The organism is Pectobacterium peruviense (assembly GCF_003312355.2).
Classification (GTDB): domain Bacteria; phylum Pseudomonadota; class Gammaproteobacteria; order Enterobacterales; family Enterobacteriaceae; genus Pectobacterium; species Pectobacterium peruviense.
In genome coordinates this window covers 2,824,246-3,285,618 of sequence record NZ_CP161826.1, presented here as the reverse complement: position 1 = coordinate 3,285,618, position 461,373 = coordinate 2,824,246, and the positions used below count along the sequence as shown (strand labels likewise).

Below are 461,373 nucleotides of genomic sequence, written 5' to 3'. Positions count from 1 at the left end.
CTGGCGCAGTCAGGTAGAAATACCAGCGGTGCTGGAAGCATCTCGCGTCAGTACGCTGTATTCGCCCGTTGCCGCACAGCTGAAACAGCTACAGGTGAAGGATGGACAGCGGGTTGAGGCGGGCGATGTCCTGTTGACGTTGACATCCGGCGATCTCGATTTCCGGCTGGCGATTATTCGTCAGCGTATCGGCATCCTGCAATTACAAATGCGCCGTCAGGCGGCGAATCGTGACACCGTGGGCGATTCGCTGATTCTGGAACAGGAGCTGGCGGCGGCGCTGGCACAATATCGTGGCCTGAAAGCACAGCAGGAACGGTTGCAAATCCGTGCACCGCAGTCTGGCGTGGTGAGGGACATTGCTGTCGATTTAACGCCGGGACGGTGGCTGGATGCCGATCTGCCGCTGTTGCGCGTTGTGAGCAGCGACGGTGGTCGCCTGCGTGGCTATCTGCGTGAAGACAAACTTAATCGCATTACTGCTGGGATGTCCGGCCAATTTATTGCTGATGATCCGGCGCGTGCCGCGGTACCTGTGATATTGAAAGACATTGATCCGACAGGCATTGCCTTCATTGAGCATAACATACTGGCTTCCGAGCACGGCGGGCCGATAGCGGTAAGGCGGGATGAGCAGAAACGGCTGCGCCCGGTTCAGGGTTGGTATGGTGTAAACCTTGATGTCGCTACCGATTTGACGTTGCCATTACAGCCACTGCGTGGCCTTGTTGTGATGAATGGAGAAGCGGAATCGCTGTTCACCGGGATGTGGCGTCAGGTTGCGGCTTTAGGTGTGAGAGAAAGCGGGTTCTAGGCCAAATAGCCTAAGCGTATTGTCATCGCTATATGGCGGATAGTATTCCGCCACCATCACGGTATTCTTCTTGAAAAGCATTCCATGAGATGTTGATTTTTTAAATCTCTATCGGAATTCATTAAATAGTCATCACGATAATTCCATATTTTCTTTTTCTTATTAACTTCTTTTTATTGTGGTTTTTATTTCTTTTTTTACATATTCATGAAATGAAATTTGAGTTTTTACATAAATAATCAAGCCAATAAATCGATGATAAATATCGCCGATATGACTTAACGATTGTTTTTTTACCGCCGTTTTTAGCTGAGAGGGGAAACCCTGTCGTGGTTACCAATGGGATGGCATAAGGAAAATTCATATGAAAAGTGGTCTGAAAACGTATTTATGTATGGCAGCAACGGGGCTTTCTCTGTTTTCCGTTTCTCAAGTGGCTCAGGCAACGTGTTCCGACGAAGCTTACACGGGGTCTATTTGTTATACAGCAGCAAATTATTGCCCGAATAATTATGCTGAAGCGCAGGGACAGCTCTTACCTATTAATATTTATCAGGCATTATACAGTCTTGTGGGGACCACGTTTGGAGGGGACGGACGTACAACGTTCGGCATCCCAGACTTACGTGGCAGAAGCCCGATTGGGTTAGGCCAGGGGCCTGGGCTGGCGAATGTTGTCGCTGGAGAGACACGTGGGGTGGAAACCAACACGCTGACCGTTGCTCAAATGCCAATTCACAGTCATTTAGCTACGTTCACACCCACAGCAGGGACTTCGGGGAAAGTTGTCATTAACGCGACAACGGATAAGGGCACATCAGCCACACCCACCTCGGCGGCTAACCAGTTAGCGATGTCTGATAAGCCCGCCGCACTTATTTATGCGGCACCAGGGGCAACGAGTACACAGGTTCCGCTGGCGGGTGTCAGCGGAGGCGGATCGAGTGGCGGTGGTACGGTCACTGTAGGTAGTAACGGCAGTTCACTGCCTGTTACTAATATTCCGCCTCAATCGGCGTTAAGAGCCTGTATCGTGTTAAATGGAATTTATCCACCTCGCCCATAATGGCTGTATTGTAAAAGTGAAGTAAAAATAACCCCGTCGAAAGACGGGGTTATCGCAGAATAATCAGAACACAAATAACATATTAATGAGGTAGAGCTTCTTTTGGATGCAGCCCTAAGTTACCCGGAGACGGTTCGCCTTTCACTTCGCCGAGATACAGACCGATCTGAGCGCGGAATGATTCTACCGCAGCACGATCGCTCATGAAGTCGGCAAAGGCTTGCGGGCTGGTGTTCTTATATTCCCAGATAGGCTTATAGCCAGCTGGTGGCGCGACGTCAGTACGAACTGACCACATATACCAGACATTGCTCTGCGTCTCTTTATCCAGCAACCAGCTCAGATAGAGCTTGGCGCTTTCTGGGTGCTGAGCCTGTTTGAAAATAGCCGCACGCTGTGCCCAAGAGACAAACGGATCGTTTTTAGGCAGAATAAAACGGGAGTTGGCGTTTTGGTCGGGAGCGAGCGCGCCGTCTGTAGAGAATGTCGCCGCTGATTTGCCGCTTTCAACATCGTCTGCGGGAGCCTGTGTGCCGCGTACATAAACCGGATTCTGTTCTTTGAATTTAGCGACATATTCCCAGCCGTATCTATCAACAACCTGTTTAAACCAGAACAGTACCGCGTCGTCATCATTCGGGTAGGTTAAGACAATGCTGCCTTTCAGATCGGGACGCAGATAATCATTGGCTTCTGTCGGCCAGGCGTTTTCGGCAATCAGCTTGGTATTGACCACGTTGCTGAACGCATCGACAAACACGCCAGTCCAGGCGCCGTCTTTGTCTTTAAACGCAGGGTACACTTTATCCCAGCCGATCGGTTTGTAATTCAGTAACACGCCATCTTTCTTCCAGCGCGGGTAATCTTGCAGGGTTTGTAGCTGTACCACATCCGGCACCAGCGTCTTGGTCGTCAGTTGGTTATCAATACGTGCATCGTGGAATTTACTGTAATCCACAATGACGTTGAGTTTCATGCCCGGAAAGCGTTTTTCAAACGCCTGTTTGATGCCATCCTGCTGACCCGGTGTGTCACCACCGGCATAGACGGTCACAATACCGCCTTCTCGAAGCGCGTTCTGATAAAGCTCATTGATCGGACGCTTATCGGCCTCTACTGCCGCATAGCTGGTCGCTGCTGTCGCCATCAGCGCCGTAAATGCGACCACCTGTTTTATTTTAAACATCGATTCCTCCTGAATGAGTGCCGATATCTACCGACGCATATTTATCCCTTAATATTGTTGGTTGGATAAGAATGCGTTGGCGATATTATTAGAATGATTATCAAATTATTTCATTTGTTTGATATTCATTATCCTGCTGAGTTAACAGTGAAATGACCTGTTGTCAGAGGGTTTTTGTATGTTATCTGGTTGTGAAAAATGTGAAACAGGAAAAAATTGAGATTTTAATTCAAAAAAAATGAATTAAATTTGAGTGTGAAAAAAAGCAAAATGAGGAAGGCGTTGTGACGATATGTAGGCCGCATGGCGACCTAAAATTGGATTGATTCAAACTGTGGGAATATTACTGTCAAATGGATCCATCAGCAGAAATGTGCACTCGGCTCGCTGGTGGCTATTTATCATGGGAACCAGACGCTGGAAGTGTTCAGTCTGGCAGTGAATGTCCAGTGCCGCTCTATCTGGCCAGGTTTCGATAAAGGTGAAATGCCCCGGATCTTTCTGATTGATAAAAAGCGCGTAGGAGATGCACAGCGGTTCCTGTCGCGTTTTCTCTACTAATTCACGGTACAGCGGCATGACGATCTCAATGCTCTCAGTGATGCGCGGTGCGATAAATGCACCGCTATTGGTGAGATAAATGAAGATGGTTTTTTTTGCAAAATATGAAATGTAATTACAGTTTATATGATGTTGTCTGTTCCATAAGATGTCAATTCGTGGCCTGAGTGATAGCTATGCAGTGTTCCTATGCATGTATTGACATCACTCAGTTAAATTAACGATGTATCTCTATTTATGCTGATGATACACATCAGGCCTGATCCAGCTATTGCCATGCTTGCCGAACCATTTGCAGCAAAAAAACGCGCCGAACGCTGTGTCTCATCAATAAATGAATGAAATCGTATTGTCTGAGAGAACCCCCCGATCGGTGGGTGATACTCAGAAATATTACTAATCCTAAAGCCAGCAGGGGCTTCTACAATCATCACGTTATAGTCTCCATGAGTTGTATAACCAGTCTTTATAAACGGTGTGATTCTCCCGCCAAGATTGACAGTCGGAGCACCGGCGGTTGCCGTTACTGTTATTTGGTAACTATCAGATGTTCGAGTTGCGGCCCGACCTCCATAGCCGACCGCGCATTCACGGATGGGAGAAAACGAACTTTGACGCAAAGCTGGAAATGTTAAATTTTTGACAACATTAAATACAATATCGTCACCTTGCTTTTTGAAATGAATATTGTCATGACGCCAATATGCCGGATCTATTTTTGCGAATACATGATACAAATCGATTAGTGAACAATCGTTATCTACTGCAAGATCTCGCATCGCTGAAATGTAAGGCTTCAATTGTGAATACGGCCGCCCAGCCATCGGAGGGGGGCTCATCAGTACAATTACTGCGTCACTAATATCACTGCGCATTCGTTCAATAAAAGAGGCGATGTTAGTCTTAAAATCAGCAACTGGGACACTACTGCTGATATCATTAGCACCAATGATGTAGTAAACAATGTTAGGTGAGTACGCTCCGACTAGTGAATCATACTCACTCAAAACCTGAGCGCTAGTATATCCACCCTTAGCTGTTATTTTTGCCCATGTTCGGTTTGCGTGAGTCACGCCGTAGACTGTGATGCTACCGCCTGGAGTTGCCGTCAACGCATTCCTAACATTCTGTAATTTGATCTCTGATGGGTTCGAACCGCCAGTTATCAACATGTACTCACATGACTGATAGTGCCCGTCATTTGATGTGTTGTCATACGTAATGCCGTTAACGTCAAATTTCACAGCACTAGCTGCCGGGGATTTTGCGATGATCAACGCAGTGCTGCCGGAATATGTATTAAAAACAGACAACGATTGGTTAGATGAAAATGTCCAACTCAACGCCATGGAGTTTATTGCAATGTTTTTTAAATTGGTATTATCAACAGCAACTAACAGAGCGTCTGAAATCCATTTCAAATCAAAAATGCTCGTAAATGCAGGAGTCGCAGTAAATAGAGCATCACGTAATAAATGCGACCATGAGCTAATGCCGAATGGTTGAGCTGTCGCATAACCAGCTCCGTTCACACCCCATCCAGATTGATAGCCAAAGCCATTAAATCCTAACGAATCCCCGGTTATTACTACACTATGAGCAAACGACAGAGAATTTGCTGATTCTGCGATTTTTGATATATCACTATTGATAACAGTAAAACCGGGCTGAAGTTGATTGAGTTCATACTGAATAGTATCGAGCTCATACTGAACTGTTTTTCCTGTCAATGTCGTAACTAACGATGCCCCCATGCCTATACCGCTTGAACCGAGATCAGAACGCAAACTCGCATCACCAACATCAACCCAAATCCCGTCAGGATTATCACCAGACCAAATCCCACCATCGTCTGCTGGAGAAGCCCCAGCAATAACATGCGGAGAATCAAGGTTTCCGCGATAGCGATACCAGGAGCCGTCGAAGCTCACAATCTGGGTCGGCAGTGAAACCTCAAGCCCTACGGTCCATACACCCAATTGCATCCAGCCTAAATTATCGAACGCCGTACCAAATTTCTCATACAACCAGCGGGTTCTGTTTGTCAGGTCTTTTAGCGGTTTATTCGCTGCACCATCTGGGCCACCGCCGACAGGGTCGTTACGCTCTATTTGATAAACGCCGTCAGCCCATTGCGGCGATTCGGGTAAATTAGCCATTTGTTTTCTCTCCTGGTGCAGCAATTAATAAGCGAAATTGTGTTCGCCGTTAAAATCGATTTCGTCGTTATACGTGATGGTGCGCCAGTCATTAATCATTGAGATGCGCCCGAACATGCCCAGTTCTCGTGACGGAGTCTTTTGCAGATCGGGCAGTATTAATGACGTGGTTTCTAATCCGACGAGGTTATTGCCTGTATTGATCAGTTCTAACATTCCGACAGGATCGATATTGAGGCGGTAGAGTTCGACCAGCGTTTTCCCGCTGTTCTCTGCTAGATTGATGCTTTCATAGCGCAACCCGAACTCGCCTGGTGTAGACGTCAGTACGGGAACAGCCTGATGGCTGGCATAGTCATAGCTGGCGTTAACGGGTTGCTCTGCGGGCGTTGTCAGGAAATCAATTGCGCCCCAGTCTGCATCGACGGTGTAATCAATTCCCTCGGTCAGACCGTCCAATACAACCGAGCGAACGTTCTGAAAATCCAGACAGATACGGTTTCCTGCCACGATGCCCTGCGGTAATACCTCACTGTTCCAGTTCTGGCGATATTTGTACTGTTCGCCGTACAGCAGAATAGCCAGGTTATCGGCGGACACGTCATGCCACGTTGCTGTGATGCCGCCATTTCGTGCAGTGATATGACGCTGGGATTGCAACAGGCTTCCGCCGCGTGAAACTTTTCCGACCTGCTGCTCATAGGTCAGCGCCACATTCAATGATGAGACGTCACCAATCCAGCGCCAGTTAACGCGGCGGTCAGCGTCGCGTTTAGAGAGATAAACTTTGCCCTGGCCATAGAAATAGTTTTCCTGATTCATACGCTACCCTCTGGCTCTGGCTCTGGCTCTGGCTCTGGTGTCGGTTCGGGGACATAAACGCCGACGGGCAATGTCGCCTGATAGCGATACAGCGATTCTGTGCCGTCGCGTGTACTGAACAGCGTCAGAATGTGCGTAGCGGCGTCAATATCTTTATCATCGGACTGATATGGCACAGACACTGTGCTATCAGCTGTTGTCAGCGTCCAAACCACCTCGTTCGTCGCCATGTTCGTCAACGTAATGACATATTGCACGCCCGGTTCTGGCCCAATGCTTCCTTCCGTACAGTCAATCAGCCTATCGGCTTGCAGTAAGCGATCACGATGTGCATACGTTAATGAGTAGGTTTCGGCCGTGGCGACAACAACGGGATATGGCGCATCGTTGATGCGAATATTTCCGGGCAGATACGGGCGATTCTGACGATGATTCATCGGGCGAGACCAAATCGGTGCCAATGCTGCATCGAGCATTTCAGCACTGGTGCGCGTCAGCAGCCGGACATCAACGGTTTCACCCGTAATGTATTCGACGTTGTCAGACTCAATCGCATTTCTGTATAGACGAACGCGTGTACCAGCAGCGTGAACAGCGGGAAGCGTATCGCCACAGGCGCGGCCAATGGTCAGTAACTCATTTGCCACGTCCACGGCATCAACACGCATAATCTCATTCCCGACGATCACCCCATCACCGACTGTCGGCACTCTCGACATCGATACATGCATCGTTTTCGTCTGGCGAGACATCCCTGTTAACAGCGTGCCGGATGGCGTCCAGTCGCCGAGACCACGATCAGCAAACTCAGCACCAGCAGCGCGAGTCTGCAACTGATAGTTCACAGACATAGCGGTCGGTGCAGTGGCCATCACGCCAACATAACCCCCTTCAGGTTTCAGATAGTCCAGTTCTGCCGCGCTCATCGTCCCGGCCAGTATCATGTACGGGATTTCTATTAACTGGATATCGCTGACAGCGTGCAAAGAAGCATCAGGCGGCGTCCATTCGCTGCCTTGCTGGCCATTGCTGTATGACGTCGCGGGCAGGCCAAAAACGTCTTGCACCGTAGTAACAGTTAATGCACCGTTTTCGCCCTCTGTGATTTTGCTGACGCGCATCACCATATTGATGATATCGCGATCGGGCAAAGAAATGCGGAACACGCTGGCAGGGGCCAAATCACCGCCACGACGGTCAAACTGGTTGACTAGGCGCGTTAACCCAGCGGCCCCCATTTCTAAATTACGCTGGGCGACGCGAGCGGCCAGCTCCTGGGTCGGAATAGCTTTGTACTCGGTTGAACTCGAAATCAAGCCGACTGACTGAATAGAGCCGAGGTTCTGCGCCCTGACAGTGCCATCGGTATTCGTCACTGGGTCACGGAATGTCACAACAATTTCATTCGGAGCCGAGTCAGTGCTCACACTGTCATCGTCCTGAACCGCAATAATGCCGTTGTCATACGTGAACAGCGGTAAATCAGCGGGGTTATAGTCATCACGGATCAGCTTCAGAGTCATTTTCCCTGTTGCTAAATCGCCGTATTGTGCCGCGCCGATGTGGTCGAGGATCTGTTGCACGAACGTATCCAGTGAGTCCTGGCGGTTGTATCGAAAGCACAGGCCAAAATTTTCGGCGTAGAGCTGGTCGGCAGCAACCTTGTAGCTGTCCAGGTCGAAATCGTCATCGAGCGATAGTCCACGTCCCCAGTCACGGTTCATCCCGCACTCAATAAGGATGTGTGCGGGATTCATCGCATGAATGGTGCGTAGGTTTTCAGATATCGACTCGATAGCTTCAGCCCGAATTTCATCGCGAGTCGGTTCGCCTGGTGGGGGCGGAACAGGCAGGCCCAGTTCATCCAGAACAACGGGTGGCCAGTTATCGTTCAACAGGTAATTGGTATTGAGCTGGGCATCATCATTACGTAGAACAATCCGCGCTTTCTCTGGATACCAGACAACGCCCTTGTCCCACCCTTTATCGATGCGGCGAACGCGGTACTTCCACGGCTTAGGGCTGGCGCTGTAACAGCTCACCAGTCCGCTAAACAGCGTCGTCACTAATCCGCGAAAACCGGGGACAAGTCCGGTCAGTAAGCGTCGTAATGCCGGGGTCGGCTCTTGTGTCGGCTCACCCATCATCACTTCCATCGTGCCCTGAATGCCGCCTTCACCGCCCGTATCGTCACCGCCAAACAGGCTAGCTTTATCGATATAAAGAGAAGTGTTGCCGTTGATTTGGCCGGGTGTCCCAGCAAAAACGTTTTTATCGTCTGCGGTGATAGCCACGATTTCATTGACCGGGCCACGTCCCAGCCCCGCCTGGACATCCCAAGAGTAGCGATAGCCAACCGTGACTTTTTTAGACCCTTTACCGCCGCCGCCCATCTACTGAGCCTCACGCTGTTGAGTACGCGCTTCAGCCAAACGAACGATATTCAGTGCGATAGCATCACCCGTGGCCAGCAACGCATCAGAATCAATCCCGCCGTTAGCCAGGAACGCTTTCAGGTCGAGCTGATAGCGATTGAAAAACATCCGTAGCCCGCCTGCGCAGCCACCGCCCGCACGTACATGCTCCATCGTAATCAACATAGTGAACCCCTTATTTCTTAATCGCGTCATAGCGATAGTTGCCATAGGCGAGAACAAACCAATCCTCAGTCCAGCAGTCGCCAAAAAATACGCACTGAGCTGTCCCTTCATTTGGCTGCGGCATCTCCCAGTCTTCCGCAGTGGCGGCATCTGGCGTTTTATTTTTAGGTTTTGGTGTTAATGCCTGGTTCAACAGATATGAAGCAACCAGGATCGCGACATACTTAGCTATCGCTAGCCACATAGCTTTATCTCCTAGAACAGTTTGATGATGGTGAATGGCGACTTGCCAGGCATATGCGGTTGGCCACCATAGTTCAGATGGTTTGCGAACTTCTCAGCGCACTGACTGATAGTCCGGTTGCAGCCCGGAAATAGAGTAATTGCCAGTCCTTCCGATAGCCCCGACGTGCCGCCAATAACGCCAAGCTGATTGCCGTTCTGCACTTTCAGGCCGCGACGTTCAGTAATACCGTCCGTTTCCCACTCAATATAACCGCCAGTAAACCAACCATTTTCTAGTTCTGCGGGTAGCGACGTGACTGTGATTTCTGCACCATCTAAGCTGTCAATGACAAAACCAGACACGCCGAAACTAGCGGGGTCAACGTTACAGTTGTGGTCATACAACGCATATGGGCAAGCGCGGCCATACGTCAAACGCAGTCCAACGCGGGTAAATGTTGATGCCAGACTTGCAGTAACCAGCCGTGTCCGGTCGATTGCCTCGCGTTTAGCTTCTTTAATCGTGCCTATCCACACCGTTTTGAATTCAGTGCTAGTGTCATCAACATGCACGCGATAGATACGTATGCGAACGGGCCGGGATGGTGATACCCCGCGAAACAGCCTCGCGACGGGGTTATCAGATGGCACAATCACGTCGAGATTATCCCCGCTACCAACGATCAGACCGCTGTCGCTGATTGCCTGTGCTTTCCACTGCACCGTATCCAGATGAATGTCTTTGTCCGCATTCGTGTAGCGATAGAACAGCACATCGCCCCGGACGAACTCATAGAGCGTTACCGGACGGCCATCCGCCGTTGAGTGTTCAAACTGATTCCAGCTCATCCCGGATCCCTCTGAATGTTGTACTCACGCTAGCCACCCCGTCGCCATCCGTCGTGTGTTGCCACTCGACTGAATCTGACTCTTGGCGGCATAACGTAATAAAAGAAAGCGATTCGATATCGTCCAGTGCCAGGCTGAGCGCGGAGCCATCCAGTAACAGGCGCTCGACCGCGCCAGATAACACGCTTGCGGCAGTGATGCGACGATAAAAGCAGGTGCCGTCTGTACGCCGGATACGCAGGTCACGACGTCCGGGCACAATGCCGAAATCCGCAAACCCGGCGTTCTCGACGTCGATCACATTGCCGTTCATACCACTGACGGGATAAAAATCGTGGTTGGGGCTGGACACCCAAATGGCACGCTGACGACCGCGCAGAAAATAGAACAGACGACGTAACGCAGACTGTTCATCACGGCCAAAAGGCATCCAGGTATGAGCCTGCATTACGAACGAACGTCGCGCGGTGTCTGTCCGGGCAACTAGCCCAGAGCCGTTATCTAACTCCAGCAACAGGCGCAGGTATTGGCCTGTGACCGATTCGCTCCAGTTTGAATCCGGTTCCAGAACAGGATGCTGGCGATAGACGGGTAATGCGGCAACGTCATCGCTGAAGGCGTTGTGCTCATCAACGCGAAAACGGATCTGCGCGGCAGACAGTGACGTGTTATAGCGCGTGAAATCCGGCGGGTCGGTCAATACCGCGTGACGAACAGGGTATAACGTCGCTCCGGCAGGCCAGCGTTCAGCCAGCGGCGCGGACAGATTCAGGCCGTCTGATGTGACGTTTTCAATATCAATTAATGATGACCGGGCATTCATGGCCAGCCCGTCTTTTAGTAACAGTTTTCCGCCTGCTGAAAAGTCCCGGCCGACCGTATCTAACGTAATGATATTGCCACCGGCGGCAATATCTGCCGGCAACACATAAACGTCCGAGAATACGGGCATAGCCCAGCGTGCCGCGCCCGCGTGGAACACGGCGTTTTCCAGCCGCTGGCGGTCATTGTCTGCTAGCAAGATGCTGAACTCGAACGTACGGCGCGGAGATAACCGACGCGCAATACGCTGTTCTGCCCCTGTGGGTGACTGGAGAACATCGGTTTTCCACTCCAGGGTTTCAGTTACGCCGCCCGTCCAGTTTGGCTCTACCAGCCATGTGATTATGTTCATCACTATTCCACCCCCAGGATCTGTTTCAGCGTGGGGGCATTAGCACGGACAAACGTCAGCATTTCGCGTTTACCTGCTAACGTTTTCACACCTGAGCTAAACAACTCTCCGCTATCCAATACCAGCGTCTGTTGCAGCGTTGGGGGAGCGGAATCTGTTACGCGGCTCTGGCGTTCGGCGGGTTCAGGAATAGAGGCTGGCACATTGAATGCGGGGGCAGGGATACCTGCCAGGCCCCCCGTCGCATGACGAACGCGTGGTGCCCAGTCTTCTAGTGCGGCAATACCGTGCTGGTTAAACGCATGTAGGAACGGCAGAGCGCCTGGCTGCTGAACCACCGCAGCTCGCGTGACGAATTCATAATCGGACAACATTGTGGGGATCGAGTCGCTTGTCGTCGTACCAGGCCCGCGAATGTGCCCGCCTTCTGCCGCAAACAAGCTGGCAAACATACCGCCCGCACCACCGCCCGCACCACCGCCACTACCCATCAGGGACGATGTGGCCATCATCGCTAGTTGCTGCGCTGCAATCTGCGCCATGCTGTTGATAATCGACAGAGCCAGATTACCGACTGCGTCGCCGAGCGACATCGTGCCTTTAGCCAGCCCCATGATCGAGCTTTGCAGCCCGGACTGGAGACCGTCTTTAAACGCAACCGTCAGCTCGTTGCCGCTTTCCTTCAGCTTACCCAGCTCGCCTTCCAGCGTGCTGATTAACCCGCGAATGTTCTCGCCCGCTTCGCCTGGCTGCGTCGCCAGTTCGCGCATTTTCGGCAGGTACTCTTCAATCTTCGCGCCGACCTGCGTGTGCAGTTCAATCAGACGCTGGCGACCGTCAAGTTCGGTCAACAATCCGCCCTGGACTTGTGCTTGAATGCTGGTTTCCTGCTGACTACGCCACGCCAGCAGGTCTTCCATTTCCTTTTTCAGTGCATCCGTGCGGATTTTCGCTTCCTGCATCGGCAGCAGCTTATCTAGCCAGTTCACACCCTCTGTGTTACCGCTGGCCGTAAACTCGTCGCGCAGCTGCTGGTACTGATTGCGAACCTCTAGCAAGGATGCACCGGCGCTGTCACCCGATGCCCTCATGTAATCGATTTGTAGTTGTAGGTTTTTGTCACCGAATTCACGAGCATTCAGCGCAGCGTTTGCAGCTTCAGCAAGCTTGCGTTGCTCATCGGTCAGATTGCGAGTAGCGATTTCTTGTGCGCGAGTCGCTGCCGTTCCCTGCGTTTGCTTTGCAGCTTGTTGAACTAGTGAATCAACAAAACGCTGGTTTTCTGCGGCACTGCGTTTAGTTTCAGACGCGGCGGCACGCGCGGCTTTAATCTGCGCATCTTGCGCGTCGGCTTGCCTCGCTAACTGGCGGGCCTGTTCTTGCATTGCCGCTGTTGCATCGGACAACGAGCCGTTCCGAATTTCCGCCTCAACCTTTTCCAGTTGCGTCAATGCGCCTTTCTGCTCAATCGTTTGGCGTAATGTGTCGTTGTATTGTTGTGCTTTCTTGTTTGACGTATCGAGTGCAGCAACATCAACGTCCCACTGGCCACCAGAGAAGTTCTGCCCATCAGTTGACGTTACACCACGGCTGCGCAACGTATCGCTGCCACCTTGCGTCTTCCACAGCGCCTCATAGCGCTTGCGCGTTTCTTCAATCGCGTCGGCTTCTTTATCAAGCTCAGTCCGATTATTTGCCCATGTTTTTTCCAGCTCACGGGATGCAGCCAGAGATTTTCGTTCTGTTTCTTGACGATCAGACTCTGCTTTGGCAACAGCATTTGCTGCGGCTTCTTTTTTTTCTAACGCTGCCAGCTCTTCTCTGTCTGCTTTTACCTGCTGTTGATAAACGCTTCCACGCAATGCGATATCAACATCGCTTCCCGCCTGAGATAAACGCTGTCTTAATTCAATGATGCGATTGGCACGAGACTCACTTTCTGAATCCAGTCCAAATGTATCTGACGCTGCGCCCTTAGCTGCTGCGATAGCTTCACTCATCGCACCTTTAATATTTTTCCAGCCGCGAGCAACCCAATTCAATTCCTTTTCGAGTTCGGACAGACGTGTTGTTGCAGCCTTTTTGTATGCCTCAGACGCAACATCAATTGCTTCCTCGGTTTTACCTTGCTCTTCTAAGGAACGAATACGTTGATATGTTGCAGTGTCCAGAAAATGATATTTGTCGTTGCTGTTAGCTGCCCAGTCGCTGACGCTGTCGGACATTTTCACAAACTCACTGACAACCTGATCAGCAGATTGTCCGGTAAGCTGAGCCATCGCTGACGCGGCCTGAGACACGCTGTTTATGGTGTCAGCGGTGAACTTGCCGCTGCTGACTAACCCCGTGAGAATGTCGCGAACTTGCGAGTATTTGCGATTGAGTGCGCCGCCACTCTGCGCCATCTGTTCAAGCTGACCCGCCGTTACACCTGCGTAGTTTCCTGTTTGAGCAATGGCGCGGTTAAACGCGTCCTGGTCATTCATCACGCTGATAACAGCGATGCCCACAGCAGCGATAGCGGCGACCATACCGCCCATCGCTAAACGGGCTGGGGTAATCAGACTGGTGAGTGCCCGGAACGTGTTACCGATGCCGCCGAACGAATCTTTAATCTGCCCACCTTGCTGAATGGCCACCATCCAAATCGGCATTCCCGACGCGAGTGATGTGACAACGTCGGTAATTTGCATGGGCAAAAAACGCATTGCTTGTGCGTACTGGCCAGCGCTGAGACCGCCGCGATTCATCGCTGCTGACGTGTCAGTCAGTCGCTGAATAAATGGGGCGGCTTCAGTCGTCACACCGAGCTGCGCCGCTTTGTACTCCAGCAGCTCAGCCGTGGTCATGTTCATCGTGTCGGCTTGTTCGCGCAGACGTGCGATAAACGCTTCTTTGGCGGCTCTGGCCTGGGATTCAACCTGTGCAGCTTCCCGTGCAGCTTGCGCTGACTCGCGGGCAGCCTGTGCCTCTTTGCGTCCCGCTTCGCTCGCCGCATACGCATTTTTTTCGACCTGATCGCGCATCGCGTTCAGCCGTGCGGTGTACTCATCGAGATCGTCACCGCCGATTAACCCTGAACCACTGAATTCACTGAGCTTGCGCTCCATTTCATCCAAACGTTCATACGCACCAACAACGGGATCAATACGCCCCAACAGCCCGGACAGTGCGGTCTGTTGTGCCGCTAAATCAGTATTAACGTCGCTGGTTGCGTCTTTGAGCGCTTCAGATGCGGTGTATGCCTGGGAAACGGCATTCTGATAATTTGTTGTATTGGATGAGGTTTGTTGAGTTGTCGCACCGACGCGTGCGATTTCAGTAGCCAGCGCAGATTGCGTCTGCCCATGTTGTTTAGCCGCAGAAGCGGCAGCGTCCTGCGCCGCTACCATCGCAGTCCATTGAGCGTTCCCGCTGCTGGCCGCTGCACTGGCCTGATTGATATCACCAGTCAGTTCCCCAACAGCGCTGCGGGCTTCGTTGAGGTCGGCAGTGATACGTAACGCTAAATTCAAATCATTGCCTGCGGCCATTGGTACACCTATACGACTTATTTTGTGAGTGTGTTAATCCGGCTTTTAGCCGAATCTCCGCCAGCGAATCCGGCGTTAACGTCGAGGATCAGGTTAGCGCTGTCCTGGCCTTGCAGACGCAGCGCTTCCTTGTAATAGAGCGTTAACTGGCGGTGGGTGTAATTCGGGAGTCTCTCGGCGTTATGTCCGGCTCTGACGAGTGTTGCGAAGACGCTGCCGAATCCGACGGTCTGTTGTTTTTGACGTCCAGCACTGTCAGCCGACGGACGGCAGCGGTCATAAAAAAACGTTTGTTAACCGTCCACCACCAGTCCATCAATGTCTGGCCTTCCGATGCGTTTAACGTTGCTGCCCATTCGGTAGGTTTATTAACTGAACGGGCGATCAGTACAGGAATGATGTCTGCATGACGTGCCAGCAACGTTTCGACATCATCGAACGCCAGCGCACGATCTTTCATAACGTCAGCCAGCGCCAAGACCAGTTTTGCGATGGGCTCATGCAGTGTCAGAGAATCCACCAGGCTGTATTCCCGAACCGTCAGTGACTCACCCGCAATGTTGATCTCACGAGATGAAATCAACGTTTCCAGCTCGTTGGTCGTGTTGTTCTGTTCGCTCATTTATGCCGACTCCGCAACGTTGATGATGCGACCAAAACGGCCCAGCAATGGATCGTTAGGGCGGGCTGTATCAAACAGAACTCCGGCAGTGGTCTCTAACGCCGCCAGCGAGGTGTCATTGTTGATTAATGCCAGGGCAGAAACTGGATCGAACGCCAGCGTGTACAGCTCGACAATAACCGCCGCGCCACCTTCAGCTAAGTTGATGCCCTCATAGCGCAACGCGAGGTTTTCGGGCTGAACGCTAAACAGCGTGGTATTGATGCCACCTTCATACTTGTAATTCACTGACACCGCGCCAGCCTGTGCCGTCAGAAACTCGATAGCGCCGTACATCGGATCCACTTCATAGTCAGTACCGGCAACCAGCGTCCCGATCACAACATCACTGACGTTCTGCTGCGCCAGCGTCAGACGATCACCGACAGCGATATTGCTACCGAGCGCCTCCCCCGTCACCGTGCCTGCCGGAATCACCGCGTGTTCGCCATACAGCACTTGCGACAGATTCTGCGGGCTGTATTCATGCCATGTTGACGTGACCGTGCCGTCCTTACTGGTTGGGAAGCGGCGAACCGTGGCTCGCTGGCCGCTGTATGACTCGCGGTGTGTCAGGTTCTCCACTGTCAGTGCCAGCGATAACGCAGAGACATCACCGACCCAGCGCCACGTTTTGGGTTTGCCGTTGGCGTCACGTTTAGCCAGATAGACTCGCCCTTGGCCATAAAAATACGTTTCAGGCTGTGCCATGATCGTCATTCTCCTGCTGCTTTACGTTTTTAACTGCCGGCGCGGATTGGGCGGCGGGCGCGGAAATTAATTCGTGTTCACGGAGCCAGTCCGCGTCGCGGTCACTGACTTCAATGGTTTCACCTGCTGCAACACGCTTACCGTTATGCGTGTGTGGAGCCGTGAGCATTACCTTTGGCATCGCATACCTCCAATAACTCGTTTGGTTTGAAAGGTGTCCATCCACACTAGCGTCCCGGCGTCATAATCCAGCACGTCGCCGCGCAGCCACTGAACGGGTGTGGTATGCAATTTCGACGGCAGAAAACCGATGAGCTGATCGCGCACCTGGCCGATGAGAGGATGGGATTCATGCGCCAGCGCCAGCGCTGCATCACTGCTGTAGTTACGCACGGCAATCGCCACGCCGAATACCATCGACGCGACCTGTGCACGCCCCGTGCCAGGCTCCCCCTGTTCCGGCCCCATCAGCACATACGCCGATGGCGTTGCAAACCCGTTCAGGTCGGTGATTTTGCTGTACTCCACCACCGTTCCGATTGTCGTAAACGGCTGCGGGTCGAGCGCCTGTAGACGGGCTACAATGAGGGAGATATCAAACGGGGCGCTGCTCATTTGCCGTAATCCCTCAGTGAATCCATGCTGAACGTGCGACCGGGGCCAGTGACCTGCGGTGAACCGCCTGCCGGCTTTTGTGTATCGCCGAGGCCGAGACTGAATTTGCCGTCAGCAGCTTCACGTAAAAACCGCAGCGCATCGCGGTAATCACGCACAATCGGGTCGTTGCGCTCATCAGAAATGCGGTGGGCGTGCAATTTGTAACGGGCAATGGAACGTGCCCAGGACGTCAAAATCGGGAGCACGTTAGCTAATGGCAGCGAGTAACCACGTTGTTGCAAATATCCGTCGATCAGGGTTTGGGTTTCTTCAACCACATCACCGATGCGTTTCGTCGCCATCAGCGCGACATCAACCTGCTCGGCTGGCCACTGGCTGGTTTCCTCGCCGCGCAATACCGCATCGAGAATGTCCGGGTGGGCGATAGGCTTGCCGACCTGCTGCGCAACCTGTGACAACTCCACCGCGCCCGGACGCTCGGCGAGTTGTGCGAGTGAGATATACCAGTTCGTGGCCATCGGATTACGCCGCCACGGCGTTCTGGAAGAAGTAGCCGACGTCAGGGGCCACGATCAGTTCTTTGACCGATTCACCGACGCGAACGCGCTGACCACCGCGCATCCCCATATCCTGATCGGGAATAGAGCCGGAAATACGGTTGCCGAACTGTGCCGTCACGCCAAATGTGACTCCCGCCTGGGTATTGGCCAGTTTGTTGCGGTAAATGAACGCGGCATGATTCGCCCAGGTGCGCTGTAGTTGGGGTTTCTGACCTGGCCGCGCGATATTGACGAACGCTGAACCAACCAGAATTTCTTCCAACTCCAGTAGATCGCGCAGGAATTGCAACGGAACCATCCCATCATCGCCCGCTGAGCCGTTATAGGCTTTTACAATGGATGGGTTCATACGCAGCGCCGTAGCAGTTGCACGCCCAAAAATGGCAACATTAGGCCGCATGATCATCTTGTCCAGCGCGGTCACAATCGACTTAATCGGTTTACTGTCAGCTTTATCCCATTGCGCTGCTGCGGCGACGTTCTCTTTGTTGCCTGCTGAGTAGGTATTCGCCGAGAAAACCGTCCGGGCGGTACGCACTTCACGATCCAGTTCAATCAGGTCGGAAACCTGCTCTGTCGCACGCCCCAACGGATCATAGTTTTCCGGCGCGTTATCAATATCTGACTGCGGCACGGGGGCATCCAGTGCATAGTCACTGGTTGATGCCGTTTTCTCATCAGCGCTGAACTCAACCTGGTTCGGTTGAGAGGTGCGGCCAACGTTGGTATTCGGTAACGTGAATCCGTCGGTGAGGTCATATTCCCACCATTTGAATTCAGATTTTCCGACCGGCACTCGCGGCAGAATGCTGTCGGCAATCAGCGATGCGTTGCGGTATGCAATCGCAATCGCGGTCAGGTGCGGGTCAATAGGAAATGGCGCGGCCATGTGAGTTCTCCAGATAATCAATCAGTGCCGGAGCCTATCCCGGCGGCGAGGCGCGGTATTCAGTTACTCGGATGTACCGAGTTGCAGCACACCGTGTTTTTCAGAACCTGAATAGGCAATCAGACCGTTATATTCTGGTGATACCGTCCCACCATCGGCCTCAAACGCAGGGATGCAGCCATGCGTTATCGTGTAGGAGGGCTGACCCTCCGTTTCCGCAAATTCGGCCAGAGATTTGATTTGCGAGGCCGTCAATACCAATTTGTTCATGTTGTCGCCCTGTTATGAGTGCGTGTTGACTGCCAACTGCCTACGACAGTTGCCCTGGTGCAATCCAGACCGAGCCGACGTCATCTTCTGCGCCGTCGTATTCGGCATAGCCGATCACAAACGTCCCGGCAGTCGCGGGGATAGCCCGACCTTCCGCATCGGACGTCAACGGCTGGTCAGCGATAACGTCGGCACCATAGGTGACAGGAGCCAGGCCACTGCGGATCACATCCACCGTGTCACCGATGACGCCATCAACAGCGGTACTCACACCGATAATCAGTGCGGTTCCACCCGTAGCCTGAGTGACCGCCCCTTCAACATCGCCCCGCACAATCAAGCGGCGACGGGTAACGGCACTCTCGGCTTTGTGCCCGGTAATCAGTCCTGGGATATTCATTTATTTCCCCTGATTCTTGACGTGATTGACTGCGTCGGTGGTAGACACCGAACGCCCCAGCTTCAACTGCTCGGCCTGATAGGTACGCGCCTGATCAGCAACGGCGCTCACATCAGCGAAATCCAGCGGCTCGCTGCCTGTGCCGAGTGACTTTTCGGAGAAGTCCATCACATTGGGTTTTTCTTCCAGCAGCTTGCGCAGCAGCACTTCCGGTTTTTCGCTGACAGACGCGGAGCCATCGGCGAACGAAATCGGCTCATTGCCCAGGCTGAACAGCACCTCAACCAGCGAGTTTTTCTGGCGCGGCAGGATTTTTCCGGCAGTCACCAGGCTGTCGGCAAATGACGTGATATCGTCACGGCGCTGCTTTTTTCCCGCCTCTGCGTTCGCTTTCTCTTGCGCCGCAATTTTCGCTTCACGCGCCTGTAGATCGGCTTCACGCTTCGCCAGCTCGTCAGCTGGGGTTGTGGTGGTCGCTGTGCTCGGATTCTTTTCTTTAAGCGCCAGGGCGGCTTCACGTTTGGCCAGGTCTTCTTCTCGTTTGGCCAACGCTTGTTCTTTTTCATCCACGGGGTGCTCCTCGGCATACGCCAGTTGGGGAATAACAGAGTTGTTCGCCTTCGTGGCCATCTCTTCTAACGATTTGATGCGCCACTGCGGCAGGATTTGGTCAGCACGCTCGCTGCCTTCTTTTTCGACGAGATAGTCACGGACGCCACGCAGCAGATCGGCCAGCAACTCCGTTTCAAACGGCAGCGCAAACTCCAGCGGTGCGTTATCGCCGCTGGCTTCTGAGAACTGCACATCAGGTAGGCCTTTTATTGCCGGCGGAACCGCGCCGAGAAAACCGACATGGCGGGCATAGTAATGACCGGGTTTTGGATTGTTGGGCGTGTCAGGCAGGTAAATAGACAGTGAGCGTTTCTTGTAGCTGCCCGCATTGAACGCTTCGGCGAACGCCGGATTAACCTGTTTTGGTTCGGCATAGACCAGCCCGTCACGCACTTCTAAACGTTTAGCCCAGCCATAGGCAGGAGCCGTCAGGCTCGGATGACCGATCACAAATGGCGCTTCAGATAACGCAGGGTCATAACTGCTAGCGAGATCGATGCAGTTATCGAGCGTGAACGTTACCGTCCGCCCATCGACTGCGGTATGAGTCCCTGGTGCGAAAACAGCAAGTGTTGCAGTAGAAGTTTGCGTGGTCATTGTTATCGTCCGTTTTGTATTACGGGACGATGATGACGCAGTGCGCGGGCGGGGTAATCTGCCCTCGTTCAGATAATTTCTGGGCGGGATGGTTCGCGATGCGGCAGAGACAGGGCGGGAGACTGTCAGGAACGTTATTAAAAACTATTATAATACGTTCGCAATAGGCAACTGCGGCCATTGAACGACAAACCGCGCTCAATGGCACACCGTGCGTTTTATCCGCCTTTTTTACGTTGCAGGGACGAGCGGGCTATTTCCAGTAAACGCTCGGTATCCGTGGCTGATACACCTAGCCAGGGGCGAGCGGGGATCGTGATGCTGTAGTTCGGCAACGTGTGCCACTGGCTGAAGTTCGACTTTTTCTTGCTGACGAACTGATTGCCGACCTCTGTTTTCCCGTCGCGGTTGCGTTTGGTTCGGTAATACGCCTGCTGGCTGCGTGCAGCAATCTGTATCGTGCCACCGAATTGATGAATCGCCCCATAAACCCGGTCAGTTCCGAATAACAGCTCGTTGGCGTTAACCTGCCAGCGCAGCGTATTACGCAGATAACCGTCGCGGGTCAGGATTTTGTCAGTGTTCTTGCGCTTACGCTTCTGATAGCGGGAAGAGAGCGACTGCCAGGCCGTGCCATCTGGGGCTTTTTGTTCCGTAAATCGCTGCTGATGCAACTCCAGCAGCCGTTCTCCCATACCCTGCAACATTGTCTGTGGAAATTTTAACGTGTCATCAATCGCGAGCAGCACCTGCAACGCATCACGATAGTCCAAAGCCAGAGTTGCGCCAGCCATCTTCAATTCTCCCGCCGATACAACAGCACGCCGCTGCGCAGAGACTGCAACAGGGTTTCATCTGCTGCAACATTGCCAGCCCAGCCATCCGTCCCGGTTTCAAACACAACAGACGACACAGACGCATCGGGCAACGCAACGCGGGCCAGATAGCGACGGTGGACGACGGATTGCTGCTGCTCAGGAGAGAACACCACCTGCGCCCAAATTTCATCCGGGGACTGAATACCCTGTGCCAGTAGTAGGAGCTTGTCAGATTCGGCTATCTGGCCGTTACCGTTCGGCGCGGCGAACATGTCAGCCCCGATAGCGAGGCGCTGGCCCGTTGCGTCGGTGAAGACAGCAGGCTGTGTCAGTGATGCCTGGAACGCGGACAGAAACGCATTGATAGCGTTATCGCTGTCAGATTGCTGCGTGGCGGGCTGCGGCGGCGGGAGCGCTGGGGAACCCGTGGACGGTGTAGAGAGACTGTCTGGCGATATGTCAGCTGTCAGCGGATCATCACCACGCGGCGGCGGCACTTGGCTAAACTCGCGGGTGCGTCCAGGCGTGTGTTCAAATCCCGGATCGATGCCCAGCGGCACAAACACGGTACGTGGCCCGCCCGGACTGCGCTGACCAATAACCCGCTCGACAAAAGTGATCTGCGGCGCGGTATCCGGGCCTGCTTTCCCCATCCGTTTAATGTCGTCTTCTGTGCGGGCAATCACGCTGCACTGACAGCCCCAGGCATTGATCGGGAAGTGGTAAATCCACCACGGATCATCCCAGCGCAGCACCATGCCATTCCACGCCAGATGCTCTGTGCGCGGCTCGTCAACCACGTCGCTGTGAACATACTCCCAGTACGGGTGCGTTTCACGCATCGCCATTAGCTGCTGATAGCGGCCAGCCATATACGACGCGCGTAGGTTGGTTTCATAGATGACGCGAGAGCGCCATTCAAAGCCGCCGTTATAACTCCAGCCGTAACGCTGGACTATGGCCGCAAACTCTTTGCGGAACTGCTCCAGCGTGCCGCCAGTGATAGCCTTTTCTACCGCTGTGCGCAAATCAGCAACCAGATCGTCACGATTAGCCCCGGCGACCATAAATTCATTATCGTGTTCCGCACCGTAGACGTCCGTCCAGGCATCGGTTTTCGTATTGAGCTTTCGCTCTAAGAAACCGATCTGCTCACGGAACGGGAGCGAACCATAGCTGACGTTACTGGCCATTCATTGCCTCCAGCAGATCATTACGGCCCGCTAACGCGGCAGCTTTCATCGCCAGCGCGAGGGTTTCGGCGTAGTCGTCGATGTTCATTTCGGGCAACAGGTCAGTGAGTCCGTCACGCAGCTGCTCCAGCGAATCGGCGTTATCGACGAGTTCACGTATCTGCGCGATCCACCGGTCTGTGACGGGCTGAAGCTCGGCGTTTAATCGGCTGGCCATCCGGGCTGGGGCATCGGGTTCATGTTGATGTTCAGCAAAGCTGGTTGGAGGCGTACCTGCCACCTCTACGGGTTTTGGCTCCCATTCCCCACCATAAGTGTCTTTGACATTGCCCAGCGTCGGTCGGAACCCTGTTGATTCCACAATGTTGCGGTCACGCTCTGAACGTGATTTGAGGTCTTCCGGCTCTTCAAAAATACGTGATACTTGCGGCGCCGCTGCGCCAGGGAAATTCAACTCAGTCAACCAGCGGCCAGGGCCGCGATTCCACGACTCGCAAATCAGGTCGGCATCCGATTTGGCTATCGAATTCAAAATATCAGATTGCAGCGACTCATCGCCGCCGATCCCTTTTGACGCACCGCCCGAACTGGATATCTGGCCGACAACGACACGACGAATGGCCTCATTCATGGCGTTATACAGCGACTGATAATCTGCGGCACCGGAACGGCCTGCGGCTAACAGTTCGATGGCCATCCCATCGGGCATAATCACGCCCGTATCAGTGGCCAGTGCGCGAGTCAGTGCCAGCAGGTCACGTTTTTGCTCCGGTGTCGCCCCTGCGGGATATTTTCCGGCAACCGTCGGCATCCCGAATTTATCCAGGAACGTCAGCCAGAACTTAACGCCGTTACGCTTGAAGAAGACAGGCCAGTAGAGCCAGTGGGCTAGCCCCAGTCCATAGGGTTCATCATCGTGATCGGCACCGATGGAATAATGCCAAAAATATGGCGCTGGGCATTCAATCCCTTCAGCCATATTGCGCGGGATCAGCAATCGCAGATCCCCTTTTGGCGTATAGCGAAATCGCCTGCGGTCGCGAACTTTTACGTCCTCTATCCACAGCAAATTATCTCTGACGCCGTAGATCAATTCGGCAACGGCATAACCATAAAATACGCCGTAGTGCATCATGCGCGTGATGCGGTCAAACCCCAGCTCAGTAATTTGCTGGCGCATTGCGTCCGCTGCGGCGATATCAATCGGGTTTTCTCCGCCCGCATCGACCTGAATTTCGCGAGACAACAACGCGTCCTGGCGTTGCGTGAGTGCCGATTTCACTTCATCGTCTGCCAGCACCTCACGATAAATCTGTAGATCCTGCGCCCCGCGATGGCGCAGAACGCTGTCATCCGATTGTGCCAATGCCCCCAACCATGGGCGAGTAATATCGTTGCCGTCACCCGTGCTGGCGATTTCCTGCCCCAGTGTTGGGCGTTTGGTTTTCCCTGTCAGACGTTGCCACAGACTCATACATATCCTCCAAAATCATTCGTGCCGCGCACCGTGCCAAACCCCGTATCCGTAATTTCACCGTCCGATGATGAGGCACCATAGCCATTTAAATGCTGGTAGACACTGCGCTGGCCCGCAGACTGAAAGGCAATTTCAGCAGCCAGATTTAGAACGGCATAATTCCCCAGGCAACCCGCAATCGCTGAGTCACCGTGCCGAACCAGTTCTGCATCCTTCAGGTCTTTACGTTCCAGAGCCGCAACCATCGGCACACCATCGATGGTTTCTACCGTACGCAGGTCTTGCGCAATGTTCTCATCACGCGGTAGGTCAATCATGTTGTCTTCAAACAGCCCGGTAAACTTAGGCATCCAGATGCCATACCATTTTCGGTTCAGCGTGATTTCGGCGATGCGCGGGCGACCGTAGCGGTCAGCGGTGTACTCGGCCAGCACCATGCCGGGGCCTGTCGCATCGATAGCCCCGCCCGACTGGCGGGGCAGGTTGTCAATGAACCAGAACAAGATTTGCTGTTGCAGACCGGATGGTACGTTGTGCAGTTCGATGGCGAACGGGACAACGCGCCGTAACGTTTGGGTAATTTCAAATGGCCAGATCACAGAAAAGTGGCGATGGCGGGCAAAGTCCATCCCGAACGTATGGCGTAAATCAGGATCGAGGCAATCCTCCATCACGGGTCGCAGATAATGTTCAATCCACTCAATACCCCAAGACTCGCGTTCTGACTCACTCAAATTGATAAAGTCATCATCCAGCGCCAGACGAACAATCGGACGCTCCTGTGGCATGGCGCGTTCAATCCACACGCCGGGGATACACACCCCATTACCGTCACGCGGAATGGCGTCCAGTTCTTCACGCATTGCCGATTTACGCGGCCCGTATGCATTACGGATACGGCTGTACCAGGTCTTTTTACCGTCAACGGTACAGGGTTCGCCACTCATCGCACACACGCGCTCATAGAGACCATTAGCCACAGCATCATCAAACGTCACGGTAAAAATGGCCGCATCATCACCATATCGTCCAGATTCGATATCCAGACAAAACTGATTAAACGGGTTGTTTTTACCGTTGTGCGAGCTGATCACAACAATACGGCCACCCCAGATCAACAACGCCGTCGCGGCATCGAGTACGCCCTGAACATCAGCATGGAACGCCGCCTCATCAATAACGACCACCCCCTGAAGTCCACGAATGTTCGCGGGGCGAGATGAGAGTGCAGTAACCTGAAAGCCACTGGCGAATCGCACACGATAGGCGGTGATTTGTCGGGTATTTCCCTGGGCATCCTGATCGTCGAAAAGAAATTCCTCAATGCTGGAAACATCCTGAGATTGTTGCTGGGCGATAACGCGGGCGAACTTACCAACATAGCCAATGAACTCCAGCCCTTTCTCCTTGGTGTCACCGATATAAAAGACGTTATTCCCCCCCGCAACCTTCTGCGCCCCGGCAATCAATGTTGAGTTCAACCCCCAGGCAAACGTAATGCCCGTGCGTCGCCCTTTAGGAATGGCCAGAATGGACTTATTGAATTTCAGGCACTCGATTTGATGCGCCATCAGCACACCATCAACAAATGGATTAAACGCAAACGGGATATCACGGGCGCGGGCGGGTAGTTCGTCCCATTCGACGGTACGTATCGTTGATGTTAATGGCTTCATTACTTGATCCCGAGCACACGTTCGCGCCAGAACTGCACCTGATCTTCACTCAGTCCCTGCGCACTGGCCACTTTGTCGAGGTTCTCTTTCTGTTCTTGCAGCAGACGCTCACGCGCTGTGCGTTCGATGTCCTTGCGCTCGTCGATAGAGGCTTTACGTGCCTGAAGGACATCTTTAGCGGCACGAGCAAGATGGCGCACGGTATCAATATCGGGAGTTTCTTCTGCCTGCGCCTCAAATGCGGCATGCGTTGTTAACGTGGTGACGGCCTGCACCATCAGCGCACCGGCTTTCTCGTCGGGGTTTTCACCGAGTTCACTCACCAGCAGTCTTGCCATCTGGTCTTGTTCACGCATGCGGGACACGACCTGCTCAAAGGACTGCTTATAGCGGCCTAATGCGCTGCGAGACGGCGTCTCGTCGGCGTTGGGGAAACGCTGGCGAATGTCAGCGATCAGCTCATCGAGCGTCAGCGCATCTTCTCGCAGTCGGCGTTCGATGTGTGACCGGACATCATTTGGCAACTTATGAATAGTGGATTTACGGCCCATCTCATCCCCCCGCAGCAGGACGTTTGACACCGGGGATCATCGCACGGCCAGCCGCTGCATCTGCACCGCGTTCGGTTAATCTGGCAACCAGCACGGTTTCGATATCGTCAACAGTGACCAGCCCCTGTTCCTCTAGCCAACGCAGTTCAGACTTGACCTGGTCCCGGCTGGGCGCATGGCCATAACGGGTTAACGCCGAATAGATCACCGAGCTGTTGCTGCTGTAGCTGGGCATTTCAGACAAAAAACGCAGAATGACCAGCCGCTGATCTTCGCGTAAAAAATTGGAAAAACTGTTGTTCACCACGCCCTCTCTTATTTGTTCTGCAGTAGATAGTCGTTGATCGTCTCTGTACGGCGAGAAATCGCGGTAACCTGCGTCATAAGCCCGTTTAGCCCCGCTTCGGTGCGGCTCAGGTTGCTAATCAGTTCCGTAACCTGTGCTTGCGTTGGCACCTGTTTCACCTGCGCTTCCAGCGTCGTGATGCGGGTGCGCAGCTCCAGCAACTCCTGTTGACTGGCAGATTGACGACCGATCAGCCAGGTATAAATCCCCACAACGGCCATCACAATCCACTGCAAAAACTGCCAGTTGAAACTCAGTTCATTTATTCCCACAGTCGCCTCCCTGGGCGCATTTGATAACGTCAATCAGTCGGCCAGCACAGAGGCCGTACTGGTCATAAAGCTGTTTTTGCGCAATGGCCATATCGTCCATGCTGTTACTGACTGCTGCCACCGGACGCTCGCACGGCACTGCCAGACTCGCGGGTAATACCGGTTGTGGCTGCGGTTGCGGCGCGTTCGCGTGCGGCGGCGAGTTGCTGCATGACGTCAGCGTCAAACATGCACATAACACGGCTGTTAGCTGTCTTTTTGAGAGCTGCACGGATGGCCTCTGTTGATTGTTCGTCCGCAGCCTGGCGGGCGTTGATTTGTTGTGCCAGTTGCTGACTGGCGAGATTAGCGTTAGCTGTGAGTTCGCGAGTACCCGCGATGAAATCGTTTAGGGCGCCAGCGGCCTGCTGGGTTTCAGCGCTGGATTGCGTCAGTTGGGTATCTGCGACACCTTGCTTATAGCCTGCGCTGTGGATCATAAACACAGTCACGGTAATCAACCCCGCCCACACCAGATACCGGGCAAAAACCTTGATGGCTTCAGTCATCGCACACCCCCGCCCCCCAGCCTGCATTGGCATAGAGCGGTTGCCAGCGGTGAATAATGCGGTCGGGATAGCCGCGATTCTCGCGGAAGTTGGCTGGCGTGCGTCCTGCGTTAACGGACTCGACCTGACCCCAATAGCGTGAGCTATCCAGACCGCGTTGCTCGGCCAGCTTGCGATCACGCTGTACCCAGCCCAGACCGCCGTTGTAAGCCGACAGAGTAAAAGCCATCCGATCACAGTCACTGGCCGTTACCGGGATGCGCTGCCAGTTCCAGTGGTTGTACTGCACCAGTGCACGTATGGCCCATGATGGGTTATAGGGCTGATTAGCTCCCAGCTCGGCAGGATAAATCCCGGCAATCCACTGCGACGTCGCGGGCATAAACTGCGCCAGCCCAACAGCACCAACGGGAGAGCGGGCGTTAGTTTTCCACGTCGATTCCTGATGGATTTGCGCGGCGAACGTCGCCACTGGGGCATTGATGCCCCAGATCGCACGGGCATTACGCGTTAATTCGCTCTGGTAACGGCGGGCATCGGTCGGGATATCAGCCAAAACAAGGGCGGGATTACACGCACTGAGTAGCAGCGACAAGAGGATTAGCGCACGCATCGTCACAGCCCCAGCGTCACGCCCAGTACCACAGCCAGCACAATCAGCGCTCGTCGCAGCAGAACGGCGGCAAACACATGCTCATACCCCGTCGCAATCGGGTATTCCGGTTCATTACGGCCACCGACACCAGGCACGGGTTTACCCTGTGTCTTTTTCCAGTCATCAATCAGGTAACTGCCGGGGCTGGCATAGGGGAACAAGGCGCGGTCGAGGTGGTAGCCGAGCACCACAGCAACCGAGACCAGCGACAATTTATAGACGGTGACGCTGAGTTGGGCGGGCGAAACCAGCGCAATAACGATAAGCAACAGGACGGAGAGGAGGATCCAGCTACGCAACCGATGTGGAAAAACTTTATGAATAAGTGACATGGTGATTCCCTGGTGTTGAAAGAAATAACAACGAGCAGGGACATTGTGGGCGGCGAGGTGGCTTTTGTAATTTGCCCTCGGACAGATTATTTACCCCGCCTCAGCGATCAATATGGCGAGGCATTTTTATCACATCACAGAGGACATTATGAACAAGCAAGATATTGAGAATGATATTCAGGCAACAGGTAAAACAGCACCACGAATTACCCCACAGCATATTGAGAGTGTAATCGCGAGTGAGGTCTATTTCACTGCTGCCGATGGCGTTCGCGGAGCCACACCACCCGGATTGCGCACCGCTGTTCCGCGCGAATCTCACAAACTGCTGACAATTTGCGTACTGGAACTAGCGAACGGCTTTACCGTCACGGGAGAAAGCGCCTGCGCCAGTCCTGAAAACTTTAACGAGGAAATTGGCCGTAAAGTCGCACGCCAAAATGCCATCAACAAAATCTGGCCGCTGGAAGGTTATCTGCTGAAAGAACGGTTAGCTTCTAACGTTTAGATATTTACTGTAATCACAACATCATAAAACAAAGCCAGCTTACCGCTGGCTTTGTCATTATTTAGTCACCGCAGTAACCCCAGAGGTGCACTCTTTCTGGCTTCGCATCTGCTGTAACTGCGCCAGGCGAGTATTCGCACTTTCTAATGCGCTGTTCTTCTCCATCGTATTTCCGATACCAAAATCTCCTAGGAACGACAGAACAGAACGGCCATCAAATTGGCTTTCTTTCTCTACATGATTGAGATAGCCATGAACCTTAGCTTCCTCTAACTCAATTTCACGACACGTCATCGTGTCTTTCTCGTATTGAGTGATCTCACCCTGACGGCCATAATTTTTAGTAGAGCAGCCCACAAGAACGGTTAAAGAGGCTGCAAAAATCCAGAGGTAACGCATATCACTACTCCTTGCTGTGTGTAAAAATTAAAAACTCTGTTTATATTTTAATCACTTGATTTCAGGGAGGATGAACCGTACTACATCATTAATTTTCGTATCGGTAACACATGTTGCAGAAACGCCAACCAATGCTCCATGCTGATTTTGTAGTTTTAATGTAAATGGTGTCCATTCATATGTAATTTCATCCCCATACTTCACACCATTAATGTCATCAATTTGAACGTTATCAGGATTAGCAGATTGCATACGCAGCATCATCTTGCAAACATCTATAGCGTTCGGTTTTGTATCTTGCTTCGGTTTTGATAATGAAAAAATAAATAGAACAACAAAAAAAACCACAATGAAAATCGACGTTACACCTAAGCAACCCTTTACGTTACCCAGATCTTTTTTTCGCTTGATACCGCAATTGGGGCAAACAATAGCCTTATCTGAAATCTCTTTACCGCATTCAGAACAAGGAACCAAAGCCATTATAGACACCTCAGTAAAACCAATTTACGCAATGTGAACCATGAAAATCAGTTCCAAATAGGAACAAATCAGCCCGTTTTTTTAACTCGTTCAAGCTCAGCAGACAATTCTTGAAGTTTCTTTTCCATGTCTATCATGCGCTGTTTTTCCTCAGCGCCTCGCAGCAAGTCCCTTCGTACATCTGGGTCTAGCTGATTTAAAAGCTCAAGCAAAGTTAAATCACTTCTACTGAAAGTAGGTTCTTGATTATCTACCGAGCCTCTCAGCATTGAACCAGATCCTGTCAATAACCAATCTAGCGATATTCCCTTTTGCTTACTGATATCTACGCATTTTGCGTATGGAACTTTGTTCCTTGATTTCCAACTGCTAAGTGTCTGAGGACTTACGCCAATTTGGAGACATAAGGCGTTATCGCTGGGGGCGCTGTAGATTTCTTTCAATCTAGATATAACAACCTCGGACTCACTCATACTCATTTTGTTGATCAATTCCTTGATATACGCAATTTGCGTAGGTACAATTAAACACATTGAGTACACAATAACCCAACGGGAACACTATGAACAAACGAAAGATTCAAGCCCGTCTGATTGAGCGTGACAGCAATTTTCGTCAGTTCGCGCTGTGTGGCGGCTATGAACCCCGCACAGTCACACAAGCGGTGGCGCGGTGGGCGGGGAAAACGAATCTCCCTCGCGGACGGCTGACCTACAAAATTCTACGCGATCTATCCGTGGCCATTGGTGCAGAGGTTATCCCTGGCATTCTGAATGAAGTGGAGTAAAGCGATGAAACCCAACCAACTAACACCCGGCATGCGCGTATTACTGAAACCAGTAAATGGTCGTGGTCAATCCGAACCCGCGACTGTTGTACGCCATGTTCCCGCAATCCCTGCTCGTCCGGCATACACCACAATCCGCTGTGATGGTTACGCAAAGTTCGGCCTGCCTGCTGATGTGGGTTGTATTCATTTGCTGGATGCTGATATCGCATGGCGAGTACAGCCTATGGAGCAAACGCTATGAATAAACCCCAAACCTCCAGCTCTGGCGCACGCATTCTGCGCGTTCTCAAAGCCCTGCGCGGCCACACGCTGAATGGCGTCTCAAACAGCGATCTGGCTAAGGCACTGGATGAGTCCCCAGCCAACATTAACCGTGCGCTGAACACCCTGATTGAAGAGGGGATGGCCATCAAACTGGAGAACGGTCGCTTTGCATTGGGCATGCAGATTCTGCAAATCGCCGTTGCACACAGTAACGAAATGAGCCGCGCACAAGAGCGCATCAATGAAATCAACCAGCGCGTTCTGGCTGGCGGTCGCTAACAACGAGGAAAGATAACGATGGCACGTACTACATCCCCAACAACAAACTTAATGCCTGATGCCAACCTGAATCCTGAAATCGCTGGCGCACAGCAACTGATTGCGAGTGTACAAGACCAATTCAGTGATGAACGTGACCTGCTGAACCAGCTATTAGGGCAGGCGCAGATGGCTGAAGCGTTCGCCAAATTGTCCAAGACTGTCTTGACTTCAAAAATGGCTTTTGTGAAAGAAAACAAGCTATACCAATCCCTTAAAGGAAAGAGAAGCCAAGACGGTCTTGAGTTTTCAGGAACGTGGTCTGAATTCTGCAATTTACTAGGGTACACACCTGAACACGCCAATGAGTCAATAAACAACCTGCAATCATTCGGCGAAGAGGCCCTTGATTCCATGTCCCGTATGGGCATCGGCTACCGTGAACTGCGCCAGTTCCGCCGCCTGCCGGAAGACCAGAAAAGCGCACTGATTGAAGCCGCCAAAGACGGCGACAAAACGGTGTTGCTGGAGCTGGCAGAGGAAATGATCGCCAAACACACCAAAGAAAAAGAAGACCTGAGAATCGATCTGGATATCAGCCGCCAGACCGTCGCAGAGAAGAAAGATGAAATCGACAACCTCAAGAACGAGCGCGACGACTTCCGCACTCGTCTGACACGTCGTGCAGCGACAGAGACACCGGATACCGAGGGCGTTTCAATAGAGACCGAGGTGGCGGGGTTTAAAAACGGCGTAATTGCCGCGCTGGTTGAACTGAAAAGCGGCTTTAACGCACTGGCCGATCACACCGAACGCACGGGCATTTTTCACATTGGCCTGATGGCGGGAATTATCGATGACCTCCAGTTGCAGTTGAATGCGTTACGCAACCAGTTCGATTTACCGGAACACCGCGATGACGCTCCTGATTGGGTGAAAGAGTCACAGGAGAACAACCATGAGTAATACACCGGTAATGGACAGCCCAGACGTGCTACGCCACGCGCTGCACCACCATGTTCCTGATATGCGCAACGGCTTCACCATTCAGACTCGTCACGGTGATATCTACGTGACTGCCGATGACGCCGCGCCGTTTGCTGATGCAATGGAGTACTTGTTGATGCGTAAAACCCGACAGATTCAATACGAGCCTGATATGCAGGCTCGCGTAGAACAGTTATTACGAGAGGCTACCCGTTCAGATGGTAAATGCCTGCTTAGTCGCGAGGAGGCGTTTCAAATGCTCCAAACGACTTCAGCATCCCGTACAGCATCTTCCGAGCTTCAAGCAAGCGAGCTGACTCACCAACATGCTTGTTTTGCTCAGCGCGATTGTAATCGTCATAGGCCTGTTTCCACTGAGGTTCAAGACGACGTAACACCTCGGGATGTTCATGAGCCATCACTTTTAGCAGATCAAGCATTGCAAGAAAAACACCCGTCGACCAGTCGTCTACGTGTTCACTCTTTTTGCTTAATTGTTCCTTTAGATACTTATTGTCTTTCATTGGTTCCACACCTGCATTCAGAGGAAGAGAAATCAAAATATCATAAAAAACAGGGGCAATAACCATGACCGTTAATAACCTGAACAGTAATAACAACGGGATATTGCCCGCTGAATTGGGTGAAAAACTGGCTAATGCTGACGAGTGCTTGCAGGCACAGAGGGAACGAATCCGCGCTCGACGCCAGCGTCTTCACTCAGCCCGCATGTTCGCGGATAAAACGCCACAGCCGATACGCAAGCAAATCAACGCGGCATTGCGTCAGTTAATTCACCGCCTGCGGAAATGGTGGCAACAATGAGCGGCGCACTGACAGAACGACTGGTTGCAATAGCACAGGCCGCACGCAACGCAGCACACGGCGGACGTGGCGCTATCTACAACACGGCCTGCGCTGAGCTGGGGCTGTCTCGCGCAACGCTGTTACGCAAGCTGAAAGAGGTTTCTATGCCTGCTACCCGTAAACGTCGAAATGATGCCGGAAAAAGCGCACTGACTCGCGATGACGCGCTAATGATTTCCGCGCTGCTGACGGAGTCCACGCGTAAGAACGGCAAGCGGCTGTATTCAGTTGCTGACGCTGTCGCAGAGCTGCGGGCAAACAACATGATTACGGCTGAATTTGCAGATACGGCGACAGGTGAAGTTCGTCCGCTGGCAGAAAGCACCATCATTCGTGCGATGCGCGGTTACGGCGTGCATCCCGATCAGCTGATGGCACCGGAACCCAGCACCAGACTCGCCAGCCTACACCCGAACCATTGCTGGCTGATTGATGCGTCAATTTGCACACTCTATTACCTGCAAAACGGCAAAAAAACGACCGGATTACAGGTAATGAGCAATGACCAGTTCTATAAAAACAAGCCGAAAAATCTGGCACGTATCGCGAATGACCGCGTGTGGAGCTATGAGATTACCGATCACACCAGCGGCTGGATTTACGTTGAGTACGTGCTGGGCGCTGAATCTGGTGAAAACCTCTGCTCGGTACTGATTAACGCGATGCAAGAGCGCGGTGGCGCTGACGTGCTTCACGGTGTGCCGAAAATCCTGTTCATGGATCCCGGCTCTGCAAACACCGCAGCGATGACGCGCAATCTGTGCAAATCGCTGGGCATTGAAATGATTGCTCACAAAGCCGGAAACGCCCGCGCCACGGGGCAAGTCGAGAAAGCGCGGGACACTATCGAACGCAAATTCGAGCCGGGATTGAAGTTCGTTGAAGTAAACAGCCTGGATGAGCTGAACGCGATGGCGAAGAAGTGGCGCAGCCATTTCAACGCGACAGCAATACACAGCCGCCACGGGCAAACCCGTAACAACATCTGGCTGCACGTGACGGCTGAACAACTGATTAAAGCACCGTCTGTAGCTATTTGTCGCGAACTGGCCATCGCTGCGCCGGAACGTCGCAAGGTTCAAGCGACGCTCGAAATCTCGTTTCAGGGTCGCCAGTACGATGTATCGAGTGTGCCAGGCGTCATGGTCGGCGAGTTCGTCATGGTTACACGTAATCCGTGGCGTACCGACGCAGCACAGATCGTGCTGACGGGCGAAGATGGCCATGAAGTCTTTCACCTGGTCGAAGAAGTACCAGAGAACGAATTTGGCTTCTCAACCAATGCCGCGATTATCGGCGAAAGCTACAAGAAACCCGCTGATACCGTTACCCAGCACGTTAACCAGCAGATTGAACAACTGGTAACGGGAACGGACTCCGCAGAGGCCGCAGCCGCATCGCGCAAAGCTAACGCGGTTCCGTTTGGTGGGCGGTTCGATCCCTACCGCAGCATTGATGACACGACATTGCCGTCATATCTGCCGAAACGTGGCACGGCGTCAGAGGTTCGCGGCCCGCGTATCGAACAGCGTCCGCTGACTCATGTTGAGGCCGCGAAGCAGCTGCGTGAGCGACTGACGGCAAACGGGCACAGTTGGACGGCGCAGCATTACCAGCAGTTAGCCGCGCAATACCCTGATGGCGTTCCGGCTGATGAAATTGAAAACGTTGTCGAGTTGCTGATTGCGACACCTGCCGCCGCTAACGTCGTTGGCATTCGTTAATAAGGGGGGGACATGCTGCAACTGAAAACCATTATGGCCAACCACGGGATCAATCAGGGCGCTCTGGCGACCGCCGCAGGCATATCACAGCCTGCAATCGCGCAACTGGTGAATCACGGTATCTGGCCAAAGCGTAACGCCGAGGGTATCCGGCAGAGTATTTCCCGCATGTTGTCACATCGCGGTATCGATCCAAACGGGGCGTTTGAAGAAGTCCCGGCAGCAAGCATCACCACCGGGACAGACGTCCCACTGCAACAGGCAAATGATGAGGAGACAGAAAATATGCTACTGAAAAAACAGGTACTACGTCCAGCTACAAAAAAAGCGTTCAGCATGTTCCGCGACCCGTTCGCTGATGACGCGATGCAAAGCGCAGAAGACGTTTTCACCACGCCGGATATCCGTTACGTGCGTGAAGCGCTCTATCAGACCGCCCGCCACGGCGGTTTTATGTCCGTCATCGGCGAGTCTGGTGCGGGTAAATCGACACTGCGCCGCGACCTGATTGAACGCATTAACAGAGAAAACGCCCCGATCATCGTCATCGAACCGTATGTGCTGGCAATGGAAGACAACGACGTCAAAGGCAAGACGCTGAAAGCGGCAGCGATTGCCGAGGCGATTATCAGCACTATCGCGCCGTTAGAGGGCATCAAGCGCAGTCAAGACGCCCGTTTTCGTCAGTTACACCGCGTATTGAAGGACAGTTGCGCAGCGGGTTACAGCCACGTTCTGGTGATTGAGGAAGCCCACAGTCTGCCGATCCCCACGCTGAAGCATCTGAAGCGGTTCTTTGAGCTGGAAAGCGGGTTTAAAAAGCTGCTGTCAATCGTCCTGATCGGCCAACCAGAACTGGCGGTGAAGTTGTCAGAACGCAACATGGAAGTCCGCGAAGTCGTCCAGCGCTGTGAAGTCGTCGAGCTGCTGCCGCTGGATAATTCCCTGGCCGATTTCCTGCAATTCAAGTTTGGTCGCGCAGGCAAAAAGCTGGCTGAAATTGTTGATGACAGCGCGATTGACGCTATCCGGGCACGACTGAGCAATACCGTTAACAACCGCAAGAGCATCGTTAGTCTGCTGTACCCGCTGGCCGTCAGCAACCTGATGATTGCCGCGATGAATCTGGCCGCTGAAATTGGCGTGCCTGTCGTCAATGCTGATGTGGTTAAGGGGGTTTAGATGAAATCGATACCGAACATTAAGCAGCAGTTGGCAGACGTGCAACTGGCGATGGCGGCATTGAAAGCAATGAATGCGACAGTTCAGAGCGTCATGATGTGCGGTAGTAAGCCCGTTATCCGTATTGCAAGAAATGGTCACTGCGCAAAAATGCTGGAAAACGGCAAGGCTATTTATACCGAATTTGGCGTTAACCACACAGGCCGCTTTCGCCAGGGCATGTTTGAACAACATGGTTGCCGCATTATCTGGTCTGAATCTCTCCATTAATGAGGAAATAACAATGACTGAAATTAATAAAAACGACTATATGACTGACCGTAAAGGTCGTCTGGTGCCAATTAATCAGGTGTCTGATTACGATCAGGAAATGGATGCATTTGTGAATGATGCTATCCGTGACGCAAAGTTGAAAAACGACGAATTGCGCGAATTCAAAAAAAAGTCGTTCGATAATTGCTATGCCTGGCTGGATTTGGTTGCCGAAAAATACGGGCGCACTCGCGGGGGCGTTAAGGGGAATGTAACGTTTTCGTCGTTTGACGGCAGTAAGCAAATCAGTATCAAGGTGCAGGATTCGTTGACGTTCGGCCCTGAGTTGCAGATCGCAAAGCAACTGATCGACGAATGCGTCAAGGAGTGGTCAAAGGGAGCCGATGAAAAGCTGCGGGCGATAATCGACGATGCATTCCAGGTAGATAAAGAAGGAAACCTGAGCACCTCACGCATTTTGTCTCTGCGAACAGTAAAAATTGAGGATGATCGATGGAAAAAAGCCATGGAGGCAATTTCAGAGTCATTAATGGTGAAGGTATCCAAGACGTACATTAATTTTCGTGAAAAAGACGAGTCGGGGAAATTAATAAATATCTCATTAGATATCGCCGCCATTTAATTATTAAAAAATGAAATTGATTTTATTTCGGCGTCAACGCCGGGGAATTCTGCACCCGTAATTCAGTAAAACACTATTTTGGAGAATGATTATGGCCCATTTACCACCTGTAAAACGCCTGGAGAAAACGGCGCAATTTATCCGCCTGGCTACCCGTCAGATTCAGGAAAACACCCCTGAATTGGCACTGCGCACCCTGAGCAACGCAGCGAACGAGATCAACATCCTGCGTAAAGACCCTAAATCGGAGGAACTGCCATCATGAAAATGCGTTATGTGAACCGTTCTTCTTTATATAAGGAGGCTCTCAAGAAATGGGGGCCTGAAGCACAGATGGTGAAACTGACGGAAGAGACTGGCGAACTGGTTGTCGAAGCTGCCCGCTGTATTAATGGTGTCGGTAATGAAGTCGCGCTGGCAAGTAAAATGGCAGACGTCGAAATCATGATCGAACAGTTTCGTTTAAATGGCATGGCGACTCTGATTGATTATCAGAAAGAACAGAAATTGCAGCGTCTGGTGCAGAGATTAGGGGTGGAATATTCACCAGAAAAAGCACAATCGCAGGCTGAAGCACTAGCTTATACACGCGGGTATCAAGATCGTTGTGACGAATTAGCTAAGGCTGTGGGAGGGAGAGGTAATGAATAAATACCGCTGCACCAAATGCGACAAAATGCTCCCTGTGGATAAATCATCAATTAAAGCTGGGGATAAGGTCAATATTCTCATTGAACGAGTAAAACAGTCCCAACGTAGCACCAATATTAGATACAGCACTAAAAAAGTCACCGTAATAGAAGTAAATAATGACCTCGTTAAAATACAGTTTGGCGACGGTGTTAAAGAACTGTCATTGGATGATGTATCGCCTGCTGATGCCCCAAATACGCTGACTTATGCATTTATTGGTGTGTGTGAGTGCGGAGGTGACGCATGATTATCGGCTTTGTATTACTTGTTTCAGCTTGTGGTTTTGATGCTTGCGAAGCAATGCCTGTCTCGGATGATCTTTATCTGACAGAAGAGTCATGCATTCTGGTATTGGATGCTATCCATGAACGTCGCCCAGCCGCCGTTCTGATGTGCGGAGCGGTGTGGCGGGAGGATGGCGATGAACAGAAACCAGCTAATTAAACTGATACACGTTGCAAAGCGTGACCGCAAACTGGATGACGATACATACCGTCAGTTTCTGGTCAACTATACGGGCGTCAACAGCACGCGGGATATGACAGAACGGCAACTGCAACAGGTACTGGATGCAATGAAACAACTGGGTTTCAAAGTCAAAAGTACAAAGCCTCATAAAATCACGGCTACTGACGCACAGTCTAAGAAAATACGTGCGTTATGGCTGGAAATGGCTGATGCAGGCTACGTTCGTGACAGTTCTGAACGTGCTATCAACGCCTATGTACATCGCATCACCGGCGTCGGGCGGTTGGAATGGCTCAGTACAGACCAGGCTAGCCGTGTTATCGAATCACTAAAGAAATGGCAGGCCCGCGAACGCAAGGCCCAGTCTGTCCAGTGAGGGGTAAATCATGATCACACCGATGGAAGAGAAGCGTCATAAGCTGCTGTCTGAACTAGCCGATCACGTTGCAGAGACAGCAACAGATTACGGCTGCTCTGCCGAACACGCTGAACAACTGGGGCTGGCTGTGGCTAATTTTTTGGCTGAACATTTCGGCGGGCAAAATTTCACGTTCCCACGTGACTATGTCTATAAGCTGGCCGTGCGTGATCTACATATTTACGACGAGCACAAAGGCAATAACTGGGCCGAGCTAAGTTCAAAATATGGTATCACTGAACGTGGTCTGAGAAAGCTGATCCATCGTGTTCATCGACGCCTGATGAAAAGCCGACAGCCGAATCTGGATTTGTTTGACAGCGAAGAGTAAAATTAAGGGCAGAAGAGTTAAATTTTCTGCCCTTGTTTCTTTTACAGTATGTGAAAGGTAATTACAGTAATCTATCCCGATAAATCCCCAGTGGTTCCACTAAATCCCATTTATCTCAGATTCTCTTAGTTGTTTATCTCACTTCTAATCATCTCAGGTTTAATAAAATCCTGTGCGATGACTTGAAGCATAAAACGGGTCTCCCTATATGTTCATCCTGCTAAGTAAATAGTTCCGGCTAGCCGCGCTGCTGTTTTTCGCTCTGTTCTGCGCCGTTTCCCTGCCGATAGGCTAGCGATACCATCAACGACTGCACCAGACACAGCGTGGCAGACTGTGAACGGAACGCATCAACCTGCGCTTCCTTCACCACAAAACAAACGTCGCTGAGCGTTGCCAGCGGACTGATTTGGCTGTCGGTAATCACAATTTGTCGCGCACCAGCTTTAGCCGCCATCTCGCTGACCATCACGGTTTCCTGTGAATAGGGTGAGAAGCTGATGGAGACCACCACATCGCGCGAGTTAACGCGGCTGAGTTGTTCGCGAAACATGCCACCCAGACCGTTGACCAGAATCGCACTGCTTTCCAGGTGGCTGAGCGCATAGGTGAGGTAGGTCGCGACGCTGAACGAGCGCCGTAGCCCCACGATATAAATTGTGTCCGCCTGCGCCAGCAGATCGACCGCTTTTTGCAGATCCTCTTGCGGGGTGCGTGCTGCCAGCTGTTGCATCGCCTGCGCGTTTGAGCGCGCAAACTCATGCAGAATATCCAACGGCGTTTCTGGCACTGCGTCAGCTTCCATCGCTCGAAACAGCCGTGCACGGTCGGTATAGCTTGCCGTCTCCTCCACCAGATTCATACGGAATAGCTGTTTCATTTCATTGAAGCCGCTGAAATCAAAGGCGTTGGCGAAGCGGATCAACGTTGAGGGAGGAACATCCGCGCGTTCGGCAATCACCGCAACGGTATCGAACGCGATGCTGTTGGTATTATCCAACACATAGTGCGCGACCTGCTGTAACCGCTTGCTGAGCGAATCATAACGCTCACGAATCTGTTCCTGTAACTCTCTCAGGCTGGTTGCCATGGGCATATCGGGTCATCTCCCAAAGACGTGTAAGACTCACATATCACAATTCTGCCCACTTCCGTCGTGCCTGTGATGATTGGCGCTTGAAACGGAACAGAAAATTCATTTCTGGATACGGCTGTTTTATCTGTACGACATTTCTGGCGACAAACCTTTTATCGATAAGGCTATTTTCAGAGGCTGCTCGCCTGTCTTTGTGGACAGCTGGCTTCAAGTTTACATAAAAATTCGCAGCGGATCACAATAATCAACATTTATTTTATTTTTCCATTAAATGGAATATTCATTTCATATACTGTAATCCGATGTCAGCCGTTTGTCTCCTCAAAACCCACAAAGGTGTAAACATGGAAACCGTATCTAACTTCATTCAGGGGGCGATTGCCTCCAGCAACAGCCAGCGCTACGCGGCGGTGTATAACCCGGCGACGGGCGAGCAGATTCGCCAGGTTGTGATGTCTGATAAGGCGGAAGTTGAGCAGGCCATTGCCAGCGCGGCGGCGGCATTCCCTGTGTGGTCGAAGCACTCTCCGCTACGCCGTGCGCGCGTCCTGTTTCGCTTCAAGGCACTGTTGGAAGAACGAATGGATACGCTAGCTCGGCTGATTTCACAGGAACATGGCAAGGTCTATTCCGATGCCGTGGGGGAAGTGACGCGCGGGCTGGAAGTCGTTGAGTTTGCCTGCGGTATTCCGCACCTACAAAAAGGTGAGCACTCGGCGAATGTTGGCACTGGCGTGGATAGTCATTCGCTCATGCAGCCACTCGGTGTGTGCGCCGGGATTACGCCGTTTAACTTCCCGGCGATGGTGCCCATGTGGATGTTCCCGATTGCACTGGCGACGGGTAATACCTTTGTGCTTAAGCCGTCGGAAAAAGATCCGTCACTCTCGCTGTTGTTGGCGCAGTTGCTGAAAGAAGCCGGTCTGCCAGATGGCGTGTTTAACGTGGTCCAGGGCGACAAAGAAGCGGTTGATGTGCTGTTGACCGACCCACGCGTGCAGGCGGTGAGTTTTGTGGGATCGACGCCAGTGGCGGAATACATTTACCAGACTGCATCGGCGCACGGCAAACGCTGTCAGGCGCTGGGTGGGGCGAAAAATCACTGCATCCTGATGCCGGATGCTGACATGGACATGGCTACCAGCGCGATTATGGGCGCGGCATTTGGTGCGGCGGGCGAACGCTGCATGGCGCTGTCGGTAGTGGTCGCGGTAGGTGATGACACAGCAGAAGCACTGCACCAACGTCTGAGTGCGCAGATAAAAGCGATGCGCGTTGGGCCGGGTCTGGTCGACGGGCAGGAAAATGAAATGGGGCCGGTAATCAGCGCGCCGCATCGGGCGAAAATTGCCGACTATATTCAAAGTGGCGTCGATCAGGGCGCAACGCTGCGCATTGATGGCCGCACGCTGTCTGTCCAAGGGCATCCGCAAGGCTACTTTATCGGGCCAACGCTGTTTGATAACGTCACGCCGGAGATGAAAATCTATCAGGAAGAAATTTTTGGCCCAGTGCTGTCCGTGGTGCGCGTGCCGGATTACCAGGCGGCGGTGACGCTGATTAACAATCATGAATACGGCAACGGCACGGCTATTTTTACCCGCGATGGCGAAACGGCGCGCCAGTTCTGTGAAGAAGTGCAAGCTGGCATGGTTGGCGTAAACGTACCGATTCCAGTGCCGATGGCGTTCCACAGCTTTGGCGGCTGGAAGCGCTCCATTTTTGGGCCACTCAACGTCCACGGCAACGACGGCGTGCGCTTCTACACCCGCATGAAAACCGTCACCAGCCGCTGGCCTGCCAGCGTCCGTCTGGAACACCACACCAGCAGCTTCATCATGCCCACGCTGGAGTGAGGCGCGTAAGTGTTTTGTGCTGCGTTTGTAACGATAACAAGTGCTGAAAATGTGCTGTATCAATAATGTGTAGTTTTAGGGGGAACACGGGGATGAGGTTCCCGCAGGGACGCCTCGCCCCGTGGTATACCCGTGTATCTCGATATTGCAACAGGGATCAGTCGTTTTAATCCTCCCTTACGTGAAGGAGTAGATCAATGGATACGTGTCGCATCACCATGGCGCAGGCGCTGGTCAGGTTTCTCAACCAGCAATACATCAGCGTAGACGGTGAAGAATCTCCTTTTGTGCAGGGTGTCATGACCATTTTTGGTCACGGTAATGTGCTGGGCATCGGCCAGGCGCTGGAGCAGGAGGCAAACCGTCTCACCGTGCATCAGGGGTGCAACGAGCAGGGAATGGCGCACATCGCCGTCGGGTTTGCTAAACAGCACAAGCGGCGGAAAATCTATGCGGTGACCTCATCGGTGGGGCCGGGAGCGGCGAATATGGTGACCGCAGCGGCGACCGCCACCGCTAACCGTATTCCGGTGCTGCTGTTGCCCGGCGATCTCTTCGCTTGCCGCCAGCCTGATCCGGTATTACAGCAGGTCGAGCAATATCACGATCTGTCGATTAGCACCAATGACTGCTTCAAACCGGTTTCCCGCTATTGGGATCGTATTAATCGCCCTGAACAACTGATGAGCGCGCTGATTAACGCCATGCGTGTCCTGACCGATCCGGCAGACACCGGTGCGGTAACGCTGTGCTTACCGCAGGATGTACAGGCGGAAGTCTGGGATTATCCGGCATCGTTTTTTCGCAAGCGCGTCCATCACCTCGAACGTCGTCCGCCGGATGCTGCGCGGCTGGATGAAGCCGTGGCGTTGATTGCGAGAAAACGTCGTCCAATGCTGATTTGCGGCGGCGGTGTCCGTTATTCCGGCGCACATGATGCGCTGGCACAGTTTGCCGAGCAGTTTGCGATTCCCTTTGGCGAAACGCAGGCGGGCAAGGGCGCACTTGTTTCATCGCACCCGCTGAACTGTGGCGGCATTGGCGTCACGGGCGGGCTGGCGGCGAATCGGCTGGCGCAAGAGGCGGATCTGATTATCGGGGTTGGAACGCGTTTAACCGACTTTACCACGGGTTCCAAATCACTGTTTCAGAACCCAGATGTCGAATTTTTGCTGCTCAACGTTGCCGAGTTTGATGCACTAAAACTGGATGCGCTGCCCTTGATCGCTGATGCCCGTGTCGGGCTGGAAGCGTTGAGTGAACGATTGGCAACGGTGTCGTATCGTAGCGGTTGGCAGCAGGCTGTCGAACTGGCTCGTGCGGAATGGGAGCGCGAACTAGAGCGGCTGTTTACCGTGCAGGATAAGGGTGAACTGGTGCCAGAAGTGGTAGATGGTCTGGAAGACAAGTTGGACGAATACCGTCAGACGTTGAATACCCATCTGACGCAAACGCGCGTACTGGGCATACTGAATGATGAACTGGAGGATAACGCGATTGTGGTTGGTGCGGCTGGCTCGTTGCCGGGCGATCTACAGCGTGTGTGGCAGGTGAAAACGCCGGACAGCTATCATCTGGAGTATGGCTACTCCTGCATGGGATACGAGATTGCGGCGGCTATTGGTGCTCGCCTTGCGGCACCACAGCAGCCAGTCTACGCGATGGTCGGTGATGGCTCCTATTTGATGCTTCACACCGAACTACAAACGGCGGTACAGGAGGGCATCAAAATCACCGTGTTGTTGTTCGACAACGCAGGTTTTGGCTGTATCAACAACCTGCAAATGAGTCAAGGAATGGGCAGCTTCTGTACGGAAAATCGCTACCGCGATGCGGAATCGGGGCAACTGCGTGGTGCGCTTATTCCAGTGGATTTCGCCAAGAACGCCGAAAGCTACGGCTGCAAAGCGTGGCGGGTGCATGATGAGGCATCGCTCAAACTGGCGCTGGCGGAATCACGTCAGCATGCAGGCCCGGTACTGCTCGATATCAAGGTGCTGCCGAAGACCATGACGCACGGCTATGAATCCTGGTGGCGCACGGGCACGGCACAGGTCGCCGACAACCCAGAGATTGAGTCTGCTGCCAGTAGCGTGAAAGCTGCGCTTTCCCGCGCACGGCAATATTAGGTGAATTTCCCTGCGTCACTGTCTCTTAGTCACATTTTTATGAAGACTAAGAGACGGTTTCGTGCGCGATAGTGCCGTCATTTTCATGCTACCCCGTAGCACGCGCCCGACAAGGGACGGCTTGTATCTTTCTCATGTAGTGATTAGCTATCACTACATGGAACAGAGTGAGCTTCCAAGGGGCGCCAAGGCTATAACCTTGCGATTGAGTTTAAGCCCTCTGTTTCACCTTTCACGCCAACATTAACATTGAACGGTTACCCAGAGCACTGACTCTGAATGTACAAGCGGAACGGGCGTGATGGCTTCAGTGAAAGGGGGGACATTATGTATTACGTCGGCATTGATATCAGTAAACGTTTTATCGATGTGTGCTTATTGGTTGATGGCATTAAAGGTAAACGGAAGACGAAAGTGTTACCCAATGGCCCCAACTCAGCACAGGCTTTGGCTCAATGGTTAACCCTGCAAAAATGTGAACCGAGCCAAGCTCATATCATCATGGAAGCGACGGGCATTTATCACGAACACCTCGCTTATGGCCTTCATCTGGCTAACATTCTTGTGTCAGTGGCAAATCCCCATCGAGTGCGTGAATTTGCCAAAGGAATGGGGATATTGACGAAAACGGATAAAGTGGATGCCTATGTTCTGGCGTGCTATGGCTACCTGAAACAACCAGAAAATTGGGTTCCGCCTTCGCAAGAAATAAGAAAACTCAGGGCATTATTGCAGCACAGGGATAGCGTGCTTGATGATAAACAACGCGTAGAAAATCGGCTGAGCACGTTGAAATCCACAGTGGCCCCGGAAGAAGTCCTGACCTCGCTGGAGTCGATTGAACGAAATTTAAAGGATGAGCTGGCAAGGATTGAACGCCTGATAGCGGAGCATATAGATAAGCATCCCAGGCTAAAAAACGACCTGAAACTTCTGCAATCGATTGATGGAGTTGGAGAGCAAATCGGGTGGAATATGTTAGCCATCATCCGGGGTAATCACTTCAGGAGTGCGGAACAGGTGGCGGCGTATCTGGGGGTTATCCCTGTAGAGAGACGTTCAGGCACCTCGGTGTGTGGCAGAGCCAGATTGTCTAAAATAGGGCCGCCGGGCATCCGGGCAAAGCTGTATATGGGAGCCATAGCGGCTATCAGTTGGAACAGTCATGTGAGAGCGCTCTATGAAAGATTGCGGCTAAAAGGAAAAGCGAAGATGGTGGCGATAGGGGCGGCGATGAGGAAACTGGTGCATCTGTGTTATGGCGTGCTGCATACGCAGCAGCCCTATGACAAAAATTATGGGATGACGACTCATAAAAATGCTTGACCGGCAACACGGTTACTCAGTTGCCGCTGCCCCTTGACCCCAGGCTTTTGGGCGGAAATCATGCCGCTAACGCGGTGCCTTCGTCGGTATCTGGCTTAACGGACCGCTTGCGACACGTTCCCGACGTGGCGCAAGCTTTCGCCGCGTCCTGCGGCTCATCCTACGCCCGCTATCTCCTCAGCATAATTTTTACGCCGGATAAGGGCAAAATCCTTGGTGACTCCCTGTAGTTGCATCTCCGATATGTTGGAATGCAATGGGAGGGAATAATTTGAAATATCTATTTCATTTTCAAACCACGGTTTCATTTTCCCTCCTGCTGTACGCCAGCACCTGACCGATCCGCTGATAGTCATGTATATCCCCATAAACGTTCTCACCCGATGTGTGATTGTGGTTGCAGAAAACAGCGAAGATGTCATGAAAATGTTAACTGGCGCGCAAAAACATAATTTTCAATTTATACAAAACTGAAATAAATGTTTTATTTTAGCTGTCGGGATTTGCGGTAAAAAGTGAGTGATGGGGATGGAGAGAAGAGACTAGCCGTTAGCCCGTCACTTTATCAGTCTGGCGTTAAATACCACTCAGGTAGCAAGGGAGCATCTATGTTTAACATCGCTTTATTGGGCGCGGGTCGTATCGGTCAGGTCCACGCAGTGAACATCGCGGCACACAAAGAAACCAACCTGTACGCGGTGGTCGATCCCAACCCCGCAAATGCCACGGTGCTGGCAGAACGTTACCATACCAAAGTGCAAACTGTTGACGAGGTCATGAACGACCCAGCCGTGCACGCCGTCCTGATTGCCTCCGCGACTGACACGCACGCCGACCTGATTGAGCTGGCCGCTAAGCATGGCAAAGCCATTTTCTGTGAAAAACCGGTACATCTGGATATTGCCCGCGTTCGCGACTGCCTGACCGTCGTCAAACAGCAGAACGTGCCATTATTTGTTGGCTTCAATCGCCGCTACGACCCGCAATTCCGCCGCGTCAAAACGCTGGCTGGCGAAGGCAATATTGGCAAACCAGAATCTCTCCTGATTATCTCCCGCGATCCTTCCCCGCCGCCTGCCGAGTATGTCCGCGTTTCCGGCGGTATGTTCCGCGATATGACGATCCATGATTTCGATATGGCGCGCTTCATTATGGGCGAAGAGCCGGTGTCGGTCTTTGCACAAGGCAGCAATCTGGTCGATCCGGCGATTGGTGAGGCGGGCGACATTGATACCGCATTTATCGTGCTGAAATTTGCTTCTGGCGCGATGGCGACCATCGTCAACAGCCGCCGTTCGGGCTACGGCTACGATCAGCGCCTTGAGTTACACGGCGCGAAAGGCGTGCTCACCGCAGGCAACATCCGTGAAAACGTAGTCGAGCAGTGGACGGATGACGGTTGTCTGTCCGCGAAACCTGAATATTTCTTCCTGCAACGCTATCACGCGGCCTACGCGGCAGAGTGGCAGCACTTTGTCGATGTGCTGAATGGTCGTACGCAGCCTGAGTGCTCCGGGCTGGACGGTGAACGCGCGTTGAATCTGGCGGATAAAGCGTTTGAATCACTGGCTCAGGGCAAGGAGGTCGCCGTGTAACCGCATCGGCACAGCGCGTTTTACCTGCTTTCAACCCTACACCTATACCCATAACAGAAGCAGAGAAAAGACATATGAAAAAGATCATTAGCGTTACCGCAATCGCCATCGCACTGGGTCTGTCTGGTCTTGCTCAGGCCCAAAATGAACAAATCGTTTTCAGTACGCCGAATCTCGCTATGCCGTTTGAAGTTCACATGCAGCGCACTGCTGTCAAAGCCGCCAAAGAACTGGGCGTGAATTTGCAGGTTCTGGATGGGCAGGGTAGCTCGCCGAAGCAGGCCGCCGATTTGGAGAATGCCATCACGCGTGGTGCGCAGGGCTTCGTGGTGTCACCAAATGACGTTAATGCGGTTTCCAGCGCCGTGACCGAAATTCAGGATGCCAAGCTGCCGGTGGTGACGCTGGATCGTTCGGTGAAAACGGAAAAAGCGGTGCCGCATTTTGGTGCCAACAACTACAAAGGCGGCCAGGCTATCGCCGACTATGTCAAAACCAAGTTCCCGGATGGGGCAGAGATCATTTTGCTGACTGGTCAACCGGGTTCTTCTTCTAACATCGAAAGGACGCAGGGGATTCGCGACAGCCTGAAAGCGGGTGGCAGCAAATACCACATTGTGGCTGACCAGACGGGAAACTGGATGCGTTCTGAAGGGATGCGCATTGTGGAAAGTGTTTTTCCTTCACTGCCGAAACGTCCGCAGGTGATCCTCTCCGCGAATGACGACATGGCACTGGGCGCGATTGAAGCGTTACAGGGGCAAGGTCTGAAACCCGGCGAGGTACTGGTGACGGGATTTGATGCCGTACCGGAAGCGCTGGCTCGCGTACGTGACGGCTGGCTGGCGGTGACCGCCGATCAGCGTCCTGGCTATGCCGTGACCACTGCGTTAACACAGTTAACCAATAACATCCGCAGTAAAGCGCCTATCACCGGGGCAGACTACCAACCGACCATGATTACCAAAGATAACCTGAACGATGCCGAGCGCATTGGTGAAGCGGGTAAATAAATCGTTTCCCACGCCATTGTTAAATCATATACCCCAAATAATTCGAGTTGCAGGAAGGCGGCAAGAGAGGGAATCCCGATGAGCTTACTCAGGTAAGTGATTCGGGTGAGTGAACGAAGCCAACGCACATGCAGCTTGAAGTATTACGGGTATAAAAGGTATTCAGCAGGCCGCATCCGTGCGGCCTTGCGGGAGGAAGGTACGCATGACGGAACCCCTACTGAACATCACCAATCTGGCAAAGAGTTTCTCTGGCGTTTGGGCGCTGAGCAATGCGCAACTGACCGTACAGCCGGGAGAAATTCACGCGCTATTGGGAGAGAACGGCGCGGGTAAATCGACGCTGTTAAAAGCGCTGGCAGGGGCGCAGCCGCAGACCAGTGGCGATATCTGGTTTGGCGGCCAGCAGCTGTTACCGCTCGAATCACCGGTTGAACGCCAAAAGCGGGGAATTATCACCATTTATCAGGAATTTAATCTGCTGCCGAATATGAGCGTGGCGGAAAACATGTTCCTAGGGCGTGAACCGCAGCGCAGTGGATTATTTGTCGACGCGCTGGCGGTCAATCGTGAGGCGAAAGCGGTACTGGATTACCTGAAATTGAATATTGCGCCGACGACGCAGGTGGCGCGTTTGAGTGTAGCGCAGCAGCAAATGGTGGAGATCGCCAGAGCGCTGACGCTGAACGCCAAACTGATTGTGATGGATGAGCCATCGGCGGCGCTGAGCGATAGCGAAGTCGACAGCCTGCACCGCGTGGGACGTGAGCTAAAAGGTCGCGGTGTGAGCGTGGTGTATGTGACGCATCGGCTGCATGAAGTTTTCCAACTATGCGACCGCTTTACCGTGTTTCAGGATGGCCGCTACACCGGTTCTGGGGATGTTGCCAGCACCAACGTGCAGGAAATTATTCGCCTGATGGTGGGGCGTGACGTGGTGTTTAACCGTCGCCCGCCTTCCGAGACGCATCATCAGGATAAGCCGGTACGTCTGGCGGTGAAGGGCTTAAGCCGGGAAAAACCGCCGTTGGATGCGCACGGCATTGCGCTAAAAGATATCAGCTTTCAGGTGCATGAGGGCGAGGTGCTCGGCATTGCTGGGCTGGTCGGTGCAGGGCGCACGGAAATCGCACGCTGCCTGTTTGGTGCCGATGGGTTCTCTACCGGTGAGTTTGTGCTGGATGACGCGCCTTATCATCCGTCCACGCCGCTGCATGCGCTGTCGCAGGGTATTGCTCTGGTGCCGGAAGACCGCAAGAAAGAGGGCGCGGTACTGGGGTTATCGATCAGGGAAAATATCTCGCTCTCCAATCTCTCGTCGCTCATGCGCTGGCGCTGGTTTGTGAACCCCCGTAAAGAAGACGATCTGATTGACGCCTACCGTCAGGCGCTGCACATCAAGATGGTGAATAGCGATCAAGAGGTGCGCAAGCTGTCGGGTGGTAACCAGCAAAAGGTGATTCTTGCCCGCTGTATGGCGCTGAACCCCAAGGTATTGATCGTGGATGAGCCCACGCGCGGCATTGATGTCGGCACCAAGTCCGAAGTCCATCAGGTGCTGTTCGATATGGCGAAACGGGGCGTCGCCGTGATTGTTATTTCCTCCGACCTGCCGGAAATCATGGCGATTTCCGACCGCATTATCACGCTCAGTGAAGGGCGGATCAGCGGGGAAATTCATGGCGATGACGCCACAGAAGAAAAACTGATGACGATGATGGCCATTTGCCACGACGCATTACACGCAGCATAACGGAGGTGACGCATGTCCCAGCAGCCGCTTTCTAAGACCATTACGCCGTCCAATACGCGCGGACGTTTTGACCCGATTGCTTTTTTTGAACGCTTTGGCGTGTTTATTTTCATGATTTTGCTGCTGATTTTCTTTCAGTCGCAGAACGGCAACTTTCTGTCCGAACGCAACATCACCAACATCCTTACCGAAGTGTCCATCTACGGCATCATGGCCGTAGGGATGACGTTCGTCATTTTGACTGCCGGGATCGACCTGTCCGTTGGCTCAATTCTGGCGGTATGTGCGATCACTGCCGCCTCAGTGATTAAAGGCGACAACTTCACCACCGTCGATCCCGATGCCTGGTACGGCTTGAGCTGGCTGGTCGCGTTGGGCGTCTGTCTGGCAATGGGCACTTTCATTGGTTTCCTGCATGGTTTAGGGGTGACCAAACTGCGTCTGCCACCGTTCATCGTCACGCTGGGCGGGATGACCATCTGGCGCGGATTAACGCTGGTGATGAACGACGGTGCGCCGATTGCGGGCTTTGATCCCGGCTATCGCTGGTGGGGACGGGGAGAGATCCTCGGTATTTCGGTGCCGATCTGGATCTTCGCGCTGGTCGCCTTGCTGGGCTATCTGGCGCTGCATAAAACTCGCTGGGGACGCTTCGTCTACGCCATCGGCGGCAACACCGAAGCGGCGCGACTGGCTGGTGTGAATGTGCAGCGTGTACTGGTCAGCGTCTACGTCGTGATTGGCTGCCTGGCCGGACTGGCGGGCTTTATTCTCAGCGCTCGTCTCGGCAGCGCAGAAGCCGTCGCGGGGATCACCTTCGAACTGCGCGTCATCGCCTCGGTGGTGATTGGCGGCACCTCGCTGATGGGCGGCTATGGCCGGATCAGCGGCACGATTATTGGCTCGATCATCATGGGTATTCTGATTAACGGATTGGTGTTGATGAACGTATCGGCCTACTACCAGCAGATTATCACCGGGTTGATTATCGTGCTGGCCGTGGCGTTCGACACCTATGCCAAGAGCCGTCGCGGCGCTATCTAATCCGCGCCTGTACCGAATCTTTTTTGCACCGAGGTGGATATGAAGGATGTACGCATTGGGTTAATCGGCACTGGCTATATCGGGCGTGCGCATGCCATCGCCTACGCGCAGGCACCGACGGTCTTCCCGCTGAAAGGGAATCTGGTGAAAGCCATGCTGGCGGAAGTGTCGCCGGAACTAGCGGCTAAACGGGCGCAGGAGTTCGGTTTTCAGCGCTCAACCGCGGACTGGCGTGAACTGGTGGCCGATCCCGACATTGATGTGGTGGATATCTGTGCGCCGAACTTTCTGCATAAGACGATGGCGATGGCGGCCATCCAGCACGGTAAGCATGTTTACTCGGAAAAACCGCTGGCGCTGAACGCGCGTGATGCCAGAGAAATGGTTGATGCTGCGCAGCGGGCGGGCGTGAAAACGCTGGTGGGCTTCAACTACATGAAGAACCCGACCTCACAGCTGGCCAAAGAAATTATCGCCAACGGCGAAATTGGCGAGGTGGTGCATTTTTACGGTACGCACAATGAGGATTATCTGGCCGATCCGAACAAACCCGCAGACTGGCACTGCTTTAAAGAAACGGCAGGGCTGGGGGCATTAGGAGATCTGGCGGCGCACATCGTCAACATGGCGCAGTATCTGGTTGGTGATATCGCCAGCGTCTGTGGCGATCTGCAAACGGTAATTGCGCAGCGTCCGACGGCATCGGGCAGCAGCGAGTGGGTACAGGTGGAGAACGAAGATCAGGCACATGCCATGGTGCGGTTTGCCAGCGGCGCACGCGGCGTGATTGAAACCTCGCGTATCGCCTGCGGCCGAAAAATGGGTCTGACCTACGTGGTGACCGGCACCAAAGGCACGCTGAGTTTCACGCAGGAACGCATGGCGGAGCTGAAGCTGTATCGGCATGACGAGCCGGAAAATCGGCAGGGATTTAAAACGCTGCTGACCGGGCCACAACACCCTGATTACGCGGCCTTCTGTGCCAGCGCCGGACACGGTATTGGATTTAACGATCAGAAAACAGTGGAAGTGCGCGATCTGATCGACGGTATTGCGGCTGACGTCCCCCTATGGCCGGATTTCGAAGAGGGCTGGAAAGTATCGCGAGTTCTGGATGCGATAGTGCAGTCACACGAAACGGCGCGCTGGGTGAACGTGGACGAGGTGGGCTAATTAAGGCTTTTTTTACGCGACTTTTTTACAGGGCTTGCTGCTATGAGTAAGGAAAAGACGTTTGATGTGATTTGCATGGGGCGCGTTGCTGTCGATCTGTACGGGCAGCAAATCGGCGCGCGCCTGGAAGATATGGGCAGTTTTTCCAAGTATCTGGGCGGGTCGTCCGGCAACGTGGCTTACGGTACGGCGCGACAGGGGTTACGTTCTTCCATGCTAGCGCGGGTGGGCGACGAGCATATGGGGCGTTTCCTACGTGAAGAGCTGAATCAGGTCGGCTGTGACACCAGCCATTTGATTACCGATAAGGAACGCCTGACGGCGCTGGTGCTGTTGGGAATCAAAGATCGCGATACCTTTCCGCTGATTTTCTACCGCGACAACTGCGCTGATATGGCGATTTCGTCGGAGGATTTCACCGAAGATTACATCGCATCGTCCCGCTGTCTGGCGATTACCGGCACGCATCTCTCTCATCCCAACACGCGTGCCGCGGTGCTAACAGCGCTGCAATATGCGCGGCGCAACGGAGTGAAGACGGCGCTGGATATTGACTACCGTCCGGTGCTATGGGGGCTGACGTCGCTGGGCGATGGCGAAACCCGTTTTGTTGAGGCGCAGGCGGTTACGGCACAGTTGCAGCAGGTGCTGTCGCTGTTCGACGTGATTGTCGGCACCGAAGAGGAATTCCACATAGCTGGCGGCAGCACGGATACCTTGCAGGCGCTGCGCACGGTACGGCAGCACACGCAGGCGGAGCTGGTGTGCAAACGTGGAGCGCTGGGCTGTTCGGTGTTTAGTGATGCCATTCCCGACCATCTGGATAAAGGCATTACGATCAAAGGCGTGCGCGTGGATGTTCTCAACGTGCTGGGCGCGGGCGATGCGTTTATGTCCGGCCTGCTACGCGGCTATCTCAACGGTGAAGGTTGGGAGAAAGCCTGTGCTTACGCCAATGCCTGTGGTGCGCTGGTGGTATCACGCCACGGCTGCGCGCCAGCAATGCCAAGCAAGATCGAACTGGATAACTATTTAGCCCGTGCGGCGAGCGTTCCGCGTCCCGATCTGGATGAAGAGCTTAACCATCTACATCGCGTTACGACACGCCGTAAACAGTGGAATGAACTGTGCGTGATTGCGTTCGATCACCGCAGCCAACTGGAAGACATGGCGCTGAACTGCGGCACGGAAATCAGTCGTATTCCGGCGCTGAAGAAGCTGATTTTGCGTGCCAGCTATGATGCGGCGCAGCAGGCGGGGCTGGAGGGCAAAGCGGGTCTGCTGTGTGACGGCACGTTCGGTCAGGATGCGCTGAATGATATCACCGGAAAAGGCTGGTGGATTGGTCGACCGATTGAGCTACCGGGGTCGCGTCCGTTAATCATGGAGCGGGGCAACATCGGCTCACAGCTGGTGAGCTGGCCGCTGGAGCACGTGGTGAAATGTTTGGTGTTCTTCCACCCGGAAGATGCCCACGCGCTGCGGCGCGAGCAGGAAATGAAGGTGATGGAGGTCTATCAGGCCTGCCGTCAATCCGGCCATGAACTGCTGCTCGAAGTTATTCTTCCCGCAGGGATGGCGCACAGCGATGCGCTTTATCTACGCGCCATTCAGCGCTTCTATAACCTCGGCGTGCGGCCAGACTGGTGGAAACTGCCACCGCTGTCCGCCGAAGGCTGGGAGCAACTCACGCCTCTGTTGGCGCAGCGCGATCCTTACTGTCGCGGCGTGGTCATCCTTGGGCTGGATGCGCCGCTGGAAACATTGCAACAAGGCTTTAGCGCCGCCGTCAATTTCCCGATCGTGAAAGGGTTTGCCGTCGGGCGCACCCTGTTTGCCCAGCCTGCGCAAAAGTGGCTGCGCAATGAGATCGATGACGCCGAATTGATTGAGCAAGTTAAACATAACTACCTGCAACTGATCGCCGTCTGGCGTCAGCGCGGTTAACCCGTTTCTATGTGATCGAATAAAGGGAAAATAACATGACTGTTCAACTTGGTATAAATCCACTCACCTGGACAAATGACGATCTGCCTTCTCTGGGGGCGGACACGCCGCTGGAAACCTGTTTGACTGAAGGGCGGCAGGCGGGCTTCGCCGGTTTTGAATTAGGTAACAAGTTCCCACGTCAGGCCAGCGTGCTGGGGCCAATCCTGCAAGCGCACGACTTGCGCTTAGTTTCTGGATGGTACTCCGGTGAACTGCTAACCCGCTCAGTAGAAGAAGAAATCGAAGCGGTGCAGGGGCATCTGGCGCTGTTACGCGATCTCGGTGCGACGGTGCTGGTGTTTGCAGAAGTGACGGGCGCGATTCACGGCGATCAGCAGAAACCGGTTCATCTGCGTCCGCGTTTCCCTGAAGAACGCTGGCCGGAATATGGCAAAAAGCTGACCGAATTTGCGCGCTACACGCAAAGTCAGGGCGTGCAGATTGCTTATCACCACCATATGGGTACGGTAATTGAAAGTGCGCAGGACGTGGATAATTTGATGGAACACACCGGGCCGGAAGTCGGGCTGCTGCTGGATACCGGTCACCTGACGTTCGCGGGGGCCGATCCGGTGGCGGTGGCGAAACGCTGGATTAACCGTATTAATCACGTTCACTGCAAAGATATCCGCCCAGACGTGCTGAAAGACGTGAAAAACCGCAAAACCAGCTTTCTGGACGCAGTGTTGAGCGGCGTCTTTACCGTGCCGGGCGATGGCTGCATTGATTATCCAGCGGTGTTCAGCATCCTGAAAGCCAATAGCTACAGCGGATGGTTAGTTGTTGAAGCGGAACAGGATCCGGCCGTCGCACATCCGCTAACCTATGCAACGCTGGGCTACAATAACTTGCAACGTTTCGCTCAGCAGGCGGAATTGATCTGATTTGTGGTGGTATAGGAGGTAACAAGATGTCCCGACTCTTATCTCGTCATCGTGCGCCTGATGAACACGGACGTACGCAACACATCACGCCGGAAACGGCGGGCTGGCGATATGTGGGGTTCGATATGTACCAACTGGCACCGGAGCAGGTGCTATCGCTACCCGCCAGCGATAACGAACGCTGTCTGGTACTGGTCAGCGGTAAAGCTACCGTTGTCACGCCGAGTGAGCATTTCGAGCAGATTGGCGACCGAATGAGCCCGTTTGAGCGTAGAAAGCCCTATGCGGTTTATGTCACTGCTGGCGAAACGATTACGGTGATGGCACACACCGCGCTGGAGCTGGCAGTGTGCGCTGCACCGGGGTTCGGCACACATCCGACCCGGCTGATCGCGCCGCAGGATATTGACGCCGAGCAGCGTGGTGTCGGCAATAACCAGCGCTACGTGCATAACATTTTGCCGGAGGATAAAGCGGCGGATAGCCTGTTGGTGGTCGAAGTGTACACCGACGAGGGCTGTACCAGCTCCTATCCTAGCCACAAGCATGACGTCGATAATCCGCCGCAGGAAACCTATCTGGAAGAAACCTACTACCATCGGTTGAATCCAGAGCGGGGGTTCTGCCTGCAACGTGTCTATACCGATGACCGTTCATTAGATGAATGCATGGCGGTATACGATAGAGATGTGGTGCAGGTACCGCGCGGCTACCATCCGGTCGCCACGATTGCGGGTTATGACAGCTATTATCTGAATGTGATGGCTGGCCCCACGCGCCAGTGGCGTTTCACCTGGGAAGCAGATCACCAGTGGATTAACAGCCCCGAATACGCGGATAAACACAGGCAGGGCAACGCGTAGTTATGCTGCCTTGGTAACAAACAAGAGCAGGGAGCGTTGTGGTGTGCTCCCTGTTTTTTCTTGTGTTTAAATCATGTGATTTTTTAAATTATGTCGCTGCTGTTCCCGCCATTGCAACGCGCCTTCTTTCAAATAGCCAATGTGGCTGGCCATGAGTTCGGCTTCCTGTTCACTGTGCGTGACTAAAAGCGCGGTTTGTCCGGCGTCGCGCAGAATGTCGCGGACTTCCTGACCGAGTCGTTTGCGGCTGTCGGGATCGAGGCTGGATAGTGGTTCGTCGAGCAGTAGCACGGCAGGTTGGGGCGCTAATGCGCGTGCCAGCGCGATACGCTGCTGTTGTCCGCCGGACATCTCATGTGGATAGCGCAGCCCCAACGCGGCGAGATCGACCAGTTCAAGCATGGCGCGAACGCGCGATTGCTGAAGATCTTTCGGCTGTTTTCGCAGGCCAAAGGCAATGTTCTGTGCGGCGGTCAGATGGGGAAACAGCGCGTAGTCCTGAAACACCATCCCAACATTGCGCTGTTCCGGTGGTAGATGCACGTCTGGACCTGCCACGCAGCGCCCGCCGACGTGAATGGTTCCCTGAGTCACGTGCTCGAAACCGGCAATGGCGCGCAACGCTGTGGTTTTGCCGCATCCGGATGCACCTAGCAAACAGGCCAACTCACCCGCGACTACCTGCATGGAGAAACCGTTCAGCACATGATGGAAATTATGCTTGTGCCCGTAGGCGACGTGGACATTATTCAGAACGAGTGTAGCCTCAGACACCTTGACTCTTCCTCATGATTTTCATTCTTTCTCAACCGATGTTTTTAACTGGCTGCGTGCCAGCAGCACAACGGGGAGCGTGCCAGCTATCACAATCAGCAGTGCGGCAATTGCGCCTTCTTCATAGGTGCCTCTGGCCGCTTCGGCATAGAGGACGGTCGCCAGCGTCTCGAAATTGACGGGGCGCAGCAGCAGTGTCGCAGGAAGTTCCTTCATCGCGTCGGCAAACACCAGCAGCGCGCTGGTCACCAGTGCTGGGCGCAGCAGGGGAAGATGCACGCGGAAAAACGTCACCAACTCGCTTTCACCCAGCAGACGCGACGCCTGTTCCATCACGGGCGGAATGCGTGTCAGCCCGGCATCAAGCGCGCCTATCCCAATCGCCATAAAGCGAATAGCGCAGCAGACCACCAGCAGGATACCGGCGGAAAGCAGCGGTAATCCTTTATAACCGATTAGGTCGGCGAGGAAATTATCCGTCGCCATACCGGGCGTCAGCAAGCCGATCGCCAATACGGTACCGGGAACGGCATAGCCCAGTGAGGCGATTCTCAATAGGGTACGGCGTCGCTCTGGCGTTCGGTCAGTGATGGCAGAATGGCGGGCATACCACGCAATAATCAGGCTAACGACGGTAACGACCAGCGTGACACCAACGGCCAGCAGCAGCGAGTTCTGTAACGACTGTATCAGGCCCGCGGAGATCGTCACGCTATCGCCCAGTCGTTTTGCGCTTTCCCATGCGAGAAAGAGGGCTGGGGCGATAAAGCCAAGCAGAATCGGTAACGTGGCTGCGCAGGTCGCCAGCCCAGCACGGACGCCTTTCAATGGTGTCGGTATGATGCCGCGCATTTGTCGGCTGGTGCCGTAGCGCTGGTTTTTCCGACCATAATATTCCAGCGTCAGCAGCAGGATGACCACCGTTAGCATGGTGCAAGCGATCTGTGCCGCAGCGGGTAAATCCGAACGGGTGACCCAAGTCGTGTAGACCGTCACGGTCAGCGTATTCACCCCAAGGAATTCGGACGCGCCGATATCATTCAGCGTTTCCAGCAACGCCAGACTAGTGCCGACGGCCAGCGCAGGACGTGCCATCGGCAGGGCAACGTGCAGAAAGGTGCCCGTCGCGCTCAACCCCAGCGTGCGTGCGGCTTCCAGCAGGTGTGCGGGTTGGCTGATAAACATGGCGCGCATGGTCAGGTAAACGTACGGATAGAGCACCAACCCGAGCAGTAGAATCGCGCCCGTCATGGAGCGCAGGTCCGGCAGGCGGAATTGGCGTGGGCTGTCATAACCAAGAATACTGCGGATCGCTTCCTGAATCGGGCCGATAGGGTGCAGTAGATCGAGCCAGGCAAACGCGACAATATAAGTTGGCATCGCTAGTGGTAGCAGCAGCGCCCAGCTAACGAACTGCCTGCCGGGGAAATCAAATGCGGTCACCAGCCAGGCGCAGCCCGCGCCAATCACCATCACTAATGCGCCGACGCCGACCAGCAGAATCAGCGTGTTTAGCGCAGCATCGGGCAGCACGTAGCGCGTCAGGTGATCCCAATGGCCAACGCCCGCCCCCGCCGCTAGCCAAAGCAGAGAAACCAGCGGAGCCAGTACGCCAAGCGCAATGACGACGGCGGCGATGCGAAGCGGAGAAAAAAAGAGGCGCGGCCGCCCGAAGGCGCCGCGCAGGGTTGACGAGCCGGTCTTATTGATCGAATCCAACTTTATCTACCAACTGACTAGCTTGTTTACGGAATTTAACGATGTCAGTCAGCGGAATGCTATCTACATTCACTTCACCAATCGCGCTGCCGATGGTGGAATCCAGCGTGACGCCTTTGCGTACTGGGTATTCATAGTTCGCCTGCGCGTAGAGCTGCTGAGCTGGTGCGGAAACCAGATATTCCATCAGCTTCACGGCCTGATCTTTATGCGGCGCATGGCGTGCAACGGCTGCGCCAGTGATATTGACGTGCGTGCCGCCGTTTTCAAAGGTAGGCTGAACCACTTTGATGGCATCGCCCCATTTACGGGCATCGGTTCCTTCTTTGGCATTCTTCATGTGGCCGACATAATAAGAATTCGCCAGACCCACATCACAGATACCGCCGAGGATATCGCGTGCGACATCGCGGTCACCGCCAGTGGCTTTACGTGCCAGATTCTCTTTCACACCGCGCAGCCAGGTTTCGGTTTTAGCTTCGCCATGGTGTGCGATCATTGCTGCTACCAGCGCGGTATTGTAAGGGTGCTGACCCGCACGGATACATACTTTGCCTTTCCATTTCGGGTCGGCCAGATTTTCGTAAGTAATGCCGGTCAGCGGCAGTGATTTTTCCGCATAAAGTACGCGGGAACGCATCGACAGGCCAAACCACTGGTTGTCTTTATCGCGCAGCGCGGCAGGGATGACGTCGGTTAGCGTGCTGGACTGAATCGGCTGCGTGACACCCGCTTCTACCAGATCGATCAGGTTGCCAGCATCAACGGTCATCAGCAGGTCCGCCGGTGAGTTTTGGCCTTCCGCTTTCACGCGTTCCAGCATGCCGTCTTTGATGAACACGGTGTTTACTTTGACAGACGTCTCTTTGGTGAAGGCATCAAGCAGCGGCTGAATTAGCCCTGGCTCGCGCGTGGTGTAGAGGGTCAGGGAATCTTCTGCGGCGACAGCTGGCAATGCATAGGCCACCATCAGCGATGAGGCCAGCGTGAGCAGGCGCGCTTTTTTGCGCAGAACAGACAGCGTTTTTGACATGTTATTATCTTCTCCAGAGTAAATGTGATGCATAGATTAATAAAATAAGGAGATATTTTCGGCAGGCGATTAAAACAATATATGATAATCACTCTTGTTTGCAATCTCATTAACGCGGTTTATTCACTATCGTGATGAGGGTCAACCTACGCGTGCATCAGGAGAAATCAGCGTTTTACTTGTGGGCATATTGATAAAAACAGTGATGATTTGCTGTCTTGAGTAAAGCGATGACTACGGCGTCTGACTTGCGGCCAGCCTGCTGATATGAATAGTCAGCCAGGTGAGTTCGTCTTTCGGTAAGGCCATTTGGTATTTTTCCTGAACGTAATCTCGGATGGCCCAGGAAATAGCCATCGCCTCAGGATAGTGTTTCAGTAGCTCCTGATAGAAATCGTCCGTGTGTCCGGGCGCGATTTTGCGCGCAATCACTCGCTCGGAGAAATAGCGAAGATGGGTGATAAAACGGAGATAATCGACGGTGTTGACATCAATATTCTTGTTTAATTTATAGCGGACAATGTCTGCCAGACGATTCACCAGCTGAACCTGCTGATGCGCATCGGCAATTTCGGCGCTGCCAGCGGCATTAATCAAGTGAAACGCAATGTTGACGGCTTCATCATCAGGCAGCGTGACGTTAAAGCGCGCCGACACGCAATCTTTTGCCTGTATCCCGATGGCGTACTCTTTTTGGTAATAGCGTTTCACTTCCCAACTGAGCTTATTGATGAAGTGGTTGCCCGTTTTACTGCGTTCAACCGCAAAATAGAGATGTTCCGCCAGCGTAAAGAACAGCACCGAATTCAGTTTTTCGGCGTACTGACTTTGCGCCAGCGTGACGATCTCCTGCGTAACGTCAAAAAAAGCCGCAGGAATGGTGTCGGTCAAAGAAAGAAAATGCCGCGATTTCAGATTTTCCAGCGGAATGAAAACCTGCTCAACGTGCGTCACATCAATCAAAGAACCGGGTCTGGCACCAAATCCGATGCCTTTACCCAACAGAATCATCTCCTGCTGTTCATGATCGACTAACAGCATGCTGTTGTTTAAGGCTTTCTTCACTTTAATCACGCTGATTCCCTCATCACGATAACGTTTGATCACGACCACTTCCTGCGGTGACACCTCGCCTGCGGCTAAGTCTGTCCGTCAGGTGAGATCGCTGCCGTTGGTGGCGATGACTTTTTGATACCAGTAGAACGAATCCTTTCTCAGACGCGCCAGCGAACCGTTGCCTTCGTCATCCTGATCGACGTAGATGAAGCCATAGCGCTTGGACATCTGTGAGGTGCCAGCGCTGATGATGTCAATCGCTCCCCAACTGGTGAACCCCATCAACTCAACGCCTTCGCCAATCGCTTCACGCATTTGCTCGAAATGTGAGCGGAAATAGTCAACGCGATAAGGATCGTGGATTTTGCCGTTCTCGACAATGTCTTTCGCGCCCAGACCATTCTCGACAATAAACAGTGGTTTCTGGTAGCGATCGTAAAGTTCCAGCAGGGAGATTTTCAGTCCGATGGGGTCGATCTGCCACCCCCAATCTGAGGCGGGAAGGTACGGGTTTTTCACCCCCAGAACGGTATTTCCCGGTATTCTCTCGGCGTCTGGCTGTGTGGATTCGGTAAGCGACATGTAGTAGCTAAACGACACAAAATCCACGGTGTGCTGCTTGAGAATCGCCAGATCGTCGGGCTGCATGGTGATGTGTATACCGCGCCGTTCAAGATCGCGTTTGATAAGCGGTGGGTATTCGCCGAACACCTGCACATCGGCATAGAAATAATTTTCGAGATTCTTCTTCAGCGCCGCTTCGACATCCTGTGGTCGGCAGGAATGCGGATAGGTTGTTAGCTTGGTCAGCATGCAACCCACCTGACTGCCGGGGATTTTTTCATGGCAGTCGCGGGTGACGAGGGCAGAGGCGACAAACTGGTGATGCAGCCCCTGATAAATATCTTGTTGAGCCTGACCCGGTGCGCTTTTCTCTTCACGGATACCCGCCGTGGTAAACGGGTGACGATGGATACTGTCGATCTCGTTAAAGGTTAGCCAATAGCGGACGAGATGCTTATAACGATCGAAGCAGACATTGCTGAAACGCACAAAGGCATCCAACACATTACGGTGCACCCAGCCGTTGTATTTCTCACTCAGCGCTAATGGCATTTCATAATGTGAAAGTGTCACCAGCGGCTCGATGCCACGCTTACGCATCTCACTGAACAGATCGTCGTAAAACTGCAAACCGGCCTCATTCGGTGTGCTGTCTTCTCCGGTAGGGAAAATACGCGACCAGGCGATGGAGACGCGTAGCACCTTGAAGCCCATTTCAGCAAACAGTGCCAGATCGCCTTGGTAGCGGTGGTAAAAATCGATGCCGCGCCGTTTGGGATAAAACGCGTCATTTTTTCCATTGAACGCATCGGCGATGTTTTCATCCGTCAGCGCCATGTGAGCATGGTAATTCTTCAGATCGAGATTCGGCTTCCAGGTGATGGCGTCCGCGACTGACGGCCCTTTGCCGTCCTCATTCCAGGCGCCTTCGGCCTGATTTGCGGCAATTGCGCCGCCCCATAAAAAGTGTTCCGGGAATGTGATGTTTTTATCCATTACACAGACTCCTTTAAGGTCATGATGATGGTGTGGGGATCGATGATGGCGTCAGTGGCTTCCGGTATCACACGAAAGCGCTCGCTGTTGGTGATGACCATCATGACAACGGGATCGTAACCCGCAGCGATGAGGCTATCGAGGTCAAATTCAACGAGGATATCGCCAGTGTTAACCTGCTGTCCCGCAGCGACTTTCGGCTGAAAGCCCTTACCATTGAGTTTTATGGTATCGATGCCAATATGGAAAATCAGTTCGGCGCCACTGTCGGTGAGCATGCTGACGGCGTGACCGGTTTCAAACACGTTTTCAATGGTGCCGCTTGCCGGAGCGTAGAGCACGCCTTTCTCTGGGATGATAGCGATGCCGTCACCCATAATACGTTTGGAGAAGATTTCGTCATTCACGCTTTCCAGCGGAATCACTTTTCCTTCAATCGGGCTGGCGAACTGGCACTCGGTAACCGCGTGATGGCTTTCTCCTTCCTCTACTGCGGCAGCGGGTTTTTCCTCTCGCCAGAGGAACAGCGCGGAGAGAAAAGCAATGACAAAAGAGAGCGCGGCACCGGCGATGGCATAGACGATGTTCCAGCTATTTTCCGGCGAGACGAACATGGAGATGCTTGCCAGACCGGGGCCAACCAGCGCAAAGGCTTCAACTGCCATCCACCCGATAAACGCGCCGCCGACCAGACTACCTGCCAGTACGCTGTAGAGCGCTTTTTTATTCAGCAATGTAATCCCGTACAGCGCGGGTTCGGTGATGCCAAATAGGGCGGAAATACCGGCTGAAAGCGCCGTCGATTTTAGCGTTTTGTCTTTGCTCTTAAGCGCAATCGCCATACAGGCACCGGATTCGGCAATATTGTGTGCGAGCGACGCGGGAAGATAGAGCATTTCCTTACCAAACTGGCTCATGGATGAAACGGCATAAGGCAACATCGGTTTATGCATCCCCGACGCCACCATGAAGGGCAATGCGGCGGCGAGCAGCGCTGTCGCCACAAAACCGAGCTTGCTGTATAGCCAGAGGATCACGCTAGCCAAGCCTGCACCGAGTTCATAGCCGAGCGGCCCCAGAACCAACAGCGTGACGGGAACGGTCACCAACAGCGAGAGCATCGGCGATAGGAAAATACGCAGGGCGCTAGGGGAGTAGCGATTGAAGATTTTTTCGGTTTGCGCGTAAAAAAGCACGCACAGAATTGCCGGAAAAACCTGTGATGCGTAAGCGACGTTCTTCAGGTCGAGAGAGAGAAATTCTGCGCCTTCCGCCAGCTGTTTAGACATGGCGGGCAGCACCATGACGGAGACGGCGGAAACGGCGACCAGCACATTCACTTTCAGCTTCATCGCGGTGGTAATGCCCACCAGAATCGGTAGGAAATAGAGCGGGGCGGAACCGATGTTATCCAGCACTTTATACGTTGAACTGTCTTTGGTGAGCCAGCCGAGTAAGTCCATCAGCAATAACAGCGATTTGAGCACGCCGCCACCGGCAATCGCAGGCACCAGCGGCTGAAAAACGCTGATGATAAAATCGATAACCAAAGCCGTACGGCTGGTTTTTGCTGGTGTAGTGCGAGCGGTTTCCTTACGGCCAGCAGCGAGATGCTGCACCGCCTCGTACACCTGCATGACTTCGCTACCGATAATCACCTGACACTGCACGTTGACGCGAACACCCAGCACGCTGGGCACTTTTTCCAGCTCGCGCTGGTTCACCCGGCTGTTGTCGTAAAGGCTCAACCGAAGTCGTGTAGAGCAATGTTCAATGTGTTCAATGTTGTCAATTCCACCGACTAATGTGACGATTTTTTCAGCGGTGGTGGCATAGGCTGTCGCGTTATTATCTGCTGCTGTGTGGCTCATACGACGATTTCCCTGATCCAGAAATGAAAAAAGACCTGAAGCTTTTCCCATGGTGTTGAGTGGGAGAGCTTCAGGTCTTGCCTAGAAAACTAGTTACACGCCTGTGCTGCTGTTGTAAGTCCTCGCATGCGGGAAAGTCAAACAGATCGTGCAGCCTTGATGGGTAAGTGTGATGGCAATAGCAGAATGAAAGGTTTAGCCTGACGGGGACGATGAATCTCAGGCATGTTGCATAAAATATGGTGCTTCTTAACCGATTATAGAAAACAGAACGAGGTAAACTCACAGAGTGCAAATCGGTGGGTGAGAGACGAAAGGTGCGTATGATTTCTGTAACACGGGGAGGCTATCGTAGATATACTCAGTTTGCGCCGATAGCGGTTTTAAATACGTCACGAATTATATTAATTGATTGTTTTTATTTAAAAATATGCACCGTTAGGATTTATTGTTATGACTGATAATTTGCTTTCTCACCTTTCGGACGCATTACGTTCAGAGGCTTCCTTCGAGGGGCTCGTTCGCCAGTTATTGGTTATGTTGGAACTGGTCACCGACCTGGAGTCGACTTACCTGACGCAAGTAGATACCGAAGCCGGATTTCAAAGTATCCTGTTTGCTCACAACACCAAAACACTCAATATCCCTGAAGGTGTGTCGGTTCCGTGGCATGACACGCTGTGCAAACGTGCGCTTGACGAAGGACAGAGCTATACGCCTAATGTGGCCGAATGCTGGAGTGATTCGCAGGCGGCGAAGGAGCTGGGTATTATGACCTACGCTAGCACGCCAGTGCGCATGGATGATGGACAATTATACGGCACTCTCTGTGCAGCAAGTTCCGACCATAAGCCGCTGACAACCAAGGGTGAGCAGATCCTCAGTTTATTCGCGCAACTGATAGCTCAACAGGTGCAAAAAGAGTGGCTGGTGCAGCAATTGACGGCCGCAAATGCTGCGTTACATGAGTATTCTTACACCGATTCACTGACTGGGTTGCTTAATCGCCGAGGCGTATTTTACTCGCTGGAAGCGCTGTTTTCTCAGGCCGAGAATGACAATCAGCAGGTGCTGATTGTGTTCATTGACCTCGATGGTTTTAAAAAGATTAACGACCAGTTTGGCCACGAAGCGGGTGATATCTTCTTACAAGAGGTTGCTCAACGTTTGTTAATGTGGGGGAATCCGGGGGATGTCGTCGGGCGTCTTGGTGGCGATGAATTTGTTTTTGCCCGGATGGTAAACGTCGTGCCGGGAGAAAACTATCGCGTGGTTTCTTCCTTCAGTGACAGCATTACGCCGGTGTTGCAGGGGAATTACCCTCTCGGTTCTGTCAGTATCGAATACTTAGGCGCAAGCATGGGGATCGTTATGGCAGATCCTTCCGTTGATGAGCCTGACGGCGTAATCCGTCGAGCCGATGCCGCAATGTACGCCAATAAAGTCGCGCGGAAAAAAGATCAAACCAGCGCTTTTGACGTCATCGCAGCACAGTCATAAATGTCTATGCAGAGGTAGTCATCTGTTCATCAGGCATCTTTGGTTGCATCCAGAGTGAGCTTACCATCTTCTAAGTGAAGCTTGGTGGGGGAAAGGAGCTCAAATAGGCGGTTGAACGGATCGTCGTCTTTGCCTGATTCCCCAGTCATAAAGTTGAAGTCCATTTCTATCAGGTACTTCAGACGTGGTACATAGCCTTCCGGTGCCTGTGCTTGTTCGATTAATGGCAGGCTTTCATGATGAGATAACACCATTTTGAAAAATTCGGTTTGTTTAAACTCACCGCGATTCCACTCCAGCTTACTTTGGGCTATTGCCATCGTGCGCCAGACTTCTTCTTGATCGTAAGCTTCGCTCCAGGCTGCTCTTCGCTCATTCACGGTAAAAGTTCCGCTGTCGTCATAGGTAATCAGTGCCAATTGTTCACGAGACAGGCCCTTAAAGGGGTTGCTTCCTTGACGGTTATTATACGCCGTAGCTTGTTTCGCTCTGGCTAATCGCTCAGGGTCATCGCTATCAGGTATTTCTGCATCGTGCGCTTTTTTGTTATTGGCGTAATTCTCGCCGAGGATCTCATTATTCGCGCTTTTGGCTTTGGCTGCCAATGTACTACGGTCACTAGTGGCATCTCTGGCTTCGGCTCTGACGGCTGCATCGCTAAGCTGTTTTGCCAGTGTGGTGATGCCGTTATATTTTTTATTTGAATAACCATCAGACCCTGTAGATGCTTGCTGTGTGCCTTCGGATACGTTTTCCTGCTTTTTTATCAAACGACTGTCATTAGTGGACTGCGTATCTGCCACCGTACTTTTTGCAAGGCCATTGAAGTTAATCATTCATTCTTCTCACTCGTTGTGATGAAGGGATAAGTAACGACTAATGCAGCTTATCCCTATTCATAAAAAACGTCTGAGCGTTGCTCAGCTATTTTTTAGTACGGGTGTTATCTCATGGTGATTTCTACGTCTGAGTCGTGAGTATTAACGTTGGCATAAGTCACCCTCAGATCGCAGCGTGCACCGTTGCCAGGTGTGGTGCTCTTAGTCCATTGGGGGATTTTATTTCCCAACACATACTTCACAGTATATGTCATATCAAACTGGCAAACCTTGGTTCCAACCTTGTAGCGAACGTGCATCGAACCAACGTCACTGATTGGATTGGAGATCGTATATTGATTTGAATCCCCAGATTTGACGAATTCGCTTGGTGTAGGTGAAGCATTCGCCTGTGAGAAAACTTCTGCTGTTGTCGTTGGCGAAAAAACAGCATCTGGAGCACTGGATGCACTAAGGTTCTTAAAGGTCACATTGAATTTCGGGCCCGCATTAGCAGCCGCTGATGCAAAAAGGGCGGTCATAAACAGTGAAGACAACAGAATATTGCTTGATTTCATTTGAAAAAACTCCATGTATTTTCATCTGCGACTACAGTCTTTTTATTCTTTCTCTCTTACTACGTGGAATACGACGCTGTGTGCTGTAGCCATAAACGCAGGCAGACCACGCGATTTCATAACAAATCGGCATTATATAAAAAATGTTTAAGTATTTATGGTTATTTTAATAACGCCTTATAGGGTTTTAAAGTCTATTTTCTTTCCATTCTTAATTTTTCAATGCTAATTGTTAAGTTAATTTATAATTAGCGTAGTAATTATTAATCTAAATGCCGCTATTCGTCGGGATGGGATAATTGTGTTATACGAATCGCTATAGACAGGTTTCTCTTACTGAATTAGGTAATCAGCTAATGCTAACGTGACTGCACTTTTCAGGTTAGTGAGCGACACAGACAAAAAGAGTCGTCATATTGATGGTTGCGGTCGATAAGCCTACACTGCGGCGTGAATGACTGTGTTGAGTAATTGGAGAGTAGGGGGCAGGGGGCGCTTGTTCAGTCAAAAGACATCCAGCGCCTGTTTTTAATAAATAGGCATGGCTGTACTAACGATATATCTTAAATTATTCGAGTTGCGTGAAAGTCTGCGTATATACAGCCTGAATAATTATCGTGCTATGCCGCTTTACCAGCCGCAGACGTTAGTGTCTTCATCCGCATCGTAACCACGCACGATATTAACCAATTCTTTCACTGCGTCAGCGGAAACGGTTTTATCTTTCAACGCTGAAATTTCAGAGAAATCTTTGTCAACAGCTACGCCATTATTATTATTGGTTACCGTCAGTAAAAAACCTTTGTTATTGTCGCCAGTTAAAGACAGATTGTTGACTAATTCTTCAACCGCACTAGCAGCGAAATCGGGTACATAAAAAGCCATCGGTTTAAGATAAACCTTCTCTGCTTTTTCATTATTATCGCGGTTCAACAGTGTTAATGAGTATCCTTTATTTTCAGTTGTCATTCTTTTTACCTCAACCTTCTATCAGAATTTTTGGATCGACATAAAAATCTACGTTGAATAACGTATCATCAGATAACGCTTCAATTCTGTGCCACTTTTCTGGAGGGAATACGCCAAATTGTCCGGCTTCAATGGTCAGCGTTTCGACTGGCTCAGAACTCGTTTCATCGGTATAACCATAATAACGAATTGTCCCTTGCATCACGCACAAACGCGGGTAAACACCTTGCCGTGTTCCGGCATCTAAATGGCGCTGCCAGATAGACGCGGGTGCAGTCTCCTTTGTCCAAAACGGTGTTGTACGGGTATGAATATAATTCGCTGGTATGACAATTCGTTCCATGTTTAAACCTCATCTTTTACCCAACCGCATTATGGATCGGGAAGTGAAAAACCATATGATGCATATCATATACCTCTTTCTGTGCTTGTGAATTATTTTTTGCTAGTTAAATTCTTACAATACCAAGCCACTCGTAAAAAGGTTGTATTGCCGATACTCAATTAGGGTTATTGTTAAGTGGAAATCAAAAGAGTAAAAATGAAAAAATATAACGCTAATCTCTTATGAGGTATGAACTCAAATGAAAAAGAATGTAAAACTCAGTTCATTTTATTACGGTTTTCCGGTTTTTCTTGTTACGACAACGGATAATAGCAGCGGGAATATCAATATTTCCTCTGTATCATCGTCAATTTCTCTCGGTGATAAAATCATTATCGGCGTCACCAAAGGAAGTAAGACCTGTAGTAATTTATTATCCGGTTCTGATGTGGTTATTAATATTCCTGATTACAAACTTTGGGAGAAGGTTGAAGAACTGGGTAAATTGACCGGAAGCGATACGCTATCTGAAGGTCAGATAAAATGGGGCGTTCAGATATGCCACGATAAATTCTCCAAAGTTGGTCTTCATTCTGAAGCCTCGACTGATATTACACCGCCTCGGGTGATTGAATGCCCTATCCAGGTAGAATGTAAGACTGTCAGCACCACAGACAAAGGTCGTTTTATTCTTGTCGAATTGGATATTGTTAATGTCTGGGTGGACAGTGAGCTATTAGGATCAAATGATGTCATTGACTCGTCAAAATGGAAGCCTCTGATATACAACTTCCGCGAATACGACACGACGGGTGACGCACTAGGATTTAATTTTAAATACGGTCATTAATCGCATAAAGCGAAGGTTGTCGCTGTATTAGCGAGTGGCAACTTTCGCTCTAGGATCTCCCGTTCTGCTGGTGTCTGAAAGTCATTAACACTGACTGCCGATGAGCAGTCGATGAAAATGCGACATAATATGCACCTATGCTATTGAGGCATGGGCTTTCCTGCATAGGTAAGTTGTGGGTATAATTTCACTGCCTTTCTTATCTTTCTCTTTTCCCCCTTCTTTAGTGTTTTTTTACTCTGCTTTATTCAGAGGAGAATCGTATGGTTCATATTCAGCAACGTATCGTGCTGACTGGCGGTCCCGGTTCAGGAAAAAGCACGCTTATCGACGCTCTTACTCAACGTGGGTACACATGCTCAACAGAGGCCGGTAGAGCCATTATTCAAGATCAGATTGCTATTGGTGGAAATGCGCTGCCGTGGGGAGATCGTGCGGCATTTGCAGAAATGATGCTGTGCTGGGAAATGCGCTCGTACCATCACCTTGACGACGGTAATACACCGTGTTTTTTCGATCGCGGAATTCCTGATATCGCGGGCTATCTGAGCCTCTGTAAATTAGCTGTTCCAATGCATCTGGAGGAGGCAATACGAAAATTTCGCTATTCTGACCATGTATTTATTGCTCCTCCATGGCGAGATATTTATGCGCAAGACACGGAGAGAAAACAATCTTTCGAGGAAGCCGAATTAACCTATCGGGTTATGCTCGATACATATCAAAAATACGGCTACCAGCTATGGGAGCTTCCCCGTGTTCCTGTCGATGAGCGCGCTAATTTTATCCTATCAAAGATTTAGCGTACGAGTTCATATAGCAAAAATCCCGCTTAAGGAAACGTAAGCGGGATTTCTACATTTGAGCCATCTGACTGGGGTAATTACAGTGCCAGCATCACAGATAAAGGCCAAAATTCCTTCTTCAAGTCGTCAACTGATGAAACCTCGTTGCCTGAACGCCGTCTTTTTTTCGATGCTGAATTCTCATCGCATCTTCTTATTCCCTTACAAACAAATCACCGACTCAGAATGTCTAAATGAGACAAACGTCATGCAATACTCATGCTCCGATTGGCCGGGAGCAAACGTCATCCCGGTATACGCGATAAGCTGGTCACTGAAATGTTTCCCATAACAATTTCATCAGTAGAGTGCACGCCAGTAGCAGGAAAAGCCGGCGTATCCACTGGTTTCCTCCCTTAAGTGCGATCTGCACTCCAATAAAAGAGCCACTGATTGCGGCGATCCCCAGGGGAATAGCCAGTTCATAATGGATGAGACCGTTGGGAATGAGGAAAAATAACGTGGCGAAATTCGTGCCAAAATTGACGACTTTTGCGCAGGCCGTTGCGCGCAAAAAATCAAAATGAAAGAAGCGGATAAACAGGAACAGGAGAAAACTTCCTGTTCCCGGACCAATAAACCCGTCATAAAAGCCGATAGCAAACCCCAGAAAAATCCCTTTTAGAAGGTCAGCACGCGTTGGTGACTGACTGTCGTCATTATTCCCGAACTGTGGTTTGAACCAGGTGTAAGCTACCATTGCCGCGAGTACGATAATAACCACTGGGCGCATCCATGCTGACGGCATAAAGTCCAGTAGTCTGATCCCTGAGTAAGCACCAATCACTGCACTTACAGCAGTGGGCAGGATCAGTTTCCACGGCAATCGCAACCGTGTCATAAACTGCCTGACAGACATCAGGTGTCCCATAACAGAGGAGAGCTTGTCGATGCCCATGATTTGGGCCGGGGTGAAATGCGGGAGGGTAGTATAGAAGGTTGGGATAGTGATCAACCCGCCACCGCCTACTGCGGCGTTAATTATCCCTGCGATAAACGCTACCGGGAGCAGTATGTAAAGCTCGTCGCTCATTTAGGTTCCTTTCTTAACTGCACATCGGACTCTATGGTCAGATTTATTTCCGATAAATCATGAGGATGTGACCTATGGGATCGGGAAATAGGGGAGCATCCGCGTTAAATTTACTGGTGGCCGATAGGATAGGATTGTGTTGAATTGCCGTCCAATATATAAATAAGCATCAATTTATATCTCTGGAAATATAAGTGGAATTTCGTCATCTCCGGTATTTTCTGGCAGTCGCTGAAGAGCTGCACTTCACTCGGGCAGCCGAAAAACTCAATATTGGCCAACCTCCGCTGTCGCAGCAGATCCAGTCACTTGAACGCGAACTGGGTGTAACGCTTTTCAACCGGACGAGACGCAGCGTAGCCCTGACTGAAGCAGGTGAACACCTCGTCATTCAGGCGAAGGAAATATTACGGATGAGTGGCGACCTGCGGGCTGAATTGCGCGATATTGAACAGGGAAAAACGGGGGAGTTGCGGATAGGTTTTACCACTACCGGTTTATTTGTGGATGAACTCAGCCTTCCCCTTAAAACCTACAGGCGCAGTTATCCTGACGTCAGGGTCTCACTCAGTGAGATGTACTCCCGCCAGCAGTTTGATGCGCTCCTTCATCAGGAGATTGACATCGGCTATGTGCGCCTTACCCCCGAGACTCGTCAGGATGGACTGGACATTCGTATCCTCAGACGCGACCGGCTTTGTGTTGTCCTGCCGGACGATCACCCTAAAGCTACGGCCGATTCTCTGACCCTCTCTGATATGCGTAATGAGCCCTTTATCTTTTACCCTGAACAATCAGGAGCGGCGGTCCCTGAACGGGTCAGACGACTTTGCCTGCGGGCCGGATTCACTCCTGTTGTTGTCCAGGAGGCCGCAGAGGTACTGACGCATATTGGACTTGTCGCCGCAGGTGTAGGCATTTCTGTGCTCCTGAGACCCGTTGACAGGCTCAGACCTGGAGGTGTGGTGTTCATTCCTTTGGCCGATGATGATGCTGAATTGTGTATGGCCCTGGTGACCCGGAGTGAAGAAAGGAATATGCGAATTCTTAACTACATCAATCTGGCGGTTTCAACTTCATCACCACATGGAGTCGGTTTAACGTGAAGGTACAGGCCGTGTGAATCGAGTCGTTTATGGGGCTAAGTTGCGGATTTTCGAGTCGTTAAGAGACATTTGGGGGTCACTCCGTCATCGAACCAGCCTGACCCCAAATCTGACCACCTCATTCTCCTGATGCGGAGTGAAAACGGAATGTAGGCAGGGAACGCTTTGCACATGAATTTATTAAACAAAGTGCTGAAAAGCAAAAATCCCGCTTAAGTTGCCTTAAGCGGGATTTTCTAAATTGGCTCCTCTGACTGGACTCGAACCAGTGACATACGGATTAACAGTCCGCCGTTCTACCGACTGAACTACAGAGGAATCGTGTGAACGGGGCGCATAATAACGGCGTGTGCCGCGCATGTCAAAGGCGTAAACCACAAAATCGCACTGTTCGGTGAGAGAATGTTCAATCTGCCGATATTTTTGTCAAATACCGGCGTTTTATCGTGTCCTGCTGCCGCTAAAGTGTATTCACCGATGTTTTCTGTTTATCAGAAAAAGCATATAACGGCCCTTTTCCTGACAGGGTAAAGAGGGATATCGCCGTAAAAGAAAGGGCAATACCGCCTAAGATCAGATAAGTGCCATGGAAACCGATGCTGTCATACATATTGCCAGCAAAGATAGACATGAAAATGATCGATACCTGTTTAAAGAAGCAGAAGCACACTAAATAAATCGTCGCGGAGAAGCGGACTTCAAAAACGGTGGTAATGTATTTGAAGCAGCCGACAATCAGGAAAGGAACTTCGAACATGTGTAGCGTCTTCAGCACAATGACTTCCAGCACAGAGTCGGCAAAAGCAGAGCCAATAATCCGCACGGACATAATTGTACCGGCAATGAGCAGGGCATTTTTACCACCGATACGGTTCACAATAAGCGGCGCAAAAAACATGATGGTGGCATTAAGCAATTCACCCAGTGTTGTAACGTAGCCAAATACTCTGGTGCCTTCTTGCCGGGTCTCGAAGAATGAGGTGAAGAAGTTGGCAAACTGCTGATCGAATACATCATAGGTGCAGGAAACGCCAACAACATAGAGGGTCAGGAACCAGATTTTACGTTCTTTTAGCAGTTCGGCCGCCATTTTCAGGTTGAACGGTTTCTGGTTGGAGCCTACCTGATCGGCAACGATAGCGCTGGATGAGATTTCTGGTTTTGCCAGCAGCAACAGGATGGCGAGGATGACGGCACAGCCGGAGCCAAGCCAGAAAACAAACTGGTTATTGATGGTAAACATGATGCCGACAATAGAGGCGCAGAGCGCCCAACCGAGGCAGCCGAACAGACGTGCACGGCCAAATTCAAACTGACTGCGACGGCTGACTTTTTCGATATAGGCTTCAATGGCTGGTGCGCCGCCGTTGTTGATAAACCCTAGATAAATCCCGCCGACGATAGAACCTAAAACGATGTTGTATTTTAACAATGGGCCAAAAACATAGATAAAGAACGGAGCAAAAAACACGAGCATTATGGTGATAATCCATAGCAGGTGTTTTCTCAGACCTAATTTATCGGACAGCAAGCCAAATATAGGTTGGAATAGTAAGGCGAAAAAAGAAATACAGGCGAAAATGATGCCTGTGTCGCTTTTACTTATTTGATTAATATCATGAAGCCAAATAGGGAAGAAGGGAAAGTAAGCCCCCATGATGAAGAAATAGAAAAAGAAGAATAGACCGAATATCCAGAAATTTTTATTATGTAGGTAGTACATGTTGTCTTCTCCGATATGCATAATATCCGCAACATTTATTTTGATGGCGGATATATACTTGCTGGATACAACTGAGATTGAAAACCGCGGTACACCCGCGCTCTTTCGTTGTTTTTTAATACTGTTTTTTCATATCAATAGGGTTAGTGGTGTTGAATAGTGACGCGATAGTGATAATGCGTTGCCGTGAGTAAATCATCACAATGAACGCTGGGGCTCCAGGAGTCATCACCACCAATTCCCATATGGAAGCCATCCAGATTGAGCCAAACGCCTTTTTCCTTTTCTAATAAATGATAGTGGGTACATGTCATCAACTGTGTTAGCCCGTAGCGGCTTAGCCCGAAGTGGAAATTTCCGGTGATAGTCCATTTACCATATGTCAGTGAACGCGTGTTGCAGCGCAGCCCGTTCTCCGATGGGAAAATGTAGGGCGTGTGAAGGTCATCCAACGGCAGATTCCAATGCCCATGCTGTGCCGCGAGCTGTCGGTCGGGATAATTTTCGTGTGGTCCAAGTCCGATCCAACTGACCTGAGGCTCGACGTCAGCTAATTGGCAGCTCAAGCCGACTCTGGCCAGTGACGGAAGTACCGTACTGACATCAACGTCGACATCGACGGTCATCACGCCACCGGTATCAATCTGCCAGCGTTTTTTACTCCGTAACAGAACCTGCCCCGCATGGCGGAATACATGCTCGGTGACAATGTGCACGGCATCGGTGAGTTGGTCAGCCTGAATCGCGACACACTGCGTCTGCAATTGATAAAGCCCTGCCGATTTCCAGCGTTCGGCCCAGGCGCGTGGGTCGATGCGGTCAACCTCACTGATACCGATGTCGTTATCCAGTGGAGCCCGAACGAATTGATCCTGCAAGGGAGTCAACAGTGCTGGAGTACCAGTTGTCCACCACTGCTCTAGCCAACCGCTCTGGCGGTTAAATCGCCAATGTTGTTCGCCCTGAACAACGTCAAAATAGGTATCTGATGTTTGCAGGACTGGTGGTTTTTTCTGCCCAGAGCATGATGCCTCGGGCATATGAAGCGGTGTAGGGAGTTGCCACTGATCCCAGGCACTGCGGTGGTTTGCTTCCGACCAGGCGGTTTCTCTGGGTTGCACGACTTCAACATTGAGCCAAAGCTCCCCTGTGCGATCGGTTGTGGGAAGTGACTCCAGCAGCGTCAGTGTTTGAGTAGCTTGCGGGGCGAGCCTCAGCGGCAGCGAACCTTCTGCTAGGATCTTATCGTCTAGTGTAATGTGCCAATTCAACTGCTCGTTGTCCGTATGACGGAACAGGTATTCACTGGTAACGCGTAATTCACAGGGGGATTCAGCCTGCCAGACGAATTGAATATGTTGCTGTGCGCGTTGCGCTTCATACAGGCTGGGATGTGGAGTGCGATCGGGGAAAAGTAGGCCGTCTAGACAGAACTGGCGATCGTTCGGCATGTCGCCAAAATCTCCGCCGTACGCCCAGTAGGCATTGCCTTGTTCATCATGGTGGATCAGTGCCTGATCGACCCAATCCCAGATGAATCCACCCTGTAACCGAGGATATTGCCGGAATGCTTTCCAGTAGCGGGCGAATCCCCCCAAACTGTTGCCCATCGCGTGCGAGTACTCACAGAGGATGAGTGGCCGATGTTCGCCCGGCATGCTGATCCATTTTGTGATCGACCATTTGGGTACGCTGGGGAAGGGCTGATCTTCATCAACACGGGCGTACATTGGGCACACAATGTCGGTCGCACGACTATTCGCACCGCCACCTTCGTAATGCACGGGGCGGGTGGGATCGTGGCGTTTGATCCACTGGTAAAGCGCATCATGGTTTGCGCCGTAACCGGATTCGTTCCCCAATGACCAGATAATGATGCAAGGGTGATTTCGATCGCGCTGCACCATCCTTGATACGCGCTCGCTGTAGGCTGGCAGACACATGGGATCGTCTGACAGACGATTCATCGGCTGCATACCGTGCGTCTCAATGTTCGCTTCATCCACCACATACAGGCCATAGCGATCGCACAGCCGATACCACAGCGGATGGTTGGGGTAATGGGAGCAGCGCACCGCGTTAAAATTATGCTGCTTCATCAGCATAATATCGCGCCGCATCGTATCTTCATCCATCACCTGACCGTTCTGCGGGTGATGTTCATGGCGGTTAACGCCGCGGATTAGCAGCGGTTTACCATTCAGCAGCAGCAAGCCGTTGCTAATTTCAACTTTTCTGAAGCCGACATCATAGGCTTCCGCTTCGAGCAGCTCGCCTTCTGCCGTTTCCAGTGCGATGACGGCGCGATACAGATGCGGTAGCTCGGCGCTCCACAGATCGGGTTGTGGTACGTCAAGACGGAGGGCGGCCTTGTCGTGGTAGGCACCACGCTCATCCACAATGTCGCCACCGAACGCCTGTCGTGTCTCGCCAATGAGGTTATTACCGCGCCAGAGCTGTGCATGTATGCGATGGTTTTTGGCTTCAGACTCGGAGAGTGTTGCCTTTACCTGAACATCCAGTGTGCCATGGCGGAAATCGGCGCTTAGCGGCGTAGTGAGTTGAACATCGCTAAGATGAACCGTCGGTTTATGTAGAAGTGTGACGTCGCGGAAGATACCGCTCATACGCCACATATCCTGATCTTCCAGATAACTTCCGTCAGACCAGCGTAACACCATCACCGCCAGCCGGTTCTCTCCTGCTGTCAGATAGCGACCAATATCAAACTCCGCCGGTAGACGACTATCCTGCGAATAGCCGACCCAGTGGCCGTTGCACCAGAGGTAAAACGCGGAATTGACGCCATCAAAAATAATCCGTGTTTGTCCGCTGCTGAGCCAGTCATGATTGACTTTAAAAGTGAGCGAGTAACAACCGGTGGGATTATCTTCTGGAACATAGGGTGGGTTAACGGGGATCGGGTATTTTACGTTGGTGTAAATCGGTGTGTCATAGCCCTGTAACTGCCAATTGGAAGGAACCGGAATGGCAGTAGAATCAGGTAAATTTTGCTGTAGCCAGCTTTCCGGTACGGCTTCGGGGCGAGTGAAATAACTAAACATCCACTCGCCATTCAAGCGGCGAAGACGCTGAGACGGCTCATCTTGATGCGCGGCAGCCACGCTTCGCCAACTGTTGAATGGAGGATGAGCAGGGAGCCTTTGATAGTTGGTACAAGCTGGATTTTCCCAATCACGTCGAGCAAGAATTTCTCGCAGCGTGGCGTGATGCCGTGTTGGATTCGGTAGAACGGTATCGCTCATGATGGCTTTACTCCTGAACGTCTTGAACCTGTCATTGTGGTTGGATGATTTAAATTGTTATCCGCTCACAATTTATGTTTTCCATAACATATCGACTTGCCAAAGTGAGTAAAGAGGAATGTGGCAATAAAGTGGAAGCGATCACAAAGATCGTTTGCAAAACAAATGAGATAACATCGAATTTGGAAAGCGGTGCGCAATAAATCAACAGGGATGAAATGGTAACTTGTTGTTTATAAGATAATTTTGTTATGGTTTAGCCGCTGTGGTGATAACGGTGTTGTTGTGTAACGGGTTACAAACGCTGGAGCTGGCGTGTAATGTCCAACAGGTTTTTGGTGAGTTCTTGCAGAGAGGCATGGGTTGATGAATGGATGGCGGTGCTATGGCGTACGATCAGTTCGGTGGGTAACAGCAGTGATGTGCTCTGTGTAGGATCGCGCAGCGTAGCGAGCAAACGGGTGACGCCTTCTTTACCTAATAGCCTGAAATCCTGGCGAATGGTCGTCAGTGGCGGGGTGTAATAAGCGCTGTCCTGAGTATCGTCAAACCCGATCACCGACATCTGTTCCGGCACACGCAGGCCATATTCGTGCAGCGCGCGTAGAACGCCAAGCGCCATTTGATCGTTCGCGACAACAATGGCGGACACACGCAGGGATTGTCCCAGCAGAGCCAGTGTTTGGTGATAACCAGAAGCGGCGCTCCAGTCACCGTGCAATACGGAAGCGGGGGATAATTGCTGTTTTTCCAGCTCGGATATCCAGCCTTCATAACGTAGGCGTGCGGAAATCGAGGTCATTGGCCCAGTCAACAGAGCGATATGTTGATGCCTCAATTCCACCAGATGCGCGATAGCCAACCGCGCACCGTGGTCAGGATCGAACATGACATTGAGTATGTCGGTATGGGGATCGGCATCCATAAACAGCACGGGCGTATCAGCACAAGTTTGGCTAATGTGGGCGACTTCATCCGTTGATAGCGGAACATTCACGATGACGCCACTAACTCGCTGAGAAAGCAGGTCGTTAACGGCGTTATTGCAGGTGTTGACATCCGAACTGCTCAGCATGGACATCACGATGTTGATCCCCAACTGGTTGGCGGTGCTCTTAATCGCAGCGGCAATTTGTGAAGGGGCGTGCAGTGAAAGATCGGTGGTTACCAGCCCCAGCGTGGTGATGGTTTTCCCTGCTAGCTGCTGCGCGACGCGGTTAGGTGTGTAATTCAGCGCCGCCATCGCCTGTTCCACTTTACTGCGAGTACGAGATGAAACGTGAGGTGCTTGATTCAGCACTCGAGAAACCGTCTGATAGGAAACCCCTGCGTACTCGGCGACATCGTTTAATGTGATGGGTTTCTGTTTCATAGCGGCTATTCCGTGCGTGAAAGGCCATTATCATAGCAAATCGCGTGGGGAATCCGTAACAGGTGTGTGTATTCTGGCGTAATTGAGGCTGGTTAACATGAAAGTGTGCCAGAGCTGGCTTGTCAAAAGTAACACTGGGAGCAAATGCTCCCAGTGCGTGATGGATAGGTATCCGATATTTACTGTTCGGAGAGGACAAACATACCGTAAGGGTGAATTTGCAGATAGTAACTGTCGCCCGGATTCGGCTGAAGCTGAGTGGCATTAACCTGCAACAGCATCGATTGGCCGTGCCAGTCCACCTGCACTTCATACTGCGGCCCCATATAGGCGACCTGCGTGATGGTGCAGCGCTGGCTTTCGTCACCCTGATGGCTGAGTGTTATGGCCTCAGGGCGAATACCGACGGTCGATTCACTTAATCCTGCAGCAAACCCCTGCGGACGCGGAATGAGGTAGCCATAGATATTTACGCTGTCTGCCGTGAAGGTAGCAGGGAAGATATTGGCGTCCCCCATAAAGCTGGCCATGAAGCGTGAAGCGGGCTGGCGATAGAGTTCCTTCGGTGCGCCCAATTGCATGATTTTGCCTTTGTTCATCACCAGAACCATGTCGGACACCGCAAAGGCTTCGCTCTGATCGTGCGTGACGTACAGCGAGGTGATGTTGAACTGCTGCTGAAGCTCACGGATTTTCTCACGCATACTGCGGCGCAGGTTGGCGTCAAGGTTACTCAGTGGTTCATCGAACAGCAGTACTTTAGGTTTGAGGATCAGCGCACGCGCCAGAGCGACACGCTGTTGCTGCCCACCGGAAATTTGGTCGACATAGCGATCTTCAAACCCTTCCAGATCGACCAGCGCCAGCGCTTCTTTCACGCGTTGATTGATTTCTGCCTTTGGGCGACCGAGCATTTTCAGCCCATAGCCGATGTTTTCGCCCAGCGACATATGCGGGAAGAGGGCGTAAGACTGGAACACCATACAGATATCACGCTGTTGAATCGAGCGCTCGGTGACGTCTTCGCCGTCGATGAAAATTTGGCCTTCTGTCGGTTTTTCCAATCCGGCAACCGCTCGGAGTACCGTGGTTTTACCGCAGCCTGATGGCCCTAGCAGCGTGACCATTTTTCCCTGTGGGATAGCCAGATTCAAATCATCAATGACGGTGTTGTTGCCGAAACGTTTAGTGATGTGCTTCAGTTCGACAAAGCTTTTTTCAGTATTCAAGGTAATCACTCCGCTTAGGCATTATTCTTGGCTTTCGTGCGGGAAACCCGCGCTTCACCGACCAGATAATCGAACAGGAAAATAATGGCCAGCATGACCACAATCAGGATGGAACCGTAGGCAATCGCCATACCGTATTCACCGTCTTCCACGCGGTTAAGAATGTAAGACGTGGCGACGCGAGTATCCGGTGTAACCAGAAAGATAATGGCGCTGACGGTGGTAATTGCACGTACGAAGCTGTAAATCAGTGCGGACAGAATGGCCGGACGTAGCAGCGGTAGCAGAATATAAAACACCGTGCGCATCGAACCCGCCCTCAGGCTGAGTGACGCTTCGTCCAGTGATTTATCCAACTGCCCCAGCCCAGCGATACCGGCGCGAATACCAACCGGCACGTTACGCATGACCATCGACATGATGACGATCACCGCGGTTCCCGTTAAATAAACCGGCGCGCTGTTAAAGGCCAGGATGTAAGACACACCGGCAACGGTGCCCGGCACCGCAAAGCACAGCATGGTGGTGAACTCGATAGCCTTCTTGCCGTAGAACTGCTGGCGCACCACGATGTAGGCGATAAGCAGCCCGAACAGTGCCGTAATCGGTGCGGCGATACCCGCGAACAGTAGTGTATCCAGCAGGGAAGGCCAGGCGCCGTCGCTAAAGCCTTGCCCGAACAGCTTGCTGAAGTTTGCCAGCGTCAGGGTGTAGTCCACGCCCCAGTTAACGGTAAAGCTGCCGTAGAAAATGCTGCCGTATAGCAGAACGTTAAAGGCAATCCATACATAAAGCAGGATGCTGACGATCCATACCAGAGAAACGGGCAGCGGTTGCACATCACCCCGAGAGGATTTGCCGGAAATCGTGACGTAGGAGCGTTTACCGATCCACAGATATTGCACGCAGAATACGGCCAGTGAGAACAGCAGCAGGACAACGCCGAGCGTACTGGCTGACTGGTAATCCAACTGTGCACCCGTGATATAGAAGTAAATCTGGGTAGCGAGTACGTCGAAGTTACCGCCTAGCACTAGCGGGTTACTGAAATCGGCCAGCGACTGGACGATCACGATCAGGAACGAGTTAGCCAGCGCCGGTTTCAGCAGGGGCAGGAAAACCCGCTGGAAGGTTTGATAGCGGTTGGCACGCAGCGTGTAAGACGCTTCTTCCAGTGACGGATGAATTGTCTTCATCGCGCCTTCGAGAATCATAAACGACATCGGCGTGAAGGCGAGCACCTGCGCCAGCCAGATGCCAGTAAAGCCATACAGCCAGTTGGTGTTCGTCAGACCAAACCAAGTCACCATCAGCTCGGTGATATAACCGGAGCGGCCCATCATCAGCGTCACGCCTAACCCGACGACAAACGGTGGCGTAACGATAGGCAGGATGGAGAAAATGCGGCCGATAATTGCGGAACGTCGTGCAATACGCGAGGTATAAATCGCTAGCACCATACCGAAGAAGGTGCAGCCGATACCGACGGCAACCGACAGCAGGAATGAATTCCAGATCACCCGTAAAATGTGGGCCTGACTTAGAATCTGCATAAACGACAGCGGCGCGAATTCACCACTGTCGTTGGTGAACATCGGAATGAAGATGGCGATGCTGGGGTAAAGAATAAACACGCTAATCAGCGCGATGATGCTGATGAGCGAGCCGATGACGAAGCGATCGCCACCTAGCCAGTCAAGCCGCGAGAGCGCCAGCGTAATAATTGCACTCAGCGCAACAAACAGCCCAAGGGTACCATAGCCCATGCCACGGCCTTCAATGGTCGCACTGATGACCACGAAGAGGGCACAGAACAACGCATAAGCCGCATCAAAACGGTGGCGACCGCGCTGTTCCCGGCTGGGCGTAAGCAGTGGACGCGCCAGTAATCCTAACGGGAGCAGAAACCAAAGCAGGCTGATATTCAGGTTCGACCAGCTGTAGGCCGCCAGCAGTTCATCGCGTGAGGCATCGAGCAGGCCATAATCCAGGCTCCACGCTGGCAGCAGCAAAAATGTCGCTGCAATCAGCGCCAGCCACAGGAAAATGGGATCCCGTTTAGGCGTCGGTGAGAGAGTTAGTGTGTGTGACATGATGGTTCCCTGGTGCGTGCAAGTTTTATCGAATTGTTTTATGAGATTGAATCGTCACAGGTATTGGTTGGTTAATAATATTGAGTAATGGTTAATCAGCGATGCTGGGAGCACTGCGCTAAGCGAAACGCGCGTATCGCAGTGCTCCCGTTCTTTTTGCAATCAATCAAGGGCAATCAATCGAGATTATTGGCCCATTTTGACTTCGTTAACCCACTTGGAAATCAGCTCTTTACGCACGTCTGCCGCGCCGTATTTATCCATGTCGTAGTTGATCAGTTTCAGATCCTGCAACTTCAGCGACAGCGGGGACGCTTCAGCAGTGGTGTTAGTCAGAATCTGGTAGGACTGCCCTTTCTTCCAGGAGAGTTCTTGTGCTTCTTTTGACAGCGCCCAGTCAACGAACAGCTTGGCGTTATCCATATTGCGCGCGCCTTTCAGGATGCTGACGCCGCCAATCTCATAACCAGTGCCTTCACACGGGGAGATCAATGCCAGCGGTGCGCCTTTCTCTTTTTCCAGCGAGTAGTCGTGCAGGAAGCCAATGCCGATAGCGGTTTCGCCACGCGCGGCGTTACGTGCGGGGGCAATACCGGATTTGGTGTATTGCGATACGTTGGTGTTCAATTTCTTCAGATAATCAAAGGCCTGATCCTGACCCCAAAGCTGGGAGAAGGTCGCCAGTGCGGTATAGGCTGTACCGGAACTCTGTGGGTCAGCAATCTGAATTTCGCCTTTGTAGATAGGGTTGGTCAGATCTTTCCAGCACTGTGGCACCGGCAGATTTTTCTCTTTCAGGCGATCGGTGTTAACACCGAAGCCGAGAATGCCGACGTAAACCGCAGACGAGTAGTTGCCTTTACGTTTAGCGGGATCGCGGAACTGCGGCATGATCTGATCAAGGTTTTTAGACTGATAGGGTTCCAGCAGATCCATTTCGCCCGCTTGAGACTGCGGATCCAGCGTGCCGCCGTACCAGACGTCAGCCTGTGGGTTCTTCTTCTCAGCATCGACTTTCGCCAGCGTGCTGCCGGAACCGTTGCGGATAAAGGAGGTTTTAACATTGTGTTTTTCACCGAAGGCCTTGGCTTCCTCCTCGCAGAAGGCGTTGGTGGCGCTACAGTAAATGACCAAGCGACCTTCAGCCCGAGCGGTAGTAGTGGTAACGGCAGCAACGGTCAGTCCAGCGGCGATGAGGGTCGTTAAGGTAGTCAGTTTCATGATGTTTTCCTTTGTATATCCCCGTCATACTTCAAGTTGCATGTGCGTTGGCAATACTCAGCTCATCTCTGAGCCTCGCCCTCACGGGCCACCGCAAGCGGCGTTCAAATCGGCTAGCCGATTTGTCCTCGCTCACCCCAGTCACTTACTGGAGTAAGTTCCTGGGGATTCGCTGTGTCGCCGCCTTCCTGAAACTCGAATTATTTAGGGTATAGTTATCGATTGTTATTGCTATTTTGATGTCATCAAACGTTCCCGGCGGCTGACACCAGCCATCAGCAACGGCATCAATAACAGTCCGATGCAGGCTGAGGCCAACGCCAGCAGAGTAAAAAATCCCGACCATCCGTAGTGTTGCAGCACCTGTGCTAGCGGCCAGCCCGCCAGCGCCGCTCCCAGATAGGCAAACAACGCCAGAAAACCTGTCACCGTGCCTGCGGCATCCTTATGGCTGTATTCCGTCGCAGCCAGACCGATCAACATCTGTGGTCCAAAAACAAAAAAACCGATACTGAAGAAACAGGCTGCGAGCAGCGAGTAGTGGTGAATCGGTGCCAGCCACAGCGCGGTCATGGTTAAAAATAGTCCGAGTGCAAACAGCAAAATCATCGGTGCGCGTTGACCACGGAACAGCAGATCTGAACCCCAACCGGCAAACAGCGCTCCCAGCAATCCACCCAGTTCAAACAGCGACAGCGTGGCATTCGCGCTGAGCAGGTTGAAACCGTGGCTCTCCGACAGCCAGATGTTTCCCCAGTCATTCAGTGCGATGCGAATCAGGTACACCAGAATGTAGGAAAACCCGAGCAGCCAAATGGTACGGTTACGCAAAATCGCATCGCGCAGAATCTGACGCATCGGCATCGGCGGACTCTGCTGCTCCTGACGAAGCTCCAGCGCGTCGCGTCGCCACTGACCGACGCTTGGCAACCCTTGCTGCTGCGGTTTGTCGCACAACTGCCAACACAGCCATAGCCCGATCACAATCCCGATAATGCCCGGTACCAGCAGCGCCGCTTGCCAGCCCCATTCGGAAGCCAGATAGCCTGCGAGTAAGGGAACCGCCGCGCCGCCGATGTTGATCGATGTATTCCAGCATCCCCACCAGAGGCCGCGCTCATTGCGCGAATACCAACTGCTCAGCAGTCTGGCGCAAGGAGGCCAACCCCAGCCCTGAAAGAAACCGTTTAGCGCCCAGACAATCAGCAAACCAGTGAGCGACTGGCAGTACATGAACAGAATGTTCAGCACGCCAGTAATCATTAGCCCGACACCCATAAACCAGCGCACCTGAGTGCGATCGCACACGATGCCGGAGATAAATTTGGACGCGCCATAACAGAGATAAAACAACGTCCCCAGCAGACCGATATCGCCTTTGCTTAACCCTAATTCCAACTGCATCACCGGCATGACGAAGTTGATGCTTTTACGCGTCAGGTAAAACGTGGCGTACCCGATGACCATGGAAATCAACAACCGCGGTCGCCAGTAGCGATAGCGCTGACTGATTTGTGTTGGTGAAAGCTGTCCCTTGGGAAACATGGGTGCCTGCATGGGGTTCTCCGTCGCGTTGAGAGAAGAGTAGGGGATGCGAATTAAAAAGGATGAGACAAGGTTTTAGATGGCTAGGAATAATTCCTAGTTAGTCGTCTTTTTGTTTAAATTTTGTGGGCAGGTTAACAATTATGTGTGTGCCACGCGGCGCAGCGGGTTCACCGCTGATGGCGGCTTTCACCAACCAATTTCCACCCAGCGCCTGCACGCGTTCTTCAATACCCCGTAGTCCGAAGCCGCCGCCTGTCGAATGTGTACTGCCTTTTTGTGCGATGCCCACGCCGTTATCAATGACGTCGAGCGTAATCAGGTCATCCTGCTGGCTGAGACGGACGGTAATCTGCGTGGCGCTGGCGTGTTTGTTGATGTTGTTGAGCAGTTCTTGCACCAGCCGATAAAGCGTGAAAATTACCACGTCATCATGAGGGGGCGTTGGGAGCTGATAATCCAACTGAAACTGGATGCCGCGAGCCGCAAAGGCGAACTCATCCGCTAGATGATGCAGCGCTTTATCCAGTACCATTTCATCCAACACCGGCGGGCGCAGTTGGCGCAACAGCTGGCGTGTGGTGTGGTGGATTCGTCGCGACAGCTCGCTGATTTGTCCGGCTGCATGTTGCGCCGCATCGGCAGGCGCACTGTGTTTCACCAGCATGGCCTGAATTTGAATCGCAGTGATGTTTTGGCCGATATCATCGTGTAGCTCGCGCGCGATATCTTTGCGCACGGCCTCTTCGGTATGGATGATGCGTTCCATCAGCCGCCGCCGGGTTTTTAGCTCCTGTTCCAACTGCTGACGATAGCGCTGGAGCCGCTGTGCCAGCTGTTGCTGACGGCTGATGGCAATCCCCAACCCAATGCCGAGCAGCGCCTGCGTAGAGAGAAACAGCTCCAGCTCGCGCAGGTCATCAAACGCTCCGCTCACTTGGCGCGTGACGGCAATCATCAGGCTGCCGAGTACCGCGGACAGTACGCCGCCTTGCCAGCCGAATTTATACGCCATCACCACATTGGGCAGAAAAACGAAGATCAGCAGCAGGCGTTCCATCTCGGGTGTGAACGCCATTTGCAGGCAAACGCCGATAGAAAAAAACAGCGAGCACCAAATCAGCAGTGAAGTACGCAGTGGTGGATCGGGGATCTCCTGTGCCAGCAAGGTCTGCAAATGCTGCTGCTTGATGTATTCGTACAGCAGATAGATGAACGGAATCAGCAGTACGCCGCCGGTAAACGTGGCAAGCAGTGTTTGTGTCAACTGCGAATGTAACCAGGGGCCGATAACGATACCGTGAAGAAGGGTGTTAAGCGTCAACGCCGCTAGTAACAGCAGCAGTCGTTGCCAATAAAGTGTATAGCGATGCCAGATTTTATGCGTGATGACCGCGGGAATCAGGCTCAGAAAAGGGGAAAGCAGCAATAGCGAACGCGTCATCAACTGCTCGCTGATAAGCCAACTCTGGATAGCGATTTCCGAAAGTAGCAAGGTCGGCCAGTATTTGCGCGGCAGCAAAATCATCAACGCCAGCCGCAGCCCTTGCGGTAACAGCAGCGTCGCCTGCTGGCCGTTATTGCTCAGATAGAAACTGATGGTCCATAGCGCCAGCCAAATCAGGCTGTAGAAAAAGGCCAGAAACAGCGTCATACCGATGACGTGCAGGCGGCGCATGGTTTATTTCCCGGCCAGCAACTGGTGTTGCAGCGCAAAGTGCACCAGTTCTACCGTGGATTCACACTGTAATTTACTGAGAATATTGGCGCGGTGAACATGAACCGTCTTATGGCTGAGCTCAAGTTGTTCAGCGATGCTTTTGACGCTAATCCCGTTGACCAGCAGGCTGAATATTTCCCGCTCGCGTGGAGTCAGCGTCAGTAACTCCTTCGGTGGCTGCTGCTGATGACGAATGGCGTGCAGCGCGTCGGCGCAGAGGTAAAGGCCGCCGCTGCTGACCACGCGAACCGCCTGGACTAGCTCTTCCGGGCCGCAGCGCTTCGTTAGGTAGCCGCCCGCGCCTGCATCCAACGCACTTTGTACAAATGCAGTGGTGTCATAGATGCTCAGAATAATGGCGCGAAAATTGGGGCGCTGTTGACGTAGGCGGGTTAATAACGACAGGCCGCTTTCATCCGGCATAGCGATATCAATCACGGCAACGTCAATCGGCTGTTTGAGCAAATGCGGCCACGCTTGCGCCGCCGAGGCATATTGTCCCACTACCTGAATGTCATTCTCTAATGTCAGAAGCTGTGCAAAGCCAGACCGTACAACGATGTGATCGTCAACCAAAGCCACATTAATCATGGTTTCGCCGTGTGAATCCAAAGTCATCAAAGTGTCATAATGCGGGGGAATGCAGAGGCGAGCAATAGTAGATAATTAAAATGGAATCGGCTTAACAAATTTACCTCACTTATTGATCGAATGATGAAAGGCATATTGATAGAACGCGGAGTTATTTGACTCATTTTATCGAGAGACATACTGTTTTTCTCTTTAAATCCGTGTAGTTAGAAATCGATGTATTTAAGGTGTCAGGTGAAACAGAATGATGAATAAATGGCGTATAACGCTGGTGGCGGGAATGGTCACAGCAGCAATGGCGTTGACCGCATGCGATAACGAAGGTAACTCTGCCAATCATATTAAAGTCGGTGTGATTAACGGCGCTGAGCAGGATGTCGCTGACGTCGCGAAGAAAGTAGCAAAAGAGAAATATAATCTGGATGTCGAGCTGGTCGGGTTTAGCGGTTCGCTATTGCCGAACGAGGCAACGGATAAAAGCGATCTGGATGCGAACGTATTTCAACATCGTCCTTTCCTGGAACAGCAAAATCGCGAACACGGTTATAAACTCGTGGCGGTAGGGAACACCTTCGTTTTCCCGATGGCAGGCTATTCTAAGAAGATCAAAAACATCAACGATCTGAAAGACGGCGATACCATCGCGATTCCTTTCGATCCTACTAATCTGGGGCGAGCGCTGTTATTACTGGAGAAAACCGGATTAATTACCCTGAAGCCGGACACGGGTTTATTGCCGACGGTACTGGATATCACGACCAATCCACACAACCTGCGTATTATGGAAGTGGAAGGTGCACAGTTGCCACGTTTGTTAGACGATCCGCAAGTGACGGTGGCGATCATCAGTACGACATATATTCAGCAAACGGGCTTAACACCAACCAAAGACGGTATTTTCATTGAAGGTAAAGAATCACCGTATGTGAATATCATTGTGACCCGTGAGGATAATAAAGAGGCGGAGAACGTGAAGAAATTCATTAAATCCTATCAGTCTGATGAAGTTGAGCAGGCTGCTGACCGTATTTTTAACGGTGGTGCAGTGAAAGGCTGGTAATATACATTTTGGTGCTGCCATTTTACTAAAAGATGGCAGCGCATTAATTAATAGTTGAATTATTCGCAAGGTTGTTTTTTTATTAAACTCAATTAATAAGCTTAATGAAATCCCTTATATACACTCTTTAATTGTCGGCGATGTGTTATTTATTATCGATTAAATAATGCATCGGAAGACACTACTATTCACTAATTGTAAAGAGGGATATTTATGGCTTATCCAACAACAAACCTTACTGGGATTATCGGTTTTGCAAAAGCAGCGAATGTTACCGGAGGGTCGGGCGGTAAAGTTGTTACGGTAAATTCTCTGGCCGATTTTAAGTCTGCCGTGAGCGGTTCCACAAAAACCATCGTGGTGCTTGGAGCATCACTAAAAGCATCAGCCTTGACCAAGGTCGTATTTGGCAGCAATAAAACCATTGTCGGTTCTTTCGGCGGGGCTAATGTACTGACTAATATTCACCTACGCGCTGAGAGCAATTCAGCTAACGTTATTTTCCAGAATCTGGTTTTTAAACATGATGTCTCTATCAAGGACAATGACGATATCCAGCTGTATCTGAACTACGGTAAGGGATATTGGGTGGACCACTGTTCATGGCCGGGGCATACGTGGAGTGATAGCGACGGCAGTCTCGATAAACTGATTTATATCGGTGAGAAAGCGGATTACGTCACGATCAGTAACTGCTTATTCTCAAACCATAAATATGGCTGTATTTTCGGCCATCCGGCAGATGATAATAATAGTGCATACAATGGCTACCCACGTTTGACCATCTGCCACAACTATTACGAAAATATTCAGGTTCGTGCGCCAGGCCTGATGCGTTATGGTTATTTCCACGTATTCAACAACTACGTCAATAAATTCAATCTGGCCTTTACGGTTGCGCAGAATGCCAATGTGCTTTCTGAACGCAACGTATTTGGCACCGGAGCTGAAAAGAAAGGCATGGTTGATGATAAAGGCAATGGTTCAACCTTTACGGATAATGGTAGTTCACCGGCAGCGGTGGCGAGCAAATCACCGGCGGCTAAATGGACGGCATCATCTAACTATTCATACAGTTTGATGACAACCGCGGCGGCTAAATCCTGGGTTGTTTCTAATTCTGGGGCGCAAAGCAGTGCGCTGAAATTTCCGTCATAATTATTAACCGTTTTTATTACGATCTTGTCTGCTTAATATTTTATTAGGGATTGAAACTCATTAAATATTGAGTATGTCGCAATATGCCACTCGGCGAACATGTTAATGTCGAGTGGCATATTTATTTAAATTATTTAATATAAAAGCTAAGGCTAATTAAGCGGCGATATTATTTTTCTGGTTGTGGGTGAAATACCACTCAACCGTTTTCTTGATTAACTCTTCCGTGGCATCGACATAGTGCTGTGGTGACGTTCTGACTTCCTGTTCCAGAATCAGTGGAAGCTCGGTGCAACCTAAAATGATTTTCTCGACGCCAGCCTGCAATAGGCGATCTTTTACCGGCGACAGCATGCTATAGGCTCCAGCAATATCACCGGATTTATAGGCATAGATACTTTCCATTACCTGGTGTTGGTCAGCATCATCCGGCGTGTAGCACTCAATATTATCGTTTGTCAGGTTGTCCTGATAAATTCTCGCTTTCACTGTCGCTGTCGTTGCTAATAAGCCGACTCGTGTGGTATTGGCATTCCTAATTGCCTGACAGGTCACATCAATAATGCTGATCATCTCCGCGCGGCACTGTTGTTTTAGTTCATTGAACCAATAATGTGCGGTATTACACGGAATAATGATGCACTCAGCGCCTGCATTTTCGAGAATTTTCATATATTGCAGCATTTTACCCAGCGGTGAAGCGCTGTGCTGAAGAATGCACTGTGTTCTGTCTGGGATATCAGGAATAGAAACCGCAATCATTGGAATGTGGTCTTGATCCCGATACGCTGGCGTGTTTTTGATCAATTTTTGCATCGCATCGACGGTGGCGCCCGGCCCCATACCACCTAGAATTCCCACGAGACTGTTCATGCTGTTAACCCTGTAGCATTATGAAATTAAAAGGATAATCGCATACTGCTGGGCAATGTGAATTGCTAAATTCCCATCTGCTATGTATGATTTGCATAACTATTGGCATCTCTATGCTTTTACTGGGTTTAACGGTGCGCGGTGGGAAGTATCTTTGTTGACGATGTAAAACACGGGTATAGGAAAAAACATGGCGCTGAGCGTGTTGAGTGAGGGGTGATGCTAAACAATATCGAAACCAAGTGGCTCTATGACTTTATCATGTTGGAAGAGCACCGGAGCTTTACGCTGGCTGCCGAGAAGCGGAATATCTCTCAATCCTCATTTAGCCGGCGCATTCAGGCGCTGGAAGCGGCGGTCGGGTTTGATATTTTCGACCGTAGCGCGCTGCCGCTGCAATTAACCGAACAGGGTCGCGTGTTCCACGCCTATATCCGCAATACGCTGGACGACTTGGAGTATCAGCTCAATAAGCTGCACGGTGGGGATAATTACAAGAATAAGATCACCATTGCGGCAGCGCATTCGCTGTCGGTATTTATCATGCCGGAGTTGTTAAAAGACGTGCCGGACCCGCAGGAAAAAATCTTCTATGTCGAATCGATCGATGTGGATGAAGCGGTGCTGAATCTTAAAGAAGGGCGTAGCGACTTCATTTTCTCGTTTTACAATGAAGATCTGATGGGCGAGCCCTTTATGCACGAGAAGATACTGGAATCTCGGCTTTATCCGGTTTGCGCGTGCGACAGTGCAGGAAAGCCGCTGTTTGATGTGAGCGCCTCATCTGTGCCGTTGCTCAACTATACCGAGACGAGCTATATGGGGCGTCAGGTCAGCCGTTACTTATCCAGCGTCGACAGCGATAAGTTCACCGTCAATTTTGTTTCTTCCATGAGTGACTTGCTCAAACGTATGACCAAGAAAGGGTATGGCATTGCCTGGCTGCCGGACTATTCGATTCAGGAAGAGCTGAAAAATAAAGAGCTGGCGATCCTGAGCATGGAAAATGCCGTGATCCGCATGGGTGTGTATCTGTATCGCCTTGATGCGCGACTGAATGTGGCTTCCGAGAAATTCTGGCGCTATATGAAAGGGCTGTCATCGACGTCCGGACTATAAACGTCGCGATAATATCATTGTACGACGAGAGATAAAAAAATAGCGACCCGAAGGCCGCTATGATGAAACACTCATTCAGCATTAGCTATTTTGCGTGGCCTGCTGAGGTTCCTTATAGGCGACGACCTCATCGGTAACCTCTTCCTCATCATCGTGGATGTCTTTTTCCAGACTGGCCACAACGGCGGTAGAGATACTGTTACCAATGACGTTAGTTGCAGTACGACCCATATCCAGGAACTGGTCAATACCGATGATCAGCAGAATACCGGCTTCCGGCAGGCTAAACATTGGCAGCGTTGCGGCAACCACGACGATAGAGGCACGTGCTACGCCCGCCATCCCTTTACTCGTGATCATCAGCGTCAGCAGGATCAGGATTTGCTGGGTGAGGCTTAGGTCGATGTTGTAAGCCTGTGCGATAAACAGAATCGCAAAGGATTGGTACATCATGGAACCATCAAGGTTGAACGAGTAACCCAGTGGCAGCACAAAACTGGTGACTTTTTTCGGTACGCCGAATTTGGTCAGTGCTTCCATGGTTTTCGGGTAAGCGGACTCGCTACTCGCGGTAGCAAAGGCCAGCATGGTCGGTTCACGAATCAGTTTCGCCAGCGTCATGATGGCTTTGCCCAGGAACAGGTAGCCAACCAGGAACAGAACGCCCCACAGCACGGCCAAGCCGAGATAGAACTCACCGATCAGTTTACCGAAGTCGTAAAGCAGTCCCAGGCCTTGTGTGGTAATCGCGGAAGCGATTGCGGCAAACACAGCAATAGGTGCCAGCGCCATCACGTAGTCGGTCACGCGGAACATCACTTTGGTCAGTTCTTCGATCATGGAAATGATCGTGGTCGCGTGTTTGTTTTTGCCTTTTACATAGGCAAGTGCGGAGCCGAAGAACAGAGAGAAAACCAGAATTTGCAGGATTTCATTGTTCGCCATCGCTTCTACGATGCTTTTCGGGAAGATATGGCTGATGAAACTCTTAAGCGTAAACCCGTCTGTATTCAGGCCAGTCGCAACCTGCTGTACCGGGATTTCGAGATTCATGCCTGAACCAGGTTGGAACAGGTTCGCGAAGAGCATACCGATAAGCAGAGAAATAAATGATGCGCTGACAAACCAGATCATGGCTTTCATACCGATACGGCCAACGGCAGAGGAGTTTCCTCCCATGCTTGCCAGGCCAGAAACCAGCGTAGCGAAGACCAGTGGTGCGATGATCATTTTAATCAAGCGCAGGAAAATATCGGTAACCATGTTGAAATAAGATGCAACTTCTTTTGCTCGACTGCCATCAAGATACTGATGGCAGGCCCATCCGATTAATATCCCCAAGACGATAGCCAAGACTATCTGTACAAGTAACTTCTGCCTTTGCATATAAACCTCATGTTGATGAATTGATTCAGACAACACAATATTATTGCCGCGTGATGGTTGGTGCTTTCCCTGAATACACCAAGCCCTCACCCGAACCTGTTATTGGGGTGTTGTGTCTGCCCGCCGATATTACAACGATTCTTGCTTTTTACATTTTTTTTCTACGGATTGTTATGTAATTGTGATCTTTGTCATGCGAAAAATGCATGTCCGCACCGCTTGTAATGATAAATGGGGATGTGGTGCGCAGATCGCGTAAAGCGTGAGTTATTTATTAATTCATTATTAAACAATATCTTAGTTTGTTTTTTTTGCGGTAAAGGCAGATGAGCTAAAGTGTTGAAGTAGTGTTGCTAATGATATGTGGCTATACATCAATAAAACAGATGGTGAATTACTTAAAGATTAAGTAAAAATAAAAGAACAATTAACGAAAACTTTATATACATGCCATTCTATGAAGAAAATAATTTTTTAATTATTTAAATCGTGACTTTGTTTTTTGTTTCCTGGGTTTTATTTTTTTGCTGTTGATGTGGAGCTTAATTATTGTTCTATGTGTTTCTGTTTGTAACTACCTGGGCGTTTAAGGTGTTTAAAATGGTGTTTTTTATTTTTTAAACATATGTTACTGATGATTTGAGACCTCGCTGTTGGTTATTTCACCGAAAGAGATCAATGCTCACTTTATTGTGGCATGCTTTTTCCAGGTGTTTTTTCATCCTATCTGCTGCACTTTCGATCTCTCCCCGTTGCAGGCAATCAAGAATGACCAGATGTTCGGCAATCTGTTCCAACCTCTTGGGGTTGAAGACGGGACTGCCTTGCCGATATTCCACCAGGCGCCGTAATTGATTGATTCGCTGTAGACTATGGTGGGCGAAGCGGTTGCCGCTACAGGCGAGCAGCGTTTCATGAAAGTGCGTATTGGCATCGAACATTTCATGGGGCGTGAGCGTCAGATAACCGCCATTAAGAATATCTTCCTGCTGCTTACGGCAGGCGTGAAGCGTGTGCGGATCGATATGGAACTGCGGGGATAGCAGGCTGACTGGCTCAACCAGCAGGCGAAAGGTGAAACTTTCCTCATAGGCCGCGACGGAATCGATAATCGGCGTGGTTCGCCAGCCTTGACCAGTACGAAACTCTAGCCAACCTTCCTGTTGAATACGCGTCAGAACGTTACGCAGCACGGGGCGGGATACTTGACACTCTCGCATGAGATCCACTTCTGAAAATTGCTCGGGTAACCGCCGTGTGAGGCGCATATCGACAATCTTCTGGTAGAGCGGATCTTCGCTGCTGGCGGCTAATTCGGCGACTAATTGACCCAGTTCATGAGCATGGCGGTCGAGGTAAAACCCTCGGTTGCGATGGTAATGCAGCATACCTCTTGCTGTCAGATATAGTAGCGCAGCCTTGACCGGTGTGCGTGATGCGTTCAGCTCCTGCGCCAGCGATGATTCGATCAGGTGAGCGCCGAGTGGCAGTTGCTCACGGCGAATATAGGCGACAATCTGCCTGACAATCCTTGTCTGTAGTGGAGTTAAAGCCATCGCTATCCTGCTATGTCGTTTAGGGTGTTACGGAGATATCGCTGTGCTCTTGCCTGCAAGGATCGCCTGCTAGCTGAATGTGCTCCGGCTAGACCGGAGCAATCCTGACTCACTGGTGATAGAACGGAAACGCGCCGAAGACAATACCACCGACCAGCAGCGACAGACTGACAAAAATCGCCCATTTGATCGCAAAGCGTTGGTGATCGCCGATGTCCACTTTTGCCAGACTGACCAACAGATAGAGCGACGGCACCAGCGGGCTGAGCAGGTGGAACGGCTGGCCGACTATCGAGGCACGGGCGATCTCTTCTGGCGTAATACCGTAGTTGATCGCTGTCTGGGCGATAACCGGTAAGATTCCGAAATAGAACGCATCGTTGGACATCAAAAAAGTAAAGGGCAGGCTAATGAGCGCCGTGAATACGGCAAGGTACGGCCCGAAACTCTCTGGTATCACCTGTAAGAGACTCTTCGCCATCGCATCGACCATTCCCGTTCCGGATAAAATTCCGGTGAAAATCCCAGCGGCGAAAATAAGTGATGTCACCGCCAGCACGTTAGCCGCGTGTGAACCGATTCGCGCTTTTTGTTCTTCCAGTTTCGGGTAGTTGAGCATGACGGCGATGGCGAAGCCGGCCATAAATAGCACCTGAATGGGTAGAAGGCCGATCACCAGAAACACCAGAAGCAGGGTGGTAAGAATAAAGTTGGGCCAGAACATTTTAGGGCGGCGATTAGCGTCGCTTTCTTCGTCACTGCCGTTGCCCAGATTGATCGAAACATTCTGGAAGTTGCTGACATCAATGATCCCCAAGCGTTTACGCTCCTGAAGACCCAGAAAAACGGCGACGCCGACCAGCGTCAGGCTGGCTAAAATAATCGCGGGCAGCATGGGAAGGAATACGTCCAGCGCATCCACGCGCAATGCGGCGGCGGCGCGCGCCGTGGGTCCTCCCCATGGTGAAAGGTTCATTACCCCGCTGGCAATGTTAACCAGACACGTTAACCCCAGCACGTTCATGCCCAGCCGTTGATAAAGCGGTAGAAAGGCAGCAATTGCTATCATGTAGGTGGTGGTACTGTCACCATCCAGCGCGACCATCAGCGTTAATACGGCGGTGCCAACCAAAACTTTTAGCGGATCGCCTTTGACCAAACGGAGAATGAAGCGCACCAGCGGATCGAACAGCCCTGCATCGATCATTATGCCGAAGTAGAGAATAGAAAATGTCAGCATAACGCCAGTGGGTGCCAGTGTTTTGATGCCGTCCAGCATCATCGCGCCCAGTCCCTGATAGAAACCCGCGGCTAGCGCAAACAGCGTAGGGACAAGAATCAGCGCGATAAGCGCAGACATTCGCTTGGTCATGATCAGGTACATAAAGCAGATGACCATAGAGAAACCGAGAATAGTGAGCACAATATGTCTCCTGTTTTTATTATTTCCCAAATAATTTACTGCCTTTCTCTGCGGCAAATTGAAGGCGCTAAAAGCCATGCAGTTTTTATAACCACATATCGAAAGGTATAAGGTCTGGCTATTTCCCAACGTCAGAGACGTTTAGGATAATACGAATGAAGATAGGAGATTAACTTCCAGGGTCGATACGCATAATCAATGACAAATAATGAGGGAGCAATAAGGTAACGGTAATCGGTAACATAAACGACCTCGATTCGAGCAATAATAATATTCCTTTTATCCCTGTCAGTTGCCATTTAATCGATTGTTTGGTAATGACTTTACGCGTAATGCGGATGATTTTAACATCACGGCTAACAGGGGCTCTTTTTGTTAAAAACAAATTAAAGCATTGTAAAATGAAACGCAAATTGCGCTAAATTGGAATAAAAAACAATTGAACGACAGGAAGGTCGGTGATAGCCAACATAATTTTAAAAGATAAACAGAGATGTGAAAATTTAATTTCTGCGTAGAAAACTATTAGCGATTAACGGAAATTCATCCGTTTTCATTAATAAATATTTACAAGATGAGATAGGAGAATAAAGACATTATCGGTGAGGAGACTTAAACGCTGTCTAAACCGGCGCTTATTTTCTGAATCACTCGAACGTTCTAAACCCAATAATTACCTAGTCGCCACGTAAAAATTCGCGACGGCTTAGGTAAGGGAGATTAGCTGACGTTTTCTGCGGTGGTACGCAGGCGATCTTTCAACTGGCTGTATTCCTGCTGAACGTAATTCTCCGCTGCCTGTTGATCGTCAATGGCTTCCAGCTTTACGGCGCAGTGTTTGTATTCCGGCGTTTTGGATACTGGATCGAGATGATCCAACGTCAGCTCATTGCAGGCACCGATCCACCACTGGTAAGTCATATAGACGGCACCTTTATTGATGCGCTCGCTGACGGCAACGCGAGAAATAACCTTGCCGCGCCGCGATGAGATCCAAACCAGTTGCTGATCGTCTATGCCTAAACGTTCAGCGTCATACGGGCTAACCTGTACGTAGCCGGGTTCATCCGCCAGCGTTTGCAAAGCGGTGCAGTTACCCGTCATGGAACGGCAGGAGTAATGGCCGACTTCGCGCACGGTGCACAATACCAGCGGGTAATCTTCATCCACCAGCTCCATCGGTGGCCGCCATTCGGCAGTTAGCAGTAGACCTTTCCCACTAGGGCGATCGAAGTGGTTGCCTGCATATAGCCACGGGGTGCCGGGGCTGTCTTCCGTCGGACATGGCCACGGCACATAGCCTAATCCGGCCATTTTTTCGTAGGTCGCGCCGTAATACAGCGGGCAGAGTTGCCGCAGTTCGTCCCAGATTTCCTGCGTATTGTTGTAGTGCATCGGGTAACCGAGAGCCGTCGCCATCAGGCTGATGATTTCCCAGTCGGGTTTGACATCGCCCTGCGGTTCTACGGCTTTATAAAAACGTTGGAATCCTCGGTCAGCAGCGGTATAGACCCCTTCGTGCTCGCCCCAGGATGTTGCCGGTAAAATGACATCGGCAATCGCGGCAGTTTTGGTCATGAAGATGTCTTGTACGATCAGTAACTCCAGCTCGTTGAACGCATCGCGCAGCATCGACAGATCTGGCTCGGTTTGCAGTGGATCTTCGCCCATTACGTAATTGGCTCTGATTTTCCCTTCTTTTATTTTATGTGGAAGGTCGGTCAGCGAGTAGCCAATTTTGTCAGACAGCTCAGGCACGCCCCAGGCATCGGCAAATTTCGTCAGCGTCGCCTTATCCGTGACGTTTTGATAACCGGGGAACATATTGGGCAGCGCGCCCATATCGCAGGCACCCTGTACATTGTTTTGCCCACGCACCGGCCCGACGCCAACGTTCGGACGCCCCAAATTCCCCGTTAGCAGTGCTAAACCGGACAATCCTTTGACCACATCAACGCCTTGACCCCACTGCGTCACGCCCATTCCCCATAGAATGGTGGCGGACGGTGCGGCGGCATATATCCGCATCGCGTCTCGAATCAATTTTGGTGATAAACCGGTAATGTCGGCGACATACTCGGGCGTGTATTTTGCGACGGTCTGACTGAATTCCTCAAAGCCTTCGGTATGGCGGGCGACATAAGCTTTATCGTAGCGACCTTCGTTAATCAGCACGTTAGCAAACGCGTTGACCAGCGCCATGTTGGAGCCGTTTTTCAACGGTAGCCACAGATCGGCGATACGTGCGGTTTCAATATGGCGTGGATCGCACACGATGATTTTTGCCCCGCGTGCTTTGGCCTTCAGGATCCGGCGTGCCACGATAGGATGAGAGTCCGCGGCGTTATAGCCAAAAATCAGGATGCAGTCGGTCTTTTCGATTTCACAGATGGAATTACTCATTGCGCCGTTGCCCAGCGTGACTTGTAATCCGGCAACCGAAGGGCCGTGGCAGAGTCGGGCGCAGCAGTCGACGTTATTATTGCCGGTTACCGCTCGGGCAAATTTCTGCATCACGTAGTTGGTTTCATTGCCGGGGCCGCGAGACGATCCCGTATGCATAATCGACTCGGCACCGTACTTCTCTTTGATGGCTTTCAGTCGAGAGCTGGCGAAACCGATGGCTTCATCCCAGGAGACTGCTTCAAAGGGCGCCCCTTTTTGACGGCGGATCAGCGGTTGTTTCAATCGAGGCGTGAGAATCTTGGTGTCGTTGAGAAAATCCCAGCCGTAGTAGCCTTTCAGGCACAGTTCACCTTCGTTGGTGACGCCATTTGCCCCTTCCGCACCAACCACTTTGCCGTTCTCTACCAGCAGGTTAATTTTGCAGCCTGACCCGCAATACGGGCAGACGGTAAGCACTTTCTGCATGATTTTTCTCCAAAGCCGAGTTTGGGATCGTAAGAACTGCATTCTTGTAGCGGCGTATTGATGCAGTTGTTTAACCTTCGATAATCGCCGATAAAGAAAATTAATTTACTGATCGTGGTCATGCTCAGCGCGTGACAAATTGTCCTAACGCCTTGAGCGTTACGACCTTTTTCCATAGGACATTTGTCTGGAAAATAACGTGATAGCGTATTCATCCTCTTTATCCGTTAATGCCTATACTGTTTTTGACGATACTAACTCTATGTGCCACCGACTAGGCTGATGTATTCATGCCTGCCGGCTGTTTAAAACAACGGAAACTGGCCTCTCAAGGAAGATAACGCATTCTGTTCGTTAATTTTTTTGAGCTCGACTTCCCATCTAATGGGTAATGAATCAGGGAATTCCAGAACGTCTGTCAGATCGCGCGGGATAAAGGGCGTGATGCGACGGACGGCACCGTCATGAGCAAAAAAGTAAATACTTTTCCGACAGCGCGTGCGGGCGGGAAATATTTGTTAACGTCGCGGAGTGCATTATGGAATTTCTAAGAAATGTCAGCATAAAAATAATGGTGCTGCTCATAGTGGCTTCCCTGCTAGTGGCGTGGGGAGTAGCATCAGGATTCAGTCTTTACTCACTTTATCAGGTCACCAATTTGCTTGATAAAAGTGAGACTCAGCGAAAAACGTATTCCCATCTGGTCTATGGAACCGATCAATATTTTCGGGCCGTCACTCGCATGGAAAGAACGATGGACTATTTGCAGCGTAACGAGCCTGAAAACGCCAGAAAGACGTTGGAAATGGCACAGGTTGCGCTAAAAAACACCAAGGATTCGCTAGAGAAATTCCAGGCCGCGGAGCACATTGGCGTTGAGTCAGCGGCGGTGGATGCGGTAAGCAAAACATGGACTACCCTGATTGCTACTGCGATCGATCCGATGAATGCGGCGCTACAACGTAATGATTACGAAGGATTTCGACAGATATTCCGTTCTGTTTACCCACCTATTAGTTTGACGTTTGGCGAAGACATCAAACGCTATTCGGACAATATTACCGCCTCCTCGTTGATTCCAAGCGTGAATGAACACAATAACCAAAATCGTAATTCGTTGATTGCTGTGATGGTTATTGGCCTCATTGTGCTGATTTTCACGGAATACTATCTAAGGAACTATCTGGTTATCCCGATTTCAGTGCTTAAATCCCATCTGGCACAGCTAACGGCAGGCCGCTTAGGCTGTGAGCTGGCGGAGTTTGACAAAAACTGTGCGGGGAGGTTGATTCCCGATATCAAGCGGTTGCAGAAAAGCTTGCGTGATACGGTAACCGTCATCCGGCAGAGCACATCAGAAATCAACAACGGGACGTCCAGCATTAAGGATGGCAACGATAATCTCTCTAGCCGCACGGAACAGCAGGCGGCGGCATTGCAAGAAACCGCCGCCAGTATGGAAGAGATTAGCGCCACGGTGCGGCAGACTACCGATCACGTGCATCAGGTACGCCAACTGGCGAAAGATGCTGCTGAGATGGCGCAAAAAGGCGGAAATATCAGTACCAACGTGATGGCGACAATGGATGGCATCAGTGCCAGTTCGCGGCAGATTTCCGATATCACCTCGGTGATTAACAGCATTGCGTTCCAGACCAATATTCTGGCGCTGAATGCGGCTGTTGAGGCCGCGCGTGCGGGGGAACAAGGACGAGGATTTGCCGTGGTGGCTGGTGAGGTTCGTACGTTGGCGCAACGTAGTGCACAGGCGGCGAAAGAGATCGAGGCGCTGATTGCAGAATCCGTTTCACGGGTTGAAACCGGTGCAGGGCAGGTAAAGCAATCCGGCGAGGCGATGACGGCAATTATCGCGTCCATCGCGCATGTGAACGATCTGATTGGTGAAATTGCGGCAGCAACGGATGAACAAACGCGCGGTATTACGCAAATTAGCCAGGCGGTGCACGAAATGGATAGCGTCACACAGCAGAACGCGACATTGGTGATGCAATCGGCAGAAGCCGCCGCTCGTCTGGATGAGCAAACCAGTGAACTGTCTGCCGTAGTGGACGTATTCAATCTGGATTCGGATAGCGATTTGCAAACCGCGTTCTCTCGTCCGGCTCTCGCTGCTCCTGTTCATCGCGCTGTCGGGCGGAGCACTACACCGCTGTTGTCAGCACATGGCCGTCACGGCGATGGATGGGAAAAGTTCTGATCCGTAGTGGGTTGAACGCGTGACATAAGTTGAACGCACACAGAGGTTGGGTATGAGATAACCAACGAGGCTGATAGCAAACAGGGCGGAAAGGAGTCTGCCAGTTTCCTTGGTATCTGGTGAGAGAGTGAAAGTTATTGGGCTGTCGGCCAAAAATAGTGGCGAAAAGCGTTAACAGAAACCTGCCTAATGCCTTGGATTACAGAGGAAAAATGGCATTTTATTCTGTAAATCTGACTGTGGTAGTGTAAAGAAATGCCATTTTAAGACGGTAGTCTCTGGAGATAGAGCCATTTATTTTAAATTTAGGCATGATTATTGCTTTGTTTTGAAGGTGGTATTTTGCCGTTTTTGCGATCAAAAACCGTATTTTCCCAAGGGTATAGGAAGGTGATGGGATTTTTTGACGTTAAATAAATGATTGAAACTATTTGTTACATACTAAAGTCATTCTTGCTTATCTTTTCGTGACGTAAATCAAGACAGATGACGACTTCAAAGTGATAATAAGAATAAATATCATTTGTGCTTCACCACACGCTTATGTCTATCTGGCAAAAAACGCTTCTGTTGTTGTGTTGGTTGTTGAGCTGTTCAGTGGCAGTTGCCGCGACCGATTACGCCACATTCATTCAAGATATCGAAACCAGGCTGGATAAAACGGCTCAGCTCTATGAGCAGCAAAAGCCGGATGACGCCCGCACTGAAGTTCAGATGGCCTATTTTGAGGTATTTGAAAACCTCGAAGGCCCTATCCGCATCAATATCTCCGCGCAAAAAAGCTATCAGCTAGAAGCGACCTTTGGTGAAATTCGCCGCATGATTGGCGAAGGAAAACCGCAGGCTGACGTGCAGGCAAAAATCTCATGGCTGAAGGGTGAACTGGATGCTGTTTTGCCCGTGCTGTCGGAAGGGCACAAGCTGGTTGCGCAGGAGCAGCACGGTGCCTACGACAATGCTGAGATCGCGCCGTACTGGCAACAGAGTTTTAAAATCATCGATGACCAGCTCGCGCTGGCCGTGACGGAATATCAGGCCGGCGATTACAAAAAGGCCAGCCAGAGCGTGCAGCAGGCGCACTATCAGGGGTTTAAAAACTCCGAGATGGAAATGTCTGTCCGGCAGAATCGCTCGGCGCAGCAGGCTGCTTCCATTAATCAACAATTCTCTGCATTGATTACGTTAGCCAGCCAACCCGAGCAACTGACAGACGTTGCCTATCGGGTCACCACGCTGTTGCAAGATATCGAGGATGTCTTACCGGGGTTGCCGACAACGCGCGATAGCCAGCAGGCAACGGCGACACCTGCCGCGAATGCCGATACTGATGCCGTGCCGGATGCGAACTGGGCGAAAGTCTCCGAGGATATCAATCAGGCCATTGCCGCCGCTATCGCACAATATCGCGAGGGTCAGATTAAACCCGCCATCATGGCGGTGCAGGACACCTACTTTGATCTGTTTGAAGCGACGGGCATGGAGAACAAAGTCGGTTCTCGTGATGCGGCGTTCAAATCGACGCTGGAAGGGTATTTCACCCGTCTGGTGAGCATGATGAATGCCAAACAGCCTGTGGAGCAGTTGCAAGGACAGGCCGACGCGTTGCAGCAGGAACTGGCGAAGGCGGTCGCCATGCTAGGCGACGGCGGTGAAACGCACTGGAGCCTGTTGATATACAGCCTGATGATTATTGTGCGTGAAGGGCTGGAGGCCTTGCTGATTGTGGCGGCGATCGTGGCCTATCTGGTGAAAAACAATCAGCAGGACAAGCTGTCGCTGATTCGCCAGTCGGTTTACGTCGCATTGCTGTGTAGCGTGATTACCGCGGTCATTTTCCAACTTGTGTTCACCAATTCGGGTGCCAGCCGTGAGTTGCTGGAAGGCATTACGATGCTGATCGCCGTGGTGATGCTGTTCTTCATGAGCTACTGGCTGTTGTCCAAAGTGGAAGCGCGGCACTGGAAGGCTTATCTGGAAGGCAAACTGTCCCATTCGCTGAGCAGCGGTTCCATGATCGGTCTGTGGCTAACCAGTTTTCTGGCCGTGTACCGCGAAGGTGCGGAGACGGTGTTGTTCTACTACGCGCTGGTGGGTGATGCCAACAATATGGCGGGGCACCTCTCCATTCTGGCTGGGTTTGCCATCGGCTGTGTGATCTTACTGATCGCTTACTTTGTGATGCGCTACACCATCGTCAAATTACCGCTTAAGCCGTTCTTCATGTTTACCGGCTGCTTTATGTACCTGATGGCGTTTGTGTTCGCAGGTAAAGGCGTACTGGAACTGATCGAAGGCAAACTGTTTGAACCGACGTTGTTGACTAGCGTGCCGGAAATCAGCTGGCTGGGTATTTATCCTTATGTGGAAACGCTGATCCCACAAGTTGTGCTGGTTGCCGCAGCGTTACTCGCCCTGTGGGTGATGCGGCGCAGAGCGTCAGCCGTCTGATAAAGAATGAATTCGACATTAATTTAATACTGAAAGCAATAAGAGCAGAAAATAACCATAACAACCCCAATCGCCTGGCGACACAAGTGTGAGGGGAGACGACTGAGATGAGGATGGGTTTGATGAATATGCAAAAAAGTCTGATTGCGGGTGCCGTTATTGCCGGTATTTTCACCGCGCCGGCTGCGCTGGCGTTTAAAGAATATCCAGCAGGTGAGCCTGTTTCCCTGAACGAAATGGAAATTGCGGCCGTTTATCTGCAACCTATCGACATGGAACCGCGTGGGATGGGGCTGCCTGCTGCTAAAGCGGACATCCATTTGGAAGCGGATATTCATGCTGCTGAAGGCAACAAGAACGGTTTCGGTGCCGGTGAGTGGATGCCGTTCCTGACGATTGCTTACACCCTGACCAACACGGATACCGGTGCGAAGCAGGAAGGAACCTTTATGCCGATGGTTGCCAGCGATGGCCCACACTACGGCGCGAACATCAAAATGATGGGCGTGGGCAACTATAAAGTGACTTACCACATCGATCCGCCGTCAAAAGCCGGTATGCACCGTCACACCGATGGTGAAACGGGCGTAGGCCGCTGGTGGAAACCGTTTGATGTCAGCTTTGACTTCAAATACGTCGGCATAGAATAAGGTCTTCTGTCCGCGATGCACTGTCGCGGTCATGTTCACGTCTCTGCGGGTACATTATTGCTGCCCGCAGAGGCGGTGATTTTCTGGTTAGTGTACTGATGCCGTCAGACAGCATGCTTAACCAACGCACCTGCAACTTGAACGCGGTTTGCAGCGGCGAGGCCCATGTGTGGGCCGAGTAACAAAGCCAACACACCTGCAACTTGAAAGGTGACGGGTATATATGAGTTATTTCTTTATCACGACACTCCAATCCTTCCTGCCGATTGCACTCTTGCTGGGGCTGAACTGGAGTCATCGTTCTACACCGACGATCGGGCCGCTGGCCTGGGTCACGCTACTGGCGCTGTGTGCCGGTACATTTATTGGTGTTCACTTTCCTAACGGGCAAGCGTTTCTGCTTGGGTTTACGGCACTTCAAGCGCTTGCTTTGATCCTGTTTCTTGCCTGTCAGTGCTTTTCCCATCCGCGTCTCGGCTATGTGTGGCAGGCGCTGTTAGTGGCCGGTGCTGCGGTGCATTGGGGCAACGATCCCAATCTGACCGCGTTGACGACCACGCATGTCGTGAATACCGATCTGCTGTTGAATTTCAGTGCCGTGATAGTGGCATTTGGCTGGCTAGTGTTTTGTGCCGCGCTGTGCGGCATGATTGTGCGCCGCATTCGTTTACTGCGTTGGCCTCTGCTGGCTTTGCTGGTTGTGCTTCTGCTGTTGCCCATAAGCGGCAATCTGCTGCTGTTATTGATGAAACTCCAGGCGCTAGGGTTAACCAAACCGCGCCTGAGCTATGTGGCGCACGTCACCAATAGCGCCTATTTATTGAATTACCTCAGTGCGTTGGTTATGGCGGTTTTAGCCGCCAGTTTGGTCTGGCCGCTGTTGCATGCGCGCCGTGAGATGCAGGCTGCGCATGAGGCGATTGAAAAACGCAAAGCGACAGCCGGCTATCGTAATGTGCGCCGTACGTTGCTGGCGACGGTCGCGGCGCTGCTGGTTGTCGTCTTCGCTCAGCTCTATTGGGACAAGGTGGCGTCACAACCGCCTCGTTTGTCGGAAGCCCAACCAGTGACGCTGGCGGCCGATGGCAAAGTGCATATTCCGATTGAGCAGGTACGCGATGGCAAACTGCATCGCTTCGTCTGGATTGCCGATGATGGCAAGGCCGTGCGCTTTTTCATCATTAACCGCTATCCCGACCGTCTGCGTCTGGGCGTGGTGTTTGATGCCTGTCTGTTGTGTGGTGATCAGGGCTACGTGATGGAGGGCAATCAGGTGATTTGTGTCGCTTGCGGCGTGCATATTTTCATTCCTTCTATAGGGAAAGCGGGCGGCTGCAATCCGGTGCCGATTGAAGGATGGAGCAACGACGATAATGAACTGGTGATTGGACGAGCTTCGCTGGCGGCGGGCACTAACTACTTCTCGACGGTGGTATCGATGGACGTGATCGATCCGGTTGATGGTTCCAAACTGACCAACGTGAACGCAGAGCATAAATATCGCTACGGCGGTAAAACCTACTTCTTCTCGTCGGAAGCGAACTATAACCGCTTCCGCGAAAGCCCTGCGAAATTTGCCACGGCCAAAGCGGCGGCTGGCGAACCGGCGGAGGAGGAATAATCATGCTGTGGCGACTGTTACGCCAGTCCTGGCGCAGAAATATTCGACGCAAATCGCTGGCGGTGTTGACCGTATTTTTGGCGGCAGGGCTGATCTCCGCGCTGCTGGCAGTGTCCATCGATATCGGTGACAAGATGGCGCGTGAGCTGAAGTCCTACGGCGCGAATATTTTGATTGAACCCGCGGGTCAGGCGGCGCTGCCCACTCTGTTCGGCGAGCGCAGTAATCCGCTGGAAGGGCAGGATTTTCTTGATGAAGCCGAGCTGCCGAACATCAAAGATATCTTCTGGCGCAATAATATTGTTGGTTTCGCGCCGCTGCTAAGCGGTGATGTTGAGATCAATGGTCAGCCCGTTGCCGTATTGGGTACGTTCTTTTCTCAGCCTGTCGCCGTACCGGATGAAGAAGACTATCGCACAGGGCAAATGACCGTTAGCCCTTACTGGCAGGTGGCAGGGCAGTGGCCGCAGGAACCGGTGACGACGGAAAATGTGGCGCATGCGTTGGTGGGAAAACAGCTGGCGACGCAAACGGGCTGGAAAGTGGGGGATAAGCTCGCGCTGCACGGCTCGAAAGGGGACGCAACGGTAGAAATTAGCGGCATTCTGAGCAGCGGCGGCGATGAAGAAAGTCGACTGGTGATGCCGCTGGCAACGGTGCAATCGCTGCTAGGACTGGCGGGTAAAATTCAGGCCATTCGCGTGTCGGCGCTCACCGTGCCGGAAAATGAACTGTCGCGGCGGGCGCGTGAAAATCTGGAAGCGCTAAATGCCGAAGAATATGACCTCTGGTACTGCACCGCGTATGTGTCTTCGATTGCGCACCAGTTGGAAGAAGCGATTTCCGGTTCGGTCGTGCGCCCGATTTGGCAGGTGGCTGCGTCGGAAGGCGTGGTGATCGACAAGATTCAACTGCTATTGGCGGTGGTGACTTTTGCGGCGCTGGTGGCTTCTGCGATGGGGATTGCCTCTCTGATGACCAGCACCATCATGGAACGCGCCAAAGAAATCGGGCTGATGAAAGCGCTGGGTGCGCGCCAGTGGCAAATCATGTTGCTATTTTATCTGGAGGCGGCATTGAGCGGATTGGCGGGCGGCATCGCAGGTTGTGTTGCAGGCTGGGGGCTGGCGAAAGCGATTGGCCTGATGTTGTTTGGCGTACCGTTGAGTTTCGCGTGGATCGTTATTCCGTGCGTGCTGATGATCTCGATGTTGATCGCCATTATCGGAACGTGGTTCCCTGCGCGGAAAATTGCCAAACTGTATCCGGTAGAGGTGCTGTATGGGCGCTAATAGCTGGATGAACAGTATGTTCTGGCGTTTGGTTTTTCGCGCGCTGCGGTTGCGTATGCAGCGCGTCAGCGTGGTGTTCGCCGCACTGACGGTAGGGGCGGCGATTGTGACAGCGATGTCCGCCGTCTATTTTGATATCAATGCCAAGATGAGTCAGGAACTGCGTACCTTTGGCGCGAATTTCTACATTGGCCCAGCGCGTGGCAACACGATCCCACAAAGCACATTTCAGCCGATTATCGACAACGCACCGGCTGGGTTAATCAATGCATCTAGTCCTTATCTGTACGGCATGGCGCGTACGGAGCTGGAGAAAGTGGTGCTGATGGGCGTGTGGTTCGAATCGCTACGCCAACTGGCACCGTACTGGCAGGTCACAGGCAACTGGATTGGCGTCAGCTTCGACGATCGTAATGCCATGATCGGGGTAAAACTAGCGGAGCGGTTGAACGTCAAAGTCGGCGACAGTATTACGCTGGTGGACGACGGCGAGAAGCAGCGCTTGCAGATTAAAGGCATTGTGGAATCCGGCGATGCGACGGACAACATGCTGATCGTAAATTTGGATCTGGCGCAAAAGTGGCTGGATAAAGAAGGCGCGATCAGCAATGCGCTGCTCAGCGTTAGCAACGATCTGGGGCAGGTCGATCGTTTCGCTGCCCAACTCCAGCAGCAGTATCCACAGTTGGAGATCCGCCCGATTCTGAAAGTGTCGGCGTCGGAAGGTCAGGTGCTGAATAAAATCAAAGGGCTGATGGGACTGGTATCGGCAGTGATCCTCGTTTTGTCTTCACTGTGTGTGAACACCACGCTGATGGCGATTGTTGGCGAACGCGCGCGCGAGTTTGCGCTACAGAAAGCGCTGGGCGCGAGTGGACGAGACATCATCCGGCAGATGTTGGCTGAAACCGGCATTATCGCGTTGGCTGCCGTGGTGTGCGGTTCGCTGCTGGGTTATCTGCTGGCACAGGTGCTGGGGATGGCTGTATTCAACGCGACTATTTCGCTGCGTTTGCCGGTGTTCCCGCTCACGCTGGGGCTGTCTCTGCTGGTAGCGGCGGTTGCTGCCGTAGTTCCTACCCGGCGGGCGATTTATGTCGAACCGGCCAAAGTTTTGAAAGGAGAGTAGTGCGATGTCTGTAGAGGTAAACGCGCAGGAAAAGGCGCAGGCAACGGAGGCGGTGATTGAAACTCGCCAGCTCTATAAACGCTTTGGTCAGGTTACTGCGCTGGAAGATATCAATATTCGCATCGCACGCGGCGAGTTTGTTGCCATCATGGGCGCGTCCGGTTCCGGCAAAACTACGCTAATGAACATTCTCACCTGTCTGGATACGGTAAGCGAAGGGCAGGTGTTGTTGGACGGTGTCGATGCCGCTGCGCTGGATGAGGAAGGGCGACGTCAGTTTCGTGCCGATAAAATTGGGCTGGTATTCCAGCAGTTTCACCTGATTCCGTTTTTAACCGCGCTGGAAAACGTGATGCTGGCGCAGCATTACCACAGCGTGGTGGATGAAGCGGCGGCACAGCGCGTACTTGAGCAGGTTGGGCTGGCGCATCGTATGGATCACTTACCGAGCCAGCTTTCTGGCGGTGAACAGCAGCGCGTCTGTATCGCTCGCGCATTGGTCAATGAGCCTCCGGTGATTTTCGCCGATGAACCGACGGGAAATCTGGATGAAGAGAACGAACAGCGAGTGTTGGGGCTGCTGAAAGATCTGCATCGACAGGGGCGTACCATTGTCATGGTGACGCACAATCCTGAGCTGGGGCGGTTTGCTGACCGCATTATCCGTTTGCAACACGGTAAGTATTTTGGTGAAGAGGTCAATCATCATGAAATGGCGTAACGGTATTACCGCGCTTTGCCTGCTAGGCGTAGTCGCACTGAGCGGCTGTAAGGAAGAGCAGGTTAGCGTCGGAGCACAAGCGCCTGCGCTGGCAGCCTACGATCTGGCGGGGCAGCAGGTGGATCTGTCGCGCTGGCAGGGGAAAAGCGTGTACCTGAATTTCTGGTCTTCTGGCTGTGGCGGCTGCATGGTTGAAATGGGCGCGCTGGAGAAGTTGAGCAAGGAGTATGGCGATAAAGTGGTCGTGGTGGCGGTTAACACCGATCCGGATGGCGTAGATATCACCTCAATGTTGGCGCATCACAGCGTGACGTATCCGGTGGTACGCGATCAGTTGGGGATTACCAAAGAGCGCTATCAGGTCAGCGGTACGCCGACCTCATTTATCATTGATACCAACGGCAAGGTGACCGATCAGCATCAGGGCGTAAGGGACGAAGCGCAACTGACTGAACTGTTTCAGAAGCTGGCAAGCCGGACATAACGACCGGCTTGTTCCACATATTATCTTTCTCACATCTTTCGCGGTGTACGCTATTCTGCCCGTGAAACCGACACCTGCACTTCCACCACTACAGGTTCCGGTTTCACCCGCATAGCGTAGATCACGCCGCCAATCAGGCAGGCGATGCCGCAAAGCGTCAACAGCGGCGGCCAGGATTGCCGAATCATAAAGGCATAGGCCAGCCCCGCCAGCGTTTCAAACACAATCAATGGCCCTACCAACACTGTCGGCAGGCGCTGGCTCGCCTCGTTCCAAAATAGCGTGCCGATCCATGAACAAAACAGACCAATCGCAATCATCAGCGGGATGAAAACCTCAGGTCGTGGGCCGAACGGTTGCGTAAACGCCTCATCCGTCAGCGCCAGATGACCGCACACCAGAATATAACCCACCAGTGCCAGCGGTAGCGTGACCAGACCTTGTGCGGTGGTCCAGGTAAGCGGCGTATTGCTTTTGTGGTCGCGCAGCCAGCGTGCATTGCGCAGCGGATACCAGGTCCAGCAAATGACCGCACAAAACGCCATTGCAATGCCGCTGGCGTAGCGCCATACATCGAATGTAGCCGTATTTCCCTTCAGCTCGGCAATATTGACACAGACCAGTCCGGCGGCAATCAGCAACAGCGAAGGGAGAAGCCGACGCCACGCCACGCGGCCGTCATGCTTGCTGTACAGCACATTGGCGGTGACGGAAATCACGACGGGCAACGTGCCGATAATCATCGTTGATATCGGCGCGCCGGTGCGTTGAATCGCGCTGGCGAGCAGAAAGTAGTACAGCAGATTGCCGATAACGGTGAGCTTCGTGGCTTCCAGCCAGTCGCTGCGGGTAAGCTTGCGCAGGCGGCGACGATCGAGCCAGGCCAGCGGCAGGGCAATCAACCCAAAAGCCAGATAGCGTCCAGTGGACTGCAATGCGGCAGAATAGTCTGGTACGAGCAGCGGCCCAACGAAAATCAATCCCCACATCAGCCCAGCGGCAAGCGCAAATAAAACACCCATCAGCATGATAAACCTGTTTGTTCACAATATTTCATCGCGCCAGTCTAGGAAGAGTCGGCGACGAATTATTGTAGGATATTGCTGTTTGTCATCGGGGCGCTGAAAGTATTCACGCTAACAAGGCTAGCGCAGAACCGGATAAACCTGTTTTTGATAGCGAATGGGCGTGACGCCATAGCGCTGAGCAAAGGTGCGAGTCAGGTGCGCCTGATCGGTTAACCCAACGGCGACTGCAACATGGGCGGCCGCCATACCTCGTGTCAGCATCTGCTTGGCCTCATACAGCCGAATCGCCATCAGCATCTGGTGCGGCGTCACGTGAAACTGGGCTTTGAACTGGCGTAGAAAATGGTACGGACTGAGGGAAACCAGTGCCGCCAGCTCTTTTAAGGTAATGGTGTGGGCGAAATTCTCCCGCAGATAAGCTTTCACCACATCAAAGCGATGGAACGGTTCAATAACCTGACGTTGTGCAATGTGCGCGTGGGGCCGGAAAAGCGCAATCAGCGACAGCAGCAGGCTTTCACTCGCTAATGGGTCGGTCGTCTGCCACAGCGCAGCCAGCGTCATAGCTAACTGACGTGCGGTAGCGGGATCGTGGCGCACGACGTCGGTAAACCACCAGCCTTTCTCGCCGGAGACGCTCTCCAGCACATCAGGTGGAATGTAGATCATGCGATAGCGCCAGCCGTCTTCCGTGGCGGATTCCCCGGTGTGCAGTTCATCGGGGTTCATCAAGACTAATGAATCGACAGGCGCAATATGTTTGGCACCACGGTAGCGGAATCGCTCTGCGCCGTCGTCAATGGTACCGATGCCAAACGCCTCATGCGTGTGTGGCTCAAAGGCATAGCGGCAGATATGCGCGTGATAAAGCTCTATGCCGGGCAGCGTCGGCAAGTGCCGAAACTGGGCATAGTCTCTTTCATCGGTAAAGTGTTCCGGTACGCCCTGCATGCTGCCACCTTGTCTTTGATTCTGACCGTCATCATAGCAGCGATAGCACTTCAGCTTGAAGTCGTGCGTCCTATTTAGCCTGAGCAGAAACACTGGAAAAAGGGAATAAAAGCACCGAGATAAATAGATCAGAAAAGCATAAATCATAGCGAAATGGTTGATTGGCGCTGCGTGAGACATAAAACTGCTTTTATCTAACATTTTGATTTTACTATTTATGTCTATTCCTTGTTAGGTCATCTATCGCGGCAGACATACCGTTAGTATAAAAAAATATAATCAACTCCATTTGCTTATTTGTTCTGCCTCTCATTACTTGGATCAATGTTGCTATCTGTAATAAAGAACAAGGGAGTGAAAGGTGAACTTTCAGCAACTGAAGATTATTCGTGAATCAGCACGGTGCAACTATAACCTGACCGAGGTAGCGAATACGCTGTTTACCTCTCAATCCGGCGTGAGTCGCCATATCCGCGAACTGGAAGAAGAACTGGGGATTGAAATTTTTATCCGTCGCGGTAAGCGCCTGTTAGGGATGACCGAGCCGGGAAAAGAGCTGCTGGTGGTGGCAGAGCGTATTCTGAATGACGCCAGCAACATTCGTCGGTTGGCGAATGTCTTCACCAATAACGACACCGGGCAACTGGTGATCGCGACCACGCATACGCAGGCGCGTTACAGCCTGCCGCCAGTGATTAAAGCCTTCCGATCGCTGTACCCACAGGTGCGTTTGGTGCTGAATCAGGGCACGCCGGATGAAATCGTGGCGATGCTTCATTCTGGCGAAGCCGATATCGGTATTGCCAGTGAGCAATTGATTAACGATCCCTCGTTGGCAGCATTCTCCTATTATCGCTGGCACCATTCGGTCATTGTGCCAGAGCACCATCCGCTGACGCAGGAGCCAGTTATTACGCTGGAAATGCTCAATGCGGAACCACTGATTACCTATCGTCAGGGGATTACGGGGCGTTCGCGCTTGGATCGGGCGTTTCAGGCGGTGGGCATGTCGCCGGATATTACGCTCAGCGCGCAGGATTCGGATGTGATTAAGACTTATGTTGAGCTGGGGCTTGGCGTTGGGATTGTCGCCGATATGTCATACGACCCCGTGCGTGATAAAGGTCTGGTACGGCTGAATGCCGAGCATCTGTTTGAAGCTAACACGGTCTGGCTGGGGCTCAAAAAGGGACAATTACAGCGTAATTATGCCTGGAAATTTATTCAGCTGTGCAATACCGAGCTGTCGCTGGATGACATTAAGGACAAGGTATTCTCTGATAACGACGAAGCGGTGATTGATTACCAAATCTGAGTGATTGCACACTTTCCTAACCTGATGCCCAGCCAGCGTTTTTTCTGACTGGGCAGACGTTTTCCTTTCTACTTCGCTGCCATTTCTTGTTCCTCAACGTCCGCCATTTTTTGTACTCGATTCAGCATAAATATGATTTATCGTGCCGATAATCTGCTTGATCTGATCGTGGTGGAATAGTAGCATTCCTGTCATAACAATAGCTTATGTATTTATTTTTGTTAAGCGATACAAATAGTTGTGCATTTTTATTGAATAATTATGTTAACGACTTTTGTGTCACAGTAGAAAAATAACGCTAGCAACCAATCAGATATTCTTACTAGTCACTCACCTCCACGTTGATTTTTTCGGTTCGTATTGCGCCGGAGTCGCGCTAGCGCCATGTCAGTAATGGCGGGGAGTTTAAAACGGAAAATGACGATGAAAACACAAAAAATCAGCCTAGCCTGGCAAATCCTTATTGCGTTAGTTCTTGGTATTGCTCTCGGTGCCGTACTGCATGAACAGCAGGAAAGCCGTCAGTGGCTCATCAGCAATATTCTTAGCCCAGCGGGTGATATCTTTATCCGCCTGATTAAAATGATTGTTGTCCCCATTGTTATCGCCACGCTGGTTGTTGGGATTGCGGGTGTAGGGGATGCCAAAAAGCTTGGGCGTATCGGCTTCAAAACTATCCTCTATTTTGAAATCATCACGACGGTGGCGATTATCCTTGGCATCACGCTAGCCAATGTCTTCAAGCCGGGGCTTGGCATCGATATGTCGACGCTGACGGCTGTTGATATCTCTCAATATCAAAAGACTACCGAGCAGGTGCAGAGCGGCTCGCATAGTTTGGTGGGGACGGTGCTGTCGCTGATTCCGCCGAATATCTTCGCGGCGATGGCACACGGTGAAATGCTGCCGATCATTTTCTTCTCGGTGCTGTTTGGTCTGGGGCTATCTTCGTTGCCTAAAGAACATCGTGATCCGCTGCTGAGCGTCTTTCGCGGCGTATCGGAAACGATGTTCAAAGTGACGCACATGATCATGCGCTACGCGCCGGTTGGGGTATTTGCGCTGATTTCCGTCACGGTTGCCAACTTTGGTTTTGCTTCGCTGTGGCCGTTGGCTAAGCTGGTGATGCTGGTTTACGCGGCAATCTTCTTCTTTGCGCTGGTGGTGCTCGGTGCGGTCGCACGGCTGTGTAAACTGCGAATCACGATGCTGATCCGAATTCTGAAAGATGAGTTGATTCTGGCGTACTCCACAGCCAGTTCAGAAACCGTGCTGCCGCGCATCATTGAAAAAATGGAAGCCTATGGCGCACCGAAGTCGATTACCAGCTTCGTGGTGCCGACCGGTTACTCCTTTAACCTTGACGGCTCTACGCTGTACCAAAGCATTGCCGCGATCTTCATCGCGCAACTGTACGGAATCGAATTGTCGATTGGGCAGGAAATCGTGCTGGTGTTGACGCTGATGCTGACCTCCAAAGGCATTGCCGGCGTACCGGGTGTGTCGTTTGTCGTACTGCTAGCTACGCTGGGCAGCGTCGGTATTCCGCTGGAAGGTCTGGCGTTTATTGCGGGCGTTGACCGCATCCTCGACATGGCGCGTACCGCGCTGAACGTGGTGGGAAATGCGCTGGCGGTGCTGGTGATTGCCAAGTGGGAACACCAGTTCGATGAGAAGAAAGCGCGAGCCTACGAGTGTGAAATCAAAGGCATCACTACCCAGCCCGCCGAGCAGGGGTAATACCGTCACATTCCAAATTGCATGTACAACGGGCGCATCGAATAATCGATGCGCCCGTTTCTATTGAGTACCAACGTAATAGTAGAATACTGAGAAAACTATTCTATGTACTATATTAAGTAGTTAGCTGTTGAATAATAGGAAATTGATTTCTGAATGCGTGAGGGATTATGGGGAATGGAAATAATATTTACCGGTGGTTTGCTGGTCAAACTATTGAAGGAGCAAAGGGGATCAAGAGCAAACCCCAGTCTTACTTTAGGGATGATCCTATTTATCTTCCCCCCAAAAAAAGTGAATGGACTGCTCTGGTTGAACAATGTAAGCCGGAGGTAAATCCAATAGCAAATGGTGTATTTATTTGGACTGAAATCAAGGGCGCCGGACATGTTTTTGTTTCAGTTCATGAGAATAATGATGCTCATGTGTATACCTATGGTCGATTTGGCCGGCGATGGTTCGGGGCTCTTTTAGGCGATGGAATTCTTAATTTTTTGAAATATGAAGATGCGAGAATGTATTACAGGAATGAATTATATAAAATGGAAGCTAAGGTATTTCGCATTGATGACGCAGATCTATTTATCACGAGAAAATACTTTGAACGGTTGTGGGAAAATGGCGCTCCTTCCATCCAAACTCCAGACATGCGTGATGCGACTCAAAGACGTGGGAAAACTGTTGATCAGTATGATGTGACAGGTAAAAACTGTACCACTCACACCATGGATGGAATTAAGTTTGCTGGATCGAGCGTGTTCAGTGCAGGGTACAACACAAACTCTCAAATGCGCGTTGATCTGGAAGAGAGTTTCGCCGTACCTGTATCTTTGCAGCGATATTTAATGGGGAAAAGTGCCGGAGCATCAATGCAGGTTGCAGACGTGACTGGCGAGTTCAAAAAGCAATACCCCAACATAGATAACTTTATGCCAACAGAAGAGACGCTAAGGTCAAGGGGAGAGTCAGCTGTTACGGAAGTGGCTTCAGCTTTAGGATATGGCTCATCTTATTCTGGTGGCTCAGTGGGCGGTTTATTAGGTGGTTTTAGCGATGTTAACAAATAAAAGAAAAACTATCGTTAGATGGTCAGGGATTCTGTTCGTCTCATGTTGCTATTTTATCGTACTTCATTTTGCCAAAAGATCGTTTTTTAGTTTCCTTGAGAAGGAATCAAGGCGAGTTTCAGATGCTATGACGATGAGTGAATACAGTAATGCGATCAATATAGTGCAAGCTAAGGCTGGTGTAATCGATGAGGTTGGTTTTTTTGGCTTTTTCATCTGCATCTTGTTAATTATTTTTATCTTCAAAAAAATAAGGTGATTTACATGAGGGAGAATAGGGGAATGTACTTTTTGAGATGGGGAAGTATTCTATTTATACTGTTTTGCTACTTGGTATGGTTGTTTATATCATTACAGCCTATGTCTGTTTTTATGGAGAATGAAACCCTACAGCTTTCTAATTCTGTTTCAGCAGAGCGGTATTCATCCTCTCTCCGCCAGATCAAGGATGCAACAGAGAATGCTTTTAATGGATATGTGTATGGTTTTTTAGTCTGTGTGCCAGTGGTATTGCTCCTTTTCAAAAAGGTTCGTTAGTTTGCCCTTAGCGGGATGACATGCCATGGCTGATGGTTTTTTCCCAACAATGCCTGATTGCTTCATTATTGGGAAAAAAGCGTTATCTGCCGTCATGCCGCGTGGCTGTTGATCGTGTTCTCTTCCAGCGTTTGCGTACGCCATAGCGCCTGTTGAATTCGTTCCGCATCTGTTGCGAACGGCAGACGAGCAGCAATTTTAGGGGCGATTTTCACGTTCTGCGCGATGCTTTCAACCAGCAATGGACGTTCGTTCAGACCAAGGGCGCTTAGCGTGATTGGGCTACCGTAGCGGCGCAACTGGGCGAACAGTTCTTCGCGGTCAGCGTCGTTATCGTGCTCCAGAAAAGCCTGTGCAGCCAGACCAAAACCCACTTTCTCTCCGTGCAGCCAGTCATGCAGTTCCGGCAGGCGAGTCATGCTGTTGTGGATAGCATGCGCGACGCCGATGCGTGGCACCTCATCTTTCATGCTATTCGCCACGCCAGCCAGTGCAATAACGGCATCGATCACACGGCGCAGGGCAGGGGTGACCAACCCTTGTTCATTATCCGCGATGGCCTGCTCGCCGTACGTATTAAACGTTTCTACGGCCAGCTTTGCCGCCTGCGCTTTGAGCGCTAACGCCAGTCCAGCATCGCCGTGGCGCAAATACGGTTGAAATTCGTACCACTTTGCCAGTGCATCCACGATACCGGCTTTGAGGTAACGTGAAGGGCTGTGGGCGATGATTTCACTGTCTACCAGTACCCACACTGGTAAACGCGTCAGTGGAAAGGGGCCGTTGTGCGCACCGCTATCGCTGTAAATCACGCTGATCGGTGACCAGGCGGCGCAGGTTGCGGCAATGGTGGGGACAGCGATGACGGGGATCTGCCCCAGAATATCGCCGACAGCCTTGGCAACATCGAGCACACGGCCGCCGCCAATGCCTAAAATCAGTTCCGCGCTGAATGTGCGCGCCTGTGCAGTTAGCGTCTCGATCGCGGGTTTGGTGCAATCGCCCGGCAAGAATTCGACCTGATAGCGTAAGCCGTGTTCATTGAGGCTGCGTTCGACGGCATCCGCCGTCGTTTTCCATGCCTGCGGGCTGGTAATAATCAGTATTGTGCTGGCGTAAGGCGCCGCGTATTCGCCGACAGAACGAATGACGCCATCACGATTCAGATAGGTTTGTGGCGCTTGTATTGCAATCATGTTCGCGATCTCTCATCTCTGTGGGAAAAGACCAACCAGTTGTAACAGTGATATCGAACGCCGCAAAAGAACAATTCTGGTTATGAATGGGTAGATTTCGCATAACCAGAATGACGTTTAGCGCTGCATTCCCCAGCGTTTCACCGTGAGCTTTTCGATGGTAGAAAACACCAGTCCTTCAACCAGCAGCCCGATGATGATGACGGAAGCCAGCCCGGCAAAAACACGGTCGGTGTAAAGCTCGTTACGGTTCTGGAAGATGTACCAACCCAAACCACCATTGCCGCTGGATGCTCCGAACACCAGCTCAGCGGCGATCAGGGTGCGCCAGGCAAATGCCCAGCCGATCTTCAGGCCGGAGATAATCGATGGCAGCGCCGCAGGGATCAGGATCGCACTAATGTAGCGAAAGCCGGTCAGGCCGTAGTTGCGACCCGCCATACGCAGCGTTTCCGAAACGCCGAGAAAACCGGAATAGGTGTTCAGCGCCATTGGCCACATCACGGAGTGGACGAGCACGAATACCAGACTCTTTTCTCCCAGTCCAAACCACAGCAGCGCTAACGGCAGTAACGCAATCGCGGGCAGTGGGTTGAACATGGAGGTCAAGGTGCCTAAGAGATCGCGCCCGAAACGGGTGGACACCGCCAACGCGCTGAGTGCCAGCGCGAGCAGGCTGCCGATGATATAGCCTTTCAGCAATGTGCCGAGAGAAACCACCATCTTATGCGGCAGTTCACCGCTGGCGACATCGTCGCGAAAGGCCTGAAACGTTTGCAGGAAGCTGGGCAGCATCAGGTCGTTATTTTGCCAACGTGCGCCTATTTCCCACAGCAATAGCAGCCCAGCCAGCAGCACCAGCTTGCGAATCCAGGCCTGATTCCACAGACGGGTCGCCAGCGGCAGAGGTTGGGCGAGGGTAAAATCTTTCAGCGGTGCCAGTTCACGCTGATACTCGGGCCGCACGGGGGGCTGGATGCTCATAAGTTTTACCTTGCGTGGATGTGATGGGTGACGGCGCGTCGACATCGGTTGGAAAAAGAAGATGGTGAATGCGCTGCGCCGTGCCCTGAAAATCTTCGCTGCCCTGATCGTTTAGCGCGAACTGATGGCAGTTGATTTCCGCCCGCACGCGACCCGGATGCGGTGAGAGCAGCAAAACTCGACTGCCGACGATCAGCGCTTCCTCAATCGAGTGGGTGACAAACAGCAGCGTGAAGCGCACCTCTTCCCACAGCGCCAGCAATTCTTCCTGCATTTTGCGGCGGGTCAGCGCATCCAGTGCGGCGAACGGCTCATCCATAAGCAGCACTTTTGGCTGCATGGTCAGCGCCCGCGCGATGGCGACACGTTGTTTCATCCCGCCGGATAAGGTATGCGGATAGGCATCGGCAAACTTCGCTAGACCGACCTTATCGAGAAAATAACGGGCACGCTCTTCTGCTTCGGCTCGCGTTGCCTGACGGCTGGCAACCAGCGGAAACAGCGTATTTTCCAGCACGGTTTTCCACGGCGGTAGCTGGTCAAATTCCTGAAAGACCATAATGCGATCTGGGCCTGGTCGTGTGACGCGCTGCCCGTCCAGGCGGATTTCACCGTCTACCGGAGACAAAAAGCCGCCGATAGATTTGAGCAAGCTGGATTTGCCGCAGCCGGAAGGCCCTAATAGCACGAATCGTTCGGCGGGAAAGACGTCAAAACTTACGTCATGGGTGGCGCGTACCAGACTGCGCCGCGTGCGATATTCCAGCCCGACGCCGTCCACCTGCAATAGTGGCTGGCCGACAGCGTCGTGAGGGTGGTGTGTCATGCTTGTTCTCCTACGTGGCGACAACGATAATCGTCGAATGAGCCTGACTCTGGCCGTTTAGCTACCCGGCTGGTCGTGGATTTCAGCAAAGAAATAGTCCTTCCAAGAGGCGGCTTTGTTTTTCAACACGCCAAGCTGTTGCAGCTTTTCGGCATAAACGTAGGTGCGCTCTGGGGTGATAGTGAAATCGATCTCAGGATCGGCAACGATGCGTTTCACCAGTTCAGGATCCAGCTTCGATTTCTCTACCCGAATATAGGTTTCGGCGGCGGCGGCTTTATCCGCCTTGATGATCTGTGAGGCTTCTTTCAGGGCTTCATAGAAGGCGCGGTAGGTTTTCGGGTTTTCGTCATGGAATTTCTGTGTGGTGTACAGCACGTTGAACGTCGCCTGACCGCCGAGTACGTCATAAGAGCTCAGAATTTTGTGCACATTGGCATGCTCCAGCGCCTGATATTGGAAAGGTGGGCTGGAGAAATGAGCATTGATTTCGGAACCACCTGCGATAAGTGCCGCGCTGGCATCGGGATGCGGCAGGCTGACGGAAATCTTGTCGAAGCGTTTGAAATCTTGTGCGCCGTAGAGTTTCGCCGTTTCGATTTGCAACGTGCGTGACTGGAATCCGACGCTTGCGGCAGGTACTGCGATACGATCTTTATCGCTCAGGTCGCGGATAGATTTCACCGCCGGGTTATTGCTGAGTAAATAGTTGGGCATGGAACCGAGCGAGGCAATAGCTTTCACATTCTGGCGACCCTGCGTGCGATCCCATACTGTCAGCATTGGTGGAACACCTGCGGAGGCCACATCCAGTGCGCCGGAAAGCAACGCTTCGTTAATCGCCGTCGCGCCAGAAAGCGTGCGCCAGTCTACCTTGATATCCAGCCCTTGCTGCTTACCGTGCTTTTCTATCAGGCTCTGGTCTCGCACCACATCCAGAATCAGATAACCAATGCCAAACTGCTGTGCAATGCTGATGGTACCTTCCGCATTCGCACCAAATGCCGTTAACGTCAGGCCAATCATGGCGGCAAGGCGTGTGAAACTCGTCGATTTTTTCGCGGGTAGTGAGTGATTCATTATTGTTATCTCTCATGGTTAAGCAGTAATAAAAAAGGGTATGAAATAAATAATAAAAACGGCAGGTTAATATTTAAATAAATAACGTGCTGTAAATAATGTACTAAGGAAAACATCCTATTTTCTTGGGGCGTTGCTGATAAAGTGTTTTTTGGAATAAGTTAGAATAAATGTAATTTATATCGGTGATGCATAAGATAAAACAAGTAAATAACCGCCTTAGCTAAATATTCGCTATAGATAGTCTTATTTGTCAGTTATGGATAAAAATCTGCGCGTTATAGTGGCGATAATATTCATTGTTATTGTGGTATGCCGAGAAAAATATGCCTGTTTTTACTCATCATCATTTACGCGATTATTTACGTGACCGACTGACAGAAAATGACGTGGACGCATCAATTGCAGAAATTGTGGCGGATAACCTCGTCGAATCCAGCCTGAAAGGGCATGACTCGCACGGCGTGAGTATGCTGCCGCGCTATATCGACGCGATTCGAGAAGGTGGGTTATCGCCTCATGCACAGGCAGAAAAAACGCTGGATTTCGGCCCGTTAGTTTCGTTTGACGGTCAGCAGGGATTTGGGCAAGTCGTGGCAAAGCAGGCGCTGACAGAAGGGATTGAACGTGCGCAAACGCATGGCCTAGCGGTGGTTAGCCTGGCAAATGCTCACCATCTTGGGCGCATCGGTGCATGGGCGGAACAGGTCGCAGAGGTTGGGCTGGTGTCGCTGCACTTTGCCAACGTGTATACCAAACCGGTAGTGCTGCCGTGGCAGGGCCAACAGGCACGTTTCGGGACGAACCCGTTCTGTGCCGGTATTCCGGTTGAACACGACGATCCGGTTATTCTGGATTTTGCTACCAGCGTAATTGCCGGTAATAAAGCCCGTATCGCGTGGAATGAAGGCAAATCGGTTGCTCCCGGTTGCATCGTTGATAACGAAGGTAACCCGACGGTGGATCCGCGTTGGTTGATGGAACACCCTTTGGGGGCACTGCTACCGTTCGGCGAACATAAAGGTTCGGGGCTGTCGCTGGTTTGTTCTCTGCTTGGCGCAGCGCTGACCGGCGGGAAAACCGAACGTACGGCGAAAGGTGAGGGTAAGCAGATTATTAACAGCATGCTGTCGATTTTAATCGATCCGCAAAAATTAGGCGGCGCGGCAACCTATCAACAGGAAATCCCAGCCTTATTAGAGTGGGTACGCCAATCCCGAGATGATAACGAATTATTACTGCCGGGCGATAAAGAAAAACAAACCTATCTCCAGCGGTTAGATAACGGGATTTTTGTCGATGATGTGAGTTGGGGACAACTATCTTATTTAAATAACAGAGTGGCCTGATGAATTAATTTATTAACTTATTTAAATTTTTACTTATTTAACCCTATAGGGAAAAACAATGAAAAATATATTGAATGCGGTCGGTGTCAGTGGCTTGTTATTAATGACCACATCCGTACTGGCGGCAGAAAGCAATGCTCCTGAAAAGCATCCTGATGAAGTTCGTGTGGCCTACAGCGGCGGTTCACAGGTATTAGTCTTAGCCAAAGCCGATGGTTCGCTACAAAAAGCATTGGGCGCGCCAGTAAAGTGGGTGCAGTTTGCTTCTGGTGCTGATGCGCTGAATTATTTCGCCAGTAATGCGATAGATATCGCCAACTTTGGTTCCAGCCCGGCGACAGCCGGTATTGTCAGAAAGCTACCTGTGGAAATCGTTGGCGTCTCTGGCGTGATCGCTACGTATGAACGCCTAATTGCCAAATCTGGCATCACTACGCTGAAAGATATCGAAGGTAAACGCGTCGCTTATCCGCCAAATTCCACGGCGCAGTACGCGTTGGAAGCGGCAATCGCGGTGAATAAACTCGATCGCAGCAAGATTACCCTTATTCCGCTACGTCCGGCTGAGATGGTAGCCGCATGGAAGCGTGGCGATATTGATGCAGGCTACGTCTGGGCACCGTTCGCGCAGGAGTTGGAGGCTTCCGCCGGACATGCGATTTTTGCGACCAAAGATCTGCAAAAAGATGGCTATCTGATTTACAACAACTACGTGGTCAGAAAGGCCTTTGCCCAGCAGTATCCAGAAACGGTGGCACGCTTCCTGCGGGTGCACCAACTGAAAGTGGATGAGTTCCGTCAGGATCCGGAAAAAGCGGCAGCGATTGTGGCAAAAGAAGTCGGTGCGCCAGTCACGACAGCAACCAATACGCTGTCAGGGCTGGAATACCCGACGCTGGAGCAGCAGGCGACGGCACAATGGCTGGGTGATGGTAACAACACAGATCGGAGCGGCATCGGTCAGGCGGTCGCGAAAACGGCGCATTTTCTGGAGAGTATCGGCGAAGTTCGCCAGCGTGATATTCCTGCGTCGTTCGCCGACTCCATTAATTCCTCTTATTTGAAGCAGGCTGCAAAAGGGAATTAACGGGTCGTGAAAAGAACGTCTTATGTGTTATTGAGCATCACGTCTGTGGCGGTGGTGCTCGCGTTGTGGCAGTTGGCGGGGGCGAAGCAGTGGGTAGATCCGCTGCTGCTACCGCCGCTGTCGGATATCATTCTGACCGCCGGGGAGCTCGCGCAGGACGGCTACCGGCAGGTATCGCTATGTGAACATATTGCCGTCAGTGTCGCTCGGGCGCTGAGCGCTTTCAGCATCGCCATTATTCTTGGCGTCCCGCTTGGCCTGTTGATGGGGCTATCGCCTCCGACTGCTGCCGTTTTTAATCCTTTCGTTCAGTTTCTCCGGCCGCTGCCTAAAATTGCACTTATTCCTCTGGCGGTGGTCTGGCTGGGAATCGGTGAGGCATCTAAATTCTTTCTGATCTTCATCGCTACCTTTCTCAGCGTCGTGGTCGGTGCCTGTGCTGCCGTTGAGCGTGTGGAACGTTCCCGTATCCGCGTTGCACAAACGCTCGGTGCCAGTCGCCGACAGATCTTTTTCCACGTCGTTTTGCCCGATACGCTGCCGGAGTTGTTCACCACGGTGCGGCTGGCTATCGGTATCGGCTGGACGTCCTTGATTGCGGCGGAAATGGTCGCCGCTACGTCAGGCATTGGCTGGATGGTGATGAATGCCAGCGCCTATCTGCGTACCGATATCGTTATGTTGGGCATCTTATTACTAGGCGGCATTGGCTATGCGCTCGATTTGCTGTTGGTCGGTGCGCAGCGTGTCTTCGTGCCGTGGGCGGGGAAATCATCATGACAGAACATGCTCAGCCTGTTGCGCCGCACATTGTTGTGGAACGCGTAAGCCTCACGTTTCCGTCACAAAGCGGCCCGCTAACGGTACTGGATGACGTATCTCTCCAGATCGCCAAAGGTGAATTCGTGGTGCTGCTTGGCCCTTCCGGCTGCGGCAAGTCAACCATTCTCAACATGATCGCCGGTTTTGAAGCCGCCGATAAAGGGCGCGTGCTGTGCGGCGATGAACCTGTTCGTCGTCCGGGACCCTCGCGCGGCATGGTATTTCAGCAGGCCAATTTATTTCCCTGGCTCACGGTGCTGGAAAACGTGACGTTTGGCCCACGGATGCAGGGCGCGAATAAAGCCCAACTTCAGCGTGAAGCAGAAAACTATTTGGCACTGGTCGGGCTGGAAGGATTCCAACAGCACTATCCCTGGCAGCTCTCTGGCGGAATGAAACAGCGGGTGGCGCTGGCGCGTGCCTGGCTGCCGAATCCCGAGGTGCTGCTGATGGATGAGCCGTTTGGTGCGCTGGATGCTCAAACCCGTTTGATGATGCAGGAACTGCTGCTTTCTGCCTGGCAGAAAACGGGCACCACGCTGTTATTTGTCACGCATGACGTGGATGAAGCGCTGTTCTTAGCCGACCGGGTATTGGTGATGTCTGCGCGTCCCGGTCGTATTGCGGAGGCGATCTCGCTGCCGTTTGGCCGCGAAAGAGACATTGAAACTCTGGCTCAGCATCCTGACTACGCCGCATTGAAGCAGCGTATTTTACATCGCGTTCGTGAAGAAGCGCGTCGTCACCTCAATCTGTAATCCGAATTTCAGGAGAATATTATGCATCTTGCCCGATTCCCCCGTTTATCACTGGGTCATTTTCCTACGCCGCTGGAAGTGTTGCCGAACCTGTCTGCTTATCTGGGTGGACCGACGATTTATATCAAACGCGACGATGCCACAGGGCTGGCGACCGGCGGGAATAAAACCCGCAAGCTGGAGTTCCTGTTAGCCGATGCGCAGCAGCAGGGCGCGGACGTCATCATCACGCAAGGGGCGACACAGTCTAACCATGTGCGGCAAACCATTGCGGCTGCAGCAAAGCTGGGGCTGAAAACCAAAGTGCTGCTGGAAAAGCGCGTGGAAGATTATGGTGAAGATTATCAGCGCTCCGGTAACGTGCTGCTGGATAACCTGCTGGGCGGTGACATTATCGACCACCTTCCTGCGGGTACAGATATGCAGCAGGCGATGGAAACACTGTCGGAATCGCTGCGTAAAGAAGGGTTTAAGCCTTATGTCATCCCCGGCGGCGGTTCCAGTCCGGTAGGCGCGTTGGGCTATGTCGCCTGTGCGGAAGAACTGTTGTTCCAGTCTAGTCAGCAGCGCTTGCGCATCGATCATATTGTTCATGCGACGGGCAGCACGGGTACGCAAGCGGGATTGGTTACCGGACTGGCGGCAACACATAGCCAGATTCCGCTGTTAGGCATCAGTGTCAGAGCGCCCAAAGCAAAGCAGGAGGAGAATGTTTACGCGTTAGCGCAGCGCACCTGGCAACTGCTGGGCATTCCGGGCGAACTGTCGCGCAGCACTGTGCAGGTAAACAGTGACTACGTTGGCAAAGGTTATGGTATTCCCACTGAAGGAACGCTGGAAGCACTCAGACTGTTGGCGCAGTTGGAAGGGATTTTGCTCGATCCGGTCTATTCAGGAAAAGGGATGGCGGGACTGATCGATCTGATCCGTCAGGGACATTTTCGCGCCGATGAAAACATCGTCTTTATTCATACTGGTGGTTCAGCGGGGCTGTTTGGCTACCGTCAACTGTTCGAACAAACGGCAGCACAATGAGCATACCGCTGATTGGCGTGCTGGGTGGCATGGGGCCGCTGGCAACGGTCGATCTGTTGCATAAAATCATTGAGGAAACGCCTGCAAACCGCGATCAGGAGCACGTGCCGGTGATTGTCTGGAATGTACCGCAGATTCCCGACCGCCAGCAGGCGCTGGCAGGAACCGGTGAATCACCGTTACCGACGCTATTGCATGCTGTCCAGCAGCTTAATCGCTTATCGGTCAGTCATATTGTGGTGCCGTGTAATACAGCACACCACTGGTTTGACGCGTTGGCTGAGGCAAGTCATGCGCCGCTGGTGCATATGGCCGATGCCACGCTGCATGTCATCACACAACCTGCGAAGACAAAGAAAGTGCCACAAAAAATCGGTCTGATCGCGACCCACGGGACGCTAAATGCCGGATGGTATCAGCAGCGTTTTGCCACGCAGCTAGATGCTGAAACCGTGGTGCCGGACGAGCAGGAAATGACGACACTCTTCGTGCCAGGGTGCTATGCGGTAAAGCGTGGCGAACTCCAGCACGGTGGGCGTTTGTTAGAACAGCTTGCGGCACAGTTGGTGGAACGCGGGGCAGAGCGTCTGGTGCTGGCCTGCACGGAGGTTCCTCCTGCGCTGGAGGCGGTGGCGTCACGCTGGAGAGATATCAGCATCGATCCAACGCGAGCATTGGCACAGGCCTGTGTTCGCATCTGGCAACAGAGATAAAAAAACGCATAGTGCGTTTTTGAGAGTGCTGACAAAGGTCACCAAGCGGTAGTAACGGATAGATCGTAAAGACGCTGCAAGTACTTCCCTGTAAGCTCGAACCGCGCCATCCCTGGCGCGGACGTATTCCGTTACTCCCGTTTTCATTCAGTAAATAGGTTTTTCAACGCCACTTGCAATGGCTTGTGAGGGGGCGTGCCATAAAAAAGCCGCCCATTGCTGGACGGCTTTTAGGTACAAAGAACCGAATTACAGGAAGCCGTACATCGCGGCGAACACCCAACCAAAGACGCAGGATGTGCTCACGCCGATCAAGCCAGGAAAAATGAAGCTGTGGTTGATAACGAAACGGCCGATTTTGGTGGTGCCGGAGCGGTCGAACTGGATAGCAGCCAGATCGCTTGGGTAGGTCGGCAGAATGTAGTAACCATAGCAGGCTGGTGCAGATGCCACGATATACGCGGGATCCACGCCGATGGCTAGCGCAACAGGGACAATCGCCGCCAGCGCTGCCGCTTGCGAGTTAACGAACTTGGACACGATCAGCAAGATAATGGCGTAAGCCCAAGGATAGACTTTCACCAACGACCCGAGCGTGGCTTTGATCTCTTCCAGATGCGCACCGAACATGGTTTCCGCCATCCAGGCGATACCGTATACCGCGACGATGGCAATCATCCCCGAACGGAACACTTCGTTTTTCGATATCGATGACGGATTGGTTTTGGTTGCGATAATGATGATAGCGCCGGAGAGCAGCATAAACATCTGAATCACCAGCACCATCGACAGCGGCTTGCCAGCGAACACTGGGCGCAATTCTTCAACAGCACCCAGAACGGCTACCGCAGCGATGGTTGCCAAAAAGATCCACATGGCGACCCAGTTGCTGCGCGGCAATTTTCTGTCCAGCAGCGTGGCGGTATCGCCATACACATACTGCTTGTTTTCTGGATCGGCGATGAATTTCTGGAAATCTTCATCCTTGTCCAGATCCTTACCGCGGAACCAACTGAAAATCCCTATCGCCAGAATACCCAGCAGGGTAGAAGGGATGGTAATAGACAGCAGGTCGAGGAATCCCAGATGTTTACCCTGGAAGGTGAAATTAGCCAGCATGGCAACCAGCGAGACAACCGCAACGGATACCGGGCTGGCAATAATCCCCATCTGTGCGCCGATTGAACTGGCAGCCATCGGCCTTTCAGGACGAATATTATTCTTGATGGCGACATCATAAATAATCGGCAGAATGGTATACACCACGTGGCCCGTACCACACAGGATAGTCAGAATACAGGTGACAAATGGCGCGATAATCGAAACGTATTTTGGGTTACGTCTCAGCATACGCTCCGCGAGTTGTAGCATGACATCCAGCCCGCCTGATGCCTGAAGTGTTGCCGATGCGGCTACCACGGCAATGATAACCAGCATGACGTCAACGGGCGGTTTACCCGGTTGCAGTTTAAAGATAAAGACCAGAATAACGAGTCCGACCCCGCCTAATAAACCCAGCGCGATCCCGCCTTTTCTTGCCCCATAAAAAAGGCAGATAAGGACAATGACTAATTGAATGATGAAATCCATAGTAGCCCCATTGAATTGCTCAATATACTCGTCATACTTCAAGTTGCATGTACGTTGGGCCGCGTTCACTCACCCGAATCACTTACTTGAGTAAGCTCATCGGGATTCTTTCTCTTGCCGCCTTCCTGAAACTTGAATTATTTAGAGTAGTTAATGAACTGATTAGTTAGAATTAAAATAAGTTGGTTTTTACTGCGGGTACTATATGGACGGGTTGTTATTTGTTTTCTTGATCTAAATCTATTAATTTTTACCTTTGTCCTATTTCATGAAAATAAAAGATCTCGCTCGCAATAATCATATCTTTCTGGTTTCTTTAGTTTTTTAAGTGTAATTTTAATTTATTAATGATTTCGGTGAGCGTTAGTTGGCGCGGTTGTTAATGATTGGTGGGGTGTTTTTAATAGTGATTAAATCCATGTTTTTATTTTGTTGTGGTTTGTGTGGTTTTATTTTTTATTTTCGTTAACGATCACCACAAAAAATCATACCTTAATGCCAATCCCTCTACCTCTAATGGAGTATTTATTCATATTTCGTTGTTTTTAAATGATTAGTTTAAAAATGATAAAATGAATCCCTTTTTGGTAATGAAGTCAACGCCAGACCATAGCTGGATAGTCGAAAAATAAAAATAGTGGCTACGTCACTGCTATTTACCTCAAGAATATAGCTAACGTGTTTTCTGCGATGTTTGCATTAGATGCGAAGGGAAACGTTCTTTATAGTGTGATTAGTTATTAATATAAAATTTCTATAAGTTTTATAGAATATCTGGATGCAAACTATTTTCATTTCAAAGAAGAATGTGGCCGAATATTAGCACGTCAGCGACCCTGTCTTCTTTCAATCTGCACCCTTTATGCCGCTAGATATGCACGAAATAGGTCGCTAACTGACGCAGTGTCTGTTCATCTAGCGTGCCTGCGTAGTAACGCAGTTGTAGCCAGGCCGTCAGCCAAGTATAACGTGCCTCGGTCAGGTCGCGTCGTGCGCCGTAAAGCTGCTGTTCGGCATTCAGCACGTCAAGATTCACTCGTTCCCCACCCTGAACGCTCTTCTGGGTCGCAGTGACCAGCGCTAGCGCAGATTTTTCCGCCAGTTCATAGGCGCGGATTTTCGCCTGACTGCTGGTGACCAAATTAAACTGGCGACGCAATTCCGTCTGAATGGTTGCCGTTTGCTCATCTTTTTCCCGCGCGGTTTGCTGATAGCGCTCCTTCGCCTGACGCGTCGCCGCAGAAACGCCGCCGCCCGCAAAAATGGGTACGCTGACGCGGATGCCAATCGATCGCGTATCGTATTTCTGGTTGTAGCTGTTTTCGGTATCTGACTGCGTGTTGCGGGTGCTGGCGACCAGCGTGACCTGTGGCAGGTGACCCGCCCGGTTACGCTCAATGCCGTATTTCGCCACGGCCAGCGATTGGTTCAGCGCCAGTAGCTGAGCGTTGTGACGTAACGCCAGTGATTGCCAGTGCTGATAGCCCGCAGGTTGAAGTGGCAGCGGTGAGAAGCGCGGGGTTAACGCCGCAAGCTGTTCGACGCCAACCGGCATTCCCAGCAGCGTTTCCAGTTCACGCAGGCTGATATCCAGATTGTCCTGCGCTTCGATGAGCTGCGCCTCCGTCAGATTGACCCGCGCCTCGGTTTCCAACATATCGGTGCGGGTGCCTTCCCCTTGCTGGAAGAGACGTTGATTCAACTGATACTGCTCGCGATAAGCACGTTGTTGTGCCTGAACCAGCGTAATCTGCTCACGGCTAAACAGCACGTTGGTGTAGGCCTGAAATAGACGTACCAGTAACTGTTGGCTGGCATCGCGCAGCTGTTCGTCTGCCAGCACCGCGCTGGCTTCACCCTGTTGATAGCGCGACCATGCCGCGTAGTCGATCAGCGGTTGTTGCAGGTAAAAGCTGGAAGCGCGGCTGGTGTAATCCCGCTCCGATTGTTGGCCGCCAGTGGTGACCGTAGAATCATTGCGAGACTGGTTGTAGTCATAGGTGACTTTCGGCAGCAGTCCGGCGCGCCCGATGTTTTTCTCTTCGCTGTCGGCGTTACGGGCATGCACGGCAGCCTGGAAAGCGGGATCGTGCGTCAGCGCATGCTGCCAGGCCTCCATTAACCCCAGCGCCTGACTCGGTGCGCTGTAGATCAGCGCGAGGAAGAAAGAAGCGGCATAAACGGGTACGGTATAGCAGGAGCGGATCGCCGCGCGGTAAATAGATGAAAGGCGCAGCATGGTTATTCCTCGGTCAGCGCCAGATGCAGGCGATCGGAAAGTGGTTTGAACAGGTAGTTGAGCAGGGAACGCTCGCCGGTACGAATAAAGGCTTCCACCGGCATACCGGGGCGAACATCTAGTCCTGCAAGTTGCTGCTTACCGTGTTCATCGACGTGAATACGCAAGGCGTAATACGGTTTTCCTGTCTGTTGCTCGACTAACTGGTCGGCACCGATGAGTGCGACAACGCCGGAAATACGCGGTGTGGTGCTTTGATTGAAAGCAGAAAACAGCAGCTCAACTGGCAACCCGTTATTGACTCTGTCCACCAGCTCGATAGGCAACTGTGCGTCAATTAATAACGGTTGCCCATCGGGAACGATCTCCATCAGCATCTGCCCGCTATTCACCACGCCGCCTTCGGTGTGCAGCGCCAGCCCGACTACCGTGCCGCTGGCGGGTGCGCGAATGTGTGTGTGCTGAAGCTCATACTCCGCGGTTTTCAGCCGCTGGGTGAGATCCTGAATCGAACGCTGGGTATCGGCGAGCTGGGCGCGCACGTCTTTTTGATATTCGTTCTGACTTTGCTGGATCCTTTGTTCCAACTCGACGACCTGCTGCTGGAGTTGCACCTGATTATTGCGTTCCTGCGCAATCGCGCCTGCCAACTGAGCGGCCTGTCGCTCGACGTCCAGCAGGCGATTACGGGCGATATAGCCTTCTTGTGCTAATGGACGTAGTCCGCGTAGCTGTTCATTGACAATCTGGAACTGCGTTTGACTGCTGGCAAGCAACGCCTGTGAACCCTGCGACTGGGCTTTTGCCCCGATTATTGCAGCCTGCATGGCAGCGCGTTCCTGTTGCAGTGCCGCGCGACGACTGATGAAAAGCTGCTGCTGGGCGATCTGGATCTGTTGTGTGACGGTGCTGTATTGCTCTGTAGCGGCAGGGAAGTGGATCGTGTTCAGATCGTCGCGTTCTGCCAACAGGCGCGCTTCGCCTGCGTGTGCTTCCTGCAACTGCGTGGCCAAATTATCGCGCTGTGCCTGAGCGGGAGTTTGATCCAGCGTGGCAAGAATTTGCCCGGCTTGCACACGATCGCCATCCCGCACGGTAAGCGAGGCGATGCGTCCGCTACTAACGGGCTGTACCGCTTTGCGGTTATCTGCGACGACGATCCGGCCGGACACCGCGACGCCTTTATCCAACGGTGCCATGCTTGCCCAAAGTAGCAGGCCACCAAAACCAACCAGAACCAGCCAGAGTCCGTGCTTTAAATAGCGTCCAGCATCGGTATGTAACGGCATCGCTGCGACGTTATCCTCCACCGGATGCAGGGGGACTGTCGGCTGTGATGTGACTTCGCGTAACGCGGACATGGTTATCCTCTTCTTTCCATAATGCTTTCCTGACGACAGGCGTTGGTGACCAATGCGCTAAGCTTCATTTATCTGGTGCGGCATGGCGAGGCGTCGGCGCGCTGTACACCATGCTGAGACCCGTTGAGCTGGGTTCCTTTGGACTAAAGGCATTCGCGGCGTCTGCTGTTTTAACCGGTGCGGGTTTGGCGCTGACGGGTTTAGTCATCGGTTTGGTCATAGACGCATTGGCGGGCTTGGCACGCTGTAGTTCTTTCAGCACCTGCTCTGTGGCACCGAAATACTGGATCTGCCCAGCGCGCAGGACTAACAGCTTATTGGCGCAGGACAGTAGGGCGGGTTTATGCGTGATCAGTACCTGCGTGCTTTTGGCCTCCTGCTGCGCGGCAATCGCGGCTAATAAGGCTTTCTCGCCGTCGTCATCCAGACTGGCATTGGGTTCATCCATCACGATCAGGCGTGGCTGGTTGTAAATAGTTCTGGCAAGGGCGACGCGCTGTTTCTGTCCGCCGGACAGCCCAGCACCACCTTCACCCAAAAGTGTATCGTAGCCCTGCGGCAGCCGTAGAATCATCTCGTGAACGCCTGCCGTGATGGCGGCGGCGACGATCTTATCGGGATCCGGCTGAGTGAAGCGTGCGATGTTTTCGGCAATCGTTCCGCTGAAAAGCTGCACATCTTGCGGCAGATAGCCGACAAAACGGCCTACGTCACCTTTGTCCCATTGATGCATGTCGGCACCGTCCAGCCTGACTTTACCGCCGAGTGCAGGCATGGCGGCAACCAGCAGGCGGGCGAGGGTGGATTTCCCTGAACCAGATGGGCCTAAAACGCCGAGTACATCGCCGGGAGCCAGTTCAAATGTGATATTGGCAAGGATGGGAGTGCGAGTGTTGGGCGCGTTGGCGCTGAGCTGTTCCACCTGAAGCTTACCCACTGGTGCTGGCAGTGCCATGCCAGCAGGTCGCGCGGGGTGGTTATCGAGCAAGATATTGACACGCTGCCAGGCGAGACGCGCCTGCATCCACTGTTTCCAGACGCCAATGATCTGATCGATCGGGCTGAGCACGCGACCTACCAGAATGGAACCGGCAATCATCATACCGGGTGTGATATCACCGTTGACGGCCAGCAGTGCGCCCAAACCTAGCATTAGCGACTGAAGCGCCAGCCGGGTGCTCTTCGTCAGCGAGGTAATGTTGGCGCTCTTTTCGCTGGCAACATTCTGATAATAGAGAAACGCTTTATGCTGTGTCAGCCAGCGTTCGCGCATGGCAGGTAGCATTCCCATCGCTTCTATAGCGTCGGCGTTGCGCAGGTTGGCATTGGCTTGATGCGTCGCCTGAACGGTGTTCTGTGCAGCTAATGCTAGCGGTTCGCGCGTCAGTTTTTGGTTCAGCCAGGCGAGTACAATCAGCACGATAGCCCCCGCCAGCGCCATGACGCCCAGCCAGGGATGCAGTAAGAAGATCACTAAGAGATAAACGGGAAACCACGGCGCATCAAAGAAGGCGAACAGCGCGTTCCCAGTGGCGAACTGACGCAGGGCAGTAAGATCATTTAAGGCTTGTCCGGCACCTGCCGTTCCGTTCTTGAGGTTGCTTTCAAATGCCGCATTGTAGACACGCTGATTCAAACGCATATCCATCTGCGTACCGAGGCGGATTACCACGGCGCTGCGTATCCATTCTAATAATCCCATCAATAAAAACAGCACTAGCATAATGATCGTCAGCATCGCCAGCGTCATAGTGCTGCTGGACGGCAGTACGCGGTCATAGACCTGAAGCATATAAATGGCTGGAGCCAGCATCAGCAGGTTGATGACGGCGCTGAACAGGCCAATTCCCCAGAACCCCTGACGGTAGGCGGCCAGCGCGTCAATAATCTCCCTGCCTGATGAGGCCGGACGGGGTGCGGGCATGGGATGTTCCTTCTTCAATAAAATCGCCATCGTTCTCACTGTGGGGTGCCCACAACGTGGAAGAGGGGGAAGTGGTTAGCCGTACCGCTATTGACGCGGCTTCCCAACGGTTATTACACTCAATAGACCGCCGCGGTGCCGTACCCCTCATACTTCAAGCTGCTTCCCTGCAACGTGAATTATCTGGGGTATATACTCTCTCCGTACCGCGACGGTGTTCACTCAAACGGCTAAAAGCGTCATCTTTTAGCCGTTTTCTTATGCCGCTAGCAGATCGGCCGTTTCGGCGACGCCAACAACGTCAACCACGGTATCGGCAGAGAGTGCCGCATCGGAGGTCGTTGTCGCGAAGCTCAGGCTATCCAGGCTCGCATTAATGTCGATACCGGCATTCGTCAGTGCATCCAGCAGTGGCTGAACCTGACCACTCATCAGGCCATAAATCACGTCGTGAACCACGCCGCGATCGCTAACGGTCAGGTTGGCCACATCGGTGGAGAGATCCAGCCCGCTGAAGGTGACTTCCGGTTCGGCAAGAGAATACGTGGTGCCTGCGGTGGTGCCGCCTTGCAGAACATTACCGAATGACAGGCTGTCCAGGTCGCCGTACAGCGTATGAGCAGGAGGGGAGAAGAGGCTATAGGTCAGATCGCCGCCCGCAATGAGCGCGGAGAAATCGTTCTGCGTACTCGTGATCGCATATTGAGTACCGTCTATAAAGGTATCGCCGCCGTAAAAGCCCCCAGTGTTATTGCCACCGACTTGTGTATTACCCGCGGTATGGTTAACGTCACCAAACGCTGCCGACCATTCAGTCAGGTAGCTGGCAATGCTGTAATTGGCATAGTAGGCATCGTAGGTAATTGCAAAACTCATAATAGATTCCTCATTAACTAACGATCGACAGGCACGGTCATCCGTGTCTGTGGTGAAAGAGGATGAGCCATCCCATCCCCTTTGTTTTCCTGTTTCCCGTGTAGGGAAACAGAGAAATCAGAATCGGTATTCCACGCCAGCCTGTACCGTTCTTCCTCGGCTCGGCGTGTAACCCAGTGATTCGCCATAGCTCACGATGTAAGTACGGTTAGCGATATTCTCGACGGAACCGCGCAGCGTCAGGCTGTCGGTCAGACGATAGCTGGCGTACAGATCGTAAACTTCATATTTAGGCCAGTCGGCTAAGTAGGCAGAATTGCTCGGTGCGGCGGTATCCTGATAGCCAGGAGCAAAACGCATGGTGACGCCCATATCCAGCTTGCGATCGAAGACGCGCGTCCCCAGCGTGACGGAACCCCGGTCACCGGGTAGATAGGCGGCGTTGCTGAATAACAGCGTTTTCTGGCAAGAGGAATCGCTGGCGGTGGTATCGACCGGCGTGGAGTAATAGTTGCCTCTGGAGCCGCCAACGGTTGTCACGCCGCCCATCCAGGCCACTGGCGCACAGAAATCGTTATTGCCGATCATGTGGGTGTAGGTGGCATCGACATATAAAAAGCCCGCGTCGTAATTCAGCTGGTATTCCATGCCACGGAAACGGCTTTTCGCCAGATTGTTCTGGAACACGGAATTGCTGAGGGAATAGCCGTTATAGCCCGGTTTATTGCGCGCGCCGTTCAGGCTGATGTAGTTGTTTATCCGCGTGTCGAAGTAGGACACCTTGGTGACCAGTCGGTCGCCATCCATAAACAATTCGGGTTTCTGAATATTGAACCCGACTTCCCAGGCGCGTGAGCGCTCCGGCTTGAGGTTGGGATTCGGATACAGGTAATAGTTGCCCGCGCTATAGGTGCCGTTAGCGAAGGTTTCACTGACGGAAGGTGGCCGCCAGGACAGACCGTAGCTGGTGAACAGCTGTAGCCATTCAATGCCAGGGCGGACGCCAGCAAACAGCGTGGGGGAAAGTTTGCCGTGCTCGTCATCGACATTCCAATCCTGCGTAGTGGTCACGAACGGCGGGCAGAGCGCGATCGATCGTGCCGTGCAGGGATTCGTGATGGTATAGGGGATTTCCCGATAGCTGATGCTGGTGGTGCCGCGTAACCGATAGCGATCGTAACGCAGGCCACCTTGCAGTGTTACCCACTCGTCGTACGCATAATTCAGATTCGCGAATAGGCTGGCCATCGCGCGGTTCCCCTCCGGGGTCGCGTTACTGGCCGTGCTATTGGTGCTGTCCGTGGTGATCTTGTCGTAATAGAAGTCCAATCCGTAATCGGCTTTCAGATCGTGCGCGCCCTGCTGCCATAGCGTCGAGGTATTCTGTGCCTGCGCCCCGTAGGTACGTAACCGCGTGCTCTCGTGATAGGCGCTGGTATTGGAAAGGGCGTAATTATCGGTGTCGTTATTGGTATCGGCGTAATAAATTTTGGCTTTAAAGTCGAGCCAGCGCTGGTTGTCCGGCTTCAGGCTGTAATCCAGTGCCGTACTGCGCGCCATAATTTCGCTGTGCCCGCTGGCTTTCCAACCCAGTTCAGTATTGGAGAGATTGGACAACGTCCCAGCGTTTTCAGAAGAGGTTTGCGTTTGCATATAGCTGAGCTGGACGCGCTGATTGGCAGGCAGATTCCAGCCGACTTTCGCCAGCCGTGAGCGCATGGTGTAGGCTGCGCTGGTCACCTTCTGATGCTTTAAATTATTCGCCCACGTTTCGTAATTGCTTGAATTTCCGGGAATACGAATACTCCCGAGGTTGCCGTCATTACCCGGCCAGTAGTCGCCCAAATGGCGTTCGCTGGCACCGACCAGAATATCGCCGCTTTCGTTACCCAACGCGAGAATGCCGCTACCAATAAAATGTGTTCCGTTATCGCCCGTGCTGGCGTGCAGTTTTCCGCCCAGTTCTTTACCCGGAGCCAGAAAATCGTGTGCGCTGGCAGTATTAAACGTGGCGACGCCGCCCAGCGTGCCCGCGCTGCCCATCACGTTTGTTGCACCTTTCTCAATGGTCGCGCCGGAGAGCAGCTCCGAGTCGATATACATCTGTCCGTTACGCTGGCCGTAACCCGTTTTTTGGAAATTCTGCCGCACGCCGTCGATATTCATATTCACGCGACCGAAATCCTGTATCCCGCGAATGTTCACCGACAGCGCAGGATCTTGCTGGCTGACACTGGAGTAAACGCCAGCGGACTGTTCCAGCATATCGGCGGCGTGGCGGGCAGGGCGGTTATCCATCTGCTCGCGTGAAATGACGCTAATCGCACGCGGCTGCTCGTAGATCCAGTCGCCCGGATTGGCGACGGTAAAGGCGCGAACGGTCATCACATCGTCTATTTTTGCCGTATCGACGTTAGCTGAACGAGGGCGCAGGGTAATAACACCGTTGTTGCCAATCTGAAAATCGACAGGATTGGTACCGAGCAACTGGCGTAGCCCTTGCTCGGGGGGGAAACGCCCTTGAAGCCCGGAGGCCTGCATGTTTTCCAGTTTTACGTCAGCAAAAAAGACCTGTAACCCTGCTTGTTCGGCGAAGCGCAGCAGTGCGCTACTCAACGGCTGCGCGCTGATGGAAAAAGCGACGCTTTGACGAGCGGTTTCCTGAACGTTGGCGGACTGTGTCTCTGCTTGCGCATAGTGGAACAAACCCGGCAGCGAAAGCGCGATGCTGACGGCAAGAGAAAGTGGATTAATTTGTAACAAACGGCTGTCTTGCTGTTGTGTTTTTTTAAACATTTTTCGCCTGGTCTGTCATCCGTTAAATCATCAATAAACATTAATAAACAAAGGGATAATTAACCCTATTTTTCTTAATGAAAATGATAATAAAAATCATTACCTAAATATGAAGACGGCTGAGATGACAGAACCCGTAAAAAAATATTTAAATTTTTTTCTCTACTGAGTTGCGGCTTTGTGAACGTAAAGGGAGTTTTCGCGTGATTACCACTCCCGAACGGCATGGCAGGAGTGGGGAATACCGGTAGGAGAAGGGATCAGTACAGAATCGTGACGCCGGGGAGTGAAACCGTTTTGGCACCCAGTTCGGTGGTCATGGTTTGCAACGCGCTATCCAGCTCGTTCAGCGAAAACATTCCGCTAACCTGACGCTGGCGCAGCGCTGAGCTGGAGATGATGATGGTGCCGGATCGATACTGATTGATACGGGCGATCACGATAGCCAGTGGCTGTTGATCGAATATCAGTAGACCGCGCCGCCAGTCGCCGCGTTCGCGACTATTCCAACCGGGGAGGCGAGTCATCCCTTGTTCGGTATAGCGTGCCGCCTGTTGTTCATCAAGCCGCAGCGCTTGGCCGTTTGCCGTTACCTGAACGCTGTGTTCTATCACGCCGACGGTCGTTGTCTGTGATGAATTTTGCACCATAAACTGCGTGCCCAACGCCTGTGTGGTGCCGGACGCGGCATCAACAAGAAAAGGGCGTTTTTCCTGTGCATTCGTCGGTGCGACAGTGAACCATGCCGAACCTTGCAGCAGCGTAACTCGCCGTTCTTGTGGCGTGTAGGCGAGAGCAATGGCGCTGCCTGCGTCCATGTCGACCTCACTGCCGTCCGGTAGCGTGACGTGTTTGACCTGATGATCTGCACGATAATCGGAGCGCAACATCATGATGCCGTCGGATATCCATGCCGTGCCGAAACTGAAACCCAGTAGCAATAGGGCCGCGATTTTCCACTGCGTCGCGCGATTGACGCGTCTGACAGGCACTATTGCTAACGGCTGTGGTTGCAGGCCCTGACTTTGTAGAGCTTGTTTTTGCTCGGCGCTGAGCGACCCGAGTCCATGCCAGAGCATCCCAGCCTGTTCCACTGCATGGCGATGGCGAGGATCCTGTGCCAGCCAGCGCTGGAATGTCAGTTCCTGTTCATCGTCCAGCGGCGCTTCGGCCAAACGTATGGCCCATCGTGCTGCCTGCTGATGGATTTCAGGGGGATAATCGTTCATGTTGTAGGCCTGGAGTATGTAGGGTCTCTAAATAAGTAGACGTCTGACGGCAATAAACCCGTAAATAATTTGTGATTATTTCATGCTGGGCGATTTTCTTCACGAGGCGCGGATCGTCATCATGGCGTGCAGGGCCATGGCAAGATGCTTCTCAACGGTGCTGAGGGAAATAGTCAACTGTTGAGCAATTTGCGCCTGCGTCATGTGTTCAAACCGGTGCAGATGAAATATCTGCTGCGTACGTTCAGGCAATGTCGCCAGTACGTTTGCCAGACGCTCCAGCTCTTGTTGGGCGATCGCCGCTTGATCGAGCTGAGGAGCGATATCCGGCAGATAGTCTAGCGTCGCATCCACGTCGTCAACCGACGTCGCCATCTGCCAGCGTTGCTGGTGGCGGATATGGTCGAGCAGCAGATTATTTGCTGTCTTATAGAGATACGCTTTCTTATCGTCTACATCATCCTGCTGTTCCAGCCGTTGCGCCAACCGTAAAAAACTCTCTTGCACCAGGTCTGCCGCTGCCTGAGGGTCGCGCAGTTTATGATTGAGATAGCGTTCTAACCGCTCGGCATAGTGGTTGAACAGCATTCTGAGTTCAGACTCTGACATGCCAACGTCCCGTCAGGTGACCTTCCTGCCGCCTTGCGGCAAATTTAGGGTATAAATATGATGTAATTGATAATTATTATCACATATGACGAACGGGAAAGCAGAGTTAAATCTTCTTCAGATTGGCGGATTTTTGCCGTCGACTACACTTATCTTTGTTGACGCATTATTTGATTGAGAGGAATGACGATGACGACGAAGGACGATCCCAAAGAGGTGACGGTCAGCGAAGGGCTGGCAAAGGTGCATGAAGCATCAGAGCAACTGACAAAAGAAGAGATCGACGCGCTGGCGGAGGAAGCCAGACAGGCCGCGACGGAGACGAAGAAAACGTCGGGTAATACGCCCTGAACTGAGGCTGCTTGTGGCAGAACTCATTGACTGTCAAACATAAAGTGGCAGGTTTTTTGCACAGACATTTTGCAGATAGTGATGAAAAACACGATCGTTTTCTCTCTGTAAGGAAAATGTATGCATGACAAATTACTGATAGAAGGCAAGCTGGTCGCGGGAAAAGGCGAGGCATTGCCGGTATTCAACCCCGCAACAGGAGAGCAAATTGCCGCGATTGCGCAGGCTGATTTGCACCAGGTTGATGCAGCCGTTCTGGCTGCGGAGTCCGCTTTTGCACATTGGGGACAAACCACGCCGAAAACACGCGCGACGCTGCTATTAAAAATTGCCGATGCCATCGAGGAAAACGCCGAGGCGTTCGCCGAGCTGGAATCACTGAACTGCGGTAAGCCTTACCATGCGGCGCTGAATGATGAAGTGCCTGCGGTGGCGGATGTCTTTCGCTTTTTTGCCGGGGCGGCGCGCTGCCTGAGTGGTTCGGCGGCGGGAGAATATCTGGAAGGGCACACCTCCATGATTCGGCGCGATCCGGTTGGCGTGGTGGCGTCCATCGCGCCGTGGAATTATCCGCTGATGATGGCGTCGTGGAAGTTGGCACCTGCGTTGGCAGCAGGAAACTGCGTGGTGCTGAAACCGGCGGAGCAAACCCCGTTAACGACATTCTATTTGGCGCACCTGCTGGCGGAGATACTCCCCGCTGGCGTGGTCAATATCGTGTTCGGGCGCGGTGCAGACATTGGTGATGCGCTGACAGGACATGAGAAAGTGAATATGGTGTCGCTGACCGGTTCTATTGCGACTGGTGCGCATATCCTTGCGCATACCGCCGCGAGCGTAAAACGGACGCATATGGAGCTGGGCGGCAAAGCGCCAGTGATTGTGTTCGACGATGTTGATATCGATCAGGTGGTTGATGGGATTCGCAGCTTCGGTTTCTACAACGCGGGGCAAGATTGTACCGCTGCCTGTCGGCTGTATGTGCAGCGTGCCGTCTACGATGAAGTCGTGGAGGCATTAGGAAAAGCGGTGGCGACGCTGAAAATTGGCGATCCGCGAGATGAAACGACCGAGCTGGGGCCGCTGATTACCGAACCGCAGCTTAAACGAGTAATTGGTTTTGTCGAACGCGCCAAAGCGCTGCCGCATATCACGGTGGTGACCGGTGGTGAGCGGGTAAAAGGGCAGGGATTCTACTTCCAGCCTACGGTGCTGGCGGGGGCGAAACAGGACGATGAAATCGTCCAGAAAGAGGTGTTCGGCCCGGTAATATCCATCACGCCATTCGACGATGAAGCACAGGTGATTGGCTGGGCGAATGCCTCGAATTACGGGCTGGCGTCGTCGGTTTGGACGCGCGATATCGGGCGAGCACACCGCTTGGCCGCGTGCCTTCAATATGGCTGTACCTGGGTGAATACCCACTTCATGTTAGTCAGCGAAATGCCACACGGCGGACAGAAGCTGTCCGGCTACGGCAAGGATATGTCGATGTACGGACTAGAGGATTACACCATCGTGCGTCATATCATGATCCGGCACTGAGGTTATTCACTCTGCCGCAGGAATCCTGTTTGTCCTGAAAGATAAGTCGAGTAATGAGATAGCGCGTTTGTCCAACCTTGGCGCGCCCCAAAAGAGGGCGCGCTGAGCAAAAGCAGGGCAGCGCAAGATACGGTAATTCCCTTCATACTAACATTCACTCTGTCATTCGGTTATTAATTTCAAATATCCGCATTTAGTTCAAATCATCTGCTGGAATTTTGCTTTAGATCGCGTTTTTGTATTTTATTTTGATTTGGGGCAGGCGACTGGCGTGTTATGTGCATTAATTAAATTGGCATCGCGTGATGTCCGTTTTCAAGGAGCGCATTTTGTCCAGATCAAACGCCCACCTTAACCCGCTAGAGTGTACTCAGCAGGCACTGCATTGGATTCATAGTGACACGCTATCCCACGATGACATGGCGGCACTGAATCGAGAAGTTTTGAGTTGTTTTCGTGAATACGTCAACCCGGGTTTTCTGGAGTACAGAAAATCTGTCACTACCGGCGGCGATTACGGCGCAGTCGAATGGCGCGCCAGCGGCCCGAATACGCTGATTGATACCCAAGGGAATGAATATCTGGACTGTCTGGGCGGTTACGGCATTTTTAACGTAGGGCATCGTAACCCTAACGTCATTGCCGCCGTTGAGAGCCAGCTTGCCAAACAACCGTTGCATAGTCAGGAACTGCTTGACCCTTTACGGGGGCTGTTGGCAAAAACGCTGGCGGCACTGACGCCGGGTAATTTGAAATACAGCTTCTTTAGCAATAGTGGAACGGAATCGGTTGAAGCTGCCCTGAAGTTGGCGAAGGCTTACCAATCACCGCGCGGTAAATACACCTTTATCGCCGCGACAGGGGCGTTTCATGGGAAATCGCTAGGCGCGCTTTCCGCCACCGCCAAACCCGCGTTTCGTCGTCCGTTTATGCCGCTGTTACCCGGCTTCCATCATGTTGCTTTTGGCGATATCAGCGCCATGCGCAAGCAGGTTCAGCAATGCCAGAAGACCGGCGATGACGTTGCTGCCATCATCCTTGAACCCATTCAGGGGGAAGGCGGCGTGATTGTGCCACCGGAAAATTACTTGCCTGCTGTCAGAGCATTATGCGATGAGGTTGGAGCATTGCTGATTCTGGATGAGGTACAAACTGGCATGGGGCGTACGGGCAAGATGTTCGCCTGTGAACATTATGGCGTGCAGCCCGACATTCTGTGTCTGGCGAAGGCGTTGGGCGGCGGTGTGATGCCGATTGGCGCAACGGTGGCGACGGAAGCCGTATTCTCCGTGCTGTTTGAAAACCCGTTCCTGCACACCACGACGTTCGGCGGCAACCCGCTGGCCTGTGCGGCGGCGCTGGCGACCGTCAATGAACTGCTGACGAAAAATCTGCCAGAACAGGCGGCAATCCAAGGGGCGTTTTTGTTACAGGGCTTACAGCAACTGGCAGCCGAGTATCCTCAACTGATTATCGAAGTACGAGGAATGGGGCTGTTGCAGGCTATCGAGTTCAGGAAAAACGAGATCGGGTATGCTTTCGCGAAAGAGCTGTTTCAGCGTAATGTTCTGGTCGCGGGTACTCTGAACAATGCCAAATCGGTCAGGATTGAGCCACCGCTTACCATCACGCGCGAGCAATGTGCCCGAGTATTGACGGAAGCGAAGGACGTGCTAAAAAAGCTTAATGGCACGATGCCTGACGAAAATAAAATGAAGGAATATGCAGTAGAGTGAAAAACGAGACGGAAACACGCAGCACCCGATTAGCTTCAGTTCGAAAGCCAGTCAGCTCCCACTGACTGGCTTTTTTCTTATGTTGATGGGCATTACGTCCTCAGCCTTCATGTTTAAAATCTAATTAATTCCGCAGCGTTACGCTATATATAGAGTCTCACAACGTCATGATATGGGCGCTATTGTGACTCGGTTTTAACTATTAGCTTTCTAATTTATAAATTCGATTTAATGAACAAAGATCGGGCTTTTTTTCTGATAGAAAAAAACGATCGAATAAAGGGAATTGAACGGTTTAATGATCGTTATTTCCGATCGATCTTCGATTTATGATAGTGTAAAGTTATAGACTGTAGAGGCGCTCATCTCAACATGATGTTTATAAACGTGCTGACATCAATTAAACGAATGCTTGCCCACGTTGAGTGAGTGGGTAGTCAACGTTTAGCTTTTTCTTAATCATGACTCAATTTTAGTGATGCATGTAAATAATGTAACGTATGAAACGACGGAAAAGGAGTTTTGAATTACTTTATCAAGTAAATAATTTCAGTAAGTAAGTGTCGTTAACATCCAGGCAATGTGAAACATGAAAGTTATATATGGCTAAATGAATTTCTTATGCCAGTATTCTGCTACGTGCATCAGAAAGTAAGAAGTTTAGAGGGGTCAGGGAGCCTGTTGCAATAGCGATTCGCTTTACCGTTTGTCGTATTTTATTTAGATAAGATAAATAGTGGCTAATATGTCTATCAATCGCAATTGGGTAAATATTGTAAGAATATAAGATTCTGGTGCTAACATGGATTTTTTTAAAAATATAAAAATTGGGAAAAGGCTTTCTCTTGGATTTGGTTTGTTAATCATCCTGACACTGGTTTTGTCATCCGTTGGCTATTATTTCATGAAGAATATTGGTGCCGAAGTTGATGAGATCACTGAAGATAGAATGATGAAGGTCGATATGTTGCGCGATATTCAGGATATACTGAATACTAATGTTCGGACGCTGCGCGACATTATCCTCCTTCCTGCCGATAGAAACCAGGAAAAACAGGCTCTCAGGGCTGTCATAGTAAAAACGACTAACTCGGCAAGTGAAATATATAAAAACCTCGATGCGAGCATTTCCTCGCCAAAAGCGCGGGAGCTGTTTAATCAACTTGTCGATATAAGAAAACAGTATAGCCTGAGTATTAATAAAGCGATTGACTATGCGATGGAAGAGCAAGATGCGTTGGCTACCGAATTGGTATTTGGCGATATAGCGAATATCCAGTCGCTCTACTTTACCAAGCTCAATGAGTTGACTGAATTACAAGTCTCATTCGTTGATCATGCTAAGCAGGTGACAAAAGAATATATCCACGACGCGTTGCTGTGGATGTTAGTGCTATCCATTTTCTCCACGGTTTTAGGCTGCTTTACGGCCTGGCTATTAACCCGAAGTGTCACGGCACCGTTATCTGTTGCGCTTTCTTCTGCGAAACGTATCAGCGAGGGCGATCTGAGCGGTTCTATTGTCGTCAATAACCGTGATGAGACAGGTCTGCTGTTGGAGGCCATGCAGGAAATGCAAACTGCGCTGATACGGATGGTTGTTGGCGTCAGAAACAATGCAGAAAGTGTTGCCACGGCCAGTATGCAAATTGCTCAGGGTAATGCTGATTTATCGTCACGGACTGAAGAGCAGGCGAGTGCGCTGGAAGAAACCTCTTCGACCATGACGCAATTAGGTATGACAGTAAAAAATAATGCTGATAACGCACTTCAGGCGAATGTGCTGGCGAAAAATGCAAGTACCGTGGCGCAGCAAGGGGGCGATGTTGTCAATGAGGTGGTGGGCACGATGAGAGCGATCAATGAAAGCTCGCATAGCATTGCAGATATCATCAACGTCATCGTCAGTATTGCCTTTCAGACGAATATTCTGGCGCTCAACGCCGCTGTTGAGGCGGCGCGAGCGGGTGAGCAAGGCCGGGGTTTTGCTGTTGTGGCAGGAGAAGTACGCAATTTGGCACAGCGGAGTGCTGAAGCCGCTAAAGAAATTAAAAATCTGATTACCGCCAGCGTTGAATGCGTCGAACGCGGCTCTGTTTTGGTTAATAAAGCGGGTGACACGATGCAGCAAGTTGTGATGTCTATTCGCCAGTTGAGCGATACGGTATCAGAAATCAGCTCTGCCAGTGCCGAACAGTCGACTGGGGTTGAACAGGTTGGCATCGCTGTTAGCCAAATGGATCAGACCACGCAGCAGAATGCTGCGTTGGTGGAAGAGTCTGCTGCTGCCGCGCAAAGCCTCAAGGAGCAGGCGGATCAGCTTGTCAGAGAGGTTTCCGTGTTTAGAGTCTCGGGTCATAAACCCTCTACGTTGAAGCCAGCAACTCAGGCGCTCTCACTTGTGGCGATGCTCCCTGTGTCTACCCGTGCACCTACTCAGAGTGCGTCAGATTGGACGAGTTTTTAAAATATTATGGCAGCCAACATATCAGGGATACATTAAAAGTCGGCGAGCATAACAACAAGAAATCATCTTGGTAGAGATTGCATAAGCATTTTTGCCAGTCAGCATGCGCTGACTGGCTTTTTGCATCTGTACCATCGCGTTTCTTTGCATGCGCTACGGTGTGTTGCTCTCTGCCAGCTTTTCGACCAGATCAAGACGTGCCTTCCACGGATCGGCTATCTCGCGAGTCTGCTCCGCACCTGTCGCAGGGATAAACAGAATGTTGTCCTTCTGGCTGTTATAAGCGTTCCATGCTGGCAAGCCGGTAGCGTTAGGGTTACCGGTACGGGCAAAGTTCACCCAGTACTGGTTCATCTGCTGTGCGACCGCGCGATCCTGCGGTGTAGCTTTCTCGCCATAACGTGCAGTCACCGTGTTAAAGACATACGGAATCTCACTGGCGTGAACGGCTGCAGGCCACTGCGCGCGCATGCTATCGGCAACATAGCCAAAGCGGAATTGCCAAACGGGCAGCGCAGCTTTATCCCAAACACGTGCAACAAATCGCGCCGGTTCGACCATTAAACGATCGCTGGCAATCGCGGTTGCTATCGCCTGTGGCGACAAACCATGGTAAGCCTGAAGGGCTTGTTGCCGATCGCCAGCCGGGAAAACGGCTACAGCGTCTTCTGGTGTGGCGACTTTCGGTGGGAAGCCGATATCGGCATCCGTTGCACCAATCATTAGCGGCACGTGCTGAAAATGGCCCTGACGATAGCTATCCTGCGGTTCTGCGGCGATCGCCTTGCCATCGAACATTGGGCCGGAGTAGTCCGGCGTGCTCATGGTGGCCATATTCAGCCCGTTAACCACGTTTTCTGCGGGAATCTGCCGCAGCGCCGTCAGCGCTTTCGCATCGTGACCGCTAATGCCGTTCGCACTGGCGAAAGCGAGGCCGGCCTGCTCTGCTTTTTGCCAGCTTTGATTCGGTGCCAGATTGTGTCTGCCGGAACCGGATTGAATAATGGCTTTCTGGAATAACCCCTGAGATAGCTCACTGGTGAGCAGCGACCCGACGGCAAAACCCCCTGCGGATTCACCAAACAGGGTGACGTTTTGCGGATCGCCATGAAAGGCGGAGATGTTTTTCTGTACCCATTTCAGCGCCGCAATCTGATCCATCAGGCCATAGTTGCCACGCAACGGCTGGTCAGCTAACGCCGGATGTGCAAAAAAGCCAAAGCGTCCGACGCGATAGTTGAAGGTGACGAAAACGACGCCCTGACGGGCAAACTCCTGCCCGGAATAAATCTCAGGCGAGGCGCCGCCGTTGACGAAACCGCCGCCATAGATCCACACCATCACAGGCAGCGCGCCCTTAGCGTTGGCTGGACGCCATACGTTAATGCTCAGGCAATCTTCACTGAACCCGACGCCAAGCGGGGCGGCATCACCGGGAAAAGGGTTCTGCATACAATCTTTGCCGTATGTCGTTGCCGGACGGATATCGCTCCAGCTTTGCACAGGCTGTGGCGGCTCCCAGCGTAGTTTGCCAATAGGGGGAGAGGCAAAGGGAATGCCTTTAAAGGCGTCGACACCTTGTGTCACCGTCCCGCTGATGCGGCCGCTGTCTAGCGTAACCTGCGGGTCGTTTGCCAGTGCCTGCTGGCTGGCGGCAGCCATCAGTAATATCAGGCTGGCAGTGATTTTTTTATTCATGCATTTTTCCTTAGGGATGAAAACAAAAAAACCTGCCAGGCGTGATGTATACATCACGCCTGGCAGGTTCGCCTCTTAACTCGTTATACTTCAAGTTGCATGTGTGTTGGCTACGTCAGTCACCCGAATCACTTACTTGAGTAAGCTCATCGGGATGAAATGAGAGACTTCCTGTCTCTCACCGAAGGCCAGCCGTTGGCTGGTCAAATTCGTTCCCGACGAATTTGTCCTTCTCTTGCCGCCGTCCTGAAACTTGAATTATTTAGAGTTTATCAATCAGTCACGCCCTGTAATGTCACTTATAGGCGCTTTGTATCCGGCTGACAACCTTGGGTACGCAGAAATATGATAATCATCAACATGATGCAGCAACGGCATTGTCAGTTTTTCGGCTCCGGACGTTGCTGAATAGATGCGGTTACCTGTGTTTGCGGGCAATCAGTACATTTAATGGTGCCATGGGGAATGCCTGATGACGTCGAGTTTCGACAGAGGTAAAACCGGCTTCCATTAGCCACTGTGTCAGTTGTCCTTCCTGCGTGACGTGGCGGCCACTCATTTGCATCGGTAGATAAAATGGCAGAACTGGTGCTGCATCGTCGGCCTCTTCGGCGATCTCCGCCTGTGCAAGAACCAGCGTCCCTTCCGATGTGAGTGCGTTATAGAGTGTGGTTAACATGGCGGGAATGTCCTCGACAAAATGCAGGAATGAGGAACTCCAGATTAGATCGTATTCTTCACTGGGAAACGCGCCGCTTTGTGCTGACAATCGTGCGGATAACCCAGCGTCGTCGATATTGCGTTGTGCTACGGCGGCGGTTTGCGGTAGGTCATAGACGGTGCCGGAGATCTGAGCATGGCGCAACGCTAGCGTAATCGCCACCCAGCCGGGACCACCGCCCAGATCGAGAACGTGCCTGATTTGTGGGAAATCTGGCAGCCCGGAGAGCAGTTGATCGGCAAGATCTGCGGTTATCGCTCGCTGCTCTTGTGCGATTTGCTGTTCTGCCGCATTGGCCCACGCGGCATCGCGGGGTAACTCGCTTAGCTGCGTAGGCAACGGCAGGTGCATACCGTCGCTGAGTCCCTGACCAAACTGGCGCAGGCTGGAGAGACGAAAACGCCAGGCGTCACCGAGAAAATGCGGGCTACTGCGACAAAGCACGGCAGCGCTGGCGGATGCGGTTCGGTAGCCACCATGATGGCGTGTCAAAAGCTGCATACTCCAGAGGATCTCAAGCAGAAATCCGGTTTTCTCCGGCTGCCAGCCCAGCGCTTCCGCCAGTTGCTCTGGCGTGGTGAGATCCTCCAGTCGGTCGAAAATCTGCTGTTCTAGTGCCAGATGTAACGCGTCAGCTTGCACGCTGCTGGCGGCTAGCTGCCATAACGTCTCTAATGGATTCATAAGTGGCTTTTCTCATTGATGGTCAGTCGATAGGGAATATGCTATCTATAAATGAGAATGGTTATTATGTTCATTGATATGCGAGACGGCGTTTTTCATATGCGAAACGGCGAGGGAAAATGATGCAAAAACAGCGACAGAGGCGAAGTGAAAAGCCAGCAGGCGATCGGTGCTGTGCGAGTGAGGCTGACATCTCAGGCTCGCGTCGTACTTTGCCAGATAGCATCGGTGAATGTTGGTCGGATTTCAGCCGCATTGATGCCGATCTGTCGTTGGCCCGTTCGCAATACCGCCCGCGTCATGCTTTGGTGGAAGAAACACACAACCCACATTCACAGCCGATGCTGGTTATGACGTTTGCGCTGGCAGGAGAGTCGGCCTATTACGATAGCGATGGTTCGCAGGTCTGGTTTCGTCAACAGCATGTGACTATCACGACGTTTGGTGCCAGCGTAGGCGAGCGGCATTATCAGGCTCAGCAGCACGTCGATCAGCTACGGTTACTGGTGGGGAAAGCTGCGGCTACCCGCTATTTTGGCGCGGAGTGTGTCGAACAGCTGTTTAGTGATGATGGGATGCAGCAGCGAGCATTTACGCCCGTCTCTGCGGCCTGCCAGGTTCATGTCAATGCGCTGTGCAGCGACGTCGATCCGCTGAATCGCCACCTCCACGCCTTAAGTTTGTTATCGCAATATCGACATTTTTTGCAGCCGAAAGGCGAACGTGGCGGTATTCACCCACAGGAACGGCAGCAGTTGGAGCGAGTATGCAACTGGATGCGTGAACATCTGGCTGAACCGCTAACGCTAGCCTGTATTGCCGCGCAGTCTGGGATGAGTGAATCCAGACTCAAACTTGGGTTTCATCGCTGCTTTGCGAGTACGCCGGGTCAAATGTTATTGCGGATGCGGATGGAACGGGCGCATCAGCTATTAGAACAAGGGTTTCAGGTGGCACAGACGGCCTGGCAAGTCGGCTATCGGCATCCTGCTAATTTCAGTCTGGCATTTACGCGCTATTTTAACCGTAATCCGAAAATGATTGCTCCGCGGAAGTAATCTATTGTGCTTTTGCTATGCCTCTCCCTGTCTGATTTTGGTATCCTTAATTGTTATGTTATAACATAACTTAAAGTCACAATGACATCACGGAGAGAAAGATGCAGAAAACGACAATCGCAGCGACTCTGGCGCTGTTGATAGGGGCGGGAAATACGAGCGTTCAGGCGCACGATCATGAAGTATTGCGCGGGCGATTAATCTTTTCCGATCACCAGAAATCGACGCTCAGCGTGTTGGATCTGGACACCTTCAAGGTGACACACAACTTTGACGTGGGTCGGGCGAATGCGGCGCTGGTGCCAACGGAGGGCGGGCGCTTCACGATCGTCAACCTTTACGACGACGCGGGTACGATTGCTTTTCTTGATACCGGTCTGACCTATGAATCGCACGACGATCATCTGGACGTACATAAAGGTGAACCACGTCTTCTGCCGCTGCGAGTGAAGGGAGACAAACCCTCGCATATTACCTCGGAGAACGGTTGGGTGGCCTGGTCATACGATGGCCTACGTCCGTGGGACGGCCCCAGCCAGCCGGAGTCGGTTATGATCCGTTTGTCAGAACTGGATAGCGCAAATCCTGTTGTTGAGAAGCGCAAAAGCCCGGCACCGCAGCACGGCATCACCGCTCCATTGGGGAATAATCAGTGGCTGATTTCCGTACCCAAAGCGGCCTATGCCAAAGGCGATGATAAGACGGTGACATCGCGACCTAACGGTTTCGTGGTTTATCAGCAAGACAAAGACTGGAAAGCAATAGCGGACTTTAATCAGGAACAGGATCCGCAGCGCTCTTGTAAGGAGTTTCACGGTCACAGCGAACTGAATCACGTCCATGTTTTTGGCTGTAACGCGAAATTGGCGGACGGTGACGCGAAAAGCGACGGCGGTGTGTTGATCGTAAAAAAACAGAGCGGGAAATGGGGATCGCACAAGCTGGCTTACCCTGACGATCGCCGCACCAGTACGCTGAAATCCGGCCTGCAAGGCACCTACGCGATTGGTAATTATGGTGGGTTGGGTGGGCAGCCATTTAACGCGCTCATTCGCATCGATCCTCAGGCCAAAAAGCTCACAGCGCAGGATGCATTTTCCATCCCGGACGGTCAGGCAGTGTGCAAATTTGAGGTCTCTGCCGATGGTAAACGGGTCGCCAACCTGACGCCAGATGGCAAGCTGCGCTTATATGACGTTGCACCGAACTGGAAGCAAGTTGCCAGCTTTGATGCAGTTGAGGCGTTTGACTGCGCTTACGGCGCGAAAACGCCAACACCGTCGATTGCCATTGTCAGCGGTAGCGTGTACGTCAGCGATCCGGTGAATCAGCGTATTCGTGAATTCTATCTGAGCAGTTCAAAGCAGGGACTGGATATTAAAATTGACGGCGCGCCTACCGAGCTGGCAGGTAAGCGCTAAACACGTTTCAGGAGAAAAGCGGTATGCGGGCAGGGATGCCCACATGCTCTATAACTATGGTGTGGTGCTTAGCGACCAACGAGCCGTAGCTGAGTGCAGAATGGGCAACCGCAGCCATTAATGGCGGTCGCATCACACTGGCCGGGGTGGATCGTTTCCAATCCCATCGGCGTAAAGCCAGAAAAAGTGCGTTTGGCCTCATCGATATTACGTAACCCAGCATCATCGGACGGGGCTATTTTCGCCTGAAACGCCGAAGCTTGTGCCGCCACCAGGGAAAGGAACAGAACTGACAGACCTTTTCTCATCGGGTTTATCCAGTATGAAATTTGGTTTGTTATAACATAACAAATTTGATCAATCCAGAGCGGCCGACCGCACGAATGAGGTCGGCTATCTGAGCAATATCCTTCGATTAGCGGAACGGGGGTTCGTTAAAGGTGCGTAGCTTGCGCGAATGCAGCTTGTCGCTTTCCGCCCGCAGCAGATCGATGGCGCAGATGCCAATCTGCAAATGCTCCGAAATCGCCCCTTCATAGAAACGGTTCGCCTGTCCTGGCAGTTTGATTTCACCGTGCAATGGCTTATCCGAGACGCATAGCAGCGTACCGTAAGGCACGCGGAAGCGATAACCCTGTGCGGCAATCGTCGCGCTTTCCATATCCACCGCGACGGCACGACTGAGGTTAAACCGCAGTGCGGACGCTGCGTAGCGCAATTCCCAGTTGCGGTCATCGGTGGTCACAACGGTGCCAGTACGTAGGCGCTGCTTAACCTCTTCCCCAGGCATCCCGCTAACCATCTTGGTGGCGTCATACAGCGCGCGTTGCACTTCTGCAATGCTCGGAATCGGGATATCCGGCGGCAGAACGGCATCCAGAACGTGGTCGTCACGCAGATAAGCGTGTGCCAGCACGTAATCACCGATGGACTGACTTTCGCGCAGGCCACCGCAGTGGCCAATCATCAACCACGCATGCGGGCGCATGACGGCGAGATGATCGCAGATGGTTTTGGCGTTGGAGGGCCCGACGCCGATATTAACCATCGTAATCCCTTTACCCTGACGAGGAATCAGATGATAGGCAGGCATCTGGTGGTTCTTCCAGGCCAGATCGGAAACCGTCTGCTCGGGATTCGGCGTGTCGGCGGTGATATAGATACCGCCAGCGCACGACAGCGCCTCATAGGGGCTATCAGGATCGGCAATCTGTGCACAGGCCCAGCGTACAAACTCGTCGACATAGCGGGTGTAGTTGGTGAAGAGAATGAACGGCTGAATATGTTCCACCGGCGTACCGGTATAGTGGCGAAGCCGTGCCAGCGAGAAATCAGTGCGCAGCGCGTCGAAATGCGACAGTGGCGACGTGGTGGTGGCATGAAACAGACCATCCGCCGTCTCGTCCCCAATCTGTGACAGCTCTGTGGTTGGGAAGTGTTTGGCGATGCCAGCGCTCATCGAGCGGTCAAGAATCAGATCGGAACCGTCGAGCACGTAGGGGAACGGAATTTCCTGCTGTGACGGGCTGGCTTCAATGATGACGTCATAATCCCCCTCCAGCAGCGCCAGCTGTTCCGCCAGATAAGCACGCAGGAATGCGGGGCGGGTGACGGTGGTGGAATAACTGCCGGGATGGGTAAAACGCCCATAGGCGCGATGGCGAGGATGACCGGTCGAATTGCCGCTCCAGCTAACGCGTAAGGCGGGGTAGGAAAATAGCCCTGCTGCACGCGCAGTGGCGTCGGGCAGCGTACCATCATTGATGAAGTCCCCGATGGCGTCGCGCAGTGCTGAGACGGCATCATCATACAGCGCTTCCAGTTTATCCAGAGTCTGAGTGACGGTAAGACTGACGTGGGATCCGCTGTTATGCATATTCTCTCCTTAATTCACACACTGCACTGTTCATATTCTGAACTTCTGTCACATTCTGTACTTCGGCAGAAGTTAGCTCACAGCGTAACTGAAGATGCGCAGACCCGCCATCGTGAAATCTGGCGGATCTCCGATCGTGAGGAGAAGGGCGCTAGTGCTTGTGGCGACCAGACAGATTTGCCGCGCTTACGGCCAGTATCGACAGCACGCCGAGCGCGGCAGCGGGGGCCAGCACGCCCCAGAAAGCACGTTCGATGTACGGCATACCTTCCGCCAGTACGCGTCCCCATTCTGGCGTCGGTGGTGATGCGCCCAGCCCTAAAAAGCCGAGCGATGCCAGCGCCAGTGCGATGCCGGGCAGTCGCAGCATGGCGTGACGGAATAGTGGGCCAACCAACGCGGGTAGAACATAGAACAGGCTGCGTCGTATCGGTCCTACGCCGAGTATCGGCAGCATCCGAATATAAGGGCGTGCATTGGTTTCGGCGACCAGCGCTGCCGTGTGAGCAGCGAGCGGTGCCCAACTGACGGCAATCACGGCAATCGCCGCACCCGTTGCCGTTGGGCCGTTGACGGCGGCAACCAGCAGCCCGGCAATCACTGGCGGCAGGGCGTTAGTCACTTCGATGGGGCCGGTGAGCAGGCGTGGGAATAATCCAACTAGCAGGCCAATCGCCAAACAAGCTAACGACACCGCCAGCGCTAGCAGACAGGTATTTAACGTACCGTGCGCGACGCGCGCCAGCAAATCGCGCCCCATTGCATCAGCGCCAAAAGGCAGCGTGAATGACGGCGGTTGCAGGCGCATAAAAGCGGAGGTATAGGGATCGCGCGGCAAGCCTGCCAGCAACAGAAATACCAGCAGCAGCACGCAGATAATCGGTAGCCAGATGGCATGACGAGATACGGAATGACCACGCTCTTCCGGCACGGGCATTGCCCCGCTGCGCAGCGCGCGTCCGAGAATCAGCAGCCGTACGCCGCTTGCCACCATTCCTGCCAGCGAGGCGATGAGTAAGAGAATCAATACGCCGACCTGCAAGGCAGGGAGATCCTGCGCCGCAGCAGCGCCCAGCGTTGCGCGTCCCAGACCGGGAATGGCGAACACTTTTTCGACGGCAATTGCCCCACCAGTGAGTGATACCAGCACTAGCCCGACAAGCGGCATCACGCTGGGTAGCGTGCGTTTCAGCACCGCCAGTGCGATATGGCGACGGTTCACCCCCGCGACGCTCCAGGTCGTTAACCAATTCTCGCTAAAGGTGGCGGAGAGTGCATCGGCGAGAATTCGGCCAAGGTAACCGCCTGCCGGGATCCCCAGAGCCAGTGACGGTAGCACAGCATAGTGCAAGCCCAGCCAGCCATAGGGGGGAAACCACTGTAGCCAGACGGCACCGACGATCAGCAGGAACGACGCCAGCAGAAACTCGGGCAATGCGGTAAATAAGGCAGCGAACAGGCCGCCTGAACGGTGAACCTGACCGCGCAACCCCTGCTGAAAGGTTGAAGCACACAGCACGGCAGCCAGCGTGAAGGCCACCAGCGCCGAGGAGGCCATCAGCGTGAGCGATACACCCGCCGCCTGCAACATACCTGGAAGCACGGGTCGGCCTGAAACCCAGGAATTGCCCGCATCGCCGTGCAACAGGCCAGTCAGCCAGTTCAATAGCAGCTGCAATGGGCCTTGATCCAGCCCGAGGGAATGGCGAATCGCGTTTAGCGTTTCTGCGGTCGCTTCTTGCTCACCGGAGCGAGCACGTAGCAGCGCCAGCGCCGGATCCTGACCGGATAACCACGGCAGCATACCAATCAGTACCACAATCCCCGCCAGCGTCAGCAGTCGCGAAAATAGCGGGATCAGCACGCCGTATCGCGGGCGTTGTGTCTGGTTGATAGTCGCGCAGGTGCGGCAATATAGCGATTCGCTCATAAACTCGTCATCTTTCTGGTTGCAGGTGCGTTACCTGTTATTTCGTACCGGTAGCAATATGCGTGGCGGCGTTAATCAACGTGCGTTCACGCGGGTCACGCAGTGCGTCTTTTACCTGTGCGCTTTCACCTTGAATCACTCGCTCATGCAGCATCGGGATTGCAGCATCGCTAGCCAGGATCAGGTTCTCTGCTTGCATAATGGCCTGACGACGAGCCTCTCCGGCAGGAATGGCGGACGCTTTTTGCAGCGCCTGATCGATTTCCGGGCGGCACAGTTGGGCGATATTGAACGACCCTTCGCAGGCAAAATCGCTATACAGATAAGCCACCGGATCGCCGGAATCCAGCACGGTGGCGCGGGATAAAATAAAGGCGTCAAACTTGCCAGCCAGCGCGTCAGATTCGATCTGCGCATATTCACGCACCACCTGCTTCACCGTAAATCCGGCGGCGGTGAGCTGTTGTGCCAGATAGACCGCGACTTCAGGCAGTTCAGCACGATCGCTGAAGGTTGCCAGCGTGATGGTCGCGCCAGCAGGCGTACCGGCCTTCACTGGATTTGCGACAGGCTGGCGCAGCGTCGCCGCCCACGGCAGAGCAGGGCCTAACAGACCTTGGGCGACATCGGCACGCTTCTCATACACGTTGTCCACCAACTGCTGACGATTGATGGCATCGCGTACGGCAGCACGCATTGCGGGGTCTTGCATCACACCATGGCGCGTATTCAGATACAGCGTGTTGGTACGCGGCATCGGCACTTCATGCACCAGTGATTGATCCAGCAGCGGTGCCTGAGAAACGGGAATGGCTTCGACAATATCTGCCGTGCCAGTACGCAGGGCAGCAGCACGCGCTGCGCCGTCGGACACAAAGCTGACGTCGATACCGCTGGCCTGTGCTTTCTCGCCCCAGTAGCCATCGAATCTATCCAATACTGCACTGCTGGTGCCCGTGACAGTGCGCAGAACGAAAGGGCCGCTCCCGGTATTGATCGGGTTGACGATTCCATTCTTGCCGTATGCCGTGGTGGAGAGAATCGCCAACTGCGGGCTGGATAAACGCTGCGGTAGCAGTGGATCTACGTTGGCGGTGGAGACAATGACAGCGTTATCGCCATCGGCTTTGACCGTTAACTGCACGCCATCCAGAATTCGAGGTTTAGGTGAAGCGGTAGAGGCCACCGTGAGCGCATTGACCACCGTGGCGGCGTTTAACGTGGTGTTATCGTGAAAATGGACATCGGGGCGCAGTTCAAAACGCCAGGACTTATCATCGATCTGCTGCCATTTCGTCGCCAGCGCAGGCTGGGCTTCGCCGAGTTTATCGAGCACCACCAGCGTTTCCGCCGTACTCCAGCGCGACAGTTTAAAGGCGTCATCGCTCAGCGGCGTCAGACCGGAGCGCGGCGGTTGGAGCATCGCCAGTTTGATTCGCCCGTCATGATGCGAGGTGTGGTTTTCTTCAGGCTCATTAAAGCAACCTGAAAGCAGCAGTGTGGCTGAGAGCAGACCGAAAATAGGCCACGGGGTATTACGCATATTCATCAGTCTGCCCTTATTCATTCACGGTTGAATCGGATTTAAACGGGCGGCAGATGATCATCATCGCCAGTGAGCTACACAGCGGTACGGCGGCGAGCAACACCCATGGAATCGCGGCCTGTGGCGACGGCGTCAGCGCGCGATCGAGCTGGCTGCCGAGTATGAAGTTACCGACCAGCACGGTGATACCGCCCATTGACGCTAGCGCGCCATAGTGCGCACCCAGATTTTTGTTGTTGGCAAAGCGTGGGATGAGATCCATCCCGACAGGGACGATCAGCATCTGTCCCAGCGTTAGCAGGGTAATTAATGAGATTGCGGGGAGCAGGCGCTGCCAGCCTTCCGGCGGCGTGGTGGAGGCAAACAGCGCCACGCTAAAGAAGGATGCGGACAGCAGCGCGAAACCTAATGGCAGCATGCGTGCCGCACCAACCCGACGGGCAAAACGCGCCAATGGGAGCTGTAATCCAATCACCAGCAGGGACGCCAGTACAAACAGCGGGCCGAGATCTTTCTCGCTGCTGCCGGAGCGATGTAGTTCAACCGGTAGCGCCAGATAGAGCTGATTATAGCTGAACAGGTAAGCGCTGTAGGCGATGATGAAGGCGACAAAGCGCCGCTGGCGGAAGGTCTCCCACCATGGAGCGATGTGCAATTCTCCTTGATTCCGCTGTGTTGGCGGCAAGCTGAAAAACAGGACGATGAGCGCGATAACAAAGACGCCAGCACCTGCCAGTGCCACGCGTTGGAATCCGTATCCGGCTAGCACCGAACCGAGCAATGGCCCCAGTACCGCACCCAGCTCGCCGCAAATCGCAAATAGGGCGAACCACTCGGATCGGCTGCGTTTTCCCTCTTTTTCACTTTGCGTCCCCGCTTGTGCCATCAGCGCTTCAATGGCAGGAGAGAACAGGGCACCGCCGACACCGGTCAGGCAGGCACCGAGGATTATCGGCCATAGCGAGTCGCCCAACGCCAGCAGGAGATAGCCGCTGATACGGACGACGCAGCCGCACAGGATAATCACGCGTGCGCCGAAGCGATCGGCCAGCGCGCCGCCGACTAAAAACATGCCCTGTTGAGAAAAGGTGCGAAAACCAATTACCAGCCCGATAGCCCAGCCGGAAAGCAGCATGTCGTCGCGCAGGAAAATAGCCAGAAACGGCACGACGGCATAAAAACCAATGTTGAAAACAAGCTGGCTACCCAGAAGCAACGGGGGATAGGGCCGTGGGGCGCGGTTGGCGGTAAGGTCTGACATTGAATCATCCGTTATAAAAAAGTCGCGATATACTCGTCATACTTCAAGTTGCATGTGCGTTGGCTGCGTTCACTCACCCGAATCACTTACCTGAGTAAGCTCATCGGGATTCCTTCGCTTGCCGCCTTCCTGAAACTCGAATTATTTAGAGTATAGAAAAATTACGTTATGGCTTAATAAACTATTAAAACAGTCAGTTATTGTAAGGAACGCGTTTTTAGCGAGCTAATAGCCGGAGGCCGACAGCCCAGGTACGGCCTGCAATAAACGGGCGGTGTGCGCCTGTTTTGGTGAAGCCAGCACCTCGGCGGTGGGGCGATCTTCAATGATGCGCCCGCTATCCATAACTAGCATCCTGTCGCATAGCCCAGCGAGCATGGAAATGTCGTGCGATACCATCAATAATCCCATCTTGTTTTGTTCCGTGACCTGTTGAAGCAGGGCTTTGATCTGTTCACGCAGCGGCAAGTCCAGACCGCTGACGGGCTCGTCTGCCAATAAAAATTCGGGGCGAACAATCAGTGCTCGCGCCAGCGCGACGCGCTGTGCCTGCCCACCGGAAAGCTGCCCTGCGACCTTGTCCAGAAGCGAAACGCTTAGCCCAACTTGATCCATAACCTCACGCAAATTCTTTTCACTAGTGCGACTGCGTTCATCGGGACGGAGTCGCTTCAGCGGCTCCGCAAGGAGATCGGCGACGCGCTGGCGTGGGGCGAGCGAGCCTGCCGGATCCTGTGGAATATACTGAACGCGACGGCGATACCACAGCAGCGAACGCACCGAACCGGGCTTAATCAGGTTGCCGTCGCAGTACACCACGCCACTCTCAGGCGCTTCAAGCGCGAGCAGGGTCTTCAGCAATGTGGATTTACCACAGCCTGAAGCACCGACCAGACCGACGCGTTCGTTCTGTTGCAAATCCAGCGACAGGTCGTGAAAAATGGCGCTGGCAGGATCGGTCTTTTGCCACGGCAAACGCGGCGTCTGGCGATAGCGGCTGACGTGCTCAAGACTTAAAAACGGTGAAGACACCGCATGCAGGTGGTGATTCATCCGGCAAGCGCTCCGGCAACGGCGGTGGGCAACCCATGGCTGGATAGAACATTACTGGATAAAACATTGCTGGATAAAACAGCGGTTGATAAAAAATTGTCAGCGCGACGCGCGGCAGCGACCAGACTACGGGTATAGGGATGCTGTGGTGCATTCAGGAGTTGCTGCATACTGCCGGATTCAACGATTTGACCATTTTCCATTACGAGACCACGCTGGCAGAGTTGAGCGGCGACAGCGATATCATGCGTAATAAATAACAGGGCAGGCGCATCCGACTGCGCACTACGTTCCTGTAAGACCTGCAATACCTGCTGCTGGGTGATGACATCAAGCGCAGTAGTGGGTTCGTCCGCGACCAGCAGACGAGTTTTGCCAAGCAGCGCGAGGGTAATACAAATACGTTGACGCTGACCGCCGGACAATTCGGCAGGATAGCGTTGCAGCAGATTAGGAATATCGTCCAGCTTCATGGCGGCCAGAAGCGCAGAAAGCTCAGCAGAAGAGGGCGTTTTCAACGCCAGTGACAGCTGCTTTCCTAACGGCATGAGGGGATTAAGGGCTGTTGCAGAATCCTGAAAAACGGCAGAGACGCGGCTGGTATGCTGGCGTGCCAGTGCTTTCAACTGACCCACCTCTTCACCATTTACCTTAATGCTGCCGCTAATCTGGCAACCTGCGGGTGGAGTGCCTATTACCGCTTTGGCGGTGAGTGATTTACCTGAACCCGATGCGCCGAGTAAACAGACGCGTTCACCTGCGGACAGCGTAAAGCTGATATCGCTGACTTTGGTTTCACCACCAATAGACAGGCTGAGGTTCTCTACCTGAAGCGTGGCGTCTGTATGTCTGTCCCAGTTGATCATGGCTTGCGTATAAGGTTGATGTAAATCGATATGTAATAACATAACAAATTAAGGCGAAATGATGCAAAGGAAATGTGATCCAGAGCGAATAAATCACTCTATCGACGCAGCCTTAATAGCACGCGTCGATGATGAAATTGGAGAGAGTAAATCGTAGGGAAGCGCGGAGTGTCTTTAGTTGTTACTCGTTAGGTTCATTACTGAGCTGTGCCAGTTCTGTCGCACTCAACTGAGTAATCTGACAAACCTGAGTCGGCTCCATACCGCTTAACAGGAGTTGGCGAGCAATCTGGCGGGCACTGGTTTTCATACCCTGCTCCATGCCCCGTTGCATTCCTTGCTGTATGCCATGCTTGATACCTTTTTCAAACCCAATTTTCTCAAGCTGCTGTGCGATAGTCATGATCGCCTCCCGATCCGTTGACAGAGATTGCGCGACGGCCTCAATAAACTCTGCGGGTTTTGATGTGTTGCCGCTTCGTGCGATGTAAAACAGTATCGCTCTTTTTTGCGGCAGAGGTATCTGCCAGCGTTCAAATAATAGCCCGATATCTTGCGCCAGTTCCAGCATATCGTGGTGTATCGCCATCCTTTGATCACACTTCTATGGAAATTCAGAGATGGTTTCGTGCGCTGCACAGTCGCTATTCATCTTTGATACCGTACACGCGCCCGACTCAGGGCACTCAATTGCCGTAGCCCTGAGAACCCTGGCTTCCGGCTAAATTATGTCGCTACGCGATGCCATCGGTGTCCATGACCGCTAATCGAACCGCCAGTGACGCGCTCCCTGCGCGGCACTGGCTTTCGCGGCGTCCATGCCGCTCACTCGGCGGTCACGCCCACCGCTGCATAATTTTTTAAGCCGGATAATGGAGAGACCATCATAAGTTGTGACATGTGCGTAGAAATCAATGTGGATGGATAGAAGCGATCTCATTGGAAGCGAGATCGCTTTAGGTGTCGTGGGGTTTAGGCTTGCTGCTCCGCCAGCCATTGACGCAGGCGTTCGGGCTGTTGTGCACCACTTAGGCGAGCACGTTCTTCACCGTTTTCAAGCCATAGCAGAGTTGGCAGTGTTCTTACCGCCAGTTTTTCTGCCAGTGCAATATGATGATCGGCGTCCAGGTAATGGCTCGATAACTGGCGGTATTCCTCATTATCCAGAATCGTTTCCAACTGGCGGTAAAGGCTCTTACAGTGGACGCAACGCTCGGCACCGATTAGCAACAGCTGTGGTTCAGCTTGTGCTGCCAGTTCTGCCCAGTCGTTGACGGTAAGCGGAGCAAAGCGCTCTCGGTTGACGGCAAAGAGTTTCGGGCTGCGTTTAAGGTCTTCGCTGTCGGTCGCTACGCACAGGGCATCACCGCTCTTTTTATAAGGGCGGGTGCCGTCAATACGGATCACGCTGGTGAAGCCGGGCGCGGCGGCTCCCGGCTGGCGTAGCTGAGTGTTATCCGGAGCGATCACTGGTGTTTCCTGCGGGCGAGGCAGCTGTGGCACCCACTCGTAGGGTACGCGGTAGGCGCGATACAGCATATTGGTGTTCACCGTCTTGCCCCAGTAGGGGGAGATAAACTCCCAGACAATTTCGTGATCGGCGGTGACTTCAAATAGCCGACCGTTAGCGCCTTCGTTAATCAACGTATTGCCGTTCGGCAGACGCTGGATATTGCTGATGTACGGGCTATAAAAACGGAAGGCGTCGGTCGGGTGTGGAATACCTGCTTCATAAGGCGAATAGCGCCAGACGATATCCAGCGTCACCGGATTGATTTCCAGCACTCGGGAATGGTCGCGCCAGGCATTTTTCACCCCATCGGGAGATGCCGGATTGGGTGCGCCGTAGCCTGCCCAACCGCCGTTATCAAACACCAGAATATTGCCTGCGCCCGGCAAGCCCGCCGGGATCATATGTGCGTGGTGCTGGCCGATAATCCAGCCGATGTGTTTGAGTTCAGGTGTGTTGTAATGGGGGCCAAGCTGCCAGACGATGTTACCGCTCTGCTTGTCGATGATGGCGATAATGTTGGATTCGCGGGCGTCCCAGATGATGTTATCGGGGTGGAAACGGGTATCGCCCTGATCGAACCACGGATTGGGGCCGAGTGCCGACATCGAGTTGATATGCATCCAGTCGCCCATCCCGCCGCCGCTCTTGCGCAGGTTGGGATTGTTGTACAGCGCGGTTTTGGCATCGTCGTCAAAACTCAGTTCGTCGAAATGGTCGCTGCACCGCCACTCCCATAAAATATTACCCTGCCAGTCCACCTCGATGATGGTGTCATCAAGCAGCAACTTATCGCTGATGCGTTCATTGTGCAGGTTGGTATGCGCCAGTAATAGTGTGTTGCCGCCAATCGACTCCGGCTCTTGCCCCGGTGCGTAATAGCCGACCGGATTGCCGCTGCGCTGGTAATCATGATGGACGCGCGCCATCCATTCGGGCGGAAGGTCTGGATCGGTAATGTGTTCATAACCGTTGAATTTCCAGACGACGTTGCCGTCCCAGTCCACCTGAATCAGATCGACCATGTCCTGCATACCGTAGCGCGAATCACGTTCGCCGCTGTGTCCGAGGATGTAACCGCCGGGCAGAATTTTATTGGGGAAGCCGTGTAGACCTTCCCACAGGCGCAGTTCGGTGCCGTTCATATCCACCAATACTGCACCGCGCTCCAGTGCCTGAAAAACGGTGTAGCCGCCCCAGGCTTTTTCTGGGTTGTAAATCGTCGTGCCGGTCGGGTAGACGGAAGGGTGTCCCATGATGGTGCTCCAGTATTTACGTGATCAGAGAAGAGAGGGCGGCAGCCGTGTCGGCGGGCTGCGTCAGTAGAGCAAGCAGATCGCTGCACTGCTGGTGAAAAGCCTGGCTGTCACGCTGGCGCGGATGTGGCAGCGAAATGGTTGCAATCTGGCGGATACGTCCCGGTCGCGGTGCCAGCACGACAACGCGGTCGGCGAGATAGACCGCTTCCTCGACGTCGTGTGTCACCAGCAGCGTGGTGGTGCCTTCTGCCTGATGAATACGGCGTAGCTCCTGCTGCATCTGCTGACGGGTCAGGGCGTCCAGCGCGCCAAAGGGTTCATCCAGCATCAGGATGCGTGGATTGGCGACGAGCCCGCGCGCGATAGCTACGCGCTGCGCCATGCCGCCGGAAAGTTGGGCGGGCAGTGCGTCGGCAAAATCCTGCAAATGCACTAACTGAATGAAATGGTCGATCAGATGTTTCCGCTCTTTTTCGCTGATTGACTCATTCGCCAGCCCGAGAGCGATGTTTTGCCGCACCGTCAGCCACGGAAACAGGCGTGGTTCCTGAAACACCATGCCGCGCTCACGTCCGATACCGCGCACGGTTTTTCCTTCGACCAGCACGCGCCCCTGATAGTCGTTGTCTAACCCGACCAACATGCGCAGCAGTGTGGATTTGCCACAGCCGCTGCTGCCGACAATTGCCACCAGCTCACCGCTGTGAATCGACAGAGAAAAATCCTCAATCACCGTCAGCGCCTCGCCCTGTACGCGAAACTGCTTGCGCAAATGGTCGAACTGCACCACTGGTGGTGGCACATCAGGGGTTATGGACGTCATACGATTTCTCCTGCGGAACGCCAGCGCGTCATCCGCTGTTCCAGACCTAATCCGACGCGATCGAGCACCGCGCCCGTTAATCCAATCAATAACATGCCGCTGATAATCAGGGGCATATCCAGCAACTGCTGAGCGTTGATCATCAGGCTGCCGATTCCGGTGCCGGATGACATGAAATATTCTGCGCCGATGGTGCCAAGCCAGGCGTAAATCAGCGACAGGCGTAAACCCGCGAAGATGGCAGGCGCAGCGCCCGGCAAAATCAGGACTCGCAGACGAGTCGATAAACGCAGTTGCAACACCTGCGCGACTTCCTGTAAGGCCTGCGAACGTTGGCGAATACCGCGATGGCTGGCTACCAACATGGGAAAGAAAGAGGCGAGTGCGACAAACGTGATTTTTCCAGCTTCATCGTTACCGACCCAAGCGGTCAGCAGTGGCAGCCAGGCAAATAGAGCAATCTGACGTAGCGTCGCGACCGTGGGGGTGAAGAGGGCGTCGCTGGTGGCATTCAGTCCCAGTAGCACGCCGCCTACGAGGCCCGCGATAATGCCGCATACCGCACCGGCGAGCGCACGGGTCAGACTGGCCTGCATTGCCTCGGTCAGTGAACCATCGCGGACGCCTTGCAACAGCATGTGCCACACGTCGGCGGGTGGGGGAAGCAAGAGCGGATCGATCCAGCCGAAACGGCTGGCCTGCTGCCATAACAGCAGAAGCAGAAAGGGTAAAACCAGTGCCGATAGTTTGCGAGACGGCGTCGTGGTTAATCGGCTGAGTGGTGGGTGTGGCCAGAAGACCAGACGGCGCTCCAGTTGGTTAATCAGCCACTCCATCGTCAGCCCTGCCAGCCCGATGACGGCGATGCAGACAAACACGATGTCTAGCTGAAACAGCTGACGTCCCCATACCAGCAGATAGCCGATGCCCTGAGACGATGCCAGCAGTTCGACGACAATCAGCGACACCCACGCCTGCGAAAGCGCGAGTCGCAAGCCGGTTAGCCAAGTCGGAAAGGCGGCAGGCAGCGTTAATTTGATGAGGCGTTGGTGCCACGGCAGGCGCAGGGTACGGGCAACTTCTTGTAGCGCATGTGGCACATTGCGCACGCCCGTTTGCGTATGCAGCGTCACCGGAATAATGACAGCCTTGATGATGACCGCGAGCTTCAATGCGTCATCAATGCCAAACAGCACCATAAATAGCGGGATCCAACCTAGCGTTGGGATCTGCGCCAGCGCGTATACCGTAGGATGCAGCAGGTTTTCGGCGCGGCGTGATGCTCCCATGAGCGCTCCGAGCAACGTGCCTGCCAGCAAACCTGCCAGCAGGCCGCCTACTAACCGTTGCAGGCTGATAAAGAGCTGCGGCAAGAGATCGTTATGCCAAAGTTCGACGGCGGTGCTGGCGACGACGGAAGGGGCAGGAAGAATCTGAGTGGGCATCCAACCGTAGTGAGTACTGATGTACCACAGCGCCAGCAACGCCAGCGGCATGACTATTGGCACTATTATTGGCACGACAAGAGAATAGACCCGCGCTATCGGCAGAGCAGGCCAGACGGTCACGGTTTTTTTCAGCACTATAGACTTATTCATTTTATTCCACGAAAGCCCCACGGCTGGATGAATAAGTAATAAAAAACAGGTTTACACGCGGAAGGCCAATGCAATAAAGCGATGGCCGTCGTGCAATAAATGCATATGCGAATCCCAAGCCCGCCAGCGCTGATTTATGCTTTTTTCCTCTGAACAAACCTGTAAATGTTATTTAAGCCTGACGCCGACGGTTCGTTAGTTTTCATGGCAGATGAAACGAATTATTGAGGAATAACCGTATGCAGCATGCAACCCCTTTAGCGTTGATAACCCCTTATTCTCGCTGGCGACTGGGGATGAATAAGATCCTTGGCATGACGTTACTGATGAGTGCCGCACTCGTTTCCGCGGTACAGGCGGATGATGGTGTAACGTCGGATGCACAGAAGCCGACGGAAATTCGTATCGGTTTACCGGATCAAAGTGCTGGCAGCAAGCCCTTTATTCGCGGGCCATTGGGACTAGCCCATATTCAAAAACAGTTGGAGAAAGAATTTGAGCCGCAGGGCATCAAAATTCAGTGGTCGTTCTTTAAAGGTGCAGGGCCGGCGGTGAATGAAGCGCTGGCGAACAAGCAGTTGGATGTGGTGTATCTGGGCGATCTAGCCGCCATTATTGGCCGTGCGGGTGGTCTGCAGACGCGGGTACTCGTGGGATCGCGTGGTTCTAATTCTTATCTGGCGGCAACGCCGGAATCGGGTATTCAACGCATTGAGGATTTACGCGGCAAGCGGATTGCAGTCTACAAAGGAACAGCCGATCAGCTGTCATTTGAGCGCGCCATTAAAAGCGTCGGGCTGAACGAACGCGACGTGCGGGTAATCAATCTTGACTGGACTGCGGGCAAAGCGGCGCTGGCCGCCAGACGCGTTGATGCGGTGTGGGGCGGCGCCTCTCTGCTGGCGTTGCGTCAGCAGGGCATCAATATTGTCACCACTAGCCGTGCGCTGGGGTGGGCGAATACCACGCAGGCTGCGGTGCTGGCGACGCAGAATTTTATCGATCGCTATCCGGGAACGACGCAGCAACTGGTGAATGTGCTGGTGGACAATGCGCAGTGGATCGGCGATGCGCAGCACCTGCCGGAATATACGGCGCTGATGTCCGAGCAGAGCCAGATTCCACAAGCTATTTTTCAGGAAGAGCTGAAAGCGGAAGATCTCCCATTCCAAAGCTCGCCGCGCCTCGACCCGTTCCTGATCAGCAGCTTGCAGGACAGTATCGATCGGGCGAAAGCGGCTGGGCTGATTCGCAACACGTTTTCAGCCAGCGACTGGTTTGCCGGTCAGTTTGCCGATCGGGCATTAAAGGCCAAAGGACTGGAGTCAAATTGGCTGGTGTATGATGCCAGCGGTAATCCGACGAAATAATCATCAAGGCGCTCACAGGGTCGGCAGTGCCGGAGCCGGTGAGCGCAACCTGTCTTGCGCCAGTATGGTTTCGATCATCAGTTCGGCCAGCGGCGGCAGCGTCCTTTGCAAACAGGTGACAATGCCGAAGCGGGTTTGCATGTTGCCCCATTCCGGCGGTGTTCCCGTCAGCGGAATTTCTACCAGCTGATGGCTTAATCGTCCCAACGCGAAGCCATCCTCGCTGGCGAAGCTGATAGCCTGCGTATGCCGCAGGATACTGAAGACCGAATAGATATGGTCACATTGAATCTGCGGACGATAGTCGGGCTGGCGCGTGAGGGCAGCCAAAACCTTGCGCATGCCGACAGGCATAAAAGGAGAGGCGAGCGGAAAGCGCAGCAGATCGTCTGGCGTGATATTTTCCTGCTGGGCTAGCGGGTGTGAGGAGTGGCAGATAAAGAAGCAGCGTTGCTGGCTTAATGGCTGCACATGGAGGTTCGTTTCCATTTCGGCCTGCCAGGTATCGGCAACGATGAAAGGCCACTCGTCGGCCAACAGCCGCTCACGCAGCGATTGCCAGTTATCCACGCTGTAGGTGACTCTGGCTCGCGGACGAAGGGCATGGAAATGTGCGACCGCTTTGGGGATCAGCGTGGTAGAGGGGGCAGGGCCGCAGCCAAACGTCAGTTCACCTTCCTGCGCCTCGCTGATCTGCTGCATGTCGGTCATCAACTCCCAGGACAGCTCCTGCATCCGCCGCGCAAACGGCAGCAGCGTATTGCCCTGCCACGTCAGCGCAAAACGTCGGCTCTGACGGTCGATAAGCGGATGTCCCATCGTTTGCTCCAGCGCCTGAATGCTGCGGCTGAATGCCGACTGCGACAGGCAGACCGCTTCTGCGGCCTGTACAAAACTCCCGTGTTCGGCCAGTGCAAGAAAATTGCGTAATTGCCGTAAATCCAGATGCATGTTGCAGCTACCTACCGTATCGATTTTCCCCACTTTTAGGCGGAGGTCGGATAGCAACGCAATGAATAAAACGTTATAAGTTATAGCGAATTGATTGCTATCGACCTTCAGGCTGCGGTCAGCGGCTATCTTGCCAGCGCACAAGAAAAGTCCTGAATTTCTTCCACGGAGCCGAGACTCATATTGAACACGTCGAGGCTACTGGCGAGCAGCACCTTCTCGCCTGTTGGCGTAGAAACCATAGCAAGGCCGTATTTACCGATAGATTCATTTCGCTGCTGTGCGTAGCGATCCAGGGTTTTGAACGGATCGCTTTGCGCCAGTTCGTTCGCTGTGAGCGTTTTTGCCAGATAGATATGACCATTAATTTTCGTTGGTAGCGCTTTCCAGTCGCCAGAAAGCGTCGGGAATTGCTGATTCAGCGTTTGATAAATATCCGGGCGCAGGCAGGCAATGTGGATATGCAGCTGGTTTTGCGTGCGGCCATAGCGTGAGTTAATTGCCAGCGAAATATAATCGTCTTTGATCGGTTTACCTGCTTCGCGCGACAAATGGCCGCGCCGATCCCACGCCTGCATGAAGAAATTAGGCGTGTTTTGCTGTAAGAGTTCAGGGCTTTCGATGCCGCTGATTTTATCCGTTGGGAGCAGTAGGTCGTGATAGGGGCCGTTTCTGTCATCAAAGAGCACGTAGCCCTCTGCCAGATTAACCTCCAGACAGGGTGCCGGATTACCACTGCGCTGCTGGTTGGGCACGCACTGTTCACTGACGATTTCCCACAGCGCGTTGCTGTTTCCTCGGCCAACCTTCCACCCTATAGCTGTGGCCGCCGCGAGCACAATGATGGCAGAAACCGTGAAGATCAGGATCGTGTTGCGTTTCATGACGGGTCTCCGGCTGGCGCAAAATATCAGGGTAAACGGATCATGAGAAAGTAGCGATGGTCAGTATGGAACAGGAGCGATGTCATTAATATGACCTGCGGTAAAAGGCGAAAGCCTAATCGGTAACGGATTGTAAGAGGTAAGAGGAATGGAGGATAACGTGCAGGGATGACAGAGCGTCATCCCTGCAAGGCATTGTGTTACGGATGCGGGACGATAGAAATCAGAATAAATCGACGCGCACGTCCACGCCGACGGTTCGGCCTTCATTGACCTGCGCATAGCCGGAGGTACCGCTCATAAAGCCAAAGGTGCGGTAGCGACGGTCGAAGACGTTATCCACATAGCCCGCGATATTCACCCGATCGGTAGCCTGCCAGCTAAGACGCAGATCGGTGGTGGTATAGGTGCCCTGACGCAGCGCGTTGTCGCCATCGAAGTAGTGCGGCCCCACCACGTTGAAGGCCAGGCGCGGCATTAACGCCCCGAACGAGGTATCAATCAACCCGTTCAGGCTAGTGCCTGCACCGTAGCGCGGAACGAAGGGAACGCGTTTATCCTGATAACTCTCACTGTCGCCACTAAATTCAGAACGAACATAGGTGCCGTTGATATCCCATGACCAGTTGGGAACAAACTGCCACTTGACCATCATCTCTACGCCGTTAGCGTCAGCGCTACCTGCATTGCTGAGCGTTTGCATACCAACAGGGCCGGAATACAGTTGCATATCACGCGTGTGGGTATGGAACACGGCACCCTGAAGCTGTACATCGCCGCTCTGGTAGCGTGAGCCGATTTCATAGTTAATCGATTTCTCCGCACTGTAAGGAATGGCCTGTGTACCTGCGGCAGGTGAGTAGTTAAAACCGGTTGGCTTATAGCCCTGTGCAACGCGGGTATAGACACGCCAGTCATTATTCAGCAGATAGCTGGCTGAGAGTTGCCCCAGTACCTGATCGTCATCGACGCTGTTGCTATCACCCACGTTCATGCCGGAGAACTGCTGGTGGTAACGGGTGTCGGCCTTGTCGTGTGATACACGCAGCCCGCCGCCCAGATCGATACGGTCAGTCAGGTGCCAGGTCAGATCGCTGTAGGCGGCTAACGTCTCTGTTGATGTGTTGGCATTGCTCTGCATAAACGGAGAGCCTGCCATGCTGTAGGTCAGATCGAGCTTTTCACGCGTGTTCTGTCGGTAAAGGCCGAACACCATATCCACCGTGCGGCCTGCACCGTGTGTGGCAGCCCGTAGTTCCTGCACATCCTGATTCCAGCGCTCTGGCATGTTGGCAATCAGCGTACTGTTTGGGAAGGTACGGTCATAATTCTGCTGCTGCCATGCGCCGATCAGGCTGAAGATCCAGTTGTCGGTGGTGTATTTTCCACTCAGCGACTGGCTATGGGTGCAGCGGCGTAATGTAGGATCGGGCGCGCCAGCGGCAATCTCCAGCGTCCGGTTTTTAGCATCGCCAAACGGCAGATAAGTATCTTGCGTGGCGCGCGTGCAGTCTTCCGTCAGTGCCAGACTGGTTTCCCACGGTTGACCATCGGGTGCCAGTCGCAGTCGAAGATTCCCAACGCTGGATTTTGTCCCGCCGAGGTTATCGCTGCCCGTCGCAGGGTTGGTCATCGCGCCCGAATCGACCTGACGCAGCAGGGTGACGCTGCCATACAGCAGGCCATCCTGAATGGGGCCGCTAACATTGATTTTGCCGTGATAACCGTCGCGGCTGGCAACGCCGCCTTCGACATAGCCACGCGGTGTGCTGTCCGGCTGCTGAGTCACGATATTAATAATGCCGCCCTGTGCGCTTTTACCGTACAGCGTTCCCTGCGGACCGCGCAGCATTTCGATGCTTTCCACATCGGAGAGTGCCTGCACGGTGTTGGTGGCGAGCTGCGGTACGCCGTCCACGTAGACCGTCACGGCCGGGCTGTAGAAATCCTGTGCGGAAGACACGCCGCGTAGTGAAATTGAAGGGAACAACAGGCTGCCGTTATTTCCGAGGTTGAGGCCGGGCAGAACCCGAGTCAGCTTGTCGGTACTGGTGACACCAGCATCTTTAAGTTCTGGTGCCGTCACGACGGTAGATGAGACGTTATTGGCCGAGGCGGAATAGGGTGACTGTTTGCTGGCGGAGACAACAAGCGTATCGTCCTGAGCCGCAAAGGCACAGGACGAGAGAAACACGCCGGTTAAAGCGAGTGGATAAAGGCGCATTATTTTCATTATTAAATCCCTGAAAAGACTAAAATCGATGTCAAAGGCAACGGTTTTCATCACGACACGCTTTTATCTCGGTCCGAAAATATCACGATCCGAAAAGCGAGTGAGACAGAGAATGATGAAAGTTAAATGATAATCGTTTGCATTTTTTGAGCTACCCGTATCGGGTCTATTTCAACCCGAATACAGTAGATGTCCTGTACAGTTTCCCTTTCGTTAATCCTGATCTCGGTGGCTTACTGTTGCTGGGGAAATACCTTCCGAAAATACGCGGGAAAGCCTTGCCGATAGGCGTTTGGCGGGCCACAGGCTGGCGATGGCGAAGCAGGCCAGCACGCCCAGCGTGGTCTGATAATTCGTGTGATGCGCGAGTTGAAGCGCGGCGATCGACACGATCATGGCGACAGCAGCATCGGTGGATTGGAACAGTGCATAGTCGGACGCGGGCTGATGCGGCCTGACCAGCCCCATCAGGACGTTGTATAACGTGACAAACCCGACGGCGGCAGCCAGATTGACTACGCCAAAGAGCACAATCCAGATATTCAACGAATACAGCGGGTAACCGATGGCCAGCACGATAGCTAGCAGAGCGTGCACAATCATCACGGGCAGCAGGCAGCGCAGTGCGCCCAAACGTCGAATCAGGACGTTGGCGAGCACAATCCCTACGCCACTGACCGCCGTGCTGTATACGGTCATAACGATACCGAGCTGACTCAGACTAAGCTGTTGATCGATGAGCATAACGGTCTGTAGCGCCATCATGCCGCGCATTGCCAGATAGAAAATGGCTGTGAAGGCTAATACCGGCCAGAGCGCGTTGAACGTTTGACGATTTAGTGTCGGGCGCACGGTGGGATCTGTGTGACGTACGGTCTGGCGGGTGTAGCGCAGCGGCAGGATGAGCATCAGCAGCGACAGCCCTGCCAGTGCGAAGAAACCGCCTCGCCACCCAGCATGTTCGGCAATACTCAGGAACGCATAAGAGCCGAACAGAATGCCCAGATAGCTGCCGCCGACCTGTGCGGTATTCGCCAGCGCGCGACTGGACGTGTTGGTAGTGCAAATCGTGATGCCGTCGGCATAGATGTCATGGCTGGCGGAGAGCAGCGCCAGCAACATCAGCGTAATAACGATAGCCAGAACAGATTGCTCCGGTGAAATGAGACCAATCACCACCAGCGTTATCGCCATGGCGATCTGGAGCAACACCAGACTGCCTAAATAGGGGTTACCACGTAGAGGAAGGGCGTGGCGCTCTCCCCACGGTGCCCACAAACATTTGGCAATCCACGGAAGAAAGGTCAGTGACAGCCAGCTTAATTGTGCAAGATCCAATCCGGCATGACGAAAATAGCCTGCGACGCCTTGCATGATGAGCGCGGTGATCATGCCCTGATGGAGGTAGAAACACCAATAGGGCAGGTAGCGTGTTATTGGGTTGTGCGTCATGGTTTGTCGCGATCCAGCAGCGTTATCGCTAGCGCCTGTGCTTTAAGGTGGAGATAGGGTGTTGCTACGGAATCGGGCATGACGGTTTCTCCTGCGTGTAATGGAGAAAATGATAATCATTCGCCATTGCGGCGCTACCCGAATCCAGTCTATTTGTACCCGTATCGGGATGATTATTGCGCCAATTGCTCGCTAAATATTCAGACGTTTAAACGCAGAAGGCGTGACGCCGAACTGCTTTTGGAACGCCGCACTAAAGTGGCTGGCGTTGGCATAGCCCAAATCGGTGGCGACTACCATGACTGGTGTACCCGTGACAAAGAGCCGACGCCGCGCTTCATGCATGCGTTCGGCCTGAAATAGTCCATAGATGCTGTTATTGAAGAGTTGACGGAATCCGCGTTTCAGCTTGAGTACGCTTAATCCGGTTTCTCTGGACAACATGGCGATGGTCGGAGCCTGTGACAGATCCGCCAACAGACGATCTTTGGCACGCAGTAGTTTCTGGCGATCGGCCAGATTCAGCGTGTCCTGCTGGGGGAGGGTGTCGGCATGTCCAGCAACGGCAAGGCTGACCAGAATCATGCTTTGTCCCAGCAGCCATAGCGGCGCATGGCTGCTTTCATCTGCCTGCTGTGGTTGCGTTAGGCTGGACAGTGCGTGGCTTAATACCTGAGCAGTTCCCCGCATTTCGGCATTGCAGTCACAGTGAGTGCAGAGACGACCGGAATCCAACTGTTGTTGCAGCTTCCCCGTGAGATTTGGCACCCAGCTAGCCAACAGATCAGGGCTTAGCGACACCGTGACGCTTTCAAACTGCCCAGCATAGGACGACGTGCCCTGACAGTCCGGCGTGTAGCTAATGCAGCCCGAACCCTGCTTCAGTACGTGTTCTCGTCCCCGATCGCCCTTCAGTGCAAATTGCGAATCCCCCTGCAATGAACAGGAGAAATTGATACGTCCCCAATCGTCGTGCAGGTGCATGGTGGTGGGCTGTCGGAACTGCCCACGCCACACCAGAATATCCAGCCCTTCCTGAAGCGTGGCGCGCAGCAGACTACAATCTGCGCCAGTATTGGGTCGCACGACGTGCAGCTCAGCAATCAAATTTGAAATTGTGACTTCAGGTTCGCTGGAGGCTTTCAGTGGGGAGGCATTCAATGGACAGACTCCTGAACATGCGGGCTGCGGCATCGTACGATCGCGGTAATGCGGTTGATGACAGTCACCCTGTACGGATTCGGGTATAAATCGGCTCGAATCGGGTAGATACGCAGTTGAGAATAGTTATTATTCCTGACTTTGTTGTCGCCGTCGAGTTGATTTGCGGGTCTTGCGGGTAAGCGACTGTGCGGGAAAGAGAAAAGAGAGAAACTATGTCACATTCTGCTGTTGATGAGGGTTCATCGGCTGCCGCGCCGCATTCTACGCCACAACGTCGAGCCTGGCACATTATGTACCCCGTGCGAGGGCAGATTCGCCTGGCGATGTGCCTGTCGGGGCTGTCGGTGTTGGCGGGCATCGCTTTTTTACTCTCTCTGGCATGGAGTGTCCAACTCCTAATCTTACAACCTGCATCATGGCCGCTACGCCCAATGAGCGGTGCGGTGCTGTGCCTGACCGTCAGTTATCTGCTGCGTCTGCTGGCCTTTAATCACTCTCACTATGCCGCGTTCCGACTGGAAAATCAGATTCGCAACGCGCTGGCGGAACAGCTGGCGCGCATTCCGCTAGGGGAAGTACAACGTCTGGGCACGGGGTCGCTGGCGAAGATCCTGCATGATGATGTGAAAGCACTTCACCTGTTTGTAGCGGACAGTACGCCGCTCTACGCTCGCGCCTTTGTGGCTCCGCTGTGTACCGGGGCGTTGCTGTTCTGGCTGGACTGGCGTTTGGCATTGGCGGCCTTGCTGGTGCTGGCCATCGGAGCCGTGGTGCTGATGCTGGCGATGCGCGATGCGGGCGAGATGAACCAGCGCTATAACCAGGCGCGGGAAGAGGTCAGTACCGCGGTGATTGAATTTGTTCAGGCGATGCCGGTGGTGCGTACCTTTGATACGGGGGCGGCAACGTTTGGGCGCTATCAGCAGGCGTTGGAAAATTATCTGGACGTGCTCACGCGCTGGTATCGGCAGGCGGGATTCTCGGCGCGTTTCTCCTTTGCCGTACTTAATCCGCTCCCGACGCTGCTGGCGTTGTGCTGGGTGGCATACAGTTTCTACAACCACGATCGTCTCGATTTCGGCCTGTGGGTGGGTGTGCTGCTACTGGGAAATGGCATGGCGGAGGCTGTTATGCCGATGATGGCACTGAATCATATGGTGGCGAAAACCCGATTGAGTATCAGCAGAATTCAGGATGTGCTGGCATTGCCGCCGCTGCCGGAAGCGGAAAATGATGCCTTGCCTACCGATGCCAGCGTGTGTTTTGAGCAGGTGAGTTTTCGTTACGATCGGCTGGCGAGCGACTGGGTGTTGGAGGACGTCAGCTTTCAGGTGCCCGCAGGATCGGTCACGGCGCTGGTGGGGGCATCGGGTGCAGGGAAAACCACGGTGGCTCGGCTTATTCCCCGCTTTTGGGACGTGACGGCTGGGCGCATTTTGATTGGCGGTGTCGATATCCGGCAGATGAAAACCGCCACGCTGATGCAGCAGGTGTCGTTTGTTTTTCAGGAATCCTTCCTGTTTGCGGACACGCTCGCCAATAACATCCGGCTTGGTTTACCTGAGAAAAGCATGGATGAGGTGATTGCCGCAGCGACGGCGGCGCAGGCGCACGATTTTATCATGGCGCTGCCGCAGGGTTACGACACGCTGGCTGGTGAGCGCGGTCAGTTCCTTTCTGGCGGACAGCGCCAGCGTATTGCTATTGCGCGGGCGCTGCTGCATAACCGGCCGATTCTCGTGTTGGACGAACCGACGGCTTTTGCTGACCCGGAAAATGAAGCCGCGCTGCTGGCGGCGCTTGGCGTTCTGATGCAGGGGAAAACGGTCATTATGGTGGCGCACCGGTTGTCGACGATTCGCGATGCTGATCAGATCGTGGTCTTTGATCACGGGAGGCTGAGCGAATCTGGTCAGCATGATGTGTTATTGACCGCACAGGGTCGCTATAGCGAGCTGTGGCGACATTATGAGCAGGCGCAACAGTGGGCACTGGGCGGCGCATCACCACGTATCGGGCAATCAGAGGAGCGTACGTGATGAACGAAAACCATTCCGCCATAAACCATGCCTCAATAAATCATGCCGTCATAACCGCGCGGCTATCCGCAGGGTGGCACACGTATCGTCAACTGGAACGCGTTACGGGATCGCAGTCAAAGGTATTCCGCTGGTGTTGCCTGAGCCTGCTGGCGGCAGCTATCGCGCAGGGACTCGCGCTGGCATGTCTGTTTCCGCTGCTGTCTGCATTTACCCACGCAGAAGCGTCACTCGAGATAGCAATGTGGCTGGCGATCATGACGATCCTGAGTCTGTTGACGCTGATGCTGCGCTGGTATGGGCAGGGTTTTGAATATCGCGGGCAGCTTGCGGCGGTGACCCATGAACTGCGTATGCGACTTGGGGAACAGCTGCGGAGTATGCCGCTAACCACACTTCAGTCTACGCGGGCAGGGGATATCAACGCGCTATTGCTGGGCAGCGTGGATGAGAACCTGAATTACATGCTGGCGATAGTAAACCAGTTGCTACTGGCCATCGTGACGCCCGTCGTGATAGCGCTCGTCATGCTGGTGGTGGAGTGGCGGTTAGGCGTGAGTCTGCTGTTGCTCTTTCCGGCCATCGCACTGCTTTATCGCTGGAGGCGGCCTGCATTTGCGCACACGATGCAGGCGCTGGCGGAGGCTAATCAGCAAACCAGTGCCGATATCGTCGAGTATGTACAGGGACTCGCCGTCCTGAGAACCAGCTGTCAGCAGGCTGAAAGCACGGCGGCGCTGCGTCAGCGTTTTCAGCATCTACAGCAGATACAAACGTCGGCGCATCGTAACGGAGCCAAACCCGGCGCGGTAGTTGCCAGCATTGTGGAGTTGGGGCTTCAGGGTGTGCTGATTTTGGGTATGAGCGGTGTTGTTTTCGGCGCGTGGGATGTGGCAATTGTCGCCGCGATGATGGTGATTGTAGTGCGTTTTTCTGAACCGCTGGCGACGTTTGTCAGCTATACGGCGGTGTTGGCGTTGATTGATACCGCGTTGCATCGTATTGACGATCTGTTAGCGATTGAGCCGCTTCCCGTGCGCCAGCCTGCCGAGGTGCCGACAACGTATGCGATTACGTTCGAACAGGTGAGCTTTCGCTATGCGGATAAGGCTGAACCGGTGCTCGATAGGGTGGATATCATTCTGCCGGAGAAGGGGATGACTGCGTTGGTTGGGCCATCTGGATCGGGTAAAACGACGATAACGCGACTGCTAATGCGTCATGCCGATCCGCAACATGGGCGCGTTTGTATCGGAGGTGTGGATATCCGCCATATTCCAACACGTAAATTAAATAAGCTGATTTCCGTGGTGTTTCAGGATGTCTATTTGTTTGATGATTCGGTGCTGGCAAATATTCGAATGGCGCGGCCGGATGCCAGCGATGCAGACGTTGAGCAGGCTGCCGATGCCGCTCAATGTCTGGAATTTATTCAACGATTGCCGCAGGGATGGCAAACACGGCTGGGTGATATTGGCGGAAGATTATCCGGCGGTGAGCGGCAGCGTATTTCGATCGCGCGGGCATTATTGAAGGAAGCGCCGATTGTGATTCTGGACGAGCCGACGGCGGCGTTGGATACCGAAAGCGAGCTAGCCGTACAGCGTGCGATTGACAGGCTCGTGCAGCATAAGACGGTTATTGTCATCGCACATCGGCTATCGACAATCGTGGGAGCAAATCGAATTCTGGTTGTCGAGGATGGCGTTATTTCCCAGCAGGGAACACATAACGAATTACTGCTTGCTGAAGGGCGCTATCGCGCGTTGTGGCACGCGCAACAGCAGAGTAAGCGTCTATCTCACTTATAACGGCTCAGGTTTAATGAGCTGTAATTCCACGCCCAGCCTTATGGCATGTTTGGCATTCAGCACGCCCAGTTTTTTTACCACATTACCAATATGGAATTTCACGGTGCTGATTTTGATATCCAGAATCAGCGCAATTTCCGGGTAAGTTTTTCCCATGCTGGCCCAGTAAAGAATTTCGTTTTCACGTTGAGAGAATATCTCTTTGTCACCTTGCTTTCTGCTCTGCGGGCTTTGCGTAATCTCTTTGTAAAGCGTGGTGATTTTCTCATGAACGGCAATGAGCAGCATTTGCAGTTTGTCTTTGTTTTCCTCAACAATACTTTCCATATCCGTTGGCGCATGTTCTTCGAACATAATCGATAGCGCTGCCAGATGATTATTGTTGTCATGCAAGACAAAGGTATAACCATTAACAATATCGTATTCTTTTGACAGATTAAAAATCTTGGAGAATTTCAGCTTAGAGTTAATAACGATGTTGTCTTCCCAAGAGAATGGCGAGACGGTATTTATCGCCGTTAAAATAACGGGATCAATATGCTGATAGTTATTTTCTTTATAGGTATCAACCCATTCTTGCGGGTAATTTGAAATGATCACAACCTGAGACGGGTTCTTCTTATTCATGATCATGTAGGCGTATTTCAGGTCGCCATACTGCTTTAACTTTCGGCCGAGATAGCTTTTTATCGTGTTATTGATAATTTCATTGTCAGAGCAAAATACAGACATGTAACGGCCTCAATAAAAGCGAGAATGCACCCATGATATAGATGACGTCATAAAAGTATAGTGCTGACCTATACCTAAGTCTAACTACTGTTACTCCATGATATCACTTATAATTTTTTCATGAACAGGACAATTTATAAAAAAATTTAAGAAAGTAAATTTTAAAAAAAATTGTTACAAATTGATTTGCCAACCCAGGGATTTACCCATAATTTTGTTCCTGTTCTGTCGACTGAATTTAGGGTGTGTGGTGCTAAGCCATGCGCCCTAAAAGCAGTTTCCCCATCATACCGCACATTGTCTATACGCTGCTTTTCCTGCAACGAACAACGAGAAATACCCGTCATTCGGGGCTGGATAGTAAATAATCCGTTTTCCCTTATCAACCTCCGTCGTCCTTTGGTATTCATCGTTGTGCTTTTCTTGCCGTTCTCCTATTTTTACAGACGGTGATGTGGCGTTGTGTAAAGAGGCGGCGGCGAAGCTAATGTTTTGATAATATTGCTATATCGAATCCTATTTTGCTCGTCAGCACAGTCTGGCAGGAGTGGTGATGAAAGTCCGCACTAAGGCTCGTCGTGAGGCCATCGTTAAAACGGCGGCGCAGCTTTTTCAGGAAATGGGCTATGAACGCGCCACCATGAATGAGCTGGCGAAGCGGGTTGGCGGTTCCAAGGCTACGCTGTATGGTTATTTTTCAACCAAGGAAGCGCTATTTACGGCCGTCGTTCGTGAACATGCGACCATGCATTTGTCCGAGGCAACGGCAGAGTTGATGACGGATGCTCTGGCATCCGAAACGCTGGAAGTGCAGTTGACGCGTTTCGGCGAGCGCATTCTCTATGTGCTAACCAACGATAGCAGCGCCATGGCGATTTATCGGATGGTGGTTGCGGAGGCCGGACATTCCGATATTGGTTCTCTGTTTTATGAGTCAGGCCCGAAAGAGAACGTCGATAAACTGTCTGAGCTGATGGCGGCGGCGATAGCGCGTCAGGCGCTGAAGCCGGGCGATTCGCGTGTACGAGCATTGCAGTTTCTGGCGCTACTGACGGCAGAAATTGATGACCGCATATTCCACCGTCATTTACAGCCAATCAGCCTCGAACGCATCCGCGAGATCGTGGGGAATGCGGTCAGTATGTTTATGGCTGGGGCGGCGGCGTAAGACACGTTCCTTTTCTATCCGGCATCCAGCGGGTCGCCGTTACTGCGATCTGCTCCGCCAGCCGCGTAATGACCTGCTGCTGAGCCTGCAACATTGTAGTATCACCACTCGCTGCCAACTCGGTGAACTGGCTTCGGCAGAGCAGGCGGGTGCGACCTTCTCCCCCAGTAGCGCTAAGGCTCCAGTCGGCGTCAAACGTCACAAATTGGCCGGGCCAGCTATCAAATCGTCGGACCTGTAGGTGGATTCTGACCACCGGCGTTTCTGCTGCACGTACCAATCCTGAAACATCCTGCGTGTTGAGACGTTGCGTCAGCCCGGCGGAAAGCGCGGTGCGAATTTCTTCCCCCAACGGACTGAGCCAGCGCTCGTTATCCAGCACGACGGCACCGCTGTTACCCTGTCGGATAACGAGCTGTGACGTATCAATTTGCGCTGGTACGCCAACAGGCAGCACATCAATGAAAAAGGGAGCGGTGTGCGCTGTGGTTGCAGCCGATGATGCTGGTGCGAGCAGGGTGTGATAGTGCACCGGAGGCGATGAGCAGGCGCTCAGTAACGCGATAACGACCAGCGGGCAGAATGGTGCCACTCGTTTCATTTTGAGGATCCTTTTTGAGTCGCGGTGTCGTGAGTCAATGTTGATGCCGATGAGTCATTCGAGCGTCCTTGCAGCAGGGACTCTGGGTGCCGATCGATCTGCTCAGCCAGATTGCGCAGGGCGCGTAAGGTGCGCTGAATTTCCTGTAATGACTGTGTGATGCCCAACTGCAACGGCGAATCCTCTTCCAGCATATCCTGTGCGCGACGTGTGGCCTGCTGTATGTGTTTCATCAACCGATTGGCCTCTGGCAACGTCTGCCCGTTAACCTGTTGAAGCGCTTTATTGGCTTCTATCAACGTGGTGTTCATGTTGCGGCCGATAGCATCCAGCGGCATGTTATCGATCTTGCCGATGATGCTCGCCATCTGTGTCTGTAACCGATCGAATCCCCCATTGACGGTAGGCAAAATCAGCGGGCGAGCGTTGGTATCAAACGGCACTTTTGCTGCATCGGGCACAAAATCGAGTGAGATATAGAGCTGCCCAGTCAACAAATTGCTTGGCGCAACCTGTGCTCGCAGACCGTGTTCAACCAGATCGCGGGTAAACTCTGCCGTTTGCTGTTCGAGCGACGCCACCTGCTTTGGCAGCTTATCCAGCACGTTACCGAGGCGGTTAGGAAACACCTCAATACTGACGACCGTAGGGAAGCGATAGCCTGTTTTACTGTAATCCAGCTCAATGGTGGTCACGTGGCCGATTTTGACGCTGGAAAATTCCACGGGCGCGCCGATCTCCAGACCGTGTAACGATCGGTCAAAACGGAGTTTGAAGAGGATGGGGGGACCATCAGGTGGCGATAAGGCTGATTCCTGATCGCGTGCTAGTTGGTAGGTAGTCAGCGGTTCCGGTCGGGCGATAGCGCTATCCAGATCGGGGGTGGAAAAAGCGATACCGCCCGCCACGACGGCGGCGAGGGTTTGTGTTCTAAGGCGAAAGCCGTTGGCGTCAACGGAAAGATCCATCCCACTGGCATTCCAGAAGCGAGTATTCGGCGTAACAAACCGGTCATAGGGAGCATCAATAAAAACCTGAAACTGGACACTACGGCCATCGTTGTTCAACTGATAGGACGCAACGCGACCAACGGGGATGCGACGATAGTAAATTGGCGAACCGCTATCCAGCGACCCGAGATCATCAGCCTGAATGACAAAACGGCTGCCCGGCATACCGTTAATCACCGCAGGGGGCGACTCCAGACCGGTAAAGCGAGTTTCTCCCTGCGCTGATTCGCCTTTATCGGCGCCAATGTAAGCACCCGAAAGCAGGGTATCAATCCCCGTCACACCGCTGATGCCGACGCGCGGACGAACCACCCAAAAGCGGCTATCGGCATGAGCCAGACTGTCCGCATTTTTATTGAGCAGCACCGTGACGAGAACTTGTTTACTGTCCTGACTGAGCGTGATGTCTTTTACAATGCCTACGGCTACATCTTTATATTTGACGACGGTACGATCGGCTTCAAGACCCGCTGCGCTCTGAAAGGAGATCACGATTTTCGGCCCGCTACCTGACCAGGTGTGAATCAGCATGGCGAGCCCCGTTAGCATAGCGAGCGCCGGTACCAGCCAGATTAATGAGATTCGCCAGCGTTGGCGGATAATTACCGGATCGCTGGGTTGTTCGTGGATCATTTTTCGTCACCTTTCCAGATAAGACGCGGGTCATAGCTCATGGCAGACAACATGGTCAGTACCACCACCAGCCCAAAAAAAAGAATGCCGCTGCGAGGTTCCGCTTCACTCAGGGGAGGGAATCTGACCAGCGCAGAGACGGCGGCAATGACGACGACATCCAGCATGGACCAGTAACCTACCCATTCCGTTAGCCGATAAAGCGCAGCACGCTCGGCCATCGCCTTACGGCTTTTTTGGCGTGACATGAAGAGCAGCAGACCGAGAATCAGAAATTTCATACAGGGAATGACGATGCTGGCGATAAAGATCAGCAGGGCAATGCCGTAGTCGCCGCTGTGCCAGAAATCAATCACGCCGCTTAGGATGGTGCTTTCGCCTCCCAACCCGAACAGGCGGGTATACATCACGGGCAACACGTTGGCGGGGATATAGAAAATTAGGGCCGTGACCAGTAGCGCAGAGGAGAACGCGGTGCTGTCCTTGCGGGGGGAAGTCAGCCGCGATTGGCAGCGTGGGCAACGTACCGCGTCGTGTGGGTTTGCATCATGCAGGCAGACGAGGCCGCACAGCGGACAGGCGACCAACGGTAACGGCTGGTCGGACGGATTACTTTTCATGGCTGACCACGCTACGGTTACTGTCCGTGGGCACCAGCGACCATAACGGGCGAAGATCGAGACTATTGACGACAACGAGCAGCAACATCAGCGCCGCTAGCGCCCAGCAGCCTGCTCCCGGCATCACCTGCATAAAACCGGAGAGTTTGATGGCGGCGATCAGAAAACCCAACATCGCAATCTCCAGCATGCTCCAGGGACGAAGCCACAGCAGTATCTTCATCACGGGAATAAAGCCGGGGGCACAACGATCTTTATTGGCGAACATCAGCACCCAGCCAGTCAGGATGATTTGCAGAAAAGGCGCCACAATCAGGATAAAAAAACAGCCTATCGCCAGCGGTAAAGTCGCACCGTTAGCCAATGCGAGCGCCGCTTGCCAGAGTGTCGCCGTATTCTGCAGTGCATGGAAACTGACGGTCAGCACCGGATAGCTATTCGCGATAAAAAAGACAATGACCGCCGTTTGTATCAGCGCCAGTCGATGCCCGGCATTGATCCATCCTGACCGATAAAGTGTGGCCTGACAGCGTGTGCAGCGTGCTGCCTCACCGGGATTTAACGCCCGGTAGCGGTGCACGCTGTCGCAGTGCGGACAGATAATTAAATGGGGGTAGATTGTCATCATGCTGTTCCGCACCGTGTGTATAGGGTCTTCTTCGCTTACTTCAGCATGTCGGCCAGTTCTTCCGCCGCTTTATCGATACCGACTTCTGCGGCGCTCAGTGCCCCCACGCTGGCGCTGACGTTCATGGCGTTTGGATACTGCTTCGCGATATAGGCATTGAGCAGTTTGTTGGTCGTCGCATCGTAAATTTCAACGGCATAGTTCACAGATCCATTGAGCAGGCCTTCTTTACCACGAATAGACTGCACGATGTTGTAGGGGCCGCCAGCCAGATCAAATTTGGTAAACGTACCAGCAACGGGTGTGGTGGTATCGGCCCCTGTCAGCGTCAATTTCAATCGCAATGTGCCAGGGGCTGGTGAGGTCACTTCATTGAACCGTGAACGTAAGGTTTTGCTGAACGCATCTTGCATATAGGCGGCCAGCGACTGTCTGTCCTGCGGTGACATGTCGTTAAATTGGTTATCGCTGCCCTGATAAATGCTGACGGGATCGATGATGATGTGGGTGTATTGCTTCCAGTCGACAGGCGTGGTGTAACGATAAGGAATGCGATCCGCGTGCTCACCTGAGTTTTGCGCCAATTGCGAAGACGATGCGATACCGCTGTAGCGCACGGGAGAATTGCTCGCGCAACCTGCGAGTATGACAGCCAGAGCCAATACGGTAGGACGTGCAACTCGGGATAATGTGAACATATGAGAATCCTGTAAAAAGAACTGCTGAATAGCGTGATGACACGCCGCCTTAGCCACATGACGTCCAATAGCGCCAACCGTTTACTGCCGCTATGCGTAAATGGCGGTATAGGCACTCTTTATAAAACTGAACTGTACGGTATGTTTTTAGTTTTTTATGGCTTCGATGTCAAGAGGGCGTGAGGTTTTCTTCTCAGGCAACATTTCTGTCACGATTTGGGATAAGGAGTTGGCAAATCCTGCCGATAGTAATGATTCAGGGAATGTTATCTATACCTAAAGGATGCTAGCCGACTGTTATACTGAAGAGGGCTGATATCCGTCTACTGGTCCGATGATTGCCATCGTTGGACGATGAAGTTGACACAATTGACAAGTATTTTACGTTTGACGCTGGATAAGATTGAAGAACACGACTATCACGTACAGTGGAGCGGCCAGATGTTAGTTCATGTTTACTCACATCTCGAATGTTGCCTGATTACGCTATACCTATAAATAATGACTCGCACTGAGGAAAGCATGGATAATTTTCAAAAAGAGATTGATGAGAGAACAAACCTTACCTCTGCTAATAAATTCGAACTCTTATTATTCCAGCTGGGCAAATCACCTGAAGGTGGCAAATCTGAGCTGTTTGGCATCAACGTGTTTAAACTGCGTGAAATTGTGCCAATGCCTACGTTGACCAAAGCGGCTGGCATGAAATCGCCGATGCTGGGTATGGTTAACATTCGTGGGCAAATCATTCCCGTTCTCGATCTTCCTGCTGTGGTCGGCAGTGCACCGGATACGAACCTGAACATTCTCCTTATCACTGAGTATGCACGCAGTACGCAGGCATTCGCGGTGGAATCGGTAGATGATATTGTTCGTCTGGAATGGAGCCAGGTTCTGGCTGCTGAAGCGGGCGTGAGTAGCTCCTATATCACCAGTATTGCGCGCCTTGATAACGACAAAGACAGTAATCGTCTGGCGCTGGTGCTGGATGTTGAACAGATTCTGTTTGATATCATTCCTGGCGATCGTGAAACTAAGCTCAAGAACGCAGAAGAGAAGATCTATCCCTACACGCCTGGTGCGATTGCGATTGTGGCGGAAGACTCCAAAGTCGCCCGTTCGCTGCTTGAGCAGGGGCTAACCCAGATGGGTATTCCGTTTAGTATGCACATTACTGGACAGGATGCCTGGAACAAGATTCGACTCATTGCGCAAGAAGCACAGTCAGAAGGGCGACCTATTTCGGACAAGATCTCACTGGTTCTGACCGATTTGGAAATGCCGGAAATGGATGGCTTTACGCTGACAAGAAATATCAAGCGTGAAGAATATCTGAAGAATATCCCCGTGGTGATTCACTCTTCACTGTCTGGTAGCGCGAACGAAGATCACGTACGCAATGTTGGTGCGGATGCTTACGTCGCGAAATTCGAGATTAATGAGCTGTCGACGGCGATCCAGACTGTGTTGAATAAAGTAAAAGTACGCCGCTAATTAATTACTCTGGCGTATTACAACATTCGGCCTTTGCCTCCTCCTTACAGGAGAAGACAGAGGCCGATTTTTTTGTCGCTAATTCTCTGAATCGCATGCTTTTTGGTTTCTGAACACGCTGAACCAGAAAGGCGTAACCGTCAGAGAAGTATGGCTATCAGAATGAGGTGGTGACCCCCGCATAGTAGGCGCGGCCCGGTTCGTTATAGGTAGACGCCCCTTTCGCTTCACGGTAAATCTGCTTATCAAACAGGTTACTGATACCGGCATTGACGCGCAGGTTCTTGTTGAACTGGTAGTTCACGCCCACACCTGCAACGGAGTAGCTGCCGATTTCGCGTGAAGACAGCCCGCTGTTGTATTCTGTCCAGTTTGTCGCGTATTGACGTGGTTTTTGCTTACCGTACATCGTCCAACTGACATTGGCAGAAAGTTTCTCTGTTGCCTGCCAATCCAGCATCGTATTGACGGTGTATTTCGGGATGATCGACAGTGGGTTACCGGTGTCTTTATTTTTCGACTCAATCATATAGGTCGCGTTAGTGTTCCAGTCCAGCGTGTCTTCAATCACCGGCACCAGCAGGTTGGCTTCTAACCCTTCGACCAGCGCTTTACCGCCATTTTCCCAACGCAAGATCGCCGCATTTGACTGTGTCAGCCCGAGAATATCGGTGCCGGAAACAATCTTGTTTTTATAGTCATTGCGGAAATAGGTCACACCCGCCTGCCAGCCGGCATGCTTGAACTCCAGACCGATTTCTTTGTTGACGCTGATTTCGGGATCCAGATTGTCATTACCTGCCAGATAGCAGCCGCCGCCGTTATTATAATCCACGCCGAACGGACAGCCGTTACCACGTGAATAGAGCAGGTAGCCAGTAGAGGATTGATAAAGATTCGGTGCTTTAAAGGCGCGCGCAATACCGGCTTTCACGCTGAACATCTCGCCCAGTTCCTGCTGAATGTTCAGGCTTGGGCTGTAGTTACCGCCAAATTTGTCGTGGTAATCGAAACGCAGGCCGGGAATCACCTTGGTGCCAGGCACGACTTCGATATTGTCTTCAAAGTAGATCGCACTGAGTTCGGCGCTGTTTTTGCTGCTGCGTTGAGAAGGGTTGACGGATGTGCCGGGGAGGGTATCACGACTGTCTCCTGGGTAACTGTTTGCGGCAGGATCGTTTAACTGCTCCCGATTCCACTCTGCACCCAGCGTGAGCATTTGTTCAGCCCAACGCTCAAGCGGAATATTCAGCTCGCTATTAATACGCAGATTTTTCAAGCGGCTGGTGCTATAGCGATCGCTATTAATTGATCCTTCAACTCGGCCATACAATCCTTCATCAAGCCGGGTGTTATTCGTTTGGTCGTAAGCGAAGCCCAGCTTGGATTGTCCCCAATCCCAGATGCCGTTATGGGTAATGGCATAATTCTGGCGATACAATCGGTTGGTTTCTGCACCGCTCTTTGCCAATGATTCAGGCGTGTTACTACCAAGTACGCTGGGATCGAGGCTGAACTGTGTATCGCCAGTATAGATATTACCCTGACGGCTATAGCCTGCTTCAACATCAACGATCTGCTGCGGAGAGAGTTTCCAGGACAGCAGCGTATTGAGATCTTTATTGCGCACGCCTTCACGCCCGGCAGCCGCAGAACCGTTCTGGTTCCGGTTAATATCCCAACTGTCGGAATCGGTTTTATTGATATTACCGTACAGACGCATGGTGAGCGCATCACCAGCCAGTGGGCCGCTCAGGTTGATATTGGCGCGGCGGGTGGCACCTTCTTTGCTGTTTTCCGGCTGATTGCCGTACAGCGAGAGTGAGCCGGTCCAGATAGTGGACGGACGTTTGGTGATGATATTCACTACGCCACCGGCGGCACCGGAACCGTAGCGAGCCGCTGCAGGACCACGTATCACCTCGATACGTTCCACATCTTCGACGGGCACCCAGTTAGTATCGCCTCGGGTATCCCGTTCGCCATCCCAGGCGTAGCGAATCGCATTACGCGAGGTGACGGGACGTCCATCGATGAGAATCAGCGTATTTTCCGGCCCCATACCGCGCAGGTCGATCTGGCGGTTGTTGCCTCTTGCCCCTGTGGCGCTGTTTCCCGTTAAGTTTACACCTGGCATTTTGCGGATAATGTCCGAGAGATCGTTAACGGGCGGTGTTTTTTTAATGTCTTCTGCCGTGATGATAGAAACGCCAGGCTGCTGTTTTAATTCCTGCTCAGCAGTGGCTTTGACCGTCATCACATCTTCATCGGCAGCCTGTGCCGTGCCTAAGTGTACCCCGAGCAGCCCGGCAACAATCAGAGCCAGTGGTTTTATGGTATGGAATTGCTGTTTGTGCATTTTTTATTTTCATCCCTAACAACGCGCAGATATACGAATGCAAACGAGAGTTATTTGCGTTTGATAGTTTGATAAAAAATAGTACATATGTACAGTTTTTTGTAAGGAATGGTCGCGAGAGAGGAGAAATGAGAACGGCTGTGGGATGAAACGGTTTCTCTGTGAGAAACCGTATGACTTAGCGAAAAGCGTTATACAGCGCCGAAACCGCCTGATAGACCAGATCGCGTGGCAGGGCCCGCTCATGTTTTTCCAGCAGTGCACGGATGAAAAAGCCGTTCAACAGCGTACCTAGCGGGAGTGCGGCGTTATCCGGAGCAACCACTTTGATGATAGCGACCACGGTGTTAGACCATTCGAGCGCGATGGGGCGCAGGGAAGGGCGTGAAATGGCGGCGGTAAAGAGCTCGTACTCGCGCGCCAGCTCATCAATATCTTCGATGCCACGCATGACAAAATCGGTCAGGACATCGCACGGGTCGTCATGGCGACGCTGGAGAAACCAGCTAAACATATCATCACGAAACAGCGCTATGGCGCTAATCATGACGGCATTCAGCATGTCGTCCAGACTAGTAAAGTGGTAAGTGGTTGACCCTAACGGTACATGAGCGTCATGTGCGACGGCGCGGTGGGTTAATGCCCCAATACCGTCACGTTTGATGAGATTCGTGGCAGTTTCAATAATATGAGTCGCGCGCGAGTGCACCATTTTCAATCCCGCTCCGCTCGGCGTGACGCCTTTTTCCGCCAACCAGGCGATCGCCTGTTCTGAGGTGGTTTCGCCAGCAGGAATGGCGGGTATTTCTCGTGGGGAAAAAGGGAAAGAAGCTAGCGGTGTAGCGTGGTTATCTGTAATCGAGCGTGTGATAACCGTATGTGTAGCATCGTCTGACGTGAACAAGGATTTGGCATCATTAAGCATGGCTTGCCGCTCCTCGCGATCTAACGTCACGAACCCCAGCCCCTGTAATAGGAAAATGCCTTCTGTGGCGAGAAAAGCCAGACGAATACGCTGCATAGCCGGTGTCGTATCACGTAGCCGATCCAGCCTGGTGCGATAAAACTCCCGCACGGGTTCCAACATCGAAGGGGAATGAACCAGCGCGGTGAGTAGGCCAACGGCGCGAGATGTCGTCTCCTCTTCTTCCTGAGCAATCGCAGTGATGTGCCCCAGCACCTCTGCATGAGGTTGGTCGCTATAGCGTGCAGTTTGCTGCTGTGCCTCTTGCTCAAAACGGGCAAGCTCACGCGACAGCATGGTCATAATCAACAGGTCTTTACTGGCAAAGCTGTAAACGAGCCCACCCTTGCTAATGCCCGCTTCTGCGGCAACGGCATCCAACGTAAAACGATGTACGCCATCGCGCAGCAGTACCTTTTCCGCTGCGTCCAGAATCAGATCGTTTTCAATGGTTTTTTTGCGCGCCATCACATTACCTTGTATTTTCGACTGCTCAGTCATATATTGCGCTCGGCAATACGCATCTTATCCGATTCGCTACCCCATTGCTGTCGGTTATTCATGATTACGTGGTCTATTTTTGAGGTGTTATCGATGTCTGATTCGTCTTTATTGGCGTCGCGCAGTTTTGTCCTCATCGGCATTTTAGGCATCCTATGCGCGTTTGATGCCATGTCGATTGATATGTATCTCCCGGCTTTTCCCGCGATTCAGCAGGATATTGGTGCGGATGCCGCAGGAATGCAGACCTCGCTGTCTGTCTTTTTGATCGGGCTGGCGCTTGGGCAATTGGTCTATGGGCCGCTGACCGATCGCTATGGCCGCAAAGGGCCGCTGCTGCTGGGTATCGTGCTATTTTCTCTCTCTTCCTTACTTATCGCCCATGCTTCCACGCTATCGTGGTTTGTCTTCTTCCGCTTGATGCAAGGTCTCGGTGGTGCAGCCGGATTGGTGATCCCGCGCGCCATCGTGGCAGATTTGTACTCGGAGCGGGATGCCGCAAAGGTATTCTCGCTGCTCATGCAGGTGATGGCGATAGCGCCGATTATCGCGCCACCGTTGGGTGGGGTTCTACTCGGTACGCTGGGCTGGTCAGCTATTTTCTGGGTGTTGACGGTGGTCGGCATGTTAATGCTGTTTGCCACCTGGCGCTGTGTGCCGGAAAGCCTTCCACGGCGTGACCGCGTCGGCGGTGGCATGTTGTCGGCCTTAACGGGCTATGTCGTGTTACTGCGGCAGAAAAAATTCATGGGCTATACGCTTTCCGGTTCTTTCGTGATGGGTGGCCTGTTTACCTACATTGGCGCATCTGCCTTTATTTTCATTGAATATTTCCACCTGTCGCCCACGACCTACAGCTATATTTTTGCGTCAAATGCGCTTGGTATGGTGGCACTGGGGCAAATCAATATCTTTCTGCTCAACCGCTGGCGTGAATACCAAATCTTGCCCATCGGAATCGCTCTGCATGTTGCAGGAGGGCTGGTGTTATCCGGCGTTATATTGGTTGGCATAACGTCGCTGTGGGTCATCACGGCATTGCTATTCCTGACCATGAGTTTCCTGAGTCTGGTGTTCGGCAATGTGGTGGCGGTGGCGATGAATGCAGCACCCGGTCAGACGGGGTCGGCTTCCTCGCTGCTCGGCGTATTGCAGTATGTCTTCGGTGGGGTCGCTGGTGTGATTATGGGCGTTGTGCATGACGGCACTTTGCTTCCGCCAGTGATGCTATTAACCGCCTGTGGGATAGGGGCACTGCTGAGCTGGTGGTATGCCTCGCGGCAGGTGGGCATCGATACGGTGGAAAATAGATTGGCTGATGATCGTATGCCGGAAAGGGAAGGGCACTAAGGGTGAATGGGAATGCCGCCTGCATTGAGCAGGCGGCAGACGATTAATCCAGATCGGACGCCTGATGGCGTTCGGCGGCCTGCTCAGACTCTTCGCCCCACGTGCGGTTGACCTTCCGACCGCGAATCACCGCCGGACGGGCGGCAATCTCATCGGCCCAGCGTTTCACATGCGTGTATTCATGCACGGACAGGAACTCCGCAGCGGAGTAAATCGCGTTCTGTACCAGCCCGCCGTACCACGGCCAGACGGCAATATCAGCAATCGTGTAGCTATCGCCAGCCAGATAACGGCTTTCTGCCAATCGACGGTTGAGCACATCCAACTGGCGCTTGGTTTCCATCGTGAAACGATTGATCGGGTATTCAAATTTTTCCGGCGCGTAGGCGTAGAAGTGCCCGAATCCACCGCCAACGTAAGGGGCGGAACCCATCTGCCAGAATAGCCAGTTCAGGGTTTCAGTACGTGTGGCGAGGTCGTTTGGCAGCAGTGCCCCAAATTTCTCAGCCAGATACACCAGAATGGAACCAGATTCGAACACGCGAATCGGTTTATCACCGCTTTGGTCAAGCAGCGCGGGGATCTTGGAGTTCGGGTTGATGTCCACAAACCCGTTGGAGAACTGATCTCCATCGCCTATCTTAATCAGCCAGGCATCGTACTCGGCACCCGTGTGACCCAGCGCCAGCAACTCTTCCAGCATAATCGTCACTTTCACGCCATTTGGCGTCGCCAGCGAGTAAAGCTGAAGCGGATGTTTACCAACGGGCAGGGCTTTTTCGTGCGTCGGACCGGCTATCGGGCGGTTAATATTGGCGAAAGCACCGCCGGAAGACGCGGGCTGCCAGACTTTTGGTGGCACATAGGCAGGGGTCGTAGCCATTCAAAAACTCCTTATGCATGAAAAGAGAGCGAGTTAAGCCAACACCATAACAAACTCACGCCGTTTGCTGATACCGTTCTGTTCTATCTCTACTGCATATTGATATAACGCGAGATCCGCACATTGCTGAGTGGAAGCGGCCAATGTGCGGATCGTCGTCAGGGCTTAATAACCGACGGTAAAGCGTTGACGAGAGTGTGCTGGGGTTTCAATTTCATCAACCAGTGCGACAGCATAATCGTGCGACGTTGCTCACACGATGATAGTCATTTCATTTTATCTCCACAGAAGTATTGGAATACCGTTTCCGGTTTCGCTCACGGGCCTGTGCATATCGTCTGCTGTCACTCCATAATCCAAATTATAGCTTTACTGCTATATAGCATTTGATCTATATTTATAAGGAGGATTTGTGTGGAGAATTGAAACGACGGACGCGTTTGATCGCTGGTTAAGCGCATTAAACGATATGGATCGAGCTTGTGTGCTTGCAGCACTTATTGTGCTACGGGAAAAGGGGCCCATGTTACCTCGACCTTATGCTGATACGGTCAAAGGTTCCCGCTATAGCAACATGAAAGAGCTGCGTATTCAGAGCCGAGGGATGCCGATACGGGCATTTTTTGCCTTCGACCCACATCGTAGAGGGATCCTGCTCTGTGCGGGTAATAAGTCTGGTAATGAAAAGCGTTTTTACGATGAGATGATCCCGTTTGCCGATCGAGAATTCACCAATTATCTGAAAAATAGAGAAAAAGGAGTAATGCCATGGGCAGAACGCTGGAACAGCTTCTTGCGGATGAAAAACCAGAAGTCGTCATTGATGCTCACGTTATAGCAGCAGATATGTTGCTCAATATTCACCTCGCTGAACTGCGTGATAGAGTGCAAAAAACGCAAGTAGAAATGGCGCAGACGCTTGGATTAAAGCAGCCGACCGTGGCGGTAATGGAGAAACCTGGTCGCGATCTGAAACTTTCCACACTCAAACGCTATGTTGAGGCGACCGGCAGTAAGCTACGTCTTGACGTCGAGTTGCCGGACGGCTCTCATTACGAATTTATGCTGTAATGCCCCACGCATTTTGACCGCGAAGAGGGCGCCCGAACATCCTACTTATCCACACCGGCTGTCGCCTCATTAATCAGCGTGAGATAGCGTGAACTCGAAATGTTCCTGCCGGTGACGACGCAGACGGTTTTACGTCCCCCAATCTCCTTCGCGTAGCGAATGGCTCCCGCGACGGCTGGCACCCCCGAAGGTTCGACAACATGGCGGTGAAGTTCGAGCATTGACAGCATTGCGGCTTTAATTTCAGCTTCTGATACCGTGAGCACGCGATCGACACGGTCACGAACCAGCGGCCAGGTCATCGCACTGGGCTCAATATAGCCGCTAACGCCTTCAGCGATGGAGGAAGCCAGATCGACGGGAAGCGTTTCACCGGCCTCTTTCCAACGGGCAAATGTCGGGCTGGCTTCACTTTGTATACCCCATACTTCGATAGCGGGGTTGATTGCTTTCACTGCCGTCGCAATCCCTGAGATAAGCCCGCCGCCACCGATATTCACCAGGATTATCTCTGCATCCATCCAGTCTTCCATAATCTCAAGGCCGACAGTGCCGCCACCAGCAATCATATGTGGATTGTCGTAAGCCGAAACGAAGGTGGCACCAGACTGTTGCGCTGCTGCTATTGCCGCCTGCCTCGCTTCTTCGATGTCATCAAAAAACGAGATACGGGCACCACAACCTTTCATGGCCGCGACCTTCATCGGGTCTGCTGAGCGTGGCAAAAATATGGTTACGGGGACACCTGCCACTTGTCCGGCATAGGCGAGCCCTAATCCGTGATTTCCTGCCGTTGGGGCGATGACACCAACGCGGCGCTGTTCTGCATCCAGGTTAGCAAGAACGTTTGCCGCGCCCCGTAGCTTGAAGCTACCGGTCTGTTGGAGGTTTTCCATCTTGAGCCGAATTTCTGCACCAACGAGAGCGGATAATTCCTGCGAGTGGTCTAGCGGTGTTCTGCGTATCGTTGTTTTAATCTGCTGAGATGCCGCGTAAATGTCTTTCAATGTTACAGAGGCAGTTGCTCTCTGGTGTTGGCTTGTCATAGTATTCCCCTATCAACTGTATATGGAAATGACTATATAGGTATTTGGCTATATGAACAAGCATGCAACGACAGCGGCCGATCTACTACGTGCGCTCGGTAATGAGCAGCGGCTCATCATTCTGGAATGGTTGGCCGATCCTCGGGCACATTTCCCAGAACAGCAGGATGGCGATTTGGTTAAGGACGGGGTATGCGTCGGATTTATCACTGAGAAAATCGGTCTGAGCCAGCCGACTGTCACTGGCCATCTTCAATATCTAGCGAAAGCCGGGATTGTTACATCGAAACGCATCAAGAACTGGGTGTTCTACAAACTTGTCCCTGAGCGTTTAGACGAGGCAACCGCTGTATTGTCTGAGCTTGCGAAGGTCGCTGCGCGTCACCATAAACCGTCAGAATAGGCCTCTGTTTTTACTTCGGCTATTGATTGGATTATTTCTGGTATCGGCAGCGATATCTAACTCGCTGCTTTCGGGGCGCGTGTAGTTAGCGCTGTTACCGCACTGGCTGCGGTAAACAATGCGATGATCCATGCCATCGTCCACGGTGTCCCATCGCTCAGTAGTGCAAGTAGCAGGGAAGAAATAATGCCGCTGCCGTACTGTAGCGACCCGATTAATGCCGATGCCGAACCAGCAATGTTTGGCACTGCATCAAGCGCGGCGGCAGTTGATGTTGCGGCGATGATGCCGTTCATCGAAAAGAACACAAACACGGAAATCACAATCAGGGGCATTCCCCCGATATTCAGTTTTGTGCCGATAGCAAGAATGAACGACGCGACGGTTGCGATCAGCACGGCAAATTTAAGCAGCGTCTCAAGTGGATAGCGCTGAACCAGACGACGATTTGCCACGCTCATGCCCATCACGCCGACGATATTCAGCGCAAATAGCCAGCCGTAGTGCTGTGGATCGACACCGAAGTAGGTGATGTAGACGAAGGCCGAACCGGTAATAAAGGCGTAGGCGGAGACATAATAGAGTGTCAGGCATAAGGTGAAACGCATGAAGTTAGCGTTCGTTAGCAGTGCATAATAGTTGCGAAAGGCGCTGGGCAAAGAAGCTTTTACTCGCCTGTCTTCGGGTAATGTCTCAGGTAGCCAGCGCAATGAAATCAGCATCATGATGCCAATAATCGCCAGCAGCCAAAAAATGGCATGCCATGACGTTACTTTGATCAACTGCCCGCCGAGTAGGGGCCCAGCAATCGGGGCAATCGCCATCACGATGATTAACGTAGAGAGCATTTGCGCCGCACGTGTACGACTAAAGAGATCGCGGATCATCGCGCGCGCCAGCATTGGGCCGGTACATGCTCCCAGCGCTTGAAAGACACGCCAAAAAACAATGTGCGATATATCCGTAGACAGTGCACAGCCTACCGATCCGATGATAAACAACACCATACCAATAAATAGCGGTATTCGGCGGCCCAGATGGTCGCTTAACGGCCCCCAAACCAACTGCGCGATGCAAAAGCCGATTAAAAACCCGGTGATGGTGAGTTCGGCATCGCCTTGTAAATCTTTTGCCATGATGGGCATGGCGGGTAAATAAATGTCCGTCGATAAAGAAGTAAATGCCATCAGTGCACTGAGAATGGCAATGAAAAGTAGCCCTGAAGTTTTTTCTGAGCGCGTCTGAACGTGAGTCATATCTATCCGTCTGGTTTTACATGCTTTGTATTATCTTACCGGGATTGCATCCTGTGATAATCGTGCGCTACAGGATAGACGTTATGAATGACACTCATAAATCAGCGGTGATTTAAGCTGAGAAGGGGGACGCAACCCCCGTAAAGTTAAAAAGACGCATGCTTAGCGTGTTATCGGGTAACCCGCTTCCACTTTGGCAGGTGGGTGAATCCTAGGACGGTAAGTATCATTCCGCCAGACAGAAAAAAGGTTAGTTGCATCCCGTTAGCGAGGGAAGCGGGCGTGGCATGGGCGAAATCTTCCGTTCCGACACCTAACGCGAAGACCTGTCCCATGACTGAGGCACCTGCGATCAGCCCAATATTGCGCGACAGGTTAAGCAGACCAGAGACGGTACCGCGCTGATTATCAGGAACATCGGCAAGAGTCGCGGTGTTATTTGCAGCCTGAAAGAGCTGATAGCCTGGCGTCAAGATAATAACGGAAAGGATGTATCCGGTGACGCCGAGCAGAGGAGGCAAGATCGCCAGCATCAAGGTGCCAGTAACTACGAGGGAGAGTCCGGCGGTGAGCGCGCGTCCAAACCCCCAGGTATCGACCAGTCGGCCTGATGGAATTCCGCAGAAAATCGCAATAGCAGGGCCAATGGCCATAACAACCCCCACCAGCGTTTCTTTCAAGCCCAGACCCGGACCAAGATAGTAAGGACCGACGATTAACGTCGTCATCATGACGGAGGTGACGGCTGCATTGATAGTGAGATTTGACAAAAGCGTAGGGTTCCGAATGGGTGATACGCTTGGTGCGAGAGTCTTTTTCTTAACCGATGCGGTTGGCAACAGGATGAAAGCTAGAAACAGAACGATCGCCACCAGCGGGATCTGCACCCAGAATAGGCTACGCCATCCCGTTGTTGTAAGAAGAAATCCTCCGACAGAAGGGCCAAGCGCAGTACCCAGTGCGGATACCGTTCCCAGTACTCCCATCGCACGCCCGACATGTTTCTCACCGGCAGTTTGCCTCAGCAGCGCCATGCCGAGCGTCATCAGGAAGGCCGCGCCGATCCCCTGAAGTGCTCTTGCCCCGATGAGTTGCCACAGATGGGGCGCAATGGCACACAGCAGTGACGCGAGAGCAAAGAGCACAAGGCCTGCAATAAAAACGGGCTTCAGCCCATAACGATCGCCAAGGCGGCCTGCGATGACAACCGAGATCGCCATGGCCGCAAGATAGGCGATGACAACGGCCTGTACCTGTGAGAATGGCGCAGAAAACACGGCCGTCAGTGTCGGAAGGGCAATATTGGCAATACTGGTTCCCAGTGAAGCAGACAGTATCGACAGTGCCAGTGTGATAGTGATCCTTGTGTTGCTCTTCTCCGGCTCGTCCGAACGATTAATTACCATTTTTTATCCTTGTCAGAATGTGGGTTCCAGAGGATGCTACAAAGTAAAGTCGACTTGAGGTCAAGTATGAAATTTCTGGATATTGGCGACGTCTCGGAAAAGAGCGGGATCAAGCCTTCAGCGTTGCGCTATTACGAAGAGATTGGGCTGATTGCTTCGGTATCCCGGCATGGGCTCCGGCGGCAGTTTTCTGAAGATGTACTGCTGCAACTCAGACTGATTACGATGGGAAAATCGGCAGGGTTCTCACTTCAGGAAATTGCTGGCATGTTTAACAAAAATGGGATGCCAGATTTGCCTCGCACCGCGCTTCATCAGAAGGCCGACGAAATCGATCTGCAGATCGATGAACTACGAGTATTGCGTGACACGCTGCGGCATGTTGCCGACTGTTCTGCGCCATCGCATATGGAATGCCCAACCTTCAGGAAACTCGTTGAAGTCACGCACCGAAGGGGCCAGACGAGTGAAAAGACGAGCAGCGCAGTCACTCGAAAAGTGCCGCAGAGTAAGAAGAATAAAGTTTGATACTCCGTCTTTGGCAGGGTTGCCCCGTACCGCACCACTTTTATGCAACCGGTTTCTTATTTCTGTTCACGCTTTCTTTTTTCCTCTAGAATTTCTGCCGTTCGGGTCGCGCTGAATCAAATCAACATCAGGCGGACCTTCGACGATCGTCAATAAAGAATCATCATCGATAAAGGATAAGTGCCATGAGTGAAAGATTTCCGCACGGCTTTATGTGGGGCGGTGCCACCGCAGCTAATCAGGTCGAAGGGGCCTACAATGTTGACGGCAAAGGGCTATCGATTGTGGATGCCATTCCCGGTGGCAAAGCGCGCTTAAACATTGTGGCTTCCGATGCGTTTGATTTCACTCTGGATGAGCAGCGCTATACCTATCCAAACCATAAAGGCATCGATCACTACCATCGCTTCCGCGAAGACATTGCGCTGTTTGCCGAAATGGGCTTCAAATGCTATCGCTTCTCCATCGCCTGGACGCGCATCTATCCGAATGGTGTTGAGCAACAGCCCAACGAGGCGGGGCTACGTCATTATGAGCAGGTCATTGATACCTGTATTGCCCACGGCATTGAGCCTGTCATTACTCTCTCTCACTATGAGATGCCGCTGCATCTTGCTACCACCTTTGGCGGCTGGAAAAACCGTGAGTTAATCGGCCACTTCGAGCGGTTTGCCCGCACGGTGCTGGAGCGCTTCGGCCGCAAAGTAAAGTACTGGATGACCTTTAACGAGATCAACAGTGCTGCCCATTTCCCGATCATGAGTCAGGGGCTGACGGTGCAAACTGGCGCGCTGGAACCACAGGCCAAATTCCAGGCGTGGCATAACCAGTTTGTCGCCAGCAGTCTGGCGGTGAAAATTGCGCATGAGACGAATCCGCAGATCCAGATCGGCTGCATGATTCTGTTTGCCACGAATTATGCTTATGACTGTAACCCTATCAACCAGTTGGCGGCGCTAAAAGAGACGCAGTCATTTAACTTCTACTGTGCGGATGTGCAAGCGGGCGGTAAATATCCCTACTACGCGAAAAGCCTATGGCAGTCGCTGGGGGTCACGCTGGATATTCAGCCGGGCGATCTGGAGCTGATCAAACAGCACACTGTTGATTACATCGGCTTTAGCTACTATATGTCTTCCACCACTTATAAAACTGACCCAGATGCGGCGGCGGCCCACGGCAACCTGCTGGGCGGTGCGCGTAATCCGTTCCTGGAAGCCAGCGAATGGGGATGGGAAATTGACCCGGTGGGGCTGCGAATTGCGCTCAATCAGCTGTACGACCGCTACGAAAAGCCGCTGTTTATCGTCGAAAACGGGCTGGGGGCGGTGGATAAACCGGATGAACATCACTATATCGCCGATGATTACCGCATCAACTATTTGCGCCAGCATATTGAGGCAATGGCAGGCGCGATTGCTGACGGTGTTGAACTGATGGGCTACACCCCATGGGGCTGTATCGATCTGGTCAGCATGTCTACCGGCGAGATGGGCAAACGCTACGGCTTCATTTATGTCGATCTGGATGACACGATTTCCGGCAGTGGCAACCGCTATAAGAAAAAATCGTTCCATTGGTATCAGAAAGTGATTGCCACTAACGGCAGCGATATCAGCTAAATAAAACGTTCCCGATGCGGAGTGAATAGGCATCGGGAACGTTTTTTATGTGGGTAACTCAAGCCACATCGTGTTCAGATCTTACAATCTGGTACAGTCTTAAAAATTACAGGTATAATTCCACACATTATTCAATTGGTTTAGATACGAAGATGACAAAACTCACCTTACAAGAGCAGATGCTAAAAGCTGGATTAGTGACCAGCAAAAAAATGGCTAAAGTCCAGAGAACGGCTAAAAAATCACGCGTTCAGGCTCGTGAGGCAAGAGAGGCTGTGGAAGAAAATAAAAAAGCACAACTTGAGCGTGATAAACAGCTAAGCGAACAACAAAAACAAGCCACTTTATCTAAAGAATATAAAGCTCAGGTGAAGCAGCTCATTGAGATGAATCGAATCATCCTTTCCAAAGGCGATATTGGTTTTAACTTCACCGATCAGAATTTAATTAAAAAAATCCTGGTGGATAAGCTAACTCAAGCTCAATTGATTAGCGGCCGTCTTGCCATTGCTCGTTTGGTTGTTGATAGCACTGGAGAGAGTGAATACGCGATTATTCCCGCGATCGTAGCCGATAAAATCGCGCAGCGAGATGCGAACAGTATTGTATTAAACAGTGCGCTGAGTCAGGAAGAGCAGGATGAAGAAGATCCGTATGCTGATTTTAAAGTGCCTGATGATTTGATGTGGTAATTAACGTTTTGCATATGCTTACGCATGAAAAGCCCTGAAGGGCTTTTCATTACGATGTTATGTTCAGTCAGTTCTTGAAAAATGCAGTGTTATTCTAGACCGTTGCCAACACTTTTCCTGCCAGCCTGACTGGATTATGTCCTTTCGTTTACCCGTTTTATCGTATCTACACGAGTGCTTTTTTGCTGTTCTGGTTATCTGCCATTCGGCGAAACGTTAACGTTGAGAAGAATGCCGGCGTGTACGATGATTGCCGCTAGCACTCTGATGATGGGTAAATCAAATCAGGAGAACGCAAGATGTCTGATCATCCTAAAATTGCTCTTATTGGGCCGGGTGCTATCGGTACCACCATCGCCGCAGCATTGCATGAAGTTGATCGAACGCCAGTCCTTTGCGGACGTACCGCGCACCCGCAGTTAATTTTGCGTCACGATGATGGTGAAATTGTGGTGCCGGGTCCGGTATTGAACAATCCGGCGACTATTAGCCGTCCGTTCGATCTGGTATTTGTCGCGGTGAAAACCACTCAGGTAGCTGATAGTGCAAACTGGTTGGCCGTGCTGTGCGATGAAAATACCGTAGTATGTGCTCTGCAAAATGGTGTCGAGCAGAAAACCCAGTTGGAACCTTTTGTCAACGGCGCAAAGGTGCTGCCTTCGGTAGTCTGGTTCCCGGCACAGCGCGAGCCGGATGCCTCAGTCTGGTTGCGTGCTAAACCGCGCCTCACTCTGCCGGATGTGCCGCAGGCAAAACGGGTAGCCGATGTGCTCAATGGCACACGCTGCGCGGTTGAACTATCAACCGATTTTACCTCCATTGCATGGCGTAAACTGCTGCAGAATGCGGTCGCTGGTCTGATGGTCCTTGCTAATCGCCGCGCTGGGATGTTTTCACGTGGGGATATAACTGAACTGTCACTAGCTTATCTGCGTGAGTGTCTGACGGTGGCGCGTGCGGAAGGCGCAGTACTGAACGATGACGTTCCGCAGGAGATCGTTGACGGTTTTCATCATGCCCCTGTGGATTTAGGCACCTCCATTCTCGCCGACCGCCAGGCAAACCGCCCACTGGAGTGGGATATTCGCAACGGCGTGGTACAGCGTTATGGTCACTTACATAATATTTCTACGCCCATCAGTGACGTGTTAGTGCCTCTGCTGGCGGCAGGGAGTGAGGGGCCGGGTTGACGCTGTTAACTGCAAGGGAGGGGGGTAAGACAGAATCGCCGCAGGTTTGAGCGATATACGGTTCCTTCGCAATCCCGCTCCTGCAGCCCCGTTAACGACTGACCGCCGTGTTTCACTTCGTGTCACTTATGCGTTCATCTGGCCGACCCTCGCGTACCAGAAATTTATCGTCCAGACTTAAACCAAAGACGTAGTCTGCGCAGGCATTGTGCTTTACACTGCGCGCTGCAAAAACTGAGTAGATAAACGATTAAGTAGGCGGTAATGGCGATGAACGGAACGATCACAACCTGGTTTAAAGATAAAGGTTTTGGCTTTATCAAAGATGAAAACGGTGATAACCGTTATTTTCATGTGATTAAGGTCGCCAACCCTGATCTGATTAAGAAAGATGCGGCGGTCACTTTCGAACCCACCACGAATAACAAGGGGTTGTCAGCGTATGCTGTGAAAGTTGTACCGGAAAGCAAATACATCTATATCGCGGGCGAGCGCCTTAAGCTCACGTCGATCAAGTCTTATCTGGTTTACAGTGAAGAAGTGCCTGCCGATACCCGTATTGACAAAGAAAATACGGTACTGTCTGTGGGGGTACTGATGAGCAGTATCAGGCCGAAATCAGCCGCTAAGCCTGATGAAATGCGCTCGCTGAAAAAATTGGCAATCACCACCTTTCAGGGAACGACGTTAATCTTCTCGGAAGATGAGATAGACGTGGATGCCACGGTGAAACTGCTCAAGGTCTAAAATAATTCGGACTGACTCTATGTCGAAATCCTATGCTGCACATAAGCAGGGTTTCGGCATCGCTAACTGACCTCAGTGCGCCGTGATACACGGCTCTTTCACAAACGCCACCAGCAACTCTGGGAACGACTTATGAACAATGAAGTATCACTTAAATATTACGACATCGCGGATGAGTATTCGACGGAATCAGCAGAGACGGTGAGCGAGTCAGAACGTGAATCCGTGGCACGCTATTTCCAACTGCTGATCACCCGTTTGATGAATAACGAGGAGATCAGTGAGGATGCGCAGAAAGAGATGGCTAGCGAAGCGGGTATCGACGAGCGACGTATCGATGAGATCGCTACATTCCTGAATCAATGGGGCAATGAGTAACTTCCTTTAAGGCCATTTGGAACGGATTCACGTTAGCGCTGTTCTGCCTGAGTTCCGCTTTTACCCTACAGCCAGAATCTGCGAAAAAATCCCGCTTAAGTTTCCTCAAGCGGGATTTCTAAATTTGGGTCCCTTGCTGGGATTATGTTTGCCAGAAGACAGTGGCTAATATTTGAGCGAAAGACGGCATTCCTTTTTGTCAAAACCATCCGAATGGCCACCATTTAACCTGAGTGTTGTATTTAATGCTGATAGCTGGTCAGTAACCATATTCTATCTATATCACCTACTGGCCCGTTTGTGGCTGTAACTGATAAACCCATGCTGTCATCTGCTGGCCTTCTGCCGTGGTGACAAGAACCTCAACGCGATCGTAGCCCTCTTCAAATTCATCCAGCATTGGCCAATGTGCTTCAAGGTTATCGGATAAAAACAGGTAACCGCTGACATGCGGCCCGTTATCATCCAGTACGATCCCAGGAAACCCGCGGCAGCGCCCCAGCCACTCTCATAAAATGTGCCTTTCACGTAACCGGGCAACCATTCTCCGCCAATCCTTTCCAGAATATAAGCATTAACGTGGCCCAGACGCAGCGTACCGTAGACAAATAAGCGTTCCATTTTCCCTCGTCAATCAAAGTAATGCATACCCAAAGGGTGAAGAATAATGATCAAGTTAGGATTTAATAAAACGGTTCGCAACAGGTTTTTCATGATTGGAGTATTAAGCGTAAATCACTTCCCCAACATAAGTCGTCACCGAAGATGAAGGGCCCATATGCTGACCTGCATGCACCGGTTCACGACAACAGCGTAGTAACCTCTGTATCGTGGCATCAAAGGATAATTAGGTAATGAAGATGGTTTTTAGATAGGTGTTAAATGAATTAACTTGATGAAACAAAAACAGAATAGCAAAAACCCCGCTTAAGTTCCCTTAAGCGGGGTTTTCTAAATTTGGCTCCTCTGACTGGGATCGCCTTTGCCAGTAACTGGCTAATAAGTAAGCTAAACCTGAATCCCTTCTCTGTCAAGACCACCAGAATGACCACCAATTTTGATTACTAGCCATCAGTCAAAGCAATTATATATAATTTTACCATTGGGGCTATTAACAACCTCTGCTTCGAGAAAAAGAAAGCTTGTATCAATACTTAAACGTACGCTATCACACAAGGGTTGTAGGCAAATAAAATATTGATTGTTATCATTTCTTTTTATTGAACCAAGCTTGATATTTGGCAAGATCAGAATAGCGCTGAGGTCGTCCCAGTGAGATGGGTGTTGCTGATTCATACCACGACTGAATCGCCTATTAATCCAGCCACAAAGTGATGGAGCCACGGCTGATAATAGTTGTGCCAGCTCGCGATTTGCCACGGGACGACCTGTGTTGAAAGATGATGCGTGATCTGATCCTTCAACTCAGCAAAAGTTCGATTTATTCAACAAAGCCCCGTGGCGATTCACACAGTGTCACCCAACGGATTCATTCTTCGGTATTTGTAAGCCTTTTTAAGATCTTCCACTAAAGTCTCTGCGGTAATTACTGCCCATTTAGCCAAATCGGCATTTATTATTTTAAACGGCCAGCTATGTGGTCCATCTCTTAAAGTAATGGAGGCAGGTATTTTTGAGTAGATGCTAGGCTTTTTCTTTGTGGGCGGAACAACCTGTTCATAATCTGCAGCCTTGAAATGCACTAATTCATTTCTGATATAAATCAAATCTTTTGCAGATTGCCATGAGGTTTGTTTGCTCAACCACCCTGGGTGGGTCAAGCAATCAGCAATTTGCTGCCACTTTATTTCTAGATTTCCTTTGCGCTGATAATCAAAGGCTCCTTCATCAGCTAAGCATTGAGGGATAGTCATGCTCGCAACTTCATTATGATCTTTATTTTGATATAAAAAAAATGAAACTTGATTTATAAAAGCTTCAAGGTGACAGACTGACAAAATGACTGCCGAAATAGAGCTAACCAAATCATTTTTCTCAGCTGATGTTTCTAGCATCTCTTTTGCAGCAACTAAATGAACTGTTGCCATATCGGGCAATTCTTTTATTATTACCCAACCGTCACGCACCTCATGTTCTGACCAAGATTTTCTAACCTTATCTTTTGGAATGATACGGAGGATGAAATCTAGCGGAGAAACCTGTATTCTAGCCGACGACATTTCCTCATGCACAGCAAGAACATCTTCAGAAAATCCGTCATAGATATAAGGGATGTTGATAGGTTCGTAATCAGCTGTTCCACAACAATTTATATATAAATTGTTGCTACCGCACGGGCAAATGGCCTTTTCTTCAGTAGGCACCTTGTTAATGGCAGTCTCTTTTGCTTTCGCTTTAACTTGATCTAATTGTTTATTCGAGATGTAAATTAGCGCTTCATCATCAAGCTCCTCGCCTATTGCTCTGGCTTCCAGTATATGTTTTTTTGCGAGTTTGAATTGATTTAACTTTTTATATAAAGAGGCGAGATTTCCGATGGTTGAGGCAATATCTCGCTTATCACCAATTAATCTACTTAAATACAAGTCATGCCGATAGTTTGAAAGAGCACGTCCGTATCTCTTTTTGCTTAGGAAATATGAACCCAGATTGCAGTAATTATTTGCAAGCCCTTTCAAGTCACCAATTTTTAGCTTTTGAGTAGTTGATATTTGAACCCTTTTGAGTCCCTCCTCTTGATCTTTTTCTTGTTCAGACTGTAGCATCAAAAATGCGATGTTTGCTTGTACACGTCCAATATGTTCAGCTTCGTCTTCAAAATCTTTTAGGAGCTGAGCTGATTTATCCCAACAATCAATGGCTTTTTGACGCTCACCATTTTCAGAAAATGCTTTTCCTGCCTCCAATAAAATTGCGCCACGGACACGCCTCTCAATTTCTTCGTTTGCAGGATTGTTTTCCCACATTGCGAAAATATTTTTGTACATATCACATGCAACATCCGTGTATCTTAAGGCCGAATAGGATGAAGCAAGCTGGTGGAAAGTATAAATTTGCAAGTCAGTATCTTGATCGATGAGTTCAGCCATCTCCTCTAACACTGTGATTGCAATCTTATGCCTGCCTTGGCGTTGATAGGCACTTACAAGTCCAAGCTTTGCATTGATGCTATCTTCTTTATTGAGCTTACCTGACTCAATCAATGGATTAATAATATCAATTGACTTTTGTATGGCAGAGAAATTATGCTCAAGACTAATTTTTCTTGCCTCCAATATAATTGATGAGTTGGTTCTGTTTTTACTTTTCAAAAAACAGCATTTTTTATATTTTAGTTTGCTCCCACAAATGCATTTTTGATTTCTTCTAATTTTTTTCACAGCGCTTATCCCCTCTAAATAGCTGCGCAGAATAATAGGACACTTGAATGGGACTCAGTCCGGTTTAGCGATTCAATCAATCGCTAAAAATCACTAACCGGGCTGAGTGATGCCGATCATAGCACCAATTTCCTGTGAAGAACGATGCCTGATGCATAAAGCAATCCATAAAACACGCGATAAAAATTATGCCCGCAGGCTGACAGCCATGCTGATGCTCCACCGGGGCTGTCGCCGAATGAATATGAACAGCAGTATTATCAACGGCTCGAAAGTGTCTAGATTACCCGTAGTGATTGGATAGAGCTTGCAAACATGACACTCTCGTGGCACCCAGCCATACCGTGATGCATCCTGTCCTGAAAATTAGCAATTACCCTGGAATTGAATTTTTTTCCACGCTTAACTTGTTTCTTCGTAAGTGTAAGGTGAGGGCCGTGTTGAAAGGACTATTCCGTAGATAGCCTTACTTACCATAGCAGCAGTTCGTTGAATCGACGCTGCCGAGGGAGCTTTCGATTCCTTAATTACTCATACAGAGTCTGAAGCTGAAAATTGGCAGTTTATCAAGAAACAATGCTAACACGATGGCTCTTTGCCGGTCAGGTTTGGAAAGATTAAGTCTGCGAAACCGCCTGAGTTACCCCTGTTTGGGGAGGTTTTAAAGGTTGATCCGGGAATCTAATTTGCATTCCTTGCCCCTGTAGTTCAAGAGTCAAAGTTGTACGCTGTACTGCGCAACACCATGCAGATTCTAGCGTTGTGGATCCTATGGATAGCTGACTGTAACAATGGGCGATGGATAAACCACGGCACAATTAGGGTGTAAGCCGAGTACTGGTACTCGATGCTGGACTGTGGGTGGGGTTTTGGCTGGTAATAACACTTTCAAAAAAATAACATAGTTAGTGATCGATGCCATTATGCAGGGGTATAATCTTATTCTATGATTTTTCGAACAAATTAGTTGCCATTTCTGGCAAATCATATATGTGGCCAGGTAAAATGATGACATCCGGTATGGTGATATGAACAGTATTTTTGCAAGAGAAGGAGATGAAATCCGGGTTCTTTCACTGTTTTCTGGCTGTGGAGGGATGGACTTTGGTATTGAATCTGCCGGAGGAACGATTGTTTTTGCTAACGATATCGTTGAAAACGCCTGTAAAACATTAGCGAAGTATTTTCCTGATACTGATGTTAAGCATGGCGATATTTCTCAAATTCAAACTTTTCCATCTGTGGATGTTGTCGTTGGTGGCTACCCGTGTCAGTCATTTTCGATGGCTGGTAACAGAAAGCCCAGCGACGATGCGCGGACCAATCTTTATAAGCAATTTCTTCGGGTATTGAATATCGTTCGACCTAAGTATTTTGTAGCTGAAAACGTTTCAGGATTACAGCAGTTGGGAGCAGGTAGCTTTTTAGAACAACAAGTTAACGCCTATCGGGACGCAGGATATCAAGTTAGCCACCATCTTGTTAATGCAAAATCTTACGGTGTTCCACAGTCACGCAAGCGCCTATTTATTATTGGCGTCAGAAACGATCTGGGGCAATATTTTGAATTCCCGGCAGCAACGCATGGTAAAGCGACCTTAAAGAATCCGCACTTAAAACCTTATGTTTCCCATGGTGAAGTTATCCGTGATTTGCCATTATGGCCAGAGGGTGAGTTTTACGAACGACCTCACGATCCTGAGGGGCATTTCTCATGGTACTTTATGTCCAGAAATCGTAAGGCCAAATGGGATAGCCCTGCTTATACCGTCGTAGCGAACTGGCGACATGTGACGTTGCATCCAGCAAGCCCAATGATGAAGTTAACATGGTCAAATCTTGAGGATGGCTGGAAGCAGCGCTGGGATTTTTCTGAAGAATATGAACATGTTGCTATTGATTCAACCCGGCCTAAGCTGGAACAGGCTAGGCGTTTGTCATGGCGGGAATGTGCCAGAATACAGACGTTTCGTCATGATTTTGAGCCTGTTGGTGATATTGAGTCTCGCTTTACTCAGATAGGCAATGCAGTTCCTCCGTTACTGGCCGAAATCCTTTTTCAACATCTATTTTCTGGTGATGGGTTGAAAATGAATTTGATGAAGGGCGAATAAAAATCATGAGCATGTCTTTCCCTATTTCTTTAGATGAGTGGAATGCAGCACTGATTAACGCCGTTTTTTTTGAGCCTTCCCGTGCGGGTGTATTTTTGAGTCGAATCGATACTACTGGAAGAATTTTTGAGCAATTGGCTGGTTCTCGTAGTAAAGAAGAAGCTAAGCAAAGCTTTCTAGATTCGTTTGGTAAGGAAGAAAGAAAAATACAACGTTATCTCAGAGATGATTTAACGCTTGATAGTCTGACTCAAATAAAAGGCATTCCACCTCATTTTTCTATCCTATATTTAACGTTACTTGCCGCCAGTGCTGATAATGAAACTCATGATGAAGGAGATTTTAGGGTTAGATTTTCTGTATTGTTGGGGCTGAATAGAAATAAGAAATTTATTTTTAGAGATTTGCCTAGTCTATGGCGAAGAGTTGAACAATGGAGTCAGAGTAAACAGGGTTGTTCTCGGTTATTTTTACCCGATCCCCAAAGTGAAAAACTGATTGGGTATTCTAAGAGGCTTTCTTTTCCTTGTTATAGAGATGAAGTTCGTTTACGAGCCATACTGATTCGTAATAATCTGGACAGCTATTCAACATTTGAATCTGTTAATCAAGTAATACACCAAAGAATTGATGGTTTTAGTGAAGTATTTGTCAGCGAATTCAATGAATTTTATACGCTATTATCAACCGCAGCCATGCAGCAGGCATACAGTAGCCCGTTCTGGGGGGCAGTGAGGGATATTACGCGGCATGAAGAAAATCAACAAGCCAGAGAGAATGGGTTTTTCTGCATTCACTTAGACGCTACCGATCCGCAACTTCCAGAAATTTATCTGTTAATGGATGATGTTGGTGCTCAGATTTTGGATACCGATAAAACTGAATCGTTACCTGAAAAATTGGAGAGTTATAGTTGCATTTATTCTCAGACCAACGTTAATGCTACATTAACGAGTTTACTTTCATTTCTACAAAAAAGAAAAAAAGGTTTAACTGGATCTCGGGTTGGCATGGCGTTACAGGCTGGGTGTTTACCACTTTTCAGGGACGATTCTGGGTATATCAGTTCCGATGGTCATCATTTGGACGATGGTCTGGTTTGTCTGATCATCCGTCGTGAATATGTTGAACATATTCACACCATGTTTAAGCATATTGGCCTGAATGTTAAGACGCTAGGAATAAATACAGATTCTGACGATTGGGAAGTCATCGTTTTTGATGCGATGAGTAGGCAGGAATTAACCGATCTTGCCAAATTACTTCCTAGTGCCGCTCGTAGATTTATGGTTCAGAGTTGGATACCTGCTCGACCTTATATCACAGGTGCAGCCCGTTTTGGGCAGTCGATATTACTTAACCCAGCTAGTACGCCGATTATTCATATGGCGGGTGCCATTGGCGGGGAATACGTAATCAGAGATTCCGATCATATAGAACTGATCAGCGGCATACTAACGTCAACACAAGACGGTGAAGGACTATTTATTTCTCCCGAAAAACTCACCTCATTATCCGGACAGGCGTCTTGTCGCTATCAGTTAACGCTTGAGGAACAGGTTGAACCACTGGTTTTTGACATTCACGTCCTCGATCATGCGCCTGATGCTCCGTATCGTAAAGTTGCCGAACAGCATGACTGGCTTATTGATGGTCAACGAGGAACATTAGTGCCATTAAACGATGTTCAGTCAATGGAGTATCTGAAAAAGCAAAAAACTACCTCGCTAGACGGATCATGGTCGCTATGGCGATGTGATGAACGTGTGCCTGTAGAGTGTACACAGGTTGATTTGCACATGCTTCCTGCCGCATTTGACTGGTTAGCTGAAGCACTGGCACTACGTTTTCAAAAACGCAGCACGCTACCCTTTGATGAGCTCAATAAACATATAACGCCCGTATCACTGGTGACAGGTATTCCTGCATGGCAGTTGCGCCGGTTGCTTTTTGCCTCAGGCTGGCTTTGCGTAATAGAAAGACGACATGCGCCGTATCCGGTGGTATCACTGTCAAAACGTACATTGTCTGTTTGTGAAACGGTACGAGGAATCACTGCCCGAGTCGGTGGTATGTTGACGAAAAGCGAGCGTCATCGTCTGCAAGGTTTGTTGAAAGAGAGTGAACGGGTAAAACGTTGGTCAACAGCGGATAATGATTTTGCACTTGGCAGTATTGAATTAATTTTGTCAGGAACTGATCGCGTAAAAGAGCTGCTTGAACGGTTCGATTGGCAGTTTCTTGTCAGAGACGATTTCTCTGTTGGCCCATTGAGTGGCGTGCTGCTACCCATGACTCAAATAAAGCAAGTTCCAACTTTGCCACCCGATATTTATGTGGCGCTCTGGCAGACAAAAAACAACCAATGGTCAGAAGAAATCCAGCCAACAAATAGCGACCTGTTAATGCGCTGTAGGGAAAAACAACGTAATCGTTATTTTATTCGGGCGGATACGGGGTACTGGCAAACTGATAGCTTTGCCTGGGCGTTAATGACTCACGTCATTAGGATGGAAAAAACACTTGGCACTCAAAGCCACTATGGGGATCTCTTCTGGTCTAAGACGCTAATTACTTTACCTATTTCTGTCACGCAGTGGTGGTTACACTTCGCCGGTGGTTGTTGTACCGTCAGTGATGACGGAAGGATAATATTTGCTGGTAGAGGGGATGAATTGTGGGGGGGCGTTGAGTGTGATGATAATGCCGTTCTCCCGGTTAATCGAGCGGTTACTCGGCGTGCAAGGGCTCTGGCACTACGCAGGATAAGCAGCATCAATTAATTTCTTAAATCAATCATTAAGGAGCTCACTCAGGATGGCTAAAAAACAACATATCATTAAAGAAAGATTGAGCCAGATGTATTGCTTTGGTGCAGAGCCTTTTGAATTGATGAACTGTCTGAAAGAGTCTCAGAAAAAGCTTATTGGGGCTGGCGCTAAAGCGGATAATTTGCCCAAAGCTTTGGACAAGACATTGCAATTTTTGAGTACTTTACCACCTAAGGCCCATTCCATTGTACTGATGTGGTTTCGCTCTCACGTGCAATTTCCACAACAAGGTGATCCCCAAAAAATCATTCATGAGATTCAGCTCGCAGAAAATAACGATAAAGATATAAAACCGCTATGGCGCGCAATCTTAGGGTTCTACGTCACTCAGCCTTGCCCTGACATCGTAACGCAATTTCTTCGCGGCGAAGAAATTGCGCTACCCGTTGATGAAAACCCTAGTGAATCCAACGATAGTTTGTTAGAGCAGCCAACTATTAATGTGACTGATGAAGATATCGAGCAGTGTCTATTAATCAGTCAGGGATGTGACATACCGTCTTCCGATCGAGTAATCCCGGCGTTTGTTGCTGGGCTTGTTGCTACGTTAAAGGGAGAAGTGGAAGCGGCCAGCGAGTGGACATCGAGGTTATCCGATCACCCACTTCCTCTGGGGCAAAAATTAGGTAGACTCATTTCAACGTTTGGCGTCGATCGCCCTCAGGAAGAGGCTGACAACGGAATAGTATTATTGGCAGAGTCTATTGCGCCAGACGATATCAATGGCGATATCGACGAAGTGTCCTTTATCGGCAAAGTGATGAGAGTGCTTCCCTCAGGCGAATTCTTTGTTTTGCCTATTGGCCTGTTTATTGACAATGAACTGCGGGATCTTTCAAATGCCTATAGCCAGATACTCTATCCCGAACGTGGCGAAGTTATAGGGTACTCAAACCGTTTCACCAAGAACATGGTTCATGGGGAATTAGGCATATGGCAAGCCAGACACAAGCCATCCGATAAAACGGCCCAGTATGCACTGACTGACTACCAGTCTCGCGTATACCCCGTTGTCAAAATCCCCTATGTTTCTGGCGAACCGGATGCGATTCGTCAATGGCTATTAACCTGTTACCAACCGCAAGATAACTCTCCTGCTATCTTCTTCTTGACCGATGGTCTGGCGTTAAGATTACCCGGAGACATTCTTGATCCTAAAAAATATGATTTTGACGTACCTTTGGATTCTTATCGGGAATTAAGCTGTGTGAAGCTGCGCTCTCAGTCAATCACTATAGTGCCTCAACTCCCCGGATTGAGCGAAAAATATGATTGTGCGCCTGCCAGTACATGGATAAAACGGCTGTTAAAGTTAGACTATTCATCGACAGATTTTCCTGTTTTCAGCAAATCACACTTACAACGTTTAGCTCACTTTATGGCTGAATATGAGTCAGATAATCGAAGTGCATATTTACGCGCGTTGACGCAACTTGAGCAGGTTGCGGTTTCAAGAGAATTTCTGGACGATAGCATTCAGCAACTGTTGACGTTGCCAACGATAAAGACGCAAATTTATGCAGAGAAGCAAGTAATACTTGCTCAATATGAAAGTGAGCAGGAACAACTCAGACAGACAATTGCATCACTGATGGATAAGAAGACGCAGCTTGATGCAGAAATCAACCGACAGGAAAAAACGCTAAAAAGCGAAACAAACCGTATAAAAAAAGCGCTACTCCAGCAGGAGGCTGAGCTGGATTCACGAATCAGGCAAACCTTTGAGCAAGCGTCGCAGGCGGGTATAGAAACGTTGGCACAGACGGCGTTGTTGCGAACGATGATCGCTGGCTCGGCCACACCTACAGCCGTTATACCATCAGGACGAATCCCCGAACCTGCCTCGATCGTTCCGTTACCTCAGTCTTTCCTTCCGCCGAAAGTCAATGAAATAACCAGCAAAAGAGTGCTACAGGTCGCGATCGAAGAACAGGCAGCGGTTACCGGGCTAAGCGAAAATCTGCTGTTCAGTTTGATTGCTGCCGCAAATGTTGTACCCGTTGTCGGGCTAACAGGAAAGTACGCCCAGAAAACGGTCGCTTCTTTAGCCAATATTCTGTCGGGAAGCGTATGGGGGGAGGTTTCTATTCATGGTGATCTATTTAGTATCAGCGATTTAATGAAATCGCCTGTGCTAATCAGGAGTGCAAATAGCACGAGCTCTATGACGCTGGGTGACTTCTTGGCGCATCAACAATCAAGCGGGTTAACGACGATAGTAAAACTACGTGGGTTTAACCGGATGCCGCCGGAAACATTACTTCCCGAACTTAACGAATGCCTGTTTAGCAGTGGATATTCTGCGGGACTATGCTGGAAGGATCAAAATCATACCTTGCGGCAACTTTCGTTTAGTTGCCCTGTATTGTTTGTATTAACATTTGCCGTTGGTAAAAGCACGTTCCCACTACAGGGGCCGGTTGCCCATCAGTTGCCTGTATTTGTGGCCGAATATAGCAGTACACAGGTTGAGCAGACTGAATACGCACCAGCCGAATATTCTACGGATATTGCGCCCGCGTGCGTGGCCTCCAAATTATGGTCTTCGTTATACGCCGATGCCCACCCTAAAGATAATCAGCAGCAAACTATGAGGGCGGTGTTAAACGCATTGGGTTATTCCGACGAAAAATCTCAGGCGCTGGCAATGCTGGCGTTTACTATTGGGCGCAGTGTCACAGAAAAAATAACCGCAGAAATTGAGCCATTGGCTCCTGCATTAATACCTTATGTTCAGGAAATCACTCATGGTACATCTGTAACCGTGCTTGATCATCTGTTCCAGCTATAAATAAACAAGGGCATTTTATGAATAACCCACTGGAATCATTTGAATCAATAAGGGATTTTTACATCACCTATCTTGAAACTGCTTTTCGTATAGGTTCTCCCGATATTCAGGCATACCGACGTAGCTTACTGGAACAGCAAGGCACATTGTGTGCAGATCTTTTTCTGGAACCAATGCCAAGATATCAGGATTATGGTTTAACCATCAGCGATTTACATAATGTGGCTGAAGGCGAGGAATGGCTGCCAGGATTTACCGAGCAACAAAGGGTCGCATTTATCGACCTTTGTTTGGGAGGGCTTTTGCCTCGTGATAAAGCCGACTCCACCAAAGGACGTTTTAAACTCTATACCCACCAGCTAGATATGCTGAAAAGAGGTGTACAGCCTGCAATGCCGGGCATCGTCACATCAGGAACGGGGTCAGGTAAAACGGAATCCTTTCTGCTGCCAGTTCTGGCTCAAATTGTGAAAGAAGCGAGTGGCTGGCCGAAAAGTCCCATGCTTAAACGCTGGCAGCCGTGGTGGCATAGTGAAGTAAATACTCAGCCTACGTTTATGCGTGAGGCAGAAGCATCAGCACGGCCAAAAGCCGTGCGGGCGCTAATTTTGTACCCAATGAACGCACTGGTTGAAGATCAACTGGTGCGTATGCGTCGGGCGCTTGATTCCCGCGAAGCACATGACGCGATGGATTTACACCTAGGCTGTAACCGTATCTTTTTTGGTCGTTATACTGGCGCAACGAAAGTCACAGGCTGGTTAAACCACCCCCGGCCGGGGAGCGAAGAAAAAGAGAAAAAAGAGAAAAAACGTGTTGCTGGTAAAATCACTGAATTGCGCGAATATCTGCAATCCGCTGAAGACACGCACCGGGAAGCTGTGCGGCAGGGAAGCCGGGATCATGACGATAACCTGCAATTCAATTTCCCCGGCGTATCAGGTGGGGAGATGCTTAGCCGTTGGGAAATGCAAAAATCACCGCCGGACATACTGATTACTAACACCAGCATGCTCTCTACGATGCTGGTACGAGAGATTGACGATCCGATTTTTGACCAAACCCGAGAATGGATTGAACGCGATCCTGACGCTTATTTTTATCTTGTCCTTGACGAACTGCATCTTCAGCGCGGTACGGCAGGGACCGAAGTCAGTTATTTGCTCAAGCATCTCATTAACCGTCTAGGACTGGATCAGGAACAGCACCGACATAAGCTGCGTATTCTGGCATCCAGTGCCTCACTGCCCGTTGATGGCCCAGAAGGTAAGAAAAGCGTTGAGTATTTATGGGGGATGTTCGGTCAGCGAGGACTGCCAGTGGGTGCAGCAGCCAAAGACTGGGCCGATTGCGTGGTGAATGGCGCCATGGTTGCTCCAACACAGGATAATACGCTGCATTTTCACGGCGATCTCAACGATTTTTGCGATACGGTAAAACAGCTACAGGGATCCTCACTGCCATCTTTGCAACACTGGTCAAATGTTGCCCGAAGTATGGGGGGCTATCATGACGAGCCGTGTATGGAAAACCTGGCTCAAAGGGTTGTTGTTCAGGCCGCCTGTATGCTTGAAAACGGTTGCTATACTGGTGGAAAGTCTCCGCGTGCTACATCAATAACTGCTCTGGCAGAGCGTTTATTCCCCTCCCATTCCGCAGGACGTGAGGGGATTCGTGCATTAATATGGTTACGTGCTGCTACTGATAGCTGGCCTGAGTGGTTTTCACATCCCTTTCCAGACGATATTCCATTGCCACGTTTTCGCGCCCATGCGTTTTTACGGGCGCTGGAAGGATTATATGCAGCACCGCTACCTTCCCCCTCAAGCGCATCAACAGAAGAAAGAGATCAGCACTTTTTTGCCGATCTGACGGTTGAGTCTGGCCTGCGTTATGGCGAGCGTCACTATGACAACAAAAAATCACGACGCGTAGAATTACTCTACTGTGAGTGTTGCGCCACACTATTTTTTGGCGGCAAACCCTCTGCTTTCTCGGCGACGGATAGCCGTATAGAGCTTTTACCCAACGATCCCGATATCGATCAACTACCTGAACATGCTAAATCCGTTATGGTCGAACGACGTTCCGCCGAAGAATATGCGTTGTTTATGCCGACCGTCGATCGATTCTGGCCCAGAGGAGAAGGAACTCCAGTCGATGAGGACTCTTTTGGCAAGTGGATTAAGGCCGGTTACGATCCGTTTACTGCGGCGATTCAACATGCGTTATCACCTATAAGACCGATTGGACAAACACATATTGCAGGTTGGTTCTATTATGTCCAATCGGGTGATTTTACCTCGAAGAAAAGAGGCCAGTCGTCCAGTCAGTCACCGGGGAGTGCGCTGCCTTTCCAGTGTCCAGCATGTGGTACGTCGTATAAATACGGTAAAGGCAAACTATCGCCTATTCGCGGTTTTCGTGTCGGCTTTGCGAAAACCACGCAGCTCCTGGCCAGTACATTGATGGCAGAATTACAGCGCTCCGGCGATCGGGAACGTCTGGTCACATTTTCTGACAGTCGGCAGGATGCTGCCAATGCGGCGCTCGATTTGGAGTCAGGTCACCATGATGATGTTCGCCGTGAGATTGTTGTGCGCTCGCTTAAGGAACTGTCAGCGAGTCAGTGCTCCCATAAAGAAGTGGTTATACAGTTAGAACAACTTAATAAACGAAGAAAAGAACTAATTAGCAAAGAGATTAAAGAGGGGCGGCTCTCAGCGGAAGAAGACAAAGAATTAGGGCAGCTTTTTGGCGAAAAAGAGCGGCTGAATGACTTATTGCTACTGCCACAGGCAGACAGCGTATCGCTGAGCAGCATACTGGAGCCTGAAGCACCAATCGCAGGCAACGGCCTTAATCCTCTGTTGGCGACGTTAGTTGACGCGGGTATTCATCCTACCGATCGAACAGGAATATCTCCTGTTCCTGACCCCTCAAAACAAAAACATGATGAAGAAACTATCACTTTTGCATGGCAGCAATTATTTGAAAAAAACAAACAGGCCAAATGGTGTTGGAAGAAACATCCTTCCTATGAGGATAATCTGGACGTTGCCCGGAAGGAAATCTCCCGCGACCTGAAACAACTGGTCGGGGAAAGCGTGTTCAGTAAAACCTATTTTGCACTGGAAGAAGCAGGATGGGGTTATCCCTGCCTTCCTCTGGCTGACAGCTGCACGCGGGAACAGTTGGCTGTCTATGACGCTATGCTTCGCGTATTGGCGGATGCCTATCGAGTCACACCGTCCCAGTATACAACAACAGAAACGCGCTGGAATGTTGCAGACGATGTGAAGCCTAAAAATCGGTTACGCCGTTTTAGCGATGAGCTTTGTAACCACTCCAGAGTCAAGACATTATCGCTGATTGGCGACTTTCTGGTGCACCTCAAACGCTCTGGTCATCAGGGCGGCATTATCGACATTGGAAAAGTACACTTTCGTTTAGTAGAGGCTACCGCTCTTTTCTGGCGCTGTAGTCACTGTGGCCGCGTGCATTTGCACAAGGGGGCAAAACTTTGCACCCGCTGTTATGCGCCACTGCCTGAAACATCTTCTGGTAACGCGGGGGAATTACAAACCCAAAACTATCTCGGTAAACGTATATTGTATGCTTCCCGTATCAGTAGAATGCGTTCTGAAGAACTCACGGGAATGACGGGGAATCCGGCAGCGAGATTACGCCGTTTTAAAAGTATCCTGATTGCTGATGATGACGACATATTGCCAAAAGGGCTGGAGGACTTCGAACCTCATCCTGAGCTGGACAGAGCCGCCAGAGAGGTGGATGTACTCTCAGTTACCACCACGATGGAAGTGGGGGTTGATATTGGCGATCTACGCGCAGTTTTTCAGGCCAACATGCCGCCGCAACGTTTTAATTACCAGCAACGCGTAGGGCGAGCGGGACGACGTGGGCAGGCTTTTGCATTTGTATTAACGGCATGTCGCAGCAAGAGCCATGATTTATTTTACTTCCGTAACCCGGAAAAGATCACCGGGGATCTCCCTCCGCCACCTTTCTTAACTACTAAACTGGAAATGATCTGCCAGCGCTTAGTGCGCAAAATCTGGCTGGTGTCCGCTTTTAAGTGGCTCAGAGAGCAAGTAGTGGATTCGGGTCAGCCGTGGCCGGTTGATGGTGACAGACATAAACCCGACAATCACGGAGAGTTTTTTCAGGTCCATTGGCTAAAAGAACATCAGGCAAACTGGTTGCCGCGCATTCGTAACGCGCTGAAAGAAACCATCAACGCGCGTGATGAGTTTGCTCAAGCCTGCATGCAACAGGATGAAATATTCTACCGTACAATAATCCAGTATCTGACGCCGGAATGTCTAATACAAGATATAAAATCAGTACTGGACGACGACGCTATGGCAGGAAAGGGACTGGCCGAAGCGTTGGCCGAACAGGGAAAACTCCCTATGTACGGTATGCCAACCCGAACACGACTTCTGCTGACAAGGCCGGTGAGTACAGACGAACATGATATCCAGTTTGCCAGCATGGATCGCGATCTGGATATTGCGATTCAGGAATTTGCACCGGGAAAATATCTGGTACAGGACAAGCGCCGTTACTTTACTGCAGGCTATGCCGGAATGCTGAAGCAAAGCTACAAAAATCCGGCCGAATTTTTCACTGAAGCTGACGAACCGGGAGAGTGCAGGACGATGACCGTTTGCCCGGTGTGCAAAGTCTGGGTACTGGTGGGCTCGATGACCGCTGTATGCAGCGCCTGTGGTGGGGTCATGGATGGTGCTGAGCAATATTCGTGTTACGTACCCCACGGATTTATTACCACTTTGGAAGATAAATCTGCAAAAGAAGACTTTGACCAAAACCTGACGATGGTCAGCAGAGTATCTATTGCTGAAGCTTACTCAATTGAGAATGCAGTATCTGTACCTGATTCTAATGTTGCCATCCAGCTAAAATCCCAAACCTGCCTTAACAGGTTAAATCGTGGTGTTTATGCGGACAAAATATGGAGTGGTTTCAACGCGATACAAGGCAATCTAAGGGTTCCATTCAGAAAGGCGGGAGTATATCAGCCGCTTTGGGCAAACCACGTATGGGTAGACAGTAACCTTCTTGAGGCTGATTTATCACTTAAAAACCGCTTCACCCCTATGCAGGAAAGCCGAAAATCGTTTTATCTCTCGGCACCTAAAGTAACCGATTTACTGGCGTTGATGTTGGTTGATACTCCGGCGGACCTCCAGTTACAGTACTTGCAAGGCGCACTGACTCCTGCATTTCGGGCGGCCGCGCTATCTGCTTCTTTTATCATCGTCAACTATGCTTCAAAAGAGCTACTTGATATTGATCCGGAAGAAATTGAAATTCTGGAGCCTCGCGTACAAATTTTAAAAAACGGTATTTCTGCACCGATATTACAAATGGCCGATCGTCTGGTTAATGGTTCTGGATTATGCGAGCGACTACAGCAGATCGGGAGCTCTGGTTCTCCGATTGTTCTTGAAGTGATGAATGAGATTATCAATGACGAAGGATCCTATCCACTAAAAGAGTTTTTAGAACCGCAACATCGCGACGTATGTTTTCAGGCATGTTACTACTGCCTGCATCGGTACGGTAATCAGGCTTATCATGGCTTGCTTGACTGGCGTCTGGGACTTGATGTCATTCAACTACTTTTGGATAAAACCTATGATGCCGGACTACATGGAGATTTTTCATCCCCCGGCATCATTGACTGGACGGTTAATGCCAAACGACTGGCCGAAGAGGCATCATCTTTATTTAAGGGGAGTGAAGTAAAAATCGTGGGAAATATCCCACTGATAGGTATTAGCCCACAACGCTGGGCGGCAGTACTGCATCCTTTCTGGAGTTATGACGGGGTTTTTAAAGCTAATCCTGAACTTGAGGTGCTCTCGCTTGAGGAAGATATCGTATTTACAAACACCTTTGAGCTTTCTCGCCGTATGGGAACCGTGATGGCAAAACTGTGCACACCACCTCCTTCGAGCGGAAAATGAATATAATGACGTTGGAGCGTACCCGACCGGCGCTCCCCTCTAAGCTAGGCGTATTTATTACCTGCCCAATGAGGTATTTGCTGGAAAGCGAGCAGCATTCTTTCCGGTGTTTGCCTTTGCCTCCTCAGGCTGTTCTGGGGAGTGCCGTGCACAGACTGGCTAACACGTTGCAAAAAAGGAGCGAGAATGATCCCGAATCAATCATCCAGAGGCTTGAAAACGATGTTGTGGCGACCTTGATAAAGACTCAGCAAGGAACACTGGCGCTATGGGTCTGGGAACACTATGGCATTGCAGGATTAGTATCGCGTCAGGCGTTGATCAAATACATTCGTTACGCCAAATCGCTTGTTCCTCCGGTTGCTGGACGGGTTGGACATTTGCCAGATATGATAAAAATGCGGGACAGTATTATTCCGATAGGCCGGGAAAAACTGCTGAAAAGTATTTGTTTCGATATGCTGGGACGTGCCGATCTTATTTACCGAAAAGAAACCGGGCAGATACGGGTTGTTGACTTTAAAACCGGCGAAGTGAGAGACGAAAAAAAACAGCCGAAAGAAGAATATCTGTTACAAATAGCGGCATATGGCATGATGGTAAAAGAGCTGGCTCCTGATATCAATATTGAACTGGAACTAGCCGGAATGGGGGATAGCTGGACCGGTGTATTGGATAATAGCCTGCAAGAATGCGTCAATCGTGTTCTTGTCTCATTTAATGAAATATTACCGCGTAATACTTCTTTTTCTGCACTTAATATAGCTCAGCCGAGTGGGCATTGTGTTCAGTGTGCAGGCCGTTGCTCGTGCCCGGTTTACTCAAAAAATTTATGTCATTTCATGCAACAACCCTGCCCTGGCGATCGTCATTTTAGCATCGATATTCATGGGCGATTACTGGAGGTTGAGATGGATAATAATTTTACGACTCTACGGCTCCTACTTCCTGATGGTTATATGGCAAAAGTATTTCATATTCCGACGCGATTTATTCCTGAGTCTAATGAGATGATAGGTAGCGACGTGACTCTGTATGGATTGAATGTCTTTGGCGATAGTTCGGAAAATAAAATCCCACGAAATTTTTATGTTGTGGATACTCAGGAACCCAGAAGATCGGCATTTCAGTTTTGCCTGCAATGGAAGAAAAATCACTAAATATTGTCTCGAAAAATAATAGAGGAAAGCAGAGGGGTTTATTAAGAATGCTTAACAGACATAATAATTATATACTCTATGGTTCGATTTTTTTTCTGCGATCCACTTTCCAGTAATTTTCTTGCCGCTCATCATCAATCGCAGTTTCCTTACCCGCGCCTGCAAAATCAGGGGGCGGGATTGGCATCCTGACTAACTTCATCGACGACACAAGGCGTTAGCGCTTTTTTGTGTCGTGCGAGCCAGGCGGGGGCGTCGTAAGACGTGCCGGTGTCGATGAGGCCGGTAATGCCAACTCCGTCCGGTCCCACTATCCCTGAAATTGGCATTTCTGCTGGCGGTAATAAACATTACTCATCGGAGGTTGCCCTATGGCTACAATCCTCACCCCTGACTGCGATTTAACCGATCTATTGTCCGTTCCCTTCAACGTCGCTACGGATCTCACCGTCCTGGCCGACTATGGCGCGCACTTCGCCGAAACTCTGATAGAAACCGACGATCTGGCGCGGGGAACTGAGGATAATACCTGTTGAGACCCTGAGTAGGATGCTCCGGTTACTGCGGAGTGAAATCTCTCACCCCGGATCCGAGTGGTGGTAGATAGACTGTAGGCGGTGCTCAATAAGGAGACGGCCTAGACCAGGTTATGATTGATGCCGGAACGAGACAATTTAAGAACAAACCATCCCGGTTATCAGGATCGTTTCGCCCGACAGAAAAACATGCTATCACCAACAAGAAATTCCTGTCAGTGCCAATCCCCGACTCATTACCACCAGTCTATTTTCACCGCGGCGAACCAAGGGGCGCTACGTCCGGCTATACAGGGGTGGTTTTTTCTCCCGCGTGATTTCCGTTCTCGTATCAGCTTCCGGTTAATCGTTTCCCAGCACAACCCGTCCCGCAAGGGTAAATGGCACGCATTCTGCGCCTTTGCGTGCCGGAACGATGCCGGGAAAGCGAACCGTCAGGCGATACGAAGACGAAAATTACACCACTGACGGAGAAAAGACATGAACATTTCCCTGCATACCACCCAGACTAGCGCCCCTAACACCGCAGTGGCGACCAGCGTATCCCCGCTGGAGCAGTCAGGCTCCTCAAAAACGAAATTTTCTCAAACCAGAACAGATATTTATCAGACCATCACTGACAACATTATTGTAGCGCTTGAAGCCGGTGTAAAACCGTGGTCTTGCCCGTGGCAACGAGTGTCGGGCATGTCTGGGTTGCCTTCCAACTTCGCAACCGGCATCGCGTATAGCGGAATCAATATCATGCTGTTGTGGTGCAGCGCGTCAAAACAGGGCTTTGATGATTCACGCTGGATGACCTACAAACAAGCACAGGCAGTAGGCGGACAGGTTCGCAAAGGTGAGCACGGTACTACAGCTATTTTCTATACAACCTTAGAGAAGGAAAACGAAGACGGCGAAATTGACCGGATCCCGATGCTGAAAACCTTCAACGTGTTCAATATTGAACAAATTGATGGTCTTCCGCTGACAACTGAAACAGTCAGCTCAGAAGAAACCTTTGACCCTTTGCCTGAGGCTGAAAATCTGTTCCGGAATAGCGGCGCAAACATTATCGAGCAAGGACAAAACGCCTTTTTCCAACCCTCAACTGATGAAGTCTGGCTACCGAAGCGCCAACTGTTTTCAGATGCACCTAATTTCTACGCTACCGCCCTGCATGAGTTGGTGCACTGGAGTGGTGGCAAAGGCCGCCTGAATCGTAAGATTAAAGGTAAATTTGGCAGTGAGGATTATGCTTTTGAGGAGTTGATCGCCGAGTTGGGAAGCGCGTTCCTGATGGCGGATTTGGGGATGGTCGGAGAGGTCCAGCACGAAAGCTATATTGCTTCCTGGCTGAATGCACTGAAAAACGACAAACGCTATATTTTCAAAGCTGCCAGTGCGGCATCAAAAGCGCATCGTTATTTAATGGATAAAGCCTGAGGGCAGGGGCAAGAAGCCGCAATGGCATGTGGCTTAAAGCAGTGGGCGAAGTAGGTGTGGTGCTAGGGGGTATTATTCCACTGCGAATTTTCCTGGCACCAGATGCCAGGAAAATTCGCAGGCTGCGGGGCGGGCGGCAAAGAGCCCGTCAACCCTTTAAATGTATTGGCTCAGACTTGATCTGGCTGTGTTCTCTATTAAAACACGATTCATCCTGACAGTCGGCAACGAGCGAGAAGCGGACGTTAACGTTCAATGCAGCGTGCGGCAAAGTAGTCCGATTGGCTTGTTTTGTTATGTGCCGAACTCATTGTGCGCTCTGAGTATCCGGTGTGCCCGTCTAATTGTTCGTTAGCTATTGTAACTCATTAAGATATATAGAATTGATAAATAGCCTAATTTAGGGGCCTTGGCGGCGTGGCACCGTTGACCCAAGGCCATTTGCGGGTGATATCAATAGCTTCTTTGATACAGATTGCAATGAAAGGCCATATGCATAGACGACAAAACTCTCTCCCAGGCTAACAAGCAAAATGATCTTCGGGAGTTAAATGTCGACCGAGAAACATATTTCCCAGCTCCGCGACAATATCTTATAGAGGGGTACCAATGAGCCCTGCGGGTCTTGAACAATTACAGAATCTCGATGTATACATGCTAGCTGACATCATGAAAGCGATAAATCCGCCCATTCTCGTTCACCTCTGCCACCTTTCTCAAAGCCTCCGCTGGCGACAAACCGAACTTTCGGGTTAACACAACGAACAAATGATAGAACTCGGATTTCAAATCCGCTGCAAAGATCCCCGGATCATCAGATCCCAAACAAATAGACATAGGGACGTCACCTTCAACCGCCTCACCCGGCAAGCCTATCCAGCGAAAGATATGATGTTCGCTGACATCTCGATACTGACTTATGCGAGTATTGCTGGTTGGAGGGCATTCTATCGCAATGTTTCGGTCTGCCATTTTTGCCATTACAGCTTGTTGTAATGCAATAACTGCTTCATCCGGCAAATATTCCAGGGCAACTTCAACATATTCAGCACGCTGCTTTTGCGCATTGTCAGATGTAAGCCATTGCTTATACAACTTCAGCGGCCTTTTAATACCTGCCGTTTCAGCCAACTCTCTGGCGCGCTCGTACTCTTCCAACCATAGGGATCTGGGTTTTAATGGCCCATCCAGTTCACCCAGTAGGCCTTCCGATTCAGCCAACATCCCCCGCAACTCAAACACCTGATCAAGGGTGGTAATCGAAATTTCTTCTTCCAGTGAAAATACCTCATGGGCCAAATGAACCGCTTCAATCGCTGCATCACTAGCGTAACGCAGCAGTTCCGGATGACTTCGAAGTTCCCGCCAGATAAATATCAAATCGAGCAGTCGCGTTTCTTTGGTCATGGACAAAGACAATGGCAAAGAGCGTTTCCAGATGCCAGGTGTGATGCCAATCGCCGTGCAGTGACCAAGACGGTCGCCATTCCGCAACGGCAAAAACCTCAAGGCATCATCAATTGATCGAATACCACTGATCAGATGCGGGAAGTCCTCGCCAACATGATAGGTAAAATGAGCAACACCCGATTTAGCCAGCACCCTGAACAAAGGTCCAAACAACTCTGGTGGAGCATGCATCTCATTAGCAGCAGCATCCACTCCTCGAATCCAGCGTGTTAAGCGCGGCTCATGCTTCAGCATGTCCATCAAGATAGCGGCCTGATTCTTCAGGTCCTTGAATAGTAATGCGTAAGGATAAACCTCTCCCTTTTTTGGCTTTCTTTTGATAAAGTGCGGCACTAGCGCCAGCTCTGCACACTTGCCATTAGTTTCAACCCGTTCGAGATTATCGAGTACTTGCGACACAGTCAGCGGCTTATCATGCACCCATTCAAGAGGCATATGAGCACTCAGGTATTCCCAATACCCTCTTAACACACTGAAGATCAATTTTTGCATTTTGCTGGGGTCGCTCTTCGGAGCAAAACGTCCTTCCAGATAACGCACCTGAGAATACACACCGGCGCCATGCGCATGTTTGAAACGAGACAAATAAGATTTCTCGGTTTCTTCTCTCAGCTCCGTCATGGTGTATTTCTGGAACTGATCAAAACCGAAAAAATCGTCTCGCTGAACCAGTAAGGTCAGGTACTGATTTTGAATCAGAAGGTAAATCCAAAGCAGTCGTTCCAATCCTTCGGGCGCACCATACCGCCATTTTTCCAACAACGCGGTTAGCCAGCAAAATTCAGACTCCTGACTGTATTTGTCGTCAGTTGGCCAAACCGTCGCAAACCCATACTCCTGGTCATAATGCAGAATTGTGCTATCCGCTAACTGCTGCGGATTCTGCATTGATGCTATCCACTCTGGTAACTCAACGCCCTGGGCGACCCGACAAAGAATTTCGCGAATATTGCTAGCGATTTGCAAACGATCCTTGAAGATTTCAGGCGTCAGAGAGGGGTCAATCTGGGCGCAGAGTTGTTTCATCTCTTGAGATGCCCAGCCCTTATCAAAATCTCTGATGCTAACTTCTGGGTGCTTGAGTGCATCCAGCCAACACTCTTCCGCACTGGTACTGCCATTCAGATGTTGGTGAGTTTCGTGTAGGCGTTCGCGGGTAATGTAGTCCTCAACCGTCGGATGATATGGGTATAAGGGCCAGCGAAAACTATATTCCTGGCTGGCAGGCCCAGAGTTAAAGACCTGATGACACGCCATAATTGGCAGGCACGACACTCGGCTCATCAGCGTTTGCCATTCCGAGAACAAAGCAAGATCGGTTCTAGGTCCGTCTTTCTCGTTTTTAACAAATTTTTCAGCGATTAGGCGCAAGGCCGCTACTGGACCAAGTTTCATATTTCGCTGTTTGAGTCGCTGTTCCAGGGATGACCAAGCCGACTTGGCTACATGATCAGGCAAACTACGCGTTTGTTCGTATTGAGTAAGGAACACGGATGACTCCACCCTGTCATCAAGTGATATCTCATTTAACGAGACGGTGCTCAGCCGATCCAACAGCAATGCCGAGTTAAGAAGAAACCTTTCCATACCCAATCCTTATACGAAGGCCATTATTATTTTTATACGTTGTCACTTATTGAAGGCAACTTAGTTTTCCTAGCTGGTGTAGCCTTATCGTATGATGCTCCAACGATTGTGGAAGAATTCAGGGATGTTATAGTGTTTTGAGACGCCTGCTGTTTAATGCTTCTTTTTCGATTATCATTTTCAGATAAATAATCCCATTCTTCTTCGGAAAGTAATTTATCGCCAACAATCTCACCAATCAGTTTAAGGAAACTTACTTCCTTGCTCAGTGCTTTGGCTGAACAATTAACCCCCCCTACAGGAAAAATGAACGGATGTAGAATTGGACAGCTAATTAATAAGAAAAACAATGGATGGGTATCTTTCCATTTTTTCTTATCCACTTTCAATTTTCCATTCATAACATTTATCTTTTTCTCAAACTCATCAACCGAAGTGACTGGATTTAGTCTTAACCCTTCACCAATATATTCCCCATTACTAACTGAATGATATAAACTCTCTTCAACCAATACCGCATGAAGAAAAGCCAAAACATTAAAACGCATAATTTTCGCAGCATTTGATTGACTGGCCATTAGTCCATGCTCTGCATCTTTATAGAGCCTGGTTTTATGCTGATCAGCCACATTATTAAGGTTGAAATAGAACCGAGTCCATACTTTACCAATCAAAAGTGCCGACGGACGAATTTCAATCTCAATTTCATTTACTTTATTAAGCCATTGCTCTACTTTTGTAATGGCATCAGAAAATTCCGATGTGCCATCCTGCTGATTGTCATCCTGTTGACTGTCATCAGTTGCTTCATCATCCATGGGATCAAGGTCAACATCCAAAACAGCAGCATCTTTATCCGCCCTTTTACTTGAGCCTTTCATTTCTGCACGAGCAGCAGCCTCGCTCCATGGGGGAACAATACATGTTGTCTGAGCTACAACTTTATTAAAAGCATTGGTAATGGCAGGTTTTTCACGACGACATGCAGAGATATCTGCAATGGCACCAATCAGATTAAAAACACTACTGAAATCCATAAGGTTATTTGAAGCTACCGTACTCAAGGAAGCCGCCATTGCGGCTTTTGCCAAACCATTTTCAGTATCAATGTTAAATTTTTTGTAACCCTCGGGCATCTTTTGGCGTGATTTACGATTTAACTGCACCATGCCAAGAAAAACGCCAACCTTTTCATCATTAGGGTTGTTGGCAACCACAGCACAACATCGATTAGCCCAATGTGAGGCGCTTTCAATTCTGCCAACAGACATATAAGCTACATATTCACTAACAATCTGGTCGAATTTTTCTCTATCATTTTCAGCCTGTGCTAACTCGGTCACAAATTGATTGAATATGCTGACGGAACCACAACCAACTAAAAGCATCTGTAAAAATTTAGACAGACTACCCTGACAGTTTTCACTTACCTGAGAGGCTAAGTAAATAGAGCAATTTCTTAATGCTTCACTTTCAGACTGAGGCCGCAAATAAAATCCGGTATTAAAATCACGATCCTGCTTTACATAGGTAAATATATCCTTACAGAGCGAATCCATACCAAATCGATGTTGTTCATAATTTAACCCAGCTCGATAAATGCTGCTTAGCATCGAACCATATAAGGCATTTCTAAGTAAATTCGGAACTGATAACTCATCAGATCTTTCATTGCTGCCTTGTTTACCATCATGTTTTACCGATGTAGCATGATATTTTTTGGTGTAGAAATCCTGAAGCACCTGCATCAACAACCGCACTGGCTGCTTCAGCAATTCATTCACATACATGTCTGCATCAGAGCCCTCTCTCAAATTAAGGCCTTCCCTAACAGCATCGCCAATCGCTTGCCGGACATCTATGGCAGCAATATCCTGCATGTCAAGCTTAGTTTTAACCTTAATATTCTCTTTACCGCCTTTTCCCTTTTCGCCGACCAGTTGCAACATAGTTTTCAGTTGAATACGCTTTTGTACCGGAAAAAGTTTTAATAAATATTGCTGTTCAAGGTGTTCAACCATATAGCCCCGCTCGGCTAAGCGGGCGCTCTCTTTTTCCTGATCGAGCAAAGTTTTGCTGTAATTTTCGTATTGCTTACCGCGAATCAATTGCGAATATAGCCGCAAGTCACCTGTCGCCACCACCAACAATTTCTGGCTATTAAAGAATTTACGAATAGATTCAAGTACATCCCACCCCGCTTCAAACTGAGTATCAATATCATCAAACGAGATCAAAATGGCCTTGCAGCCGAGAATTTCACATGCACGTTCAACCAGCTTCTCAAAGATTTCTGACAAATCCTGGCCACCAATGGAGTAATCAAGCTGGGCATCCAGCTTCAAAGCATCACTGAAATATTCCGGCTTATATTCCTTGTCTGTGAGCAGATGTAAACCACGCTGGAGCTGCGCAAGGTGATTCTGCCATTGTTCTTTTTGTTTTTTATGGTCATTCGACGACCAGCATCCTTTTAACTTGTCGGACACCATTTTATTCAGACGGGCAGTCACAGTGACCAAAATGGGTTCATGACGCGGCAACTTGGTAGGGTCGATGGTTGGCAAACACTTGATGCTGACATTGACATCACCTTTGTCACTGTTCAGAGATTTGACCACGCTATTGATAAAAGTGGTTTTACCCGCACCGCGAGTACCATCCACAAAAAATACATTACGACCGGACTCATCAATAAACCGCGTTAGCCCAGCAGACTTATCGGTTTCAGGAGAGGTAACCGAGTTCCGAATACTCTCGACCAACTGATCACGCAGAGATTTCTGAATGAGATCATCTTCTTTGGTACTGCCCGGAAGATTGGGCGCAAACAAGTTAATGATGATTTTTCCCTCGGTCGTTTCAGTCTGTACGCTGTCTATCATGTTCGTATCGATCCATTTTTTTGATTTTTTTGCCAGCCTGAGCATTAGACTGGTGCTTTAAATTTACACTGCGTTGATTTATGCAATGCTCATTGACCTTAGCTTCAATCAGTTCGTTGGGGCGCGCTTCGCCACGATCCATCCTACAAAACCACCTGCAGCGAAGGTAAAACTGACCACCTCATTCATTACCCCCATCCACGCGACTGAACGGTTCATTTTGTCGCGCAGACATTACTGTACGGAGTGTGGGACCGAGGGTAAAGCTTGACATGCTCATATCGTGTCGGCACACATCCACTAGTTCTAACAGATAATATACTAGCGTTAACTTATTGATAAATATTAACTACAATTGATTAATACTCCTGTTACTAACAGCGTGCTGGTATATTATTACTTTTTTCTGGCCATTTGTTTTTAGGTTGTTCTACCCTAAGTACCTAAATTGTCTTGACTTTGACCTTCTTCAGCAACAAATGAGTGTTGCCTGTTTATTTGCTCAACGCGAACCTGTTTTATGGCGAAAATAAACAACTATTAGTATTTACCCACATGAACAACCAATGTCTGCTTCTGGCACAAAGTTGCCAGTCAGATGAGGTAATGGCCTTGAACCATAAAAGTGTCAGCTCAAATCTGAGCTAACACACTCTTAGAGGCATTTAACCCGGCTTCAATTATCAATATCCCTTCCTGTATCACCTGAATGAGCAGTGGTACTCCGTGCTGCCGCAATACGCCCGCGAGCAATTTCCACATAATCCACTTCTCGCTCGATACCGATGAAACAGAAACCTTCCATCGCCGCAGCTTTGCCGGTGCTTCCACTCCCCATAAAGGGATCAAGTACAGTGCCGCCCGGAGGCGTAACCAGGCGGCAAAGGTAACGCATCAGTTCGGTGGGCTTTACACACGGATGATTGTTACCCTCACCACGGTCTTTTTTACTGGCTTTTGCACAATAAAAGAACCGACTGGCGCTGCTAATTTCTAGCTGTTGAGGGGTATCCCGGAATCTGGCAAGCACTGCGTCACTGCCATCATGGATAAGATTGGCTGGCCAGCGCCCAAAAGGGTTTCCTTGCTTAGCCATACCGCCATCACCTTTATTTCTGCCTCGCCACATGTGGTTAGGATCCGAACCACCCGGCCCATTAGGGTAATCATAGGGGGATTCTCCTTCTGCCAGAGGGATCCTGCACCTGCTGATGTTCAGAGTGCCGGTACTATGCTCGCATAGGTTCGATGCTATAGACCCCCTGAATGGCTTACGGGCAAGGGTAATCGGCTCCAGTGCGGGCTTTAACGCGTGGTGAGATTTAGGAAAACCCGAACCGTATACCCAGCCCAGCATTCCGTCACGTCCAAATGTCGCGTCCAGCAATTTGAGCTGATCCGACGATAAACTTTCGATGAGTACCCTGGCAGCATTATTGGTCTCGTAGAGAAATACAATCATGTCACGTATTTCAAAGCCCGCATCCTCAATACGCGCTGCCATCCGGTGTTGAGTGCGGGATCCCGCGAACGACATCAGATGACCGCCGGGTTTGATTACACGCAGACATTCTTTCCAGATGGCTTGTGAGGGGACATCATAGTCCCATGTCTTACCCATGAATTTAATACCATAGGGCGGGTCGGTCACTATGCTGTCCACAGAGTTGTCCGGCATACTGCGCAGTACGTCAAGGCAGTCACCATGAGTCAAAACGTCATGCATGGCAGTCCCTCCCGTCATCGCCACCCACTGATGAAGAGGGGGACTTCTGCTTATCACTGATACTATTTTCCAGTTCATCAATTGTGCGGAACAGAAACATCTCGCGGTTTTTCGCATCAAACGGAACGGGCACACTGTTTCTCATCACCGTCCTGATGCTGGCAAACAGCCTGATCAGCGACTCCTTGGTTTTATCATCCGGCATCACATACATCGCATAGTGCCAGCGCCCGGCGTCGCTGGCTGTCAGATGACTGCCAATAATACTGATGTAACGGGCGCGGGTTTTCATCGACCGCTCTGTTTCCACTGCGACGATGGCACCGCTGCTTAAGGTAATAATGCCATCAGGTCGGTGCCGGACACCCGGGTACCGCGACATAAACTCTCCCCGATCGCCGTTCAGCCAGCCTGTACCGCCTTTTTCTTCAAGCGCGATCCTGACCCGCTGGTTTAACAGTCGATGTTCCAGCGTCGAGTGTCTAAGTTTTCCCGGCTCAAAATAGGCGGGAAAAACGTTGTCACTAGCGCTAACCACCATTGCCAGTCCCTGCATGGTGATCCCCCACAATGATTTTTTCCCGGTCAATACCGGATACTCATGTTTATTCAGGAGACCCATTGCAACCGCTTTATTAAGCAGGTTATACATCGCATGGTTATGTTTTCCTTTATAACCGACAACTTTTTTTAAGGTCCGAAAATCAGAGAATGTTTCTTCCTTGAGAAAATACAGCAATGCCCGCATTCTCCGCTTTGCGGCTTCATTTCTTTCAGCAACGTTATGAACAAGCATTGATAGCCTCACAGGTTGATAGAGGGTTTGCGGGTCTGGCTTTCTTTTTCGGTATGCAGGTTTTGTTTATGTTCAAACGAAAGCAGGTCGATATATTGCTTTTTTACCGGTATGTGGAATAGTTTGGTTGCCTTCGCCAGATCATTCTGGGTAAAAACAAAACCAACAAATTTTGGGAGGTTAAGCAACATGTTGCTGTCTATATAATATCTCTCAGCCTGGCGGATCATCCTGTCAGTTTCTATTTTCTCCGTCAGGGAGATATCCGTTTTTACTTTCCTCATTTCATCATCAACCAGAATAGAGCCGGTCATTCTTGCCACCCAGTCGGCGGTATCCGGATCGCGGAGGCGATAAACCAGCATAAACTTGCAGTTCTCAATCACCGAACCGGCAACGGCATCACCCTCCAGATCTGCCGGGCAGTCATATAAATCTTTAACCGACTGGTGGGCCATGATGATATGCACGCCTTTATCTCTTGCCGCGCCAAGCCCCTCAAGCGCAGGGCGGGACAGGTGATACTTGAGTTCATCAAGGAAAATAGCGACAGGACGAGGTTTGCCTTTTATCCGGTCACGCGTTTCGGCTATCTGAATCAGGCGGGTTAATATCATGCGCTGAGCCGATATGATTTTCTGATTACGCATCGAGCCGATGATATAGCAGCATCCGCCCTTATCAAAAATGGTCTTTAATGAAAATCCGTTGCGGGCATTAATGGAATTCACTAAGGCAATTTCCTCAAGCTCACCATAAAAAGCAGGCACATCTTCACTAATGGATTTCACAAAATCAGTGTTAAATAAGTCGCATAACGTCATTCCCTTTTCATAAATAGCTGCCGTATTTCTGGCTGCACGGCGATCGGCGATACGGTAAAAGTCAGCGCCTTCGCCTTTTTTACCCAGGCTGAAACCGGCATTAAACAGCTCCTCCAGTTGTTCATGAGAAATATCAACCAGTAAATCAAGCTGGAAATGAAGGTCATTCAGGTTAATGAGGACAAATTGTTTTCCCGCTTTCTGACAGGCTTCCCGCAGTACATGCGGTGCCCATTCATCATTTTTAGGATCTTCGACAAATACGCCTTCACCTGAAAGTATTGCCTGATAAAGCAGCACACAGGCACTGACACCTTTGCCAGACCCTGTGGTGCCGATAAGGTCGGCGTGTTGAGTTTGAAATTCTTCAGTGGTGATATATTGCGGCTGATCATCTTTGTCCAGCCCGATAAAGATACCGTTATTCAGGTCAATATAATCCAGCGGATTATACGCAATGCTGTCAGGCAACATGTCCCTGACTTCACGAACATCCGTTCTGACATTTCTTTCCAGTTTACTTTTTTTAATCATCCGGTGTTTCAGACTGTCGACTTCTCCGGCCAGCAGCCTTCGGACAGTAATATGAAAAGCCAGACCGGCAAACGTAAATCCGACCGTCAGTATCCAGAGTGATAATCTGAGCAGAATGTTATTGTCGAGTACTTGAAAGAAAAAACTCAGCCCCTGAATAGTCAGCGGTGACAGGGTGCCGAATATGAAAAAGAAGGTGGATACACCCGCCACCGATTTTAACCAGAAGGGGGCATTTTTTCTTTCTTCACGTGGCAGATGAAAAATGAATGGCAGCGTCAGCCCGGCAAATATGGACAATATTACCGGGTTGTATTGCAGCCAGAGCAGAAAAAAAGAAAATGCATCCGAAAAGGCATTCAGCCTTTGCATCAGATGAGTTCCCATTGCAGTGATCTCCGGTCTGATTTCGGTGTGGCGGGCGCATCATATGGGCGTCACCGATGGACGTCACACCCCACGCCCATACGCGACGCTCATCGATGACGCCCATAAAAGGATGAAAAGCACTGAACGCCTCCGGCGCTCATGCCCGTTATCCGCGCTTTCAGAAAACAGCCGACCTGTGGTCGTCAGTCCCCTGAAACGCCCGAATGACGGGCAACGGCGTGTGACATTACGCTCGGGCTGGACGCTCTCACTGCATGTCACATGGGGGTAATGTCGTGGCTGGACGCCACGCCAAAACCCCCGAGGTCAAAGGCGGCACACCGTCGCCCGCTACGCGCGACCAACCCCTTTAAGACGGTCGCTTTCGCCTTTTTATTCCCTTTGCTCGTTCCTCGCAGCGTGAATAAAAGGGAAGCTGACCTTTAAAGGAGTTGGTCGCGCCACGCTACCGGCTTTTGGCCGGAGACTTAGCAGCGACGGTGTGCGGGGCTATGCCCCCCAAATAAACCGCTATCGTGGGCGATAGCTTTTCGCTCGCTGGGGCGGCGAAATTTATTCGGCTCCCCCGGTCTGCAAAATCCGCGTGGGCGCGGCTGTTTGCAGATGGGTTCGGCGACGCAAATTAGCAATTTCTTTGAAATTGAATTTACTCGCCTTACACCACTTTTAAATTTCTGCTATTCGCATAAAATTAAAAGCCTAAAATCGTCGACCGGTGCCGAGTTTGCCATCCAAATTTGACAGGGGGAGCGGTAACAATTCAGATATTGTTATTGCTGTTTTTCTTTTAGTTCAATTACGCAAACGGCCAAATTTATTAATTATCTGGTCGATTATTTTCGGCTCGGCTGATTTGCATTCTATCAATAAGTTTCTTCGGGCGTCGGCGGTACGATTAGGTTGAAATCCGTGTCTGTTCTTTTTCACAATATTAAAGAAAGATCGTTCAGCCGACTGACATTCATTTCCTCCACTATTACCGGTTGTCTTACCGTACAGACATAAAACAATCTCACAGGCATCAGCAGCCATTACGGAAGAGGGCAGTAAAAAATTTATGCAGAAAAGGCAGGCTGTGAATATGATTGTTCTCATATCAAATACCTTTATTGGGAATGAGGGGGCTTTAACGGTTCATCTATCTGAATGATTTCTTCATTTGATGAAGGTGTACAGGTTTGAAATAAATATCTCCCATCCGACGAATATCACCGTGAATATCTACGCTGACGATGATATCCACGCATTTAAGCACCTTGCGTAACAGCACATCGAACGGGATATTTTTGCAGTCAGGGTTCTCATAACAGCGGTCAATGATCCCTTCAATACACTCTTCCGGGCTGCCTGCGTGCAGGGAGGTGATAAGGCCTTCATGCCCTGAACCGATAATTTTCAGCGCATCCCACGCTTCCCGCCCACGAATTTCCGCCAGCAGAATCCGATCTGGATTCATTCGATAATTCGCTCTGATAAGTCTGCCGGGTGTGATAATCGCCTCGTCTCCGGCATCCGCCGGGTAAAACAGATGAACATAATTAGCGTGGTAGTAAAAACGGATTTCAGGATTATCTTCAATCGTGGTTAGCCTGAGATGTGACGGAATATAGTGCAGCAACGTCTTCATATAGGTGGTTTTACCAGAGCCGGTTTCACCAACAATAAAGATCGTTTTACCGTACTCGACGGCCTTTTCGATAAAGTGGGGAATATCACCATTGTTGTAGCATCTGGTCAGTTCATCATCTTTACCTTCATTTCTCTCCTTACCGGCTATCCGATTATAAAAACCGGCATCAATCCAGGACTGATGTGTTTTCTGCTCAAATGACGGGTTTCGCAGCGTAATAGATACAGTATCCCGCTCACAGGCTGGGGGAATAATAGTCTGGACACGTTCACCTGATCCTAATGTGGCGGAAAGGATAGGGGAGGTATCATCGATATTGTCCTCATTCCATGAGGCCAGTGCTTTGGCAAAAGCATGGCACTGACGTAACGTAACCGGAGAATCATGCTTCTGCCATCGACCGTTTATTTTGGTGTGGATCTCTCCGGGGCGGTTAATGGCGATTTCCGTCAGGCCATCCAGTTTGAGATAATCGCCGAACAACTGGTTTTTCATAAAATCCAGCGACAGGTTTTCAGCGTTCATACCACCTCTTTTTTAGACGCAGTTGATAAACGGAAGAGAAGTCGATATCCGTACCGGTCATGATGCCGATCACATCGCCCTGATTGAGGTACATCGTGGGCGGGATATTGATGCTGTTTTCTAACGCCGTTTTCGCCATTTCTGACGCGGCAGAGCGGGTGTTTTCGGTGTAATCGGTATTGCGGTCTTTCCCCGGAGCTGAATCTGATGCGGCGGCAGCCACATCTTGTACGGTGCTCAACATCAACGCATTGCCGAACCGTTCCCAGAAATGGGTATCAATCCATCCGCTAATTCCAGCCTCACCCAACGGGCCGGTGGCTTCGGTATCAATCAGCGGGATTTGCAGGCTGCCGGGTTCCGGTGTGCGTAATTCCGTCCAAATGACAAACATTCGGCTCCGGCCATGTTGCAGCGCCCCGGTGCGGTAGATGCCTCTGGCGACGCTTCCGGCAGGGAGCAACTTCACGTGATTGTTAGCGCTATAGACATCTTCGCCGATAAGGCAGGAAATACGACCGCCCACATCAGAGACAAAACGCCGCATCATCGAGCACGGAATATAACGATCAACTGGCAGGTAAAGATTGGGATCGAGATCCAGTCGCCTGACGCTGGTCACTTTTGCGACACCGGGATTGGCGTCGTTAGTCTCTGTGCCTGACATGGTTGCAGGTGTGTCTTTGCTCTGCGTGCCGGAAGGTGCAATTTGTGAAGCCTGAGTATTACCGCGTTGTGTGGACTCAGCGGCACTACTTGAGCTATCGACCAGTGCCGCCGCCTTATTTAAAGCAGGTGGCTCTGACGGTGATGCCGTCTGTATTGGGTGATTATCTGTTGCGGTTTCCTGTTTGTCCTGACCGAATAGCCCGAACGGATTGTTGTCCATACCGAGGTTTTTACGCTCATGTTGCCCTGTACTGGCTGATGGCGGTGCTGGGGTTTCAACCGACTGATTATCGCTTTGCTTTAATGCGACAAGGAAGCGATCTCCACCCAATGCCAGTGCAATCAGTGCGCCCAGACTCAGCAGGCTGACCACCAGCGTCCGGCGGCTGGAGGCTTTTTTGAAGCGGGTCACTTCAGGTTGGCCGGGAGGTGTGTTTTGCTCTGGTGCCTGACTCGCCATCGTTGAACGGGCGCGTTCACGGGCTTCAGCCTCCAGCTCCGCCACGGTTTTTTCCGTTGTCTCTGAGTCTGCTTTATCAGTCATCTGGCCTCCAGTGTGACGACAGGTGAAACGGTGTCACCGCTGCCAACGGTGGCGTTGCCGAATGACGTATTCTCAATCCCGACTACCGAACCGCCATAGCGCAACACCAACTGTGGAGACATTGCCCGCACGACGACCACGGTGTAGTTTCCGTGTTTGGTTATGCGGGGTGTTACAGTCTGTTCCTGCCCGTTAACGACCCGGAAGATAGACGGAAGGATTTTGACGGGAGAAAAACCGAGATAGATAAAGCGGCCATCATCGTAAGCGAAATCAGGTGCAATGGACGCTGAACCGGCAGCGACTCGCTTGGTATAAAGCCAGTTACGCGGCGTGGTAACCTGCTCAAATGCTGTCGTTATCTGCTGCTTTTCCTGTGTTTCACGCAGGAGTTTCAGACGCGCTGCGCTGGCTGCCTCTGATCGCCTGCGCTCGTCATCCGGATAGCGAAAACGAATAATAAAGGCCTGTGAAGGCGAGTCATTCTCCAGTACGTTCAGTTCCAGACTGTAATCGCGCTTTGATGTCACGACAAAGAGATTGGTTCTCCACTCGCTCGCCGTTGGCAGAAACACTTTATTGACGTTGTTGCCGTTATCATCGGTTACCGGTTGGGTTATAGGGTTTGGGCTGACAGCTACCCGGTTATCGCTTTTTGTGACTTTCCAGCCCTTTGGAAAACCCGCTTGTGCGTCGATGACTTCTTCATCGTCATCAAACAGGAGTGTGGTGAGGTAGCCGGGGCGGGTGTTGACGATAGTCGCATTTTGGCTGTTATAGGTGACATTTTGCATTCGGCTGTCATAGGTGCTGCTGCGCGGTATTGCCGCGCTCCAGGCTGTGGATGACATCAGAAGGAGCCACAAAATCACTGTTTTTTTCAGCATCATTCACCTCTCAGTTCTTTATCGCGCTGATAGCTGGTCACAATGAACCCCAGCGGATTCACTTCTCGCTGGCTGTCTGTAAGTTGTTTTCGTGGGAGGTAGCGATAAGTCAGCCGGATGTTCCAGACATCTGTTTTAACCGAGTTATCGACAATGCGGCGGATAGTCCGTTTAATGCGTAGGGTTGCCAGATGGTCAGGCGCTGTCGCGGTCGCGTGAACGTTGGAGATAATGTCGATAGATACGACATATTCCGCTTTATTGAAAATGACATCGGGTGCCTGATTGCTGTTAAACCCGTCGAGATAATCCCGGTTCACACTGTCGCTGTTGAATAACTGCACATCGTCATAATCGCGCTGGAGAGCAAAATAGTTATAGCCCTCGCGGAGCCTGACGTAATGCGCCGCTAACGCCTGAGCCAGTGCTTTCTCTGTGGAAATACTCTGCTCTTTAATCCGGGTCATATATTCATAGCGCCCGGTCTGTTTATCCACCGACCATAATTCGATTTCGGTGGTTTTCAGCGGTAGCAGAATGATCAGTGCGGTGATCGCCATTGCGGCCAGAGAAAACCCTATGGCTGCTATTCGCCACGCTATCCTTTTTTCCCGTTCATCCTTTTCCAGCAGGACAGATTCAAAGGCACGGGATGACGCAATGATGTTTTCTGTTTCAGACATGCTTTGTCAGCTCCTGAATAATTGCGGGAGAATTAACTGGTTGAGGATCGCCAGATACCGGCGGGAGGTCGTGCCGATGCTGCGCACAGCCCGTGAGGACGCACAGCATCAGAAAGACGAGGCTGGATTTCATATCGATACCTATGTTTGTCGAAGACAGAAATGCCGTACCGGCGGCGGTTGCCACGGCACGCGGTGGAGAGACTGCGTTAGGAGGGGATTAGCGGTTACGCTGTTGGTTGAAACGTTTCATGCTATCGATAGACGCCGCACGTTTTTGCCATGCGGATAGGGCTTTGCTGGTGCCTGCGGCGATAAGTGAACCTGTTGCAGTAGCGGCGCTGACGCCCGCTTTTGTCGCAAGTCGCGCACCTGTCGCACCGGCTTTCATGACCGGTTTCGCTGCGTCAGAAGACGGTTTAGCCAGCCCACGTAGACCGCCCATAGCGGCACCCTGTAGTGCTGCTTGAACGGCTACGCCGCCTAGTGCATTCGCGATTTTGGCTGAAAACCAGATAATGACACCGGAAATAACACCCGCAACGCAGCACTGAACACCCAGTGTGATGATATTGGCGCTATCTGCAAAGTTAACCGCTTTATCTAATAAGCCATTGAGATAATTAATGACAATCCTGATGGATAACGCGGAAAACATAATCGTCAGGATCACCGTGAAGATAATTTTCAGCCAGTTGTTAAACATTGGAATAAGGAATCCATACAGCAGGCAGAAAATAAATAACGGTGCAGTGGTGGTCATTAATACAATGATAATTCCGGCTAACAGGTTAACTGCCGAACCAAAGAGCAGAGTGACGATTGCACCTCCCCAGACCAGCAGTTGGGCAATACCGCCGTTGAGTTTTACATAGGTGGAATCATCCTGTTGATAAAGCTTTTGTCCTATCATTTGCGCTTTCGCCCAGACGGTATCCAGTAACACCCAGACGTTGTCATCACCGCTGACGCCGTCGGTTAATCCGTTAATGGCCGAAATGGCTAAATCCAACCAACCATCGAGATTTAAAACGAACGTCATGATTAATAGCATTCGCCCGACATCCCATATGACATCTTCTACAGGCGTTTGGAGTTTTCCAGCCAGGGTTTGATAACCCCGATAAATGACAAATAACGTGAAGGAACTGACGGTAATAACGCTTACCATATCGCCGTACACGGAGGTTTGTCCCCGCAGTACGGCATGTAAACCGTCAGTGATCGTGTTGTTCATTCCAACAAACATACCACCTGACATAGATTACCCCTTTAATTCAAATCGGGAACCTTGGCATTTTCCTGACGGAGTTCAAATCGCGCTTCTCGTGCATTTTTGCAATCTTGGGAGTCATCGCCGGATGATTCACACGCTTTATATCGCTGGTTCATTTCATCCGGATGTTCTTTGTACCATTGCGTTGATTTCGGGTTGTCACACCCCGACAGAAATAATGAGCCTAAAATAACTGTAAAAATGCAAAGTGACGTTTTCATTCTTACCCTCTCAATGGTTAAGGTCAGGAATCGGAGCGGCGAGTTGTTGTTCATTGAATGCTTTTTGCCGTTGTTGAGTCAACATCACGGATCGCTGTTCAGCCTGTTTGACCGACATTTCCCATTGGCTGGTTAATGCGTTCAATTGTACGCTTTTGGCTGCTACCGCGTTAGCCAGGTCCTGTGACTCTTTCGAGTCTTTGGCGTTGGCAATACGGTCGGATAAGTCTGATATATCGTTTAATGTGCTATTAATCTTGTTTTGAACATCGCTGGTACTCTCAATTGAGACCGCCTTATTGAGAACAAGTTGTTTGCAACTTTCCAGATAACGTTGCGATGAACTGGACTGATTACAAATATCGAACGATTGATATTTTTTATATAGGCGCTGAAGGTCAGAAGAATAATAACCGTTTGAGTTGGTCAGCAGGTCATCCAGTGAAATACCATTTTTACGGAGATGCTCGATATCGTTTTTTAGGCTTTTCGCCTCGCGGAGAAATCCCTGAATATCTCGTATACCTGTTGCGGTCGCTAATTGCTGCTTATAGGCATCAAGCTCGCTTTTATAGTGAGTGACCGTTTCCTGCCATTGCTGGAGTTTCTGTATCCATTGGTTAATCGACTCGGTATTACTGGCGGCATCAAATACCGGGATACCGGCACTTATCGCTGGTGTAGACATCAATAGCGATAACGCCAGAAATATTTTTCTGGTCTGCATGGTGATGATCTCCGGGGTGAATATCAGATTGCCTGCTTAAGAAACATTTCTTTCCAGTCTCTGGGTGACATGCCTTCCTGATAAATGGCATCAAATATTTTCAGGTTGTCTTCGCTGCCGCTCAGGATTTTGGTGATGTTTCCGAGGCCCGATAAATCCATCCTTGCCATGGCGACAAACGGGCGAGTTTCACCAGCACGCAGTGGTGTTTTCAGGACAACCATATAGTGCTCGCTCGGATCAAGGTTGCGAACAATGTCGTAAACGCTTTCAGGGACTTTCATTTTCTCCACGTAATCCGCACGGCTGGCTTTGGGGTTAGCGAGAAAGATTTGCGTGCTGCACTGCTCAATAATCGCCGGAGCGATGGGATGTCTGACGATTTCATCGGGCGACTGGGTAGCGGGGATAAAAATGCCGTTCAGCTTGCGGATCACTTTGAGCATATTGAGGGAGAATTTAGAAAACTCGACATCCGCCAGCCATTTCCAGAATTCATCCATGAACATTACCAGTCGGCGACCATCCAACAGACTGGTGACGCGATAGAGCAGGTAGAAGGTGATCGGCCCACGTATGTCGTCATCATCCAGGAATTCCGTACCGTCGATACCAAAGTTATCAATATTGCTGATGTTGAATGTGTCCTCCTCGTTATCGAACACCCAGCCGAATTCACCGCCCTGCGCCCACTGTTTCAGGCGTATACGCAGACCGTTGGTCCGTGCCTCTTTGGTCGGAGGTTCGGGCAACACTTCCAACAGTCGGGTAATACCATAACGGCGATATTCCGGCGGATAGTCCAGCATGATGGTGTCCACCGCAGTGCTGATACGCTCTTCATCGCGGGGATCGAGTGGCTTACCGTCACGACGGCACAGCATCCGGAGCAGCCGCTTGATAAAGCTGATATTCCGCCGGGTAGGCGGAAGTGAGAACGGGTTGAATCCGGTAGGGATACCGGTCCGGATACGGAAATAGCGCCCGCCCATCTGGCGGATCGACATCTCCGCCGCTCTGTCTTTATCAAAGTAAACGGTGGTCAGCCGTTTGATGGTGGCAGAAGCGGAGAATGTCGCCGGATTGCGGTACTTCTGCATGAGCTGTTTCATCATCGTCATCAGTAAAGTCTTTCCTGAACCTGTTTTACCGATGATGGCGGTATTACCCGGCGTTTTCTCATTGAAGTCATTTCGTCCTGCCTGACTGTCATGCAGGTTCAGATAATAACCGCCACCACCGGGGGATTTCAGGATGGCGATAGCCTCACCCCACGGATTGCCGTGACGTTTGTGAGGATGAAAGTTATGCAGACTCCCCATATCCGCGTAGTTTTGACTACTGACCACTACCAGACGTGGTCGCAGCGAGTAGACGCCGGGGAGTTGAGCCAGATAAGCGGCAGGTAACGACAACGTAGACAGGGATGTCATGATACCTAGATCGTTAAAAGGCTGAGCCAGTGCATTGGTCTCCTTTACCACCTGATCGGCGTTGGCGGACGAGACCAATAGGGAGAAGTGATACTTGCCACAAGACACATGCCCGGACTGGAGCAGATCGCGTAAGACGATCAATTCCTCACGCTGTGAAATGGCGTCATCGTCGGTTGAATTCAGCCGTTTTTCCGCCAGTCGGATATGATTTTGCGCTTCATCCCGTGCCATACAGGTGAAAGATTGCGTCAGGACATACTCGCTTTCAGCATACAGCAGCGCATCCAGCAGCCCGGTATAGGTCTCCGGTGAATAGTCTTTAATTTCCAGACTGCGGAAAAAACGGGAGCTGCCCACCGTCTGACATTCGGCGGTATCGGTAGTGAAGAACACATCCGGCGTGCTGAGTGTGTGATAAAACGGTGTGCTCGTCACTGCCACGTTCTGCCATTTCCCCGCCATCAGGCGATGGTAGAAAGCCAGTTGCGAAGAGTAAACCCGACCCTTTTCCTCATAGAGGCCCAATGGTGTTGTCACGTAACGTGACAGGGCGGTGTTGATGGCTTCATGGTGCTCCAGCATCCCTTTCAGAGCATCATCCAGCGCCGCTTTCCTTTTTCCGGCTGGCTGCGTCTTCATGACTTTTTTTTCCAGCGTGGAGAAAGGGGCATAACAGATGGTGAAAAACAGCCGATGCCGCCAGAGTGGTTTCTCTTTTAGTGGCTGGTAATAGCGTTCCGTGACTTCATCTGAAAAGGGAATGCCCGAACTGGCCTCAAAGCCATCCTGATATTTCTCCCGTATGCGGTGGATATAGAAGGTGATAGGTAGCCCTTCATACGAGCGGATCAGGTTGTTAAGGTGGCTTGCCAGCAATGTCAGATGATGTTCATCCTCACATTCAAACACAGTGCCGCCCAATTCCCACGTAGCGACTAAATCACTGGAGCGATTTCTTATGATGTGAGGATGAATGTGGGAGGAGTAAGGAATGTATTTATCCAGCGTGATGCGCTCGTTTAATTTCATCTTATCGGTAAACTCCGAAACATCGACGGCGTCATAGTGGTTTGCCAGCACTGCATTGGCACCGAAATAGCGATTCGTGGCAAATCTCCCACGGGTTTTAAAGGCCAGCCACAGCAGTCCGAAATAATGAATATCCGTTCGGGCTTTTGCCTTCATTTCCAGCCAGGCAGGGATTAATAACAAGGTAAGGTAATAGCTGGTGTAAACCGACAGCAGGACGATCGCCCCGCTGACGATCACGAACGGAACGAGAGGGATACCCATAATGGCGGCAGGGCGGGTTAGTGCTTTGTTCAAGGTGGTCATCGGCTCCCCCTAGGATGCCCAATAAGCACCAAAGCCCGATGCGCCGACAATCAGGATGGCTCCGATAATGACGTTACGCATGTCATGCAGGCTTTTACCGTCAAACAGCACCTTGTAACCGACCCACATGGTTGCCAGCGTGATCGTGACGGCGGCCAACCCAAGCAAACCACTGGACGTATTACTCAGCGTATCGTTGGCTTTATTAAATCCGCTCCCTGCTGCCGGCGTCTGTGTCGACATCAACAGGGAAGAAAGAGCAGGCCAGTATTTACGTTTTTGCATCGTCATTGCTCCTCATTAATTACAGGTAGAGATACATCGCCGCGAAGGATGGCGTCGGGATAGTGCAAGGAGGCTAAATTCGGTGTGGTTTTATCGGTAAGTTCACCGCGCAGGACGGTGGGCGGATAATGAATCTCTGAATTGGATTGGCTGGTGGTACTACGCTTGAAATCTTCCCGCGTCGACGGGACCGCATAGCCAATACGCTGGATATAACTGGTTTGGTTAAAGGCGGATTCTGGCAACTGACCCGTATCGAAATTGCCGGAATAGTAGCAACTGAGTGCTCTTTTCAGCGTGCCGCCTCGCTGGGAGCAGTCGGTGAGGATACGCTCAAAAATGGACAGATTGGTGCAGGGATCTAACAAGTCATGGGCGGTCACACCGTAATGCCGGAAATTGGTGCTGGTTATTTGCATCAATCCCACCGAATAACGGCGACCTTTTTCTACCACCTGTTTGATGATGTTGACGGCAGCTTGCTTGCTGGTAGGCTGATGAGAAATGATACCTAGACTGCCGGGTTTTCTCTCTTTCTTTGGCACAATTTCAGCGACGGCATAAGGATTAAAGCCGGATTCTACTTTTGCCACATCAGACGCGGTGGATGGGTGAATAGTGGCGGCACACTGCATGACCGCCGCCATAAAAGCAGTGGGTGAAAGCATGGTTGCCTCGGTAACAAGTCTAGCCACACGTAGCCATCAGATAGTCGATGGCAAGGGAAAAGGAGGGAGAGTTGAGCGTTAATCGTGCTGAGGTGCTTGCGGCGTATCGCTATCATCCTTGGGTTCAAGAAGCACCAGTTTGCCGGAGACAGCAATACCGGGTGTTAGTACGATGTTCAGTCCGGGTTTGCAGTTATGAGCGAACGCTACGCCGACTTTTGTCCAGTAGGTGTTCTTCTCTCTGCTGGTATCGGGTTGGCTTTCCTGCGTGACAAACACGTGATAGGTAGGTTTTCTCATGCTATTTCCTTTCATAAAAGTTATGGCGAATTAACTCAATCGATCACATCCCGATTCTGCATTCCGGTTTCAACGGGTCAGCGAGAACATTCAGCGGCACCCTGAATTGTGGTTATGTGACAGCCCGGTTCATATTTTTAAAGAGCAATACCCGCCCCGGACGAATAAACGTCCATAAAGCTCGCCAGTGGAAGGTGGCGTGATTAGCGTGCGATATTGGCGACAGGATGAGAATGAGAAAATCAAAAAGGGAATGAGAGAGAAAATGTGTAGTGTGGTAATTATTTATAATAAATTAATTTCATTATATCGGATTTGAACTAGTGCTTTTTTGGCTCTGACCGCTATATCTAGCATGAGTGAAAAGTTTGTGTCAGAAGTTGTCGTGAATTATTAAGAGAAAGCATAATCACTATGCAGATAAGCTACGGCATGTTATCTTTGATATACGATGTGATTTTATAATGAATGGGACTAAGATTTTATCATGGAAATAAAACCGATGAAAAAACTGTATTTCGATCATAACGTAATTATTGATATAAAAGATAAAAGAAAGCCATCTGTCGTAGAAAAAATTGAAAGTATGGATAGGGATAAATATCAGGTTTTGTTCAGTCCTGCACATGTTGAAGAAGTTGCAGCATTAAAAATGCATCATGGGCGAGGAGATGATGAAATTAACTCATTCCTTGAGTTGTTGGCAAGAATCACTAACTCACATGCGTTACTCCCGTTTAAAAGAAGAAATATTGTTCAGGTAAAAAACTTTGGGGTATATGTTTCTATTGAAAATCCTAGAGATACATATGGTAGAGTTATTGCTGAGTATGGAAATAACAGCATAGCCGAAACTCTTCAAAAAGAGAAAATTGCCAAGGGTGAATCTCTAGAGAAAAGAACAGGCGTTACGTCAAGAGAAACAAATTCAATAGATATTCAAAAGGAAATCGATATATTCAAACCGAGACTCCATGGAATTATCCTTGAGAATTATCAATCTGCCCCTCCTATTTTTAGTGAATACCTTCCAGCACATGCTCCAGATTGCCATGAAATAAAATTCGATTTTTTAGGTAAGTATTTTCCTTTGCACGAAATGACCATAGAGAAAATATTTGAGTTTTTTGAGGTAAGGAGATTCTACCCAGACAAGTCTACCCAGTTTTTGTCGGGGTTACACGATACAACACACGCAATATATGCTGCGTATTGTGATGTTTTTGTAACAAATGATAATAAGTTAAAAAATAAAGCGACGGAAGCTTATAAATGGCTTGGCGTTAATACATTAGTTCTAACCCCCAGCGAACTCGAAGATTATCTAAATTGATAATATAATTTTTTAATTAACTCGATGGTTTTATATTAACTAGATAAGAATTATTACTGGAGTGTTCCCGAGGTATATAGGAATTTTATGTGAGCTCGGGTGCACTCAATTACTATTTAGTAAAGTCAAATACCTACTCATCGCCAACGATTAAGTTTATTTTTGTTCTAACACAAAACACTTTCAGAGCAAGTTTTAGCTAACAAAAATAAGCAATGGTGGTGATGGTTTTTGGTTCAATATTTTACTTGTTATAATATTCATGTTATTTATTAAGATGATAAAAACGCACAGCGAAGATCATTTCTCTGCGCGTCTGCTTACATATTATCAGCGTTGGCGGCGCTCAAGTATGGTTTGGCATTCCGTACAGGTTGCCACGCCCGGCAGGGTTTGCCGTCGCTGCTCGGGAATAGGTTCACCGCACAAACGACAGTATTGTAATGAGGGTGTGGCTGCTGGCTTAAAACGATTCTGTTCAATCATTTCTTCCAGACGTTGCTCATTAAATTCCTGATCGCGATCGATCTCATCTGGCATGCGATGTCCTCCTGTTCAGTGCTTCTTTCTCACAAAGAGTGATACGGTTCCAGACGGCGGTCAGGGAAGGCCCTTTTTCCCTAGAGGACAACGATTCAGTGACCTGCATCATTGCTTCTAGTGCGTCAGGTGTATCAAGGTTTTCAGCGCGGTTCTTTTTCCATAACAGCCAGATTTCGGCATCAATGGCTTCATCTGGGATAGGCGTTCGGCCATAAGGGATGGTGACACCCAGCAACCGGCGGCGAGTGCAGACTTCATTCGAGGTGAGGCCAAAAAAATGATTAAGGAGTGCAATAGATCCCCCCAATCTGATGGCCCGATTTATCTGCTGCTGGCGCTGCGCTTCCTGATGGGACAGCGTCAGGATCTGTTGTAGAGTGTCGTGGCGGACAGTGATCGACATAAACTGTGCCGATGCCCGGCTGACGATAAACAGTTCGTCGAGGGATAGCTGATTGAGGGCATTCAATTCGTCGAATGTGAATCCTAACGTTTCACAATAACGAAAATTACCTTCCTTGAGTGCGGCAAGGGCGTTTGTTAATACCGCGTAATTCAGTGAGGGGAACATAATGCTATATCTCCCTTCAGCGCGTTAAGCGGTTAGATAATTTGAAGTTAATCCATTCGTCAATTTCAGATTCAAGCCAAGCCACACTGGCTGGTCCAATCTTTATTGAAGATGGAAAGGCACCTTCTTTCATGTACAGGTAGATTTGCGAGCGTTTCAGGCCGGTTTTTACTTCCACTTGTTTCAGACGTAATAACTGATGCGATGTCATAAATACCTCCAGTGCAGAAATGGGATATTCCCGGAGATGACAAAAAAACACAGTGAGGGAAGGAGTGAAAGTAGAAGAGCCCGTATTACGGACACCACAATCCTTAATACGGGTTTTCAGATTGGAGCGTGTAACATCATTTTAATTGGGGACCTAAATGGACGTAGGCGAACCACGTTCAAGCGCTGTTTTTAAGGTATCGCCGCTGAATCGGTCGGTCATGCCTTCGGCTGATGCCCACTGTTCAAAGATGGACAGAAGCTTATAAGGTTGCCTGATTAATGGTCTGATAGACTCATTGTTTTTACAGGCAAGCCAGAAAAGTCGAGATAGCGGTGTCGATATTCGTGTTGAAGATAGTGGGTCCATTTTTTTCTTGGTCACGATGTTAATTAATTTATCAAGTTCAGAGTTTCTAATGACAAAACAGGCGTCACGAGGTAGAACATGAGCAGGAAAATACTCTTTTTCCAAGTAACAGTTTATTCTCTGAGAGAATATTTCTTTGTGTACATCTTGTGCAATATTCTTAGGGAGTCTCATGATTTGTTGTTTTATCCTTTTCTTCCATGTTACCCTTTCGAATAGTTGAAATATTTCACCCTGTAAGATTACTGTTATGCCATGATTAAATCCAATGGCTCCTGTTACCGGTAGAGGGATTTTAAGAGAATAGGCAAGTAATTTCTGTATTAGAACATGTTCATATCCCATTAATTGGGTGTCAAGAATTCTCTGTGTGGGTATTATATATGCACCGTTAGTGCTAACAATAAAATTATATTCGTTAATGAAGGTTGTTTTATCAAAAAAACATAAGCGATTAATTAATGAAGGTTCTGATTCCCTAAGCTTTACTTTGTTGTCTGATCTTTGAATTTTTCGTAATGCTATTGGTGATTGAAAGTAAATGGAAAGACGAATGCTACCATGTAATGCATGTCTGTAAATGTCATTTTTTTTTAATTTCCAGCCCTTTTGTATTTGTCATTTCAACTGCTTCACTTATAGTCATCCAGTCAGGAGAATTAGAGTTTGTACTTGGAAATGTTTGTTTTTTTGACATGGTAAACTCCATCATTTTATGGGGTTTTTCAAAAAAAATCACGAAATTGTTCAGTGATTTTTTCAGGGTGCGGGATCATACAACGTGATGATGTCTGAATTTTATTGAATGATAAGCGCCTCAGACGGCGTTTCCGGACCATGTCTGGCTGTAGGAAAAAAGAAGAACATATACCAGATTAAACTAATCCAGCACTCAAAATTCGCGACGAGTTTTTCGCAAATGCTAAAACTAATTCTGGTTTGGACTCGAGTTACTAGAGCCACTTTCACCGTCAGTTTTAAATTCATTTGTTGCTCCTCAAATAAGTACAGTTAATAACATAGCGCTGAGTGACATGGCATAATCGAGGCGATATGGTGAGTTGAGTAGCGCCCCATCATCTGAACTGGGGCGGGGGCGAATTTGTATTTATTGACAGTGCCTAGCCACAAGCTACCGCGAAGTACACGTCGAACAACGATCAGAAGCTATATGTCACCTTCAGGCTGCCCGTGGGCGATGTTTTTCGCTGAACAATTGGACTATTTCGTGCGTCACCAGCTAACTGCGTAAAACCTGCTGCGGCAACTACGCTCCAGTCTTGATTAAGCTTGTGCGTCCAGTCCATATTCAGTGAGTAGGCATAAATTCCAGACTTGGCATCATATCGAGTAAACCCCGATGCGGCCGACTGTGAAGCACTTACTCCGTAGTAAGTCTGCATGTACTTACTGGTTCCCCAACTACTGGTCAGCGCCAGCGTCACAGAGTTTTTCGATGACATATAAAGCGGGCTGACAATGCTGAAATGCAGAGCCTCACCATTGCTTCGCTGAGAAACCGGTACCTCAGCCTGCAATTGAAAATTAAGCCAGTCGGTCACCTCGTATCCTAGGCCAAGCATACCGATAGCTGAGCCCTTAACATCACCCATACCGCGCAGGTAGTCGCTACCGTAGCTGAGTGAGTCACTGTCCACGTCACGATCCTTTCGGCCTGCGCGATAACTCAGCGCAGCGCTGTAATCAAATTTGCCGATGTTGTTACCGTAACCGATACCACGCGTGGAGCTGACGAAGAAACCATTTACCATTGAGTAATCAATCACTAGGGCCGTCGTGACTCGGTTTTCATCCGAACCAGAATAACGTGGCGCAACCTCCACCCCTCCTCCTAGGGTCAACTCGTTGCCCTGTTTCTGTTCTGCTGCCAGTATTGGGGTTGCCAGTAATGCTAGGACGAATCCTGACAACAATTTTCCCAGGGTACGCCCCGAGAGTGAATGGAGGAACTTATGACTCAGTTCGATCTTTCTCATTAAGGAAATCCTTGTGGGTTCAACTGACTACGATACAAGCGGTTTTAAACGCCAGATTGCTCAGTTTGAATGCTGACCCTGAAGTTCTCATGAGCCAAAAATGAAGAAATACTGAAGTAAGTTCCAGTTCTGCAAACCTGATAGATTTACTGATACCGTTTTTTTCTTCAGACGTTCTTCATTCACTGTTGATAAAGTAACTATTGTGAAAATTCTCCTAATCGAAGACGACATCGATCTCGGCAATGGCGTACGTATTGCCCTCACAGACCAGGGATTAGATGTCATATGGGTTCGCCGTAAAGTGGATGCTCTGCATCAACTCGATGTATGCGTGCCAGAACTTGTATTGCTCGACCTCGGCCTGCCCGACGGTGATGGCATGAGCCTGATGGTGCGTCTGCGTCAGCAGTTCAAGGGGATCCCCGTCATCATCCTGACTGCTCGGGGCACCCTGCAAGATCGCTTGACTGGGCTGGATGCTGGTGCAGACGACTATCTCGTCAAACCTTTTGTTCTCGCCGAGTTATTGGCCAGGGTGAGAGCACTTGTGCGGCGCAGTTATGGTTTTCAGAATGAGGTGATAGAGATTCGAGGGCTATCTCTCCATGTGCCGACTCGTCGCGTGACCGTGAGCGAAAGGCATGTTGATTTGACGGCAAGTGAATACGCGCTGCTTGAAACGTTAATGTTGCGTGCCGACCGTGTTATGACACGTAGTTTTCTGGAAGAAAGAATCTTCGGTGCAAAAGAAAATATGAGTAATGCGCTCGATGTACATATGGGAAATTTGCGTCGCAAAATCGGTGACGGCTATGTGCGAACGGTGAGAGGTGTTGGGTTTGTCATTGATACCGTACCCATTCAGAAGGGGGGAGGTTGATGCGTAATTTTTGGCACTATCTGAGAATCCCAACGCTAGTACGGCGAATTATGATCGCCCAGATGCTATTACTCACGCTGATTTGGTGTATTTTTCTGACCTACATTTTATGGGATAACTTACGTAGCCCTCCAATGCTATCAGGCAGCAAAACCTATGAAACCATCCTGACAGTGGTGGATCGTATGGGGGATCGCCCGCGCGATCTAACCGATGTGCTGGAAAAATTCAGCAAGGCATTACGGGAAGGCTATGGCGGAGGTGAAGACCCAAAAATGTCAATCAGCCTAATCGTTCGGAAGAATAAAGAGATAATTTATTCATCTGATGGCGCTCCGGTAGGTGTGACAAACACCACTTATGGGATGATTCAAAGTATTCAGAGTAGCGGCCGCACTTGGACTAGCCGTACTCTGAAGTCTAGGAGCTCCGACACAGAGGTGACACTGCTCACTCCTGCTGGAGGCTGGAACTTCTTCATATACCTGAACTCGCGCGGATACTACATATTACCGCTGCTGGTATGCATTCCCTTTCTTTTGTTTCCTGCATGGCTGTCAATCCGCATTGCAATGCGTCCTTGGAACAAGGTGGCGAATGAAGTTTCCTTACGAACACCAGAAGATATTTCTCCCTTAAAAGCAGTACCAAAGCACAAGGAGCTTCGCCAAATAGTGGACGCGATTAATATATTCCTTGCTAGGGTACGAGAAAGCACTGAAAGGGAACGGACTTTCATTGCAGATGCCGCGCACGAGTTGCGCACTCCGCTGGCTGCAATGCGAGTCAATGTTGAGGCTTTACAGTCCGATGTAAGCAACTGTAGTCAACAGGAATTGCTTGCAGGGATTATTCGTAGCAATAGCCGTGCTGCTCGTCTCGTCAATCAGTTGCTGCTGCTGATGCACAGTGAAGCGCGCATTGACACTGTTATGGAGCCTGTGCCGCTGACGACGCTAATACAAGAGCGAATGGCTGAGTTGGCACCACTTGCTGCTGAGAGCAGAATTGAGCTTGAGTTCTACTCTCATGAGGAAGTCTGGATTACAGGTGTCAGGGAACGCCTGATGTCGCTGATCGACAACTTAATTGAAAATGCTGTGAAGTACAGTCCTGACGGCGGGCGGGTTGAGGTAGAGGTACGATCATTAGATAAATCCACTCAATTGCGTATCTCAGATGCAGGGCCCGGAATCAGGGTTGAATTGAGGGAGCGGGTGTTCGACAGATTTTTTCGTGATCCCAATCAGATACAAAGCGGGAGCGGATTGGGGCTTGCAATAGTCAAAGCGGTTGCGCAGCAACACAACAGCAGTGTTTTCCTAAGTACGTCTGCAGAAGGTGGGCTCATGGTTATTGTTGATATCCCAAATAAAAATTCCGTCTGAAAGAAAACGCGATTTTGATCCTAACCCTGCGTAGGACATTTACCAGAATAATGGAGCATAAATTGAAATATTTGGCCTTGGCTACAATATTATTTTCTATATCACTTAGCGGATGTGCCATAACCGTAAGCGATTTAAAAAATAGCAAATCATCTTTAGACGGCAGTTTCATTAGCAAGACAGGGTCCTCCGATACTTATCGAACCCTAAGGCACATGGCAAGACAATGTCTGGAATATCAGTCATATTCAGGAAATCCGGTCATCGTATTAAGCGAGTTCGACAGTGAGCGAAAAATAGGTGAGATCAATCAGAAGCTTCTTTCAGAGGGATTGTTTATCAACAACACACTAATTGAGATAGAAAACCATGGTGGTGACAAAGCTAAGATTAGTCTATATACAACTAAGAATATCTTGAGCACAGGTATCAGGTCACCAAATATAAGTGATATCAAGCGATGGACTGACGGCGATAGAGCCTGCTAATATAACTCTTAGCCATAAGACCAAGCATTCCATCCTGAAAATTAGCAATTACACTGAAATTGAATTTTTTCCACGCTTAACTTGCATATTTATAAGTGTACGGCCGTGTTGAAAGGGTTATTCCGGAGATAGCTTTACCTGCCATGGCAGCAGTTCGTTGACACAAGTTCACCAGATAGTCGGCGATGTCATTCAGCACGTGGCGCAGGTAGTGTCCCGAATCTATACCCGTCCAGTCGATAACTGCCTATCAGTTTGTACAACATCGCTCCTCTCTCACCTCCGAGATCGGAGCCGTAGAACAGCTAGTTTTTTGCCCCAGATTCACCAACCGCAGAGCATTTCCCGCGATGTTGTTATCCAATTCCGCCAGCCATTTTCTGCATCGTACGTAAGGACCAGTCACTGGTTTAGAGCATAAGCGAATGCTTCCGCCAGTTCGGAGTGCGCGACAGCGTTTTAATTTTCCTGCAACTAACCTTCCTACGCCTTTAGGAGCGGTTTCGCCATCTATTAACGTTGTTAGCTGAACAGGTAAAAGTACATAATCCTCAATGAGGCCGGATGGAATGATACGGCCTCATATCCAAGATTATGCCGTCTTAATGTTATCCCCTTGATCCCCAGATATACGGTGGCACATAGGCTTCCCTGCACGTATCCAGATAATCCGACCACCATTGCATCATCGCTTTTCGGGCATCGAGATATTCTGCTTTATGGATGTAAGCCGCTCGAACGCTATTGCGTTCCTGATGGCTCATCTGCCGTTCAACCGCATCCTGCGCCCAGAGTCCAGATTCCATCAGGGCACTACAGGCCATTGTGCGGAATCCGTGCCCACAGATTTCATCTTTCGTGTCATAACCCATCAAGCGCAGCGCCTTGTTGACCGTGTTTTCGCACATGGGTTTATACGGATTATGGTCACCGGGGAATATCAGTTCCTGATGCCCGGATATATCCCGTATCTGTTTCAGTATAGAGATGGACTGACGAGAGAGGGGAACGATATGTGGCGTGCGCATTTTGGCACCGCGCCCGGAATAACGCACACCAGGAATGGATTCACGGGTAGCCGGAATGGTCCAGATTTTGTTTCTAAAATCGATCTCAGACCAACGGGCAAAACGCAATTCGCTGGAACGGATGAACAGGTGCAGGGTGAGTGAGACTGCCAAGCGGGTTAATTCACGTCCTTGCTTGTAGTCCTCAATGCTAGCCAACAGCTCCGGCAGTCGCTCCAGTGAAAGGGCAGGGTAGTGACGTTTAACTGGAGGGGCGATAATGCCATCCAAATTTGCCGCCAGATTGTGCTCTATTAATTCCTGATGCACGGCATGACGCATGATGTTGCACATATGCTGCCGGGTACGGGCCGCCACTTCCAGCAAACCTTTTTTCTCAATCCCTTTCAGCAGATCGATGAAGTGGCGAGTTTTCAACTCTGTGACTGGCAAGTGTCCAATTATCGGGAAGATATGGTTGTTCATGCTGGCAAGCAGACGGGTGGCATGGTTCTCTGACCATGATCGGTTGCTTTTATGCCACTCCAATGCCACATGCTTGAAGGTTTTTTCTGGTGAGGAAGTGGTTCTTTCAGCAGAGCGCTGCTGTGCGGGGTTGATATTCTGCGCTAGCAATTTTCGGATACCGTCACGCTGTTGACGAGCTTCGGCCAGAGAGACATCAGGGTAGGCACCTAAGCCGAGGCGTGATTCTTTTCTATTGATGCGATATTTGAGATACCAGAGACGTGAACCGCCTGGATTAACTAAAAGGTACAGACCGTGAGAATCGGAAACTTTGAAGGGTTTAGCGGATGGTTTTAAGTTGCGGATTTTTGAGTCGTTAAGAGACATTTGGGGGTCACTCCGTCATCGAACCAACTTGACCCCAAATCTGACCACCAAATTCTCCCGATGCGGAGGGAAAACTGAAAATGCATCGGGAAGACTTTTCACGCTAACTCATTGAATCCGAATCATATAAGGATTCGCAAAGCGGCATGAAAACAAGAATTTGGCTCCTCTGACTGGACTCGAACCAGTGACATACGGATTAACAGTCCGCCGTTCTACCGACTGAACTACAGAGGAATCGGTTAAGTGCGATGGATAATAGCGGGAGCGTTTCGGGTTGTCAAAGACTGTTATGGCTCGGTGCGTTTGATTGCCGAACTAATAACCAACATATTGAAATTATTGCTCAAGTTGAGCGCTGAAAAGCAATGAGATGTGCTGATTGATAGGCAGGCCTGCACCCTAAAATAGCAGGAATTGCTTTATGATGGTGCAGATTGGTATTGGAGCGAGAGCTGGTTCCCCATACAACATCGGGGCTTTGGTTAGCAGAATCATTGCTTTTCCTTATTTTACCTGTGGCTTATCAATGAGGTATCACTTTTTCTTAGGTATAGGGGCATAATATGGCGCGCTTTTTGCTACCTCTTTAGGGTAACTACTCAGGAGGCAGACATGAATCTTAGACGGCTCAAGTATTTTGTGAAAATCGTTGATATCGGTAGCCTGACACAGGCTGCTGAGTTGCTGCATATTGCACAACCGGCGCTGAGCCAGCAGGTCGCGACGCTGGAGAGTGAACTCGAAAAACAGCTGCTGGTACGGAGTCGACGTGGTGTTACGCCTACCGAGGCAGGGAAAATTCTTTATTCTCATGCACAGACGATATTGTCACAGTGCGAACAGGCAAAGGATGCGGTGAGTGGCGCACGGCAATCAATGAGTGCGTAAGCGTTAGTCATAGAGCCAGCCATTTCCCGATGGCTGGCTATCAATCCAGTTTTCTTGCTAGGTATTCTGTGGAATTGCATGTCTTTTTTGTGATTCTTATCACAATACCCATTGTGATATCGAATTTCTTCCAAACAATGACGTTGCTCTTAAAAATAAAATGGTTTTTTAGTTTTTTTACTTATTTGGTTTATTTATCTGCAGTTCCATTTTATTGCCGCAATGTGAATATGATTTCCTTAAAATGGTAATAGACACTAGCGGTCAGGCCATTCACAGTGTTACATTAATCTTCGTTATGTTTTCTCTAATCCTGTGCACCAAAGAACAGGTGTTGCCTTATGGGTGTATGACGGTTATTTTTTTGATTAAGGAGTTCAAATGAATAATATCCTCTCTCATCTTTTAATAAAGCTGGCAGAAAAAGAAGTTGGAGAAAAAGCGCTTAACGCGAAGATTGAATCGTTAGAGATGCTGATTTCCGTTATTGTTTCAACATTTGATGATAGTAAAATCAATGAGTTAAATAAAAAGATTGAAGGTGTCGTGGCTGATGCTTCGCAGAGGAAGGATGATCATAATCACTTAGCTTTCGAACTATTGGCAAAAAACATCAATCGAATCACAACCGTTTCATTACGGGAATAACTTTCTTATATATCAATGGTGACGACATTAATTGATCGCATATTAATTTCCCCACATCAATTGAGAATTGTTTATATCCAATAATAGAGAATACTTGTGCTATGCGTGACTTTGCTGAAAAAAATTGAAGGCGCCGACGTTGTCCGCGCCTTTCTTGCATTTATAAGCTTTACTTCACGTCAACAGCCCGCTTTTTTCGACGAATAAACTGATAAGCAATAGCCAGAACAATAAACCACAGCGGCGTAACAATAAGCGCTTGGCGTGTATCTGGCTGTAATGTTAACAGTACAATAACAAAAGCGAAAAAGGCTAGGCATACCCAGCACATAACAATACCCAATGGCATTTTATATGATGACGCTGCATGTAGCTGAGGGCGTTTTTTACGGTATGTCAGGTAAGAGCACAGGATGATGCTCCAAATGAACATGAATAAAATCGCGGAGACGGTGGTCACCAGTGTAAAGACGGTCATCACGTTCGGAATCAGGTAGATCAGCACTACGCCCGAGAGTAAACATATACAAGAAAACATCAGCCCGGTCGAAGGAACCGCGCGTTTAGAGAGCATGCCGAAGCTCTTCGGTGCATCACCTTGTTTAGCTAGGCCAAAGAGCATGCGACTGGTTGAGAACACGCCGCTATTGGCTGAGGATGCCGCAGACGTCAATACGACGAAGTTGATCATACTGGCGGCGGCAGGTAAGCCAACAAGGACGAACATTTCTACGAAAGGACTACGATCCGCAGTAATTGCCCCCCACGGTGTCACGGACATAATCATGATTAATGCAAAAACATAAAACATGATAATGCGAATCGGGATGGCGTTAATTGCACGTGGCAGCACGACTTTCGGATTTTTAGTTTCAGCAGCGGTTGTACCAACCAGTTCGATACCGACAAATGCGAATACGGCTATCTGGAACCCAGCAAAGAAACCACTTATCCCTTTAGGGAACATGCCGCCATCATTCCAAAGATTGTTAAAAGAGGCGACGTTTCCTGATGGGGAGGAGAACTGCATCATGACCAGCGCAACACCGACCACAATTAACGCAACGATAGCGACAATTTTTATCATTGCGAACCAGAATTCCATCTCACCAAACAGTTTTACGGTTGCCAGATTTAGCGTTAGTAATAGCAGAACGCAAAGCAGGGAAGAGACCCACTGCGATAAATCGGGAAACCAGAACTGAGAGTAGGCACTAATCGCTACAACATCGGCAATTCCGGTTACGACCCAGCAGAACCAATAAGTCCAGCCTGTAAAGAACCCTGCCCATGGCCCGAGTAGGTCAGCAGCGAAATCGCTGAATGACTTATAGTTGAGATTGGAGAGTAATAATTCTCCCATTGCGCGCATGACAAAAAACAGCATAAAACCAATGATCATATAAACGAAGATGATCGAAGGGCCAGCCATGCTGATTGTTTTGCCCGAGCCCATGAAGAGCCCAGTACCGATGGCTCCGCCAATGGCGATGAGCTGAATATGACGATTAGTCAGATTCCGTTGCAGTCCCTCTCCCTGTTCAGGGGCAAGGTCTGCGGTTTCTTTTGATTGTTCGACCATGTCAGTACACTTTCCTGTTTCTGTCTGTGATGTTTTTTTATGAGCTCTTTGGCGGCTCTCGTTTGCGAAAAATCTAAACGAATAAGATAGCGCAACCGCAGTACTTATTACAGCGGATGTCTGAGATAGCCAGGCATTAAAGAGGGCAGATAATGATGTAAGGCGATGCTGTATGTTTTTTGCCCTAAATGAAGAGGATATAAAACGATGAGATGCATAGATATATACGCTGGGCAGGTTAACAAAATTGCCAACGGCTAACAATCCTATTATCGCGTGTAAAAAATTAATATGAAGTATTTGACAGGTGCGCTCGGGAGGAGAATAATCCCCCCTGTTGGGTCGTTAGCTCAGTTGGTAGAGCAGTTGACTCTTAATCAATTGGTCGCAGGTTCGAACCCTGCACGACCCACCAACAATTTCAAAGAGTTATAGTTTTATTTTAAATTTGTTATAATTTTGTTTTCTTTAGCCTTTTTCCATCAAATTGTATCCATCCTTTAATTTCATCGTATTTTTTATTAATTCCATTTTCTCTTTATTTTATTTCATGTCTATTTCAGTACTTCTCGCTTATATCTACGATGACCTCTGGCGTATCCTTTATTCAATGACGTCTAACGTTGAGTGAAAATATAACGTGGTTGATGGTATAGCTTAAAGTTGCTACCTCGCTTGGTGAGGATATGTCTCATGCACCCCGAAGAGTGGTGAGAAAGTGCTATGCTTAACAAACGGAATAGTCGACAGATCATATGATGATGTTGCGAGTTGCATGCACAGGGTTGTGTCCACATCCACTGGGGGCGGCGTTTAGAGGTAGCGGAAGTTTCCTGGTTAGCCATAAGCAAGTTTCTGCTTGATTTCGGAGGTTTATGTGGGATTCGAAAAATTACTGGCTGTCATAGAAAAAAGTCACCAGGACCCAAAATCGGTTATCTCGTTGTCTGAACTAAGCCAGGCAATCCATGAGATAATTTGTACCGAAAGTTCAAAAGAGTACAAAATAAATGAGTGCTTTACGGAGTTGAGGGAGCTGGTTGATGAAAGAAAAGCACTTTCCAGAAAGCAGTTCCTGGATAAAGCATTGGTGACGGAATTAACGCAATATAAAAAGAAAGAAGAGGCGCTACTTTTGAAACTCATGAGTATTGGAAATAAATAGACGAGAGTCTCTATTTTTTAAATCAGAACGATAATGTTAAATATCACTACACCGCCAGATCAAATTACTGAGATGGCGGTGTAGCAATTAGTGCTATTTGCGGTAGCTAGTTTTGATTTGTTTAATCGTGTTATCAAAAACGGCCGCTTGCTCTGTATCTTCCAATTGAGCAATATATCTTTCCATATTGATGATAACTTTACCGGCGTCTGCCTGGCCGATTGCTTTTAATAACAGCGTAACCATAGCCTTCAGGCAGGTGACCTCATGGGCCAGTGTTTCAGCGGATGCGGCAGTAGAAAAATCTGCGTTGCTCATGTTTTCTCCTCAACAAGAAAAAGATGTTTTCTTTCGCCTGCTGCGGGCGTCACCGCTGGCACGACAGGCAAAACCAGATAGGCGGGAGTATACCATAAAGCATATTATGGATTGATATTATTCGCGGATAACACCATTTTAGTGACTGTTTTTTATGCATTTAATTTATTAATATAGCGTCTATATTTTGGGCGTCTTTTTGTGGCAAAGGCTATAAAGGCTATAGATGTGTTTTGTTTAATACATATGATGTTCGCTATGGACGTTTTTCCCTGAATATATTATTTGTATAATACAATTGCAGGCGATGATGAAATTCCTAACAACACTTCGCTTACAATAGTGACTTTTTATTGACATTTAAGATGAGTGTCCAATTGCATGCCATTTGATTGGCGTTGTTTTTCATACATTTTATGCTGTAGAACTGTTTATACTGCGCGGCGTATTTGAAATGTTAAGAGTGTGATCAACATACATCCTCAGGTTAACGATATATTGTTATGATCGGGAAATGTGCTTTATTCCTTCTCGGTATATTTTAAAATACATATTCATATAAATCTGTGTTCATTATTTTTTGAAACCAACGTAGTATCACCTGCAAGCAACTTTTCATGTAAGTGTTACTCCCTTTTTTGGAGAATTATTCTTTGATTAGCGTTTTTCTTGTTGATGACCATGAACTGGTGCGGGCAGGGATACGACGCATTCTTGACGATATCAAAGGTCTGAAAGTGGTTGGTGAGGCATGTTGTGGAGAAGATGCTGTCAAATGGTGCCGAAGCAATGATGTTGATGTTGTTCTGATGGACATGAGTATGCCGGGCATCGGTGGCCTTGAAGCAACGCGTAAAATCTTGCGGTTTACTCCAGATATAAAAGTCATCATGCTTACGATTTATACGGAAAATCCATTACCCGCTAAAGTGATGCAGGCGGGTGCTGCAGGATATGTCAGTAAAGCCGCTGCCCCTCAGGAAGTGATCTCCGCCATTCGAGCAGTACATGCAGGTAAACGGTATATTGCTTCTGATATTGCTCAGCAGATGGCATTAAGCCAGTTGGAACCGCAGACGGATGCGCCGCTTGAGTGTTTGTCTGAACGCGAATTACAGATTATGCTAATGATAACGAAAGGGCAGAAAGTGACTGAAATCTCAGATCAGCTCAATCTTAGTCCTAAAACAGTGAACAGCTATCGTTACCGCATGTTCAGCAAGCTGAATATCAACGGTGATGTAGAACTGACGCATCTGGCTATCAAGCATGGGCTTTTTACCGCGGAGACATTGTTAAGTAGTGAGTGAGAGTTTCGATGCTTCGGCATTTTTAAAAACGGTAACGAGCCAGCCTGGGGTCTACCGTATGTACGATGCCGGCAATACGGTCATCTATGTTGGTAAGGCAAAAGACTTAAAAAAACGACTTGCCAGCTATTTCCGCAGTCATGTTGCCAGCCGTAAAACCGAGGCGCTAGTCAAAAGCATCAAGCATATTGATGTCACGATCACGCATACAGAAACTGAAGCCTTACTGCTAGAACACAATTATATTAAGCTGTATCAGCCGCGTTATAACGTCTTGTTACGCGACGATAAATCCTATCCCATGATTTTCCTGAGTGGTGATTCTCATCCACGCTTGACGGTTCACCGTGGCGCTAAGCATGCGAAGGGTGAATACTTTGGCCCATTTCCTAACGGAAATGCCGTGCGCGAAACGCTAATATTGCTGCAAAAACTGTTTCCGATACGCCAGTGTGAAAATAGCGTATATCGCAACCGCTCTCGCCCTTGTTTGCAATATCAAATCGGCCGCTGCCTTGGGCCTTGCGTGAGCGGTTTGGTTAGCGAAGAGGATTATCAGCAGCAGGTTGAGTATGTTCGCCTGTTCTTGTCTGGCAAAGATCAGCAAGTATTGAATCAACTTATCTCGCGGATGGAGTCGGCCAGTCGTGACCTGCGTTTTGAAGATGCCGGACGAATACGCGATCAGATCCAAGCGGTTCGGCGGGTGACGGAAAAACAATTTGTTTCCGGTGACGGAGACGATTTGGACGTCATTAGCGTTGCTTTTGATGCTGGTATGGCCTGTGTGTATGTCCTTTTTATCCGACAGGGAAAAGTGCTTGGCAGCCGGAGCTATTTCCCCAAAGTGCCTGGTGGTACGGAATTGGGCGAGGTCGTGCAAACTTTTGTCGGTCAATTCTATTTACAAGGAAGCTTGGGCCGAACGCTTCCTACAGAAATTCTGCTTGATTTTACCTTACCTGATAAAGACTTGCTGACGGAATCCCTAACGGCGGTGGCGGGGAGAAAAGTACAGATTCAGACGAAACCCCGTGGCGATCGTGCTCGTTATCTCAAATTGGCGCGAACGAATGCTGCCACAGCACTCGTTACGAAATTGTCTCAGCAATCCACCATTCATCAGCGTTTGGCTGCATTAGCCAACGTATTGCAGTTGCCAGAAATCCACCGAATGGAGTGTTTTGACATCAGTCATACTATGGGGGAACAGACTGTGGCATCCTGCGTGGTATTTGATGCTAACGGCCCGTTACGTTCGGAATATCGTCGCTATAATATCAGTGGCATTACGCCTGGTGATGATTATGCTGCTATGGCGCAAGTCCTCCAGCGTCGATATGGTAAAGCGTTAGATGACAGTAAAATACCGGATGTCATTGTGATCGATGGTGGGAAAGGGCAGCTCGGTCAGGCTCAAGCCGTGTTTGACTCCTTGCAAGTATCGTGGGATAAAAATAAGCCTCTGCTGCTTGGTGTTGCGAAAGGCAGCGATCGTAAAGCCGGGCTGGAAACGCTGTTTTTTGAGGCGACCGGTGAGGGCATGGCCTTGCCAGCTGATTCTCCAGCGTTGCACGTTATCCAGCATATTCGCGATGATTCGCATGACCACGCGATTGGCGGGCATCGCAAGAAGAGAGCAAAAGTAAAAAATACCAGTACGCTGGAGCTTATTGAAGGTGTCGGTCCTAAGCGTCGCCAAACCCTGTTAAAATACATGGGAGGGTTACAGCCTTTGATGAATGCCAGCATTGAGGAGATTGCAAATGTTCCAGGAATTTCGCATGCATTGGCAGAAAAAATCTTCCATGCATTGAAACACTAGGGACAATGTAGCAACATACTCCTAGTATCCACTCCAGCCAGATAGTTACCTAAGCGCTATGCAATTTAATATACCGACGTTGCTTACCCTGTTTCGTGTTGCTCTTATTCCGTTTTTCGTGCTGGCGTTTTATCTTCCATTCGTCTGGGCACCGCTGCTTTGCGCGCTGATCTTCGTGTTTGCTGCCGTAACGGATTGGTTTGATGGTTTCCTTGCCCGCCGCTGGAAGCAAACCACGCGTTTTGGTGCCTTCCTCGATCCTGTTGCGGATAAAGTGATGGTGGCTGTCGCTCTGGTGTTAGTTGCGGAATATTATCATTCCTGGTGGATTACGTTGCCCGCAGCAACGATGATCGCGCGGGAAATTATTATTTCAGCATTGCGCGAGTGGATGGCTGAAATTGGCAAGAGAAGCAGCGTTGCCGTGTCGTGGATAGGGAAGGTTAAAACCACGGCTCAGATGATGGCGCTTTTTGCTTTGTTATGGCGGCCGGAACGCATTGTTGAAGGTATTGGCGTTGTGGCGTTGTACATAGCGGCTGTGCTGACTTTCTGGTCTATGTTTCAATATTTGAATGCTGCGCGCCACGATTTGCTTGAACCTTGATCGAAGCGCCGTAAAAACCAGCAAACGAATGCAGTTGCTTGATAATTCTGTTGACTCATCGCGTCAGGTCAGTAGAATGCACCGCATCAACAGCAACGCTGGTTTGTAAGAAGTTAGATAAATCAGTAAGTTCTGTGTTGCGGGAATAGCTCAGTTGGTAGAGCACGACCTTGCCAAGGTCGGGGTCGCGAGTTCGAGTCTCGTTTCCCGCTCCAATTTAAAGCATCGGCATTTGCGGATGTTGGTTAGTAAGACCTGAATATTTTGGCGCGTTAACAAAGCGGTTATGTAGCGGATTGCAAATCCGTCTAGTCCGGTTCGACTCCGGAACGCGCCTCCAATATTTATGCCCGGGTGGTGAAATCGGTAGACACAAGGGATTTAAAATCCCTCGGCGTTCGCGCTGTGCGGGTTCAAGTCCCGCCCCGGGCACCATTGATAAAAAAATAGACGTCAACCGACGTCTATTTTTTTGCCTAAAACCCACGACTTTACTGGCTTCTCCTCCATTCCATACTCTCCCAACGTCAACGCAATTCAACCTACATCAACTTGCTTGTGAGTATACATCTGAGTATATATGTTGGTTCTATATTGCTCTGTATACTCACCGTAAGCACCTATGAGGATATTGATAATGGCTCTGACCGATATCAAAGTGCGTTCGGCAAAACCAGAAGAAAAAGAGTATTCACTGACTGACGGTGATGGGATGTTTCTGCTGGTTCATCCCAATGGTTCCAAATACTGGCGGCTGCGCTTTCGTTTTGGTGGCAAGCAACATCTCATGGCATTAGGCGTTTATCCTGAAGTCTCTCTTTCTGAAGCGCGTCAGAAACGGGATGAAGCTCGGAAACAGGTCGCTGCGGGCATCGATCCCCGCGAACATAAGAAAGCGATAAAAGCGAAACAGGAAGAGGATGAAAAGACCTTCGAAGTTGTGGCTCGCGCCTGGCACGCCGACAACAAGAAGTGGTCGGAATCCCATGGCGAACGTATCCTGAAAAGCCTGAGCGACAATATTTTCCCCGCTATTGGCAGCACACATATCGCAGATTTGAAAACACGCGACTTACTGGCACCGATCAAAAGCGTTGAACGTTCAGGACGCTTGGAAGTTGCTAAGCGTTTAAAACAACGTGTGACTGCCATCATGACCTATGCCGTACAAAACGGTCTGATTGACTATAATCCGGCGCAGGATATGGCAGGGGCGATAATGCCTGGCAAAGTTGAACACCGCCCTGCATTAGCGCTTGAACGTTTGCCTGAACTTCTTGGCCGCATTGACGGTTACAAAGGCCGTGAATTTACCAAGTGGGTTATTAATCTCTCCCTACTGATTTTCATTCGTTCCAGCGAACTCCGTTTTGCCCGCTGGCCGGAAATCGACTTTGAACGAGCGTTGTGGACGATTCCTCCAGAACGTGAACCAATCCCCGGAGTGAAATTCTCCGAACGCGGTTCAAAAATGCACACGCCACATCTCGTTCCACTAAGCCGTCAGGCACTGGAGATCCTTAAAAAGATTAGAGAGGTGAGTGGGCATTGTGAATTGGTTTTCATTGGCGATCATTCGTCACGAAAACCTGTTAGTGAAGGGACGGTAAACAAAGCGCTGCAAACGATGGGCTACGACACGAAAACGGAAGTATGCGGCCACGGATTTCGTACTATGGCCTGTAGTTCTTTGATTGAGTCAGGGTTGTGGTCTAGGGATGCGGTAGAGCGGCAGATGAGCCATCAGGAGCGTAATGGCGTTCGTGCTGCGTACATTCATAAGGCGGAGCATTTGGATGAGCGCAAACTGATGCTGCAATGGTGGGCAGATTTTCTGGATGCGAATCGGGAAAGGGGTGTTAGTCCGTTTGATTTTGGGAAGATTTAACAAATCTACCCGTGGAAGTTTTAATCTATATCTTCGAGCCTGTCCATAATTCTGTGTAACTGCCCACTTGTTAAAGGTGATCGCTCAGGCGGTCACCGAACTCGATAATAAAACGGCTCATTGCCAGCCGCCAGTTCCGGATTGGCATACTCCATTTTTTCGACGCATCCTTGATCGCCAGATAGATAACCTTCCGCACCGAGTCATCTGTCGGGAACACTTTGCGTTTCTTAATCGCCGCCCGGATAACGCTGTTCAGCGATTCGATGGCATTCGTAGTGTAGATGGCCTTGCGGATATCCGGCGGGTAATTGAAGAACGTATTCAGGTTTTCCCAGTGGGTACGCCAGCTTTTGCTGATTTGCGGGTATTTGTCGTCCCAGACTTTCGCGAACGCATCAAGCGCCATCAACGCTGCTTCTTCCGTCGGAGCCTGATACACCGTTTTCAGGCCGCTGGTGACGGCCTTGTAGTCCTTCCATGCCACGTATTTCAGGCTGTTACGCACCATATGGATGATGCACAGCTGGATATGTGTCTGAGGATAAACACTGTTTATCGCATCCGGGAAGCCCTTCAGACCGTCCACGCAGGCAATCAGAATGTCCTGAAGGCCACGATTTCTTAGCTCTGTCAGCACACTCAACCAGAACTTTGCCCCTTCATTTTCGGCCAACCACATACCCAGCAATTCTTTCTGGCCTTCAATGTTGATACCCAGCGCAAGGAAGACAGCTTTGTTTATCACACTACCATTCTGGCGGACTTTTACGACAATACAGTCCATATAAACAATGGGATACAGCGCATCCAGTTGACGATTTTGCCACTCGGTAACCTGCTCTTTTACGGCGTCGGTGACTTTAGATATCAGCGTGGGTGACACATCCGCGTCGTACATCTCTTTGAATGTATAGACGATTTCGCGCGTGGTCATGCCTTTTGCGTAGAGGGATAAAATCTGGCTGTCCATCTGCGTAATACGCGTCTGGTTTTTCTTTATCAGCTGAGGCTCAAAGGTATTTTCACGGTCACGCGGTGTATTCAGTTCGATTTCGCCATCGTCGGACAGTAGCGTTTTAGATGAATAGCCGTTGCGGGTGTTTGAGCCTGTTTTGGGCACATTTTTCTCGTGCCCGAGATGGTCAGTTAACTCAGCATTAAGCGCCGTTTCGACGGTTAATGTCGTCAGCATACGGGAAAATTGGTTGAGATCGGCTTCGGTTTTAAGGCCTTTAGCCAGTTCAGCCGCAAGGGCCTTGAGTTTCTTTTCGTCCATAATTTGCCTGCCTCCGTAGTTGGAGTGAACATATCAAAAACAGGCAATTACACAATTTTAATTACAGTCTCATATCTTCTGCGGGTTATTTTTATAATTTATATCAATAATTATCAGATTTTTCATATGCTGGTAAATATCATTGCTTCACCTATTCGCTGAGTATAATCGCAAAATCTCCTGTACTCAGTTTCTCGTGAGTGTTCACTTAATCAAGTAATATTTATATTATCCCCTCTGATCGGGGGCACACCCTCCTTGGTACTATATTAACGGTTTATATGCTCGAGCGGTTAGATCTGTTTGGTGCGCAGCACCAGCAGGAAGACAATGCAGTACTAACGATGTTACAGGACGGCAGGGCGCAGGCCGATGCGCGTTTGCAGGCTCTGTTGGGATCGGACCCGTAACCTGTCTAAATACATCAAAGGCGCCGAGGAGATATGCGCAGAGAATTGGTGTTTGAAACATACACTACAAAAGAGTTCCATTTGTACCAAATTGAATTTTTTTTTCGAAAATATGGTGGAATATTATATATGGATTTACATGGTCATTTGCTTTATGTGGATATCACCCAGATCTGCGGCATCGGCTGTGCGTTCTGCATGTATGCGGATAAGCACGTGACGGGTAAGAGTATGGTGCTGTCAACGCAGGCACGTGACAACCTGTCGGCGCTCATTAATGATCCATCCGTAAAGCGTATTTCCGTGAGTGGAGAAGGTGAACCGCTCAATAACATCCATACCTTTTATGAGTTACTGGCGTTGTCCCGAGGGGGCAACAGCTTTGAGTTTATTACCAGCGGTTTTTTTCGCCATGAGAAGATGGAAAAGATCTTTGATGAGATCAATCGCCTCGTATCCGCCAATGGTGATACTTGTAATATTCGCCTGAGTTCCGATAGCCATCATATTGAAAAAGTAAAATGGCGTGCACATGGATTTAGCCTGGATTATGTTCAGCGTAAAAAGCCGTCATCGCTCAGTTTTTCATTTCGCTCAATTGATACCGATCGGGACTTCACTCGCGAATATCTGGTGAGCGAACTGGACTCATGGGGAATTAACGCCAGCATAAAGCCAGTCAGCGTACTGGAAGACAAATTATTAATAGGTGCGGACACGTTTAACATCGACTACAAAAATCTGGTTCATCCGGCAAGAGATACGCCGGAGGGTTATCTGGACTTACAGGGATATATTGCCGCGATTGAGTCCAAAGTGGATAAACCTTTTACCTTTGGCAGCCTGAACCGTGCACCCCAGCCCAATGGCATGGACGTGACAATTAAACCCAACGGCGATGTGTTTCTGTACGGTATTGAGACCGAGCGTGTTGCAAATATCCATTCTGATGCGATCGACTGGCATCATCTGGCGAGCCATGTGCGGGAAAATCCCTTGTCGCGCGCGTTATATACCCAGCCGTTAACCGAACTGCTAGCGCGGCTGGAAGACACCCCGCAGCTTCGCGCAATAATCGCGACAGCCAATAATCCTTACTGGCTGGTCAAAGAGATGGGGAAGCATTCCGGGTTGCTTGAACAATGGAAGGCTGCATGATTGACTCGCACTGCCACTCGTTCTACTCGAAACATGCTGTAGGTACCATCGACGAACTTGTTTGTGCCTCGATTGCTGCGGGGGTAACGGTACTTACCATCACGGATCATGCGCCGTTCCCGGTGGATGCGCAGAACCGTTTGCTGGAATCGGAACTGGAGAGCTATTTCACCGATATTGATAAGGCGCAGCAGGCCTATAAAGGCGAGATTACGCTGCTACGCGGTCTGGAACTCGATTGTATGCCGGGTACTGAGCGTTATAACCGGCAGTTACTTGCCCGCTATCCAATGGATTTTGTCATCGGTTCAATTCACTACGTCACTGTTGCCGATGAGCCGATGGTGAAGGTCTGGGAACTGCCCCGGTTAGCGGCAGACTCCTTTCTGGACAAGTACTTTGCTCAGCTTGAAGCGTTGCTGGAAAGCCGGTTGTTTGATGCGGTTGGGCACGCTGACACGCTACTGCGCGCAATCCCAGATGATGTGTTTTTGCGTCGCTTTGAACCGTTAATTGCGCCGCTCGTACGCAGCGGTATTGCATATGAACTGAATGCTTCGGGTCTGCGAAAATCCAGCCTTGATCCTACGACGGGTAAAGAAATTGCAGGAAGATGGTCCTATCCTTCCCGCGCTTTGCTGGAGAAATTACTGAGGAACAATGTTCCATTGACCATCGGATCCGATGCGCATGATCCTCGTGATGCCGGAGCGGGGATCGCCGAGTTGGTGGAGGCACTCAGGCCATTAGGGCTTCAATCCATCAGCTATTATCAGCAGCGTCAACGCATTGATGTTCTGTTGGATGACCTTCAATTTCACACTGTGCCAGCATCTCGCTAAGGAGCTTCACCATGAATGGACTAAAAACCCCGCATTCACTTGCGTGGAACACGTTGCACAACGAACCGCTCGCAACCCAGTTGGCAATGTTTCGCCAGGCCAGTGCACAGATCAATGCGCAGGATGTTAAATCCGGTTTTCGCGCGTTCGCGACCGATTTGCTGGCGCGCGGTTTGATCGACATGTCCGATTACGTCGCTATTTTTGGTGGTAAGGCGCTGCATTATCTGACGCCGAATGTGACTGGATCATTTTGCGATATGAGCACCGGTGCTGACGCGACAACATTGGCGGGCATTTATAGCCGTGCGAAATATGGCGGAGTGAGCGAGATACGCTATCTGGCACGGTGCGTTATCGACTATCTTGCCGCAGAACTGGATGACACCTCCTCTTCATGGTCAGGGATGTTTTGCCAGGCCAAAGAGGAGGGAGATAGTGTTGTAATGATGACCACGGGCTGGCGTAATGTGCCTTCCACGGCCAATGTGCTCTACGATATCGTGGTTGAGGAAATTAATCTCACGTTGGCGCATAAAGGATTGCCCACCATTATCAACGTTAAACTGCCTAGGATTGCGCCGCCGTGTGAAAATTATGCCAGCCTCAGCCAGGCCGAGCGCGATCGGGTCAATCTTGTGCAGGATCATGTGATTCCAGCGGAGAATTTTTACCGCCGGAGCGGCGTGCATGTCATTTTTGGCGATGACGTGCTGGTGACTGGGGCAACGGCGGACAAAGTGTTGTATGAATCGCTGTGTAATGGCGCCCGGTCATTTCGTGCCATTTACCCTGTGGCGCTAGATCCCCAGGTGGCATTAACCGATGCGTCGGTGGAGGATCGGCTGAACAGCGTGAGCGTGAAGCAGCATCTGGATGAAAACGTCGCGCAACTGCTTTCTGCTCCGGGCTATCAGCCCATTCTGCGTGCGTTGCGTCTGTTATTTGGCGAAGACAACCGGGGTAGTTTACCGGCTTTCCTGCCAAATGTGCCGGTGCTTACCTGGCTTAATCTGTATAAATCAGCGTTAAATAATGAGTTTTTGGCTCAGCCTGCATGCGCGCCATCACTGGTGATGCTCAGAACATATCTGATGCAAAATGGGCTGTTGTGTGCGAAAGGTAAGGTGCTGGTGAAATGACGTCCGACACTATCCATTACGTCAGTTACTGGGAAAACGCACCGGGTCAGACCATGCCGGCTTATGTTGCCCTAGCACTGGTTTCTATGCGCAGAGCTCTAGGCGATCGTTTTCTTCTGCTTACGCCGCGAACGGTAAGCGAGCACATCGATGCTGACATCATGAATAAAGCTTGGGCTTTTGAACCGCTGAGCTTTACGCTGGCGAACGGCATTGAAGCTATTGTGGCGAAGAGCGATTTCATTCGCATGGCGTTTGTGCATCGCTGGGGCGGGGCATGGTTGGATGCGGATACGTTGCTGTTTAGGGATCCGACTGTTGAGTTATTTCCGACAGGGCTGAGCCATAAATTGCACTGGCATAGCGAGTGTATTTTCGCGTCCCTGCCGGGAAACCCCATACTTGCGCAAGCCTTAGCTATAGGGCTTGAGAGCGAGAACCACGCTTGGGGTAATCCTGGAAGAATCAAAAATATCATTGCCCAGGCTGCCGATGCTGCCATCCCAATTGGCGGGGAGGTCATCGATCCCGGATACCGTCCTCTTTACAACTTTGCTGGTTGCGAGGTGATGCGTCGCACCGATATTGCCGTCGGGGCATTTTTGATTAACGACGTGGCCATTCTCAAACTTTACAACACCTATTTCCGGCGTACCGAAGCCCGGAGAGAAACCGTGGCTGAATTCCTGGCGGGTGGCTCGCTGCTGGCAAAACTGTTTTTGCATATTGAGGCGAATGCGGATTACTGGGTTGATGAAAGTGACAAATTGATAGCTTCCGTTGCCTGAGCACCGCTTTCGCCCAGTACGATAGCCTCAGCGGGTAAGTGGAGTCGACAGTGCGTGGCGCCATTGAGGTTAATGAGCGGCGCGATTGCTTCGTGAATGGTCGGCGTCCGGCGGTGTGGCGAGCCGTGGGCAATATACAACCATGCGGGGATGCGTTCAGGTAAATGGCTGAATTCAAGTTCAATGCGCAGTAGATCGAATATCTCGGTGGTGCGCCCACTGGGAGTCCAAGCCAGCGGCGCGGTACGGTGATCGGGTCGCACGACTGCGACAGGAATGCTGAATTCAAGGTTGATCGTCCCGGCATAACAGCCTGCAACTTCAGTAAATTTTTCACAGATTAAGGGAAGTTGTCGCGCCAGTGTGCCCGTCGCTACCCCTAGCCCGGGGATGATTCTGGCGTTAAGCGACATGCTGTTTTTCGCTTCTGCTGGCAGCGTTAAGAGAGTTTGCAATGCGTTCATTAATGACGTTAGCGAAAAAGCATCCATATTTTTTTTGCCCGTTCGGCGGAGTGTTTCTGACTGTTGCTCGCTGTAGATCACCTGTGTAAAAGGTGAGCAAGGCGGCAGCCATGGGTTATGTTGACCTGCAATCAACGGGTAGATCGCCACCAGTTTCGCCTTCAGGCCAACAGCCATATGCACAATGGCTGTATCCACACTCACAACTGCCTGCGCGCGGCGAATATAGCCTGCAACCTTTTCGGGTGTTAGCCCATCGCGCACGACCACCACATTATTGCGTGCAACGGCGCTTTCCAGATGCTGCGCGTAGTACAGCGTTGCAGGGCTGCAAAGAATTCCCACGGAATGGCCGGGAAACTCTTCGGCGATAGCTTGTAGAGCTGCGGTTGCACGTGAAGGGGATAGCCCCTTGTCTTTTCGGCTGGCATAAGGATTAAAAAGGATTTGAGGGGAAAGTGCCGCAGACGGGAGCTCGGCAGGCAACGGTACAATGTACTGGCTGTCGATCACTTTCGCGCCCAGATCCTGCAGAATATACTGGTACTGCTCCACGATATTGAGCGTGTTTGCAGCAAAACCCATTTTACGATTCACACAACGCAGCGCATCATCAAGAGAATAGAGACTCGCCGGGCGGAGTAACCGCATAAAAACGATTTCGGCAGGTTGCAGTCGTCCAACCAGATGAACAACGACATCGACATCACTTAGCCGATTCACCAATCTGTGTAGTTCACGAAGCCCTGGATGCGGATTAGTAACGATGACTTCATCCACACCGAAGGTGTTGGTATGCATTTCAGCTAACTCGTTAACCGTAAGTACAGTCAATCGGGCATTGAGCTTACGTGATTCGCGAAAAAAGAAAGAAGATACGATGGCATCGCCCAATTTCGCATCCCAGCGAAGCAGCAGAATATGTAGTTTTTCACCGGGGGCTTTCGTGGGCAGAGGTTTGTCCGCCAGCAAGCGGAATATCAGCCTGGAAACCGCTTTGCGTAAAATCTGTAAACTCAACAATGTGATCACCAGCCATTTGCTCAGAGGGCTGATCCCGACCACACGGTTGTTTCAGCTTGACGCGGCGTATTCTAATCGTGAATTAATAGCACATGACATCACTATTATCCCTCGGTCGGTTTTTTCCTATTTTACATGGTGTTCATTGCGTCACAGGAACTGCTGCCGGATGTAACCAGCCCCTGAATATCATAGAAGAGTATGCATCCAATGAACTCATATTGACGGAACGGCATCCGATTTTAAGGAGCGCGAGAATGGACAGCCCCACCAACTGACCATCTCGCCCTGCATAGCGGTATCGTGGAACTACTCGATACTGTAGCACTAACACGTTGATGACTAAGGTTTTACATGCTTGAAAGCAGCATCCCTTGCTTCCTGAATTTTTTGAATGATCGCTTTTCTTACCTGATTTTTACTTCCTTCCTCTAGTCGCGATAATCGTTCGATACTGAAATCAAATGTGGTTCCAGAGAAATTATCATCTCTTGAAGTTTTTCCTGAAAATGAAAATTCAACACCACAGTCGCCAGTATTTGCACCAAATTTGAAAGCATATGTAGCAGTCATTTTTATCAAAAAATAATATTGGTAGTAGCTCGGTTCATGGAGAAGGAATATTTTACTAAGATCACTGCCTTTTATTTGTATTTTGTTGACATAACCTTCCATCCACTCAATTCGTTGTTCTTTCGGCAGTGCTCCGGCCTCCTGATCACGAATGATCTCGAAGTTACCGATCTCCTTGAAAGAGAAATCAGGTGTATTGACAGATGTCAATTGCAGAAAGAAACGGATACGTTCACTGTTTGTGAAGTCATCAAAAAAAATGGATTCAGGTTGTTCGCTCGATGTTATACCTTTTGATTTGTAGAACTTACCGATGGCCCCAGTAATGGCATCGTTGAGCTTATTGGTGTCCTTGGATGTTCTGAATCTATTGACCTCAATTTCCAAACCACTACCAGATTGTTTAAGCAGTATTTCTCCCGGATAAACAACCTCCTGCTCTATCCAGTCTTTGCTGAAATCTAGTACTCGCAAGGAATATGAAATCAGGACATTTCCATCAGGGTCAACCGAAATAGAGGGTTCGGAAGCAAACTCACGATCATCTTCAAGTTTAATGCCCTCAATCGCTGAATCGAAGTTATTAAGAATTTCCGATCTCCAGTCATCACCTGAAGATGTCAACTTAAAATTGCAAGACGAATACTTCTTTCCTGACTCTCGAGAAAAGGACTTTTCAACAAGCCTCTTGAATTCGGCTGGAGTTAACAAAGAAGCACTCAAAAGTGGTACTGTATCGGATTTGTTGGCACTGCCTATAAATATCCCTTTCTCCTTGAGTGTCTCTGTGATTTCACCACTGCTGATGTGCTCACTATTGAGCAATACTCTCAAGCGATCCCCCCACAGAATTGCTCGCTCGTAATCAAATTGTTTGGCAGGGGGGTGTCTACTCGGTGTGTTCATAATCAATACTCCAGAAGATCAAGGAGAGATTCTTTATAGCAAAACACTTTAATACGTGCTTTCCTCTCTTGGTAAGCCATCAAGACAGCATCTTTTGCTTGCTTGTCATCCGCAGGGTGGTAGCTTTCCAAGCCAATAAATATGTCCTCAACCCACCCGTCAGCGAAGTCGAAAGCCAGACTGCAAATTTTCTTCAGGGATTCTTCCGAGAAAGCTTGTTTGGCATATAGACACAGAGAGGGCCTTTCTCCCAGAGTGAATCTAATGGGGATAATATCGGAAGCTATGAGTTCTATTGGTAGTACATCACCATATCTTTCATCTGCAGAAGCAATCACATTCCCAAGTTTTGGATAATAAAAACTATACTCTTTCCCCTGCTTGATGGACCTAAAATGGCTAATTGCTTCTTTAATGAATGAGGCCCGTGACATATCTAATAGATAGAGTGGGCAATTTGAGGACAGGTCAAGTTGTATGTTGCTTAGGGCCGGTTTGATGTCTTTTTCTAAATTTTCGCTGTCCCCATGCAGCCAGACAAGAAGGCCCACATGTTTTTTCTGCCTACGGCCTTGGAAGGTTTGTAGTTTCTGTGAGATCTCAGCGCTTATTTTTGAGCAGGAGACAATCTCATCAAGCTCGGACAAGTGTTTTTTGAATGCAGTCCTGACTCCTTGATCCCCTTTAGGATAGCCTTTTTTGGCATTTTTAGATGAGATATATACAACATCAGTCCGGCTATCATGAAGTGGATTGTCATAGAGGAAAACAAAGTCATTTCCGTGAGTTTTCTCTCGGTTATGAGATTTATTTATGCAAGGTACGCTGACACCTTTCAGCAGATTGTTCCATCCAATCAACCTCAAGAGTTCTTCTGTGATTTTTTCTCCATTCTCACCAGAGGTTTTCGACAGCTCACCCATTCTTTCTCTCCAAAGTTACATTTATTTTTATGGATTTACCCTCGAGCTTGAACTCCACGTCACTAAATGAAAGGCCATCAGGGATTATCAAGCTAATATCGTTACCTAAGTTGATGCGATTGAATATTCTATTCAGCTTGGTCTGAAGACTTTTTGCTGAGATACTAATGTCTCTTGTATCAACCAATCCTTTGCGTTCAACCAGTCGGTTTAGTTCATTGTCCCATACATCAGGAGATACATATTTTTCAGACACTTCCCTGATTTCTTCACCCAGCACCTTGTCTTTGTCTGAGCACAAGGCTATTACTTCCCGACAAAACTCTTGTCGCGCTAAAGGGCTTTCAATATTTTCACGAACTTTCTCTATCAATCCGGTAGCAACGGCTGACTTAGTGCTTTCATTTGGAATCTGCTTTGCCTTCAAAAAGTCATCAACCCAGTATTTTGTTCGACTACTGAGCCTATCAATGGCATAGATAATATCGGTCCCATCAACAATCAGAGCGCCCTTGTCAATCAAATCGGGATTTATGCCGCTGGAGACTTCGAGTTGTTGTGTTTTTCCATCTATGCGAGCAGATAAATACTGTTGCTTTGATTCTGACTTGTAGATTCCAATTGCAGAACGATATACATCACCCACTTTAAGCTTATCAAACAGAATCACAAAAAGATCGCCAGACGCAATGTTGGGGTGATGAGCAGAGGAATATAAGTGAGTGGCCAGATTTTTCGACAAATCTTCAAACGATATTTTTTTGCTAAAAAATCCCGAGGTATGATGCGCCACATCGTTTAGCGCTATATCACTCTCGTGGCTCAACATATATTGATTCTTGCCGCTGACAATTCCACGTAAGTAACCGCCAAGTATTACGTTAGAAATGCTATCTGTAATGGTGAAGCATTCATCCGCCAAAACCAAAGGTTCTTCTCTCAAGCGGTTCCCAACCTGATGGAGTATGACTGCTTTGACAATCGACTCACCAATTTCCATTAACTTTCCCCTTTAGATCAAACACCCACGGTGCTAGGTAGTGTGCTCGATTACCCTAAATTTGCCTCAGTTTCTACTTTCAATTCAAACGAAGCAAGCTGTAGGCTACGATATTGGCACAACATGGAAGAATACCGGCAGGTCCGGGAGGGACTATCTGTCCGGCCCCTCGACGAGCCTTCGTTCCCGGCGACGGTCTATGCCTGCCTGATTGAAGGCTATGGCTTGACCACTACGAATTTGGATTCGTAGTATGTGTTGCGTTGTGGGAATGACGGTATTTGTGCGCATCCCGGATCTTTTACGGCATCCCATGACCACCAGGAATCACCAAACTCCTGCTGATACCACGCTTCTTTCACTGTTCTGTGCTGTAAATAATCCTCAGTGTCACGCCCCCATACTTCGAGCGGGACGAAATCTGCACCATTGACATCCGTTAGTATGAAATCGGGATGGTACTGATCTTCCGCTGAATCATAGATCAATGGCTTGGTAAACTGGCGCCGTTCCTTAGCCAGCTTTTCTTCAATAAGCCCTTCGTAAGATGAATCGAGTGGGATCCATCGTTCACTCACCATCATTAAAACTACCTGGCGAATACGTGCGGAAAAATATACCCGGTTAGACTTCACAGATTTTCTTTCTTCTGGCACGTCGGTGACGGCAATTGCGATAATTTTACCACCACGTTGCCACCATGCTACGTCACGTGGAAATCTGGTTAAGGTATTTTCCCAACGCGAACTATCAATGGTTAGATATGGCATCCCGGCAGGAGGACTGCTCTTTGTGGTTCCAACCAAAGGCAGATTATTACTAGTAATCAGAGCTGAAGACCATTCATTCAGTTCTGATATGACAACCAGACGACGACTATTCGCACAGGCGTAACTTACAGCCTTCTTATTGCCGTACCCGTTTTCTTGTAGCAATAGAACATCGCCCAGAACTGTATAGCCTTGTTTAATGCTGCTGGATTCCTTTTGCAAACGGTTCATGACTGTTGTAAGGCTTCTCTTGTCTTCAAGCCATGGGGCCCATTCATTTAATCCCGTATTTTCCCAAAGCAAATGAAGAAGACCCAACATTTTCATCTTTCCGAGGCGATTGACCTGCCGCCTTTCCCGTGGGGGATGCACCGCTGCCGGAGTCGCACGCTCAGGATCAGTCACTGATACACGTAACGAAAAATCCAATCCTATTCGTAAGGTCCCATCTTCCTCTTCTCTGACAGCCGATGATGAATATGTTTTTGCACCACCATCTGTATTTACACGAGAGTGATATGCGCAGGACGGCTTGTGTCTGGGACCCGTGTTTGGGTTACGACAGAGAGTAAATGGACCGGAACCTTTATTACTTCGGATATATAGCTTAAGTTCTTGAGCTTGGTCACAGCAGCAAGTCGCAATGTAATTGTGATTATCCCAGGCCAGTTTTAACGAATTCTGAAAAAAGGAATCTGCAGTAGATTTTTGTTGTTCTGGCGAAAAGTAATAAGGCGTTTCTTTTTCAAGAAGATGTACGCAGACTTTGGACTGTTGTTTCCTTTCCATTGACCTATCCTATTGTGATTCTTTCTCAATCAATGTTTTATCGTATTAGCCATTATTATTCAAATTTCCCATGTTTAAATCATGGGTTATAGATCTGCAAGCCGTAGGTCTGTAACTCCTATGGTAAGAGAGCTATGCACTAATGGCATAGACTCAATCCACACATTGCGTGCTTACTTTTCCACCATTACACTCACGCTATCACGGACTACACTGTTAGATATTTCAGTTCACTCAGGCCGCATGAATATAATGGTAGATTACCGTCGAACGAGTCGGAAAATCGGTTCTTGAAAAATGCTAAAGCGGTGGACAGTATTTGTTGACCAAATCATGCTGAATCAACTCACGATTTGGCGGCTCTTTACTCCCTTTCTGCGGTGAACAATGCTCGTCGTTCTGCAACTGCCAAAAACCATCTCCCTTCAGCCGCCAGAATGGCATTTCAGGGTAATGAGCGCGCCGTTGTGGCCCAAAGCTGTTCAAAAGTGCCAAGAGCTGCGGACGGATTTCGTCGCCATAGTGAAACAGGCGCGGGTGTCCTTGCTGATAAGCCGATAGGACATAAAGCAGCAGCAACGGCTTATGAGGCGCACGCTGATCTCCTCTACGCCATATAGACATATTGGAAATTGCTGTTTGAAGTTCCTGAGCAGATGGCATACGCAACACGGGCTGGAAAGGGATATATTGCGATAATGCTCGCAAAATCAGTGGGATTCAAGCGTCCTGTTGCTCTTAGAATGTTACCTCACGCCACCTTATCGACGTAGATAACCCTGTGATGTTCGGCGTCAGCGATACTTTGCATATGTGAAATTCTGGCGATGAGTAAAAAGGTGAGCAGATCCTTTATGCCATATTTTCTGTAGATATTGTTTTTCATGTTGTTGGCGGTTTTATGGGTTATCGCCATTTTCTTTGCGATGGTTTGTATTGCTATTCCGTCCAGCCAATAGCCGAAGAATATTTTCTCATTCGGTGATAACGATATCGTCTTGCCTTTTATTTCTCTGAACGATGACAAGGCAGAGATCACTTTTTTAATCGTACTCATCGGTGCGTGTTTTGATAACAGCAATACCTTTTTAGCTATCATCACTGGTGTATGTTTGCGGTTGTTCAGAATAATGATGAATGTTCGGTGGTTGGCGGTAATGATGTGAGTCAATAGCACCATATCGATACCGTGTTCAATATCAACGACAGTGATGGGTACATTACCTCCATCCTTATTTCCCAGACAGGTAAACGCCGCCGTGGTGAAAGGGCAGCGGCTGAATATTTCAATACTCATGGCGATAGTGATTCAGTAGAAAAATAACAAAGTGATATCTGACGATGCATCATCCCTGTAACAGCTTTAATATGTTTCCCGACTGCTGATTGGCTTGTGACAAGACGGCCATCGATGCCTGCTGTAGGATCTGGGCTTTTGTCATCGCGGAAACCTCAACGGCATAATCGGCATCCAATATGCGGGAGCGGGCAGCAGCGGTGGCAACCTTCTCTTGTGACAGTACGGTAGTGACGGATTCAAATCGGTTCATCTGGCTGCCGTATTCACTGCGGTAACTGTCCAGCGTTTTCAGTGCGTTATCGAATATGGCTAATGCCGCACTGGCCTGCTCTGGTGTACTTAGCGTGACAGCGGAAAGCCCCAGCGATTGGCTGTCCGCTGGCGTTGGGTTGAGGGTGACCGTTTGCAATGCATCACCAAAACTTGCTCCGACAACAAACGTCGTTTCTTTGCTGATCGGCACTGAGGGCGGTAGCGGCGTGGCTGGCTCTGTCGGTGTGGGAAGTTCATCCCAGCTTGCGCTGCTGTAAAACGCACCGCTGCCAGCTACGATAATAATCAGGTCTTCCGTTACCTCATCAATATGAATCTTTTCCAGTTGGTTTGCTGCGCCCACATTCCCATCGTTAAATCCCCCGGTGTTGGCATCTTCAAAACGGTCGCCATCACCGCTGTAGGTGATGGTCATGCCTTGATAAGTGGTCTGTGCCCCTGCGTTGATATTGTATTCCCCGGCTTGGAGCAGCGAATCTGCCGAGTAGGTGGCATTGGGTAAAAAGCCGTTATCTTGCGTAATCACGGCGGTATTCATGGTGCTTTCATCCGTTACGCCGTTTGCTGACCAGACAATATCGGCGTCTGCGCCTTCTGCGGGCGTACCTGCCAGATGCCTGCCATCTCGCGCAAAGAGCTGGATATCGTCATCGGCGCTTAATGAGTCGATGGTAATGGTAATATTTTTTGCGCCAGCAGGAATGTAAGCCAGTGAAACCACACCAGAAGTGAAGGGATACTGGGTATTGGCATCGGGAAATTTCTCTGCCAGCGGCAACGTGTTGCCCAATTTGGCTGGCTGAGGGCCAGGTTCAGTGGGGGCCAGCGGGTAACGACCAAAGATTTGAGTCGATGAGGCGATACGGTCGATTTCTTCCCTAATCTGCTGATATTCACCGTTCAGGCTGGTCTGGTCGGTATCGGACAGCGTACCGTTTGCCGCCTGCGCTGCGAGCTGCCTGCCGCGTTGTATCAGGTTATTGATGGCATCCAGCCCGCTCTCAGCCGTTTGCATCAGACTAAGACCGTCTTTCATTCCGTTAGTTATGACGCTGTTGGCATTCAGATTGGCGGTCATCCGGTTGGCAATAGCCTGACCGGCGGCATCATCCTTCGTGCCGTTGATGCGCAGACCCGATGAAAGCCGCTCAATCGCCTGGCTCAATCGGGTAGCCGATTTATCCTGTTGATTCAGTATCGTTAAATGCAGAGAGGTAATCGGCGTCATTGCGCACCTGTCCTGATTTGGCAAAAACAACGGGATGATTTTTATCTGCTGATTATTGATTTACCGGATAACAGGCAATAGTCAGTCCTTCCCGAAAATGGGAATAAAAAACAGATAAAACATTACGTTATGGTTATTCTCGGCAATAGCTTATCGACGGTGGCGATCAAAAGATAATCGTTTTGATAGATCGATGCGATCGTATCGATCGGCGTTACCGATCAAAAGCGCTTTAAGTAGGCATTCACGTAATGGCATGAAAATTAAGCAGGTCGGTGGTCTGTCCTGTAAGCAATGCAGGAGAAGAAGATATATTCTCAACGGAGATTTTGATGGGGAATGTGTGGCTGATCATTCGGGTCGATAACAGAAATGGCCTGTGCCACATAGGTTATGGGAAGAGAAACGGCACAGGACTATTCACTCACAGACTTAAGAAATTAATCTGATGTCACTGTAGGCCATCCTTGCACGATTTTACCACCGTGGGCGCAACTATCTCCCATTCTTACGACTGGCTTACCTTCTATAGTGAATATAGATGAGCCCGCGACCAATCCATCTGGTATCCCGACTCCTGTACACAATGTTTTACCACCTACCACAGCAACAGGGATCCCGTTGATAGTAACAATCGACTGTCCGGCATCAATAATCGGTCCGCCCACGTGTGGCACTGGGCCGGGCTCGACTTTCGGGCAAACGTGCATGTGTCCAAGTATTGCCACTGGCTTTCCCATACTCCCTCCTATAATAAATAGGGTCTTCTTTGTTTTTCCGCTTGCGCATCTGCATCACTTAGATTGATGCGAATACGGCCATTAAAATCACCACCATTTACCCAGGAAAAAAGGCAGGCATCCGTCCGCTGAATAAACGGGTTGAGCTCAATCAGCGTGGTAGCAAACTCGCTGTCCTGATAAGTTATCGCCACATCTGCGACCACGGAATCAACGTGTAATACAGGTAAGAGCTTTTGTAAAAAAGCGATGAGTTGAAGGCGTATTTCGTTTTCCTTTTCTTTGATAAACGGAAAGTATTCCAGACAGTGATATTGAGAAACGCCAATCACTTTGCCCTCTTTGATAAAGCACCTGAATTCTCCCCAGCGGAGAATTTCACGCCACTCTCTCAGATACAGCCAAACGGGTGTTGACGATTGCAGGCAATCCCAAAGATAGGAGGCGACACGACGATTTGAGACCGCGAGTTGTTCAATCACGCCATCAACCGTCTCTAACCGAGGACGCGCATAATCGTGGTAGCTAACACCTCCGAATCGCAAAAAGGCCGGTTTATTCAACACCGACAAGGCATATTCGATATCTTCACGTAATTGTGCAGAATATAGTGGTTTTTCCAGTAGCCCTCTAGCATTCATAAAATCATGAGTATTGGCTCCGATGGCAATAACGTCTCGCTCATGAAGTTCAAACCCCTCACTCAAAAACGATAAATCCAACAACTCTTTCGGCCAGTTCTCAATAAATGTCGCCTTATGTTCAGAATACATATTCGACCAACCTTAACATCCTGTATTGATGAGCCATGAGTATAAATTACAACTCATCTTCCGATGTTGGCATACTTAAGAACTCTTTTAATGAACGAGCAATAAGCCCTAACCCTTCACCTACAACCAGATTATCGACATAATATCGCCAATTAAAAATGTGTTGATAGGTTGGTGAACTATTCCTAATGTCATAAACAATACTGGAGTCTGATGCTCCATCATAACTAGAACCAATAACTATTAATCCATTGGGCAATAATGAACGGGATTCGTAAATAGACTCCTGAGATAGCCTTGTATATTCTACAATGGAATTACTACTGTAAATAATATCTATTCCGATAATTCTGCTTCCATCGTTGTATTTTGCCAAAACACTGTCAATATCATCTACCGGACCAATAGGCTTGTCATTTGTTAAAAACATCAGCTCTTGCATTTCGTTAGAAAGCACTACCCCCAACTCGTTTTGAATAAACGCTATAGATGCATTTACTCTATTCACATCTGGAGTAAAATCGGGTTCATCCATATCCCAGTTATCAAGATCAGATTTTTCAATAGTCATTTAATAATCCTCGCTACGCCACATCGAATCTCCACCTTTATGAGGAGTTCCCGAGTTAACAGTCCCAGTTTCGGCATCCTTAAAGGAATGATGCACTCTTTTATCAACATAACTCATTGTTACACCATCAGGTTCATGATGCCAGACACCATATTCCGAATCTGCTTTAGTAAGGGTTACATCTTCTTTTTCCTTTAATGCGTTTTTAGCTTTGGTAAAATCCGATTTTTTCCCCTGCATATCAACTTCTACTTGGTAAGGTTTACCGTCCTTACCCATCACTTTTCCGTCCTTTAGTGGAGGAAAATCTGAGAAGTCTGGATGCCCGTCTTTAAACGTGATCCCATCTTTTCCATGCCGCTGTACGGCAGCATACAGACTTGGATTTTTCTCTGGGTCTGGCATATATTTCCCAGTCCCTGGAGGACTAGGGTTGCCATCTTTGTCTACCCACTTCCCTTTATCGGAAGAAGGTAATCGACCAGGGTCCATGGATTTATCATTTTCAAATTTTTCACGAGCCAGTTTTTTGCATTTCTCATCTTTACAATTACTCAATTCTTTATCTAGTTTTTCTTTTTTTCTCTTTGCTATCAACTCCTTCCAGTACTTCTCTGCATTTTTTCTTGTTGTTGTAAATATTTTTTTTGTTAATGCTGTTTTCGCTGCGGAGACAGCCTCTGCAAGCTTCTCTACCTTGGCTGCTATTTTGCCGCCTTTAATACCGTCACCAATAACTGGGATAAACCCCAGAGCATCTAGTGCGGCACCACTCCAGTCCAATTTGTATAACGAACGTCCCAATGCAGCAGCATCGGCTACCGTTCCAGCTGGCGGGGGGATTGCGCCAGCAACGGCGAGACCACCATCAACTAGCAATTCACCATACTGTGATTCAAGCTCAGCCAGTTTCTTGCGATCGGCTTCCAGTGCTGGGCTGTCGCTTTGCTTTCTGATATTCGCCATGATTGTCCCTTAATCCAGACGGATAAATGTTTTCAGACTCGGAAACCAGTAATTAGGGTGGCTGTTCATGAGGGCATCAACACCTTGGTCTTCGCTGACCTCGGTAAACAGCGCTTCCAGACGTTCATCTTCCTTCCGCGTCGTATCCGCCAGGATTTGCTTAAAGCCGTCAAACTCGAAGAAATTCGACCCGACGCCCCACATGAAATACAAAAACTTCGCCTGATTGGTCGGTTTATGAATATCAAGTTTTTTCGCTATCTCCCGACCATTCCGCGTCATGGTGTACAGCGTTTCTGGCGTATGCCCCTCTTTGTGCTCCGGCAGCGTTTCCTCCATCACCTCATCAACAAACCAGCGGGAGAAATCCTCGTCACTCATCAGGTGTGATTCCATTTGCAGGTCATTAAACTGCCACATGCGTCATGCTCTCCTCAGGTGATGGCGTAACCGGTACTATTAGTTGCGCCGTCTGTAATCCGCCGACATCATGGGTGTAACGCATGAGCTGTTCCGGTTCATTGAGCGTTTCGGCATAGACGGCATACAGCGGGGCGAAGAAGTCTGTCTGCTGCGCGGGCGTCAGTTGCGGAATAAACTGATTAAAGGTTTTAGGCTGATAAAAGCGGAAAAAGTAGGTTTTGCCGTTATTGATGACTTTGGTGAACTTTTTGAAATGCCTGACCAGCGGTATCAGTGGCAGCGTGCTACGTACCATGATGCCCCATTGCTGCATATAGCCTTCGGCCAGCCACCAGTCAAGCACATCACTGTGGGCGTCAATCTGAACCAGATACGGCGCAACGTGACCCAGGCTATCCAGTACCGATACATCAAACAGCGAACGGTAAGGTGGCGCGAACCCCTCCAGACAGATGGCGATGTCTGGGCTGGCTGCTGCATTGAGCAACAGATAGGTATAGAGCGCGTGTTCTTGTTCATCCACCCTTGTGGTCGCCGGGGTAAATACCACCTGTTTCAGGCCGTCACTCACCGCGTCATAGGGATTTTCCAGCATCCTGACTCCTTATTTTTTCTTGTACGGACACTCTTCCGTGAACGGCTTGTCACTGCTTAGAGCTGCCGCCTGCTCTGCGGCTCCCCCAGACATGTCGATAGACGGCGCTTTCAGCTTGATGCTTTTCGCCTGAATAGTGATACCGCTGTCATCAATAGTAATGGTGCCGCCCGGCCCGCCAATCACCATTTTCTCTTTGGCGTACAGCGTATGTTTTTTGGTACGGGAGAAGATGGAGTTTTTGCTCTCGATATCGTACTTATCGCCGACCAGCAGTTTAAGCACCTGTCCGACCGACAGCGTCTGGGTGTGACCTACCAGCGTGTTTTTATATAGGCCAACCTGTTCGGTACTGGCAATCCCGGTGGTATCCGAGCGAAACTTTTCGACGACGGTGTTAAAAATACCGGAGCCGGGCATCAGGCTGGAAAGCAGTCCGGCCAGTGAGGTGCCTTTTGAGGCCAAATCCAGCCCGGCTTTGCTTTTGAATCCGCCGGCGTCGGTAAACGATTTTCCCGCCGTCAATGATAACGTTTCTGCCGCTGTGCCCACCTTATTGATATCATCGGCGAACTGCTCCACACCGGGCTCACCCACTTTGGTCGATTCCTTTTTCATGAATTTGCCGCTGTTGGCCATCAGGCTGAACAACCCACCCAGCAACCCGAGCCCCTGACCGCCTATTGTCAGGTTCATATTGCCGCCTACCCGGTGCTGGTGGTGTTGACCGATTTCGGTACTGCGATTATCGCCGATACTTTCCACCTTGCTGGCATCGACCCGCGTCGTCATGTCGTGCAATATCTTGACCGACATGTCTTTCTGGGCGTGAAGATGGATGTTCTCCCGCCCTGACTCGTCTTCAAAAGACAGTTCGTTATAACCGTCTCCCTGATGCGTGTCGGAGCGGAGCACCATCTTGGTCTTATGCTCCGGCAACGTATACGGCGACGGATTGGTGGCGTGAAACGTTCTGCCCGTGACAATCGGCTGGTCCGGGTCGCCTTCAAGGAAGCTGACAATGACCTCATGGCCGATGCGCGGGATGGCTATCAGGCCATATTGGCCGCCCGCCCAGCCCTGGCTGACCCGTACCCAGCAGGAGCTCTGGTCGTCACTGGAGCCGTAGCGGTCCCACGGGAATTGCAATTTGATGCGGCCATATTCGTCACAGTAGATTTCCTCACCAGCGGGGCCCACCACGGTGGCAATCTGCGGACCATCCACCATCGGCTTGTACGGCAGGTCGGCACGCCAGGTGCTTTTGGCGCTGATGACCTCGAAGCTGTTGCTGTAGGTGGTCGGTTCACCGCCACTTTCTTCTTCCAGCGCTTGTGGCTGTTGCCCGCTGTGGGTAATGGCCACCAACTGCCAGCCGGTATTGAGCGCGGGGTTGGGGTGTTCGGTTAAGGTAAAACTGTTGCCGGGCATCAGCATGGCGGCATTGGATTCACCCGAGCCGGTCATCGCATTCGCGCGTAACGCATCCAGCCGGTAGCCGGTAAAAGACTTGCCGCTCGGATCTTGCTTGAACCGGCCGGGGTAGTCGAAGTGCTGGTAGCTTTCGCGCTGGTGCGCTAATTCGCCGCTCATCTTGCTGTGCAGCAGGCCGTAGGCGGGGGTTTTGAAGCTGTAATCCTTGAGGGCGACTTCGGCGGTACTGACGGCTTCGGCGTAGCGGAAACGGCGGACATACTCGCCTTCGCTCAGTCCCTGCGTGGCGAGGTTGAAGAATAGCTCAGGGCCTTTGCTGAGCGCCCCGGTATCATCCGCAAAGACGACGCGGTGCTTGCCGTCTTCAAACTCATGGAAGAAGTACAGCCCTTCTTCCGCTGCCAGACGGGTGACAAACGCCAAATCACTCTCACGATACTGTACGCAGTATTCGCGCGGGGCGTGGTCGTGACGCAGCGCAAAGGCATAATCGGTAATGCCAGACTCTTCCAGCAACGTACCGATAATGGCCTCCGGTTTTTGTGCCTGGAAGAGGCGGGCATTGGTACGCAGTCCCAGCCGCCACAGCGCCGGGCGAACCTCTGCCTGATAGCGTGTGCGGCGAAAGCCGGTGTCGCCCTGGGCGAATGCGCTGATAATCCCACTGACGCGCCGTTTCAGTTCGCCTTCGTACCACACCAGCAGTTCGCACGGCTGGTCGAGTACGGCGCCAAAATCGACATCCGACAAGGCACTCGCCAAATTCAGCGACAGGGCAAACGGCTGGTTAAGGGCCTCGCTGAGCTGAAAATCCACCACGGCAAACGTCGAGGCGGGCAATGCACCGACCTTTACCGTGAATTGTAATCCTGTACTGTTTGCCACGTTTATTCCCTCGTTTCCCGTGATGAACACCGTGTTGTCTGCACTCAGGTCTGGGAGAATCAGACCTCAGGACAGTGCACGCAGAAAACCCGGCACAGGGCCGGGTTAGAGACAGACGGATTACGCTTCGACCGGTGCACGCCAGTCATCAGAGCCGGAAGTCCCGGCAACCGTGTGCTCCCAATCAATTTTGCGGTAGGCCAGCGACACTTCGATTAGCTGGGTGTAATCCAGTTTTGATGGGTCCTGACAGTGTGGCATTTTGCAGTCGATGTCGACGATGGTGGCATCGGTCAGCACGGTAGAGAAGAAGTGCTCCTGTTTCCCTTCCACTGAGGTGCGATACCATTTCAGAGTCACGGTCGGCAGCATTTCTCCGGATGCCAGAGAGTTGTACATCAGTGGTACGGCTTTGTTCAGCGCGACGGTGAACTTGAACGGCTTGTGTACGCGCTGGCCGGATGGCTGACCGGATTGCGGGTCGGTGGGTACGGTAACCACGTGTTTGAATTCCTGTACCAACATCTCGTCTTCGTGGCCCTGCACGTAGATATTGCCGACAGAGTCAGAGGTGAAGGCCCCAGCGGTGATGTTGCCCTGCGTTTTCCCTTCGATGCTGATATAGCATGGAGTTGGCATAGTCTTGCTCCTTGTTGTTGAACGAGTTGAATAACGTCACGTTCTGTATAGCAATCTCCGTGCCAATTTTTATCTCATTGTTTTTACTAAATAATCACTTAAGTTAAATTTTTCCTAAGTCAAATTTGAGCAAGAAGTTGCGCAGACCTCGCGAAAAAACGGCATCCATTGCGCAAAAAGTGATTTCCACCAGAAAGTGAGCAAGAAGTTGCACAGAATGCGCAGTTATGCTGAAAGTTTGAGTTAAGTGTGTGAGACGGTAGTCTATTCGGAAGGTATTGACGATGAATGGGGAGGATATCCTCATAAATTTATCAATATCAAGCAGGGTAATAATCCCTCCAGTAACCAAAGCAGGCGAAGAAAACGTATTCGTCAATCATTGCCCGACGTGCTGGCTGAGTGCGCAGAAGGGTCTTAATCCACCCCTGAATCTGTCTGTCGGTTTTATCAGCCAGTGATGTCCATTCACGATAAGACAGGCCGTTAAGCAGCTCTGACCAGCACAGTAATGTTAACGTTTCCTGAATGCCGGGTTCATTTTCCCGATCAAATAACCGCTGAAGGCTGTCACCCAATTCATCCAGATGCAGCCGGTCACATTCACTGATCAGAATACCGCCCAGCATCGGATACCGTTGAAGGTAGCGGCTGGTTTCCACTGGCAGAATGGCTCTGCTGGCAACCTCAATACGCGATACTCTTGATTTCTGCATTAGTTTCGCGGGGACAATCAGATGCGCCTTATGCTGGTCTGGCAGGGAAACTGCCGTCAGGCTCAACCGGTGAAAAGTATGAATTTTTCGCGTACTGATACCCTGATGGATGGCGTGCGCAGCACTGTCGTCAAGATGGCTTTGGTACTTATCCAGCAACGTGGATAGCGTCGTATTACGTGTCATTTAGAAAAGTCTCCAACATGCTGAATAACAGACAGCCGATGTTCTCCATGGAATCGGATGGCGATCTTCTATTCGCGTTTTAGTAAAACAAGAGGGGAATGAAGACGTGACTACTGGCGAGATTGATCGATACGTTGCTGTAACCAGGTTTCGACTTCACTTTGCAGCCAGCGAGAACTACGACCTAGCTTAATCGGCTTCGGAAATTCACCCAGTTGAATCAGCTTGTAAAACCATTTGTCGGTTAGTCCGGTCAACTGGGTGATGAAGGTCATATCGACGAACTGGTCGTTAAGAAGGCGGTAATCGGTAGTGGCGCTCATCGTTTTTTCTCCTCAAGTGAATGGAGAAGGAGCCGGAAAATGGAAATTGGCGAACTCCTTCAAATGATTCACCAGCGGAATAATTTTTTACAAATGAGAGCGACTTTTGTTTCTGTTGCGTCCTCCACTTTTACATTGGGAAGGAATATCGCTGCACTGAAAAATAATTCTGTCTGTCTTCTGAGCCTTTTTACTGAGATAACTCAGAATATATAGCATATCGTCTCGACCAGTATTGTTGTCCCAAGAGGTAACTCGCTCACCCCGTACGTCATAATATTCCCGGGGGTTACACCAATGCGTATAACCCGCATCATCGGTAATATCATCCCAGAGTTCAGCTACAGAAAGAAACGTATTCCATGTCTTACGGTGTTTCTGGCCGTTAAGATAAAATGCTGCATGGATATGAAAGCCATGAACTTCGGTATACTCCAGTACCCACACGTACCCTACAAGTCCTCTTATACTCACGCTTTGTTGGAGTAACTTAACCATATCTCCTACAATGGTATTTTTATCTGAGTGTTTAAATTCGTAACTCGTTTTAATATATGCAAAGTCTATGCGCAACATCAGTAGCTTTGAGTAGCGCAGGAACAACATCTCCTGATGTGCTCTAAGTTTTTGGTTCAGATGCATGTCATGCTGATAGTTTGGATTGATGCTTTTACACTGACGTTTTTTCATGATTTCTATTTCGGTGAATTTATCTCATGATAATGATTCAGTGCGTTAATTTTTAATTATGCATGGAGTATGCCAGACGTTTTTTATAGCCACATGTCCGGGTTTGAATGTTTTTTAATAATGCGTCTATTCACTAAGTGAATGATGCTAGTATTTATCTAGCAGTGATGACTGGATTTATTAAATAATACTTTATTCCTTAATGAACCACATCAGCGACGAATCACCCTCATGTCATGAGGCCGGTTCATATCCACGCTTGCATAAATCAATCAAAAAGTACTAAATTAGCACATGAAATAAGTTTATTGTAAATCCATAAGCATTTGATTTTATGGATTTTACTTGCAATAAAATTGTATGATATCTGTTATGAATCATACATAAATAACCTAAAAAACACTACTGTATGTATCAGTAATTCGCAAGAAAACATGCCTTTTCCATGCTTTTAGATGACCTGATTTTAGTATCATGAATCACAGTTTTTTGATGATGTTTGTAGTAGTTTCATTAAACAATGAAGACACCAGCGGTAAGGATGGAAGATGGTTAGGTATATTGAAGTTAAGTCCATTAGGGAGGGGGTTTATCTTCTCTGGAGGATGGGGCATTCAGAAGAGGCAAGACGATTTTCATTCGGCATACAGAAAAATGTGCAACTGATTAATGATAAGATAAACAGTATTATTGATGCCGATGTGCAGGAGAGTTACGGAGCTACGCGCATTACAAAACATGTGCTCCGGTATAGCGCAATTTACCGTGAGCATAGCGTCGATGAATCACAACTGGTATGGATTAAGCAAGATCAGTATGGTTGTATGTATTTTTGGTTACGGTTAATAAAAGAATATGTGACTTTCTACTCTGAAGACGCGGAGGATGCATACCCTCAATATTGTTTTCGTCGAAGAAGACATCTCTGGCTTATTGGTGAGCATTTACCTTCGGCGATACCTGATACGCCTGAGCAATGTTATCTGGCTATATTGTCCATTCTCGATATATTGCTGACCCGGACAAACAGAAATGACTCAATTACATCTGAAATAAAAGATGATTACTTAAAGAACAAAAAAAGGTTCAGAAAGGATTTTTCATGGATGGTTGATGCAGGAAAAGAAAATATTGAATGGATAATGGAACAATTTTTTTCGGAACGTCGCATATTTAGGGATTTCAGAGATATCAACATTATTCCTGAGATGCAGGCTTTTGCCATTCCTGCAATATATTATCTCTGGAATGAAGAACCAGCAGAAAAACAACTTTTCCTGAATACGTTGCGAAAACGCTATGCAAATATGAAGCATCGTAAGAAAGTTGCCACCAAAGCACCGGTCAATATTCGTATTTCTGAAAGTTCTAAAAAAACGCTGGTAAAACTTGAGAAGCGTTTTAACCGTAATAGGGCTGATGTGATCGAATTTCTGATAGAAAAAGCATGGGCAGAACTGAATCAGAAAAACTAAAAAAAATCTCAGTTATATATCACCTCATTGAGTTGCCCCTATTTCAATTCATCAGGCCATCCATCCCGGATGGCCTTTTTCATTCTGAGGCTGATATGAAAAAATCGTCAGGTTATTCCCTGATCCGCCGCCATCTGCGGCGCTATCCCCGTTCGTTACGTCACGCTCTTATGCAGGAGCTGACCCAACTGGTCACCTATGAACCGGTGATTGGCATTATGGGCAAAACCGGCGTCGGAAAATCGAGCTTATGCAATGCGCTGTTTCGCAGCGAAGTCTGTGCAGTGAATGCTGTCGCAGCCTGTACCCGTGAGCCACAACGTATTCGTCTGCGTTTTGGGCGTCATTATCTTACGCTGGTTGATTTACCGGGTGTCGGTGAGAGCCAGCAGCGGGATGAGGAATATCGCGCACTGTATCAATCCCTGTTGCCGGAGCTGGATATGGTGCTGTGGGTATTGAAGGCGGATGACCGCGCCTATTCTGCCGAGGAGCAGTTTTATCGGGATGTGTTCGGCTCTGTGAACGGTAAGCACACGCCGATACTCTGGCTGCTCAATCAGGTCGACAAGATTGAACCGAGCGAGGAATGGCACTGGGCCTCTGCACAGCCATCATCCAGGCAACGGGAACATATGGCACAAAAGCGGGCGGCTATCGGGCAACAACTCGGTATCGTGGCAGAGAACATTTTACCGCTTTCCGTTAAAGGCCGTTATCAACTGGGAAAGATGGTGGAGGCGATGATAACCCTTCTCCCAAAGCAGGCTCGCAGTCCGGTCATTCCTCATTTACGTGCTGAGCACCAAACCGAAAGCGCGATACAGCAGGCCAAGGCTGGGTTTTCCGACACGGTAGTCAGTGCGGTGGATTGGGTTATTGACCATGCGCCGTTGCCTCAGGTAGCAAAACAGGTGCTGCATGGCGTCACCCATTCCGTTGCCAGAGTGGCAAATGCCGTGTGGTCTTTCTTCTTCGACTAACATTTTTGCTGCTTCCCATCAGCTTTCTTTATCGTCACCGATCGATTTTGTCGATCGAACCGATCGAATTGATTTGTTATACCGCCATTTCTCCCCGCTATAAAATCGACATTCCATTCTGAGGATTTTTTACTTTTACGAATCAATAACATGTTCATGTAACGCGTATGCGTCTGGAGGGCAATGATGCCGTTGTTACTGCTTTGGGTGGGGCTGGCAATCGTGTTGGGATGCGTGGCATCCAGCAGCGGTCGCTCGTTCTGGGGCTGGTTCATTTTGGGGATGGTCATCGACCCGTTACTGGCCGGATTGCTGTATTACCTGATTTGCAGAGAAAAATAATATGCGAACGCTGTTGAAGCTGTTTGGCCGCTTTATGCGCTGGTATATCACGCTGGTGATTTTTATGGCCTGCCTGCTTTTTATCATCAATACCGTTGGCGGATGGGCCGGTTTTTAACCGAGAGCCCTTCCGAAGGAAAACCACAATGAAAACACAACCTGCACTGCCATGCAGCGGAATGCTGCTGGCCTCCCTGATGGTTCTTCCCATTCTGTCTGTACAGGCAAAGCCTGCTGACAATGAACCGCAAATTATCACCGACAGCGAAGGGCATATGGTTTGCCATCTCTGTGGACCCGACAGGAAAGACAGTTTCTTTATTTCTGACTATCCACAGGGCTATAAAAATAAAACGGATCAGTACAGCAAGTTATGGGACATGACGCGCTATACCATCCTGCTGAATGATGCCATTCCTGCTTACACCGCTAACCGGACACCCGATTTTTATTACATCGATAAATATGCCGCGTTGCCCACCGTTCACTTTATTGAGTTTGACGATGACCGCTCTGATTTATCGGCTGTAGCGAAGGTATCGGTGACGGAAAACAAAAACAACATGCTGCTCACTGTCACCTGGAAGAATGGAGAGAAAAACCGTTTCCAGATGAATAACCAGGTTCTGGCGTATCAGGCACAAGTACTGAGAAACACGCAGGACCAGCTTTTCTGCCGGAATTGCGGTGACAGCGGTAAAGATGTGCTGGTTCAGGGCGCGGATACCGCCAGCCTTTATACCCGTCTGACCGATACGCCGTATTACGCCTTTCTGACGCAAAGTGCCGGGATGGCCTGCCCGGCAGGGAGCTGGTATGCCGTCGATAAAACGAATCCCGCGCCTGAAATCAAGGCGATTGACCTCAAGGATTGCAGTGAAATCGTGAAGGTTGACAGTACCCATGATGCCAACAACACCACGCTTAACCTCACTCACTACAACGGCAAAAAGGACACGCTGACATTCAGCCATCGTTGAGTGTCACCGCCTCTGGTCATCGGAAGGCTTCGAGCCTGTCGAGTAAAGGAAAATATCATGAAAAAAGCATTTGTCGCGCTCTGTCTGGGATTGTGTTCGCTAAGCGTTTTTGCAGAAAAAGCGCCTGTCAGAGTGCAAACCCGTATTGCCTCAGGAAATTGGTATGCCGGTCCCTATTATCCAAGGATATCCGTGACAGCGTTGACAGATTCTGTCGTTGTCAAAGACATTGTGGTTAATCGGGGAAATTGCCAGCACCTTTCCGAAGCATCCTGGAAGCCCGTTCGACTCCGCTTCGGCAGCACTTTTGAAACGACGTTTAAGTCAAAAAACTGGGGAGCCGCCTGTAATGTCCTTGAAATTATTGTCGAGACCGATCAGGGCATATGGGAATTCCAGATGGAATAACGACTGACCTTATTCACGGTTCCGATGCCTCGTGCGCCTGTGCGAGGCATTGTATTTATTGTGCTCTTGTCATCCATTTCACCCTTCTTTTTCATCATCCATCGTTTAGATAAGGAATCACCATGTCATGCAATTCATTGGCAGGCAGTATTGCGTCCAGAGAGCAACGCATCATCCAGATGGCGTTGTGCCTGTTGGAAAAACGCGTGCGTAAAAATGCGCGACAGTTCAAAACCTCTGAGGACACCAAAAGCTGGTTAATGCTGGAACTCAGCAGTCTGGAGCGTGAAGTCTTTATGGTGCTGTACCTGGATAACCAACACCGTCTGATAGAAAAGGAAGTTATCGCGCTGGGTGGTATCAACAGTACCGAAGTGCATCCGCGTGAAATCCTCAAAGCCTCACTGCGCCATAATGCCGCCGCCGTGATACTGGCACACAATCATCCTTCCGGCTGTGCCGAGCCCAGTCAGGCTGACCGCCATATCACCGACAAGCTGAAGGAATCACTGTCACAACTCGACGTCAGAGTCCTCGATCATCTGGTTGTCGGCGGTGCTGAGGTAGTGTCATTCGCTGAACGTGGCTGGTTGTGATGATCACATTTATTACCGCTCTTTTATAAGGAAACAATCATGCCATCACCGGATACCCCTGAATGGGGACTAAAACGTGCCGTCACGCCGCGATTCGGAGCCAGACTGGTGCAGGAAGGTAACCGTCTGCACTATCTGGCAGACCGTGCCAGCATTGTCGGTACGTTTAGCAAAACAGAAGCCCAAAGTCTGGAACGTTGCTTCCCTGAGCTAATTAAGCTGTTGGAACAGAAGCTACACATGGGGGAACTGAATCACCGTCAGCAGGGTTGCATCACGTTGTATTGCAACGAATGGACCTGTGAAGCCGATACGTTGGGCAGTTTTGGCTACGTGTATATTGTTACCTATCCCTCTTCGGCAGCAGCAGAATAACCTGCAACTTCTCTCCCATTCTGAGCATTTTCCTGATTTTATCGACCTAACCTGTAGAGAGTATTCCCATGCAAACATCACCTGCAATCCCGTCACGGGAGGATCAATCCTGCGCGTCACCTATAGCCGTCTGGCAACAACTCCTGACCTACCTGCTGGAAAAGCACTACGGCCTGACGCTGAACGACACACCGTTCTGTGAGGAAAACGTAATTCAGGCGCATATCGATGCTGGCGTCACGCTGGTCAATGCCGTCAATTTTCTGGTGGAGAAATACGAACTGGTGCGCATCGATCGCAACGGCTTTAACTGGCAGGAGCAATCGCCGTTTCTTACCGCCGTTGATATTCTCCGTGCCAGGCGCGCTACCGGCTTGCTCAAGGCATAAAGATTGCGAGCGGCTTTCCAGTCACATCGCACCAAACCTGTTTATCCTTCTCCCCGATGCATAATGCGCCAGCCCTTACCGGCTGGCGCATTTGCTTTTATCTATGGACCACAAATGATGCAAATTGAACCCGAGGTTTTGACCGAACACACCGAGCTGATTTGCTCGACCAATATCGAACGTATCGTTACCGGACGTGATACCGCGCTGCAACAGATAGAACAGCTCCTCAACCAGCTACAGGCTATTTCAACACTAACAGCGACTATTGGTGGCGGCACCGCTGAAGACTGGGCGTTAAAGCAAGGGCATCGCTACGACTGCTGGCTGACAGAAACACCTGGCAAAGCGATGCCTGCCATTACCCGCACACTGGATCGTAATATCTGGCGCGACCTGATGCTGAAATCCGGCATGCTGTCGCTGATGGATGCCGAAGCGCGTAGCCAGTGGCATAAAAATCTGGATGAGGGTGAGCTACCGGCTATCAGCGAAGCCAATATACTCAGCACGTTTGAGCAACTTCACCAGAGTAAACAGGAGGTATTCGAGCGCGGGGTGATCAATGTATTCAAAGGGCTGTCCTGGGATTACAAAACCAATCACCCTTGCTACTTTGGCAAGAAAATCATCATCAGCAATCTGGTGACATATAACCGCTGGGGCTTTGGACTGAACTGGGGCTGGCGACGCGATCAACTGGCCGATCTAGAGCGTATGCTGTATCTGCTGGATGGTAAACCGATCCCCGACAACCGTGTCGATGTCACCATCCGGCTAATGGACCATATCCGCGATAATCCTCACGAGCAGGAATACGAGGATGAGTTCTTTAGCGTGCGTTACTTTCAGAAAGGTACTGGGCATCTCACCTTTAAACGTTCTGACTTGATCGATCAGATGAACGATATTATTGCCAAATATTTTCCAGGGATGTTGGCGGCAAGGTGATTATCGACAGGCTAGGGGGCAGGATGGAGGTTATCCATCGCGCCGCATCTGGTAATGTAAAAGGGGATGCGGCATGTTGTGGGTCACGTATCGTTTGGCGGGAGAAGGGCGATGATGAGAAAAGGGAATAGCTGTACCTCAAAAACAGACTCATTAACCGATGATGTGAAAGACGCAGATACGGCTGCGATCAATCACTCTCGTATTATTACGTCATCGGGGGAGGGCTGGGATAGTTGGTTTGCTGCTGAAAATGCCACTTCAGATTTTATGGAGGACAGGGAGCAACCTAAAACATCTCAGACCTGATGATAACGGTGACCCGATTGCCAAAAATGCACTTGCTATCTTGATAACGGTTTTGCTATCTACATTAAACCGCGATAGCATCTAACCGCTGAATGAAGTTGTACCGATGTTATTCATACATCAGATTTTGCATCGCAACATTTTTACCATCACTGTTGAATTGTGTGGCGAGTAGTGGCTGGCGTAAAGGGATAAAGACTGAGTATACAAATGAGGATATATCGACTATGTTCACTCATGATGTGTCTTTATTTTCAATAAGATGGGGTTGTTTTTCAAGTCCCGCCCCGGCACCATTGATTTAAGCTAATAAAAACAATTAGTTATATAATATTATACGCCACCGCAAGGTGGTTTTTTTGTGCCTAAAAGTCCCTTTCCTAATATTCTTCCTAATATAGTTTTTGTGTCAGTGCTAGATATGCACTATTTTGACTTTTATTCTGACCATCAGCCACTAGGCTGTGTCCCTTAACTTAACAACCGCTTTAAAAATAACCTGATCGCCCCCAGCTTTAGCATACTCAGGTAGTTTCTGGCTGTTTTTTCCGAGCGTGTAGCGATACGACGATTTTCTTTGAGTATCGCAAAGCAACGCTCCACGACATTGCGTTTTTTGTACAGGCATCTGTCGAGGGGCCGACGTCTGTCCTGACTAGCTTTCTCATTCGATTTAAATGGAATCACCACTTTTATTCCCTTTATTTTCAAATGAATGCGGAGGCTGTTACTTGAGTAACCCTTATCCGCCAGTACCGCTTTCGGACGCGATTTCAGATACCCACTTCTTCGGATAATCCCGACCCGATTAAGCAACGTTTCCGCATACCGGCTTTCGTGGGCTTGCCCGCCGCTCAGACAAAAACTCAGCGGTAACCCTGTGCCATCTGTCGCCAGATGGATTTTGGTGCCAAAGCCGCCGCGAGAGCGACCCAGCCCATGGTCCTCGCGTTCATCGGGATGTTTTTTTTCGCACAGGCCGCCGCTTTCAGGGCGCGAACGTTACTGCCATCCAGCGCGATAACATCCCAGTCAATCAGCGCTTTTTCATCCAAGATCTGGAGTAATTTATTGAAAATACAGTTCATTACTCCGGCTTTAGACCACCGGTTAAAGCGGTTGTAAATAGTTTTCCATTGACCATAACGCTCAGGTAAATCCCGCCACGGCGCACCAGAGCAAAGAACCCAAAATATACCATTCATGACATGTCTGTGAGCAAAGTAAGGACGCCCGCCTCTGGAAGAACCTCTTTCAGGTGGCAGCATGGGATAAATCAGCGCCCATGCTTCATCGGGGAAATCGTAACGAGCCAAATTAAAGAATTTTTTGTGGTGAAATCATGTCATTGATTGTACAAAAAATAGTTACGGGACACAGCCTAGAACGAACAACATTTTACAGTTGTATCTGTCTGTCACTGCCGATGGTCAAATGTCCTGATATTGTCTGTTTCTCTGCGAATAACCCTAAATCTAAAAGATCTTTCGCCATCATAAGAACGTCTATTTTTGAATTCGTGCCTGCTCGACGGCCAGTCGTTCTACTGCTCCCGCGCGGAGTGTAGCCAGCTGTTTGAGTAGCCCTTCTGCATCCACCATGGGGTGCGGTTGGTTGGGTTGACGTACTTTCAGCTGATTTTGTATTTCAATTTGGCCGTTACTAAAAGGATGGGCGGTGAGATGGACTGTAATCGGGTGCTTAGCATCTTCCACCATCGCCTTGATACGATCAATGCTTCGGATGTAGGCCTCAACCTGTTGCGGACCGTCGATAGCATTTAACCCTAATCCACCAATAGTCATCGCGCGATAGGTGTTATTCCCCTCTTTGACATCAAGTACATAAGATGTGGTTCCCCAAGTGTGTCCAGGGGTAATGTAGGCGTAAAATGTGGTATCACCCACCGCCAAGGCACTGCCGTCTTTGACCAAAATGTCAGTGGTTGCTGGGTCAGGCATTGTCCATGCGTTAGGTTTCCCCTGTGTTTTGTTCGCATCCGCCTGCGCTTCCTTCCATCCTTTCTCAGACATGACAAAACGTGCGTTGGTGAACGACTTGAGTTTAGATACGCCGCCTACATGATCAAAATGTCCGTGTGTTAGCAGTACCATTTTGATATCTGCTGGCTCGACGCCGATTTTTTTAATGTTATCGATAAGTTGATCTGTAAATTCCCCATACAGCGTATCTATGAGCACTGGGCCTTCGCTGGTTTTGATGAGCCAGGCCGAGACCCAACAAATGCCGACATAATAAACATTATCAAAGGCCTGGTAAGGTTCGACAGTCTGAGCCTTTGCATCATTCAGCCAACTCCCAAGTTCGGCAGGCATTTTCCCGCTGTTTCCAAATTGGTTGAAAAGTTGGTTGATCGTTGAGGATGGGCCGCACCCTGTCAGTGAGGTGGTAGCGGGACTGTTTGTTTTTGTACCTTTTGTTTCTGTGCCTTGTGAGGGAAATGTGTGAGCCGTAGCAGCCATGCTGATTAAAAGTAAGAAAGCGGCCAAGGGCGTAAGACGTTGGTTTTTCATTCTTTATCTCTTGTCTGGATAGTAAAACTCGGACTATAGTTGCAAAAATCGGATGAATAAATACGAAGTAATGCAAACTAACGTTGCATATTTCGAACAATATGAGGGTTTATGGATCGCTTTGTTGCCATGCAGGTATTTGTTGATGTGGTTGAGTTAGGAAGTCTCACTGCCGCAGCGAACAAACTGGATATCTCGCGGGCCATGGCTACGCGCTATATCGCATCATTGGAAAAATCATTTGGCGTCCGGTTATTGCATCGTTCCAGTCGCAGTTTGGGGCTGACCAGTGCTGGGAGCGAGATTTTGTCGTATTGCCGACAAATTTTAGCTCTGAATGATGATATTAGTGCGGCCCTTGAGAGTAAGAGCCAGGAGCCTAACGGCCTGATTCGGGTTGCAAGCAGTATCTCATTTGGTCAATCCTATCTGGCCGATGCGATGAGGCGCTATGCTTCCCAATATCCCAAAGTTGCTGTCGAAATGGTGTTGAAGGATGCATCAATGAATCTGGTGGAACAGCGGATTGATCTGGCTATTCATGTGGGTGACAAGCTCGATCCGAGTGTGATTTCACGCCAGCTGACCCGATGTGCTTCTGTCGTTTGTGCCACGCCCGATTATTTGGCACGTAATGGAATGCCCCAGCGGCCAGACGATCTCAGGCAGCACAACTGCTTGTACCACACGCGTTTTGGCAATGTCTGGCGTTTTCAGAGTCCATCGGCTAACGGTGAGAATCTGGCGATGGATGAAGTCGATGTCACGGGTAACTTTGCTGCGAATGATAGTATGGTGCTTTTGCATACCGCGCTTGCGGGCGGGGGAATCGTTCATTTACCCGCTTTTACGACAGCTCCTTATCTTCGCACCGGCGCACTGGTTCGCATTTTGGCGGACTATTTATTACCGGAGCTGGGCGTCTATGCGTTATACAGTTCACGTAAATATTTACCGACCAGTACACGAACCTTACTGGATTTTTTGCTTAATGATTTAGCAAACGACAACGTTGATGACGCTAAGAGGCCATCCGTGTCTCGATCACTGACGGCCTGATATATGGCGTTAGAATAGGCACTGATGGGCTACAGGCCTATATTCAAAGCTTTAGTTGAGAGGTTGGAAGACGGGGTTGAGGATGAAATGGCAGATTGGTGTGGTAGAAAACCACTCTTTTAACCGCCGTTAAGAGACGGCGATAAATAGCAAAACGGCTGTTACTGAATTTTTATCTATTTGTTTTTTCGACATAAAAACTTATCTTTTATCACGCCATCAAAGAAACGGCCTTTAGAGACGACAGCGTCAGAAATAAACTTTTTGTAGATGGATTCAGGCACGCCAACATATTGATAGATATCTTTGTTATGAAACGCTATCTCGAGGGTGTGTGTTTGTGGGTCATACCCAATGGAATCAATTCGTGACGATGAAACCTGCAGTCGCTGCAATGCTTGTTCCTCCCTTGTGTAAAATAAGTTCAAAGTATAAAAAATTTACTGCATGACGCCTTGTCGACGATCATGCTTATTTATGGTTCATCGCGGGTTAGCGTGAAAAAATAGAAAACGGTAGTAAGCATGTTTAGGCGTGTATTCGCCAAAAACACACCCTAATCTCCAGACTGCTGCCATGAATGCTAACCTGACTTCATGTTTCTGGAAAGCGTTTGATGTTGAGGCCCACACTAAAATTGCCCCACATACACGCTTAATTATGCCCCAGCCAGTGAGTCAGTGGCGATGGGCATGAATATCGCGCTCGTTTGGTATACAAATAACGATGTTGCCTCGTGAGCGGCTTCGCGTAATTCTGAGCCAAATGAGACAATTCTGCGGCGAGTGCGATACACTTCGACCATCTTATCAATAGGGTACGTTAGCGAATTATTTGGCGTGAGCATTAAACGAGTAGCAGCCTGCCTAGCCATTTTTTCTATGATGATGCTGTTTATTGCCCCCTTGATTTCAAAATCACTGGTGCAGCTATCGGCCTGTCAGGTATCCGCCCATCACATGCCTGCTGCGTCTCAGCATCACCATGGCGTAGATGATCATGAGACATGTCATCGCGGCAGTACGCCGCATAATCTGATGATGTCCAGCGTCGGTCTTTCGCCGATGGAGGACATTGCCTGCGGATACTGCCAGCTTCTTGTGCATTTACCGTTCATTCTTTCGGTCATATTGCCATTGCTCTGGTTGCTATTATCCGCACACCGGCCGACGTATTCCCCTAATTTTGTTTGCCCAACGTTATTCCGACCCTATTGCCCACAGCGTGCCCGTGCGCCTCCCGCGACGGTTTCTTTGCTTTGAATCCTTTTAATTAACGACATCCGTCGGCGTACTTCCTATGGTCGGGCGATCCCTCCATAGGCGTTCTGCCGCATGTTGTTATGGCATAAGAAACCGTAAGGCAACACAATGAAAAAAATTGAATTTGTATACACGCCCGCCGCTTCTCTGGTGCTGGTGGCGCTATCCTCTTTACCCGTGATGGCCCAAAGCGATCACGATCATTCCGCTTCTCACGCTATGCTGAATGATGATGCCGTGATGGTGGTGACTGCCCCCGATACTTCTCCTCTTACGCTGGTGACCTCGCCGAAAACCCCGCGACAGCCTGTCCCGGCCAGCGATGGCTCGGATTATCTGAAAACCATTCCCGGGTTCTCGCAAATACGCAACGGTGGAACGAATGGCGATCCCGTTTTCCGGGGCATGTTTGGATCGAGGCTGCGTATTCTTTCCAATAATGGTGAGATGTTGGGCGCTTGTCCGTCACGTATGGATGCACCGAGCTCGTACATCTCGCCCGAAAGTTATGACCTGTTAACCTTTACTAAAGGGCCGCAGACCGTACTTTGGGGGGCGGGAAACTCAGCGGGAACCGTGCGATTTGAGCGGACGCCGCCGCGTTTTGATAAGCCGGGAATACAGGGCAATGCCAGTGTGCTGGCGGCGTCAAACGATCGTCATGATGAAAATGCTGATGTCAGATTCGGGAGTGAAGAGGGCTATGTTCGACTCATTGGTAATAAATCACAGTCGGGCGATTACAAAGAGGGTGATGGAAAACGCGTGGCATCAAAGTGGGATAAATGGAATGCGGATGTGGCGCTCGGCTGGACTCCAGACAGCGACACACTGTTGGAGCTGACCGCAGGCAAAGGGGATGGAGAAGCGCGCTACGCTGGGCGTGGCATGGATGGTTCGCAATTTAAGCGTGAGAGTTTGGGCCTGCGTGCCGAGAAATCCAATATAGGGAACGTATTCGATAAGCTTGAGGCGAGTGTGTATTACAACTATGCCGATCACGTTATGGATAATTACACGCTGCGCTCACCGGGTGGTATGGGGATGATGAGCATGCCAATGGCCAGTCAACTGGATAGAAAAACGGTTGGCGGACGGATGATGGCAACGTGGATATGGTCCGATTATGAGCTGAAAAGCGGGGCGGACATGCAGACGAATACGCATCGCCGTTGGAGAAATGATGGCTGGAAGAAAGATGCGCAATTTAACACCTATGGTGTCTTCAGCGAACTTACCTGGCAGGCCTCAGGGCAGAGTAAGGTCATAGGGGGAACGCGTATTGATAAAACCAAGGTCGAGAATGACACGGGCACTGGCGTGAGCGAACGGCACGATACGTTACCAGCAGGTTTTATCCGCGTGGAGCATACGCTGGCCGATAGCCCAGTAATGCTGTACGCAGGCGTTGGCTACACCGAGCGCTTTCCTGATTATTGGGAGCTTTTCTCGCCAACCTATGGGCCGGGCAGAACGCAGAGTGCGTTCGATCATGTTAAAACCGAGAAAACAACCCAGCTTGATATTGGCGCGCAGTACAGCGGCGAACGTCTGAGCAGTTGGGTCTCTGCCTATGCGGGACGGGTTAATGACTTTATCCTGTTCCGCTATGATCCGATGAATGCCAGGAGCAGCGAGGCGGATAATGTTAATGCGACCATCATGGGAGGCGAAACGGGATTCAGCTATAAATTAACGGATAGCTGGAAAACGGACGCCAGTCTGGCGTATTCCTGGGCGAAGAATACGGATGACCATCGGCCGCTGCCGCAAATTCCTCCGCTGGAAGCGCGCTTGGGATTATCGTGGGAAAAAGGTAACTGGAGTAGCACGGGTTTGCTGCGTCTGGTGAGTCAGCAAAATAGGGTGGCGATTAGCGAAGGTAACGTTGTCGGAAAAGACTTTGATAATAGCCCCGGCTTTGCGATTTTCTCGGCTAATGCGGCGTATCGTGTTAACCAATACGTCAAACTGAGTACGGGTGTCGATAACTTGTTTAACACCACTTACAGTGAACATCTCAACCTTGCAGGTAATAGCAGTTTCGGTTATTCAGCCAACACATCCGTAAACGAGCCGGGTAGAACCTACTGGGCGAAGGTGAATGTTACCTTCTAATTTAACGTTTTAACGTATGGATAAACCGCACTGTGGCCATTTTTTGACGGATTACAGTGCGGTTTTGGGAGTGATACGCTGCGTGAAACTCGCACTTTCATTTTATCTGCGAAGATTAGTCTCAATTATTTCGATGAAGGCTGACAAATCCCGAGTGCTGAACTATTTTCATAAGTAATTATCACGTTACGGAGGTTGATATGGGATTTTGGCGCATTGTACTGACTATTCTTTTACCACCGTTGGGCGTGTTATTGGGAAAAGGGATTGGTGGGGCGTTCATTCTGAATATTATTCTGACGCTGTTGGGTTATTTTCCCGGTTTGGTGCATGCGTTTTGGGTGCAGACAAAAGACGATGGAATTTAATGGCTGAAAAAGCTGAACGACGGTCATGACGAAATAATGGGGAGGCAACATGCCTCCCCATTATATTTTGCGAACGTGCGGGACAGGCGATTAATAATAGCCAATCAGTTTCCACCACACTAAGCCGACGATAAAAATCAGGGCGACGTTAAACGTGACGATGCAGAAATTAATTTTATAGAAACGGTGGCGTTCAAAATAGCCCTGAGCAAAGTAGATAGGGCCAGGGCCACCGCCGTATTCGGTATTTCCCCACATCAGGTTGCTAAAAATCCCAAAACAGATGGCGACCATCATGGGCGGCGCGCCTGCGGCTATGGCGGTGGCGGCGAAGGGCGCATAAAGCGCAGCGACGTGTCCAGAGGCGGTAGCAAATAGATAATGCACGTAGATATAGAGGATGCCGAGAATAACGAAGGTTTCCATCGCGCCGAAACCCTGGATGGAATTTCCCAGCTTAACGGTCATCCACTTAATAAAACCAAGGTCAGACAACCCTGCTGCGAGGCTGATAATGACGCTGAACCAGATGACTGTATCCCAGGCTGCGCGATCGCTGAGGACGTCTTTCCACTGGACGGCCTGAGTGACGAACAGATAGGCAACTAACGCCAGCCCGACGGACGTGGCAGAGAAACCGGTGATCAGGCTGGTGCCCCAGCCGAGCAGCGCGAGTACAAAGCCAAACGCCACTTTTTTCTCTGCCGATTTCATATTCCCCAATTCCGCCAGTGATCGGCGTCCCATCTCCTTCGCTTCTGGTGTTTTTTTCAATTCCGGGTTCAAAATTTTATAAACCAGCAGCGGCATGAGACAGAAGCAGCACATTGCTGGTACGACAGCCGCAATAAACCAGCCGCCCCAGGTAATATCCACGCCTAATGAGGTTTTTGCCAGACTGCCAACGAGCGGGTTGGCCGCCATGCCAGTGAGGAAAATCGCGCCAGTGATCGGCGTAAACTGAAAGCAGACCATGATCAGAAAATCCCCGATCTTTTTACCGCTAACACCGGGTGTTGAGCCTAATACTTCATTAATTGAACGTGCGATGGGAAAGATAATTCCGCCCGAACGTGCGGTGACGGATGGCATAGCGGGTGCCATGATTAGGTCGGATACGCCCAGTGAATAAGCGATCCCCAGGCTGCTTCCGCCGAATAGTGACAGCATTTTGTAGGCGATGCGTTTTCCCAGCCCGGATGTGACAAAGCCCAGAGAGAGGATATAGGCACAAAAGATGAGCCAGACGGTGCCGCTGGAAAAACCGGCCAGCGCTTTAGCTTCTGTTAATGTTCCCGTGAAAATGGTGATGCAAAGGACAAGCAGCATAATCGCGCCCGACGGCAGAGGCTGCGTCAATATTGCTGCGATAGTGGCGGCAAAAATCGCGAACATATGCCATGCCTGTGGCGTAAGGCCATCAGGAACCGGAGAAAACCAGATAATCAGGCCCAGCAGGAGAGGAATAATAACTGCGACTATTTTTTTCTTGGTGGATGATTCGGATGACATAGCGTCTCCTTAATCGTGCAATCAATGGTTATCCGCTATCGTTCCCGGCAAAAGAGAGCCTGCCCAGACGCGTTATTATCTTGCGTCTGGGGAATATCGATTTCAGTCTGAGAATTAGGGAGATACTGGATAATTACCGGTGATGACTACTTTCTTTCCATTTTATTTACTACCTGGTCAACCATTTCAGGGGCGCTCCCCAAATAGTTGACGGGGTTGGCCAGGTCTTCGATTAATTTGGGATCGAGTCGGCTTGCGACGCTTGGCATAGCATTGAGAACATCGGCCAGCGTGCCGCCTTTCTCATTTACGATACGGCAGGCATCGTAGACGATGTCATGCGCTTCCTGACGACCAATATACGGTGCCAGCCCCATCATCACGGCTTCTGCCACAATAAGGCCGTTGGTCATATTGAGGTTTTTCAGCATCATCTTCTCATCAACAATGAGGCCGTCTAGCATGAACTTGGCTTGATGAAGTGCGCCTGCGGAGAGAATGAAACTTTCCGGGATGGCGATCCACTCCGCATGCCAGGGGCCCGTGGCGCGTTCCAGATCTTGCACCATCGCATCCAGCATTAACCCAGCCTGTTGACGAACGCCTTTGGAACAGGCCAGCATCAGTTCGCTGGAAATAGGGTTACGCTTTTGCGGCATGGTGCTGCTGGCTCCACGGCCTTTGACAAACGGCTCATACAGTTCGCCGAATTCGTTGGAGGCCATCAGCATCACGTCATAGCCAATTTTCCCTAACGAACCGGTGATGACCGCCAGCAGGTTGACGGCTTCGGCAAACCCATCACGAGCCACATGCCACGTTGAGGTCGGTACACCCAGACCCAGTTCGGCCATCAGTGCTTTTTGCACCGCGAGTCCTTTGTCACCCAATGAGGCCAATGTCCCTGCGGCTCCCGCGAACTCACCCACCAGCACGCGAGGGCGCAGTTGGGCAAGGCGCTCGGCATGGCGGTCGAACATATCTAGCCAGATGGCCGCTTTGTAGCCGAACGTAATCGGTAGTGCCTGTTGTAAATGGGTTCGCCCAGCCATTGGCGTATTACGGTAACGCACGGCCAATCCGGCCAAAATAGAACGCAGCGCCTCGATATCTGCGTCAATTAACGCGAATGCATCACGGATTTGCAGCACTACGGCGGTATCCATAATGTCTTGGGTCGTTGCGCCCCAGTGGACATAACCGCCAGATTGACCGGCCTGTTTGGAAATCTGGTGTACCAGCGGCAGGATAGGGTAGCCCACAATTTCTGTTTCGTGGCGCAGCAGCTCAAAATCGAGCGTGTCGGCGTTACAGCTGGTAGTGATTTCTGCGGCAGCCTTTTCTGGAATCACACCACAACGCGCCTGCGCATTGGCCAGTGCGATCTCTACTTCTACATATTTACGGATGAGTTCTCGGTCATCGAAGATCGCCCGCATTTCCGGGGTACCAAATGAATCACGGAATAGAACTGAATCAAGCACATTCGAAGCCATAACGCCTCCTGAAGCGGATGTATTGGTGATAAGATGCAGACCATATCCGCGATAAGATGAAGCGTGCTTACCTTGATGAGCGGCATGGACTGGGAAATTAAATATCCGTACATGTCTAAATGTCCGTACATGTTGTATTTATAACATCATGTCCGGACAAGTTAGGGAAGCAGTGAAATGTCATTTTGTGATGCAGGGCATCAATATTGATTAAGAGCGTGAGCCGATGAAAGAACCCTTGTATAAGCGCATTGCCCGTGAACTCAGCCAGAATATTACGCTGGGCCAGTACCCAGCTGGTTCGTTGATCCCCTCCGAGCTGGAGCTTTGTGAGCTGTATCAGGTTAGCCGCCACACTGTCAGGGAGGCGCTGCGCGATCTCACGGAAGCGGGTTTGCTATCCCGTCGCAAGGGCGTGGGTTCCGTTGTTGTCGATAATGATGAAAAGCGGGAACGTAACCATCCTCTGGCTAGCCTTGAGGATCTGTTTGTGTTGGCAAAAACCAACCTGCGCGTAGTGAAGAAGATTGATGAAGTCGTGGCGGATGTTGAGCTGGCAAAGATTATCGGCGGCAAGCCGGGCGATCGCTGGCTGCATATTGCCAGTATTCGTGAAGACAGCCAGAAAAAGGACTCCCCGATATGCTGGACTGATAGCTACGTTAGCCCGGATTATGCCAAGGTCAAAAGTCTGGTACGCAGCGATCCGTTTGCTTTGATTAGCGATTTAATTGAAAAGCATTATGGCGTGCAGGGGGAAGAAGTGCGTCAGACGATCTCTGCCGTTGGCGTTCCGGCCAAAATAGCGAAAACGCTGGGCGTTGACGTCGGTTACCCAGCATTAAAAATCGTACGCCATTATCTTGACCGCTCGGGAAACGTTTTTGAAACCACAGTATCGATCCATCCCGCAGACCGATATACCTGCTCCATTACGCTGAAGCGCCAAACGGGAAACCGAACGTAATCCGCTTAATACCTTATGCTCGCTTCCTGTCTACATGTGCCTGCATGCATAATGCAGGCACAACGTTTGTTGCTATTGCGCACGCACTACCTGATTGCGTCCCTGCTGTTTGGCCTGATAAAGCGCGATATCGGCGCGGTTTATCAGCATACTGAGCGTTTCTCCAGCCCGATATTCAGCAACGCCGCAGCTGACCGTTACCTGAATAATCCCTTCACGATAGGGAAGGTGCGCTATTTCAATACTCTGGCGTAGCGCTTCGGCGCGCTGTTGTGCGGCGTTGATGTCGCAATCGTCGAGCAGAATGACAAATTCTTCACCTCCCCAACGGCAGGATTGATCGCTGGAGCGAGTATTGGTCGACAAGATGGCGGAGACTTCTTGTAAAACCAGATCTCCGACGTTGTGACCATACCTGTCATTGATTTTCTTGAAGTGGTCAATATCAATGAGAAGAATGGAGAGCGACTTGTGCTGTAAGGCATTTCTCGTACCGAGCCGATGGAATAAGTAATCAAATGCCTGTCGGTTCATGAGGCCGGTTAATTTGTCGGTCGTGGCCATTTGTTCTAAACGGCGCTGATATCCACCAATGGTCAACCACAGTAGGAATAAGAAGAGAATGCTGACAAACGTGCTGATACCAAGATTTTTTAGCAGCGTGTCGAACAGCCGCTTTTCACTGGGATGGCTGGTTTGTTCTACCATCAAATACCAACCGAATTCAGGAATTAACCGAGTGTTAAGGAAAACATGATCCTCGTTTGATTGGTATTCATACGCACCGCCGGGAACGGTTAGGATCGTCGTGGCAATAGTGCCCAATCCCTGCTGTTGCTGAATCTTGAGGGGGCGGTTATACGTTTCTCCATGTAAGGTAATATTACCTTCTTTATCAATAAAATAGATTTTTCGGTTATAGCGTTGCTCATATTTCTCAATAAGGAGTTTAACGCGTTCAACTGGAATACCTACGCCGGTAATGCCGATAAAGTTGCCTTCATAGTCCACGACTTTGTGATTGATAAAAATATCAAGACGCGTGTGATTCTCAGGGTCGAACGAGATATCGATGGCATAAGGCATCTCGTCTGATAGCGTGCGGTGTTGGAAATACCACTGATCGTCTGGTGAATCTTCTGAGACGGTTTTCAGGATGCGCTGTGGATCGTAGTAGCGCTTGGTTTTATCCGAAATAAAGAAAGAAAATACGGTATCGAAGCGACGATCGATTTCTCGCAGGTAGCGGAACATAGCTTGCGGATCGTTTTCGTCCTTCAGCACCCAATCGCGTAGAAAGGTGTCGTGCGCCATCAGCGATGAAATAAAGATAGGTTTTAACAAGTCCTGCTGGATTTCAGAATAGACATTATCACTGGTCAGCGGCAGAGTATTTCCTTCGATTTCTTCTTCCAATGATTCTTTAGCCACTTCATAACTGGTCCAACTAATCACCAGAAAGGCGGCGAGCAGCATTGCGCCAAGTATTATGATTGCGCGTGTTTTGTCCAGCCAGCGTGAGTTATTGATGAATCCAGTCTGCAAAATAATATCCCCAGAGAATCATTGATGAAGTAGGTGAATAAGTCTCTGTTTTCACCTAAAAATTGTGGTGCAACATTTTACTGGACTGACTGCGTAACACTATTGGGTAAATGAATCGCTGACTCGTAGGATTCAGTATAGTGGTTACATTGTGGAAGTATTAGAGCAGATTGCCGGAACGTAATGTTTTGTATTGTACTGTGGGCTTTTTAAAGCTCCCTTGTCGGTTTGATTATCCGTATGGTTAGATTCAATCAAACAATAATGTTGGGTGGATGACCATGAGCCATTATTCAGCAGCGAAGGAATCGGGCCCAACAGCGCTTTTATTGATTAATAAGCATGCGCGAAATGGTGATTCCTCTGCTCGCGATGTGAAACAGTTATTACAGCAAAGCCAGATTACCCTCGTCGAACCTGATGAAAAAGAGACAGGCTCATACAGCGATATTATACGTGCCTATGCGGATCGGGTTGATTTCGTCATTGTCGGCGGTGGCGATGGCACGTTAAATTCAGCGGCTCCCGGTCTGGTCGATACCGGGTTGCCGCTGGGCGTGCTGCCATTAGGCACGGCAAATGACTTTGCCCGTACGGTGGGGATCCCCAGAGATATACGGCAGGCCGTTCAGATTATTATCAGCGGCCAGCGGCGAGCGGTTGATTTGGGGGACGTTAACGGGCATCTGTTCTTTAATGTCTCCAGCATTGGGTTTTCTGCGGCACTGGCGCGCGGATTGTCCGCTAAGTCCAAAAAGCGTTGGGGCACATTAGGTTATGCACTGGCGGCCTTTAAGCTGCTGAAACAAAGTCGTCCCTTCCGCGTTGAGATCGAGCATGACGGCATCAAAGAGCGGGTTAAAACCGTGCAGGTGTCGGTGGGGAATGGGCGTTTCTACGGCGGTGGCATGGCGGTCGCACAGAGTGCTGCGCCCGATGATGGTCAGTTGGATGTGTATAGTCTGGAAGTCTCCCACTGGTGGGAAATGGTGGCGTTGATCCCCTTTATCCGACGGGGGACGCACGGTCGCTGGCGCAAAGTCCGCGCTTTTTCCGCCAAACAGCTGACGCTGAGTACTTCAAGGCCACACGATATTAATGCGGACGGCGAGTTAATCGGCAAAACGCCAGCGGTGTTCGGGATCAGAGAAAAGGCGATTCAGGTTTTTGCGCCCCCGGTGCCTGGTGATAATGGATAGACCGCAAACAAATAGGGACACCGCATGGTGTCCCTATTTGTTCATAAAGAAGGATTCAGCGGATTATTTAAATACGCGGAAACGTTCTTCAAAGGCAATATAGGTTTTCTCACCAGCGGGTTGCTCAACGGAACCGAATGGCATTTGAGCACGCAGTTTCCAACTGGCAGGCAGATTCCACTGTGCTTTGACATCATTGTCGATCAGCGGGTTGTAGTGCTGGAGTGAGGCACCAATTTTTTCCTGCGCCAGCGTCGACCACACGGCGAACTGAGCGATACCCGTTGAGTGCTCTGACCAAACCGGGAAGTTATCGGCATAAAGTGCGAACTTTTCCTGTAGCGCTTCAATTACGCTCGTGTCTTCAAAGAACAGGACGGTTCCCGCGCCGGCGGCAAACGAAGCGAGTTTGCCTTCTGTCGGGGCAAAGGCGTCCGCAGGCACAATTTTCTTCAGTTGCTGTTTAACAATATCCCACAGCTTGTGGTGCTGCTCGCCGAACAGAATGACAACGCGGGAAGTTTGTGAATTAAAAGAGGAGGGGCTTTCATTAACAGCTTCGGTAATGAGCGCGGTAACCTGATCTTCTGATATCGGTAGTTTATTACCGATGGCATAGATTGAACGACGGGCCTTGATTGACTGCAAAAAAGCATTACTCATGGTGTGTTCCTCAGTTTACGTGATGACTTACCTTAATACTGTGTCACTGATGTTTGCCGTATTCAATGACTTATCGTGCCGGATACCAATCTTTCCACTTTCTGCTTTACCCGCCGCAGACGTCGCAGCGGGGATTTTTCGGCAGCGTAATTTCGCGAAATTGCAGCGTCATCGCATCGAACATCAGCAAACGACCAGTGGCCAGCTTGCCATAGCCCGTTAGCAGCTTAATGGCTTCCATCGCCTGCAAGCTTCCGATAGTCCCCACCAGCGGCGACATCACGCCCGCTTCTACGCAGGTCAGTGCATTGGCTCCGAACAGGCGGCTGAGACAATGGTAGCAAGGTTCATCGGGCTGATAGGTAAAGACGCTGATTTGGCCTTCCATCCGAATCGCTGCACCAGAGATCAACGGTTTTTTGAGCTGAAAGCCAATACGGTTCAGGCGATTACGGATAGCAACGTTGTCGGTACAGTCCAACACCGCATCGTGCTGGCTGACCAGCTCGCTCAATGCGTCGTCATCGAGATCGCCATCAACGGTATCAAGCGAAAGATGTGGGTTCATGTCGGATAACGTCAGACGCGCCGATTCGACTTTTGCCATCCCGATACGGTTATCGCGGTGCAGAACCTGACGTTGCAGGTTAGACAGAGAAACGGTATCAAAATCCAGCAGCGTCAAATGGCCGACGCCCGCCGCAGTCAGATACTGCACGGCGGCACAGCCCAGACCGCCCAGACCGACAATCAGCAGGCGTGAAGCCTTGAGCTTTTCCTGCCCGTCGAAATCAAAGCCGCGCAGTACAATCTGTCGATTGTAGCGCAGCATTTCTTCATCGCTCAGTTCCGGCAACATACTCAGTGTCCCAGCAGGGCGTTGAAGGGCTCGATTTCTACCCATTCACCGGCAGCGACGCGTCCACGATCCTGCTCAAGTACGATGAAACAGTTACCGAGGCTAAACGAGCTGAAAACGTGCGAACCCTGATGCCCGGTGGTTCTCACTTCCAGCTCTCCCTGCGCGTTGCGGCTGAAAATGCCACGCTGGAAATCGGTGCGACCCGGCGTCTTTTTCAGTGCGCTGGTGGTTTTGACGCGTACACGCGGCGGCTGGTGCCATTGCGTATAACCAGACAGGCGAGCCAGCAGCGGCTGAACCAGTTGGTAGAATGTCAGCGCAGCGGAAACCGGATTCCCCGGCAGGCCGCAGAACCAGGCGTGTTGTAGCTTGCCGAAGGCGAAGGGTTTACCGGGTTTAATCGCCAGTTTCCAGAAATGGATGTCACCCAGTTCATCCAGCATTTGCTTGGTGTAATCGGCTTCGCCAACGGAAACGCCGCCGCTGCTAATTACCAGATCGGCAAGCTGGTCAGCCTCATGGAATGCGGCACGCAGCGCGTCAGGATCATCTCGGATGATGCCCAGATCGTGCACCTCGCAGCCCAGTTGTTCCAGCATCAAACGCACGGCGAAGCGGTTGGTATCATAAATCTGACCGTCTTCGAGCGGCTCGCCGACGCATTGCAGTTCATCACCGGTTGAAAACACCGCGACTTTCAGACGGCGTACCACGTCAATCTGCGCAATCCCCAACGACGCTAGCAGCGGCAGTTCCGCTACGCCTAGCTTGCAACCGGCGGGCAGCACGCTGGCACCCGCCTGAATATCTTCTCCCGCCAGACGAATATTCTGGCCGGGTTTTACCTCATGAGGGAAACGGATGCCGTTCTCGCTGACTTCAGCCTGTTCCTGCATGATCACTGCGTCGGCGCCTGCGGGAATCGGCGCACCGGTCATGATGCGAATGCAGGTTCCGGCAGGCCATTCGGCAGTGAAAGGCGCGCCAGCGAAGGCTTTACCCGCCAGAGGCAGCGGTGCCGCAGCGGACAAATCGGCGCAGCGTACGGCATAGCCATCCATCGCGGAATTGGCAAAAGGCGGGACGTTAATCGGAGAGGCGATAGCATGGGCGGTGATCCGTCCTGCGGCGTCGAACAGGGATACGCGCTCTGTCTCGGTAAGGGAAGGAACCTGAGAAAACATATTTTCCAGAGCTTGTTCAAGAGTCAGTAAACCTGAGTTAACGCTTTCCATCTTCACTCCACCGTTTTTCATCAATACAAAATACAACGTGTTTCATTAACACTGCGTGTTTCATCAATACGACTGATTACATCAATAAGCATTGTGTTCCGCCGACGTGTCGTGCATGGGCGAAAATCGATTTCCTATGCCAGTATTAATTATGTCAGAGTTCGTAACGTGGGTGAATGTACGCAGGTCAAGGAATACGGCTTTTATACCCGTCATACTTCAAGTTGCATGTGCGTTGGCTGCGTTCAAATACTCGGCCCGTCGTGGGCCTCGCCCTGAAGGGCCGCTGCAAGCAGCGTTCAAATCTGCTCCCGGCAGATTTGTCACCCGAATCACTTACCGGAGTAAGCTCATCGGGATGCCTTCTCTTGCCGCGTTATTCGGCCTTATGGCCTCACCCCTTCGGGGTCAGCGCAAGCACTGTTCAAAAACGCCTTGCCGTTTTTGTCCTGAAACTCGAATTATTTAGGGTATAGCGCATGACTCGTCAGGCATCAAACGACAAGGATGGGGTGCGAAAGCGTCACTTTTTTCCCACAAGTCGAACTACTTCGGGCAAAGGTGTGTGCATCTGCGTGAGAGTTCACGCCTTACGGCGCGTCTATCTGGCGGTTAACTTAATGTTATAAAAAGAATTTTTCACTGTGTTGATTTCAGTTTCCGCTTTACATCATACCTTGCGCTAAATATAGTCGAAAACCGCTGATAATTTGTCCCTGATCGCGCTGCGCTGATTTTAGCCGCATTTATATGGAGATTCGCCGTTCATGTTGCCCACACAGGATCATTATTCCTCGTTGTCTTCCCCCGTCCCGGGGCTGATCTTGCCTGAAAAACGGGTGGTAGAGGTGCGCAACCTGAGTGTCTATTTCGAGCAGCAGGGGCAGCGGACGGACGCGGTACGTAATTTGACGTTCTCTGTCGATCGGGGGGAAACGCTGGCTATCGTCGGAGAGTCGGGATCGGGCAAGTCGGTCACGTCGCTGGCGCTGATGCGTTTGGTCGAACATGCAGGTGGGGTGATTCATCAGGGAGACATGCTATTCCGTCGCCGTGATGGGCAGGTGCTGGATCTTCGTGGTGCTCGCCAGCGGATGATGCGAACGTTGCGGGGGGCGGATCTGGCGATGATTTTCCAGGAACCGATGACATCACTGAATCCGGTTTTCCCTGTTGGTGAACAGATAGCCGAGTCGATTCGTTTGCATCAGAGAATGGACAGGCGTGCCGCGCGTGCAGAGACGTTGCGTATGCTGGATCTGGTCAGAATACCGGAAGCGCGCAACGTGCTGGATCGCTATCCCCACCAGCTTTCTGGCGGAATGCGCCAGCGGGTCATGATTGCGATGGCGCTGTCCTGCAAGCCGTCTCTGCTGATTGCTGATGAACCTACGACCGCCTTGGATGTCACCATTCAAGCGCAAATTCTGCAACTTATCCGTGTACTACAGCGTGAAATGGACATGGCCGTGATTTTCATCACCCATGACATGGGCGTGGTGGCGGAAGTGGCTGAGCGTGTATTGGTGATGCACCGAGGGGAAAGCGTCGAAGCGGCCAGCGTGGGGCAGATCTTTACTGCGCCGCAGCACCCCTATACGCAGGGGCTTTTAGCGGCGGTTCCGGCGTTAGGTTCGATGCGCGGACAACCGTTCCCAGCAAAATTCCCGCTACTGGATCAAAACACGGCACGCCTTGCGGACAACGTGCCACAGGATACCGTTCCCGTGGATGCCGCGCCGATCTTGCAAGTCAGCAATCTGGTGACGCGCTTTCCGATTCGCAGCGGATTACTGAACCGCGTGACCCGGCAGGTGCACGCGGTAGAAAAAGTGAGCTTCGATCTCTGGCCGGGCGAAACACTCTCGCTGGTTGGTGAATCGGGATGTGGCAAATCCACCACTGGCCGTGCATTGCTCCAACTGGTTGAAAGCCAGAAGGGCGACATTACCTTTAATGGTCAGCGGATCAATCAGTTGAAAGGCGCGGCGTTACAGCATCTGCGGCGCGACATTCAGCTCATTTTCCAGGATCCGTATGCCTCATTGGATCCCCGTTTGACGGTTGGATTCTCAATTATGGAACCGCTGTTGGTTCACAATATTTGTCGCCGACAGGAAGCGGAGAAACGCGTGGAATGGCTGTTGTCACGCGTAGGGTTGGAGCCTGAACACGCCCGACGCTATCCGCATGAGTTTTCTGGTGGGCAGCGCCAGCGCGTTTGCATCGCCAGAGCGCTGGCGCTGAATCCCAAAGTCGTCATTGCGGATGAGGCGGTATCCGCGCTGGACGTGTCGATTCAGGCACAAATCATCAATCTGATGCTAGAACTACAACGTGAGTTCGGCATCGCATTTTTGTTTATTTCACATGATATGGCGGTGGTCGAACGCATCAGTCATCGCGTGGCGGTGATGTACATGGGGCAGATTGTCGAGATCGGCCCGCGTCAAGACGTATTCGAACGACCCCGACACCCCTATACCCGCAAGCTGATGTCGGCCGTCCCAGTTGCTGACCCCTCACGCCGCCAGCGTGAGCAGGTATTGCTGGTTGATGAAATACCCAGCCCGATTCGGGCGATTGGCGATGAACCGACAACGGCACCTCTGGTTCAGGTTGGCGAGCGACACTTTGTGGCACACCACCCGATTGCCGGTGCTTATTGACAGGGATTCATAAGGAGAACGTAGCATGAGCGTAATGACAATACAGCGGCGCTGGTGGATGGCCGCAGGGGTAACCGCAGCAATGGTGGCATCACCTGCCTGGGCTGCCAAAGATGCAGTTATTGCCGTGGGTTCCACGTTTACCAGCTTGGATCCCTATGATGCCAATGACTCGTTATCGCAAACGGTGGCGAAATCATTCTATCAGGGGCTGTTTGGCTTCGATAAAGACATGAAGCTGATTAACGTGCTGGCGGACAGCTATGACGTCAGCCCAGATGGCCTGACGTACACCGTCAAATTACATCCCGGTGTTAAATTTCATGATGGATCGGCGTTTAACGCCGCTGCCGTCAAAGTGAATCTGGATCGCGCCAGTAATCCAGACAATCGCTTGAAGCGGTATAACCTGTTCAAGATGATCGAAAAAACTGAGGCCGTGGACGATCTGACGGTGAAAATCACGCTAAAGACGCCGTTTTCGGCATTTGTTAACAATCTAGCGCACCCAGCAGCAGTGATGATCTCGCCAGCGGCATTAACGCAATACGGCAAGGAGATTGGTTTCCATCCGGTAGGCACCGGCCCATATCGCTTTGTGGCCTGGAATCAGACCGATTTTGTCAAAGTTGAGAAATTCAGCGGCTACTGGAAGGCGGGGTTGCCTAAGCTAGACAGCATTACCTGGCGTCCGGTGGTGGATAACAATACGCGTGCAGCACTGCTGCAAACGGGTGAGGCGCAGTTTGCTTATCCGATACCGTTTGAGCAGGCCAAGGTACTAGAGAAGAATGACAAGCTGGCGCTGGTGGCGTCACCGTCGATTCTGCATCGCTACATCAGCATGAATGTCACGCAGAAACCGTTTGATAATCCGAAAGTCCGGCAGGCACTGAACTACGCGATTAACAAAGAGGCGCTGATTAAAGTGGCGTTCTCTGGCTATGCAACGCCAGCCGAAGGGCCACTGCCGAACAGCATCGATTATTCGGTAAAATATCATCCATGGCCTTACGATCCGGCCAAAGCGCGCGAGCTGCTGAAAGAAGCGGGCTACCCAGATGGTTTTACCACCACGCTTTGGTCGTCACATAACCACAGTACGGCGCAGAAAGTCTTGCAGTTTACGCAGCAACAGCTGGCACAGGTTGGCGTGAAAGTGCAGGTGACGGCGATGGATGCGGGGCAACGCGCGGCGGAAGTGGAAGGTAAAGGCGTTAAAGAAACGGGCGTTCGCCTGTTTTACACCGGCTGGTCGGCATCGACGGGCGAGGCAGATTGGGCGCTATCGCCGCTGTTTGCTACGGCCTCCTGGCCACCGGCACAGTTCAATACAGCGTTTTACAGCAACCCGCAGGTTGATGCGGATCTGGCTAATGCGCTGAAAACGACGGATCGAGCGGAAAAGCAAAAACTGTATAAGGATGCGCAGGATAAAATCTGGGCCGATGCGCCGTGGATTTTCCTTGCAACAGAGCGTTTAGTATCGGCTAACAGCAAGAAACTGACGGGTTTCTACGTCATGCCAGATACGTTATTCAGTTTTGAGGATGCCGATCTGACGGAATAATTCACTGCAAAAGAATGACCAGGGAGTCGGGTGGCCGTCAGGCTACCCGCTGTGGTCAACACGCGTCTACTTATAGGAGAGCCTGACACATGTATGTGGGAAACCGTTCATGCTGAATTATTTTATTAAACGGTTACTGGGGCTGATCCCCACGCTCCTGATTGTTATGGTGCTGGTGTTTCTGTTCGTTCATCTGCTGCCCGGCGATCCGGCGCGTTTGGCGGCTGGACGGGAAGCAGATGCTGCCGTGATCGAAATGGTACGGCAGGATTTGGGCTTGGATAAATCGCTGCCACACCAGTTCTGGCACTTCTTGACCCATATTCTGCAAGGGGATTTGGGGACATCGATGGTGTCGAAGCGGCCAGTCACGGAAGAGATAGCCATGCGTTTTATGCCAACGTTTTGGCTGACGGTTTGCAGCATGGCGTGGGCGGTGATTTTTGGCATGGCGATCGGCATCGTGTCCGCCGTGTGGCGTAACGGCTGGCCGGACAGGATCGGAATGACGTTGGCGGTATCTGGCCTCTCTTTCCCTGCGTTTGCGCTCGGCATGCTGTTAATGCAGATTTTTTCCGTTGAATTAGGCTGGCTGCCGACAGTGGGAGCGGATACCTGGCTGCACTACATCTTGCCTTCGCTGACGTTAGGTGCGGCTGTAGCGGCGGTGATGGCGCGTTTCACCCGTGCGTCGTTTGTTGATGTACTGCAGGAAGATTATATGCGTACTGCGCGGGCAAAAGGCGTGCGCGAATCGCTGGTTGTGCTGAAACACGGGCTGCGCAATGCGCTGATTCCAGTGGTCACCATGATGGGGCTGCAATTTGGCTTTTTGCTCGGTGGCTCCATCGTCGTGGAGAAGGTTTTCAACTGGCCGGGGCTCGGGCGGTTGCTGGTTGATGCGGTAGAGATGCGCGATTATCCGGTGATTCAGGCGGAAGTGCTGCTGTTTTCGCTGGAGTTTATTCTGATTAATTTGCTGGTCGACATGCTGTATGCCGCGATTAATCCAGCCATTCGTTATAAATAAGGAAAGGGAATGAGACACTGGCGACGTAAAGCTATGTTGGCGACGCTCCCTGTCATTAGGGATAAACCCGTTCGTACACCGTGGCGTGAATTCTGGCGGCGCTTTCTTCGGCAGCACGTCGCGGTGGCTGCTGGCCTGTTTGTGCTGCTGCTGATTGCCATTGCTTTTTGGGCACCGTATCTGATGCCCTACGATGCCGAGAACTATTTTGATTATGATCGACTCAATGAAGGCCCCTCGTCGGCACACTGGCTGGGCGTGGATTCATTAGGACGTGATATTTTCAGTCGGATCCTGATGGGGACGCGTATCTCGCTGGCGGCAGGCATTTTCTCGGTACTGGTGGGGATGATGATTGGCACAACACTGGGTCTGTTAGCGGGTTACTACGAAGGGTGGGCAGACCGAATCATCATGCGCATATGCGATGTGCTGTTTGCCTTTCCCGGCATTTTGCTAGCGATTGCCGTTGTGGCGATTATGGGCAGCGGGATGGCAAATGTGGTTGTTGCCGTTGCGATTTTCAGTATTCCGGCTTTCGCCCGTCTGGTACGAGGAAATACGCTGGTGCTGAAGCAGCTTACCTATATCGAATCTGCCCGCAGTATTGGTGCCAGCGACGGGACGATCCTCTTTCGGCATATTCTGCCCGGCTCGGTGTCTTCCATCGTGGTGTTTTTCTCGATGCGGATTGGAATGTCGATCATCACCGCTGCCAGCCTGTCATTTTTAGGACTGGGCGCGCAGCCACCAATGCCGGAGTGGGGTGCGATGTTGAACGAAGCGCGATCGGACATGGTGATTGCTCCACATGTCGCAATCTTCCCGAGTCTGGCGATCTTTCTGACGGTATTGGCGTTTAATCTATTGGGCGACGGTCTGCGCGATGCGCTCGACCCAAAATTGAAGAGCTAAATAAAAAAAGCGCGACAACGAGTGCCGCGCTTTTCAGCAGTAAAACCGTCAGCAATTAGAACGAGGTACGTTTATAGCTGCGGTACTGTGGTTGCCAGAAGTTATGGTCAATCGCCTTCTGCAATGCATCGGCAGAGGTGACGACGGCCACACCTTGCAGCTGAGCGGCTTTACCCACTTCCAGTGCGATACGCTTGGACACCTGCTGGATATCGGACAGATCCGGCAACAGAGCGCCTTCACCGTTATTCGCCAGAGGCGAGCAGTCAGCCAGAGCACGGCTGGCAGCCATCAACATACCGTCAGTGATACGGTTGGCCCCTGACGCCAGTACACCTAGCCCGATACCTGGGAAGATATAGGAGTTGTTGCACTGCGCGATAGGGAAGACTTTATCCTGATAGTGAACTGGAGAGAACGGGCTACCGGTCGCGACCAGCGCTGAGCCTTCTGTCCAGCGGATGATATCTTCTGGACGCGCTTCCACGCGAGATGTCGGGTTAGACAGCGGCATCACGATAGGGCGAGCGCAGTGTTTGTACATTTCACGGATGATTTCTTCCGTGAACAGACCCGGCTGGCCGGATACACCGATCATGATGGTCGGCTTGGCATTGCGTACCACTTCCAGCAGTGAAATCGCGTCGCTGTTACAATCCCAATCAACCAGCAGCTCACTTTTCTGCACCAGCTTGCTCTGGAAATCGAGCAGGTTCGGCAGTTTGTCCGTCAGCAGACCGAAACGGTCAACCATGAAGACGCGTGCACGTGCTTCTTCTTCGCTCAGTCCTTCTGACTTCATCTGCGCAATGATTTGTTCAGCGATACCACAGCCTGCGGAACCTGCACCCAGGAAGGCAACTGTTTGATCGCGTAACTGTGTACCTGCTGCGCGGCTGGCGGCAATCAGGCTACCGATAGCGACGGCCGCGGTGCCCTGAATGTCATCGTTAAAGCTACAGATTTCATCACGATAGCGATTCAGCAGCGGCGTGGCGTTTTTCTGCGCGAAGTCTTCAAACTGCAACAGCACATTCGGCCAGCGGCGCTTCACGGCCTGAATGAATTCGTCAACGAATGCATAGTATTCGTCGTCGGTGATACGCGGATGGCGCCAGCCCATATACAGCGGATCGTTCAGACGCTGCGGGTTGTTGGTGCCCACGTCCAGAACGACTGGCAGGGTGTAGGCTGGGCTGATGCCGCCACAGGCGGTGTACAGTGCCAGTTTACCGATCGGAATCCCCATACCGCCGATACCCTGGTCGCCCAGACCCAGAATACGCTCACCGTCGGTCACCACGATGACTTTCACGTTTTGTTTGGTGGCGTTTTGCAGCATATCGTCGATATGTGCGCGGTTAGGGTAGGAGATAAACAGGCCACGGGCGCGGCGATAGATATCAGAGAAGTGTTCACAGGCTTCGCCAACGGTCGGGGTGTAGATGATTGGCATCATCTCACTGAGGTGACCATCCAGCAGGCGGTAGAACAGTGTCTCGTTGGTATCCTGAATGTTGCGCAGGTATACGTGTTTTTCAATATCGTGTTTGAATTCCTGATACTGGCGCCAGGCGCGTTCTGCCTGTTCTTCGATAGTTTCAACGGCTTCTGGCAGCAGGCCTGCAAGGTTAAAATCAGCGCGTTCTTCTTCAGTAAATGCGCTGCCTTTATTCAGCAGGGGAAATTCGAGCAAGATCGGACCAGCATAGGGGATGTAGAGAGGACGTTTGCTTTCGTATTCTAATTCCATGACTTTTTACTCTTCGGGTAACAGAAAAGACACTCAGGTGTTGTCGATGAAAAACTGCTGAGGATCTTAAATTACCCAGAGAATATGTACAGAAAATGTTAATTTAAATAGTTACAGATGGCTTGCATCTTGGCTGAAATACAGGCTTTATCGATTCACCTCTCTTTTTTCATCCTCATGCCGCTTAAATTTTGCGCTTCTCTCTGCTGTTATTCCTCAATAAAGTGGTGTTCAACGTCGGTGCAGCCCAGCTCGGCCAACATAATTTGTGAGATCGCCCAGTGGCTGACAACCGCATTACGGCGTTCAACGACAGCCGCGTGCTTAATGGTGATCGAATCTTCGCCAGCAAGGTTCATCAAATTCAACGCGGATTGTAAAGGTGGCAGGCTAGGGTTGAACGCGGCATTTTCTGCGTAGCGTCCGGTATAGATGTTGCCGCTTGTAGTTTCCAGCGCAATGCCGCTGATAGCGTTGCTGTAGGGGGCGTGGCTACGGTTGGCAGCATCCAACGCCTGACGCGTGAGCGCATTCACATTCTGCAAGGTCGCACCGTGGTTGACGTCATCCATCAGCAGCGTATCGATTTGCAAATCGACGGGGCCAAAGGCATCCGGTAGATAGTGGCTGAGTACGGCTGGTTGGCGACCCGGCAACTGAATACGTAGTGACGCCGCATTGCGCAATTCATTCATAAATTGGCGACAGTGGCCGCATGGCGTGTAGTTCACGGTCACGGCCCGCAATCCACGCTCATTACGCAGCCAGGCATGGCTGACGGCGCTTTGTTCTGCATGCACCGTTTGCTGAAGCTGAACGGCGGTAAACTCCATATTGGCACCAAAGTAGAAATTGCCGCTGAGTCCTTGCGCAATGGCACCAACCTGAAAATTCGAGATAGAGGCTTGTGCGCAGGCGGCAGCCAGAGGCAATAGTGCAAAGGCCAACGCATCGGCGTCTAGTAGGGTAGCCTCGCATACTGCACTCACCTCGTCAGCGGTTAGCATGGCGGCGAAATCTGGTTTATCGATCAATGGGCCGAGCGCGTCTTGCAAACTGGCAGATAATTGCTGGAAGGCGTTTTCAAATCGTGGATGCATGTCGGCTTACTCTCTAATTACCCGTCAATGACGTCATGTTAGGGAGCAGAGTAGCAATAAATTGTGATCAAAATCTCTTTGTTGAATGAAATGACTGCAAATTAACTACTAAATGCGAGATGTATCTCAATTTTATAGCGTGAACGATGCGGGTACACATCGTTCACATCAGGCTTCAGCCAGCAAAGTGCAAGAGCACGGGAAATACCAGCGGAGCGATCAGCGATGTGATGATCCCACATATGACCAGCGCCAGTGAACTGAATGCGCCTTCCTGATAATCGACCTCTGCGCTGCGCGCCGTGCCAAGTGCATGCGAGGCGGTGCCCATCGATAGCCCACGTGCGGCTTTGGTTTTGATGCCCACACGGTTGAACAGGCTGTGGCCTAATACGGCACCAAGAATACCGACAAAAATCACGCAAACGGCGCTGATCGCCGGAATACCACCAATCGCGCCAGCGACAGCCATCGCAATGGGGGTAGTGACAGATTTTGGCAGTATTGAGGCGGCGATTTCTGGCGATGCACCCATCCACAGTGCCACCAGCGTGCCAGAGATAATCGCCGTCAGGCTACCGATGAAGCACACGCTAAGGATCGACTTCCAGCGCGCGCGAATTTGGTGTAGCTGTTCATAAAGCGGGAACGCCAGCGCGACTACCGCAGGTTGCAGCAGATCGTTAAGCACTTTGCTACCTTGAAAATAGTGCTCGTAGGGAATCTTCAACACCAGCAGCAGTGGAATAATAATCGCCATCGATACCAGCAGCGGGTTCAACAGAGAGATCTTGGTCAATACGGCCAGCTTACGTGCGGCGAAAAAGACGATCAGAGTAAGAGGCAGCGACCACCACAAATAGCTGAACATTATTCGTTATCCTTCGGCGGCGTGCGATCGCCAGCCATGACTCGTTCACGCTGCATAATCTGGGTACTGAAACCCACAACCAACATGACAATAAAGGTGCTGATCAGACAGGAAACCACGATAGGGCCAAACTGCTGGCTGACCAGATCGTAATAATTCATAACGCCAACGCCAATGGGGACGAACAGCAGCGCCATATGACGAATAAGGAGGTGGCAGCCCGGTTTTACCCACTGAGCGGGCAGGATCTGCGAGGCGAGTAGAGTGAACAAGACCAGCATGCCAATGATACTGCCGGGGATAGTGAACGGAAGTAACGCGGATACCGCATTGCCTGCCAGCAGGCAGAGATAAATCAATGCGAAAGCGCGTAAATACTGCCAGCAAACGGTGAACGTATTACGCATGGGAAATTCCTGATTAGCAGAGGGGACTATCATAACGCTAATGGAATTTACGTGCCACAGCTCACGAATCTTGTTACGGGGGAGACGGCTTTTCAGCCTAAAGAACGAGCAACGCCTGTCTTAACTGAAAATAAAAAGAGAAAGTCGGTGAGAGCAATCCGGTTCAGCCCTGCGTTAACGTGTTCATTGGCTGCTTACCAAGGAGGCGTTGAAACGCAAGACGCGTTATTTTACGTCTACGCTCCATTCGGTGATAGCGATTTGTCCCTCTCCGCCAAAGATCTCGGTGCCAAACTCAACGCTGCTGATATATTTTGTATCGCTCATCCATTTCTTTGTTTCCACTAAATAGTGGGTGAAATGACGAATATTGAGTGATGCACTGTTAGTGTTGGAAGTATGGACAAAAGAAAAGACATTCCAGCCCCCACCATTATCCGCATTGATCCAGCCTTTGAATACATTCCAACTGCTACCGTCGAGGAAAACTGTTTCAATATAATCACCTGCAGGACCTGCATTGGTATCATTTAGCCAGATCATCAATTCGTCGGTAGGGGAGGAGTCCCAGCTAGCTTTATCGGTGGTATGAAACCAAATGTCATAAGCCGCGTTGTAAGTGCCCGTTGCATTGATAGAATAAGTGACGTTACTGGTGATACTCTTATTACTGGATAATTGTATCGGCAATCCGCTATTTGACGTATAGCCAGCAGTCCAGTGCCAACCGCTCACCAGTGAGGGATAGGCTTTGACGCTGTGGGTGCTGCTCGGCCAGTGCCAGTTCCACCCCATGCTGATTGGGCTATTATAGAAAATCGTCTGTTGCCATCCTTCTATTTCATCTTTTCCCCATACGTTATTGAATATATAATATTTATTATTCTCAAAGTGGAGTTTATCAGCCTCTTTTGAGGAACTGGCGGCAGAGAATGCTAATGATGAGAGTAACAAGGAAGAGAATATTGCGATTAATAAAACGCGGAAAATACGGTATGGATGGGTATCCACAGTAAGCAGAATTAATCTATCTATAAATATGTTATTGAGATACTTCAATCTGAAATTTAACACGCATTCATCCAGTGTCTATTGTTGATTAATTATAATGTGTGGTGAGCTTAGCAGTTTATGTTATTTCGCGCTATGTCAGAGTGATTTAGTGCATGATTTATGAATGAAATAGAAATTTCATTCATGGGGGGGTAATAAAGGCTGTAATAAATATAGATAATATAAAATAAAGCCATGGCGTTATATCAAGGCGCCCGGAAGTGTGCGCCTTGTGCTGGCGATTATTCAAATAACTGTGCGTTATGGATGGCCGCACAGACGGCGTCGGTTAGCTTACGCAGTTCATCAGGTTGAATGATAAACGGCGGCATCAGATAAATGAGCCGACCAAACGGTCGAATCCAGACGCCACGCTCGACGAAGAAGCGCTGTAGCCGCGCCATATTGACCGGACGCTGTGTTTCCACTACGCCGATAGCGCCTAGCACGCGAACGTTCGCCACCAGTGGGGAATCTGCACAGGGTTGCAGCGCTGCTCGCAATTGTCGCTCAATATGTTGCACTTGCTGCTGCCAGCGGTTATCCGCCAGTAAGGACAGACTGGCATTGGCTGCTGCGCAGGCCAGCGGGTTACCCATAAATGTAGGGCCGTGCATAAAACAGCCTGCTGCACCGTTGCTGATAGTTTCAGCCACCGTTCGGGTGGTCAGCGTGGCTGAGAGTGTCATATAGCCGCCAGTAAGCGCTTTTCCCAGGCACATAATATCCGGCGAAATTCCCGCATGCTCGCACGCAAACAGCTTGCCAGTGCGACCAAATCCGGTCGCAATCTCATCGGCAATCAGCAAGATTCCCCATTGGTCGCACAGTTCCCGTACTCGGCGCAGGTAGGTTGGATGGTAAAAACGCATTCCACCCGCACCCTGTACGATCGGCTCCAGAATCACGGCCGCGACCTCGTGAGCGTGCGCCGACAGCATCGCCTGTAATGGCGCGATATCGGCTTCTTGCCACTCGTCGACAAAACCGCCTTCGTTGATAGAAGCACAGGGCGGCGCATCGACAAATAAATGAGTTGGTAAATAACCCTGATACAGGCTATGCATCGAATTCTGTGGGTCGCATACGGACATTGCACCGAAGGTGTCACCGTGATAGCCGTGACGCAGAGTGACAAAGCGCTGGCGAGTTTCACCGCGCGCCTGCCAATATTGCAGCGCCATTTTCATCGCCACTTCTACTGCCACCGATCCGGAATCCGCCAGAAAAACGCATTCCAGCGCATTTGGCGTGATGTCCACGAGCTTACGACACAGCGCAACCGCTGCCGGATGCGTTATTCCGCCGAACATCACATGCGACATCTGGCTGAGCTGGGCTTGTACCGCCTGATTGATCATAGGATGGTTGTAACCGTGAATCGCCGCCCACCACGATGACATCCCATCAATCAGGCGACGTCCGTCATCCAGATGCAGCTCGACGCCGCTGGCTGAGGTGACCGGATAGCAGGGGAGCGGTTCTGTCATCGAGGTGTAGGGATGCCAAATATGGCGCTGGTCAAAAATGATGTCTTCCGGGCTCATGATGATCTTTCGTCAACCAAAATGGATTCTATTTGGTTGACAGTATATCGGGTTAATTTACACTGACGAAACGATTTTAGTTTGGAGATGCCGAGATGGCTGACCGCATTTACTGGACGCTTGAGCAAGCGCAAGACTTATTTAATAAACCCTTTCTGGAACTGATGTTTGAAGCACAGCAGATCCACCGTCAGCATTTTGATCCCCGTCAGGTGCAGGTGAGCACGTTACTGTCGATTAAAACCGGCTCCTGCCCTGAAGACTGTAAATATTGCCCACAAAGCTCCCGCTATCGGACGGGAATTGATACTGAACGCTTGATGCAGGTCGAACAAGTGCTGGATTCCGCCCGTCAGGCGAAAGCCGCTGGGTCGACGCGCTTTTGTATGGGGGCAGCGTGGAAAAATCCGCACGAGCGTGACATGCCATATCTGGAACAGATGGTGCAAGGCGTCAAAGCGATGGGGATGGAAACCTGTATGACGCTGGGAACGTTGCACCACGATCAAGCTGAGCGTCTGGCGTCAGCTGGACTGGATTTCTATAACCATAACCTCGACACCTCGCCAGAGTTTTACGGCAGCATCATTACCACCCGCACATATCAGGAGCGTCTGGATACGCTGGATAAAGTGCGCGGCGCGGGCATTAAAGTCTGTTCTGGTGGCATTGTTGGATTGGGGGAAACCGTGCGTGACCGCGCGGGGCTGTTGGTGCAATTGGCTAACCTGCCAACGCCGCCGGAAAGCGTACCGATCAACATGCTGGTTAAGGTGAAAGGAACGCCGCTGGCGGATAACGATGACGTCGATCCGTTTGACTTTATTCGTACTATTGCCGTGGCGCGAATCATGATGCCGGCCTCTTATGTGCGCCTGTCCGCCGGACGCGAGCAGATGAGTGAACAAACGCAGGCAATGTGTTTTATGGCTGGCGCGAACTCTATTTTCTACGGTTGCAAACTCTTAACGACGCCAAATCCGAAAGAAGACAAAGATCTGGCGCTGTTCCTCAAATTAGGTCTGAACCCACAGCAAACAGGGACCGAATTTGGGGACAACCAACAGCAGCAGCGCTTGGCAGAGCAATTGATTAATGCTGATAGCGAGCAGTTTTATAATGCTGCGGTATAGCGCCTTGTACGCAAACAGCTGGGTTAGGCGTGCGCAATCATGAGCTGGCAGCAACGTATTGAAGCCGCGTTGGTACAGCGTCAGCATGATGATGCTTACCGCGTGAGGCAGGCTAATCAAGGCGGTAGCGGACGCTGGTTGATGCAGGGCGATCGCTGCTACCTGAATTTTTCCAGTAACGATTATTTGGGGCTGAGCCATCATCCCGAGATTGTGCGTGCCTGGCAGCAGGGGGCTGAGCAATACGGCATAGGCAGCGGGGGTTCCGGGCATGTGACGGGATATACCGATGCCCATGCCTCACTGGAAAACCAGCTTGCCGATTGGCTGGGTTACCCGCGTGCGTTGCTGTTTATTTCCGGCTATGCCGCAAATCAGGCCGTGGTGGCTGCGCTGGCACAGGCGGAAGATCGGATTTTTGCCGATAAACTCAGCCATGCTTCATTGCTGGAAGCTGCCGCACAGTCACCGGCGACGCTGCGGCGCTTTAAACACAATCAGGCGGATAGTCTACAAGCGCTGCTGGATAAACCGACGGATGGCCAGACGCTGGTGGTGACCGAAGGCGTTTTCAGCATGGATGGCGATACTGCCCCGTTGTCTGCGTTGCAGGCACAGTGCAGGGCGCTCGATGCCTGGTTGATGGTGGACGATGCGCATGGGATTGGCGTGCTGGGCGATGAAGGGCGCGGGAGTTGCTGGCAGCAGGGCGTCAAGCCGGAACTGCTGATTGTCACGTTCGGCAAGGCGTTTGGCGTCAGCGGCGCGGCGGTGTTATGCGCCGAACCGCTGGCCGAATACTTCCTGCAATTCGCCCGTCATTTGATTTACAGCACCTCAATGCCTGCGGCACAAGCCTGTGCACTGAGCGCGGCAGTTAACTGTGTCCGGCAGGGTGACGCACGGCGTGATGCGCTACGACGGAATATCGCGCTGTTTCGCGCGGGTTTTTCGAACTCGTCATATCAACTGATGAATTCGCAGAGCGCGATTCAGCCGTTGATTGTTGGCGAGAACGCGCGAGCGCTGGCGCTGATGAACCATCTGCGTGAGCAGGGCGTGTGGGTTAGTGCGATGCGGCCACCGACGGTGCCGCCCGGCAGTGCACGTCTGCGCATTACGCTGACGGCGGAACATCAACCGGAAGATATCAATCGCTTGCTTACGGTATTGCACCATGCTGACAGAAAACTATAACAAGCAGGCGATTGCGCAGGCGTTTGGGCGTGCGGCGGGGTGCTACGACCGCTTTGCCGAACTGCAACGCACCAGCGGAGAACGTTTGTTGACGCTGATGCCTGCGCATAGTGGTTTGCAGGTGTTGGATGCGGGCTGCGGGACAGGACACTTTAGCCGTTACTGGCGTCAGGCTGGCAAACATGTGACTGCGCTGGATTTGTCGGCAGATATGCTGGCATATGCCCATGAACTGCATGTTGCAGATCGCTATCTGGAAGGGGATATCGAAAATCTGCCGCTGGCGGATCGCAGTGTGGACATCAGCTACAGCAATCTGGCAGTGCAATGGTGTGATTCACTGCCACGCGCGCTGGCAGAACTGTATCGGGTCACGCGGCCGGGGGGCGTTATTGCGTTTGCGACGCTGGCAGATGGGTCCTTAAGCGAACTGTCGCAGGCGTGGCAACGGCTGGATGGGACGCAGCGGACGAATCACTTTTTGCCGCTCTCCGCTATCGACGCGGCCTGCCAGCCTTATCGTCATCATTTGGTACAGGAACGTGAAGTGTGTCTTTTTCCCGATGTGCTGGCGCTGATGAAATCGCTGAAAGGGATCGGCGCGACGTGGCTGCATGAGGGGCGTTCGCCGGGGCTATTGAGCCGAGCACGTCTGGCGGCGTTGTCTGGCTGCTATCCGCAAGAACAGGGCGGCTACCCGCTCAGCTATCAACTGGTTTATGGAGTGATTTATCGTGATTGAACGCTGGTTTGTGACGGGCACGGATACCGAAGTCGGGAAAACGGTCGCCAGCACGGCGTTACTCCAGGCAGCTCGTCAGGCGGGACACCGTACCGCAGGCTATAAGCCCGTGGCGTCCGGCTGTGAGATGACGGCAGAGGGGATTCGCAACAGCGATGCGCTGACGCTTCAGGCCAATAGTAGCGTCCATCTGGATTATCAGACGGTTAACCCACTGGCGTTTATGGAACCGACGTCACCGCATATTATCAGCGCGGTGGAGCAGCGGCCTATCCATCTCTCGACCCTGTCAGCAGGGCTACGGGTAGTAGAAACACAGGCTGATTGGGTGCTGGTGGAAGGCGCAGGCGGGTGGTTTACGCCGCTGTCGGAGCAGGACACGTTTGCTGATTGGGTGATACAGGAACAGCTTCCCGTGATTTTAGTGGTCGGTATCAAACTGGGGTGTATCAACCACGCGATGCTTACCGCTCATGCTATTCAGCACGCTGGCCTGCGTCTTGGCGGGTGGATCGCTAATGACGTTATTGCGCCTGGGAAATGGCACCAGCCGTATCTGCAAACGCTGCAACAGCGCTTGCCTGCGCCGATGCTGGGTGAAATTCCTTATTTATCGGATCTTCTGCAACATAATCTGGGGCAGTATATTGATATTGGGTTATTAGCGGAGTAATTGACGTCATTAAGGCTTTTCAAGTCAGGTAAGAGTGGCTGAACAGGTATAAAACCAAGCGAATCGTGCCGTCTGTGGACCCGAATGAAATGATGGTCGGTCTACAGCGGTATTCCTGCCGCTATTATGGCGATGAGGATTTTTGGTAAGCCATCGCTTGTGTTTACTCATCGTAAGATTGTTGTTGTTTTTTACCCGCATCCCTTTCATGAGTATAAAATCTACATTTTTATCCAAATTAATAGATAAAACCTTCTTGAGTTTTTCTCTAACCCCCTGCTACGACTGAATTGTGGCATTTTAGCCCTCCGCTGTTTTTAGTCTTTTTCCGTCTAATACTTATGCGATAAATCACAGAAAGAGTGTGAAGAAAATCCATATCAGGGAGAATCACGAATGAAGCAGGTATTTCTCTAACTCAGTGCTGATGCGGGGTTGTGGGAGTTATCCACCATTTCTGTGGATAACTATGTGAATTATGGATAGACAACACGTTCTAACCGAGAGCTGGCGCGGGTTGTCGCTAGGTTGGCGCTATTCTCCACGGTTTTTCTAATCTATTTATTATCATATGGTTAAGTAAAATCAAGCGCCTTGAACAGCAACGATGCGTAGTTGCATAAATTAACGTCACGGGTCATCCCTACATGTTACATTTTTATCAAAGCTGGGGATAAAGCATCATGATTTTATCTGGTAGATTGAATATGAATGTGCTAGCAAATTCATTTGTCGATTAATCATCCAACCCAGCGATAATTTTCTTGATGCTGTTTTTATATCCAGTATCATGATAGTGGCAAATTTCGCTATTGGCACTCAGAATAAAGCATCGCGTGTTTAACGTTGTAGGGCGATGTTTGTTTGTGCGGTGAGTTGTGTCTCTGATGTCACAGCCTGTGCCGGATATCGTCAGTCTATGCCTTTTACCTGCCTCCGTGCGTCCACCCACGAACATCGTATTTAGCGATGAGTAATAACGATAAGTAGCGTGTTTAACGATGAGCAAAGCATTTACACTGAATTCCGATTTTAAACCAGCAGGCGATCAGCCTGAGGCCATTCGTCGTTTAAAGGAAGGTCTGGAAGACGGGTTGGCGCACCAAACGCTGCTCGGGGTAACAGGCTCAGGTAAGACGTTCACGATAGCCAACGTGATTGCCGATCTCAATCGACCGACGATGATGCTGGCGCCTAATAAAACGCTGGCAGCCCAACTGTACGGCGAAATGAAAGAATTCTTCCCCGATAATGCCGTCGAGTACTTCGTCTCGTACTACGACTATTATCAGCCGGAGGCCTACGTTCCAAGCTCGGACACCTTTATCGAAAAAGATGCGTCGGTTAACGAACATATCGAACAGATGCGTCTTTCTGCGACAAAAGCGCTACTGGAGCGGCGCGATGTGATCGTCGTGGCCTCGGTATCCGCTATCTATGGTCTGGGCGATCCCGATCTCTATCTGAAAATGATGCTGCATCTGACGCAGGGGATGTTGATCGACCAGCGTGCCATTTTACGGCGCTTGGCTGAATTGCAATATGCCCGCAACGATCAGGCGTTTCAGCGCGGTACCTTCCGCGTGCGTGGCGAAGTGATCGATATCTTCCCGGCGGAATCTGACGCAATCGCGCTGCGCGTTGAATTGTTCGATGAAGAAGTGGAACGGCTGTCGCTGTTTGACCCGCTGACGGGTCATATCCTCCAAACCGTGCCGCGCTATACCATCTACCCGAAAACGCACTACGTTACGCCACGTGAGCGTATTTTGCAGGCGATGGAAGACATCAAGGTTGAACTAGCCGATCGCAAGAAGGTACTGCTGGCGAACAATAAGCTGGTGGAAGAACAGCGGCTGAGCCAGCGCACACAGTTTGATCTGGAGATGATGAACGAGCTGGGTTACTGCTCCGGCATCGAAAACTACTCACGCTATCTTTCTGGACGCGGCCCCGGCGAACCGCCACCGACGCTGTTTGACTATCTACCAGCCGACGGGCTGCTGGTGATTGATGAATCCCACGTTACGGTGCCCCAGATCGGCGGTATGTATCGCGGCGACCGTGCGCGTAAAGAGACGCTGGTCGAATACGGTTTCAGGCTGCCTTCCGCGCTGGATAACCGGCCGATGAAATTTGAAGAGTTTGAAGCGCTGGCCCCGCAGACGATCTATGTGTCTGCGACGCCAAGCAACTATGAACTGGAAAAATCGGGCGGTGACGTCATCGATCAGGTGGTTCGTCCCACCGGGTTGCTCGATCCGATCATTGAAGTACGACCTGTCGCGACACAGGTGGATGACCTGCTTTCCGAGATTCGCCTGCGTGCTGCGATTAACGAACGAGTGCTGGTGACGACGCTGACCAAGCGGATGGCGGAAGACCTGACGGAATATCTGGAAGAACACGGCGAACGGGTACGTTATCTGCACTCGGATATTGATACCGTCGAGCGTGTGGAAATTATCCGCGATTTGCGCCTGGGTGAATTCGACGTGCTGGTTGGCATCAACTTGCTGCGTGAAGGGCTGGATATGCCTGAAGTGTCGCTGGTGGCGATTCTGGATGCCGACAAAGAGGGCTTCTTGCGCTCCGAACGCTCCTTGATCCAGACGATTGGCCGCGCGGCGCGTAATTTACGCGGCAAAGCTATTCTTTACGGCGACAGAATTACGGCATCGATGGCGAAAGCGATTAGCGAAACGGAACGCCGCCGCGAGAAGCAGGAAGCCTACAATGCGGAACACGGGATTGTACCGCAGGGGATCAATAAGAAGATTTCCGATATTCTGCAATTGGGACAGTCTGCGAACAAAGGCAAAGGGCGAGGCAATCGTAAAGCGGCAGAACCGGCAGCGCGTTATGAAATGATGACGCCGAAGGCGCTGGAACTGAAAATTCGCGAGCTGGAAAGCAATATGTTGACGCATGCGCAGAATCTTGAATTTGAAGAGGCTGCGGCCCTGCGCGATGAAGTGCAGGCATTACGCGCACAATTTATCGCTGCATCCTAGCGGTGCACGCGTTCACTGAGGATCGATGATGGATCATACTATACCGGGTGTAGAAGTACTGTTTGTGGCGGGTTTCGGGCCGATCGTGAAATCACTTTCTGCCAGCCATGCGCTCTATGTCGATACGCTGAAGTTGCCGCTGAAGCCGGTTGCTGAAGGGAGCGATTATCTGGTGACTGATGTGATGGATGGCGTGAAGCATTTTGCGCTGTGGCCACTGTCACAGGCCAGTGAATCCTGTTTCGGATTGGATAATTGGCCTGCGTCGCACCCTGAACCGCAAAGTTGGCTGGAGTTTGAAGTGGCTGACATGACGGAAGCGACAGAGGCGCTTAAAGTGCAGGGCTATACACTGCTGGTAGAAAATCGTCTTGAACCTTGGGGCCAGCAGGTAACTCGTTTCCTGAGCCCCGAAGGGATTCTGATTGGCGTGACTTATACGCCGTGGCTGCGGGATTGAAGGGGCTGCCATTAATGCACTCTTTTTGATGCGATGCTTCATTGTCAGGAGGACCTAGAGAAAATACGGCGGTCACTAACGACATCTGAGAACGGCTAGCTTCTGAGGAAATACGAGGTTTTAAGGGATGATTGATAGGGAATTAATCAAAAATAACGCCAAAACATTTCTTATTGTTGTTGCGGCGCTGTCTGGCTGGACGATATACAACTACCAGCAAAAAATGCAGTTTGAGGATTATCGCAATGAGCAGCTCAATCAGATTCGCGAAAGGGAACTCGCGTTGGTGAAGCAGACGTCGGTTGTGGATTTTCGTGAACAGCAATTGGCAACGCGCGAAGAGACTCTTGATAGCCAGATTCGGCAAATCGCTGAGCGTGAAGGGCGGCTTGATCTGCGTGAGCAGAACGTCGCGCTTTCGGTTAAGTCGCTGGAACCTGAATTAAGAATCAACAAAGTACGCGATGACCTTTCTGCTTTGATGAGCAAGTTCTCCGATTTAGGCGTAAACCTCGCTCATCTTCCACCGTGTAATGACGCCGATATGCTGAAACGCTATTTTCAGGCTGAGGCAATTTTGCATGAGATTGGCAGCCGTGCTCAGGCTGCGAAAATATACGAGGAATACCGCCCGTTCATCAGCATGAATACTCCCACGTTGGTGAACATGGAGCGCTGTGAAAGCCCGAAAATCCCGCGGTAGTGTCAGCCTATCCCAGCTTTTGCAGCACGACGTCGATGGCTTGGCGCAGTAATTGACGGTCGTGATGATGGGGCACATCCTCCGCAGCCAACGCCTGCTGCACGACTAGACGGTCACCTATCTGGCTGACATCAACTTTTGGGCCGACGATTGCTGCATCAATAACCGGTTTCCCCACTTTGCGTTCAATCCAGAACAATTTTTCCGCCAGCGTCAGGCGAGCAGCGGGATTGCTTTGTTCATTGCCTAGGTTGCCAATGTACACCATGGGTGCAGGCGTGCGGCGGAGCGCCTGCGTTAGATCCTCGAGCAGCAGCAGCGGCATTAGGCTGGTCAGGAAACTGCCGGGGCCAATCAAAATCAGATCGGCTTTGGCGATGACATCGATGGCCTCACGCGTTGTTGGTACGGTTGGATACAGCATCAAATCTTGCGGTAAGGCCGCCAACTGATCGATCTCGACTTCGCCATAAACGGGGTTACCTTGCTCATCAATCGCCATTAAATCGACAGGGTGCTCGGACATCGGAATTAAAAAGGCGTCCACTTTGAGCAAATTGCGAATCAGATTGATAGCTTCCAGCGGGCGCACGCTCAGGTGATCGAGTGCTTTTAGCATCAGGTTACCCAGATTGTGTCCGGCAAGCTCGCCGTTACCGTTAAACCGATATTCAAACATCGCAGAGGCTACGCTGGGCGTTGTGATCAGTTGGTTCAGACAGTTGCGCGTATCGCCCCAGGCAAGGCCACCTTCGGCGCGGCGGATGCGGCCGGTAGAACCGCCGTTATCCGTGGTCGTGACAATGCCGGTTAGCCGTGAACCCAGGGAAGAGAGCGAAGACATGACACGACCTAAACCGTGTCCGCCTCCTAACGCGACAACCCTGTCGAGGTCGGCCAACGTGCGATTGCGCATAGAGAACCTTATGAATAAGTCAGAGGAATATGAATAACGTGTATACCCGTCATACTTCAAGTTGCATGTGCGTTGGCTGCGTTCAAATACTCGGCCCGTCGTGGGACTCGCCCTGAAGGGCCGCTGCAAGCAGCGTTCAAATCTGCTCCCGGCAGATTTGTCACCCGAATCACTTACTTGAGTAAGCTCATAGGGGGTCCTTCCCTTGCCGGTTACGATGCTCATTGCCGAGCATCGCCCTCGCGGGCCAACGCTTCGCGTTGTTCAAAACGAGTACGTTTTGTCCTGAAACTCGAATTATTTAGGGTATAACAATTGCCGCTAAGGTAGCTGATTTCACCTTAAAAGGCGAAAAATCCTCACACTGGCATGACCTGAGACAATTTCTACCACACATTTTCCCGTATGCTGTGCAACATAAGATATTGAAAATACGTTATATATTATTTTATATATCGATTTTGAGAGTGGTTAGCGGGGCTTTTTCGCAGTAAACTGCTCAATGAAATCACGGTTCTTTACTGGTAATCCTACCGCTGTCTGACGGATAACCGATGAGAATCAAACTCCTAGCCTTGGTGCCTAAGTGATGCGCTTATTGCGCATGATACGGTGCCTTGGCCGTGGCCTTCGCGGTCACCAGGGTGCGAGGTAGAAATGCCAGCATCTCCCGTATTTGGAAAGGTGTTTATGGTGAGTCAACTGACTGATGCGTTTGCGCGCAAGTTTTACTATTTGCGTCTGTCTATCACAGACGTCTGCAATTTTCGTTGTACCTACTGTCTGCCGGATGGTTATCAGGCCAATGGCACCAATCCACATCGCTTTTTATCACTCGATGAGATTCGTCGCGTCAGCCGCGCCTTTGCTGAGTTGGGAACGGAAAAAGTCCGTCTTACCGGTGGTGAACCGTCTTTGCGTCGTGACTTCGTCGATATCATTGCTGCTATTCGAGAAAATCCAGCCATTCGTACGCTGGCGGTGACCACCAACGGTTACCGTCTGGCTCGCGACGTGGCGCAATGGCGTGATGCCGGACTAACGGCACTGAATGTCAGCGTCGACAGCCTGGATGCGCACCAGTTTCATGCAATTACCGGGCAGGATAAATTCCGCCAGGTGATGGACGGCATCGATGCGGCGTTTGACTGCGGTTTTGCCAAAGTTAAGGTTAACACCGTGTTGATGCGTGATGTGAACGCAGGCAGTCTGCAAACCTTTCTCGACTGGATTAAACACCGCCCCATTCAACTCCGCTTTATTGAACTGATGGAAACGGGAGAGGGGGGCGACCTGTTCCGCCGTCACCACGTTTCCGGTGAGGTAATTCGCCAGCAGCTATTGCAGCAAGGGTGGCAACAGCAGCAACGTGCACGCAGCGACGGTCCTGCTCAGGTGTTCTGCCATCCAGACTATCAGGGTGAAATCGGGCTAATCATGCCGTATGAGAAAGATTTTTGCCTGAGCTGCAACCGTCTTCGCGTGTCTGCTATCGGTAACCTGCATCTGTGCCTCTTTGGTGAGCAGGGCATTCCCCTGCGTGATTTGCTGGCTGACGATCGTCATCTCGATGATTTGAAAATGCGTATCTCGGGTGGATTGTCGACGAAGAAGCAGACGCACTTCCTGCATGAAGGCAATAGCGGCATGACGCAAAATCTGTCATTTATCGGCGGTTAATCCGCGACATCACTGATTCTTAAAGGAGCCTGACATGAGCAAAGTCAGCAGCGAATTTGTTTCTCTCAATCTGGCGGTACTGACCGTTTCCGAACGCCGTACGGCGGAAGACGATACCTCCGGCGACTATCTGCGCGAAGCAGCACAGTCCGCAGGGCATCGTATTGTCGACAGCGCTATCGTGAAAGAAAATTTGTACCAGATTCGCGCACAGATCTCAGCGTGGATTGCTAGCGAGGAAGTACAGGGTATTTTGATTAACGGTGGTACGGGCTTTACGGCAGGCGATGTAGTGCCGGAAGCCATTGGTGTTTTGTTCGATCGCGAAATTGAAGGTTTCGGCGAACTGTTTCGCATGGTGTCGTATGAAGATATTGGCACCGCGACACTGCAATCCCGTGCGCTTGCCGGTCTGGCTAATCAGACGGTGATTTTTGCCATGCCGGGTTCGACTCGCGCCTGTCGAACGGCGTGGGAACGTATCATTCAGGAACAGCTGGATGCGCGTCAGAAGCCGTGCAATTTTTACCCGCACTTAAAAAAATCCTCTTAACGATAAGCCTTACTCACTATGTCATCATCTAAGCCACAATTGACCCACATAAATGCCGCTGGCGAAGCCGCAATGGTAGATGTTTCCGCCAAAGCGGAGACCGTGCGTGAAGCCCGTGCTGAAGCCTTCGTTGAAATGGCACCGCAGACGCTGGCGATGATTATTGCCGGTAGCCACCATAAAGGCGATGTGTTCGCCACCGCGCGTATTGCCGGGATTCAGGCAGCAAAACGTACCTGGGAGCTGATTCCGCTCTGTCACCCGCTACTGCTGAGTAAAGTGGCTGTCGAGCTGGAAGCACAGCCGGAGCACAATCGGGTTCGCATCGAATCCGTGTGTCGCCTGACGGGGAAAACCGGCGTGGAGATGGAAGCGCTGACGGCTGCTTCTGTTGCCGCGCTGACCATCTATGACATGTGCAAGGCCGTGCAGAAAGATATGGTGATTGGCCCAGTGCGCTTATTGGCGAAGAGTGGCGGAAAATCCGGTGATTTTACAGCGGAGGGGTCATGATTAAGGTTCTGTTTTTTGCACAGGTGCGTGAACTGATCGACACAGACAACCTATCGCTGCCTGCTGATTATGCCACCGTAGAGGAGGTTCGACAGGCGTTGTGCCAGCGTGGGGCTCGTTGGGAATTAGCATTGGAATCCGGCAAGTTGTTGGCAGCGGTAAATCAGTCGCTGGTTGAGCTGTCGCACCCGCTACAGGATGGCGATGAAGTGGCATTTTTCCCACCGGTAACGGGAGGTTGATCGTGGCAGAAACGCGCATTCAGGTCGGCGAAGAGAACTTCAACGTAGGTGATGAATACCAGTGGCTGTCGCAGTGTGATGAAGACGGCGCAGTGGTGACGTTTACGGGGAAGGTGCGTAATCACAATCTGGCGAAAAATGTCAGCGCGTTGACGCTGGAACACTATCCCGGCATGACGGAAAAGGCGCTGGCGGAGATTGTCGAGCTGGCACGCGAACGTTGGGAACTGCCGCGTGTGAGCGTGATTCATCGAGTCGGCGCACTCTATCCGGGGGATGAAATTGTGTTTGTTGGCGTCAGTGCTGCCCATCGCAGCGCGGCATTTGATGCCGCCCAATTCATCATGGATTACCTGAAAACCCGTGCGCCATTCTGGAAGCGGGAAGCCACGCCGGAAGGCGAGCATTGGGTGGAATCACGCGACAGTGATAAACAGGCCGCGCAGCGCTGGTAGTCGATTTCTGTGTTAGGATAAAAGGATGGCGGGGAGAGAATATCTAGTCTCGATCCCCCAATCAGGCGGTTCGCGCCGCGTTAATCAGATAACTTCATGCAAAGGTAACATCATGGACAGATATCCACGCTCGGGTTCAATCGTTGAGCGCTCGCAGTCTGGTCTCCAAGCCTATATGGCACAGGTTTATGGTTGGATGACCTGTGGCCTACTGCTGACGGCGTTCGTCTCCTGGTATGCGGCGAATACGCCCGCCGTACTGAATTTTGTTTTCTCAAGCCAGATCACTTTCTTCGGACTGATCATTGCTCAACTGGGGCTGGTATTTGTCATTTCCGGCATGGTACAGCGCCTGAGCGGCACCGTTGCCACGTCACTGTTTATGCTCTATTCCGCGCTGACGGGGTTGACGCTTTCCAGCATTTTCATTATGTACTCCGGTGAATCTATCGCCAGCACTTTTGTCATTACGGCGGGGATGTTCGGGGCGATGAGCCTGTACGGTTACACGACGAAGCGTGATTTAAGTGGCTTTGGCAGCATGTTGTTTATGGCGCTGATCGGGATTGTTCTGGCTTCGCTGGTGAACCTGTGGCTGAAAAGCGAAGCGCTGATGTGGGCAGTAACCTATATCGGTGTGGTGGTGTTTGTCGGTCTGACCGCGTATGACACCCAGAAGCTGAAAAATATCGGCGAGCAGTTGTCTGTTGATGACAAGGATAGCTTCCGCAAATACTCCATCGTCGGCGCGTTGACGCTGTACCTCGACTTCATCAACCTGTTCCTGATGCTGCTGCGTATTTTCGGTAATCGTCGTTAATTTTACGCTCCTATCTGGCGCGATTCCTCGCGCCAGATAGCGTACCTCCCGTAATCCCCCTCCTTATTCACGCAATATTCCGTCGAAAAATCGCGTAGGCTGCCGAACCGGTGGTTAGCGTGATGATCAGCAGCGGCCATAAGCTGCCCCAGATAATGCTGAAGTCCGCGTCCTTGAGGTAAATCTGCTTCGTTATATCGGTGAAGTGACGGATGGGGTTAATCCAGGTGATGTGCTGTAACCAAATCGGCATGTTCTCAACCGGTGAGACATAGCCGGAAAGCAGAATGGCGGGCATCAGGAAAACGAATACGCCGATAAACGCCTGCTGTTGCGTTGAACAAAGTGAGGAAATCAGCAGGCCGAAGCCGACCAACGACAGACCATAGATCAGCATCGTGCTGTAAAACAGCAGCAGCGATCCGGCGAAGGGGATATGGTAAATCAGTATGCCCGCTAGCAGCACTATCGTGGCCTGAAATGTGGCGACTATCAGCGCAGGCACGGCTTTGCCAATGAATATCTGGCTAGTCGATAGTGGCGAAACCAGTAATTGTTCCAACGTACCTTGTTCCCGCTCGCGCGCGACGGAGAGCGCCGTAACAATCAGCACGCCGATAGTGGCGATCATGGCAATCAGCGACGGCACCACAAACCATTTATAGTCCAGATTTGGGTTATACCAGTGGCGTACCACCAGCTCGCTGTTGTTATGAAATAAATTGCTCTGGGTAGCGCTGCTTTGAGCTGGTTTGGCCGCCAGCAATTCCAACTGATAATCACGCACGATGTGCTGCACATCGTTGGCGGCGATCTGTGCGCTGTTAGAGCGTCTGCCGTCCAGAATAAGCTGAAGTGAGGCGCTGTTCCCGCTGGCGATATCACGCGAGAACTGCGGCGGGAAACGCAGAATCAGCAGAGCTCGCTGATTATCCAACGTCGGTGCCACGTCCTGCGGGCTATGTAGCATTAACACGTGAGAAAAGGACTTTGCCTTGGCAAAGCGCTGCGTCAACTCTATGGCGTGGGGGCCGCTATCTTCGCTGTAAATCGCAATGGTTGCGTTGGTCACGTCGAGCGTTGCCGCGAAGGGGAACAGGGAAACCTGAAGGATAACGGGCAGCACCAGAATGGAGCGCGTTTGCGGATCGCGCAGCAGCGATTGCAGTTCCTTAATAATCAACGTCCACAGACGATGCAGCATAATCGCTCCCTAATCCAGCCTGCGCCGGGTTTGCCAGGCCGTCAGGCCAATAAAGACAATCGCCGAGAGAATCAGAAACAGCAGGTTTGTCATTAGCACGGTACCGATATTTCCTGCGAGAAACAGCGTTTGCAGCGTGCTGACGAAATAGCGCGCCGGGATGATGTATGACACGCCTCGAACAAATTCCGGCATGCTGTCAATTTCAAAAATAAAGCCGGACAGCATGATGGCGGGTAGAAATGCTGCATTCAACGCGACCATGGCGGCGTTGAACTGGTTGCGGGTGAGGGTGGAAATCAACAACCCCATACCCAGCGTGCTGGCAAGGAACAGGCTGCTGATAATAAACAGTAAAATCAGTGAGCCGCGATAGGGCACCTGCATGATGAAGGTTGAGACCAGAATACACAGCGTCATAGCGATCATCCCAAGGACGTAATATGGGATGAGTTTGGACAGCAGCAGTTCTGCACGAGTGACCTGCGTGGAGAGTAGCGCTTCCATCGTCCCGCGTTCCCACTCGCGGGCAATCACCAGCGAAGTGAGGATGGCGCCAATCACCGTCATAATGATGGTAATCGCGCCGGGAATGATGAAATGTTGGCTGATGGCGGCTGGATTAAACCAGTAGCGCGATTGCACCTCGATAAGTTGCTCGAACGTGTGGCCGCGATCTTCTGCTCGCTGCTGTTGCCAAAGCAGCCAGATTCCTTCCGCATATCCCTGAACAAAATTTGCCGTATTGGGTTCGCTGCCGTCGGTGATGACCTGAATCGGCGCACTATCGCTTGGTCGTGCCAGCCGTTCGGCAAAATCAGAGGGAATCACGATCAGGCCACGAATGCTGCCAGCCTGCATTTGCTGAATCAACTGCTGGCGGTTATTGCTGATAGTCGGCGCAATAAACGGCGAGGCCGCAAACGTATTAGCCAGATCGCGTGCGTCTTCACTTTGTTGTTCCAGCAGAATACCGACGTGCAGGCGGCTGGAATCCAGATTGATGCCGTAGCCAAAGATAAAGAGCAATAGCAATGGAATCACGAAGGCAATTAACCCGCTGCTGGGGTCGCGCAAGATTTGGCGCGTCTCTTTTAGACACAGCGCCCGAAGACGACGCCCCGAAAAGTGCGTGCTGCCGTGCTGGCTCGCGTTGTCCTGTTCAACGTTATTCTGTTCAACCACGTTCAGCCTCCCCGTCGTACGTCTGAATCAGCGTAATAAACGCCTCTTCCATCGTCGGTGATGGCGTCTGTGTATTGGCAGCCTGATGCTTCAGTTCGTCCGGCGTACCGCTGGCGATTAGTTTGCCGCGATACACCAGCCCGATGCGGTCGCAGTATTCGGCTTCGTCCATGAAGTGGGTGGTGACCATGACGGTGACGCCACGGTTGACCATGCCGTTGATGTGTATCCAGAACTCGCGCCGGGTTAGCGGATCGACACCGGAGGTCGGTTCGTCGAGAAACAGAATATCGGGTTCGTGCATGAGTGCACAGGCCAGTGCCAGCCGCTGTTTGAAGCCCAGCGGCAGGGCATCTGGCGTTTGGCGGTAAATCGGTTGGAAGTTGAAGGCCTCGGTCATTCCGGCCATTTTATCGCGCTGTACTTTGCCTTTGAGTCCATAAACGCCGGAGAAAAATCGCAGATTCTGCTCGACCGTCAGATTGCCGTAGAGTGAGAATTTTTGGGCCATGTAGCCCAAATGCTGGCGTGCTTTACCGGAGCTGGTTTTCAGATCCATATCAAGCACCAACGCCTTGCCCTCGGTTGGCACCAGCAGGCCGCACATCATCTTGAAGGTGGTTGATTTTCCGGCACCGTTTGGGCCGAGCAGGCCGAAGATTTCGCCTCGCTTCACCTGAAAGCTAACGTGGTCAGTCGCGGCGAAATCGCCAAATTTTTTCGTCAGCGCTTGCGCTTCAATCACCGTTTCACCGCCGCTGATATCAATCTGCGGCATGATGCTCGCCAGCGATGAATCACTGGTTGGGCCGCTGCCCAGTAGATCGATAAACGCATCTTCAAAGCGCGGATCGGTATCGTGCAGGCTGCCGGTTTCCAGATGCAACGCTGAGAGCAGCGATGCCCGATCTGCCTCCGGTTTGAGCATCAGTCTGACGTATTGCCCTTGAATCACGCCGTCGCTCACCTGCGGCAGACGCAATGCTTCTTGCAGCACATCCCTGTGTCGGCGAGTTCCGGTATCAACCAGTATGCAGCGTCCCGCCATGCGTGCGGTCAGATCGCGTGGCGCACCGCGATACAGTAGCTCGCCTTCATTCAGCAACAGCACATCCCGACACTGTTCCGCTTCATCGAGATAAGACGTGCTCCACAAGATTAACATGCCGTCGTCAGCCAATTCGTGCACCATCTGCCACAGCTCACGGCGGGATATCGGGTCGACGCCCACGCCCGGTTCATCCAGCAGAAGTACCTTAGGTTGCCCCAGGAGCGTACAGGCCAACCCCAGTTTCTGTTTCATGCCGCCGGAGAGTTTGCCTGCCAGTCTGTCGGTAAAGCGAGTCAGGTCAGTAAACGACAGTAAGCGGTCAAAGGTTTCTTTGCGCACATCGCCGGTGATGCCGCGCAGGTCGGCATACAGCGTCAGGTTTTCCATCACCGTTAGATCTTCATACAGACCGAATTTCTGCGGCATGTAGCCCAGAATGGCATGGAGCTGACGATCTTCTTTGATGGGATCCAGATTCGCCACGCGCAGCGTACCGTTGCTGGGCGTTAATAACCCCGCCAGCATGCGTAGCAGGGTGGTTTTCCCCGCGCCGTCGGGGCCGACTAGTCCGGTCACTGCGCCGCTGCGTATCTCGGCGGTGAGGCTGGCAAGCGCGGGTTTTTCCTGTCCGACAAAGCGCTTCTCCAGCCCCTCCAACGCAATGTGCGTGGGAGAATCAGTCATGACGTTCGGGCTTATTGACGCGATTGGCATCTCCAGTGCGCGTCTCCTCAAAACGTAGCGTGACCGGCATCCCTTGTCGTAGCCCATCATCGGGATCGGTAACTACAATGCGTAGGCGGTAAACCAGATCGGTACGTAAATCTTCCGTTTCGACGCTTTTCGGTGTGAATTCGGCACTTGGTGACACAAAACCTATATTGCCGCGATAAGGCTGATTGGGGCGGCCATCGGTGTAAATCAGCATTTGGCTACCGGGCACAACGCGGCCGAGATCTTTCTCGCTCGCGTAGGCGCGTACCCAAATGGGGCGAGTCAGTGAGAGGGTGAAAACGGTACTGCCTGCTGCCAGCATGCTGCCTTTTTCGGCGGCGCGAGTGAGGATCACGCCGGGAGAGGGGGCAAGCAGTTCGGCGTCCTGTTTATCCAATTCCGCCTGTGCCAGCCCAGCTTCGGCCTGTGCCACTGCCGCCTGCGCGGCGGCTATTTCCTGTGGTCGGTTACCGCTTTCGAATTGGCTTAGTTTGTCTTTCGCCGCCTGTAGTGCCGCAAGCGCCTGATTACGCGCCGTTCTGGCGTCGTCCAGCATGTTGGCGGAAATGGCGCGTTTATCCCACAACCCTTGCTGACGCTGGTAGAAGCTATTGGCGTAATCATAGGCAGCCTGACTCTGAACAGCCTGAGAGCGTACCTGCGCGATCTCTTCCTGCCTGTAGCCTTCCAGCGCCAGTTGAAGCTGTGCCTGTGCGCTGGCGAGGTTTGCCTGTGCTTGGTGCTGGGCATTCAGATAAGGCGCAGCGTCGAGCGTTGCCAGCGGTTGGCCTGCCTGCACGGCATCGCCCTCATCAACGTGTAATTCGGCCACTCTACCGCCGACGCGGAAGGCCAGATTGACGGTGCGGATATCCACATTACCGTAAAGCGTTAATGGTTTTTCCCGCTGCTGATGGTGGTGATAAAAGCCGTAACCCGTACCGAGCAGGATAAGGACGATGGCAGCGAACGCCAATTTTCTCTTGTTCATCACGCATAGTTCCTTGTTTGTCTGCGGTGTGCTTGTCGGCGGCAGCGATCCCGCAGGCCGTTAAAAGGGCACGTCGTTTCTTATTTCTGGAGACTCTTAATCATATGACGGGTTACAGGGGGTGATGGTGATTTGTAGTGATCGAGTTCACAAAAATACATGTCACTAACCATGATTCACCCGCATCGCTGCCTATATCCGACATAACATCTTCTTTTTGTTAAAAAAGTGAAAATAAGCTGTAGCTATTGTAATTAATTTCATTGAATGATAATAATTGCCATTAGCAATTGCATTTTCATTGGTACTGACATAGTGGCCTGCCAGCATTGACGTTGTGCCATAGGGGGTAAACCCTGCGTTCAATGCCAGAGCCGATAGTGATCCGCCAAAGTGCTTCGCGTAAGACGAAGCATTTTGGCATTTTTTTGTCTGTGCTGCGGTGAGTGGTCTGCCACAGGCGATGATTTTTATTCACGGTTGGATATATAACCAAAGGGGAAGGACAGTGAACCAGATGCGCACTTTACTTGCATTGATGCCATGCGTGCTGATTGCTCCGGCGTATGCACAGGATGATACGGCCAAAAAGGGTGATTCAAGCGGTGATGAGATGGTGATTACCGCCTCACGCTCGAATATCCAGCAGCAGAAAGCGCCGCAGGTGGTCACGGTGATTACCAAAGAGCAAATCGAGCAGCAGATGCAGGTCACCTCCGACTCATCGCAAATTTTGAGCAATCTGCTTCCTTCGTTCTCCCCAAGCCGTCAGAAAATGAGCGGCAGCGGCGAAACCTTCCGCGGTCGCGCAGCGCTGGTGATGATCGACGGCATTCCCCAATCCAACCCACTGCGCCCCACTGGACGTGAGATGCATACGGTCGACTACTCGATGGTCGAGCGTATTGAAGTGATTCACGGTGCCAACGCCACCAACGGGATGGGGGCGATCGGTGGGGTAATTAATATTATCACGCGTCGCCCAGAAAACGGTTCGTTTAACCAGCACGTTAACGTACAGACCACAATCCCAACGGAAAAGATTCGCGGTGAAACCGCCAGCTATAAAACCACCTATCGGGTCGACGGACGTGAAGACTATCTCGACTACCTGTTCGCGATTGGCTATGAGAATCAAGGGCTGTATATGGATGGTAACAACCGGCCTGTTGGTGTAGATAATACGCAGGGCGATACCATGGATTCGCGAGCTTATGACCTATTAGCAAAAGTTGGCTACTGGCTGGACGACTACCAGCGCATTCAGTTGAGCGTAAACCGCTACCACATCAAAGGCGAAAATAACTACCTCAGCGTGGATGGTATTCGTACGCAGGGTATTCCAACTACCTCTGTGCGTGGCACGCCGCCGGGTGAGGCACCGAATAACAGTATTTGGACAACAGGCTTAACGTATGAGCATCACGATCTGGCCGGAATGAAGCTGTCCGCGTTGGTGTTTAACCAGCGCTATGAGGCATTATTTGGTGCGACACAGTCATCTTCTTTCCAGGATCCAACACTTGCACCCGTTGGCTCGTTTTACGATCAGTCACAGTCAGTGGCTAATAAGTACGGCACCAAGTTGGCGCTGACCAAAGATGACCTGCTGGATGATACGCTGAAAGTTACGGTGGGTTTCGATACGCTATACGATAAAGGGAAACAGGATCTTTATCTGACCAAGCGCACCTACGTGCCAAAAATGGAGTACACCAACTATTCACCGTTTATTCAGGGTGAATATCAACTGCTGGACGATTTAGTTCTGCATGCTGGAGTACGTCATGAAAGCGCCAAACTTAAAGTAGATAGTTTTCAGGCTCTGGCTGCGAATAATGGTGTATTTGTTGAGGGTGGGTCACTAACGTTCAATGAGACATTGTATAACGTTGGTGCGGTTTATTCGGTTACCAACTCGCTAGATGTGTTTGCCAGTTATTCAGAAGGTTTTGGGATGCCGGAAGTGGGGAGAGTACTACGAGATGTGAGAACCTCTAACGTCAGGCTAAGTAATTTTAATAACCTGAAGCCGATTGTTACAGATAACGTAGAAACAGGATTCCGCTTTAAAAAGGATCGATTTGATTTTGAAGCCAGCTACTACCAGTCCAACAGTAAATTGGGCGATCGTGTAGAGCAGCAGGGCGATACTTTTGTCTCTAAGCGTGAGAAAACGCGTATTCAAGGTATCGAAGTGACCGCAGGCTACCAGATTAACGACCAGCATAAAATTAATGCCTCTTACGCCCACAGCGAGGGGAAGTATGACAGCAACGGCGACGGTAAGCTGGATAAGAAACTCAACGGCCTGAATATCGCGCCGGATCGTCTCATCACCAGTTGGTCGGCGAACTGGAACGATCAATGGAGTTCATTCGTGCAGGCAAATTATGCTTTCGGCCGCAGCTTTGACGATGCGGGATTGGCGTTTGACGGCTACCTGCTGATGGATGCGGCGGTAGGGTACAAACTGCCATATGGTCGCCTTAATGTCGCGGTGGCTAACCTGCTGGATAAACAGTACATCACCTACTATTCGCAGGCTGGACTCAATAACAACACGCGCTATTTCTCCGGGCGTGGACGCACGATGACCCTGGGTTATTCGATTGATTTCTAAGGTTACCTTGTTTAGCCATGTCCAAAAATCAGCAACACGGCCGCGTTTTTCGCTGGCCGTGTTGTTGTCTTTTCTGCTGGTGACGCTAGCGCAGGCGGCTGAATCGCCGCGTCAGGTTCGGCATGCGTTGGGTGTGACCACCGTGACGGGGACGCCGCTGCGTATAGTGACGCTATTTCAGGGTGCGACGGACTCCGCTGTCGCGCTGGGAATCAAGCCGATTGGCGTGGTGGAGTCGTGGACGGAGAAGCCGATTTACCGCTATTTGCGCCCCGCGCTGCAGGGCGTAACGCTGGTCGGGCTGGAAACGCAGCCCAGTCTGGAAACTATCGCGCTACTCAAACCCGATCTCATCGTAGCCTCTACTTTTCGACATGAGAAAATCTACGGTCTGCTGTCGCAGATCGCGCCAACCATCGCACTGGACAGGGTGTCTGAATTCAAGGACACGGTACAGATGATGGGCGTAGCGCTGAACAGGGAAGATAAGGCACACGAGATTTTATCCCACTGGGATCGACGCGTGAATTCGCTGCGTGACAGGCTAAAGGCGCGATTCGGCGATCGCTGGCCGCTCAGTGTTTCCATTCTCGAATTCCGTGAAGATCACATGCGTACTTATCTGCCCGCCAGCTTTGCCGGGTCGGTGCTGTCGGAAATCGGCTTTGTCTGGTCGCGGCCGGAAAGCTACACGTCAGGTGTAATGCAAAAGCTTACGAGCAAAGAGAGTATTCCCGTGGTGGATGCCGATCTATTCTTTGTGCTGCTGCGTTCAGACAAACCTGCGGTGGCGCAGAATTATCGAGATTGGCAGGCTCACCCGCTTTGGCAGCGGCTACGTGCACCTCGGCAACAGCAGGTGTATCCAGTCGATAACGTGGCCTGGAGCCTGTCTGGCGGTATTTTGGGCGCGAATAATATGTTGGACGATATCGAACGACAGTTCGCTGGTAAAACGGAACCCGCTAGCAAAAAAAGCGATATTGCAGAGGAGAGTCAGACGCGATGAGACAGTGCATCGTGATGGCAGCGGGTATCACACTGCTGCTGTTGAGTATCGTCGCTAGCCTGATGCTGGGACAAACCACGATTTCATTTGGTGCCGTGTTCAGGGCGCTATTCTATTACGATCCGCAGCAGATCGATCACATTCTGGTGCTGACGACACGCCTGTCGCGGACGGTGATTGCCCTTGTTGTCGGTGCCAGCCTTGCCGTTGCTGGGGCGCTAATGCAGGCATTGACGCGTAACCCACTAGCCTCGCCGGGGATATTTGGCATTAATGCCGGAGCCATGTTTGCCGTCGTGCTGCTGTCTTCGCTGTTGACCTTTTCCTCGCAGGTTGCGTTGGCATGGACGGCCTATCTGGGCGCGGCTGTTGCTGGCGTCATGGTGTATGTGTTGGGAACGTTGGGCAATGCGCGTTCCAGCCACTTACGCATCGTGCTGGCCGGTGCAGCTATCAGCGCGCTGTTTATTTCGTTTACGCAGGCGCTGCTGGTGATCAATCAGGATGGGTTGGATAGCATGCTGTTCTGGCTGGCCGGTTCGGTATCCGGGCGCAACCTGTCGATGCTATTGCCGCTGCTGCCATACTTTGTTATCGCGCTATGCCTCACGTTACTGCTGTCGCGTCATCTGAATATTCTGGTGGCGGGCGACGAGATCGCCAAAGGACTGGGGCAGCGAACCGCACTGGTGCGCGCGTTGTCTGGGCTGTGCGTGATCGGGTTAGCGGGTGGCGCAGTGGCGATAGCCGGAAATATCGGTTTTATCGGGCTGATTGTGCCGCATATTGTGCGGCGCGTGCTGTCAGCCGATCACCGCTGGCTGTTGCCCGGCTGTGCAATTTTCGGTGGCACGTTGCTGCTGCTGGCCGATGTTGCCGCCCGTTTGCTGATTGTGCCGCAGGAAGTGCCGGTCGGGGCAATGACGGCTTTGCTGGGAGCGCCATTCTTCATTTATCTGGCGAGAAGGGGAATACGGCATGGGTAAGGTCTTTACCGTGCGGATGGGAAGCCTTTCGCGCCAGATTGATTTGCGCACGTCAATGGTGGCGCTCTCGCTCCTGCTGGCGCTATTAGCTGTCGTGTTCCTCTCGCTGTCACTGGGACAGGTTGTGCTGTCGCCCACGCAGGTGCTGTCGGCGCTGTTGGGAAAGGCAGACAGCGGCATACACTTTATCGTCAACGATCTGCGTTTGCCGCGTGCACTGCTGGCACTATTAGTCGGCGGCGCGCTGGCGATATCTGGTTTGATTCTGCAAAGCATCGTGCGCAATCCGCTGGCCTCGCCGGATATTCTGGGGATTACCAGCGGCGCATCGGCGGCGGCGGTATTCTTTCTCTCGTTTCTGGCGACAACGATAAGCCAGCGTTGGCTCCCACTGGCGGCAATGAGCGGGGCGTGGATTACGGCGATCGCTATTTATCTACTGGCCTGGAAACAAGGTGCATCTCCGCTACGCTTGGTGCTGGTCGGCGTTGGACTGTCCGCCATCATGGGAGCGGCGGTTACGATGATGTTGGTGTTTAGCCCGATCGGCACGACATTGACGGCCTATGTGTGGCTGACGGGCAGCATCTACGGCGCACAGTGGCAGCATGTGTCAGCGCTGGCGGGCTGGTTGCTGCTCGGTGCACCGTTTCTGGTGGGGCTGGCGCGACATGTCAACGTGCATGAACTGGATGACGTGCTGGCCTGCGGTGTTGGCCAGTCTGTCGGGCGTATCCGGCTTGCACTGTTGACGCTGAGTGTCGCGCTGGCAGGAGCGGCAATTGCCTACGCTGGTGCGATGGCGTTTGTCGGCCTGCTAGCACCGCATATTGCGAAAAAGCTGGCGAGCCGTTCATTTCCCGGACTGGCGCTGGTGTCGGCGTTGACGGGCGGTTTACTGGTGGTGGTGGCCGATTTACTGGGTCGTACGGCGTTCCTGCCGCTGGATTTACCTGCTGGCATTTTTATCTCTGTGCTCGGAACGCCCTTTTTTATCTATTTATTGCTTCGGCAACGCTATTGAGATCGCAAGGTTATGCTGTCAAAGAATGTGCCTCCAACAAGTAGCGATTCCCGTGATGCGATTGTCAGTCAGTCGCTGACGCTAAGTTACGATAAGCAGATCGTCATTGACGCACTGGATATCTCGCTGCCAGCCCAGAAAATTTCGGTGCTGGTGGGCAGTAACGGCTGCGGTAAGAGCACGTTATTAAAATCATTCGCCCGTCTGCTGAAACCAACAAGTGGGACGATTATTGTTAACGGGGCGGATATCCATCGGCAATCTACCGTCGAGGTGGCGAAATCCCTGGCGATTTTGCCGCAAACGCCGACCGCGCCGGAAGGTCTGACAGTCTATCAACTGGTGAAGATGGGGCGTTATCCGCACCAGTCGTGGCTGAAGCAGTGGTCGACAACGGATGAGGAAAAAGTCCTTGAGGCGCTGCGCAGCACTGGCGTACTTGCATTAAAGGATCGCGCGGTTGATTCTCTGTCCGGCGGCCAGCGTCAGCGGGTATGGATCGCGATGACGTTGGCGCAGGATACCGACATCGTCCTGCTGGATGAACCGACCACCTACCTCGATCTGGCGCATCAGATGGAGGTGTTGGATTTGCTACGAGAGTTGAATCTCCAGCAGCAGAAAACCATTGTCATGGTGTTGCACGATTTGAATCTGGCATGTCGCTACGCGCATCACATGGTGGCGGTGCATGACCGGACGGTGTTTGCGCAGGGTAATCCGCGCGACATTCTTACCGAGGCCACGGTAAAAACGGTGTTCAACCTGAATTGCCGCATCATTGACGACCCATTCTTTGGCACGCCGCTGTGCATTCCGTTTGGGCGTGAAGCCGCGGAAACGGTGGATAATGTCGGCTAATCGTCTGACGCCAGCGCAGTGGGCAATGCTCTCCGGCACATTGCAATTGTCGGATGCCTCGCAGCGGATAGGCCATGACAGCTGTCCGAGTCGGAGAGTGTTGGAGCCAGACTGTTGTCGTTGGCTGCTGGAAACCCTGACGCCACCGTTGCTTTCGCCGTCGATCAAGATTACCGCTTCTCTTCTGGTGAAGCGGATAGGGTTCTTAACCACGGCCGCCAGCCTGTACACCATGTCGGTGTATAACAAAGGGCTGAACATGGCGCTGGATAACAGCGTGCTGGAATTTGGACACAGCCGTCTGTGGACATCAACGATGCCGCTTTACGATCTGACAGTGTCTCAACCAGAAACAGGGCGGCGGGAAGCGTGGCGCGATAGCCTGTTCGACACGCTGTTTGCTCAACATCTGTCGCCGATCTTGCATTCGTTGTCAGCGGTGTCGGGTGTGCCGCTGCGTATTCTGTGGGAGAACGTCGCCGTACGGGTATTTTCGTTATACGAGCAGCGCATTGAGTGGGACGATCCGGCGGCAGTGTGTTCGCAGGGAATGACGCTGGCACAGCAGGTACAGCAAGATTTCGACGCTTTACTGGCTGCGCCCGGGGAACGCTTTGGCTGTGATGATAATCCGCTAAGACCGTTCTTTCGTGCGAAAACGCGAGTTCCTGTTGCGGGGAGTGCGGTGAACTTTCGTGAGGTGCGCTTTCGTCGCACCTGCTGTTTTTATTACAAGGCATCGCAGCCGCAGGAATACTGCCAAAATTGCCCATTACTGCGCCCCGTCAGAAAAACAGGCTGACACAGATAAAAATCTTTCAGCTGTTATGCCCTAAATAATTCGAGTTGCAGGCAGCGGCCCTTTAGGGCGAGTATTTAAGAGAAGCCAACGCACATGCAGCTTGAAGTATGACGGGGATAGAATCTCTGCTACAATCATCTACAGTCATGCACCGTAGTTGTGCTCGTTCACCGTGGTTGTTGCGTATGTTGTTGTTACGTGAGTTGTTACGTTAATAGTGGCCCGCCAAACCCGTCTTACTGACCCTCTGAAAACTACACCGGCTGCTGTCCGGTCAGAGCGGATCTGGAGTTGTTCTTTTTATGTCATTTGATTCTCTCGGCCTGAGTGCCGATATTCTGCGCGCGATTGACGAGCAGGGTTATCGCGATCCTACTCCTGTTCAACGCCAGGCGATTCCTGTCGTGCTGGAAGGGCGCGATTTAATGGCCAGCGCCCAAACGGGTACGGGTAAAACCGCAGGTTTTACGTTGCCACTATTGCAACTGTTGACCAGCCGTGAAGCGCAGCATAAAGGGAAAGGTCGCCGTCCGGTACGCGCGCTGATCCTGACGCCAACCCGTGAACTGGCCGCGCAGATTGATGAAAATGTGAAGGCGTATAGCAAGTATCTGAGCCTGCGTTCACTGGTCGTCTTCGGTGGGGTGAGCATTAACCCACAGATGATGAAACTGCGTGGCGGCGTGGACATTTTGGTGGCGACGCCAGGGCGTCTGCTCGATCTGGAGCACCAGCGCGCTGTTGACCTGTCTCAGATCGAAATTCTGGTGCTGGATGAAGCAGACCGGATGCTGGATATGGGCTTCATTCACGATATTCGCCGTGTACTGGCGAAGCTACCTGCTAAACGCCAAAACCTGCTGTTCTCCGCCACTTTCTCGGATGAGATCAAAGCGCTGGCGAACAAACTGCTGACCAATCCGGCTTCGGTCGAAGTCGTGCGTCGTAATTCGCCGTCTGAACTGGTCACGCAGAATGTGCATTTTGTTGATAAGCGCCGCAAGCGTGAACTGCTGTCGCAGCTGATTGGTGAAAATAACTGGCAGCAGGTACTGGTCTTTACCCGTACCAAGCACGGGGCTAACCACTTGGCTGAGCTGTTGGAAAAAGACGGTATCACCGCTGCGGCTATCCACGGTAATAAAAGTCAGGGTGCGCGTACTCGCGCGCTGGCCAACTTCAAGGACGGCGGCATCCGTGTGCTGGTCGCGACAGATATCGCCGCGCGGGGTCTGGATATCGACCAGTTGCCGCACGTGGTGAACTATGAGCTGCCGAACGTGCCAGAAGATTACGTTCACCGTATCGGCCGTACCGGTCGTGCGGAAGCAACGGGTGAAGCGCTATCGCTGGTGTGTGTGGATGAACACAAACTGTTGCGTGACATCGAACGTCTGCTGAAGCGTGAGATTCCGCGTATCGCTATTGAAGGTTACGAGCCGGATCCGTCCATCAAGGCCGAGCCGATTGTGAATGGTCGTCAGGGCAGCCGTGGCGGCGGTGGTGGCGGTGCGCGTAACTCGGCACCTCGTGCGCAGTCTGGCGCGCCACGCGGTCAGTCCGAACGCAGCGATCGTAGTCAAGGTCAGGGCGAACGTCGTTCAGCCGATGGCAATCGCCAGCCGCGTAAAGCAGGCGGTAATAGCGATAGCCCGTGGGGTACTGGCGGAAAAGGGAATGGCGGTAAGAGCAGTGGCGAAGGTCAGCGCCGCGCACCGCGTCCACAAAACCGCAGCAAGCCAGCGGACAAGTAAAATCGAAAGGGAGCCAGTGGCTCCCTTTTTTATCGCGCTATTTTTGCCATAGCAGGTGTGCAGTTGGACTGCGTGGGCGACAGAGCATCACCGCGCTAGGCCACTGCCAGACGATGTCTACTATTTGCGCGATAATTACCATTTGGGTATAATAAAAGCTCCAAATGGAGGTTTGTTATGAAAACATTTAGCTTATCCACGACTCAGAGCAGGCCGCCCCGTTTATGGCAGGTGGCGGGATTAAACCATTCTGATGGTGTGGCGCTTTTGGGACAGATTAGCGAAGGCCTTGAGGGCAAGGTTGCTAATCTTATCGCTGACTGGGCGAAGATAACGCAAAACGACCTGCGTAAAATGTCCGGCATTCCGTCAACGACGTTTAGCCGCAGCGTCAAAGCGCGATTTAGCGCCGATCAAAGTGAACGGTTGGTGCGTATCATCCGTGTTATTGATCGCGCCGTAGAACTGTTTGAAGGTGATAAGGACGAGGCTCAAAAATGGTTGAATGAGCCAAACAGGGCGCTTGGCGGAAAAGTACCAGCAGAACTGATGGTATCCGAAACCGGGGCTTACGAAGTCATGAAATTACTCACGCGCCTGGAACATGGTGTGTACTCTTGATTCTCTATCGGCTTACAAAGACAAAGTATCTTTCTACAGCCTGGACGGGATTCGGAGCAAAAGAAGCTGGAGGCCGCTGGAACAGTGTTGGCACCTCGATGGTTTATGTCTCAGAAACCGCATCGCTTACCATGCTGGAGACGCTGGTACACCTGCATGCCGCGCAGATCCTGGATTATTACACGCTAATGCGTATCGATGTGCCTGAAGATCAGATTCAGAGTGCCGATATGGACGAATTGCCAGACAACTGGGCTGCTGAAGAAGCGCCACCGGATCTGGCGGTATACGGTGATGCGTGGATCTTTACCAAAAGTTCGATAGCGTTGCGAGTCCCCAGCGCCCTCTCGCCCGTAGAGTATAACTACCTGTTAAACCCTGAACACCCGGATTTCTACGGGATCATTCAGCGGGCAGAGACTATACCGTTCCAGTTTGATAGTCGGCTAAAGCCCGATCGTAAATAATGCATCCCGGGTATCAATCTATTTAGTAGTGATTAAACGCTTTTAGATGATTACCGTTTAGCTCCGCCAGTCACCTGAATTACCTATTCAAAACGGAATACGCCCTGACGCCATCGGCGCTGCGGTTGGTGAAAACCTAGGTGAAGTAAACGTGGATTTTATCTTTTAGCGGCGGACGCTCGTCCGCCTCATTCTTTTCTGAAAGTAATTATTTCGCTGCCAGCAGGCATAAATTCAATGCCACTTCATACGATTTCACAAACGACGGCACAGGGAGAAACTCAAAGCGTGAGTGGAAATTGTGCGCGCCGGTGAAGAAGTTCGGCGTTAGCAACCCTTTAGCGGATAGCGCTGCACCGTCCGTGCCGCCACGCATTGGCGTCACCTTAGGTTCAATACCCAGCGTGTCCAGTGCAGCAAACAGCAGGTCTATTGCCCGACGATCGTCGGTAATCGCGTTGCTGATATTGCTGTAGATATCGGTGAGCGTATAGGTCACGGTGCCAGTAGGATACTGCGCGGCAATCTTCTCTGCGATCACTGCAATCTGCTGTTTACGCTGTTCAAACGTGGCTAAATCGAAATCGCGAATAGAGGTTTTGAGCTTTGCTTCACTGGCATTCGCCGTCAGATCGTTAAACCAGACATAGCCCTCGCGTCCTTCCGTGTGTTCCGGTGTCTGTTGGCGATCGAACTGGCTGATAAAGTCATGTGCCATAAGCAGGGGATTAACCAGCACGCCTTTCGCCGACATCGGGTGCGCGGGCACGCCGGTAAAACGAATTTCCGCCGAGGCCGCATTGAAATTCTCATACACCACTTCACCCAGCTCGCAGCAGTCGATGGTGTAGGCGAAATCAACATCGAAGCGTTTGAGATCGAGCGCTTTAGCACCGCGCAGCCCAATTTCCTCATCCGGCACGAAGGCCACTACGATATCGCCGCGTAGCGTTGCATCGGTCAGATTCTCCATGAGCGTCATCACCACGGTGACGGCGGCTTTGTTGTCCGCACCCAGTACGCTGGTGCCGTCGCTGAAGATAATGTCCTGCCCGACATACGGTAGAACTTCTGGGTGTTCCGCTGTGCGCAGCCAGATGTCCTGTTCGGCATTCAGGCACAGGTCTTCACCAGTAAAGCGCAGCGTTTGCGGGTGAATATGCGGCGACAGGCCGACGTCAACCGTATCGATATGAGTAATAAAGCCAATGCGCGGCGCGGATGGACAGTTGCCCGGCTTTACGGCGGTTACCGTGGCGTGCTCATCAATCACCACATCTTGTAGGCCTATCGTACGCAACTCGTCCGCCAGCAGACGCGCCATCTCATGTTGTTCCGGCGTGCTGGGCAATGTTGTGGAACTGGCATCGCTTTGGCTGGTGACGGCGAGATAACGGTAAAACCGATTGCTGAGTTGATGAGCCAGACTGTCTGTCATAACGAATCCTTTTTATTCAGTAAGAGCCATGATTGTTATCCTAACGTAGAAATTATTTCATTTGAGGGTTTTATTTGTCATTTTATCGTCATGATTTTTATAGCGGTGTGGTGAAACACAAATAACAAGCGAGGTCTGGGATGAGAAAGGCAGGAATACGATTCACATTGGCTGCGTTGACGCTGGCGGTTGCCTCAGCGGCATCGGCGAATACACTGGTGTATTGCTCTGAAGGATCGCCGGAAAACTTTAACCCACAGCTTTATACCTCCGGTACCAGCGTGGATGCCAGTGCGGTGCCGATTTATAATCGTCTGGTGGATTTCAAGGTCGGCACCACGGAGCTAGTATCGAGTCTGGCGGAACGCTGGGACATCAGTGCCGATGGGCGCGTGTATACCTTTCATTTGCGCAAAGGGGTGAAGTTCCAGAGCAACAAATATTTCAAACCCTCACGTGATTTTACCGCCGATGACGTAATTTTCTCTTTCATGCGGCAAAAAGACCCGCAACACCCTTACCACAGTGTCTCGAAAGGCACTTATGCCAATTTTGAGAGCTTGTCGTTTGGCTCACTGATCCAGAATATCGAGAAGGTGGATGACCACACGGTGCGTTTTACGCTCTCCCATGCGGAAGCGCCGTTTTTGGCTGATTTAGCCTGGTATTTCGCTTCTATCCTCTCTGCGGAATATGCCGATGCGATGCTCAAAGCCGGCACGCCGGAACGCGTGGATATGGACCCGATTGGCACCGGACCTTTTGAGTTAGCGCAGTACCAGAAAGATTCGCGCATTCTGTTTAAAGCGTTTCCAGATTATTGGGAAGGCAAGGCCAAGTTGGATCGGTTGATCTTCAGCATCACGCCAGATGCTTCCGTGCGTTATGCCAAACTGGAGAAGAATGAGTGTCAGGTGATGCCGTTCCCTAATCCTGCCGACCTGCCGCGTATGAAAGAGAATAAAGATATCGTACTGATGCAAAAGGCCGGGTTGAATACCGGCTTCCTGTCGTTCAACACCCAAAAAGCACCGACGGATAATGTGAAAGTGCGTCAGGCGCTGACGATGGCGATTAACAAATCGGCGATTATTGAAGCCGTTTTCCAGGGCACTGGCACTGCGGCGAAAAACCTTCTGCCGCCAGGCGTCTGGAGTGCCGACAGCGAGCTGAAGGATTATGACTACGACCCCGAGAAGGCGAAGGCGTTGCTGAAAGAAGCCGGTTTGGCGGAGGGAACGGCTATCGAACTCTGGGCGATGCCGGTTCAACGCCCGTATAACCCGAACGCTCGTCGTATGTCGGAAATGATTCAGGCCGACTGGGCGAAAGTCGGTGTGCAAGCCAAGATTGTCACCTTCGAGTGGGGCGAATACCTGAAGAGGGTGAAGGGGGGTGAACATCAGGCGGCGTTAATGGGCTGGACAACGGCGACAGGCGACCCTGATAACTTCTTCGGGCCGTTGTTTACCTGTACGGCGGCCAACGGTGGCTCCAACTCAGCAAAATGGTGTTACGCCCCGTTTGATAAAATTATTACCGACGCGCGTGCCTCACAGGATCATGAACAGCGAATTGCCCTATACAAACAGGCGCAGCAGATGATGCACGATCAGGCTCCGGCCGTCATGATTGCGCATTCCACCCTCTTTGAACCGGTGCGCAAAGAAGTGACCGGGTATGAAGTTGACCCGTTCGGTAAGCATATTTTCTATCAGGTCGATGTGAAGAAGTAAGAAGCAGAAAGTCCGGCACGCTGTGCCGGACTCTGGTGTTATGCGGTTATTCGGCTTCATCGCCGTAATACAGTTTACCGATGCGAATAATATCGCGCCCCTGTGATTTGCGATGTTTATTGGAATCGCGCAGGGAGTATATGCAGCCGCAATATTCTTGCTGATAGAAATGTTCACGCTTGCTGATTTCGATCATGCGAGCCGAACCGCCGCCTTTACGCCAGTTGTAATCCCAGTAGGTGACGCCAGGATATTTCTGCGCCGCGTTCTGGCCGCATTCGGTAATTTGCTGCATGTTTTTCCAGCGGGAAATCCCCAGCGAGCTGGAAATGACGCTAAAACCGTTTTCTGCGGCATACAGCGCCGTGCGCTCGAAACGCATGTCAAAACACATGGTGCAGCGAATGCCGCGTTCGGGTTCCCACTCCATGCCTTTGGCTCGCTCGAACCAGTTATCCGAATCGTAATCTGCATCGATGAAAGGCACGTTATGCTGTTCGGCGAAACGGATGTTTTCCTCTTTGCGGATCAGATATTCACGCTGCGGGTGGATGTTGGGGTTATAGAAGAAAATGGTGTAGTCGATGCCAGAAGCGGTGATGGCTTCCATGACTTCACCAGAGCAGGGCGCACAGCAGGAGTGCAGCAGCAGTTTGTCTGCGCTATTTGGTAATGAAAGCTGCGGGCGTTTAAATTCTGCGGTTTTGACATTCGACATAAATAAACAGTCACTTCGTTGTGGTCCGTAAGGACGGTATCATCACAAATTCGTAACGAATTATTGATGATATGCCCACGTGAGGCAACCTCTGGGCGCATCTGGCGTTATCTTTCCCGTCGCGTTATCCGTACAATGTCCCTAACAACGGGCTTACGTGACCTGTATTATCCTAATATTGCCTGCTTTTTGGCTGTGTTATTTACGGCTATCATCAACGATCGAAGAGTTATTGAGTAGCGTTATGCGTGTTCTGCTTGCCCCGATGGAAGGGGTTCTCGACTCACTAGTGCGAGAACTACTGACCGAAGTAAATGATTATGATCTGTGCATCACCGAGTTTTTACGCGTGGTGGATCAGTGCCTGCCGGTTAAGTCCTTTTATCGCCTTTGTCCCGAGCTACAGCATGCCAGCCGTACGCCGTCCGGCACACTGGTGCGCGTGCAGCTACTGGGACAATATCCGCAATGGCTGGCGGAGAACGCAGCGCGTGCGGTGGAGCTGGGTTCGTATGGCGTCGATCTGAACTGCGGCTGTCCGTCGAAGCTAGTAAACGGCAGCGGGGGCGGCGCGACGTTGTTAAAAGATCCCGAGCTGATTTATCAGGGCGCAAAAGCCATGCGTGAGGCGGTGCCCGCGCATTTGCCGGTGACGGTGAAAATCCGTCTGGGGTGGGATTCCGGCGCTCGTCAGTTCGAAATTGCAGACGCGGTGCAGCAAGCGGGTGCCAGCGAGTTAGCAGTACATGGCCGCACGAAAGAAGACGGTTACAAGGCCGAGTGCATTAACTGGCAGGCGATTGGTGAAATTCGTAAACGGTTGTCGATTCCGGTGATTGCCAATGGCGAAATCTGGGACTGGCAGAGCGCACAGGATTGTATGGCGACAACGGGCTGTGACGCGATCATGCTGGGGCGTGGTGCGCTGAATGTACCGAACCTGAGCCGCGTGATTAAATATAACGAACCGCGTATGCCGTGGCCTGAGGTTATGTTACTGCTACAAAAATATGTGCGGCTGGAAAAGCAGGGTGATACGGGACTGTACCACGTCGCGCGTATCAAACAGTGGCTCGGCTATTTACGTAAAGAGTACGACGACGCCACCGAGTTATTCAGCGAGATCCGCACGTTGAAGACCTCAACGGATATCGCACGTGTGATTGGTGAGCTGTAGGTGCTCACCGCATTCTTTTGCTTCTGTTCAATTTTAACCCACCTCATCGCTCTCCAGCGGCCTGCGCTTTACTTTACGAATCGGTTGACGGTATAACACTCCATCTATCTGGAAGTCTAAACGTCTACTCCCGCTTAGGGGCTATTACTGTCCTGCGACATCAAGCAGTACGAGTTTATTGATAAAGAAAGGTCATCATGGAACAACACGCATCTGGCTCGGAAGGGCAGTTTAAGCGCACGATGAAAGCTCGCCATTTGGTGATGCTTTCGCTCGGCGGCGTCATCGGTACCGGCCTGTTTTTCAATACGGGCTACATTATTTCCACGACGGGCGCGGCCGGGACGTTATTGGCGTATCTGATCGGTGCGTTGGTGGTGTACTTGGTGATGCTTAGCTTGGGCGAACTGTCTGTCGCGATGCCGGAAACTGGGGCGTTCCATGTGTACGCTTCCCGCTATCTTAGCCCGGCAACAGGCTATACCGTGGCGTGGTTGTATTGGCTGACGTGGACGGTCGCGCTGGGTTCGAGCCTGACTGCCGCTGGTTTTTGCATGCAGTATTGGTTCCCACAGGTGCCGGTCTGGACCTGGTGCCTACTGTTTTGTGTGCTGATCTATCTGCTGAATGTTGTCTCGTCCCGCTTCTTTGCCGAAGGGGAATTCTGGTTCTCGATTGTTAAAGTGGTCACAATTCTCGCCTTTATCGTGCTGGGCGCGGGCGCGATGTTTGGCTTTATTCCGATGCAGGACGGTTCTCCCGCGCCGTTCTTCCAGAACATTACCGCGTCCGGCTGGTTCCCACACGGCGGCCTGCCAATATTGATGACGATGGTGGCGGTGAATTTCGCCTTTTCTGGCACGGAACTGATCGGCATCGCGGCAGGGGAAACTGAGAATCCGCAGAAGGTTGTGCCAATGGCGATTCGCACGACCGTTGCGCGACTGGTGATCTTCTTTCTGGGTACGGTGCTGGTGCTGGCAGCGATTATTCCGATGGAAGAGGCGGGTATTGCCAAAAGCCCGTTTGTGCTGGTGTTTGAAAAAATTGGTATTCCTTACGCCGCCGACATTTTTAATTTCGTGATTTTGACGGCGATTCTGTCTGCCGCGAACTCAGGGCTGTATGCCTCGGGACGTATGTTATGGTCGCTGTCTAACGAAGGCACGTTGCCGCGCCGGTTTTCTCGTCTGACGCGTCGTGGCATTCCGCTCTTCGCCATCTCTGTGAGTATGTTGGGTGGGCTGCTGGCGCTGTTTTCTAGCGTGGTCGCGCCCGATACCGTCTACGTGGCGCTGTCCGCGATTTCCGGCTTTGCTGTGGTGGCGGTGTGGTTGAGTATCTGCGCCTCGCACTATATGTTTCGCCGTCATCATATTCGCTCCGGGAAATCACTTTCCGAGCTGCAATATCGCGCACCCTGGTTCCCGATAACGCCGATTCTTGGCTTCCTGCTGTGTTTGCTAGCTTGCGTCGGACTAGTGTTTGATCCAAGCCAGCGGATTGCACTGTGGTGTGGAATTCCGTTTGTTGCATTGTGCTACGGTGCTTATTATTTCACGCAATCAGTGAAGAAACGTGGATTAACGGGAGTGGAAGACATTGCGTAAAAATACGGTGATCGACATGCTGGCAACGGCATCAACGATTGTGCTGGACGGTGCGTTGGCGACGGAGCTGGAAGCGCGCGGCTGTGATTTAACGGATCCCCTGTGGTCGGCGAAAGTGCTGGTTGAGAATCCGGCGCTGATTTATCAGGTGCACCTCGACTATTTCAAGGCTGGGGCGCAGTGTGCGATTACCGCCAGCTATCAGGCAACGCCGCAGGGGTTTGAGGCTCGCGGGTATAGCGAAGCAGACTCGCTGGCGCTGATTGCCAAAAGCGTACAGTTGGCGGCGCAGGCTCGGGATGATTATCGGCGTGATAACCCACAGGCTGGGACGCTGCTGGTGGCAGGATCGGTAGGGCCTTATGGCGCCTATTTGGCGGATGGTTCGGAGTATCGTGGTGATTACCATCTGCCGCAGGCTGAGATGATGGCATTTCATCGGCCGCGCATTACGGCACTGCATGAGGCGGGTGCGGATCTTCTGGCCTGCGAGACGCTGCCGTCTTTTGCGGAAGTAGAGGCGCTGATTGCGTTACTGGCCGAATTCCCTCAAGCGCAGGCCTGGTTCTCCTTCACGCTGCGTGACAGTGAACACCTCAGCGACGGTACGCCATTGCGCACGGTGCTGGAACGGGTTAACGCTTGTTCGCAGGTGGTTGCTGTGGGCATTAACTGCATTGCGTTGGAAAAGGTAACGTCAGCGCTGACGCACCTGTCTTCGCTAACGGATTTACCGTTGGTGGTTTATCCCAATTCCGGTGAGCAGTATGATGCCGTAACCAAAACCTGGAGCAGCGCTCACGATGCAGCATGCCAACTGACAGCGTATCTGCCCGAGTGGCAGGCCGCAGGGGCGCGTCTGATTGGCGGTTGTTGCCGAACGACGCCAGCCGACATTGCCGGTATTGCACGCTGCTGCAAGCACGGGGATTAGTACTCATAAGGGGATGCCGTGATGGAAAATGATGTGGATCTGCAACATGCGTACTCGCTTGCCAGACAGCGCGTAGCGCCCGATGTGCCGGTAACGGTGCTGTATATTGGCGAACAGCAGACGACGGTCATCTGCGGTACGGCATCACAGCCGTCGGCAACTCTGCAATTGACCATTGGTTTTGACAAAACAGCGGCGACGTTTTTCAAACATCTTCCCCCGACGCCGGACGAGATGGAGCTGGCGATCATGGCGGTAGAAGATGAGGTGACGCGTATTCGCCACGACATCCCTGCGGATTCCACTCTGTTCGCTTTCGACTCTGCATTGGTGACAATCGCACAGATTTCGGGAGCAGAAGAAGAGGAAGCGGGATGGCGGTTGCCGCAGGATGATATGGAGCGAACGTTTAAACGCCTGGAACGCGTCATGATGGGGAGCCCAGCGACCTGGGAGGGGATTCCGCTAGAGAACGCCTTCTCCGCACGGTTACTTATTTTGCGTGAGTTTATGCACCATCACGGCTTTGATTCTGCACTGATTCTGCTATTACCGACGGTTGCTGCGTGAAGAACTAGCGGTTTCTTCCTTCTCAGCTACTATTAACGGCGGTCAGCGTCCAGTGCGGCTCTGACCGCATTTTTTTGATGATAAATCGCGGATGGCATTTGTTAGCGGTTAATTGTTGCCAGAAAATTGCGCACGGATATCTGACGTTGTAAGGTAATAACGCGGCATGATTATCGAGGCAATGCTATCAAGGTCATGCTATCGCGGTGTTAGGATGTGACAGGACGTAGGGTGTTAATCAAGGAGGATGAGAGGACGGCCATTGGGCCATATTATGTTACCTGTATGATCTATTTTTGCGGATGACTGAACCATTATTATCTTGAATTTCCGTATTACAGCGTATTAAAACGCTGTTCTATATTGCGGGAAATCATTTTATTTCAGGGAATCCAGTGAGGGGAAAGAACATGGTTGAACATTTCACAGGGAAATATGAAGTTGAACTTAAATTCCGCATCGACGATATAGCTGTTTTCAGAAATACGCTTTTTAGTCTCCACCCAGAGGCTTTCGTCTTTGAAAATAAAGAACATGATATTTATTACGATGATGCTGAGAAGCGACTGCAGCAGCAAAATATCAAAATGCTGGTGCGCCGCATGGAGCCATCGGGGATAAAACTCTGGATTGTTAAAGGACCAGGTGCCGATCGCTGCGAAGCGGTTAACGTCGAAGCCTTTGAAAAAACCGACAGCATGCTACAGACGTTAGGGTATAAGCCTCTTTTTGAAATTCATAAAATCCGCAGTATCTACTTTTTAAATGCCTTCCATATCACGCTTGATTATATTGAATCTCTTGGTTATTTCGTGGAAATATCGGTGATGACTGATGATGAAACCCAGTTGAAAGCACTCAGAGATCGGTGTATAGAGTGTGCGCTACGGCTTCAATTATCATTGGATAATATTGAAACGAAATCTTATTACCAATTATTAGGTTTTAACTGATTGTTCTTCTCTGGTTATTGAATTGTTGCTTTTGTTGTTTTATTTACACATGGGAAAATGATGAAGAAATCTATTCCGGCGGTGCTGGCCACGTTAGTGATGGCTTTTTCTCTGTCCGTTCATAGCAGTAATGTGGCGCAATATAAAGATGGCACCTATATCGGTAAAGCGCAGGGGAAGGCAGCAGAAGTTGAAGTCACAGTCAGTATTAAAGAAGGGAAGATCGCCAACGCTGAGGTGTTGAAGCATGGCGATACTGAAGCGATGATGCTGAGCGCAACGGATCAAATCGTGCCTGAGCTTATTGAGAAGCAGGATATTAGCAAGGTGGATGCGGTAACGGGGGCAACGTTATCGAGTCAGGGCGTGATTAATGCGGTGAAACAGGCGCTGGAACAGGCAAAAGTTACACCGTAATTGAACAGGAACGTGGCTACCATTTTTGATAAGGCACCGCCGATAAAGGAATCGCACTAACGTGGACAACCTGCTGATCATTTTGCGTCATACGCCTTATTGGGTGTGGGCCGTTTTGGGTTACCTGATTTATGCTGGCGTAAAAGCCAGTCAGCCGAGGCGACAATCGCTGGCGCGGATGTTAGTCGTACCAGCGATTTTCATGGTGTGGGGCATTAGCTCGATTTTTCACACGCTGATGCTCCCGCTTGCGGCGGCGGGTGGGTTTCTACTGATGTTGATGATTGGGCTAGGTATCGGGTGGACGTGGGGGGCGACATCAGGAACCTATCTGCCGGAACCGAGCTGTTTTCAACGCACTGGGTCGTGGTGGCCGCTGGTTCTGATGCTGCTGACGTTTTGTTCTCGCTTTTACTTTTCCGTCCAGTTGGCTCGGTTTCCCACGTTGGCACATGACCCTGTGTTCTGCCTGTTATCCGGCGCGGCAAGTGGGATTACTGCGGGGATATTCAGCGGCGTCAGCCTGCGTTTACTCAACCAGATGCGCAAAATAAGACCATATTTGAAGTAATGCTAGTAAAAACAACGGGTTGCTAAAACCGTCTGTCAACATTTGTCACAAAGCTTTTCTGCTGCATGAGTGCGTGGGGAAGGGCGGTAAATTATAATGCTGGTGCCTATCCCTTTCATTTAACAGAATTCTGTTTAAGTTATTGAAGAATGACTAAAAATTTTAAGCTTTCTCTTTGTGGCCTGTTGATGTTGTCAACCCATGTTGTGATGTTGCCCCAGGCTGTGGCGAAAGCGCCGACGTATTCCGCGGGTACTGCGCATCAGGAAATTGCTTCCGGTAGCGCCATGGTGGTGGATCTGCGCGATAACCATATTCTTTATTCCAGCAATCCTGACGTCGTCGTGCCGATTGCTTCGGTGACGAAGTTGATGACAGCACTGGTCGTGCTGGATGCCAATCTGCCGCTGGATGAAATCATTTCTGTGGATATCAGCCAGACGAAAGAAATGAAAGGGGTGTACTCACGTGTTCGCCTGGACAGTGAGATCAGCCGTCGTGACATGCTGCTACTGGCGCTGATGTCATCCGAAAACCGCGCTGCTGCCAGTCTGGCGCACCACTATCCGGGCGGCTATCAGGCGTTTATCCACGCGATGAATGCTAAAGCTCGTGCGTTAGGTATGACACACACGCGCTATGTGGAACCCACCGGGCTGTCCATCGATAATGTCTCGACCGCCCGCGACCTCACTAAGCTCCTGATTGCCAGCAAGCAATATCCGCTGCTGAGCCAGCTTAGTACCACGCAGGAGAAAACGGCGACATTCACCCATCCGGCATACAGCTTGCCGTTCAGAAACACCAATCATCTGGTCTATAAAGCGGACTGGAGCATTCAACTCACCAAAACGGGCTTTACGAATCAGGCTGGACACTGTCTGGTGATGCGTACGGTCATTAATCAGCGACCTGTTGCGCTGGTGGTATTGGACGCATTCGGTAAGTACACACACTTTGCGGACGCTAACCGCCTGCGCAAGTGGATTGAAACCGGTAAGGTCAGCGAAGTGCCCGCTGCTGCGTTGAGCTATAAGAAACAAAAATCACTGGCTTCCCGTCAACCGCAGAGCATGGCGAATATCGAAACGGAATAACAGATCCCCTTCCCACTGCTTTGGGTGGGGGATATTTTAACGGTGGCCGAACAGGCCACCGCCTGCATCGGTATTACGCGTGAGCGCGAAAATCCTCTATCACTTCACCTGCATTTGTCACATCTTCCTCGTGCGCTGCTTCACGCCAGGTTTCTGCTAATGCATCTTGTAGCCATTGCTGCATCGCGGGTAATGCCAGCAAGCGTTCGCAGTAAGCGGCAGCTTCCGGTGAGACGGAAAGCTGATAGGTTTTGATACGGAAGACGACGGGTGCAAAAAACGCGTCTACCGCCGAAAACTGTGTCCCCGCCAAAAATGGCCCGCCAAATCGTGTTAATCCTTCCAGCCACAGCTCACTAATACGGGCAATGTTGCTGCTGAGATCTGGAGACATCTCATTCAACTTGACGCGCACGCCGCAGCTCATGGCGCAGGTATTGCGCAGTGCGGTAAAGCCTGAGTGCATTTCGGCGGCGGCACAGCGTGCCCAGGCGCGGGTTTTGGCATCGGCAGGCCAGATGCCGGGATGCTGCTCAGCCAGATATTCGGTAATCGCCAGTGAATCCCAGACGGTGGTTTCGCCGTCGATCAGACAGGGAACCTTTGCCGTTGGCGAAAAGGCCTTAAATGCGGGTTGTGCCATGCCCGGCGAAAAAATAACCTGCTTTTCTTCAAAAGGAATCGACAGTGTTTTCAACAGCACCCACGGGCGCAGTGACCAGGACGAATAATTTTTATTGGCGATGTACAACTGATACATGTCTGAGGCTCCGTGTGTTAACGACGCTTTAGCATTAGCACGAAAGACGATAGAAATCATCCTGCTCGCCGAGCGGTTCAGCAGTTTATTGCTCTGTTACTAGGATTATTATGCAAACGGAAAGCGGGGAATGTGAATTATGCGTATCGTCTAGCATTATTCTTGCAGTTTTTATTAAATGAAATCTCAACAAATGCACTATATTACGCGCTGTGCATTTGAGTGCGTCGGTGCGGCAACCACTATCGGGAAGCCTTATTCGCTTAAGGCAGGGAAGGTGTCTTTTGCCTTGTCAGAGAAGGGATGTGACCGTCGAAATCTTCAACCTGTCTTGTGCTTCAGCGCCTCGTTCTGCTCTGATGCCTGGATTGACTGGGTCTTTATAACGAATGAAATGGCTTACTTCACTGACTATAGCAATTGGACTTGCCTGTAATCCGGCGTTTGCGCAGGAATTGACGTCTGTGCCGGCATCAATATCGCCTTCACATCAGCAGCGTGATGCATTTGTCACGGATCTGCTGAAGAAAATGACGCTGGAAGAAAAGATCGGCCAGCTCAGATTAATCAGCGTCGGGACGGATAACCCGAAAGAAGCCATTCGGGAAATGATTAAAAACGGCCAGGTTGGTGCGATTTTTAATACGGTGACCCGCCCGGATATTCGTGCGATGCAGGATCAGGTGATGCAGCTCAGCCGCCTGAAGATTCCTCTGTTTTTCGCCTACGATGTGGTGCACGGTCAACGTACCATTTTCCCTATTGCTCTGGGGCTGGCCTCCAGTTGGGATATGGATGCGATTGCGAAAAGCGCGCGCGTGGCGGCTTATGAAGCGACGGAAGACGGCCTGAATATGACCTGGGCACCGATGGTGGATATTACCCGCGATCCACGCTGGGGCCGCGTTTCGGAAGGCTTCGGTGAAGACACCTGGCTGACCAGTAAAATTGCTGGTGTGGTCGTAAAATCCTTCCAGGGCGATGACGTAACCGGACGCCACTCGCTGATGACCAGCGTAAAACACTATGCACTCTACGGCGCGGTGGAAGGCGGGCGTGACTATAACACGGTGGACATGAGCCCTCAGCGCATGTTCCAGGACTATATGCCGCCTTACAAAGCGGCGATTGATGCTGGCAGCAGCGGCGTGATGGTCGCGCTGAACTCCATCAACGGTACGCCAGCCACCGCTAACAGCTGGTTGCTGAAAGACGTTCTGCGCGATCAGTGGAATTTCAAAGGCATCACTATTACCGATCACGGCGCGATTAAAGAGCTGATTAAGCACGGCGTTGCCAGCGACCCGCGTGATGCATCACGTCTGGCGCTTAAATCCGGTATCGGGATGAGCATGAGCGACGAGTATTTCGTGCGCTATCTGCCAGAGCTGGTGAAAAGTGGTGCGGTGAGCGTGCAGGAAATCGACGATGCTTGCCGTCAGGTGCTGAACGTGAAATATGATATGGGGCTGTTTGAAGATCCGTATCGTCATCTGGGCGTCGCGAGTTCCGATCCGGTGGATACCAATGCGGAAAGCCGTTTACACCGTTTAGATGCGCGTGATGTAGCGCGTAAAAGTCTGGTGCTGTTGAAAAACCGCCTACAAACGCTGCCGCTGAAAAAGCAGGGTACGATTGCCGTCGTGGGGCCATTGGCTGATAGCCAGCGCGATACCATGGGCAGTTGGTCTGCTGCGGGAGTCACGAAACAGACGATTACCGTTTATCAGGGCCTGAAGAATGCGGTCGGCGATAAAGCCACGATTCTCTATGCCAAAGGTGCTAACGTCAGTAATCACAAAGGTATTATCGATTTCCTGAACCAGTATGAAGATGCCGTGCAGGTGGACAAACGCCCACCGCAGGTGATGATCGATGAAGCCGTAGAAGCCGCTAAGAAAGCGGATGTGGTGGTTGCGGTCGTCGGTGAAGCTGCGGGGATGGCGCATGAAGCGTCCAGCCGTTCGAATATCGACCTGCCGCAAGGCCAGCGTGACCTGATCGCGGCGCTGAAAGCCACGGGTAAACCGCTGGTTCTGGTGCTGATGAATGGCCGTCCTCTGGCGCTGGTGCGTGAAGATCAGCAGGCTGATGCATTACTGGAAACCTGGTTCAGCGGCACGGAAGGCGGCAATGCGATTGCCGATGTACTGTTTGGTGACTATAACCCGTCTGGCAAGCTGCCGATGTCCTTCCCGCGTTCTGTCGGTCAGATCCCGATTTATTACAATCACCTGCCGTCAGGCCGTCCTTACACGCCGGAAAACCCAGGTAAATATACGTCCCACTACTACGATGAAGCCAACGGGCCACTCTATCCGTTCGGTTATGGCCTGAGCTACACCACGTTCAGCGTGTCCGACGTGCGTTTGTCGAGTCAGACGCTGAAGCGTAACGGAACGATCAACGCTAGTGTAACGGTGAAAAACACGGGTAGTCGTGCTGGGGAAACGGTAGTTCAGCTGTATCTGCACGATGTAGTGGCTTCCATTAGTCGCCCGCTGAAAGAGTTGCGTGGTTTTGAGAAAGTGATGCTACAACCGGGAGAATCCCGCACAGTAATCTTCACGCTCGATCAGGATGCACTCAAGTTCTACAATGCCCAGATGCAGCAGGTGGTAGAACCTGGTAAGTTCGATGTCATGATCGGTCTGGATTCACAGCGCGTGAAAAGCGGCAGCTTCACCCTGTTATAATGATGTTTGTTTCGCCGCTGGGAACCACCAGCGGCGAATTAACACCAATGGTGATTGCTGGAGAACAGGGTATTGCAGGAGGAAGGTATGCCGTTGACTGAAGTCGTGTTGGTTGATGAAAATGACAAGCCAATGGGCGTAATGGAAAAGCAGGAAGCGCACGTAAAAGGAGAGTTACATCGTGCGATTACCGTCTATATTTTCAACTCTCATCAGCAGTTGTTATTACAGCAGCGGGCAGAAGAGAAATATCATAGCGGCGGTTTATGGAGCAACACCTGTTGCAGCCATCCCGCGCCTGGTGAAGAGACGCTACAAGCGGCACACCGCCGTTTGTATGAAGAGATGGGGTTACGCTGTGCGCTGACGCCGATGTTTACGCTGACCTATCGTTTGCCGCTGGATAACGGGTTGATTGAGCATGAATTGGGGCATGTGTATTTTGGCGTGACGGATGACGTTCCGCAGATCAATCCCGATGAGGTGTCGAGCTATCAATACCAGTCGATAGACGATATTGCGCAGCGGATGAGGACGACGCCCGAGCAGTTTACCGCGTGGTTCCAACTGACTTTTTCCCGTATTCCAGAGTACTGGCAGGCGTTCAAGTCTGAGCAATCGCGTTAGCCTTGACGATCGCATTCCCTGCCGCGTTTCAGTGCGGCACTGTTCATGCAGCGTGCAGTGGGAGGGAACGGTAGGTCGAAAGCCTCAGCCTGCGTGTTCGATAATAATGTAACCCACCAACATCATGCCGGACATGCCGCCTAAGGCGAGCAGGGCAAAAAGACTGATAATGCCGATTTTTTGAAGAGTCATCAGGTTATCCTTTTGTTAATTGCCCCGAATTATAAAGCCTTCCGCCCATGAAACAAGGCCGAAACGCTCCTCACTTTTTAAATAAACCTCATTACCGAAATAAAAGCAGCAGACCGAAAAAGAGCAAAATGACGCCAGCACCGCGCTCAATCGGGTTAAGCCAGTGCGTTAAACGCTGTTGAATCAACGGGCGAGCGATCAGTGCAGCGATGAGCAGATCCCACACCAATACGATAAAAAACATCCATCCACCGCTGACAAATTGCTGTGTAGGTGTTACCTGTGACCCAAGAATACTGGTCATCAGGCTGATATAGAACAGCATGTTTTTAGGATTCAACAGCGACGAACCAAGCCCTAGCAGGATTTGTTTACGCAGCGTTGGGCAACTGTCGGAGTGCTGTTCTGCCTGAAACGATGGGATAGCGCGGCTTGTCAGTAACTGATAGCCAATCCAGATCAGATAAGCCGCACCGGCCAACTCGATGGCGGTAAAAAGCGTCGGCGAGTGCTGAATGCCTGCCCAGCCGATCGCCGCCAGCAGGATATAAATGCCGTTACCCAACGCGATGCCCAGACAGATTCCCACGCTGCCGCGCAGTCGGTAGCGAATGGCGTAGGCTGTCAGCAGAAAAAAATCCGGACCTGGGCTCAATAGCGCCACAAAATGCGCCAGTGCCAGAGCAGGAAAATGGGCAGGAAAGAGCGAGTCGGCGGAAAAAAGGGGATTGATAGACATCATATTTCTGGCCTCGATAAGTAATCGAAGCCAGTCTAGACAAGGTGTTCGGCTATTTATTGTCAAATATTGATCGTGCGTACTGACCTGGTGTCGCGGAGGTGTATTGCACAAACGTTTTGTGAAAATGGCTTTGATCGCAGAAGCCGCTTTGGTAGCTGGTATCAACCAGCGGCGTGCCTTGCTTCATGAGTAATTTGGCATACTCAATACGGGCGTTATTAAGAAATGCCATCGGCGTAATACCGGTATCGTGACGAAATTGTCGCACAATGGTTTCACGTCGTAGGTTCAATTCATCCGCCAGCGTTTCCAGCGAGGGCGATTCTTGCAGATTATTCAGCAAACGCTCGCGTACGTGACGCGTCGTGGTTTGTAACGCCTGATGGGGTAATGCTGGCTCAGGCAGGCAATACTGCTGCCAAATGGGTGCCAGCATCGCTTTGAGCAGGTTGTCTGCCGACGTGATTTCTCCCCGATGCAGCAGGGCAATAAGATGCTGATAACGCATAAAAAGAGTGGGGTCGCGTAAGACGACACGATTGCAACGCACGCTATCTGTCTGATAATTGCAGTGGGTAGCGATCTGGTCGAGGCACCATGCGGTATCCAGGTAAAGCATGTGATAACTGCGCGTTTTCCCTGGGAGCGGATTACAGCTGTGCGGCTGTTGAGGATCGATAAAGATCAGATCGCCAACCTGTAAGTGATGCGTTTCGTTGCGGTAATGGCAAAGCGTCTCGCCATGTTCGATCGCCCCAATTGAGAATTGCGCATGGCTGTGTGTTTTATAGGCGTGGCTGCTGTTGCGCGTGGTGCGGCTTTCAACGTGCGGCAATCGTGGCGAGAACCAGTACGATTGGTTAATGGCATGGACCGAAGACATAATTTCCCGAAGGTATAGGTTACCGATCGCGACAAATACAGGGCATCACCCTAATCGCTGAGTGGAAGATTGTCGAGCGTGGAATCATCGTGCACGTGATATCGGCTGACGTCGCTGGGCGTCTGTGGGACAATAGCGGCCAGATTACACAGATACAGAGTATGCATGACGCTGTCCCCCGCAATAAAATTGCAGATTGGTCAATGGTATAAGGCCCTGCAAGAGCAAATCCCGGATTTTATTTCCCGCGTTCCCCAGCGACAGATGATTGCCGAAGTGGCAAAAACGCTGGCGGGTGATTACCCGCGCCATCTGGCTATCGAAGCACCAACCGGCGTCGGGAAAACGCTTTCTTACCTTATTCCGGGTATTGCAGTGGGGCGTGCGGAGGATAAAACGTTAGTGGTGAGCACTGCGAATGTGGCGTTGCAGGATCAGATTTACAGCAAAGACCTGCCTCTGTTGCAGAAATTTATTCCCGAACTGAAATTTACCGCTGCATTTGGTCGTCGTCGATATATTTGCCCACGTAATTTGGCGATGCTGGCAACCGATCCCGACGCGCAGGGGGATTTGCCGCTCTTTCTGGATGATGAACGGCTGTCCGCCAGTAAGGAAGAAGAACGCGTCTGTGTAACACTCGAAAAAGCACTGCAAGGTCACGCTTGGGACGGGCTGCGCGACCATTATCAGGATTCGATAGCCGATAGCCTGTGGCAAAAACTGAGCACGGACAAAGCAAACTGCCTTGCGCACAACTGCCATTATTACCGCGAGTGTCCGTTCTTCCTCGCGCGGCGTGAGATCGAGCAGGCCGATGTGGTCGTCACTAACCATGCGCTGGTGATGGCGGCGATGGAAAGTGAGTCGGTACTTCCTCCCCCTAAGAATTTACTGCTGGTGCTCGATGAAGGGCACCATATTCCCGACGTTGCACGCGATACGCTGGAGATGTCTGGTGATATTCATCCGGCCTATATGATGTCGCAACTGGAGCAGCTGGTGCAGCTCATCGGGCAGTGTATGGCGCAGTTTGCCCCTAAATCACCGCCGCGACTGGCCAACAGCGAACGGTTAACCAGCCATTGTGAGGAGATCCGCGAGTGCGCGCTGTCTTTCTCGCAAATGTGTGGGCTGTTTCTTCCGCATGACGGACAGGAAACCGAGTACCGTTTTGCGATGGGGAAAATGCCGGATGAAATGCGCGAACTCTGCGTGCGATTGTTCAAACTGACCGACACGCTGCGGGCGCTGGTGGAGTACATGCTTAACGATCTCAGCGAGAAAACGGGGAAGAATGATGTGGTGCGGGTTTATCACGCATTGCTGAAAATGAGCCGCCAGCAGAGCTACCTGGAATCTATGAGCAAGCTGTGGCGGCTGGCGGCGATGGAAAAATCCTCGAACGCGCCAGTTTCCAAATGGATCACACGGGAAATGCGTGATAACCAGCCGCATCTTCACCTGCACTGCGCGGGAATTCGCGTCTGCGATCAGCTTGAAAGGTTACTGTGGGGTAAGGTATCGCACGTTGTGGTGACCTCGGCAACGTTGCGATCGCTGAACAGTTTTGCGCGCATACAGGAGCTTTCTGGTCTGAGTGAGCAGGAAGGGGACACGTTTATCGCACTGGATTCACCGTTCAATCATCGTGAACAAGGGCGTCTGGTTATTCCTAAAATGCGTCATGAACCTCTGATGGAGTCTGAGGCGCAGCATATTGCCGAGATGGCGCAATTTTTCCGTGCAGAATTACAGCAGGATAAGCACAAAGGTATGTTGATGCTGTTTGCCAGCCAGCGTGCCATGCAACTCTTTCTGACGCAGGTGACTGATTTACGCCTGATGCTGCTGGTTCAGGGAGATAAACCACGCTACAGGCTGGTCGAATTACATCGTCAGCGGGTACAAGAAGGCCAGACCAGCGTACTGATTGGCTTACAGTCCTTTGCGGAAGGGCTGGATCTGAAAGGTGAGCTGCTTTCTCAGGTGCATATTCACAAAATAGCGTTTCCGCCCATCGACAGCCCGGTGATTTTGACGGAAGGCGAGTGGTTAAAAAGCCTCAAACGGCATCCATTTATCGTACAAAGTTTGCCTAGCGCCTCGTTTAACCTTATCCAACAGGTTGGACGCCTTATTCGTAGCCATGGCTGTTTTGGTGAAATTGTCATTTACGACAGGCGGCTGCTAACCAAAGGCTATGGCGCACAACTGCTGGCGGCGCTACCCGTCTTCCCGATTGAACAACGGGATATGCCATAACAAATTCCTCTATATCTGTTCGTCGAATAAGAGGGTAATTAGTCCCTATTTAGCGCTATATTTTTTTATTCTTATTTGTTAGATTTGTCTCGGAACAGCAAGGATGCCGTTAATACGTGTGACAAACTATGTCATTATGCGGCTGGATTTTATCAACCAAGGACAGGTAGCATGATGAGAATTAATACAATTAATAAAAATTCCTTCCTTTTCAAAAATGAATGCTGTTTGGCATTCGCACCTTTTACTGTCCATATCAATAATAAAAATTAGTCATCGAACTTTATTATTTATCATTTGATAATAACGAAAATAATTGGCATTCATTCTGAATGATTTCCTTATAGAGATAATTTTTATTTATATGCGTTTTTTGGATATAAATATTTTTGGGTAAATTGTATCTCGCCAGGAGACGATTAGTTCGCGGCGTATGCAATATATATTGCATGAAGGGATTTAGGATTCTGATCATCCCGATCAGACTTATGGAGAAGAAAAGATGGCTTTACGAGATGACGATACCTCAGCATCTGCATTGAATGCAGCGGGTACGGGGTATAGCGATGTGTACGATCTGTATAATTATCATTCCCGTGGCGATGGACAGCTTAATGGCAAACCCTCGTACACCAGCGATCTTGCCGCGAAGGAAATTGTTCGTGACGGCTTGACGTGGAATGGAACGAATGTATTCGGTAAATCCGCTAATTTGACCTATTCGTTCTTACAGAATGTGAAGTCTATCCCTTCTGGCGATCAGGGCTTTGTGAAATTCAGCGCAGCCCAAGAGCAACAAGCCAAACTGTCTCTACAATCGTGGTCAGATGTTGCCAATCTCACGTTTACTCAGGTTAGCCCTACCCAAAAAGCCACCATCACGTTTGGTAACTATACCCGTGATTCAAATGGTCGGATGGACTACGATACTCAGGCTTACGCTTATATGCCGGGTAACCACTCAGCGGCGGGCAGCGCTTGGTTTAACTACAACGCCGACACGGTGCGTAACCCAGCAACGGAATATGGCAAGCAGACGCTGACGCATGAAATCGGTCATGCGCTGGGCCTGAATCACCCGGGTTCTTACAATGCGGGCGAAGGCAACCCGACCTACCGCGATGTGACCTATGCGGAAGATACGCGCCAGTTCAGCCTGATGAGCTACTGGAGTGAGCAAAACACTGGGGGCGATTTCCAGGGGCACTATGCTGCGGGTCCGCTGATTGATGACATCACGGCAATCCAGTATCTGTACGGCGCAAACATGAACACGCGTACGGGTGATACGGTATACGGCTTCAACTCCAATACGGGGCGTGATTTCTATACCACCACCAGCAATAGCCAAAAACTGATTTTCTCCGTTTGGGATGCAGGTGGTAACGATACGTTTGATTTCTCTGGTTACAGAAACGATCAGCGTATCAACCTGAATGAAGGCGGGTTCTCTGATGTTGGCGGCCTGAAAGGTAACGTCTCTATCGCCCACGGTGTCACCATCGAAAACGCCATTGGCGGCTCCGGCAACGATATTATTATCGGCAACGACGCAAATAATATTCTGAACGGTGGTGCAGGCGATGACGTTATTTACGGCGGCGGCGGTGCAGATACGCTGACGGGCGGCGCGGGCAAAGATATTTTTGTCTATGCCAGCGCGAGCGATTCTTCTTATAAGAACGGCTATGACACCATCACGGATTTCCAACGTGGCATCGACAAAATCGATCTGTCAGCGTTGAATCAAAAAGGTGATTTGCAGTTCGTCAACAATTTCACCGGACTCGGTAATGAAGCGCTGCTTAACTGGAATGCAGAGAGCAATACCACCGATCTGTGGCTGAATTTTGCGGGTCAGACCACGCCAGACTTTGTTGTACATATTGTTGGTCAGCCTTCTGCGGCAACCGATTTTATCGTGTGATGTAGCAAGGACGGGGGGAAGCCCCGTCCTTTTCTGTTATCGACTTGGGGCCACTATGAAAAAATTAATCATCGCGGCGCTGTTAAGTGCAATAAGCGGAGGATGTATGGCGAGTAGTTTGAAGTTGCCTTCAGCAAGTGAGCTAAGCGGCGTATGGCAATTGCGTGGTGGGGAACAACACTGTGAGATTGTTCTGCACAACACGCCGTTAGTGGATAACACCTGGCGTCTTGACGGTGATGCGCAGTGTTTAAAAGCGCTGCTATCCGATGCCCCCGCGGGCTGGCGGCCGACGCCGGACGGTATCACCCTGACGAAAGAACAGGGTCAATCTGTGGCGTTTTTTAGCAAGGAAAAAGAGGGCTATACGCTGATATTGCCTGATGGCAGTACACGTACGTTGCATAAGCAGCCCTGACAGGAGAGGCAAACGCAGTGAGTCAACTATCAAATAAGGAACGTTCGTTGTTGAGTATACTGCGTCCTTTCCGGCGCAGCTTCTGGAGCATTGGGATTTTCAGCGCCATCGTTAATCTACTGATGCTGTCGCCTTCTATTTACATGCTTCAGGTTTACGATCGCGTACTGGCTTCGGGCAATGGCACGACATTGCTAATGCTCACCTTGCTGATTGCCGGGTTGGGGATATTCATGGCGGCGCTTGAATGGGTGCGGAGTCTGGTTGTCGTTCGGCTCGGTACGCGAATCGATCTACAGCTGAATCAACAGGTCTTCAATGCCGCGTTTGAACGCAATCTGGAAGCCGGTGAGGCAAAAGCGGGTCAGGCACTGAACGATCTCACGCAACTGCGGCAGTTTATTACGGGCAACTCACTGTTTGCCTTCTTCGATATTCCCTGGTTCCCCTTCTTTTTATTAGTGTTGTTCCTGATCCATCCGGTTCTCGGTTTACTGGCGCTGGGGGGAACGGTGGTGCTGGTGCTGTTGGCCTGGCTGAATCAGTATCTCACCACGTCGACCTTAGAAAAGGCGAGCCACGAGGCGCTACAGGCCACCCATCTTGCAGATACGCAACTGCGTAATGCCGAAGTGATTGAATCGATGGGGATGTTGACTCATTTACGTCGCCGTTGGTTAGGGCAACACTATCGCTTCATTACCTTGCAAAATCTGGCCAGTGAACGGGCTGCGGTTGTCGGAGCCGCGTCAAAACATTCCCGCATTTTTCTGCAATCGCTGATGCTTGGTGTGGGAGCGATGCTTGCGATTAAGGGCGAAATTACGCCGGGAATGATGATTGCGGGGTCAATTCTTGTTGGACGCGTGCTGAGCCCTATCGATCAGCTTATTGGTATTTGGAAACCGCTGAGCAGTGCGCGGCAAGCCTGGTATCGACTGAATCGAATTATGACGGCTTATCCGCCCAGAACCGAGACGATGACGTTACCTGCGCCAGTGGGGCAGCTCAGCGTCGAGAATGTGTTATTACAGACCCCGCAAGGGGCGTCACGATTGCAGGATATCCATTTCTCGCTTCAGGCGGGGGAAACGCTGGCAATTCTGGGCGCATCGGGTTCAGGCAAATCGACATTGGCACGTTTACTGGTTGCGACGCAAACACCGACACGTGGCAAAGTTCGATTGGATGGTGCCGATCTCAACCAGGTAGATAAAACAGCATTTGGCCCAGCAATGGGTTACCTGCCGCAGGATGTTCAGCTCTTTAAAGGCACTCTGGCGGAAAATATTTCCCGTTTTGGCGATCATGACGCGGAAAAGATCGTCGCGGCAGCGAAGCTGGCTGGCGTCCACGAGATGATTCTTAGCCAACCACAGGGATATGACACGCCTCTCGGCGCTGACGGCAACGGGCTATCGGGCGGGCAGCGGCAGCGTATCGGACTGGCGCGTGCAGTGTATGGCGATCCTTGCCTGCTAGTACTCGATGAGCCAAATTCCAGCCTCGACAACGAAGGCGAAATTGCGCTGGCGCAAGCGATCACACACCTTCAAAAGCGGGGTGCGACGGTGGTGCTGATTACGCATCGCCCTGCATTAACCACGCTGGCGCATAAAATTCTGGTTCTCAATCAGGGTAAGCAACAGCGTTTTGGGCCTGCACGCGACATTCTGAACGAATTGCAGCCGCGTCGTGCTGCGAACCAAGCCCAAATGACACCTTCTGCCGTTGTCCAGCAGTAACAGGGAATGAGAGAAAACAGGGAAAGACATGTCCGCATCTGAATTGAGCGAAGAGAATATGAACCAGACGGCGCGACGTGATGAGAAACGCGCCGTGCGTCTGGGGTGGTTACTGGTGCTTGCCGGGTTCGGCGGCTTTCTTTTATGGGCACTGTTTGCACCGTTGGATAAAGGCGTCATGGTGAATGGCAGCGTCGTGATTTCCGGTAATCGCAAGGTTGTGCAGCACAATCAGGGCGGTATCGTTGATAAAATTCAGGTGAAAGACGGCGATAAGGTCGAGGCTGGCCAGATTCTGCTAACACTGAATGAGGTTGATGCGCGTTCGGCAAGCGAAGGACTGGATGGGCAGTATTTACAACTGGTGGCGCGAGAAGGTCGTTTGCTTGCTGAGCAGCAGCGACTGAATGACATTGCCATGACGGCTCGTCTGCAACCGCTAGCGGAAAAGCCGGAGATGAATCTGATTACGGCATTGCAGCGCGATTTACTGCGCAGCCGTCAGCAGTCTCTCAAGCTAGAAGCAGAAGCGATGCGCACGAGTATTGCAGGCATGGAGGCATCGCTTAGCGCCCAACGTCAGGTGATGTCCAGCAAGCAGAAACAGCGAGAGACGCTGGAACAGCAGCTGCAAGGGCTGCGTTCATTGGCGGCGGAAAACTATGTACCGCGCAATAAAATGCTGGAGAACGAACGTCTGCTGGCGCAGCTCAACGGCGATATCGCACAGCTGGCGGGTGACATTAATCGCACCCGTCGTGATATTGAGCAACAAACGCTGCTAATTGCACAACGCCAGCAAGAATACGACAAAGAAGTGAACAGCGAGCTATCGGAAGTACGTGCGCTGTTGAGCGATGTGGGCAGCAAGAAGGAAAAGGCCGATTTCAATCTGGCGAATATCCAAATACGTGCGCCCGTTTCCGGTACGGTAGTTGGGTTGAAAGTGTTTACGGAAGGCGGAGTGATTGCGCCGGGACAGACGCTTCTGGAGATCGTGCCGGACGATCAGCCTTTGCGGGTGGATGCGCGTCTTCCTGTTGAACTGGTCGATAAAGTCTGGGCGGGATTACCCGTAGAGCTTCAATTTGTGGCGTTTAATCAAAGCACCACGCCGCGTGTGGCGGGAACCGTCGAACTGTTATCGGCAGACCGTCTATTGGACGACAGAGATGGATCGCCTTATTACAGTCTGCGCGTTCAGGTGGATGATGAAGGTAAACGCGCGCTGGAAGGATTGGAGATTAAACCCGGTATGCCGGTACAAGGATTCGTCCGTACCGGAGAGCGGTCATTCGTCAATTATCTATTTAAGCCTTTAATGGATCGCCTGCATCTGGCATTAACGGAAGAGTAACTATGCAAAGGATCGCGATAATCGTGCTGTTTGGGCTGCTTTCTTCGGGCGCAAACGCATTAGGGCTGCTTGATGCCTGGGAACTGGCGCTGCGTAATGATGCGCAATTTCGTGCTGCGGGTTTTGAGCGCGCGGCGGGTCAGGAAGAGGAGACCATCGGGCGAGCCAATCTGCTCCCCAATCTCCAGTACGGCTATGGCGCCAATCGCAGCCATTCCAAAGTCACCCAAACGGATAGCCTCAGCAATAGCACGCTAAAACGCGATTACAACAGCTACACGTCGACGTTATCGTTGCGCCAGCCGCTGCTGGACTATGCGGCCTGGGCTCGCTATCAGCAGGGTGTGGCTCGCACACTGATGGCCGATCAGCGTTTTCGCGACCGCAGTCAGGATCTGATGGTCCGGCTATATAAAGCCTGGAGCAGTGCACTGCTGGCGCAGGAAAAACTGCAATTGCTGGACGCGCAGCAGCGAGCCTATCAGGAGCAGTTGGCGATGAATAAACGTCTCTTACTGGCAGGCGAAGGGACACTAACGGATGTTCGGGAAACGGAGGCGCGGTTTACGCTAATTGAAGCGCAGCGCATTGAGCAGCAGGATAATCTGGATTCTGCGATAACCGATTTAGAAAATATGACCGGGACGGCGCTCGATATTGCCGGACTGCATCCTCTTATGCTTACACAACTTCCGTCTACAGAATCCGCCAAGCAGACGCTGGCGCAGTGGCGTGATCTTGCGGTGCAGCACAACGCTAAACTGGCTACGCAGCGCGAGGGATTGGCGGTCAGCCGCTATGAAATCGAACGCAGTCGCGCCGGGCATTTACCCACGCTGTCGCTGGTGGCATCGTCGCGTAATAGCCGTTCCGAAAGCGAATATAACTACAACCAAAAATACGATACACAAAGTGTCGGTTTACAGCTGAATGTCCCGCTTTATTCCGGTGGTTCCGTTTCTGCATCGATGCGGCAGGCGGCGGCGGAATTCCAGCAAAGTCAGGCGGAGCTGGACGATCAAACCAAGCAAACGCTGGCCGAATTGAAAAAATACTACAATTTGTACAACAATGGATCGGCGAAAATCAAAGCCTGGCAAATGACGGCCTCGTCGGCGCAAGAAGCCGTCAAGGCTACGCGGTTGAGCGTCGCGGGCGGCGAACGTATTAATCTGGATATTCTGCTGGCCGAACAGGATTGGTACAACGCCCGACGAGAGCTGGCGGAAGCGAAGTACAGCTGGCTTCAGGCGTGGTTACTATTGCGCTATACGGCTGGTACGTTGAACGAGAAAGATATTTTGGAGTTAGCAGCCTGGTTTCAGCCTGCCAGCAAGCCCTCATTTTAAATGGTTCAATTCTGTGGGATATTACGCCTCAGTCATACTTAAACTCCTTTAAAATCATCTAATCTCCCCATTTTGCATAATGGCCTCCATTCTTATCAGGAGGCTTTATCGTGAAAAAAATCAAAAAACCGCGTCTTACAGGCTGGATTGTGACATCGGCTTTTCTCTTTGCTGTTATCGGGCTGATTTCACCACAACAGCTTCCCGTCACCATCTATAAGCTCTCGCTTATCTCACTCGCTGCGGTATTAGGCTATTGGCTGGATCGTTCGCTGTTTCCTAAAGCTCGCCCTGGTTTATTCCTCGAACAAGGTGATGAACCTGTGCCACGTGGACGTTTTCCGGTTCGGGATGGTCACCACACGGTATTTGCCGCTGCGATGTTACGACGAGCGCTGATTGTGTCAGCCGTTTGCATCGGCGTGGCAATGGGGCTGTGATATGCGACATCCTCTTATTTCATTGTTTTTAAGTTTAACATTTTTTAGCGCTGTGGCCTGTGCTGACACGATCCCTCGTGCTGCGCAGGCGTACCGCAGTGATGTGATTCGTAGCGCGCGGCTGGACTGGGGCATGAATGCCCCGATTGCTGATTTTGCAGCACAGCTGCATCAGGAAAGCGGTTGGAATCCACGGGCGGTGTCGCCCGTCGGTGCTCAGGGGTTGGCACAGTTTATGCCGACAACAGCCGACTGGTTTAGCGGTATTGTTCCCGAGCTTCGGACAAATCAACCGTTTAACCCCGCGTGGGCTATCCGTGCGCTGACGGGCTACGACCGCTGGCTGTGGACGCGAATCAGCGCCAGTAACGACTGTGAACGCATGGCAATGACCTTATCGTCCTACAACGGCGGACTTGGCTGGTTACAACGCGATAAGCAACGCGCGAAGATCGCCGACAAGGACATACTTCGTTGGTTCGATCATGTGGAAACCGTCAATGCCGGACGCAGCGCCGCCAACTGGCGTGAGAACCGCCATTATCCCGACCGCATTTTGCATCAGCTGGCGCCACGTTATTTGGGCTGGGGGAGGGCGAGTTGTGTGGAATAGTCTGTTTATTACTAGTCTGAAATCCTTTCTTTCGCCGCGCGTGGTCGCCGTCCTGCTTGCCGTTATTCTGCTACTCGCGGTCTATCTGACTGGCCGTAATCAGGGCTACCAGTTGGCGCAAGCGCTGGGGGACGCCACGTTGGCGAAGCAACTAGCGGCATTCAATTTACTCCAGCAGCAGCAGGCCGAGACCCAAAATCAGCTATTACGCGCGGCGGCGGAACAATACCAGCAGCAGGTAGTACGTGGGAATCAACTCGAACAGCGCTATGTGGCAGCGCGTCAAAAACTGGCGGCGGATAACGCCGCTCTGCAAAGGAAAATCGACCATGTTACTCAGCAATACATTGACGAAAAAGGCAAGGTTCAGCCTGTGCAGTGCGTGTTTACTCGTGGCTTCGTGCAGTACTACAACGCCGCTTTCGGTCTGTCCGCCGACGGTTCCCCAGACGTTACCGCCGCTGCCCGCCGCACTGGCGCAGCGTCCGATTTCGGCACAACCGCTGACGCCGAATTACAACCTTCAGGCGTCTCCCAGCGCGATATTCTCGCCAACATCAGCGACAACGGAGAGCGCTACCAGGCGCTGAGTGCGCAGGTTAATGCGCTGCTGGATTACATCGAAGCATTACAACAGGCAAGGGGGGTTACACGTGAAGATTGAAGTGGAGTTTTGGTCGCTGGTCGGCCTGCTGCTGTCGTTTATGAGCTTCCTGTTTGCCGCTGGGCGAATTCTGCTTACCCAGATTGAAAAACGGCTGAATGAGCGTTTTGCCGCTCTGGAAAATGCACGACAAAAGAGCGAACAGGGTTGGACGCGGCTGGAGCGTGAGTTTCTGGAGTTTCGTGCCGATTTACCCCTAATTTACGTGCGACGTGAGGATTACATCCGTGGTCAGACGGTAATCGAAGCCAAACTTGATGCGCTTTACAACAAATTGGAGTTAGTACAACAGCGGTATTCGGGAGGAAATCATGGCTGATACGCAGTGTATCCGACAGGAATCGATGCGCTGGCATTTGCTCATCGCATTAAATAAAACACGTCCTTATACCGCGAATGAAATGTTTTTATTGGCCGTGATGCAGCGGCTGTATACCGATGCTTCTGAACCGGAGCTGCGTCAGGCGCTGGATTATCTGGCCGATCGTAAGATGGCGGTATTGACCAAAGAGATGGGCGGTGTCTGGCTGGCGAATCTCACCCGCCTGGGTGTGGATGTCGTGGAATATGCGGTTGACAGTATGGTTGGCATCGCTCGACCGGAAAAATACTGGGATCGGTAATCCTATAGCGTTTGATTTCTCTTCTGCATTTTATCTTTATCTATGTCGTCATATTTCTTTGCGCCAGCACGGTTGTGCTGGCGTTTTTTTATCAAAATAATTTTTATTTTTCATGTGATTAAACGTTTCTTTATCAATAAACCCTATCGCTGTTTTTTTCTAAAACAGATTAAAAGCCGCAGCCAGTCGTTATCCGGATACTAGCGCCATCAACACGATGTGCCACTAAAACAGTACGCCATCACAACAGCAGGTGAACGGATATGAATACCAGACCAATTATCGATGCGGTGATAGCACGCCTCCAGCAGCACTTACCGGCACTGCGGATCGCGTCTTGCCCAGAAAACATTCTGAGCGAGCCCGATCTTCTGCCACCTGGCGATGTGCTGGTGGGGTATCGCGGTTCTGAGTTTTCCGCACCGGAAGATGTGAATTCTCCGGTTCAGACGCAGCGACCTCAGTTGATGGTTGCCGTGTTGCTGCCGGAACTGGATGGCGAAGACGGCGTGCTGGCCACGCTCGATACCGTCCGTCAGGTACTGGGAGGATATCGACTGCCTGACTGCCACCGCGGTATCCGGTTAGTCCGCGACCGCTACGTGGGTTACACCGAAGGACGCTGGCATTACGCCATCGATTGCACCACCGAAACCCTTTTTATCGAAGACCGCGAGCAGACGGATGGTCCGCTGCTTACCACGGTTAATTATGAGGAGAAAGACGCATGAAGTATCGCTACACCGGCCCCGCCAGCGGCGTCACGCTGGCAGATGGTCAGGAAATTCTGCTTTGGCCCGCTCAGGTGACTGAACTGCCAGCAGATCATGAGTACGTGAAAACGCTGATCGCGCTGGGCTATTTGCTGCCTGTCGCAGGTCAGAATCTGGCTGATAGCGCAACGGAGGTGACCCTTGGCCGCTAATTATTTACACGGTGTAGAAACGATTGAAGTTGAAACCGGTGCTCGTCCGGTTAAGACCGTCAAATCTGCGGTAATTGGGTTAATTGGTACGGCACCTCAGGGTGCGGTAAATGACGTCACTTTGTGCCTGTCCGAAAAAGACGCGGCGCAGTTTGGTAGCCAGTTCGGCGGTTATACCATTCCGCAGGCGCTGGATGCGATTTACGATCATGGTGCGGGTACGGTTCTGGTGATCAACGTGCTGGACCCGGCGAAACACAAATCGTCGGTGAGCGCAGAAAAAGTCATGTTTGACAAAGCGACCAGTTCGGCGCAACTGGCGCACCGTGTGGTTGCCAAACTGGTTCTGACGGCGGCAGAAGGCGGTGAGCCGTTTGTGGAAGGTCAGGACTATACGCTGGATGCGCAAACCGGCGTTCTGAAAAATCTGGGCAAAAATATCGATGTTGCCGCTGTGGTCAATGCATCTTATGACTTTGCTGATGTCACGAAGGTGACTGCCGCTGACATCATTGGCAGCATTAACGCCGCAGGCAAACGTACCGGTATGAAGCTGCTGAACGATACCTACAACCTGTATGGCTTCTTCGCCAAAATTTTGATTTCTCCGGTGTTCTGTACGCAAAACAGCGTAACGACCGAGCTGATTTCGCTGGCGGACAAATTGGGCGCGATTGCCTACATCGATGCGCCAATCGGTACCACTTTTTCCCAGGCACTGAGCGGCCGTGGCCCAGAAGGTACGATCAATTTCAACACCAGCTCTGAACGCGCTCGTCTGTGCTACCCGCACGTAAAAGTGTACGACGCGGAAACTAACAGTGAACGCCTGGAGCCGCTGTCGGCGCGTGCCGCTGGCCTGCGCGCCAAAGTCGATCTGGAGAAAGGTTTCTGGTGGTCGTCGTCCAATCAGGAAATCAAAGGGATCACCGGCGTAGAGCGCCAACTGTCCGCGATGATTGACGATCCGCAGAGTGAAGTGAACCTGCTGAACGAGCAGGGCATCAGCACCATCTTCAACAGCTACGGTTCTGGCCTGCGCCTGTGGGGCAATCGCACCGCTGCCTGGCCAACCGTGACACACATGAAGAACTTCGAAAACGTGCGCCGTACTGGCGATGTGATCAACGAATCCATCCGCTATTTCAGCCAGCAGTATATCGACATGCCGATCAATCAGGCGCTGATCGATGCGCTGGTGGAGTCCGTCAACGCCTACGGTCGCAAGCTGATCGGTGACGGCGCACTGCTGGGCTTCAAATGCTGGTTCGATGCTGCACGTAACGAGCAAACCGAGCTGGCGGCAGGGCACCTGTTGCTTAACTACAAATTCACTCCGCCGCCGCCGCTTGAGCGTCTGACCTTTGAGACGGAGATCACCTCGGAATACCTGGTAACGCTGGAGGGCACTAACTGATGGCCGGGAAAATTGAAGTAAACCGTATTACCAACGCCAACATCTACATCAACGGTACCAACCTGCTCGGGCGTGCGCAGGAAATCAAACTGCCGGACGTCTCGATGATCATGCAGGAGCACAAGGCTCTGGGCATGGTCGGCAAGATCGAACTGCCCGCGGGCTTCGACAAGCTGGAAGGCGAGATCAAATGGAACTCCTTCTACCGCGAAGCGATGCTGGCGGCGGCGAACCCGTACCAGTCGCTGGCGCTGCAGTGCCGCTCCAGCGTGGAACGTTACGGTTCTCAGGGCCGTATCGAAGAAGTGCCGCTGGTGACGCACATGACCATCATGTTCAAAAAGAATCCGCTGGGAACGTTCAAGCAGCACGAAAACCCGGATTTTAGCAGCGCGTTCAACTGCACCTACATCAAGCAGGTGATGAACGGTGAAGACCTGCTGGAGCTGGATTATATGTCCAACATCTTCATGGTGGGCGGCGTGGATCAACTGAACAGCTATCGCGCCAATATCGGCGGTTAATTTATCTTTCAAGCCCGCCAGTGGGGCGGGCGTTTCTATCAATAAGTGAGGTTGCTATGTCCGCAAAAATCTTTGATATTATCGACCTTGAACATGATATTCATTTTCAGTGTCGCGAAGATGTTTATATTTTGGATGCCGCAGAGGAAGCCGGATTTTCTCTTCCGTATGCTGGTCGGGCTGGTTCAGATGGTTCCTCTGTGGCACGTTTGATTTCTGGTCAAGTAGATCAGACGGATGGATCATTTTTAAGCGATGAACAGAAAGCGGCTGGATTCTTTCTGACCGACACGTCTTACCCCCTAAGCAACTGCGCTGTTCGCTTTTTTGCAGAAGAAGATCTGCGTTAGTTCTTACTCAGTGAACAAGGGGCTTCGGCCCCTTTTTTATGTCCGCCAGTTTCGTTTCTAATTCACTTTAAAATCGTTATTCCTCGCTGCACGCGATACTGCTCCCGACATTTACTAAGGAGCTGTTATGCACACTGAAACCTATTCTCTGCAATTCCCTTACACCACCTCTGCCGGTCAACGCGTGGAGTCCATTTCGCTCAAGCGTCTGAAAGTCAAAGACATCAAAGCGGTGAAAAAAATCAGCGATGACCCAAGCAACTGGGACGACGCACTGCTGTCGCGCATGACTGGCCTTGTGCCAGAAGACATCGATGAGATGGACGCGCAGGACTACATGGCGCTGCAAAAACGATTTCAGCAACTACTTGGGTTGGATAACGCAGCCAGCGTTGTTGTGGAAAGCGCAAGCCCTGCTGGCGAGGTGGTTTCGCTTTCAGCCGAGTGAAATTGATGCGCTGGAACTGGACGACTTTGAACGCTGGCTGGATGAAGCCAGCGAACAGATAAAACGTGAGAACGGTGAGGAAGAGTGATTACTGACAGGATTAACTAGGCCACCATCCACCCTAACCCGGCCAGCGATAGGACGCTGGCCGTTTTGCTCCCTCACTACCTGTCTTCTTCTCTCACTTATCTTCCGTCCTCTTCCTCGTCTTATCCCCGTTTTTTGATGGGGAAACCAAACTGGAGCGGCGCAAGCCGCCGTCTCCGATCCGCCCCACAAGGGGTTTTTCTGAATGAGAGTGAACCGTGGATATGCTTTTAAACGGTGTCATGCTGGGCAGAGCGTTTGGTGCCACGCTGGATGACACAAAAAAATCGCTGCAATTACTGAGCGATAGCCTCAAACAGGCGCAGGAGCGGCAGCGTCTGTTTAATCAGTCGCTAGAGCGCTTTGGCGCTGTCAGTTCGCAAGCGATATCTCGCATTGCACAGGCGACGTCCCGGCTGAGCCAGTCGCTACGTGAATTGGAAACCAATCAGGAACGGCTGACGCGTAACCAGCCGAGCAAGGAAACGCCCCGTAAGAGTCGAGATGAACTCGCCGGTGATTTTGAGACTAAGCGTGCGCAGTTTGGTTCTGTCATGAAGCCGATTGTGGCGTCGGTCACACACTATGCGTCATTTGAGGCGCAGTTGCGTGACATCAGCGTTGCTCGTGGGATATCGAGCGAGCAAGAAAAGTTGATGGGGCAGAAGCTACGTCAATCTTCTCAACGCGTGAACCAAACGCCGGATGCATTGCTCGGTAGTGCCGGACAACTGCTTGCTTACGGCATGTCACCGGATCAGGCAACGGATGTTGCGGTAGTGTTGGGTAAAACGTCAACGGCCTCTGGCGCTGCGATGTCCGATCTTACTGCACTTTCGGCCACGTTGGATGACGTGTTTAACCTTAAAGGGGCGAAGACGCTGGAGGAATCATTCTCCCGTATGTTGGCAGGCTCGAAACAAGGTTTCTCCATGGCGTCGATGACGCAATACGCGACTGCGCTGGCTCCAGGGTTTACGGCAATGGGGGCGACGGGTAATCAGGCGTTGAGCCAGTTGGTTTCCAGCCTGAGCGCGACAAAAGGTGCGGATACGGAGGCGAACACGGCTGCCCGGTTGGGTAGTTTCATGAATGCCGTGGGACGAACCGACATTGCCGATAGTTACTATAACGCGGGCGTAGATTATAACGCGTCACTAAAAAGCTACATGAAAGGTGGGTATTCACAGTACGACGCTGCGGTCCAGATTAGTAACCGATTTATCGACAGTAAAGGCAGCCAATTCCAGAAACAGTGGGATATGGCTAGTAAATCGGGCAACGTGGAGGCGCAGCAAAGTTTAATGCAGCGCTACGGGTTGCAGGAGGTGTTCCGTACGCCAGAAGCTGTCAATCATGCGCTGTCGATGAAGCAGAACTGGCAGCGCTATCAAGCGAACCAACAGCGGATGAATAGCCCGGCAGCAACGCAAACGCTGGATCTCGACTTCGCTCGGCAGAATGACACATTGACCGGGCGCTGGAATCAAATGACAACGTCAGTGATGAATATTGCACTCAATGTAGGTGAAGCGCTGACACCGGTATTAGTTTCTCTGAGCGATGCGCTGATCCCTATTCTAGATCAACTCGTGACCTGGACGGCAGCGAACCCTGAACTGGTTCGCGGGATCGTGATGGCCGTGGCCGGTTTCTTCGCGTTCAGAATGGCGTTGAGCGGTGCGAAGTTGGGAATGGACATACTGTTACCCTCCTTGCAGAGCGTTTGGAAAGGCATTCTACAGGGTTGGCAGTGGCTTAAAGCAGGGCTAAAAACGACTGGATTATGGCAGGGCATTCTAAAGGGTTGGCAGTGGCTTAAAGCAGGGCTAAATTCGAAGGGTTTATGGCAGGGCGTTCGAGCGGCGCTGAGCGGGCTGGGTAGTAGCGCGGGGACATTCTTAGGACGCATATTTAGCGTCGTGTTGCGTCGTGTTGCGATGATGGCAATCGGGGCAGTAATGATGATGCTGGCGACCCCAGTGGGTTGGATAGTTGCCGCGGTTGTTGGGGTCGTTGCCGCAATAGTTGGAATAGGTGCTTTGATTTACAAATATTCCGACCAGATTGCCGAAATTTGGAACCAATGCGTATCAAAAATCAGCAATTTTTTCAATTCTCCGATGGAAACCGTCAGTAACGCTATTCCTGATGGTGTCAAAGATTTCTTTAGGTCTGGCCCCAGCGAAGAATTAATCGCTAATAGTAATCAGGCGGCGGCCGTTTTGACCCCAACCCCTCTATCTGCATTGTCACTACAGTCAACACAACATGTTGAATTACCTAAGACTGAGGACACAATGCCAACGCCGCAACAGCGTGTCGCAATGACATCACCTGTCGGTGGAGCGAAGGACAAGTCAGTCACCGCAGCCCCTTTCGAGCGTGTTCAGGTTGCTTTCTCACCCACCATTTATCTCAACGGCCAGAAGGCAGCGCCAACGCCTGAAATGACGAAGACGCTGACGCTTAGCATGAATGAATTGGAAAATATGTTGAACAAGCTGCTCGTCCAGCGCGAGCGCAGGGGGTATGCCTGATGTTTGCAGTATTAGGAAATATTGAATTTAAGGTGACTGCCTACTGGGACGGTTTTAATGCGACATTCGGTGCGGATTATGCAGAACATAGCCGCATTGAAGGTAAACCCGGTCTGCAGTTTATCGGCGCGAAGCTGGACGAAATTACTATTAGTCTGGTGTTTCACAAGCAGTACTGCACGCCGGATGTGGAGTTGAAGCGGTTGACTGAGGCGATGCGGGCGCATCAGGCGATGGCGTTAGTCTTCGGCAATGGAGATTATCGCGGCTGGTTTGTGATTACGGCACTGACTTCGACCAGCCAACATACCGACGCGAAGGGCAACGTATTGGCCATGAATGCCTCGCTAACGCTGCGAGAATACATTGGCGATCCGAAAAATCCGCTCAAGCCGCCTGCGATAGAGACGCCTGTTCCTAATGTTAGCGCCATCACCAAAGCGGTCGATAAAGTGAGCAATTTTGCAGCTTCACTACGCACGGCTGTCACGTATGCCAAGAAGGCTCAATCAGCCGTTAAGGCGGTGAAAACCACCGTTCAGATTGTAAAACGGATGAAGAACAATCCCGAAACCGCGCTGTTGCAAATTCCTGGGCTGCTAACGCAAGTCGGGAATGTATTGACGCCGTTAAGTGAGGTGGAACCGGCGTTTAAAAAAGCGGCAGAGGCTATTTCTGATGCGGCGGTTCAGGCAGAGAAGATGATGCCTGAAATTACAGCGGTTAATAAAGCGGCGAATGAAATGCTGAAGCAGGTCAAGCAAGTTGCCACCTTGTTGCAGGGCGTCGACAGCAAAAACGTTATCGAGAAGCTGGAAGCCATCAGTAAGCATGTGGATGCCGCGAGCGACACATTTAAAGGCGCTGAACCTGCGCTGAGCAAACTGACGGCGGAAATCGTGAAGAGGGTTGAAGCATATGCACCTTGAACATATCACTACACAGGGCGAACGCTGGGATACCTTGTCCTATCTGTATTACGGCGATCCGCTTGGCTATCCGCGGATTATTGCGGCTAACCCGCATGTCCCCATCGTGCCGCTGTTGCCATCGGGCTTGGTGGTACTGATTCCGATTATTGAACAGGCAGAGGCCAGTAAAGCGGAGGATACCCCACCATGGCTGCGTTAACGGAAGAACTAACCCTGCTCTCTCCTGCGGTGTCGGAAGTCCTGCAACCGGCGTTCACACTGTGGTATCAGCAAAAAGACATCACCAATGATATCGCGCCGTATGTCACCAGCGTGACGTATACCGACAGCATCAAGAATGAATCGGATTCGATTGAGGTCAGGCTCGATGATACCGATGGCCGCTGGATGGATAAGTGGTATCCCGGTACGGGCGATACGTTATCGCTCAAGCTAGGCTATCTCGGTGAAATACTGTTTGACTGCGGCACTTTCTCGATTGATGAAATTGAGGTGAGTTCACCGCCTAGCGAAGTGGTGATTCGCGGCGTCGCGACGTCGGTCAATCGTGCATTGAGAACCAAATCAAACCGCGGTTTTGAAGATACGACGTTAGCCGCCATTGCGACGCGCATCGCGAAAAAACATCAGTTGATGCTCGTGGGGATGATTCAGATCATCAAGATCGATCGCGTTACGCAATATGCGGAAACTGATGTCGCTTTTCTAAAGCGGCTCGCCAGTGAATATGGCTATGTCGTGAAAGTGGTCAGCGACCAACTGATTTTTTCCCATCTGGCAACGCTACGCAATCAGGCGTCTGTTCGACAAATTAAGCCAACGGACGTCGCGCGTTTTTCACTGAGCGACACGATCAGCCACGTCTATAAAAATGCCAAGACGAAATATCAGAAAGGGAGTGAAAAGAAGCTGGTGGTTTATGAAGCTGGCGGGAGCGTGAAAAACGAGATGAAGTCTGCTGGTGCTGAGACCAGTGCGGATACGTTGAAAGTTAACGTTCGCGCGGCGGATGCCTCTGGAGCGAGGATGAAAACGGATGCCGCATTGGATGCGCACAACGAAAAGCAACAAAAGGGGTCGATGACGCTGATGGGCAGCCCGCAGTTGGCGGCGGGAAATAAAGTGGAGCTGGTGTCGTTCGGCCAACTTTCTGGCCATTGGTTGATCGAATCGGCTCGCCATATTCTGGAACGTGGCAGTGGCTACACCACGGCGATTGGGTTGATTCGCGGGCCGATTACGGCGGGCAAGAGAAAGTCGGATAGCGGAAAAACGCTGGTGACTTACCACCCGGATGGCAGCCAGACAACACGGACGGTCAAGAGTAAAAAGGAGGTGTTGCCATGAGTTTATCTCGTCGTATTGGCACGATCAGTGCGGTGGATGAGGCTCGCGTTATGGTCCGAGTCCGTCTACCAGAGTGTGACAATCTGCGCACGGCCTGGCTGCCAGTTTTACAGCGTAATACGCAGAATAATAAGGATTACTGGTTACCAGATATTGGTGAACAAGTTGAAGTTCTGTTGGATGGTAACGGCGAGGATGGGTTGGTACTGGGGGCAATTTACTCCGCCACCGATGTGCCAACGCTGGCGGATAAGGACAAAAGGGCGGTGACGTTCGCTGACGGCGCGCATATTGAATACGATCGCCGAACGCATACGTTAACGATCAACGGCGGCGTCCAGCATATTGCGATTAGCAGCGGTAGTGATGTGGTGGTCAACGCCCAGCGGGTCACTATTAATGCGCCAGAAACGACGGTGACTGGCAAGCTACTGGTGCAAGGGCAACTGACCTACGAGAACGGGATGTCCGGTTCCGGTGGTGCCAGTTTCAGTGGTGATGTCAGCGTGTCCGGCAATGTTAGCGCCAGCGGTAGTGTCATGGACACCGGTGGTAATTCCAATCACCACTCGCACTAACGCGTTCTCTAAACAGCTTTACTATTCCTTCCTCTCACCGGGGGCGACAATAGCCCCCTATGAAAACTCAATCTGTTTTTTGGCAACCGGCGCTGCAACGTTCTGGCGACATCGTCGAAGGAATGGCAGATATCATGCAGGCGATTCACATCATCCTGCGGACACCCTGCGGCAGTGACCCACATCGGCCTGACTTTGGTAGCAATCTACATCTGTATCTCGATTATCCGATCGATCGTGCGATCCCGCATGTCGTCAGAGAATCGGTAGAGGCTATTAAACGATGGGAACCTCGCTGCCAGCTACTGGCGGTTAAACCTTCTGTGAATGGTGCTCACCTGACACTGCTCGTTAGCTGGAAAACCGCTAACGGCGCGACACAGACCACGGAGTTGTTATGGCGCTGACAGAACCCAATTTTATTGAACGCGATGCGGCGAAAATTACCGCTGAAATGATCGCGAAATATGAAGCTGACTCAGGGAAAACGCTCTATCCAGCGCAGGCCGAGCGCCTGTTGATTAACCTCTTTGCCTACCGGGAAACCTTAGTGCGTAGTGCGGTTCAGGAAGCCGCCAAGCAGAACCTGGTCGCTTTTGCTCGCGCACCGATGCTGGATTATCTGGCAGAGCTAGTTGGCGTTTACCGTTTGGCGGCACAGCCAGCGCGAGCAGAGCTTCGCTTTACACCCGAAACACCGCTAGTCAGCGATCTGTTGATTCCGGCAGGTACTCGCGTGAGTGCGTCGGACAGCGTGATTTTCACTACCGACAGCGATGCGCTTCTGAAAGCGAGCGGCAACGGTGTCACTGTGCTGGCGACCTGTTCCGAACGTGGCGATGTTGGTAATGATTGGCTGCCAGCCCAGATCAGTACGCTACTGGATGAGATTGGCGACAGCGATTTAAGCGTCATCAATATTACCAAAAGCAGCGGCGGTTCCGCCGAAGAGGATGACGATCGCCTACGTGAACGTGTTCAGTTGGCGCCTGAATCTTTTAGTACGGCGGGATCGAAATTGGCGTATCGCTTCCATGCGATGCGGGCACACCAAAATATTGTCGATGTCGCGGTGATGTCGCCCGAACCGGGCGAGGTGGTGCTTTATCCGTTACTTAGCACAGGTCTACCAGACAGCAGTCTGCTCTCGCTAGTGGAAAGTTTTTGCTCCGACGAGCAGGTGCGCCCGCTGACGGATTTTGTCTCCGCCAAAGCACCCACACAGGTGGACTATGCCATCAATGCCAAATTGACGCTGTTTAACGGCGAACAGGTTGGTGTTGTTCAGGCTGCGGCAGAGAAGGCGGTACAGGCTTGGGTTGAAACTCGTACAGCAACGTTGGGGCGTGACATTGTCCCAAGCCAGATTATCGCCACGTTATCCATCCCCGGTGTGTATCAGGTGGAGCTCGCTTCGCCGTCATTGATGGTGCTTGATGACAGTGAATGGGCGAACTGTACAGGTATCAATGTCAGCATCGTCGGGGTATCGAATGGCTGATTCATTGCAACTGTTGCAACCGCCGCTGGCTGCTGATCCCAGCTTTCGTTCGTTGGCGGAATTGGCTGACCGCTTCGATGACGTCGATCTGAATGCGTTACTGGTTTATCTGGTCGATATTGTCGATAGCAGTGCGCTGCCTTGTCTGGCGGAACAGTTCTCATTGTTTGGTGATGGTTGGGAACTGGCTGAGTCGGATGATTCTAAACGTGCGCTGATCAAGGCCGCTATCGATCTGCATCGCAACAAAGGTACACCCTGGAGCATTAAAGAGATCATTCGCCGCTTCGGCTTCGGCGAAAGCTCGCTGATCGAGAACATTGGCCGCCTGAACTATGACGGCGAAACCACCTATAACAACCTTTATGTACACGGCGATAAAGCAGCGTGGGCTGTTTATCGCGTGCTGCTAAAACAACCGATTACCAACGATCAGGCCAGAATGCTACGCAATGCCATTGGGATGTTTGCCCCAGTACGGTGTCATCTGGCCAGCATCGAATATTGGGAAGTGCCTATCCGCTACAACCGGACGGCGATATACGACAGTAACTACAATCATGGGAGCGCTTGAACATGGCGAATTTGTCAGAGAACCCACAATGGGTTGACGGCATTTACCAAATCGAAACGTCAGATCCGGTCGTAGGTGGACCGGATGGTGTTTCAAACCGACAGGCTAAAGAACTGGCTAGTCGTACACGCTATTTGAAAAAAGAGCAGGAAAAAACAGGTAGCGATCTGGCGACACATGCCGCCGCCGCCGATCCGCATACGCAATATGCACCGAAGGCGGATCCAACTTTTACCGGCACGCCGAAAGCGCCAACGCCCACAATTGACAGTAATAGCCAGCAGGTTGCGACGACGGCATTTGTGAAATCGGTTGGCGCGACGAAATTGGCTAAAGACCAAAATGGGGCGGATATTCCGGATAGAGAGCTGTTCAACCGCAATCTCGGTTCATCGCGTGCTTACAGCTCTTCGATCCCAATTGGAGGAAGTGCCGGTTTATGGACAACGGCAGAGTTTATTGGCTGGTTAGAAAGTCAGGGGGCTTTTGTCCATGCCTATTGGGTTTGTCGTGGTTCGTGGTCGTATGCCCACAATAAAATCATCTCTGATACAGAGTGTGGTCAGATACCACTGGCTGGCTCTGTTGTTGAGGTTGTGGGACAGCATGATGCCACAACAATCAGGGTGACAACGCCTTCCACAGCGCCAAGTGGGCTTAGCGATTCAGCTAATGCACAATTTACTTATGTCTATAACGGTGGTGATTATTCTCCGGGTTGGCGACGTGATTACAATACGAAGAATAAACCTACAGCGGCTGATGTTGGTGCGCTGCCTGAGAAAGCGACGGCTTTAGAGGCAGCAAAATTGGCGACGCCTCGTACCATTAACGGCGTACCGTTTGATGGTACTACTAATATTGCATTGACTCCCGCAAACCTCGGTTTAACTGAAACTGTAGACCTCGCTGCTGGGGCATTGGCAAAAGCCAAGAACGGCGCGGATATTTCTGATAAAACCGCATTTTACAACAACGTGACACTACGTGGCACGTTAGGTGATGGTATGACCTTCGCCAACTGTGATAAAGCGGGTGACTATGTTGTAGCAATAAATGATCCTAATACAGTTTCTGACATGCCTGTTTATAAAGGGCAGAAATTATACGGATATGGTGTGCTTCATGTCTTTCAGCACGGTAATTTCGTAGGGCAAGAATATATCAATCATAGCGGAGATTGCGCTTGGAGGCAGAAGTGGGATGATGGTATTAATGCGCCTTGGGTTATTGCACTCAGTTCATCACGCGTACCGACAGCTGCTGATGTGGGTGCTATAACAAAAACGGATGCTGATAATTATTATGTGCGACAGGGGTCATCAGGTGTTATCTATCAGGACAGTGACCTTGCATGGGATAGCCCTACTGGTGCGTATTTAAAAGATAATGGTACACATTCATCCCTAATTTGGCATATGGGTTTAAATACCGGCTCTGCATCAGCAGCTCAGTTTTATTTTGACTTTGCTAATAGTGGGCTGAAATATCGAAGCTCTCGTGACAATAGTGGTTTTGAAAAACAGTGGGCGCGTATTTATAGCGATCAGGATAAACCCACTGCTGCTGAAATTGGGGCGTTATCACTTAATGAGATCGTTGGTATGCCAATGCCCTGGCCACAAACTACAGCGCCATCTGGTTGGTTAAAATGTAATGGGCAGACATTTGATAAAAATATTTACCCTAAACTAGCACAAATTTATTCGGCAGGCGTATTACCAGACCTTCGTGGTGAATTTATTCGTGGCTGGGATGATAACAGAGGTGTTGATACCGGACGAACTTTGCTAAGTATCCAAGGTGATGCTATCAGAAATATCGTGGGTGAAATTTGGACAACAGCAGTGAATTACCAATTTCTCGGCGAGAATCTGCTATCAAACGGCGCATTTGAATTATCCAAAGAGTTTACTGTCGGCGCTATACCTGACGCAGCAGGTAGTTCCTGCCCGTCCCGTATGAAGTTTGACGCATCACGTATTGTACCGACCGCATCAGAGAATCGTCCTCGTAATATCGCATTTAACTATATCGTGAGAGCAGCATAATGAAAAATTATTCTATTGAAGTTAACCTAGCAAAAATGAATGAATCGGGTTTTAGCATTCAAGCTGGGTGGGTTACTATTTATCAGATTCACCCAGTAAGCCGAGAATATATTGGCGCTAATTATGAGTATTTGCCTATTGGCGTAGGTGTTCCAGCAGGTAGTTACATTGATGCTCCTGAACTTCCTCTGGCAGATTTGGCTCTAAGGCGTAGTGTGGATGGGAAACAGTGGGAGCACGTATCTGACTACCGTGGGCAAACTGTTTATAATACGGAAAACCGTCACCCTCAGAAGATTACGGATATTGGAGGGTTACAAGGCAATCAAACTTTATTGGTACCAACCTCCGAATTTGATAAATGGGAAGATGGAAAGTGGGTAACCGATCTGGAAGCTCAGCGGCAAGCATTAATCACAAATAAAAAACTGGAACTTAATACCAAGTTATCTCAAGCAAGTGAGCGCATTCAGGTACTCAGTGACGCCGTTGAGCTAAACCTAGCAACTGAAGAAGAAAAAAATGAGCTGAAAGCGTGGAAAACATATCGCTTACAGCTCAGTCGGGTTGATATTTCTTCACCAGAAAATATTTGGCCTGATACGCCATTAGCAAAATGAACTAAAAAAATATCCTCCGGCATAGCCGGTAATGCCAGTCAGTTAAGCAACTGACTGGTTGTTTTTACAAGCTTTTCCGTATTTTTGCGGCCTTTCTTTTACCACTCGGGGGAAGGCCCTTTCCCGCCGCATCGGTAATTTTACCAGTTGACCCAGACTCTCCAGATCGCGCATCAGCTCCGGGATCCGGCCAGGTGAAGCTCCCTGTAAACTCATCAACATTCTCATGACCAACCCGCATGACTCTGAGAAGCTCAGTTGATTTGCCCAATATCCTTTCAACTGACTTGCCATCTTTATCATCTGATACCTCACCAGATTGTAGGCCAGCAGCACGCCCCAGAGTTCCTGCTCCACAAGCGCCGGTTTTTTGCTCCTCAGTGTCAGTCTGCTCAGTAACATCGTCTGCTTTATTTCACGGTATCCCAACTCTATTTCCCACCGATGGCCGTAAAGCTCGACCATTTCTCTACCCGGATAGCGCATGGCGTCTGTCATTGACGTCAGCAGATAATACGTCTTTTCTTTCCGGGTAAACGTCAGCAGCCGCGCCGTTATTTCCCTTTCCAGACCCGACCACTTCTTTCGTGCCTGAGGGCTGGTTTTCAGCTTTACCAGATAATCCCCTTTACCCAGCTTTCTTACCTCCTCGTACTGCGCCCCCTTTTTCAGCGGTATCATCCAGTGTCGATGCCTCCCTGCCTGATTCCAGGCATTCAGCAGGCCCAATGAGTAATAACCTTTATCAAGTAATGTCAATGTGTTATCACCGGTCTGGCTTATCAGTTGTTCAGCCAGCGTACACTCGCTTTCTTTCATTGTGCCGAAGGCGGCTGCCGTTAACAGATGGCTGGTCAGCTCCATCTGACAGACCATCTTTACCTGAGGGTAGAGTCCGGGTTGACCGGCATAGGTCTGACGCGGGAAAGCCGCATCATTCTCCGGCGTATCGGGTGTTCGCCAGACAACCCCATCCACAGCCAGCAGGGTCAGACCGCACCAGTGAGGGTGAGTGGTGGCACCGTGCCACAACTGCGCGGTTTGTGTGAACACACGGCGAACAGCCTCGCTCCCCAGTCTCTGCCGGGCCTGGATAACTGCGCTGGTTGCCACGAAGGGGCGGTCACCCGGCAGCATAATATCAAGGCGGTTAACTATCTGATGAAGCGGCTCTTTGCGCTCCAGCGCCATACCCACAATGCACCAGACCATCATTTCCAGCGGGAGACGGCGTTTACGCAGAGTGACAGTCCCGGACTCTTGAAGACAACGGGAGATGAGCTCCGGGTCAAGAAAGTCACCCAAAGACGTCAGGGGATTACGGGTGGAGTCGTAGCAGGAGACAAGATCAAGAGCCTGAGCAATACGCATAAAAAAATCCGGAAACGAAAGACATTTCCGGATTTTTACACAATGACTGGATCGTTCAACCGATCCTTAACTGATCGGCATTACCGGCATAGCCGGAGGTTTTTCATATGCGCCTATAAGGCTCTCTTACCTGCCGCGCCCTAACAGGCGCATCGCGATCTGACATTTGCATCTATGGATTACTTACCGCCCGTAAACGGGCTGCCGGGATACGGGATCGAGAGTTGCTCACCCATTTTATCCTCTGCCAGTTGGTGCTTTATGTATTCTTGTATCCTGACCGTGTTTTTACCTACCGTATCAACGTAATACCCTCGGCACCAAAACTCCCTGTTACGGTATTTGAACTTCAAATCGCCAAACTGCTCATAAAGCATCAGGCTACTCTTTCCCTTCAGGTACCCCATAAATCCCGAGACACTCATCTTCGGCGGGATTTCCAGAAGCATATGGATGTGATCCACACAGCATTCCGCTTCCAGAATATTCACGTTTTTCCATTCGCACAGCTTTCTTAAAATACTTCCAATCGCTTTGCGTTTTTCCCCGTAGAACACCTGCCTTCGGTACTTCGGCGCAAAAACTATGTGATATTTACAGTTCCATCGCGTGTGCGCTAAGCTCTTTTCGTCCCTCATTGGGACCCCCCTTTTGATTTCTTGTTGAACGTTTGCAGTTGCCAGACCGCAAACTGTTTTAACAAATCAAAAGGGGTTTTTATAACTGGCCCAAAGCTGAAAGCTTTACTGAACCCCCAGCCTAGCTGGGGGTTTTCTGGGCACAACTAGAAGTGCGGCCTTTTCTGGCTGCACTTTTGATATAACCATATTGGCTATTGGCTATTGGCTATTGGCTATTGGCTATTGGCTATTGGTTTTTCAAAAAATATCTATCATTTCTTTCTCTGAGGCTGTGATTAAATCTTCAGGATGAAATTTTGGATCTCTTCCTATGTAAAAAACGTCTCATTTTCAGGGTGAGAAAGTATATCATTCGTTAATTATGAATAAATATTTAATAGCTACCATGTGGAAGCGTAAACTGGCTGTGAATTACCATAATTAAAAATATCAATTAATTTTTTGAGTTTCTATAAAACCTAGTCATCGATCGGGGTTCTGTACTGGCTCTTAGCTACAGTTGTTAGGATTACTCGTCACCACTTGGTTTCCTTTTGGCGAAAGAACTACCGTATATTTTTTTAAAATAATGAGCCCATGATGTTGTTGCTACACTGCTATCAATTGTACCAACGAAATATTTTGTTTATGAGTTAACGATAGAATAATTAAATGAGTTATTTTTAATATTAGTTTATTTAGATGTAACTCTAATTTCAGTGCTGCCTTTAAATCTCATTTGTTTTTATTTAAAGTCTGGTTATGACTACAGTAATGCTATTCTACTGGCGTTTCGTATTTGTGAGCGTGAATTGATTGTCGAACGTACGCGGGCTGGTCTTGATGCCGCTCGGTTGCAGGGGCGCATCGGTGGGCGCAAACGGCTGATGACACAGGATGTACTTTTCCGAGCCGAAGCGATGTTAGCGACAGGTGCTACCCGTCTTCAGGTGGCAAATGTCGTCGGCGTATCAGAAAAACCATCTACAAGTACTTCCCCGCGCGGAGAAATGACAGCGTTTCTGTCATCAATTAAAAGCGGCCTAATAGCAATTTCCTCTGCGCCAGAGTGACCAGAACCTCAGCAAACATGTTATTTTCATTGATAAGTTCTTTACTAGGTCGCCGAAAATGAGAGGCCAGCATGGATTACACCAAAATTATCAAAGAAGTGGGGCGCGGGAAAAATCATGCGCGCGATATCGATCAGGCAACGGCTTATCAACTGTATAGCGCGATGCTGCGCGGTGACGTGCCAGATCTGGAGCTCGGCGGGTTATTGATTGCGTTTCGCATCAAAGGCGAATCCGAGGCTGAGATGTTGGGCTTTTATCAGGCGATGGACGAGCATGTGCTGCGCCTGAATCCACCTGCAGGCTTCCCTATGCCGATCGTGGTTCCGAGCTACAACGGCGCGCGCAAGCAGGCTAACCTGACGCCACTGTTGGCACTGCTGTTGGCAAAACTGGGTTTTCCGGTAGTCGTGCATGGCGTAAGCGACGATCCGACCCGTGTTACCAGTGCTGAAATTTTGCGTAATCTCGGCGTGACGATTGCAGAGAGTGCCGAACAGGCTCAGCGCGAGATTGATAACGGCAGTCCGGTATTTATTCCCGTCTCTGTGCTGTGCCCAGTCATCGATCGTCAGCTACAGTTACGCTGGCGTATGGGGGTACGTAACAGTAGTCATACGCTGGCCAAGGTGGCGACGCCATTTGGTGAAAGCGAGGCGCTGCGCGTCGCTAGCGTGTCCCACCCTGAATACGTTTCCCGTGTGGGGACATTTTTTAATGATATCAATGGGCGCGCGCTTCTGATGCACGGCACTGAAGGGGAGGTTTATGCCAACCCGCAGCGCTGCCCGGAAATCCATTTCATTCATCAGCAACAGACTAACGTGCTGCAACTTCGTCAGGATATCAGCGTTGCACCCGATGCGCTGCCTATTGCCAAGGATGCCGCAACCACGGCGCGTTGGACGGTGCAGTGCCTGACCGGTGAAATTGCTATACCGCAGGCGATTCGTCTGCAACTGGCGTGCTGTCTGGTTGCTGCTGGTGAAGCAGCGACAATGGAACAGGCTGTCGCAACGATTAAGAAGCGCCTTGGCTGATCGGTTTGCCGGGGCGGATTCGGACGCGGATTATCGCGCCACTTCACACAGCCAGACGGCTGTCATTTGAAGAGAGAAGGAATAGCATGCAACAGGTAGCGGACTATTTTAATGCATTGAATCGTGACTATCTCGCGGTCCATCAGACGAAAGAAGAACTGTTTTGGCAACTGTACATGGGAACGGGTAACGATGAGGTGTCTGAGCGTTTCTCCGCCGCAGAGAGTGCGTATAAGCGTTTCATTTCGCAACCGCAGCGTTTGGCCGAACTGCGTGCCCACATTGCAACACTGGAGAACAGCCCGCGTGATGAGCAGCAGGCATTGTTACATGGCTTGCAGGGCTGGTACCGGTTTTTCGACTGTAACGTGATTGAAGATCCGCAGGCTCAGGCGTTGATGGACGAGATTATTGCGGCAGAAAGCGCGCTATACGCTAAGCGTAAATCTTATGAGATGACGCATCTGGATGCTAAGGGCGAACGCGTTTCTGCCTCGCTCGGAGAACTGCTGACCAATCAGGCGACCAATGATACCGAAGCCTATCGTCAGAGTTCTCAGCAGGCGCTACGTTCTCTGGAGCAGTGGTTGTTGCAGAACGGTTTTCCTGAGCTGATTTCACTGCGTAACCGCTTTGCCCGCCAGATGGGCTACCGCAACTATTTTGACTATAAGGTCAACAAGACGGAGCGGATGACGCCGGAGCAGCTTTTTGCCATCCTCGATCCCTTCGAAGAGCAGACCCGTGAAGCGACAGCTCGTAGCCTGAAAAATCTGGCGAATGAAAAGGGGGAAGATGCGCTGCAACCGTGGAATATTCGCTATTCTAGCTCGGGTGATGTGACGCGCCAGCTCGATCCTTATTTCCCATTCTCTGCGTCGCTTGAACATTGGATCAACAGCTTCAAGCGTTTGCGTATCGGGTTTAATGGCGCAGAAATGCAGCTCGATTTGCTGGTGCGCAAAGGTAAATACGAGAATGGTTTTATGCACGGTCCGGTGCCGCCGTTTGTGCAGGAAGGAAAATGGGTTCCTGCGCGGATTAACTTCACCAGTCTGGCAAAACCGGATCAAATTGGCAGCGGTGCCAGCGGTATTAATACGCTGTTCCATGAAGGTGGACACGCCGCGCACTTTGCCAATATTAAGCAGAATGCTCCCTGTTTTTCACAGGAGTTTCCGCCAACGTCGATGGCCTATGCCGAAACACAATCCATGTTCTGCGACAGTTTGTTGGGCGATGCTGATTGGCTAAAACGCTATGCAAAGAATGCGCAAGGAGAGACGATTCCTGACGAATTGATCCGCGCGGATATCAGTACTCAGCAGCCGATGCGAGCCTTCAACGATCGACACATCCTGCTGGTGCCGTATTTTGAGTGGCAGCTCTATTCGTGGGATGACGAGGCGCGTACGCCAGAAGCGATGACAAAACTGGCCCGCGACACCGAGCAGCGTATTTTGGGCACCAGCGGTAGCCCACGTCCAACGTTAGCGATTCCACATCTGCTGTCTATGGAGTCGGCGTGTTCTTATCAAGGCTATCTGCTGGCGCTGATGGCGGTGGAGCAGACGCGGAGCTACTTCCTGCAACGCGATGGCTATTTGACAGACAACCCGGCTATTGGTCCCGATCTGGCGCAGCACTATTGGTTACCGGGTAATAGCGTGAGCCATGACGATACACTGCGTAGTCTGACAGGTGAAGGATTCAATCCCGCCTATCTGGCACAGGCTTGTAACCTGACGGTGGATGAAGCCTGGAAACAGGCGGAAGGCACGATGGCACAGGCCGCTCGTCGTCCTCAGCCTGAAGCAGATTTCGATCTGTCTGCTCGTATCCAGGTCGTCGATGGTAGCCGTGTGCTGGCGGATAATGCGCAGGGTGATGAGAAAATGTGTCAGGATTTTGCCGCGTTTATTGAACGGGAATATCCGCGCTCACCGGTATAAGGCTGAAAAGAACAAGGGGGCGAAAGCCCCCTTGTTGATCAGGATACGTGTTGCAGGAATTCACGCAGGCGATCGCTGGGTGGATTTGTAGTCAGCGTTTCCGGGTCGCCATCTTCTGCGATGCGGCCTTTATCAATAAAGATCAGGCGTGAAGCCACCTTACGCGCAAAGCCTACTTCGTGGGTGACGATCACCATCGTCATGCCTTCCTCGGCCAGATCTTTCATTACGGTCAGCACTTCATGACGCAACTCTGGGTCAAGTGCAGACGTCGGCTCATCAAACAGCATCAGCTTCGGTTTGACTGCCAGCGCACGGGCGATTGCCACACGCTGCTGTTGTCCACCGGAAAGCTCGGAAGGGTAGTGATGCGCGCGTTCTGACAGACCTACTTTCGCCAACAATTCCAGCGCCAGTTTTTCAGCCTCCGCTTTACTCGCACCGCGCACTCGGATCGGGCCGAACGCGACGTTTTCCAACGCGGTAAGATGCGGGAACAGATAAAACTGCTGGAATACCATCCCTGCTTCCTGACGGATCAAACGCTCATCAACGCGAGGGTCGTTCACTTTGAGGCCGTCAACAATCAATTCACCGCTGGTAATCTCTTCCAGCTTATTGATGCAGCGCAGCAGCGTGGATTTACCCGAGCCTGAAGGCCCGATGATAACGACAACTTCACCTTGATTGATAGTGAGATCGATATCGTGTAAGACCTGTGTCTTGCCAAAGTGTTTGGATACGTTTTTAAATTCAATCATATAATCTTAAGTCTTCTTTCCAGACGACGCAGAATAAAGCTGAGAACCAGCGTGATGCACAGGTAAATAATGGCAACCGCAGTCCAGATTTCCAGCGCACGGAAGTTGCCCGCGATGATTTCCTGACCCGAACGCGTGAGTTCAGCCACGCCGATGACAATAAACAGTGAGGTATCTTTGATGCTGATAATCCACTGATTACCCAGCGGCGGCAGCATGCGACGCAGGGCGAGTGGAGCAATCACGTGACGTAACGTCGCGCTACGAGATAGTCCAAGCGCCAGACCCGCTTCACGAAAGCCGTTATGAATTGATAATACCGAACCACGGGTAATTTCCGCGATATAAGCACCAGAGTTAATCATGATGGTAACCACAGCGGCGGCAAAAGGGTCAATCCGCACGGATGTGAAAATCATCGGCAAGGCGAAGTAAATAAACATCACCTGCACAACAATGGGGGTACCGCGAATAATTTCAATAAAAACGAGCGAAATGCGGCTGGAAAACCAGCCGCCGTAGGCGCGGGCAAAACCCGCGACTACGCCAATCACCAGGCCGCCAAGCAGACCCAGAACAGAAATCAACAACGTCATTTTTGCCCCTTCCATCAGGAGGGGCAGAGAAGGCCAAATGGCACTCCAGTCAAACTGCATGGAATATCTCCAGATTAAATCGGCAATTACTTAGGTTCTACGCCAAACCACTTCTTGTAGATCTCAGCATATGTACCGTTTTCACGCAGTGTTTTTAGGGCGCCATTCACTTTTTCACGCAGCTCGTTGCTGCCTTTCGGGAACGCGATGCCGTATTGCTGGGCTTTAATGGAATCACCTACCGCCTTAAACTGGCCGTTGCCTGCGGTTTTGATGAAGTAGAGAATATTTGGTGTGTCGTGCAGCACGGCGTCAGCACGGCTGGTGCCCAGTTCCATATAGGCGTTGTCGATGTTCGGGAACTGGCGCAGATCTTTGGTTTTGATATTGGCTTTCGCGTAATCAACGGAACCCGTGCCGCTCTTCACCGCAACCACTTTACCGGCTAAATCCTGCTCGCCTTTGATATCATTGTTGTCGGCTTTAACCATCACCAGCAGGCCGCTGTCGTAATAACCGTCAGAGAAATCGATTGCTTTTTTACGCTCGTCAGTAATGGTAATGCCTGCGAGCGCCAGATCGATGTTACGTGTCTGCAGGGCCGGAATAATACCGCCGAAGTCCATTGGCTTCAGGGTGTACTTCAGATTGAGCTGTTTAGCGATAGCATCCCAGAGGTCGATGTCAAAACCGACGTACTTGTCGCCTTGCTTGAATTCAAAAGGGACGAAAGCGGTGTCTGTTGCGACAATCAATTCTTTCTCAGCGGCATAGCTGGATACGCTCATCATCAGCGTCAATGCAGCCAAAGAGGCCTTAAGTAGTGATTTCATCAAATCCTTCCTATTTAGCAGTTGTGGGAGCTTTTTGTTTTACAGGCGTTTTAAGCATAGTACGAAAGTGACACCCATTAGAACATTAGGTCAATTATCATGCGTTGTGCTTAACCTGTTGTTTTTATTTTATTACCCTGCAGGCGGTGAAATTTTCATCTCCGATTCGCCCAGGCAAGGCGCTGTTATGATTAACTGATTTATACGAGGGAAACAACCGTTGATTAGCGTTATGGCCAATTAATGGAGGCAAAAGCTAATTTTTTGAGCGTCTTAACGGATAAAATGCGTGGTTTGTGCGGATAGCACGAAAAAAGAGGGCGGCTTGAGTGTGTTTCTCGATAAATAAAAAGGCCGCCTAAGCAGCCTTAAATGCGTTCGTTGGAACTCACGCGGGAAGATAGTATCGATTATTCGATGTTGGATTCAATGAACCACAGGAACTGATCCAGATCGCGTGATGCTGCGGTCAGAATGTCCGCAGAGGCTTCATCTTCCGTTTTACCAATGGCCTTGCGTACATTGTTCGCGACAATCGCATAACGTTCTGCCAGCGCTTTCAGGTGATCCTGAACGCTATGGATCGTGGTTGGGTAACTTTTCAGCGAAGTTTGTTTACCCACAATTTGCACGGTACCCAGTGCGATACCACCTATCTGCACGACGCGCTCGGCGATGGTGTCCTGGTGGTCAATAATCGAGGTGCGGAAGCCATCCAGCATTTCATGAACGGCGATAAAGTTTGCACCGCGCATGTTCCAATGTGCCTGCTTGGTAATCAACGACAGGTCGATAAAATCAACAACCAGTTGGTTTAACAGCGCGATCGTCGAGGTCTTAACGCTATCGTCCAAATCATTGCGAGTGTAAAGCAGTTCGGACGGTGCTGATTTCACGAGTTTGGCGGTAGACATAATAGTTATCCTCTTTTTAATTTCATAACTTGACTGTTCAACGTGACTAATTATAGCAGTGGTAAAAATTAATATTGCAAAGAATCACCTATCAAATGGATAGCTATAGCATAACGATATTGTGGTTATTTGTGGTCAGGATTTATCCGATATCAATAATGTGAAAATGATGATGTAAGAAAATATTTTATATTGTCCAGCAACACAACCTCACATCTTGATAAACATCATTACTGCTTAGGTGAAAATAGTTATTATTCTCTAGTTTTATCTTAAAGCATATTATGTGTTATTAAAGGGCGTTATGAATAATGAAAATCAATATTATTGGTACCAGCGGAAGTGGGAAATCTACGCTCGCTCGTCGTTTGTCTGGAAAGTTGTATGCGCCCTACGTTGAAATGGATGCGTTGTTTTGGCTGAGTGGCTGGCAAGGAAGAACGGATGCCGATTTCTTTCAACGACTTGAAAGCGCATTGGAACCAGACAGTTGGGTGCTGGATGGCAACTATAATCGAACGCGCGATATTAAATGGCGCAATGTTGATGTCGTGATTTGGGTCGATTACTGCTTTACCCGTACGCTTTTTCAGGCGGTAAGACGCGCCTATCTTCGTGCATGGCGCAAAGAGGAACTCTGGAGTGGTACCGGTAATAAAGAATCTTTTCTCCGCAGTTTCTTTAGTCGAAATTCGGTTATCCTCTGGACAATAAAAACGTATTCAGGAAATCGAAAACGGTATTTGGCAGATTTAGCTGACCCCCGCTATCGCCATATTCGCTTTATTACGCTACGTTCTCCTCGGGAATGTGAAACCTTTCTGCAACACTTTCCCAAGGAAATACGTACTCATTCTGCTTGAGTTGCCGCTTTGACCGCGCCCGCTGGTTTTATTGTCAGTGTTGCGCCTATTGACGCGATGATAATAAACATAAGCGCCATCCACTGTATAAATGCCAGATGCTCACCGAGGAAAAGGATCCCGGATAGGGCGGCAATAGCGGGCTCCATGCTCATCAGCGTGCTGAACGTTCTGGCGGGCAGACGGGTTAAGGCGACCATTTCCAGAGAGTAGGGGAGCGCGGTGGACAGGATGGCGACGGCAATGCCGAGTGGGAGTATTGAGAACGAGAACAGCGTGCTCTCCGCGTAATACGCACCGATAGGGCAGAAGATCAGCGCAGCAATACAGGACCCGACGGCGACGGTGCCTGGCCCATGGCTTGCACCTGCTTTTTGTCCAAACAGAATATAGAGCGCCCAACAAGCACCCGCACCCACGGCGCAAGCGGCACCCGTTAAATCAACGTTGCCGATATTGTGGCCTAGCGGCAATAAGAACCACAACCCGGCAACGGCCAGAAAAACCCATAGAAAATCAACAGGTCTGCGTGAGGCTAACATAGCAACGGCAAGTGGGCCGGTGAATTCCAATGCAACAGCAATGCCGAGTGGCACCGTCTGCAATGAAAGGTAGAACAGAAAGTTCATGCCACCCAGCGTAATGCCATAAACCAGCAGCGGCAGGCGGTTGCTGCTAAAGCGCATGCGCCACGGTTTGAAGATGATGCACAGAATGATCGTCCCGATTCCCAGACGCAATGCCGTGACGCCAGTGGCCCCGATGAGCGGAAACAAGCTTTTGGCCAGAGCGGCGCCGCTTTGGATAGAAAGCATCGAGATAACGATGAGCAATACAGGGACGAATGATGACGAACGGTGGGAAAATAAGGTCATTCTTTTGGCCTTAAAACAGGTATAACATTCCGTTGCTATTATATCCAATTGTAAACAATTTGTCTGATATGAATTGACTTTTATTGACCTTTATTTACGCATCATTTAACTGACGTGTTTCTGCTCAATACTATTAGCGTACAAACTGAGCGGGAAATTCAGAATCGTCTGTTTTAGCACCCTATGGTGAATTTATTTTTAATCTAACTGTCACGATAAAAAGTTCAATATAATTATAGTGATAGATTGATTTTGACAATATTTGTTACATCTAAAGGCTGTTTGATAAATATTTATAGGGCGGCAAACTCCGAACTTCTTTGTTATATTTACTGCGTTAGTTAGTCTTTCATAAAATGAATTTGAGGCTGTAAATATGAAAAAAATCGCGTGTCTTTCCGCTCTGGCTTGTGTATTAGCCGTTGGCGCAGGTTCTGCATTTGCTGGTCAAAGTACTGTAACTGCAGGCTATGCTCAAGGTGATGCTCAGGGCGTACAAAATAAAGTTAAAGGCTTTAACCTGAAATATCGTTATGAGCAAGATAATAACCCACTGGGCGTTATTAGCTCATTCACTTACCTGGAAAAAAATGGTAGTGATGGTAGCGACTACACCAAAGGCCAATACATGGGCTTCACTGCTGGTCCTGCTTACCGTCTGAATGACTGGGCAAGCCTGTACGGTGTTATTGGTCTTAGCCACGGTAAAGTAACAAACAACGATACCAGCGGCCAGAGCAACTCCAGCAATGACGATTATGGCTTCACCTATGGTGCTGGTGTTCAGTTCAACCCAATCCAGGATGTTGCTCTGGATGTTGGTTACGAACAAAGCCGTATCCGCAGTGTTGATGTTGGTGCCTGGGCTGTTGGCGTAGGTTACCGCTTCTAATCTAACCCGATAGGGTATTTTACCCTTGGTGTTAGCTGTGTCGAAAGAATCCGCTCTTTTTAGGGCGGATTTTTTTATGGCTGTTCATCTCAGCCAACAACGAATTCCACCAGTAATTTATCTGGTCGCTTTCCAAGTGCTCGATATCCAGTTGCGGTTGCTGGCATAGGCAAATGCATGCTGTATCAGTCTGTCATCATATTTTATCTTGACGTTAAGATTCTTTATGTGAAGATAATGATAATTAGATAGCAGTGACTTGCTTAAGTTATTGAGGTTATACATGGTAGTGACATCAACGGCCCGCACGCGGGCTTTTCTGTTCTTCACAATTATTCTATTGGGACTGAATTTACGGCCTGTACTGGCGGGCATTGGCCCGTTGCTGAATCAGATTCAGGCTGCAACGGGTCTGGATGACAGCATGGCAGGTATGTTAACCACACTTCCTGTGTTCGCTATGGGGTGGTGTGCGCTATATGGCGGTCAGTTGCAGGCGCGCCTTGGAGAATATCGGGGAATCACGCTGGGTATCGTGGTGATTGCTCTGGCATGTAGTGCCCGCTGGTGGCTGAATAGTGGCATTGCTCTGTTAGTTAGCGCGGCGCTTGCAGGGATCGGGATTGCCTTGATTCAGGCGCTGGTACCATCGTTTATCAAACTCCACTTTGGTCGCCATAGCAGCCTCCTTATGGGCTTTTATACTACGGCGATTATGACTGGGGCGGCGTTTGCGGCTTCCTCGGTTTCTCCGCTGGCAAACGCATGGGGCTGGCAAAGTGCGCTGGCATGCTGGGGAATTGTGGCGTTGGTTGCGGCAGTGGCCTGGCGATGTATCCCTAAAGTGTATACGGCGAAGCAGGATGCGACGATCGTCTTAGCCACGCGTAGAAGCGGAATGGACTGGCTGCTGATGGTGTTCTTCGGCATTGGGACGGGGGCGTATACTCTGGTGCTAGCATGGCTGCCGCCGTATTACATGCAACTGGGATTAGATGCGACGCAAAGCGGCCTGATGTTGGGCGGATTAACGCTGACGGAGGTGATTTCTGGCCTGCTGGTGTCAACGTTCATCAACCGTTTTCCCGATCGACGCAAACTGCTGCTTCCTATTTTGTTTGTGATGCTGGTGGGTATGATTGGGCTGATTGTGGCTCCGCTGACGTTTACGTATCCCATCATTATTATGCTGGGAATTGGGATTGGGGCGCTATTCCCCCTGTCACTAATCGTGGCGTTGGATCAGGTGACTGAGCCACATAAAACCGGTTCGTTAATGGGCTTTGTACAAGGTGGTGGCTATATCCTCGCTAGCCTTATGCCGTTACTCGCTGGGTTTATACGCCAGCATACGGCAGGTCTGGAACAAGCTTGGATGATTATGACCGTTGGCGTGGTCGTGTTGATTATCATGGCGACCCGCTTTGCTCCGTTGAAGAGCCTGAGTCGCTAAGTTATATATTTTTGCCGTAAGCGAGCGGTTTTCCGCTCGCTATCATTGGTCCGTCGGTGAGCGATAACGCCATAGCCAGCGCCCGCTCATCAGGCGGCGGTAATAGAAAAATCCGCGTACAATCCAGTCAAAGAACATCCCCATCCACACGCCGATTACGCCAAATCCGAGCATCACACCGAGGATGTACCCCGCGATAACCCGGCATCCCCACATACCCGCCATCGCCACCCACATGGTGTAACTGGCGTCCTTCGCGCCTTTTAACCCTGCGGGGAGCACCCAGGATGCCGCCCAGATTGGCATAAATAGTGCATTGAGCCACAGAAGGTGTTTGGCCACGTCGATCACTTCCTGCTCATTGGTGTAAAACGACGCCAAGAAACTGGCGCTGGGAACCGACAGTATGGCAAGAACGCACAGCCCAATATTGGACAGCCAGAAAATATGCTTCAACTGTCGGGTGGACTGCATAATCTGGCCTTTCCCCAATCGTGTGCCAACGATGATCGTGGCAGCTGCACCGAGTGAATTACCAGGAAGGTTAATCAGCGTTGAGATGGAGAAAGCAATAAAATTGCCAGCAATCACTTCGGTCCCCATGCCTGCTACAAAGCGCTGAGTGATGAGCTTACCGATGTTAAACATCACAGATTCAATGCTAGCGGGAATCCCAATACTGAGTACTTCATAGAGAATCGACACAGTAAAAGGTGCAAAGTAAGACTTAAAGGGAATACGCAACGCACCGTTAAAACCATGCATTAGCGTCAGGATCACAAGGATCGCCCCAATATAGCGTGAAATGGTAATACCAATACCGGCACCAATAAAACCGAGGCCATCCCAGGAAAATGCGCCGTAAATCAGTAGGCTACTGATGGCAATATTAAGAATATTCATCCCAATATTGATGACCATGGGCAACTTGGTATTACCCGCGCCACGGAGCGCGCCGCAGCCGACTAGCGCAATGGCGACAGCCGGATATCCCCACACTGTCCATCGAAGAAACGTCAGGGCAAGTGCTTTAACCTGTTCATCGGCCTGTCCTGCAATCAGATCGATAATCGCGGAACCGGCGAATTCAACCAGAGCAACTAACAGAAATGATGACAGGACGAGCAATGACATCGATTGGCGAGCGGCAGAACGTGCCTGCTTTCTATTGCGCTGTCCCAGACTGAAAGCGACGACAACGGCAGTCCCCAAGGCGACCGCAGTAAAGAAGGCGATAATCACCATATTGAAGCTGTCAGCCAGGCCAACGGCTGCCATAGCCTCTTTCCCGAGCCAACTGACCAGGAAGGTGCTGAAAACCCCCATTAGCACGACGCAGAGACCTTCAATAAAGATAGGGAAGGCTAGCGGTGAAATTTCTCTCCAGAAGAGAACGCGGTTGGAGTAACGCTTTTTATACCAGTCTGTATCTTTTAATTTTTTCATGAAACGGTCTTGGATAGATCTCAAGTTTCCCAATCGGCACGGTAAACAGAACCACAAGGTGGCTCGCAAATAGCATTATTTTTGTACGATACTTATTTATACAGTGACTTATCCATACCATTACTGATCGGTGTTGCACGATCTCGGCAGCATGGCTGTTTTTTAAAATAGCGTTCCTATTTACAGAGTATCAGCCGCCAAATTGATGTCCAGCTTGGATTGCTCTTCCCGCATGGAAAGTTGTTGCACGTGGGCATTATTTAATTTAGATTTTACTTAATTAGGTTTATCTAAATTATAGGTGACGCGCATACAAACTGCGATGCTACCTTCCTTATCGACTGAACACCGTATTATGACGGGTTTCAGCGGCTCAAAAGAGGATCACGATCATGTCAACACCACTTGCTATTTCGCCCGTTCAGGCTCGAAAGCTGCTAGATGAAGGCGCGATACTCATCGATATTCGCCAGCCGGAAGAGTATGCCCGCGAGCACATTGCGCAAGCGAGATTGCACCCGCTGAATTCCTCCGCTGGATATTCCCTTCCCGAAGAGGAGAGGAAAGGGAAGGTTGTGATTTTTCATTGTTTGTCTGGCATGCGTTCAGAACAGAATGCTGAGATTTTGGTGAAGTCCGTGTTTCCAGCAACAGTTTTTTTACTTAATGGTGGAATGACTGCCTGGAAAAAGGCAGGTTTCCCAACAGAAATCAATAATAAACAACCAATTGAATTAATGCGGCAGGTTCAAATCGCCGCTGGTGTACTTATTCTGAGTGGTGTATTACTGGGTTACAGCGTAAACAGCACGTTCTTCTTGCTCTCTGGTTTTGTGGGGGCAGGGTTACTGTTTGCTGGAATGACAGGTTTTTGCGGCATGGCAAGGTTGTTAATGAAAATGCCGTGGAACCGTAGTGCCAAACACTGATTTGCCGGGATAGTAAGCGGAGTGTTAACCAACAGCGTTAAAGAATAGGGGCAGTAACATGGACATGAATAACATTCCGTTTGGTACGACTGATTGGTCGCAAATAGAACCCACTGAGCATAAGGGGGAGTCGGGGATAGCGTATTGGCGGACCCAGCGCTTTGATAATATTCGGGTCCGAATTGTCGAATACACGCCTGGTTATCTGGCCGATCATTGGTGCTCAAAGGGGCATGTCCTGCTATGCCTTGAGGGAGAACTTCATACGGAATTAGATGATGGCCGTGTTTTTGTTCTCAAACCGGGAATGAGCTATCAAGTTGCGGATAACGCTGAAGCCCATCGCTCCTACACCGAAACGGGCGCTAAACTATTTGTTGTCGATTGATGTCATTCTTAAGCGTCTGAACTGGGTCTATGCGGATTGCTGGCGTGTCAGTTCCGCTGACGACCCAGCAACATAAAACCCGCTATCTTCAATAATTGCGTATAAGCCTAGTGTTAATCAGTCAGTATGCCGTTGTCGTCTAAAACACCGATAGTCGTTCCGTGATAATCGATTTTTTTCATTCTTTCGGTTCCTTCCGTCAGTGGTTTTACCATTCTCTTACCATTGGCAAATTGAAGACGAAAAAAACCAACCGTAAGAGGTTGGTTTTTCTGGGATTATTTGGTCGCACGAGAGAAGTTGAATTTTTTATTCAATATTATGATTTTTAGATGATTTGTGTTTTTGATTTTTACATCATAGTCCCAACTGTAGTCCCATAGAGAAAAGTCAGTTTAAAAATGGCTATGTCTCGCCCGTTGTATACGCTGGTTTTTAGCGCTGGATGCGTTGTAAATTTAATTTTGCTTTACGGCGTTCCAATACCATCATTTTTCGGGTGTGTTGCCATAGAATCCCATCGAGCAACATAAATTCACGCCACTCGGCTGTACCCAAAGAAAGCGATCTGTGCATCAACTCGCCAACACGTTCAGCAAGGAGCAGGTTTCTTACACGTAGCAATTGCAACTGCGTAAATCGCTCATTATCACCCGCCAAGGGAAAGAATGCCTGACGACTGCGTTCCCCATGTTTCTCTGCATTGGTGTTACCTATGGGAGCGCCTGCGCCGGTACGTTTCCCGCCCCAGCCGGACAATCTTGATTGTTGGTTGTGTTTTTTGTTGTCTTTCATGGCTGCGTGGCGGTTAGTCGGTGGATGTTCGTTCGTTAAAATCCAAAAAGTAAAACACTAAAGATCACCCAGCGTCATGCGTACTGGTTTGGGGTTGCGAAGACGTTCACGGACAACTTCAACTAACTCTACGTCTTCATCATTGAGTAACGTTTGTTTAAATGGGAGTCTTTCATTTTCAGCAATGTATTCCAACGTAAGGCGCAATGCCTCAGAAGGCGTAATACCCAGTTTCTTCAGTGCTGCATAAGAGCGCCTTTTAAGATCGTCATCGATATGGAAAGTAACATTACCCATCATATTCACCTGTGTACTTAGGTTTACTTTTGTGAAGGTTCGTTGTTCACCATTTTGCGGGTAAACGACTGTGCGTATGAAAGACTCGCAGAATCTGGAGCATATTACCTTTCACACGGTAGGGGATGATGTAGGGATAGGGTGTTAACACTAGCTCACGCGTTCCTGGCACACGGCCTGGCCTTCCCATTGCTGGCTGTTGCGGTAGTAATTCCGTTAATCTTTGGACTTCATCTACGAACTGGCTGGCAGCCTGTGGATCGTCTTGCGCGATATAGAGGTATTCGGCTTCCAAATTGGCCGCGGCTTTACGCAGCCATTTAATTTCCATGTCTTGCCGTACCTAATTTTCTAAACAGGTTATTCATTTCATCGGATGAGACAAAATCACCCGCATCGGCCTCTTTTATAGCTTGCTCGATCTCTGCTATCTGCCAGGCTTCCCGCGCAAGGTAGTCTTCAATAGCTTGTCCAGCCAGAAAAGAGCGTGTACGTCCCGTGGCCTTAGCCAGCGCATCAAGTTGCGCGGTTGTCTCATCATTTAAGCGAACGGACATGACGCCCATACTGCTACCTCACTACATTGTGTGTTTTGTATACATTGTAGTAGTGTGAGAAGAGAGAGGCAAGTGGCTACTCAATGGTCGCCGGAATGTCGTTCTCTGTGCTGGTGTGAATTACTGACCAGCGAGTAGCGGATGTCATGTGTAATTTATAGGGGCTGTCATAAGCTAATCTGAGTAGTGGGAAACGGAAACACCAGTACCTGATGTCCAGATAAATCTGGGGCATCAGGTATGCAAAAAAGAAAGGAGGACCTAGGGGAGGCCGAGGGTTAAAATCAGATGAAAGCCTGCATTAGGCGCGAATAACTCAAAGGATTAGTCAGAAAAAAGTCGAGCATAGTTGATAACCCTCGACATAGTCATCTGCTGACCATTATCTCCATTTGCCTTTGGAGCTTGGTCATCTGGTTTCTTCTGCGGCTGTCCCGCTTTAGAGAGCGAGGCTGCCGGGTTGAGCTGGGCATTCTGTCTCATACTCATTATCTCTAAGTACCTATTGTGAATTACCTTTAATGTTTCTTGTAAGTTTAAGCAGTATCGACTCTTAGCAAAATCATTAACCAAGGGAATGTTATTGAATTCTATTCCGTTGCGACCCCAGATTGCTCTATACACTTTTCCGCCAGAGAACGGATCTCGCCTGTACGCATATCGTACAGCACTTGAAATTTTACACCTAATCGATGACGCTGAAAACCCTTTATGGCGTCTCTTTTTTCTGAGTTTTTTTTCAGTATAGTAGACGCATTCAGCAGCAAACATCCCTCCAGACGAACCTAAATCATAGGCGACCGACTTACATCTGACCTGAACCATGGGGGGCGCGTACATATCGAGCATGATACCACCTGTACTTTTATCAAGTACGACCATGCCGAAGAAAAAATCATCCACATCCATGTACAAACTCATCAGGCTGGCGTATTGATCGGCGGTTATCACTTTCAGTTGAAGCGCTTGCATGAGTGCTATCATGGGATGATCTCCACACATAAAAGAGATAGCCTCGCGCTCCCTGAAGTTGATGTGGATTGCTTTCTTTTCAAGAACATCTCTTCGCAGATGCCCATCGGAAGACCATTTCCCATCACATGCAGCAAATTCGCATTCACGGTATATCGTTGTTGTCATATGAAAAGCTGGATTATTGAAATCGCTGTGAATATAACACAGTTAATGTCCCTTCAGCCAAATGAGGCCTGGAATAAAATGCACAGATAGGCCTATAAATGTTCGCACCAGCATAAGTGAGTTCACCGGACGCTTATGCTACAGCGTTGGTTAATACACCTAGGAGTTAAACTTCCGTTTCTGGCACATTGCTAACCGCCGCGACCAGCGGCAAACGACCCGAAGCAGGCGGCTTTCGAGGAAACGTTAGGAATGCAGTCGCATGGACAAGATATTAGAGAGTTGATGTGCCCCAAATGATATGACCGCAAGCAGTAGCGATGTCATTTTAGTGGCGCTAAGGGCTATTTTTGCATAATTTAGATGCGTAGTGGACTGAGTCAAGGCCAGCATAGGCCTGTCGACGAAGCGATTTAAGTTTGATATGTAGAGTCGGAGTATAAATGTCAATTCCTGATGGCATAGCTGCCAAAATACTTGTTAAGTCAGCTAGACATTGCTGCATTTGCAGAAGATTTTCACCATTGCAAATTCAAATACACCATATTGTCGAGCAGAGCGATGGTGGATCGAATGATGAAGATAACTTAATACCAATTTGTATTTTGTGTCACTCCTCTGTTCATGCAAAAACTCACATGACCAAAGGGTTTAGCAGGGCAGAATTAAAAGGGCATCGCGAAGCTGTGTACGATATGGTGGAAAAAGGGAAGTTACCTTTGCAGCCTCAGATAACTGGCGGTGAAATGCACGCGCTATCGGCAGTTATCATTGAAACTTTGAAAGCCGAGGGTAAGAGTAAGGACCTTTCTGAGCGTGCAACAGAGATTTTATTGGCGGTAGCATGTGAGGAAAGCCCAGCAGTAATAGAACGTACTGATGGGGGGCTTTTTATCAAGGCCGGCGGTCAGCGTTTTTTCTTTGATTCGAAGGAAGCAAAGCAATACCCTGAAGAGCTATTTGAACTTGCGCACGCTGGTTTTATGAGCCTTGACGGAGAAACATCAAGTATAACGGATGCTGGCCTTGCTCATGTACAGAAGCTCGTAAAAACAACCGCCAAATATATAGAGAAAAAAGTCAAATGCATGAAGTGCAGTCTGCACTTTACGATTTTTTCTTGGGATCCCGCGGGGCATCGAGCAGATACTCTTCATTGTCCAGAATGCGGGCAGTCTGAGGGGGTGTTTATAGTTTGGGCTCAGCAGAAGTTTGGCTTTATTTCTCAGGAAGTTCCGGGGAACTCATCTCCATGGGACGTTGGTGATCTCACCAAGTTGGCGCACAACAACGACTCTTAACTTTTTGATTTGTTCCAGATCACTCCCTTTGCTTTAGTTTTTTTGGACGAGGGGAGGATTTAAATGTCTTTCTTAGAATTTATTCTTGCTCTCAAATTTGTTGTGTTCGAAATGGACACTTTCGCAAATATAATATTGGCAGTCGTTAGGTTGCTGGGCACGACGTAATTGTGTTTGAAATCTATTAAACCTGACGTCTGAATGACCGTTTTGGCTTGAAAACTGCCCAGTTTCGATAGTCCGCTCGGGGGCGAAAATTGCCACTAGCCAGTGTCTGTAACTGACACAGGCTGTGTGAAAACTGCTGATCACTTTTTGGTCTAAAAGCAGTGACTTAATATGATCAACCATTCTTGATAAATCCATGCTGAAACCAACTTTATCTATTAAAATTAGAAGCATACGATTACATATTGCGGGTGTAGATATGACGCATCACATTAAAGGCCAGGGTAGACATCAAGCGACTTTGCTCCCTGAGGTGCTGGATGATTTTGTCACTGAAGATAACCCCGTCAGAGTAGTGGATGTATTTGTAGAGGGATTACAGCTTGATTCTCTTGGTTTTGAGAGAGTTAATGCGAAGCAGACCGGACGACCTGGATATCATCCCGCAACCCTGTTGAAACTGTACATTTATGGATATCTGAACCGCATTCAGTCCTCCCGCAGATTAGAGAAAGAAACCCATCGGAACGTGGGGCTGATGTGGTTACTTGAACGATTAACGCCTGATTTTAAAACCATTGCCGACTTCAGAAAAAACAATAATAAAGGTATCAAAAACTCCTGCCGAGCCTTTATTGACCTGTGTCGGCAGATGCAAATGTTCACCGATGTGGTTGTTGCCATAGACGGCAGCAAGTTCAAGGCGGTAAACAGCAAATCGAACAACTTCACACCCCAGAAAACAAAAGGTCATATCGAAAGGGTTGAGCAAAGTATCGCGCTATACCTGAACAAACTTGATGAGGCTGACAAGACTGCTGAGTCTGAAATAATCGCAGATTTGACAGCGACGAAGCTGGCATGGTTGCAAAAGCGTTTAGAAGAGTTAAAACAAATCCAGCGGGTCGTGGAGCAGCACCCTGATAAACAATTATCGCTGACAGATCCTGATTCTCGGTTGATGAAAGTAAATAATGTCAACCGTCAGGTTAGTTATAACGTACAGACTGCCGTTGATGCCAAAAATCACCTGATTGTTGCGCATGAGGTGACGAATACACCAGACCGTGGACAGCTAACTGCTGTGACAAAATTAGCGCAAGATGCTGTTGGAAAAGCAGATATTACTGTCTTAGCTGATAAAGGCTATTACAGCCGGGGTGATATCAAAGCAGCTCAGGATTTAGGTGCCGTAGCCTTAGTACCAAAAGGTGATACCTCTGGCGCAGATCGCAAAGGTCTTTTTAATCGCTCATTGTTCAAGTATGACCAAGAAAAAGACATTTATATTTGCCCAGCGGTTAGTGAGCTTCAGAACAGGTTTACAGTAGTCGAAGATGGGTTGGAACTGCAAATGTACTTTAACCATATCGCCTGCCGAGATTGTAGCCAGAGGTCAAGGTGTACCACATCAAAACGAGATCCGAGACGAATAAGACGCTGGGTTCATGAAGCCGAAATGGAAGATATGCAGACCAGGCTTGATGCATCGCCACAAACAGCTGTCGTGCGAAAGCAAACGGTAGAGCATCCGTTCGGGACAATTAAAATGTGGATGGGAGCAACTCACTTGCTGATGCGACGATTTAAAAACGTGAGCACAGAAATCAGTCTGCATGTGCTGGCTTATAACCTGAAAAGGATGATGTCGATCTTGGGTACTGAAGGATTGGCCATTAAGCTGCGAGAGCAATATAATTAGCGGGTGTAACCGCTTTAGCCCCTGATAACTCCCCCGATAACACCCAAAGCCAGGTTTTAAAAGCACCAAACCGCCCTCGAACAAAAATTATCCTGAATACAGCCATCATGATGAATATTCTTGCACATCAGGCCGGAGATAGTACCCAGATACTGCAAACACGAGTTTTCACACAGCCTAGACACATAGCAGACCGCCGCGCCGACTGCGCAAAAAACCATAGCATTTCGATACATGCGTACCGACCAAAAAATTGATTTCAAATTGAATAAAATGAGGTGTGGCGCGGGTTGCAGCGAGGTACGCAGTTCGCACAGCAATGCGTACAACTGCGTACCAAACTGCGAACCACATTGCGAATTTTTCCGTAACCGCTCAGTTTCGTTTTGCGCACTTTCTTGCTGGTAATGGTTTAACCCGTCATGATTTTTGTGTGCGCAAATTCTTATAGATAAGCCAAAGTGGGTCGGTTCGGTAGGTTCAGTCGGTTCACGTAGTCAACTTATTGATAGATAAGATGATTATTTTCATAATTGAACCGACCTATGGGTAGGTTCACGCGGTGTGAAAGTCGGTTCATCAAGCCAGCCAGAAAAGGGGCGTTTGGTCAGGTCGGTTCAAAATGGCTAAAGTCGGTTCAGGGTCGGTTCACTATTCAAATAAAAATAATGTTAAATCAATGTATTAAAATAATGAACCGAATGAACCGAATGAACCGAATGAACCGAATGAACCTACCGAATCGACCTTATTTTACCTTACGCGTGATTTACTCTTCCTCGTCGTCGAGCGTCATGAGCACTACAAAGCGCGGCTGCTTGCCGTCAATGCGCAGTGATTTACGTGTGATGCCTTTGGCGGGTTTATCCAGCATTCCGGCATCGGCCAGCACCTGCGCAAACGCTGTGGCATTGGCACCAGAGGCAATTTCGTTATTGAACACGGCGGGGAAGGTGTGAAATACCAGTGTATCGGCTCCCGGCTTTTTCACCCTATATCCTGCCAGATCCTTGATAGGTAAATCGCGTGGATCTGGATTGGGATGGGGTAAATAGCGGCTGTAGCCAAACTGGTGCAAAAAGGCGTCGGCCTGTTCTACCCAGGCTTTGGCTTCACGGTTGCCCATGCCAAATTCATTTACCCAGGCATAGAAGCTGTGTTGTAGCGCATCGTGGCATTCTTGCGCTGTCCAGCCGGTAAAAGAAGCAGAGAGTAATAAAGCGGCTTCCAGTACGGCAAAACGTGACGCCACCCGCCGCACTTGTTCGCTGGCATCATCGGGTAAGAGTGACAACCAGCGTCGCTCTGTTTCGCGGTAGGTTGTTAGCGCATTTTCTTTCTGGCTGGCAAGGTGAGCGATCCACGCTCGACCAACCGCGCCATAATGCGCGTTGCTGGCATCACGGATTGCGTCAGAATGGGCTTTGCCGTCCTGATAGCCATGAAATACCGTCGCTTTGGTGATCGGGACATTCAGTAAGCGCACCAATTGACCGGCATTCACCCGCCCGCCGTCAGCGCGGATATAGCTTTCCAGATCGATCTCGCCGGTACTGAACGCCATTGCCCGCCAGCGTTTTAGCTCTCGGTTGCCGCCTTCTCTGGCTCCCTGAATCTTACCCACGCCGTTAAACAGCGCATAGGCGGCATCGGCCACGGCTTTGCGATTGCTGCCTTGCCCGATCTCATCCAACGGCATAAAGCCGTCATTGTGGGCGGCGGCTTCGTTCACCAACCCCAGCGAGGTGGAGTACCACGTCAGTTTAAGCGCGTTAGGATCGCCATAGACGGAAGAGGCGATATTGCCGGTGGTGGTTTTGCCCGCAGACGAACCGCCAAACAGGTGGACGCCGAACCCGTCCGCGTTTACCAGCCCGATAAGTGGTGCGGCAAAGGCGCAGGCGATCCCCAGCATCATGGAGGGATTACCCTGTGCCAGCGCTGCGACGTTTTCACGCCAGCTTTGCGCCGTTCCGCTGGTGGCATAACCTCTGGCTGCACCTGATTTACCGTTGAACAAGACGGGAATGCTCGGCGTACCGATAACGGAACCGTCCGGCATCAGGTATGCGCCATGCTGCCAGCCGGTGGCGCTGGCGATTGCCCAGCGGCAACCCGCATGACTGCGACACAAGTGATCGGCCAGTATTGCCCGTAACCCACCTTTGGCCGTAACCGCCAGCCCACCCGCACGCAATCGCGCCCAGCCTTCACGTTCGCCAATATCTCGCATTGGAATGGCTTCGGTACGGGATTGGCTCTCACCGCTTGGCGTCCAGCTTAAAACCAGATAACGCTCTGATTCGTCCGATCCGATACCCGCTACCGTAATAGGATCAGACAGCCAGCTTTCACGCTCGATAATGTCGCCGCTGTCATGGTCAGTCTTCGGCTCTACCCAATACAACCCACCATGACGAATATCTGCGTAAGGTTTTAAGGGGGAAGCGGAAGATGGCTGCTGTTTTTGTCCAGGCTGATAAAGTGAAGCGGCAAAAGCCGATATGGATACCGCCGCACCATGCTGCTGGTAGTAATCATTCCAGTCGGTTTTTTCAGTTGTCGGCGGGAGCGCCACCCAACCGTTTATTGCTAGTGCCGCTTTTTCAGCCGCAATTTTTCCCGTGTTGTTACCATCGGGTTTGTTGTCATTGTCCGCAGCAAGGATGATTTTGGCATCCGGCCAGACAGAACGGCAAGACCGCGCAACATGGATCAGATTCCCGCTATCTAACGCGCTGATAGCGACACCTTGCATCAGTAACGATGCCGTACCGTGGCGTAACCTTCGGCAATGATCACTGTGTCCGTGTGTTCAGGTAGGGTACTAACGGGAATGAATGCGCCTTTCTTGCGGCTACCGGCAATCAGCTTTTTCTCACCATTAGGTTTGATAAGCTGTGCGCCGGTTGTGGTGCCGTCCATGTTTTGCAGTACCAGCAACAGGGAACCACCATCTAAGAGTAGTGAGGGGCGTTGCAGCCCCTTATTCAGCAGATAGCCAGATTGACCGGATACCGCTTTCGCCACCAGCGAATTTACCCGTTCGGTAATCAGACGATTATCAGGCTTTTCACTGGCGGGCATAACGACCGGCAACGGAAGCGCTAGTACCTCGGCGACCTGTTCCGCTGCTTGCCTCGCGTCACACTTGTTCACCTTCATCACCAGATCCAGCCCAGTTCCTGCACCGCAGTGAGAACAAAAATAGGTGCCACGGCCTTCTTTATCGTCAAAACGGTAGCGGGTATTCCCGCCACAGTTGGGGCATTCACTTTCCTGCCGATTGGTCGGGATGCCTAATCGCTGCAAAATCCCTTCCCAATGGCCGTTGGCTTTTGCCCGCACGTCTTGAATAAACGTGTTGCTCATGCGGCTTCGTCCTCCTGCGCACGGTGGAGGGCATCAAGCCGTTCGGCAAGAATGAACATCAGGATCTCTTTTGCCTGCGGTTCCCTTAACTCCACGATGGCATAAGCCAACGCACGGCACTGATCGATCAGTTCTTCCTGTTCCAGCGGTGTGTTATCAAACATGGCGCACCTCCTGAACGGGAAGACGTGCAGCGAAAGCAAATGCAAAACACGGAGACAGCATTTGCCGTGCTTCTTGCTCTGAATAGGCTTCAACGGATAGACGACAAAATGTTTTTGCCTGCGGAGAGTAGGGGTGTACCAGAAAGCGATACTGAAATTTAAGGCGAGTTTGGGTAGACTGTGAATCAGCCATGACGTTACTCCTTTTAACGCTGTGGTCAGAAGCCCGGTACGTGTTGCTGCACTGCCGGGCTTCGTTATGTTAACCTTGAATTCAATCAAGGTGTGCGTACAGGGTAATTCTTGGTGTGCGCACACATAAAGCGCTTTAAATTTCAATTTTTCAGGCAGAGTACCGTCAGTGTCTTTAACGGAGTTAGGCATGGCTACAGGCAACAACAATACTAAATCCATCAAAAAGGGAATCCGTTTCCCACACGAACTTATTGATGAAATTGATGCCAGCGTAGCGCGTGAAAAAGTAGACAATCCCAACGCTAATTTTTCTGCGTGGGTATTGGATGCCTGCGGACGTAAGTTAGAAGCGGAAAAAGACGATAAATCAAAACCGTGATTTGAGCGTTTTTCTAAATAGCTGATGTGCTGATTTTGGGCGTAACAATGCCCGTTCCAGCCAGCGCTAGATTTTTGGATCATCATATTTTTTGATTCCGATATGCCGCTATCGCGGCAATAAAAATGGATGTGTCGGCTTATGCGGTTTCGGTTTGCGGTCACGTTCGGCAATACGTTGCCTTAACCAGTCGCTAACTTCATCCTCGAACCAGCCTACGCGCCGTAAGCCAACCCGAAACCCTTTGGGGAATTCTCCGGCATTGATCATTTCTTGAAAGCTGCTGTCCGAGCTAACGCGCAGAATGGCTTTCACTTCTTTCTTTAACAGGATTTTTCTGTCTAACAGGTTCATACGTGCTTATCTCCAATGAAACCGGCGTTGTCCGGTCAGTGCGGATAGTTAAACGGTTCTAGAGGGAGGTGTATGATAATTTAGGTTTAAAATTGGGAAAATTAAGTAAATTTTTGAAATAATGATTCTGGCAACTGCACGCTGCCTTGCAATCAGTTTATGAAAGAATTCATTCTTATTCGGCGTGTTCTCACTGAGAACAGCACCTATTATATGCACTACATATTCCGCGCGTTTTTTCTGGTTCAGTTTATTGCCCCATATATAAATACAGCATTAACCATTGGCGATGCGTAATCCTCTTGCTCCTTCCGATGCCATTACTTTTCCCGTTGCAGCACTTTCCACAAATTCACCCCACCAGCACATCAATACCTTGCGTTGTTCCAGATAGGTAGAACGGTTATAGGCTCGCCGTACTTCATTGGTGTCGACGTGGGCTAGGGCGGCTTCGATCACATCTGGCGGGAACCCTTCTTCATTGGCGGCGGTACTGAAAATGGCACGTAGGCCGTGGGATACCAGTACACCTTTGTAACCCATACGGCGCAATGCGGCATTAGCGGTCTGGCTGTTCATCGGCTGTTTGGGATCTTTACTAGAAGGAAACAGGTATTCTCGATGGCCGCTAATGGGCTTCATGGCGTCCAGAATGGCTAATGCCTGCGGGGGCAGGGGAATAATGTGATCGCGGCGCATCTTCATGCGGCCAGCGGGGATCGTCCAGGTGTTATCTGTAAGATTTATCTCGTTCCAGCGGGTTTCAGCGGCTTCGGCAGGGCGGGTAACGGTCAGTAGCTGCCATTCAATCAATAAGCGGGTCTGTAGCTCGATGCTGGCGACCGATAACGTTTTCATCAAGCCAGGTAATGCCTCTGGCCGGATGGACGGCATATGGGTTTTCACCGGTGTTTGAAACGCTTTGCGGATCTTGGCGGCAGGGTTTGCAGGAATCAGCCCGGAGTTAACCGCATAATCCATTACCTCGTTAATACGCTGGCTTACCCGTTTGACGGTTTCCAGTTTGCCGCTGGCCTGTATCGGCTCTAGCGCGGTGATGAAGTGACGAGCGGTAAGCTGGGTGATCGGTAGGGTTCCGATGAACGGGAACATGTATTTTTCCAGCGAACGCCAGATATCTTTAATGGTGTTCTCAGCTAGCTGCTGGGATTTTTTCACTTCGTACCAGTCACCGGAGACTTTAGCGAACGTGTTTAGGCTGATGGCTTGCTCTTGTTCGCGCTGCTGTTGCTGGTGGAATTGCGGATCGATGCCTTTACTTATCAGCGCCTTTGCCGCTTCACGCCGTTGTCGGGCTTCTGCCAAGGAAACCGCAGGGAATGAACCAAAGCTGATTAATGCACGTTTCTTCGTATCGGGACGGTAATAATTAAAGCGCCAGATTTTAGAGCCGCTCGGTTTCACCAGCAGATACAACCCATCCCCGTCCTGTAGCGTGTATTCCTTCTCGGCAGGTTTGGCGGCTTTGATCTCGGTATTGGTCAGTGGGGTAGTTATACGAGCCATCGTAGTTATATGCTTTTGTAGTTATATGGGGCGGTATAACTAAGCGTATAACTAAAGTTTCCGGCTGTAAACGGGGTATCCCGATAGATAACAGGCAACAAAAAACCCGCAAACTCAGTGATAATGCGGGTTTCTGTGGGGTTTCCGGTAGTAAACGAGACTAACCGAATATGTATTTGGTCGGCACGAGAGGATTTGAACCTCCGACCCCCGACACCCCATGACGGTGCGCTACCAGGCTGCGCTACGTGCCGATGCTATAAGCATTTATACTACATTTTCCTGACCTTATTGCAATAGCCAGCTAGAACGACTGCTTTAGATTTAGGCAGTTAGTTAGCAATAAAGCGCCTTTCATTCGTTAGTACCTGCAAGAGCAGGGCAAGCTGCGGTTTTTCATCATTCAGCCGATTTCCCGCCATATCGTAAGCCCGGTAGTTGCCGTTGCTTTCCAATACGATGATTTGTTCCAGCGTTGTGATTAGCAATGTGCCACCATTACCGTTAATCAACCACGGATAGCGTCGTTGGGCAGAGAACAGATCCTCACCTTGTGAATAATCATCCGTACCATTTTTAACATGAAGCAGGCGCTGCATCAGCGTTGTCATGACGTCTTTATTGTCCGTCATTTTCGTAATGGTCTGTGCCGGCGTATTCGGCCAGTGAACGATAAGCGGTGTTTGCCACTGCGTGCGAGTGAAACGTACCGCGTTGCTGGTATTGGCATTCTGGTTTTGTGCGGTTGTCACGATGATGACCGTGTTATCCAGAATGTTCTTTTCCTGCAAAGTACGAATGATTTGGCCAATCTGGCGGTCAACGTCCTGAATATTCATTTGGCTGCTTGGCTCTGCGTCTTTGCTAGCGGCATTTTTCGGCGCACTGCTCAACTCAACGTAAGAGAACCAAGGCGCGGGATTATTATCGCGATTGAGCCACTCTTGCCATTGCGTGATGATGGCATCACCGCTTTGCTGTTGTGGTGCGGGCAAGGAAAAATCAGAAAGCAGTGCCTGACGATAGAGCGGACTGTCGAAGCCGTTCGCTGAAAATAACCCGAACTGATAACCCTGCTGGCTTAATGCGGCAATCAACGCTGAGGGTTTACGCGCACTCAGGATGCCGTCCATATAGGTTGTCGAGAGGCCGTAAAACAGATTAAACAAGGCGGCATCTGGCTGAGAACCCGAATCGTAGTGATCGCTGAAGCGCACGTTTTCTGAGGCGAAACGTGACAGGTTTGGCATACGGTTTTGTATGGCATCAGGCTGCGTATCGTCGATCATCACCATCAGCAGGTTATAGTCGCTGCCGTTATCGCGGAAGGTGAGGTTATTGAGCGGATACTCTACCGTCATTGCCTCAGGATTACCCTGTTGCGTCAACCGGCGCTGATATTCTTGTGCATCCAGCAGGCCATGTTTTTCCAAAAACCGACGTGCCGTCATTGGGTAAGATAGCGGTAGATTGGCGCGCTGCATGGTAATCGGGCGATAGAAGTTCGCATCGGCCCAGATGTACATCAGGTGCGAAGCAAAGAACGCTGAAATGAAAACGCCCGCCAGTGGTTTACCAAAGTTGCGGCGATTCAGGCTGCGTAATTTTTGCCAGCACCACGTGCCGAACAGCATCTCCGCCATGAAAATCAACGGAATACCGATAAACATCCACTGCCAGTCGCGGGCAATCTCCCCTTGTCCTGGGTTGACGACGAGCTCCCAAACGGTGCTGTTGAGGTGCAGGTGAAAACGTGTAAAGACTTCCACATCGACTAACAGTATCGTCAGCCCCGTTGTTGCCAGCGCCGCAGATAGGAACCGCAGCAGGCGCTGCGACATCACAATGAATGTTAGCGGGAAGATAACCAGCAGGTAGGCCGCGAAAACGATAAAACTGAAATGGCCAAGCCAGCTCACCAACGCGTAAATCCGACCGAACAGGGACGTTGGCCAATCGGCAACAAACAGATAGCGGCTACCCAGCCCCAGAGTGAGCAAAATGTTGAATAAGGCGAACCAGTGTCCCCAACTGATCATCTGGGAGACTTTTTCGCGGTAGCGCTGACGGTTGGTTACCATACGTTGGTCAAGACTTAGTGAGCTTTATCGGCTTTTTTAATCGAAGCCTGTAGGGCTTCAGCGAAAGAACGCGCCAGAATCTGACGTTGAGTCGGTGCGACGCTGGTGTTAATCAGGTTCGTCACCATGTTACCGAGCACCATCAAAGCAAGATCGGTCGGAGCGTGGTGCTTTTCCAGCACATTGACCATCTCAGAAAGCAGTTGTTCAACGTGTTCGTCACTATAACGGGATGATTGTGGCATAAAATGGCGTATCTCAAGCTGATAAAGTCGCTTATCTTACCGTATAGGCTTATGCTTTTCCGCACTTTTATCATTAACGTACTTTTATCACTGATGTGCTTTCATCAATATGAGTGTAGACGCTCAGCGCGTACTGGTGCGAAGGGGCTGCTTTATGTATTGCGAGTGGTCCGTATCAGTGTTTGAATACGCGCCTTGCCAAAAGGAGAGTTTATCATGAGTCTGGATATTGCCCAGATTGCCCTGCATCAGCTAATTAAACGTGACGAACAAACGCTGGAAATAGTGTTGCGTGATTCCCTATTGCCGACCAATGCGGCAGTAGAAGATATGATGGCTGAACTGCATCGCGTTTACAGCGCCAAGAGTAAGGCTTACGGGCTGTTTAATGAGCAAAGCGAGTTGGCGGATGCGCTGCGGGCTTGTCGCAAAGGGGATGAGGACTTTCTGAGTTTCTCACGCGCCGCGACTGGGCGCCTTCGTGACGAGCTGGCGAAGTATCCGTTTGCAGAAGGCGGCATCGTATTGTTCTGCCAGTATCGTTATCTGGCGGTCGAATATTTATTGATATCGGTACTTAATAGCTGCAACAGCATGCGGGTTAATGAACAACTGGATATCAGCACTACGCACTATCTGGATATCAATCATGCCGATATCGTCGCACGTATCGATCTGACTGAATGGGAAACCAATCCCGAATCCACTCGCTATCTGACGTTCCTGAAAGGACGCGTCGGGCGCAAAGTGTCTGACTTTTTCATGGATTTTCTGGCCGCGTCAGAAGGGCTGGACACCAAAGCACAAAACCGTGGCCTGCTGAAAGCAGTCGATGAGTATTGTGATGAGGCGCAGTTGGATAAAAACGAGCGTCAGAATTATCGCCAGCAGGTGCATAGCTACTGCACTGAGCAGTTACAGTCCGGTGAGGAAATCGAGCTGGCATCGCTGTCGCAGGAACTGCCACCGCTGGGAGAGAAAACCTTTCAGCAGTTTTCAACCGATCAGGGTTATGAGCTGGAAGATAGCTTCCCCGCCGATCGCGGGACACTGCGTCAGTTGACCAAATTTGCGGGCAGCGGTGGCGGTATTAGCCTGAACTTTGATGCGTTATTACTTGGCGAGCGGATTTTTTGGGATCCGGCGACAGACACGTTGACGATTAAAGGGACACCGCCGAATTTGCGAGATCAGCTACAGCGTCGGACGAGTAGCGGTAAACAGTAGCAATCGAGCCAAAAGCAATGCAGCCCTTTTTCTTATCGTCAGGAAAAGGGCTGCAACTGATCTTGCTTGGAGATGAGAATAATTAGAAGTATTTGAGCCAGCGGATGTCTCTGCGACGAACCTTTAAACGGGCAAACGCACGAACAGGCGAAAATAACACGACCATCAGTACCAAGGTACAAGCCCACAATTGCCAAACGGCGGAAAAGCCGAACCATTCACCTTGATTTTTCCCCCAGATCGCAACAGCGGTTAAATACATGCCTTTTAAAACATAAAGATGCAATAGGTAGAAAAACATCGGTGCGGCACCGAAGCTCGCCAATATAACAAGCCAGCGCTTTTGTTGCTGACGCTCAAACAGGGCGAGCAGGCCAAACCCGATACCAAGCGTCAGGCAGAGGAACAGCAGAGACGGCGGGTATTTCGTGATGCTGAAATAGCTCATGAGTGTCTGTGTGATGGTTTCACTCTGCTGCCAGGGTTTATCGCCATACAGATTGATGCTACGTAGTATGAAAAACAGCGCTAACGTGATTCCGGCTAGAGCGAGCAAGACTTTCTGACGCTGAAGCGGAAAGACGTCTTTTCGGTATAGTGCTCCAGCAGCGTAGCCAAGTGAAATGACACCAATCCAGGGAAGTACCGGATATGAAGTACGCATACGGAACGTTTCGCTGATTGCTATCCAACCGCGATCGTGCAGAACTGCCCAGGGAATGGACCAAATGGAACCTGCTGAAGCATGCAGAGGGTCCAGCAGATTATGTCCACCCACGATAACAATTCCCAATAGGAAAACCAGACTGGCAGGTAGCCAGATCAGCGCGCTGAGAGCGAGCATACTCATGCCGATGGCCCAAATCACTTGCAAATAGATGACCTGCGGTGGGAATTGGAACGTCCACGCAAAGTTGATCAACGTGACTTCAAGAAGAATGAGAATTAAGCCGCGTTGGAACAGGAAGAGGGCAGTTTGCCGACGATCTTGCACTTTCTGATGATAAAGTGCCGCAGAGAGCCCGGTTAAAAAGACAAACACGGGAGCACACAGGTGCGCCAGCGTACGATTGATGAATAGCATAGGATCGGTGCTGGTGACATCAATGGGATCGGCGAGTTGCAGGTGCAAATAAAAGGTTTCTCGCACATGATCTAGTAGCATAAGTACCATCACCAGACCGCGCAGAGCATCGATAGCGAGAAGTCGCTGAGAGATATCTCGAGACATGTTCACATTCCTTTGTGAATGAATTTTTATAAAAAAAACGCCGCATAAGCGGCGTTCTTCTTTCCCGGCGTCCCGGAAAACGACTTCAGCGCAAACTAAACGCGAACGAAGTCGATATGAGTCAGTTTAGGCTTGTAAACGTGACGTTGTACAGCCTGAACTTTAACTTGAACTTCTTTACCATCGATAGACAGGATCAGTGTTTCACCGTAGAAGCCTTCTTTCACTTCTTGGTTTTTTACTGAATCGTGTTCCAGTTCGATAGATACTGGTGCTTCTGAACCACCGTAAACGATGGCTGGGAATTTACCAGCGGAACGCAGGCGGCGGCTCGCACCCTTACCCTGACCTTGACGTGCTTCTGCTTTGATAGTAATCATTTTCTTCTCTACTTATATAAAGTAATCCTGCTACAGGCGACCCAGCAGCAGGTTGGGTTATTCAGCTTTTGCGAACAAAAGCGGGCTAAATTCTAGCGGAATATGGCTTCGTGGGCAAATGAATCCCAACATTACTTAGCCGCGGAGCTCATTGGCGCGGCGAAAGCGTCCCTGATAATCAAAGATCTTTTCGCGTATTTGCCAGAATTTCCCGTTTTTACGGGCGACGACAAAGTCGGGTGCGCGTAATAATATCTGCTGTGCGATGACGTCGGCGGCATTCTGCCAGTTAAACGGCGTTCCCGGTGCGCGCTGGTGAACACGTAAAAATTGTTGCAGGAAAACGTGGCGTTGTGCGGTGGAATGCAGGCGAAAACGTTCACTCACTTCGGCACCGTCTTCATCGTGGTAGGTGATTTTTAGCCACTCACCTTTTGCATCCTGCCCTTGTTCGAAGCTCATGCCGCTACAGCGTAAAACCAGCGAATCTTTCAGTTTCAGCGCGGCTTTCAACATGTCGTCGGGGTCGACTAATACCTCGTCACACTGGTGGCAGCGCCGCGCGGCAATGTCATTTTCTGCCCCACAGTGTGGGCAGACTTTAAACCGAAAGCGGAAATCACACTGTTGGCGTTGGCCGCTTTCTGTCATTTCCCAGCCCTGACAGCGGCGGCCATAGTGTTCGATGATATCGCCGTCCGGGGTGGTTTTTCCCCAGAACAGATTGGCAAAGCCGCACTCTGGGCAGAAAACCTGCACGGGCTGGCTACCAGCATGGGGTTTACTGTTGCCGACTTCTGGTGTGTAGAGGTCGTGTGGATTACCCGCGTAATCCAGTATCAGACAGTCTGTTTTTCCGGGATATAAACGTAAACCGCGTCCAACTATTTGCTGATAGAGACTCACAGACTCCGTTGGACGCAGGATGGCAATAAGGTCGGCATGCGGGGCGTCGAAACCGGTTGTTAAGACCGCTACGTTTACCAGGTATCGCAATGACTGCTGCTTAAAGGCATCAATCAACGCATCACGCTCGGCTGGTGGCGTATCGGCGCTGACCAGCGCAGCCTGACCTGCGGGTAACAACGCCGCAATTTCTTTGGCATGCTCGACGGTGGACGCAAAAATCATCACGCCGCGTCGCGTTTGCGCATAATCGACAACCTGGCTGATGATGTGCGGCGTAATGCGCTGTTGGCGTTTAAGTTCGAGATTTAGGTCAGCCTCGCTGAATAATCCGTTGCTGCGGGCGACAAGTTTACTGAAATCATATTGCACCACCGGCATATCCAGCCGATCCGGCGGCACCAGAAAGCCATGTTTGATCATATAGCGCAGCGGTAGTTCATAGATGCAGTCGCGGAACAAACAACGCTCGTCGCCGCGCATCATGCCGTGATAGTGATACTGATATATCCAGCCTTTGCCAAGGCGATAGGGCGTCGCAGTCAGGCCGAGCAGCCGCAACTGTGGATTCGTCTTTTGCAGATGCTGGATGATTTGTTGATATTGGCTGTTATCGTCGTCGCTAATACGGTGACATTCATCAATGATCAGCAGGGAGAAGGCGTTATCAAATTGGTCGAGATTGCGTGCGACGGACTGTACGCTGCCAAAAACCACTTTTCCCTGACTTTCGCGCTGTTGCAGTCCTGCGGCGAAGATATCCGCGTCCAAATCCCAAGCGCAGTATTTGGCGTGGTTTTGCGCGACCAGTTCCTTGACATGCGCGAGCACCAGAACACGCCCACGAGCAAGCCGCGCTAGTTCGGCGATCACCAGACTTTTCCCTGCACCGGTAGGCAAGACGATGACGGCAGGTTGGGTATGTTGCCGGAAATAGTCGAGTGTGGCAGAAACAGCCTCACGCTGGTAAGGCCGTAGTGTGAATGACATTGCTAGTGCTGGCAGATTTTACTGGCGCTGGTGGTGAAACCGGCATCGTGTGGAATAAATTTCCCGCGTTCAGACAGAAATTGCACCAGCATTGACGCCGTCATGTTTTCGGCGGAGCAGGTATGAAAACGTGCTGCGCTGCCGAAGCGGGTTTCTATAGTGGTAATCAGCTGTTCGGTGGTAAATGACTCACCGGACGCGATCATCATTTGCAAAACTTCATGGCCGTGAATAGATGACATAGGGTTGTCCTTAAAATGTAAAAAATTGCCCTTATTATGCCTGTTGATAATACCCAGTGCGAGGGATAAGCAAGGGGCGTTCAAGTTGACGGTCGGCTAAAAAGAGCAACTCACAGGCAGTGAATTGCAGGACGGGCGGACAAAGCCCCGTTATACTATCCTCCTCACAATTTAGGGCCTCACGATTTGAGACCGGCAGTTCTTTTAAATAGGTAGTCAGTTTTAATGCGATTGGACAAATTTTTATCCCAGCAGTTGGAAATTAGTCGTTCACTGGTGGCGCGCGAGCTCCACGCACAGCGTGTTACCGTAGATGGTGAAGTGGTAAAAAGCGGTGCGTTCAAGCTATCGCCCGAGCATAACGTTGAATTTGATGGTAACCCGTTGAAACAGCAAAACGGCCCACGTTATTTCATGTTGAATAAGCCTCAGGGCTACGTCTGTTCAACGGACGATCCCGATCATCCGACCATTCTTTATTTTATGGATGTGCCAGTGGCGTACAAGCTGCATGCGGCCGGGCGTTTGGATATCGATACCACGGGATTGGTACTGTTAACTGACGATGGGAAATGGTCGCACCGTATTACTTCACCTAAACATGAGTGTGAAAAAACCTATCTGGTGACGTTGGAACTGCCGCTGGCCGAGGACACCGCAGCGCAATTTACGGCGGGTGTACAACTGCATAACGAGAAGAATCTTACTAAACCCGCTACGCTTGAGAAGATAACGGATCATATCGTGCGGCTGACGATTAGCGAAGGTCGCTATCATCAGGTGAAAAGGATGTTTGCTGCGGTGGGAAATCGCGTTGTGGAGCTACACCGCGAGCGTATCGGTGACATCTGTCTGGATAGCGAGCTGGAACCGGGGGAATTCCGGGAGTTAAATGCTGAAGAGGTCGCCAGCGTAAAATAATACCGTTCAGAACGACCTTATTTCTAATCTGGAGTTAGTTAGTGCAATTACGCCGTTCTTCTCATCTCGGGCTGATTTTTATTCTTGGCCTGATTTCGATGCTAATGCCGTTAGCTATCGATATGTATTTACCTGCGTTACCGACCATTGCCAACGAGTTTGGCGTAGGGGACGGGCATGTCCAAATGACGCTCAGCACCTATGTACTGGGTTTTGCTATCGGTCAGATGTTCTACGGTCCGATGGCGGATAGTCTGGGGCGCAAACCTGTTATTCTCGGCGGCACGCTGGTTTTTGCGTTCGCAGGCGTGGCCTGTGCGCTGGCGCAAACGGTAGAGCAACTGATCTATATGCGTTTTCTGCACGGTGTTTCTGCCGCTGCTGCTGCGGTCGTTATTAATGCTCTGATGCGTGATATGTTCTCGCGGGATGATTTTTCTCGCATGATGTCATTTGTCGTGTTGGTAATGACGGTTGCTCCCTTAATTGCACCGATTGCCGGTGGTTGGCTCTTGCTGTGGTTTAGCTGGCATTCCATTTTCTGGACGATCTCTGCCGCGGCTTTTTTGGCATCAGCGCTGATTTTCTTTTTTATCAAAGAAACCTTACCGCCAGCGAAGCGACAGAAATTTCATCTACGTACTACCATCGGAAATTTCGCCATACTTTTCCGCCATAAGCGCGTATTTAGCTATATGGTGGCGAGCGGACTTTCGTTCTGCGGCATGTTTTCCTTCCTGAGTGCCGGGCCGTTTGTGTACATCAATCTGTATGGCGTTTCGCCTCAGAATTTTGGCTATTACTTTGCCCTGAACGTCGTTTTTCTGTTTGTGGTGACGTTGTTTAATAGCCGTAATGTACGGCGACTGGGTGCTATGGCGATGTTCCGCACAGGGCTGGTCATTCAGTTTGTGATGGGAATATGGCTGGTGATTGTCTGCCTGTTCGATCTCGGCTTCCTACCGCTGGTGTTCGGTGTAGCGCTGTTTGTCGGTTGTATTGCGATGGTCGCGTCGAATGCGATGGCGGTTATTCTCGATGATTTCCCTCACATGGCAGGGACAGCATCATCGTTGGCTGGCACGCTACGCTTTGGTCTTGGTGCGATTGTGGGTGTTGTCCTCTCACTGGTTTCATTCAACAGCGCCTGGCCGATGGTGCTATCGATGGCGCTCTGTTCGGTTGGTGCATTTCTGCTGTATCTGTACGCGCATCGCTCCCCCGCGTCCTGATTTTTCCCTTCTTTCAGATGCAGGTAAGTGTGCCTGCATCTGAATCTGTTCTTCTCTTTCCGCATTTTCCATTTGATAACGATAGATAGCCTGTCATTCCTTTTTGTTTTGCTAATGTAAAATATTTGACCCAAAAGTGAACGGGTGGGCTAAAAATGGTTGAGATGTTGAATGGAAAAGGTTACATATAACCGGAAAAGAAGAGCGATTCGTGATCAATTTGGCATTAATAGCGCTTGCAATCAGGCTCTTTAGCCACTATCACGATGTGAAAAAGGTGTGTTTGTTGTTTTTTTGTTCGCGAAAAGTGGCGGGAAATGGTGTGAACACGCTACTATGATAAATATGTTACTATTTTGTGAATTATTACCTGAGGGAAAGAGTAGTGGACAGTTTTCAACTTTCGGTAGTTCATCGTTTGCCGCAAAGTTATCGCTGGTTATCGGGTTTTACAGGTATCAATGTTGAACCGATTCCGCTGAGCGGCAGAGAAGAAGACAATAACCTGATTGGTCTCAAGCTATTGAGCCATGATGGCGATATCGCATGGGAAATCATGCGCCAGCTGAATCAATCCCTGTCTGAAATACAGGTTGATTGCGCCGTTCTGGAATGGGAAGGCGAACCGTGTCTGTTTTTGCATCGCAATGATGAAAGTACGGCAATGTGCCGTCTGAAGAATGTCGGTGTCGCTATCGCCGAATCCGTATCGGCGCAGTACCCTTTTTAAACCGCAGCGTCAGCAAACTGGCGCTGCGGTACTTCCTCGTTTATGCCGATTGCGTTCCCGTCATTCCGGTTGAAAACTGCAGCAACTCCCGCGTGTAATGCTCGGCAGGATGTGTGAATACCTGTTTACACTCTCCTTGTTCGACCACTTCACCCTGTCGTAACACAATAACCTGATGGCATAGCGAGCGGATAACCTGCAAATCATGGCTGATAAACAGGTAGGCGATTTTGTGCTTTTCTTGTAATGACTTCAGCAGCGTCAGGATTTGTGCCTGAACGGTTCTGTCCAGCGACGACGTTGGTTCATCGAGGATCAGCAGTTCTGGTTGCAGTATCAGTGCCCGAGCGATGGCGATACGCTGGCGCTGACCACCGGAAAATTCGGATGGATAGCGGTAGCGGGTGGTAGGATCCAGCCCGACTTCCTGCATCACCGCCACCACGCGTTGCTCACGCGCCTCTTTGCTCAATTTGTGATGGACGGTCAGTCCTTCAGCAATAATTTGTTCCACATTCAGCCGTGGGTTCAACGCGGAGTTCGGATCCTGAAAGACAACCTGAATTCGGTGACGGAAGGGCAGCATTTGCTTACGGGTTAGACCTTGCAAAGGCTGGCCGTCAAACCAGATATCGCCGCGCGATTGGATCAGGCGCAGCAGCGCTAACCCAGTTGTGCTTTTCCCTGAACCGGATTCCCCCACCAGACCCAGACTTTCACCGCGGCGTAAGGTGAAGCTAATATTATTAACGACGTGTTTTTCGTCAACGGTACGGCGCAAAAGACCGCGTTTGATAGGAAATGAAACGTGCAGCTGTTCTACCCGTAGGAGTGGTTCACCGTCATCCTCTACCGGAAGCGGCTCGCCTGACGGCTCTGCGTCCAGCAATTGGCGCGTGTAAGGATGCTGGGGTGCGCTGAAAAGTTGCCGACAGCTATTGTGTTCCACGGCCTTACCCGCCTTCATCACCGATACGTTATCAGCTAACTGACGGACGATATTCAGGTCGTGGGTGATGAACAGTAAGCTCATCCCCAATTCCTGCTTCAGCTCGTTCAGCAATTTCAGGATTTGCGCCTGAACGGTAACGTCCAGCGCCGTTGTAGGCTCATCGGCAATCAGTAAGTCGGGCTGGGTCAGTAACGCCATGGCAATCATGACGCGCTGGCGTTCTCCACCTGAAAGCTGATGCGGGAAATCATTCAATCGGCTTTTAGCCTGCCGAATACCCACGCGATCCAGACAGGATATGACTTCGCTACGAGCAGCCTCGGTACGCATACCCCGATGCAGCGAAAGTACTTCAATCAGCTGTTTCTCAATGCTTTGCAGGGGATTGAGCGACACCATCGGTTCCTGAAAGATCATCGCAATTTGGTTGCCGCGTATCTGACGCAGCGTTTTTTCATCGGCATGCAGCAGTGATTGTCCTGCAAAGCGAATATCGCCTTCGGGATAAACCACGGGCGGGGAAGGGAGCAAGCGTAAAACCGACAGTGCGGTGACGCTTTTCCCCGAACCTGACTCACCGACCAGCGCCAGCGTCTCACCAGCGTTCACCGCCAGTGAAAGCTGGTCGACAACACGCTGCTCCTGATCGCCTTTGCGGAAGGCAATGCTGAGATTATCTATCTGCAATAAAGGTGAACTGGACATATTAATGCGCCTTGCTGGGGTCAAAGGCGTCGCGCACCGCTTCGCCGATAAAAATGAGTAAGGAAAGCACGATGGAAAGCACCATAAATACGGTAATACCCAGCCACGGTGCCTGAAGGTTATTTTTCCCTTCCAGCAATAAAGTGCCTAATGATGGCGAGCCCATCGGCAGACCAAAGCCGAGAAAATCCAGCGATGTCAGAGTGGTAATCGAGCCGCAGAAAATAAAGGGCAGATAGGTCAGCGTCGCGACCATCGCATTTGGCAGCATGCAGCGGAACATAATGGCGCGATCGCTGACGCCCATTGCCTGCGCGGCGCGAATATAGTCAAAGTTTCGCGTACGCAAAAACTCTGCCCGAACCACGCCAACCAGACTCATCCAGCCGAAAAGTACGGTAATGCCTAATAGCCACCAGAAGTCCGGCTGAATCACGCTGGACAGGAGGATAATGAGAAACAGCGTCGGCATGCCGGACCAGACTTCGATGAAGCGCTGGCCCCATAGGTCGAGACGTCCGCCGTAATAGCCCTGTGTCGCCCCTACGATAATGCCAATCACGCTGGACAGAATGGTGAGCGCCAGACCGAACAGCAGTGAGATACGGAAGCCATAAAGTACCTGTGAGACTACGTCCTTCCCCTGGCTGTCCGTGCCCAGCCAGTTCTGCCAGGAGGGTGCCGACGGAAAGGATGCTGTGGTGGCATAGTTTATCGTGTCGTAGCTGTAGCGAATCAGTGGCCAAATAGCCCAACCGTTGCTGCTGATACGTTCGGCTATGTAAGGATCACGGAAGTCAGCGGCGGTATCTAACTGTCCACCGAACGTTCTTTCACTATGATCAATCAATACCGGCGTATAGAGCTGACCGTCATATTTCACCAGCAACGGTTTGTCATTGGCGATCAGTTCGGAAAACAGGCTGAGGATAAACAACACCATGAAAATCCACAGCGACCAGTAACCGCGACGATTACTTTTAAAACGCGCCCAGCGCGCCTGATTAATCGGGCTTAAGCGGCTCATTGGCGTCCCTCAAAATCGATACGCGGGTCCACCAGCGTATAGGTTATGTCGCTGACGATATTCAGCAATAAACCGATCAGCGTGAAGATATACAGCGTGCCGAACATGACGGGATAATCACGTTGCAGCGTTGCGTCATAGCCTAACAGACCCAACCCGTTGAGGGAGAACATCACCTCAATCAGCAGCGAGCCGGTGAAGAACATGCTGATAAAGGTGGCAGGGAAGCCTGCAATCACCAGCAGCATGGCATTACGGAACACGTGGCGGTAGAGAATGCTTTTTTCATCCAGCCCTTTGGCGCGCGCGGTCACGACGTATTGCTTGCGAATCTCATCCATAAAGGAGTTCTTGGTGAGCATGGTGAGGGTAGCAAAACCGCCAATCACGGAAGCGATAACGGGCAGCGCGATATGCCACAAATAGTCGGTAATTTTGCTGTACCACGGCAGGGTGTCAAAATTGCTGGAGACCAGACCTCGAAGCGGGAACCAGTCCAGATAACTGCCGCCCGCGAATAGCACAATCAAAATAATCGCAAACAAAAATGCGGGAATAGCATAGCCGATAATGATTAGCGTGCTGCTCCAGGTGTCGAACGGCGTGCCGTTCTTCACGGCCTTCTTGATGCCAAGCGGAATGGAAATCAGGTAGACAATCAGCGTACTCCACAGCCCCAGCGTAATCGAAACCGGCATGCTCTCTTTAATGAGCTGCATCACCGAAGAACCACGGAACAGGCTGTCGCCGAAGTCAAAACGTACGTAATCCCACAGCAGTTTAAAATAGCGCTCATGGATCGGTTTATCGAAGCCATAGCGTTTAGTGATTTCCTCGATGACTTCAGGGTCAAGCCCGCGTGAGCCTCGGTAAGCGTTCTCGATATTGGGCGCGCCGCTGGTGCCCGTGCGCGCCATTCCTGCATCCATTCCGCTATTGGCGGTATAGCCGCTGCCGTGTCCCATTTCGATCGCTGCGATAGCTTGATCGACTGGGCCGCCGGGAGCAATTTGTACAATGAAGAAGTTAATCGTAATAATCGCCCACAGGGTTGGAATGACCAGCAAGAGGCGGCGTAACAGATACGTTCCCATTTTGATTCCTTAACGTCGCTCTGCGGGCAGCGTGGCCGCCTGTTTGGTATCGAACCACCAGCCATCAAAACCAAGTGAATAGGCTGGGCGTACCGCTGGCATGGCAAACTTGTTCCAATAGGCGAAACGGTCATGGTTGGAATACCACATCGGAATCATGAGCTGATTCCAGGTCAATACTCTGTCCAGCGCGCGGCCTAATGACAGCAGGGGGACTTTTTGCCCTTGATGCTTGACGATGTCTTCAATGAGCGAGTCGATAGCGGGATCGCTGACTCCCGGCCTGTTGTAGGTCGAGTCGATATACTGAGAACTCCAGCGAATTTGCAGGTCAGCACTGGGGTAGAGCGACGCGCTGTATACCGTTGCCAGCATATCGAAATCCCGCTTACGTAGGCGGTTGTTGAACTGCGTGCTGTCGATGTTACGCACGTTCATGGTAATGCCCAGTTTTTTCAAGCTCTGCTGGAAAGGTAAGACATACTGCGAATTACCGGCGCTTGGCAATAGCAATTCAAACGTAAATGGTTGCCCGGTTTTGCGATTAACCAGCTTCTGATCTTTCAATTCCCAGCCAGCCTCTTCCAGCAGTTTGATCGCCTTAAGCCAGTTTTGTCGGTCATACCCGCTGCCGTCGGAGGAGGGCGGTTTGTAGGCCGTGCCAAAGACTTCGGGAGGGACTTTGTCCTTCAGTGGCGTCAGCCAGGCCAGTTCCTCTGTGCTGGGTTCACCTTTAGCGGCATACTCAGTATTCTGGAAATAGCTGTCGGTACGTTGATAAGCGTTGTAATACAGCGCCTTGTTCATCCAGTTGAAGTCAAATGCCAAGGATAACGCCTGACGAACGCGACGATCCTGAAACAGCGGCCGCTGGATATTGAACGCTAGCCAACGCGTATCCTGGGCGGATTGATTGACCTGATCCTGCTTAATGATGTAACCACGCCCAAAGTTGCCCCCCTGATATTGGGTTGCCCAATTTTTTGGCGATCCTTCTTCACGCAGATCGAAGGCGCCCGCTTTAAAGGCCTCGAGTGCGACGCTGTCGTCCAGATAATAGTCGTAGCGGATTTTATCGAAATTGTACTGGCCTTTATTGACCGGTAGATCGGCACCCCAATAATCGTTCACGCGAGAATAGGTAACATATTGCCCCGTTCGATAGGCGGTGATGCGATAAGGGCCACTAGCCGGAGGTGGATAGGATAACGGCTCGCTGAACTTATGATTCTTCCAGAATTTTTCCGGCATGATGGGCAAGGTCAGCAGGCTGAACATGCGGTTTTTGTCGGACACGGGAAAATCGAAGCGCACGGTCAGCGGTGCAACGGCCTTGGCGGTAACATCTTTAAAATAGATGCGAAACTGCGGCACGCCCTGCGTCATAAACATATTGTAAGTGAACGCCACGTCGGCCGCCGTGATCGGGGTGCCATCATGAAAGCGGGCTTTGGGGTTCATCTCTATTTCAATCCAGCGGAAATCCGCAGAATGGCGTGTCGTCAGCGCGACGAGCGGATAATAACTGCCGGGTTCGTCATCAGAGGAAGTGAAAAGCGAATCGTAGAGACGTTCAGTACGTGCCGCCGCTGTGCCGCGCAGCGCGAAACGGTTGAAATTGTCAAAGGTACCCAGTGCGCTGAGGGTGATGCTGCCGCCCTTGGGGGCGTCAGGATTGACATAGTCAAAATGGCTGAAATTCTCGGCATATTTGGGTTCTCCCAACAGTGCGAAGCGGGTGCTGTTTTCAATCGTTTCGGCATGCAGCCCAAAGTGGGTCGTGCAAAGCAATACGGCAGCGATAACGCGTTTTAACATCTGACGGCAATCTCCTGCGAGCGGACGTTATCTGATAGGCGACGGGTGTGGACATGCCATACCGTAACGTCGGCGATACCGATTTCTTCGGCATAAAGTTCTTGAAATAATTAACATTCCCATCGGGAAGTCGTGTGTTTTCTTTTTATCATGAAATTAGGTGATAAACCTACCTTAATCACGGCCTGTTAATGTTTCAGGTTGTTGAGTCAGTCATATTTTGCGCAATATGCCGCAGAAGGGGAGAAGCGTAGTGGTATTCGAGGGAAGAGCAGGCATAAAAACATAGGGAACGTTTTTCAACGTTGCGCAGCAACGGCCCGTAGCGTGACGGACAAGGATGTCGTCATAAAAAAACGCCGCTTAGGTTATAAGCGGCGTTAGTGTCATCTCGTTTCGTCGGCTAACTAAACAGTATCACAGCAAGGGACAGATATTGTTTAGCTGGTTTTTCCTTTACTCAGAACGCGGCGTCCTTCTTGATAGCGCTTGTTCCAGTAGTCTTCTGTCATTTTGGAGATAATGACGCCACTGCTGGTTGATGCGTGGACGAACTGATCGTTGCCGAGGTAAATGCCAACGTGGCGCCCGGTTGAACCTGCACGGAACAGAACGAGATCGCCAACGCGCAGTTTGTTGCGCTGAATTTGTTGACCCATTTCTTGCTGTTCATAGGTTGAACGCGGTAAATCCATGCCAAATTGTTCGCGGAAGGTGCGCTGAACGAAAGCTGAGCAGTCAATGCCACGGCGACTATCACCGCCTAAACGGTAACGAACACCTTTCCAACTGGCATATTGGTTAAGCAACTTGGACTTGATGTCCACGTTACGAACCAGTGCTTCAAATTCATCCTGAGAGGCTTGCAGTAAAAGACCATCTTTATCATTAACTGCATGCATATCAGTTTGAGCTTTATGGTTATATGCACTATTACTTCCACATGCGGAGAGCATCATTGCTACCGCTACGGCAGGCACTGCCCGCCAGATATATCTCAGAATCGGTTGAGACTTGACCATTATTGTTATGTTCCCTTGCTGTCCTTAACGATAAATATCGCTATGTAGTGTCCCCATTTCACTGGGGCATAATAAATGCCAAACGAAAACGAGAGTCAGACTAAATCAGAGTTTCTTCCTAGCCAAATACTGATCAGCGAAAGTGTGCCAGAATGCACATTATTTCTCTTTCTGCTGCTAGTTCAGTATGCGCTAAAAAGCAAACCTGAACGAGACTACCGCAACAACAGCAGGATTGCGAGAAGTTTTAACTAATTTATTTATAAGATTTAATGATGTATTCAGCTAAAAAATGTCGATGTAAAAAATCTGAAATCATAGGGATTTATACTGTCGATTTCTTAGGTAATAGTCGGTTTAACAGCGCAATAGCAGCATCGCTTGCTGGTGTTAATAACCACCAACTCAGGCCGACCAGAACAACCGAGAGCGAACCAACAGCAATATCGGTAAACCAATGTGCGCCGATCATGATGCGAGGCAATGAGAAGATGACTGTGATGGCCACGCCGATAGCGAAAGCGGTGCGGGTAAAATAGCGTAGCATAAAGGCAGCGAAGATCATCAGCATCATGCCGTGGTCGCCGGGGAAACTGTCCGATGAAGCATCTTTGGTAGGAATACCCGTTAAATCTGAAACGCGGTTGACGTCACTAAAATAGAGTGTCGGGCTGGCGTGTTGAACCGGCAGTAAATGTCCAGCCTGATTCAGCACCACGGCAGTTAACAGCATGATAAAGCCAATGATCAACAAGCGGCGGCGCTCTGTGGGAGTGGCTTTCAAATAAAACGACAAATATAGTAATCCCATCGCAATGAGCGCACAGCCGTCAAAAGCTCTGTTATTGGTAATGGCGACGACATGTAGAAATGCGGGGCTATCGACCAAAAGACGGTTGAAATAGAAAAAGATGTTACTGTCGAGCGTGAGCCAAAAACCATGATTTTCTGGCAGGTACCAGGATAAAAACAAACCTATACCCAATACATTGAGCACTAAAATAGAAGAAAGACGAGCAAATGACATAAGGTAAAGCATCCAAATACGAAAAAACTCCAGTCTAGTCCACGTTAGCTAAACGAGCCTTTAACAACGAGGCTTGCAACGTATTCCATTCTGCCGGTGTTTCATTGATGACTTCGATACGGCTATCAATCGGTGCCGCTGAACGCGTTTCTATATGAAGATCGTGTCCCTGACGGTTGACGACGAGCGTCCCTTCTTTTATACGCATCACCCCTTTAACCCGGCTCACGGGGGAAAGGCGAACCCAGTCCAGCAGGGCTGCGGTGTCAAAAGCGGTTTCAGGTTCGAATATCCAACCGCAAGCATGGTAGCCCTGTCCCTGATTAAGAGAACGTCGCCAGGATTGCCCACCTGGTAGCTTCAGTGCGGCCAAACCATTTGTTGGTTTGTGTGAATGGTGATGGGCTCCATCAGGTAATTCGCGTACGTTATGTCGCGGTTGATCGAGCTGTTGTCGGTCAACATTTCCCTGACTGACTTCGATAATTTGTCGTCCCTCGCTGCTTACCTGTTGCCATTGTTGTAATGCCGCGAGATCGTCGGGGGCATAGGTATCACGCTTGTTGGCGATAATAATGTCAGCGGCGGCAAGTTGATCGCGGAAATTCTCATTTTCCGTGTAACGTGTGTCGCTTAACTGACGCGCATCCAGCAGACACAGTGTGGCCTGCAATGTCAGCCAAGGCTGATAGATGTCGCTCGTCAGCAATGAGAGAATTTGTTTCGGGTGGCCGAGCCCTGTGGGTTCGATGAGTAATCGATGGGGTTTTTTCTGTTGCAGCAGCATGTTCAGACCAACCTGCATAGGCAGGCCGTTCACGCAGCACATGCAGCCGCCGGGAATTTCTTTCAGGACGGCACCGGTGTCCGCCAGTAAGGCACCGTCAATGCCTATTTCGCCGAATTCATTGACCAGCACCGCCCAGACTTCGTCCTCAGGCTTTTGCGACAGAAGGTGGCGAATCGTAGTGGTTTTTCCACTACCCAGAAACCCCGTAATCAAATTGACTTTCGTTAGCATGGCAGGTTCCTATGTGAGTGGAAGAGTGAGATGTGCCGGATATGTCATCCGGCGACAGGTATCGTGCCGATGGTGCAGAGGTATGTTGTTAGTCTGCGCGGCCCATGTAGCGGCGTTCTGGAATGTGAATGCGGATTTTTTCACCTGCGCTCAAGTATTCTGGAACTGGGATGACCAGACCGGTGCTCATGGTGGCGGGTTTGTTGCGTGAGCTGGCTGACGCGCCTTTAATGCCCGGTGCCGTCTCAATGATTTCAAGGTCTACCGTCTGTGGCAGTTCCAGCGCGATGATTTGGCCGTCCCAGCTTAATACCTGAATGCCTGGCATGCCACCTTCAGGGATAAACAGCAATTCATCTTCTATTTGATCTTTTTTGAAGAGGTAAGGCGCGTAGTCTTCATCATCCATAAAGACGTATTCGTCGCCGTCAATATAAGAGAAGGTGACAGTACGGCGTGTCAGCGTGATTGTGTCGATAATATCATCGCCTTTAAAACGTTCTTCCACTTTCAAACCGGTACGGACGTCAGAAAAACGCATTTTATACAATGTGCTGGCACCGCGGGCGCTGGGGCTCTGGACGTCGATGTCCTTTACCAGCAATAACTTGTCGTTATAGTTAACGACCATTCCGCGTTTAATCTCGTTCGCTCTTGCCATAAAAATTACCTGCTATAAGGAGTGTGATTTTTGTGGCGACACGTTACTCGCGCCGGAGAATTCAGGCAAGTAGATACTCGTCATACTTCAAATTTCATGTGCGTTGGCTGCGTTCAAATACTCGCCCTAAAGGGCTAACGCTTTGCGTTGTTCAAAACGAATACGCTTTGTCCTGAAACTCGAATTATTTAGAGTATAAGATGAATGGGGCTGATATTGGTTTTTTGCTATCGGGCTGCTATCGTGGCGATCCCTATCTCTTGTCAGCCCACCGGAGAGCTTACTGATGGACTGTCGCCCCCACTGCGGAGCTTGCTGCATCGCGGCATCGATTTCAACGCCTATGCCAGGTCTGCCGCACGGCAAACCTGCAAACACGCCCTGTATTCATCTTGATGAGGCGATGCGCTGTGGGTTATTCCATTCCCCTCTGCGACCAGCGGTTTGCGCGGGGCTAAAGCCGCGCGCGGATATGTGTTTCAGCCATCGAGATGAGGCGATGATTTACTTGCTCAAACTGGAAGCTGACACCGCGCCTTGAATTGCAGTGATCAAGCGTCTTTGATGCGCCACATACAATAGATAGAACCGACGATCATCAGCAATGCGAAAAAGAAAACGGCGTGGTAGTCCCAAATTTCAGCAACAATCCCAGCCAGCGAACCGGAGATGATCCAGCCAACGCGTGTGGTATTGGTGAATAGCGTCGTCGCAGCGCCTGCCTGCCCAGGCATTAAATCCTGAAAATAGAGCATACCGATTCCAGCCAGAATTCCGATGAAAATGGCGTTCAGCACCTGTAACGCTAGCAGTGCGGTTTCTCCGTTGAAGAACAACAACCCACCGAAAAACAGCAGGCCAGATGCAACGGCAAGTCGCATCAGGAATCGCTTACCGAAGCGTTTGGCAACGTAACCAGCAATCAGCATCACCGGAATTTCCAGCCCAGCGGCAACACCCATCATGATACCCGCCAGTTTTTCCGGCAGATGGAGCTCATGCACCAGATACAGCGGCATATTAATGAGGTAAATCCCGTTGCAGGTCCACATCAAGGTACACGCGATGAATAGCAAGAGCGTGTCACGACGGTTGCGACGAGGTGATTCCAGCGTGGAGGTGGTTTTTTCCACGGCTTTAGGCATGGAGGGCAGAAAGAATTTGACCAGGATGCCGCACAAGATAAAGACGACGGCGGCGGTCAGATACATTGTGGTGAAGCCGAATCCTAGTGCCAACGCAAAGGCGATGGGCGGGCCGACAACCCAAGCGAGAGAGATTTGGGCGCGGAGGATGGAGCTGAACATGGCCGCTTCACGACCGGTTTTATCCGCGTGCTCGCGTGCCAGCGCAAAAAGTTGCGGGTTTGCGGTTGAGCCAAAGCTGCTTAGCAAGACGCCGATAAAAAGCAGAATAAAGTAGTTACGGTTCCACGCAAACAGCATGCAGGCCAGTGCGCCTAGGAGGCAGCAGACGAATATCAGCGATTTACGATCGCCTTGACGGTCCGAGCGCGTTGCCAGCATTTGGCTGACGACGATACCAATAACCGCGCTGCCGGTATAAAACATGCCCACCATAAAAGGACGAGCCTGTACTTCGTTGGAAAGAAAGAGGCTGAGTGTGGGAAGTTGCAGGGCACCGGCCGTTCCAGTCAGAAAGGCAATAACCAAGAAGGCTGACGATGTCAGGTCAAGTGGACGTCTAGTTGTGTTTGCAGGAGTGAACATAAATTGATAGCGCTTGGAAAATAGGCAGAGGCTGTCGAGCGCGACATAGTACTCGGGTTTATAATGAAACAGAAATCTTGTTTCATTATTTTTCGTCAGCACGGCTTCAGCCATTTGATGATTTTTGTTGGCGGGCAGTGCGTCATCCACGTTAAAATGTGCGTTATGTCAAAATTCTGTTACGTCAGCAGTGTAGAAAGCTTGCATAAATGACGTAATAGAATGAGACTTTTGAAACGTTTCAGCGGGATTTTTTTTGAAACGCCCTAATAATCGACACATTTTTTTCTCACAAAAGCTGAAACGATTCAACATTCAGCAAGAGAGGAGAGCCATGTTCCAGTTGTCACAGCAAGATATTCATTTGGGCGCAGCGGCCAGTAATAAGCAGGAAGCTATCCAGCTTGTTGCTTCAGCACTGACCGATGCCGGGTGCGTTAACGCAGGGTATGTCGACGGCATGCTACAGCGCGAACAGCAAACATCTACCTATTTGGGAAGCGGTATTGCTATCCCTCACGGCACAACTGATACCCGCGATCTGGTATTGAAGACCGGTGTTCAAGTATTTCAGTTTCCTCAGGGCATCGCCTGGGGAGAAGATCAAACCGCTTATGTGGTGCTAGGTATTGCCGCTCGCTCTGACGAGCACTTGGCTTTGCTGCGTCAGCTGACTCACGTTTTGAGCGACGATCGCGTAGCGGCTCGTCTGGCAAGCACTACCTCAGCAGAAGAGCTGCGTAGCTTGCTGATGGGCGAACAGCAATTGGCTGAATTCCGTTTTGACACCTCGTTGATTGCGCTGGATGTGGCGACCGATAATCTGCTGACACTTCAGGCGCTGAACGCCGGTCGTCTTCAGCAGGTCGGTGCGGCTGATGCCAGCTTTGTCAGCACGACCGTCAGCAACAAACCGCTGAATCTGGGACAAGGTGTGTGGTTCAGCGATAGCGCCGTCGGTAACCTCAGCAGCGCGGCTGCGGTGGCACGTCCGGCTGCGCCTTTCAGCGTTGACGGTGAAAACGTGGCCTTGTTGGTGACGGTCGCGGCGGCTGACGATCAGGCTTTTGCGCCTATCGATTACCTGAGCAACTTGCTGATTACGCAAAAAGCGGAACGCCTGCTGACAGCTGATGCTCCGACGCTGCTGGCGCTTTTGACCAGTGACGTACCGGAAGAAAGCGAAGTGCTGACGGCAGAATTTACCATTCGTAACGAACACGGTCTGCACGCTCGTCCGGGCACCATGCTGGTGAACGTGGTTAAACAGTTCACCAGTGAGATTACGGTGACCAATCTGGATGGCACAGGCAAACCGGCAAATGGCCGCAGCCTGATGAAAGTCGTCGCGCTGGGCGTGAAAAAAGGTCACAAACTGCGTTTCACCGCCAGCGGTAGCGATGCGGAGCAAGCACTTGCCGCTATTGGCGACGCGATTACGTCCGGTTTGGGCGAGGGGGCAGCATGAGCAGGAGAGTAGCCACAATCACCCTGAATCCAGCTTACGATCTGGTTGGCTATTGCCCGGAAGTTGAGAAAGGCGAAGTCAATCTGGTTCAGACAGCGGGTCTGCACGCCGCAGGTAAAGGTATCAACGTTGCCAAGGTGCTGAAAGATCTCGGGATTGATGTCACGGTAGGTGGCTTTCTGGGTAAAGACAATCAGGATGGTTTTCAGCAATTGTTCAGCGAGCTGGGCATTGCCAACCGTTTCCAGGTTGTGCCAGGACGTACGCGTATTAATGTCAAATTAACGGAAAAAGATGGCGACGTAACCGATTTCAACTTTTCCGGTTTTGAAGTGACACAGCAAGATTGGCAGCGTTTCGTCAATGATTCGCTGAGCTGGCTCGGGCAGTTCGACATGGTCGCGGTGAGCGGCAGTTTGCCTGCTGGCGTTGATCCTGATGCGTTTACCGACTGGATGTCTCGTCTGCGCACGCAGTGTCCTTGCATTATTTTCGACAGCAGCCGTGAAGCGCTGGTGGCGGGACTGAAGGCCTCTCCTTGGTTGGTGAAACCAAACCGCCGGGAGCTGGAAATATGGGCTGGGCGTAAATTACCTACGCTGGCTGATGTGGTGGATGCCGCTCACGCACTGCGTGAACAGGGTATCGCGCACGTTGTGATCTCTCTGGGTGCTGAAGGCGCACTGTGGGTGAATGCATCTGGCGCGTGGCTGGCAAAACCACCGGCCTGTGATGTGGTAAGTACGGTAGGGGCGGGCGACTCCATGGTTGGGGGGTTGATTTATGGCTTATTAATGCGTGAGTCCAGTGAGCACACTCTGCGTTTGGCTACGGCGGTTTCGGCTCTGGCCGTCAGCCAAAGTAATGTAGGTATTACCGATCGTCCTCAGTTGGCCGCAATGATGGCGCGTGTCGACCTGAAACCCTTTAACTGATACAGCAGGAGACAAACAATGAAAACGCTGCTGATTTTGGATAAATCACTGGGCCTGGCGAGAAGCCAACTGGTGAAGAACCTACTCGGCGCTGCCGCTGCGAAAGCAGGGGTAACGTTTACAGAACATGCCAACGACGCTGAACTGGCGATCGTTCTGGGTGCATCCGCCGCGGCGGACAGCGCACTGAATGGCAAGCAGGTTTATGTCGGTGATATCGAACTGGCTGTTTCACAGCCGGAAGCCTTTTTAGCGAAAGCGCAGGCTGAAGCAACAGCGTACCAAGCTGTCGCGTCAGCTCCCGTTCAGCAACCCGCGGTTGCCAAGCGCATTGTGGCGATAACGGCGTGCCCGACTGGCGTCGCGCACACGTTTATGGCAGCAGAAGCGATTGAAAGCGAAGCAAAAAAACGCGGCTGGTGGGTTAAGGTTGAAACACGCGGCTCCGTTGGCGCGGGTAATGCGATTACTCCAGAAGAAGTGGAACAGGCCGATCTGGTGATCGTCGCTGCGGATATTGAAGTCGATCTGGCGAAGTTTGCTGGTAAGAAGATGTATCGCACCTCGACTGGGCTGGCATTGAAGAAGACGGCGCAGGAATTAGACAAGGCGCAGGCTGAGGCTAAAGTGTATCAGCCATCCGGACAATCCAGCTCGGCAAGCGCGAGCGAGTCTGGTCAGAAAGGCGGAGCAGGCCCATATCGTCACCTGTTGACCGGCGTGTCTTACATGCTGCCGATGGTGGTAGCGGGTGGTTTGTGTATCGCACTGTCGTTTGTCTTTGGTATTGAAGCCTTTAAACAGGAAGGTACGCTGGCCGCAGCGCTGATGAAGATCGGCGGCGGCTCTGCCTTTGCGTTAATGGTGCCAGTTCTCGCGGGCTATATCGCTTTCTCCATTGCGGATCGTCCAGGTTTAACGCCGGGTCTGGTTGGTGGGATGTTGGCGGTAAGTACAGGAGCGGGCTTCCTTGGCGGGATTATTGCCGGTTTCCTGGCAGGTTATATTGCCAGAGCGATCAACAATAAACTGATTCTGCCGCAAAGTTTGACTGCGCTAAAACCGATCCTGATCATTCCGCTGTTCGCTACGTTGATCACCGGTCTTATCATGATTTACGTCGTCGGTACGCCAGTTGCGAAAATCCTGACAGGCCTGACAGGCTGGCTGCAATCCATGGGCACGGCGAATGCGGTGATTCTGGGTGCGATTCTGGGCGCGATGATGTGTACGGATATGGGCGGACCAGTTAACAAAGTTGCCTACGTATTCGGCACGACCTTGCTCAGTAGCCAGATTTACGCACCGATGGCCGCCGTCATGGCTGCGGGTATGGTGCCACCGTTGGCGATGGGTCTGGCAACCGTGCTGGCAAGCAAGAAATTTAACCCGACCGAGCGTGAAGGGGGCAAAGCCGCGTTTGTGCTGGGCCTGTGCTTTATTTCCGAAGGGGCGATTCCTTACGCCGCGCGTGATCCAATGCGCGTTCTGCCTTGCTGTATCATTGGCGGGGCACTGACCGGTGCACTGTCTATGGCGGTGGGCGCTAAGTTAATGGCACCACACGGTGGTCTGTTCGTACTGTTGATTCCTGGTGCGATTACCCCGGTCATCGGCTATCTGTTAGCGATCATTGCGGGAACGGCGGTAGCTGGTGTGCTGTACGCCTTGCTGAAGCGCTCTGATGAACAACTGGCGAAAGCCGCGTAAGTCTTATTATCGTTACAAATTTCACGATGCAGGCGAGCGGGAAAGTTAACCGTCATGCCTGCAAATTGAAGAAAGCGTAATGCCATAACACAAGGATGTGGATGAGATAGCGCCAGTTGGTATTCACCAACTGGCGCTTTTTTTATGTATATACTCGTCATACTTCAAGTTGCATGTGCGTTGGCTACGTTCATTCACCCGAATCACTTACTTGAGTAAGCTCATCGGGATTCCCTCTCTTGCCGCCTTCCTGAAACTTGAATTATTTAGAGTATAATCAGCACTGGGCTTCAGACTTGAGCCAGGCGATTTCGTCGGCCCAGATGTCGGGATTGACTGTTTCCAGAATCATCGGAATACCGTCAAAACGGGTGTCTTTCATGATGTAGCTGAAAGCGGTTTTGCCGATGTTGCCTTCTCCTAGGCTGTGGTGTCGGTCAACCCGGCTGCCGAACGCGCTTTTCGCATCATTCAAATGCATTCCGCGTAGATAGCGGAACCCAACAATGCGATCGAACTCAGCAAAGGTTGCTTCACAATCCGCTTCTGTTCGCAGATCGTAACCGCCAGCGAAGGCGTGGCAGGTATCTATACAGACGCCAACACGGCTTTTATCTTCCACGCCATCAATGATGGCCGCCAGATGTTCAAAGCGAAAACCCAGGTTGCTGCCTTGTCCGGCTGTATTTTCAATCACTGTGGTAACGCCAGTTGTTTCCGCCAGTGCGATGTTAATGGATTCGGCAATACGTGCCAGACAGTCCGCTTCCTCGATCTGTTTCAGGTGGCTACCGGGGTGAAAGTTCAGCAAGCTCAGCCCAAGCTGCTGGCAGCGGGACATTTCATCAATAAACGCGATACGTGATTTCTCCAGCGCTTCGCCGTCCGGATGACCCAGATTAATCAAATAGCTGTCGTGGGGCAGAATCTGTGCCGACGTATAGGCGTACTGTTCACACGCGGCTTTAAAACGGTCAATGACCTCTGCACTGAGTGCAGCAGCCTGCCATTGACGCTGATTCTTGGTAAATAAAGCGAAAGCGGTCGCCTTTATCTCATGCGCGCGAATCACGGCCTGATCGACACCGCCTGCTGCGCTAACGTGCGCTCCGATGTATTTCATGTTGGTCTCCTCGATAACGAAGACATTATGGCATCGCCATATGGGTTAATCAGACGTTAATGGGTAAATAATTTATCGTTAGCTGAATAAATGCTCGAAGAGCAGGTTGATTCCCGCACCACCGATCACCAGCCAGATAAATAGAATAAGTGCCAGCAGCAGCGGTTTTGCTCCTGCCTGACGGATAGCACTGAATTGGGTCGTCAGGCCCAGTGCAACCATCGCCATCGTCAGTAGCACATTATCAAGTTGAACTAACTGGGTGACGAGTGTCGGAGAAAGTAGCGGGAAAGAATTGAAAGCGGCGACGGCAATGAATCCTAAGGCAAACCACGGGAACATCAGTGGAACAGTGTCTTCCGTATCAGTTTTTTGCGTCGTTTTTTTCAGAAAGAATCCGAGTATGAGAAGGAAAGGGGCCAGCATCATTACGCGTAGCATTTTGCTGATAACGGCGATGTTTTCCGTCTCGCCATCGACGGCATGTCCAGCAGCAACGACCTGAGCAACTTCATGTATCGTTGAGCCAAAATACAGGCCGACGATCTGCGGTGTGACCTCAATCCAGTGATGTTCGAGGTTGAGCTGATAGATCCACGGATACAAAAACATGGCTGTCGTACCGAATATCACCACGGTGGAAACCGCGACAGCAATCGCATTGCTAGACGCTTTGACGACGGGGGCTGTTGCCATTATCGCCGCCGCGCCGCAGATGCTGCTGCCAGCACCAATGAGAATCACAGTCTCATTGTCGAGCTTCAGCCAACGCTTGCCAATCCAGCAGGCGAGCAAAAATGTTAGCGTGACGACGGTAAGATCGACGGCGATACCCGTAAAGCCGACGGCAGCAACTTGCTGAAAGCTGAGACGAAAACCATAAAGTATGATGCCCCAGCGGAGTAAGTGCTGCTTGGCCCACTGCACACCGGGATCGCACAGAGGATGAATTCGCGGATAAACGCTATTCCCCAGCACGATCCCAGTTAGGATCGCTAATGTCAGTGAGCCGGGTCCCCAGTGGGCGATTTTCGGAATATTTGCCAGCCAGAGAAGTGAAAAAGTTATTAAACTTACTAACAACAGGCCAGGTAATCGCGCTTTTGCTCCATTGGGTGGTGCTATCGCTTGTAATGTCGCAGGAAGAGCCATGGGTTTGGTGCCTATTCTGACCGTACCGAATTGAGAAGCCAGCTTATAATCCATGAGATTAAAAGAGAAATTGATTATATATTTATAACCTATAAGTATTTCAGATAAAGAGCGCACTATGCATATCACGTTACGTCAACTGGAAGTCTTTGCCGAAGTCCTGAAAAGTGGTTCAACGACACAGGCCTCCGTTGTGCTTTCACTTTCTCAATCGGCAGTCAGCGCCGCTCTGGCGGATTTAGAAGGGCAGTTGGGGGTTCAGCTTTTCGATCGCGTGGGTAAACGTCTGGTTGTTAATGAGCATGGCCGTCTGCTGTACCCCAAGGCGCTGGCATTGCTTGAACAGTCGATAGAAATTGAGCAGCTCTTCCGGCGCGATAATGGAGCACTGCGTATTTATGCCAGCAGTACTATTGGCAACTATCTATTGCCTGCGATGATTGCCCGCTATCGCCATGACTACCCTGAAATTCCGCTGGAACTGCATGTCGGCAATACGCAAGATGTGATCACCCGCGTGTCTGAATTTAGTGTCGATTTGGGCTTGATCGAAGGTCCTTGCCATCACCCTCATTTAATTACGCAGCCCTGGCTGGAAGATGAACTGGTGGTATTTTGTTCTCCCGAGCATCCGCTCAGCCGGGGGACGGTATCATTAGCGGCGCTGGCGGATGCCCACTGGATCCTGCGTGAACGGGGTTCAGGCACGCGTGAAGTGCTGGATCATCTGTTGTTGACGCACCTGTCACATTTCCATCTGGTGATGGAATTAGGTAATTCGGAGGCAATTAAACATGCGGTTCGCCATGGAATTGGTATCAGTTGCCTGTCACGGCATGTGATTGCGGAACAGCTGGCGTCAGGCTCGTTGGTGGAATTGAAGGTGCCGTTGCCTAAACTCACGCGGACGCTGTATTTGGTACACCATCGACAGAAACATCTTTCAAATGTGTTGCAGCGTTTCCTGAGTTATTGCTGTGAAACGCCGTAGTGAAAATATTTTCTGCTGCTAATAATCGGGCGTGAGTTATTAAGCTCTCTTATAACTCGACGATCTTAACTATCCAGTACAACGCTATTTGCTACAATCCCGCCTCGATTTTTAGCACGAGCACGCAGGATAACAATGGCTCAGCACGATATTCAACAAACTACACAGGGCGCACCGACCCTGCGCCGTGAACTGAAAGCGCGGCATTTAACGATGATCGCCATTGGCGGATCGATTGGTACCGGGTTATTTGTCGCTTCTGGTGCGACGGTTTCACAAGCGGGTCCTGGTGGCGCACTCCTGTCTTATGCCCTGATTGGGCTGATGGTTTACTTCCTGATGACGAGCCTAGGCGAACTGGCGGCATTCATGCCAGTTTCTGGTTCATTTTCTACCTACGGATCTCGCTATGTTGAGGAAGGTTTCGGCTTCGCATTGGGCTGGAACTATTGGTACAACTGGGCTGTGACCATTGCGGTCGATCTGGTCGCTGCGCAACTGGTGATGGGATATTGGTTCCCTGAAGTCTCCGGTTGGATCTGGAGCGCTTTGTTTCTGGCGCTGATGTTCCTACTTAATTACATTTCCGTGAAAGGGTTTGGCGAAGCCGAGTATTGGTTCTCACTGATTAAAGTGACGACGGTCATTATTTTCATTGCGGTGGGTGTGATGATGATTACGGGCATCATGAGCGGTGCGGAAAATGCTGGATTCCACAACTGGGAGATTGGCGATGCACCGTTTGCTGGTGGCTTCTCCGCCATGATCGGCGTGGCGATGATCGTGGGTTTTTCTTTCCAGGGAACGGAACTGATCGGTGTGGCTGCAGGGGAATCCCAGGAACCGAGCAAAAACATTCCGCGTGCCATCCGTCAGGTTTTCTGGCGTATCCTGCTGTTTTACATCTTCGCGATTCTGATTATCAGCTTAATCATTCCGTATACCGATCCGAACCTGCTGCGTAATGATGTGAAAGACATTACGGTGAGTCCGTTCACGCTGGTGTTTGAGAATGCGGGTCTGTTGTCTGCCGCTGCGGTTATGAATGCGGTCATCTTGACGGCGGTGTTGTCGGCGGGTAACTCCGGGATGTACGCCTCGACGCGTATGTTGTTTACGCTGGCATCGGAAGGTAAAGCGCCGCGTATTTTCGCTAAGCTGTCAAAAGGGGGCGTGCCGCGTAATGCGCTGTATGCAACAACCGTGGTGGCGGCGTTATGCTTCCTGTCTTCTCTGTACGGCAACCAAACGGTTTATCTGTGGTTGCTGAATACCTCGGGTATGACCGGCTTTATTGCCTGGCTGGGGATTGCGATCAGCCATTACCGTTTCCGTCGCGGCTATGTGATGCAAGGCCACGATCTGAACCGTTTGCCTTATTTATCGCGTTTCTTCCCGCTTGGTCCGATCTTTGCGTTTGTGCTCTGCCTGATTATTACGCTGGGGCAGAATTATCAGGCGTTTCTGCAAGACAACATCGACTGGTATGGCGTCACGGCGACGTATATCGGCATTCCTTTGTTCTTTCTGATTTGGTTCGGCTATAAGCTGTATCGTGGAACGGGTTTCATCAAATATCAGGATATGACGTTCCCGGATCATAAAGATTAGATCGTAAGAATGCAGTAACGGGCGACTCCCTGATGGGCGTCGCCTTTTTTATTACTTTTTTTCTGTTTCACCCTCGCGCTTCACGCTTCCCTTCATGTTGATGTGTTGATTTAAATCAAATTTATTCACCTTGATTTGTCGGGTTATTTTGCATTAACTCGATTTAATAATTGTTTTTTTAATTTAATTGTTTGTTTTTAATGAATAAATAACTGTGTGATTTTGATTTTTATTGCGCATGTAAATGATTTTAATTTTCATTTACAATTATTATTTGCTCATTACAATGTGTTCAACAAAAAAACTCAATGTAAATTATTCGTTTTGAGGACACAGACGCATGGCAATAAATATAAGAAAATCGGTGGCATTGGCTCTGGTTACCATGGCAACGACACCCGTTATCGCCGCACAGGACGATACGATGGTCGTGACGGCTTCAGCAATTCAGCAGAGTTTGAAAGATGCCCCAGCAAGTATCTCTGTCATTACCGCTGAAGACTTACAGCGTGACATCGGCAAGTCCGCCACCGATCTGGCAGACGTGCTTGACCAAGTTGCAGGGATATCAAAAGGAATTGGCACCGATGTCAGTTCTGGCATCCAGATAAGGGGTATGCCAGCTGCTTATACATTGCTATTGGTTGATGGAAAACGTGTTGGTTCAAGTAATGGCGTCAAAACGACTCAGCAAAACTATTTTGACGATATTAACTGGATCCCCGTTGAATCCATTGAACGTATTGAAATCGTCCGTGGCCCGATGTCCTCTCTTTATGGCTCCGATGCTATGGGTGGGGTGGTGAATATCATCACCAAAAAGAATACCCAAGATTGGAACGGTTCCTTGACGGTAGGCACCCGCCAGCCGGAAGAATCGAATCGTGGTGATACCACTAGCTACACCGCGACGCTTGGTGGGCCGCTGGGCAATGGTTTTTCCATGCGATTAAATGGCTCATGGAATAAGAGAAACGCTGATCATACTGATACCTCCGCCCTGCGTTTTGGCTCTGGCCTTGAAGGAAAAAAACGCTATAACTATGGCGCTGAACTGACATGGGACATTAATGACAACCATCAAATCAGCGTCGGTGCGATTAAAGGTAAGGAACAAGGGATTCAGGGCACGACGGCATCGGGGAATGTTGTGAATTTGCGTGGTATCAGCGAATTGGAACGTGAAAACTATTCTTTTGATTATCGCGGGCTGTTTGATTTTGGCAGTGCAAAATTCTCCGCGTATCAGAACAAATACGAAAACTTTGCCAGCAATGTGCCGATCGTCTCGAACAACGTAACCATTGGCTCGCAAGATACTAATTTGTGGAATAAAGACCAGATTTTTGAAGGAAGTATCAGCATTCCTTTTGAGCTGCTTTTCACCCAGAACATCACATTTGGTGGGCAGTGGATGAAGGAGGAAATGTATAATCCTCGCTCCCTGGGTTCGACAGCAGGAACGTCAACTTACGGTTCACATTCTGGCCGTGCCATCAGTAAAGGGGCATTTGTTGAAGATCAGATCGATCTGATGGATGACCTGTCTCTGACATTGGGGTTGCGTTACGACGATACTAAGTACGGTAGTCAGACTACCCCTAGATCCTACCTGGTCTATCAAGCCACGGATCATCTCACGTTGAAAGGGGGCTATTCAGAAGGCTTCAAGGCACCGTCAATTCGTCAAGCGAGCTTAGGCTTCATTGAAACGTCGCAAGGCGCAGGTTGTAATGGGTATGCGGATTATACGGGCGGTGGATGCTACACCACGGGGAACGACAATCTGCAACCAGAAACATCAGAGAACTGGGAAATTGGCGCATTATTTGATTATAACAATTGGAATGCTGGGCTGACGTTCTTTGATAGCCGTTTTAAGAACAAGCTAGCTACTGCACCTGTTGGTTATATCGCGGGTGACACCTCCGGACGCTATTGGTTAGAGCGTGTTAACCTCGATTCTGCTCGTACTCAGGGTATTGAAGGGAATCTGGATATTCCTCTGGTTAGCGAACCTGTAAGCCCTTGGCTGAACAAATTAACGCTGCGCAATAGTTTTACGCGCATGATTAAAGCGGAAGACGGCAAAGGTGTGATGCTGGTGACAACACCTAAATTGACCACGTATTCCTCTCTGGATTGGGCGGTTGATGAGAAGTTGAGTTTTGCGTTATCTGCGCATTATTACGGTAAAATGCTGGGGCTTAACAGCGCTGCGGATCAGGCGTCGCGTAGCTCGACAGCGACTGCCAGAATCCGTAATTCCTACTTCATTTATGGTTTGTCCGGCCAGTACCGTGCGACTAAGAACCTGAAATTTAACGCTGGAGTGGATAACTTGTTTGATAAAGACCCAGTGTCAGCAAGCCCGTCAGGTAACGCAACGAGTGGTAATAATTATTATGTCCCAGGAAGGACATTCTATGCGTCTATGACGGCATCGTTCTAAGTTGAAACACGGTTAAACCTGTCAGTTCTTCCTTGCCGGCCAGTTGGCCGGCATTGTTTGTTAGGGCTGATATTCCTGCAATAAACTCCGTAATACATCGACAAAACCAACTGTCTATGACGCGTTTTACCGAGTCTCTGTTCTACACTACCTCTTTCTAAGCACCCTGACCTTATATCCATCAATATATATCGATACGACTCGATTTATTTTTTGTGATATTTCTGAATATTGATGATAACAATGTCGATGAATGAAATTCATTATATTAGGTATTGTTAATTGCTTTAATGCTGACTACGCTTCAGGTTACGGAGTGATGGATTTCCGATGAGGCAGGAAGTGTAACGTTATTAATACGTTCGTTGTCTTGTGTCATACAGAGAATTTAATTCATTATTTTTGTATGAGAATACCTGTCGTGATTGCCGACTGCGGAACCCTTGATATCTGCAATCGGAGATCAGTGTATGAATAGCAACCAGGGCGCGATGATGTTAAAAATTACCTTTTTGGATAAGGGCTCACTGCCTGAAACCATTTTCCTGAAAAAGACAAGTTTTAGGCGTCCACAATGTCGCCATGAATGGATTGAATATAGCTATACCTCACCCGATCAAGTTATCGCCCGAGCAAAAGACACCCACGTTATCATCACAAATAAAACGCTATTAACGCGAGAGACCTTAGCCGCGCTGCCTGCGCTGAAGCTGATTGCCGTGACGGCAACAGGAACCGACAATATCGATCTTGCGGCGGCTAAAGAACTGGGGATCACGGTCAGAAACGTACCGGGCTACTCGACGCAAGCTGTGTCCGAGCACGTTATTGCCATGATGTTCGCGTTGAAGCACAGCCTTATGGCATGGTATCGCGATCAGTTGGGCGATCGCTGGGCCAGCCAGTCGCAATTTTCTTACTTTGATCATCCGGTCAAGGATATCGCAGGCGCTACGCTGGGCATCGTCGGTGCGGGCACGATTGGACGGGAAGTTGCGCGTCTGGCTCAGGCGCTGGGGATGAAGGTGATTTTTGCCGAACACCGAGGGGTGTCACAGTGTCGTGCTGGATATCTGCCGTTTGAGGAGGTTCTGCGGCTGGCGGATGTGATTTCGCTCAACTGCCCGCTAAATGCGAGCACGCAGCATTTGATTAATTCAGAGACGCTCGCGTTGTGTAAGCCAACCGCGTTTATTATTAACACCGCCAGAGGCGGGCTGATTGACGAGAACGCGCTGGCAGCCGCATTGCACCAGCGTGGTATTGCTGGCGCAGCGCTAGACTGCCTGACGCAGGAGCCGCCGGAAAAAGACAATCCGCTGATGGTCGCGGCAAAAGCCCTGCCTAATCTTCTGATTACTCCGCATATCTCCTGGACGTCCGCCTCATCGCTGCAATTGTTGATGGAAAAGACGGTTGAAAATATTGATGAGTATGTTCAGCAGAACGGACATAAATAATAAGGTGTAATTTGATTTCGCCGGGTATGAGGGAATATTGCCCGGCAGCGAAAATATGATATTCATCAATTTTAATTCATTACTAAAATTGAACGTTTCATCCGGTTGAACTTTTCACTATCGATGGTCTGCGTCATTCTCACTATATCTACCGTGAATAAAAGTGTTTCAGGTCATATGCAAAGCCAAAGTATTCTCATTTGTGATTATTCTGATTCATCTCTTTGTTGTGTGAGGGAGTATTTATTTATTAATAATAACGTCAGGAAATAATAGAGCGAATGCAGTGATAGTTATTGGTGGCACAAAACGATTTAATCAGGGACGGCGTGGATGGGGGGGAATCCGCCCCTAATTCGGATGAATGGGGCGGAAGCAAGAAGTGTCAGCGTTTCTGGATATACGTCATTGCCAGCGCGAGCGCCAGAACCAGACCTTTGATAATATCCATGGCGTAATAAGGTACGGAGAGCATTACTAGACCATTCTGCAATACGCCAAGAATGACGGCACCGAGCAGCGTACCCAGTGCGTTTGGTTTGCCGGACCCTGCTAGCGAGAAACCGATGTAGGCTGCGGCAACGGCATCCATTAAATAGCCGCCCCCTGCATTGACCTGTGAAGAACCGATACGTGAGGCGAGTAAGATGCCACCCAGCGCTGCGAGCAATGAAGAGAACACATACGCCTGTACCCGATAACGCGCTGTGCGGATGCCCGCCAGTCGAGCGGCTTCTGGGTTGCCGCCGATGGCATACATCCGACGACCGTGCTTGGTAAGGGACAGATACAGCTGCACCAGCACCGTTACCGTCAGCATGATGACAACAATCACAGGCACCTGGCCCAACGTGGCAAAGAACTCAGGAATGACACCTTCCGCCATTTCGCCGCTGGGCAGCACCATGTTTTGCGTGATGGAACCGCCATAGCTGTACGTCATCGCCACGCCTTGAATAACGAACAGACTGGCGAGCGTTGCGAGCATATCGGGAATCTTCAGCACGACGATGAGAAAAGCGTTGAATAGCCCGACCAGCGTACACAGCAGGAGCGTCAGGACAATCGCGCCGGTGGTGCCGAATCCATGCCAGACAAAAAGGGAAATAACCAGTGCGTTGGCCAACGAGGCTGTTGATCCTACGGAAAGGTCAAATCCGCCTACGGACAGTGAAATGGAGACGCCAATCGCAATCACCGTGACGATGGCGATAGAGCGCAAAATATTGATGATGTTATAGGGGTCGAGAAAATTTTCCGACGCGAGTCCAAAGAGTGCAATCAGCGCGACGACGGTAATCAGCATGCCCCACTTATAGAGAAACTCGAAAACGTGGTGACGGAAGGGGATCGCCCCGTTAGATGAAAGTGGGTGACTCACGCGGGAGTTCCTCCAGTTGAATATAAAAGTAGGGTTTCTTCGTCAATCTCAGCAGCGTTCAGTTCTGCAACAATTCGGCCATCCCATAGCACGCAGATGCGATCGCAAAGCCCGACAAGTTCGGAAAACTCGCCCGACGCATAGATGATACCTTTGCCCTGTCGGGCGAGGCCGTCAATCAACGTGAACAGATCCTGCTTGGCCTTGATATCAACGCCTTTGGTGGGTTCATCAAAAATCAGAACATGTGCTTCACTGCGTAGCCACTTGCCGATGGCCACTTTTTGTTGATTCCCACCCGACAGGCGCGCGAGCTTTTGCGCTGGGCCAGTGGTGCGAACGGCAAGCTGCTCAACAATCTGTTTCGCCCAGCGCAATGCCTTGCCACGGCTGAATACACTCCAACGGGAAAAGCTGTCGGTGGCGGTGATGCTAAGATTCATGGTGACAGATTCATCAATAAAAATGCCTTCCTTGCGCCGTTCTTCAGGCACTAGCGCCAGACCTTGCTCGACGGATTGGTGAGGCGAATGCGGTTGCCAGGGTTTGCCACGATATTCTCCCTGCGCGATCTGGCAGGGCTCTGCGCCGAACAGCGCTTTGCACAACTCGGTTTTACCCGCACCGGCCAGCCCAGCAATGCCCAGAATTTCCCCTTTGCGTAGTGTGAGCGAGATATTGTGCAGCAGCGTCTCGTCGTGCAAACCGGTGACCTGAAGCAGCGTCTCTTCTGAAGGTGCGGTACGGCGTGGTGGGAAGATATCGTCAAGCCGATGCCCCAGCATTCTCTCTACAATCTCTTCGCCGCTTAGTCCCTGCATCGCGCCGCTGCTGACAAACTCGCCGTCACGTAAAACGGTCAACGTATCGCAGATTTCGCTCAGTTCATGAATACGGTGGGAAATAAACACGATCCCGATGCCATCAGCCTGTAAGCGGCGAACCACTTGAAAGAGACGCGCGCTTTCAGCCTGATCCAGCGGAGCGGTGGGTTCATCTAAAATCAGGAAGCGACACTCGTGGGATAATGCGCGGGCGAGCAGGATTTGCTGTTTTTCAGCTAACGAGCAGGTATCCAGACGTTGGCGAACATTAAGGTGAACGCCAAGCTGGTCAAGCAATGCCTGTGCCTGACGGTATATCTGCGGCCAACTCAGTAGATGCCCGTCCTGCGCCAGCGTATCCAACATAATGTTTTCCGCCACGGACAGCGTGGGAACCAGCGCGACATCGACTTCCTGTTGCACCAGATGAATGCCGTACCGCTTGGCATCGCGTGGCGAATGGACACCGACCTGCTTGCCATTAATCAGAATATCGCCCTGATAGTGATCGTAAGCACCTGACAGGATCGTCATCAACGTGGATTTACCTGCGCCGTTTGCGCCAGTCAGAGCATGAATCGAACCACCTTCCAGTGTGAAATTAACCTGCTTGAGGGCGTGGAAACCAGAAAAGGAGATGGAAATGTTGTGCATTTCCAGTCGGCTTTGGGAGGTAGCGGTCATGGTCGGTGATGCTCTTGGCGGTCAAGGTCATGAAATAACGGAAAAGAAAGGTAGCATACATCCCAGAGAATTTAATACAGCTTCACGTGTTTGAGAGTCGTAGGCTATGAACGAAAAGGCATAAATTAAATAAAAAAGTTCTTAATCAGCCGCAGGCAAGTGAATAAGATGGGATTATCAACACGGTAACGCAACAGATTCAACTACCAGGCAAACATAAGATAAGAGCCGTGCTCAAGATAAGGGGCGGCGAGGAATGTTCAAACATGCACACAACGACTGTTCGCGTACAGGTTGGCCCTGCCAACTATTTTTCCTTCCCCGGCGCTATCGATAAGTTGCTGGAGTTTTACCCGCCAGAGGTGCTGAAAAACGCGCTGTGGATTTACGGTGAGCGGGCGATCGCCGCGGCTCGGCCCTATTTACCAACCGAATTCGAGGCACCTTCAGCCCGACGCGTTCAGTTTAGTGCGCATTGCAGTGAGGGAGAAGTCGCAAAACTGGTGGCGCAAGCGGGCGATGAATGTCAGGTCGTCATTGGTGTCGGCGGTGGGGCCGTGCTGGATACCGCGAAGGTCGCTGCGCGTCATATCGGCGTGCCGCTGGTGGCCATTCCGACTATAGCGGCAACCTGTGCAGCCTGGACGCCGCTGTCTGTCTGGTATAACGATGCTGGACAAGCACTGCGCTTTGAAATTTTCACCGATGCCAACCATCTGGTACTGGTAGAACCACGGATTATGCTGGCGGCTCCGGTGGAATACCTACTGGCTGGGGTCGGTGATACGCTGGCGAAGTGGTATGAGGCCGTGGTTCTCAGTCCCCAGCCTGAAACGCTGCCTCTTTCTGTTCGTCTGGGCTTACAGACTGCGCTGGATATCCGCAATGTCTTGTTGCAACAAAGTGCGGCTGCGTTAGAAGCCGTCAAACGTGGCGAGTTGACGCAGGATTTTCTGGATGTGGTGGATGCGATCATTGCCGGGGGCGGCATGGTTGGCGGGTTGGGAGAGCGATACACTCGCGTGGCGGCGGCGCATGCGGTTCATAACGGTTTAACGGTGTTGCCGCAAACCGAACGCTTTCTGCATGGTACGAAAGTGGCTTATGGCATTCTGGTGCAAAGCGCCTTGTTGGGCGATAGTGAAACGTTGCTCCAGTTGACAGCGGCGTTTAAGGTGTTTGGTTTACCAACCTCGCTGGCTGAGTTGGATGTGGATATTCACGACCGCGCTGCGCTTCAGGCCGTGATTGCTCGTACTTTGCAAGCGGGGGAATCCATTCATTATCTGCCACTGGCGCTAAATGAAGACGTCTTGCTGGCAGCGTTTAACACCGTTGAGTCGAGCAGGGAATAAATCGTAGGGAAGAGGCGGAGAGAATTCTCCGCCCTTAAAGACTATTCTTTATCTTTAAAAACTACTGTGTTTTCTCGTAGGGGAATGAATTTTTGATATAGCTGGCGTAGTAACGGTACTTCGTTTTGCTTGCCATCAGCTCTTCATAAATCATGCGTGCTACACCGTTGTACAGATAGATGCTTCCGTTCAGTAACTCGACTTCTAACTGACTCTTTTCTGCATCGTATCCGACTGAAAACAACTCTGTTGATGAAACTCGTTTTCTCTGCAAAATTAATCACTCCCAACGTATCAATACCGCATCCTGACGATATACCACCTTTCGAGCCTTCTAGCCATATCGTGTTATATACCCGTAATACTTCAAGCTGCATGTGCGTTGGCTGCGTTCAAATACTCAGCCCGTCGTGGGCCTCGGCCTAAAGGGCCAACGTTTTGCGTTGTTCAAAATGCTAACGCTTGATCCTGCAACTCGAGTTATTTGGGGTATAGCTCGAAATATATCTGTGTTAGATAGCAGCATATCTTTATTAGATCATGAATAATCAGTAAACGCTCACAGAATTTCTGCTCTATCGCTTATCAGGTGGCCTGTTGTTCGTTGTCGATGAGGGGATATCCCGATCGCACTGTTAATCCTGAGCAAGCGCTCGTTGAAATGCGGGCTGGCTTTCTATCCGCTCAATGTATTGCTGAATATGTGGGTAGCGGCTGAAATCGAGACGCGTTTTCGCCAAAATCAGCGGCACGGCCATTTGGATATCGGCACCGCTTAATGACTCTCCTGCAAACCAGTCTTGTTGACTCAGATGCTGTTCGATGAACTGAAGCTGAATAGTCAATCGCGGTACAATAAAGGCCTGCTCAATACTTTGCACAATTTTGCGTGCTATCGGGCGGATGAAAAACGGCATCGGTGCGGATTCTGTTTTCGCCAATACCAAACGCATCACCAGCAACGGCATGAACGAACCTTCAGCAAAATGCAGCCAGAAGCGATAATCCAGCAGCGCTTGCCCGCTCTGTGGGCGAAGTCTGCCATTGCCGTAAGTCTCAATCAGGTATTCCACGATGGCTCCGGATTCGGCAATGGTCAATTCGCCATCGGTAATCACTGGCGATTTCCCTAGCGGGTGAATCTGTTTGAGTGATGCTGGAGCGCTAAACGTTTTGGGGTCACGCGCGTAACGAATGATTTCATAGTCAACGCCTAGCTCTTCCAACAGCCAGGTCGCGCGGGTCGAACGGGATTTATCGAGGTGATGAACGTGTATCATCCGTTGCTCCTTTTTGTTTGTCTTGGTTCCGGTAATGGGGGCGGGGCAGGTGTGTAATCGAATATTTTAATGCGACTGCGTTCTAACAGGAAAGAGAAACAGCGCTCAGGGCGTACCTGAGCGCTGTTCTCAACGAGATAAGCATAGCACCATAATGCGAACAACTATCGTGCGGACAACGCTTCTTCAAACAAATACTGAGCGTGGAAGCGCAGGTGATCTTCGATGAAACTGGCGATGAAGAAATAGCTGTGATCATAGCCGGACTGTGTCCGCAGTGTCAGCGGCCACGCATACTGGCTTGCCAATTCTTCCAGTTTTGCGGGTTGTAACTGGTCGGGGAGAAACTGATCGCAATCGCCCTGATCGACCAATATTGGCAGTTTCTTCTGACTATTTGCCAGCAAATGGCAACTGTCATACTGCAACCACTGTGTTTCATCCTCGCCGAGGTAAGCGGTAAGCGCTTTACGCCCCCACGGAACCTGACTTGGGTTAACGATCGGTGCGAACGCCGATGCAGACAGGAATTGTTCTGGGTTACGCAGCGCCAGCATCAGCGCACCGTGGCCGCCCATCGAATGTCCACTGATGGACTGGCGGTTATTCACGTTAAAATGCTGCTGGATCAGCGCCGGCAATTCCGTGCTGATGTAGTCATACATCCGATAGTGTGCCGCCCAGGGAGCCTGAGTGGCATTCACATAGAATCCCGCACCCTGACCCAGATCGTACCCAGCATCATCCGCGACGCCATCGCCGCGTGGGCTGGTGTCCGGCATCACCAGAACCAGACCCAGCTCGGAGGCAACGCGCTGTGCGCCTGCTTTCGTCGTAAAGTTTTCGTCGTTACAGGTTAACCCAGACAGCCAGTAAAGCACGGGCGGTGGGGTGTCATCCTGTGTCGGTGGCAGATAAATGCTGAACGTCATGGCGGTGTTCAGCGTTTCTGACACATGGCGATAGCGCTGTTGCCAGCCGCCAAACATACGGTGTTCTTCCAGCAGTTCCAGTGATGAGTTCATCGCTGTACAGCCTCCTTTTTATTCCTGACAGTGGCGCAATTAACCGAAATGAATCACAGAGCGAATCGATTTGCCTTCGTGCATCAAATCGAATGCAGTGTTGATGTCGTCCAGCCCCATGGTGTGGGTGATGAAGTCATTCAGCGGGAATTCGCCTTTCAGGTAACGATCGACAATGCCCGGCAGTTCGCTACGGCCTTTCACGCCGCCGAAAGCAGAACCGCGCCATACGCGACCGGTTACCAGTTGGAACGGACGCGTTGCGATTTCTTCGCCCGCACCTGCCACACCGATAATGATGGATTCACCCCAGCCTTTATGGCAACACTCTAGTGCGGAACGCATGACGTTAACGTTACCGATACACTCGAAGGAGAAGTCCACGCCGCCATCGGTCAATTCAACAATGACGTCCTGAATAGGCTTATCGTAATCTTTCGGGTTAAGCAGATCGGTGGCACCCAGTTTACGTGCCAGATCGAATTTGCTGGTGTTGAGATCGATACCAATGATGCGACCTGCACCAGCCATTTGCGCGCCGATAATCGCCGACAAGCCAATGCCGCCGAGGCCAAAAATAGCAACCGTATCGCCTGCTTTAACTTTTGCGGTATTCAGCACGGCACCCATACCGGTGGTGACGCCACAACCCAGCAAGCAGACTTCTTCCAGTGGCGCTTCTTTATTCACTTTCGCCAGTGAAATTTCAGGCACGACAGTGTGCTCGGCGAAGGTGGAGGTTCCCATGTAGTGGAAAATCGGCTGACCATTTTTAGAGAAACGGGTGGTGCCGTCTGGCATCAAGCCTTTGCCCTGCGTGGAGCGAATAGCCTGACACAGGTTTGTTTTGCCGGAGCGACAGAATTTACATTCGCCACATTCCGGAGTGTAAAGCGGAATGACGTGGTCGCCAACGGCAACGCTAGTCACGCCTTCGCCAATCGCTTCCACAATCCCGCCGCCTTCATGGCCGAGAATCGCTGGGAATACACCCTCAGGATCTTTACCTGACAGCGTATAGGCATCCGTGTGGCATACGCCAGTGGCGACGATGCGCACCAGTACTTCACCTTTCTGAGGTGGCATTAGATCCACTTCTTCAACCGACAGAGGTTGGTTTGGACCCCAGGCGATGGCGGCGCGGGTTTTAATCATTTGCATGGTGGTGGCTCCTAATGGCATACCGTTATGGATTGTAAGTTGACTGATAGGACGTCGATGTTCATCACTATGTCGTCTCTATTAAATGGTGCTTTGCTGAAAATAAATGTTCATTCCGACTGAGCGGATTGCTCAATAATGAGCTTTTTAAGCGCCTCGACATTCGGGCCGAAAGCGTCGCGCCGCCATACCAACCAGGTTGATGCGGTTGCGATATCGGGTGGTAATTCATGTACCTGAACGCGTGCGCTTGCGGACAGTGATTCGAGGACGGCATAGGGCAGCATAGCCAGTCCAGCACCGCTGGCTACACAGGCAAGCATGGCGTGATATGAGTGGATTTCCATGATGGTGCCGGGCACCACGCCATCCTGGCGAAACCAGTTTTCTAAGCGTTTTCTGTAGGAACAGCTGGGGCGAAAGGCAAACAGCGTATCGTGACTGGCATCTCGTGCATGGGTAATCGGCGAGTGCGAAGGATCGGATATCAGCACTAATCGTTCCGCAAAACATGAACAACCATTCAGTTCATCGTACACGA

The 461,373-nt window shown here is 50.9% G+C and carries 412 protein-coding genes, 7 tRNA genes, 14 pseudogenes and 1 riboswitch (2 of these 434 cut by a window edge); of the genes and pseudogenes, 209 read left to right on the top strand and 224 right to left on the bottom strand.

Going from position 1 to position 461,373, the window contains the following annotated elements:
- A protein-coding gene (locus tag DUT67_RS14915; RefSeq protein WP_113632150.1) for an efflux RND transporter periplasmic adaptor subunit crosses the window boundary here: on the top strand, positions 1-814 show its end. Its footprint begins 1,289 nt before the window's first position; the window shows 814 of its 2,103 coding nt (coding positions 1,290-2,103); its start codon lies off the left edge, out of view; its stop codon occupies positions 812-814.
- Positions 815-1,178: 364 nt separating this feature from the next.
- On the top strand, positions 1,179-1,880 hold the full coding sequence (locus DUT67_RS14910) for a phage tail protein (RefSeq protein WP_223254607.1): 702 nt from the start codon (positions 1,179-1,181) through the stop codon (positions 1,878-1,880).
- 82 nt (positions 1,881-1,962) lie between these two features.
- Here DUT67_RS14910 and DUT67_RS14905 read toward each other — a convergent pair whose 3' ends face one another.
- The 29 genes from DUT67_RS14905 to DUT67_RS14765 all read right to left on the bottom strand — a co-directional run bounded on the left by DUT67_RS14905 (position 1,963) and on the right by DUT67_RS14765 (position 28,175).
- Positions 1,963-3,066 (bottom strand): ABC transporter substrate-binding protein, encoded by a 1,104-nt coding sequence (locus DUT67_RS14905; RefSeq protein WP_113628111.1) that lies wholly within the window; start codon positions 3,064-3,066, stop codon positions 1,963-1,965.
- A gap of 327 nt (positions 3,067-3,393) precedes the next feature.
- Positions 3,394-3,645: a putative quinol monooxygenase gene (locus DUT67_RS14900; RefSeq protein ID WP_113632151.1), complete on the bottom strand. Its 252-nt coding sequence runs from the start codon at positions 3,643-3,645 to the stop codon at positions 3,394-3,396.
- A gap of 194 nt (positions 3,646-3,839) precedes the next feature.
- Positions 3,840-5,786: an SGNH/GDSL hydrolase family protein gene (locus DUT67_RS14895; RefSeq protein WP_113632152.1), complete on the bottom strand. Its 1,947-nt coding sequence runs from the start codon at positions 5,784-5,786 to the stop codon at positions 3,840-3,842.
- A gap of 24 nt (positions 5,787-5,810) precedes the next feature.
- Positions 5,811-6,608: a hypothetical protein gene (locus tag DUT67_RS14890; RefSeq protein WP_113632153.1), complete on the bottom strand. Its 798-nt coding sequence runs from the start codon at positions 6,606-6,608 to the stop codon at positions 5,811-5,813.
- Positions 6,605-9,001 (bottom strand): hypothetical protein, encoded by a 2,397-nt coding sequence (locus tag DUT67_RS14885; RefSeq protein WP_113632154.1) that lies wholly within the window; start codon positions 8,999-9,001, stop codon positions 6,605-6,607. The genes DUT67_RS14890 and DUT67_RS14885 overlap by 4 nt, the downstream gene beginning before the upstream one ends.
- Complete coding sequence (locus DUT67_RS14880) at positions 9,002-9,208, bottom strand: hypothetical protein (protein WP_113632155.1); 207 nt, start codon at positions 9,206-9,208, stop codon at positions 9,002-9,004.
- A 10-nt stretch (positions 9,209-9,218) separates the two neighbouring features.
- Positions 9,219-9,452, bottom strand: a complete 234-nt coding sequence (locus DUT67_RS14875) for a hypothetical protein (protein WP_113632156.1) — start codon at positions 9,450-9,452, stop codon at positions 9,219-9,221.
- 11 nt (positions 9,453-9,463) lie between these two features.
- The gene (locus DUT67_RS14870; protein WP_113632157.1) at positions 9,464-10,282 is read right to left on the bottom strand and encodes a phage BR0599 family protein; all 819 of its coding nucleotides are present in this window, start codon (positions 10,280-10,282) and stop codon (positions 9,464-9,466) included.
- The gene (locus tag DUT67_RS14865; RefSeq protein ID WP_113632158.1) at positions 10,263-11,456 is read right to left on the bottom strand and encodes a phage tail protein; all 1,194 of its coding nucleotides are present in this window, start codon (positions 11,454-11,456) and stop codon (positions 10,263-10,265) included. The genes DUT67_RS14870 and DUT67_RS14865 overlap by 20 nt, the downstream gene beginning before the upstream one ends.
- A gap of 2 nt (positions 11,457-11,458) precedes the next feature.
- Positions 11,459-14,989: a phage tail length tape measure family protein gene (locus DUT67_RS14860; protein ID WP_113632159.1), complete on the bottom strand. Its 3,531-nt coding sequence runs from the start codon at positions 14,987-14,989 to the stop codon at positions 11,459-11,461.
- 142 nt (positions 14,990-15,131) lie between these two features.
- Positions 15,132-15,611 carry a DUF6631 family protein gene (locus tag DUT67_RS14855; RefSeq protein ID WP_113632160.1) on the bottom strand — a complete coding sequence of 160 codons (480 nt, stop codon included), beginning with the start codon at positions 15,609-15,611 and terminating at the stop codon, positions 15,132-15,134.
- Positions 15,612-16,361: a hypothetical protein gene (locus DUT67_RS14850; RefSeq protein ID WP_113632161.1), complete on the bottom strand. Its 750-nt coding sequence runs from the start codon at positions 16,359-16,361 to the stop codon at positions 15,612-15,614.
- Positions 16,348-16,542 (bottom strand): hypothetical protein, encoded by a 195-nt coding sequence (locus DUT67_RS14845; protein ID WP_145984876.1) that lies wholly within the window; start codon positions 16,540-16,542, stop codon positions 16,348-16,350. The genes DUT67_RS14850 and DUT67_RS14845 overlap by 14 nt, the downstream gene beginning before the upstream one ends.
- Complete coding sequence (locus tag DUT67_RS14840; protein ID WP_113632163.1) at positions 16,530-16,976, bottom strand: hypothetical protein; 447 nt, start codon at positions 16,974-16,976, stop codon at positions 16,530-16,532. Before DUT67_RS14840 ends, DUT67_RS14845 begins: the two co-directional genes overlap by 13 nt.
- A complete protein-coding gene (locus tag DUT67_RS14835) occupies positions 16,973-17,497 on the bottom strand; it encodes a gp436 family protein (RefSeq protein WP_113632164.1) in 525 nt (174 codons plus the stop codon). Before DUT67_RS14835 ends, DUT67_RS14840 begins: the two co-directional genes overlap by 4 nt.
- A gap of 4 nt (positions 17,498-17,501) precedes the next feature.
- Entirely contained in the window at positions 17,502-18,428 is a 927-nt protein-coding gene (locus DUT67_RS14830) for a phage capsid protein (RefSeq protein ID WP_113632165.1), read from the bottom strand.
- Between the two features lie 63 nt (positions 18,429-18,491).
- The gene (locus DUT67_RS14825) at positions 18,492-18,698 is read right to left on the bottom strand and encodes a hypothetical protein (RefSeq protein ID WP_113632166.1); all 207 of its coding nucleotides are present in this window, start codon (positions 18,696-18,698) and stop codon (positions 18,492-18,494) included.
- Positions 18,699-18,738: 40 nt separating this feature from the next.
- Complete coding sequence (locus DUT67_RS14820; protein WP_113632167.1) at positions 18,739-19,098, bottom strand: capsid cement protein; 360 nt, start codon at positions 19,096-19,098, stop codon at positions 18,739-18,741.
- Entirely contained in the window at positions 19,099-20,307 is a 1,209-nt protein-coding gene (locus DUT67_RS14815; RefSeq protein WP_113632168.1) for a peptidase, read from the bottom strand.
- Positions 20,308-20,525: 218 nt separating this feature from the next.
- Complete coding sequence (locus tag DUT67_RS14810; RefSeq protein ID WP_113632169.1) at positions 20,526-21,101, bottom strand: phage virion morphogenesis protein; 576 nt, start codon at positions 21,099-21,101, stop codon at positions 20,526-20,528.
- Between the two features lie 2 nt (positions 21,102-21,103).
- Positions 21,104-22,318, bottom strand: a complete 1,215-nt coding sequence (locus DUT67_RS14805; protein WP_113632170.1) for a PBECR2 nuclease fold domain-containing protein — start codon at positions 22,316-22,318, stop codon at positions 21,104-21,106.
- A complete protein-coding gene (locus DUT67_RS14800) occupies positions 22,308-23,792 on the bottom strand; it encodes a DUF935 domain-containing protein (RefSeq protein WP_113632171.1) in 1,485 nt (494 codons plus the stop codon). Before DUT67_RS14800 ends, DUT67_RS14805 begins: the two co-directional genes overlap by 11 nt.
- Positions 23,789-25,471: a hypothetical protein gene (locus DUT67_RS14795; protein ID WP_113632172.1), complete on the bottom strand. Its 1,683-nt coding sequence runs from the start codon at positions 25,469-25,471 to the stop codon at positions 23,789-23,791. Before DUT67_RS14795 ends, DUT67_RS14800 begins: the two co-directional genes overlap by 4 nt.
- Complete coding sequence (locus DUT67_RS14790; protein WP_113632173.1) at positions 25,471-26,022, bottom strand: phage protein Gp27 family protein; 552 nt, start codon at positions 26,020-26,022, stop codon at positions 25,471-25,473. The genes DUT67_RS14795 and DUT67_RS14790 overlap by 1 nt, the downstream gene beginning before the upstream one ends.
- A gap of 1 nt (position 26,023) precedes the next feature.
- Positions 26,024-26,326, bottom strand: coding sequence for an ArsR family transcriptional regulator (locus tag DUT67_RS14785; protein ID WP_113632198.1), 303 nt, complete (start codon positions 26,324-26,326; stop codon positions 26,024-26,026).
- Between the two features lie 11 nt (positions 26,327-26,337).
- Positions 26,338-26,640 (bottom strand): DUF2730 family protein, encoded by a 303-nt coding sequence (locus DUT67_RS14780; protein ID WP_113632174.1) that lies wholly within the window; start codon positions 26,638-26,640, stop codon positions 26,338-26,340.
- 104 nt (positions 26,641-26,744) lie between these two features.
- On the bottom strand, positions 26,745-27,188 hold the full coding sequence (locus DUT67_RS14775; protein ID WP_113632175.1) for a hypothetical protein: 444 nt from the start codon (positions 27,186-27,188) through the stop codon (positions 26,745-26,747).
- The gene (locus DUT67_RS14770) at positions 27,181-27,801 is read right to left on the bottom strand and encodes a transglycosylase SLT domain-containing protein (protein WP_113632176.1); all 621 of its coding nucleotides are present in this window, start codon (positions 27,799-27,801) and stop codon (positions 27,181-27,183) included. The genes DUT67_RS14775 and DUT67_RS14770 overlap by 8 nt, the downstream gene beginning before the upstream one ends.
- Before the next feature lie 2 nt (positions 27,802-27,803).
- The gene (locus tag DUT67_RS14765) at positions 27,804-28,175 is read right to left on the bottom strand and encodes a putative holin (RefSeq protein ID WP_113632177.1); all 372 of its coding nucleotides are present in this window, start codon (positions 28,173-28,175) and stop codon (positions 27,804-27,806) included.
- Between the two features lie 148 nt (positions 28,176-28,323).
- Here DUT67_RS14765 and DUT67_RS14760 point away from each other — a divergent pair, with 148 nt between their 5' ends.
- Positions 28,324-28,683, top strand: a complete 360-nt coding sequence (locus DUT67_RS14760) for a Gp49 family protein (RefSeq protein WP_113632178.1) — start codon at positions 28,324-28,326, stop codon at positions 28,681-28,683.
- 57 nt (positions 28,684-28,740) lie between these two features.
- Here the strand turns inward: DUT67_RS14760 and DUT67_RS14755 are convergent, their stop codons facing one another.
- From DUT67_RS14755 to DUT67_RS14745, 3 genes are all read right to left on the bottom strand, one after another.
- Positions 28,741-29,082: a hypothetical protein gene (locus DUT67_RS14755; protein ID WP_113632179.1), complete on the bottom strand. Its 342-nt coding sequence runs from the start codon at positions 29,080-29,082 to the stop codon at positions 28,741-28,743.
- A 51-nt stretch (positions 29,083-29,133) separates the two neighbouring features.
- Entirely contained in the window at positions 29,134-29,565 is a 432-nt protein-coding gene (locus tag DUT67_RS14750; protein ID WP_113632180.1) for a zinc ribbon domain-containing protein, read from the bottom strand.
- A gap of 68 nt (positions 29,566-29,633) precedes the next feature.
- Entirely contained in the window at positions 29,634-30,044 is a 411-nt protein-coding gene (locus DUT67_RS14745; protein ID WP_113632181.1) for a helix-turn-helix domain-containing protein, read from the bottom strand.
- A gap of 83 nt (positions 30,045-30,127) precedes the next feature.
- Between DUT67_RS14745 and DUT67_RS14740 the strand changes: the two genes are divergently transcribed.
- The 16 genes and pseudogenes from DUT67_RS14740 to DUT67_RS14665 all read left to right on the top strand — a co-directional run bounded on the left by DUT67_RS14740 (position 30,128) and on the right by DUT67_RS14665 (position 38,442).
- Positions 30,128-30,352: a hypothetical protein gene (locus tag DUT67_RS14740; RefSeq protein ID WP_113632182.1), complete on the top strand. Its 225-nt coding sequence runs from the start codon at positions 30,128-30,130 to the stop codon at positions 30,350-30,352.
- A gap of 4 nt (positions 30,353-30,356) precedes the next feature.
- Positions 30,357-30,596: a hypothetical protein gene (locus DUT67_RS14735; protein ID WP_113632183.1), complete on the top strand. Its 240-nt coding sequence runs from the start codon at positions 30,357-30,359 to the stop codon at positions 30,594-30,596.
- Positions 30,593-30,898, top strand: coding sequence for a helix-turn-helix domain-containing protein (locus DUT67_RS14730; protein ID WP_113632184.1), 306 nt, complete (start codon positions 30,593-30,595; stop codon positions 30,896-30,898). The genes DUT67_RS14735 and DUT67_RS14730 overlap by 4 nt, the downstream gene beginning before the upstream one ends.
- 18 nt (positions 30,899-30,916) lie before the next feature.
- Complete coding sequence (locus tag DUT67_RS14725; protein ID WP_113632185.1) at positions 30,917-31,843, top strand: hypothetical protein; 927 nt, start codon at positions 30,917-30,919, stop codon at positions 31,841-31,843.
- Positions 31,836-32,450: a hypothetical protein gene (locus DUT67_RS14720; protein WP_113632186.1), complete on the top strand. Its 615-nt coding sequence runs from the start codon at positions 31,836-31,838 to the stop codon at positions 32,448-32,450. The genes DUT67_RS14725 and DUT67_RS14720 overlap by 8 nt, the downstream gene beginning before the upstream one ends.
- Positions 32,451-32,452: 2 nt before the next feature.
- Positions 32,453-32,689 (top strand): hypothetical protein, encoded by a 237-nt coding sequence (locus tag DUT67_RS14715; protein ID WP_113632187.1) that lies wholly within the window; start codon positions 32,453-32,455, stop codon positions 32,687-32,689.
- Positions 32,686-34,455: a DDE-type integrase/transposase/recombinase gene (locus DUT67_RS14710; protein ID WP_113632188.1), complete on the top strand. Its 1,770-nt coding sequence runs from the start codon at positions 32,686-32,688 to the stop codon at positions 34,453-34,455. Before DUT67_RS14715 ends, DUT67_RS14710 begins: the two co-directional genes overlap by 4 nt.
- Positions 34,456-34,467: 12 nt before the next feature.
- On the top strand, positions 34,468-35,637 hold the full coding sequence (locus DUT67_RS14705) for an ExeA family protein (RefSeq protein WP_113632189.1): 1,170 nt from the start codon (positions 34,468-34,470) through the stop codon (positions 35,635-35,637).
- Positions 35,638-35,907 (top strand): hypothetical protein, encoded by a 270-nt coding sequence (locus DUT67_RS14700; protein ID WP_113632190.1) that lies wholly within the window; start codon positions 35,638-35,640, stop codon positions 35,905-35,907. It begins immediately after the preceding gene.
- Between the two features lie 13 nt (positions 35,908-35,920).
- Positions 35,921-36,532: a DUF3164 family protein gene (locus DUT67_RS14695; RefSeq protein WP_113632191.1), complete on the top strand. Its 612-nt coding sequence runs from the start codon at positions 35,921-35,923 to the stop codon at positions 36,530-36,532.
- Between the two features lie 91 nt (positions 36,533-36,623).
- Positions 36,624-36,797: a hypothetical protein gene (locus tag DUT67_RS14690; RefSeq protein ID WP_189339501.1), complete on the top strand. Its 174-nt coding sequence runs from the start codon at positions 36,624-36,626 to the stop codon at positions 36,795-36,797.
- Positions 36,794-37,084, top strand: a pseudogene (locus DUT67_RS14685) (hypothetical protein); the annotation flags it as partial. The gene DUT67_RS14690 and the pseudogene DUT67_RS14685, both read left to right, overlap by 4 nt.
- Positions 37,085-37,175: 91 nt before the next feature.
- On the top strand, positions 37,176-37,472 hold the full coding sequence (locus DUT67_RS14680) for a hypothetical protein (RefSeq protein WP_113632192.1): 297 nt from the start codon (positions 37,176-37,178) through the stop codon (positions 37,470-37,472).
- The gene (locus DUT67_RS14675) at positions 37,469-37,669 is read left to right on the top strand and encodes a hypothetical protein (RefSeq protein ID WP_113632193.1); all 201 of its coding nucleotides are present in this window, start codon (positions 37,469-37,471) and stop codon (positions 37,667-37,669) included. Before DUT67_RS14680 ends, DUT67_RS14675 begins: the two co-directional genes overlap by 4 nt.
- Positions 37,647-38,069, top strand: coding sequence for a gp16 family protein (locus DUT67_RS14670; RefSeq protein ID WP_113632194.1), 423 nt, complete (start codon positions 37,647-37,649; stop codon positions 38,067-38,069). Before DUT67_RS14675 ends, DUT67_RS14670 begins: the two co-directional genes overlap by 23 nt.
- 10 nt (positions 38,070-38,079) lie before the next feature.
- Complete coding sequence (locus DUT67_RS14665) at positions 38,080-38,442, top strand: Mor transcription activator family protein (protein WP_113632195.1); 363 nt, start codon at positions 38,080-38,082, stop codon at positions 38,440-38,442.
- Positions 38,443-38,680: 238 nt separating this feature from the next.
- On the opposite strand, the gene DUT67_RS14660 is transcribed toward DUT67_RS14665, so the two are convergent.
- Complete coding sequence (locus tag DUT67_RS14660; RefSeq protein ID WP_048259401.1) at positions 38,681-39,538, bottom strand: MurR/RpiR family transcriptional regulator; 858 nt, start codon at positions 39,536-39,538, stop codon at positions 38,681-38,683.
- 344 nt (positions 39,539-39,882) lie between these two features.
- Between DUT67_RS14660 and DUT67_RS14655 the strand changes: the two genes are divergently transcribed.
- The 3 genes from DUT67_RS14655 to DUT67_RS14645 all read left to right on the top strand — a co-directional run bounded on the left by DUT67_RS14655 (position 39,883) and on the right by DUT67_RS14645 (position 44,849).
- Positions 39,883-41,394, top strand: coding sequence for a CoA-acylating methylmalonate-semialdehyde dehydrogenase (locus DUT67_RS14655; RefSeq protein WP_113632196.1), 1,512 nt, complete (start codon positions 39,883-39,885; stop codon positions 41,392-41,394).
- Between the two features lie 197 nt (positions 41,395-41,591).
- Positions 41,592-43,523 (top strand): 3D-(3,5/4)-trihydroxycyclohexane-1,2-dione acylhydrolase (decyclizing), encoded by a 1,932-nt coding sequence (iolD, locus tag DUT67_RS14650; RefSeq protein WP_113632197.1) that lies wholly within the window; start codon positions 41,592-41,594, stop codon positions 43,521-43,523.
- Between the two features lie 327 nt (positions 43,524-43,850).
- Positions 43,851-44,849 carry an IS110 family transposase gene (locus DUT67_RS14645; RefSeq protein WP_113628142.1) on the top strand — a complete coding sequence of 333 codons (999 nt, stop codon included), beginning with the start codon at positions 43,851-43,853 and terminating at the stop codon, positions 44,847-44,849.
- A gap of 155 nt (positions 44,850-45,004) precedes the next feature.
- Here the strand turns inward: DUT67_RS14645 and DUT67_RS14640 are convergent, their stop codons facing one another.
- Positions 45,005-45,157 carry a hypothetical protein gene (locus DUT67_RS14640; protein WP_189339471.1) on the bottom strand — a complete coding sequence of 51 codons (153 nt, stop codon included), beginning with the start codon at positions 45,155-45,157 and terminating at the stop codon, positions 45,005-45,007.
- Between the two features lie 300 nt (positions 45,158-45,457).
- Between DUT67_RS14640 and iolG the strand changes: the two genes are divergently transcribed.
- The 8 genes from iolG (at position 45,458) to iolB (ending at position 55,163) form a co-directional block, all read left to right on the top strand.
- A complete protein-coding gene (iolG, locus tag DUT67_RS14635) occupies positions 45,458-46,444 on the top strand; it encodes an inositol 2-dehydrogenase (protein WP_113631810.1) in 987 nt (328 codons plus the stop codon).
- Positions 46,445-46,518: 74 nt separating this feature from the next.
- Entirely contained in the window at positions 46,519-47,457 is a 939-nt protein-coding gene (locus DUT67_RS14630; RefSeq protein WP_113625552.1) for a substrate-binding domain-containing protein, read from the top strand.
- 205 nt (positions 47,458-47,662) lie between these two features.
- The gene (locus DUT67_RS14625; protein ID WP_113631809.1) at positions 47,663-49,210 is read left to right on the top strand and encodes a sugar ABC transporter ATP-binding protein; all 1,548 of its coding nucleotides are present in this window, start codon (positions 47,663-47,665) and stop codon (positions 49,208-49,210) included.
- A 12-nt stretch (positions 49,211-49,222) separates the two neighbouring features.
- Positions 49,223-50,254, top strand: a complete 1,032-nt coding sequence (locus DUT67_RS14620; RefSeq protein ID WP_048259406.1) for an ABC transporter permease — start codon at positions 49,223-49,225, stop codon at positions 50,252-50,254.
- Positions 50,255-50,293: 39 nt separating this feature from the next.
- Positions 50,294-51,427, top strand: coding sequence for a Gfo/Idh/MocA family protein (locus DUT67_RS14615; RefSeq protein WP_113631808.1), 1,134 nt, complete (start codon positions 50,294-50,296; stop codon positions 51,425-51,427).
- Between the two features lie 42 nt (positions 51,428-51,469).
- Positions 51,470-53,374, top strand: a complete 1,905-nt coding sequence (iolC, locus tag DUT67_RS14610; protein ID WP_113631807.1) for a 5-dehydro-2-deoxygluconokinase — start codon at positions 51,470-51,472, stop codon at positions 53,372-53,374.
- 35 nt (positions 53,375-53,409) lie between these two features.
- Positions 53,410-54,300, top strand: coding sequence for a myo-inosose-2 dehydratase (gene iolE, locus DUT67_RS14605; RefSeq protein WP_113631806.1), 891 nt, complete (start codon positions 53,410-53,412; stop codon positions 54,298-54,300).
- 26 nt (positions 54,301-54,326) lie between these two features.
- On the top strand, positions 54,327-55,163 hold the full coding sequence (iolB, locus tag DUT67_RS14600) for a 5-deoxy-glucuronate isomerase (RefSeq protein ID WP_113631805.1): 837 nt from the start codon (positions 54,327-54,329) through the stop codon (positions 55,161-55,163).
- A 66-nt stretch (positions 55,164-55,229) separates the two neighbouring features.
- On the opposite strand, the gene DUT67_RS14595 is transcribed toward iolB, so the two are convergent.
- The 6 genes from DUT67_RS14595 to DUT67_RS14570 all read right to left on the bottom strand — a co-directional run bounded on the left by DUT67_RS14595 (position 55,230) and on the right by DUT67_RS14570 (position 63,176).
- Positions 55,230-55,937, bottom strand: a complete 708-nt coding sequence (locus DUT67_RS14595; protein WP_113631804.1) for an ABC transporter ATP-binding protein — start codon at positions 55,935-55,937, stop codon at positions 55,230-55,232.
- 21 nt (positions 55,938-55,958) lie between these two features.
- Positions 55,959-57,656, bottom strand: coding sequence for an iron ABC transporter permease (locus tag DUT67_RS14590; RefSeq protein ID WP_113631803.1), 1,698 nt, complete (start codon positions 57,654-57,656; stop codon positions 55,959-55,961).
- On the bottom strand, positions 57,640-58,689 hold the full coding sequence (locus DUT67_RS14585) for a Fe(3+) ABC transporter substrate-binding protein (protein ID WP_039296147.1): 1,050 nt from the start codon (positions 58,687-58,689) through the stop codon (positions 57,640-57,642). Before DUT67_RS14585 ends, DUT67_RS14590 begins: the two co-directional genes overlap by 17 nt.
- Positions 58,690-58,923: 234 nt before the next feature.
- Complete coding sequence (locus DUT67_RS14580; RefSeq protein ID WP_113631819.1) at positions 58,924-59,763, bottom strand: PRD domain-containing protein; 840 nt, start codon at positions 59,761-59,763, stop codon at positions 58,924-58,926.
- Between the two features lie 78 nt (positions 59,764-59,841).
- Positions 59,842-61,305, bottom strand: coding sequence for a glycoside hydrolase family 1 protein (locus DUT67_RS14575; RefSeq protein ID WP_113631802.1), 1,464 nt, complete (start codon positions 61,303-61,305; stop codon positions 59,842-59,844).
- Positions 61,305-63,176, bottom strand: coding sequence for a beta-glucoside-specific PTS transporter subunit IIABC (locus DUT67_RS14570; protein WP_113631801.1), 1,872 nt, complete (start codon positions 63,174-63,176; stop codon positions 61,305-61,307). The genes DUT67_RS14575 and DUT67_RS14570 overlap by 1 nt, the downstream gene beginning before the upstream one ends.
- Before the next feature lie 453 nt (positions 63,177-63,629).
- On the opposite strand from DUT67_RS14570, the gene DUT67_RS14565 reads away from it, so the two are divergent.
- Positions 63,630-64,676, top strand: coding sequence for a sensor domain-containing diguanylate cyclase (locus tag DUT67_RS14565; protein WP_113631800.1), 1,047 nt, complete (start codon positions 63,630-63,632; stop codon positions 64,674-64,676).
- Positions 64,677-64,705: 29 nt separating this feature from the next.
- Here the strand turns inward: DUT67_RS14565 and DUT67_RS14560 are convergent, their stop codons facing one another.
- The 4 genes from DUT67_RS14560 to DUT67_RS14545 form a co-directional block, all read right to left on the bottom strand.
- Complete coding sequence (locus tag DUT67_RS14560; protein ID WP_113631799.1) at positions 64,706-65,512, bottom strand: hypothetical protein; 807 nt, start codon at positions 65,510-65,512, stop codon at positions 64,706-64,708.
- 107 nt (positions 65,513-65,619) lie between these two features.
- Positions 65,620-66,072, bottom strand: coding sequence for a hypothetical protein (locus DUT67_RS14555; RefSeq protein WP_113631818.1), 453 nt, complete (start codon positions 66,070-66,072; stop codon positions 65,620-65,622).
- A gap of 630 nt (positions 66,073-66,702) precedes the next feature.
- Complete coding sequence (locus DUT67_RS14550) at positions 66,703-67,041, bottom strand: DUF1869 domain-containing protein (protein ID WP_113631798.1); 339 nt, start codon at positions 67,039-67,041, stop codon at positions 66,703-66,705.
- Positions 67,042-67,051: 10 nt separating this feature from the next.
- A complete protein-coding gene (locus DUT67_RS14545) occupies positions 67,052-67,384 on the bottom strand; it encodes a DUF1971 domain-containing protein (RefSeq protein ID WP_113631797.1) in 333 nt (110 codons plus the stop codon).
- A gap of 241 nt (positions 67,385-67,625) precedes the next feature.
- Between DUT67_RS14545 and DUT67_RS14540 the strand changes: the two genes are divergently transcribed.
- Complete coding sequence (locus tag DUT67_RS14540; protein ID WP_113631796.1) at positions 67,626-68,216, top strand: flavin reductase family protein; 591 nt, start codon at positions 67,626-67,628, stop codon at positions 68,214-68,216.
- A 263-nt stretch (positions 68,217-68,479) separates the two neighbouring features.
- Positions 68,480-69,019 (top strand): AAA family ATPase, encoded by a 540-nt coding sequence (locus DUT67_RS14535; RefSeq protein ID WP_113631795.1) that lies wholly within the window; start codon positions 68,480-68,482, stop codon positions 69,017-69,019.
- Positions 69,020-69,332: 313 nt separating this feature from the next.
- Here DUT67_RS14535 and DUT67_RS14530 read toward each other — a convergent pair whose 3' ends face one another.
- Complete coding sequence (locus DUT67_RS14530) at positions 69,333-70,094, bottom strand: sulfite exporter TauE/SafE family protein (RefSeq protein WP_113631794.1); 762 nt, start codon at positions 70,092-70,094, stop codon at positions 69,333-69,335.
- A 194-nt stretch (positions 70,095-70,288) separates the two neighbouring features.
- Here DUT67_RS14530 and DUT67_RS14525 point away from each other — a divergent pair, with 194 nt between their 5' ends.
- Positions 70,289-71,200 carry a LysR substrate-binding domain-containing protein gene (locus DUT67_RS14525; protein WP_113631793.1) on the top strand — a complete coding sequence of 304 codons (912 nt, stop codon included), beginning with the start codon at positions 70,289-70,291 and terminating at the stop codon, positions 71,198-71,200.
- 242 nt (positions 71,201-71,442) lie between these two features.
- On the opposite strand, the gene DUT67_RS14520 is transcribed toward DUT67_RS14525, so the two are convergent.
- The 10 genes from DUT67_RS14520 to DUT67_RS14475 form a co-directional block, all read right to left on the bottom strand.
- A tRNA-Asn gene (locus DUT67_RS14520) sits at positions 71,443-71,518 on the bottom strand.
- A 142-nt stretch (positions 71,519-71,660) separates the two neighbouring features.
- Positions 71,661-72,923 (bottom strand): MFS transporter, encoded by a 1,263-nt coding sequence (locus DUT67_RS14515; protein ID WP_048259423.1) that lies wholly within the window; start codon positions 72,921-72,923, stop codon positions 71,661-71,663.
- Positions 72,924-73,066: 143 nt separating this feature from the next.
- A complete protein-coding gene (locus DUT67_RS14510) occupies positions 73,067-76,189 on the bottom strand; it encodes a beta-galactosidase (RefSeq protein WP_113631792.1) in 3,123 nt (1,040 codons plus the stop codon).
- Between the two features lie 295 nt (positions 76,190-76,484).
- On the bottom strand, positions 76,485-77,561 hold the full coding sequence (locus DUT67_RS14505; RefSeq protein WP_113631791.1) for a LacI family DNA-binding transcriptional regulator: 1,077 nt from the start codon (positions 77,559-77,561) through the stop codon (positions 76,485-76,487).
- Between the two features lie 179 nt (positions 77,562-77,740).
- Complete coding sequence (gene fbpC, locus DUT67_RS14500) at positions 77,741-78,799, bottom strand: ferric ABC transporter ATP-binding protein (protein WP_189339470.1); 1,059 nt, start codon at positions 78,797-78,799, stop codon at positions 77,741-77,743.
- 5 nt (positions 78,800-78,804) lie between these two features.
- On the bottom strand, positions 78,805-80,883 hold the full coding sequence (locus tag DUT67_RS14495; RefSeq protein ID WP_113631789.1) for an iron ABC transporter permease: 2,079 nt from the start codon (positions 80,881-80,883) through the stop codon (positions 78,805-78,807).
- 186 nt (positions 80,884-81,069) lie between these two features.
- Complete coding sequence (locus tag DUT67_RS14490) at positions 81,070-82,104, bottom strand: ABC transporter substrate-binding protein (RefSeq protein WP_011093077.1); 1,035 nt, start codon at positions 82,102-82,104, stop codon at positions 81,070-81,072.
- Positions 82,105-82,335: 231 nt separating this feature from the next.
- On the bottom strand, positions 82,336-83,661 hold the full coding sequence (uhpC, locus tag DUT67_RS14485; RefSeq protein WP_011093078.1) for an MFS transporter family glucose-6-phosphate receptor UhpC: 1,326 nt from the start codon (positions 83,659-83,661) through the stop codon (positions 82,336-82,338).
- 88 nt (positions 83,662-83,749) lie between these two features.
- The gene (locus DUT67_RS14480) at positions 83,750-85,327 is read right to left on the bottom strand and encodes an MASE1 domain-containing protein (RefSeq protein WP_113631787.1); all 1,578 of its coding nucleotides are present in this window, start codon (positions 85,325-85,327) and stop codon (positions 83,750-83,752) included.
- 3 nt (positions 85,328-85,330) lie between these two features.
- On the bottom strand, positions 85,331-85,960 hold the full coding sequence (locus DUT67_RS14475) for a response regulator transcription factor (RefSeq protein ID WP_048259466.1): 630 nt from the start codon (positions 85,958-85,960) through the stop codon (positions 85,331-85,333).
- A gap of 244 nt (positions 85,961-86,204) precedes the next feature.
- Between DUT67_RS14475 and DUT67_RS14470 the strand changes: the two genes are divergently transcribed.
- Both DUT67_RS14470 and DUT67_RS14465 read left to right on the top strand, forming a co-directional pair.
- Positions 86,205-87,020 carry a MetQ/NlpA family lipoprotein gene (locus tag DUT67_RS14470; protein WP_113625577.1) on the top strand — a complete coding sequence of 272 codons (816 nt, stop codon included), beginning with the start codon at positions 86,205-86,207 and terminating at the stop codon, positions 87,018-87,020.
- 213 nt (positions 87,021-87,233) lie between these two features.
- Complete coding sequence (locus DUT67_RS14465) at positions 87,234-88,178, top strand: polysaccharide lyase (RefSeq protein ID WP_048259431.1); 945 nt, start codon at positions 87,234-87,236, stop codon at positions 88,176-88,178.
- 156 nt (positions 88,179-88,334) lie between these two features.
- Here DUT67_RS14465 and DUT67_RS14460 read toward each other — a convergent pair whose 3' ends face one another.
- Positions 88,335-89,051 carry an aspartate/glutamate racemase family protein gene (locus DUT67_RS14460; RefSeq protein ID WP_048259432.1) on the bottom strand — a complete coding sequence of 239 codons (717 nt, stop codon included), beginning with the start codon at positions 89,049-89,051 and terminating at the stop codon, positions 88,335-88,337.
- Positions 89,052-89,270: 219 nt separating this feature from the next.
- Here DUT67_RS14460 and hypT point away from each other — a divergent pair, with 219 nt between their 5' ends.
- Positions 89,271-90,170, top strand: coding sequence for a hypochlorite stress DNA-binding transcriptional regulator HypT (gene hypT, locus DUT67_RS14455; RefSeq protein WP_113625579.1), 900 nt, complete (start codon positions 89,271-89,273; stop codon positions 90,168-90,170).
- Positions 90,171-90,251: 81 nt separating this feature from the next.
- Here hypT and DUT67_RS14450 read toward each other — a convergent pair whose 3' ends face one another.
- The 4 genes from DUT67_RS14450 to fdhF all read right to left on the bottom strand — a co-directional run bounded on the left by DUT67_RS14450 (position 90,252) and on the right by fdhF (position 97,406).
- Positions 90,252-91,556, bottom strand: coding sequence for a dicarboxylate/amino acid:cation symporter (locus tag DUT67_RS14450; RefSeq protein WP_048259434.1), 1,305 nt, complete (start codon positions 91,554-91,556; stop codon positions 90,252-90,254).
- A gap of 662 nt (positions 91,557-92,218) precedes the next feature.
- Entirely contained in the window at positions 92,219-93,112 is an 894-nt protein-coding gene (locus DUT67_RS14445; RefSeq protein WP_113631786.1) for a GntR family transcriptional regulator, read from the bottom strand.
- 109 nt (positions 93,113-93,221) lie between these two features.
- Complete coding sequence (locus DUT67_RS14440; RefSeq protein WP_113631785.1) at positions 93,222-94,535, bottom strand: CitMHS family transporter; 1,314 nt, start codon at positions 94,533-94,535, stop codon at positions 93,222-93,224.
- 720 nt (positions 94,536-95,255) lie between these two features.
- Entirely contained in the window at positions 95,256-97,406 is a 2,151-nt protein-coding gene (gene fdhF, locus DUT67_RS14435; RefSeq protein WP_113631784.1) for a formate dehydrogenase subunit alpha, read from the bottom strand.
- Between the two features lie 538 nt (positions 97,407-97,944).
- Between fdhF and DUT67_RS14430 the strand changes: the two genes are divergently transcribed.
- The 8 genes from DUT67_RS14430 to DUT67_RS14395 all read left to right on the top strand — a co-directional run bounded on the left by DUT67_RS14430 (position 97,945) and on the right by DUT67_RS14395 (position 107,969).
- Entirely contained in the window at positions 97,945-99,624 is a 1,680-nt protein-coding gene (locus DUT67_RS14430) for a methyl-accepting chemotaxis protein (protein ID WP_113631783.1), read from the top strand.
- A 543-nt stretch (positions 99,625-100,167) separates the two neighbouring features.
- A complete protein-coding gene (locus DUT67_RS14425; protein ID WP_048259439.1) occupies positions 100,168-102,072 on the top strand; it encodes an FTR1 family protein in 1,905 nt (634 codons plus the stop codon).
- 122 nt (positions 102,073-102,194) lie between these two features.
- Complete coding sequence (locus DUT67_RS14420) at positions 102,195-102,722, top strand: iron transporter (RefSeq protein WP_048259467.1); 528 nt, start codon at positions 102,195-102,197, stop codon at positions 102,720-102,722.
- 223 nt (positions 102,723-102,945) lie between these two features.
- Positions 102,946-104,343, top strand: a complete 1,398-nt coding sequence (locus DUT67_RS14415) for a Fe-S-containing protein (protein WP_113631782.1) — start codon at positions 102,946-102,948, stop codon at positions 104,341-104,343.
- Between the two features lie 2 nt (positions 104,344-104,345).
- On the top strand, positions 104,346-105,635 hold the full coding sequence (locus tag DUT67_RS14410; RefSeq protein WP_113631781.1) for an ABC transporter permease: 1,290 nt from the start codon (positions 104,346-104,348) through the stop codon (positions 105,633-105,635).
- Positions 105,625-106,764, top strand: a complete 1,140-nt coding sequence (locus tag DUT67_RS14405) for an ABC transporter permease (RefSeq protein ID WP_048259442.1) — start codon at positions 105,625-105,627, stop codon at positions 106,762-106,764. The genes DUT67_RS14410 and DUT67_RS14405 overlap by 11 nt, the downstream gene beginning before the upstream one ends.
- Positions 106,765-106,768: 4 nt before the next feature.
- Positions 106,769-107,485 carry an ABC transporter ATP-binding protein gene (locus tag DUT67_RS14400; RefSeq protein WP_113625586.1) on the top strand — a complete coding sequence of 239 codons (717 nt, stop codon included), beginning with the start codon at positions 106,769-106,771 and terminating at the stop codon, positions 107,483-107,485.
- Positions 107,472-107,969: a TlpA disulfide reductase family protein gene (locus DUT67_RS14395; RefSeq protein ID WP_113631780.1), complete on the top strand. Its 498-nt coding sequence runs from the start codon at positions 107,472-107,474 to the stop codon at positions 107,967-107,969. Before DUT67_RS14400 ends, DUT67_RS14395 begins: the two co-directional genes overlap by 14 nt.
- 50 nt (positions 107,970-108,019) lie before the next feature.
- Here DUT67_RS14395 and DUT67_RS14390 read toward each other — a convergent pair whose 3' ends face one another.
- Together DUT67_RS14390 and DUT67_RS14385 are read right to left on the bottom strand one after the other, a co-directional pair.
- A complete protein-coding gene (locus DUT67_RS14390; protein ID WP_113631779.1) occupies positions 108,020-108,997 on the bottom strand; it encodes a DMT family transporter in 978 nt (325 codons plus the stop codon).
- A gap of 117 nt (positions 108,998-109,114) precedes the next feature.
- Positions 109,115-109,948: an AraC family transcriptional regulator gene (locus DUT67_RS14385; RefSeq protein WP_113631817.1), complete on the bottom strand. Its 834-nt coding sequence runs from the start codon at positions 109,946-109,948 to the stop codon at positions 109,115-109,117.
- A 361-nt stretch (positions 109,949-110,309) separates the two neighbouring features.
- Between DUT67_RS14385 and cbl the strand changes: the two genes are divergently transcribed.
- The 3 genes from cbl (at position 110,310) to DUT67_RS14370 (ending at position 114,070) form a co-directional block, all read left to right on the top strand.
- Positions 110,310-111,263, top strand: coding sequence for an HTH-type transcriptional regulator Cbl (gene cbl, locus DUT67_RS14380; RefSeq protein ID WP_048259447.1), 954 nt, complete (start codon positions 110,310-110,312; stop codon positions 111,261-111,263).
- A gap of 423 nt (positions 111,264-111,686) precedes the next feature.
- Positions 111,687-113,003 carry a glutamate/aspartate:proton symporter GltP gene (gltP, locus tag DUT67_RS14375; protein WP_113631778.1) on the top strand — a complete coding sequence of 439 codons (1,317 nt, stop codon included), beginning with the start codon at positions 111,687-111,689 and terminating at the stop codon, positions 113,001-113,003.
- A 170-nt stretch (positions 113,004-113,173) separates the two neighbouring features.
- Positions 113,174-114,070: a hypothetical protein gene (locus DUT67_RS14370; RefSeq protein ID WP_113631777.1), complete on the top strand. Its 897-nt coding sequence runs from the start codon at positions 113,174-113,176 to the stop codon at positions 114,068-114,070.
- Positions 114,071-114,699: 629 nt separating this feature from the next.
- On the opposite strand, the gene DUT67_RS14365 is transcribed toward DUT67_RS14370, so the two are convergent.
- From DUT67_RS14365 to DUT67_RS14350, 4 genes are all read right to left on the bottom strand, one after another.
- Complete coding sequence (locus DUT67_RS14365; RefSeq protein WP_113631776.1) at positions 114,700-115,803, bottom strand: iron-containing alcohol dehydrogenase family protein; 1,104 nt, start codon at positions 115,801-115,803, stop codon at positions 114,700-114,702.
- 117 nt (positions 115,804-115,920) lie between these two features.
- Positions 115,921-116,787, bottom strand: a complete 867-nt coding sequence (locus DUT67_RS14360; RefSeq protein WP_113625594.1) for an ABC transporter permease — start codon at positions 116,785-116,787, stop codon at positions 115,921-115,923.
- Complete coding sequence (locus DUT67_RS14355; RefSeq protein WP_113625595.1) at positions 116,747-117,613, bottom strand: ABC transporter ATP-binding protein; 867 nt, start codon at positions 117,611-117,613, stop codon at positions 116,747-116,749. Before DUT67_RS14355 ends, DUT67_RS14360 begins: the two co-directional genes overlap by 41 nt.
- A 57-nt stretch (positions 117,614-117,670) precedes the next feature.
- The gene (locus tag DUT67_RS14350; protein WP_113625596.1) at positions 117,671-118,693 is read right to left on the bottom strand and encodes an ABC transporter substrate-binding protein; all 1,023 of its coding nucleotides are present in this window, start codon (positions 118,691-118,693) and stop codon (positions 117,671-117,673) included.
- 326 nt (positions 118,694-119,019) lie between these two features.
- Between DUT67_RS14350 and DUT67_RS14345 the strand changes: the two genes are divergently transcribed.
- Genes DUT67_RS14345 through DUT67_RS14320 form a run of 6 tightly spaced genes read left to right on the top strand, consistent with a single transcriptional unit; the run spans position 119,020 to position 124,457 of the window.
- Entirely contained in the window at positions 119,020-120,042 is a 1,023-nt protein-coding gene (locus tag DUT67_RS14345; RefSeq protein ID WP_113625597.1) for a malate/lactate/ureidoglycolate dehydrogenase, read from the top strand.
- Positions 120,043-120,100: 58 nt separating this feature from the next.
- Positions 120,101-121,129: a glycine betaine ABC transporter substrate-binding protein gene (locus tag DUT67_RS14340; RefSeq protein WP_113625598.1), complete on the top strand. Its 1,029-nt coding sequence runs from the start codon at positions 120,101-120,103 to the stop codon at positions 121,127-121,129.
- A gap of 6 nt (positions 121,130-121,135) precedes the next feature.
- Entirely contained in the window at positions 121,136-121,909 is a 774-nt protein-coding gene (locus DUT67_RS14335) for an ABC transporter permease (RefSeq protein WP_113625599.1), read from the top strand.
- The gene (locus tag DUT67_RS14330) at positions 121,906-122,709 is read left to right on the top strand and encodes an ABC transporter ATP-binding protein (protein WP_113625600.1); all 804 of its coding nucleotides are present in this window, start codon (positions 121,906-121,908) and stop codon (positions 122,707-122,709) included. Before DUT67_RS14335 ends, DUT67_RS14330 begins: the two co-directional genes overlap by 4 nt.
- 21 nt (positions 122,710-122,730) lie before the next feature.
- Positions 122,731-123,744, top strand: a complete 1,014-nt coding sequence (locus DUT67_RS14325) for a D-cysteine desulfhydrase (RefSeq protein ID WP_113631775.1) — start codon at positions 122,731-122,733, stop codon at positions 123,742-123,744.
- Positions 123,741-124,457, top strand: coding sequence for an aspartate/glutamate racemase family protein (locus DUT67_RS14320; RefSeq protein WP_113631774.1), 717 nt, complete (start codon positions 123,741-123,743; stop codon positions 124,455-124,457). The genes DUT67_RS14325 and DUT67_RS14320 overlap by 4 nt, the downstream gene beginning before the upstream one ends.
- Before the next feature lie 249 nt (positions 124,458-124,706).
- On the opposite strand, the gene DUT67_RS14315 is transcribed toward DUT67_RS14320, so the two are convergent.
- From DUT67_RS14315 to DUT67_RS14280, 8 genes are all read right to left on the bottom strand, one after another.
- A complete protein-coding gene (locus DUT67_RS14315) occupies positions 124,707-126,047 on the bottom strand; it encodes an anaerobic C4-dicarboxylate transporter (protein ID WP_039296103.1) in 1,341 nt (446 codons plus the stop codon).
- A gap of 868 nt (positions 126,048-126,915) precedes the next feature.
- Entirely contained in the window at positions 126,916-128,286 is a 1,371-nt protein-coding gene (locus DUT67_RS14310) for a TolC family outer membrane protein (protein ID WP_113631773.1), read from the bottom strand.
- Between the two features lie 2 nt (positions 128,287-128,288).
- Positions 128,289-129,647 carry an HlyD family type I secretion periplasmic adaptor subunit gene (locus tag DUT67_RS14305; RefSeq protein ID WP_113631772.1) on the bottom strand — a complete coding sequence of 453 codons (1,359 nt, stop codon included), beginning with the start codon at positions 129,645-129,647 and terminating at the stop codon, positions 128,289-128,291.
- 64 nt (positions 129,648-129,711) lie between these two features.
- Positions 129,712-131,571, bottom strand: a complete 1,860-nt coding sequence (locus DUT67_RS14300) for a type I secretion system permease/ATPase (RefSeq protein ID WP_113631771.1) — start codon at positions 131,569-131,571, stop codon at positions 129,712-129,714.
- A gap of 258 nt (positions 131,572-131,829) precedes the next feature.
- On the bottom strand, positions 131,830-132,447 hold the full coding sequence (locus tag DUT67_RS14295; RefSeq protein ID WP_048261103.1) for a heme acquisition protein HasA: 618 nt from the start codon (positions 132,445-132,447) through the stop codon (positions 131,830-131,832).
- 117 nt (positions 132,448-132,564) lie between these two features.
- Positions 132,565-135,243 carry a TonB-dependent receptor gene (locus tag DUT67_RS14290; RefSeq protein WP_113631770.1) on the bottom strand — a complete coding sequence of 893 codons (2,679 nt, stop codon included), beginning with the start codon at positions 135,241-135,243 and terminating at the stop codon, positions 132,565-132,567.
- Between the two features lie 260 nt (positions 135,244-135,503).
- The gene (locus DUT67_RS14285; RefSeq protein ID WP_113631769.1) at positions 135,504-136,472 is read right to left on the bottom strand and encodes a FecR domain-containing protein; all 969 of its coding nucleotides are present in this window, start codon (positions 136,470-136,472) and stop codon (positions 135,504-135,506) included.
- 99 nt (positions 136,473-136,571) lie between these two features.
- Positions 136,572-137,081, bottom strand: coding sequence for an RNA polymerase sigma factor (locus DUT67_RS14280; protein ID WP_113631768.1), 510 nt, complete (start codon positions 137,079-137,081; stop codon positions 136,572-136,574).
- A gap of 189 nt (positions 137,082-137,270) precedes the next feature.
- On the opposite strand from DUT67_RS14280, the gene DUT67_RS14275 reads away from it, so the two are divergent.
- The 4 genes from DUT67_RS14275 (at position 137,271) to DUT67_RS14260 (ending at position 143,180) form a co-directional block, all read left to right on the top strand.
- Complete coding sequence (locus DUT67_RS14275; RefSeq protein WP_167389293.1) at positions 137,271-137,432, top strand: hypothetical protein; 162 nt, start codon at positions 137,271-137,273, stop codon at positions 137,430-137,432.
- Between the two features lie 120 nt (positions 137,433-137,552).
- Entirely contained in the window at positions 137,553-138,977 is a 1,425-nt protein-coding gene (gene patD, locus DUT67_RS14270; protein WP_113631767.1) for an aminobutyraldehyde dehydrogenase, read from the top strand.
- 329 nt (positions 138,978-139,306) lie between these two features.
- Complete coding sequence (gene ygjG / locus DUT67_RS14265) at positions 139,307-140,713, top strand: putrescine aminotransferase (RefSeq protein WP_223254576.1); 1,407 nt, start codon at positions 139,307-139,309, stop codon at positions 140,711-140,713.
- An 802-nt stretch (positions 140,714-141,515) separates the two neighbouring features.
- Positions 141,516-143,180 carry a methyl-accepting chemotaxis protein gene (locus tag DUT67_RS14260; RefSeq protein WP_113631765.1) on the top strand — a complete coding sequence of 555 codons (1,665 nt, stop codon included), beginning with the start codon at positions 141,516-141,518 and terminating at the stop codon, positions 143,178-143,180.
- A gap of 153 nt (positions 143,181-143,333) precedes the next feature.
- On the opposite strand, the gene DUT67_RS14255 is transcribed toward DUT67_RS14260, so the two are convergent.
- Positions 143,334-144,878: a carboxylesterase/lipase family protein gene (locus DUT67_RS14255; protein WP_113631764.1), complete on the bottom strand. Its 1,545-nt coding sequence runs from the start codon at positions 144,876-144,878 to the stop codon at positions 143,334-143,336.
- Positions 144,879-145,296: 418 nt separating this feature from the next.
- Entirely contained in the window at positions 145,297-146,283 is a 987-nt protein-coding gene (locus DUT67_RS14250) for a methyltransferase domain-containing protein (protein ID WP_113625609.1), read from the bottom strand.
- A gap of 119 nt (positions 146,284-146,402) precedes the next feature.
- On the opposite strand from DUT67_RS14250, the gene DUT67_RS14245 reads away from it, so the two are divergent.
- Positions 146,403-147,341 (top strand): AraC family transcriptional regulator, encoded by a 939-nt coding sequence (locus tag DUT67_RS14245; protein ID WP_223254575.1) that lies wholly within the window; start codon positions 146,403-146,405, stop codon positions 147,339-147,341.
- 101 nt (positions 147,342-147,442) lie between these two features.
- Complete coding sequence (locus tag DUT67_RS14240) at positions 147,443-148,762, top strand: hypothetical protein (RefSeq protein ID WP_113625611.1); 1,320 nt, start codon at positions 147,443-147,445, stop codon at positions 148,760-148,762.
- Positions 148,763-148,830: 68 nt separating this feature from the next.
- Here DUT67_RS14240 and DUT67_RS14235 read toward each other — a convergent pair whose 3' ends face one another.
- The 11 genes and pseudogenes from DUT67_RS14235 to DUT67_RS14185 form a co-directional block, all read right to left on the bottom strand.
- Positions 148,831-149,070, bottom strand: a complete 240-nt coding sequence (locus DUT67_RS14235) for a hypothetical protein (protein WP_113625612.1) — start codon at positions 149,068-149,070, stop codon at positions 148,831-148,833.
- Between the two features lie 107 nt (positions 149,071-149,177).
- Positions 149,178-150,638 carry an AMP nucleosidase gene (locus DUT67_RS14230; RefSeq protein ID WP_048261078.1) on the bottom strand — a complete coding sequence of 487 codons (1,461 nt, stop codon included), beginning with the start codon at positions 150,636-150,638 and terminating at the stop codon, positions 149,178-149,180.
- A gap of 151 nt (positions 150,639-150,789) precedes the next feature.
- Positions 150,790-152,568 (bottom strand): ABC transporter permease subunit, encoded by a 1,779-nt coding sequence (locus DUT67_RS14225; RefSeq protein ID WP_113625613.1) that lies wholly within the window; start codon positions 152,566-152,568, stop codon positions 150,790-150,792.
- A gap of 37 nt (positions 152,569-152,605) precedes the next feature.
- The gene (locus DUT67_RS14220; RefSeq protein ID WP_113625614.1) at positions 152,606-154,117 is read right to left on the bottom strand and encodes an ABC transporter substrate-binding protein; all 1,512 of its coding nucleotides are present in this window, start codon (positions 154,115-154,117) and stop codon (positions 152,606-152,608) included.
- A 10-nt stretch (positions 154,118-154,127) separates the two neighbouring features.
- Entirely contained in the window at positions 154,128-155,375 is a 1,248-nt protein-coding gene (locus tag DUT67_RS14215) for an MFS transporter (protein WP_113625615.1), read from the bottom strand.
- Between the two features lie 225 nt (positions 155,376-155,600).
- The gene (locus DUT67_RS14210; protein ID WP_113625616.1) at positions 155,601-156,428 is read right to left on the bottom strand and encodes an ABC transporter ATP-binding protein; all 828 of its coding nucleotides are present in this window, start codon (positions 156,426-156,428) and stop codon (positions 155,601-155,603) included.
- Entirely contained in the window at positions 156,425-157,294 is an 870-nt protein-coding gene (locus tag DUT67_RS14205) for an ABC transporter ATP-binding protein (protein WP_113625910.1), read from the bottom strand. The genes DUT67_RS14210 and DUT67_RS14205 overlap by 4 nt, the downstream gene beginning before the upstream one ends.
- Before the next feature lie 181 nt (positions 157,295-157,475).
- A pseudogene (locus tag DUT67_RS14200) lies at positions 157,476-157,868 on the bottom strand (transposase); the annotation flags it as partial.
- Between the two features lie 398 nt (positions 157,869-158,266).
- On the bottom strand, positions 158,267-160,060 hold the full coding sequence (locus DUT67_RS14195; RefSeq protein WP_113625617.1) for an aryl-sulfate sulfotransferase: 1,794 nt from the start codon (positions 160,058-160,060) through the stop codon (positions 158,267-158,269).
- 16 nt (positions 160,061-160,076) lie between these two features.
- Positions 160,077-160,886, bottom strand: coding sequence for an ABC transporter ATP-binding protein (locus DUT67_RS14190; RefSeq protein WP_113625618.1), 810 nt, complete (start codon positions 160,884-160,886; stop codon positions 160,077-160,079).
- The gene (locus tag DUT67_RS14185; protein ID WP_113625619.1) at positions 160,883-162,484 is read right to left on the bottom strand and encodes an ABC transporter permease; all 1,602 of its coding nucleotides are present in this window, start codon (positions 162,482-162,484) and stop codon (positions 160,883-160,885) included. Before DUT67_RS14185 ends, DUT67_RS14190 begins: the two co-directional genes overlap by 4 nt.
- A 239-nt stretch (positions 162,485-162,723) precedes the next feature.
- Here DUT67_RS14185 and DUT67_RS14180 point away from each other — a divergent pair, with 239 nt between their 5' ends.
- Complete coding sequence (locus DUT67_RS14180; protein ID WP_113625620.1) at positions 162,724-163,854, top strand: ABC transporter substrate-binding protein; 1,131 nt, start codon at positions 162,724-162,726, stop codon at positions 163,852-163,854.
- A gap of 12 nt (positions 163,855-163,866) precedes the next feature.
- Here DUT67_RS14180 and DUT67_RS14175 read toward each other — a convergent pair whose 3' ends face one another.
- From DUT67_RS14175 to DUT67_RS14155, 5 genes are all read right to left on the bottom strand, one after another.
- Positions 163,867-164,805 (bottom strand): LysR family transcriptional regulator, encoded by a 939-nt coding sequence (locus tag DUT67_RS14175; RefSeq protein WP_048261057.1) that lies wholly within the window; start codon positions 164,803-164,805, stop codon positions 163,867-163,869.
- Between the two features lie 125 nt (positions 164,806-164,930).
- Complete coding sequence (locus tag DUT67_RS14170; protein WP_113631763.1) at positions 164,931-165,689, bottom strand: CDP-diacylglycerol diphosphatase; 759 nt, start codon at positions 165,687-165,689, stop codon at positions 164,931-164,933.
- 223 nt (positions 165,690-165,912) lie between these two features.
- Positions 165,913-167,922, bottom strand: a complete 2,010-nt coding sequence (locus tag DUT67_RS14165) for a TonB-dependent siderophore receptor (protein WP_113625622.1) — start codon at positions 167,920-167,922, stop codon at positions 165,913-165,915.
- A gap of 213 nt (positions 167,923-168,135) precedes the next feature.
- Positions 168,136-169,374, bottom strand: a complete 1,239-nt coding sequence (locus DUT67_RS14160) for an MFS transporter (RefSeq protein WP_113625623.1) — start codon at positions 169,372-169,374, stop codon at positions 168,136-168,138.
- Positions 169,375-169,566: 192 nt separating this feature from the next.
- Complete coding sequence (locus tag DUT67_RS14155) at positions 169,567-170,535, bottom strand: helix-turn-helix transcriptional regulator (protein WP_113625624.1); 969 nt, start codon at positions 170,533-170,535, stop codon at positions 169,567-169,569.
- A gap of 215 nt (positions 170,536-170,750) precedes the next feature.
- On the opposite strand from DUT67_RS14155, the gene DUT67_RS14150 reads away from it, so the two are divergent.
- Together DUT67_RS14150 and DUT67_RS14145 are read left to right on the top strand one after the other, a co-directional pair.
- The gene (locus DUT67_RS14150) at positions 170,751-172,577 is read left to right on the top strand and encodes an ABC transporter ATP-binding protein (RefSeq protein ID WP_113631762.1); all 1,827 of its coding nucleotides are present in this window, start codon (positions 170,751-170,753) and stop codon (positions 172,575-172,577) included.
- Positions 172,577-174,388 carry an ABC transporter ATP-binding protein gene (locus tag DUT67_RS14145; protein WP_113625626.1) on the top strand — a complete coding sequence of 604 codons (1,812 nt, stop codon included), beginning with the start codon at positions 172,577-172,579 and terminating at the stop codon, positions 174,386-174,388. The genes DUT67_RS14150 and DUT67_RS14145 overlap by 1 nt, the downstream gene beginning before the upstream one ends.
- Here the strand turns inward: DUT67_RS14145 and DUT67_RS14140 are convergent.
- Positions 174,383-175,120, bottom strand: a complete 738-nt coding sequence (locus tag DUT67_RS14140; RefSeq protein ID WP_113625627.1) for a LuxR family transcriptional regulator — start codon at positions 175,118-175,120, stop codon at positions 174,383-174,385. The genes DUT67_RS14145 and DUT67_RS14140 overlap by 6 nt on opposite strands.
- A 553-nt stretch (positions 175,121-175,673) precedes the next feature.
- Between DUT67_RS14140 and DUT67_RS14135 the strand changes: the two genes are divergently transcribed.
- On the top strand, positions 175,674-176,288 hold the full coding sequence (locus DUT67_RS14135; RefSeq protein ID WP_048261041.1) for a TetR/AcrR family transcriptional regulator: 615 nt from the start codon (positions 175,674-175,676) through the stop codon (positions 176,286-176,288).
- On the opposite strand, the gene DUT67_RS14130 is transcribed toward DUT67_RS14135, so the two are convergent.
- The 5 genes from DUT67_RS14130 to DUT67_RS14110 are packed head-to-tail and all read right to left on the bottom strand — an operon-like array spanning position 176,266 to position 180,478.
- Positions 176,266-176,889 carry a membrane integrity-associated transporter subunit PqiC gene (locus tag DUT67_RS14130; protein WP_113625628.1) on the bottom strand — a complete coding sequence of 208 codons (624 nt, stop codon included), beginning with the start codon at positions 176,887-176,889 and terminating at the stop codon, positions 176,266-176,268. The genes DUT67_RS14135 and DUT67_RS14130 overlap by 23 nt on opposite strands.
- Complete coding sequence (locus DUT67_RS14125) at positions 176,886-178,532, bottom strand: intermembrane transport protein PqiB (RefSeq protein ID WP_113631761.1); 1,647 nt, start codon at positions 178,530-178,532, stop codon at positions 176,886-176,888. The genes DUT67_RS14130 and DUT67_RS14125 overlap by 4 nt, the downstream gene beginning before the upstream one ends.
- The gene (locus DUT67_RS14120; RefSeq protein WP_113631760.1) at positions 178,529-179,152 is read right to left on the bottom strand and encodes a paraquat-inducible protein A; all 624 of its coding nucleotides are present in this window, start codon (positions 179,150-179,152) and stop codon (positions 178,529-178,531) included. Before DUT67_RS14120 ends, DUT67_RS14125 begins: the two co-directional genes overlap by 4 nt.
- A complete protein-coding gene (locus DUT67_RS14115; protein ID WP_189339472.1) occupies positions 179,142-179,777 on the bottom strand; it encodes a paraquat-inducible protein A in 636 nt (211 codons plus the stop codon). Before DUT67_RS14115 ends, DUT67_RS14120 begins: the two co-directional genes overlap by 11 nt.
- A gap of 38 nt (positions 179,778-179,815) precedes the next feature.
- Entirely contained in the window at positions 179,816-180,478 is a 663-nt protein-coding gene (locus DUT67_RS14110) for a DUF3313 domain-containing protein (RefSeq protein ID WP_113631758.1), read from the bottom strand.
- A gap of 522 nt (positions 180,479-181,000) precedes the next feature.
- Between DUT67_RS14110 and DUT67_RS14105 the strand changes: the two genes are divergently transcribed.
- Positions 181,001-181,972: a chemotaxis protein gene (locus DUT67_RS14105; RefSeq protein ID WP_048261028.1), complete on the top strand. Its 972-nt coding sequence runs from the start codon at positions 181,001-181,003 to the stop codon at positions 181,970-181,972.
- 157 nt (positions 181,973-182,129) lie between these two features.
- Here the strand turns inward: DUT67_RS14105 and DUT67_RS14100 are convergent, their stop codons facing one another.
- Positions 182,130-184,331, bottom strand: coding sequence for a TonB-dependent siderophore receptor (locus tag DUT67_RS14100; RefSeq protein WP_113631757.1), 2,202 nt, complete (start codon positions 184,329-184,331; stop codon positions 182,130-182,132).
- A gap of 178 nt (positions 184,332-184,509) precedes the next feature.
- Complete coding sequence (locus tag DUT67_RS14095; RefSeq protein ID WP_223254574.1) at positions 184,510-185,763, bottom strand: TetR family transcriptional regulator; 1,254 nt, start codon at positions 185,761-185,763, stop codon at positions 184,510-184,512.
- 126 nt (positions 185,764-185,889) lie between these two features.
- Between DUT67_RS14095 and DUT67_RS14090 the strand changes: the two genes are divergently transcribed.
- Positions 185,890-187,146, top strand: a complete 1,257-nt coding sequence (locus DUT67_RS14090) for a multidrug effflux MFS transporter (protein ID WP_113631755.1) — start codon at positions 185,890-185,892, stop codon at positions 187,144-187,146.
- A gap of 43 nt (positions 187,147-187,189) precedes the next feature.
- On the opposite strand, the gene yghU is transcribed toward DUT67_RS14090, so the two are convergent.
- A complete protein-coding gene (gene yghU, locus DUT67_RS14085; RefSeq protein WP_113631754.1) occupies positions 187,190-188,029 on the bottom strand; it encodes a glutathione-dependent disulfide-bond oxidoreductase in 840 nt (279 codons plus the stop codon).
- A gap of 412 nt (positions 188,030-188,441) precedes the next feature.
- Between yghU and DUT67_RS14080 the strand changes: the two are divergent.
- Positions 188,442-188,771: pseudogene (locus tag DUT67_RS14080) on the top strand (type II toxin-antitoxin system RelE/ParE family toxin); the annotation flags it as partial.
- A 26-nt stretch (positions 188,772-188,797) separates the two neighbouring features.
- The gene (locus DUT67_RS14075; protein WP_113625635.1) at positions 188,798-189,100 is read left to right on the top strand and encodes an XRE family transcriptional regulator; all 303 of its coding nucleotides are present in this window, start codon (positions 188,798-188,800) and stop codon (positions 189,098-189,100) included.
- Positions 189,101-189,141: 41 nt separating this feature from the next.
- Here the strand turns inward: DUT67_RS14075 and DUT67_RS14070 are convergent, their stop codons facing one another.
- A complete protein-coding gene (locus DUT67_RS14070) occupies positions 189,142-190,146 on the bottom strand; it encodes a threonine/serine dehydratase (protein ID WP_113625636.1) in 1,005 nt (334 codons plus the stop codon).
- Between the two features lie 52 nt (positions 190,147-190,198).
- Between DUT67_RS14070 and DUT67_RS14065 the strand changes: the two genes are divergently transcribed.
- Positions 190,199-190,549, top strand: a complete 351-nt coding sequence (locus DUT67_RS14065) for a helix-turn-helix transcriptional regulator (RefSeq protein WP_113625637.1) — start codon at positions 190,199-190,201, stop codon at positions 190,547-190,549.
- A 56-nt stretch (positions 190,550-190,605) separates the two neighbouring features.
- Here DUT67_RS14065 and DUT67_RS14060 read toward each other — a convergent pair whose 3' ends face one another.
- A complete protein-coding gene (locus DUT67_RS14060) occupies positions 190,606-191,805 on the bottom strand; it encodes a multidrug effflux MFS transporter (protein ID WP_113631753.1) in 1,200 nt (399 codons plus the stop codon).
- A gap of 170 nt (positions 191,806-191,975) precedes the next feature.
- Entirely contained in the window at positions 191,976-193,211 is a 1,236-nt protein-coding gene (locus DUT67_RS14055; protein WP_113625639.1) for an MFS transporter, read from the bottom strand.
- 66 nt (positions 193,212-193,277) lie between these two features.
- On the opposite strand from DUT67_RS14055, the gene DUT67_RS14050 reads away from it, so the two are divergent.
- The 6 genes from DUT67_RS14050 to DUT67_RS14025 all read left to right on the top strand — a co-directional run bounded on the left by DUT67_RS14050 (position 193,278) and on the right by DUT67_RS14025 (position 198,368).
- Positions 193,278-193,739: a helix-turn-helix domain-containing protein gene (locus tag DUT67_RS14050; RefSeq protein WP_113625640.1), complete on the top strand. Its 462-nt coding sequence runs from the start codon at positions 193,278-193,280 to the stop codon at positions 193,737-193,739.
- 185 nt (positions 193,740-193,924) lie between these two features.
- Positions 193,925-195,361, top strand: a complete 1,437-nt coding sequence (locus DUT67_RS14045) for a glycoside hydrolase family 1 protein (RefSeq protein WP_113625641.1) — start codon at positions 193,925-193,927, stop codon at positions 195,359-195,361.
- Between the two features lie 152 nt (positions 195,362-195,513).
- Positions 195,514-196,053: a DUF2058 domain-containing protein gene (locus DUT67_RS14040; protein WP_113631752.1), complete on the top strand. Its 540-nt coding sequence runs from the start codon at positions 195,514-195,516 to the stop codon at positions 196,051-196,053.
- Between the two features lie 299 nt (positions 196,054-196,352).
- Complete coding sequence (locus DUT67_RS14035) at positions 196,353-197,243, top strand: oxidoreductase (RefSeq protein WP_113631751.1); 891 nt, start codon at positions 196,353-196,355, stop codon at positions 197,241-197,243.
- Between the two features lie 264 nt (positions 197,244-197,507).
- Positions 197,508-197,990, top strand: a complete 483-nt coding sequence (locus tag DUT67_RS14030; protein ID WP_048261010.1) for a cold-shock protein — start codon at positions 197,508-197,510, stop codon at positions 197,988-197,990.
- 132 nt (positions 197,991-198,122) lie between these two features.
- Positions 198,123-198,368 carry a DUF2543 family protein gene (locus DUT67_RS14025; protein WP_113625643.1) on the top strand — a complete coding sequence of 82 codons (246 nt, stop codon included), beginning with the start codon at positions 198,123-198,125 and terminating at the stop codon, positions 198,366-198,368.
- A 286-nt stretch (positions 198,369-198,654) separates the two neighbouring features.
- Here DUT67_RS14025 and DUT67_RS14020 read toward each other — a convergent pair.
- The 3 genes and pseudogenes from DUT67_RS14020 to DUT67_RS14010 all read right to left on the bottom strand — a co-directional run bounded on the left by DUT67_RS14020 (position 198,655) and on the right by DUT67_RS14010 (position 201,709).
- Positions 198,655-198,989 (bottom strand): annotated as a pseudogene (locus tag DUT67_RS14020) (gamma-glutamylcyclotransferase family protein).
- Positions 198,990-199,608: 619 nt separating this feature from the next.
- Positions 199,609-199,773 (bottom strand): annotated as a pseudogene (locus DUT67_RS14015) (transposase); the annotation flags it as partial.
- Between the two features lie 61 nt (positions 199,774-199,834).
- Entirely contained in the window at positions 199,835-201,709 is a 1,875-nt protein-coding gene (locus DUT67_RS14010) for an SEC-C metal-binding domain-containing protein (RefSeq protein ID WP_189339469.1), read from the bottom strand.
- A 109-nt stretch (positions 201,710-201,818) separates the two neighbouring features.
- On the opposite strand from DUT67_RS14010, the pseudogene DUT67_RS14005 reads away from it, so the two are divergent.
- From DUT67_RS14005 to DUT67_RS13980, 6 genes and pseudogenes are all read left to right on the top strand, one after another.
- Positions 201,819-201,938, top strand: a pseudogene (locus DUT67_RS14005) (IS630 family transposase); the annotation flags it as partial.
- Between the two features lie 799 nt (positions 201,939-202,737).
- The gene (locus DUT67_RS14000; RefSeq protein ID WP_113631749.1) at positions 202,738-203,823 is read left to right on the top strand and encodes a DNA cytosine methyltransferase; all 1,086 of its coding nucleotides are present in this window, start codon (positions 202,738-202,740) and stop codon (positions 203,821-203,823) included.
- 5 nt (positions 203,824-203,828) lie between these two features.
- The gene (locus DUT67_RS13995) at positions 203,829-206,606 is read left to right on the top strand and encodes a hypothetical protein (protein ID WP_113631748.1); all 2,778 of its coding nucleotides are present in this window, start codon (positions 203,829-203,831) and stop codon (positions 206,604-206,606) included.
- Positions 206,607-206,640: 34 nt separating this feature from the next.
- On the top strand, positions 206,641-209,445 hold the full coding sequence (locus tag DUT67_RS13990; RefSeq protein ID WP_113631747.1) for a kinetochore protein: 2,805 nt from the start codon (positions 206,641-206,643) through the stop codon (positions 209,443-209,445).
- Between the two features lie 17 nt (positions 209,446-209,462).
- Positions 209,463-215,459 carry a DEAD/DEAH box helicase gene (locus tag DUT67_RS13985; RefSeq protein ID WP_113631746.1) on the top strand — a complete coding sequence of 1,999 codons (5,997 nt, stop codon included), beginning with the start codon at positions 209,463-209,465 and terminating at the stop codon, positions 215,457-215,459.
- Positions 215,460-215,464: 5 nt separating this feature from the next.
- On the top strand, positions 215,465-216,619 hold the full coding sequence (locus tag DUT67_RS13980; protein WP_189339468.1) for a PD-(D/E)XK nuclease family protein: 1,155 nt from the start codon (positions 215,465-215,467) through the stop codon (positions 216,617-216,619).
- Positions 216,620-216,786: 167 nt separating this feature from the next.
- On the opposite strand, the gene DUT67_RS13975 is transcribed toward DUT67_RS13980, so the two are convergent.
- Entirely contained in the window at positions 216,787-216,930 is a 144-nt protein-coding gene (locus tag DUT67_RS13975; protein WP_223254573.1) for a hypothetical protein, read from the bottom strand.
- Between the two features lie 60 nt (positions 216,931-216,990).
- Between DUT67_RS13975 and DUT67_RS13970 the strand changes: the two genes are divergently transcribed.
- Together DUT67_RS13970 and DUT67_RS13965 are read left to right on the top strand one after the other, a co-directional pair.
- Positions 216,991-217,155: a hypothetical protein gene (locus DUT67_RS13970; RefSeq protein ID WP_189339476.1), complete on the top strand. Its 165-nt coding sequence runs from the start codon at positions 216,991-216,993 to the stop codon at positions 217,153-217,155.
- A 480-nt stretch (positions 217,156-217,635) separates the two neighbouring features.
- Entirely contained in the window at positions 217,636-218,583 is a 948-nt protein-coding gene (locus DUT67_RS13965) for an ArdC family protein (RefSeq protein WP_113631744.1), read from the top strand.
- 657 nt (positions 218,584-219,240) lie between these two features.
- Here DUT67_RS13965 and DUT67_RS13960 read toward each other — a convergent pair.
- From DUT67_RS13960 to DUT67_RS13880, 17 genes are all read right to left on the bottom strand, one after another.
- The gene (locus tag DUT67_RS13960) at positions 219,241-221,640 is read right to left on the bottom strand and encodes an adenosine deaminase (RefSeq protein WP_113631743.1); all 2,400 of its coding nucleotides are present in this window, start codon (positions 221,638-221,640) and stop codon (positions 219,241-219,243) included.
- A gap of 32 nt (positions 221,641-221,672) precedes the next feature.
- Entirely contained in the window at positions 221,673-224,525 is a 2,853-nt protein-coding gene (locus DUT67_RS13955; protein WP_113631816.1) for an archaeal ATPase, read from the bottom strand.
- A gap of 676 nt (positions 224,526-225,201) precedes the next feature.
- Complete coding sequence (locus DUT67_RS13950; RefSeq protein ID WP_113631742.1) at positions 225,202-226,251, bottom strand: site-specific DNA-methyltransferase; 1,050 nt, start codon at positions 226,249-226,251, stop codon at positions 225,202-225,204.
- Positions 226,244-227,047, bottom strand: a complete 804-nt coding sequence (gene mobC / locus DUT67_RS13945) for a MobC family replication-relaxation protein (protein ID WP_113631741.1) — start codon at positions 227,045-227,047, stop codon at positions 226,244-226,246. The genes DUT67_RS13950 and mobC overlap by 8 nt, the downstream gene beginning before the upstream one ends.
- Positions 227,048-227,055: 8 nt before the next feature.
- On the bottom strand, positions 227,056-228,792 hold the full coding sequence (locus DUT67_RS13940; RefSeq protein WP_113631740.1) for a type IV secretory system conjugative DNA transfer family protein: 1,737 nt from the start codon (positions 228,790-228,792) through the stop codon (positions 227,056-227,058).
- 795 nt (positions 228,793-229,587) lie between these two features.
- The gene (locus DUT67_RS13935) at positions 229,588-229,890 is read right to left on the bottom strand and encodes a TrbM/KikA/MpfK family conjugal transfer protein (RefSeq protein WP_113631739.1); all 303 of its coding nucleotides are present in this window, start codon (positions 229,888-229,890) and stop codon (positions 229,588-229,590) included.
- Between the two features lie 43 nt (positions 229,891-229,933).
- Positions 229,934-230,950, bottom strand: a complete 1,017-nt coding sequence (virB11, locus tag DUT67_RS13930; RefSeq protein WP_113631738.1) for a P-type DNA transfer ATPase VirB11 — start codon at positions 230,948-230,950, stop codon at positions 229,934-229,936.
- On the bottom strand, positions 230,940-232,163 hold the full coding sequence (virB10, locus tag DUT67_RS13925; protein WP_113631737.1) for a VirB10/TraB/TrbI family type IV secretion system protein: 1,224 nt from the start codon (positions 232,161-232,163) through the stop codon (positions 230,940-230,942). The genes virB11 and virB10 overlap by 11 nt, the downstream gene beginning before the upstream one ends.
- Positions 232,160-233,050: a P-type conjugative transfer protein VirB9 gene (virB9, locus tag DUT67_RS13920; RefSeq protein ID WP_113631815.1), complete on the bottom strand. Its 891-nt coding sequence runs from the start codon at positions 233,048-233,050 to the stop codon at positions 232,160-232,162. Before virB9 ends, virB10 begins: the two co-directional genes overlap by 4 nt.
- Positions 233,050-233,733 (bottom strand): virB8 family protein, encoded by a 684-nt coding sequence (locus DUT67_RS13915; RefSeq protein ID WP_039558378.1) that lies wholly within the window; start codon positions 233,731-233,733, stop codon positions 233,050-233,052. Before DUT67_RS13915 ends, virB9 begins: the two co-directional genes overlap by 1 nt.
- Positions 233,734-233,953: 220 nt before the next feature.
- Positions 233,954-234,994 (bottom strand): type IV secretion system protein, encoded by a 1,041-nt coding sequence (locus tag DUT67_RS13910; RefSeq protein ID WP_113631736.1) that lies wholly within the window; start codon positions 234,992-234,994, stop codon positions 233,954-233,956.
- An 11-nt stretch (positions 234,995-235,005) separates the two neighbouring features.
- On the bottom strand, positions 235,006-235,230 hold the full coding sequence (locus DUT67_RS13905; protein ID WP_039551199.1) for an EexN family lipoprotein: 225 nt from the start codon (positions 235,228-235,230) through the stop codon (positions 235,006-235,008).
- A 10-nt stretch (positions 235,231-235,240) separates the two neighbouring features.
- Entirely contained in the window at positions 235,241-235,957 is a 717-nt protein-coding gene (locus DUT67_RS13900) for a type IV secretion system protein (protein ID WP_113631735.1), read from the bottom strand.
- A 23-nt stretch (positions 235,958-235,980) separates the two neighbouring features.
- On the bottom strand, positions 235,981-238,728 hold the full coding sequence (locus DUT67_RS13895) for a VirB3 family type IV secretion system protein (RefSeq protein ID WP_113631734.1): 2,748 nt from the start codon (positions 238,726-238,728) through the stop codon (positions 235,981-235,983).
- Between the two features lie 9 nt (positions 238,729-238,737).
- Positions 238,738-239,019, bottom strand: a complete 282-nt coding sequence (locus DUT67_RS13890) for a TrbC/VirB2 family protein (protein ID WP_113631733.1) — start codon at positions 239,017-239,019, stop codon at positions 238,738-238,740.
- A complete protein-coding gene (locus DUT67_RS13885) occupies positions 239,016-239,681 on the bottom strand; it encodes a lytic transglycosylase domain-containing protein (protein WP_113631732.1) in 666 nt (221 codons plus the stop codon). The genes DUT67_RS13890 and DUT67_RS13885 overlap by 4 nt, the downstream gene beginning before the upstream one ends.
- Before the next feature lie 78 nt (positions 239,682-239,759).
- Complete coding sequence (locus tag DUT67_RS13880; protein WP_113631731.1) at positions 239,760-239,981, bottom strand: hypothetical protein; 222 nt, start codon at positions 239,979-239,981, stop codon at positions 239,760-239,762.
- A gap of 487 nt (positions 239,982-240,468) precedes the next feature.
- Between DUT67_RS13880 and DUT67_RS13875 the strand changes: the two genes are divergently transcribed.
- Positions 240,469-241,314 carry a hypothetical protein gene (locus DUT67_RS13875; protein WP_145984873.1) on the top strand — a complete coding sequence of 282 codons (846 nt, stop codon included), beginning with the start codon at positions 240,469-240,471 and terminating at the stop codon, positions 241,312-241,314.
- A 330-nt stretch (positions 241,315-241,644) separates the two neighbouring features.
- Here DUT67_RS13875 and DUT67_RS13870 read toward each other — a convergent pair whose 3' ends face one another.
- From DUT67_RS13870 to DUT67_RS13850, 5 genes and pseudogenes are all read right to left on the bottom strand, one after another.
- Complete coding sequence (locus tag DUT67_RS13870; RefSeq protein ID WP_113631729.1) at positions 241,645-241,854, bottom strand: TraR/DksA family transcriptional regulator; 210 nt, start codon at positions 241,852-241,854, stop codon at positions 241,645-241,647.
- The gene (locus DUT67_RS13865) at positions 241,844-242,428 is read right to left on the bottom strand and encodes a DUF2857 domain-containing protein (protein ID WP_113631728.1); all 585 of its coding nucleotides are present in this window, start codon (positions 242,426-242,428) and stop codon (positions 241,844-241,846) included. Before DUT67_RS13865 ends, DUT67_RS13870 begins: the two co-directional genes overlap by 11 nt.
- A gap of 16 nt (positions 242,429-242,444) precedes the next feature.
- Positions 242,445-242,639, bottom strand: a complete 195-nt coding sequence (locus DUT67_RS13860; protein ID WP_025918863.1) for an AlpA family transcriptional regulator — start codon at positions 242,637-242,639, stop codon at positions 242,445-242,447.
- A gap of 153 nt (positions 242,640-242,792) precedes the next feature.
- A pseudogene (locus tag DUT67_RS13855) lies at positions 242,793-243,705 on the bottom strand (hypothetical protein).
- Between the two features lie 463 nt (positions 243,706-244,168).
- Positions 244,169-245,005, bottom strand: coding sequence for a MipA/OmpV family protein (locus DUT67_RS13850; protein ID WP_113631727.1), 837 nt, complete (start codon positions 245,003-245,005; stop codon positions 244,169-244,171).
- Between the two features lie 205 nt (positions 245,006-245,210).
- On the opposite strand from DUT67_RS13850, the gene DUT67_RS13845 reads away from it, so the two are divergent.
- From DUT67_RS13845 to DUT67_RS13835, 3 genes are read left to right on the top strand one after another with little or no spacing between them, the layout of a single operon-like run.
- Entirely contained in the window at positions 245,211-245,888 is a 678-nt protein-coding gene (locus DUT67_RS13845) for a response regulator (protein ID WP_113631725.1), read from the top strand.
- On the top strand, positions 245,888-247,276 hold the full coding sequence (locus DUT67_RS13840; protein ID WP_113631724.1) for a HAMP domain-containing sensor histidine kinase: 1,389 nt from the start codon (positions 245,888-245,890) through the stop codon (positions 247,274-247,276). Before DUT67_RS13845 ends, DUT67_RS13840 begins: the two co-directional genes overlap by 1 nt.
- A 50-nt stretch (positions 247,277-247,326) precedes the next feature.
- Complete coding sequence (locus DUT67_RS13835; protein WP_113631723.1) at positions 247,327-247,764, top strand: hypothetical protein; 438 nt, start codon at positions 247,327-247,329, stop codon at positions 247,762-247,764.
- A gap of 117 nt (positions 247,765-247,881) precedes the next feature.
- On the opposite strand, the pseudogene DUT67_RS13830 reads toward DUT67_RS13835, so the two are convergent.
- From DUT67_RS13830 to DUT67_RS13820, 3 genes and pseudogenes are all read right to left on the bottom strand, one after another.
- Positions 247,882-248,268: pseudogene (locus DUT67_RS13830) on the bottom strand (transposase); the annotation flags it as partial.
- Between the two features lie 104 nt (positions 248,269-248,372).
- A complete protein-coding gene (locus tag DUT67_RS13825) occupies positions 248,373-249,626 on the bottom strand; it encodes an integrase arm-type DNA-binding domain-containing protein (protein ID WP_113631722.1) in 1,254 nt (417 codons plus the stop codon).
- A gap of 161 nt (positions 249,627-249,787) precedes the next feature.
- Positions 249,788-249,863, bottom strand: a tRNA-Asn gene (locus DUT67_RS13820).
- Positions 249,864-250,241: 378 nt separating this feature from the next.
- Between DUT67_RS13820 and DUT67_RS13815 the strand changes: the two are divergent.
- Both DUT67_RS13815 and iraP read left to right on the top strand, forming a co-directional pair.
- Positions 250,242-250,508: pseudogene (locus DUT67_RS13815) on the top strand (LysR family transcriptional regulator); the annotation flags it as partial.
- 390 nt (positions 250,509-250,898) lie between these two features.
- Positions 250,899-251,165 (top strand): anti-adapter protein IraP, encoded by a 267-nt coding sequence (gene iraP / locus DUT67_RS13810; RefSeq protein WP_048261001.1) that lies wholly within the window; start codon positions 250,899-250,901, stop codon positions 251,163-251,165.
- Positions 251,166-251,334: 169 nt separating this feature from the next.
- Here iraP and cycA read toward each other — a convergent pair whose 3' ends face one another.
- The gene (gene cycA / locus DUT67_RS13805; RefSeq protein WP_113625645.1) at positions 251,335-252,747 is read right to left on the bottom strand and encodes a D-serine/D-alanine/glycine transporter; all 1,413 of its coding nucleotides are present in this window, start codon (positions 252,745-252,747) and stop codon (positions 251,335-251,337) included.
- A 339-nt stretch (positions 252,748-253,086) separates the two neighbouring features.
- On the opposite strand from cycA, the gene DUT67_RS13800 reads away from it, so the two are divergent.
- A tRNA-Lys gene (locus DUT67_RS13800) sits at positions 253,087-253,162 on the top strand.
- Between the two features lie 462 nt (positions 253,163-253,624).
- Positions 253,625-253,912, top strand: a complete 288-nt coding sequence (locus DUT67_RS13795) for a hypothetical protein (RefSeq protein WP_048260998.1) — start codon at positions 253,625-253,627, stop codon at positions 253,910-253,912.
- A gap of 93 nt (positions 253,913-254,005) precedes the next feature.
- Here the strand turns inward: DUT67_RS13795 and DUT67_RS13790 are convergent, their stop codons facing one another.
- Positions 254,006-254,230: a DUF2594 family protein gene (locus DUT67_RS13790; RefSeq protein WP_048260996.1), complete on the bottom strand. Its 225-nt coding sequence runs from the start codon at positions 254,228-254,230 to the stop codon at positions 254,006-254,008.
- A 653-nt stretch (positions 254,231-254,883) separates the two neighbouring features.
- On the opposite strand from DUT67_RS13790, the gene uvrY reads away from it, so the two are divergent.
- From uvrY to DUT67_RS13755, 7 genes are all read left to right on the top strand, one after another.
- Entirely contained in the window at positions 254,884-255,540 is a 657-nt protein-coding gene (uvrY, locus tag DUT67_RS13785) for a UvrY/SirA/GacA family response regulator transcription factor (RefSeq protein ID WP_010279369.1), read from the top strand.
- Positions 255,533-257,365: an excinuclease ABC subunit UvrC gene (gene uvrC, locus DUT67_RS13780; RefSeq protein ID WP_113631721.1), complete on the top strand. Its 1,833-nt coding sequence runs from the start codon at positions 255,533-255,535 to the stop codon at positions 257,363-257,365. Before uvrY ends, uvrC begins: the two co-directional genes overlap by 8 nt.
- A 58-nt stretch (positions 257,366-257,423) precedes the next feature.
- Complete coding sequence (gene pgsA / locus DUT67_RS13775) at positions 257,424-257,972, top strand: CDP-diacylglycerol--glycerol-3-phosphate 3-phosphatidyltransferase (protein WP_014699215.1); 549 nt, start codon at positions 257,424-257,426, stop codon at positions 257,970-257,972.
- Between the two features lie 139 nt (positions 257,973-258,111).
- Positions 258,112-258,187 (top strand) — tRNA-Gly (locus tag DUT67_RS13770).
- Between the two features lie 51 nt (positions 258,188-258,238).
- Positions 258,239-258,312: transfer RNA gene (locus tag DUT67_RS13765), tRNA-Cys, on the top strand.
- Positions 258,313-258,320: 8 nt separating this feature from the next.
- A tRNA-Leu gene (locus DUT67_RS13760) sits at positions 258,321-258,407 on the top strand.
- A gap of 202 nt (positions 258,408-258,609) precedes the next feature.
- Positions 258,610-259,860, top strand: coding sequence for an integrase arm-type DNA-binding domain-containing protein (locus DUT67_RS13755; protein ID WP_113631720.1), 1,251 nt, complete (start codon positions 258,610-258,612; stop codon positions 259,858-259,860).
- A 70-nt stretch (positions 259,861-259,930) separates the two neighbouring features.
- On the opposite strand, the gene DUT67_RS13750 is transcribed toward DUT67_RS13755, so the two are convergent.
- Positions 259,931-261,139, bottom strand: coding sequence for an IS256 family transposase (locus DUT67_RS13750; RefSeq protein ID WP_113631719.1), 1,209 nt, complete (start codon positions 261,137-261,139; stop codon positions 259,931-259,933).
- A 281-nt stretch (positions 261,140-261,420) separates the two neighbouring features.
- Here DUT67_RS13750 and DUT67_RS13745 point away from each other — a divergent pair, with 281 nt between their 5' ends.
- Genes DUT67_RS13745 through DUT67_RS13725 form a run of 5 tightly spaced genes read left to right on the top strand, consistent with a single transcriptional unit; the run spans position 261,421 to position 265,479 of the window.
- Positions 261,421-261,549, top strand: coding sequence for a hypothetical protein (locus tag DUT67_RS13745; protein ID WP_262983978.1), 129 nt, complete (start codon positions 261,421-261,423; stop codon positions 261,547-261,549).
- 33 nt (positions 261,550-261,582) lie between these two features.
- On the top strand, positions 261,583-262,707 hold the full coding sequence (locus DUT67_RS13740; protein ID WP_223254571.1) for a radical SAM protein: 1,125 nt from the start codon (positions 261,583-261,585) through the stop codon (positions 262,705-262,707).
- Positions 262,704-263,549 carry a histidinol-phosphatase gene (locus DUT67_RS13735; protein ID WP_113631718.1) on the top strand — a complete coding sequence of 282 codons (846 nt, stop codon included), beginning with the start codon at positions 262,704-262,706 and terminating at the stop codon, positions 263,547-263,549. Before DUT67_RS13740 ends, DUT67_RS13735 begins: the two co-directional genes overlap by 4 nt.
- Positions 263,550-263,560: 11 nt before the next feature.
- A complete protein-coding gene (locus tag DUT67_RS13730; protein ID WP_113631717.1) occupies positions 263,561-264,691 on the top strand; it encodes a hypothetical protein in 1,131 nt (376 codons plus the stop codon).
- The gene (locus DUT67_RS13725) at positions 264,688-265,479 is read left to right on the top strand and encodes a hypothetical protein (protein ID WP_113631716.1); all 792 of its coding nucleotides are present in this window, start codon (positions 264,688-264,690) and stop codon (positions 265,477-265,479) included. Before DUT67_RS13730 ends, DUT67_RS13725 begins: the two co-directional genes overlap by 4 nt.
- Here the strand turns inward: DUT67_RS13725 and DUT67_RS13720 are convergent.
- From DUT67_RS13720 to DUT67_RS13700, 5 genes are all read right to left on the bottom strand, one after another.
- Positions 265,434-266,963: a glycosyltransferase family 9 protein gene (locus tag DUT67_RS13720; protein ID WP_223254570.1), complete on the bottom strand. Its 1,530-nt coding sequence runs from the start codon at positions 266,961-266,963 to the stop codon at positions 265,434-265,436. The two genes, DUT67_RS13725 and DUT67_RS13720, sit on opposite strands and share 46 nt — an antisense overlap.
- 345 nt (positions 266,964-267,308) lie before the next feature.
- Positions 267,309-268,445: a hypothetical protein gene (locus tag DUT67_RS13715; protein ID WP_113631714.1), complete on the bottom strand. Its 1,137-nt coding sequence runs from the start codon at positions 268,443-268,445 to the stop codon at positions 267,309-267,311.
- Positions 268,446-268,447: 2 nt separating this feature from the next.
- Positions 268,448-269,368 (bottom strand): hypothetical protein, encoded by a 921-nt coding sequence (locus DUT67_RS13710; RefSeq protein WP_113631713.1) that lies wholly within the window; start codon positions 269,366-269,368, stop codon positions 268,448-268,450.
- On the bottom strand, positions 269,361-270,368 hold the full coding sequence (locus DUT67_RS13705; RefSeq protein ID WP_113631712.1) for a nucleoid-associated protein: 1,008 nt from the start codon (positions 270,366-270,368) through the stop codon (positions 269,361-269,363). The genes DUT67_RS13710 and DUT67_RS13705 overlap by 8 nt, the downstream gene beginning before the upstream one ends.
- A gap of 218 nt (positions 270,369-270,586) precedes the next feature.
- Positions 270,587-271,927 carry a DUF1173 family protein gene (locus tag DUT67_RS13700; protein WP_113631711.1) on the bottom strand — a complete coding sequence of 447 codons (1,341 nt, stop codon included), beginning with the start codon at positions 271,925-271,927 and terminating at the stop codon, positions 270,587-270,589.
- 197 nt (positions 271,928-272,124) lie between these two features.
- Here DUT67_RS13700 and DUT67_RS13695 point away from each other — a divergent pair.
- Positions 272,125-272,253: pseudogene (locus DUT67_RS13695) on the top strand (IS3 family transposase); the annotation flags it as partial.
- On the opposite strand, the pseudogene DUT67_RS13690 reads toward DUT67_RS13695, so the two are convergent.
- The 14 genes and pseudogenes from DUT67_RS13690 to DUT67_RS13625 all read right to left on the bottom strand — a co-directional run.
- Positions 272,252-272,590 (bottom strand): annotated as a pseudogene (locus DUT67_RS13690) (restriction endonuclease); the annotation flags it as partial. The pseudogenes DUT67_RS13695 and DUT67_RS13690 sit on opposite strands and share 2 nt — an antisense overlap.
- Before the next feature lie 88 nt (positions 272,591-272,678).
- Complete coding sequence (locus DUT67_RS13685) at positions 272,679-273,224, bottom strand: LuxR C-terminal-related transcriptional regulator (protein WP_113631710.1); 546 nt, start codon at positions 273,222-273,224, stop codon at positions 272,679-272,681.
- A 49-nt stretch (positions 273,225-273,273) separates the two neighbouring features.
- Entirely contained in the window at positions 273,274-274,728 is a 1,455-nt protein-coding gene (locus tag DUT67_RS13680) for a flagellin (RefSeq protein ID WP_113631709.1), read from the bottom strand.
- Positions 274,729-275,168: 440 nt separating this feature from the next.
- The gene (locus tag DUT67_RS13675) at positions 275,169-275,468 is read right to left on the bottom strand and encodes a PAAR domain-containing protein (protein ID WP_010279407.1); all 300 of its coding nucleotides are present in this window, start codon (positions 275,466-275,468) and stop codon (positions 275,169-275,171) included.
- Positions 275,469-275,476: 8 nt separating this feature from the next.
- Positions 275,477-276,241, bottom strand: coding sequence for a hypothetical protein (locus DUT67_RS13670; RefSeq protein ID WP_039311781.1), 765 nt, complete (start codon positions 276,239-276,241; stop codon positions 275,477-275,479).
- Between the two features lie 46 nt (positions 276,242-276,287).
- Entirely contained in the window at positions 276,288-276,812 is a 525-nt protein-coding gene (locus DUT67_RS13665) for an SMI1/KNR4 family protein (protein WP_010279414.1), read from the bottom strand.
- Entirely contained in the window at positions 276,813-277,778 is a 966-nt protein-coding gene (locus DUT67_RS13660) for an HNH endonuclease (protein WP_010279417.1), read from the bottom strand.
- A 9-nt stretch (positions 277,779-277,787) separates the two neighbouring features.
- The gene (locus DUT67_RS13655; RefSeq protein ID WP_039298205.1) at positions 277,788-278,198 is read right to left on the bottom strand and encodes a hypothetical protein; all 411 of its coding nucleotides are present in this window, start codon (positions 278,196-278,198) and stop codon (positions 277,788-277,790) included.
- Positions 278,185-278,796: a DUF4123 domain-containing protein gene (locus DUT67_RS13650; RefSeq protein WP_113631708.1), complete on the bottom strand. Its 612-nt coding sequence runs from the start codon at positions 278,794-278,796 to the stop codon at positions 278,185-278,187. The genes DUT67_RS13655 and DUT67_RS13650 overlap by 14 nt, the downstream gene beginning before the upstream one ends.
- A gap of 750 nt (positions 278,797-279,546) precedes the next feature.
- A pseudogene (locus tag DUT67_RS13645) lies at positions 279,547-281,115 on the bottom strand (type VI secretion system tip protein VgrG); the annotation flags it as partial.
- Between the two features lie 120 nt (positions 281,116-281,235).
- Complete coding sequence (locus tag DUT67_RS13640; protein ID WP_113631706.1) at positions 281,236-281,754, bottom strand: Hcp family type VI secretion system effector; 519 nt, start codon at positions 281,752-281,754, stop codon at positions 281,236-281,238.
- A 320-nt stretch (positions 281,755-282,074) separates the two neighbouring features.
- Positions 282,075-282,656, bottom strand: a complete 582-nt coding sequence (locus tag DUT67_RS13635; protein ID WP_113631705.1) for a hypothetical protein — start codon at positions 282,654-282,656, stop codon at positions 282,075-282,077.
- 110 nt (positions 282,657-282,766) lie between these two features.
- Entirely contained in the window at positions 282,767-282,979 is a 213-nt protein-coding gene (locus DUT67_RS13630) for an AlpA family transcriptional regulator (protein WP_005974456.1), read from the bottom strand.
- 87 nt (positions 282,980-283,066) lie between these two features.
- Entirely contained in the window at positions 283,067-283,669 is a 603-nt protein-coding gene (locus DUT67_RS13625; protein ID WP_113631704.1) for an inovirus-type Gp2 protein, read from the bottom strand.
- 548 nt (positions 283,670-284,217) lie between these two features.
- On the opposite strand from DUT67_RS13625, the gene DUT67_RS13620 reads away from it, so the two are divergent.
- The 10 genes from DUT67_RS13620 (at position 284,218) to DUT67_RS13575 (ending at position 290,477) form a co-directional block, all read left to right on the top strand.
- Positions 284,218-285,144 carry a hypothetical protein gene (locus tag DUT67_RS13620; protein ID WP_113631703.1) on the top strand — a complete coding sequence of 309 codons (927 nt, stop codon included), beginning with the start codon at positions 284,218-284,220 and terminating at the stop codon, positions 285,142-285,144.
- Between the two features lie 95 nt (positions 285,145-285,239).
- Positions 285,240-286,127, top strand: coding sequence for a GTPase family protein (locus DUT67_RS13615; protein WP_113631702.1), 888 nt, complete (start codon positions 285,240-285,242; stop codon positions 286,125-286,127).
- 183 nt (positions 286,128-286,310) lie between these two features.
- A complete protein-coding gene (locus tag DUT67_RS13610) occupies positions 286,311-286,469 on the top strand; it encodes a hypothetical protein (protein WP_155242703.1) in 159 nt (52 codons plus the stop codon).
- 146 nt (positions 286,470-286,615) lie between these two features.
- Positions 286,616-287,449, top strand: a complete 834-nt coding sequence (locus DUT67_RS13605) for a hypothetical protein (protein ID WP_113631701.1) — start codon at positions 286,616-286,618, stop codon at positions 287,447-287,449.
- A 57-nt stretch (positions 287,450-287,506) separates the two neighbouring features.
- Entirely contained in the window at positions 287,507-287,857 is a 351-nt protein-coding gene (locus DUT67_RS13600; RefSeq protein WP_113631700.1) for a hypothetical protein, read from the top strand.
- A 122-nt stretch (positions 287,858-287,979) separates the two neighbouring features.
- The gene (radC, locus tag DUT67_RS13595; protein ID WP_113631699.1) at positions 287,980-288,453 is read left to right on the top strand and encodes a DNA repair protein RadC; all 474 of its coding nucleotides are present in this window, start codon (positions 287,980-287,982) and stop codon (positions 288,451-288,453) included.
- A gap of 39 nt (positions 288,454-288,492) precedes the next feature.
- Positions 288,493-288,828, top strand: coding sequence for a type IV toxin-antitoxin system YeeU family antitoxin (locus DUT67_RS13590; protein ID WP_113631698.1), 336 nt, complete (start codon positions 288,493-288,495; stop codon positions 288,826-288,828).
- A 68-nt stretch (positions 288,829-288,896) separates the two neighbouring features.
- Positions 288,897-289,217: a TA system toxin CbtA family protein gene (locus DUT67_RS13585; RefSeq protein WP_113631697.1), complete on the top strand. Its 321-nt coding sequence runs from the start codon at positions 288,897-288,899 to the stop codon at positions 289,215-289,217.
- Between the two features lie 117 nt (positions 289,218-289,334).
- Positions 289,335-290,168: a DUF4942 domain-containing protein gene (locus DUT67_RS13580; RefSeq protein WP_113631814.1), complete on the top strand. Its 834-nt coding sequence runs from the start codon at positions 289,335-289,337 to the stop codon at positions 290,166-290,168.
- A gap of 111 nt (positions 290,169-290,279) precedes the next feature.
- Positions 290,280-290,477 (top strand): AbrB/MazE/SpoVT family DNA-binding domain-containing protein, encoded by a 198-nt coding sequence (locus DUT67_RS13575; protein ID WP_113631696.1) that lies wholly within the window; start codon positions 290,280-290,282, stop codon positions 290,475-290,477.
- A 471-nt stretch (positions 290,478-290,948) separates the two neighbouring features.
- On the opposite strand, the gene DUT67_RS13570 is transcribed toward DUT67_RS13575, so the two are convergent.
- A protein-coding gene (locus DUT67_RS13570; protein ID WP_113625663.1) for an IS5 family transposase occupies positions 290,949-291,793 on the bottom strand; the annotation gives its coding sequence in 2 pieces (ribosomal slippage) (positions 290,949-291,454 and positions 291,454-291,793; 846 coding nt in all).
- 189 nt (positions 291,794-291,982) lie between these two features.
- Positions 291,983-293,011: a CAR family subclass B3 metallo-beta-lactamase gene (blaCAR, locus tag DUT67_RS13565; RefSeq protein ID WP_113631695.1), complete on the bottom strand. Its 1,029-nt coding sequence runs from the start codon at positions 293,009-293,011 to the stop codon at positions 291,983-291,985.
- Between the two features lie 111 nt (positions 293,012-293,122).
- On the opposite strand from blaCAR, the gene DUT67_RS13560 reads away from it, so the two are divergent.
- The gene (locus DUT67_RS13560; RefSeq protein ID WP_048260992.1) at positions 293,123-294,070 is read left to right on the top strand and encodes a LysR family transcriptional regulator; all 948 of its coding nucleotides are present in this window, start codon (positions 293,123-293,125) and stop codon (positions 294,068-294,070) included.
- A gap of 176 nt (positions 294,071-294,246) precedes the next feature.
- Here the strand turns inward: DUT67_RS13560 and DUT67_RS13555 are convergent, their stop codons facing one another.
- On the bottom strand, positions 294,247-294,465 hold the full coding sequence (locus tag DUT67_RS13555; protein WP_048260990.1) for a KTSC domain-containing protein: 219 nt from the start codon (positions 294,463-294,465) through the stop codon (positions 294,247-294,249).
- A 486-nt stretch (positions 294,466-294,951) separates the two neighbouring features.
- Here DUT67_RS13555 and DUT67_RS13550 point away from each other — a divergent pair, with 486 nt between their 5' ends.
- From DUT67_RS13550 to DUT67_RS13540, 3 genes are all read left to right on the top strand, one after another.
- Positions 294,952-295,332, top strand: coding sequence for a DUF2946 domain-containing protein (locus tag DUT67_RS13550; protein ID WP_368350142.1), 381 nt, complete (start codon positions 294,952-294,954; stop codon positions 295,330-295,332).
- Positions 295,333-295,440: 108 nt separating this feature from the next.
- The gene (locus DUT67_RS13545; RefSeq protein ID WP_113625666.1) at positions 295,441-297,450 is read left to right on the top strand and encodes a TonB-dependent copper receptor; all 2,010 of its coding nucleotides are present in this window, start codon (positions 295,441-295,443) and stop codon (positions 297,448-297,450) included.
- 200 nt (positions 297,451-297,650) lie between these two features.
- Complete coding sequence (locus tag DUT67_RS13540) at positions 297,651-297,818, top strand: YqaE/Pmp3 family membrane protein (RefSeq protein ID WP_010280855.1); 168 nt, start codon at positions 297,651-297,653, stop codon at positions 297,816-297,818.
- Between the two features lie 90 nt (positions 297,819-297,908).
- On the opposite strand, the gene DUT67_RS13535 is transcribed toward DUT67_RS13540, so the two are convergent.
- Positions 297,909-299,330: a DASS family sodium-coupled anion symporter gene (locus DUT67_RS13535; RefSeq protein WP_048260987.1), complete on the bottom strand. Its 1,422-nt coding sequence runs from the start codon at positions 299,328-299,330 to the stop codon at positions 297,909-297,911.
- 146 nt (positions 299,331-299,476) lie between these two features.
- The gene (locus DUT67_RS13530; protein ID WP_113631694.1) at positions 299,477-300,826 is read right to left on the bottom strand and encodes an adenylosuccinate lyase family protein; all 1,350 of its coding nucleotides are present in this window, start codon (positions 300,824-300,826) and stop codon (positions 299,477-299,479) included.
- A gap of 226 nt (positions 300,827-301,052) precedes the next feature.
- Between DUT67_RS13530 and DUT67_RS13525 the strand changes: the two genes are divergently transcribed.
- A complete protein-coding gene (locus DUT67_RS13525; RefSeq protein WP_113625668.1) occupies positions 301,053-301,793 on the top strand; it encodes a GntR family transcriptional regulator in 741 nt (246 codons plus the stop codon).
- A 72-nt stretch (positions 301,794-301,865) separates the two neighbouring features.
- Here the strand turns inward: DUT67_RS13525 and DUT67_RS13520 are convergent, their stop codons facing one another.
- The gene (locus DUT67_RS13520; protein WP_113625669.1) at positions 301,866-303,338 is read right to left on the bottom strand and encodes a sensor domain-containing diguanylate cyclase; all 1,473 of its coding nucleotides are present in this window, start codon (positions 303,336-303,338) and stop codon (positions 301,866-301,868) included.
- A gap of 275 nt (positions 303,339-303,613) precedes the next feature.
- Here DUT67_RS13520 and DUT67_RS13515 point away from each other — a divergent pair, with 275 nt between their 5' ends.
- Positions 303,614-304,537: a lipid kinase gene (locus DUT67_RS13515; protein ID WP_113625670.1), complete on the top strand. Its 924-nt coding sequence runs from the start codon at positions 303,614-303,616 to the stop codon at positions 304,535-304,537.
- Between the two features lie 63 nt (positions 304,538-304,600).
- Here DUT67_RS13515 and DUT67_RS13510 read toward each other — a convergent pair whose 3' ends face one another.
- The 3 genes from DUT67_RS13510 to moeA all read right to left on the bottom strand — a co-directional run bounded on the left by DUT67_RS13510 (position 304,601) and on the right by moeA (position 307,297).
- Entirely contained in the window at positions 304,601-305,200 is a 600-nt protein-coding gene (locus DUT67_RS13510) for a nitroreductase family protein (RefSeq protein ID WP_113625671.1), read from the bottom strand.
- A 106-nt stretch (positions 305,201-305,306) separates the two neighbouring features.
- Positions 305,307-306,059, bottom strand: coding sequence for a molybdopterin-synthase adenylyltransferase MoeB (gene moeB / locus DUT67_RS13505; protein ID WP_113625672.1), 753 nt, complete (start codon positions 306,057-306,059; stop codon positions 305,307-305,309).
- Between the two features lie 2 nt (positions 306,060-306,061).
- Positions 306,062-307,297 (bottom strand): molybdopterin molybdotransferase MoeA, encoded by a 1,236-nt coding sequence (gene moeA, locus DUT67_RS13500; protein ID WP_113625673.1) that lies wholly within the window; start codon positions 307,295-307,297, stop codon positions 306,062-306,064.
- A gap of 767 nt (positions 307,298-308,064) precedes the next feature.
- On the opposite strand from moeA, the gene DUT67_RS13495 reads away from it, so the two are divergent.
- From DUT67_RS13495 to gsiD, 4 genes are all read left to right on the top strand, one after another.
- A complete protein-coding gene (locus tag DUT67_RS13495) occupies positions 308,065-309,966 on the top strand; it encodes a dipeptide ABC transporter ATP-binding protein (protein WP_113625675.1) in 1,902 nt (633 codons plus the stop codon).
- 25 nt (positions 309,967-309,991) lie between these two features.
- Positions 309,992-311,536 carry a glutathione ABC transporter substrate-binding protein GsiB gene (gene gsiB, locus DUT67_RS13490; RefSeq protein ID WP_189339467.1) on the top strand — a complete coding sequence of 515 codons (1,545 nt, stop codon included), beginning with the start codon at positions 309,992-309,994 and terminating at the stop codon, positions 311,534-311,536.
- 109 nt (positions 311,537-311,645) lie between these two features.
- Positions 311,646-312,566 carry a glutathione ABC transporter permease GsiC gene (gene gsiC / locus DUT67_RS13485; protein ID WP_113631693.1) on the top strand — a complete coding sequence of 307 codons (921 nt, stop codon included), beginning with the start codon at positions 311,646-311,648 and terminating at the stop codon, positions 312,564-312,566.
- 9 nt (positions 312,567-312,575) lie between these two features.
- Positions 312,576-313,481: a glutathione ABC transporter permease GsiD gene (gene gsiD, locus DUT67_RS13480; protein WP_113631692.1), complete on the top strand. Its 906-nt coding sequence runs from the start codon at positions 312,576-312,578 to the stop codon at positions 313,479-313,481.
- Positions 313,482-313,536: 55 nt separating this feature from the next.
- On the opposite strand, the gene DUT67_RS13475 is transcribed toward gsiD, so the two are convergent.
- From DUT67_RS13475 to bioA, 6 genes are all read right to left on the bottom strand, one after another.
- On the bottom strand, positions 313,537-315,234 hold the full coding sequence (locus DUT67_RS13475) for an NAD-dependent malic enzyme (RefSeq protein ID WP_113625678.1): 1,698 nt from the start codon (positions 315,232-315,234) through the stop codon (positions 313,537-313,539).
- Between the two features lie 209 nt (positions 315,235-315,443).
- Positions 315,444-316,334 carry a cytidine deaminase gene (gene cdd, locus DUT67_RS13470; protein WP_113631691.1) on the bottom strand — a complete coding sequence of 297 codons (891 nt, stop codon included), beginning with the start codon at positions 316,332-316,334 and terminating at the stop codon, positions 315,444-315,446.
- Positions 316,335-316,509: 175 nt separating this feature from the next.
- Positions 316,510-317,205 (bottom strand): CidB/LrgB family autolysis modulator, encoded by a 696-nt coding sequence (locus DUT67_RS13465; RefSeq protein ID WP_048260956.1) that lies wholly within the window; start codon positions 317,203-317,205, stop codon positions 316,510-316,512.
- Positions 317,205-317,612 (bottom strand): CidA/LrgA family protein, encoded by a 408-nt coding sequence (locus tag DUT67_RS13460; protein WP_048260950.1) that lies wholly within the window; start codon positions 317,610-317,612, stop codon positions 317,205-317,207. Before DUT67_RS13460 ends, DUT67_RS13465 begins: the two co-directional genes overlap by 1 nt.
- Positions 317,613-317,837: 225 nt before the next feature.
- Positions 317,838-318,632, bottom strand: coding sequence for a glycoside hydrolase (locus DUT67_RS13455; protein WP_113631812.1), 795 nt, complete (start codon positions 318,630-318,632; stop codon positions 317,838-317,840).
- A 275-nt stretch (positions 318,633-318,907) separates the two neighbouring features.
- A complete protein-coding gene (gene bioA, locus DUT67_RS13450; protein ID WP_113631690.1) occupies positions 318,908-320,212 on the bottom strand; it encodes an adenosylmethionine--8-amino-7-oxononanoate transaminase in 1,305 nt (434 codons plus the stop codon).
- Positions 320,213-320,307: 95 nt separating this feature from the next.
- Between bioA and bioB the strand changes: the two genes are divergently transcribed.
- The 7 genes from bioB (at position 320,308) to DUT67_RS13415 (ending at position 328,134) form a co-directional block, all read left to right on the top strand.
- Entirely contained in the window at positions 320,308-321,345 is a 1,038-nt protein-coding gene (gene bioB / locus DUT67_RS13445; RefSeq protein WP_113631689.1) for a biotin synthase BioB, read from the top strand.
- A 39-nt stretch (positions 321,346-321,384) separates the two neighbouring features.
- Positions 321,385-322,542 (top strand): 8-amino-7-oxononanoate synthase, encoded by a 1,158-nt coding sequence (gene bioF / locus DUT67_RS13440; RefSeq protein ID WP_113625682.1) that lies wholly within the window; start codon positions 321,385-321,387, stop codon positions 322,540-322,542.
- Positions 322,523-323,284 carry a malonyl-ACP O-methyltransferase BioC gene (gene bioC, locus DUT67_RS13435; RefSeq protein ID WP_113625683.1) on the top strand — a complete coding sequence of 254 codons (762 nt, stop codon included), beginning with the start codon at positions 322,523-322,525 and terminating at the stop codon, positions 323,282-323,284. The genes bioF and bioC overlap by 20 nt, the downstream gene beginning before the upstream one ends.
- A complete protein-coding gene (bioD, locus tag DUT67_RS13430) occupies positions 323,277-323,957 on the top strand; it encodes a dethiobiotin synthase (RefSeq protein ID WP_113631688.1) in 681 nt (226 codons plus the stop codon). The genes bioC and bioD overlap by 8 nt, the downstream gene beginning before the upstream one ends.
- 1,001 nt (positions 323,958-324,958) lie before the next feature.
- Complete coding sequence (uvrB, locus tag DUT67_RS13425) at positions 324,959-326,971, top strand: excinuclease ABC subunit UvrB (protein ID WP_113631687.1); 2,013 nt, start codon at positions 324,959-324,961, stop codon at positions 326,969-326,971.
- A 28-nt stretch (positions 326,972-326,999) separates the two neighbouring features.
- Positions 327,000-327,431 carry a VOC family protein gene (locus tag DUT67_RS13420; RefSeq protein WP_113631686.1) on the top strand — a complete coding sequence of 144 codons (432 nt, stop codon included), beginning with the start codon at positions 327,000-327,002 and terminating at the stop codon, positions 327,429-327,431.
- 127 nt (positions 327,432-327,558) lie between these two features.
- Positions 327,559-328,134 carry a hypothetical protein gene (locus DUT67_RS13415; RefSeq protein WP_113631685.1) on the top strand — a complete coding sequence of 192 codons (576 nt, stop codon included), beginning with the start codon at positions 327,559-327,561 and terminating at the stop codon, positions 328,132-328,134.
- Between the two features lie 7 nt (positions 328,135-328,141).
- On the opposite strand, the gene yvcK is transcribed toward DUT67_RS13415, so the two are convergent.
- A complete protein-coding gene (gene yvcK, locus DUT67_RS13410; RefSeq protein ID WP_113631684.1) occupies positions 328,142-329,050 on the bottom strand; it encodes a uridine diphosphate-N-acetylglucosamine-binding protein YvcK in 909 nt (302 codons plus the stop codon).
- Between the two features lie 554 nt (positions 329,051-329,604).
- A riboswitch (molybdenum cofactor riboswitch) is annotated at positions 329,605-329,753 on the top strand.
- Here yvcK and moaA point away from each other — a divergent pair.
- From moaA to DUT67_RS13380, 6 genes are all read left to right on the top strand, one after another.
- Positions 329,741-330,730: a GTP 3',8-cyclase MoaA gene (gene moaA / locus DUT67_RS13405; protein ID WP_113631683.1), complete on the top strand. Its 990-nt coding sequence runs from the start codon at positions 329,741-329,743 to the stop codon at positions 330,728-330,730. It overlaps the preceding riboswitch by 13 nt.
- Before the next feature lie 34 nt (positions 330,731-330,764).
- Positions 330,765-331,283, top strand: a complete 519-nt coding sequence (gene moaB, locus DUT67_RS13400) for a molybdenum cofactor biosynthesis protein B (protein WP_048260891.1) — start codon at positions 330,765-330,767, stop codon at positions 331,281-331,283.
- An 18-nt stretch (positions 331,284-331,301) separates the two neighbouring features.
- Positions 331,302-331,796, top strand: coding sequence for a cyclic pyranopterin monophosphate synthase MoaC (gene moaC, locus DUT67_RS13395; protein ID WP_011094349.1), 495 nt, complete (start codon positions 331,302-331,304; stop codon positions 331,794-331,796).
- Positions 331,793-332,038 carry a molybdopterin synthase sulfur carrier subunit gene (moaD, locus tag DUT67_RS13390; RefSeq protein ID WP_113625689.1) on the top strand — a complete coding sequence of 82 codons (246 nt, stop codon included), beginning with the start codon at positions 331,793-331,795 and terminating at the stop codon, positions 332,036-332,038. Before moaC ends, moaD begins: the two co-directional genes overlap by 4 nt.
- 2 nt (positions 332,039-332,040) lie before the next feature.
- Positions 332,041-332,493: a molybdopterin synthase catalytic subunit MoaE gene (gene moaE / locus DUT67_RS13385; protein WP_039295628.1), complete on the top strand. Its 453-nt coding sequence runs from the start codon at positions 332,041-332,043 to the stop codon at positions 332,491-332,493.
- A gap of 112 nt (positions 332,494-332,605) precedes the next feature.
- The gene (locus DUT67_RS13380) at positions 332,606-333,313 is read left to right on the top strand and encodes a Bax inhibitor-1/YccA family protein (protein ID WP_010297658.1); all 708 of its coding nucleotides are present in this window, start codon (positions 332,606-332,608) and stop codon (positions 333,311-333,313) included.
- Between the two features lie 67 nt (positions 333,314-333,380).
- Here the strand turns inward: DUT67_RS13380 and DUT67_RS13375 are convergent, their stop codons facing one another.
- Genes DUT67_RS13375 through hlyD form a run of 4 tightly spaced genes read right to left on the bottom strand, consistent with a single transcriptional unit; the run spans position 333,381 to position 338,458 of the window.
- The gene (locus DUT67_RS13375; RefSeq protein ID WP_113625690.1) at positions 333,381-334,517 is read right to left on the bottom strand and encodes an ABC transporter permease; all 1,137 of its coding nucleotides are present in this window, start codon (positions 334,515-334,517) and stop codon (positions 333,381-333,383) included.
- A 9-nt stretch (positions 334,518-334,526) separates the two neighbouring features.
- Positions 334,527-335,702, bottom strand: coding sequence for an ABC transporter permease (locus tag DUT67_RS13370; RefSeq protein WP_113625691.1), 1,176 nt, complete (start codon positions 335,700-335,702; stop codon positions 334,527-334,529).
- Positions 335,695-337,437 carry an ATP-binding cassette domain-containing protein gene (locus DUT67_RS13365; protein ID WP_113631682.1) on the bottom strand — a complete coding sequence of 581 codons (1,743 nt, stop codon included), beginning with the start codon at positions 337,435-337,437 and terminating at the stop codon, positions 335,695-335,697. Before DUT67_RS13365 ends, DUT67_RS13370 begins: the two co-directional genes overlap by 8 nt.
- The gene (gene hlyD / locus DUT67_RS13360; RefSeq protein ID WP_113625693.1) at positions 337,430-338,458 is read right to left on the bottom strand and encodes a secretion protein HlyD; all 1,029 of its coding nucleotides are present in this window, start codon (positions 338,456-338,458) and stop codon (positions 337,430-337,432) included. The genes DUT67_RS13365 and hlyD overlap by 8 nt, the downstream gene beginning before the upstream one ends.
- A gap of 517 nt (positions 338,459-338,975) precedes the next feature.
- On the opposite strand from hlyD, the gene DUT67_RS13355 reads away from it, so the two are divergent.
- The 9 genes from DUT67_RS13355 to DUT67_RS13315 all read left to right on the top strand — a co-directional run bounded on the left by DUT67_RS13355 (position 338,976) and on the right by DUT67_RS13315 (position 348,605).
- Positions 338,976-341,081: a TonB-dependent receptor gene (locus tag DUT67_RS13355; protein WP_113625914.1), complete on the top strand. Its 2,106-nt coding sequence runs from the start codon at positions 338,976-338,978 to the stop codon at positions 341,079-341,081.
- Positions 341,071-342,090 (top strand): ABC transporter substrate-binding protein, encoded by a 1,020-nt coding sequence (locus tag DUT67_RS13350; RefSeq protein ID WP_113625694.1) that lies wholly within the window; start codon positions 341,071-341,073, stop codon positions 342,088-342,090. The genes DUT67_RS13355 and DUT67_RS13350 overlap by 11 nt, the downstream gene beginning before the upstream one ends.
- Positions 342,087-343,076: an iron ABC transporter permease gene (locus DUT67_RS13345; protein ID WP_113625695.1), complete on the top strand. Its 990-nt coding sequence runs from the start codon at positions 342,087-342,089 to the stop codon at positions 343,074-343,076. Before DUT67_RS13350 ends, DUT67_RS13345 begins: the two co-directional genes overlap by 4 nt.
- Entirely contained in the window at positions 343,069-344,100 is a 1,032-nt protein-coding gene (locus DUT67_RS13340) for an iron chelate uptake ABC transporter family permease subunit (RefSeq protein WP_113625696.1), read from the top strand. Before DUT67_RS13345 ends, DUT67_RS13340 begins: the two co-directional genes overlap by 8 nt.
- A 12-nt stretch (positions 344,101-344,112) precedes the next feature.
- Positions 344,113-344,961, top strand: coding sequence for an ABC transporter ATP-binding protein (locus DUT67_RS13335; protein WP_113625697.1), 849 nt, complete (start codon positions 344,113-344,115; stop codon positions 344,959-344,961).
- Positions 344,951-345,763, top strand: coding sequence for an IucA/IucC family C-terminal-domain containing protein (locus DUT67_RS13330; protein ID WP_113625698.1), 813 nt, complete (start codon positions 344,951-344,953; stop codon positions 345,761-345,763). Before DUT67_RS13335 ends, DUT67_RS13330 begins: the two co-directional genes overlap by 11 nt.
- Positions 345,764-346,065: 302 nt before the next feature.
- Entirely contained in the window at positions 346,066-347,517 is a 1,452-nt protein-coding gene (rhlE, locus tag DUT67_RS13325) for an ATP-dependent RNA helicase RhlE (RefSeq protein WP_113625699.1), read from the top strand.
- 177 nt (positions 347,518-347,694) lie between these two features.
- Positions 347,695-348,138, top strand: a complete 444-nt coding sequence (locus DUT67_RS13320) for an antitoxin Xre/MbcA/ParS toxin-binding domain-containing protein (RefSeq protein ID WP_113625700.1) — start codon at positions 347,695-347,697, stop codon at positions 348,136-348,138.
- Positions 348,135-348,605, top strand: coding sequence for an RES family NAD+ phosphorylase (locus DUT67_RS13315; protein WP_113625701.1), 471 nt, complete (start codon positions 348,135-348,137; stop codon positions 348,603-348,605). The genes DUT67_RS13320 and DUT67_RS13315 overlap by 4 nt, the downstream gene beginning before the upstream one ends.
- Positions 348,606-348,813: 208 nt before the next feature.
- Here the strand turns inward: DUT67_RS13315 and pepT are convergent, their stop codons facing one another.
- On the bottom strand, positions 348,814-350,043 hold the full coding sequence (pepT, locus tag DUT67_RS13310) for a peptidase T (RefSeq protein ID WP_113625702.1): 1,230 nt from the start codon (positions 350,041-350,043) through the stop codon (positions 348,814-348,816).
- Positions 350,044-350,183: 140 nt separating this feature from the next.
- Between pepT and DUT67_RS13305 the strand changes: the two genes are divergently transcribed.
- Positions 350,184-351,779, top strand: coding sequence for an ABC transporter substrate-binding protein (locus DUT67_RS13305; protein WP_113625703.1), 1,596 nt, complete (start codon positions 350,184-350,186; stop codon positions 351,777-351,779).
- Positions 351,780-351,825: 46 nt separating this feature from the next.
- Here DUT67_RS13305 and DUT67_RS13300 read toward each other — a convergent pair whose 3' ends face one another.
- A complete protein-coding gene (locus tag DUT67_RS13300) occupies positions 351,826-352,497 on the bottom strand; it encodes an epoxyqueuosine reductase QueH (protein WP_113625704.1) in 672 nt (223 codons plus the stop codon).
- Between the two features lie 244 nt (positions 352,498-352,741).
- Between DUT67_RS13300 and dusC the strand changes: the two genes are divergently transcribed.
- The 8 genes from dusC to pbpG all read left to right on the top strand — a co-directional run bounded on the left by dusC (position 352,742) and on the right by pbpG (position 359,826).
- Positions 352,742-353,674, top strand: a complete 933-nt coding sequence (dusC, locus tag DUT67_RS13295; protein ID WP_113631681.1) for a tRNA dihydrouridine(16) synthase DusC — start codon at positions 352,742-352,744, stop codon at positions 353,672-353,674.
- A 197-nt stretch (positions 353,675-353,871) separates the two neighbouring features.
- Positions 353,872-355,284 carry an S-methylmethionine permease gene (gene mmuP, locus DUT67_RS13290; protein ID WP_048260844.1) on the top strand — a complete coding sequence of 471 codons (1,413 nt, stop codon included), beginning with the start codon at positions 353,872-353,874 and terminating at the stop codon, positions 355,282-355,284.
- Entirely contained in the window at positions 355,277-356,218 is a 942-nt protein-coding gene (gene mmuM, locus DUT67_RS13285) for a homocysteine S-methyltransferase (RefSeq protein ID WP_113631680.1), read from the top strand. The genes mmuP and mmuM overlap by 8 nt, the downstream gene beginning before the upstream one ends.
- A gap of 21 nt (positions 356,219-356,239) precedes the next feature.
- Entirely contained in the window at positions 356,240-356,788 is a 549-nt protein-coding gene (locus DUT67_RS13280; protein WP_113631679.1) for a hypothetical protein, read from the top strand.
- Positions 356,789-357,198: 410 nt separating this feature from the next.
- Positions 357,199-357,741 (top strand): class IV adenylate cyclase, encoded by a 543-nt coding sequence (cyaB, locus tag DUT67_RS13275; protein WP_048260840.1) that lies wholly within the window; start codon positions 357,199-357,201, stop codon positions 357,739-357,741.
- A gap of 60 nt (positions 357,742-357,801) precedes the next feature.
- Positions 357,802-358,158: an FMN-binding protein gene (locus tag DUT67_RS13270; RefSeq protein WP_113631678.1), complete on the top strand. Its 357-nt coding sequence runs from the start codon at positions 357,802-357,804 to the stop codon at positions 358,156-358,158.
- A 61-nt stretch (positions 358,159-358,219) separates the two neighbouring features.
- Complete coding sequence (locus DUT67_RS13265) at positions 358,220-358,729, top strand: DUF6622 family protein (RefSeq protein WP_113631677.1); 510 nt, start codon at positions 358,220-358,222, stop codon at positions 358,727-358,729.
- A 149-nt stretch (positions 358,730-358,878) separates the two neighbouring features.
- Positions 358,879-359,826 carry a D-alanyl-D-alanine endopeptidase gene (gene pbpG / locus DUT67_RS13260; RefSeq protein ID WP_113625711.1) on the top strand — a complete coding sequence of 316 codons (948 nt, stop codon included), beginning with the start codon at positions 358,879-358,881 and terminating at the stop codon, positions 359,824-359,826.
- Positions 359,827-359,899: 73 nt separating this feature from the next.
- Here the strand turns inward: pbpG and DUT67_RS13255 are convergent, their stop codons facing one another.
- Entirely contained in the window at positions 359,900-360,586 is a 687-nt protein-coding gene (locus DUT67_RS13255; protein WP_113631676.1) for a glutathione S-transferase family protein, read from the bottom strand.
- A 389-nt stretch (positions 360,587-360,975) separates the two neighbouring features.
- Between DUT67_RS13255 and bglX the strand changes: the two genes are divergently transcribed.
- Together bglX and idi are read left to right on the top strand one after the other, a co-directional pair.
- Positions 360,976-363,282: a beta-glucosidase BglX gene (gene bglX / locus DUT67_RS13250; RefSeq protein ID WP_113631675.1), complete on the top strand. Its 2,307-nt coding sequence runs from the start codon at positions 360,976-360,978 to the stop codon at positions 363,280-363,282.
- Positions 363,283-363,369: 87 nt separating this feature from the next.
- Complete coding sequence (gene idi / locus DUT67_RS13245; protein WP_113631674.1) at positions 363,370-363,909, top strand: isopentenyl-diphosphate Delta-isomerase; 540 nt, start codon at positions 363,370-363,372, stop codon at positions 363,907-363,909.
- An 84-nt stretch (positions 363,910-363,993) separates the two neighbouring features.
- Here idi and DUT67_RS13240 read toward each other — a convergent pair whose 3' ends face one another.
- From DUT67_RS13240 to DUT67_RS13230, 3 genes are all read right to left on the bottom strand, one after another.
- Positions 363,994-364,101 (bottom strand): membrane protein, encoded by a 108-nt coding sequence (locus DUT67_RS13240; protein ID WP_039291214.1) that lies wholly within the window; start codon positions 364,099-364,101, stop codon positions 363,994-363,996.
- 91 nt (positions 364,102-364,192) lie between these two features.
- Positions 364,193-364,840, bottom strand: coding sequence for a LysE family translocator (locus DUT67_RS13235; RefSeq protein ID WP_113631811.1), 648 nt, complete (start codon positions 364,838-364,840; stop codon positions 364,193-364,195).
- A gap of 52 nt (positions 364,841-364,892) precedes the next feature.
- Entirely contained in the window at positions 364,893-365,726 is an 834-nt protein-coding gene (locus tag DUT67_RS13230) for an AraC family transcriptional regulator (RefSeq protein WP_113631673.1), read from the bottom strand.
- 165 nt (positions 365,727-365,891) lie between these two features.
- Between DUT67_RS13230 and dinG the strand changes: the two genes are divergently transcribed.
- The 28 genes from dinG to DUT67_RS13090 all read left to right on the top strand — a co-directional run bounded on the left by dinG (position 365,892) and on the right by DUT67_RS13090 (position 391,021).
- A complete protein-coding gene (dinG, locus tag DUT67_RS13225) occupies positions 365,892-367,991 on the top strand; it encodes an ATP-dependent DNA helicase DinG (protein WP_113631672.1) in 2,100 nt (699 codons plus the stop codon).
- Between the two features lie 502 nt (positions 367,992-368,493).
- Positions 368,494-369,918 carry a serralysin family metalloprotease gene (locus DUT67_RS13220; protein WP_113631671.1) on the top strand — a complete coding sequence of 475 codons (1,425 nt, stop codon included), beginning with the start codon at positions 368,494-368,496 and terminating at the stop codon, positions 369,916-369,918.
- Positions 369,919-370,024: 106 nt separating this feature from the next.
- A complete protein-coding gene (locus DUT67_RS13215; protein ID WP_048260816.1) occupies positions 370,025-370,336 on the top strand; it encodes a protease inhibitor Inh/omp19 family protein in 312 nt (103 codons plus the stop codon).
- A 17-nt stretch (positions 370,337-370,353) separates the two neighbouring features.
- Entirely contained in the window at positions 370,354-372,081 is a 1,728-nt protein-coding gene (locus DUT67_RS13210; RefSeq protein WP_113631670.1) for a type I secretion system permease/ATPase, read from the top strand.
- 28 nt (positions 372,082-372,109) lie between these two features.
- Positions 372,110-373,438 carry an HlyD family type I secretion periplasmic adaptor subunit gene (locus DUT67_RS13205; RefSeq protein WP_048260812.1) on the top strand — a complete coding sequence of 443 codons (1,329 nt, stop codon included), beginning with the start codon at positions 372,110-372,112 and terminating at the stop codon, positions 373,436-373,438.
- Positions 373,439-373,440: 2 nt separating this feature from the next.
- Positions 373,441-374,787, top strand: coding sequence for a TolC family outer membrane protein (locus DUT67_RS13200; RefSeq protein WP_113631669.1), 1,347 nt, complete (start codon positions 373,441-373,443; stop codon positions 374,785-374,787).
- A gap of 110 nt (positions 374,788-374,897) precedes the next feature.
- Positions 374,898-375,227, top strand: a complete 330-nt coding sequence (locus tag DUT67_RS13195; protein WP_005972732.1) for a putative holin — start codon at positions 374,898-374,900, stop codon at positions 375,225-375,227.
- A gap of 1 nt (position 375,228) precedes the next feature.
- Entirely contained in the window at positions 375,229-375,840 is a 612-nt protein-coding gene (locus DUT67_RS13190; RefSeq protein ID WP_113631668.1) for a transglycosylase SLT domain-containing protein, read from the top strand.
- Positions 375,830-376,504, top strand: coding sequence for a hypothetical protein (locus DUT67_RS13185; RefSeq protein ID WP_048260805.1), 675 nt, complete (start codon positions 375,830-375,832; stop codon positions 376,502-376,504). The genes DUT67_RS13190 and DUT67_RS13185 overlap by 11 nt, the downstream gene beginning before the upstream one ends.
- Positions 376,494-376,823: a hypothetical protein gene (locus DUT67_RS13180; protein WP_010281034.1), complete on the top strand. Its 330-nt coding sequence runs from the start codon at positions 376,494-376,496 to the stop codon at positions 376,821-376,823. The genes DUT67_RS13185 and DUT67_RS13180 overlap by 11 nt, the downstream gene beginning before the upstream one ends.
- Positions 376,816-377,127 (top strand): hypothetical protein, encoded by a 312-nt coding sequence (locus tag DUT67_RS13175; protein ID WP_048260803.1) that lies wholly within the window; start codon positions 376,816-376,818, stop codon positions 377,125-377,127. The genes DUT67_RS13180 and DUT67_RS13175 overlap by 8 nt, the downstream gene beginning before the upstream one ends.
- Positions 377,128-377,390: 263 nt before the next feature.
- The gene (locus DUT67_RS13170; protein WP_048260802.1) at positions 377,391-377,858 is read left to right on the top strand and encodes a Gp37 family protein; all 468 of its coding nucleotides are present in this window, start codon (positions 377,391-377,393) and stop codon (positions 377,856-377,858) included.
- Positions 377,855-378,052 (top strand): hypothetical protein, encoded by a 198-nt coding sequence (locus DUT67_RS13165; RefSeq protein ID WP_048260799.1) that lies wholly within the window; start codon positions 377,855-377,857, stop codon positions 378,050-378,052. Before DUT67_RS13170 ends, DUT67_RS13165 begins: the two co-directional genes overlap by 4 nt.
- On the top strand, positions 378,042-379,469 hold the full coding sequence (locus DUT67_RS13160) for a phage tail sheath subtilisin-like domain-containing protein (RefSeq protein WP_048260798.1): 1,428 nt from the start codon (positions 378,042-378,044) through the stop codon (positions 379,467-379,469). The genes DUT67_RS13165 and DUT67_RS13160 overlap by 11 nt, the downstream gene beginning before the upstream one ends.
- Positions 379,469-379,993 carry a phage major tail tube protein gene (locus tag DUT67_RS13155; RefSeq protein ID WP_048260796.1) on the top strand — a complete coding sequence of 175 codons (525 nt, stop codon included), beginning with the start codon at positions 379,469-379,471 and terminating at the stop codon, positions 379,991-379,993. Before DUT67_RS13160 ends, DUT67_RS13155 begins: the two co-directional genes overlap by 1 nt.
- A 56-nt stretch (positions 379,994-380,049) precedes the next feature.
- Positions 380,050-380,343, top strand: coding sequence for a 2Fe-2S iron-sulfur cluster-binding protein (locus DUT67_RS13150; RefSeq protein ID WP_048260793.1), 294 nt, complete (start codon positions 380,050-380,052; stop codon positions 380,341-380,343).
- Positions 380,344-380,470: 127 nt separating this feature from the next.
- A complete protein-coding gene (locus DUT67_RS13145) occupies positions 380,471-380,791 on the top strand; it encodes a phage tail assembly protein (RefSeq protein WP_048260791.1) in 321 nt (106 codons plus the stop codon).
- Positions 380,736-380,879 carry a GpE family phage tail protein gene (locus DUT67_RS13140; RefSeq protein ID WP_113625719.1) on the top strand — a complete coding sequence of 48 codons (144 nt, stop codon included), beginning with the start codon at positions 380,736-380,738 and terminating at the stop codon, positions 380,877-380,879. The genes DUT67_RS13145 and DUT67_RS13140 overlap by 56 nt, the downstream gene beginning before the upstream one ends.
- Before the next feature lie 223 nt (positions 380,880-381,102).
- A complete protein-coding gene (locus tag DUT67_RS13135; protein ID WP_048261144.1) occupies positions 381,103-383,418 on the top strand; it encodes a phage tail tape measure protein in 2,316 nt (771 codons plus the stop codon).
- Positions 383,418-384,347 (top strand): phage tail protein, encoded by a 930-nt coding sequence (locus DUT67_RS13130; RefSeq protein WP_048260788.1) that lies wholly within the window; start codon positions 383,418-383,420, stop codon positions 384,345-384,347. Before DUT67_RS13135 ends, DUT67_RS13130 begins: the two co-directional genes overlap by 1 nt.
- Complete coding sequence (locus DUT67_RS13125) at positions 384,337-384,549, top strand: tail protein X (RefSeq protein WP_015839836.1); 213 nt, start codon at positions 384,337-384,339, stop codon at positions 384,547-384,549. The genes DUT67_RS13130 and DUT67_RS13125 overlap by 11 nt, the downstream gene beginning before the upstream one ends.
- Positions 384,537-385,697, top strand: a complete 1,161-nt coding sequence (locus DUT67_RS13120) for a phage late control D family protein (protein ID WP_113625720.1) — start codon at positions 384,537-384,539, stop codon at positions 385,695-385,697. The genes DUT67_RS13125 and DUT67_RS13120 overlap by 13 nt, the downstream gene beginning before the upstream one ends.
- Complete coding sequence (locus tag DUT67_RS13115; protein WP_113625721.1) at positions 385,694-386,275, top strand: phage baseplate assembly protein V; 582 nt, start codon at positions 385,694-385,696, stop codon at positions 386,273-386,275. The genes DUT67_RS13120 and DUT67_RS13115 overlap by 4 nt, the downstream gene beginning before the upstream one ends.
- 59 nt (positions 386,276-386,334) lie before the next feature.
- Complete coding sequence (locus DUT67_RS13110; protein ID WP_113625722.1) at positions 386,335-386,682, top strand: GPW/gp25 family protein; 348 nt, start codon at positions 386,335-386,337, stop codon at positions 386,680-386,682.
- On the top strand, positions 386,673-387,776 hold the full coding sequence (locus DUT67_RS13105) for a baseplate J/gp47 family protein (RefSeq protein WP_113625723.1): 1,104 nt from the start codon (positions 386,673-386,675) through the stop codon (positions 387,774-387,776). The genes DUT67_RS13110 and DUT67_RS13105 overlap by 10 nt, the downstream gene beginning before the upstream one ends.
- Entirely contained in the window at positions 387,769-388,350 is a 582-nt protein-coding gene (locus DUT67_RS13100) for a phage tail protein I (RefSeq protein WP_113625724.1), read from the top strand. Before DUT67_RS13105 ends, DUT67_RS13100 begins: the two co-directional genes overlap by 8 nt.
- Positions 388,351-388,352: 2 nt before the next feature.
- Complete coding sequence (locus DUT67_RS13095; protein ID WP_113625725.1) at positions 388,353-390,401, top strand: phage tail protein; 2,049 nt, start codon at positions 388,353-388,355, stop codon at positions 390,399-390,401.
- Positions 390,401-391,021 (top strand): tail fiber assembly protein, encoded by a 621-nt coding sequence (locus DUT67_RS13090; RefSeq protein WP_113625726.1) that lies wholly within the window; start codon positions 390,401-390,403, stop codon positions 391,019-391,021. Before DUT67_RS13095 ends, DUT67_RS13090 begins: the two co-directional genes overlap by 1 nt.
- 42 nt (positions 391,022-391,063) lie before the next feature.
- Here the strand turns inward: DUT67_RS13090 and DUT67_RS13085 are convergent, their stop codons facing one another.
- Both DUT67_RS13085 and tnpA read right to left on the bottom strand, forming a co-directional pair.
- Positions 391,064-392,392: an IS4 family transposase gene (locus DUT67_RS13085; protein ID WP_113628163.1), complete on the bottom strand. Its 1,329-nt coding sequence runs from the start codon at positions 392,390-392,392 to the stop codon at positions 391,064-391,066.
- Between the two features lie 179 nt (positions 392,393-392,571).
- The gene (gene tnpA, locus DUT67_RS13080; protein WP_113625727.1) at positions 392,572-393,030 is read right to left on the bottom strand and encodes an IS200/IS605 family transposase; all 459 of its coding nucleotides are present in this window, start codon (positions 393,028-393,030) and stop codon (positions 392,572-392,574) included.
- Between the two features lie 785 nt (positions 393,031-393,815).
- On the opposite strand from tnpA, the pseudogene DUT67_RS13075 reads away from it, so the two are divergent.
- From DUT67_RS13075 to DUT67_RS13065, 3 genes and pseudogenes are all read left to right on the top strand, one after another.
- A pseudogene (locus DUT67_RS13075) lies at positions 393,816-394,048 on the top strand (helix-turn-helix domain-containing protein); the annotation flags it as partial.
- Between the two features lie 108 nt (positions 394,049-394,156).
- Entirely contained in the window at positions 394,157-395,125 is a 969-nt protein-coding gene (gene ybiB, locus DUT67_RS13070; protein WP_048260773.1) for a DNA-binding protein YbiB, read from the top strand.
- A gap of 86 nt (positions 395,126-395,211) precedes the next feature.
- Positions 395,212-397,077 carry a M3 family metallopeptidase gene (locus DUT67_RS13065; RefSeq protein ID WP_048260771.1) on the top strand — a complete coding sequence of 622 codons (1,866 nt, stop codon included), beginning with the start codon at positions 395,212-395,214 and terminating at the stop codon, positions 397,075-397,077.
- 38 nt (positions 397,078-397,115) lie between these two features.
- Here DUT67_RS13065 and glnQ read toward each other — a convergent pair whose 3' ends face one another.
- From glnQ to dps, 4 genes are all read right to left on the bottom strand, one after another.
- Positions 397,116-397,838, bottom strand: coding sequence for a glutamine ABC transporter ATP-binding protein GlnQ (gene glnQ / locus DUT67_RS13060; protein WP_048260768.1), 723 nt, complete (start codon positions 397,836-397,838; stop codon positions 397,116-397,118).
- Positions 397,835-398,494 carry a glutamine ABC transporter permease GlnP gene (gene glnP / locus DUT67_RS13055; protein ID WP_005972676.1) on the bottom strand — a complete coding sequence of 220 codons (660 nt, stop codon included), beginning with the start codon at positions 398,492-398,494 and terminating at the stop codon, positions 397,835-397,837. Before glnP ends, glnQ begins: the two co-directional genes overlap by 4 nt.
- Before the next feature lie 26 nt (positions 398,495-398,520).
- Positions 398,521-399,267, bottom strand: a complete 747-nt coding sequence (glnH, locus tag DUT67_RS13050) for a glutamine ABC transporter substrate-binding protein GlnH (protein ID WP_048260766.1) — start codon at positions 399,265-399,267, stop codon at positions 398,521-398,523.
- A 410-nt stretch (positions 399,268-399,677) separates the two neighbouring features.
- Positions 399,678-400,181 carry a DNA starvation/stationary phase protection protein Dps gene (dps, locus tag DUT67_RS13045; RefSeq protein WP_005972672.1) on the bottom strand — a complete coding sequence of 168 codons (504 nt, stop codon included), beginning with the start codon at positions 400,179-400,181 and terminating at the stop codon, positions 399,678-399,680.
- A 311-nt stretch (positions 400,182-400,492) separates the two neighbouring features.
- On the opposite strand from dps, the gene DUT67_RS13040 reads away from it, so the two are divergent.
- Positions 400,493-401,044: an adenylate kinase gene (locus DUT67_RS13040; RefSeq protein WP_113631827.1), complete on the top strand. Its 552-nt coding sequence runs from the start codon at positions 400,493-400,495 to the stop codon at positions 401,042-401,044.
- Here the strand turns inward: DUT67_RS13040 and rhtA are convergent.
- Positions 401,032-401,919, bottom strand: coding sequence for a threonine/homoserine exporter RhtA (gene rhtA / locus DUT67_RS13035; protein WP_113631828.1), 888 nt, complete (start codon positions 401,917-401,919; stop codon positions 401,032-401,034). The two genes, DUT67_RS13040 and rhtA, sit on opposite strands and share 13 nt — an antisense overlap.
- Positions 401,920-402,295: 376 nt before the next feature.
- Between rhtA and ompX the strand changes: the two genes are divergently transcribed.
- Together ompX and DUT67_RS13025 are read left to right on the top strand one after the other, a co-directional pair.
- Positions 402,296-402,811, top strand: coding sequence for an outer membrane protein OmpX (gene ompX, locus DUT67_RS13030; protein WP_113625730.1), 516 nt, complete (start codon positions 402,296-402,298; stop codon positions 402,809-402,811).
- A 283-nt stretch (positions 402,812-403,094) separates the two neighbouring features.
- A complete protein-coding gene (locus DUT67_RS13025) occupies positions 403,095-404,264 on the top strand; it encodes an MFS transporter (protein WP_048260759.1) in 1,170 nt (389 codons plus the stop codon).
- A 42-nt stretch (positions 404,265-404,306) separates the two neighbouring features.
- On the opposite strand, the gene DUT67_RS13020 is transcribed toward DUT67_RS13025, so the two are convergent.
- The gene (locus DUT67_RS13020; protein WP_113625732.1) at positions 404,307-405,710 is read right to left on the bottom strand and encodes an EmmdR/YeeO family multidrug/toxin efflux MATE transporter; all 1,404 of its coding nucleotides are present in this window, start codon (positions 405,708-405,710) and stop codon (positions 404,307-404,309) included.
- Between the two features lie 392 nt (positions 405,711-406,102).
- Between DUT67_RS13020 and DUT67_RS13015 the strand changes: the two genes are divergently transcribed.
- Complete coding sequence (locus DUT67_RS13015; protein WP_113631829.1) at positions 406,103-406,639, top strand: rhodanese family protein; 537 nt, start codon at positions 406,103-406,105, stop codon at positions 406,637-406,639.
- A 58-nt stretch (positions 406,640-406,697) separates the two neighbouring features.
- The gene (locus DUT67_RS13010) at positions 406,698-407,027 is read left to right on the top strand and encodes a DHCW motif cupin fold protein (protein WP_048260753.1); all 330 of its coding nucleotides are present in this window, start codon (positions 406,698-406,700) and stop codon (positions 407,025-407,027) included.
- A 435-nt stretch (positions 407,028-407,462) separates the two neighbouring features.
- Here the strand turns inward: DUT67_RS13010 and DUT67_RS13005 are convergent, their stop codons facing one another.
- The 5 genes from DUT67_RS13005 to DUT67_RS12985 all read right to left on the bottom strand — a co-directional run bounded on the left by DUT67_RS13005 (position 407,463) and on the right by DUT67_RS12985 (position 409,660).
- Complete coding sequence (locus tag DUT67_RS13005; RefSeq protein WP_113631830.1) at positions 407,463-407,822, bottom strand: hypothetical protein; 360 nt, start codon at positions 407,820-407,822, stop codon at positions 407,463-407,465.
- A gap of 57 nt (positions 407,823-407,879) precedes the next feature.
- On the bottom strand, positions 407,880-408,119 hold the full coding sequence (locus DUT67_RS13000; protein WP_113631831.1) for a type II toxin-antitoxin system RelB/DinJ family antitoxin: 240 nt from the start codon (positions 408,117-408,119) through the stop codon (positions 407,880-407,882).
- 46 nt (positions 408,120-408,165) lie between these two features.
- Positions 408,166-408,450: a type II toxin-antitoxin system RelE/ParE family toxin gene (locus DUT67_RS12995; RefSeq protein WP_113631832.1), complete on the bottom strand. Its 285-nt coding sequence runs from the start codon at positions 408,448-408,450 to the stop codon at positions 408,166-408,168.
- Positions 408,440-408,685, bottom strand: a complete 246-nt coding sequence (locus tag DUT67_RS12990) for a CopG family ribbon-helix-helix protein (protein WP_012770154.1) — start codon at positions 408,683-408,685, stop codon at positions 408,440-408,442. Before DUT67_RS12990 ends, DUT67_RS12995 begins: the two co-directional genes overlap by 11 nt.
- Positions 408,686-409,000: 315 nt before the next feature.
- On the bottom strand, positions 409,001-409,660 hold the full coding sequence (locus DUT67_RS12985) for a hypothetical protein (RefSeq protein ID WP_113631833.1): 660 nt from the start codon (positions 409,658-409,660) through the stop codon (positions 409,001-409,003).
- Positions 409,661-410,259: 599 nt separating this feature from the next.
- On the opposite strand from DUT67_RS12985, the gene DUT67_RS12980 reads away from it, so the two are divergent.
- Positions 410,260-411,117 (top strand): HNH endonuclease, encoded by an 858-nt coding sequence (locus DUT67_RS12980; RefSeq protein ID WP_113631834.1) that lies wholly within the window; start codon positions 410,260-410,262, stop codon positions 411,115-411,117.
- A 427-nt stretch (positions 411,118-411,544) separates the two neighbouring features.
- Positions 411,545-412,987, top strand: coding sequence for an IS1182 family transposase (locus DUT67_RS12975; protein WP_113632003.1), 1,443 nt, complete (start codon positions 411,545-411,547; stop codon positions 412,985-412,987).
- A 769-nt stretch (positions 412,988-413,756) separates the two neighbouring features.
- On the opposite strand, the pseudogene DUT67_RS12970 reads toward DUT67_RS12975, so the two are convergent.
- From DUT67_RS12970 to DUT67_RS12960, 3 genes and pseudogenes are all read right to left on the bottom strand, one after another.
- Positions 413,757-416,359: pseudogene (locus tag DUT67_RS12970) on the bottom strand (DUF927 domain-containing protein).
- Entirely contained in the window at positions 416,356-416,523 is a 168-nt protein-coding gene (locus DUT67_RS12965; RefSeq protein WP_010286537.1) for a hypothetical protein, read from the bottom strand. The pseudogene DUT67_RS12970 and the gene DUT67_RS12965 overlap by 4 nt, the downstream one beginning before the upstream one ends.
- Positions 416,516-416,716, bottom strand: a complete 201-nt coding sequence (locus tag DUT67_RS12960) for a host cell division inhibitor Icd-like protein (protein ID WP_113631835.1) — start codon at positions 416,714-416,716, stop codon at positions 416,516-416,518. Before DUT67_RS12960 ends, DUT67_RS12965 begins: the two co-directional genes overlap by 8 nt.
- Before the next feature lie 189 nt (positions 416,717-416,905).
- Between DUT67_RS12960 and DUT67_RS12955 the strand changes: the two genes are divergently transcribed.
- On the top strand, positions 416,906-417,097 hold the full coding sequence (locus DUT67_RS12955) for a YlcI/YnfO family protein (RefSeq protein ID WP_113631836.1): 192 nt from the start codon (positions 416,906-416,908) through the stop codon (positions 417,095-417,097).
- Between the two features lie 108 nt (positions 417,098-417,205).
- On the opposite strand, the gene DUT67_RS12950 is transcribed toward DUT67_RS12955, so the two are convergent.
- The 5 genes from DUT67_RS12950 to DUT67_RS12930 all read right to left on the bottom strand — a co-directional run bounded on the left by DUT67_RS12950 (position 417,206) and on the right by DUT67_RS12930 (position 421,304).
- Entirely contained in the window at positions 417,206-417,451 is a 246-nt protein-coding gene (locus DUT67_RS12950; protein ID WP_113631837.1) for an AlpA family transcriptional regulator, read from the bottom strand.
- 276 nt (positions 417,452-417,727) lie between these two features.
- A complete protein-coding gene (locus tag DUT67_RS12945; protein WP_113631838.1) occupies positions 417,728-418,978 on the bottom strand; it encodes an integrase domain-containing protein in 1,251 nt (416 codons plus the stop codon).
- 177 nt (positions 418,979-419,155) lie between these two features.
- A tRNA-Pro gene (locus tag DUT67_RS12940) sits at positions 419,156-419,232 on the bottom strand.
- Positions 419,233-419,310: 78 nt separating this feature from the next.
- Positions 419,311-421,059, bottom strand: coding sequence for an LPS biosynthesis-modulating metalloenzyme YejM (gene yejM / locus DUT67_RS12935; protein WP_113631839.1), 1,749 nt, complete (start codon positions 421,057-421,059; stop codon positions 419,311-419,313).
- Positions 421,060-421,073: 14 nt separating this feature from the next.
- Entirely contained in the window at positions 421,074-421,304 is a 231-nt protein-coding gene (locus DUT67_RS12930; protein WP_039300958.1) for a YejL family protein, read from the bottom strand.
- Positions 421,305-421,520: 216 nt separating this feature from the next.
- On the opposite strand from DUT67_RS12930, the gene yejK reads away from it, so the two are divergent.
- Positions 421,521-422,531: a nucleoid-associated protein YejK gene (gene yejK / locus DUT67_RS12925; RefSeq protein ID WP_113631840.1), complete on the top strand. Its 1,011-nt coding sequence runs from the start codon at positions 421,521-421,523 to the stop codon at positions 422,529-422,531.
- A gap of 82 nt (positions 422,532-422,613) precedes the next feature.
- On the opposite strand, the gene DUT67_RS12920 is transcribed toward yejK, so the two are convergent.
- The 4 genes from DUT67_RS12920 to DUT67_RS12905 form a co-directional block, all read right to left on the bottom strand.
- Positions 422,614-423,762, bottom strand: a complete 1,149-nt coding sequence (locus tag DUT67_RS12920) for a DUF1624 domain-containing protein (RefSeq protein WP_113631841.1) — start codon at positions 423,760-423,762, stop codon at positions 422,614-422,616.
- Positions 423,763-423,857: 95 nt separating this feature from the next.
- On the bottom strand, positions 423,858-424,142 hold the full coding sequence (gene rplY, locus DUT67_RS12915; protein WP_113631842.1) for a 50S ribosomal protein L25: 285 nt from the start codon (positions 424,140-424,142) through the stop codon (positions 423,858-423,860).
- Positions 424,143-424,277: 135 nt separating this feature from the next.
- A complete protein-coding gene (locus DUT67_RS12910) occupies positions 424,278-426,038 on the bottom strand; it encodes a DEAD/DEAH box helicase (protein WP_113631843.1) in 1,761 nt (586 codons plus the stop codon).
- Positions 426,039-426,040: 2 nt separating this feature from the next.
- Positions 426,041-426,280, bottom strand: a complete 240-nt coding sequence (locus tag DUT67_RS12905) for a YecH family metal-binding protein (RefSeq protein ID WP_113625738.1) — start codon at positions 426,278-426,280, stop codon at positions 426,041-426,043.
- A gap of 225 nt (positions 426,281-426,505) precedes the next feature.
- On the opposite strand from DUT67_RS12905, the gene rsuA reads away from it, so the two are divergent.
- The 3 genes from rsuA (at position 426,506) to DUT67_RS12890 (ending at position 429,163) form a co-directional block, all read left to right on the top strand.
- Positions 426,506-427,201: a 16S rRNA pseudouridine(516) synthase RsuA gene (gene rsuA, locus DUT67_RS12900; RefSeq protein ID WP_113631844.1), complete on the top strand. Its 696-nt coding sequence runs from the start codon at positions 426,506-426,508 to the stop codon at positions 427,199-427,201.
- Positions 427,202-427,242: 41 nt separating this feature from the next.
- Complete coding sequence (locus tag DUT67_RS12895; protein WP_113625740.1) at positions 427,243-428,433, top strand: Bcr/CflA family multidrug efflux MFS transporter; 1,191 nt, start codon at positions 427,243-427,245, stop codon at positions 428,431-428,433.
- Positions 428,434-428,818: 385 nt separating this feature from the next.
- Positions 428,819-429,163 (top strand): YejG family protein, encoded by a 345-nt coding sequence (locus DUT67_RS12890; RefSeq protein WP_048260722.1) that lies wholly within the window; start codon positions 428,819-428,821, stop codon positions 429,161-429,163.
- A gap of 40 nt (positions 429,164-429,203) precedes the next feature.
- Here DUT67_RS12890 and yejF read toward each other — a convergent pair whose 3' ends face one another.
- The 8 genes from yejF to yeiP all read right to left on the bottom strand — a co-directional run bounded on the left by yejF (position 429,204) and on the right by yeiP (position 438,490).
- On the bottom strand, positions 429,204-430,820 hold the full coding sequence (yejF, locus tag DUT67_RS12885; protein ID WP_113631845.1) for a microcin C ABC transporter ATP-binding protein YejF: 1,617 nt from the start codon (positions 430,818-430,820) through the stop codon (positions 429,204-429,206).
- A 1-nt stretch (position 430,821) separates the two neighbouring features.
- Complete coding sequence (locus DUT67_RS12880) at positions 430,822-431,847, bottom strand: ABC transporter permease (RefSeq protein ID WP_113631846.1); 1,026 nt, start codon at positions 431,845-431,847, stop codon at positions 430,822-430,824.
- Positions 431,844-432,941, bottom strand: coding sequence for a microcin C ABC transporter permease YejB (locus DUT67_RS12875; protein WP_048260715.1), 1,098 nt, complete (start codon positions 432,939-432,941; stop codon positions 431,844-431,846). The genes DUT67_RS12880 and DUT67_RS12875 overlap by 4 nt, the downstream gene beginning before the upstream one ends.
- A 9-nt stretch (positions 432,942-432,950) precedes the next feature.
- Positions 432,951-434,759, bottom strand: a complete 1,809-nt coding sequence (locus tag DUT67_RS12870; protein WP_113631847.1) for an extracellular solute-binding protein — start codon at positions 434,757-434,759, stop codon at positions 432,951-432,953.
- 440 nt (positions 434,760-435,199) lie between these two features.
- Complete coding sequence (mepS, locus tag DUT67_RS12865; protein WP_005967268.1) at positions 435,200-435,781, bottom strand: bifunctional murein DD-endopeptidase/murein LD-carboxypeptidase; 582 nt, start codon at positions 435,779-435,781, stop codon at positions 435,200-435,202.
- 325 nt (positions 435,782-436,106) lie between these two features.
- On the bottom strand, positions 436,107-436,808 hold the full coding sequence (locus DUT67_RS12860; RefSeq protein ID WP_113631848.1) for a phosphatase PAP2 family protein: 702 nt from the start codon (positions 436,806-436,808) through the stop codon (positions 436,107-436,109).
- 34 nt (positions 436,809-436,842) lie between these two features.
- Positions 436,843-437,829, bottom strand: a complete 987-nt coding sequence (locus tag DUT67_RS12855; RefSeq protein ID WP_113631849.1) for a GTP-binding protein — start codon at positions 437,827-437,829, stop codon at positions 436,843-436,845.
- 88 nt (positions 437,830-437,917) lie between these two features.
- Entirely contained in the window at positions 437,918-438,490 is a 573-nt protein-coding gene (gene yeiP / locus DUT67_RS12850) for an elongation factor P-like protein YeiP (RefSeq protein WP_039291233.1), read from the bottom strand.
- Between the two features lie 286 nt (positions 438,491-438,776).
- Here yeiP and DUT67_RS12845 point away from each other — a divergent pair, with 286 nt between their 5' ends.
- Positions 438,777-439,031, top strand: a complete 255-nt coding sequence (locus DUT67_RS12845) for a hypothetical protein (protein ID WP_005967276.1) — start codon at positions 438,777-438,779, stop codon at positions 439,029-439,031.
- A 10-nt stretch (positions 439,032-439,041) separates the two neighbouring features.
- Here the strand turns inward: DUT67_RS12845 and setB are convergent, their stop codons facing one another.
- Positions 439,042-440,220 carry a sugar efflux transporter SetB gene (gene setB, locus DUT67_RS12840; RefSeq protein WP_113625916.1) on the bottom strand — a complete coding sequence of 393 codons (1,179 nt, stop codon included), beginning with the start codon at positions 440,218-440,220 and terminating at the stop codon, positions 439,042-439,044.
- A 334-nt stretch (positions 440,221-440,554) separates the two neighbouring features.
- Between setB and fruB the strand changes: the two genes are divergently transcribed.
- Genes fruB through fruA form a run of 3 tightly spaced genes read left to right on the top strand, consistent with a single transcriptional unit; the run spans position 440,555 to position 444,333 of the window.
- Positions 440,555-441,688: a fused PTS fructose transporter subunit IIA/HPr protein gene (gene fruB / locus DUT67_RS12835; protein ID WP_113625747.1), complete on the top strand. Its 1,134-nt coding sequence runs from the start codon at positions 440,555-440,557 to the stop codon at positions 441,686-441,688.
- Positions 441,685-442,623 carry a 1-phosphofructokinase gene (gene fruK / locus DUT67_RS12830; RefSeq protein WP_005967280.1) on the top strand — a complete coding sequence of 313 codons (939 nt, stop codon included), beginning with the start codon at positions 441,685-441,687 and terminating at the stop codon, positions 442,621-442,623. The genes fruB and fruK overlap by 4 nt, the downstream gene beginning before the upstream one ends.
- A gap of 18 nt (positions 442,624-442,641) precedes the next feature.
- Complete coding sequence (fruA, locus tag DUT67_RS12825; protein ID WP_113631850.1) at positions 442,642-444,333, top strand: PTS fructose transporter subunit IIBC; 1,692 nt, start codon at positions 442,642-442,644, stop codon at positions 444,331-444,333.
- 277 nt (positions 444,334-444,610) lie between these two features.
- On the opposite strand, the gene nfo is transcribed toward fruA, so the two are convergent.
- Together nfo and DUT67_RS12815 are read right to left on the bottom strand one after the other, a co-directional pair.
- The gene (gene nfo, locus DUT67_RS12820; protein ID WP_113631851.1) at positions 444,611-445,456 is read right to left on the bottom strand and encodes a deoxyribonuclease IV; all 846 of its coding nucleotides are present in this window, start codon (positions 445,454-445,456) and stop codon (positions 444,611-444,613) included.
- A 78-nt stretch (positions 445,457-445,534) separates the two neighbouring features.
- The gene (locus DUT67_RS12815; protein WP_113631852.1) at positions 445,535-446,608 is read right to left on the bottom strand and encodes a YeiH family protein; all 1,074 of its coding nucleotides are present in this window, start codon (positions 446,606-446,608) and stop codon (positions 445,535-445,537) included.
- Between the two features lie 118 nt (positions 446,609-446,726).
- Between DUT67_RS12815 and yieE the strand changes: the two genes are divergently transcribed.
- From yieE to DUT67_RS12795, 4 genes are all read left to right on the top strand, one after another.
- Positions 446,727-447,599 carry a DNA-binding transcriptional regulator YeiE gene (gene yieE, locus DUT67_RS12810; RefSeq protein ID WP_113631853.1) on the top strand — a complete coding sequence of 291 codons (873 nt, stop codon included), beginning with the start codon at positions 446,727-446,729 and terminating at the stop codon, positions 447,597-447,599.
- A 135-nt stretch (positions 447,600-447,734) separates the two neighbouring features.
- Entirely contained in the window at positions 447,735-449,210 is a 1,476-nt protein-coding gene (locus DUT67_RS12805; RefSeq protein WP_113631854.1) for an amino acid permease, read from the top strand.
- A gap of 340 nt (positions 449,211-449,550) precedes the next feature.
- Positions 449,551-451,662 carry a TonB-dependent receptor gene (locus DUT67_RS12800; RefSeq protein WP_113631855.1) on the top strand — a complete coding sequence of 704 codons (2,112 nt, stop codon included), beginning with the start codon at positions 449,551-449,553 and terminating at the stop codon, positions 451,660-451,662.
- A gap of 470 nt (positions 451,663-452,132) precedes the next feature.
- The gene (locus tag DUT67_RS12795; RefSeq protein ID WP_113631856.1) at positions 452,133-453,122 is read left to right on the top strand and encodes a 2-hydroxyacid dehydrogenase; all 990 of its coding nucleotides are present in this window, start codon (positions 452,133-452,135) and stop codon (positions 453,120-453,122) included.
- Positions 453,123-453,507: 385 nt separating this feature from the next.
- Here the strand turns inward: DUT67_RS12795 and DUT67_RS12790 are convergent, their stop codons facing one another.
- The gene (locus DUT67_RS12790) at positions 453,508-454,428 is read right to left on the bottom strand and encodes an ABC transporter permease (protein ID WP_223254586.1); all 921 of its coding nucleotides are present in this window, start codon (positions 454,426-454,428) and stop codon (positions 453,508-453,510) included.
- Between the two features lie 71 nt (positions 454,429-454,499).
- The gene (locus DUT67_RS12785; protein WP_113631858.1) at positions 454,500-456,011 is read right to left on the bottom strand and encodes a sugar ABC transporter ATP-binding protein; all 1,512 of its coding nucleotides are present in this window, start codon (positions 456,009-456,011) and stop codon (positions 454,500-454,502) included.
- Between the two features lie 266 nt (positions 456,012-456,277).
- Here DUT67_RS12785 and DUT67_RS12780 point away from each other — a divergent pair, with 266 nt between their 5' ends.
- Positions 456,278-457,366, top strand: a complete 1,089-nt coding sequence (locus DUT67_RS12780; RefSeq protein WP_113631859.1) for an oxidoreductase — start codon at positions 456,278-456,280, stop codon at positions 457,364-457,366.
- Between the two features lie 61 nt (positions 457,367-457,427).
- Here the strand turns inward: DUT67_RS12780 and DUT67_RS12775 are convergent, their stop codons facing one another.
- The 5 genes from DUT67_RS12775 to DUT67_RS12755 all read right to left on the bottom strand — a co-directional run.
- A complete protein-coding gene (locus DUT67_RS12775) occupies positions 457,428-457,640 on the bottom strand; it encodes a KTSC domain-containing protein (protein ID WP_048260694.1) in 213 nt (70 codons plus the stop codon).
- A 361-nt stretch (positions 457,641-458,001) separates the two neighbouring features.
- Positions 458,002-458,646 (bottom strand): glutathione S-transferase family protein, encoded by a 645-nt coding sequence (locus tag DUT67_RS12770; protein ID WP_113631860.1) that lies wholly within the window; start codon positions 458,644-458,646, stop codon positions 458,002-458,004.
- A gap of 164 nt (positions 458,647-458,810) precedes the next feature.
- On the bottom strand, positions 458,811-459,671 hold the full coding sequence (fghA, locus tag DUT67_RS12765; RefSeq protein ID WP_113625755.1) for an S-formylglutathione hydrolase: 861 nt from the start codon (positions 459,669-459,671) through the stop codon (positions 458,811-458,813).
- Between the two features lie 39 nt (positions 459,672-459,710).
- Positions 459,711-460,832, bottom strand: a complete 1,122-nt coding sequence (locus tag DUT67_RS12760; protein ID WP_048260689.1) for an S-(hydroxymethyl)glutathione dehydrogenase/class III alcohol dehydrogenase — start codon at positions 460,830-460,832, stop codon at positions 459,711-459,713.
- 110 nt (positions 460,833-460,942) lie between these two features.
- Positions 460,943-461,373, bottom strand: the 3' portion of a protein-coding gene (locus DUT67_RS12755) for a LysR family transcriptional regulator (protein WP_048260687.1). It continues 442 nt past the right edge of the window; only the last 431 of its 873 coding nucleotides appear in the window; its start codon lies off the right edge, out of view; the stop codon is at positions 460,943-460,945.

Coding starts and splice junctions, on each gene's coding strand:
- DUT67_RS14395 (WP_113631780.1), top strand. CDS start 107,472: ATGAAATGGCGTAACGGTATTACCGCGCTTTGCCTGCTAGGCGTAGTC.
- DUT67_RS14070 (WP_113625636.1), bottom strand. CDS start 190,146: ATGACAAGCCAACACCAGAGAGCAACTGCCTCTGTAACATTGAAAGAC.
- DUT67_RS12960 (WP_113631835.1), bottom strand. CDS start 416,716: ATGGCTGATTCACAGTCTACCCAAACTCGCCTTAAATTTCAGTATCGC.
- DUT67_RS14245 (WP_223254575.1), top strand. CDS start 146,403: ATGATGCAAAAACAGCGACAGAGGCGAAGTGAAAAGCCAGCAGGCGAT.
- DUT67_RS13890 (WP_113631733.1), bottom strand. CDS start 239,019: ATGACGATGCAAAAACGTAAATACTGGCCTGCTCTTTCTTCCCTGTTG.
- patD (WP_113631767.1), top strand. CDS start 137,553: ATGCATGACAAATTACTGATAGAAGGCAAGCTGGTCGCGGGAAAAGGC.
- DUT67_RS14790 (WP_113632173.1), bottom strand. CDS start 26,022: ATGGGCCGTAAATCCACTATTCATAAGTTGCCAAATGATGTCCGGTCA.
- DUT67_RS13615 (WP_113631702.1), top strand. CDS start 285,240: ATGAAAAAATCGTCAGGTTATTCCCTGATCCGCCGCCATCTGCGGCGC.
- DUT67_RS14000 (WP_113631749.1), top strand. CDS start 202,738: ATGAACAGTATTTTTGCAAGAGAAGGAGATGAAATCCGGGTTCTTTCA.
- DUT67_RS13540 (WP_010280855.1), top strand. CDS start 297,651: ATGGGATTTTGGCGCATTGTACTGACTATTCTTTTACCACCGTTGGGC.
- DUT67_RS13965 (WP_113631744.1), top strand. CDS start 217,636: ATGAACATTTCCCTGCATACCACCCAGACTAGCGCCCCTAACACCGCA.
- DUT67_RS14060 (WP_113631753.1), bottom strand. CDS start 191,805: ATGACTCACGTTCAGACGCGCTCAGAAAAAACTTCAGGGCTACTTTTC.
- DUT67_RS13670 (WP_039311781.1), bottom strand. CDS start 276,241: ATGTATTCTGAACATAAGGCGACATTTATTGAGAACTGGCCGAAAGAG.
- cdd (WP_113631691.1), bottom strand. CDS start 316,334: ATGCATCCACGATTTGAAAACGCCTTCCAGCAATTATCTGCCAGTTTG.
- virB11 (WP_113631738.1), bottom strand. CDS start 230,950: ATGAACGCTGAAAACCTGTCGCTGGATTTTATGAAAAACCAGTTGTTC.
- DUT67_RS14495 (WP_113631789.1), bottom strand. CDS start 80,883: ATGTCACACACACTAACTCTCTCACCGACGCCTAAACGGGATCCCATT.
- DUT67_RS13415 (WP_113631685.1), top strand. CDS start 327,559: ATGATTGATAGGGAATTAATCAAAAATAACGCCAAAACATTTCTTATT.
- DUT67_RS13705 (WP_113631712.1), bottom strand. CDS start 270,368: ATGGAAATTGGTGAGTCGATTGTCAAAGCAGTCATACTCCATCAGGTT.
- DUT67_RS12965 (WP_010286537.1), bottom strand. CDS start 416,523: ATGTTTGATAACACACCGCTGGAACAGGAAGAACTGATCGATCAGTGC.
- DUT67_RS14190 (WP_113625618.1), bottom strand. CDS start 160,886: ATGACGTCCATAACCCCTGATGTGCCACCACCAGTGGTGCAGTTCGAC.
- DUT67_RS14285 (WP_113631769.1), bottom strand. CDS start 136,472: ATGAACGATTATCCCCCTGAAATCCATCAGCAGGCAGCACGATGGGCC.
- DUT67_RS14090 (WP_113631755.1), top strand. CDS start 185,890: ATGTCTGATTCGTCTTTATTGGCGTCGCGCAGTTTTGTCCTCATCGGC.
- fruA (WP_113631850.1), top strand. CDS start 442,642: ATGAAAACGCTGCTGATTTTGGATAAATCACTGGGCCTGGCGAGAAGC.
- DUT67_RS14165 (WP_113625622.1), bottom strand. CDS start 167,922: ATGAAAATAATGCGCCTTTATCCACTCGCTTTAACCGGCGTGTTTCTC.
- DUT67_RS14735 (WP_113632183.1), top strand. CDS start 30,357: ATGAAACCCAACCAACTAACACCCGGCATGCGCGTATTACTGAAACCA.
- DUT67_RS13095 (WP_113625725.1), top strand. CDS start 388,353: ATGGCGAATTTGTCAGAGAACCCACAATGGGTTGACGGCATTTACCAA.
- DUT67_RS12760 (WP_048260689.1), bottom strand. CDS start 460,832: ATGCAAATGATTAAAACCCGCGCCGCCATCGCCTGGGGTCCAAACCAA.
- DUT67_RS13190 (WP_113631668.1), top strand. CDS start 375,229: ATGCGACATCCTCTTATTTCATTGTTTTTAAGTTTAACATTTTTTAGC.
- DUT67_RS13025 (WP_048260759.1), top strand. CDS start 403,095: ATGGTAGTGACATCAACGGCCCGCACGCGGGCTTTTCTGTTCTTCACA.
- DUT67_RS13355 (WP_113625914.1), top strand. CDS start 338,976: ATGCGCACTTTACTTGCATTGATGCCATGCGTGCTGATTGCTCCGGCG.
- DUT67_RS14505 (WP_113631791.1), bottom strand. CDS start 77,561: ATGAAACAGAAACCCATCACATTAAACGATGTCGCCGAGTACGCAGGG.
- DUT67_RS12955 (WP_113631836.1), top strand. CDS start 416,906: ATGGCTACAGGCAACAACAATACTAAATCCATCAAAAAGGGAATCCGT.
- DUT67_RS13680 (WP_113631709.1), bottom strand. CDS start 274,728: ATGACGCCGATTACCTCTCTGCATTTAACGATACTGAATCAACAGGAT.
- DUT67_RS13860 (WP_025918863.1), bottom strand. CDS start 242,639: ATGACATCGCATCAGTTATTACGTCTGAAACAAGTGGAAGTAAAAACC.
- DUT67_RS13735 (WP_113631718.1), top strand. CDS start 262,704: ATGATTGACTCGCACTGCCACTCGTTCTACTCGAAACATGCTGTAGGT.
- DUT67_RS14565 (WP_113631800.1), top strand. CDS start 63,630: ATGACTGATAATTTGCTTTCTCACCTTTCGGACGCATTACGTTCAGAG.
- fghA (WP_113625755.1), bottom strand. CDS start 459,671: ATGAACTCATCACTGGAACTGCTGGAAGAACACCGTATGTTTGGCGGC.
- yieE (WP_113631853.1), top strand. CDS start 446,727: ATGCATATCACGTTACGTCAACTGGAAGTCTTTGCCGAAGTCCTGAAA.
- gsiC (WP_113631693.1), top strand. CDS start 311,646: ATGCTGAATTATTTTATTAAACGGTTACTGGGGCTGATCCCCACGCTC.
- DUT67_RS14305 (WP_113631772.1), bottom strand. CDS start 129,647: ATGTCCGCGTTACGCGAAGTCACATCACAGCCGACAGTCCCCCTGCAT.
- DUT67_RS14205 (WP_113625910.1), bottom strand. CDS start 157,294: ATGATCAACTGGGACAGACATACAGACGCCACGCTTCAGGTAGAGAAC.
- DUT67_RS14250 (WP_113625609.1), bottom strand. CDS start 146,283: ATGAATCCATTAGAGACGTTATGGCAGCTAGCCGCCAGCAGCGTGCAA.
- DUT67_RS14745 (WP_113632181.1), bottom strand. CDS start 30,044: ATGAGTATGAGTGAGTCCGAGGTTGTTATATCTAGATTGAAAGAAATC.
- DUT67_RS14765 (WP_113632177.1), bottom strand. CDS start 28,175: ATGTCACTTATTCATAAAGTTTTTCCACATCGGTTGCGTAGCTGGATC.
- DUT67_RS14830 (WP_113632165.1), bottom strand. CDS start 18,428: ATGGCCGCGCCATTTCCTATTGACCCGCACCTGACCGCGATTGCGATT.
- DUT67_RS13150 (WP_048260793.1), top strand. CDS start 380,050: ATGTCCGCAAAAATCTTTGATATTATCGACCTTGAACATGATATTCAT.
- DUT67_RS13870 (WP_113631729.1), bottom strand. CDS start 241,854: ATGCCAGATGAGATCGATCGCGATCAGGAATTTAATGAGCAACGTCTG.
- DUT67_RS12780 (WP_113631859.1), top strand. CDS start 456,278: ATGCACACAACGACTGTTCGCGTACAGGTTGGCCCTGCCAACTATTTT.
- DUT67_RS14160 (WP_113625623.1), bottom strand. CDS start 169,374: ATGACGCACAACCCAATAACACGCTACCTGCCCTATTGGTGTTTCTAC.
- DUT67_RS13745 (WP_262983978.1), top strand. CDS start 261,421: ATGCTCGAGCGGTTAGATCTGTTTGGTGCGCAGCACCAGCAGGAAGAC.
- DUT67_RS14815 (WP_113632168.1), bottom strand. CDS start 20,307: ATGACCACGCAAACTTCTACTGCAACACTTGCTGTTTTCGCACCAGGG.
- DUT67_RS14025 (WP_113625643.1), top strand. CDS start 198,123: ATGAACAATGAAGTATCACTTAAATATTACGACATCGCGGATGAGTAT.
- mmuP (WP_048260844.1), top strand. CDS start 353,872: ATGGAACAACACGCATCTGGCTCGGAAGGGCAGTTTAAGCGCACGATG.
- DUT67_RS14725 (WP_113632185.1), top strand. CDS start 30,917: ATGGCACGTACTACATCCCCAACAACAAACTTAATGCCTGATGCCAAC.
- DUT67_RS12980 (WP_113631834.1), top strand. CDS start 410,260: ATGTCAATTCCTGATGGCATAGCTGCCAAAATACTTGTTAAGTCAGCT.
- DUT67_RS14630 (WP_113625552.1), top strand. CDS start 46,519: ATGAAAAAGATCATTAGCGTTACCGCAATCGCCATCGCACTGGGTCTG.
- DUT67_RS13280 (WP_113631679.1), top strand. CDS start 356,240: ATGGAAAATGATGTGGATCTGCAACATGCGTACTCGCTTGCCAGACAG.
- DUT67_RS14865 (WP_113632158.1), bottom strand. CDS start 11,456: ATGAACATAATCACATGGCTGGTAGAGCCAAACTGGACGGGCGGCGTA.
- DUT67_RS13240 (WP_039291214.1), bottom strand. CDS start 364,101: ATGACTCTTCAAAAAATCGGCATTATCAGTCTTTTTGCCCTGCTCGCC.
- DUT67_RS13320 (WP_113625700.1), top strand. CDS start 347,695: ATGAAAACATTTAGCTTATCCACGACTCAGAGCAGGCCGCCCCGTTTA.
- DUT67_RS13600 (WP_113631700.1), top strand. CDS start 287,507: ATGAAAAAAGCATTTGTCGCGCTCTGTCTGGGATTGTGTTCGCTAAGC.
- DUT67_RS13585 (WP_113631697.1), top strand. CDS start 288,897: ATGCAAACATCACCTGCAATCCCGTCACGGGAGGATCAATCCTGCGCG.
- DUT67_RS14885 (WP_113632154.1), bottom strand. CDS start 9,001: ATGGGCGGCGGCGGTAAAGGGTCTAAAAAAGTCACGGTTGGCTATCGC.
- DUT67_RS13120 (WP_113625720.1), top strand. CDS start 384,537: ATGGCTGCGTTAACGGAAGAACTAACCCTGCTCTCTCCTGCGGTGTCG.
- DUT67_RS12855 (WP_113631849.1), bottom strand. CDS start 437,829: ATGCTAACGAAAGTCAATTTGATTACGGGGTTTCTGGGTAGTGGAAAA.
- DUT67_RS14040 (WP_113631752.1), top strand. CDS start 195,514: ATGACAAAACTCACCTTACAAGAGCAGATGCTAAAAGCTGGATTAGTG.
- DUT67_RS14570 (WP_113631801.1), bottom strand. CDS start 63,176: ATGAGCCACACAGCAGCAGATAATAACGCGACAGCCTATGCCACCACC.
- DUT67_RS14770 (WP_113632176.1), bottom strand. CDS start 27,801: ATGCGTGCGCTAATCCTCTTGTCGCTGCTACTCAGTGCGTGTAATCCC.
- DUT67_RS13730 (WP_113631717.1), top strand. CDS start 263,561: ATGAATGGACTAAAAACCCCGCATTCACTTGCGTGGAACACGTTGCAC.
- iolG (WP_113631810.1), top strand. CDS start 45,458: ATGTTTAACATCGCTTTATTGGGCGCGGGTCGTATCGGTCAGGTCCAC.
- DUT67_RS14715 (WP_113632187.1), top strand. CDS start 32,453: ATGACCGTTAATAACCTGAACAGTAATAACAACGGGATATTGCCCGCT.
- DUT67_RS13970 (WP_189339476.1), top strand. CDS start 216,991: ATGGCTACAATCCTCACCCCTGACTGCGATTTAACCGATCTATTGTCC.
- dinG (WP_113631672.1), top strand. CDS start 365,892: ATGACGCTGTCCCCCGCAATAAAATTGCAGATTGGTCAATGGTATAAG.
- iolC (WP_113631807.1), top strand. CDS start 51,470: ATGAGTAAGGAAAAGACGTTTGATGTGATTTGCATGGGGCGCGTTGCT.
- DUT67_RS14125 (WP_113631761.1), bottom strand. CDS start 178,532: ATGATCCACGAACAACCCAGCGATCCGGTAATTATCCGCCAACGCTGG.
- DUT67_RS14850 (WP_113632161.1), bottom strand. CDS start 16,361: ATGGCACAGCCTGAAACGTATTTTTATGGCCAAGGGCGAGTCTATCTG.
- DUT67_RS12990 (WP_012770154.1), bottom strand. CDS start 408,685: ATGGGCGTCATGTCCGTTCGCTTAAATGATGAGACAACCGCGCAACTT.
- iolE (WP_113631806.1), top strand. CDS start 53,410: ATGACTGTTCAACTTGGTATAAATCCACTCACCTGGACAAATGACGAT.
- moaC (WP_011094349.1), top strand. CDS start 331,302: ATGTCATCATCTAAGCCACAATTGACCCACATAAATGCCGCTGGCGAA.
- DUT67_RS14720 (WP_113632186.1), top strand. CDS start 31,836: ATGAGTAATACACCGGTAATGGACAGCCCAGACGTGCTACGCCACGCG.
- DUT67_RS12785 (WP_113631858.1), bottom strand. CDS start 456,011: ATGACCGCTACCTCCCAAAGCCGACTGGAAATGCACAACATTTCCATC.
- DUT67_RS13340 (WP_113625696.1), top strand. CDS start 343,069: ATGGGTAAGGTCTTTACCGTGCGGATGGGAAGCCTTTCGCGCCAGATT.
- DUT67_RS13905 (WP_039551199.1), bottom strand. CDS start 235,230: ATGAAAACGTCACTTTGCATTTTTACAGTTATTTTAGGCTCATTATTT.
- pepT (WP_113625702.1), bottom strand. CDS start 350,043: ATGACAGACAGTCTGGCTCATCAACTCAGCAATCGGTTTTACCGTTAT.
- DUT67_RS13950 (WP_113631742.1), bottom strand. CDS start 226,251: ATGCATGACGTTTTGACTCATGGTGACTGCCTTGACGTACTGCGCAGT.
- virB9 (WP_113631815.1), bottom strand. CDS start 233,050: ATGCTGAAAAAAACAGTGATTTTGTGGCTCCTTCTGATGTCATCCACA.
- gsiD (WP_113631692.1), top strand. CDS start 312,576: ATGAGACACTGGCGACGTAAAGCTATGTTGGCGACGCTCCCTGTCATT.
- DUT67_RS14115 (WP_189339472.1), bottom strand. CDS start 179,777: ATGACAATCTACCCCCATTTAATTATCTGTCCGCACTGCGACAGCGTG.
- DUT67_RS14195 (WP_113625617.1), bottom strand. CDS start 160,060: ATGGGACACCCTTCCGTCTACCCGACCGGCACGACGATTTACAACCCA.
- DUT67_RS14220 (WP_113625614.1), bottom strand. CDS start 154,117: ATGAATATGCGTAATACCCCGTGGCCTATTTTCGGTCTGCTCTCAGCC.
- DUT67_RS13270 (WP_113631678.1), top strand. CDS start 357,802: ATGAAGAAATCTATTCCGGCGGTGCTGGCCACGTTAGTGATGGCTTTT.
- DUT67_RS13580 (WP_113631814.1), top strand. CDS start 289,335: ATGCAAATTGAACCCGAGGTTTTGACCGAACACACCGAGCTGATTTGC.
- DUT67_RS13365 (WP_113631682.1), bottom strand. CDS start 337,437: ATGACTGATTCTCCCACGCACATTGCGTTGGAGGGGCTGGAGAAGCGC.
- nfo (WP_113631851.1), bottom strand. CDS start 445,456: ATGAAATACATCGGAGCGCACGTTAGCGCAGCAGGCGGTGTCGATCAG.
- setB (WP_113625916.1), bottom strand. CDS start 440,220: ATGTTCACTCCTGCAAACACAACTAGACGTCCACTTGACCTGACATCG.
- iolB (WP_113631805.1), top strand. CDS start 54,327: ATGTCCCGACTCTTATCTCGTCATCGTGCGCCTGATGAACACGGACGT.
- DUT67_RS13535 (WP_048260987.1), bottom strand. CDS start 299,330: ATGTCATCCGAATCATCCACCAAGAAAAAAATAGTCGCAGTTATTATT.
- DUT67_RS14670 (WP_113632194.1), top strand. CDS start 37,647: ATGAACAGAAACCAGCTAATTAAACTGATACACGTTGCAAAGCGTGAC.
- DUT67_RS13065 (WP_048260771.1), top strand. CDS start 395,212: ATGCAACAGGTAGCGGACTATTTTAATGCATTGAATCGTGACTATCTC.
- DUT67_RS13635 (WP_113631705.1), bottom strand. CDS start 282,656: ATGACACGTAATACGACGCTATCCACGTTGCTGGATAAGTACCAAAGC.
- DUT67_RS13530 (WP_113631694.1), bottom strand. CDS start 300,826: ATGGCTTCGAATGTGCTTGATTCAGTTCTATTCCGTGATTCATTTGGT.
- DUT67_RS14400 (WP_113625586.1), top strand. CDS start 106,769: ATGTCTGTAGAGGTAAACGCGCAGGAAAAGGCGCAGGCAACGGAGGCG.
- mobC (WP_113631741.1), bottom strand. CDS start 227,047: ATGCTTGTTCATAACGTTGCTGAAAGAAATGAAGCCGCAAAGCGGAGA.
- DUT67_RS14475 (WP_048259466.1), bottom strand. CDS start 85,960: ATGATTAATGTGGCTTTGGTTGACGATCACATCGTTGTACGGTCTGGC.
- DUT67_RS12945 (WP_113631838.1), bottom strand. CDS start 418,978: ATGGCTCGTATAACTACCCCACTGACCAATACCGAGATCAAAGCCGCC.
- dusC (WP_113631681.1), top strand. CDS start 352,742: ATGCGTGTTCTGCTTGCCCCGATGGAAGGGGTTCTCGACTCACTAGTG.
- DUT67_RS14175 (WP_048261057.1), bottom strand. CDS start 164,805: ATGCATCTGGATTTACGGCAATTACGCAATTTTCTTGCACTGGCCGAA.
- DUT67_RS14355 (WP_113625595.1), bottom strand. CDS start 117,613: ATGACACACCACCCTCACGACGCTGTCGGCCAGCCACTATTGCAGGTG.
- DUT67_RS13460 (WP_048260950.1), bottom strand. CDS start 317,612: ATGCGTAATACGTTCACCGTTTGCTGGCAGTATTTACGCGCTTTCGCA.
- DUT67_RS14810 (WP_113632169.1), bottom strand. CDS start 21,101: ATGGCTGGCGCAACTCTGGCTTTGGACTATCGTGATGCGTTGCAGGTG.
- DUT67_RS13220 (WP_113631671.1), top strand. CDS start 368,494: ATGGCTTTACGAGATGACGATACCTCAGCATCTGCATTGAATGCAGCG.
- DUT67_RS14910 (WP_223254607.1), top strand. CDS start 1,179: ATGAAAAGTGGTCTGAAAACGTATTTATGTATGGCAGCAACGGGGCTT.
- DUT67_RS14540 (WP_113631796.1), top strand. CDS start 67,626: ATGAAAAAGAATGTAAAACTCAGTTCATTTTATTACGGTTTTCCGGTT.
- iraP (WP_048261001.1), top strand. CDS start 250,899: ATGAATAATATCCTCTCTCATCTTTTAATAAAGCTGGCAGAAAAAGAA.
- DUT67_RS12805 (WP_113631854.1), top strand. CDS start 447,735: ATGGCTCAGCACGATATTCAACAAACTACACAGGGCGCACCGACCCTG.
- DUT67_RS14350 (WP_113625596.1), bottom strand. CDS start 118,693: ATGAATCACTCACTACCCGCGAAAAAATCGACGAGTTTCACACGCCTT.
- DUT67_RS13875 (WP_145984873.1), top strand. CDS start 240,469: ATGGAAATAAAACCGATGAAAAAACTGTATTTCGATCATAACGTAATT.
- DUT67_RS13015 (WP_113631829.1), top strand. CDS start 406,103: ATGTCAACACCACTTGCTATTTCGCCCGTTCAGGCTCGAAAGCTGCTA.
- DUT67_RS14490 (WP_011093077.1), bottom strand. CDS start 82,104: ATGAAACTGACTACCTTAACGACCCTCATCGCCGCTGGACTGACCGTT.
- bglX (WP_113631675.1), top strand. CDS start 360,976: ATGAAATGGCTTACTTCACTGACTATAGCAATTGGACTTGCCTGTAAT.
- DUT67_RS14370 (WP_113631777.1), top strand. CDS start 113,174: ATGGGGAATGGAAATAATATTTACCGGTGGTTTGCTGGTCAAACTATT.
- glnP (WP_005972676.1), bottom strand. CDS start 398,494: ATGCAGTTTGACTGGAGTGCCATTTGGCCTTCTCTGCCCCTCCTGATG.
- DUT67_RS14465 (WP_048259431.1), top strand. CDS start 87,234: ATGGCTTATCCAACAACAAACCTTACTGGGATTATCGGTTTTGCAAAA.
- bioA (WP_113631690.1), bottom strand. CDS start 320,212: ATGAGCCCGGAAGACATCATTTTTGACCAGCGCCATATTTGGCATCCC.
- DUT67_RS14345 (WP_113625597.1), top strand. CDS start 119,020: ATGCCTGTTTTTACTCATCATCATTTACGCGATTATTTACGTGACCGA.
- dps (WP_005972672.1), bottom strand. CDS start 400,181: ATGTCTACCGCCAAACTCGTGAAATCAGCACCGTCCGAACTGCTTTAC.
- glnH (WP_048260766.1), bottom strand. CDS start 399,267: ATGAAATCACTACTTAAGGCCTCTTTGGCTGCATTGACGCTGATGATG.
- DUT67_RS13700 (WP_113631711.1), bottom strand. CDS start 271,927: ATGGAAAGGAAACAACAGTCCAAAGTCTGCGTACATCTTCTTGAAAAA.
- DUT67_RS14450 (WP_048259434.1), bottom strand. CDS start 91,556: ATGCAAAGGCAGAAGTTACTTGTACAGATAGTCTTGGCTATCGTCTTG.
- DUT67_RS14065 (WP_113625637.1), top strand. CDS start 190,199: ATGAACAAGCATGCAACGACAGCGGCCGATCTACTACGTGCGCTCGGT.
- DUT67_RS13910 (WP_113631736.1), bottom strand. CDS start 234,994: ATGTCAGGTGGTATGTTTGTTGGAATGAACAACACGATCACTGACGGT.
- DUT67_RS14260 (WP_113631765.1), top strand. CDS start 141,516: ATGGATTTTTTTAAAAATATAAAAATTGGGAAAAGGCTTTCTCTTGGA.
- DUT67_RS14035 (WP_113631751.1), top strand. CDS start 196,353: ATGTCTGATCATCCTAAAATTGCTCTTATTGGGCCGGGTGCTATCGGT.
- DUT67_RS12815 (WP_113631852.1), bottom strand. CDS start 446,608: ATGGCTCTTCCTGCGACATTACAAGCGATAGCACCACCCAATGGAGCA.
- DUT67_RS13135 (WP_048261144.1), top strand. CDS start 381,103: ATGCTTTTAAACGGTGTCATGCTGGGCAGAGCGTTTGGTGCCACGCTG.
- DUT67_RS14775 (WP_113632175.1), bottom strand. CDS start 27,188: ATGACTGAAGCCATCAAGGTTTTTGCCCGGTATCTGGTGTGGGCGGGG.
- yeiP (WP_039291233.1), bottom strand. CDS start 438,490: ATGGCAAGAGCGAACGAGATTAAACGCGGAATGGTCGTTAACTATAAC.
- DUT67_RS13660 (WP_010279417.1), bottom strand. CDS start 277,778: ATGGCGAATATCAGAAAGCAAAGCGACAGCCCAGCACTGGAAGCCGAT.
- DUT67_RS13915 (WP_039558378.1), bottom strand. CDS start 233,733: ATGTCTGAAACAGAAAACATCATTGCGTCATCCCGTGCCTTTGAATCT.
- DUT67_RS13235 (WP_113631811.1), bottom strand. CDS start 364,840: ATGTCTATCAATCCCCTTTTTTCCGCCGACTCGCTCTTTCCTGCCCAT.
- DUT67_RS13590 (WP_113631698.1), top strand. CDS start 288,493: ATGCCATCACCGGATACCCCTGAATGGGGACTAAAACGTGCCGTCACG.
- DUT67_RS13010 (WP_048260753.1), top strand. CDS start 406,698: ATGGACATGAATAACATTCCGTTTGGTACGACTGATTGGTCGCAAATA.
- DUT67_RS14645 (WP_113628142.1), top strand. CDS start 43,851: ATGTATTACGTCGGCATTGATATCAGTAAACGTTTTATCGATGTGTGC.
- DUT67_RS14420 (WP_048259467.1), top strand. CDS start 102,195: ATGAATATGCAAAAAAGTCTGATTGCGGGTGCCGTTATTGCCGGTATT.
- DUT67_RS13300 (WP_113625704.1), bottom strand. CDS start 352,497: ATGTCGAATGTCAAAACCGCAGAATTTAAACGCCCGCAGCTTTCATTA.
- DUT67_RS13885 (WP_113631732.1), bottom strand. CDS start 239,681: ATGCTTTCACCCACTGCTTTTATGGCGGCGGTCATGCAGTGTGCCGCC.
- DUT67_RS14665 (WP_113632195.1), top strand. CDS start 38,080: ATGATCACACCGATGGAAGAGAAGCGTCATAAGCTGCTGTCTGAACTA.
- DUT67_RS12950 (WP_113631837.1), bottom strand. CDS start 417,451: ATGAACCTGTTAGACAGAAAAATCCTGTTAAAGAAAGAAGTGAAAGCC.
- idi (WP_113631674.1), top strand. CDS start 363,370: ATGCCGTTGACTGAAGTCGTGTTGGTTGATGAAAATGACAAGCCAATG.
- DUT67_RS13305 (WP_113625703.1), top strand. CDS start 350,184: ATGAGAAAGGCAGGAATACGATTCACATTGGCTGCGTTGACGCTGGCG.
- glnQ (WP_048260768.1), bottom strand. CDS start 397,838: ATGATTGAATTTAAAAACGTATCCAAACACTTTGGCAAGACACAGGTC.
- DUT67_RS14680 (WP_113632192.1), top strand. CDS start 37,176: ATGAATAAATACCGCTGCACCAAATGCGACAAAATGCTCCCTGTGGAT.
- DUT67_RS13335 (WP_113625697.1), top strand. CDS start 344,113: ATGCTGTCAAAGAATGTGCCTCCAACAAGTAGCGATTCCCGTGATGCG.
- DUT67_RS13655 (WP_039298205.1), bottom strand. CDS start 278,198: ATGTGGCAGTTTAATGACCTGCAAATGGAATCACACCTGATGAGTGAC.
- DUT67_RS14050 (WP_113625640.1), top strand. CDS start 193,278: ATGAAATTTCTGGATATTGGCGACGTCTCGGAAAAGAGCGGGATCAAG.
- DUT67_RS14095 (WP_223254574.1), bottom strand. CDS start 185,763: ATGGCGCGCAAAAAAACCATTGAAAACGATCTGATTCTGGACGCAGCG.
- DUT67_RS13610 (WP_155242703.1), top strand. CDS start 286,311: ATGATGCCGTTGTTACTGCTTTGGGTGGGGCTGGCAATCGTGTTGGGA.
- DUT67_RS13085 (WP_113628163.1), bottom strand. CDS start 392,392: ATGCGTATTGCTCAGGCTCTTGATCTTGTCTCCTGCTACGACTCCACC.
- DUT67_RS14425 (WP_048259439.1), top strand. CDS start 100,168: ATGTCTATCTGGCAAAAAACGCTTCTGTTGTTGTGTTGGTTGTTGAGC.
- DUT67_RS13100 (WP_113625724.1), top strand. CDS start 387,769: ATGGCTGATTCATTGCAACTGTTGCAACCGCCGCTGGCTGCTGATCCC.
- DUT67_RS14555 (WP_113631818.1), bottom strand. CDS start 66,072: ATGAAATCAAGCAATATTCTGTTGTCTTCACTGTTTATGACCGCCCTT.
- DUT67_RS14325 (WP_113631775.1), top strand. CDS start 122,731: ATGCATCTTGCCCGATTCCCCCGTTTATCACTGGGTCATTTTCCTACG.
- ompX (WP_113625730.1), top strand. CDS start 402,296: ATGAAAAAAATCGCGTGTCTTTCCGCTCTGGCTTGTGTATTAGCCGTT.
- DUT67_RS12875 (WP_048260715.1), bottom strand. CDS start 432,941: ATGGGAACGTATCTGTTACGCCGCCTCTTGCTGGTCATTCCAACCCTG.
- DUT67_RS12845 (WP_005967276.1), top strand. CDS start 438,777: ATGGACTGTCGCCCCCACTGCGGAGCTTGCTGCATCGCGGCATCGATT.
- DUT67_RS14840 (WP_113632163.1), bottom strand. CDS start 16,976: ATGAGCAGCGCCCCGTTTGATATCTCCCTCATTGTAGCCCGTCTACAG.
- DUT67_RS13165 (WP_048260799.1), top strand. CDS start 377,855: ATGAAGTATCGCTACACCGGCCCCGCCAGCGGCGTCACGCTGGCAGAT.
- moaA (WP_113631683.1), top strand. CDS start 329,741: ATGGTGAGTCAACTGACTGATGCGTTTGCGCGCAAGTTTTACTATTTG.
- DUT67_RS12795 (WP_113631856.1), top strand. CDS start 452,133: ATGAATAGCAACCAGGGCGCGATGATGTTAAAAATTACCTTTTTGGAT.
- DUT67_RS13175 (WP_048260803.1), top strand. CDS start 376,816: ATGGCTGATACGCAGTGTATCCGACAGGAATCGATGCGCTGGCATTTG.
- DUT67_RS13560 (WP_048260992.1), top strand. CDS start 293,123: ATGGATCGCTTTGTTGCCATGCAGGTATTTGTTGATGTGGTTGAGTTA.
- moaB (WP_048260891.1), top strand. CDS start 330,765: ATGAGCAAAGTCAGCAGCGAATTTGTTTCTCTCAATCTGGCGGTACTG.
- DUT67_RS13105 (WP_113625723.1), top strand. CDS start 386,673: ATGGCGCTGACAGAACCCAATTTTATTGAACGCGATGCGGCGAAAATT.
- DUT67_RS14510 (WP_113631792.1), bottom strand. CDS start 76,189: ATGAGCGATACCGTTCTACCGAATCCAACACGGCATCACGCCACGCTG.
- DUT67_RS14585 (WP_039296147.1), bottom strand. CDS start 58,689: ATGTCAAAAACGCTGTCTGTTCTGCGCAAAAAAGCGCGCCTGCTCACG.
- DUT67_RS14045 (WP_113625641.1), top strand. CDS start 193,925: ATGAGTGAAAGATTTCCGCACGGCTTTATGTGGGGCGGTGCCACCGCA.
- DUT67_RS12860 (WP_113631848.1), bottom strand. CDS start 436,808: ATGTCATTTGCTCGTCTTTCTTCTATTTTAGTGCTCAATGTATTGGGT.
- bioB (WP_113631689.1), top strand. CDS start 320,308: ATGGCTGACCGCATTTACTGGACGCTTGAGCAAGCGCAAGACTTATTT.
- DUT67_RS14280 (WP_113631768.1), bottom strand. CDS start 137,081: ATGTCAGAGTCTGAACTCAGAATGCTGTTCAACCACTATGCCGAGCGG.
- DUT67_RS14470 (WP_113625577.1), top strand. CDS start 86,205: ATGATGAATAAATGGCGTATAACGCTGGTGGCGGGAATGGTCACAGCA.
- blaCAR (WP_113631695.1), bottom strand. CDS start 293,011: ATGAAAAACCAACGTCTTACGCCCTTGGCCGCTTTCTTACTTTTAATC.
- DUT67_RS14575 (WP_113631802.1), bottom strand. CDS start 61,305: ATGGATAAAAACATCACATTCCCGGAACACTTTTTATGGGGCGGCGCA.
- DUT67_RS14860 (WP_113632159.1), bottom strand. CDS start 14,989: ATGGCCGCAGGCAATGATTTGAATTTAGCGTTACGTATCACTGCCGAC.
- DUT67_RS14100 (WP_113631757.1), bottom strand. CDS start 184,331: ATGCACAAACAGCAATTCCATACCATAAAACCACTGGCTCTGATTGTT.
- DUT67_RS14460 (WP_048259432.1), bottom strand. CDS start 89,051: ATGAACAGTCTCGTGGGAATTCTAGGTGGTATGGGGCCGGGCGCCACC.
- DUT67_RS12930 (WP_039300958.1), bottom strand. CDS start 421,304: ATGCCACAATCATCCCGTTATAGTGACGAACACGTTGAACAACTGCTT.
- DUT67_RS13040 (WP_113631827.1), top strand. CDS start 400,493: ATGAAAATCAATATTATTGGTACCAGCGGAAGTGGGAAATCTACGCTC.
- moeA (WP_113625673.1), bottom strand. CDS start 307,297: ATGGAAAGCGTTAACTCAGGTTTACTGACTCTTGAACAAGCTCTGGAA.
- mepS (WP_005967268.1), bottom strand. CDS start 435,781: ATGGTCAAGTCTCAACCGATTCTGAGATATATCTGGCGGGCAGTGCCT.
- DUT67_RS12770 (WP_113631860.1), bottom strand. CDS start 458,646: ATGATACACGTTCATCACCTCGATAAATCCCGTTCGACCCGCGCGACC.
- DUT67_RS14240 (WP_113625611.1), top strand. CDS start 147,443: ATGCAGAAAACGACAATCGCAGCGACTCTGGCGCTGTTGATAGGGGCG.
- ybiB (WP_048260773.1), top strand. CDS start 394,157: ATGGATTACACCAAAATTATCAAAGAAGTGGGGCGCGGGAAAAATCAT.
- fdhF (WP_113631784.1), bottom strand. CDS start 97,406: ATGCAGAAAGTGCTTACCGTCTGCCCGTATTGCGGGTCAGGCTGCAAA.
- pbpG (WP_113625711.1), top strand. CDS start 358,879: ATGACTAAAAATTTTAAGCTTTCTCTTTGTGGCCTGTTGATGTTGTCA.
- DUT67_RS13200 (WP_113631669.1), top strand. CDS start 373,441: ATGCAAAGGATCGCGATAATCGTGCTGTTTGGGCTGCTTTCTTCGGGC.
- yejF (WP_113631845.1), bottom strand. CDS start 430,820: ATGTCCAGTTCACCTTTATTGCAGATAGATAATCTCAGCATTGCCTTC.
- DUT67_RS14390 (WP_113631779.1), bottom strand. CDS start 108,997: ATGCTGATGGGTGTTTTATTTGCGCTTGCCGCTGGGCTGATGTGGGGA.
- hlyD (WP_113625693.1), bottom strand. CDS start 338,458: ATGAACAAGAGAAAATTGGCGTTCGCTGCCATCGTCCTTATCCTGCTC.
- DUT67_RS14180 (WP_113625620.1), top strand. CDS start 162,724: ATGCAGCATGCAACCCCTTTAGCGTTGATAACCCCTTATTCTCGCTGG.
- DUT67_RS14755 (WP_113632179.1), bottom strand. CDS start 29,082: ATGCGTTACCTCTGGATTTTTGCAGCCTCTTTAACCGTTCTTGTGGGC.
- DUT67_RS14625 (WP_113631809.1), top strand. CDS start 47,663: ATGACGGAACCCCTACTGAACATCACCAATCTGGCAAAGAGTTTCTCT.
- DUT67_RS14545 (WP_113631797.1), bottom strand. CDS start 67,384: ATGGAACGAATTGTCATACCAGCGAATTATATTCATACCCGTACAACA.
- DUT67_RS14530 (WP_113631794.1), bottom strand. CDS start 70,094: ATGAGCGACGAGCTTTACATACTGCTCCCGGTAGCGTTTATCGCAGGG.
- DUT67_RS13115 (WP_113625721.1), top strand. CDS start 385,694: ATGAGTTTATCTCGTCGTATTGGCACGATCAGTGCGGTGGATGAGGCT.
- DUT67_RS14535 (WP_113631795.1), top strand. CDS start 68,480: ATGGTTCATATTCAGCAACGTATCGTGCTGACTGGCGGTCCCGGTTCA.
- rhtA (WP_113631828.1), bottom strand. CDS start 401,919: ATGACCTTATTTTCCCACCGTTCGTCATCATTCGTCCCTGTATTGCTC.
- DUT67_RS13525 (WP_113625668.1), top strand. CDS start 301,053: ATGAAAGAACCCTTGTATAAGCGCATTGCCCGTGAACTCAGCCAGAAT.
- DUT67_RS13255 (WP_113631676.1), bottom strand. CDS start 360,586: ATGTATCAGTTGTACATCGCCAATAAAAATTATTCGTCCTGGTCACTG.
- DUT67_RS13865 (WP_113631728.1), bottom strand. CDS start 242,428: ATGTTCCCCTCACTGAATTACGCGGTATTAACAAACGCCCTTGCCGCA.
- DUT67_RS14550 (WP_113631798.1), bottom strand. CDS start 67,041: ATGACAACTGAAAATAAAGGATACTCATTAACACTGTTGAACCGCGAT.
- cycA (WP_113625645.1), bottom strand. CDS start 252,747: ATGGTCGAACAATCAAAAGAAACCGCAGACCTTGCCCCTGAACAGGGA.
- DUT67_RS13740 (WP_223254571.1), top strand. CDS start 261,583: ATGCGCAGAGAATTGGTGTTTGAAACATACACTACAAAAGAGTTCCAT.
- DUT67_RS14075 (WP_113625635.1), top strand. CDS start 188,798: ATGGGCAGAACGCTGGAACAGCTTCTTGCGGATGAAAAACCAGAAGTC.
- bioF (WP_113625682.1), top strand. CDS start 321,385: ATGAGCTGGCAGCAACGTATTGAAGCCGCGTTGGTACAGCGTCAGCAT.
- DUT67_RS14690 (WP_189339501.1), top strand. CDS start 36,624: ATGGCCCATTTACCACCTGTAAAACGCCTGGAGAAAACGGCGCAATTT.
- DUT67_RS14895 (WP_113632152.1), bottom strand. CDS start 5,786: ATGGCTAATTTACCCGAATCGCCGCAATGGGCTGACGGCGTTTATCAA.
- DUT67_RS13955 (WP_113631816.1), bottom strand. CDS start 224,525: ATGATAGACAGCGTACAGACTGAAACGACCGAGGGAAAAATCATCATT.
- DUT67_RS13465 (WP_048260956.1), bottom strand. CDS start 317,205: ATGTTCAGCTATTTGTGGTGGTCGCTGCCTCTTACTCTGATCGTCTTT.
- DUT67_RS13375 (WP_113625690.1), bottom strand. CDS start 334,517: ATGCTGCATCGTCTGTGGACGTTGATTATTAAGGAACTGCAATCGCTG.
- DUT67_RS13985 (WP_113631746.1), top strand. CDS start 209,463: ATGAATAACCCACTGGAATCATTTGAATCAATAAGGGATTTTTACATC.
- gltP (WP_113631778.1), top strand. CDS start 111,687: ATGAAAACACAAAAAATCAGCCTAGCCTGGCAAATCCTTATTGCGTTA.
- DUT67_RS14880 (WP_113632155.1), bottom strand. CDS start 9,208: ATGTTGATTACGATGGAGCATGTACGTGCGGGCGGTGGCTGCGCAGGC.
- DUT67_RS14230 (WP_048261078.1), bottom strand. CDS start 150,638: ATGCATAACAGCGGATCCCACGTCAGTCTTACCGTCACTCAGACTCTG.
- DUT67_RS14430 (WP_113631783.1), top strand. CDS start 97,945: ATGGAATTTCTAAGAAATGTCAGCATAAAAATAATGGTGCTGCTCATA.
- radC (WP_113631699.1), top strand. CDS start 287,980: ATGTCATGCAATTCATTGGCAGGCAGTATTGCGTCCAGAGAGCAACGC.
- DUT67_RS14295 (WP_048261103.1), bottom strand. CDS start 132,447: ATGAGTTTTGCAATTACCTACGATGCCTACTATGCCAATTACAGCATT.
- DUT67_RS13110 (WP_113625722.1), top strand. CDS start 386,335: ATGAAAACTCAATCTGTTTTTTGGCAACCGGCGCTGCAACGTTCTGGC.
- DUT67_RS14110 (WP_113631758.1), bottom strand. CDS start 180,478: ATGTTCACATTATCCCGAGTTGCACGTCCTACCGTATTGGCTCTGGCT.
- DUT67_RS13650 (WP_113631708.1), bottom strand. CDS start 278,796: ATGCTGGAAAATCCCTATGACGCGGTGAGTGACGGCCTGAAACAGGTG.
- DUT67_RS13000 (WP_113631831.1), bottom strand. CDS start 408,119: ATGGGTAATGTTACTTTCCATATCGATGACGATCTTAAAAGGCGCTCT.
- DUT67_RS14365 (WP_113631776.1), bottom strand. CDS start 115,803: ATGATTGCAATACAAGCGCCACAAACCTATCTGAATCGTGATGGCGTC.
- DUT67_RS14795 (WP_113632172.1), bottom strand. CDS start 25,471: ATGAAGCCATTAACATCAACGATACGTACCGTCGAATGGGACGAACTA.
- rsuA (WP_113631844.1), top strand. CDS start 426,506: ATGCGATTGGACAAATTTTTATCCCAGCAGTTGGAAATTAGTCGTTCA.
- DUT67_RS14120 (WP_113631760.1), bottom strand. CDS start 179,152: ATGAAAAGTAATCCGTCCGACCAGCCGTTACCGTTGGTCGCCTGTCCG.
- DUT67_RS13835 (WP_113631723.1), top strand. CDS start 247,327: ATGGAGCATAAATTGAAATATTTGGCCTTGGCTACAATATTATTTTCT.
- yejM (WP_113631839.1), bottom strand. CDS start 421,059: ATGGTAACCAACCGTCAGCGCTACCGCGAAAAAGTCTCCCAGATGATC.
- DUT67_RS13675 (WP_010279407.1), bottom strand. CDS start 275,468: ATGGGAAAGCCAGTGGCAATACTTGGACACATGCACGTTTGCCCGAAA.
- bioC (WP_113625683.1), top strand. CDS start 322,523: ATGCTGACAGAAAACTATAACAAGCAGGCGATTGCGCAGGCGTTTGGG.
- DUT67_RS14480 (WP_113631787.1), bottom strand. CDS start 85,327: ATGCGCCGCCTGCACGTCATCGGTATGACGCTGTTTCTGGCCTTTTTC.
- DUT67_RS14150 (WP_113631762.1), top strand. CDS start 170,751: ATGTCACATTCTGCTGTTGATGAGGGTTCATCGGCTGCCGCGCCGCAT.
- DUT67_RS12920 (WP_113631841.1), bottom strand. CDS start 423,762: ATGTCTCGAGATATCTCTCAGCGACTTCTCGCTATCGATGCTCTGCGC.
- DUT67_RS14330 (WP_113625600.1), top strand. CDS start 121,906: ATGACAGAACATGCTCAGCCTGTTGCGCCGCACATTGTTGTGGAACGC.
- DUT67_RS13575 (WP_113631696.1), top strand. CDS start 290,280: ATGATGAGAAAAGGGAATAGCTGTACCTCAAAAACAGACTCATTAACC.
- DUT67_RS14730 (WP_113632184.1), top strand. CDS start 30,593: ATGAATAAACCCCAAACCTCCAGCTCTGGCGCACGCATTCTGCGCGTT.
- DUT67_RS14560 (WP_113631799.1), bottom strand. CDS start 65,512: ATGATTAACTTCAATGGCCTTGCAAAAAGTACGGTGGCAGATACGCAG.
- DUT67_RS13840 (WP_113631724.1), top strand. CDS start 245,888: ATGCGTAATTTTTGGCACTATCTGAGAATCCCAACGCTAGTACGGCGA.
- DUT67_RS14055 (WP_113625639.1), bottom strand. CDS start 193,211: ATGGTAATTAATCGTTCGGACGAGCCGGAGAAGAGCAACACAAGGATC.
- DUT67_RS13900 (WP_113631735.1), bottom strand. CDS start 235,957: ATGCAGACCAGAAAAATATTTCTGGCGTTATCGCTATTGATGTCTACA.
- DUT67_RS14675 (WP_113632193.1), top strand. CDS start 37,469: ATGATTATCGGCTTTGTATTACTTGTTTCAGCTTGTGGTTTTGATGCT.
- DUT67_RS14405 (WP_048259442.1), top strand. CDS start 105,625: ATGGGCGCTAATAGCTGGATGAACAGTATGTTCTGGCGTTTGGTTTTT.
- DUT67_RS14845 (WP_145984876.1), bottom strand. CDS start 16,542: ATGCCAAAGGTAATGCTCACGGCTCCACACACGCATAACGGTAAGCGT.
- DUT67_RS13630 (WP_005974456.1), bottom strand. CDS start 282,979: ATGAGCGCCACTACCGATTACCGCCTTCTTAACGACCAGTTCGTCGAT.
- DUT67_RS14710 (WP_113632188.1), top strand. CDS start 32,686: ATGAGCGGCGCACTGACAGAACGACTGGTTGCAATAGCACAGGCCGCA.
- DUT67_RS14660 (WP_048259401.1), bottom strand. CDS start 39,538: ATGCCCATGGCAACCAGCCTGAGAGAGTTACAGGAACAGATTCGTGAG.
- DUT67_RS13475 (WP_113625678.1), bottom strand. CDS start 315,234: ATGGAATTAGAATACGAAAGCAAACGTCCTCTCTACATCCCCTATGCT.
- DUT67_RS13145 (WP_048260791.1), top strand. CDS start 380,471: ATGCACACTGAAACCTATTCTCTGCAATTCCCTTACACCACCTCTGCC.
- DUT67_RS13345 (WP_113625695.1), top strand. CDS start 342,087: ATGAGACAGTGCATCGTGATGGCAGCGGGTATCACACTGCTGCTGTTG.
- DUT67_RS13825 (WP_113631722.1), bottom strand. CDS start 249,626: ATGTCTCTTAACGACTCAAAAATCCGCAACTTAAAACCATCCGCTAAA.
- DUT67_RS14310 (WP_113631773.1), bottom strand. CDS start 128,286: ATGCTGCGCCTTTCATCTATTTACCGCGCGGCGATCCGCTCCTGCTAT.
- DUT67_RS14215 (WP_113625615.1), bottom strand. CDS start 155,375: ATGTCAGACCTTACCGCCAACCGCGCCCCACGGCCCTATCCCCCGTTG.
- DUT67_RS14855 (WP_113632160.1), bottom strand. CDS start 15,611: ATGAGCGAACAGAACAACACGACCAACGAGCTGGAAACGTTGATTTCA.
- DUT67_RS14760 (WP_113632178.1), top strand. CDS start 28,324: ATGAACAAGCAAGATATTGAGAATGATATTCAGGCAACAGGTAAAACA.
- DUT67_RS14825 (WP_113632166.1), bottom strand. CDS start 18,698: ATGAACAAATTGGTATTGACGGCCTCGCAAATCAAATCTCTGGCCGAA.
- DUT67_RS13685 (WP_113631710.1), bottom strand. CDS start 273,224: ATGAGTATTGAAATATTCAGCCGCTGCCCTTTCACCACGGCGGCGTTT.
- yvcK (WP_113631684.1), bottom strand. CDS start 329,050: ATGCGCAATCGCACGTTGGCCGACCTCGACAGGGTTGTCGCGTTAGGA.
- DUT67_RS13625 (WP_113631704.1), bottom strand. CDS start 283,669: ATGAAAAAACGTCAGTGTAAAAGCATCAATCCAAACTATCAGCATGAC.
- moeB (WP_113625672.1), bottom strand. CDS start 306,059: ATGTTGCCGGAACTGAGCGATGAAGAAATGCTGCGCTACAATCGACAG.
- iolD (WP_113632197.1), top strand. CDS start 41,592: ATGGATACGTGTCGCATCACCATGGCGCAGGCGCTGGTCAGGTTTCTC.
- DUT67_RS13605 (WP_113631701.1), top strand. CDS start 286,616: ATGAAAACACAACCTGCACTGCCATGCAGCGGAATGCTGCTGGCCTCC.
- DUT67_RS14315 (WP_039296103.1), bottom strand. CDS start 126,047: ATGGATTTCATCATTCAATTAGTCATTGTCCTTATCTGCCTTTTTTAT.
- DUT67_RS14835 (WP_113632164.1), bottom strand. CDS start 17,497: ATGGCCACGAACTGGTATATCTCACTCGCACAACTCGCCGAGCGTCCG.
- DUT67_RS13420 (WP_113631686.1), top strand. CDS start 327,000: ATGGATCATACTATACCGGGTGTAGAAGTACTGTTTGTGGCGGGTTTC.
- DUT67_RS13130 (WP_048260788.1), top strand. CDS start 383,418: ATGTTTGCAGTATTAGGAAATATTGAATTTAAGGTGACTGCCTACTGG.
- DUT67_RS13510 (WP_113625671.1), bottom strand. CDS start 305,200: ATGAGTAATGCTTTTTTGCAGTCAATCAAGGCCCGTCGTTCAATCTAT.
- DUT67_RS13020 (WP_113625732.1), bottom strand. CDS start 405,710: ATGAAAAAATTAAAAGATACAGACTGGTATAAAAAGCGTTACTCCAAC.
- DUT67_RS13665 (WP_010279414.1), bottom strand. CDS start 276,812: ATGACTATTGAAAAATCTGATCTTGATAACTGGGATATGGATGAACCC.
- DUT67_RS14030 (WP_048261010.1), top strand. CDS start 197,508: ATGGCGATGAACGGAACGATCACAACCTGGTTTAAAGATAAAGGTTTT.
- DUT67_RS13330 (WP_113625698.1), top strand. CDS start 344,951: ATGTCGGCTAATCGTCTGACGCCAGCGCAGTGGGCAATGCTCTCCGGC.
- DUT67_RS13710 (WP_113631713.1), bottom strand. CDS start 269,368: ATGGGTGAGCTGTCGAAAACCTCTGGTGAGAATGGAGAAAAAATCACA.
- DUT67_RS14800 (WP_113632171.1), bottom strand. CDS start 23,792: ATGAGTCTGTGGCAACGTCTGACAGGGAAAACCAAACGCCCAACACTG.
- DUT67_RS12995 (WP_113631832.1), bottom strand. CDS start 408,450: ATGGAAATTAAATGGCTGCGTAAAGCCGCGGCCAATTTGGAAGCCGAA.
- cyaB (WP_048260840.1), top strand. CDS start 357,199: ATGGTTGAACATTTCACAGGGAAATATGAAGTTGAACTTAAATTCCGC.
- DUT67_RS13005 (WP_113631830.1), bottom strand. CDS start 407,822: ATGAAAGACAACAAAAAACACAACCAACAATCAAGATTGTCCGGCTGG.
- DUT67_RS12985 (WP_113631833.1), bottom strand. CDS start 409,660: ATGATAGCACTCATGCAAGCGCTTCAACTGAAAGTGATAACCGCCGAT.
- DUT67_RS13515 (WP_113625670.1), top strand. CDS start 303,614: ATGACCATGAGCCATTATTCAGCAGCGAAGGAATCGGGCCCAACAGCG.
- DUT67_RS14695 (WP_113632191.1), top strand. CDS start 35,921: ATGACTGAAATTAATAAAAACGACTATATGACTGACCGTAAAGGTCGT.
- DUT67_RS14210 (WP_113625616.1), bottom strand. CDS start 156,428: ATGAATCACCACCTGCATGCGGTGTCTTCACCGTTTTTAAGTCTTGAG.
- DUT67_RS13205 (WP_048260812.1), top strand. CDS start 372,110: ATGTCCGCATCTGAATTGAGCGAAGAGAATATGAACCAGACGGCGCGA.
- DUT67_RS13755 (WP_113631720.1), top strand. CDS start 258,610: ATGGCTCTGACCGATATCAAAGTGCGTTCGGCAAAACCAGAAGAAAAA.
- fruB (WP_113625747.1), top strand. CDS start 440,555: ATGTTCCAGTTGTCACAGCAAGATATTCATTTGGGCGCAGCGGCCAGT.
- DUT67_RS14360 (WP_113625594.1), bottom strand. CDS start 116,787: ATGAGCATCCAGCCCCCCGTGCGGCCCGAGTATCAGCGTGAACTGGCA.
- uhpC (WP_011093078.1), bottom strand. CDS start 83,661: ATGCAGGCACCCATGTTTCCCAAGGGACAGCTTTCACCAACACAAATC.
- DUT67_RS14235 (WP_113625612.1), bottom strand. CDS start 149,070: ATGAGAAAAGGTCTGTCAGTTCTGTTCCTTTCCCTGGTGGCGGCACAA.
- DUT67_RS13935 (WP_113631739.1), bottom strand. CDS start 229,890: ATGAGAACAATCATATTCACAGCCTGCCTTTTCTGCATAAATTTTTTA.
- DUT67_RS13495 (WP_113625675.1), top strand. CDS start 308,065: ATGTTGCCCACACAGGATCATTATTCCTCGTTGTCTTCCCCCGTCCCG.
- DUT67_RS14655 (WP_113632196.1), top strand. CDS start 39,883: ATGGAAACCGTATCTAACTTCATTCAGGGGGCGATTGCCTCCAGCAAC.
- DUT67_RS12910 (WP_113631843.1), bottom strand. CDS start 426,038: ATGTCATTCACACTACGGCCTTACCAGCGTGAGGCTGTTTCTGCCACA.
- DUT67_RS14620 (WP_048259406.1), top strand. CDS start 49,223: ATGTCCCAGCAGCCGCTTTCTAAGACCATTACGCCGTCCAATACGCGC.
- tnpA (WP_113625727.1), bottom strand. CDS start 393,030: ATGAGGGACGAAAAGAGCTTAGCGCACACGCGATGGAACTGTAAATAT.
- DUT67_RS14875 (WP_113632156.1), bottom strand. CDS start 9,452: ATGTGGCTAGCGATAGCTAAGTATGTCGCGATCCTGGTTGCTTCATAT.
- rplY (WP_113631842.1), bottom strand. CDS start 424,142: ATGATTACTATCAAAGCAGAAGCACGTCAAGGTCAGGGTAAGGGTGCG.
- DUT67_RS12790 (WP_223254586.1), bottom strand. CDS start 454,428: ATGCTGATTACCGTCGTCGCGCTGATTGCACTCTTTGGACTCGCGTCG.
- DUT67_RS13715 (WP_113631714.1), bottom strand. CDS start 268,445: ATGAACACACCGAGTAGACACCCCCCTGCCAAACAATTTGATTACGAG.
- DUT67_RS14900 (WP_113632151.1), bottom strand. CDS start 3,645: ATGCCGCTGTACCGTGAATTAGTAGAGAAAACGCGACAGGAACCGCTG.
- DUT67_RS13990 (WP_113631747.1), top strand. CDS start 206,641: ATGGCTAAAAAACAACATATCATTAAAGAAAGATTGAGCCAGATGTAT.
- DUT67_RS14170 (WP_113631763.1), bottom strand. CDS start 165,689: ATGAAACGCAACACGATCCTGATCTTCACGGTTTCTGCCATCATTGTG.
- DUT67_RS14890 (WP_113632153.1), bottom strand. CDS start 6,608: ATGAATCAGGAAAACTATTTCTATGGCCAGGGCAAAGTTTATCTCTCT.
- DUT67_RS14145 (WP_113625626.1), top strand. CDS start 172,577: ATGAACGAAAACCATTCCGCCATAAACCATGCCTCAATAAATCATGCC.
- DUT67_RS14750 (WP_113632180.1), bottom strand. CDS start 29,565: ATGGCTTTGGTTCCTTGTTCTGAATGCGGTAAAGAGATTTCAGATAAG.
- DUT67_RS14870 (WP_113632157.1), bottom strand. CDS start 10,282: ATGAGCTGGAATCAGTTTGAACACTCAACGGCGGATGGCCGTCCGGTA.
- DUT67_RS14820 (WP_113632167.1), bottom strand. CDS start 19,098: ATGAATATCCCAGGACTGATTACCGGGCACAAAGCCGAGAGTGCCGTT.
- DUT67_RS14905 (WP_113628111.1), bottom strand. CDS start 3,066: ATGTTTAAAATAAAACAGGTGGTCGCATTTACGGCGCTGATGGCGACA.
- DUT67_RS13880 (WP_113631731.1), bottom strand. CDS start 239,981: ATGAGAAAACCTACCTATCACGTGTTTGTCACGCAGGAAAGCCAACCC.
- uvrB (WP_113631687.1), top strand. CDS start 324,959: ATGAGCAAAGCATTTACACTGAATTCCGATTTTAAACCAGCAGGCGAT.
- DUT67_RS13230 (WP_113631673.1), bottom strand. CDS start 365,726: ATGTCTTCGGTCCATGCCATTAACCAATCGTACTGGTTCTCGCCACGA.
- DUT67_RS12905 (WP_113625738.1), bottom strand. CDS start 426,280: ATGTCATCTATTCACGGCCATGAAGTTTTGCAAATGATGATCGCGTCC.
- DUT67_RS14640 (WP_189339471.1), bottom strand. CDS start 45,157: ATGAAACCGTGGTTTGAAAATGAAATAGATATTTCAAATTATTCCCTC.
- DUT67_RS14300 (WP_113631771.1), bottom strand. CDS start 131,571: ATGCCCGCACCCCGTCCGGCCTCATCAGGCAGGGAGATTATTGACGCG.
- DUT67_RS13380 (WP_010297658.1), top strand. CDS start 332,606: ATGGACAGATATCCACGCTCGGGTTCAATCGTTGAGCGCTCGCAGTCT.
- gsiB (WP_189339467.1), top strand. CDS start 309,992: ATGAGCGTAATGACAATACAGCGGCGCTGGTGGATGGCCGCAGGGGTA.
- fruK (WP_005967280.1), top strand. CDS start 441,685: ATGAGCAGGAGAGTAGCCACAATCACCCTGAATCCAGCTTACGATCTG.
- pgsA (WP_014699215.1), top strand. CDS start 257,424: ATGCAATTTAATATACCGACGTTGCTTACCCTGTTTCGTGTTGCTCTT.
- DUT67_RS13960 (WP_113631743.1), bottom strand. CDS start 221,640: ATGGAAAGGTTTCTTCTTAACTCGGCATTGCTGTTGGATCGGCTGAGC.
- DUT67_RS14410 (WP_113631781.1), top strand. CDS start 104,346: ATGCTGTGGCGACTGTTACGCCAGTCCTGGCGCAGAAATATTCGACGC.
- DUT67_RS13790 (WP_048260996.1), bottom strand. CDS start 254,230: ATGAGCAACGCAGATTTTTCTACTGCCGCATCCGCTGAAACACTGGCC.
- DUT67_RS13170 (WP_048260802.1), top strand. CDS start 377,391: ATGAATACCAGACCAATTATCGATGCGGTGATAGCACGCCTCCAGCAG.
- DUT67_RS14340 (WP_113625598.1), top strand. CDS start 120,101: ATGAAAAATATATTGAATGCGGTCGGTGTCAGTGGCTTGTTATTAATG.
- DUT67_RS13640 (WP_113631706.1), bottom strand. CDS start 281,754: ATGCCAACTCCATGCTATATCAGCATCGAAGGGAAAACGCAGGGCAAC.
- DUT67_RS14700 (WP_113632190.1), top strand. CDS start 35,638: ATGAAATCGATACCGAACATTAAGCAGCAGTTGGCAGACGTGCAACTG.
- DUT67_RS13980 (WP_189339468.1), top strand. CDS start 215,465: ATGACGTTGGAGCGTACCCGACCGGCGCTCCCCTCTAAGCTAGGCGTA.
- DUT67_RS14515 (WP_048259423.1), bottom strand. CDS start 72,923: ATGTACTACCTACATAATAAAAATTTCTGGATATTCGGTCTATTCTTC.
- DUT67_RS12880 (WP_113631846.1), bottom strand. CDS start 431,847: ATGAGCCGCTTAAGCCCGATTAATCAGGCGCGCTGGGCGCGTTTTAAA.
- DUT67_RS13850 (WP_113631727.1), bottom strand. CDS start 245,005: ATGAGAAAGATCGAACTGAGTCATAAGTTCCTCCATTCACTCTCGGGG.
- DUT67_RS14415 (WP_113631782.1), top strand. CDS start 102,946: ATGAGTTATTTCTTTATCACGACACTCCAATCCTTCCTGCCGATTGCA.
- hypT (WP_113625579.1), top strand. CDS start 89,271: ATGCTAAACAATATCGAAACCAAGTGGCTCTATGACTTTATCATGTTG.
- DUT67_RS14225 (WP_113625613.1), bottom strand. CDS start 152,568: ATGAGCGAATCGCTATATTGCCGCACCTGCGCGACTATCAACCAGACA.
- DUT67_RS14385 (WP_113631817.1), bottom strand. CDS start 109,948: ATGCAGGGCGTACCGGAACACTTTACCGATGAAAGAGACTATGCCCAG.
- DUT67_RS14135 (WP_048261041.1), top strand. CDS start 175,674: ATGAAAGTCCGCACTAAGGCTCGTCGTGAGGCCATCGTTAAAACGGCG.
- DUT67_RS14445 (WP_113631786.1), bottom strand. CDS start 93,112: ATGGCTTTAACTCCACTACAGACAAGGATTGTCAGGCAGATTGTCGCC.
- rhlE (WP_113625699.1), top strand. CDS start 346,066: ATGTCATTTGATTCTCTCGGCCTGAGTGCCGATATTCTGCGCGCGATT.
- DUT67_RS13725 (WP_113631716.1), top strand. CDS start 264,688: ATGACGTCCGACACTATCCATTACGTCAGTTACTGGGAAAACGCACCG.
- virB10 (WP_113631737.1), bottom strand. CDS start 232,163: ATGACTGATAAAGCAGACTCAGAGACAACGGAAAAAACCGTGGCGGAG.
- DUT67_RS14130 (WP_113625628.1), bottom strand. CDS start 176,889: ATGAAACGAGTGGCACCATTCTGCCCGCTGGTCGTTATCGCGTTACTG.
- DUT67_RS13090 (WP_113625726.1), top strand. CDS start 390,401: ATGAAAAATTATTCTATTGAAGTTAACCTAGCAAAAATGAATGAATCG.
- DUT67_RS14105 (WP_048261028.1), top strand. CDS start 181,001: ATGGATAATTTTCAAAAAGAGATTGATGAGAGAACAAACCTTACCTCT.
- DUT67_RS12975 (WP_113632003.1), top strand. CDS start 411,545: ATGACGCATCACATTAAAGGCCAGGGTAGACATCAAGCGACTTTGCTC.
- DUT67_RS14740 (WP_113632182.1), top strand. CDS start 30,128: ATGAACAAACGAAAGATTCAAGCCCGTCTGATTGAGCGTGACAGCAAT.
- DUT67_RS13620 (WP_113631703.1), top strand. CDS start 284,218: ATGGTTAGGTATATTGAAGTTAAGTCCATTAGGGAGGGGGTTTATCTT.
- DUT67_RS14615 (WP_113631808.1), top strand. CDS start 50,294: ATGAAGGATGTACGCATTGGGTTAATCGGCACTGGCTATATCGGGCGT.
- yejK (WP_113631840.1), top strand. CDS start 421,521: ATGAGTCTGGATATTGCCCAGATTGCCCTGCATCAGCTAATTAAACGT.
- DUT67_RS13995 (WP_113631748.1), top strand. CDS start 203,829: ATGAGCATGTCTTTCCCTATTTCTTTAGATGAGTGGAATGCAGCACTG.
- DUT67_RS13940 (WP_113631740.1), bottom strand. CDS start 228,792: ATGGGAACTCATCTGATGCAAAGGCTGAATGCCTTTTCGGATGCATTT.
- DUT67_RS13215 (WP_048260816.1), top strand. CDS start 370,025: ATGGCGAGTAGTTTGAAGTTGCCTTCAGCAAGTGAGCTAAGCGGCGTA.
- DUT67_RS14805 (WP_113632170.1), bottom strand. CDS start 22,318: ATGGCCAGTAACGTCAGCTATGGTTCGCTCCCGTTCCGTGAGCAGATC.
- DUT67_RS13550 (WP_368350142.1), top strand. CDS start 294,952: ATGATGATGCTGTTTATTGCCCCCTTGATTTCAAAATCACTGGTGCAG.
- DUT67_RS13545 (WP_113625666.1), top strand. CDS start 295,441: ATGAAAAAAATTGAATTTGTATACACGCCCGCCGCTTCTCTGGTGCTG.
- DUT67_RS13750 (WP_113631719.1), bottom strand. CDS start 261,139: ATGGACGAAAAGAAACTCAAGGCCCTTGCGGCTGAACTGGCTAAAGGC.
- DUT67_RS14140 (WP_113625627.1), bottom strand. CDS start 175,120: ATGTCTGTATTTTGCTCTGACAATGAAATTATCAATAACACGATAAAA.
- yghU (WP_113631754.1), bottom strand. CDS start 188,029: ATGGCTACGACCCCTGCCTATGTGCCACCAAAAGTCTGGCAGCCCGCG.
- DUT67_RS12870 (WP_113631847.1), bottom strand. CDS start 434,759: ATGTTAAAACGCGTTATCGCTGCCGTATTGCTTTGCACGACCCACTTT.
- moaD (WP_113625689.1), top strand. CDS start 331,793: ATGATTAAGGTTCTGTTTTTTGCACAGGTGCGTGAACTGATCGACACA.
- DUT67_RS13125 (WP_015839836.1), top strand. CDS start 384,337: ATGCACCTTGAACATATCACTACACAGGGCGAACGCTGGGATACCTTG.
- DUT67_RS14255 (WP_113631764.1), bottom strand. CDS start 144,878: ATGAATAAAAAAATCACTGCCAGCCTGATATTACTGATGGCTGCCGCC.
- DUT67_RS14185 (WP_113625619.1), bottom strand. CDS start 162,484: ATGAATAAGTCTATAGTGCTGAAAAAAACCGTGACCGTCTGGCCTGCT.
- DUT67_RS13895 (WP_113631734.1), bottom strand. CDS start 238,728: ATGACCACCTTGAACAAAGCACTAACCCGCCCTGCCGCCATTATGGGT.
- DUT67_RS14705 (WP_113632189.1), top strand. CDS start 34,468: ATGCTGCAACTGAAAACCATTATGGCCAACCACGGGATCAATCAGGGC.
- DUT67_RS14275 (WP_167389293.1), top strand. CDS start 137,271: ATGACGACGAAGGACGATCCCAAAGAGGTGACGGTCAGCGAAGGGCTG.
- DUT67_RS14320 (WP_113631774.1), top strand. CDS start 123,741: ATGAGCATACCGCTGATTGGCGTGCTGGGTGGCATGGGGCCGCTGGCA.
- DUT67_RS12800 (WP_113631855.1), top strand. CDS start 449,551: ATGGCAATAAATATAAGAAAATCGGTGGCATTGGCTCTGGTTACCATG.
- DUT67_RS13155 (WP_048260796.1), top strand. CDS start 379,469: ATGGCCGGGAAAATTGAAGTAAACCGTATTACCAACGCCAACATCTAC.
- DUT67_RS14290 (WP_113631770.1), bottom strand. CDS start 135,243: ATGTTTAAAAAAACACAACAGCAAGACAGCCGTTTGTTACAAATTAAT.